This is a genomic window from Halomonas sp. CH40 (assembly GCA_041875495.1).
Taxonomy (GTDB): Bacteria; Pseudomonadota; Gammaproteobacteria; order Pseudomonadales; family Halomonadaceae; genus Vreelandella.
Map to the genome: position 1 here is coordinate 1,554,031 of CP112982.1, position 461,373 is coordinate 2,015,403.

The 461,373-nt window shown below is 54.4% G+C and carries 428 protein-coding genes, 11 tRNA genes, 3 rRNA genes, 2 pseudogenes, 1 CRISPR repeat array and 1 riboswitch (2 of these 446 cut by a window edge); of the genes and pseudogenes, 260 read left to right on the forward strand and 184 right to left on the reverse strand.

Translation table 11 applies throughout. The annotated features are described in order from the left end of the window. From OR573_07090 to OR573_07120, 7 genes are all read left to right on the forward strand, one after another. Window positions 1–1,225, forward strand: the 3' portion of a protein-coding gene (locus OR573_07090) for an ISL3 family transposase (protein ID XGA81384.1). 32 nt of this gene lie to the left of the window's left edge; only the last 1,225 of its 1,257 coding nucleotides appear in the window; its start codon lies beyond the left edge, outside the window; the stop codon is at window positions 1,223–1,225. A gap of 33 nt (window positions 1,226–1,258) precedes the next feature. Beyond that, the gene (locus tag OR573_07095) at window positions 1,259–2,368 is read left to right on the forward strand and encodes a hypothetical protein (GenBank protein ID XGA81385.1); all 1,110 of its coding nucleotides are present in this window, start codon (window positions 1,259–1,261) and stop codon (window positions 2,366–2,368) included. Between the two features lie 4 nt (window positions 2,369–2,372). Beyond that, window positions 2,373–4,439: a hypothetical protein gene (locus tag OR573_07100; protein ID XGA81386.1), complete on the forward strand. Its 2,067-nt coding sequence runs from the start codon at window positions 2,373–2,375 to the stop codon at window positions 4,437–4,439. A 13-nt stretch (window positions 4,440–4,452) separates the two neighbouring features. After that, complete coding sequence (gene csy3 / locus OR573_07105; protein ID XGA81387.1) at window positions 4,453–5,499, forward strand: type I-F CRISPR-associated protein Csy3; 1,047 nt, start codon at window positions 4,453–4,455, stop codon at window positions 5,497–5,499. Next, window positions 5,496–6,104, forward strand: a complete 609-nt coding sequence (gene cas6f / locus OR573_07110; protein XGA81388.1) for a type I-F CRISPR-associated endoribonuclease Cas6/Csy4 — start codon at window positions 5,496–5,498, stop codon at window positions 6,102–6,104. The genes csy3 and cas6f overlap by 4 nt, the downstream gene beginning before the upstream one ends. Before the next feature lie 123 nt (window positions 6,105–6,227). Next, window positions 6,228–6,548: a CRISPR direct-repeat array (repeat unit 28 nt; unit sequence GTGAACCGCCGCATAGGCAGCTGAAAAA). Window positions 6,549–6,576: 28 nt separating this feature from the next. Continuing rightward, window positions 6,577–6,849 (forward strand): hypothetical protein, encoded by a 273-nt coding sequence (locus OR573_07115; GenBank protein XGA81389.1) that lies wholly within the window; start codon window positions 6,577–6,579, stop codon window positions 6,847–6,849. A 57-nt stretch (window positions 6,850–6,906) separates the two neighbouring features. Next, window positions 6,907–7,053, forward strand: a complete 147-nt coding sequence (locus tag OR573_07120; GenBank protein XGA81390.1) for a hypothetical protein — start codon at window positions 6,907–6,909, stop codon at window positions 7,051–7,053. Window positions 7,054–7,441: 388 nt separating this feature from the next. Here the strand turns inward: OR573_07120 and OR573_07125 are convergent, their stop codons facing one another. After that, a complete protein-coding gene (locus tag OR573_07125; GenBank protein XGA81687.1) occupies window positions 7,442–7,819 on the reverse strand; it encodes a DUF2384 domain-containing protein in 378 nt (125 codons plus the stop codon). An 837-nt stretch (window positions 7,820–8,656) separates the two neighbouring features. Here OR573_07125 and OR573_07130 point away from each other — a divergent pair. From OR573_07130 to OR573_07160, 7 genes are all read left to right on the forward strand, one after another. Further along, complete coding sequence (locus tag OR573_07130) at window positions 8,657–8,986, forward strand: helix-turn-helix transcriptional regulator (protein XGA81391.1); 330 nt, start codon at window positions 8,657–8,659, stop codon at window positions 8,984–8,986. A 99-nt stretch (window positions 8,987–9,085) separates the two neighbouring features. Further along, the gene (locus OR573_07135; protein XGA81392.1) at window positions 9,086–9,343 is read left to right on the forward strand and encodes a hypothetical protein; all 258 of its coding nucleotides are present in this window, start codon (window positions 9,086–9,088) and stop codon (window positions 9,341–9,343) included. A 66-nt stretch (window positions 9,344–9,409) separates the two neighbouring features. Then, window positions 9,410–9,808 carry a hypothetical protein gene (locus OR573_07140; GenBank protein XGA81393.1) on the forward strand — a complete coding sequence of 133 codons (399 nt, stop codon included), beginning with the start codon at window positions 9,410–9,412 and terminating at the stop codon, window positions 9,806–9,808. Window positions 9,809–9,859: 51 nt separating this feature from the next. Then, the gene (locus tag OR573_07145) at window positions 9,860–9,997 is read left to right on the forward strand and encodes a hypothetical protein (GenBank protein ID XGA81394.1); all 138 of its coding nucleotides are present in this window, start codon (window positions 9,860–9,862) and stop codon (window positions 9,995–9,997) included. Between the two features lie 95 nt (window positions 9,998–10,092). Then, window positions 10,093–10,278 (forward strand): hypothetical protein, encoded by a 186-nt coding sequence (locus OR573_07150; protein ID XGA81395.1) that lies wholly within the window; start codon window positions 10,093–10,095, stop codon window positions 10,276–10,278. 108 nt (window positions 10,279–10,386) lie between these two features. Further along, on the forward strand, window positions 10,387–10,845 hold the full coding sequence (locus OR573_07155) for an SRPBCC family protein (protein XGA81396.1): 459 nt from the start codon (window positions 10,387–10,389) through the stop codon (window positions 10,843–10,845). Between the two features lie 35 nt (window positions 10,846–10,880). Then, window positions 10,881–11,336: a PAS domain-containing protein gene (locus OR573_07160; protein ID XGA81397.1), complete on the forward strand. Its 456-nt coding sequence runs from the start codon at window positions 10,881–10,883 to the stop codon at window positions 11,334–11,336. Window positions 11,337–11,413: 77 nt separating this feature from the next. Here OR573_07160 and OR573_07165 read toward each other — a convergent pair whose 3' ends face one another. Then, complete coding sequence (locus tag OR573_07165; GenBank protein ID XGA81398.1) at window positions 11,414–11,620, reverse strand: hypothetical protein; 207 nt, start codon at window positions 11,618–11,620, stop codon at window positions 11,414–11,416. Window positions 11,621–12,247: 627 nt separating this feature from the next. On the opposite strand from OR573_07165, the gene OR573_07170 reads away from it, so the two are divergent. After that, window positions 12,248–12,799: an outer membrane beta-barrel protein gene (locus OR573_07170; protein XGA81399.1), complete on the forward strand. Its 552-nt coding sequence runs from the start codon at window positions 12,248–12,250 to the stop codon at window positions 12,797–12,799. Window positions 12,800–13,090: 291 nt separating this feature from the next. Here OR573_07170 and OR573_07175 read toward each other — a convergent pair whose 3' ends face one another. After that, window positions 13,091–13,537 carry a phosphate-starvation-inducible PsiE family protein gene (locus OR573_07175; GenBank protein ID XGA81400.1) on the reverse strand — a complete coding sequence of 149 codons (447 nt, stop codon included), beginning with the start codon at window positions 13,535–13,537 and terminating at the stop codon, window positions 13,091–13,093. A gap of 414 nt (window positions 13,538–13,951) precedes the next feature. On the opposite strand from OR573_07175, the gene OR573_07180 reads away from it, so the two are divergent. From OR573_07180 to OR573_07195, 4 genes are all read left to right on the forward strand, one after another. Beyond that, window positions 13,952–15,547: a DUF4214 domain-containing protein gene (locus OR573_07180; protein XGA81401.1), complete on the forward strand. Its 1,596-nt coding sequence runs from the start codon at window positions 13,952–13,954 to the stop codon at window positions 15,545–15,547. Between the two features lie 204 nt (window positions 15,548–15,751). After that, window positions 15,752–16,432: a 7-cyano-7-deazaguanine synthase QueC gene (gene queC / locus OR573_07185; protein ID XGA81402.1), complete on the forward strand. Its 681-nt coding sequence runs from the start codon at window positions 15,752–15,754 to the stop codon at window positions 16,430–16,432. A 19-nt stretch (window positions 16,433–16,451) separates the two neighbouring features. Then, window positions 16,452–17,096: a 7-carboxy-7-deazaguanine synthase gene (gene queE / locus OR573_07190; protein ID XGA81403.1), complete on the forward strand. Its 645-nt coding sequence runs from the start codon at window positions 16,452–16,454 to the stop codon at window positions 17,094–17,096. After that, a complete protein-coding gene (locus OR573_07195; GenBank protein XGA81404.1) occupies window positions 17,096–17,926 on the forward strand; it encodes a 6-carboxytetrahydropterin synthase in 831 nt (276 codons plus the stop codon). The genes queE and OR573_07195 overlap by 1 nt, the downstream gene beginning before the upstream one ends. 169 nt (window positions 17,927–18,095) lie before the next feature. Here the strand turns inward: OR573_07195 and OR573_07200 are convergent, their stop codons facing one another. The 10 genes from OR573_07200 to OR573_07245 all read right to left on the reverse strand — a co-directional run bounded on the left by OR573_07200 (window position 18,096) and on the right by OR573_07245 (window position 27,346). Next, window positions 18,096–18,659, reverse strand: coding sequence for a hypothetical protein (locus OR573_07200; GenBank protein XGA81405.1), 564 nt, complete (start codon window positions 18,657–18,659; stop codon window positions 18,096–18,098). Between the two features lie 17 nt (window positions 18,660–18,676). After that, window positions 18,677–19,366, reverse strand: coding sequence for a hypothetical protein (locus tag OR573_07205; GenBank protein XGA81406.1), 690 nt, complete (start codon window positions 19,364–19,366; stop codon window positions 18,677–18,679). A 75-nt stretch (window positions 19,367–19,441) separates the two neighbouring features. Next, complete coding sequence (locus tag OR573_07210; protein ID XGA81407.1) at window positions 19,442–19,864, reverse strand: DUF2589 domain-containing protein; 423 nt, start codon at window positions 19,862–19,864, stop codon at window positions 19,442–19,444. A 49-nt stretch (window positions 19,865–19,913) separates the two neighbouring features. Beyond that, window positions 19,914–21,509 (reverse strand): IS66 family transposase, encoded by a 1,596-nt coding sequence (locus OR573_07215; GenBank protein ID XGA81408.1) that lies wholly within the window; start codon window positions 21,507–21,509, stop codon window positions 19,914–19,916. Between the two features lie 56 nt (window positions 21,510–21,565). Beyond that, entirely contained in the window at window positions 21,566–21,901 is a 336-nt protein-coding gene (gene tnpB / locus OR573_07220) for an IS66 family insertion sequence element accessory protein TnpB (GenBank protein ID XGA81409.1), read from the reverse strand. A 32-nt stretch (window positions 21,902–21,933) separates the two neighbouring features. After that, window positions 21,934–22,254, reverse strand: coding sequence for a hypothetical protein (locus tag OR573_07225; protein ID XGA81410.1), 321 nt, complete (start codon window positions 22,252–22,254; stop codon window positions 21,934–21,936). A 78-nt stretch (window positions 22,255–22,332) separates the two neighbouring features. Beyond that, window positions 22,333–22,500, reverse strand: a complete 168-nt coding sequence (locus OR573_07230) for a DUF2589 domain-containing protein (protein XGA81411.1) — start codon at window positions 22,498–22,500, stop codon at window positions 22,333–22,335. A gap of 209 nt (window positions 22,501–22,709) precedes the next feature. Continuing rightward, window positions 22,710–23,786, reverse strand: coding sequence for a nitronate monooxygenase (locus OR573_07235; protein XGA81412.1), 1,077 nt, complete (start codon window positions 23,784–23,786; stop codon window positions 22,710–22,712). A 32-nt stretch (window positions 23,787–23,818) separates the two neighbouring features. After that, window positions 23,819–25,759, reverse strand: a complete 1,941-nt coding sequence (locus OR573_07240) for a DNA topoisomerase III (protein ID XGA81413.1) — start codon at window positions 25,757–25,759, stop codon at window positions 23,819–23,821. A 27-nt stretch (window positions 25,760–25,786) separates the two neighbouring features. Then, window positions 25,787–27,346: a putative DNA binding domain-containing protein gene (locus OR573_07245; protein ID XGA81414.1), complete on the reverse strand. Its 1,560-nt coding sequence runs from the start codon at window positions 27,344–27,346 to the stop codon at window positions 25,787–25,789. Window positions 27,347–27,587: 241 nt separating this feature from the next. Between OR573_07245 and OR573_07250 the strand changes: the two genes are divergently transcribed. Continuing rightward, the gene (locus tag OR573_07250; GenBank protein ID XGA81415.1) at window positions 27,588–28,835 is read left to right on the forward strand and encodes an AarF/ABC1/UbiB kinase family protein; all 1,248 of its coding nucleotides are present in this window, start codon (window positions 27,588–27,590) and stop codon (window positions 28,833–28,835) included. Between the two features lie 14 nt (window positions 28,836–28,849). Here the strand turns inward: OR573_07250 and OR573_07255 are convergent, their stop codons facing one another. Then, window positions 28,850–29,440 carry a GNAT family N-acetyltransferase gene (locus tag OR573_07255; GenBank protein XGA81416.1) on the reverse strand — a complete coding sequence of 197 codons (591 nt, stop codon included), beginning with the start codon at window positions 29,438–29,440 and terminating at the stop codon, window positions 28,850–28,852. A 163-nt stretch (window positions 29,441–29,603) separates the two neighbouring features. Between OR573_07255 and OR573_07260 the strand changes: the two genes are divergently transcribed. Further along, window positions 29,604–31,415: an SEC-C domain-containing protein gene (locus OR573_07260; protein XGA81417.1), complete on the forward strand. Its 1,812-nt coding sequence runs from the start codon at window positions 29,604–29,606 to the stop codon at window positions 31,413–31,415. Here OR573_07260 and OR573_07265 read toward each other — a convergent pair. After that, window positions 31,412–32,779 (reverse strand): MFS transporter, encoded by a 1,368-nt coding sequence (locus OR573_07265; GenBank protein XGA81418.1) that lies wholly within the window; start codon window positions 32,777–32,779, stop codon window positions 31,412–31,414. The genes OR573_07260 and OR573_07265 overlap by 4 nt on opposite strands. Window positions 32,780–32,871: 92 nt before the next feature. Here OR573_07265 and OR573_07270 point away from each other — a divergent pair, with 92 nt between their 5' ends. The 4 genes from OR573_07270 to OR573_07285 all read left to right on the forward strand — a co-directional run bounded on the left by OR573_07270 (window position 32,872) and on the right by OR573_07285 (window position 35,543). Beyond that, complete coding sequence (locus tag OR573_07270) at window positions 32,872–33,390, forward strand: peptidylprolyl isomerase (protein ID XGA81419.1); 519 nt, start codon at window positions 32,872–32,874, stop codon at window positions 33,388–33,390. A 128-nt stretch (window positions 33,391–33,518) separates the two neighbouring features. Then, window positions 33,519–33,680, forward strand: a complete 162-nt coding sequence (locus tag OR573_07275) for a hypothetical protein (GenBank protein XGA81420.1) — start codon at window positions 33,519–33,521, stop codon at window positions 33,678–33,680. Window positions 33,681–33,933: 253 nt separating this feature from the next. After that, window positions 33,934–34,377, forward strand: coding sequence for a hypothetical protein (locus OR573_07280; GenBank protein ID XGA81421.1), 444 nt, complete (start codon window positions 33,934–33,936; stop codon window positions 34,375–34,377). Then, complete coding sequence (locus tag OR573_07285; GenBank protein ID XGA81422.1) at window positions 34,371–35,543, forward strand: GGDEF domain-containing protein; 1,173 nt, start codon at window positions 34,371–34,373, stop codon at window positions 35,541–35,543. Before OR573_07280 ends, OR573_07285 begins: the two co-directional genes overlap by 7 nt. A gap of 28 nt (window positions 35,544–35,571) precedes the next feature. On the opposite strand, the gene OR573_07290 is transcribed toward OR573_07285, so the two are convergent. Both OR573_07290 and OR573_07295 read right to left on the reverse strand, forming a co-directional pair. Continuing rightward, entirely contained in the window at window positions 35,572–36,141 is a 570-nt protein-coding gene (locus OR573_07290; protein XGA81423.1) for a transglycosylase SLT domain-containing protein, read from the reverse strand. Between the two features lie 79 nt (window positions 36,142–36,220). Next, on the reverse strand, window positions 36,221–37,945 hold the full coding sequence (locus OR573_07295; protein XGA81424.1) for a proline--tRNA ligase: 1,725 nt from the start codon (window positions 37,943–37,945) through the stop codon (window positions 36,221–36,223). A gap of 341 nt (window positions 37,946–38,286) precedes the next feature. Between OR573_07295 and OR573_07300 the strand changes: the two genes are divergently transcribed. Next, window positions 38,287–38,724 carry a hypothetical protein gene (locus OR573_07300; GenBank protein XGA81688.1) on the forward strand — a complete coding sequence of 146 codons (438 nt, stop codon included), beginning with the start codon at window positions 38,287–38,289 and terminating at the stop codon, window positions 38,722–38,724. A gap of 18 nt (window positions 38,725–38,742) precedes the next feature. On the opposite strand, the gene OR573_07305 is transcribed toward OR573_07300, so the two are convergent. Then, a complete protein-coding gene (locus OR573_07305) occupies window positions 38,743–39,531 on the reverse strand; it encodes a glycerophosphodiester phosphodiesterase family protein (protein XGA81425.1) in 789 nt (262 codons plus the stop codon). A gap of 173 nt (window positions 39,532–39,704) precedes the next feature. Here OR573_07305 and OR573_07310 point away from each other — a divergent pair, with 173 nt between their 5' ends. After that, complete coding sequence (locus OR573_07310) at window positions 39,705–40,682, forward strand: NADPH:quinone reductase (protein XGA81426.1); 978 nt, start codon at window positions 39,705–39,707, stop codon at window positions 40,680–40,682. A 63-nt stretch (window positions 40,683–40,745) separates the two neighbouring features. On the opposite strand, the gene OR573_07315 is transcribed toward OR573_07310, so the two are convergent. The 3 genes from OR573_07315 to OR573_07325 all read right to left on the reverse strand — a co-directional run bounded on the left by OR573_07315 (window position 40,746) and on the right by OR573_07325 (window position 45,432). Then, window positions 40,746–42,947 (reverse strand): TRAP transporter large permease subunit, encoded by a 2,202-nt coding sequence (locus OR573_07315; GenBank protein ID XGA81427.1) that lies wholly within the window; start codon window positions 42,945–42,947, stop codon window positions 40,746–40,748. A gap of 116 nt (window positions 42,948–43,063) precedes the next feature. After that, window positions 43,064–44,230, reverse strand: a complete 1,167-nt coding sequence (gene dctP / locus OR573_07320; protein XGA81428.1) for a TRAP transporter substrate-binding protein DctP — start codon at window positions 44,228–44,230, stop codon at window positions 43,064–43,066. A 248-nt stretch (window positions 44,231–44,478) separates the two neighbouring features. After that, window positions 44,479–45,432, reverse strand: a complete 954-nt coding sequence (locus tag OR573_07325) for a MurR/RpiR family transcriptional regulator (protein XGA81429.1) — start codon at window positions 45,430–45,432, stop codon at window positions 44,479–44,481. Between the two features lie 189 nt (window positions 45,433–45,621). Between OR573_07325 and OR573_07330 the strand changes: the two genes are divergently transcribed. From OR573_07330 to dcd, 5 genes are all read left to right on the forward strand, one after another. Then, window positions 45,622–46,476 carry an enoyl-CoA hydratase/isomerase family protein gene (locus tag OR573_07330; GenBank protein XGA81430.1) on the forward strand — a complete coding sequence of 285 codons (855 nt, stop codon included), beginning with the start codon at window positions 45,622–45,624 and terminating at the stop codon, window positions 46,474–46,476. A gap of 60 nt (window positions 46,477–46,536) precedes the next feature. After that, on the forward strand, window positions 46,537–48,705 hold the full coding sequence (locus OR573_07335) for an acetate--CoA ligase family protein (GenBank protein XGA81431.1): 2,169 nt from the start codon (window positions 46,537–46,539) through the stop codon (window positions 48,703–48,705). 35 nt (window positions 48,706–48,740) lie between these two features. Continuing rightward, window positions 48,741–49,541, forward strand: a complete 801-nt coding sequence (locus OR573_07340; protein ID XGA81432.1) for an enoyl-CoA hydratase-related protein — start codon at window positions 48,741–48,743, stop codon at window positions 49,539–49,541. A gap of 107 nt (window positions 49,542–49,648) precedes the next feature. After that, entirely contained in the window at window positions 49,649–50,452 is an 804-nt protein-coding gene (gene apbC, locus OR573_07345) for an iron-sulfur cluster carrier protein ApbC (GenBank protein XGA81433.1), read from the forward strand. Between the two features lie 9 nt (window positions 50,453–50,461). After that, window positions 50,462–51,028: a dCTP deaminase gene (gene dcd, locus OR573_07350; protein ID XGA81434.1), complete on the forward strand. Its 567-nt coding sequence runs from the start codon at window positions 50,462–50,464 to the stop codon at window positions 51,026–51,028. Between the two features lie 125 nt (window positions 51,029–51,153). Here dcd and purN read toward each other — a convergent pair whose 3' ends face one another. Next, on the reverse strand, window positions 51,154–51,885 hold the full coding sequence (gene purN / locus OR573_07355) for a phosphoribosylglycinamide formyltransferase (GenBank protein XGA81435.1): 732 nt from the start codon (window positions 51,883–51,885) through the stop codon (window positions 51,154–51,156). Then, complete coding sequence (gene purM, locus OR573_07360) at window positions 51,882–52,949, reverse strand: phosphoribosylformylglycinamidine cyclo-ligase (GenBank protein ID XGA81436.1); 1,068 nt, start codon at window positions 52,947–52,949, stop codon at window positions 51,882–51,884. The genes purN and purM overlap by 4 nt, the downstream gene beginning before the upstream one ends. 157 nt (window positions 52,950–53,106) lie before the next feature. On the opposite strand from purM, the gene OR573_07365 reads away from it, so the two are divergent. Next, the gene (locus OR573_07365; GenBank protein ID XGA81437.1) at window positions 53,107–54,228 is read left to right on the forward strand and encodes an AI-2E family transporter; all 1,122 of its coding nucleotides are present in this window, start codon (window positions 53,107–53,109) and stop codon (window positions 54,226–54,228) included. Beyond that, window positions 54,225–54,929 carry a DnaA regulatory inactivator Hda gene (gene hda, locus OR573_07370; protein XGA81438.1) on the forward strand — a complete coding sequence of 235 codons (705 nt, stop codon included), beginning with the start codon at window positions 54,225–54,227 and terminating at the stop codon, window positions 54,927–54,929. The genes OR573_07365 and hda overlap by 4 nt, the downstream gene beginning before the upstream one ends. A gap of 131 nt (window positions 54,930–55,060) precedes the next feature. Here the strand turns inward: hda and OR573_07375 are convergent, their stop codons facing one another. Next, window positions 55,061–55,435: a phasin family protein gene (locus OR573_07375; GenBank protein ID XGA81439.1), complete on the reverse strand. Its 375-nt coding sequence runs from the start codon at window positions 55,433–55,435 to the stop codon at window positions 55,061–55,063. A gap of 297 nt (window positions 55,436–55,732) precedes the next feature. On the opposite strand from OR573_07375, the gene OR573_07380 reads away from it, so the two are divergent. Continuing rightward, window positions 55,733–57,109 (forward strand): class II fumarate hydratase, encoded by a 1,377-nt coding sequence (locus OR573_07380; protein ID XGA81440.1) that lies wholly within the window; start codon window positions 55,733–55,735, stop codon window positions 57,107–57,109. 58 nt (window positions 57,110–57,167) lie between these two features. On the opposite strand, the gene OR573_07385 is transcribed toward OR573_07380, so the two are convergent. Then, complete coding sequence (locus OR573_07385) at window positions 57,168–58,241, reverse strand: endonuclease/exonuclease/phosphatase family protein (GenBank protein XGA81441.1); 1,074 nt, start codon at window positions 58,239–58,241, stop codon at window positions 57,168–57,170. Window positions 58,242–58,414: 173 nt separating this feature from the next. Between OR573_07385 and OR573_07390 the strand changes: the two genes are divergently transcribed. Both OR573_07390 and OR573_07395 read left to right on the forward strand, forming a co-directional pair. Further along, window positions 58,415–58,491 (forward strand) — tRNA-Val (locus tag OR573_07390). Window positions 58,492–58,528: 37 nt separating this feature from the next. Further along, a tRNA-Val gene (locus OR573_07395) sits at window positions 58,529–58,605 on the forward strand. A gap of 371 nt (window positions 58,606–58,976) precedes the next feature. Here the strand turns inward: OR573_07395 and OR573_07400 are convergent. From OR573_07400 to OR573_07415, 4 genes are all read right to left on the reverse strand, one after another. Further along, window positions 58,977–59,453: a GAF domain-containing protein gene (locus OR573_07400; GenBank protein ID XGA81442.1), complete on the reverse strand. Its 477-nt coding sequence runs from the start codon at window positions 59,451–59,453 to the stop codon at window positions 58,977–58,979. A 94-nt stretch (window positions 59,454–59,547) separates the two neighbouring features. Beyond that, window positions 59,548–60,339 (reverse strand): MetQ/NlpA family ABC transporter substrate-binding protein, encoded by a 792-nt coding sequence (locus OR573_07405; protein ID XGA81443.1) that lies wholly within the window; start codon window positions 60,337–60,339, stop codon window positions 59,548–59,550. A 104-nt stretch (window positions 60,340–60,443) separates the two neighbouring features. After that, complete coding sequence (locus tag OR573_07410) at window positions 60,444–61,097, reverse strand: ABC transporter permease (protein ID XGA81444.1); 654 nt, start codon at window positions 61,095–61,097, stop codon at window positions 60,444–60,446. Next, entirely contained in the window at window positions 61,078–62,121 is a 1,044-nt protein-coding gene (locus OR573_07415; protein XGA81445.1) for a methionine ABC transporter ATP-binding protein, read from the reverse strand. Before OR573_07415 ends, OR573_07410 begins: the two co-directional genes overlap by 20 nt. 564 nt (window positions 62,122–62,685) lie before the next feature. On the opposite strand from OR573_07415, the gene OR573_07420 reads away from it, so the two are divergent. The 10 genes from OR573_07420 (at window position 62,686) to moaE (ending at window position 70,588) form a co-directional block, all read left to right on the forward strand. Continuing rightward, on the forward strand, window positions 62,686–63,327 hold the full coding sequence (locus OR573_07420; GenBank protein ID XGA81689.1) for a riboflavin synthase subunit alpha: 642 nt from the start codon (window positions 62,686–62,688) through the stop codon (window positions 63,325–63,327). A gap of 148 nt (window positions 63,328–63,475) precedes the next feature. Then, window positions 63,476–64,774 carry an NCS2 family permease gene (locus OR573_07425; protein ID XGA81446.1) on the forward strand — a complete coding sequence of 433 codons (1,299 nt, stop codon included), beginning with the start codon at window positions 63,476–63,478 and terminating at the stop codon, window positions 64,772–64,774. A 33-nt stretch (window positions 64,775–64,807) separates the two neighbouring features. Then, the gene (locus tag OR573_07430) at window positions 64,808–65,353 is read left to right on the forward strand and encodes an adenine phosphoribosyltransferase (GenBank protein ID XGA81447.1); all 546 of its coding nucleotides are present in this window, start codon (window positions 64,808–64,810) and stop codon (window positions 65,351–65,353) included. A gap of 8 nt (window positions 65,354–65,361) precedes the next feature. Further along, window positions 65,362–65,841 (forward strand): xanthine phosphoribosyltransferase, encoded by a 480-nt coding sequence (gene gpt, locus OR573_07435; protein ID XGA81448.1) that lies wholly within the window; start codon window positions 65,362–65,364, stop codon window positions 65,839–65,841. A 67-nt stretch (window positions 65,842–65,908) separates the two neighbouring features. Then, window positions 65,909–66,592 (forward strand): uracil-DNA glycosylase, encoded by a 684-nt coding sequence (gene ung / locus OR573_07440; protein ID XGA81449.1) that lies wholly within the window; start codon window positions 65,909–65,911, stop codon window positions 66,590–66,592. Between the two features lie 96 nt (window positions 66,593–66,688). Beyond that, window positions 66,689–67,318, forward strand: a complete 630-nt coding sequence (gene upp, locus OR573_07445) for a uracil phosphoribosyltransferase (GenBank protein XGA81450.1) — start codon at window positions 66,689–66,691, stop codon at window positions 67,316–67,318. Window positions 67,319–67,439: 121 nt separating this feature from the next. Beyond that, complete coding sequence (locus OR573_07450; GenBank protein XGA81451.1) at window positions 67,440–68,678, forward strand: uracil-xanthine permease family protein; 1,239 nt, start codon at window positions 67,440–67,442, stop codon at window positions 68,676–68,678. Between the two features lie 30 nt (window positions 68,679–68,708). After that, complete coding sequence (gene mobB, locus OR573_07455) at window positions 68,709–69,254, forward strand: molybdopterin-guanine dinucleotide biosynthesis protein B (GenBank protein XGA81452.1); 546 nt, start codon at window positions 68,709–68,711, stop codon at window positions 69,252–69,254. A gap of 72 nt (window positions 69,255–69,326) precedes the next feature. Continuing rightward, on the forward strand, window positions 69,327–70,133 hold the full coding sequence (gene moaC / locus OR573_07460) for a cyclic pyranopterin monophosphate synthase MoaC (protein XGA81453.1): 807 nt from the start codon (window positions 69,327–69,329) through the stop codon (window positions 70,131–70,133). 2 nt (window positions 70,134–70,135) lie between these two features. Next, window positions 70,136–70,588, forward strand: a complete 453-nt coding sequence (moaE, locus tag OR573_07465) for a molybdopterin synthase catalytic subunit MoaE (GenBank protein XGA81454.1) — start codon at window positions 70,136–70,138, stop codon at window positions 70,586–70,588. A 19-nt stretch (window positions 70,589–70,607) separates the two neighbouring features. Here the strand turns inward: moaE and OR573_07470 are convergent, their stop codons facing one another. Beyond that, window positions 70,608–72,209, reverse strand: a complete 1,602-nt coding sequence (locus OR573_07470; protein XGA81690.1) for a ribonuclease J — start codon at window positions 72,207–72,209, stop codon at window positions 70,608–70,610. Between the two features lie 310 nt (window positions 72,210–72,519). Here OR573_07470 and purU point away from each other — a divergent pair, with 310 nt between their 5' ends. Both purU and OR573_07480 read left to right on the forward strand, forming a co-directional pair. After that, the gene (purU, locus tag OR573_07475; GenBank protein XGA81455.1) at window positions 72,520–73,374 is read left to right on the forward strand and encodes a formyltetrahydrofolate deformylase; all 855 of its coding nucleotides are present in this window, start codon (window positions 72,520–72,522) and stop codon (window positions 73,372–73,374) included. Window positions 73,375–73,430: 56 nt separating this feature from the next. Then, window positions 73,431–74,102, forward strand: coding sequence for an energy-coupling factor ABC transporter permease (locus OR573_07480; protein XGA81456.1), 672 nt, complete (start codon window positions 73,431–73,433; stop codon window positions 74,100–74,102). A 27-nt stretch (window positions 74,103–74,129) separates the two neighbouring features. On the opposite strand, the gene lexA is transcribed toward OR573_07480, so the two are convergent. Beyond that, entirely contained in the window at window positions 74,130–74,816 is a 687-nt protein-coding gene (gene lexA, locus OR573_07485) for a transcriptional repressor LexA (protein ID XGA81457.1), read from the reverse strand. Between the two features lie 328 nt (window positions 74,817–75,144). On the opposite strand from lexA, the gene OR573_07490 reads away from it, so the two are divergent. The 4 genes from OR573_07490 to OR573_07505 all read left to right on the forward strand — a co-directional run bounded on the left by OR573_07490 (window position 75,145) and on the right by OR573_07505 (window position 78,138). Further along, window positions 75,145–75,849 (forward strand): TetR/AcrR family transcriptional regulator, encoded by a 705-nt coding sequence (locus OR573_07490; GenBank protein ID XGA81458.1) that lies wholly within the window; start codon window positions 75,145–75,147, stop codon window positions 75,847–75,849. Further along, window positions 75,827–76,345, forward strand: a complete 519-nt coding sequence (locus OR573_07495; GenBank protein ID XGA81459.1) for a L,D-transpeptidase — start codon at window positions 75,827–75,829, stop codon at window positions 76,343–76,345. Before OR573_07490 ends, OR573_07495 begins: the two co-directional genes overlap by 23 nt. Window positions 76,346–76,457: 112 nt before the next feature. Next, window positions 76,458–77,477 (forward strand): beta-N-acetylhexosaminidase, encoded by a 1,020-nt coding sequence (gene nagZ, locus OR573_07500; protein XGA81460.1) that lies wholly within the window; start codon window positions 76,458–76,460, stop codon window positions 77,475–77,477. An 82-nt stretch (window positions 77,478–77,559) separates the two neighbouring features. Beyond that, entirely contained in the window at window positions 77,560–78,138 is a 579-nt protein-coding gene (locus OR573_07505; GenBank protein XGA81691.1) for a hypoxanthine-guanine phosphoribosyltransferase, read from the forward strand. Window positions 78,139–78,147: 9 nt separating this feature from the next. Here the strand turns inward: OR573_07505 and OR573_07510 are convergent, their stop codons facing one another. Further along, window positions 78,148–78,981 (reverse strand): kinase/pyrophosphorylase, encoded by an 834-nt coding sequence (locus OR573_07510; GenBank protein XGA81461.1) that lies wholly within the window; start codon window positions 78,979–78,981, stop codon window positions 78,148–78,150. Between the two features lie 279 nt (window positions 78,982–79,260). Here OR573_07510 and ppsA point away from each other — a divergent pair, with 279 nt between their 5' ends. Continuing rightward, the gene (ppsA, locus tag OR573_07515; GenBank protein XGA81462.1) at window positions 79,261–81,633 is read left to right on the forward strand and encodes a phosphoenolpyruvate synthase; all 2,373 of its coding nucleotides are present in this window, start codon (window positions 79,261–79,263) and stop codon (window positions 81,631–81,633) included. 245 nt (window positions 81,634–81,878) lie between these two features. Then, window positions 81,879–83,675 (forward strand): gamma-glutamyltransferase, encoded by a 1,797-nt coding sequence (gene ggt / locus OR573_07520; protein ID XGA81463.1) that lies wholly within the window; start codon window positions 81,879–81,881, stop codon window positions 83,673–83,675. Window positions 83,676–83,679: 4 nt separating this feature from the next. Here the strand turns inward: ggt and OR573_07525 are convergent, their stop codons facing one another. The 3 genes from OR573_07525 to acnB all read right to left on the reverse strand — a co-directional run bounded on the left by OR573_07525 (window position 83,680) and on the right by acnB (window position 88,934). Further along, window positions 83,680–85,563, reverse strand: a complete 1,884-nt coding sequence (locus OR573_07525; GenBank protein XGA81464.1) for a glycerophosphoryl diester phosphodiesterase membrane domain-containing protein — start codon at window positions 85,561–85,563, stop codon at window positions 83,680–83,682. A 71-nt stretch (window positions 85,564–85,634) separates the two neighbouring features. Next, on the reverse strand, window positions 85,635–86,129 hold the full coding sequence (gene rraA, locus OR573_07530) for a ribonuclease E activity regulator RraA (protein ID XGA81465.1): 495 nt from the start codon (window positions 86,127–86,129) through the stop codon (window positions 85,635–85,637). A 201-nt stretch (window positions 86,130–86,330) separates the two neighbouring features. Further along, window positions 86,331–88,934, reverse strand: coding sequence for a bifunctional aconitate hydratase 2/2-methylisocitrate dehydratase (gene acnB, locus OR573_07535; protein ID XGA81466.1), 2,604 nt, complete (start codon window positions 88,932–88,934; stop codon window positions 86,331–86,333). A 368-nt stretch (window positions 88,935–89,302) separates the two neighbouring features. Here acnB and OR573_07540 point away from each other — a divergent pair, with 368 nt between their 5' ends. Both OR573_07540 and OR573_07545 read left to right on the forward strand, forming a co-directional pair. Continuing rightward, window positions 89,303–89,959, forward strand: a complete 657-nt coding sequence (locus tag OR573_07540; protein XGA81467.1) for a tRNA-(ms[2]io[6]A)-hydroxylase — start codon at window positions 89,303–89,305, stop codon at window positions 89,957–89,959. 29 nt (window positions 89,960–89,988) lie between these two features. Continuing rightward, on the forward strand, window positions 89,989–93,885 hold the full coding sequence (locus tag OR573_07545) for an AAA family ATPase (protein ID XGA81468.1): 3,897 nt from the start codon (window positions 89,989–89,991) through the stop codon (window positions 93,883–93,885). Window positions 93,886–93,892: 7 nt separating this feature from the next. Here the strand turns inward: OR573_07545 and OR573_07550 are convergent, their stop codons facing one another. After that, window positions 93,893–94,186 (reverse strand): YkgJ family cysteine cluster protein, encoded by a 294-nt coding sequence (locus tag OR573_07550; GenBank protein ID XGA81692.1) that lies wholly within the window; start codon window positions 94,184–94,186, stop codon window positions 93,893–93,895. 193 nt (window positions 94,187–94,379) lie between these two features. On the opposite strand from OR573_07550, the gene yegQ reads away from it, so the two are divergent. The 3 genes from yegQ to OR573_07565 are packed head-to-tail and all read left to right on the forward strand — an operon-like array spanning window position 94,380 to window position 96,917. Continuing rightward, window positions 94,380–95,792: a tRNA 5-hydroxyuridine modification protein YegQ gene (gene yegQ / locus OR573_07555; protein ID XGA81469.1), complete on the forward strand. Its 1,413-nt coding sequence runs from the start codon at window positions 94,380–94,382 to the stop codon at window positions 95,790–95,792. A gap of 50 nt (window positions 95,793–95,842) precedes the next feature. Further along, a complete protein-coding gene (locus OR573_07560) occupies window positions 95,843–96,259 on the forward strand; it encodes an SRPBCC family protein (GenBank protein XGA81470.1) in 417 nt (138 codons plus the stop codon). Continuing rightward, entirely contained in the window at window positions 96,252–96,917 is a 666-nt protein-coding gene (locus OR573_07565; GenBank protein ID XGA81471.1) for a VTT domain-containing protein, read from the forward strand. Before OR573_07560 ends, OR573_07565 begins: the two co-directional genes overlap by 8 nt. A gap of 34 nt (window positions 96,918–96,951) precedes the next feature. On the opposite strand, the gene OR573_07570 is transcribed toward OR573_07565, so the two are convergent. From OR573_07570 to OR573_07600, 7 genes are all read right to left on the reverse strand, one after another. Beyond that, on the reverse strand, window positions 96,952–97,191 hold the full coding sequence (locus OR573_07570; protein ID XGA81472.1) for a DUF2789 domain-containing protein: 240 nt from the start codon (window positions 97,189–97,191) through the stop codon (window positions 96,952–96,954). Window positions 97,192–97,381: 190 nt separating this feature from the next. Next, a complete protein-coding gene (locus OR573_07575; GenBank protein ID XGA81473.1) occupies window positions 97,382–98,449 on the reverse strand; it encodes an asparaginase in 1,068 nt (355 codons plus the stop codon). A gap of 66 nt (window positions 98,450–98,515) precedes the next feature. Then, on the reverse strand, window positions 98,516–99,715 hold the full coding sequence (locus OR573_07580; protein ID XGA81474.1) for an MFS transporter: 1,200 nt from the start codon (window positions 99,713–99,715) through the stop codon (window positions 98,516–98,518). Between the two features lie 8 nt (window positions 99,716–99,723). Beyond that, window positions 99,724–100,227, reverse strand: coding sequence for a hypothetical protein (locus tag OR573_07585; GenBank protein XGA81475.1), 504 nt, complete (start codon window positions 100,225–100,227; stop codon window positions 99,724–99,726). Between the two features lie 131 nt (window positions 100,228–100,358). Continuing rightward, window positions 100,359–100,949, reverse strand: coding sequence for an ABC-type transport auxiliary lipoprotein family protein (locus OR573_07590; protein XGA81476.1), 591 nt, complete (start codon window positions 100,947–100,949; stop codon window positions 100,359–100,361). Window positions 100,950–100,964: 15 nt separating this feature from the next. After that, entirely contained in the window at window positions 100,965–102,659 is a 1,695-nt protein-coding gene (gene pqiB / locus OR573_07595) for an intermembrane transport protein PqiB (protein XGA81477.1), read from the reverse strand. After that, window positions 102,652–104,052, reverse strand: coding sequence for a paraquat-inducible protein A (locus OR573_07600; GenBank protein XGA81478.1), 1,401 nt, complete (start codon window positions 104,050–104,052; stop codon window positions 102,652–102,654). Before OR573_07600 ends, pqiB begins: the two co-directional genes overlap by 8 nt. A gap of 154 nt (window positions 104,053–104,206) precedes the next feature. On the opposite strand from OR573_07600, the gene OR573_07605 reads away from it, so the two are divergent. After that, window positions 104,207–105,187 carry a calcium/sodium antiporter gene (locus tag OR573_07605; protein ID XGA81693.1) on the forward strand — a complete coding sequence of 327 codons (981 nt, stop codon included), beginning with the start codon at window positions 104,207–104,209 and terminating at the stop codon, window positions 105,185–105,187. 62 nt (window positions 105,188–105,249) lie between these two features. Here the strand turns inward: OR573_07605 and OR573_07610 are convergent, their stop codons facing one another. Next, window positions 105,250–106,227, reverse strand: coding sequence for a c-type cytochrome (locus tag OR573_07610; GenBank protein XGA81479.1), 978 nt, complete (start codon window positions 106,225–106,227; stop codon window positions 105,250–105,252). Window positions 106,228–106,490: 263 nt separating this feature from the next. On the opposite strand from OR573_07610, the gene msrP reads away from it, so the two are divergent. The 7 genes from msrP to rrf all read left to right on the forward strand — a co-directional run bounded on the left by msrP (window position 106,491) and on the right by rrf (window position 113,816). Further along, window positions 106,491–107,459 carry a protein-methionine-sulfoxide reductase catalytic subunit MsrP gene (msrP, locus tag OR573_07615; GenBank protein ID XGA81480.1) on the forward strand — a complete coding sequence of 323 codons (969 nt, stop codon included), beginning with the start codon at window positions 106,491–106,493 and terminating at the stop codon, window positions 107,457–107,459. Window positions 107,460–107,493: 34 nt separating this feature from the next. Continuing rightward, the gene (locus OR573_07620) at window positions 107,494–108,093 is read left to right on the forward strand and encodes a ferric reductase-like transmembrane domain-containing protein (protein ID XGA81481.1); all 600 of its coding nucleotides are present in this window, start codon (window positions 107,494–107,496) and stop codon (window positions 108,091–108,093) included. Between the two features lie 333 nt (window positions 108,094–108,426). After that, window positions 108,427–109,959, forward strand: a 16S ribosomal RNA gene (locus tag OR573_07625). A 120-nt stretch (window positions 109,960–110,079) separates the two neighbouring features. Then, window positions 110,080–110,156 (forward strand) — tRNA-Ile (locus tag OR573_07630). Window positions 110,157–110,256: 100 nt separating this feature from the next. Then, window positions 110,257–110,332 (forward strand) — tRNA-Ala (locus OR573_07635). A gap of 350 nt (window positions 110,333–110,682) precedes the next feature. Continuing rightward, window positions 110,683–113,570, forward strand: a 23S ribosomal RNA gene (locus tag OR573_07640). 130 nt (window positions 113,571–113,700) lie between these two features. Next, window positions 113,701–113,816: ribosomal RNA gene (gene rrf / locus OR573_07645) — 5S ribosomal RNA — on the forward strand. Together the 16S, 23S and 5S rRNA genes with 2 tRNA genes alongside form the textbook arrangement of a ribosomal RNA operon. Before the next feature lie 459 nt (window positions 113,817–114,275). Here the strand turns inward: rrf and OR573_07650 are convergent. Continuing rightward, complete coding sequence (locus tag OR573_07650; protein XGA81482.1) at window positions 114,276–114,737, reverse strand: flavodoxin family protein; 462 nt, start codon at window positions 114,735–114,737, stop codon at window positions 114,276–114,278. A 162-nt stretch (window positions 114,738–114,899) separates the two neighbouring features. Here OR573_07650 and OR573_07655 point away from each other — a divergent pair, with 162 nt between their 5' ends. From OR573_07655 to OR573_07690, 8 genes are all read left to right on the forward strand, one after another. Beyond that, the gene (locus OR573_07655) at window positions 114,900–115,376 is read left to right on the forward strand and encodes a YbhB/YbcL family Raf kinase inhibitor-like protein (GenBank protein ID XGA81483.1); all 477 of its coding nucleotides are present in this window, start codon (window positions 114,900–114,902) and stop codon (window positions 115,374–115,376) included. Between the two features lie 427 nt (window positions 115,377–115,803). Then, window positions 115,804–116,268, forward strand: coding sequence for an SUF system Fe-S cluster assembly regulator (locus OR573_07660; GenBank protein XGA81484.1), 465 nt, complete (start codon window positions 115,804–115,806; stop codon window positions 116,266–116,268). A gap of 68 nt (window positions 116,269–116,336) precedes the next feature. After that, window positions 116,337–117,779: a Fe-S cluster assembly protein SufB gene (gene sufB, locus OR573_07665; protein XGA81485.1), complete on the forward strand. Its 1,443-nt coding sequence runs from the start codon at window positions 116,337–116,339 to the stop codon at window positions 117,777–117,779. 87 nt (window positions 117,780–117,866) lie between these two features. Further along, window positions 117,867–118,619, forward strand: a complete 753-nt coding sequence (sufC, locus tag OR573_07670; protein XGA81486.1) for a Fe-S cluster assembly ATPase SufC — start codon at window positions 117,867–117,869, stop codon at window positions 118,617–118,619. Beyond that, a complete protein-coding gene (sufD, locus tag OR573_07675) occupies window positions 118,616–119,965 on the forward strand; it encodes a Fe-S cluster assembly protein SufD (protein ID XGA81487.1) in 1,350 nt (449 codons plus the stop codon). Before sufC ends, sufD begins: the two co-directional genes overlap by 4 nt. Window positions 119,966–120,079: 114 nt before the next feature. Next, the gene (locus OR573_07680; GenBank protein ID XGA81488.1) at window positions 120,080–121,345 is read left to right on the forward strand and encodes a cysteine desulfurase; all 1,266 of its coding nucleotides are present in this window, start codon (window positions 120,080–120,082) and stop codon (window positions 121,343–121,345) included. Window positions 121,346–121,363: 18 nt separating this feature from the next. Further along, entirely contained in the window at window positions 121,364–121,933 is a 570-nt protein-coding gene (gene sufT, locus OR573_07685; GenBank protein XGA81489.1) for a putative Fe-S cluster assembly protein SufT, read from the forward strand. Window positions 121,934–121,981: 48 nt separating this feature from the next. Further along, window positions 121,982–122,710 (forward strand): YdcF family protein, encoded by a 729-nt coding sequence (locus tag OR573_07690; protein XGA81490.1) that lies wholly within the window; start codon window positions 121,982–121,984, stop codon window positions 122,708–122,710. Window positions 122,711–122,736: 26 nt separating this feature from the next. Here OR573_07690 and OR573_07695 read toward each other — a convergent pair whose 3' ends face one another. From OR573_07695 to OR573_07710, 4 genes are all read right to left on the reverse strand, one after another. Beyond that, window positions 122,737–123,195, reverse strand: coding sequence for a hypothetical protein (locus OR573_07695; GenBank protein ID XGA81491.1), 459 nt, complete (start codon window positions 123,193–123,195; stop codon window positions 122,737–122,739). Between the two features lie 88 nt (window positions 123,196–123,283). Continuing rightward, a complete protein-coding gene (rimK, locus tag OR573_07700; GenBank protein XGA81492.1) occupies window positions 123,284–124,192 on the reverse strand; it encodes a 30S ribosomal protein S6--L-glutamate ligase in 909 nt (302 codons plus the stop codon). Window positions 124,193–124,235: 43 nt separating this feature from the next. Further along, the gene (locus OR573_07705; GenBank protein ID XGA81493.1) at window positions 124,236–124,676 is read right to left on the reverse strand and encodes a RimK/LysX family protein; all 441 of its coding nucleotides are present in this window, start codon (window positions 124,674–124,676) and stop codon (window positions 124,236–124,238) included. A 9-nt stretch (window positions 124,677–124,685) separates the two neighbouring features. Next, the gene (locus OR573_07710) at window positions 124,686–125,732 is read right to left on the reverse strand and encodes a DUF3549 family protein (GenBank protein XGA81494.1); all 1,047 of its coding nucleotides are present in this window, start codon (window positions 125,730–125,732) and stop codon (window positions 124,686–124,688) included. 315 nt (window positions 125,733–126,047) lie between these two features. Here OR573_07710 and OR573_07715 point away from each other — a divergent pair, with 315 nt between their 5' ends. After that, the gene (locus tag OR573_07715) at window positions 126,048–126,380 is read left to right on the forward strand and encodes a YqcC family protein (protein XGA81495.1); all 333 of its coding nucleotides are present in this window, start codon (window positions 126,048–126,050) and stop codon (window positions 126,378–126,380) included. 67 nt (window positions 126,381–126,447) lie between these two features. On the opposite strand, the gene OR573_07720 is transcribed toward OR573_07715, so the two are convergent. The 4 genes from OR573_07720 to OR573_07735 all read right to left on the reverse strand — a co-directional run bounded on the left by OR573_07720 (window position 126,448) and on the right by OR573_07735 (window position 131,844). Next, window positions 126,448–127,086, reverse strand: a complete 639-nt coding sequence (locus OR573_07720) for an outer membrane beta-barrel protein (protein ID XGA81496.1) — start codon at window positions 127,084–127,086, stop codon at window positions 126,448–126,450. Between the two features lie 202 nt (window positions 127,087–127,288). Further along, window positions 127,289–130,480, reverse strand: coding sequence for a bifunctional proline dehydrogenase/L-glutamate gamma-semialdehyde dehydrogenase PutA (gene putA, locus OR573_07725; GenBank protein XGA81497.1), 3,192 nt, complete (start codon window positions 130,478–130,480; stop codon window positions 127,289–127,291). 153 nt (window positions 130,481–130,633) lie between these two features. Beyond that, a complete protein-coding gene (locus OR573_07730; GenBank protein ID XGA81498.1) occupies window positions 130,634–131,461 on the reverse strand; it encodes an AraC family transcriptional regulator in 828 nt (275 codons plus the stop codon). 23 nt (window positions 131,462–131,484) lie between these two features. After that, window positions 131,485–131,844, reverse strand: coding sequence for a hypothetical protein (locus OR573_07735; protein ID XGA81499.1), 360 nt, complete (start codon window positions 131,842–131,844; stop codon window positions 131,485–131,487). 534 nt (window positions 131,845–132,378) lie between these two features. Between OR573_07735 and hrpB the strand changes: the two genes are divergently transcribed. Continuing rightward, window positions 132,379–134,844, forward strand: a complete 2,466-nt coding sequence (gene hrpB, locus OR573_07740) for an ATP-dependent helicase HrpB (protein XGA81500.1) — start codon at window positions 132,379–132,381, stop codon at window positions 134,842–134,844. On the opposite strand, the gene OR573_07745 is transcribed toward hrpB, so the two are convergent. The 4 genes from OR573_07745 to OR573_07760 form a co-directional block, all read right to left on the reverse strand. Beyond that, window positions 134,841–137,585 carry an HAD-IC family P-type ATPase gene (locus tag OR573_07745; GenBank protein ID XGA81501.1) on the reverse strand — a complete coding sequence of 915 codons (2,745 nt, stop codon included), beginning with the start codon at window positions 137,583–137,585 and terminating at the stop codon, window positions 134,841–134,843. The genes hrpB and OR573_07745 overlap by 4 nt on opposite strands. A 78-nt stretch (window positions 137,586–137,663) precedes the next feature. Next, on the reverse strand, window positions 137,664–137,996 hold the full coding sequence (locus tag OR573_07750) for a DUF6482 family protein (protein XGA81502.1): 333 nt from the start codon (window positions 137,994–137,996) through the stop codon (window positions 137,664–137,666). Between the two features lie 10 nt (window positions 137,997–138,006). Further along, window positions 138,007–138,210: a hypothetical protein gene (locus tag OR573_07755; GenBank protein XGA81694.1), complete on the reverse strand. Its 204-nt coding sequence runs from the start codon at window positions 138,208–138,210 to the stop codon at window positions 138,007–138,009. Window positions 138,211–138,442: 232 nt separating this feature from the next. After that, window positions 138,443–138,829, reverse strand: coding sequence for a hypothetical protein (locus OR573_07760; GenBank protein XGA81503.1), 387 nt, complete (start codon window positions 138,827–138,829; stop codon window positions 138,443–138,445). 224 nt (window positions 138,830–139,053) lie between these two features. Here OR573_07760 and OR573_07765 point away from each other — a divergent pair, with 224 nt between their 5' ends. The 10 genes from OR573_07765 (at window position 139,054) to OR573_07810 (ending at window position 149,462) form a co-directional block, all read left to right on the forward strand. Next, window positions 139,054–139,521 carry a DUF2489 domain-containing protein gene (locus tag OR573_07765; protein ID XGA81504.1) on the forward strand — a complete coding sequence of 156 codons (468 nt, stop codon included), beginning with the start codon at window positions 139,054–139,056 and terminating at the stop codon, window positions 139,519–139,521. A 289-nt stretch (window positions 139,522–139,810) separates the two neighbouring features. Beyond that, window positions 139,811–140,671, forward strand: a complete 861-nt coding sequence (locus OR573_07770) for an OmpA family protein (GenBank protein XGA81505.1) — start codon at window positions 139,811–139,813, stop codon at window positions 140,669–140,671. A gap of 251 nt (window positions 140,672–140,922) precedes the next feature. Beyond that, window positions 140,923–142,845: a threonine--tRNA ligase gene (thrS, locus tag OR573_07775; protein XGA81506.1), complete on the forward strand. Its 1,923-nt coding sequence runs from the start codon at window positions 140,923–140,925 to the stop codon at window positions 142,843–142,845. 12 nt (window positions 142,846–142,857) lie between these two features. Further along, a complete protein-coding gene (gene infC, locus OR573_07780) occupies window positions 142,858–143,397 on the forward strand; it encodes a translation initiation factor IF-3 (protein XGA81695.1) in 540 nt (179 codons plus the stop codon). Between the two features lie 81 nt (window positions 143,398–143,478). Further along, window positions 143,479–143,673 carry a 50S ribosomal protein L35 gene (rpmI, locus tag OR573_07785; protein XGA81507.1) on the forward strand — a complete coding sequence of 65 codons (195 nt, stop codon included), beginning with the start codon at window positions 143,479–143,481 and terminating at the stop codon, window positions 143,671–143,673. A 65-nt stretch (window positions 143,674–143,738) separates the two neighbouring features. After that, a complete protein-coding gene (gene rplT / locus OR573_07790) occupies window positions 143,739–144,092 on the forward strand; it encodes a 50S ribosomal protein L20 (GenBank protein ID XGA81508.1) in 354 nt (117 codons plus the stop codon). Between the two features lie 197 nt (window positions 144,093–144,289). Next, a complete protein-coding gene (gene pheS / locus OR573_07795) occupies window positions 144,290–145,309 on the forward strand; it encodes a phenylalanine--tRNA ligase subunit alpha (protein ID XGA81509.1) in 1,020 nt (339 codons plus the stop codon). A gap of 26 nt (window positions 145,310–145,335) precedes the next feature. Beyond that, window positions 145,336–147,717: a phenylalanine--tRNA ligase subunit beta gene (pheT, locus tag OR573_07800; GenBank protein ID XGA81510.1), complete on the forward strand. Its 2,382-nt coding sequence runs from the start codon at window positions 145,336–145,338 to the stop codon at window positions 147,715–147,717. 69 nt (window positions 147,718–147,786) lie between these two features. After that, window positions 147,787–148,083: an integration host factor subunit alpha gene (locus OR573_07805; GenBank protein ID XGA81511.1), complete on the forward strand. Its 297-nt coding sequence runs from the start codon at window positions 147,787–147,789 to the stop codon at window positions 148,081–148,083. Between the two features lie 257 nt (window positions 148,084–148,340). Beyond that, complete coding sequence (locus OR573_07810; GenBank protein XGA81512.1) at window positions 148,341–149,462, forward strand: FAD-dependent oxidoreductase; 1,122 nt, start codon at window positions 148,341–148,343, stop codon at window positions 149,460–149,462. A gap of 15 nt (window positions 149,463–149,477) precedes the next feature. On the opposite strand, the gene OR573_07815 is transcribed toward OR573_07810, so the two are convergent. From OR573_07815 to OR573_07825, 3 genes are all read right to left on the reverse strand, one after another. After that, window positions 149,478–150,560: a helix-hairpin-helix domain-containing protein gene (locus tag OR573_07815; GenBank protein XGA81513.1), complete on the reverse strand. Its 1,083-nt coding sequence runs from the start codon at window positions 150,558–150,560 to the stop codon at window positions 149,478–149,480. A 554-nt stretch (window positions 150,561–151,114) separates the two neighbouring features. Continuing rightward, entirely contained in the window at window positions 151,115–151,402 is a 288-nt protein-coding gene (locus OR573_07820) for a coiled coil domain-containing protein (protein XGA81514.1), read from the reverse strand. Window positions 151,403–151,784: 382 nt separating this feature from the next. Beyond that, window positions 151,785–151,869: transfer RNA gene (locus tag OR573_07825), tRNA-Leu, on the reverse strand. Window positions 151,870–152,007: 138 nt separating this feature from the next. On the opposite strand from OR573_07825, the gene OR573_07830 reads away from it, so the two are divergent. Then, window positions 152,008–152,745 (forward strand): double zinc ribbon domain-containing protein, encoded by a 738-nt coding sequence (locus tag OR573_07830; protein ID XGA81515.1) that lies wholly within the window; start codon window positions 152,008–152,010, stop codon window positions 152,743–152,745. A 21-nt stretch (window positions 152,746–152,766) separates the two neighbouring features. After that, window positions 152,767–153,741 (forward strand): serine/threonine protein kinase, encoded by a 975-nt coding sequence (locus OR573_07835; protein XGA81516.1) that lies wholly within the window; start codon window positions 152,767–152,769, stop codon window positions 153,739–153,741. 148 nt (window positions 153,742–153,889) lie between these two features. On the opposite strand, the gene OR573_07840 is transcribed toward OR573_07835, so the two are convergent. Next, window positions 153,890–154,438, reverse strand: a complete 549-nt coding sequence (locus OR573_07840) for a hypothetical protein (protein XGA81517.1) — start codon at window positions 154,436–154,438, stop codon at window positions 153,890–153,892. Window positions 154,439–154,811: 373 nt separating this feature from the next. On the opposite strand from OR573_07840, the gene folE reads away from it, so the two are divergent. Both folE and OR573_07850 read left to right on the forward strand, forming a co-directional pair. Then, entirely contained in the window at window positions 154,812–155,363 is a 552-nt protein-coding gene (gene folE, locus OR573_07845; protein ID XGA81518.1) for a GTP cyclohydrolase I FolE, read from the forward strand. Between the two features lie 137 nt (window positions 155,364–155,500). After that, a complete protein-coding gene (locus OR573_07850; GenBank protein XGA81519.1) occupies window positions 155,501–156,958 on the forward strand; it encodes an NAD-dependent succinate-semialdehyde dehydrogenase in 1,458 nt (485 codons plus the stop codon). Window positions 156,959–157,052: 94 nt separating this feature from the next. Here OR573_07850 and OR573_07855 read toward each other — a convergent pair whose 3' ends face one another. Next, on the reverse strand, window positions 157,053–157,472 hold the full coding sequence (locus OR573_07855) for a CBS domain-containing protein (GenBank protein XGA81520.1): 420 nt from the start codon (window positions 157,470–157,472) through the stop codon (window positions 157,053–157,055). Between the two features lie 150 nt (window positions 157,473–157,622). Here OR573_07855 and OR573_07860 point away from each other — a divergent pair, with 150 nt between their 5' ends. The 7 genes from OR573_07860 (at window position 157,623) to OR573_07890 (ending at window position 163,378) form a co-directional block, all read left to right on the forward strand. Then, window positions 157,623–158,213 (forward strand): YqaE/Pmp3 family membrane protein, encoded by a 591-nt coding sequence (locus tag OR573_07860; protein ID XGA81521.1) that lies wholly within the window; start codon window positions 157,623–157,625, stop codon window positions 158,211–158,213. Between the two features lie 109 nt (window positions 158,214–158,322). Beyond that, on the forward strand, window positions 158,323–159,192 hold the full coding sequence (locus OR573_07865; GenBank protein XGA81522.1) for a carboxylate/amino acid/amine transporter: 870 nt from the start codon (window positions 158,323–158,325) through the stop codon (window positions 159,190–159,192). A gap of 92 nt (window positions 159,193–159,284) precedes the next feature. After that, window positions 159,285–160,214: an NAD(+) kinase gene (locus tag OR573_07870; GenBank protein ID XGA81523.1), complete on the forward strand. Its 930-nt coding sequence runs from the start codon at window positions 159,285–159,287 to the stop codon at window positions 160,212–160,214. A gap of 2 nt (window positions 160,215–160,216) precedes the next feature. After that, window positions 160,217–161,203: a metallophosphoesterase gene (locus OR573_07875; GenBank protein ID XGA81524.1), complete on the forward strand. Its 987-nt coding sequence runs from the start codon at window positions 160,217–160,219 to the stop codon at window positions 161,201–161,203. Between the two features lie 189 nt (window positions 161,204–161,392). Next, window positions 161,393–162,250 carry a rhomboid family intramembrane serine protease gene (locus tag OR573_07880; GenBank protein XGA81525.1) on the forward strand — a complete coding sequence of 286 codons (858 nt, stop codon included), beginning with the start codon at window positions 161,393–161,395 and terminating at the stop codon, window positions 162,248–162,250. 14 nt (window positions 162,251–162,264) lie between these two features. Then, window positions 162,265–162,549 carry a DUF1315 family protein gene (locus OR573_07885; GenBank protein ID XGA81526.1) on the forward strand — a complete coding sequence of 95 codons (285 nt, stop codon included), beginning with the start codon at window positions 162,265–162,267 and terminating at the stop codon, window positions 162,547–162,549. Further along, window positions 162,533–163,378, forward strand: coding sequence for a DUF2797 domain-containing protein (locus OR573_07890; GenBank protein ID XGA81527.1), 846 nt, complete (start codon window positions 162,533–162,535; stop codon window positions 163,376–163,378). The genes OR573_07885 and OR573_07890 overlap by 17 nt, the downstream gene beginning before the upstream one ends. Before the next feature lie 43 nt (window positions 163,379–163,421). Here OR573_07890 and OR573_07895 read toward each other — a convergent pair whose 3' ends face one another. From OR573_07895 to OR573_07920, 6 genes are all read right to left on the reverse strand, one after another. Continuing rightward, window positions 163,422–163,727: a winged helix-turn-helix domain-containing protein gene (locus OR573_07895; protein ID XGA81528.1), complete on the reverse strand. Its 306-nt coding sequence runs from the start codon at window positions 163,725–163,727 to the stop codon at window positions 163,422–163,424. Between the two features lie 62 nt (window positions 163,728–163,789). Continuing rightward, complete coding sequence (locus OR573_07900) at window positions 163,790–164,137, reverse strand: type II toxin-antitoxin system ChpB family toxin (GenBank protein XGA81529.1); 348 nt, start codon at window positions 164,135–164,137, stop codon at window positions 163,790–163,792. Next, on the reverse strand, window positions 164,134–164,388 hold the full coding sequence (locus OR573_07905) for an AbrB/MazE/SpoVT family DNA-binding domain-containing protein (GenBank protein XGA81530.1): 255 nt from the start codon (window positions 164,386–164,388) through the stop codon (window positions 164,134–164,136). The genes OR573_07900 and OR573_07905 overlap by 4 nt, the downstream gene beginning before the upstream one ends. A gap of 370 nt (window positions 164,389–164,758) precedes the next feature. After that, complete coding sequence (gene groL / locus OR573_07910) at window positions 164,759–166,402, reverse strand: chaperonin GroEL (GenBank protein XGA81531.1); 1,644 nt, start codon at window positions 166,400–166,402, stop codon at window positions 164,759–164,761. Between the two features lie 85 nt (window positions 166,403–166,487). Beyond that, entirely contained in the window at window positions 166,488–166,781 is a 294-nt protein-coding gene (locus tag OR573_07915) for a co-chaperone GroES (GenBank protein XGA81532.1), read from the reverse strand. A gap of 235 nt (window positions 166,782–167,016) precedes the next feature. Continuing rightward, window positions 167,017–167,538, reverse strand: a complete 522-nt coding sequence (locus OR573_07920; GenBank protein ID XGA81533.1) for an FxsA family protein — start codon at window positions 167,536–167,538, stop codon at window positions 167,017–167,019. A 151-nt stretch (window positions 167,539–167,689) separates the two neighbouring features. Here OR573_07920 and OR573_07925 point away from each other — a divergent pair, with 151 nt between their 5' ends. Further along, on the forward strand, window positions 167,690–168,451 hold the full coding sequence (locus OR573_07925) for an SDR family oxidoreductase (protein ID XGA81534.1): 762 nt from the start codon (window positions 167,690–167,692) through the stop codon (window positions 168,449–168,451). Between the two features lie 65 nt (window positions 168,452–168,516). Here OR573_07925 and OR573_07930 read toward each other — a convergent pair whose 3' ends face one another. Together OR573_07930 and OR573_07935 are read right to left on the reverse strand one after the other, a co-directional pair. Continuing rightward, on the reverse strand, window positions 168,517–169,464 hold the full coding sequence (locus tag OR573_07930; GenBank protein ID XGA81535.1) for a hypothetical protein: 948 nt from the start codon (window positions 169,462–169,464) through the stop codon (window positions 168,517–168,519). Window positions 169,465–169,708: 244 nt separating this feature from the next. Further along, window positions 169,709–170,086, reverse strand: a complete 378-nt coding sequence (locus OR573_07935) for a cupin domain-containing protein (protein XGA81536.1) — start codon at window positions 170,084–170,086, stop codon at window positions 169,709–169,711. A gap of 382 nt (window positions 170,087–170,468) precedes the next feature. After that, window positions 170,469–170,574, forward strand: a riboswitch (glycine riboswitch). A 49-nt stretch (window positions 170,575–170,623) separates the two neighbouring features. Between OR573_07935 and OR573_07940 the strand changes: the two genes are divergently transcribed. Further along, window positions 170,624–171,883 (forward strand): D-amino acid dehydrogenase, encoded by a 1,260-nt coding sequence (locus OR573_07940; protein XGA81537.1) that lies wholly within the window; start codon window positions 170,624–170,626, stop codon window positions 171,881–171,883. Window positions 171,884–171,946: 63 nt separating this feature from the next. Here OR573_07940 and OR573_07945 read toward each other — a convergent pair whose 3' ends face one another. Next, window positions 171,947–172,612, reverse strand: coding sequence for a TetR/AcrR family transcriptional regulator (locus OR573_07945; protein XGA81538.1), 666 nt, complete (start codon window positions 172,610–172,612; stop codon window positions 171,947–171,949). Window positions 172,613–172,711: 99 nt separating this feature from the next. Between OR573_07945 and xdhA the strand changes: the two genes are divergently transcribed. The 4 genes from xdhA to guaD are packed head-to-tail and all read left to right on the forward strand — an operon-like array spanning window position 172,712 to window position 178,778. After that, a complete protein-coding gene (gene xdhA, locus OR573_07950; protein ID XGA81539.1) occupies window positions 172,712–174,169 on the forward strand; it encodes a xanthine dehydrogenase small subunit in 1,458 nt (485 codons plus the stop codon). Further along, on the forward strand, window positions 174,153–176,552 hold the full coding sequence (gene xdhB, locus OR573_07955) for a xanthine dehydrogenase molybdopterin binding subunit (GenBank protein ID XGA81540.1): 2,400 nt from the start codon (window positions 174,153–174,155) through the stop codon (window positions 176,550–176,552). Before xdhA ends, xdhB begins: the two co-directional genes overlap by 17 nt. After that, window positions 176,549–177,436, forward strand: a complete 888-nt coding sequence (gene xdhC, locus OR573_07960; protein XGA81541.1) for a xanthine dehydrogenase accessory protein XdhC — start codon at window positions 176,549–176,551, stop codon at window positions 177,434–177,436. The genes xdhB and xdhC overlap by 4 nt, the downstream gene beginning before the upstream one ends. 4 nt (window positions 177,437–177,440) lie before the next feature. Beyond that, window positions 177,441–178,778: a guanine deaminase gene (gene guaD / locus OR573_07965; protein ID XGA81542.1), complete on the forward strand. Its 1,338-nt coding sequence runs from the start codon at window positions 177,441–177,443 to the stop codon at window positions 178,776–178,778. Here guaD and uraD read toward each other — a convergent pair. Then, the gene (gene uraD, locus OR573_07970) at window positions 178,775–179,314 is read right to left on the reverse strand and encodes a 2-oxo-4-hydroxy-4-carboxy-5-ureidoimidazoline decarboxylase (protein XGA81543.1); all 540 of its coding nucleotides are present in this window, start codon (window positions 179,312–179,314) and stop codon (window positions 178,775–178,777) included. The genes guaD and uraD overlap by 4 nt on opposite strands. A gap of 91 nt (window positions 179,315–179,405) precedes the next feature. Between uraD and uraH the strand changes: the two genes are divergently transcribed. From uraH to OR573_07995, 5 genes are all read left to right on the forward strand, one after another. Then, complete coding sequence (gene uraH / locus OR573_07975) at window positions 179,406–179,759, forward strand: hydroxyisourate hydrolase (GenBank protein XGA81544.1); 354 nt, start codon at window positions 179,406–179,408, stop codon at window positions 179,757–179,759. A 21-nt stretch (window positions 179,760–179,780) separates the two neighbouring features. Then, window positions 179,781–180,977 (forward strand): urate hydroxylase PuuD, encoded by a 1,197-nt coding sequence (locus OR573_07980; GenBank protein ID XGA81545.1) that lies wholly within the window; start codon window positions 179,781–179,783, stop codon window positions 180,975–180,977. A 215-nt stretch (window positions 180,978–181,192) separates the two neighbouring features. Then, on the forward strand, window positions 181,193–182,263 hold the full coding sequence (locus OR573_07985; protein XGA81546.1) for an ABC transporter substrate-binding protein: 1,071 nt from the start codon (window positions 181,193–181,195) through the stop codon (window positions 182,261–182,263). 1 nt (window position 182,264) lies between these two features. After that, a complete protein-coding gene (locus tag OR573_07990) occupies window positions 182,265–183,044 on the forward strand; it encodes an ABC transporter ATP-binding protein (protein ID XGA81547.1) in 780 nt (259 codons plus the stop codon). A 58-nt stretch (window positions 183,045–183,102) separates the two neighbouring features. Beyond that, complete coding sequence (locus OR573_07995; protein XGA81548.1) at window positions 183,103–183,873, forward strand: ABC transporter permease; 771 nt, start codon at window positions 183,103–183,105, stop codon at window positions 183,871–183,873. 64 nt (window positions 183,874–183,937) lie between these two features. Here the strand turns inward: OR573_07995 and OR573_08000 are convergent, their stop codons facing one another. Both OR573_08000 and OR573_08005 read right to left on the reverse strand, forming a co-directional pair. Continuing rightward, window positions 183,938–184,471 carry an RES domain-containing protein gene (locus OR573_08000; protein XGA81549.1) on the reverse strand — a complete coding sequence of 178 codons (534 nt, stop codon included), beginning with the start codon at window positions 184,469–184,471 and terminating at the stop codon, window positions 183,938–183,940. Further along, window positions 184,468–184,827: an XRE family transcriptional regulator gene (locus tag OR573_08005; protein ID XGA81550.1), complete on the reverse strand. Its 360-nt coding sequence runs from the start codon at window positions 184,825–184,827 to the stop codon at window positions 184,468–184,470. The genes OR573_08000 and OR573_08005 overlap by 4 nt, the downstream gene beginning before the upstream one ends. A 225-nt stretch (window positions 184,828–185,052) precedes the next feature. Between OR573_08005 and OR573_08010 the strand changes: the two genes are divergently transcribed. Beyond that, window positions 185,053–188,223, forward strand: coding sequence for a DUF3427 domain-containing protein (locus tag OR573_08010; GenBank protein XGA81551.1), 3,171 nt, complete (start codon window positions 185,053–185,055; stop codon window positions 188,221–188,223). Between the two features lie 93 nt (window positions 188,224–188,316). On the opposite strand, the gene ftsH is transcribed toward OR573_08010, so the two are convergent. The 4 genes from ftsH to OR573_08030 form a co-directional block, all read right to left on the reverse strand. Next, the gene (ftsH, locus tag OR573_08015) at window positions 188,317–190,248 is read right to left on the reverse strand and encodes an ATP-dependent zinc metalloprotease FtsH (protein XGA81552.1); all 1,932 of its coding nucleotides are present in this window, start codon (window positions 190,246–190,248) and stop codon (window positions 188,317–188,319) included. Between the two features lie 211 nt (window positions 190,249–190,459). Beyond that, complete coding sequence (locus OR573_08020; protein XGA81553.1) at window positions 190,460–192,670, reverse strand: EAL domain-containing protein; 2,211 nt, start codon at window positions 192,668–192,670, stop codon at window positions 190,460–190,462. A gap of 145 nt (window positions 192,671–192,815) precedes the next feature. Then, window positions 192,816–194,570 (reverse strand): methyl-accepting chemotaxis protein, encoded by a 1,755-nt coding sequence (locus tag OR573_08025; protein ID XGA81554.1) that lies wholly within the window; start codon window positions 194,568–194,570, stop codon window positions 192,816–192,818. 241 nt (window positions 194,571–194,811) lie between these two features. Further along, window positions 194,812–194,888 (reverse strand) — tRNA-Pro (locus OR573_08030). 229 nt (window positions 194,889–195,117) lie between these two features. Between OR573_08030 and OR573_08035 the strand changes: the two genes are divergently transcribed. Beyond that, window positions 195,118–196,704: an ABC-F family ATPase gene (locus tag OR573_08035; protein XGA81555.1), complete on the forward strand. Its 1,587-nt coding sequence runs from the start codon at window positions 195,118–195,120 to the stop codon at window positions 196,702–196,704. 36 nt (window positions 196,705–196,740) lie between these two features. On the opposite strand, the gene OR573_08040 is transcribed toward OR573_08035, so the two are convergent. From OR573_08040 to ppnN, 4 genes are read right to left on the reverse strand one after another with little or no spacing between them, the layout of a single operon-like run. Continuing rightward, window positions 196,741–197,457 (reverse strand): LrgB family protein, encoded by a 717-nt coding sequence (locus OR573_08040; GenBank protein XGA81556.1) that lies wholly within the window; start codon window positions 197,455–197,457, stop codon window positions 196,741–196,743. 3 nt (window positions 197,458–197,460) lie between these two features. After that, window positions 197,461–197,814, reverse strand: coding sequence for a CidA/LrgA family protein (locus OR573_08045; GenBank protein XGA81557.1), 354 nt, complete (start codon window positions 197,812–197,814; stop codon window positions 197,461–197,463). A gap of 25 nt (window positions 197,815–197,839) precedes the next feature. Further along, a complete protein-coding gene (gene arfB / locus OR573_08050) occupies window positions 197,840–198,262 on the reverse strand; it encodes an alternative ribosome rescue aminoacyl-tRNA hydrolase ArfB (protein ID XGA81558.1) in 423 nt (140 codons plus the stop codon). A 52-nt stretch (window positions 198,263–198,314) separates the two neighbouring features. Beyond that, on the reverse strand, window positions 198,315–199,697 hold the full coding sequence (ppnN, locus tag OR573_08055; GenBank protein XGA81559.1) for a nucleotide 5'-monophosphate nucleosidase PpnN: 1,383 nt from the start codon (window positions 199,695–199,697) through the stop codon (window positions 198,315–198,317). A 127-nt stretch (window positions 199,698–199,824) separates the two neighbouring features. On the opposite strand from ppnN, the gene OR573_08060 reads away from it, so the two are divergent. Further along, entirely contained in the window at window positions 199,825–200,718 is an 894-nt protein-coding gene (locus tag OR573_08060; GenBank protein ID XGA81560.1) for a LysR family transcriptional regulator, read from the forward strand. Window positions 200,719–200,779: 61 nt separating this feature from the next. On the opposite strand, the gene gcvP is transcribed toward OR573_08060, so the two are convergent. Continuing rightward, window positions 200,780–203,704 carry an aminomethyl-transferring glycine dehydrogenase gene (gene gcvP / locus OR573_08065; GenBank protein XGA81561.1) on the reverse strand — a complete coding sequence of 975 codons (2,925 nt, stop codon included), beginning with the start codon at window positions 203,702–203,704 and terminating at the stop codon, window positions 200,780–200,782. A gap of 94 nt (window positions 203,705–203,798) precedes the next feature. Continuing rightward, the gene (gene gcvH / locus OR573_08070) at window positions 203,799–204,185 is read right to left on the reverse strand and encodes a glycine cleavage system protein GcvH (GenBank protein ID XGA81562.1); all 387 of its coding nucleotides are present in this window, start codon (window positions 204,183–204,185) and stop codon (window positions 203,799–203,801) included. A gap of 567 nt (window positions 204,186–204,752) precedes the next feature. Between gcvH and OR573_08075 the strand changes: the two genes are divergently transcribed. Next, window positions 204,753–206,162, forward strand: a complete 1,410-nt coding sequence (locus tag OR573_08075; GenBank protein XGA81563.1) for a sodium:alanine symporter family protein — start codon at window positions 204,753–204,755, stop codon at window positions 206,160–206,162. 149 nt (window positions 206,163–206,311) lie between these two features. Beyond that, the gene (gcvT, locus tag OR573_08080; GenBank protein XGA81564.1) at window positions 206,312–207,445 is read left to right on the forward strand and encodes a glycine cleavage system aminomethyltransferase GcvT; all 1,134 of its coding nucleotides are present in this window, start codon (window positions 206,312–206,314) and stop codon (window positions 207,443–207,445) included. A gap of 14 nt (window positions 207,446–207,459) precedes the next feature. Here the strand turns inward: gcvT and OR573_08085 are convergent, their stop codons facing one another. The 3 genes from OR573_08085 to OR573_08095 all read right to left on the reverse strand — a co-directional run bounded on the left by OR573_08085 (window position 207,460) and on the right by OR573_08095 (window position 210,223). After that, window positions 207,460–208,218 carry a M23 family metallopeptidase gene (locus OR573_08085; GenBank protein XGA81696.1) on the reverse strand — a complete coding sequence of 253 codons (759 nt, stop codon included), beginning with the start codon at window positions 208,216–208,218 and terminating at the stop codon, window positions 207,460–207,462. Window positions 208,219–208,328: 110 nt separating this feature from the next. Continuing rightward, complete coding sequence (locus tag OR573_08090; protein XGA81565.1) at window positions 208,329–209,210, reverse strand: acetyltransferase; 882 nt, start codon at window positions 209,208–209,210, stop codon at window positions 208,329–208,331. A 116-nt stretch (window positions 209,211–209,326) separates the two neighbouring features. Next, window positions 209,327–210,223: a LysR family transcriptional regulator gene (locus tag OR573_08095; protein ID XGA81566.1), complete on the reverse strand. Its 897-nt coding sequence runs from the start codon at window positions 210,221–210,223 to the stop codon at window positions 209,327–209,329. A 211-nt stretch (window positions 210,224–210,434) separates the two neighbouring features. Between OR573_08095 and OR573_08100 the strand changes: the two genes are divergently transcribed. After that, the gene (locus tag OR573_08100; protein ID XGA81567.1) at window positions 210,435–211,133 is read left to right on the forward strand and encodes a CoA transferase subunit A; all 699 of its coding nucleotides are present in this window, start codon (window positions 210,435–210,437) and stop codon (window positions 211,131–211,133) included. A 65-nt stretch (window positions 211,134–211,198) separates the two neighbouring features. Then, window positions 211,199–211,864, forward strand: coding sequence for a CoA transferase subunit B (locus OR573_08105; protein XGA81568.1), 666 nt, complete (start codon window positions 211,199–211,201; stop codon window positions 211,862–211,864). 124 nt (window positions 211,865–211,988) lie between these two features. On the opposite strand, the gene OR573_08110 is transcribed toward OR573_08105, so the two are convergent. Both OR573_08110 and OR573_08115 read right to left on the reverse strand, forming a co-directional pair. Continuing rightward, window positions 211,989–212,762 (reverse strand): DUF1338 family protein, encoded by a 774-nt coding sequence (locus tag OR573_08110; protein ID XGA81569.1) that lies wholly within the window; start codon window positions 212,760–212,762, stop codon window positions 211,989–211,991. A gap of 137 nt (window positions 212,763–212,899) precedes the next feature. Next, complete coding sequence (locus OR573_08115; GenBank protein XGA81570.1) at window positions 212,900–213,163, reverse strand: GrxA family glutaredoxin; 264 nt, start codon at window positions 213,161–213,163, stop codon at window positions 212,900–212,902. A gap of 128 nt (window positions 213,164–213,291) precedes the next feature. Between OR573_08115 and hybE the strand changes: the two genes are divergently transcribed. Together hybE and OR573_08125 are read left to right on the forward strand one after the other, a co-directional pair. After that, window positions 213,292–213,717 carry a [NiFe]-hydrogenase assembly chaperone HybE gene (hybE, locus tag OR573_08120; GenBank protein ID XGA81571.1) on the forward strand — a complete coding sequence of 142 codons (426 nt, stop codon included), beginning with the start codon at window positions 213,292–213,294 and terminating at the stop codon, window positions 213,715–213,717. Between the two features lie 105 nt (window positions 213,718–213,822). Continuing rightward, window positions 213,823–214,602: a 3-hydroxybutyrate dehydrogenase gene (locus OR573_08125; protein XGA81572.1), complete on the forward strand. Its 780-nt coding sequence runs from the start codon at window positions 213,823–213,825 to the stop codon at window positions 214,600–214,602. A gap of 102 nt (window positions 214,603–214,704) precedes the next feature. Here the strand turns inward: OR573_08125 and OR573_08130 are convergent, their stop codons facing one another. Genes OR573_08130 through OR573_08140 form a run of 3 tightly spaced genes read right to left on the reverse strand, consistent with a single transcriptional unit; the run spans window position 214,705 to window position 217,022 of the window. Continuing rightward, complete coding sequence (locus tag OR573_08130) at window positions 214,705–215,274, reverse strand: response regulator transcription factor (protein ID XGA81573.1); 570 nt, start codon at window positions 215,272–215,274, stop codon at window positions 214,705–214,707. A 55-nt stretch (window positions 215,275–215,329) separates the two neighbouring features. Further along, a complete protein-coding gene (locus tag OR573_08135) occupies window positions 215,330–216,604 on the reverse strand; it encodes an ATP-binding protein (GenBank protein XGA81574.1) in 1,275 nt (424 codons plus the stop codon). 4 nt (window positions 216,605–216,608) lie between these two features. After that, on the reverse strand, window positions 216,609–217,022 hold the full coding sequence (locus OR573_08140; GenBank protein ID XGA81575.1) for a hypothetical protein: 414 nt from the start codon (window positions 217,020–217,022) through the stop codon (window positions 216,609–216,611). A 202-nt stretch (window positions 217,023–217,224) separates the two neighbouring features. On the opposite strand from OR573_08140, the gene pyrC reads away from it, so the two are divergent. After that, window positions 217,225–218,271, forward strand: a complete 1,047-nt coding sequence (gene pyrC, locus OR573_08145) for a dihydroorotase (GenBank protein XGA81576.1) — start codon at window positions 217,225–217,227, stop codon at window positions 218,269–218,271. Between the two features lie 30 nt (window positions 218,272–218,301). Here pyrC and mtnN read toward each other — a convergent pair whose 3' ends face one another. Further along, window positions 218,302–219,018 (reverse strand): 5'-methylthioadenosine/S-adenosylhomocysteine nucleosidase, encoded by a 717-nt coding sequence (gene mtnN / locus OR573_08150; GenBank protein XGA81577.1) that lies wholly within the window; start codon window positions 219,016–219,018, stop codon window positions 218,302–218,304. Window positions 219,019–219,057: 39 nt separating this feature from the next. After that, the gene (gene folD / locus OR573_08155; GenBank protein ID XGA81578.1) at window positions 219,058–219,921 is read right to left on the reverse strand and encodes a bifunctional methylenetetrahydrofolate dehydrogenase/methenyltetrahydrofolate cyclohydrolase FolD; all 864 of its coding nucleotides are present in this window, start codon (window positions 219,919–219,921) and stop codon (window positions 219,058–219,060) included. A gap of 184 nt (window positions 219,922–220,105) precedes the next feature. Between folD and OR573_08160 the strand changes: the two genes are divergently transcribed. The 8 genes from OR573_08160 to OR573_08195 all read left to right on the forward strand — a co-directional run bounded on the left by OR573_08160 (window position 220,106) and on the right by OR573_08195 (window position 225,335). After that, window positions 220,106–220,182 (forward strand) — tRNA-Pro (locus tag OR573_08160). A 103-nt stretch (window positions 220,183–220,285) separates the two neighbouring features. Beyond that, a tRNA-Arg gene (locus tag OR573_08165) sits at window positions 220,286–220,362 on the forward strand. Window positions 220,363–220,434: 72 nt separating this feature from the next. Continuing rightward, window positions 220,435–220,509, forward strand: a tRNA-His gene (locus tag OR573_08170). Window positions 220,510–220,568: 59 nt separating this feature from the next. Then, a tRNA-His gene (locus tag OR573_08175) sits at window positions 220,569–220,643 on the forward strand. Window positions 220,644–221,158: 515 nt separating this feature from the next. Then, window positions 221,159–222,397 carry an FAD-binding oxidoreductase gene (locus OR573_08180; GenBank protein ID XGA81579.1) on the forward strand — a complete coding sequence of 413 codons (1,239 nt, stop codon included), beginning with the start codon at window positions 221,159–221,161 and terminating at the stop codon, window positions 222,395–222,397. Window positions 222,398–222,520: 123 nt separating this feature from the next. Further along, a complete protein-coding gene (locus tag OR573_08185; protein XGA81580.1) occupies window positions 222,521–222,736 on the forward strand; it encodes a putative motility protein in 216 nt (71 codons plus the stop codon). 183 nt (window positions 222,737–222,919) lie between these two features. Next, window positions 222,920–224,509, forward strand: a complete 1,590-nt coding sequence (locus tag OR573_08190; protein ID XGA81581.1) for a peptide chain release factor 3 — start codon at window positions 222,920–222,922, stop codon at window positions 224,507–224,509. A 46-nt stretch (window positions 224,510–224,555) separates the two neighbouring features. Further along, on the forward strand, window positions 224,556–225,335 hold the full coding sequence (locus OR573_08195) for a TatD family hydrolase (GenBank protein ID XGA81582.1): 780 nt from the start codon (window positions 224,556–224,558) through the stop codon (window positions 225,333–225,335). A 4-nt stretch (window positions 225,336–225,339) separates the two neighbouring features. Here OR573_08195 and OR573_08200 read toward each other — a convergent pair whose 3' ends face one another. Then, complete coding sequence (locus OR573_08200; protein ID XGA81583.1) at window positions 225,340–226,350, reverse strand: folate-binding protein; 1,011 nt, start codon at window positions 226,348–226,350, stop codon at window positions 225,340–225,342. 183 nt (window positions 226,351–226,533) lie between these two features. Here OR573_08200 and OR573_08205 point away from each other — a divergent pair, with 183 nt between their 5' ends. The 7 genes from OR573_08205 (at window position 226,534) to OR573_08235 (ending at window position 234,475) form a co-directional block, all read left to right on the forward strand. Continuing rightward, window positions 226,534–226,734: a hypothetical protein gene (locus tag OR573_08205; protein ID XGA81584.1), complete on the forward strand. Its 201-nt coding sequence runs from the start codon at window positions 226,534–226,536 to the stop codon at window positions 226,732–226,734. 66 nt (window positions 226,735–226,800) lie between these two features. After that, complete coding sequence (locus OR573_08210; protein XGA81585.1) at window positions 226,801–227,214, forward strand: OsmC family protein; 414 nt, start codon at window positions 226,801–226,803, stop codon at window positions 227,212–227,214. Between the two features lie 38 nt (window positions 227,215–227,252). Then, a complete protein-coding gene (uvrB, locus tag OR573_08215) occupies window positions 227,253–229,277 on the forward strand; it encodes an excinuclease ABC subunit UvrB (GenBank protein ID XGA81586.1) in 2,025 nt (674 codons plus the stop codon). A 2-nt stretch (window positions 229,278–229,279) separates the two neighbouring features. Beyond that, window positions 229,280–230,107: an endonuclease VIII gene (gene nei, locus OR573_08220; protein ID XGA81587.1), complete on the forward strand. Its 828-nt coding sequence runs from the start codon at window positions 229,280–229,282 to the stop codon at window positions 230,105–230,107. Between the two features lie 226 nt (window positions 230,108–230,333). Beyond that, on the forward strand, window positions 230,334–231,839 hold the full coding sequence (locus tag OR573_08225) for a fumarate hydratase (protein ID XGA81588.1): 1,506 nt from the start codon (window positions 230,334–230,336) through the stop codon (window positions 231,837–231,839). Between the two features lie 185 nt (window positions 231,840–232,024). Next, entirely contained in the window at window positions 232,025–233,443 is a 1,419-nt protein-coding gene (cls, locus tag OR573_08230) for a cardiolipin synthase (protein XGA81589.1), read from the forward strand. A 114-nt stretch (window positions 233,444–233,557) separates the two neighbouring features. After that, window positions 233,558–234,475: a LysR substrate-binding domain-containing protein gene (locus OR573_08235; protein ID XGA81590.1), complete on the forward strand. Its 918-nt coding sequence runs from the start codon at window positions 233,558–233,560 to the stop codon at window positions 234,473–234,475. Between the two features lie 49 nt (window positions 234,476–234,524). Here OR573_08235 and OR573_08240 read toward each other — a convergent pair whose 3' ends face one another. Beyond that, complete coding sequence (locus OR573_08240) at window positions 234,525–235,634, reverse strand: bifunctional nicotinamide-nucleotide adenylyltransferase/Nudix hydroxylase (protein ID XGA81591.1); 1,110 nt, start codon at window positions 235,632–235,634, stop codon at window positions 234,525–234,527. Window positions 235,635–235,866: 232 nt separating this feature from the next. On the opposite strand from OR573_08240, the gene OR573_08245 reads away from it, so the two are divergent. Next, complete coding sequence (locus OR573_08245; GenBank protein ID XGA81592.1) at window positions 235,867–236,790, forward strand: YihY/virulence factor BrkB family protein; 924 nt, start codon at window positions 235,867–235,869, stop codon at window positions 236,788–236,790. 67 nt (window positions 236,791–236,857) lie between these two features. Next, entirely contained in the window at window positions 236,858–237,133 is a 276-nt protein-coding gene (locus OR573_08250) for an acylphosphatase (GenBank protein ID XGA81593.1), read from the forward strand. A gap of 16 nt (window positions 237,134–237,149) precedes the next feature. Here the strand turns inward: OR573_08250 and OR573_08255 are convergent, their stop codons facing one another. After that, the gene (locus OR573_08255) at window positions 237,150–238,112 is read right to left on the reverse strand and encodes a D-2-hydroxyacid dehydrogenase (GenBank protein XGA81594.1); all 963 of its coding nucleotides are present in this window, start codon (window positions 238,110–238,112) and stop codon (window positions 237,150–237,152) included. 209 nt (window positions 238,113–238,321) lie between these two features. Here OR573_08255 and OR573_08260 point away from each other — a divergent pair, with 209 nt between their 5' ends. The 13 genes from OR573_08260 (at window position 238,322) to OR573_08320 (ending at window position 249,437) form a co-directional block, all read left to right on the forward strand. After that, window positions 238,322–238,603: a zinc ribbon domain-containing protein gene (locus OR573_08260; protein ID XGA81595.1), complete on the forward strand. Its 282-nt coding sequence runs from the start codon at window positions 238,322–238,324 to the stop codon at window positions 238,601–238,603. Window positions 238,604–238,673: 70 nt separating this feature from the next. Beyond that, on the forward strand, window positions 238,674–240,452 hold the full coding sequence (gene aspS, locus OR573_08265) for an aspartate--tRNA ligase (protein XGA81596.1): 1,779 nt from the start codon (window positions 238,674–238,676) through the stop codon (window positions 240,450–240,452). Between the two features lie 131 nt (window positions 240,453–240,583). After that, the gene (ruvC, locus tag OR573_08270) at window positions 240,584–241,129 is read left to right on the forward strand and encodes a crossover junction endodeoxyribonuclease RuvC (protein ID XGA81597.1); all 546 of its coding nucleotides are present in this window, start codon (window positions 240,584–240,586) and stop codon (window positions 241,127–241,129) included. A 118-nt stretch (window positions 241,130–241,247) separates the two neighbouring features. Further along, window positions 241,248–241,853: a Holliday junction branch migration protein RuvA gene (gene ruvA / locus OR573_08275; protein ID XGA81598.1), complete on the forward strand. Its 606-nt coding sequence runs from the start codon at window positions 241,248–241,250 to the stop codon at window positions 241,851–241,853. Between the two features lie 18 nt (window positions 241,854–241,871). Continuing rightward, window positions 241,872–242,909 (forward strand): Holliday junction branch migration DNA helicase RuvB, encoded by a 1,038-nt coding sequence (ruvB, locus tag OR573_08280; protein XGA81599.1) that lies wholly within the window; start codon window positions 241,872–241,874, stop codon window positions 242,907–242,909. 20 nt (window positions 242,910–242,929) lie between these two features. Beyond that, window positions 242,930–243,316 carry a tol-pal system-associated acyl-CoA thioesterase gene (gene ybgC / locus OR573_08285; GenBank protein ID XGA81697.1) on the forward strand — a complete coding sequence of 129 codons (387 nt, stop codon included), beginning with the start codon at window positions 242,930–242,932 and terminating at the stop codon, window positions 243,314–243,316. Window positions 243,317–243,383: 67 nt separating this feature from the next. Beyond that, window positions 243,384–244,058 carry a protein TolQ gene (tolQ, locus tag OR573_08290; GenBank protein ID XGA81600.1) on the forward strand — a complete coding sequence of 225 codons (675 nt, stop codon included), beginning with the start codon at window positions 243,384–243,386 and terminating at the stop codon, window positions 244,056–244,058. A gap of 12 nt (window positions 244,059–244,070) precedes the next feature. After that, the gene (tolR, locus tag OR573_08295) at window positions 244,071–244,508 is read left to right on the forward strand and encodes a protein TolR (GenBank protein XGA81601.1); all 438 of its coding nucleotides are present in this window, start codon (window positions 244,071–244,073) and stop codon (window positions 244,506–244,508) included. Further along, a complete protein-coding gene (tolA, locus tag OR573_08300; protein XGA81602.1) occupies window positions 244,501–245,637 on the forward strand; it encodes a cell envelope integrity protein TolA in 1,137 nt (378 codons plus the stop codon). Before tolR ends, tolA begins: the two co-directional genes overlap by 8 nt. Then, entirely contained in the window at window positions 245,637–246,920 is a 1,284-nt protein-coding gene (gene tolB / locus OR573_08305; GenBank protein ID XGA81603.1) for a Tol-Pal system beta propeller repeat protein TolB, read from the forward strand. The genes tolA and tolB overlap by 1 nt, the downstream gene beginning before the upstream one ends. 64 nt (window positions 246,921–246,984) lie before the next feature. Then, window positions 246,985–247,560: a peptidoglycan-associated lipoprotein Pal gene (gene pal, locus OR573_08310; GenBank protein XGA81604.1), complete on the forward strand. Its 576-nt coding sequence runs from the start codon at window positions 246,985–246,987 to the stop codon at window positions 247,558–247,560. Window positions 247,561–247,781: 221 nt separating this feature from the next. Continuing rightward, complete coding sequence (ybgF, locus tag OR573_08315; protein ID XGA81698.1) at window positions 247,782–248,615, forward strand: tol-pal system protein YbgF; 834 nt, start codon at window positions 247,782–247,784, stop codon at window positions 248,613–248,615. A 60-nt stretch (window positions 248,616–248,675) separates the two neighbouring features. Beyond that, the gene (locus tag OR573_08320) at window positions 248,676–249,437 is read left to right on the forward strand and encodes a YciK family oxidoreductase (protein ID XGA81605.1); all 762 of its coding nucleotides are present in this window, start codon (window positions 248,676–248,678) and stop codon (window positions 249,435–249,437) included. 58 nt (window positions 249,438–249,495) lie between these two features. On the opposite strand, the gene OR573_08325 is transcribed toward OR573_08320, so the two are convergent. Together OR573_08325 and ubiG are read right to left on the reverse strand one after the other, a co-directional pair. Beyond that, window positions 249,496–250,152: an HAD-IA family hydrolase gene (locus OR573_08325; GenBank protein XGA81606.1), complete on the reverse strand. Its 657-nt coding sequence runs from the start codon at window positions 250,150–250,152 to the stop codon at window positions 249,496–249,498. After that, the gene (gene ubiG, locus OR573_08330) at window positions 250,149–250,895 is read right to left on the reverse strand and encodes a bifunctional 2-polyprenyl-6-hydroxyphenol methylase/3-demethylubiquinol 3-O-methyltransferase UbiG (GenBank protein ID XGA81607.1); all 747 of its coding nucleotides are present in this window, start codon (window positions 250,893–250,895) and stop codon (window positions 250,149–250,151) included. The genes OR573_08325 and ubiG overlap by 4 nt, the downstream gene beginning before the upstream one ends. A 230-nt stretch (window positions 250,896–251,125) precedes the next feature. Between ubiG and OR573_08335 the strand changes: the two genes are divergently transcribed. From OR573_08335 to OR573_08360, 6 genes are all read left to right on the forward strand, one after another. Further along, window positions 251,126–252,418: a nucleotide sugar dehydrogenase gene (locus OR573_08335; protein ID XGA81608.1), complete on the forward strand. Its 1,293-nt coding sequence runs from the start codon at window positions 251,126–251,128 to the stop codon at window positions 252,416–252,418. Between the two features lie 9 nt (window positions 252,419–252,427). Continuing rightward, window positions 252,428–253,222, forward strand: a complete 795-nt coding sequence (locus tag OR573_08340) for a hypothetical protein (GenBank protein ID XGA81609.1) — start codon at window positions 252,428–252,430, stop codon at window positions 253,220–253,222. A gap of 35 nt (window positions 253,223–253,257) precedes the next feature. Continuing rightward, a complete protein-coding gene (locus tag OR573_08345) occupies window positions 253,258–255,135 on the forward strand; it encodes an autotransporter assembly complex protein TamA (GenBank protein ID XGA81610.1) in 1,878 nt (625 codons plus the stop codon). Between the two features lie 9 nt (window positions 255,136–255,144). Continuing rightward, on the forward strand, window positions 255,145–259,167 hold the full coding sequence (locus OR573_08350; GenBank protein XGA81611.1) for a translocation/assembly module TamB: 4,023 nt from the start codon (window positions 255,145–255,147) through the stop codon (window positions 259,165–259,167). 3 nt (window positions 259,168–259,170) lie between these two features. After that, on the forward strand, window positions 259,171–259,782 hold the full coding sequence (msrA, locus tag OR573_08355; protein XGA81612.1) for a peptide-methionine (S)-S-oxide reductase MsrA: 612 nt from the start codon (window positions 259,171–259,173) through the stop codon (window positions 259,780–259,782). 94 nt (window positions 259,783–259,876) lie between these two features. Beyond that, complete coding sequence (locus OR573_08360; protein XGA81613.1) at window positions 259,877–260,344, forward strand: cytochrome c; 468 nt, start codon at window positions 259,877–259,879, stop codon at window positions 260,342–260,344. Between the two features lie 297 nt (window positions 260,345–260,641). On the opposite strand, the gene can is transcribed toward OR573_08360, so the two are convergent. Continuing rightward, window positions 260,642–261,289, reverse strand: coding sequence for a carbonate dehydratase (gene can, locus OR573_08365; protein ID XGA81614.1), 648 nt, complete (start codon window positions 261,287–261,289; stop codon window positions 260,642–260,644). Window positions 261,290–261,451: 162 nt separating this feature from the next. Here can and gorA point away from each other — a divergent pair, with 162 nt between their 5' ends. The 3 genes from gorA (at window position 261,452) to OR573_08380 (ending at window position 264,130) form a co-directional block, all read left to right on the forward strand. Further along, window positions 261,452–262,846 (forward strand): glutathione-disulfide reductase, encoded by a 1,395-nt coding sequence (gorA, locus tag OR573_08370; GenBank protein ID XGA81615.1) that lies wholly within the window; start codon window positions 261,452–261,454, stop codon window positions 262,844–262,846. 246 nt (window positions 262,847–263,092) lie between these two features. Beyond that, window positions 263,093–263,677 (forward strand): diaminobutyrate acetyltransferase, encoded by a 585-nt coding sequence (gene ectA / locus OR573_08375; protein XGA81616.1) that lies wholly within the window; start codon window positions 263,093–263,095, stop codon window positions 263,675–263,677. A 60-nt stretch (window positions 263,678–263,737) separates the two neighbouring features. Continuing rightward, entirely contained in the window at window positions 263,738–264,130 is a 393-nt protein-coding gene (locus tag OR573_08380) for an ectoine synthase (GenBank protein ID XGA81617.1), read from the forward strand. A gap of 58 nt (window positions 264,131–264,188) precedes the next feature. On the opposite strand, the gene OR573_08385 is transcribed toward OR573_08380, so the two are convergent. Continuing rightward, window positions 264,189–264,731 carry a DUF3833 domain-containing protein gene (locus OR573_08385; protein XGA81618.1) on the reverse strand — a complete coding sequence of 181 codons (543 nt, stop codon included), beginning with the start codon at window positions 264,729–264,731 and terminating at the stop codon, window positions 264,189–264,191. A gap of 266 nt (window positions 264,732–264,997) precedes the next feature. Between OR573_08385 and OR573_08390 the strand changes: the two genes are divergently transcribed. From OR573_08390 to yidD, 6 genes are read left to right on the forward strand one after another with little or no spacing between them, the layout of a single operon-like run. Beyond that, entirely contained in the window at window positions 264,998–265,891 is an 894-nt protein-coding gene (locus OR573_08390) for an ATP-dependent zinc protease (protein ID XGA81619.1), read from the forward strand. 41 nt (window positions 265,892–265,932) lie between these two features. Beyond that, window positions 265,933–267,453 carry an inactive transglutaminase family protein gene (locus OR573_08395; protein ID XGA81620.1) on the forward strand — a complete coding sequence of 507 codons (1,521 nt, stop codon included), beginning with the start codon at window positions 265,933–265,935 and terminating at the stop codon, window positions 267,451–267,453. After that, complete coding sequence (locus OR573_08400; protein ID XGA81621.1) at window positions 267,453–268,463, forward strand: alpha-L-glutamate ligase-like protein; 1,011 nt, start codon at window positions 267,453–267,455, stop codon at window positions 268,461–268,463. The genes OR573_08395 and OR573_08400 overlap by 1 nt, the downstream gene beginning before the upstream one ends. A gap of 41 nt (window positions 268,464–268,504) precedes the next feature. Beyond that, a complete protein-coding gene (locus OR573_08405) occupies window positions 268,505–268,951 on the forward strand; it encodes a Fur family transcriptional regulator (protein ID XGA81622.1) in 447 nt (148 codons plus the stop codon). Between the two features lie 59 nt (window positions 268,952–269,010). Further along, a complete protein-coding gene (gene hisI, locus OR573_08410) occupies window positions 269,011–269,454 on the forward strand; it encodes a phosphoribosyl-AMP cyclohydrolase (protein XGA81623.1) in 444 nt (147 codons plus the stop codon). Next, window positions 269,441–269,824 carry a membrane protein insertion efficiency factor YidD gene (yidD, locus tag OR573_08415; protein XGA81624.1) on the forward strand — a complete coding sequence of 128 codons (384 nt, stop codon included), beginning with the start codon at window positions 269,441–269,443 and terminating at the stop codon, window positions 269,822–269,824. The genes hisI and yidD overlap by 14 nt, the downstream gene beginning before the upstream one ends. Here the strand turns inward: yidD and OR573_08420 are convergent. Both OR573_08420 and OR573_08425 read right to left on the reverse strand, forming a co-directional pair. Further along, window positions 269,821–270,231: a SufE family protein gene (locus OR573_08420; protein XGA81625.1), complete on the reverse strand. Its 411-nt coding sequence runs from the start codon at window positions 270,229–270,231 to the stop codon at window positions 269,821–269,823. The two genes, yidD and OR573_08420, sit on opposite strands and share 4 nt — an antisense overlap. Continuing rightward, window positions 270,228–271,403, reverse strand: a complete 1,176-nt coding sequence (locus OR573_08425; protein ID XGA81699.1) for a site-specific integrase — start codon at window positions 271,401–271,403, stop codon at window positions 270,228–270,230. The genes OR573_08420 and OR573_08425 overlap by 4 nt, the downstream gene beginning before the upstream one ends. 315 nt (window positions 271,404–271,718) lie before the next feature. Between OR573_08425 and OR573_08430 the strand changes: the two genes are divergently transcribed. Then, entirely contained in the window at window positions 271,719–272,804 is a 1,086-nt protein-coding gene (locus tag OR573_08430) for a DNA-binding protein (protein ID XGA81626.1), read from the forward strand. Window positions 272,805–272,897: 93 nt separating this feature from the next. Here the strand turns inward: OR573_08430 and nfuA are convergent, their stop codons facing one another. Further along, window positions 272,898–273,506 (reverse strand): Fe-S biogenesis protein NfuA, encoded by a 609-nt coding sequence (nfuA, locus tag OR573_08435; protein XGA81627.1) that lies wholly within the window; start codon window positions 273,504–273,506, stop codon window positions 272,898–272,900. A gap of 227 nt (window positions 273,507–273,733) precedes the next feature. Between nfuA and metH the strand changes: the two genes are divergently transcribed. The 3 genes from metH to OR573_08450 all read left to right on the forward strand — a co-directional run bounded on the left by metH (window position 273,734) and on the right by OR573_08450 (window position 279,871). Beyond that, on the forward strand, window positions 273,734–277,450 hold the full coding sequence (gene metH, locus OR573_08440) for a methionine synthase (GenBank protein XGA81628.1): 3,717 nt from the start codon (window positions 273,734–273,736) through the stop codon (window positions 277,448–277,450). Window positions 277,451–277,644: 194 nt separating this feature from the next. Next, window positions 277,645–279,300, forward strand: coding sequence for a nitrite/sulfite reductase (locus tag OR573_08445; protein XGA81629.1), 1,656 nt, complete (start codon window positions 277,645–277,647; stop codon window positions 279,298–279,300). Then, window positions 279,290–279,871, forward strand: a complete 582-nt coding sequence (locus OR573_08450) for a DUF934 domain-containing protein (GenBank protein XGA81630.1) — start codon at window positions 279,290–279,292, stop codon at window positions 279,869–279,871. The genes OR573_08445 and OR573_08450 overlap by 11 nt, the downstream gene beginning before the upstream one ends. 129 nt (window positions 279,872–280,000) lie before the next feature. Here OR573_08450 and smrA read toward each other — a convergent pair whose 3' ends face one another. Continuing rightward, window positions 280,001–280,591, reverse strand: a complete 591-nt coding sequence (gene smrA / locus OR573_08455; protein XGA78562.1) for a DNA endonuclease SmrA — start codon at window positions 280,589–280,591, stop codon at window positions 280,001–280,003. 120 nt (window positions 280,592–280,711) lie between these two features. Between smrA and OR573_08460 the strand changes: the two genes are divergently transcribed. The 4 genes from OR573_08460 to OR573_08475 all read left to right on the forward strand — a co-directional run bounded on the left by OR573_08460 (window position 280,712) and on the right by OR573_08475 (window position 282,803). After that, window positions 280,712–281,200, forward strand: coding sequence for a gamma-glutamylcyclotransferase (locus OR573_08460; GenBank protein ID XGA78563.1), 489 nt, complete (start codon window positions 280,712–280,714; stop codon window positions 281,198–281,200). 4 nt (window positions 281,201–281,204) lie between these two features. Then, window positions 281,205–281,825 carry an NAD(P)H:quinone oxidoreductase gene (gene wrbA, locus OR573_08465; GenBank protein XGA78564.1) on the forward strand — a complete coding sequence of 207 codons (621 nt, stop codon included), beginning with the start codon at window positions 281,205–281,207 and terminating at the stop codon, window positions 281,823–281,825. Then, complete coding sequence (locus tag OR573_08470; GenBank protein XGA78565.1) at window positions 281,825–282,220, forward strand: DUF2069 domain-containing protein; 396 nt, start codon at window positions 281,825–281,827, stop codon at window positions 282,218–282,220. Before wrbA ends, OR573_08470 begins: the two co-directional genes overlap by 1 nt. 112 nt (window positions 282,221–282,332) lie before the next feature. Continuing rightward, on the forward strand, window positions 282,333–282,803 hold the full coding sequence (locus OR573_08475) for a cytochrome c (protein ID XGA78566.1): 471 nt from the start codon (window positions 282,333–282,335) through the stop codon (window positions 282,801–282,803). Window positions 282,804–282,897: 94 nt separating this feature from the next. On the opposite strand, the gene OR573_08480 is transcribed toward OR573_08475, so the two are convergent. Beyond that, window positions 282,898–283,569 carry a cytochrome b/b6 domain-containing protein gene (locus tag OR573_08480; GenBank protein XGA78567.1) on the reverse strand — a complete coding sequence of 224 codons (672 nt, stop codon included), beginning with the start codon at window positions 283,567–283,569 and terminating at the stop codon, window positions 282,898–282,900. Window positions 283,570–283,681: 112 nt separating this feature from the next. Between OR573_08480 and OR573_08485 the strand changes: the two genes are divergently transcribed. The 3 genes from OR573_08485 (at window position 283,682) to pdxH (ending at window position 285,437) form a co-directional block, all read left to right on the forward strand. Then, on the forward strand, window positions 283,682–284,377 hold the full coding sequence (locus OR573_08485) for an AzlC family ABC transporter permease (protein XGA78568.1): 696 nt from the start codon (window positions 283,682–283,684) through the stop codon (window positions 284,375–284,377). Then, window positions 284,371–284,724 (forward strand): AzlD domain-containing protein, encoded by a 354-nt coding sequence (locus OR573_08490; protein ID XGA78569.1) that lies wholly within the window; start codon window positions 284,371–284,373, stop codon window positions 284,722–284,724. Before OR573_08485 ends, OR573_08490 begins: the two co-directional genes overlap by 7 nt. Before the next feature lie 68 nt (window positions 284,725–284,792). Then, window positions 284,793–285,437: a pyridoxamine 5'-phosphate oxidase gene (pdxH, locus tag OR573_08495; protein XGA78570.1), complete on the forward strand. Its 645-nt coding sequence runs from the start codon at window positions 284,793–284,795 to the stop codon at window positions 285,435–285,437. Window positions 285,438–285,511: 74 nt separating this feature from the next. Here pdxH and OR573_08500 read toward each other — a convergent pair whose 3' ends face one another. Then, entirely contained in the window at window positions 285,512–288,259 is a 2,748-nt protein-coding gene (locus OR573_08500) for a bifunctional acetate--CoA ligase family protein/GNAT family N-acetyltransferase (protein ID XGA78571.1), read from the reverse strand. Between the two features lie 401 nt (window positions 288,260–288,660). Here OR573_08500 and OR573_08505 point away from each other — a divergent pair, with 401 nt between their 5' ends. Both OR573_08505 and OR573_08510 read left to right on the forward strand, forming a co-directional pair. Next, the gene (locus OR573_08505; protein ID XGA78572.1) at window positions 288,661–289,608 is read left to right on the forward strand and encodes a histone deacetylase family protein; all 948 of its coding nucleotides are present in this window, start codon (window positions 288,661–288,663) and stop codon (window positions 289,606–289,608) included. Between the two features lie 82 nt (window positions 289,609–289,690). Continuing rightward, the gene (locus OR573_08510) at window positions 289,691–290,320 is read left to right on the forward strand and encodes an XRE family transcriptional regulator (GenBank protein XGA78573.1); all 630 of its coding nucleotides are present in this window, start codon (window positions 289,691–289,693) and stop codon (window positions 290,318–290,320) included. Between the two features lie 35 nt (window positions 290,321–290,355). On the opposite strand, the gene tusB is transcribed toward OR573_08510, so the two are convergent. The 4 genes from tusB to OR573_08530 all read right to left on the reverse strand — a co-directional run bounded on the left by tusB (window position 290,356) and on the right by OR573_08530 (window position 292,212). After that, window positions 290,356–290,652 carry a sulfurtransferase complex subunit TusB gene (gene tusB / locus OR573_08515; protein XGA78574.1) on the reverse strand — a complete coding sequence of 99 codons (297 nt, stop codon included), beginning with the start codon at window positions 290,650–290,652 and terminating at the stop codon, window positions 290,356–290,358. A gap of 13 nt (window positions 290,653–290,665) precedes the next feature. After that, a complete protein-coding gene (locus OR573_08520) occupies window positions 290,666–291,043 on the reverse strand; it encodes a DsrE family protein (GenBank protein XGA78575.1) in 378 nt (125 codons plus the stop codon). A gap of 8 nt (window positions 291,044–291,051) precedes the next feature. After that, entirely contained in the window at window positions 291,052–291,444 is a 393-nt protein-coding gene (gene tusD, locus OR573_08525) for a sulfurtransferase complex subunit TusD (GenBank protein ID XGA78576.1), read from the reverse strand. 87 nt (window positions 291,445–291,531) lie between these two features. Further along, on the reverse strand, window positions 291,532–292,212 hold the full coding sequence (locus tag OR573_08530) for a Bax inhibitor-1/YccA family protein (protein ID XGA78577.1): 681 nt from the start codon (window positions 292,210–292,212) through the stop codon (window positions 291,532–291,534). A gap of 225 nt (window positions 292,213–292,437) precedes the next feature. Between OR573_08530 and OR573_08535 the strand changes: the two are divergent. The 18 genes and pseudogenes from OR573_08535 to OR573_08620 all read left to right on the forward strand — a co-directional run bounded on the left by OR573_08535 (window position 292,438) and on the right by OR573_08620 (window position 303,830). Then, window positions 292,438–293,202 (forward strand): annotated as a pseudogene (locus tag OR573_08535) (dienelactone hydrolase family protein). An 84-nt stretch (window positions 293,203–293,286) separates the two neighbouring features. Next, window positions 293,287–293,377 (forward strand) — tRNA-Ser (locus tag OR573_08540). Window positions 293,378–293,539: 162 nt separating this feature from the next. Further along, on the forward strand, window positions 293,540–294,766 hold the full coding sequence (locus tag OR573_08545; GenBank protein XGA78578.1) for an integrase arm-type DNA-binding domain-containing protein: 1,227 nt from the start codon (window positions 293,540–293,542) through the stop codon (window positions 294,764–294,766). Beyond that, window positions 294,763–295,377, forward strand: coding sequence for a hypothetical protein (locus OR573_08550; protein ID XGA78579.1), 615 nt, complete (start codon window positions 294,763–294,765; stop codon window positions 295,375–295,377). The genes OR573_08545 and OR573_08550 overlap by 4 nt, the downstream gene beginning before the upstream one ends. A gap of 66 nt (window positions 295,378–295,443) precedes the next feature. Then, the gene (locus OR573_08555) at window positions 295,444–295,659 is read left to right on the forward strand and encodes an AlpA family transcriptional regulator (GenBank protein ID XGA78580.1); all 216 of its coding nucleotides are present in this window, start codon (window positions 295,444–295,446) and stop codon (window positions 295,657–295,659) included. Window positions 295,660–295,931: 272 nt separating this feature from the next. Then, entirely contained in the window at window positions 295,932–296,138 is a 207-nt protein-coding gene (locus OR573_08560; protein ID XGA78581.1) for a hypothetical protein, read from the forward strand. Further along, window positions 296,135–296,548 (forward strand): hypothetical protein, encoded by a 414-nt coding sequence (locus tag OR573_08565; protein XGA78582.1) that lies wholly within the window; start codon window positions 296,135–296,137, stop codon window positions 296,546–296,548. Before OR573_08560 ends, OR573_08565 begins: the two co-directional genes overlap by 4 nt. Further along, window positions 296,538–296,834, forward strand: a complete 297-nt coding sequence (locus OR573_08570) for a hypothetical protein (protein ID XGA78583.1) — start codon at window positions 296,538–296,540, stop codon at window positions 296,832–296,834. Before OR573_08565 ends, OR573_08570 begins: the two co-directional genes overlap by 11 nt. A gap of 2 nt (window positions 296,835–296,836) precedes the next feature. Beyond that, window positions 296,837–297,127 (forward strand): hypothetical protein, encoded by a 291-nt coding sequence (locus OR573_08575; protein ID XGA78584.1) that lies wholly within the window; start codon window positions 296,837–296,839, stop codon window positions 297,125–297,127. A 50-nt stretch (window positions 297,128–297,177) separates the two neighbouring features. Beyond that, a complete protein-coding gene (locus OR573_08580) occupies window positions 297,178–297,579 on the forward strand; it encodes a hypothetical protein (GenBank protein XGA78585.1) in 402 nt (133 codons plus the stop codon). A gap of 355 nt (window positions 297,580–297,934) precedes the next feature. Beyond that, window positions 297,935–299,155 carry a phage major capsid protein gene (locus OR573_08585; GenBank protein XGA78586.1) on the forward strand — a complete coding sequence of 407 codons (1,221 nt, stop codon included), beginning with the start codon at window positions 297,935–297,937 and terminating at the stop codon, window positions 299,153–299,155. A gap of 4 nt (window positions 299,156–299,159) precedes the next feature. Beyond that, window positions 299,160–299,681: an HK97 family phage prohead protease gene (locus tag OR573_08590; protein XGA78587.1), complete on the forward strand. Its 522-nt coding sequence runs from the start codon at window positions 299,160–299,162 to the stop codon at window positions 299,679–299,681. Beyond that, window positions 299,678–300,835 (forward strand): phage portal protein, encoded by a 1,158-nt coding sequence (locus OR573_08595; GenBank protein ID XGA78588.1) that lies wholly within the window; start codon window positions 299,678–299,680, stop codon window positions 300,833–300,835. Before OR573_08590 ends, OR573_08595 begins: the two co-directional genes overlap by 4 nt. Then, a complete protein-coding gene (locus OR573_08600; protein ID XGA78589.1) occupies window positions 300,807–301,118 on the forward strand; it encodes an HNH endonuclease signature motif containing protein in 312 nt (103 codons plus the stop codon). The genes OR573_08595 and OR573_08600 overlap by 29 nt, the downstream gene beginning before the upstream one ends. Window positions 301,119–301,182: 64 nt before the next feature. Continuing rightward, complete coding sequence (locus OR573_08605; GenBank protein ID XGA78590.1) at window positions 301,183–301,644, forward strand: hypothetical protein; 462 nt, start codon at window positions 301,183–301,185, stop codon at window positions 301,642–301,644. Window positions 301,645–301,714: 70 nt separating this feature from the next. After that, the gene (locus OR573_08610; protein XGA78591.1) at window positions 301,715–303,211 is read left to right on the forward strand and encodes a terminase large subunit; all 1,497 of its coding nucleotides are present in this window, start codon (window positions 301,715–301,717) and stop codon (window positions 303,209–303,211) included. Then, window positions 303,208–303,492, forward strand: a complete 285-nt coding sequence (locus OR573_08615; protein ID XGA78592.1) for a head-tail connector protein — start codon at window positions 303,208–303,210, stop codon at window positions 303,490–303,492. The genes OR573_08610 and OR573_08615 overlap by 4 nt, the downstream gene beginning before the upstream one ends. Then, window positions 303,492–303,830 carry a phage head closure protein gene (locus OR573_08620; protein ID XGA78593.1) on the forward strand — a complete coding sequence of 113 codons (339 nt, stop codon included), beginning with the start codon at window positions 303,492–303,494 and terminating at the stop codon, window positions 303,828–303,830. The genes OR573_08615 and OR573_08620 overlap by 1 nt, the downstream gene beginning before the upstream one ends. Before the next feature lie 409 nt (window positions 303,831–304,239). Here the strand turns inward: OR573_08620 and OR573_08625 are convergent, their stop codons facing one another. After that, on the reverse strand, window positions 304,240–304,509 hold the full coding sequence (locus OR573_08625; protein ID XGA78594.1) for a recombinase family protein: 270 nt from the start codon (window positions 304,507–304,509) through the stop codon (window positions 304,240–304,242). Between the two features lie 166 nt (window positions 304,510–304,675). Between OR573_08625 and OR573_08630 the strand changes: the two genes are divergently transcribed. Both OR573_08630 and OR573_08635 read left to right on the forward strand, forming a co-directional pair. Next, window positions 304,676–305,017 carry a type II toxin-antitoxin system RelE/ParE family toxin gene (locus OR573_08630; GenBank protein XGA78595.1) on the forward strand — a complete coding sequence of 114 codons (342 nt, stop codon included), beginning with the start codon at window positions 304,676–304,678 and terminating at the stop codon, window positions 305,015–305,017. Further along, window positions 305,004–305,318 (forward strand): putative addiction module antidote protein, encoded by a 315-nt coding sequence (locus OR573_08635; protein XGA78596.1) that lies wholly within the window; start codon window positions 305,004–305,006, stop codon window positions 305,316–305,318. The genes OR573_08630 and OR573_08635 overlap by 14 nt, the downstream gene beginning before the upstream one ends. Before the next feature lie 108 nt (window positions 305,319–305,426). On the opposite strand, the gene OR573_08640 is transcribed toward OR573_08635, so the two are convergent. The 8 genes from OR573_08640 to ehuB form a co-directional block, all read right to left on the reverse strand. Continuing rightward, window positions 305,427–305,891, reverse strand: coding sequence for a group 1 truncated hemoglobin (locus OR573_08640; GenBank protein ID XGA78597.1), 465 nt, complete (start codon window positions 305,889–305,891; stop codon window positions 305,427–305,429). Window positions 305,892–305,964: 73 nt separating this feature from the next. After that, window positions 305,965–306,822, reverse strand: a complete 858-nt coding sequence (locus OR573_08645) for a DUF3034 family protein (protein XGA78598.1) — start codon at window positions 306,820–306,822, stop codon at window positions 305,965–305,967. A gap of 27 nt (window positions 306,823–306,849) precedes the next feature. Continuing rightward, on the reverse strand, window positions 306,850–309,180 hold the full coding sequence (locus OR573_08650) for an EAL domain-containing protein (protein XGA78599.1): 2,331 nt from the start codon (window positions 309,178–309,180) through the stop codon (window positions 306,850–306,852). Window positions 309,181–309,211: 31 nt separating this feature from the next. Next, window positions 309,212–309,805 (reverse strand): Cupredoxin, encoded by a 594-nt coding sequence (locus OR573_08655; protein ID XGA78600.1) that lies wholly within the window; start codon window positions 309,803–309,805, stop codon window positions 309,212–309,214. Between the two features lie 201 nt (window positions 309,806–310,006). Then, window positions 310,007–311,287 carry a Y-family DNA polymerase gene (locus tag OR573_08660; GenBank protein XGA78601.1) on the reverse strand — a complete coding sequence of 427 codons (1,281 nt, stop codon included), beginning with the start codon at window positions 311,285–311,287 and terminating at the stop codon, window positions 310,007–310,009. Next, entirely contained in the window at window positions 311,284–311,733 is a 450-nt protein-coding gene (gene umuD / locus OR573_08665) for a translesion error-prone DNA polymerase V autoproteolytic subunit (protein ID XGA78602.1), read from the reverse strand. The genes OR573_08660 and umuD overlap by 4 nt, the downstream gene beginning before the upstream one ends. Before the next feature lie 228 nt (window positions 311,734–311,961). Then, window positions 311,962–312,979, reverse strand: a protein-coding gene (locus OR573_08670; protein ID XGA81700.1) for an IS630 family transposase whose coding sequence is annotated in 2 segments (ribosomal slippage) — window positions 311,962–312,588 and window positions 312,590–312,979 — 1,017 coding nt in all. Because the reading frame shifts where the segments join, the coding sequence is not laid out codon by codon here. Between the two features lie 274 nt (window positions 312,980–313,253). Further along, on the reverse strand, window positions 313,254–314,108 hold the full coding sequence (ehuB, locus tag OR573_08675; GenBank protein ID XGA78603.1) for an ectoine/hydroxyectoine ABC transporter substrate-binding protein EhuB: 855 nt from the start codon (window positions 314,106–314,108) through the stop codon (window positions 313,254–313,256). A gap of 569 nt (window positions 314,109–314,677) precedes the next feature. Between ehuB and OR573_08680 the strand changes: the two genes are divergently transcribed. Continuing rightward, entirely contained in the window at window positions 314,678–315,874 is a 1,197-nt protein-coding gene (locus OR573_08680; protein ID XGA78604.1) for an IS4 family transposase, read from the forward strand. 173 nt (window positions 315,875–316,047) lie between these two features. Then, on the forward strand, window positions 316,048–316,251 hold the full coding sequence (locus OR573_08685) for a hypothetical protein (GenBank protein XGA78605.1): 204 nt from the start codon (window positions 316,048–316,050) through the stop codon (window positions 316,249–316,251). Between the two features lie 272 nt (window positions 316,252–316,523). Here the strand turns inward: OR573_08685 and OR573_08690 are convergent, their stop codons facing one another. Further along, window positions 316,524–318,230 carry a potassium/proton antiporter gene (locus tag OR573_08690; GenBank protein XGA78606.1) on the reverse strand — a complete coding sequence of 569 codons (1,707 nt, stop codon included), beginning with the start codon at window positions 318,228–318,230 and terminating at the stop codon, window positions 316,524–316,526. 442 nt (window positions 318,231–318,672) lie between these two features. Here OR573_08690 and OR573_08695 point away from each other — a divergent pair, with 442 nt between their 5' ends. Then, the gene (locus OR573_08695) at window positions 318,673–319,605 is read left to right on the forward strand and encodes an ABC transporter substrate-binding protein (GenBank protein ID XGA78607.1); all 933 of its coding nucleotides are present in this window, start codon (window positions 318,673–318,675) and stop codon (window positions 319,603–319,605) included. A 28-nt stretch (window positions 319,606–319,633) separates the two neighbouring features. Further along, window positions 319,634–321,022 carry an exonuclease domain-containing protein gene (locus OR573_08700; protein ID XGA78608.1) on the forward strand — a complete coding sequence of 463 codons (1,389 nt, stop codon included), beginning with the start codon at window positions 319,634–319,636 and terminating at the stop codon, window positions 321,020–321,022. Window positions 321,023–321,025: 3 nt separating this feature from the next. Here the strand turns inward: OR573_08700 and OR573_08705 are convergent, their stop codons facing one another. From OR573_08705 to OR573_08715, 3 genes are all read right to left on the reverse strand, one after another. Continuing rightward, window positions 321,026–321,859 carry an alpha/beta fold hydrolase gene (locus OR573_08705; GenBank protein ID XGA78609.1) on the reverse strand — a complete coding sequence of 278 codons (834 nt, stop codon included), beginning with the start codon at window positions 321,857–321,859 and terminating at the stop codon, window positions 321,026–321,028. A 73-nt stretch (window positions 321,860–321,932) separates the two neighbouring features. Further along, window positions 321,933–322,604 carry a 7-cyano-7-deazaguanine/7-aminomethyl-7-deazaguanine transporter gene (locus tag OR573_08710; protein ID XGA78610.1) on the reverse strand — a complete coding sequence of 224 codons (672 nt, stop codon included), beginning with the start codon at window positions 322,602–322,604 and terminating at the stop codon, window positions 321,933–321,935. Between the two features lie 173 nt (window positions 322,605–322,777). Further along, window positions 322,778–324,688, reverse strand: a complete 1,911-nt coding sequence (locus OR573_08715; GenBank protein XGA78611.1) for a propionyl-CoA synthetase — start codon at window positions 324,686–324,688, stop codon at window positions 322,778–322,780. Window positions 324,689–325,175: 487 nt separating this feature from the next. Between OR573_08715 and OR573_08720 the strand changes: the two genes are divergently transcribed. Next, on the forward strand, window positions 325,176–325,496 hold the full coding sequence (locus tag OR573_08720; protein ID XGA78612.1) for a metalloregulator ArsR/SmtB family transcription factor: 321 nt from the start codon (window positions 325,176–325,178) through the stop codon (window positions 325,494–325,496). A 64-nt stretch (window positions 325,497–325,560) separates the two neighbouring features. Here the strand turns inward: OR573_08720 and sohB are convergent, their stop codons facing one another. Beyond that, the gene (gene sohB / locus OR573_08725; protein XGA78613.1) at window positions 325,561–326,604 is read right to left on the reverse strand and encodes a protease SohB; all 1,044 of its coding nucleotides are present in this window, start codon (window positions 326,602–326,604) and stop codon (window positions 325,561–325,563) included. Between the two features lie 121 nt (window positions 326,605–326,725). On the opposite strand from sohB, the gene OR573_08730 reads away from it, so the two are divergent. Then, entirely contained in the window at window positions 326,726–327,037 is a 312-nt protein-coding gene (locus OR573_08730) for an SCP2 sterol-binding domain-containing protein (GenBank protein XGA78614.1), read from the forward strand. Window positions 327,038–327,067: 30 nt separating this feature from the next. Here OR573_08730 and nudC read toward each other — a convergent pair whose 3' ends face one another. After that, window positions 327,068–327,847, reverse strand: coding sequence for an NAD(+) diphosphatase (gene nudC / locus OR573_08735; GenBank protein XGA78615.1), 780 nt, complete (start codon window positions 327,845–327,847; stop codon window positions 327,068–327,070). 3 nt (window positions 327,848–327,850) lie between these two features. Further along, the gene (dnaQ, locus tag OR573_08740; GenBank protein XGA78616.1) at window positions 327,851–328,594 is read right to left on the reverse strand and encodes a DNA polymerase III subunit epsilon; all 744 of its coding nucleotides are present in this window, start codon (window positions 328,592–328,594) and stop codon (window positions 327,851–327,853) included. A 123-nt stretch (window positions 328,595–328,717) separates the two neighbouring features. Between dnaQ and OR573_08745 the strand changes: the two genes are divergently transcribed. The 6 genes from OR573_08745 to OR573_08770 are packed head-to-tail and all read left to right on the forward strand — an operon-like array spanning window position 328,718 to window position 336,781. Beyond that, window positions 328,718–329,992 carry a site-specific integrase gene (locus tag OR573_08745; GenBank protein ID XGA78617.1) on the forward strand — a complete coding sequence of 425 codons (1,275 nt, stop codon included), beginning with the start codon at window positions 328,718–328,720 and terminating at the stop codon, window positions 329,990–329,992. A gap of 5 nt (window positions 329,993–329,997) precedes the next feature. Then, window positions 329,998–331,629 carry a hypothetical protein gene (locus OR573_08750; protein ID XGA78618.1) on the forward strand — a complete coding sequence of 544 codons (1,632 nt, stop codon included), beginning with the start codon at window positions 329,998–330,000 and terminating at the stop codon, window positions 331,627–331,629. Next, window positions 331,629–333,698, forward strand: coding sequence for a hypothetical protein (locus OR573_08755; protein XGA78619.1), 2,070 nt, complete (start codon window positions 331,629–331,631; stop codon window positions 333,696–333,698). Before OR573_08750 ends, OR573_08755 begins: the two co-directional genes overlap by 1 nt. Further along, window positions 333,691–334,101, forward strand: a complete 411-nt coding sequence (locus OR573_08760) for a hypothetical protein (GenBank protein XGA78620.1) — start codon at window positions 333,691–333,693, stop codon at window positions 334,099–334,101. Before OR573_08755 ends, OR573_08760 begins: the two co-directional genes overlap by 8 nt. A gap of 17 nt (window positions 334,102–334,118) precedes the next feature. Continuing rightward, on the forward strand, window positions 334,119–334,574 hold the full coding sequence (locus OR573_08765; protein ID XGA78621.1) for a VPA1267 family protein: 456 nt from the start codon (window positions 334,119–334,121) through the stop codon (window positions 334,572–334,574). Then, window positions 334,571–336,781 (forward strand): AAA family ATPase, encoded by a 2,211-nt coding sequence (locus tag OR573_08770; protein XGA78622.1) that lies wholly within the window; start codon window positions 334,571–334,573, stop codon window positions 336,779–336,781. Before OR573_08765 ends, OR573_08770 begins: the two co-directional genes overlap by 4 nt. Window positions 336,782–336,785: 4 nt before the next feature. Here the strand turns inward: OR573_08770 and OR573_08775 are convergent, their stop codons facing one another. Both OR573_08775 and OR573_08780 read right to left on the reverse strand, forming a co-directional pair. Beyond that, on the reverse strand, window positions 336,786–337,349 hold the full coding sequence (locus OR573_08775; GenBank protein XGA78623.1) for a recombinase family protein: 564 nt from the start codon (window positions 337,347–337,349) through the stop codon (window positions 336,786–336,788). 309 nt (window positions 337,350–337,658) lie between these two features. After that, window positions 337,659–338,078, reverse strand: a complete 420-nt coding sequence (locus OR573_08780) for a hypothetical protein (protein XGA78624.1) — start codon at window positions 338,076–338,078, stop codon at window positions 337,659–337,661. 65 nt (window positions 338,079–338,143) lie between these two features. On the opposite strand from OR573_08780, the gene OR573_08785 reads away from it, so the two are divergent. Next, window positions 338,144–339,502, forward strand: a complete 1,359-nt coding sequence (locus OR573_08785) for an IS1380 family transposase (GenBank protein ID XGA78625.1) — start codon at window positions 338,144–338,146, stop codon at window positions 339,500–339,502. A 215-nt stretch (window positions 339,503–339,717) separates the two neighbouring features. Here the strand turns inward: OR573_08785 and OR573_08790 are convergent, their stop codons facing one another. From OR573_08790 to OR573_08820, 7 genes are all read right to left on the reverse strand, one after another. After that, window positions 339,718–340,944 (reverse strand): hypothetical protein, encoded by a 1,227-nt coding sequence (locus tag OR573_08790; protein XGA78626.1) that lies wholly within the window; start codon window positions 340,942–340,944, stop codon window positions 339,718–339,720. A 55-nt stretch (window positions 340,945–340,999) separates the two neighbouring features. Then, complete coding sequence (locus OR573_08795) at window positions 341,000–341,455, reverse strand: hypothetical protein (GenBank protein XGA78627.1); 456 nt, start codon at window positions 341,453–341,455, stop codon at window positions 341,000–341,002. 360 nt (window positions 341,456–341,815) lie between these two features. Further along, window positions 341,816–343,081: a GIY-YIG nuclease family protein gene (locus tag OR573_08800; protein ID XGA78628.1), complete on the reverse strand. Its 1,266-nt coding sequence runs from the start codon at window positions 343,079–343,081 to the stop codon at window positions 341,816–341,818. A gap of 71 nt (window positions 343,082–343,152) precedes the next feature. Continuing rightward, window positions 343,153–345,234 carry a helicase-related protein gene (locus OR573_08805; GenBank protein XGA78629.1) on the reverse strand — a complete coding sequence of 694 codons (2,082 nt, stop codon included), beginning with the start codon at window positions 345,232–345,234 and terminating at the stop codon, window positions 343,153–343,155. A gap of 3 nt (window positions 345,235–345,237) precedes the next feature. Continuing rightward, window positions 345,238–347,985, reverse strand: coding sequence for an N-6 DNA methylase (locus tag OR573_08810; protein ID XGA78630.1), 2,748 nt, complete (start codon window positions 347,983–347,985; stop codon window positions 345,238–345,240). A 401-nt stretch (window positions 347,986–348,386) separates the two neighbouring features. Then, window positions 348,387–348,857: a ribonuclease HI gene (gene rnhA / locus OR573_08815; GenBank protein XGA78631.1), complete on the reverse strand. Its 471-nt coding sequence runs from the start codon at window positions 348,855–348,857 to the stop codon at window positions 348,387–348,389. After that, a complete protein-coding gene (locus OR573_08820) occupies window positions 348,854–349,753 on the reverse strand; it encodes a methyltransferase domain-containing protein (protein XGA78632.1) in 900 nt (299 codons plus the stop codon). Before OR573_08820 ends, rnhA begins: the two co-directional genes overlap by 4 nt. Before the next feature lie 63 nt (window positions 349,754–349,816). On the opposite strand from OR573_08820, the gene gloB reads away from it, so the two are divergent. The 7 genes from gloB to OR573_08855 all read left to right on the forward strand — a co-directional run bounded on the left by gloB (window position 349,817) and on the right by OR573_08855 (window position 358,417). Further along, entirely contained in the window at window positions 349,817–350,584 is a 768-nt protein-coding gene (gene gloB, locus OR573_08825; GenBank protein XGA78633.1) for a hydroxyacylglutathione hydrolase, read from the forward strand. A gap of 76 nt (window positions 350,585–350,660) precedes the next feature. After that, entirely contained in the window at window positions 350,661–351,869 is a 1,209-nt protein-coding gene (locus tag OR573_08830; protein XGA78634.1) for a transglycosylase SLT domain-containing protein, read from the forward strand. 162 nt (window positions 351,870–352,031) lie between these two features. Then, window positions 352,032–353,903, forward strand: a complete 1,872-nt coding sequence (locus OR573_08835) for an extracellular solute-binding protein (GenBank protein ID XGA78635.1) — start codon at window positions 352,032–352,034, stop codon at window positions 353,901–353,903. 95 nt (window positions 353,904–353,998) lie between these two features. Next, a complete protein-coding gene (gene yejB, locus OR573_08840) occupies window positions 353,999–355,072 on the forward strand; it encodes a microcin C ABC transporter permease YejB (GenBank protein ID XGA78636.1) in 1,074 nt (357 codons plus the stop codon). A 2-nt stretch (window positions 355,073–355,074) separates the two neighbouring features. Next, complete coding sequence (locus OR573_08845) at window positions 355,075–356,118, forward strand: ABC transporter permease (GenBank protein ID XGA78637.1); 1,044 nt, start codon at window positions 355,075–355,077, stop codon at window positions 356,116–356,118. After that, window positions 356,111–357,727, forward strand: a complete 1,617-nt coding sequence (locus OR573_08850; protein XGA78638.1) for a dipeptide ABC transporter ATP-binding protein — start codon at window positions 356,111–356,113, stop codon at window positions 357,725–357,727. The genes OR573_08845 and OR573_08850 overlap by 8 nt, the downstream gene beginning before the upstream one ends. A 303-nt stretch (window positions 357,728–358,030) precedes the next feature. Beyond that, a complete protein-coding gene (locus OR573_08855; protein XGA78639.1) occupies window positions 358,031–358,417 on the forward strand; it encodes a DUF2442 domain-containing protein in 387 nt (128 codons plus the stop codon). A gap of 87 nt (window positions 358,418–358,504) precedes the next feature. Here the strand turns inward: OR573_08855 and OR573_08860 are convergent, their stop codons facing one another. Together OR573_08860 and OR573_08865 are read right to left on the reverse strand one after the other, a co-directional pair. Then, a complete protein-coding gene (locus tag OR573_08860; GenBank protein XGA78640.1) occupies window positions 358,505–359,209 on the reverse strand; it encodes a pseudouridine synthase in 705 nt (234 codons plus the stop codon). Next, on the reverse strand, window positions 359,209–360,024 hold the full coding sequence (locus OR573_08865; GenBank protein ID XGA78641.1) for an amidohydrolase: 816 nt from the start codon (window positions 360,022–360,024) through the stop codon (window positions 359,209–359,211). Before OR573_08865 ends, OR573_08860 begins: the two co-directional genes overlap by 1 nt. Before the next feature lie 93 nt (window positions 360,025–360,117). On the opposite strand from OR573_08865, the gene rarD reads away from it, so the two are divergent. Continuing rightward, window positions 360,118–361,035 (forward strand): EamA family transporter RarD, encoded by a 918-nt coding sequence (rarD, locus tag OR573_08870; protein ID XGA78642.1) that lies wholly within the window; start codon window positions 360,118–360,120, stop codon window positions 361,033–361,035. Here the strand turns inward: rarD and OR573_08875 are convergent. Continuing rightward, window positions 361,021–362,628, reverse strand: coding sequence for a methyl-accepting chemotaxis protein (locus OR573_08875; GenBank protein ID XGA81701.1), 1,608 nt, complete (start codon window positions 362,626–362,628; stop codon window positions 361,021–361,023). The two genes, rarD and OR573_08875, sit on opposite strands and share 15 nt — an antisense overlap. A 269-nt stretch (window positions 362,629–362,897) precedes the next feature. After that, window positions 362,898–364,172: an aminotransferase class I/II-fold pyridoxal phosphate-dependent enzyme gene (locus tag OR573_08880; GenBank protein ID XGA78643.1), complete on the reverse strand. Its 1,275-nt coding sequence runs from the start codon at window positions 364,170–364,172 to the stop codon at window positions 362,898–362,900. 128 nt (window positions 364,173–364,300) lie between these two features. On the opposite strand from OR573_08880, the gene sulP reads away from it, so the two are divergent. The 5 genes from sulP to OR573_08905 are packed head-to-tail and all read left to right on the forward strand — an operon-like array spanning window position 364,301 to window position 369,554. Next, window positions 364,301–366,007 carry a sulfate permease gene (gene sulP, locus OR573_08885; GenBank protein ID XGA78644.1) on the forward strand — a complete coding sequence of 569 codons (1,707 nt, stop codon included), beginning with the start codon at window positions 364,301–364,303 and terminating at the stop codon, window positions 366,005–366,007. Window positions 366,008–366,039: 32 nt separating this feature from the next. Then, window positions 366,040–367,206, forward strand: coding sequence for an ABC transporter permease (locus OR573_08890; GenBank protein XGA78645.1), 1,167 nt, complete (start codon window positions 366,040–366,042; stop codon window positions 367,204–367,206). Window positions 367,207–367,231: 25 nt separating this feature from the next. Then, complete coding sequence (locus OR573_08895) at window positions 367,232–368,008, forward strand: ATP-binding cassette domain-containing protein (protein ID XGA78646.1); 777 nt, start codon at window positions 367,232–367,234, stop codon at window positions 368,006–368,008. After that, window positions 368,008–368,970 carry an MlaD family protein gene (locus OR573_08900; protein XGA78647.1) on the forward strand — a complete coding sequence of 321 codons (963 nt, stop codon included), beginning with the start codon at window positions 368,008–368,010 and terminating at the stop codon, window positions 368,968–368,970. Before OR573_08895 ends, OR573_08900 begins: the two co-directional genes overlap by 1 nt. A gap of 23 nt (window positions 368,971–368,993) precedes the next feature. Further along, entirely contained in the window at window positions 368,994–369,554 is a 561-nt protein-coding gene (locus tag OR573_08905; GenBank protein XGA78648.1) for an ABC-type transport auxiliary lipoprotein family protein, read from the forward strand. A 174-nt stretch (window positions 369,555–369,728) separates the two neighbouring features. Here the strand turns inward: OR573_08905 and OR573_08910 are convergent, their stop codons facing one another. From OR573_08910 to OR573_08955, 10 genes are all read right to left on the reverse strand, one after another. Continuing rightward, a complete protein-coding gene (locus OR573_08910) occupies window positions 369,729–371,576 on the reverse strand; it encodes a protein kinase (protein XGA78649.1) in 1,848 nt (615 codons plus the stop codon). Between the two features lie 12 nt (window positions 371,577–371,588). Continuing rightward, the gene (locus OR573_08915; protein ID XGA78650.1) at window positions 371,589–372,842 is read right to left on the reverse strand and encodes a 2-oxo acid dehydrogenase subunit E2; all 1,254 of its coding nucleotides are present in this window, start codon (window positions 372,840–372,842) and stop codon (window positions 371,589–371,591) included. A 30-nt stretch (window positions 372,843–372,872) separates the two neighbouring features. Continuing rightward, complete coding sequence (locus tag OR573_08920) at window positions 372,873–373,850, reverse strand: alpha-ketoacid dehydrogenase subunit beta (protein ID XGA78651.1); 978 nt, start codon at window positions 373,848–373,850, stop codon at window positions 372,873–372,875. 1 nt (window position 373,851) lies between these two features. Beyond that, window positions 373,852–375,051 carry a thiamine pyrophosphate-dependent dehydrogenase E1 component subunit alpha gene (locus tag OR573_08925; GenBank protein XGA78652.1) on the reverse strand — a complete coding sequence of 400 codons (1,200 nt, stop codon included), beginning with the start codon at window positions 375,049–375,051 and terminating at the stop codon, window positions 373,852–373,854. Window positions 375,052–375,185: 134 nt separating this feature from the next. Beyond that, a complete protein-coding gene (locus OR573_08930) occupies window positions 375,186–375,911 on the reverse strand; it encodes an ABC transporter permease (GenBank protein XGA81702.1) in 726 nt (241 codons plus the stop codon). A 31-nt stretch (window positions 375,912–375,942) separates the two neighbouring features. After that, window positions 375,943–376,908 (reverse strand): ABC transporter ATP-binding protein, encoded by a 966-nt coding sequence (locus OR573_08935; protein ID XGA78653.1) that lies wholly within the window; start codon window positions 376,906–376,908, stop codon window positions 375,943–375,945. Continuing rightward, entirely contained in the window at window positions 376,901–378,109 is a 1,209-nt protein-coding gene (locus tag OR573_08940) for an ABC transporter permease (GenBank protein ID XGA78654.1), read from the reverse strand. The genes OR573_08935 and OR573_08940 overlap by 8 nt, the downstream gene beginning before the upstream one ends. 44 nt (window positions 378,110–378,153) lie before the next feature. Further along, window positions 378,154–379,011 carry an ABC transporter substrate-binding protein gene (locus OR573_08945; GenBank protein ID XGA81703.1) on the reverse strand — a complete coding sequence of 286 codons (858 nt, stop codon included), beginning with the start codon at window positions 379,009–379,011 and terminating at the stop codon, window positions 378,154–378,156. A 206-nt stretch (window positions 379,012–379,217) separates the two neighbouring features. Continuing rightward, window positions 379,218–380,636, reverse strand: coding sequence for a cysteine--tRNA ligase (cysS, locus tag OR573_08950; protein XGA78655.1), 1,419 nt, complete (start codon window positions 380,634–380,636; stop codon window positions 379,218–379,220). Between the two features lie 23 nt (window positions 380,637–380,659). Beyond that, entirely contained in the window at window positions 380,660–382,339 is a 1,680-nt protein-coding gene (locus OR573_08955; protein ID XGA81704.1) for a glutamine--tRNA ligase/YqeY domain fusion protein, read from the reverse strand. 127 nt (window positions 382,340–382,466) lie between these two features. On the opposite strand from OR573_08955, the gene OR573_08960 reads away from it, so the two are divergent. Both OR573_08960 and OR573_08965 read left to right on the forward strand, forming a co-directional pair. Next, complete coding sequence (locus OR573_08960; GenBank protein XGA78656.1) at window positions 382,467–382,964, forward strand: peptidylprolyl isomerase; 498 nt, start codon at window positions 382,467–382,469, stop codon at window positions 382,962–382,964. 56 nt (window positions 382,965–383,020) lie between these two features. Continuing rightward, window positions 383,021–383,785 (forward strand): UDP-2,3-diacylglucosamine diphosphatase, encoded by a 765-nt coding sequence (locus OR573_08965; GenBank protein XGA78657.1) that lies wholly within the window; start codon window positions 383,021–383,023, stop codon window positions 383,783–383,785. A gap of 91 nt (window positions 383,786–383,876) precedes the next feature. Here OR573_08965 and OR573_08970 read toward each other — a convergent pair whose 3' ends face one another. The 8 genes from OR573_08970 to OR573_09005 form a co-directional block, all read right to left on the reverse strand. After that, window positions 383,877–385,691, reverse strand: coding sequence for a SurA N-terminal domain-containing protein (locus OR573_08970; GenBank protein XGA78658.1), 1,815 nt, complete (start codon window positions 385,689–385,691; stop codon window positions 383,877–383,879). Between the two features lie 179 nt (window positions 385,692–385,870). Beyond that, window positions 385,871–386,143 carry a DNA-binding protein HU-beta gene (hupB, locus tag OR573_08975; protein ID XGA78659.1) on the reverse strand — a complete coding sequence of 91 codons (273 nt, stop codon included), beginning with the start codon at window positions 386,141–386,143 and terminating at the stop codon, window positions 385,871–385,873. Window positions 386,144–386,430: 287 nt separating this feature from the next. Further along, on the reverse strand, window positions 386,431–388,836 hold the full coding sequence (lon, locus tag OR573_08980) for an endopeptidase La (GenBank protein XGA78660.1): 2,406 nt from the start codon (window positions 388,834–388,836) through the stop codon (window positions 386,431–386,433). Window positions 388,837–389,094: 258 nt separating this feature from the next. Further along, window positions 389,095–390,375 (reverse strand): ATP-dependent Clp protease ATP-binding subunit ClpX, encoded by a 1,281-nt coding sequence (clpX, locus tag OR573_08985; protein ID XGA78661.1) that lies wholly within the window; start codon window positions 390,373–390,375, stop codon window positions 389,095–389,097. A gap of 93 nt (window positions 390,376–390,468) precedes the next feature. Then, the gene (gene clpP, locus OR573_08990) at window positions 390,469–391,086 is read right to left on the reverse strand and encodes an ATP-dependent Clp endopeptidase proteolytic subunit ClpP (GenBank protein ID XGA78662.1); all 618 of its coding nucleotides are present in this window, start codon (window positions 391,084–391,086) and stop codon (window positions 390,469–390,471) included. A gap of 135 nt (window positions 391,087–391,221) precedes the next feature. Next, window positions 391,222–392,574 (reverse strand): trigger factor, encoded by a 1,353-nt coding sequence (gene tig / locus OR573_08995; protein ID XGA78663.1) that lies wholly within the window; start codon window positions 392,572–392,574, stop codon window positions 391,222–391,224. Between the two features lie 245 nt (window positions 392,575–392,819). Beyond that, entirely contained in the window at window positions 392,820–393,194 is a 375-nt protein-coding gene (locus OR573_09000) for a hypothetical protein (GenBank protein ID XGA78664.1), read from the reverse strand. Continuing rightward, window positions 393,194–393,661: a flavodoxin gene (locus tag OR573_09005; protein XGA81705.1), complete on the reverse strand. Its 468-nt coding sequence runs from the start codon at window positions 393,659–393,661 to the stop codon at window positions 393,194–393,196. Before OR573_09005 ends, OR573_09000 begins: the two co-directional genes overlap by 1 nt. A 223-nt stretch (window positions 393,662–393,884) precedes the next feature. Between OR573_09005 and OR573_09010 the strand changes: the two genes are divergently transcribed. From OR573_09010 to OR573_09020, 3 genes are all read left to right on the forward strand, one after another. Continuing rightward, window positions 393,885–394,094 carry a DUF2788 domain-containing protein gene (locus OR573_09010; protein XGA78665.1) on the forward strand — a complete coding sequence of 70 codons (210 nt, stop codon included), beginning with the start codon at window positions 393,885–393,887 and terminating at the stop codon, window positions 394,092–394,094. A 189-nt stretch (window positions 394,095–394,283) separates the two neighbouring features. Continuing rightward, on the forward strand, window positions 394,284–395,282 hold the full coding sequence (locus OR573_09015; GenBank protein ID XGA78666.1) for an aldo/keto reductase: 999 nt from the start codon (window positions 394,284–394,286) through the stop codon (window positions 395,280–395,282). A 132-nt stretch (window positions 395,283–395,414) separates the two neighbouring features. Further along, on the forward strand, window positions 395,415–396,647 hold the full coding sequence (locus OR573_09020) for a DUF3422 domain-containing protein (protein ID XGA78667.1): 1,233 nt from the start codon (window positions 395,415–395,417) through the stop codon (window positions 396,645–396,647). An 8-nt stretch (window positions 396,648–396,655) separates the two neighbouring features. Here OR573_09020 and OR573_09025 read toward each other — a convergent pair whose 3' ends face one another. Next, window positions 396,656–396,778, reverse strand: coding sequence for a hypothetical protein (locus tag OR573_09025; protein ID XGA78668.1), 123 nt, complete (start codon window positions 396,776–396,778; stop codon window positions 396,656–396,658). Window positions 396,779–396,820: 42 nt separating this feature from the next. After that, complete coding sequence (locus tag OR573_09030) at window positions 396,821–397,789, reverse strand: hypothetical protein (protein XGA78669.1); 969 nt, start codon at window positions 397,787–397,789, stop codon at window positions 396,821–396,823. Between the two features lie 257 nt (window positions 397,790–398,046). Between OR573_09030 and OR573_09035 the strand changes: the two genes are divergently transcribed. From OR573_09035 to OR573_09045, 3 genes are read left to right on the forward strand one after another with little or no spacing between them, the layout of a single operon-like run. Next, window positions 398,047–398,595, forward strand: coding sequence for a molybdopterin-dependent oxidoreductase (locus OR573_09035; protein XGA78670.1), 549 nt, complete (start codon window positions 398,047–398,049; stop codon window positions 398,593–398,595). Then, window positions 398,595–400,394: a HAMP domain-containing sensor histidine kinase gene (locus OR573_09040; GenBank protein ID XGA78671.1), complete on the forward strand. Its 1,800-nt coding sequence runs from the start codon at window positions 398,595–398,597 to the stop codon at window positions 400,392–400,394. The genes OR573_09035 and OR573_09040 overlap by 1 nt, the downstream gene beginning before the upstream one ends. Then, on the forward strand, window positions 400,381–401,490 hold the full coding sequence (locus OR573_09045; protein XGA78672.1) for a response regulator: 1,110 nt from the start codon (window positions 400,381–400,383) through the stop codon (window positions 401,488–401,490). Before OR573_09040 ends, OR573_09045 begins: the two co-directional genes overlap by 14 nt. Before the next feature lie 30 nt (window positions 401,491–401,520). On the opposite strand, the gene OR573_09050 is transcribed toward OR573_09045, so the two are convergent. From OR573_09050 to OR573_09080, 7 genes and pseudogenes are all read right to left on the reverse strand, one after another. Continuing rightward, window positions 401,521–402,342 carry an inositol monophosphatase family protein gene (locus tag OR573_09050; protein XGA78673.1) on the reverse strand — a complete coding sequence of 274 codons (822 nt, stop codon included), beginning with the start codon at window positions 402,340–402,342 and terminating at the stop codon, window positions 401,521–401,523. Window positions 402,343–402,381: 39 nt separating this feature from the next. Then, window positions 402,382–404,940, reverse strand: coding sequence for a hypothetical protein (locus OR573_09055; GenBank protein XGA78674.1), 2,559 nt, complete (start codon window positions 404,938–404,940; stop codon window positions 402,382–402,384). 38 nt (window positions 404,941–404,978) lie between these two features. Beyond that, window positions 404,979–405,431: a prepilin-type N-terminal cleavage/methylation domain-containing protein gene (locus OR573_09060; protein ID XGA78675.1), complete on the reverse strand. Its 453-nt coding sequence runs from the start codon at window positions 405,429–405,431 to the stop codon at window positions 404,979–404,981. After that, entirely contained in the window at window positions 405,428–405,874 is a 447-nt protein-coding gene (locus OR573_09065; GenBank protein ID XGA78676.1) for a prepilin-type N-terminal cleavage/methylation domain-containing protein, read from the reverse strand. Before OR573_09065 ends, OR573_09060 begins: the two co-directional genes overlap by 4 nt. Next, window positions 405,864–406,340: a GspH/FimT family pseudopilin gene (locus OR573_09070; GenBank protein XGA78677.1), complete on the reverse strand. Its 477-nt coding sequence runs from the start codon at window positions 406,338–406,340 to the stop codon at window positions 405,864–405,866. The genes OR573_09065 and OR573_09070 overlap by 11 nt, the downstream gene beginning before the upstream one ends. A gap of 162 nt (window positions 406,341–406,502) precedes the next feature. Further along, window positions 406,503–406,901, reverse strand: coding sequence for a prepilin-type N-terminal cleavage/methylation domain-containing protein (locus OR573_09075; GenBank protein XGA78678.1), 399 nt, complete (start codon window positions 406,899–406,901; stop codon window positions 406,503–406,505). Window positions 406,902–407,457: 556 nt separating this feature from the next. Then, window positions 407,458–407,577, reverse strand: a pseudogene (locus OR573_09080) (prepilin-type N-terminal cleavage/methylation domain-containing protein). A gap of 193 nt (window positions 407,578–407,770) precedes the next feature. Between OR573_09080 and pilB the strand changes: the two are divergent. From pilB to OR573_09110, 6 genes are read left to right on the forward strand one after another with little or no spacing between them, the layout of a single operon-like run. After that, window positions 407,771–409,528: a type IV-A pilus assembly ATPase PilB gene (gene pilB / locus OR573_09085; GenBank protein XGA78679.1), complete on the forward strand. Its 1,758-nt coding sequence runs from the start codon at window positions 407,771–407,773 to the stop codon at window positions 409,526–409,528. A gap of 17 nt (window positions 409,529–409,545) precedes the next feature. After that, on the forward strand, window positions 409,546–410,772 hold the full coding sequence (locus tag OR573_09090) for a type II secretion system F family protein (protein ID XGA78680.1): 1,227 nt from the start codon (window positions 409,546–409,548) through the stop codon (window positions 410,770–410,772). A 44-nt stretch (window positions 410,773–410,816) separates the two neighbouring features. Then, window positions 410,817–411,662, forward strand: coding sequence for an A24 family peptidase (locus OR573_09095; protein XGA78681.1), 846 nt, complete (start codon window positions 410,817–410,819; stop codon window positions 411,660–411,662). Between the two features lie 14 nt (window positions 411,663–411,676). Continuing rightward, window positions 411,677–412,288, forward strand: coding sequence for a dephospho-CoA kinase (gene coaE / locus OR573_09100; protein ID XGA78682.1), 612 nt, complete (start codon window positions 411,677–411,679; stop codon window positions 412,286–412,288). A gap of 23 nt (window positions 412,289–412,311) precedes the next feature. Further along, the gene (gene yacG, locus OR573_09105) at window positions 412,312–412,545 is read left to right on the forward strand and encodes a DNA gyrase inhibitor YacG (protein XGA78683.1); all 234 of its coding nucleotides are present in this window, start codon (window positions 412,312–412,314) and stop codon (window positions 412,543–412,545) included. Between the two features lie 12 nt (window positions 412,546–412,557). Next, window positions 412,558–413,475: a DNA replication terminus site-binding protein gene (locus OR573_09110; protein ID XGA78684.1), complete on the forward strand. Its 918-nt coding sequence runs from the start codon at window positions 412,558–412,560 to the stop codon at window positions 413,473–413,475. Here OR573_09110 and OR573_09115 read toward each other — a convergent pair. From OR573_09115 to OR573_09155, 9 genes are all read right to left on the reverse strand, one after another. After that, window positions 413,472–413,855, reverse strand: coding sequence for a hypothetical protein (locus tag OR573_09115; protein XGA78685.1), 384 nt, complete (start codon window positions 413,853–413,855; stop codon window positions 413,472–413,474). The genes OR573_09110 and OR573_09115 overlap by 4 nt on opposite strands. 462 nt (window positions 413,856–414,317) lie before the next feature. Beyond that, window positions 414,318–414,692 carry a DNA binding protein gene (locus OR573_09120; GenBank protein XGA78686.1) on the reverse strand — a complete coding sequence of 125 codons (375 nt, stop codon included), beginning with the start codon at window positions 414,690–414,692 and terminating at the stop codon, window positions 414,318–414,320. Window positions 414,693–415,526: 834 nt separating this feature from the next. Next, window positions 415,527–417,212, reverse strand: coding sequence for a 30S ribosomal protein S1 (gene rpsA, locus OR573_09125; protein XGA78687.1), 1,686 nt, complete (start codon window positions 417,210–417,212; stop codon window positions 415,527–415,529). A gap of 183 nt (window positions 417,213–417,395) precedes the next feature. Beyond that, window positions 417,396–418,085, reverse strand: coding sequence for a (d)CMP kinase (cmk, locus tag OR573_09130; protein XGA78688.1), 690 nt, complete (start codon window positions 418,083–418,085; stop codon window positions 417,396–417,398). Continuing rightward, a complete protein-coding gene (locus OR573_09135) occupies window positions 418,078–420,369 on the reverse strand; it encodes a bifunctional prephenate dehydrogenase/3-phosphoshikimate 1-carboxyvinyltransferase (GenBank protein ID XGA78689.1) in 2,292 nt (763 codons plus the stop codon). The genes cmk and OR573_09135 overlap by 8 nt, the downstream gene beginning before the upstream one ends. Continuing rightward, a complete protein-coding gene (pheA, locus tag OR573_09140) occupies window positions 420,366–421,457 on the reverse strand; it encodes a prephenate dehydratase (GenBank protein ID XGA78690.1) in 1,092 nt (363 codons plus the stop codon). Before pheA ends, OR573_09135 begins: the two co-directional genes overlap by 4 nt. Before the next feature lie 4 nt (window positions 421,458–421,461). Further along, on the reverse strand, window positions 421,462–422,565 hold the full coding sequence (gene serC / locus OR573_09145; GenBank protein ID XGA78691.1) for a 3-phosphoserine/phosphohydroxythreonine transaminase: 1,104 nt from the start codon (window positions 422,563–422,565) through the stop codon (window positions 421,462–421,464). Then, window positions 422,549–425,269, reverse strand: coding sequence for a DNA gyrase subunit A (gene gyrA, locus OR573_09150; protein XGA78692.1), 2,721 nt, complete (start codon window positions 425,267–425,269; stop codon window positions 422,549–422,551). Before gyrA ends, serC begins: the two co-directional genes overlap by 17 nt. Window positions 425,270–425,423: 154 nt before the next feature. Continuing rightward, complete coding sequence (locus OR573_09155) at window positions 425,424–425,861, reverse strand: thioesterase family protein (GenBank protein XGA78693.1); 438 nt, start codon at window positions 425,859–425,861, stop codon at window positions 425,424–425,426. A 182-nt stretch (window positions 425,862–426,043) separates the two neighbouring features. On the opposite strand from OR573_09155, the gene OR573_09160 reads away from it, so the two are divergent. From OR573_09160 to nth, 7 genes are all read left to right on the forward strand, one after another. Then, window positions 426,044–426,988 (forward strand): recombination-associated protein RdgC, encoded by a 945-nt coding sequence (locus tag OR573_09160; protein XGA78694.1) that lies wholly within the window; start codon window positions 426,044–426,046, stop codon window positions 426,986–426,988. Window positions 426,989–427,067: 79 nt separating this feature from the next. Next, window positions 427,068–428,246: a 1-acyl-sn-glycerol-3-phosphate acyltransferase gene (locus tag OR573_09165; protein ID XGA78695.1), complete on the forward strand. Its 1,179-nt coding sequence runs from the start codon at window positions 427,068–427,070 to the stop codon at window positions 428,244–428,246. A 135-nt stretch (window positions 428,247–428,381) separates the two neighbouring features. Then, window positions 428,382–428,663: a hypothetical protein gene (locus tag OR573_09170; GenBank protein ID XGA78696.1), complete on the forward strand. Its 282-nt coding sequence runs from the start codon at window positions 428,382–428,384 to the stop codon at window positions 428,661–428,663. Between the two features lie 97 nt (window positions 428,664–428,760). After that, window positions 428,761–430,797, forward strand: a complete 2,037-nt coding sequence (gene metG / locus OR573_09175) for a methionine--tRNA ligase (GenBank protein ID XGA78697.1) — start codon at window positions 428,761–428,763, stop codon at window positions 430,795–430,797. A gap of 120 nt (window positions 430,798–430,917) precedes the next feature. Beyond that, on the forward strand, window positions 430,918–432,537 hold the full coding sequence (locus OR573_09180; protein XGA78698.1) for a diguanylate cyclase: 1,620 nt from the start codon (window positions 430,918–430,920) through the stop codon (window positions 432,535–432,537). A gap of 117 nt (window positions 432,538–432,654) precedes the next feature. Beyond that, a complete protein-coding gene (locus tag OR573_09185; protein XGA78699.1) occupies window positions 432,655–433,431 on the forward strand; it encodes an RnfABCDGE type electron transport complex subunit B in 777 nt (258 codons plus the stop codon). Window position 433,432: 1 nt separating this feature from the next. Next, the gene (gene nth / locus OR573_09190; protein ID XGA78700.1) at window positions 433,433–434,074 is read left to right on the forward strand and encodes an endonuclease III; all 642 of its coding nucleotides are present in this window, start codon (window positions 433,433–433,435) and stop codon (window positions 434,072–434,074) included. On the opposite strand, the gene OR573_09195 is transcribed toward nth, so the two are convergent. After that, complete coding sequence (locus OR573_09195; GenBank protein ID XGA78701.1) at window positions 434,063–435,136, reverse strand: DUF3524 domain-containing protein; 1,074 nt, start codon at window positions 435,134–435,136, stop codon at window positions 434,063–434,065. The genes nth and OR573_09195 overlap by 12 nt on opposite strands. Window positions 435,137–435,336: 200 nt before the next feature. Between OR573_09195 and OR573_09200 the strand changes: the two genes are divergently transcribed. The 4 genes from OR573_09200 to OR573_09215 are packed head-to-tail and all read left to right on the forward strand — an operon-like array spanning window position 435,337 to window position 440,708. Next, a complete protein-coding gene (locus OR573_09200; GenBank protein XGA78702.1) occupies window positions 435,337–435,711 on the forward strand; it encodes a response regulator in 375 nt (124 codons plus the stop codon). Continuing rightward, window positions 435,708–437,765: an exonuclease domain-containing protein gene (locus tag OR573_09205; GenBank protein XGA78703.1), complete on the forward strand. Its 2,058-nt coding sequence runs from the start codon at window positions 435,708–435,710 to the stop codon at window positions 437,763–437,765. Before OR573_09200 ends, OR573_09205 begins: the two co-directional genes overlap by 4 nt. Further along, complete coding sequence (locus OR573_09210; GenBank protein ID XGA78704.1) at window positions 437,765–437,968, forward strand: hypothetical protein; 204 nt, start codon at window positions 437,765–437,767, stop codon at window positions 437,966–437,968. The genes OR573_09205 and OR573_09210 overlap by 1 nt, the downstream gene beginning before the upstream one ends. A 4-nt stretch (window positions 437,969–437,972) precedes the next feature. Next, on the forward strand, window positions 437,973–440,708 hold the full coding sequence (locus OR573_09215; GenBank protein XGA78705.1) for a sensor histidine kinase: 2,736 nt from the start codon (window positions 437,973–437,975) through the stop codon (window positions 440,706–440,708). A gap of 8 nt (window positions 440,709–440,716) precedes the next feature. Here the strand turns inward: OR573_09215 and OR573_09220 are convergent, their stop codons facing one another. Genes OR573_09220 through OR573_09230 form a run of 3 tightly spaced genes read right to left on the reverse strand, consistent with a single transcriptional unit; the run spans window position 440,717 to window position 443,507 of the window. Then, window positions 440,717–441,868 carry a DUF294 nucleotidyltransferase-like domain-containing protein gene (locus OR573_09220; GenBank protein ID XGA81706.1) on the reverse strand — a complete coding sequence of 384 codons (1,152 nt, stop codon included), beginning with the start codon at window positions 441,866–441,868 and terminating at the stop codon, window positions 440,717–440,719. Between the two features lie 7 nt (window positions 441,869–441,875). Then, a complete protein-coding gene (locus OR573_09225) occupies window positions 441,876–442,211 on the reverse strand; it encodes an HlyU family transcriptional regulator (GenBank protein XGA78706.1) in 336 nt (111 codons plus the stop codon). A gap of 57 nt (window positions 442,212–442,268) precedes the next feature. Continuing rightward, window positions 442,269–443,507 (reverse strand): argininosuccinate synthase, encoded by a 1,239-nt coding sequence (locus OR573_09230; GenBank protein ID XGA81707.1) that lies wholly within the window; start codon window positions 443,505–443,507, stop codon window positions 442,269–442,271. 201 nt (window positions 443,508–443,708) lie between these two features. On the opposite strand from OR573_09230, the gene rnt reads away from it, so the two are divergent. Both rnt and OR573_09240 read left to right on the forward strand, forming a co-directional pair. Beyond that, a complete protein-coding gene (gene rnt / locus OR573_09235) occupies window positions 443,709–444,380 on the forward strand; it encodes a ribonuclease T (GenBank protein XGA78707.1) in 672 nt (223 codons plus the stop codon). Between the two features lie 154 nt (window positions 444,381–444,534). Next, window positions 444,535–445,794: a 6-phosphofructokinase gene (locus OR573_09240; protein XGA78708.1), complete on the forward strand. Its 1,260-nt coding sequence runs from the start codon at window positions 444,535–444,537 to the stop codon at window positions 445,792–445,794. Window positions 445,795–445,890: 96 nt separating this feature from the next. Here OR573_09240 and OR573_09245 read toward each other — a convergent pair whose 3' ends face one another. After that, window positions 445,891–447,600 carry a protein kinase gene (locus tag OR573_09245; protein XGA78709.1) on the reverse strand — a complete coding sequence of 570 codons (1,710 nt, stop codon included), beginning with the start codon at window positions 447,598–447,600 and terminating at the stop codon, window positions 445,891–445,893. Between the two features lie 211 nt (window positions 447,601–447,811). On the opposite strand from OR573_09245, the gene ppa reads away from it, so the two are divergent. The 9 genes from ppa to OR573_09290 all read left to right on the forward strand — a co-directional run bounded on the left by ppa (window position 447,812) and on the right by OR573_09290 (window position 458,333). Beyond that, entirely contained in the window at window positions 447,812–448,342 is a 531-nt protein-coding gene (gene ppa / locus OR573_09250; protein XGA78710.1) for an inorganic diphosphatase, read from the forward strand. A 186-nt stretch (window positions 448,343–448,528) separates the two neighbouring features. After that, window positions 448,529–450,475, forward strand: coding sequence for a protein-disulfide reductase DsbD (gene dsbD / locus OR573_09255; protein ID XGA78711.1), 1,947 nt, complete (start codon window positions 448,529–448,531; stop codon window positions 450,473–450,475). A 321-nt stretch (window positions 450,476–450,796) separates the two neighbouring features. Continuing rightward, window positions 450,797–451,267, forward strand: a complete 471-nt coding sequence (gene accB / locus OR573_09260) for an acetyl-CoA carboxylase biotin carboxyl carrier protein (protein ID XGA78712.1) — start codon at window positions 450,797–450,799, stop codon at window positions 451,265–451,267. A gap of 31 nt (window positions 451,268–451,298) precedes the next feature. Then, window positions 451,299–452,639, forward strand: a complete 1,341-nt coding sequence (accC, locus tag OR573_09265; GenBank protein XGA78713.1) for an acetyl-CoA carboxylase biotin carboxylase subunit — start codon at window positions 451,299–451,301, stop codon at window positions 452,637–452,639. Between the two features lie 152 nt (window positions 452,640–452,791). Continuing rightward, window positions 452,792–453,706, forward strand: coding sequence for a 50S ribosomal protein L11 methyltransferase (gene prmA / locus OR573_09270; protein ID XGA78714.1), 915 nt, complete (start codon window positions 452,792–452,794; stop codon window positions 453,704–453,706). Window positions 453,707–453,819: 113 nt separating this feature from the next. After that, the gene (gene dusB, locus OR573_09275; GenBank protein XGA78715.1) at window positions 453,820–454,857 is read left to right on the forward strand and encodes a tRNA dihydrouridine synthase DusB; all 1,038 of its coding nucleotides are present in this window, start codon (window positions 453,820–453,822) and stop codon (window positions 454,855–454,857) included. Continuing rightward, window positions 454,854–455,201, forward strand: coding sequence for a DNA-binding transcriptional regulator Fis (gene fis, locus OR573_09280; GenBank protein ID XGA78716.1), 348 nt, complete (start codon window positions 454,854–454,856; stop codon window positions 455,199–455,201). Before dusB ends, fis begins: the two co-directional genes overlap by 4 nt. A gap of 50 nt (window positions 455,202–455,251) precedes the next feature. After that, a complete protein-coding gene (purH, locus tag OR573_09285) occupies window positions 455,252–456,832 on the forward strand; it encodes a bifunctional phosphoribosylaminoimidazolecarboxamide formyltransferase/IMP cyclohydrolase (GenBank protein XGA78717.1) in 1,581 nt (526 codons plus the stop codon). A gap of 304 nt (window positions 456,833–457,136) precedes the next feature. After that, window positions 457,137–458,333 carry a DEAD/DEAH box helicase gene (locus OR573_09290; protein ID XGA78718.1) on the forward strand — a complete coding sequence of 399 codons (1,197 nt, stop codon included), beginning with the start codon at window positions 457,137–457,139 and terminating at the stop codon, window positions 458,331–458,333. A 52-nt stretch (window positions 458,334–458,385) separates the two neighbouring features. On the opposite strand, the gene rho is transcribed toward OR573_09290, so the two are convergent. From rho to OR573_09305, 3 genes are all read right to left on the reverse strand, one after another. Then, the gene (rho, locus tag OR573_09295) at window positions 458,386–459,342 is read right to left on the reverse strand and encodes a transcription termination factor Rho (GenBank protein XGA78719.1); all 957 of its coding nucleotides are present in this window, start codon (window positions 459,340–459,342) and stop codon (window positions 458,386–458,388) included. Between the two features lie 320 nt (window positions 459,343–459,662). After that, the gene (locus tag OR573_09300) at window positions 459,663–460,103 is read right to left on the reverse strand and encodes a YtoQ family protein (GenBank protein XGA78720.1); all 441 of its coding nucleotides are present in this window, start codon (window positions 460,101–460,103) and stop codon (window positions 459,663–459,665) included. Window positions 460,104–460,409: 306 nt separating this feature from the next. Further along, window positions 460,410–461,373, reverse strand: partial view of a methyl-accepting chemotaxis protein gene (locus OR573_09305; protein ID XGA78721.1) — the 3' portion only. Its footprint extends 665 nt past the window's final position; 964 of the gene's 1,629 nt are visible here — the last part of the coding sequence; the start codon falls outside the window, past its right edge — the gene reads right to left on this strand; it ends in the stop codon at window positions 460,410–460,412.

Sequence of the window (461,373 nt, forward strand, 5' to 3'; positions counted from 1 at the left end):
TGGCCTGGAAGCGCCCTGGATTCTCAAGGATCAGCACCTGGATACCGCTGCGTCGCCTCACCGCCTGGAGCTGTATGTCGAGGCGGAGCGTGGCAGCCTCTATCCCTGTCCAGAGTGCGGTAAGGCCTGCCAAGCCCACGACTTTGCTGACAAAACCTGGCGACATCTGAACTTCTTTCAGCACCATTGTTACTTGCATGCTCGCGTCCCTCGTACAAAGTGTCCTGAACATGGCGTCAAACGCATAAAGGTGCCCTGGGCGCGGCCCGGCAGTGACTTTACCCTGTTGTTCGAGCAGGCGGCCATGTCGCTCGTCAAGGAGATGCCAGTGCTGGCTGTCTCCCGGCAGTTGGAGATTTCCGACAAACGACTATGGCGCATCGTGCACCACTACGTGAACCGCATGCTGGGAGAGCTGGATCTGTCCAATGTGACCATGGTTGGCGTGGACGAAACCGCGTCCCGACGCGGGCATCGTTACGTCACCGTGTTCCTCGATATGCAGCGCAAGCAGGAACCGGTGATTTTCGCTGTTCCAGGCTGCGGCAAGGACACCATCAAGGCGTTCAGTGCCTTCCTGGCGGCTCATGGTGGCGATGTGGACAATGTGGTCGAGGTTGTCTGTGACATGTCACCTGCTTTCCTTAGTGGCGTCACCGAGTCTCTTCCCAAGGCGGAGGTAACGGTCGACTGGTTCCATATCGTGCAGACCTTCACCAAGCGACTGGACGAGGTGCGCAAGAAAGAACGCCGCGAGCAGAAACACCCCAAGTCGCTGCGCTGGGCACTGTTGAAGAGCCTGGAAAATGAGAACCACACACCTAAACAGATATCGGCACTTCAGGAGCTGGTTGCCGATCAGAGCGCCACGGCCGATGCTTGGGTGATCAAGGAAAAGTTAAGCTGGATCCAGAAAGCGTCAACGCCCAGGGCAGCGCGTTGGCGGATCACGAACTACCTAAAAATCATGAAAGCAGCAGTTTCTGAGAAGCCTCTACTGAAGCCGATGGGGAAAGCGCTGGAGACACTTGAGCGACACGCTAAAGCGGTAGTCAGGCGCTGGCACTCGGGGCTGACAAACGCGCGACTAGAAGGAATGAACGGCCTGTTTCAGGCGGCTCGTTCACGTGCACGGGGCTACCGAAATGAAGCTAATTTCATTGCTATGATTTACCTGATTGGTAGCCCGGTGGGCCGCCTGCTTGATCAGGCCAAATCCACATGAAATGACGAAGAGCCTATAAAAGACTGGCTACAATTGCATGATCACGAAGCAGCAGGAGCCTTTCCAGAAGAGTTGTATCGTTTGAATGTTTACCACTCGGCGCAGAGTAGCAGCCGACGCATCCGAGCGCTCAAACTCGTTGAATCGCTGACTGATAATGAGCAGCTTCCACTGTTACACCTGGCGGTAGTGCATTCCAGCGAAAAGTTTAGTTCACGTTATGCCAGTTTTTTTTATGCAGGTAGCCACATTCCAAGAGCGCTGGTTCGCAAAAAGGGGGTGCCGGTTTGTCCTGATTGTCTCAGTGAGTTGAATTACATACGGCAAGAGTGGCACTGGATTCCATATCAAGCGTGTATAAGCCATGGCAAACAGATGCTTCACGTGTGTCCAAAATGCGAAGAAGGAATAAATTACACCTATTCCGAATGTTTGCATACTTGCCGCTGCGGATATGATCTCCGTAACGCAGAAACAGATATTGCAGACGAATGGCAACTGATCGCGAGTCGTCTAGTAGTGGGAGAGTACGCACCTTCAAGACATCCGCTGCTAGCTATCCGAACTATCAGCTTACGACTAGCATGTCTGCTTTGGTATCAGCTATATACATATAAGATGCTTGATGATGGCGATCAGGTACCTGCTCACACTATCGAGCAGGCAATTGAGTATTTTACGCACTGGCCTGAGGTATTTACAGGCGAGCTAGAAGAACAAGCTGCACTTGCGGGCGACAGGTTGGTATGTGATTTTAATAAAACGTCATTTCGTCATATTTTTGGCGATGTTATTAGCATTTCACGACTAATGCTCAAGCGTTGTCCAGAAGGAGATTTTGTACTGGCGCCCTTAGAAGGTTTTTTATCTAGACTAGTTGACCAAAACCCGAAAAGCCGTGTACCTAATGCCGCCGATCTACTGATCAGTACGTCAGAGGCAGCAATTCTGCTTGGTACATCGTTTGAGCAGGTGTGTCGCTTATACCAGGAAGGGTATTTGAAAATTGCGGTCAGGTTGAAGTCACACGAAAAGCTAATTAACGGAATAGGTGTTTTTTATTTAAGGGAAATCATAGAGTTACGTCAATCACGAATGCCGATAGAAACAGATATTTACAATAATTATTTACCAGCGTGGTAACGCTATGTCTTTTCATACAATGTTGGAAATTGCTGAGCCAAACCGCTCAGAAGCGATTCGCAAAGCCTTCGCTCCATACACGCCACTATTAGAGGTCTCTTGCAATACGGAGGCTGCTGTGGTGGTGCTCCTTAATTTATCGCATAAGCGACAAAGCGTACCAGAGGTATTAGACAAAAACAGAGCAGCTGCCACGCTCAAAGACTGGAAACATATTGAAAACTGTGCACAAGAGGTACAATGGCTGCATTCGCATAATTTAAAGTATCCCGATACCCGAGTAGCGCATCAAAGACTACTATTAAAAGCTGAGAAGCCTTCGGCAAATGTTGTTTCTTCATTTGATAGTGTTAGCTGTTTGGGCTGGTCACACAACTCGGCAGCTGTTAATAAAGCAAAGCTGTTTGGAACACAATTTAAATTTTACGGCATACCATACTGCTTAGCTACCATCATTTTAGATAACAATCAGCGATGGTGGGAAGAATTAAAAAAACTTGGTATGTCTGATGACCAATGGATTTACCTTCAGTCACTTTTTGATTCTTACTTCAACACAAATATAACACCCTCTTCTGTGGATAGGCGCTCTGTACAGGTCACTTTTTTTTATCAGGGAAAAGATATTAGTATCACACCTGTCGTATCAAATTCATTATTGACTGAGATTCAAATTTCTCGTCGTCAAAAAAACGGAAAATTTTCAAAAATAAAACATTGGCATCCTGCAAGCGTTGGAGATTTAGTTTCATCCTTAGGTGGCCATGTCTCTGCACTTGATTACCCACCTTTTTTAAATTCCAGGCAAAGATACAAAAAAGGAGTTAATGTAAGCTTTGTTGATAAAGTAGACATTGACTTTTATCACCGTGCTTTAAAAAGCAGAGCCTTTATTTCAGCCTGCTTGAATATTATTGAAAGCAAAAATATACTTACAAGTAAGGAAAGAAAAGACTACCGTCGCTCTGCCATTAAGTTGCTAAGCCAATCCTTGACTGAATGGCTTTCACCAATCATTTATTGGCGAGGCATGGAAGGCGAATCAAATGAAGGAGAGGGAAGTGATATAGCAATCCTTTTAACTTCTGCTTCTGATGAAAGTTTGCTTGAAAACCTATCTGAGCTTAATCGAGAACTGCACAATGCTTTGATTAAAAATCCAAGGACACAGAGCCTTGCTTATCATCCAGATCTTCTAATTCCTTTCAAATCTCAGCTAAAGGTTTTGCTGAAGGGGTTGAAAAAACAAGAAGGCGAATATCTAGTTGAAGAGTCTTTTTGTTATCTTCACTTGAAAAATGTGCATGTATTCGATGCACAAGCATTATCTTGTCCTTACCTAGTGGGTTTGCCTTCATTGATGGCAGTATGGGGAACAGTCTATAACTATCAGTTACGCTTAAAAAACCTTCTTGATCGGAACATTGTGATTGACGGAGTTGCCTGGTTTCTGCGGCAATATGAGTTCTCCTCTGGTGCTCAAATACCTGCTCCTTACCTACCACCAGCCAAGCCTGGTGAGGCTCCAAAAAGACCGGGTCTCATTGATATGCGCTTTTGCGATTTACGGATGGATTTAGTTATTCGTTATCGGCTAGAGGATGGGCACGATATCTCGCTAAAAGATGACGACTTGCCTATGTTGCAAGCTGCCTTTCCAAGCAGGTTTGCTGGTGGGACTATGCAGCCGCCACCGCTTCACCAAGATGTGCACTGGTGCCAATTGCATCGTGATGCTTCAAGCTTATTTGAAGCTATATCACTGTTGCCGGTCGATGGACGATGGATTGTCGACTCCGATGACCAGGTAGAGAAGATTGATAGCTTGGTGGCATGGCTGTCAAAGCATCCTAATCACTTACCTGCTTTGAGTGGCTATCAGTTGCTGGAGGTTCCATGCAGTCGACAGGGGGCGCACCGGCATTTGCATGCCTATGCCGAGCCGCTTGTGAGTCTTGTTGAGACGGTTTCACCCATGAGTTTTAGGCTTAAAAGTCAGACTTATTTTCTAAAAAACGCATTTTGGAGATTGAAAAGCCAGAACTTGACTATGCTGATGAAGAAAATCTAGATAGGCCAACGCAATGAACTCTTTCAAACATCTTAGCTACGAGCGGTCTCTTAACCCTGGCAAAGCGGTCTTTTACTATCGCACTGATACGAGTGATTTTGAGCCGCTGCAGGTAGAAGTGACGAGGCAGCGTGCGCCCAAGGGAACGTTTAGTGACGGCTACACTTCATCTGGGGCTGCACGTGCTAGAGAAACGAGCAGTTTGGGGTTTTCGAACCCAATCGTGATTGAAACCTGCTATGTACCTCCTTTGGTAGATACCTTATATTGTCGTTTTTCTTTACGAGTCACTTCTAATAGCATAGGGCCAAATATTTGTGATAATAAAGATGTTGAAAAAGCATTAAGAGACTTCTCTGAAGCTTATAAAAGTGTGGGCGGTTATCAAGAACTAGCTACTCGGTACGCCAAAAATATACTTTCTGCAGAATGGCTGTGGAAAAATAAGATTTCAAGAGAAGTAAATGTTGAGGTGTCTACATCTAACCTTAAGAAATACTTCGTCAAAGATATGCAATATAAAGAATGGAGGTCTTCGTGGGATGGGGACGATCTTGCGTCATTAGAAGGACTTGCATCTGAGCTTGGGGAATCACTTTCTTGTCAAAAAAAATATCTTTTTGTTGATGTAAATGCCGCTATAAAGACTGAGTTCTGCCAAGAAATATTCCCTAGTCAGCTATTTGTTGATAAGGATGAAAAAGGTAGCGGAAACCCAAGTAAGCAATTTCTAAAAAGCACAATGAAAGATGGCCGGCAGTCCGTTAGTTTTGGCGCTTATAAAGTGGGTGCAGCAATTCAAAAGATTGATGATTGGTGGTTAGATGAAGGAGCAGAATATCCATTAAGAGTGAGTGAGTATGGTTCAGATCGTAGTCAAGTTTTAGCTATGCGTGAACCTACCACTGAAAAAGACTTCTATTCTTTATTGCAGAGAGTTGAGAATATCACGAAAGACATCCAGGCATCTGGGCAGGCCAGTTCTAATGCCCACTATATAATGTCAGTGTTGGTAAAGGGTGGTATGTTCCAAAAAGGGATAAAGAGGGATGAAAAATGAGATATTTTTTGCATATAAAGTATATCGCGCCTGAAGCCAATCATGCTTTTGTAGCAGGCAAGTGTATTGCTTGCCTGCATGGCTTTATGAGCCTTTCTAAAATAACAACGGCTAGCATTGGTGTTACGTTTCCATCCTGGAGTACAGATGCGATAGGAAATTCAATTGCTTTCGTGAGCAAAGATATTAATGCCTTATCATACATATCATCTGTGCAATATCTTAAAAATATGGCTAATGAGGGATTTGTTGAAGTCAGTGACATTGAGCTGGTGCCTACTGAAGCAGAAGAAGTGAGATTCATTCGTAATCAGCATGTTGCTAAGTCCTTTCCCGCTGAGGTTAAAAGGAGGTTAATTCGTGCCAAAAAACGAGCTGAACAGCGCGGTGAGCCATTCATGCCAAGTGATATTGTCTCGAACCGCATAGTTGATCATTACCATGTGATTCCTATGGATAGCCGGTCATCAGGTCAGCGTTTCGCATTATATGTCCAGCGTGCGACACTCGATGGAAAAAGTGGGCAGGGCAGCTACAACAGCTACGGTCTTGCTACGCACCATAAACATTGCGCCTCAGTACCTAGCTTGCAACAAATAACCTAAATCTTTGTTGGCTAATTATTTTCACTGATATCAATCGGTTATATGTTAGGCGTTAAAAAGGGGAAATTTAACGTTTTCATTTTATCCAATTGATATCTATAGTCTAAATACTAGCTATGGCTAGTGAACCGCCGCATAGGCAGCTGAAAAAAACGCGCCTAATTCCGAAATAGAGACTTTTCGGTGAACCGCCGCATAGGCAGCTGAAAAAATGCACTGAGTGGGATGCGAGAACTGCATTGCGTGAACCGCCGCATAGGCAGCTGAAAAAGGTTATTCCGGAGGAGGGGGGAGCTTCATCACGTGAACCGCCGCATAGGCAGCTGAAAAAGCGTTAACGCTCGACAGCCTGCCGATAAACGAGTGAACCGCCGCATAGGCAGCTGATATAAGGACTGGAAGCAAGCAACGGTAATGATATACCGCCGCAAGGCAGCTATGGTTCTACACCCTCCAAGATTTCTTGGAGGGTGTGTTTTTAAGAAGAACCACAGATGTCCGTGAAGAGCCAAGGCGGTCGCTGCTGGTGAACATCCTGTTGGACGATCTGGACAAGGAGTTGGAACGCCGCGGTCACCGCTTCTGCCGCTACCCCAATGACGCTCAGGTGTACATCAAAAGTCGGCGAGCAAGTGAGCGTGTTATGGGCAGCTTTAGTGAGTATATCGAGAACTCACTCCGGCTAACGGTCAATCGCCGCAAAAGTGCTGTGTGTCGACCATGGAAACGCAGCTATCTGGCCTAAAGTTTTACTCGGAACAAGCAGCGGAAGCTGAAGTTAGCCAAGACAAACCTACAGCATATGATACAACGTGTCCGGCAGGTGTTAAAGCGTGGTAGTGGCCATCACATCCAGCAAGTGATCAAAGATTTAACGCCTATCTTGCGAGGCTGGAAAAATTACATTGGTTTCGTTAATGTGGAGCACCCGTTGGAAACTCTGGATTAAATGGATACGAAGGCGCTTGCGTAGCCTGCTCTGGCGGCAATGGAAACGTCCAGAGACCCGCTGACGGAAACTCTGAGGCCTAGGTCTGGAGGCGTTGGAAATCGGCGGGTAATGGACGAGAGCCCTGGTGTAACACCGGAGCCTCGCACAGGGATCATGCCTTGCCGAGAAAGCGATTTTACGATCAGGGACTGATATCGATACTCGATATTGTAAGGTGGCTCAAACGTTGTTCATGAACCGCCGTGGTATGGAATCGTATGCTCCGTGGTGTGAGAGGATAGGGAAGGCGACTCCCCTTCTTACCCGATTTGTGCTAAGTGAAAGCTATTTTGAAAATGGGCTGGTTTGCTCTTAAAAGACCAGTCGGGGCAATGAATACCCACTTTCACACCACACCGCCACATTCCATAGAGAGGAGTAGACGCCGAACCTGTTTGGCCTCGATATCAGTACCACAGAGCATGACAGGCGCCTGTCCTCCCAGCGCTTCGTTCGAACTAGACATCCAGTCGATCGTTGCCAGCTTGTCCTCGAATACCTCCATCGCAAGGTAACTTACGGTCGCAACCCTATCAAGACGTTCTGATGCCACGGAGTCCAGGTTTTTCCCTTCACGTCTGCGTCGGTGAACCGCGGAGACGGACACATTGAGCAATGTCTTAACCTGCTTATCCTGTAGCTGAAAGGTCTCTCGCACTGCTAGGAATAACGTTGGTGACAGGCCCACCTGGATACTTTTTAAACGCTCAGACTCTTTACACATTGTTTGGGCTGTAATGAACCGCCAGAACTCTGCTGTCCATATTTCACGCTTATTACTCCTAGCTTTATGAAGCGAGGTTGGTGATTCTGACATAAGTTGCCTTGTCAAGTGGTGGTTATGAAGATCCACACGAAGCGGAGTTGGATAACAGCATGTAGCAACTGTTTCTAGTTGAAGTGTAGCCTGTATCCCATGGTTGGTTATGCTCGCGAACTATGTTTTTGGGTATCGGGTTGGTCTATGTCGATTTTTTTCAATTTTTTAAACACCGTCTCTCGCCATGTTTATTGCGTAAACATAGATACACTAAAACATGTTTTTATATCGAAATTTGAAGAGAATATAAACATGATATGGTGGCCAGATCAGCCATATAACCAGTTTTCCTTTTGAGCGTTTCATAGCTGAATTCAACGAAAGTCATAAGGCACCCATCTGAGTGGAATATTCAGCAGTTTTTGATCATGTGCTACGACCAAGATCTGATTGTTAAGATGTTTTTTTATGACGTTATTTTATTACCAAAGAAAATGGTCGTTTTATTTTATGTCATTTAAAAGTGGAAAAATTATGCCATTTTGTGGTGGATTTCCTGGTTTAAGTGACTGTTTTTTCATTCTGGTTATGTCAGATTGAAGTGGAAACGACAATTTATGCCCCTCGAATTATCCCCTTTTCTTTATGCCGTCCTGATACCCAGATGACGAAGCTGCTTTTATGCGGCCTGCTGATGCGATCCTGCCAATCAAATTGCCTTTTTGTTCAGCTATAGGACAATGGTGTTTTCCCTCACGTGCGTTTACCGTTTGATTATTATGGTGCAGGTATGGGGGTGGCATGAAAAGTCCGGTTCCAGGTCAATTGAAAGCCGCTAGGCTAGCAGCGGGTATGACACAAAGGCAGCTTGGGGAACACCTCGGGATGGAGCCGAATCTGGCGAGTGCACGCATGACGCAGTATGAAAAAGGGCAACATTCGCCCAAGTTTCAATTGCTGAAGAGGCTGTCAGACATTTTGGATGTGCCAGTAACGTACTTTTACTGTGAAGATAATACGGCGTCTAAGCTGACTATGGGGCTGCATAGATTGGATGACAAGGAGCGCCAACAGCTCTTACAGGATCTTCAAAAACGCTCGTCCAGCGACAGCGATTCTTCTGACGCCTGACCATGCGATTACCTATGAAAATAAAGACAATGATCGCGATTCACTAGGCCAACTACACATCAAGCCAAGCGAGCGAACAAGCCAGAATCAGGAGGAAGTATGTTCATAAAGCGTCAGGAATGGGCCTCATTGCTGGGTATTTATGCGTTGGGGGCTTTTCTGTATGCGCTCCTGCTAACGCCGGGATTCAGCTTCACAGGGTTGGTAGCCGGGATGAGCTTTATGTTCATTGGCCTGGTGCTAGGGCTTTGCGGTGCGATTATCGGGCGGCGTAGTGGCCGAACCACCATAGGCATTATCGGCGGTTATTTTCTGTTTATCCTGATGCTTGCCTACAATTACCTGACGGCGGCTTAGCATACTCTCAGCCGCTGCAATGAACGTCGTGATGATGTCTGGCTAAAGCTTCAACACGAGGACAACATGCTGCCCGTAGTCTTAAAAGCCTGCCTTATCTGGATAGGTATTCTGGTATTGGCAATCGCCAATGGTGTTGTGCGTGAAGCAATACTCTTGCCCTGGCTGGGCGAAGTGGCGGCCTACCGGGTCAGTGGTCTGCTGCTTTCAGCGCTGATTCTCGGGATGGCATATCTGGCGCTACCCTGGCTGCCTGAGTTGTCATCTCAGCAATATGCATGGCTAGGCCTTGGCTGGCTGGCGCTGACACTGGTGTTTGAATTCTCGTTCGGCCTCGCTCAAGGCAAAACCTGGCCTGAGATGCTGGCGGCCTATACCTTTCAGCAAGGTAACCTCTGGCCGGTGGTGCTGGCGGTGACTCTATCAGCGCCTTACCTGGCAGCGAGGATGCGGGGGTGGGTGTGATGCTTCTTGGTAGCGCTGAAAGGATGTTGACTTCGACCTCTCTGGAATTTTGTGACGGCTTCGTTTTCCTTCAACGCCGACCTTATCGGCGGCAACCTGATGGTGCGGGCAAGCCGAATCACCGCGTCCTTGCTGTTGGTAAGCACGGATGACGCCGGCTTGCAGCATGCCATCATTCATGGTGGATAAAGGGTTGGCGCGTTATCAATGGACCTCAGCGTGACCCAGCAGTGGGGGAGTGGTCAGCGTTTTCCAGACAGAAGATGGGGCAGGTGGTGTTTCGTATGCTCAAGGGTGTAGGCGTTGTGGCGGAAAAATCCTCGCCGAATGGTATGTATCGGCTATGCCCCATGATGCTGCGCTCGGCCTGGCCAAGCTGCATAAAACACTACGCCCCTGAGGCCATGGCCAGCTTGATATCGGCCGCCCGGGCAAATAATGCCTTGAGGGTCTGCAAGGCTTTCTGCTAGCGTGTTGTGATGATTACCTGCAACAGGGCCTGGTGATGATCCTGTTCGCGCAAATGCCCGCAGCATGGCGAACTACCGTCAACCGTCCTCATGGGAAGTGTTCGAACGATGGTTAAGTCTCAATCCAGTATCCTGATTCGCTGTTCGGTGCCTGATATCTTCCACTTCGTGGTAACCGATTTTGTCCGCAACTATCCGCGGTGGTCGCCTGAAGTTCAATCGCTGACACCTTTGAACAGCGGGCCGCTGACCGTCGGATGGACGGCGCGGCAGGTGAGAATAGATCAAGGGCGCCGTTCCGAGGCCGATTTCAAGGTCATTGCACTAGAGCCTGAGCGTCGGGTGTGTTTCAAAGGGATCAAAGACCCTTTTGAAATCAACTACTTTTTCGAACCGCATTTTGATTACACACGGCTCACCTTCAGTTTCGAAATGGCGCGCCTGAGCTTCGGTTTGCGGCCGTTCGAAAAACTTATTCGTGTTGCCGTCAAGGATGGTACGGATCGCGTCGTTCGCGATCTGAAAACACTGGCCGAACGAGAACTTGGTCAACAGAAAACAGACTAATAGGTTTGATAACGCACCCCTCGGCTGGAGAAACCATGCTATTTATCCCTGATAAAGATACTGGCGTTATTCCACACGTACTGACACAGATTCTGAATACCTGCGTCAATGGCGTCACGCTCTCCGACCCGGATCAGCCAGATACCCCGATTATTTATGCCAATACCATTTTTGAGCGGCTGACCGGCTACAGCCAGGAAGAAATTCTGGGGCGCAACTGTCGCTTTCTGCAGGGTGAGGATCGTGATCAACCCGAGCTGGATAAAATTCGCGCTGCCCTTAAAGTGCATGAACCCGTTGAGGTGACGCTGCGCAACTACCGCAAGGACGGCACCTTGTTCTACAACCGGCTGATGATTCAGCCGCTGTATGATACCTCGGGCCAGTTAATCTACTATCTGGGCGTGCAGTATGATGCAAGTGAACTCATCAATGCGCAGGCCGAGATCGAACGGCTTGAAAAAGCCCTCAAGAAAACCCCTGCCGACTAGAATCTGCTGAATGAACATGGCCGTTGACTGCTTTAGATGACGCAGCGCCAACGGCCATGTTATTGACGGTACCGAGGTCAGCTCCGGTTCGATTCAACAACGTCAACCACCCAGTAGGTGTCACGAGCCTGAGCATAGGCTTCATCCGGCAGCATATCGCTGTCGCGGATGTTGGCTTCCGCTTCTTCATTGATCGCCTTGTGAAGCGCAGCAGTGGCGGCCTCTGGGGTATCGAAGATATCGCCATGCGGGCCATTACGCAGGTTGGCAAGTTGGTATTTCATTGGAAAGCCTCTGTTTGTTATGGGCAGCGCCAGAGCAGCGAGCGAAATGTGCTTTAAAAAATCCGTGTAAACGTCGGCCTAATTCGACGGAGAGTCGCCACAAGATGTCTGTTCATTCCATGCTGCGTAGGTTCATGCTTGGCTCCAGCGTAACACGCAGGCACCGCCTGTAAATCCCGTATTGATCGGCTTGCTGACGCCCGGATATCTTCTACTGGCTGTTCTCCTCAGGCAAGCAGAAAGCCTTCGAATGCCTGGTCTACCTGCACCGCTACAGGCCGGTGGGGTATCTGATCACCTGGCAGTCGGTAGGGGGCAAAAAGGGCGGTGGGGTCGCCGCGCATCAGCAGATCCTGACTGATGGCCAGCAACTAGTAACGACTTCTCTCCAGACTGTCATTCCCGCATACTTTCAGCTGGAATACATTCTGATCTAAAGCCCTTGGCTTTGGCTAAAAGGTCAAATTGGGCAGCTGAGAAAAATTTGTTTTTTATTTAATAATTGTTGTTAGTTAAGTTGCTAAAGTAGCGTCAAATCCTCTATGCATTCGGTCAGCGCTAATGTAGCATCCGCGCGGCTTGCCACTTTTTGCAAGATGAAACGTATAATGCGTAGAGGTAAAAGAAATGAAAAAGAATATTATTTTGTCCACGTTTGTTGCTGTGTTGGGTATGACCTCAATGATGGCCGAAGCACGTCTTGAGCAAGGCACCCAGGAACTGGGTGTGCAGGGAAACCTGGACCTTGATGCACAGGATGATTTTGAACTGAACCTCGATATTACATATGGTCGCTTTATTCGCGATGATTGGCAGGTAGGTGTGAAATCTGGCGTTGGCGCAACAGGCAGTGTTCTGAATTTTGATCTGGGCCTGTTTACTGAATATAACTTCAATAATGCCACCAACTGGGTACCTTATGTAGGAGCCTCTGCTGGTCTGGCAAGTGCTAATTTTGATTTTGATGAAGACTTCAAAGACACCGCTGATGTCGATTTTGAAGATGTAACAGCACTAAGTGTTGGCTTGTCAGGTGGCATCAAGTATTTCATTAATGACAATGTTGCGATTGCTGGCGAAGTTAACCACAATATTTCTACCGACGACATTAATTTTGATGGTGATGAGCTTTCTGATTCCGCCACCAAGATTATGATCGGTACACGTTTTTACTTCTAATACGCGCTGTATTGGAAGGTTGACTGTTCTGTAAAATCTATTTATGCCCTGGATATTATCCGGGGTTTTTTGCGTGTAATTAATGTCTGTTTCTGGATAAAAGGTTCAGGCAAGCGTTAACTGTCTCTTTGATTGGTCTCTGCTGAAAATTTCAAATTGGATTCCCGATAACTTCACTCGGGAATGAGAGGGTGGTGGTTAGATCGGGAATGACGAGATGGTGGTGAGGCTGGAAGTGACGAGGTGGTGGTGAAATTGGGAATGACGGGCTGTCCCTTTTATTTCTTTTATCTATTCTCGTGGCAAACGCATTAATACAGTGGCAGCAATAGTCAGCAAGACGATGGCACCGGCCTCGAACACGATATTCTGCGGGTTCATTTCCTTGCCTTGCAGAACGATCAAGCGGGCAATGGCGGTGATGGCAATGAAGATTGGGTAGACAAACGGCGAGCCGCGTCCGGTGTAGGAGACCAGCACCATGGCGACGACTTCGGTGTACAAGAACAGCAGCAGAATATCGGCCAGTTCGACGTTACCTCGCTGGTAAACCCCGAACAACTCGTTGGCGGCGGCGCTCAGGGTTAAGAGCCCGGTGATGACCAACAGCAGTTTTTGAAGCAGGCTAAAGCCGCCGACAATAAAAAACTGCTCGGCAGGGCTGATCCTGTTTGATGCAGGCCTTTTGGGCTCCTGGCTGTCGCTGGGCTGTTTCTTGGTCAAATCTGAGTCTTTCATGGTGGCTCCTGCTAGGTGAGTACGGGGTTCTCGAGTCTATGCGCACAGGACTTGTACGAAGGCGTTGGAGTGGTATAACTCTGCTGCTCTGTTCAAGCTATCACCCCGTTCAATCTGCATACACTGAACAGCTACCAGCCATTTCCATTGCGGTGACTTTCCCCGTCGTCGTCCGGCTCGACTCTGAAAGTAACAGACCCCGTATCTCAAGGCAGTCATTGATACCCGCGCTGGCCGTACGCTTTGTTCACTGTACCTGCCTGAGCAGGCCCAGTCGTTATCTGGCGCAAGGATAAGCATCAAAGCCGAAAGTCGATAGACCCTTTTCTTCTTGCTATTGTTCGCTAATGTAAGTAATTTTATATAATAGAAATATTGTGTAAAAGTGCCGTGCGATCACCTGGAGGGAAGACGATGGCTGTGCATACTGATATTCAAACGCTTTACCTGACTGTCTATAACCGTCCCGCTGATTGGGTGGGGCTTCTTTATTGGGCGGAACAGCTTGAGGCCAGTGGGCTTGATGCGGTAAACCAAGTGTTTACGCAAGCGCCTGAGTTTGATGAACTTTATGCTGGACAGACTCCCCAACAGCAGGCTAACACGCTTTATCAGCATTTGTTAGGCCGTGATGTTGAAGCACAAGGCCGTAATTACTGGGCAGCCAAGCTTGAGGAGGGTATAAGCCTTGCTGAGGTGGCACGGTTTATTGCTGATGCGGCAGAAGGAGAAGACGCCAGCGCGTTTGAGGCACGTATCGATAATGCCCAGAATCAGACGTATGGCGAGATCATAGATACCCTGTATGCGGGCTACTACGGGCGTGCTGCAGACGCAGAAGGTAAAGCTTTCTGGCTGGGCGCCATGAAGTCGTCAAACGGCGACCTTGCACCGCTTATTGAGGCGTTTGGAAATTCTGATGAGTATGTGGTGCAATACGGCGGCATGGAGACGGACGCGCAGCTGTCGGCTCTGTACAACAAGCTTTTCAGCCGCGAGCCGGATGCAGACGGTGCCGCTTACTGGGCTGAGCAACTTGATAGCGGTGCATTAACGCTTTCATCTTTAGCATTTACGCTGGCACAAGCTGCCGCAGCTGATGATAAACAAGCGCTTGAAAACAATATTCAGGCTGTCAAAAATCTCGAACCCGAACCCGAACCCGAACCCGAACCCGAACCCGAACCCGAACCCGAACCCGAACCCGAACCCGAACCCGAACCCGAACCCGAACCCGAACCCGAACCCGAAACAGACCCGAATCTGTTACGCCTGGAACTGACTTTGAGTGATCAATGGACATCAGGCAGCAACAGCATTAGTTTTAATCTGGAGTATCCCTCTACGGTTGCTCTGGATGATGTTTCCTTGCAGGGCGGGGGAGCTTTATCGACCTCGTCATCAAGCTTCAGTAGCGGTGGCGTTACGACGGCAAGCTATTCACTTTCAGCGACCAACGGTTCTACCAGTGGAGTGCTCGAATTTGAGTTTGTCATCAGTGGCGGGAATGCGGAAGACCTCGTTGTTGACATGCAAGCGCTAATGGTCAATGACGAAGTTTTAGGCGATACCCGCTATGTGGAGGAAGAGGGAGCTTTGGTTAATCCGGAATATGCACCTGACATGAAAGGCGTCCTGGATGATTATGGAGATACGCCAGCGACAGCCACTGCTATCGAGTTGGGTGAATCTGTTGATGGCATGATTGAAAAGGCATCAGATAAAGATGTCTTTGCCGTGGATCTGCAAGCAGGCCAAGACTATCTCTTCCAGATGACGCCTGAAGACGATCTGGATACGGCTTATCTGAGACTGCTTAACCCGGATGGAGGTGGCATCAGTGGAGCAACGGATGCCAGTGATGATGAAGCGCAGTTTCAGTTTACCGCTGACTCAAGTGATACCTATTACGTTGAGGCATCAGAACGGGGTAATGACGATAGAGGTAATTACACCGTTATGGTTGAAGAGGTTGGGGTGACGGCAGGCGATGATGGGCTGATTGCATGATTGAATTTACCGACTATTTCGCTGCAAGTAGCGGGTAGAGTAATTGGAGTTAGGCAAGCGCTTGGGTGATATATAAGCGAGGGCGCTTTGTGCTGGCCAACTTCAGGCTTACTGCGTAAAATCCCGCTCAGCCGGACCGGAACCCGGCAGCCAGCCATGCTGGCATCTCGCTTTGTACAAATTCTCCGACAATGAGCACCCCTGATGTCACAACCTTCCCAACACCGACCCGCTGTGGTGGTGTATTCCGGCGGCATGGATTCCTTTACCCTGCTGCATCGCGCCCGTCACCAGCATACTGATGTGCATGCGCTTTCCTTTGACTACGGCCAGCGCCATTCCCGTGAACTGGGTATGGCCCGCCAGGTCTGCCAGGCCCTTGGCATCGCCCACCAGGTGGTCGATATCCGCGCCATTCACGGCCTGATTGATAACTCGGCGCTGACCGATCCCCGCCAGGCCATTCCCAGTGGACGCTACGCCGCAAGCAATATGCAGGCGACCGTGGTGCCCAACCGCAACATGATGCTGTTATCGATGAGCATCGCCAAGGCCATCAATATCGGCGCTCAGGATGTCTACTATGGTGCCCACGCGGGGGATCACCTGATCTATCCGGACTGTCGCCCAGCATTTGTGGATGCCATGAACGAAGCCGCTGGCCTGGCCGACTTTAATCCGGTGACCATTCACGCGCCTTACCTGCATGCTGCCAAGGCCGATATTCTGGCCGATGGAATCAGGATGGGGCTGGACTACCGCCACACCTGGACCTGCTACCAGGGCGAGGAACTGGCCTGCGGTGAGTGCGGCAGCTGTATTGACCGCCTGGAAGCCTTTGCCGTTAACGGCATTGAAGACCCCATCGCCTACCGGCCGTCCTGATCTCCCAAGAGGCAACACCATGTACCATATCAAGGAAGCCTTCTACACCTTGCAGGGTGAAGGGGCGCAGAGCGGTCGCGCGAGTGTTTTCTGCCGTTTCAGCGGCTGTAACCTGTGGTCCGGGCGCGAGCAGGATCGTAGCACGGCCGTCTGCCAGTTCTGTGATACCGATTTTGTCGGCACCGATGGCACGAACGGTGGGCGCTTTGCCACGCCAGCGGCCCTGGCAGAGCATATCGTCTCGCTGTGGCCAGTAATTTCCAACGCCACGCCATATGTGGTGATGACCGGCGGCGAGCCGCTTCTGCAAGTGGACACCGCGCTTACAGATGCTCTGCACGAACGCAGCTTTGAAATAGCGGTGGAAACCAACGGCACCTTGCCCGTGCCCGAGGGCATTGACTGGGTCTGCGTCAGCCCCAAAAGCCAGGCAAGGCTGGTGGTGACGCAGGGCGATGAGCTCAAGCTGGTCTACCCTCAGCAGGACGCCTTGCCGGAGCGCTTTAGTGCCCTGGATTTCGCCCATTTCTATCTGCAGCCCATGGATCAGAGTGCCTTGCAGAACCCCAGCGGCAATACCGTGCAGCAGACGGTGGATTACTGTCTCAATCACCCGCAGTGGCGTTTGTCCATGCAACTTCACAAACTGGCAGGTTTTGAATAATGGCGCTTTTTGTTAACCATTTAACCCATCTGGACGTTTCCATCTGGAACCCTGTTCACGGTCTGACCGGCATGAGCTGGCTGGTCAACGCTACGCTGGAAGGTGAGTTGGGCGACGACGGCATGCTGCTGGATTTTGGCGAGGTCAAACCCTGGATCAAGCGGGTGCTGGATGCGGGGCCGGATCATACCTTGCTGGTGCCGAAATATGCAGACGGTGTGACCGAGAAAATTGATGACAAGCGTTGTACGGTGGAGGCTCAGTACCCCTATGCGATGTGCCTGGAAACGCCGCTAGAGGCAGTGACTGCTCTGCCAACCGCAGAGGTGAGCGAGGCGGATATTCTGGCTCACTGCGAAGCGCTGTTGAATGCCCAGCGGCCGCCTAACGTCTCTCGGGTCACCCTGACCCTGAGTGCTGAAACCATTGACGGTGCGGCGTTTGGCTACAGCCATGGCCTGAAGCGCCACCTTGGCAACTGCCAGCGCATTGCCCATGGTCATCGTTCGCGGCTGGAGATTTATCAGCATGCTCAGCGGGTACCCCAGCTTGAGCAGCAGTGGAGTGACTGGCTCAATCATCGCTACCTGATCGAGGCTGCGGATATTATCGAAACGTCACAAGACGGGCAAATTTTATACCGTTATCTTTCAGCTCAAGGAGCATTCAGCCTGAGCCTGCCTGAATCACGCACGGCAGTACTCAAGGTGCCCACCACGATTGAAAACATTGCTCAATGGCTGGCGGACAAGGTCGCGGCGCAAACCGGCGAACCCACCCGCATCGTGGTGTTCGAAGGGATCAGTAAAGGCGCTACGGCAGATGGGTAATCTGATTTGCTAGATAATGATCACCATTATCTAGCTGGCATAGTCTCTTCTAGGAACCGTGAATATCACACCGTGTGCACCAAAGAAATGCAAGAAAAGCATGGTGTGATGTTAAAAAGGCCCTTGCTGGGTGATGCAACCCTCGTTGGCCATGTTGTGGCAGTGGATATCATTCCGTATTGGTGGCTATGCATGGCCAGTTATCCAGCTCGATCATATCTGCAATTAGCCAGCTTCTATCTGAGTGGCTGAGCGTAGCATTAACCGGCACCATATTGACTTTCAATTGATCATGTTGGCTTAAAAGATGATGTACCTGCCCAACAAAACTTTGAAACCCTACCTTTTTGTCAAAAGTAACAGCACCACTTTGTGCTATAGCCTCAAGAAGGGGAGCTACTATCTTTCTGGCTTCTTCTATGGGCTTTACTGCATCGTCGTGCATTAACTGTAAAACCCTTTGCGCCTGAGGGAGAAGTTCACAAGCGGCCAGTTGCTGTTCTTTGCGGGTGGCTCCGCGGTAGCCTCCTGCCAGTAGCTGACTTCGGATAGAAGCAAGTTCAGCGACTTGGGGGCAGTTATATTCTTCAAGTATCTTTTCCGATTTTTTGAGCCAATCCATGAAATCATCAACTGCTTGAGGGCTTTTAGTGGAAAGTGAGTCGACGATCCGTGGTGTTTCCATCAAGAGGTGGTGGTAGGCCTGGCTTTTCATGATATGAGATTGTTTCATGATGTGCTCTTCGCCGCTTATTCGGGAATCAGTTTCCGGGTAACTTTTCCATCTTCATCTTCCATGCGGTGCCACTCAACTCCATCTTCCTGAATGGTAAGCTTGATGTTGACCAAGCTTGCCGCTGACTTTTCGCGCAGGATGTCTGTTTCTACCGACACATCCAGATTACCCAGATCAGCGACTGGTTGAGGTTTAATAGTGTCTTTTAACTTTTCAGAAAGGCGCTCAGCCACGTGTGAAACGTGTTTTCTTAGATCATCGTCAGATAAGTCAGTTACTTGTATATCAAAGCCTTGCTTTGCAATCTTGTGTGAAAAGGTCTCAAGAGCTTGCGTCTCGCCGTATTCAATAATGGCTTTATCAAGCAGCTGAGTCTCTTCGTTGATGAATTGCCTAAATCTCTGGGATGACGCGCGATTCAGACTTTCCAGGCCCAGGCCAGATAACGTTTCCTGGTAGGCGAGTGAAGCGATCTGGCGACTGTCAAATGATTTCTGTCTACTTACGGGTTCACCCTGATTTGGGGTTATGGCAACAGGGAACGTTATTTCTACATCTTTCAAACGCATTCTCGGCACAGGGAAATGTTCAAGCAATCTGTGTTTAGCATAATCCTCAGCAACGCGGACTGCCTGCAGGTCAGCGCTAACACGCGCGTGTTGAATACTTATAACCAGGCTACCAATATAATCGTGCAGTTTCATTCAAGCTCCTTAACCATTATTACTGACAGGGGTGCCCGCAGGCACCGCCTTGTATATATCGGTTGGAAGGACTAACTAGGCACTGACGATGCTGTCTTCCAATAGGTTGAGAATCCGGTCAAGACCTGCTGGCATCTCGTCCTGCACTGCATGAACCTTGACATTCAGTGAATAAGACTTTTCAACTTTTTCGCCCCTTGACGAGGAGCGCTGATAGGAGGCTGACGCCTTAAAATTGACAACCTTGTAGTCAATGCCTAATTCTGCACTGGCAGAAAATTTTGAATTCAGGCTCTTGGTCTGTGTGGAGGTTAATCGCGCATTAAATTCAATATCTAAGGTGTCAATACGTAAGCTTGGCACTTGTAGCATTGTTATAAAAGGCACTTTAACTGAAACAGTTGACGTGGTGTAGCGCTCGTTTTCTGGTGATTCACCAAGTGTAAAATCTGGATTAGGGATTTGCTTTTCATAGTTAAAGTTGACATAGCGAATCACTTGATCGTAAGCGCCCTTAAATCGACACACTTGACCTAGCCGTGTTCTTTCACTTTTTTTCGGCGGGCGCCAAGTTCACGTTCCAGGGCAGCAGCGTTTCCAGTGCCTCTAACGTATCAGCGGTGGCGATGTGCTCCAGCACATAATGGATATAGGCAGCAGGCTCCAAGCCATTGGCTTTTGCCGTTTCGATGAGTGAATAACAGGTGGCACTGGCGTGAGCGCCGCGGGAGGTATCCGCGAACAGCCAGGCTCTTCGACCAACGGCAAACGGGCGAATGGCGTTTTCTGCCAGAACATTACTGATATGCAGGTCGCCGCGCGCACAATAGCCGATGAGGAAGTCCCATTGGTTCAGCGTATATTCCATCGCCTGACGCGTCAGGCTGCCTTTCATGACGCGGGTAACATTAGCCTCTAGCCAAGCCTTGAAGGCCTCAAGACGCGGAAGGCTCAGCTCCTGGCGGACACGGTAGCGTTCCACTTCGCTGAGATCCTTGATCTGCCGTTCGATGGCGTAGAGTTTGTTGATATGGCTAAGCCCTACCTCGGCCTTGGCCGGCGTGGCGCCCTTGCCTTTCGCGTTGACCTTGGCTGCCTTAGACGCTTCCACGAACTTGCGTCGCGCATGGTCCCAACAGCCAATGCGGGTAATGCCGTTGGCACGGCATACCTGGCCGTAACCGGCGTAGCCATCGGCCTGCAGGATCCCTGAGAAGTCGTCGAGTAGGCGCACCGGCACGCTGCCGCCGCGGGACGGGTCGTAGGCAAAGAGCACCGACGGTTGATCCGGTGGGCCACCTCGGGTGACCCACATCCATTTATCTGACTGAGCGGTCTTGCCGTCTTCCTTGAGCACTTGCAGCCGCGTTTCATCGGCTTGCAGATACGCGCTGCTGTTTTGCACTTCGCGCATCAGCGTGATCAAGGGCGTGAAGACGTCATTCAGGCGGATGATCCAGTTGGCCATCTGCGTGCGGCTAACAGCGTGGCCTAACCGCTTGAACATGCCTTCCAAGCGGTACAGCGGCAAACCGTCTGCGTACTTGGAGGTGATCACGTACGCTAGCAGTGACGTCGACGCCGTGCACTTGCCTAGCGGATGAACCGGACGCTCCGCAGTAAGGAGATGGTCGTTGCCCTCAAGCGGGAACACCGCTTTTTCCTGCCAGTATTCGAGGACTTTCAGCTGCGCGGGGATGAACTGAAGCTCTTCTTTTACCTTGGCGAAGAAGGTCTTGGTCGCCCCGACTTTTTCTTCTTCGCTGAGCGTAAGCTCAATACGCTCACGGACCAGAGTGTCGGAGAAGCCACGTTGGCGACGTTGACGTGAGGGACGCGGCGCGTCTTGCTCTTCGACATCGTCGGGTAACTGATCGCGTAGCGCCTCGATGTCAGCTTCCAACTCCGTCTCATCGAACAGATGAGCCTGGTTCGCAGACTTTTCACTGCGCGCGGCGAACTGCTGAATGCGCTGCAAGCGCAGCTTCTCTTCGAGCAATTGAATATAGAGATTACGTTGCTGTAACGCCGTCTGTTGAGCCGTCACCTGTTGCTGAAGCCCCGCCACAAGAGCCACTACCTCAGCGGCGGAGAGGCCACTGAGATCAGGCAGTTGGGAGGAGACTTCGGGGTGCTTTTTCATGGGCCAATGATACCAGATTCGGTGTGTTAAAGCACTGAAAATAAGAGCTTTATGGCCTATCCGACGCTGTCGTAATGCAGTGTTTTATGGCCGCGCATCAGGGTGATATCGTAGCCATCCAACAGCCAGTTGATCTGCTCGCCAGTCAACGCCATAACGTCATCCGAGGGGCCGGGCCACTTGAAGCGCTCCTCGGCCAGCGCCTTGTAGTAGAGCACGAAGCCATTGTCTTCCCACATCAGGCACTTGATTTTATTTCGCTGCCGGTTAGTAAAGGCATACAGCGCCCCGCTAAAGGGGTTGTGTCCCAGTTCTTGCTCCACCAGTAACGCCAGGCCGTTGGCTTGCTTGCGAAAATCGACCGGTGCGCGGTACAGGTAGATCTCGGGCATTTCCCACGCGGGGCGTAAATAGCGCGGCCGCTTCACAGTTGCCTCAGGATATCGCCCAGTAACGCCACGTTGCCCGCGTGCAAGCCCGTGACCGTGATACCGCCGGGCAGTGATACCGTAAGCCCCGTGGAGTCTATTTCTTTTGCGGTGCCGGTATTGGGATATGCGACGGTGGCAAAACTGGCGACTGGCTCTTTTGTTGACGATGCGCTGGCCAAGAGCTTTTGACGCCAGTAAGAAAACTGATGGTACTTTAGCGCTTGTTGCTTGCAAAACGCCATGCCGGACAAGCCAGAGGTTTGCCATTCGGTGACTTGTTGCTGCCAATATTGCTCACGTTCTTGATGCGTCATGACACCCCCTCACAAAGATCTGATGGCATCAGTGTGAGGGGATAAAAGCGAGAGCGGTAGATGCCGGTTTAAGGGCGCTTACACTTGATCCTCGCTATTATCATCTTTTTTCTTAAAGCCAACTTCCTGCAGGAAATCCACCGCAGCCATGGAGCTTGCCTGCTGAGCCTGTATCGCCGCTTGTAGCGGGCCACCAATGTAGACACCAAAATCGAGGCTGTTAAGCTCTTCAACAAGTTGAGCCATTTCATTTCTCCTTGTTATATACATAGACTCTAATTATAAGCACGGTATTGTTGTGTTACTGCAGTGCTTACTAATGAAAGTAGCTTATTTAAGAAAAATGTGAAGAAAAACTCGCTGAATGATGATAAAAATCTTGGAATATAAGAATTTGTTAATTCTAGTCTATAGCCTGTGTTTTTTCAAAGGAGCCTAAACCAAGCGGGTGAAAGTTAACCCAGCCACTCTTTTATAAGCATGTTAATCATTGCCTCTGCGGGCATTTCTCGCGCTAAGGGGGCGCCCTGACCCGCCCAGTGGGCGGCAAACCCGTGCTCACCCTGGCGCGCCGCTGCGCTGGCCAGCGCTTTGCCTGCCGCATAGGTGAACGGGTAATCCGGCGGTGGTGGTGCGCTTGGATGATGAGCTAAGCCAGCATCAATTTCGCGGTGAAAGCGATTGACAATGCCCCGTGCGGCGCGCCCGGAAATACTCTGAGTGACCTCGGTATGCTGGCTCTGTGGGCTTTTCAATACCCGGCGATAGGCATCATCCGCCGCTGATTCCGGGCATAGCACAAAGGCCGTGCCCAGCTGAACACCCTCTGCTCCTAGCGCCATGGCTGCTGCAATCCCTTGGCCATCCATGATGCCCCCGGCGGCGATAACCGGTATGCCACACTGCTGGCTAAGCAAGCGTACCAGCGCCAGGGTGCCGATCCTAGCATCGCCTTTGGTTGGGTCAAATACGCCTCTGTGGCCTCCGGCTTCATAGCCTTGAGCGACGATGACATCCACCCCAGCGGCCTCTATTTTGCGCGCTTCATCCAGGGTGGTTGCACAGCCCAGGGTAACGATACCTGCCGCTTTGAGCGCCTCGACCCAGGCCGCTTGCGGCACGCCAAAATGAAAGCTGACAACGGCGGGTTTTTCTTCGATCAGCATATTCAGCGCCGCGTCGTCTTCAACAAAGCTGGTGTAGATTTTATCCAGCTGGCTGGGCGGTGTTGCGCTGAATTCAGCAAACAGGGGCGCCAGGTGGTTCAGCCAAGCGGCCTCGCGGGCAGCGTCGTATCTCGGTGCCTGATGGCAGAACACATTGACGTTAAACGGCTTTGATGTCAGCTCACGAGTTTGAGCGATCAGTTCACGGGCTTTTTTCACTGAGTTGGCGCCAATAGCAATCGACCCAAGCCCACCGGCGTTACTCACCGCCGCCGCCAGCGCAGGCGTAGACACGCCAGCCATGGGCGCCTGGATAATGGGATAATCAATGCCGAGCTGCTGAGCAAGGCTGGCCTGTTCTAACATGATCGTCTCGCAAGGAAGGTGGTTATCAAGAGTTATTTTTTGCGTTTTGCCCCTGTGGAGGCTGTTCTTTTCCTGCTTCCAGTGGGTTTGCGTTTTGTATAGCCCTTGTTTGATTTAGCGCCACGCTTAGCAGGCGCTGCGGCTTCACCCTGGGCGGTTTGCAGGCTGTGACGTAGTTTACCGGCGTCGCTTTGGCGCAGTAGTGCATAAAGATCTTCAACCAGTGCATGCTGGAAGGCATTTGCGTCATCCTGGCGTTCGGCAATGGCGCTTAAACGCTGCTCCCACAGGGCTGTGCGTTCCGGTGTGCTGACCGCCTCGGGCAGGGCAGCTATCAGGGCGCTGCCCAGGCGGGTGGCGCGTAATGCTTTCTGTTTGCGGACGATATAACCGCGTTGCACCAGAGTTTCAAGAATCCCGGCGCGGGTGGCTTCAGTGCCCAGGCCATCGGTGTCGCGCAGGGTGCGGCGCACCTCGGGGTCGTCCACATAGCGGCTGATATTCATCATCGCCTTGATGATGCTGGCGTCGGTAAAGTGCTCTGGCGGGCGAGTCTCGCGTTCCTCCACACCGGCCGATAGCGCCTGGCAGGCTTCTCCTTGCGTGAGTGTCGGCAGCGGTGGGGACTCTTCCCGGGTGGTGAACAGGGGCTTCCAGCCGGGGTCGAGCACCTGCTGGCCACGAGCGCGGAAGCACTCTTCCAGCAGGGTGAATTCGGCTTTTACCTCAAAGGTGCGCAGTGGTGGGTAGAACTGGGCCAGTACATTACGGCTGATTAGCTGGAATAGCTTAGCATCGATATCGCTGACTGCGCTGGCATCAAAAGGCTTGCCGGTCGGCGCCAGGGCATGGTGAGCGCCAACCTGTTTATCGTTCCAAGCCTTGGAGCGACGGCTGAAGTCGGCGCCTGACAGCCAGCCGTTCAGAGTGGTGTCGTTCTGGCAGGCGCTGTTGAGCACCTTGCGCATCCCGGCAAAGTGTTCTTCCGGCAGGTAGCGGCAGTCTGAGCGCGGGTAGGTAATCAGCTTATGCTGCTCATACAGGCGCTGGCAGCCATCCAGCACTGCCTGGGCGGAAAGCCCGAAACGCCGCGCCGCATCTACCTGCAGGGCAGAAAGTGAGTAGGGCAGCGGGGCATTCTGGCGTTTTTCCTGCTGTTCCAGCTGGGTAAGCTGTCCCTGGGCACCGGGTAAACGGGCGGCCAGGGCATCCGCCGGGATTCGGTCAATCAGGCGGCCCTGTTCATCCAGCGGCTGATTGGGTTTGGGTGCCCACCAGGCGCGCAGCTGGCCGTGTTGCACCTGTAGATCAACCCATAGCGGGTAGAAGGGGTAAGGCACAAAGTCGCGGATCGTGTTATCACGACGCACAATCAGCCCCAGCACCGGCGTTTGCACGCGTCCCACAGAGAGCACGCCATCGTGACCGGCCTGGCGCCCGGTCAGCGTCCAGGCGCGGGTCAGATTGATGCCATACAGCCAATCTGCCCGGGCGCGCGCTTCAGCCGCGCGATATAGCGGCTGAAAAGTCTGGTTATCCTCCAGCCTGCCCAGCGCCCGCACTACGGCGGGGCGGTTGAGATCACTGACCAGTAGCCGCTGCACCGGGCCACGGTAATTCATGTGCTCAATCACTTCCTGCACCAGCAGCTGACCTTCTCGATCCGGGTCGCCGGCATGCACCACCAGGCTTGCCTGCTTGAGCAGTTTGCGAATCACACTGAGCTGACCGCGCGCCTTGGGCCTGGGCGCCAGCTGCCAGCGGCTGGGCACAATCGGCAGGCGGTCCAGGCGCCACTGCTTGTCGGCCGGATCGTAGGCTTCCGGCGGTGCCTGTTCCAGCAGGTGCCCCAGGCACCAGGTTACGGTGGTATCCCCGCACTGGATTAGGCCCTCTTGGCGCTGCATGCGGCCGGGGAGTGCCTCGGCAATGGCACGGGCCAGGCTGGGTTTTTCGGCAATAATCACACGCATGGCGGCGCCTTATGCTTGCTCTTAGGGTTAATGTTTATACTTGCTGGCCAGCACTTGCTCGCCTAGTTCAGTCAAACGGTATTTTTGGGTTGGGCTACGTGGTGAGTCAGGTTGGGTCATTTCAATTAACTTTAAATCAAGTAACGGATTTAGCACTGCTAAACGGAATTTCGTTCTATTGGAGCGCCCCGTAACTTGCATCAAAGCTGTGACGGAGGTTTCTTCAACACAGCAATTAAGTAAGTCTACTTGCTCCCTACTTAGTCCCTGCTTAGTCCCTACTTGTTCGGTTACTTCGGGGCTGAGGTTGGCCACGGCCTCTGTATCGACCAAGAATCCCTTGTGAACGGGTAATCGAATCAAAAAATAGCTGCGCTCATCGTCAGTCTCGAATATCGGTTCTGGAGAACCGTTAGCTTTCATCACGCGAAGGATCTTTGGTACCCCAGTTGAACGACCTTCGGTTAAATCCAGCTCTTTTAAAAATTCGCCAATACGCCGATTACGGTAGCGACGGCTGACGGCTTTACCTATTTGTAGATCCTGCAAGCGAATCGAGCGGTCTGGCCCGGGGAAACTGAGCACCACAAGCTCCTGGCCATCAATACGGATTTCGATCGGCTCGCGAATTTCATAAGAGCGGTGGTACACCGCATTCACCACGGCTTCTTCAATGGCTGCCTGGGGAAAGTTCCAGAAACGTTCAGCCTGCGGGCGGTCAGGATGTTTTGTCACGCCTTCTTTTATATAGCTGCGATTAATATAGTCCAGTGCAGTGCGAGTGATGCGACCCAGAGGGCCCTTGAAAACCTTCTCTTCAAAGTGATCTCCCCCGGCACCATCAGGAAAATACACTGCATCTATCTGAGTGGCTGGGAAGAACTGTTCGGGTTGCTCGTTAAAGAATAATAGCCCCACGTTTTTGGGAAAGGCCATTTCGCTGGGGCCTCCTACCACATTCATACGGCGGCCCAGGGTTTCGGTATCCATGTTACGAGCTTCAGACGCCAATTCGCTATCAATATCGTAGAGAAAGTCACGTATCAAGTAGGGGGAAAGGTCACTTAATTCGGCGGTTTGGCGATAGCGATCATCAAAGGGTACGGTGGCAGCGAGGCTTAACAGTTCGCGCTCATCCTGCCCTGATGCTTTCACCGTGCTGGTATGTTTGCGCAGGTAATAGGCCCAGTCACTCTTTCTGGCCAAGCTGGTTTTGGCCTTATAAGGGCGTGTTTCTCCGCCTGGCGCCCACAGCACAAGAATGGTTTTGCCCTGAATCTCATAGGTGGCGGTTAACGGATGAAAGGGCGGCGCAATCGCTGAATGCCCCAGATTTAACAGCTCTTTTTGAATGGTGTCGATCTGTTCCGGCAATAAACCGGTTGGTGGCAGCTGCGGCTGGCCATTCTTTTCAGCTACACCGACGAGCACATAACCGCCACCCAGGTTGTGGAAGTCATTGGCGAAGGCACACAAGGTATGCAGAATGGATTCAGGATTCCAGCCTTGCTTGTATTCAATGCGTTCACTCTCCACTGTTCGGTGGTGGAGCAGGTCATCAATATTGATGGGGAGTTTAGGTGTCATTCCTCGATCACCCGAGCAGCTTTTTTGGCGTTTGGTTGGGGTGGTAATGCACGTGTTAAGTCCTTTTAATTACTAGCCTTTCATAATGTCGAAGGGCGTAAGCAAATGCAATTGGCTTTAAAAACGCTGGGCAAGCCTTCTTTCCTCTCGCTGTAAATATCTTGTATAGATATTTTGTACAAGGTGGCGCTGTTCTGTAAACTTATCGCATCTTACCAATTTACCAGTAGAGGCGAGCGCTATGCGTGAGCGCGGCAGAACGCGGCGATTGATGGGGCTGGGTGCCCGTACCGGCGGGGCCTTGCTGAAAACCCGTATGGGGGGGCAGGCGGATTGGCGGGCCTTGGGTGAAGCCTTGTTTGAGGGGCTTTCCGAGCTGAAAGGCCCGGCGATGAAGCTGGCGCAGATCATGTCTCAGTGGGATGACCTGCTGCCGCAGGATCTGGCCGATGAACTGGCACGTTTGCAGCGCCAGGCCGAGCCGATGCCCTGGCCGCGCATCCGCGAAGCGCTGGTGCTGCAGTATGGTGATATTGATGCACACTTCAAGCAGATAGAGAAGCGGCCTTTCGCCAGTGCTTCCATGGGGCAGGTGCACCGCGCGGTAACCAAAGACGATGACACTGTGGTGCTCAAGATTCAGTACCCGGGCCTGGCGGAGGTGTTGGAAAGCGATCTCAAGCAGGTCAAACGCCTGATGCGCCTAGGGCGCTGGTTCAAGGTGCCTCAGGCGCGCCTGGATGCCCTGTTTGAAGAGCTAGCGGCAGGGCTGCGAGAAGAGCTGGATTACCTGGCCGAGGCCAAGGCGCTGGCCCGCTATCGCGAGCGCTATCAGCATGAGCCGCGTTTGGTGATTCCAGAACCCCTGTTTGAGCTTTCCGGCCAGCATGTATTGGCCATGCGCTTTGTTGACGGCACGCCGCTGCGGGAGCTGGAAAGTGTTGATGATGAGCGCCGCCAGAAAGTGGCCGAGGTACTGGCTGACTGGATTACCGAAGAGCTGTTTACCTACGGCGAGCTGCACGCTGACCCCCATGCGGGCAACTTCGCGGCTGATGAAGATGGGCGCCTGGTGATTTACGATTTTGGTGCCGTCATACCGGTGCCACAAGCGCGCCTGAAGGCCATGATGCAGTTGCTGGATGCCACCCTTAAACATGACCCCATGGCCATGGATGAGGCGCTGCTCAAGATGGGCGGGCGTCAGGGGCAGGGCGCGCCGCTTTCTCTGTATCGTGAATCTGCCGAGTGCGTGTCGCCGCTGTTTGCGCCGGGTGAACAGGACTTCAGTGATGTGCGTGTTCACCGCCGCCTGCGGGAGCTGACTCCCAAGGTCTGGGCAGCGATGGATCGCCTTCAGCCCCCCGCTGATACGCTGTTGCTGTCGCGGGCACTGAACGGCCACTACTGGAATCTGGTGCGCCTGCAGGCCCGTCTGGATATGCATGGGCGCACCGCACCGCTGCTGGAGTGGGCCAGAAAGCCCTGACCAGCCGAGCTGAATCAGAGTGTTTTTAGCCAGAACACCATAGGCTTGGCGGTTTCAGCTGATGCGTTGATGTCCTGCCAGCTAAAGGTCGTGGCCAGTTCAGGGTGACGCTGGTAGCCCTGCGCCTGCCAGAAACCATGCAGTGGCTGATAGCCAGCTGGTTTGAGCGGGTGATCGGCTGGCCGTTCGACCGCGCAAAAAGCGGCAATGCTGAATCCTTGCTGGCGCGCATGCTGTTCACGCTCTGCCATAAAGCGTTTACCGATGCCTAGCCCTCGGTAGTCACGCCGCAGGACAGACTCGCCGTAGTAGAACACCTGGTGGGCAGGAATTCCCTGATGATCAAAGGGGCAGCGAAACTCATCCACTTCGTCCTGCAAGGGCTGGCCAGTTGCCGCGCCGATCAGTTGGTTTTCCTTAAAGGCAAGCACAAAGAAGCTCTGTGGGTTGGCAGCGTAGCGGCCCAGATAGTCGGCTTCATAGCCCAGATTGCCCGCATAGAGATAAGGGTAATCCCGAAAGACGTCGATACGCAGTTGGGCGAGGGCATCTATATAGGCGTCTATATGCTTTCCCTGGCAGGTGGTGACGGTCACGTCCTTCATCAATATGGCTCCCATAGTGACTGATGTCTCGTATTGTAAGAGCAGACAGGCGGATGATGAGACTAACTCTAGCAGGGCCGTTGTTAGCGGCCAATCCTGTCTGCGACAGTCACCCTGGTCATGCTAGACTAGGGCGCTTTTCATCACTGTAGTGGAGACGCCAATGCTGGCGGTATGGGTTGAGCAATTGCTGGGGTTTGCCTCTGGGGCACTCTCGGCTATCAGGCAGAATGAGCATTATCCCGATTTCATGACCTGGGTACGCGCCCACGGCGGCGACTATTTTGGCGGTGATGCCACCCAGGCTCAGGCATTGGCACCTATCGTGTGGTCGCAGACGCCTCTGGAACGCCTGGATTTTTCTTCCCAACCCTTGGCAACGCCAGGGCGTAATGAGCCGTGCTGGTGTGATTCTGGCCGCAAGTTCAAGCACTGCTGCTCTCAAGTTGAGTTCCCCACTGATATTCCGCCGCAGATGATGTGGATGTTGTCCCTGCGTGAATGGAAAGGCGCTACCCTTAAAGCGGCGCTGGCCAGCGGTAAGGCCCCGGCACAGTCACTGCTGGAAGCCGGCTTGATTGCCGCCGAAAGTGGCCAGAGTGGGCGCGCCATGCAGATTCTGGAATCCCTGTTTGATGGCAGCGACTGGACCCGTCTGCCTGAACAGGCCGAGCCGGCCTTTGAAATCCTGTTGGATATCTACCAGGAGCGCGGCTTTAACCGCAAACGCGCTGACCTGCTGGATGAAGTGCTGGAGCGCGGCCCCATGTTCCTGCGCGGCGTTGCCCTGGAGCGCTTGTGCCTGACATACCTGGATGGCGATGACCTGGACAGCGCCCGCGCGGCTTTTGTGCGCGCCCAGCAGGCGCTGCCGGATTCACCAACGCTGGCGTATATAGAGGCCATGCTACTGCTGCATGAAGGCCATGAAGAGGAAGCCAAGGCTCGCGCGGATTTCTGGTATCGGCGTCTGGTACGCAAGGGAGAACTGGACGAAGATCAGCTGGATTTTCTGGCCGCGCTGGCGGAAAACCCAGGGGCGACCCTGGCGGATCAGCTGCTCAGTGCCGAAGACGATCTGGCGACGCCGCTGGTGGCCCTGCAGTCGCTGCTGGCGGCGTTGACGACCGCGCCCAAGCTGGATATTCGTGCGCGGGGGGAGCGTCTTGATTATCACGTCAGTGCCCGTGAGGCGACCCTGTTTGCAACCTGGCACGCTGAGTTCCAGGTCATGGTCGATACCGATATTGCCTTAGGCTTTGTTGACGACCCTTGGGATAACGCCGTGGGTTGGATGTCAGCGCTATGTGCCCATCCGGAGTGGCTGGATTCACCCCAAGTGGTGCAGGATCTGGCCCTTGCCCTGACCAGCCGCTTTGGCAGCTTGCCGTGGATGGCGCCCAGCCTACTGGAGCCGCTGGCGCTGCGTCTCGATCGCTGGCTGGATCAGGCGCGCGCCGCCGGTGATGGCAACCTGTGCTGGGACGATGCGGATAACGCTATTTTGCTGCGCACCGGCCTGGCGCTGGTGGTGGGGATGGAGCGTGGTGCACGCCAGCACTCGCGTCAACTGGCAGAAAAGATGCTGCTGGTGAACCGCGAAGACAGCCTTGGGTTGCTGGAACTGGTGCTCGACCAGCTGCTGCGCGATGACCGCAACGCTGATGCCCTGAAGCTGCTGGAAGAGCACCGTGACGATGGCTCCATGGCGCTGAATATTCTGTTTGGACGCGCTCTGGCCCACTTCCGCCTGGAACATTACCAAGAGGCGGCCAGCATATTGGAAGACATCCAACGCTATAATCGCCACGCCATTGAGCTGTTGGGGGCCGATAACCCGCGCCCGATGAAACCTAGCTGGGATGGCAATATTGACCCCGGTACCCGTGGCGAAGCCTGGCAATATCGCACCCTGATGCGTGACCAATGGCGCGCCACACCGGGTGCGCTGGCGTGGCTGTCATCATATCGTTAAGTGCTTACAACCTTAGGGGCTGGAACCAGCTGCTTGTCACGGCTGACCCAGATGGCCAAAGCAACGGCGGGTAACCCAAGCAGTGCTGCCGCCACAAAAAAGCTGGCATAGCCCTGTGAGGTCACCATGATGCCGCCAAAGCCACTGATGAACTTGCCTGGCAGCGTCATCAGTGATGAAAACAGCGCGTACTGCGTCGCGGTGTAGGCTCTTGATGTCAGGCTTGATAAAAACGCGATAAAGACCGCGCTGGCCAAACCGTTGGCCAGGTTATCGCCGACAATCGTCACAACCAACATGGGGAGTTGGTTGCCTATCATTGCCAGTAGGGCAAACAGCAGGTTGGTCAGCATGACCATAACAGCCCCCAGAATCAGCAGCGGCCCAATACCGTAGCGGGCTACCAGAAGCCCGCCCAGAATGCCGCCGGTCACGCTCATGGCAATGCCAAAAATATTGGTAACGTTAGCGATGGTGGCCAGGGAAAAGCCCAGATCGATATACAGAGGATTGGCCATGGAAGCCATGGCCAGATCGCTGATCCGGAAGACGCCGATAAACACCAGCACCCAGAGTGCCTTCATACCATAGCGGCGGAAGAAATCGCTGAACGGGCAGATGATCGCACCAATGCTCCAGGCGCCCAGGCGCCGTAGCCAGCGAGGCTTGCCGCGGCTGGCGCGTAAAAAGGCACGGACTTTGGGTTCGTGGGCAAGTTGAATGGTCAATGAATTGCGCGCTGGTTCAGGGCGCAGCAGCACCGTAATGACCCCTACACCGACTAACGCCGCCATGCACAGATAGGCGATATTCCATGAGGTAGCGGCGGCCACAAACAGTGCCCCGGCGCCCGCGGCCATCAAGCCGCCCCGGTAACCAATAATATAGGTAGACGCCATGGCCGCCTGGATATCGTCATCGGCAGATTCGATCCGAAACGCATCAATGGCAATATCCTGGGTGGCGGAACCAAAGGCGACCAGCAGCGCGAAGACCGCGACCCAAACCAGATTTCCCTGAGGTTCCAGACTGGCAAGCCCTACCAGCCCGGCGACCATCATGGCCTGGGCCAACAGCATCCAGCCGCGCCGCTGGCCAAAGCTGCGCGTAAGTACCGGCAGGGCTAAGCGGTCGACAATCGGCGCCCAGAAAAACTTGATCGAATAGAGCATGCCTACCCAGGCAAAGAAACCAATCGCCGCGACTTCAACGCCATCGCTGCGTAGCCAGGCAGAAAGGGTGGAAAATACCAGCAGAAAGGGCAGACCGGCAGAAAACCCCAGAAACAGCATGGTAATAACCGGCGCATGCCAGTACACAGCAAAGGCGTCCCGCCAGCTGCGTTGCGGCGTTGGGGTGGGCATAGGGTGTAGCTCCAGAAAGACGACAATCAAGGGCGGGTGATACACTACGCCCGATGTTTTAAAGCCAATAGCTTACCGGAGAGGAGTTTTCCATGTCGATTGCCGCGCATCAGGTTGTCACCCTGCATTACGTGCTTAGTGATGTTCAGCATGACGGAGAAAAGCAGGTGTTGGATGATTCCGAGGCTCGTCAGCAGCCGCTGGAATATTTGCATGGCCACAATAATATCGTGCCTGGCCTGGAGCAGGCGCTGGAAGGGCAGACAGCCGGTAGCGAGTTGAGCGTTACCTTGATGCCAGCAGATGCCTATGGCATTCGCAATGAAGCCCTGGTGCAGGAGGTTAGCCGCAACTCCTTTGGCAACGCGGAGCTTGAAATTGGCAGCCGTTTTCAGACCGAAGGCGAAGCCGGGCCGCAGATTGTCACTGTGGTAGCCCTTGAGGGTGATCAGGTAACGGTGGATACCAACCACCCGCTGGCGGGCAGAACTTTGCGCTACAAGGTCAAAATTCTTGATGTGCGTGATGCAACCCGCGCTGAGCTGGCCAAGGGGCATCCGCTGCCGCCGGGAACCGATCACAGCAAGGTGGAAGACCGCAAAGTGCTTTGAAAAACTGATGTACGTCAAAAATAGCGCCGCTAAGCGTGGCCCTACAGCGTAAAATTGATCCATGTCAGTTTATGTTGTGCCATTCGCGGCTATGGTTGTCTCATTACTTCACGGCGGGGAGAGTCGTTATGTACTGGGACGATACTATCATCTTTGGTTTGGTCACCGTGGTGCTTGCGGTTGTATTCATGGTCGGTTGGGTTGCATTTATCGTTCGCGACCACCGTCGTAAGAAGAACAGCCACACAAAGGTTTCTACTCATTCACAGCCTCATGGCATCAGCCATTAGTGAATGCTTTAAAGGCTTGAAGCGTAGGATGTAGTGATAGCGAACAGCGTTTTTGATTAGCACCAGTTGTCAGGGGAGGATGTTTACTTGGTTAGTAAACTTCCAGTCGCCGGCCCGTTTGGGTCGGCTTTTTTTATTTCAGTTTTCAACCCAATGAATGTAAAATTTAATGAAATAATTCACGATACTTAACTGGATGCATGCGATGTGGACCAGCCGGGCAGAAAACAGGCAGCAAGTATTGAGGGTGTTATTGGCAATCAGCAGTCTGGTGGTGGCCTGTAACGTAGCTGCCCAGTCCTCAGTAACACTGCTTGATAACGATAAAGTTCTGGATATCCCTATCGATACCATTGGTTCGGTTCTGCCGCGTCAGCATTTTGAACTTTATGACCCTTACCAAGGGCATCAAGTTAACATGCAGGGCGTTATGTTTCGTGACTTTCTGGCGCTGCATTTTGATGAAGTTCCGCCTGCCCTGCGTTTTACCGCCTGGGATGATTACCAGGTGACGCTGAGTGGCTGGGATGACCCTAATTGGTATCTGGTCACTCATGAAGAGGGCGCGCCAATCAGCTTGCGTGAACGTGGGCCCTTGCGTCTGGTTGAACGTGATTACGGTGATCGTGATACAGAAAATCTGCGCGAGTTCAATGACTGGATCTGGATGATCCGTAGCATTGAGGCAGTATGGTAACGCCACCTAAGCCATCTTCCGCTGAAAAGTCGCCCTTTCATTCACTTAACCGGCAAGCTCGTCATAAGCCTAAATGGTTCAAGCGCTATCTCAGCTGGCTGTCGTTAAGCCTGATGAGCTTTCTTGCCTTGATGCTGGTGATTGTCTATGAATCACGCTGGGTCTATCCGGAGATACAGGCCTACTTCAGCCAGACGGGTAACCTGACGGGTCAGCAGTTAGCCACCCGTTCCCGTGAGTACCTTCAGGATATTCAGGCTGAGATACTGTCAGAAGATGTTAGCGGCGCGTCAGCGGCTGGCGGATCGCCTATGTTAACCAAGCTTGACCTTGCTTATGGGTTGTTTGATGTATCGGTTTACCATGAGTACGCTTGCACGCAGGAAAGCCTGCGGTTATTGGATACCTTGTCACAGGCGATTTCAGCACAGTTGATAAGCAATCTGGAGGCGGCTCGTCAACTGCATCGCCCCGTCAAGTGTCTCACTGAAATAGAAAAGGATCAGCTTGATCGGCGCGGCGAAGCAATCAATCGTTTTGCTGACAGCACTCGCAGCCATAACCAGCTGGTGACCTCTATTAGTCTGGTAATTTTCCTGGTGGGGTTGCTGTTCTGGTGGATGCACGAGCGCCAGCTGAGAAAAGTTGAAAAAGCCACCCGCGAGACACTGGCCTGGATTCAGCGCGCCTTACATGACCCGCTGACGGGAGTAGGTAACCGCAGTGCGCTGAATGAGGATTTAGCGGCCTTGCAGGGAACTTCACTGGGGTTGATCCTGATTGATGTAGATTTCTTCAAGCAGTACAACGACACTCTGGGGCACCCTCAGGGAGACAAGCTATTGTTGACCCTTACCTCACTGATGGCGAATGCCTTTAAGGTAGAAGCAAGGCTATATCGTCTGGGAGGCGATGAATTTGCAGCGCTTCTTCCCTGTCAAAGCCGAGCAGAGCTGGAAGCATTTTGTGATCAGCTGGTGAGTCAGGTGAGGCATGCGGCCTTGCCGCATCCCTCCCATCCTCAGCATAAAGCGGTGACGCTGAGTATCGGCGCTACCCGTTTTTGCGCGGGTCAAAGCGCTTATTCACAGATTTATCAGAACGCCGATCATGCCCTCTACGACGTGAAAGCCGCAGGGCGAGATAGTTGGCGCGTCGTTGATTAGAACAATGAGTCGTTGATGAGAGCAAGGGTTAGCGCCAGTTTCGTTGCCAGGCGCGCATCACGCGTTCCGGGTACCAGGTCTTGCCAAGGCTACCGTTATAGCGCGCCAGGGCGCGGGTGAAGTCGCCGTTTTCGACCGCCAGATAATGGGCCAGAATCGTGCAGCCGTAGCGCAGGTTTCTGGCGGGATCCTTGAGATTGTCGGCGGCAAGGCCAAGCTCCTCAATCCAGAATGGCATGATCTGCATCAGCCCAACCGCGCCGGCTGACGATACGGCATCTGCCCTGAAAGCACTCTCGACTTCAATCAGTGCCAATATTAGCGAAGGAGGAAGCCCCGCCAGCGAGGCTTCCTGATAGACACGCTGCAAAATCAAAGCGTGTAGATCCGCTGATGAGACAAAGCGGGCAAGCCGGGGTGACATCTTTTTTTCCCAGCGCTGTTGTTGTGAATTGGCTGGTGAGGTTGCCTGAGACGCTGCCTCAAAGGTAGGCACCAGGGCCTGCTCGGCGCTGGCCAGTGCAACAGGGCTGAAAAGCCAGCCGATTACCAGCCAGGCCGCTAGCCGAGGCATCTTCAGGGCCAACCCAATATCCATCCTGAGGGCTACCCTGATAAGGGCTACCGAGCGCGCCGCCGTCTGCCAGAGGCGGCGGCGCGACGGGGTAGCGCGATAATTAACTGAGCCCGGCCTTATCACGCAGAAAATCAACCACGCTGTCGGCCGCAATCATGGTGACATCGCTGTCGCGGCGGCCCTTGTATTCCAGCTCACCCTTGTCCAGGCCGCGGTCACCAATCACCAGGCGATGAGGAACGCCCATCAGCTCCAGATCAGCAAACTTGACGCCTGGGCGGGTGTCGCGGTCATCCAGCAAAACATCCAGCCCGGCGGCGCTGAGCGTCTGATAGAGGCGTTCGGATTCTTCCCGTATCCGCTGTGATTTATGGGCGTTCATGGGCACCAGCGCCACCTGGAAAGGAGCAATGGCATTGGGCCAGATAATCCCGGAGGCATCGTGGTTCTGTTCAATGGCCGCAGCGACCACCCGGGTGATGCCGATTCCGTAGCAGCCCATCCAGGGGTGGCTGGTCTTGCCGTTATCGCCCAGCACGTTGGCATTCATGGCCTTGGAGTACTTCTGGCCCAGCTGGAAGACATGGCCCACTTCAATGCCGCGCTTGATCGCCAGGGTGCCCTGGCCGTCTGGTGAGGGGTCACCTTCCACCACGTTGCGCAGGTCGGCGACTTCCGGCAGAGGCGCATCACGCTCCCAGTTAATGCCGAAGTAGTGCTTGCCATCCGTATTGGCACCGGCGCCGAAATCGCTCATCAGAGCCACACTGCGGTCGATAATAATCGGCATTTCGAGCCCGACCGGACCCAGTGAGCCAGGGCCTGCACCGACAACGGCACGAATTTCTTCTTCATTGGCCATGGTCAGCGGGGTAGCCACCCGGGGGTGATTCTCCGCTTTGACTTCATTCAGTTCATGGTCGCCGCGCACCAGCAAGGCAATCAGGCCGCCTTCCGCTGCGTGAACCATCAGGGTCTTGATGGTTTTTTCGATAGGCAGGTTGTGCTGTTCGACCAGGGTGGCAATGGTTTTGGCATTAGGGGTGTCAACCAGGGTCATTTCCTGGCTTGGGGCCGGGCGTTCCTGTGGGCTGTTGAGGGGCGCAGGCAGGGCTTCGGCTTTTTCCATATTGGCGGCATAGTCAGAGCCTGTGGAGAAGACGATGTCATCCTCGCCGGAATCTGCCAGTACGTGGAATTCATGGGAGCCGGTGCCGCCAATCGAACCGTTATCCGCAATCACCGGGCGGAAATCCAGTCCCAGGCGCGTGAAGATACGCGTGTAGGCGTCGTACATGGCCTGGTAGGTGTCCTGCAGCGACGCTTCATCCAGGTGGAAGGAGTAGGCATCCTTCATGATGAATTCACGCGAGCGCATGACCCCAAAGCGCGGACGGATTTCATCACGGAATTTGGTCTGGATCTGATAAAAGTTGACCGGCAACTGCTTATAGCTGGCAATTTCCCTGCGTACCAGGTCGGTGATGACCTCTTCATGGGTCGGGCCCACGCAATAGTCGCGTTCGTGGCGATCCTTGAGGCGCAAAAGTTCCGGGCCGTATTGCTCCCAGCGGCCGGATTCCTGCCACAGTTCTGCTGGTTGAACCGCTGGCATCAGCACTTCCTGTGCGCCTGCACGGTTCATTTCTTCACGCACGATGGTTTCTACCTTGCGCAGGGTGCGCAGGCCCAGCGGCAGCCAGGTGTAAAGCCCGGATGTCAGGCGGCGAATCATCCCGGCCCGCAGCATCAGCTGGTGGCTGATAACTTCGGCATCGGCGGGCGTTTCTTTAAGCGTGGCAATCAGTAGTTGGCTGGCGCGCATGAGGTGGGTATTCCCTTGATATTGAGTCAGTTAGATGAAGAGCAACAGAATAACAGTCTCTGAGCCTGCTGCCTTACAATCAGGAGGTGTTGCTAGTGAAATCGCAGATTATGTTTTGATATCGGTATTGTACGGCGAAGCGTTGATAGCGGCAAAACGTCAGCGGCTGATAAGTTTGGGTGGCTTGGGTTTTGGTTGTTCTTCATGCTGCCCTGCATGGTAATATCCATGACTACTTTTCTTATAGATGGCATCCGTGATTCTGATGTCAAATTTTGTGTTTTTGAGGTTAACCGATAATGAAAAATTCAGCTGTTAGCAAGCATTCAGGTGGGCGTTGTATACACGGTGAGCGTTTAACTCCTTGGTTGAAAGGCGCCGTGGTTGCCATCTGTGTGGTCGCGCTGACCGGCTGTGGCACTATCTTCTATCCTGAACGTAAAGGGCAAATCAGCGGCGAGATCGACCCTATCGTGGCGGTTGCCAATGGCGTTGGCCTGCTATTCTTCCTGGTGCCCGGTGTGATCGCTTATGCGGTGGACTTTTCCAATGGCACCATTTATCTGCCGGGAACTCATTCGTCCAGCCTGGACGTTCAGCGCCTTGAAGATGCCACCGATACCCAGGCGCTGGAAAATTTGCTGTCTCAGAAAGCAGGCCAGCCAGTTTCGCTCAACAGTGAGCTTTTGAGGGTTGAAGAGGTAGAAAGCCTCGATGAAGCACTGGCCCTGGTGCGTATGTCAGGTGTACAGGACGACAAGAAGCTCGGCACCTTCTAGATTATTTTTGCTAGACAGTTAGCCTATGCGATTATCCAGATAGCGCTGGAACTCTAGGGGTTGATCAGTAATGGCACTATCGACTCCCCAGTGCCAGTAAGGTGCAAAGGCGCTGGGGTCATTGACGGTATAACAGAGTAACGCATAGCCCGCCTGTTTGATGGCTTCAGCCTGAGCGCGCTTCAGGCGATACCATGATGGATGAAGGCTGAAGGCTTGCAGGCGTTGACATTGAGCCTGCCAGTCAGTTGGCAGAGCGTCGCAGAGAATGCCTAATGCCAGTGTCTGGGCGTCTGCCTGTTCCCGGCAGGCTTGCAGGGCCTGCTGATTGAACGATGAAATAAGCAGTCGTTCTGAAGGCAGTTCAGCCAACATAAGCGGCAGGCAGGTCTCTACCAGCAGGCGTGGGTCATGCCCCTTGTTGACCTTCAACTCCATATTGACACCCATTTCCAACGCGTTCAGCAGATCAAGCATGGCCGACAGGCTGGCCATACGTTCACCTGAAAAGTCATCATTGAACCATCCCCCCACGTCCAGCTTCTGGGCTTGCGTCCAATCCAGACTCTTCAGATCACCGCGCCCATCCGAGCAGCGGGCGATATCGCCATCGTGCCAGATCACGGCTGTTCCATCGCCCAGTAACTGAACATCCAGTTCGACCCAGCGAGCACCCGCTGCATGGGCAGCGCGCACCGCTGCCAGGGTATTTTCAGGCGCCGCCGCAGAATAGCCACGATGAGCAATCAGGCGAGGGAGCTGTATAGCAGGATGTTTTAGGTCAGCGCTTGCGGAAATGGGTGTCATGACAGACTCGAAGATCCAGAAAATGATGGCTACCGAGACTAGCACAGCAAGATGACAGCCAGAAGATAGTGAGTCTTCAAAAAGCTTCATCCCTGCACAACGTTTTCTTTGTTAATTTCTGGTAAGTTATTAGCCGATAAACCACAAAAATCGTCATATATAGAGAGGTATCAATGAGCCAGCGAATTGAGTTTGCTGAAACAGGTGGCGCCGAGGTGTTGCAGATGGTTGAGGCGGCACCCAAGGCGCCGGGGCCAGGTGAAGTGCGTGTCTGTAACAAGGCTGTGGGCCTTAATTTTATTGATATCTACTTTCGCACTGGCCTGTATCCGGCGCCTTCGATGCCTTCAGGGCTGGGCACGGAAGGTGCCGGTGTGGTTGAGGCTGTGGGTGAAGGCGTCACCCATCTCAAGGAGGGTGATCGCGTCGCCTATGCCCAGGGGCCCTTGGGTGCCTATGCCGAGCAGCATACGCTGCCAGCCGACAAGGTAGTGATCCTGCCAGACGGCGTTGATTTTGAAACCGCGGCGGCGAGTATGCTCAAAGGGTTGACCGTTCAGTATCTGCTGCGCCAGACCTATCCGTTAAAAGGCGGTGAGACCATCCTGTTTCATGCTGCTGCCGGTGGGGTGGGCTCGATTGCCTGCCAGTGGGCGCGTGCCTTGGGCGTCAAGCTGATTGGTACGGTCAGCACAGCGGAAAAAGCAGCTCTGGCGGAGAAAAACGGTGCCTGGGCAACCATCAACTACAGCACGGAAGATGTGGTTGGGCGCGTGCGTGAACTGACCGACGGGGCCATGTGTGATGTGGTTTATGACTCGATTGGTAAGGACACTTGGGAGACCTCGCTGGACTGCCTTAAACCACGTGGGTTGATGGTCAGCTTTGGCAATGCGTCCGGGCCGGTGGAAGGCGTCAATATTGGTATTCTGAATCAGAAAGGCGCTCTGTTTGTCACTCGCCCCAGCCTTAACGGCTATGCTGATACCCGTGAACGCCTGGAAATGATGTGTGAGGATTTCTTTGCCATGCTGAACAGTGGTCAGGTCAGTATCGATATTGCCCAGCGTTACCCGCTCAGCGAGGCTGGCAAAGCGCAGGAAGCCCTGCAGTCGCGCCAGACGACGGGTTCAACCATTCTGTTGCCCTGATAAAATCGCTGCCCGCCACCGTTGAAGCGACGATGGCGGGCAGTGGTTTAACAGATGCTCTGGTTAGCCGTAAGCTAGGTTAGGCAGCCAGGTGACTAAGGCTGGGAACATGATTACCAGCAATAGCCCCAGAGCCTGCAGCGCCAAAAACGGCAGTGATGAACGGAATATCTGTGCCATGGTGATATGCGGTGGACAGACCCCTTTGATATAGAACAGGGCATAGCCAAACGGCGGGCTGAGGAAAGACATCTGCATGTTGACCAGATAGATTACCCCGAACCACAGCGATACATCCGCTGGGTCAACGCCGGGTAGGCCAAACACACCGCTAAAGGTCATGCCTTTGATCAAGGGCACAAAGATAGGCACCGCGAGCAGCAGGATACCCACCCAATCAAGAAACATACCAAGCGCTACCAGCAGCACCATCATTAAGGCCAGTACGGCATAAGGGCCAAGGCCTGCCCCGGCAATCAGGTCCTGAACAAAGGTCTGGCCACCCTGCAGGATGTAGAAGCCAACGAAGATGCTGGCGCCAAAGATGATCCACATCACCATGGCGGAGGCAACCAGCGTCGTCATGCAGGCCGCATGCAGATTGGCCCAGGTCAGGCGTCTGTGCATGGCGGCGACGATCAGGGCGCCAAAGGTCCCGATACCTGCTGCTTCAACCGGGGTAGCGATACCCGTAAAGATAATACCCAATACCAACACGACCAGCACGATAGGGGCGAGCATATTGCGCAACAGGCGCAGCTTTTCTTTCATGTCCACGCGGTCTTCTACTGGCATGGGCGGTGCCATCTTGATATTCAATGTGCCGCGCATCCAGCAATAGAACCCGTACATGAACGCCAGCATCAGGCCAGGAATCAGCGAGCCAAGATAGAGCTCACCGACTGATTGCTGGGCGATAACGCCATAGATAATGGCTAGAATTGACGGTGGAATCAGAATACCCAGAGTGCCGCCTGCCATGATCGAACCAATGGCAATTTCCGGATCATAGTTACGTTTGAGCATGGCGGGCAGGGCAATCAGGCCCATGGTCACCACGGCGGCACCAATAACACCGACCATGGCGGCCAACAGGGTTGAGGCAATGATGGTGGCGATGGCCAGGCCGGCCTTGAGCCCACCCATCCACTTATAAACAACGTCAAACAGCTCTTCAATGATCCCCGCCTTTTCGAGCACCGAGGCCATGAATATGAACAGTGGAATCGCCGATAGCTGGTAATTGGTCATCATCGGGAAGATGCGTGACGGGATCAGGTTGAGCATATTCTGGTCGCCCACCAGATAAAGGAAGACCACGCCCAGGCCACCGGTAACAAAGGCCAGCGGTAAACCCGCTACCAATACCACCATCAGGGAACCGAACATCACCAGGGTCAAGCCACCAATACCAACTTGCCCTAGGCTGTTTTCCAGGCTGAACGGCAGGCTGTCGTAGTCGGTCAACACAATGTTGGCGATTTCGAAAAGTGTCCAGCCGCCGACAACGATAGCCAGCCAAATGAGTGCCTTGGCAAACCCGGCTAGGTTATTGGGCGTTGCCTGGCGCTCATGGCGGTACGCCTGAATATCGCGTACTAACTGAGCGATGCCTTGGAGCAGAAGCAACAAGCCGCCGAAGAACATCATGAATTTGACCGGATAGAATTGAATAGCCCATTCCGTAAAGGAGGTTTCATTGGAGTAGCTGGAACCAAAGAAATAGGCATCACTGACCGCCTGTGAAAAGAAAGTCCAACCGGTGGTTAGCAGGGCCAGGGTGAAAATAAAGAAAAACACCGATGTCATGATATCCAGTGCTGCTTTATTGACGGGTTTGGCGCGGGTATAAAGAATATCGACTCTTACATGGCCGCCTTCTCGCAAGGCATAGGCGCCTGCCAGCAGGTACTGCATGCCGAACATCAGGGTCATTGATTCATGCACCCAGTTAGTCGGTGAGTTGAAGGCATAGCGGACAAGTACTTCATAAGCAAATATGAAGGGAGCGATTAATGCCCAGTAGGCGACATAGCGGCCAGCAAAACCAGAAACCCCATCAGCCAGCCGGGTGAACAGGTTGCCGGGAGGGTGGTAAGTTGCCGTAACTTCCTGGCCAGCAGGTATCTCGGCGACATCACCTCCATCAACTTTGCCGCCAAGACGAAAGCTGCGATTAACGAAAAACATCACCACCAATGGCAGCAAGCCGAGCACCGACCAGTATAGCCAGTGGGGTAAGACAAAATTTATCTCGAAATTCATCGGACACTCCTCCGCGTTGGCAACCGTGACAGGCTGACAGCGGATGATCGATTAAGACAGAGGCAAGCAGTGAAGGCGCTACGCCCTGCGGGCGACGTAGCGCAGTGATTCAAGGTTTACAGGTTGAGCTGATAGTCCTTGATATCTTCTTCAGTGATCAAGGCCACGGCAGGATCCATCATGGTGTTAAGGTGTGCCTTGAACAGACGAGTAGCATCGGCATCTTTGTTGGCCCACTTGAACCACAGAGGAATGGCCACTTCACGGAAACGGGTCGCGTCTTCTTCGGTCAAGTGGATAATTTCAACACCTTTTTCGCGATATTTTGGCCAGGCTTCTGCATTAGCCTTCTGGATGGCAGCATAGTGTTCGCGAGAATAGGCAGCGACCAGATCGTGCATCAGGTCTTGGGTCTGTGATGACATTCGCTCAAAGGTGCGTCGGTTGACCGAAATATCCATAAGGTCGACGGCCTGGTGCAGGCAGGGCGTAGAAGGCGGCCCCATGATGATGTAGTCGGCCACTTGCCAGAAGCCCAGTTCGTAGTTGACTGCCGCACCGGTAAAGTCAGCGGCATCAATGGTGCCTTTTTCCAGCGCAGGATAAACCTCTGAACCCGGCAGCAGAGTTGTCCGCGCGCCAATTTCGGCAAAGGTTTCAGCCACGATGCCACCTGGCATACGTAGTTTTATTCCCTTGAAGTCATCAAAGCTGCGTAGCGGAATCTTGGAGTGGATCAGGTTCAGGTCGTGGTGGACGTAGCCGAGTAGCTCCTGGCCCTGGCGACGGTAAAGATCCTTGGCGATATCCATGCCGCCATAGGCGCCGAACATCATGTCCCATTGGTGGGGAAGCGAAAGCCCCATTGGGAAAGCCGTCAGGAATACACCGGCAGGCATCTTGCCAGGCCAGTAAACGGTAAACCAGTTCTGTCCATCCAGTACGCCGTTTCGAACTGCATCGGCCACTTCAAAGGCACCGGCGACAGCGCCAGCCGGGAAAGGCTCAATCGATACTTCACCACTGGTGGCTTCAACAACGCCGTTGGCCCAGGCTTCAAAGGTACGATAACCCACGGTGCCGGGTTGCCAGGAAGACTGCATACGGATACGGATGCCCTGCTGCGCCTGGACATTACCTACCCAGGGAGCAGCAACCGCTGCAGCGGAGCCGACAGCGGCTGTCTTGAGAAAATTGCGGCGTGTTGTAGAGGCTTTGGATATTTTCGAAGTAGCGCTATCCAAGTTGGTGAGAAGCGTGTTTTCGTGCTTGTTATTTGACATCTTGTAACTCCAGAGATGGCTTTTTTATAGCCAAGACGTTGTTATTTTTGTCCTCCTGGAAATTATCAAAAACCACTATGGCCTTCCTTGTGGCTTTTACAAAAGTCATTGGGCATACCGTCTCAACAATCAACCAATAGCATCATTGTTAAGACGTAATAACCTTCGCAGAATAAGAATGTAGCTAAATCGAGTGAGGTCGCCAATTAATATTTTCAACGGCAGCGATGGTTTGCCTGTATGTGGGCTCAATCAACCTCAACATAGGCCCCCATCAGACGCATGCGTTGTTCGAACTGAGAAACGTTATCTACCAGCTGATCGGGACCATAGGCAACACATTCGGCGAGGATAGCTTCGATCAGGGTAATCGCTGAAAGGATGGAGGGAAAAAAGTGTGGCGTGGCATTGGCAAGGTTGAAGGTGATCTGTGCGCCGGGCACCAGCGGTGATCGCAGGGTGTCAGTGACGACAATTGCCTTGACGCCGTTGAGACGAGTGATCTCCAGTGCCTTGACCGTCTCTGCGCAATAAGGCTCGAAGCCAAAGGCTACCACAATATCCTGCTCACCGAAGTGGTCCAGCTCGGTGAGTAGCCCACCCTCCAAACCGCGAATCAGATGCAGATTGGGCATGGCGATACGCCCAACGTAAGCAAAATGATAGGCGCAGGCGAAGGTGTCACGAAACCCCACCACGGCGACTTTTCTGGCCGCTAGTATCATCTGCGCCGCTTCGCGCACGCGCCCCTGATTATCGGCAGTAAACAGGCGGCCAATGTTATCGAAAGCCGCATCCCCGACATCAAGAAATACCTGATCGTACGTCTGGCTGGCCAGGCTGCGCAACTGGCTGGCCTTACCGGAAAGCTCGACAGGCCCAGACTGAACGGCGGATTGAAAGACTTCCCTGAACAGGTCGTAACTCTCAAACCCCAGCCGCTTGGCCAGACGCACCAGAGTAGAAGGGGTGACCTGGGCTGCTGCTGCCGATTTGCGAATTGACTGGAAGGCAATATCCAGTGGATGTTCCAGCACATAGCCCGCGGCGAGCTTAAGCTGGGGGCTGAGCTCAACATAAACCTCGGCCAACTGTTGGTGAATGTCATCCAGGCGGCTGACGGCTGAATCGGTGGCGTCATGTGTACCTGACGTGAGGCCATCTTGCGTAAGGCCAGGCGCAGGTGGGGTGGTGGACGACATGCAGTTTCCTCGCTAAACATCGTTCTTTAATAAAAAACATTTGTATCATTTTTTATGATTAAAAGATACATGTGTATTGACAAGCTTTGATACCTTGGTCTAGGATCATTTGAAACATACGTACTTAAATAAATTATTTTCCGAAACATTTGTGTCTTTTCGTCCGCCGATTTTTTGCCGAGCCTGACAATGTCCAACAGTGATTCCCGTTCTTCCGCTGCTTCAACGCTGCCTTCCAGCCTCAATGCCGAAAACCTGCCTCGCTATGAGACGTTACAGGTTTCCTTGCAGGGTCAGGTGCTTGAAGTGCGTTTCAATCGTCCACACCGCCTGAATGCTGTGGTTGAGGGCCTGTATCTTGATCTGCTGGATGCTTTGGCGCTGGCTGAGCAGGCGATGAATGTGCGCGCCGTCGTGCTGACGGGCGAAGGGCGCGCCTTCTGTGTAGGCGCGGACATGAAAGAGCATGGCGGTGCCGCACGCACCTTGTATCAGCGTCGTGAGTATCTGCAGCTGGGTAACGATGTCTGTGAGGCCATTTATCGGCTGAAAAAGCCGGTGGTGGCGGCCGTCAACGGCTATGCGCTAGGCGCTGGCGCGGAGATGGCCGTGGCATGTGATTTTATTGTGATGGCAGATGAAGCCCAGATTGGCTTTCCGGAAACCAGTATCGGCACATGCGTGGGCGGCGGTGTGTCAAAGCTCCTCCCGCAGCTGGTGGGGCTCAGCCAGGCGCGCCGTTTGCTGTATATCGGTGACAAGATCAACGCTGAGGAAGCGCAGCGCATTGGCCTGGCGTTAGCCGCCTATCCGGCTGGCGACCTGCTTGAGCAGGCTCATGCATGGGGTGCCCGGCTAGCCTGTCAGGCGCCAGTGTCTATCGCCATGCTCAAGCGGCTGGTGAATCAAGGCAGCGCCAATGATTTCGATAGCCAGCTCCAGCAAGAGTTGGACGCTGTGTTTACCTGTTCGACCACTGAAGACTGGCAGGAAGGGGTTGATGCCTTTGCGCAAAAGCGCCAACCGCAGTTCAACGGCCGTTGATGGCTGCTAAGCCGCGTTTTTGACATCTCCCTTTTTGCACGTTTTTTAGAGGTTATCCCTGTGAACCCAATTGAAGGTCATCTCAGCACGCGCAGCCCGCTGCATAATATTCTGGCGCCGACGGGCATCGCCATAGTCGGCGCGTCGGCCGACCCTACCAAACGCGGTTACAAAGCCATGGTCGGGCTGATCAAGGACGGGTATCGCGGCAACATTTACCCTGTTAACCCCAAGGCTGAGATGATTCTTGGGGTAAAGGCCTGGCCGTCTATTGCGGCGATTCCCGGTAACCCTGAGCTGGCGCTTCTGTGTACGCCAGCATCCAGCGTGCCAGGGCTGATTGCCGAATGTGGTCGTCGCGGTATCAAGGGCGCGATTATCCTGGCCAGCGGCTTTGCCGAAATGAGCGAAGAAGGTGCCCAGCTTGAGCGCGAGATGATGGCCAAGGCTGCAGCGCATGGTGTGCGCGTCATAGGCCCTAACACCTCTGGCGTTTTCAATCTTCATCATCACCTTAACCTGCTGGCGCTTGACGGCGTTAAAGCCGGAGACATCGGGATTATTTCCCAGTCAGGCAATATGCTGCTGGCGTTGGCCCTGGAAGCCCAGCATAACGGTCAGGTGGGTTTCAGTACCTATGTTGGCCCCGGCAACCAGAGTGATATCGGCTTCAATGATTACCTGCGCTACCTGGGAGAAGACGAGCATACTCGGGTGGCGACCCTGTATGTGGAAGGTTTTCGGGATGGTCGGCGTTTTCTTGAGGTGGCCCGCGACGTGACGGCAGTCAAGCCTGTCGTGGTCTACAAGTCCGGTTCCACTGAACAGGGCCAGAAAGCTGCCAGCTCGCATACCGGCGCGCTAGCAGGCAGCTATCAGATGACGGTTGATCTGTTGCGTCAGTCGGGTGTCAGCGTGGTGCAGTATTCCGATGAAATTCTACCGGTAGCGGAAGGCCTGGGCCTGCTGCAGAAAGCGCGTGGCAAGCGGGTGGCGGTGATTGCTGACGGCGGCGGTCAAGCCACGATTGCCTCAGACCGCCTGGCAGAAGCGGGATTGAGCCTGGCGGAACTGAGCGAAGATACCCGCGCCCAGCTAAGGGCCATTCTGTTCCCGCAGGCGTCTACCCTTAATCCGGTGGATGTGGCCGGGTCTTCAGATGCCAACCCCTCGCTACTGGCCAAGTGCATGGAAATCGTTGCAGCAGATGATAACGTTGACAGCGTTTTTCTGGTGGGGATGTTCGGTGGCTATAGCCTGCGCTTTGCTGAATCGCTGCTGGGTGATGAAATGCGCGGCGCTGAAGCCATGGTCGATCTTTCCAATGCCACGACCAAGCCGCTGGTCGTCTACAGCCTTTATGCCCCCATCAAGCCACCTGCGCTGCGCCGCATGCATGAGGCAGGCCTGCCTATCTATGCATCGATTGAACATGCTGTTCGCGTCCTGGCGGCACTTGGCGAGCGTGGCCAGTATCTTGCCGAGCGTGAGCAGCAAGCGCCTTTTGCAGCGGCGATTCCTGCCGCAAGCGTTCAGGCAATGCTGGCCAGTGCTCATAAAGGTGGGCGCGACCTGCTCGAATATGAGGCCAAGGCACTGCTGGGTGAGCACGGCATTGCAGTACCCGAGGAGCGCGTGGTGCGCGATGCAAGTGAATTGGCCGAGGTGGCTGCTGAATTTGCCCACCAGCCGCTGGCCATGAAGGTAGTATCCAAGGATATTCTACATAAATCCGATGCTGGCGGGGTCAAGCTCAACCTGAGTGGAGCGGCCGCACTGAATGAGGCCTACCAGCAGATCATGGCCTCCGCACGGGCCTACGATGCCAGCGCCGAGATTGAAGGTGTGCTGGTCACTCCCATGGCGGAGAAAGGCGTTGAAGTGATCATCGGTATGATGCGCGACCCTATCTTCGGCCCGGTGCTGATGTTCGGTCTGGGCGGAGTTTTTGTGGAAATTCTTGAAGACGTGGCCTTCCGAGCCTTGCCGCTGAGCCGTTTTGATGCGGCTTGCATGATTGACCAGATCAAGGCTAAAAAGGTCTTTGAAGGCGTGCGGGGGGCAGCAGCGATTGATAAACAGGCACTGACAGAGTTGCTGCTGAAAGTGGCGCATATTGTTGAGGCCTATCCGCAGATACAAGAGCTTGATCTGAATCCGGTGATTGCCTATCCAGACGGATACGCCGTCGTCGATGCCAGGGTGATCGTTGAGCGCGCCGCTGACTAATCTTACCCACCGAGCCAATCAAAAAAGGAGCTAGCATGACGCTGCCCGAATTAAAAGATGCCCGTCTTACCCTTGATAACCGTGTGGCCTTGCTGACCTTTCAACGCCATGATGTGCGCAACGCCCTGACCGGCACGGCGCTGGTCGATGACATTGTGGCGGTGACGAAATGGGTGAACCGCAGTGAGGATGTGTCGGTGCTGGTGATCACCGGCGATGGCTCGGCGTTTTCCGCCGGGGGCAATGTCAAGGATATGGCCAGCCGTGGCGGTGACTTTGCCGGTGACGTAGCCGAGGTGGCTGAACGCTATCGGCGCGGTATCCAGCGTATGCCGCTGGCATTGCAGGCCGTTGAAGTGCCGATTATTGCCGCCGTAAACGGCCCGGCGATAGGCGCCGGTTTTGATCTGGCCAATATGGCCGATATACGCATTGCCTCGCGGCGTGCCAAGTTTGGCGAGACTTTCCTTAATCTGGGCATTATACCCGGTGATGGTGGCGCCTGGTTCATGCAGCGGCAAATCGGCTACCAGCGTGCCTTTGAGCTGACGCTTTCCGGCCGGGTGATTGATGCTGACGAGGCGCTGGCCTACGGCATTGTGCTGGAAGTGGCCGAGCCGGAAGACCTGATGGAAGCGGCCATGAGTCATGCCCGACGCATCGCCGCCCAGCCGCCCAAGGCTACTCGGTTAACCAAGCGGCTGATGAAGATGGCCCCGGATATGCAGTTAAAGGCCTTTCTGGATGTATGTGCCACCTTCCAGGGCATGTGCCATAACGAGCCTGAGCACCTGGAAGCCGTTAACCGGATGCTGGATAGCATGGCCAGGAAATAGCCGCGCCTGTGCGGATTGGCTTGGCAATCAGCCTCTTCGGTTTATGATTGCGCTACTTGCGGGTATGATCAATACCGATAGCCCATCAGACTGAGGAGTGACGCTAGATGGAAGGTGTAAAACATATTGTTGCCGTTGCCTCAGGCAAAGGGGGCGTGGGGAAATCCACAGTGACCGTTAACCTGGCGCTGGCGCTTTCCGCCCAGGGGTATCGGGTTGGCGTGCTGGATGCGGATATCTATGGCCCAAGCCAGGCGCAGATGCTGGGCGTCAAGGAAGGCACTCGTCCCCAGGCAGCAGGTGAAGACAAGTTTCTGCCGCTTGAAGCGCATGGTATCAAGGCCATGTCGATGGCGTTTCTGGTCAACACCAAAGAGCCCATGGTTTGGCGTGGGCCTATGGTGGTCGGGGCATTTCAGCAGCTGTTGAATCAGACCCAATGGGGCGAGCTGGATTTTCTGCTAATTGACATGCCGCCAGGCACCGGTGATATCCAGCTGACGCTGTCTCAGCGTGTGCCGGTTGCTGGCGCTGTGATTGTCACCACGCCCCAGGACATTGCCTTGCTGGATGCGCGTAAAGGCATCGAGATGTTTCGCAAGGTTAACGTGCCGGTATTGGGTATTGTGGAAAACATGAGCGTCTACCACTGCGAAAAATGTGGCCACGAAGCAGCGATTTTCGGTACCGGCGGCGGTGACCGGATTGCGGCAGAATACGATACCCAGGTGCTTGGGCGTTTGCCGTTAAGCCTTTCCATCCGTGAGCTGGCGGATTCCGGTAACCCGAGCGTTGCCTCGGAGCCTGACAGCCCGGCAAGCCAGGCATTTGCGCAGATTGCCCGCCAGATGGCTGCCCAGCTCAGCGGCACTGATAATCAGCAGGGCCCGACGATTTCTTTCAGCGAGTGATACGGCAACATGAGCATCAAATCGGATAACTGGATTCGCCGCATGGCCGAACAGCAGGCCATGATCGAGCCCTTTGAACCAGAACAGGTACGTTACGTTGATGGCGAAAGGGTCATTTCCTATGGCACATCAAGCTATGGTTATGATGTGCGCTGCGCAGACGAGTTCAAGGTCTTTACCAATATCCACTCAGCGGTCGTGGACCCGAAAAACTTTGATGAAAAGAGTTTTGTGGATATCAAGGGCGATATGTGCATTATTCCGCCCAACTCCTTTGCGCTGGCGCGAACTGTGGAGTATTTCCGCATTCCGCGCAGCGTGCTGACGATCTGTTTGGGCAAATCCACCTATGCCCGCTGCGGGATTATTGTCAACGTCACGCCGTTAGAGCCAGAGTGGGAAGGCCATGTGACTTTGGAATTTTCCAACACCACCAACCTGCCAGCCAAGATCTATGCCAACGAAGGCGTCGCCCAGATGCTTTTCCTGGAATCCGATGAGGTCTGCGAGATGTCCTACAAGGACAGAGGCGGCAAATATATGGGTCAGCGCGGAGTGACTCTGCCGCGCACCTGAAAAAGCCAAAATACACCAGTGAATGACAGAACGCCCAGCCCTTGAACAGGGGTTGGGCGTTACTGTTTGCTCACCGCCTAACACTAACACTAACACTAACACTAACACTAAGGGAGATATCAGGTTCAGGCTTCGTCGAGTTCGTCCGCTGCGTCCTCATGGCTTAACCGCAGACCTTCCGGTGGCAGGGCAACGCCATCCAGGGTAGCGCCAGTGCCGCTGTATTGCAGACGGCCATCGAGGAACCAGTTCACCGCGATCGGTAAAATCAGATGTTCACGGGCATGGATTTTCTCTTTCAGGGTGGCTTCCGTATCGTCGGCAGCAATCTTTAACGCCGCCTGAATTGCCACTGGGCCGCCATCCAGCTCTTCGGTCACGAAGTGAACGCTGCAACCGTGTTCGCTGGCGCCGTCCGCCAATACCCGGGCGTGGGTGTTAAGGCCCTGGTAAGCGGGAAGCAACGACGGATGGATATTAAGCATCTTGCCGAGAAAACGCTGCACGAAGCGCGGCGTCAGGATGCGCATAAAACCGGCCAGCACGATAATATCCGGCTGGTGGCGTTCAATCACCTTGATCAAGGCGCCATCATAGGCCTCGCGGCTGTCATATTCCCGGTGGGGAAGCACCACGGCATCAATCCCGGCATCATGGGCACGGGTTAGCCCATAGGCATCCGGTTCGTTGGAGATGACCGCCACAATCTTGCCGCTCAGCTGGTTATGGGCCTGCGCATCAATCAACGCCTGAAGGTTGCTGCCACTGCCCGAAATCAGCACGACAATGCTCGGCGCATCGGCAGGTATGGCAGGCAACTCGCTGGTGATCGCATCAGGGGTCACATTGCTGCTCATACGCCCATTTTCTCCAGCGTCACGGCCTCAGCGGTACGTGTGACGATATTGCCCAGGGTATAGACGCTTTCCCCCTGGGCCTGTAAATGTTCACGCGCCTGCTCAGCCTGTGCGGCGGGAACCACCACCACCATGCCGATGCCGCAGTTCAGCACCCGATGCATTTCGGTTTCATCAACGTTGCCGTTGCTCTGCAGCCAGTTGAACACCTCAGGGCGCTGCCAGCTGTCCAGGTTGATATGCGCAGCAAGATGATCCGGTAGAACCCGCGGAATATTTTCCAGCAGGCCGCCACCGGTAATATGTGACAGGGCATGCACCGGAATATCAGTATCGCGCATCAGCGATAGCAGGGGTTTTACATAGATACGGGTAGGGGCCATGAGGGCAGCGCTGAGCGGCATGCCATCAATCGGAGTGTCGAGTGATGCATCGCTGACCTCAAGGATCTTGCGAATCAGCGAATAGCCGTTGGAATGCGGGCCGGATGAGGCAAGCCCCAGCAGTACGTCACCTTCATCGACGCGGCTGCCATCAAGAATCTCGGATTTTTCGACGACGCCCACACAGAAGCCGGCCAGGTCGTAGTCATCACCTTCATACATGCCCGGCATTTCGGCAGTTTCGCCGCCTACCAGGGCGCAGCCTGCCTGTTCGCAGCCAGTGCCAATGCCATTGACCACATCGGCGGCGATATCGACATTGAGTTTGCCCGTGGCATAGTAGTCAAGAAACAGCAGCGGCTCGGCGCCAGCAACGATAAGATCGTTGACACACATGGCCACCAGATCAATGCCAATGGTGTCATGTTTGCCAAGATCCATGGCAAGGCGTAATTTTGTGCCCACACCGTCAGTGCCGGAGACCAGCACCGGTTCACGGTAGTTTTTGGGTAGCTCACACAGGGCACCGAAACCGCCTAGCCCGCCCATCACTTCAGGGCGAGAGGTACGCTTGGCAACGTGCTTGATACGTTCGACAAGGGCATTGCCTGCGTCAATATCAACGCCAGCATCTTTATAGCTAAGCGATGGTTGAGAAGTTGATGAAGGCGTCTGGGTCATGGCGAATCCTGATGTAAGCTGGACGATAAATCGAAAGGCGGATTGTAACACCGACAATAGCATCACGCATCGCTCAAGCAGCCGACGGGTGCGCTTTGTGATGATGGCGGACGGCTGAAGCCAGCAATGTTCAAATGATTTTCAGGGAGGGACGATTATGCGCCATTCGTGGTGGGGGATGATATTTCTGGTGGTGCTGGCAGGGCTTATCTTCCTGCTGGATGCAGTACTGATGCCCTTTGTGGCAGGGATGATTCTGGCTTATCTGGCGGACCCTCTGGCAGACCGTTTCGAGCGCTGGGGGATGCGTCGTGTTCTGGCCGTCACCAGCGTCTTTCTTATTATGGTGTTGGTGCTGGTGATCAGCCTGTTGATTATCGTGCCCTTGATTATTCAGCAGGCCAAGCAGTTCGGGGAATCCTTGCCAGCGATTTTTGAATGGGTCAAGAACGTGCTGGCGCCCAAGCTTGAAGAATGGGCGGGCTATGATCTGCAAGCCGAGATGGACAATATCCAGCAGGTACTGACCAAAAACTGGCGTGATGCCGGTGGCTATCTGGCTCAGGCGTTAGGGCAGATTGGGCGTTCCGGTATGGCGTTGGTGTCTTGGGTGACCTTTTTGGCCCTGGTGCCGGTCGTTACCTTTTATCTGTTGCTCGATTGGGATCACCTAATGCAACGTCTCGCTGACCTGGTACCAAGGCGCTGGCTTGCGGACACCCTGCGGCTGGCTGGGCGCTGTGACGAAGTGCTTTCGGCCTTCTTGCGCGGTCAGTTGCTGGTCATGCTGTGTCTTGGGGTTCTGTATGCGCTGGGGTTGAGCTTGCTCGGGCTGCGGTTTGGGCTCTTGATTGGTTTCGTGTCTGGCCTTGCCAGCATTGTGCCGTTTCTGGGCTTTATTGTTGGCCTGACCATCGCCTTGCTGGTGGCTGTGTTCCAGATGGGAACCATTTGGGCGATATTAGGCGTTATCGCGATCTTTGCCGCCGGGCAGATGATTGAAAGTGTCGTTCTGCAGCCGAAACTGCTGGGCGATAAGATAGGCCTTCACCCGGTTGCGGTTATTTTTGCCGTGCTGGTAGGCGGTGAACTCTTTGGTTTTACGGGGGTATTGCTGGCACTGCCCGCTGCAGCCGTCATCATGGTACTCTTGCGTGAAGCCCACGATCGCTATAAAAACAGCAGCCTATATGAGGAAGGCAGTACAGTGACACAAGATGCCAAAGTAAAGGGCCAGCTGGAAGAGCGAGGATCTCATGATGGAAGGGATTCATCATGAGCCGAGCACCGGCACAGTTACCGCTCGGGGTTGGGTTACGCGACGACGCGACCTTCGATAATTTCTATGCCAGCCAGCGTAATGCTGCCCTGGTTAGCCAGCTTCAGGGTCAGCTGAGGGAAGATGGCGAGCCGTATCTGTTTATCTGGGGTGGCAATGGCACAGGGCGCAGCCACTTGTTGCAGGCAGCCTGTCATGCCGCGTCAGATGCTGGCAGGCGCGCACTGTATCTGCCCCTGGCCGATATTGGCCATTTTCCGCCGTTGATTCTGGAAGATATTGAACGTCTGGATCTGGTGGCGCTGGATGATCTTGAATGCGTGCTGGGGCGAAAACGTTGGGAAGAGGGGCTTTTTCACGCGTTCAACCGGTTGCGCGACGGGGGTAAACGGATCGTGATTGCTGCCAAAGGAGCGCCGCGCCAGCTGGATGTGGGGCTTGCAGATCTTGCCTCGCGGCTTTCCTGGGGAATGACCTTCCATCTTCAGCCGCTGGACGATGAAGAGCGTCTGGCGGCCCTTAAATTGCGTGCCAAGGTGCGCGGCATGCAGCTGCCGGACGATGTCGGGCGTTATATTCTGCATCGCGGCCCGCGAGAGTTGGGTGCGCTGTGTGAGTCACTGGAGCAGCTTGATAAAGCTTCTTTGTCTGCCCAGCGCAGGCTGACAATTCCCTTTATCAAGCAGGCGCTCGGCTGGTAGCGGCTGCATATTGCTATGGCAACCGACACAAAAAAATACCGCCAGGCAAGCTGGCGGTATTTCAGAAGGCTGTCACTGAGGCCCAGTGTCAGCCTTGGTGCTAGCTAACAGCTAGCTGGCGGAACAGACCATTAAGCAGTTTTGCTCATCTTGGTGGCTGTTTCCTGGGCTTGCTTGACGTTTTCTTCAGTCAGCTTTTGGCTCTGCTGCATGAAATCCTGCTGCAGGGCAACAACCTTGTCAGCATCGCCTTTAACGCGCTCAGCCAGTTCTTTGGCTACTTTCTGCTGGTCTTCCATGTAAGAACGCAGGCCTTCGGCATCTTTAACGTTCATCAGGCTGCGAACCTGTGCCATGCTGGTGTCGACGTAAGCTTTGCTGGCGTCGAGCTGGGCGTTGAACATTTTTTCAGCGAAATCGACGTTCAGAGCGGCGAAGGCGCGAGCCGGAGCCATAAACATGTTGTCAAACTGCTGAGTCATTTCGTTAGTGTTGATAGTGCGCATGATAAACCCTCCGAGGGTATTGGTATTACATTAAGTCGTGAAGACAAATGAGTAATGGATGCGTTTTGCTGCATGTTGCGTTGCAGTATAGAGAGTCTTTTTGTGCATTGCAACATTATTTGTGTGATGGCGCAGTGCTGGGTAAAGAAGGTGCCGTCGCTGACGTCTCTCAAGCGATGTTCCAGGGCTTGTCGATGCGCGCACTTGCCTTCAGGTTGGATCATCGTACAGGATGATTGTTAATGAAAAATAACATTGACTGAATGTACTACTGAAAGCTGAGACGAGGAGGTAGACATGACGATGCGTACCGAGCGAGACAGCATGGGAGCGCTGAAAGTGCCGGAAGAGGCGCTTTACGGCGCGCAGACTCAGCGGGCCATCAATAATTTCCAGGTCTCGAATTCGCCCATGCCCTGCGCGTTTATTCACGCTGTGGCACGTATAAAGCTGGCGGCGGCGCGCACCAACGGCCAGTTGGGTCTGCTGGATCAACCTCGGGCCGAGGCGATTGAAAAGGCCGCCCAGGCGGTGATCGATGGCCAGCATGATGACCACTTTCCTATTGATGTTTTTCAGACCGGCTCCGGCACGTCAACCAATATGAACGTTAACGAAGTGCTGGCCCGGTTGGCCAGTCGTGAGGGAGTCGAAGTGACGCCCAACGACCATGTCAATATGGGGCAGTCAAGCAATGATGTGATTCCTACCGCGATCCACCTCTCAGCGGCGATTGCCGTCACGCAATCACTGCGGCCTGCTCTGGTGAACCTGCAGGCAATCATTGACCGTCGTGCAGAAGAACTTGCGCAGGTGGTGAAAACCGGGCGCACGCACCTGATGGACGCTATGCCGTTGCGCATGGATCAGGAGCTTGGCGCCTGGTCGAGCCAGGTAGGGCAGGCCATTGAGCGTTTTGATAGTGCCATGCAGCGTTTATGCCGGCTGGCCCAGGGCGGTACCGCAGTGGGCACGGGAATCAACGCCCCTGAAGGCTTTGCCGAATTGATGGCCAAGGATCTGAGTCAGCAGACAGGGCTTACGCTGGTGCCTAACGACAGCTTTTTTGCCAGTCTGGCCTCCCAGGATGCGGCGGTGGAACTTTCCGGGCAGCTGAAAGGTTTTGCCTGTGTGGTGATGAAAATTGCCAATGACCTGCGCTGGATGAATTCCGGCCCACTGGCAGGCCTTGGGGAAATTGAGCTGGAGGCACTGCAGCCCGGCAGCTCGATTATGCCAGGCAAGGTTAACCCGGTGATTCCCGAGTCTGCCGCTCAGGCGGCGGCTCAGGTGATCGGCCTGGATACGGCCATCAGCGTGGCCGGGCAAAGTGGCAATTTCCAGCTGAATGTGATGCTTCCACTGGTGGCCTACAACCTGTTGACCTCAATTACCCTGATGAGTAATACCGCCAGGCTATTGGGTGAGCGGGCAATTGCCACTTTCAAGGTGCGTGAAGATAACCTGCAAGGCCCTTTAGCGCGTAATCCGATTCTGGTGACCGCCTTGAATGGTGTCATTGGCTATAACGCAGCGGCAGCCGTTGCCAAGAAAGCCTACCAGGCCGGGCGGCCGATCATTGATGTGGCCGAAGAGGAAACCGACCTGGACCGAGCCACCCTTGAGCGCCTGCTGGATCCTGTTGTGCTGACTCATGGCGGGGTGCCTGAATAGTGGCAGGCGAAGATGGTTAGATAGCCACAAACAGCGGATAGTAAAGAGAGAAGGAAGGTCAGGTCTGCTGTTCTTCCTGTTTGCCTTGCTGGATGGTCTGGTGGGCTTCCAGATGTTCTTCACCGTTAGCGTCAGGCTCTTCATTCTCAGCCTGGCGCGAAGGGCAGTAACACAATGTGGTCAGAATCGGAAAGTGATCAGAGCCGAACTTCTCCAGACGCTGCATTTTTACGAGGGTGAAATGCTCACTGATAAACACATGGTCAAGCGGCCAGCGCAGCACAGGATAGTGAGCATGGAAGGTGCTGAACATGCCGCGCCCACGGCGTGGGTCGAGCATGTTGCCAACCCGACAGAACAGCCGTGTTGTGCGCGACCAGGCAACATCGTTGAGGTCTCCGGCAACGATGCTTGCTTGTCCATGTTCATGAATCTCTTTTCCAATCCATAAAAGCTCTGCGTCCCGCCATAGCGATTTCTCGCTTTCGTTGGGGGCGGGAGGCCTGGGGTGGACGGCATAAAACTGCACAATATCACCGCTTGCTAGTACCAACTGGGTATGGATGGACGGTATATCGTCCTGAATAAGCCACCGGACTTCAGTATTTTCCAACTTTAGCCTGGAATAAAGATGCATGCCGTAAAGGTTATCTAGCGGAATCTTGACAGAGTATGGCCAGTCTTTATCCAGCGCCTTGTCGAGCTGAGTCTGCCACCAGTCGTTGGATTCCAGCGTCAGCACAATGTCGGGCTGATGCCGGATGATCATGTCAACCAGCTCCTGAGATTGACGATTGGGCGTTAACACATTGGCAATGAATAGCGTCACCTTGCGTTTTTCAGGTGCCTCTTGGGCGGATCTTTTCACCTGCACTGGCCATAAGGGCGTCCAGGGCAGAATGTGGCTGAATTGGAGAATGGCGCTGGCAAGTGACAAGGTGACTGAAGTGGTGCGCCAAAGCCCAGGCTCCAATAACCATAGGCTGGCAAGGGCGCATGACAGAGCAAGCAGAGCAAATTGCAGGCGGGGAAACTCAAAGGCACGTATCCACCACCAGTGAACGCGAATGTAGGCAACCAGCGTTGCCAGCAGCAGAAGTAGCGATATGCTTCCCAGCAGAAGTCCGGCCAAAGGTGATCTCCTTATCCTAAGCGTGAAGGTTTGGGTTATCTTAGCGCCTTGGCTGGATAAGTGTCGATTTTATGCTGAAACACTTCCTGTCAGTACCATGCCTGTGTTTTTGAACAAAAATGACTTGCCTTTCAGCAATAAAGCCGTAAAATACGCATCCGTTGCACAGCAGCAGGACCATAGCTCAGTTGGTTAGAGCGCCACGTTGACATCGTGGAGGTCGGCGGTTCAAATCCGCCTGGTCCTACCAGTCTTACTGCAACTTTTCGCAAATATTGATTTGCTTCAGGACCATAGCTCAGTTGGTTAGAGCGCCACGTTGACATCGTGGAGGTCGGCGGTTCAAATCCGCCTGGTCCTACCAGTTCATGCCTTTTTATCAGGCTGACACAGATTCCATAAAAAAGCCCTGGGCATCATGCTCGGGGCTTTTTTGTGGCCAGCAGCTTTATGACACAGTAGTACTAGGGTCTGTTGACGTTTCATCGCGAACCGCGTTGCTGCGCCAAAGGGCGTCAGGCAAGGCGCGACACGACGGCAATGGTGGTGCCGTGCCCTTACCGAGTGGCGCAACGCCGCATGGCGTCCTTTGGCGCGCAACCCGAAGGGACAGGGCCCTTTTGGCACAGCCCTGCGTTGCTCGTCGCTAATTGGGAACCACCCGACCACGCTCCTCACGCCTTGCTCTGCACCAAAAGGGCCTCTGTCGCGGCCGTGAGGAAACGTCAACAGACCCTAGTGCTCGAAAAAGATGGGCAGATCCGTCTGGCGGAGAAAGGTCGCAATCAAACGCTCAATGCCGTTCTGGTCTTCCTCGCTGAAGCGCGCTGGTATGGGGCTATCCAGGTCGAATACTCCCCACAGCTGACCATCAATTACTACAGGGATGACGAGTTCCGAGCGTGAATCGGCATCACAGGCAATATGGTCGGCAATAGTGTGAACATCATCAACGCGCTGGGTGCTCTGCTGACGCGCTGCTGCCCCGCAAACGCCTTTGCTGAAAGGAATCGGGTGACAGGCAGGTTTACCCTGAAAAGGCCCCAGGCTGAGCATCTCTGGCATTCGCTGCAGATAAAAGCCCACCCAGTTAAGGCTGGGCACTTCATGAAAGACAAAGGCGCAGACCTGGGCGCTGTTAGTCAGCCAGTCGCGGGTATCCAGCAAAGCTTCCAGCTGTCGGTTGAGCAGGGGATAGTCAATCTGAGGCATGCAGGTAATTTTCCTTGGTGTAAAAGCACATCAGGCCAGCAATAAGCTGACCTGACGGTGCTGCGATGCGTTGAGTTTCGAATCCGGCTGGCGTTTATTCAATCCAGCCAGGCACGGCGGCACCCTTGAACAGCTCATCGGCTTTTTCGATGACTTCTTCACGCTGGTAGGCATCCACCAGTTGGCGAATGTCTTCACGCTCTTCATCACCGGCACGCACGGCGATCAGGTTGACGTAGGGAGACTCAGGGCCTTCCTTGATCAGGGCGTCATCCAGCGTCAGCCCGGCAGGCTGGGCAAAGGTATTGTTGATAAACGCCATATCCACATCAGGCAATACCCGGGGTAGCTGGGCAGCTTCGATTTCCCGGAAGCGGAAGTTGCGCGGGTTCTCGGCAATATCCAGCGGTGTGGCTTCAAGGAAAGTGGGATCTTCCAGGGTAATCAGGCCTTCATTGTGCATCAGGATCAGGGCACGGCCTTCATTGGAAGGGTCATTGGGCAGGGCGATCTGGGCGCCGTCAGGCAGATCGGCGATATCCGTGAACTTCTCGGAATAGGCGCCAATCGGGTAGACAAAGGTGCGGCCAGCAATCGCCAGGTCGTAACCGCGGTCATTGATCATCGACTGCAGGTAGGGCTCGTGCTGAAAAGCATTAGCATCCAGGCTGCCATCGGCCAAGGCTGCGTTGGGGGTTACGTAGTCAGTAAATTCGATGATCTCGATATCAAGACCGAATTCTTCCTCGGCAATACGCACTGCCACTTCCATAACATCGGTTTCAGGCCCAGCGACGGTGCCTACCTTGATGCTGTGCTCATCGGCGGAAGCAATATTAATGGATAGGGCCAGAGTAGTTAAACTGCTGATTGCAAGTGTTTTCATGGTTTTGTTCCTCACGAATAGTATTGGTTTGGTGATATTAAAGCATAAAGAAATTATTTTTAATAATTTTTGGTTATTAATGTGATAGGCGTTATGTATTCAGGTTATTTGCGATCGCTTTTACGTACCAGGTAGTCGCCCAGGCTTTGGAAGCCCTGCACCATAACCACCAGTATAATGACGGTGACCAGCATGATTTCCGGCATGAAACGGTTATAGCCGTAGCGAATCCCCAGATCGCCCAGGCCGCCACCGCCCACAGCACCCGCCATGGCTGAGTAGCTGACCAGCGTTACCAGGGTGACGGTCAGTGCTGTGATAATGCCACCCCGGGCTTCAGGCAAAAGCACCTTACAGATGATCTGCCAGGGCGTTGCGCCCATGGCCTGAGCGGCTTCTACCAGGCCAGGAGACAGTTCATTCAGTGCTCCCTCTACCAGGCGAGCAACAAACGGGATGGCGGCAATGGTAAGCGGTACAGCGGCAGCATTGATGCCAATGGAGGTGCCTACCAGCATACGCGTGAAGGGGGTAATCGCCACCATCAGAATGATGAACGGAATCGAGCGGCCAATATTGGTGATGACTCCTAATACCTGGTTAAGCACCGGCCGGGCCAGGATCTGGCGCGGCCGGGTAACATATAGCATCACGCCCAGCGGCAAACCCAGCAGGGTCGCTATCAGCCCTGAGATGGCCACCATGTAGAGGGTGTCCAGGGTGGCCTGGAAAATAAGATCAATCATTGCGCTGGACATGGCCAAGCACCTCCACGTTAAGTTGGTGAGATTCAAGATAGGTGATTGCCTGGTGAGTCTGCTGCGCATCGCCCAGCAGTTCCGCTATCATCAACCCGAGCGTGCGCTCCTGGATTGACTCCACCTTGGCCTGCAGGATGCTGACATCAACACCACACTCCCTGGCCAAGCGGGAAATCAGCGGCGTAGACACCGCATCGCCGGAAAACGTCAGGCGCACCACCGGGTGAGTATGCTCGCCAGGGGAGGGCTGCAGGCGCTCAACCAACTCCTTGGGCGGGGTAAGCTGAAGAAAATCATTGAGGAAGTCTCGCCCTAGCTGGGTGCGCGGGGCGGTAAAGAAGTCGCCGACTTCAGCGTCTTCCACCAGCTCGCCTGCAGAAATCAGGCTGACCCGGTGGCAGATGGATTTGACAACTTCCATCTCGTGGGTGATCAGCAAGATGGTGATGCCCAGCGTCTGGTTGATATCACGCAGCAGCTCAAGAATCGAGGTCGTGGTCTGGGGGTCCAGCGCTGAGGTGGCCTCATCACAGAGCAGCACAGCGGGTTCATTGGCCAGAGCGCGGGCAATCGCCACACGCTGCTTTTGGCCGCCCGACAGTTGGGCGGGAAACTGGCTGGCCTTGTCAGCCAGGCCCACTAGCTTCAGCAAGGGTTCAACGCGTTCCTTGATGGCCTGTTTGGACTGCCCCGTCAGCTCCAGAGGGAAGGCAACATTATCGAAGACATTGCGTGTCGTTAGCAGGTTGAAGTGTTGAAAGATCATGCCGATGCGATGACGCGCCTGATTCAGCTGAGCAGCACTAAGCCGAGTGATATCCTGGCCATCAACCATCACGCTGCCCTCGGTTGGGCGCTCCAGCAGGTTGACGCAGCGGATCAGTGTGGATTTACCGGCGCCGGACAGGCCAATGACCCCGTGAATGGCACCCTTGGGGATATGCAGGTTAGCGTTTTTCAGAGCGTGAACGACCTGGCTGCCATTGGTGTAGGTTTTACTGACGTTGTTGAGCTCGATCATGGCGTTACCTTGAGGTTGGCCGCAAGTGAAAGCTGCGGGCCAGATTCAGTAAGCCGATATGGAAACATGCGGGGGGCGGCAAGCGTAGGGTGGGGGCAAAAAAAGACCACCCTGACGGGTGGCCATCAACGCTGGACACACCCTTTTAGCTGCACTTCACCGTGATATCTCACGATGGACGCCCGCAATCTGGGTACAAATCGGCGTCATTTCGATTAGGCAAAAAGTCTAAGATGAAGCTGATAGGTTGTCAAACGCCATGGTGGGATTTTTTATACTGTATTGCTTATTTGATATTAATTTTTGGTTTAATGTTTCTATTGCAGGTGATTTTCTGTTGAAAAGGCTGGAGTGGGGTGTTTCAAGCGGGCTCAATGATCTGCTCGGAAGCCACTGTCTGAGTCGTCATATCAAGGAAAAGGGTGTTGATAATGGTTGTGCTGACATTATACAGCGTACATCTTTCGGGTGCCTGATAGTTAAAAATGGCACAATAGAGGCGTTATCATGACGCCTTCCTTTCATTGTGGATATTTATCCGACCGTACTTTAATAGAGGTCTTTATGTTTACCGGTATCGTTCAGGGCACAGCTGAAGTTGTGGCCGTCAAAGAGCTGGAACAATTCAGGACACACGTTATAAAGATGCCGGCTGAAATGCGCGAAGGGCTGACCACCGGCGCTTCTGTTGCCCATAATGGTGTTTGCTTGACGGTCACCGCCATTGACGATGACCGTGTAAGCTTTGATCTGATGCGCGAAACCCTGCGCTTGACCAATCTTGGTGCAGTCAGTGAAGGGTCGCGTGTCAATATCGAGCGCGCTGCGCGCTTTGGGGATGAAATCGGCGGTCACTCTATGTCGGGCCATGTTATTTGCATGGCAACCCTGAGCGCGATTGAAGAAGCGCCCAATAATCGGCGCCTGTGGTTTAACCTGCCAGCAGAAATCGGCCGCTTTGTGTTTGAAAAAGGCTACATCGGCGTTGATGGCATCAGTTTGACAGTGGGAGAAGTGAGGCATGACAAGGAGAGCCAGTCGTTGGCGTTTTGCGTGAATCTGATTCCGGAAACGCTGGCACGTACAAGTCTGGGTGACCGCCAGTTGGGGGATAACGTCAATATCGAGATTGACCCGCAAACCCAGGTCATCGTTGAAACCGTTGAACGTATGTTGAGTACACGTGGCCTCGATATTGCAGGCTAAGTCTGTTTGGACGCCGCCGCCTTGTGCTGCGGTTTCATGTTGGCTGCTCATTGCCTTAAGGCTCGCATGAATGCTGGCCTTTCGGTAATATGTGCGGCTTTTCTTGCACTCTGACGCCGCTGCGTTTGCACCAAGGGTAACCATACTCATGAACTTTCTGGATAAGCACTTCAAGCTGACAGAACATAAGACGAATATAAAAACAGAGGTTATTGCAGGAGTTACCACCTTCCTGACCATGGCCTACATTATTTTCGTTAACCCCAGTATCCTGTCTGAAGCTGGGATGGATTACGGAGCGGTCTTCGTAGCCACCTGCCTGGCAGCGGCCATTGGCTGTCTGGTGATGGGCATCTGGGCCAACTACCCGATTGCCCAGGCGCCCGGTATGGGCCTGAATGCTTTCTTTACCTACGGTGTTGTGCTCGGAATGGGCTACACCTGGGAAGTAGCGTTGGGTGCGGTCTTCCTTTCCGGTTTCTGCTTTTTCCTGCTGAGTATCTTCAAGGTGCGTGAGTGGATCATCAATTCGATTCCGCTTTCTTTACGCCTGGGTATTGCGGCGGGTATTGGCCTCTTCCTGGCCATGATTGCGCTGAAAAATGCCGGTATCGTTGTGTCTAACCCAGCCACCTATGTAGCGCTGGGCGACTTGAGTGAGCCGGCCGCCATTTATGCCCTGGTCGGCTTTTTTGTGATTACTGCCCTGGCCTATCTGAAGGTGACCGGCGCGGTAATGATCGGCATTCTGGGCGTAACAGTGGTCGCCATCCTGCTGGGCCACAATGAATACGGTGGCCTGATGTCCATGCCGCCTTCCATTGCGCCAACCCTGATGCAGATGGATATCATGGGCGCTCTGGATGTAGCCATGCTCAGCGTCATTTTTGCCTTCCTGTTTGTTGACCTGTTTGATACCTCTGGCACGCTGGTAGGTGTGGCACAGCGCGGTAAACTCCTTGACGAAAATGGCAAGCTGCCGCGCATCGGGCGCGCCATGATGGCCGACAGCACCGCCTCCATGGCCGGTGCCGCTCTGGGTACCTCGACCACCACCAGCTATATAGAATCCACCGCCGGGATTGCCTCAGGCGGACGTACTGGTCTTACCGCGGTCGTGGTCGCGATTCTGTTTCTGGTCAGCCTGTTTTTTGCCCCACTGGCGGGCTCTATTCCAGCCTATGCCACTGCAGGCGCACTGCTGTATGTAGCGGTATTGATGGCCGGTAGTCTGGCACATGCCGACTGGGATGACCCGACCGAGGCTGCACCTGTGCTGATTGCCGCACTGGCGATGCCGCTGACTTTTTCGATTGCAGAAGGCATTGCGCTGGGTTTTATCAGCTTTGTGGCGATCAAGACCCTATCAGGCCGTTTTAAAGACCTGAATCCGGCAGTTATTGTGCTGGCGCTGCTGTTTGTAGCCAAGTTCCTGTTCCTGGATTAATCCTCCATCTTTGATGAAACAATGAGAGACGCAATGAGCATCTACGGCGATTATATCAAGTCCGTTATCCGCACGGTTCCTGACTGGCCCGAGCCCGGGGTTAATTTCCGCGATATTACGCCGTTGTTGCAGAACAGCGCGGCATTTCGCAAGTTGATTGATAGCTTTGTTCACCGCTATCAGGAAATGAACCTTGATGCGATTGCGTCCATTGATGCACGCGGCTTTATTATCGGCGCGCCGCTGGCCTACGAGTTGGGCTGCAGCTTTGTGCCTGTGCGCAAGAAGGGCAAGTTGCCTTTCAAGACAGTCAGTGAAACCTATACGCTGGAGTACGGCCATTCTGAAGTGGAACTGCATGCGGATGCCTTTTATAAGGACGACCGCATTCTGCTCATGGATGATCTGATTGCCACAGGCGGCACCATGCTGGCTGCTGCCAACCTGATTCAGCGCTGCGGTGGGCAGGTGGTCGAAACGGCAACGATTATCGATCTGCCTGAACTGGGCGGTTCCCAGAAAATTCGCGATGCCGGTTTTGGTGTGTTCGCGGTATGTTCCTTTAATGAAAGCGAGTAACACCTTTTATGAGTAGTCATCGTTATCGTCAGCATTTTACGGTCTCCTGGGATCAGCTACACCGCGATGTGCGTGAGCTCTGCCATCAGCTGGTGGCGCGGGATTTCAAAGGGATTATCGCCATTACCCGAGGCGGGCTGATTCCGGCGGCGCTGATTGCCCGTGAGTTGAATGTGCGACTGATCGATACGGTATGTATCAAAAGCTACGATCATATGGAGCAGAGCCAGCTTGATGTGCTGAAAGGCGTTGACCATGACGGTGATGGCTGGCTTTTGGTGGATGACCTGGTGGATACCGGCAAAACCGCCCGAGCCGTCAGGGAAATGCTGCCCAAGGCGCATTTTGTGACGATCTATGCCAAACCGGAAGGCAAACCCCTGGTGGACCAGTATCTGACCGAAGTGGGCCAGCAGTGCTGGATCCAGTTCCCCTGGGATATGGGTGTGGCCTACGTTGAGCCGCTGGTGGATCAGGTCAAGAAGTAAGCGGATTCAACCAGCGTGGGCGCAGCTGCAAGCGGCTGCTACTTGAAGGGTATGAACGAGGGCAGGTATGGCAAATCCATTATCGGGTGAGTGGGCAGAAGCATTGGACGCCGAATTCCAGGCTGATTATATGCACTCACTCAAGCAGTTTCTGGCCGCTGAAAAAGCTGCCAGAAAGGTGATTTACCCGCATTCATCTGATTGGTTTCGTGCCTTCGAACTGACGCCACTAAGCAATGTCAAGGTAGTGATACTGGGGCAGGACCCTTACCACGGGCCAAATCAGGCCCATGGGCTGTGCTTTTCTGTTCAGCCTGGCGTGCCAGTGCCGCCTTCGCTTGCCAATATCTACAAGGAACTGGCCAGTGATATTGGTTTTCAGCCGGTGCGCCATGGTTGCCTGGAGAGTTGGGCCCGCCAGGGCGTGCTGTTACTTAATACGGCCTTGACCGTTGAGCAGGGCAATGCGGCCTCTCATCGTGGCAAAGGTTGGGAGGCATTCACTGACCGGGCGATTGAAGTTGTCAGCCAGCAGGCGCCGCCTTGTGTTTTCATGCTGTGGGGTAGTCATGCGCGTCAGAAAAAGGCGCTGATTGACCAGCAGCGTCATCTGATTCTCGAAGCCCCACACCCTTCGCCGCTGTCAGCGCATCGTGGTTTTTTCGGTACTCGGCATTTTTCCCAGGCCAATGCCTTTCTGGTCGCTCAGGGGCGGGAACCGATTGACTGGCAATTGCCGGCTACCCCTTAACCTGGGCGTTCGTTGAGAGTAGAATACGGCGCAATTTTACGCGTTTGTCGAGTCGACGAACGTCGTTATTCCGTCTAACCGCCGCGAGGAAGTTCCATGAGCGTACATGCCATAAATCACCCACTGGTACAGCATAAGCTGGGCCTTATGCGCGAGATGGATCTCAGCACCAAAAGCTTTCGGGAACTGGCGGGTGAAGTGGCCAAGCTACTGACCTATGAAGCAACTCAGGGGCTGGAGCTTGAAGACCACGAAATTCAGGGCTGGAATGGCCAAGCGATCATGACGCGCCGCCTGAAAGGCAAGAAAGTCACGGTTGTGCCTATTCTGCGTGCTGGCCTGGGAATGCTGGAAGGCGTTACTGACCTGATTCCCAGTGCCAGGGTGAGCGTGGTTGGCCTCTATCGCGATGAAGAAACGCTTCAGCCTGTGCCTTACTTTGCCAAGTTCGCCAACGATATCGAAGAGCGTATGGCCATTGTGATCGACCCCATGCTGGCCACCGGAGGCTCCATGGTGGCCACCCTTGATATGCTGCGTGAGCGCGGCTGCGAGCAGATGAAGGTGATTGTCCTGGTGGCGGCACCGGAAGGGATTGCGCGTGTTCAAGAGGCCTACCCAGATATCGAGATCTACACCGCCTCGGTGGATGAACGGCTGGATGAAAACGGCTATATCGTCCCTGGTCTAGGGGATGCCGGTGACAAGATCTTCGGCACGCGTTGAACAACCCTTGATCTCCTGCCCCTTGCGCTATAGGCGTTGGGGGCATTTTTTTGAGTGACTGTCGTGAGACCGCTAGCGGTTTAGGGCCGTCAAATATCAATCCATTCAATGGAGGCAGCTTGTGAGTGATACCACCACAACCGCACAATCCGATTCATGGCCTAAGCTAATACTGACGGGCGCACAGATGCTGTTTGTGGCCTTTGGTGCTTTAGTACTGGTACCGCTGCTGACGGGGCTTGACCCAAGTGTTGCCTTGTTTACCGCAGGTGCGGGCACCCTGGTGTTCCATGCGGTCACCCGTCAGAGTGTGCCGGTCTTTCTGGCGTCTTCGTTTGCCTTTATCGCCCCTATTCAGGGCTCGATTGCCAGCTTTGGCGTCTCGGCCACCCTGGGTGGCTTGATGGCAGCGGGGCTGGTCTATGTGGTGATTTCCCAGGTTGTTCGTCTTAAGGGAACCGCCTGGCTGCATCGTTTGCTGCCACCGGTCGTCGTGGGGCCTGTGATCATGGTGATCGGCCTGGCCCTGGCGCCGGTAGCGGTCAGTATGGCAACCGGTGAAAACAGCGATAATATTGATTATGGTGCGGCCATTTTCCTTTCCATGACTAGCCTTTTGATTACCCTGATTCTGGCGGTATTTGGCCGCGGGCTACTCCGCCTGGTGCCGATCATGGGCGGTATTATCAGTGGTTATGTGCTGGCGCTGATCATGGGGGTCGTGGACTTTTCGCCGGTGACCTCGTCAAGTTGGCTATCTCTGCCCAATTTTACCGCGCCAAGCTTTCATTGGGCTGCCATTCTGTTCATGATCCCGGTAGCCATTGCCCCTGCCGTTGAACATATTGGTGATATGGTCGCGATTGGCTCGGTAACGCGTAAAAACTATCTGGAAACCCCCGGTTTGCATCGCACCCTGTTAGGGGATGGCCTGGCAACCACAGTGGCTGCCCTGTTTGGTGGCCCGCCTAACACCACCTATTCAGAAGTGACGGGTGCGGTAACCCTGACCCGCGCATTCAATCCGATGTATATGATCATTGCCGCTATCATCGCCATTCTGCTGGCCTTTATTGGTAAGCTGGGGGCCTTGCTGCAGACCATCCCCGCGCCTGTGATGGGCGGTATCATGACACTGCTGTTTGGCTCCATTGCCGTGGTGGGGATGAACACCCTGGTCAGGGCAGGGCAATCGTTGACGGCGCCTCGTAACCTGGTGGTAGTGTCATTGATTCTGGTCTTCGGGATTGGTGGCATGCAGTTTGGGGGCGGTCAATTCACCTTGCAGGGCGTTAGCTTGGCGGCGATTGTAGGGATCGTGCTGAATCTGGTCTTGCCGCGTGCCCAGGAAGATGAATAAAGCTTGCCATTGGTTTGAAAAAGGATCGTTATGAGCACCTCAGAGATTGCCCCCCTGGTGGCTACCGGATTTCCTGTTCTAGGCGTAGCGGCCTGGAGCGGTACCGGCAAAACGACGCTGCTGGAGGCCTTACTGCCAGCGCTACGTGAACGCGGCCTGACGGTGGGTGTGATCAAGCATGCGCATCATACCTTTGAAGTGGATAAGCCCGGCAAGGACAGCTACCAATTGCGTAAGGCGGGCGCGTCACCGATGCTGGTGGCGTCCCATCAGCGGTACGCGCTGATGCAGGAAACGCCGGGGCAGCAAGAGCCGGATCTGAATCACCTGCTGAGCTTGATGGCACCGCATACTCCTGATCTGGTGATTGTCGAGGGGTTCAAGGCCTGGCCGCTACCCAAGCTGGTGGTTTATCGTCAGGAAGTGGGCGATCCAGGTATTCTGGATGACCCATGGGTTTGTGCAGCGGCTCTCAAGCATTCAGATGCCCGGCCGCTGGCAGAGGCAGTGGCGCGTCTTGATATTGATGATGCGCCCAGTATTGCTGAATGGATTCATGGTTGGATGCAGCGCTGAAAGCGGAAACATCAACTAGTTGGATTAAGCGGTCTTTATTAACGGTCTTGATTGACTCTGGGGTGATTTGATATGCAACTGACGCACCTAAATGCTAACGGCGAGGCACATATGGTGGATGTGGGCGCAAAGCAGCCAACCCGCCGCGAGGCAGTGGCTTCCGGACGCATCATGATGCAGCCGCAAACGCTGCAGTTGCTGACCGACGGGGCGCTGCCCAAGGGTGATGTTATCGCCACCGCGCGGATTGCCGGTATTCAGGCGGCCAAGCGCACCCATGAACTGATCCCACTCTGCCATGCGTTAGCGCTTTCCAAGGTAACGGTGGATTTTGAACTTGATACGCAAAACAGCTGTGTGCATGTATCGGCCATGTGCCGCCTGACTGGGCAGACCGGTGTCGAAATGGAAGCGCTGACAGCCGTATCCGTGGCCTGCCTGACGCTCTACGATATGTGTAAGGCGGTGGACAAGTCGATGCGCATTGAAGGCGTTCAACTGGATAGCAAGGTGGGTGGCAAAAGCGGTGATTACCAGCGTGGGTCTGGTGATCTGGAGGTTCCACCGATTGTGACCGGCGAAAGCGCGTCGGGCGAAGTACATCTGGGCGAGCGCTGTGTGGGCGAGTGCGTACGCGTTAAATTTCTGGCTGAACTGCGCGAGCGCCTGGGGCATAGCGACCTGAGCATTGCCCTGGATGCGCTGGAAACCAAGGATGTTGCTGGTTTGAAAGCACTGCTTGCCGCCAGGGAAGACAACTTTGATGTCCTGCGTGATCAACGCACCTTATGTGCCGTCAATCAGGTGATGGTCAATGACAGTGCTCGCCTGACGGATAACGATGAAGTGGCCTTTTTTCCTCCTGTAACCGGCGGCTAATCATGAATATTGCAGTGTGTATTCAGACGCAAGCCTTTGATATGGCTTATGGCTATGATGATCTTCTGGAAAATCGCAGCGATGTCGGGGCTGTGGTCAGCTTTACAGGCCTGGTGCGTGATTTCAACGAATCCCCTGAGGTGACAGGGCTGACGCTTGAGCATTATCCGGGCATGACAGAGCGCACCCTTGAGGATATTGGCCAGCAGGCGTGGCAGCGCTGGTCACTACAGGGAATCCGGATCATTCATCGAGTTGGCTACATGGCGCCTGGCGACCCTATCGTACGGGTGTCGGTTGCCAGCGCACACAGGCGCGATGCCTTTGAGGCCTGTGACTTCATCATGGACTTTCTGAAGACCCGGGCACCTTTCTGGAAAAAGGAACACGCCCGAGAGGGCGATTACTGGGTGAAGGAGCGTGCATCAGACCAGCAGGATGCAACCCGCTGGTAAGGGTGTTGGATAACGTTTCTCAGCCTTCCTGGTCCGGCGTGCTCCATTCGGGCATTTCGGCCGCCATGATCTGCAGGTGAACCTCTGGCAGATGCTGCATATGCTCTGCCAGCCAGCTGATCAGGCGCGGCTGCAACGCCAAGCGTAATTCTGCCAGGGTATCGGCATGAATCTCGCTCAACTGCTCGTCCAGCCAGTCGCTGAAACTGTCTTCATCCAGTGCGCCTGCTCCGGCGTTATCCAGCATTAGTCGACCAATACGCCACCAACCAATATCACTAGCGGTAACCGGCAGGGCCAGATACAGGCTGCCACGGCGTTTATGCTGAGTGGATGCTTCCAGGCCAGGGTGCGGCACGACGCTGTTCTGGCTGACAATGCAGGGCGGCTGAGGGTAGCGCGCCTGATGGCGCAGCCCGCGAGAATCAAAATGGATCAGGTCGCCGTTAAGCGGTGCCACCGGCGCTGCAATATTGAGCGATTCGGCCAGCTCCTGATGCGCCTGCTGATGGCGCGCCTCGCCATGCACGGGCAGCAGATGGCGCGGTTTTACCCAGCGGTAAAGGGTTTTCAGCTCTTCCTGGGCCGGGTGGCCTGTGGCGTGGAGTTCCGGATGGTTGAACTCGTCAAACAGGGTAATTCCCATCTGGGTGAAGCGTTTTTTCAAGCGTTCAATAGGGCGCTCGTTGCCGGGAATCGCCTTGGCTGAAAAGATGATGTTGTCGCCCGGTTCCAGGTCAACAAAGGGGTGACGACGCTGGGCCAGGCGCTGTAGCGCTGCGCGTGGTTCACCCTGGCTGCCGGTGGCAATAATAATGACTTCATCAGCGGGCAGGTAGCCCAGATCGTGGGCGGGTACCAGCGGCGGCAGCTCGTCAAGGTAACCAAGCCCTCTGGCCACCGTCACCATGCGCTCCATGGAACGCCCCATCAGGCTGATTCTGCGCCCGCACTGCTGGGCTGCCCGTGCAATCGCCACGATCCGCGCCACATTGCTGGCAAAGCAGGATATCACCACGCGACCCTTGCAGCTGGCAATGGTACTGGCCAGCGCCTTGGCGACATCGCCTTCACTACCGGAATGACCGGGCATGGGCGCGTTGGTTGAGTCACCCACCACAAGATCAAGCGGTGCCAGGGCGCGGAACTGGCTGGCGTCAGCCGGCTTGCCCACCAGGGGTTGGGCATCCAGCTTCCAATCACCGGTATGCAGAACGCGATAATCACCCACCAGCATCATCAGCGCGCAGCTTTCCGGAATGGAATGCGGCAGCGGCAGGTGGCGAACGGTGAAAGGTCCGGATGAAAGAGCCTCGCCAGGGTCGACAACGCTGATTTTATCCGGGCTTAGGCCATGTTCGGCAAACTTGAGACGCAATAGGCCTGCGGCCAGCGGCGTGGCGTAGATCGGGCACTGCCAATTAGGCCACAACCAGACAACAGCGCCGATATGATCTTCATGGCCATGGGTGATAAACAGCGCCGCAGGGGTGATATCAAGCGACGTCAGGGTGTCCAGGTTGGGAACTTGCAGGGGAGTGCCAGGCATGTCCTGACGGATCATCATGCCACAATCAACCGCTACCCAATGGTCTTCATAGCCGTACAGGGTGAAGTTCATTCCCACTTCACCGCACCCTCCAAGCGGCAGTAGCTGCAGCGGGGGGCGACGACGGGGACGAATATGTACGCGGGGTGGATGCATCGTGGGTGAAAAGCCTTGAAAGTAAGGCCTTTACTATACGGGATTGAGGGGGGCTGCCACAATCACTGCAGCGCTGTGGATCGATTTGCAACCGTGATCAGCGTGCGCACATCCGGTACACTATATCCCCCTGTTTGCCACTCTGCAGAGGCAAGCAGCCCAGGATGGCGAAATTCATGCAGGCTTGTCGCCAGCTTCAGGTCAGTGCTATCACAGAGTCTTATTTATGTCCCGATATTATCGTTTGGTGGTTTCCTGCCCGGATCAGGTGGGAATTGTGGCGCGAGTGGCCAATTTCATTGCCCAGCAAGGTGGCTCAATTACCGAAGCGAGCCAGCATTCAGACCTGGAAACCGGGCGCTTTTTCATGCGCTATGAAATTCTGGCTGATTCCCTGGCGATGGGCCCTGATGTTTTCAGTGAAGCGTTTCGCCCAGTGGCTGATGATTTTCAGATGGATTGGGCGGTAACCGATACGGCGCAGCGGCCCAAGGTCGTGATCATGGTGTCCAAGGAGTCGCACTGTCTGGTGGATCTGCTGTATCGCTGGCAGGGAGGAGAGCTTGCCTGTGATATCGTTGGGGTGCTTTCCAACCATGATGACATGCGCTCGCTGACCGAGTGGTACGGTATTCCCTATCAGCATATTCCGGTGAACCCTGACGATAAACAGCCGGCCTTCGATGCCGTTGAAGCACAGATAGAAGCGCTTCAGGCGGACTGTGTTATCCTCGCGCGTTACATGCAGATACTGCCGCCGGCATTATGCCAACGTTTAAGCGGGCGGGTGATCAACATCCATCATAGTTTTCTGCCTTCCTTTGCGGGCGCCAAACCTTATCACCAGGCCTACCAAAGGGGCGTTAAACTGATAGGGGCAACCTGTCACTATGTGACGGAAGAACTCGATGCAGGCCCCATTATTGAGCAGGATATCCATCGGGTTACGCATTGCCATACGCCAAAGGATCTAGTGCGTTTTGGGCGCGACGTTGAAAAGTCAGTGCTTGCACGTGGCGTGCGCTGGCACCTTGAAGACAGGGTCATCATTCATGGCAATAAGACGGTTGTCTTCAACTAGGGTCTGGAAAGTATTCGTTAGGAAATCCCGCTTTTGACCCCTTGAGGTTGGTTTTTATGTCTTTTGCCGAAAGTGTCCTGGCGCCTTGGGCTTTACTGCTTTCCGGGTTGCTTTCTACCGCAATGTTGGCCTGGGTGATAATGCTGAAGCCCTGGCAGGCGCTGCTGGACGATACTGCCCTACAGCATCGTTGGTTGGCGGCGACGCTGGCCGTTGTGCTGATGTGGCAACTACGTGCTCAGGCGGTGGATTGGTTAACCCTGCACCTGGTATTTACCGTATTGATGACGCTGGTGTTCAAAGCGCCGCTGGCGTTATTGAGCAATGTCATGATCAACATTGCCATGGTATTGATTGGGCGTAACGAGTGGCCGTTGCTGGGGGCGAATGTCCTGGTGACCGGGATAGTGCCTGCCTTGACGACAGGCCTTATCTGGCGATTTGTCGACCGCAAGATGCCCGATAACCTGATGGTCTTTCTGTTTGCCTGCGGTTTTTTTGGCACTGCCCTGGCAACGCTGGCCGGCGGGTTGACGGCGGTAGGGCTGATTGTCCTGGCCGGTACAGACCCTGAGGCGGTGTATCTTGCCCAGGAATATGCGCGTTTTCTTCCACTTCTGATGCCTTCAGAAGCCTTTATTACTGGCATGTTGCTAAGTGTCCTGCTGGTCTACCATCCGCAGTGGGTGGCCACATTTAATGACCACCGCTACATTGATATGCAGTAGGCATGACACCTACAGCGGGCAGGCCGCTTAACCCAACGCTTGTCCGCTGCCACCTCGAATAACGCCAACCCCCACGCCTTCAATTTCCAGCGACTGAGAGCGCAGATCAACGTTGATTGGCAGGAAATCCTCATTTTCAGCCAGCAGCTGAACCAGATGGCCATCGCGTTTAAAACGCTTGACCGTTACTTCATCATCCAGCCGGGCAACCACGATCTGGCCGTCGCGAACGTGCTCGGTACGATGGACTGCCAGTAGGTCACCTTCGAGAATACCAACGTCCTTCATCGACAGGCCGCGCACCCGCAGCAGGTAATCTGCTTTGGGTGTGAAGTATTCAGCCGGCAACGGGCAGTAACGATCAATATGCTCAGTGGCCAGTATCGGGCTGCCTGCAGCAACCTCACCGATAATTGGCAAGCCGCTGTTGCCAGTGCTGACAGGTGCGCTTTCCAGAGGCTGGCTTTCAGGAGTTGAAGGCGTGGTTTCAGCGCTTTCCTGAGCCGGTAGGCGTATACCCCGCGAGGTATTGCGGATAATGCGAATCACTTTCTTGCGTTCTAGTGCCCTGAGATGTTCCTCCGCCGCATTCGGGGAGCGAAAGCCAAGTGCCTTGGCAATCTCGGCGCGAGTGGGTGGGTAACCAAATTCACCCATGGTTTTGACAATAAAGTCATAAACGTTTTGTTGGCGCGCAGTCAAAGGACGAGACATGGAGCTCTCCCACCTGATGGTGTCGGTAATTAATAAGTAAGAACCTGTCATTACTTATTGATATGTTGATTCTGCAGATGAATCCAAAAATTAGCGTAATAAACTATGTGATTAAGTATACAGTATGTGCCTCTGTCCAGTATAGGATGAGTATTAAATTTTGTGTAGTCATACCAGAGGCTTGCGTGAGAGAGCCGAGGTTTTCAACCGCAGGCGATAAGTGTTTGAAGGTTTCAGGGTCAGTTTTAATTCAACAGGCGTTGAGCGTCTGCAAGCCATGCCGTAATATCTGTTCATGTTTTAAACATCTGTTTTCTGGAGCAACTTCATGGCCCAGCTCGACACAGTGACACGCATCCTCGACACTGCTGAAGTCCTTTTTGCTGAGCGCGGCTTTGCTGAAACATCGCTGCGCAACATTACCAGCAAGGCCAAGGTCAACTTGGCCGCGGTCAACTACCATTTCGGCTCCAAGAAGGCGCTGATCCAGTCAGTGTTTTCACGCTATCTGGACCCCTTCAGTGAGCGTTTTCATAGCGCTTTGGATGCGCTGGAAGAGCGCTATCAGGGGCGCGTCATTCCGCTTGAAGTGCTGCTGGAAACCATGGCGGAGACGGTTCTGTCGGTGCCTGCCGAGCGCAACAGCCTGAAGGTGTTCATGCGCCTTCTGGGGTTGGCCTACAGCCAGGCGCAGGGCCACCTGCGGCGGTTTATTCAGGAGCAATATGGCGATGTGTTCACCCGCTTTACCGAACTTGTGCGCCAGGCCACCCCTGAACTGCCGGATGCTGAGCGTTTCTGGCGGCTGCATTTCATGCTGGGAACGGTGATTTTTACCCTTTCCGGCCTGGATGCGCTGAGAGATATCGCTCAGAAAGACTATCAGGAGCATGTTTCCGTGCGCGATCTGGTACGCCGCCTGCGCCCTGTGGTGGTGGCGGCCATGAATGCACCGTTGCCCGCCTCCGTTGAGTCAGAACACAAGGCGCTCGAGAGCAAGGAACACAACAATGCGCACTCCCTCGCTGATTGAGCTTCCCCCTGAAGCGGGTAAGTGGATTGACGTCGATATTACACGCCAGGCATTAACCCTGTGGCAGGGGCAAACAAGTGGGCTTTGCTTGCCGGTCTCCACTGGCAAGGCGGGCACCGGCCAGCAGGATGGCAGTGGCCAGACCCCTTTGGGTTGGCACTATGTGCGGGCTGCCATTGGCAGCGAGGCGCCACCTGATGCGGTGTTTCGCGGCCGCCGCTGGACAGGGGAAATCTATTCAGCGGCCTTAAGTGAGCAGTATCCTGCAAGAGACTGGATTCTGACGCGCATCCTGTGGCTGTGTGGCCTGGAAAGTGGTTTTAATCGGGGCGGCAAGGTGGATTCACAGCGTCGCTTCATCTATATCCACGGTACGCCGCCTACTGAGCCGATGGGACAGCCGCTGTCGCATGGTTGCATCCGGCTTGAATGCCAGGCCTTGCTGGAGGTATTTGCTTTCGCGGTACCCGGAACGCCCGTCTGGATACATCTCTAAGGGTGCCGAATTGGGTGATACTCAGAGCTGACCAACAACGCCTTTATTGCCAGATAAGTTGCATGCAGGGAATGATCCACTAGAATTGCCGTTTTTTCAGGATGCTTGTGTCATGACGCACTCAGTTGGCCCGGTCATGCTTGACCTCGAAGGAAGCTCGTTAACGTCTGATGAACGTCAGCTGTTGCAGAAAGATGCCGTGGGTGGCGTCATTCTGTTTGCGCGTAACATTCAAAGTGCCACCCAGGTGCGAACCTTATGCGATGATATTCGCCAAGTGCGCCCTGATCTTCTGGTTGCGGTGGATCAGGAGGGCGGCCGGGTGCAGCGCATCAAGGAAGGCGTCACCCGCTTGCCGCCGATGGCCCTGCTTGGCCAGCGCTATCAGCAGGATGCGGCTGAAGGGCTAGCCCTGACACGGGATGCCGGCTGGTTGCTGGGCATGGAAATGGCCGCCTGCGGCTTGGATATTACCTTTGCTCCGGTATTGGACGTTGATGGGGGCACCTCAAGCGTGATTGGCGATCGTAGTTTTGGCCAACAACCGCAGCAGGTGGCCGAGCTTGGCCAAGCGCTGATTCAAGGCCTGCATGATGCCGGGATGGCGGCCGTCGGTAAGCATTTTCCCGGTCATGGCAGCGTGGCAGAAGACTCGCATATTGCCCTCCCGGTTGACGAACGCCCTTTGAGCGCTATCAAGCAGCATGATCTGGTGCCCTTTGCCCAACTGGCGAATATGCTGGATGGCGTCATGCCCGCCCATGTTATCTATCCTGCCTTTGATCATCGGCCTGCCGGGTTCTCACCGGCCTGGCTCGGTATGTTGCGTGAATCGCTCAACTTCAAAGGCTGTATTTTTTCTGATGACCTGAGCATGACCGGCGCTCATGCCGCAGGTTCACCCGCAGAGCGCGCCAACGCCGCCCTGCAGGCAGGCTGCGATATGCTATTAGTATGTAATGATCGCGGTGCAGCACTTGAAGTGCTTGATGCCTGCATCGGGAAGGGCACAAGACGACCCATGAAATTACGCTACGCCCGTGCGCGGCCAACGCTTGAATCACTGAGCGCCTTGGGGCGTTGGCGCCGCACCCATGCCAAGCTGGAAGCGCTGGCTGGCTCAGCTAAGTAAGCCAGAAATCAAAAAATCGACGACACACGAGAAGGCCTGTAGGCAATCAGGGCCCATTTGTAAAAACGCCAGAGGAAACATGATGGCCAAGTTAGATAATGAAACACTGGCTTCGCGCGACTCCATGCGCGAGCTGATGGATGATGCGGACTGCCTGATTACCCAGCAGCAGGTAGAGCACGCCCTCGACCGCATGGCCGAAGAAATCAGCCGGGATCTCGGCGACAAGTTGCCGGTTTTTTATTGCGTGATGAACGGTGGTCTGATCACCACCGGGCACCTGTTGACCCGCCTGGGTTTCCCGCTAGAAGTCGACTATATCCACGCGACCCGCTACCGCAGTGAACTGCGCGGGGGGGATCTGTTCTGGCGTGTTTCACCTGAAGTCCCGATGGCAGGGCGCCATGTGGTGATCATTGACGATATTCTTGATGAAGGGGCAACGCTGGCGGCTATTCTTGAATATTGCAAAGAAGCCCAGGCGGCGAGTATCAGTACGGCGGTGCTGGTTGATAAGCAGCATGACCGTAAGGCAGCGCCTGGGTTGAAAGCCGATTACTGCGGCCTGGAAGTCGCAGACCGCTTTGTATTCGGCTTCGGGATGGATTACAAGGGCTACTGGCGTAACGCCCCAGGGATCTTTGCACCCAAAGGTCTTTGAGCTATAACATTATCGAGGTGAGAAACGCCGTGACAGGCCAGTCTCAGCAATCATGCGGGTGGAAATCTCCTCAACGGAAAAGCGTGTCGTGTCGATAAACGGAATATGCATGCTGCGATACAAGGATTCTGCCTGTTCAACTTCCTGCATGCATTGATCCATGGAGCTATAGCGGCTGTTGGGGCGTCGTTCATTGCGAATGGCCGCCAGGCGACGCGCATCAATGGTCAGCCCGAACAGCTTGTGCCGGTGGGGTGCCAGCGCCTTGGGTAGTTTGAGCACGCCATCTTCATCGTGGTCATCTTCGGTCAGCGGGTAGTTGGCGGCGCGAATACCGAACTGCAGCGCCAGATACAGCGAAGTGGGGGTTTTACCGCAGCGTGAAACGCCTACCAGAATCACATCAGCCTTGTCGTATTGATGAGTACGCGCACCGTCGTCGTTATCCAGGGCAAAATGTACCGAGTGAATCCGGTCCATATACACATCATCGCTGCCAATCGAATGGGTTCTGCCTACGCTGTAGGAAGAATGAGTGTTCAGTTCCTGCTCCAAAGGTTTCAGGAAGGTTGAGAAGATATCAACCTTGAAGCCGGTGGCTTTACGAATGACATCACGAATGTCCTGATCAACGATGGTATCGATAATGATGGGCTGCTCACCATCATTGACAGCCGTGGCGTCAATGATCTCAACCAATGTATGAGCCTTGGCCAGGGTGTCGATGTATGGCTTGGTCAGCATCTTGATTTCGACATTTTCAAACTGGGCCAGCAAGCTGCGCCCCAGGCTTTCAGCGGTGATGCCGGTGCCATCGGAAATAAAAAAAGCGGTACGTGTCATCAGTTTGTCGCTCTATCAATACGGGAATATGGCGTGAATTGCGCTATTGTCACGACTTGGCAGCGATAAAACAATCTCAGCAGCTGCTTACCTCGCAGCGGCAATAGTAGGGGTTCGCGTAGCCACTACAGGAAACGTCTGAATGTCACCGATGTTGTAATTATCCTCCACCCCCTTCGATGTTAGACCAATGGCGAATAGAGAAGGGTGATGCTAGGGTAGCATCGTCTATTTTGGGCGGCCCGCTGGCCGTGCTGATGCTAAATGCGAGGGGGTTGCGTGGAAGAGTACATTCTGTGGTTTGATCACTTGGGTATGAACGACGTAGAGCGGGTGGGTGGTAAGAATGCCTCTCTGGGTGAAATGATCTCGAACCTTTCCGGCGCTGGCGTGACCGTGCCAGGCGGCTTTGCCACCACTGCCCAGGCGTACCGGGAATTTCTCTCCCATGAAAAGCTTAACGAACGTATCAATGCCACATTGGATCGGCTTGACGTTGACGACGTCAAGGCGCTTGCCGAAGCCGGTCGTAATATTCGTCAATGGGTGATTGATACACCTCTGCCGCCCAACTTTGAAGCCGCGCTGCGTGGCGCCTACGAGCAGCTGCAACAGCAGCATCCCAACCTCAAAGTAGCCGTACGCAGCTCAGCCACCGCTGAAGATCTGCCGGATGCCTCCTTTGCCGGTCAGCAGGAAACTTTCCTTAATATCGAAGGTTTCGACAATATCAAGCGCGCCGTACACGAAGTCTTTGCGTCACTGTTCAACGACAGGGCGATTTCCTACCGGGTACACCGCGGCTACGCCCATGAAAACGTGGCGCTGTCCGCCGGTATTCAGAAAATGGTGCGCTCGGAAACCGGTGCTGCCGGGGTCATGTTCACTCTGGATACGGAATCCGGCTACCGCGATGCGGTATTTGTCACCGCTTCCTGGGGCTTGGGTGAAACCGTTGTGCAAGGCGCGGTTAACCCGGATGAGTTCTATGTGCACAAGCCGACCCTGGCCGCTGGTCGCCCGGCTGTGCTGCGTCGCAATCTGGGCTCCAAGCTGATCAAGATGGTCTACACCGATGATGCCAGCGCGGGTAAATCCGTTGAGACCGTCGATGTGCCGCTCAAGGAGCGGGGGCGTTTCTGTCTCGATGATGCCCAGGTAATGGCGCTGGCCGAGCAGGCGGTGACGATTGAAAAACACTACCAGCGCCCGATGGATATCGAGTGGGCGCTGGATGGCGATGACGGTGAGCTGTATATCGTCCAGGCTCGTCCGGAGACAGTGGTTTCCCAACAGGAAGGCGGCAAGCTGGAACGCTTCCATCTGAAGGAAAAGGGCCGCACCTTGGTGACTGGCCGTGCGATTGGTCAGCGTATTGGCCGCGGGGCGGTAAAAATTGTGTTGAGCCCTGATGATATGGACAAGGTTCACGACGGCGATATTCTGGTCACCGACATGACCGACCCGGACTGGGAGCCGATCATGAAGCGGGCGTCGGCGATTGTGACCAATCGCGGCGGACGCACCTGCCATGCCGCCATTATTGCTCGTGAGCTGGGTATTCCAGCGGTTGTTGGCTGTGGAGATGCCACTCAGCTACTTAACGAAGGCAGTGATGTCACGGTTTCCTGTGCGGAAGGGGATGCTGGCCACGTGTATGAAGGGCTTCTGGAGTTCGACTATAAGGTATCAAGCGTTGATGCCATGCCCGATATTCCTTTCAAGATCATGATGAACGTTGGTAACCCGGATCGCGCTTTCAGTTTCTCAAGCCTGCCTAATGCTGGCGTTGGCCTGGCTCGTCTGGAATTCATCATTAACCGGATGATTGGCGTTCACCCCAAGGCGCTGCTCGAATACGCGACGTTGCCTTCGGACCTTCAGCAGATTATCGACCTGAGAACGGCGGGCTACGATGACCCGGTCAGTTTTTACGTGGATAAACTGGTAGAGGGAATCTCGACCCTGGCAGCTGCGTTTTATCCGCAGCGAGTGATCGTACGGCTGTCAGATTTTAAATCCAACGAGTATGAGAATCTGATTGGCGGCAAGCTTTATGAGCCGGGCGAAGAAAACCCCATGCTGGGTTTCCGCGGTGCTTCCCGCTACGTTTCTGACGCCTTCCGGCCCTGTTTTGAGCTGGAATGCCGGGCGCTGAAACGGGTGCGCGAAGTCATGGGGCTTGATAACGTCGAAATCATGGTGCCCTTTGTGCGTACACCCGAGGAAGCCGGTGAAGTGGTTGAACTGATGGCTGCCAATGGCCTCAAGCGCGGTGAGAACGGCCTCAAGGTCATCATGATGTGTGAGCTGCCTGCTAATGCGCTATTGGCGGATGAGTTTCTTGAACACTTTGACGGCTTCTCGATTGGTTCCAACGACCTGACGCAGCTGACTCTGGGGCTTGACCGTGATTCGGGTATCGTCGCGCATCTGTTTGATGAGCGTAATGCGGCGGTCAAAAGGCTGCTGGCTATGGCGATCCAGGCCTGCAAGGCGCAAGGCAAATATGTGGGGATCTGCGGGCAAGGCCCATCAGATCATCCGGATCTGGCCAAGTGGCTGATGGAGCAGGGAATAGACTCAGTCTCCCTGAACCCGGACGCGGTACTTGAAACCTGGTTCATGTTGGCGGGTGAAACCCTCGACTAAGTGACCCCACAGCGTTTTGTTAACAATAAAAAGCCCGGCTGCCGCCGGGTTTTTTATTGGCTAGTATTTACTGGCGAGCACTTTTTCATGACGGGGCTGCAACAACGGATCTCGCTAAATGTTCTGGCGTTATTAATTGCGTATAGTAGTTTATAAATATAGTACTTTGTAAAGACAGCACTTTGTAAAGACAGTACGTTGTAAGAACAGTGCTTTGTCAGGATCATTCATCAAGAGGACGTCTCATGCGCCATTGGAAATATGCCTTACCGTTGAGCTTTATGCTGCTGCCGCTGTATGCCAGTGGTTTCAGCTATGAAACACCGGCTATCTCACCGGAAACGGAAACAGGCTTAGCAGAAAAGCCTGGCTGGGAAAATCAGAACTTTGCGGTTGCGGCAGCTAACCCGCTGGCAACCGATGCCGGTTATCAGGTGATTAAAGCCGGAGGGAATGCCATTGATGCAGCGGTGGCAGTGCAGATGGTGCTGACTCTGGTAGAACCCCAGTCCAGCGGTATCGGCGGGGGTGGTTTTCTGATGCATTATGATGGCCAGCATGTTCAGACATTCGATGGCCGCGAGAAAGCGCCGTCAGGCGTTGATGAAAACCTGTTTATAGGTGAAGACGGTGAACCGCTGAGCTTTGCGGATGCGGTTAACAGTGGCCTGTCCGTTGGGGTGCCGGGGCTTGTCAGGATGCTTGAAAACGCGCATGCACAGCATGGCCAGCTGCCCTGGGAAAGCCTGTTTGCGCCGGCTATTACGCTGGCCGAGGAAGGCTTCGCCGTCAGCGAGCGCCTTCATACCAGTCTGGCTGATGATGCCACCCTGCGTGACAACGAGCTTGCCAGGGCTTTCTATTATACTGATACAGGCGAGCCCATCGCGGTAGGTGAAACACTGCGTAACCCAGCGCTGGCCGACATTCTGCGCCAGATAGCGGCCAAGGGAAGCCAGGCGCTGTATGCTGGGCCGGTCGCCGAAGATATTGTCAATCGCGTGGCGGCGCATCCACAGCGCCCGGGCAATATGCACATGGACGATCTGGCTGACTACGAGGCACCAGAGCGGGAAGCGCTGTGTACGCCCTGGCAGCAGTGGGAGGTGTGTGGGTTTCCGCCGCCGTCTTCAGGTCATCTCACCATCATGCAGATGCTCGGTATGATGGATAATCAGCCTATGCTGGAGGCGCCGCTTGATGATGGACTACCTTCCAGCAGTTGGCTGCATCAGTTCCTGGAAGCCTCACGGCTGGCATTTGCTGATCGCGGTTTGTATATCGCCGACCCTGATTTTGTTCAGGCCCCCGGCGGTGACTGGAACACTATGCTTAACAGTGATTATCTGGCAGAGCGGGCCAGCCTGATCGAGGCGGATGCCAGCATGGGTAGCGGCGCTGCTCAGCCGGGTAAACCGGGTGATATGCAGGTAAGTTTCGCCTCTGCACCTGCGCAGCCAGAATACGGCACCAGCCATATCAGTATCATTGATCAGGATGGCAACGCGGTGGCCATGACCACCTCGATTGAACAGGCGTTTGGCTCGCGGATTCTGGCTGATGGTGGCACAGGGCTTTCTGGTGGCTATCTGCTGAATAACCAGCTGACAGACTTTTCCTTTGTGCCGGAAGTGGATGGCCAGCCGGTTGCTAACCGGGTTGAGGCGAATAAAAGACCGCGTTCCAGTATGAGCCCGACCCTGGTGTTCGATCGTGAGAGCGGTGACTTGCTGGCGAGCCTGGGATCACCGGGTGGCGCGGCGATCATTCACTACAACGCCCGAACCCTGGTGGCGCTGCGCGACTGGGGGCTTGATGCCCAGGAAGCACTGAATCTGCCTCATGCCGTGACCTTGGGGAGTGCGGTCTATCTGGAAGCCGAGGGCTATCCGCAAGAGACGCTGTCTGCTCTGGAAGCACTGGGCCACGATGTCAGTGAGCGGGATCTGACCAGCGGGCTACAGGCGATTATGCGCCAGCCGGATGGAAGCCTGTTCGGTGGCGCTGATCCGCGCCGCGAAGGCATTGTCATGGGCGAATAAGCGTTTATTCGCGTAACCAGTTACGCAGTTTGACCAGCATCAGGCCGCCGTCGCTGAGTTCGCGGCGGTCGGTCAGGAGTTGGTTAAGCTGTGCCGGATAGTCGGTAATAATCCCATCAACGCCCATATCAATAAGCGTCGACATGCGTGCCTGGCTGTTTACCGTCCAGGCATGTACCTCATAACCGTAAGCTCTGGCCAAGCGGATTTCGTTGCGGGTTATCCGGTTATGGCGTAACCCGAGCGCATCAAAGCCTCGACGGTTAAGGGTGCCTGGCATGATCAGCTGAGCCAGCAGGGTGGTGCGCAGTTGTGGGGTGGCGCTTTCAATATAGCGCAATAGTGAAGGTGACATTGCTGCAATGCGCATTTCAGCAAATACATCAGGAAAGCCGCAGTCAACGTAAGCCTGTACACCATCAGGGGCTTCTGACCAGCAGGTCATCCGCTGTTGGTTTTCTGCAGCAAGTACCTGCAGAACCCTATCGGCAAGCTGGCGCTCCTGACCAAACTGCGGTTTAAGTTCGATCATCAGGCTCGCACTGCCCCGAACAGCTTTGAGTGTCTCATCAAGGCCGGGAATACGCTCCTCCTGAAAACGCTCATCAAACCAGCGGCCAACGTCAAACTCGCCAAGTTCAGCGCGGGTCAACTCCGTCAGTTTGCGCCGATCCCCTGTCAGGCGCTGTAAGCTGCGGTCATGGTAAAGCATAACTTCCTGATCAGAGGATAGCTGGACATCAATTTCTATACTGTTGGCACCATCAACCAGGGCCTGACGTACAGCAGAAAGGGTGTTTTCAGGCGCCACCATGGAGCTGCCACGGTGGGCAATAATTGCAACGTCATCGTCTAACTCGAAGCTGGTCAGAATCCACCAGGCCTGAAAAGCGGCAAATACCACCACCCCAAGCTCAACTGCCCAGGCCAAGCGCCCGGGGTGAGAAGCAGGGGGCAGTTCTACCTGAGGTCTAGGGTGGGCTAACTGGCTATAAAGGTTGGCAGATAGCAGCGCATTAACCGCAATGCCCAGAAAGGTGATTCCCAGAGTTAGCAGCACATAGCCGGTCAGGTAGGCCAGGGTGGCAGGAATCAGTAGGGCGTTATGCTCGGGTAGCCACCACAATAATGGTGTGAACAGGTGATCAAACACCCAGGTGACCAGAATAGGCAGGACAATGATGATCGCAAGAACGGCTAACACCGCAAAACCGATTGAGCGCTGCCACCCACGCGTCAAGCTAACGCTTTGTTTGAGTGCCTGCAGCGGGGGGATGCTTTCCAGGGACACCAGAGGCAGTGCCAGCACCCAGCGCAGGTAAAGCCAGCTGGCCAGCCATGCCCAGATACCGACGATAGGCAAGGCCGAAGCAATGAAATACCACAGCACCGGTGGGCGTACCACCTGAAGGTAATAGATATCCAGACCGCCCAGCCAGCTATCATAAAGCCAGGTAATGGCGAGCATAAAAGGTGCCACCAGCAGCAGGTGGGCGCCGACCTGAACAGTCGCCAGCCCGATAAGGGCTGGCAAGCGGCGCGTGCTGAGCCATAAGGCTATTAGGGCTAGCCGATAGTGATTGGCGCGTGGGCGTATGGCAACCTGCAACATGCCAGCCTGTTGCCAATACAGCACAATGAAAGCACTTACCAGTACCGGCAGGGCGACCAGTAAACCGATGGGGCTGAACAGCAGGTCGATTAATGCATCCGTGGTAATCACGCTGTTATCAAGCTGGGCAAATATCCACCGCAAGATCCAGGCCACACCAGGCAGGAGCAGTAAGGAGGCCAGTAAGGTAAAAAACAGGTGAAAGGCAATTAGCGGACGCAGGTGCTCCCGCAAGGTTTTAAGCAGTAAATGAACAAGGATGTTAAGTGGCTGCATGGCACCCTAAAATTGCGGCATAAAAAATGCCAGCGTGGCATTCATGACTCGCGCTGGCAAGCAGATCCGGGTTATTCAGGCAGTTCAAGCTGCTGTTCAGCAACCAGAATGCCGTTGTTATCGGCATACAACCATTGGCCAGGCACCATCTCTACACCACCGATATGCACGCTGATATCGCGTTGACCTTCACCGCGTTTCTCGCTCTTGCGTGGATGACTGCCCAGCGCCTGAACGCCCAGGTTCATAGTTGCCAGCACATCTACATCCCTGACGCAGCCGTACATCACGATGCCTGCCCAGCCATTGGCAACAGCCTGTTCCGCCAGCATGTCGCCGAGCATGGCGCAGCGGTAAGAACCTCCGGCATCGACGACCAGCACTGCGCCTTCACCTGGTTCCGCGACAGCCTGTTTAACCATGGAATTATCTTCAAAGCATTTGACGGTGCGGATTGGGCCTGCAAAGGCATCGCAGCCACCAAAATTGGCGAAGATAGGCTCTACAACGGCCACGTCTGGGTGGGCATCGCAGATATCCGGGGTAACGATAGAAGAGGTATTCATGACAAGACTCCTTTTTAGGTATTGAACAGTCAAATGAGAGAGTGGGTGCAGGGGCAAATAAAAAACGCCCCGCCTGGTGATCCAGTGCGAGGCGTTGGGTCATCGACTCAAGTGAATAGCTCTATCGTGAAGCCTTGCACCTGCGATGTTGCGAGCATCGGCGATAACGTTGCTGATGTAGCATGTCTTATGTTGCGTGGATCAGGCTTCTTGTGCAACCGGAATCACGTTCGAGGCAATCTTCTGATATTCCTCGATCTCGTGGAAGTTCATATAGCGGTAGATCTCACCGGCCATGGCATCAAACTCGCTCATGTAGCGCTGGTACTCTTCAACCGACGGCAGACGACCTTCCACCGCGGCAACAGCAGCAAGTTCAGCTGAAGCCAGATAGACATTGGCGCCATCACCCAGACGGTTGGGGAAGTTACGGGTCGAGGTGGAAACTACCGTACTCTTGGAAGCAACGCGCGCCTGGTTACCCATGCACAGCGAGCAGCCCGGCATTTCCATGCGTGCGCCAGCACGGCCGTAGATGCCGTAGTAGCCTTCCTCGGTGAGCTGGTGCTGATCCATCTTGGTCGGCGGTGCCAGCCACAGACGTGTCTTCAGGCTGCCAGCGGGCTGTTTCTCAAGCAGTTTGCCTGCCGCACGGAAGTGGCCAATGTTAGTCATGCACGAGCCGATGAAGACTTCATCAATCTTCTCGCCAGCAACATCGGAAAGCAGGCGGGCATCGTCCGGATCATTCGGCGCGCAGAGAACCGGCTCCTTGATTTCTTCCAGATCAATCTCGATCACTTCAGCGTATTCGGCGTCTTTGTCGCCACGCATCAGGCTCGGGTTAGCCAGCCATTCCTGCATGCCTTCGATACGACGGCTGATGGTGCGTTCGTCGCCGTAACCGTTGGCCATCATCCACTTAAGCAGGGTGATGTTGGATTTCAGGTACTCGGTCACGCTTTCTTCAGACAGGGTGATGGTGCAACCCGCCGCCGAGCGCTCTGCAGAGGCATCGGAAAGTTCGAACGCCTGTTCAACGGTCAGGTCTTCAAGGCCTTCAATTTCCAGTACGCGGCCCGAGAAGGCATTCTTCTTGCCGGATTTCTCAACGGTCAAGAGGCCTTGCTTGATGGCGTAGAGCGGGATTGCATGCACCAGGTCACGCAGGGTAACGCCCGGCTGACGCTTGCCTTTGAAGCGAACCAGGACAGATTCCGGCATATCCAGCGGCATAACGCCGGTGGCTGCAGCAAAGGCCACCAGGCCAGAACCGGCTGGGAAGGAAATACCCAGCGGGAAGCGGGTGTGTGAATCACCACCGGTACCTACGGTATCAGGCAGCAGCATGCGGTTCAGCCAGCTGTGGATGATACCGTCACCCGGACGCAGGGAAACGCCACCACGGTTCATGATGAAGTCGGGCAGGGTGTGGTGAGTATCGACGTCAACCGGCTTCGGGTAGGCGGCTGTGTGACAGAAAGACTGCATAACCAGATCTGCCTGGAAGCCCAGGCAAGCCAGATCTTTAAGCTCGTCACGGGTCATCGGGCCAGTGGTGTCCTGTGAGCCGACAGTGGTCATCTTGGGTTCGCAGTACATGCCGGGGCGAACGCCTTCCAGGCCACACGCCTTGCCGACCATCTTCTGAGCCAGGGTAAAGCCTTTGCCAGTATCAGCAGGCTGGTCCGGCAGGCGGAACACGTCAGAAGCTTCAAGGCCGAGGGATTCACGCGCCTTGCCGGTCAATCCGCGACCGATGATCAGCGGGATACGGCCACCCGCGCGAACTTCATCAAGAATCAGCTGGGTCTTGAGTTCAAAGGTAGTCAGCACTTCATCAGTACCGTGCTTGCAGACCTTGCCTTCATAGGGGTAGACGTCGATTACGTCACCCATATTGAGTTTGGAAACATCCATTTCGACCGGAAGGGCGCCGGAATCTTCCATGGTGTTGAAGAAGATGGGGGCAATCTTGCCGCCAAAACAGAAGCCGCCCGCGCGCTTGTTGGGCACATTGGGAATGTCATCACCAAAGAACCACAGCACCGAGTTGGTGGCTGATTTGCGCGAGGAACCCGTGCCCACGACGTCACCCACGTAGGCAACTGGGAAGCCTTTGGCCTTGACGCCTTCAATCTGCTGAAGCGGGCCAACCTGGCCTTGTTCCTGAGGCTCAATACCGTCACGCTCGTTTTTGAGCATGGCGCGAGCGTGCAGTGGAATATCCGGGCGCGACCAGGCATCCGGTGCCGGAGAAAGGTCGTCAGTGTTGGTTTCACCAGGTACCTTGAAGACCGTCAGGGTGATTTTTTCTTCAAGCGCAGGCTTGGACAGGAACCACTCAGCCTCGGCCCAGGACTGGATGACATCCTTGGCGACTGCATTGCCGTTCTTGGCGCGCTCTTCCACATCGTGGAAGGCATCAAACATGAGAAGGGTATGCTTGAGCTGTTCGCCGACTTCTTTTGCCAGCTCTTCGTTGTCCAGAAGCTCGACCATGGAGACGATGTTGTAGCCGCCCTGCATGGTGCCAAGCAACTTGACAGCGTGAATCTTGTCTATCAGGGGAGATGTTGCTTCACCCTTGGCGATGGCGGTCAGAAAACCTGCCTTGACGTAGGCGGCTTCATCCACACCTGGAGGAACGCGATCAGTGATCAGTTCAAGAATGAACTCTTCTTCACCGGCGGGTGGGGTTTTCAAAAGCTCAATGAGTGCAGCAACCTGTTCTGCATTCAGCGGCTTGGGTGGGACGCCCTCTGCAGCGCGTTCTTCGACATGTTGGCGGTAAGCTTCAAGCACGATGGGGCCCTCTCATTTACTTTATGTTAACTGTCGATCAGAGCATTGCGTGGCAATGAGCGTCTCGCCAGCTTCACTTATACGCTTGACAAACAGCGTCTGGTTGGATGCCGATGATTCTACGGTAAACTGTCGACAATGTTAAGGTGATGCTGGTGGAGCGCCCTAGTACTTTGGGAGCAAGTACTTTGGGAGCAGGCATTTTTTTCAACAGGTATTCTGTCAGCTGTTCAGGCCGTAGGCAGGGTGTGATTCCACGGGTAGCGCGTTACCATATGCCAAGGAAAATCCCGCCTGTTACCGAGAGATTATAGGTAACAGCGCTTAATTATTGTACAATCTTTATAAAAGGCTTGAGCAAATACGCTATGTCGAATCCTCCTGCTGCATTACAGAAAGCGTCTCATCATTTGCAAGCTGATGATCTTCTCCCGGAAAGTCTCCTGGACTTCCTGGGTTGTCCGACACCGCCTGCCTGGCTGGAGTGGGCGTATGCCAACCCGGATATTCTGTTGGTTGATCATGCACAATGTGAAAAGAAGGCAGCATCAACGGCAATGAGTCTGCTTTACCGCTACGTGGATCAGCCGCTTTTACTCAGCAAGATGTCACAGCTTGCCCGTGAAGAGCTGCTGCATTTTGAGCAGGTGGTGACGCTGATGGAGAGCCGTGGCGTTGGCTACCATCACCTGACAGCATCCCGTTACGCTGAGGGTCTACGTCAACACATGCGCAGCAGCGACCCGGAGCGCCTGATTGATTTATTGATTATCGGTGCCCTGATAGAGGCGCGCAGCTGTGAGCGCTTTGCACGTCTAATACCGTATCTCGATGAAGAACTGGCAAAATTTTATCGTACGCTGGTAAAGTCGGAAGGCCGTCATTTCGAAGACTACCTTCTGTTGGCGCGTCAGCAGACGCAGGCTCCCATTGATGATCGCATTGCCCTGTTTGTCGCGTGCGAACAGGCGCTTATTACATCGCCCGATACGGCGTTCCGTTTTCACAGCGGTGTTCCAAGCTGAACCGCTGGCTGCCCACCAGGATATGTACCATGCTCGATGCTCGTGAAACTGATCAACTGGTGCTTTTGGGGCATTTCTCGCTAACTCAGGGCGATGATGTCATCACCCATTTCAGTTACGACAAGGTAAAAGCGCTACTGGTTTATCTTCTGCTTCATCGTCAGCCCATTAACAGGGCTGCCCTGGCAGAACTGCTATGGCCGGATCAGGGACTATCCTCCGGGCGCACCAATTTGCGCCATGCTTTGCATTGTCTGCGTCAATCGCTGGGTGAAAACGCCGACAAGGTGTTGACCGTTTCCAGGCAGACAATCGCCTTTCAACTTCCCCCACATTGGCGGGTTGACCTGCATGAACTGCAGCGTTTGCTGGAAGGTCCGCAGGATCTTGAAACCCTGGAAGCGGTGATGAGTTGTTACCAGGGTGATCTGGTTGAAGAGCTGCAACTGTCAAATTGCGGTGAGTTTCAGCGCTGGCTGGTACAGGTACGTAATGAGTGGCGTCAGCGGGTCATCCGTTTTGCCGAGCAGGTGTTGGAGGGGCATGCTGGGGTGCCTGATGAGCTGCTGGAGGCCTTGGTCAGCCGTTTTTCAGGTTATGGCCCCTTTCATGAGCGCTTGGTCAAGCAGTTGGCGGAAAAGGATCAGATGGCAGCGGCGCATGAGCATTACAATAGCTACCTGCAGCTACTGGCCCTGTCTGGCCAACAGCCGGAACCCAGCTTTCTGCAGCTTGCCAGTTTCTGGTCAGATGCGCCGCAAGACCCGCGCAGTCTGTCACCCCAAGGCGCTTATAGCCGGGTGCTTGCCGCTGACAGTAAGCCGCTCAGGGAAGACGAGATCGAGCTGCGTCAGCTGTCTGTCATGGCCATTCGCCTGCGTCTGCAAGGTGACTGGCAGGATCGCGATGCTACCCGTAGCTGCCTGTCGTTACAGCTTGAATTGCTGCGCTGGCTGGAGCGTCAATGTCATCATCTAGGCGGCTTCTGGCTGCCTGGTGCAACCGGTGGCCTGGGCCTTGCCTGCTTTGGTACCCACGGCCCTGCGCATCAACTGGCGGAACTGGTTGCTCTTTATGAACATTGCCGACTGGCATTGCCGTTGGAATGCCAGCGGCACTGGAGCGGAGAAGGTGACCCACCGCGCTTTGAACTAGCCGCCGGTCTGCACAGTGGGCGCGTGGTTTATTTGCCTGAGCGTCAGTTAGCGGACCCGTTAGGACAGGTAACCCAGACGTCGCTTGAATTGATGAGCGCATCGGAAGGTAGCGAGCTGGTGATCTCCCAGGAAGCCAGCCAGCACATGCCGCCCGCGCTGGATCTACAGCCTCGCCTGGTATCGCGCCTGGTGGCAAGTGACGGTCGGGTTCGCCTGCGTGCTCTGGTATTGGGCCGTAATGAAGGTGGCCGAGATGCCATGCCACCCAGCCTGGTGGGGCGCGAAACATCGCTTAGAACCTTGCGGGATGCCCTGGCGCGGGCAGGCATCGGCCTGCGTCAGAGCGTGCTGGTACGCGGCCCTTCCGGGATGGGTAAATCAGCCCTGATGGTAGGCTTTCGCCAGCTTGAACTCAGCCGGGATGCGGCCATCTGCTGGCAACCCACTACGCGCCTTTCGGTGCTGGAACCTTACGGCGTCGCACGTCATCTGGTCGCCTGGCACCTGGACGCAACGCTTGATGTTGAGACGCTTTTGCAGCTGCAGGCACGTCTAGGCATGAAGACCCTGAGTGATAGCCAGCAGCAATTACTTGAAGAGGCTCTGGGCGTGCGCGACGTCCAGGAAGTCTCGCAGCTGATTCATAATGGTGAAGCGCTTGAGCTGGTCGTTAATCTGCTGCATGCCGTAATTGAGTATCAGGCCGCTGAGCGCACTCTGGTGTTGATGCTGGATGACCTGCAGTGGCTGGATGAACCTTCGTTCAAGGTGCTTTCCGGCCTGCAGGCGCGCTTGCCGATCAACACGGCTTTCATGCTGGTCGCCAGCCACCATGGGCGTGAAACCCTGCCAGTCAAACTTCACTGGGATCAACAGATCACCCTCGGGCGTTTGGATCAGTTGCAGTCGTCGCGCCTGCTTTCGCAGCTCTCACGGCGCTATCGCATTCATCTCAGCCCGCGTTTGCGTACCCAGATCATTGAACGCTGCGACGGTGTGCCGCTGTATATGCAGGAAATCTGTCGGCGCCTGGATATGGATCGTCGGGAGGGGCGTACGGTGCAGTTCGATGATCTGCCGAAGGGCCTGCTGGGCTTATTGGCCAGCCGGATTGATCAGTTGGAACAGGATCGCCATGTGGCCCACGTAGCGGCAGTGCTGGGTAAGCGTTTCCGGCTGGATTTCCTGGCTGAATGCTGTGAGCTTGATCAGGTAGCTTTGCAACAGGCGCTTTCGCATATGCGTCAGCTGGAAATTATTGAACCGGTGGAGCACGAAAGCCAGGAATATGAATACCAGTTCAGCCACCAACTACTTCAGGAAGCAGCCTATCTTTCCTGCCCTCGGGATGTGCGGGTCAGGTTGCATCAGCAGGTAGTGAGCCTGATTGAAGAACGTTTCCCAATGTGGATCAGCCGTCATCCCGGCGACTTTGCGACCCATCTGCGGCGCAGTGGCCATTATGCCAGAGGGGCACGCTACTTCGAGCTGGCCGCACGTGAGGCGCTCAAGGTAAGTGCCAACCGAACGGCGCTACGCATGGCCGATTTTGGCCTGGCCAGTCTGCGCCATGTTGAGCATCAGGCCGAACGCGAAATCAGCCTGCTGACGGTAAGAGGTCAGGCCGCCTTTGCGTTGGAAGGACATGGTTCACCCACTGCCCATGAAAGCTTTTTACGTGCCCGTGAGCTGTTACTTAGCGATGAAGGCAAAGCGTCTGACGAGCCTGAAGATATCGAACAGATCTTCCTGGTGAAATGGGGATTGTGGGTCGGGCGCAGCCAGCGCTATGCCCACGCCGATGCCTTTGCATTGGCATCTACGCTGGCCGATCTGGCCGCTAAGCTTGACGACCCGCGCTATCAGCGTCTGGCGGATTATGCTCGCGCCCACTGCGAGTATTGGGCTGGCAAGATTCAACAGGCCTACGACCATCTGGATGAGATCGACCCGCTCAATTCGCCAATGATGATAGAGTGGCTACCGTTCTCAGATCATCCACAGGTGACAGCGGCGTGTTTTCAGGGTTGGGCGTTATGCTTGCGCGGTGATTATCAGCGCGCTGAGCGGCAAGTATCGGCTGCCATTCGCCTGGCCGAGAAGATTGGCCACCCAGGCACGCTGGCCATGGCGCTGCTGTTCGCCGCCGCCCTGTACCGTCAACTGGGGCACGTGCATCTGGCGGCGCGTCACGCTGAACGCGCTGAGGCCATGACCGGGACGCCGGATTTACAGCTCTGGCAGATCTCTGCACAAGGTGTGATCGGGTGGCAACAGGCGCTTTCAGGCGATGCCGCTGGAGTGCTGAAGCTGCGCCAAAGTCTTGAGCAGATGGCCGAGCTTAACGGCCGTGATCATTATCAACGCCCGGTTCTATGGTATTCCGATGCGTGTATAGCCGTGGGTGAGCTGGCGGCTGCCGAAGATTACCTTGATCAGTGTCTGGTGATTGCACGTGAACGTAACACCCTGTTTCTACCAGAACTGGCGGTGCAGCTGGCTCAGGTGCGTGACAAGATGGGGTATTCTCCGGATGATGTTCGCCGATTGCTGGAACTGGCGATTGAGCAGGCGCAGGAACATGGCAACCGGCACCAGGAGCTGGCTGCCTGGGCGCTGTGGTTAACGCGCATTGCCCCTGATGATGCCTCAGCGAGGGAAGCGTTCCGCTGCCTGCTGGCAGAGGTGAATCATACGGATGCACCGGTGCTGGTGCGCTGGGTAAGCCTGCTTGACCATCGCATGGCGCCGGAAAGCCTGGAAGGTTAGGCTGGTTTTACGTTTCTGAGGAGCTGAGTGTGTGGCCTTCCAGCCATGTCAGGTTGTCGAGAGCCTGCTGGCGTGAGGTGCCGCACAAAGCGCGCTCAAAGGTAAACTGGCGACAAACGTCAGGTCGTCGGCTGTCGCCAAACAGCCGACACAGGTTATTCTGATCAAGTTGCTGGCAGCGAACGCCAGCAGGTTTGCCGTGTGGCATCCCTGGAATCGGACTGCTGATGGAGGGCGCAATGCAACAGGCGCCGCAGCCTGGGCGGCAGTTATCGTTACCCTCGCTAGAAAGGGAGTTGATGTCCGTTACATCCGGTTGGTCAGTCTTTATCAGCTTGGGAGTATTGGTGTTAGTTTTGCCAGCGCCAGTGCTACCAGCGCCAGTGCTACCAGGGCCAGTTCTACGAGAATTAGCTTTTATCTGTAATATCATAGAGTTTCAGTCGCCGGTCAGGTCACTATAATTGTCTTGTTTAAAGAAGTAGGTTTTGTTAATGAATGCTCCGGAATTGCTGTCCCCAGCAGGTACTTTCAAGAATATGCGCTATGCGTTTGCTTATGGCGCTGACGCTGTCTATGCGGGGCAGCCGCGCTACTCACTAAGAGTGCGCAATAACGATTTCAAGGTCGATAATCTGCACAAGGGCATTGCCTACGCCCATGAGCGCGGCAAACAGTTTTATGTGGCGTCCAATATAGCGCCGCATAACAGCAAGTTGAAAACCTATCTGCGTGATATGCAGCCGGTGATAGAAGCAGGGCCGGATGCGTTGATCATGTCAGACCCTGGCTTGATCATGATGATCCGCGAGCGTTGGCCTGAACAGGTTATCCATCTGTCGGTACAGTCTAACGTGGTTAACTGGGCGGCGGCCAGGTTCTGGCAGCAGCAGGGCATTAGCCGCATCATACTGTCGCGTGAATTGTCGCTGGCTGAAATTGGCGAAATTCGTGCAGAGTGTCCTGATCTGGAAATTGAGACCTTTGTGCATGGCGCCCTGTGCATTGCCTATTCAGGACGTTGTCTGCTATCCGGGTATTTTAACCATCGCGACCCCAACCAGGGTACTTGTACAAACGCCTGCCGCTGGAAATATAACACGGTGGCAGCGGCTCAGGATGAAACCGGCGATCTGGTGCCAGCCAATTCTGCACGCGCTCATTCAGCAGGGGTGTGGTCGCCAGACGATAATGGCCTGATTGCAGCCGCCAGTGGTAGCGCTGAGTCCACGGCGACAGCGGGAGGTGTCGAGGGGCAGGACGAGCTTTCGGCACTGATTGAAGACCGCACCCGTCCGGGGGAGCTAATGCCGGTGTTTGAGGATGAGCATGGCACCTATATCATGAACTCCAAGGATTTGCGTGCAGTTCAGCATGTGCCTGAGTTGGCGCGAATGGGGGTGACATCGCTGAAAATTGAAGGCCGTACCAAGTCACACTATTACGTTGCGCGAACCGCTCAGGTCTATCGGCGTGCCATTGACGATGCGGTGGCTGGTCGTCCTTTTGACATGCGATTGATGGATGAACTGGATAATCTGGCCAATCGCGGCTATACCGAAGGTTTTTATCGCCGTCATGTGCATGATGAGTACCAGAACTACCAGCAGGGTAATTCAATAGGCGTGCACCAACAGTTTGTGGGCGAAGTAACGGCGTATTACCCCGAGCGGGGAGTGGTTGAGATTGAGGTCAAGAACCGCTTTGAGGTCGGTGACGGTATGGAATTGATGCTGCCGGGGGGCAATCGACGCTTTACGCTTGAGCATATTGAAAATCGACGCGGCGAATCTGTTAACGCTGCCCCTGGGTCAGGCCATGTGGTACGTATTCCGGTGCCTGGCGATGCCATTGCTCCTGAACGTATTGAGTTCGCGCTGCTGATGCGTGATTTACCCAAGGGCTGAACCGGGATTTATCGGTCATCCTGCATACTTGATCAACACGGAAATTTCCCATGGCTACTATCCGACACAGCGAAATCATAGCCGCTCCGCCTGAAAAGGTGTTCAGCGTGCTGTGCCAGGTAGAAGACTTCGCTGATTACTCAGACCTTATCAAGCGTATTGAACCCTTGGGCGGCGAGCGTTACCGCTGGCATGTGCGGGCAGTGGGGATGGACTGGACGTTTGATGTAGAGGTGACTGAATCTCGAGCGCCAGAAGTACTGGCCTGGGAGTCGGTGGATGGGGTCAAAAATTATGGCCGCTATCAGTTACGCGCTGTGCCACAAGGTACCGAAGTGTCGCTGACCTTGACCTATGAGATTCGTAACCGTTTGATGGAGAAAGCAGTCAATAAGGCAGCGACGCCTTTGGTCGGTAAGGTCAGCCGCCAGATACTTGAGCGGGTCGAAGCCAAGCTGAATGAATAAACGTATCCGCTTGCCGCATTTCTGGTGGCTTTTCGTTGCTGGTGTTTTTTTACTAGGGTACGCGTGGCTTTGGTATTCACCTGACCTGACAGCCTTTAAATATTGGGCCATGCAGATGTCGCATCACCCTGTAGTGATCATAGCGGTAATATTGATCATGGCAGGGACCCTGGCATTTGGTTTGCCGGGCAGTATTGGTGTCTGGATGATTGCTCCCTTCTATACGCCACTGGTAGCCACCCTGCTATTGACGGTGGGAGGTGTGGCAGGTGCCTACGGCGCCTACCAGTTGTCTGCCAGAATAGGTGAACGCTGGAATCCTGGGCCACTGACATTAAAAGTGATGAACACACTTGAGAAGCGCAGTGATCTTATGACTCAGTGTGCATTACGCTTGTTGCCCGGCTTTCCTCATTCAGTTATCAACTTTGCTTCTGGGCTTAGCCGTTTACCCATAAAAACTTATCTGTTGGCTGCCACTTTAGGGCTGTCAGTCAAGTGGATGGTATACAGCAGTGCTATTTATGGAGCGCTCGAAGCTATTGAAGAAGAAAACCCATTACAGTTTGATGTGATCCTGCCATTGATTATTCTGGCGGTGTTGTTATTGATTGGCGCCTGGTTTCGGCGCCGGGTTGAAGCAGTAAAGAAGATTTGATGTTGGCTGTGGCCGTTGATTTTAACTTCTGTGATTAGCTTTGCTTATGCATGGAAGCATCAAGGTGGTCAACAACTTCTGCCCAATCGGCATCTTCGTCAACCGCTTCACGCAGAAACTCTGCCTGCCCTTCGTTCCAGCACGGGGCGTCAGCTAGTGGCATATCGTCTGCCAGGGGGGAGTGACGTTCAATAAAGCGCTCGATTGACTCAGCATCGTTTGCCAGACCGAGTTGTTCAAACAGTTCGCTGAAATGATGCACGGGTTTTTCCATTGCGGCTCTCCAAGTCTTCTGCTGGCAGGTTGTGTTATCACAGGTCATTATGCATGGATGACAATATTAACCCATCTGTTTCATTAACCTATCTGTTTTGAAGGGTGGTGATCAAGGCCTTTTACTAAGATAGCTTAATAGATCAGCTTTGCCACTGCCTTGGTCATTTTAAATGGAAACGTTTACAGGCCTAACGCTCTCCAATCAGAGGGGTCACAAAAAGCGTTCGGCGTTGCTTATCTGACAGTGGTTGAGCCAAGAGGTGAACCAGCTTGGTATAAGCAGCTTCTACTGTCATATCCGCGCCTGATAACACCCCCGCTTCAAACACGCCGTGACCTGCCGCATAGGCGCCGAGATGAATACTACCTGCTGGGCACTGGCTGGTAGCAGCCAATAATTTTCCTTCACCGCTGGCGCTGGCCATTACCTCCAGCAGGGCAGGATTGTCTCCCAGGTTGCCGGCCCCCCAAAGCTGTATCAGCGCGCCCTTTACCCGCGAATCGGCCAGCCAGCTTTCCAGCTGCCAGGCGGCCATGCCCGGCCAGCAGGTAATCCGGGCAACTTCTCCATTAGCCAGTGGAGCGTAATCAGGCAATTCAAAGCGCGGTGCTCCTTGTTGCTGATAGGCAAGCCCGCGCGCTTTGTAATAAACACAGTCATCGCCTACCCGTGCGCCGAGCTGCGGATAGTTGGGTGTGATAAAGGCATCAGCGGCTTCTGTTTGCTGCTTGGTGCTGCGCACCCCGCGTAACAAGCGGCCAGCAAAGTAGACGGTGACTTCCTGCAGATCTGGCTGGGTTGCAAAGCGTAAAGCGCCTACGATATTTTCCAGTGCATCGCTGTTGGCAACGTCAAGAGGCTGCATCGAACCTGTCAGAATAACCGGACGATCCAGCCCCTGTAGCTGATAGGCAAGACTTGAAGCCGTCCAGCTCAAGGTGTCGGTACCATGCAAGATAACAAAGCCAGCATAGTGGTGAAGGTTGGCGTGAATATCGGTTGCGAGTTGCTGCCAGTTCAATGGCGTGGCAGCACTTGAATCAATCAGTGTGGAATAGCTGAGTACATCATACTCCGGTAACTGCTGGCGCTCTTTGATGGACAGGGTGGAAAGTGCCTGGGCAATTCTTGTTGCTATGTCGCCACGAGTGGTCAGGCCTGCGGATGAGGCTTGCATGCCGATAGTGCCACCCGTGTAAATAATCAGCACCCGTTCTTGTTCCGGGTCGCAGGCAGTAAGGGAAAGGGTGCTCATTGCGTAACTCCAGTGCTATTCAGACGGCAAACATCATCCAGTGGGCAACGATGGAAATAGAATGATTCAGTAACGATGAACCACTAATTGCCCGCTGTCATCATTCAGGCGCCGATTACGTCCGGCAAACAGGGCAAAGCAGGAGCAAAGGGCGATCACCCCAATCAGAAACCAGCCGATAAAGGTCGTACTGGCACCTGACTGTAATTGCCAGCCCACGATAAAAGGACCCAGGGATGCCAGCGTATAACCACCCCCTTGCACCAATCCTGATAGTTGGCCAGCCAGGCGCGAATTGGCTGTCCTCAAGACCAGAAGGCTCAGGGCAAGGCTGAAACTGCCACCCTGGCCTATGCCCAGCAACGCTGCGCCTGGCCATTTCCAGCTGAGCGGGCCAATCAACAAGATCCATAATCCGCTAGCAGTGATAATCTGAACGATGATCAGGGCGGGTCGCTGGTCGCGCCCAAGGCGCGCGAGCCATGGAGCTGCCAGTGCTGCAAAAAGCTGGCACATGATCGAAATCGCCATGGTCCAGCCGGCAGCCGCTTCGCTGTAACCTCGATCGACAAGCAGTGAGGGCAGCCAGCCAAACACCACATAAGCCATGGAAGATTGCAGCCCCATAAATAGCATGATCTGCCAGGTCAGCCGCTGTTTGAGCATCTTGGACAAACCGCTGGCGTGAAGCGGTGTGATCTCTGCAGTTTTAGGGTGGGGAAAGGCGAAATGCCAAAGCAGGAGCGCGAAAACGGCTAGCAGTGACCAGCTCATCAGGCTGGCTTGCCAGCTGCCTAGCCAGGCGGTCAGCGGAACGCTGAGGCCAGCGCCAATGGCACCGCCCATGCACAGCGCCATGGTATACAGGCCGGTTACCAGGTCCGCGCTGCCTGGTACTTCGCGTTTGACCAGCGCTGGTAGTAAGGTGCCGCCCAGGCCAATTGCCGAGCCTGCCATTGCTGACCCGATAAACAGCGCTCCGCCAAAAGGTAGTCCGCGCCAGATGAGCCCTGCAGTGAGTATGAGCAAGGCAATACTCAAGGCGCGTTCGCTGCCGACTGCCCTGGCGAGCAGGGGAGCCAGGGGAGCCGACAGGCCGAGAAACAGCACGGGGAGCGTTGTTAGTAAACCAGCGGCTGTCGGTGTAAGCCCCGCCGTTTCCTGTAATCGGGTTAGTAGTGGCGCAACGGATGAAAGCGCCGGGCGTAAGTTAAGCCCGACGACCACCATCAGGATGAGAAAAATAAAAGGGTGACGTCGCGGCATTGATAGACTTATTTCATGTGTGGACGTAAATCGCCGCGCACGGCATCCAGCAGTGTCAGGAACTGGGTATCCTGTGATGATTCCAGGGAGTCAACTCTGGCGGAGGTGTGCATCCCTTTGTTGATATCCAAATAGTCGTAGATTTCCAGGGTGATTTTTTTAGCGGGTTTATCACCCACGGGTATGATGCCATCTTCGAGCGTAAAGGTTTCCAACAGTGTCGCGCGGATGCGCGTTTGCTGGCCTTCACTCAGCATGCGGCGTACAAATAGCCAGCCTTCGCATACCAGCGACGATTGATCTGCTGTGGTGCGTAGAAACAAGGTGCGGTAACAGGCGCCTTCCTTGGCGGCTTTTTCAGCCATGCTGCGGTAGGCCTGTACGACCTTGGGGGCTGATACTCGGGCGTCTTCAAGGCGTTGCACGATTCCTTGATGCTCACGACTCAGTTGTTCCTGGCGTTGAAAGGTCAGCCAGCGGCGGTATTCTGCCATTAATTGCGATGACGCCATCGAGTGACTCCTGAATAAATAGAACGGCATATGAAATAAATAATGGCAATGTCCTCATCTTTCCATGGTGCGACACTGATGAGGCATTGCCAGGCTAATTGTGACAGTTAAGTGTATAAGTGTACCAGCGGCTAACGGGCATAGCCTTTGTTTTGCAGCGTCTGGGCGATTTCGTCGGCTACATCACTCCAGGCTTGGCCCAGCGCTCTGACGAGTGCCGGGTAGCCGTCATCACTCAAGGCTGCGCTTTGATTAAAACTGCCCAGGTGCAGCAGCTGGTTGTCGGCGTCGCGTAACTGCCATTGGCCGCTGGCGACGGCATAGCCGTCATAGCGGCCCTGAAATTCATCAACATCCAGGCGTATGGAGAGGGCGTCGCCCGGGGTGTTGTTGGCACGCGACAAACGCGATGCCGGTAACGCCCGTGCCAATTTGCCTCTCAGGTTACGCTCCAGTTGGCGATTCAGCGTATCCCCCCATTGATGCTCACGGGCCTCGCGCATTTCGATATCATCAAGCTGCAGCACGATGCCGTCGACATCCAGATAATGCGCCAGGCGGGGCACTTCCACCTGAATATCAACCACCGGTGTTGCCGGAACGCCAGGCGCTGACACGGTAGGGAGCAGATAGCGCGCTGGCGGTGTGACGCTGCTGGCACAGGCCACCAGCAAAGGTGCCATTAACAGCATCGCTGTGAACAAACCAAAACGCCTTGCCATATTCAGTCTCCTTACTTATTGCGGTGCCCGTGGAACAGGGTCTGTGGTATCCAGATTATCAAACAGCAGGGCGCGCGGGTTTTCATTCAAGGTTTTCGTCAACGGCTGCAGGTCACGTAACAGACGATCGATACGCTGCGTGGTAGAGATTAATTCCTCATAGGCAGGTGAAGACGGCGAGATACCTTGCATGGTGTTACGCAGCTCCTCCAGCGTGGCATTGATATTGCTGCCCATCGCCTGTGTTTCAGGATCATTCAGCACCTGGTTGATGGAACTGGATACATCGCGAGTTTCACTGATCAGCAACTGCGTCTCATTTAACACCGCCTCTGAGGCTTGCAGGTTGCGATCCAGTCCGGCTAGTAAGGGTTCCACTTCAAGCTCGTTCAGCTTGTCGAGCAAAGCCGTAATCTGGGCCTGGATCTGAGCGAACTCGCCGGCCACGGTGGGAAACACGCGGCGCTCGGAAAATGTTTCCTGAGTATAATCACCGGCCAGATCGCGCTGGAAGTTTAGGTCAACAAACAGAGCACCAGTCAGCAGGTTGCCGCTTTTCAGTGAAGCGCGCAAACCCATCGAGAACATCCGCTCGAAGCGCTCCTGCCATTCATTAAGGTCAATGTCGCTACCTTCAATGCCCAGCCGCTGAGGCTCGATTCTGATCAATACCGGGATGGCAAAACTTGTGCGTGATTCTGGCTGTGATGCCGTAAAATTCCAGGGCACCGCAGTTACTGTACCTACCCTGACGCCTCGAAACTCGACAGGGGCTGATTTTTTTAATCCGCGAACGGTGTCATCAACCAGAAGGACATATTCCAGGTAATGCTTAAAAGTACCCTGGCGGGCGCTGTCTTCATCGGCAAAAAGATCAAAGCGGGTGTCAGACTCAACCGCTTGGCCCATGGGCATATCTTCTGGCACACCAAAGGTCACACCGCCGCCGAGCAAGGCTTCCAGTGACTCCAGGTTCAGGCGTACGCCGTCAGCATCAAGGCGAAAATCGACACCGCTGGCCGTCCAGAAACGGGTGCCCGTTGTCACCAGATTGGAGTAAGGGTCTTCAATGAAGATGGTGTGGTGCATGGTACGTTCTTCCGGATTGAAACGTACCTCATCCACGCGCCCCACGGTAAACCCCTGATAGGAAACGGGGTCTCCTGGGCGCAGGGAGTTGCCCAGTTGGCTGACCAGCTTTAGCTGCAGGCCGGAAATCCCGGCAGGGGCAACGGGCGGCACATCGCTGACGCTAAACTCATCCTGAAACGCTTCCGAGTTACCGGGTTCAAGCTGGATGTAAGCACCTGACAGGACGGTGCCCAAGCCGCTGATACCTTCTCTGCCTATACGTGGTTTAACAACCCAGAAACGGCTTCCTTCGTTGAGCATTTCCTGGGCTTCCTGATTGATCCGTGCGGATATGACCGCATGGGATAAATCATCCGATAGCTGGACACTTTCAACGCGTCCAACTTCAACGCTACGGCTTCTGATCAAGGTGCTGCCTGCCTCAATGCCGTCGGCGTTATCCATGGTCAGCGTGACAAGAATGCCGCGGCTGGTGTAGTTGTCATAGACCAGCCAGATGCCGATCGCAATGGCGATCAGGGGAATGATCCAGATAGGAGAAAGTCTTGCCTGAGGGGAAGCTTTGGCTCGATGTAATGCTTCTTCCTCGTGTTGCTCTTTACGTGTTTCATTATCCATCAACAGGTTCCTGGTTGACGTGTGTGCGGCGACGCCTGCGCGGTAAAGGAGTGTCCCAGATCAGGCGCGGGTCAAACATCATGGCGGCCAGCATGGTCAAGACTACCACGCCTCCAAAAGCCAGTGCGGCAGGGCCTGGCGTGATCGACATCAATGAGCCCGCACGAATCAATGCGACCAGTATGGCGACGACAAACACATCCACCATTGACCAGCGGCCGATAAACTCGGTTACCCGGTAGATGACGGTGCGATTGTGTGCGTTCAGCTCGCTACTGCGGCTCACCACCAGACACAGCCAGACCAAGGCCACCAGCTTGCCCACAGGGACAATGACGCTGGCAACAAAAATCACCAGTGCGATTGGCCATGAACCCATCTGGATTAGTTCGACAACGCCTCCTATGATGGTTGAGGGTGATTCGTTGCCCAGGCTGGTGGTGGTCATGATGGGGTAAAGATTAGCGGGAATATACATGACCATGGCCGCTGCCAGAAGTGCCCAGGTACGCTGTAAACTGTGTGGATAACGCGAATGCAGGCGTTCGTGACAGCGCTTGCAGCGAGGTTTTCGAGTATCCACGTCCGGGCGGTTGATCAACCCACAGGTGGCACATCCTATCACGCCCTGGCTGGCAGCCGTTGTACCTGTCTGAGTGCCTTTGGGCGCCAGAGGCTCACCGTCTTCGAGGGAAAACCACATCCAGTCGGCATCTACCGACTGGATGGTGAATAGCAATAGCACGGCAAACGCGCAGAAGGCCCAGAAAGAAGCCCCTAAGGTGATTTGGGCAATGCCGGCAATCTTTATCAGGCTGACCAGTGCGCCGACAATAAAAACGTCTGCCATCAGCCAGGGAGTTAAGTGAGTCAAGGAGCGTGCCACGTCTCTGCTGAAGGGTAACTTACGATCAATCAGCAGGCTAAACTGCAGCCATATCAAGCCGATAAGGTAGAGCGCTGGCAAAGCGACAATGCTCATGATGACCGCAATAGCGACGACGGGTTGATGAAAGCCAATCAGAGTAGTGGCTGTCTGGGTCAGTTCAATTTCATTGCCGATACCACTGACGCTAAAGCGCACAAACGGAAATGACACGGCCAGTACAAGGGCCACCAGGGCTGAAATAGCCAGTGCCATACTGCGCTGAGCCGGATAACGATGGCGTTTGACCAGCGTATGTTCACAGCGCGGACAGCAGGCTTTTTCACCTGACTTCAAAGGGGGGAGGGCAGACACCCAATCGCATTCCTGGCACGCTCTTAAGCGTCTGCGCTGGGTTCTGGTTTCAGGCGGTGAAAGGTCGGCATAAGAAGCACTGGCTGCCAGCTTTCGAAAGCGTGCTTTGGCCAGCTCAGGGCGCGTCATCGAGGAGCGTTGCTGTATTTTCATATGACGGCCTTGTGAATAAGCTGATGTTAAGCGTTAGTGCGTTGTTGCTAGTGCATTGTTAAAGAGACAAGCGACATAGTGCTTGACTATTTTACAGGTCTAACCAAGGATGCTGCAGCCATTGTGCATACCGTGAATGAATAAAGGAAATCCAATGTTAATGCCTTTGCTCGCTGTGCTGGTTGGACTCGTTCTGCTTATCTGGAGCGCGGAAAAGTTTATTGATGGCGCTGCCGCCACGTCGCGTTGGCTGGGTCTATCCCCGCTGTTAATCGGGATGTTGGTCATCGGTTTTGGTACATCAGCGCCTGAAATGATGGTTTCAGTGTTAGCTGCCATTCAAGGTAGCCCAGGTTTGGCAGTCGGTAATGCGTATGGTTCCAATATAGTTAATATCGGGCTGGTGTTGGGTGTTGTTGCTTTGCTGTCTCCCCTGGCTGTTGATTCTAGTGTTGTACGTAGAGAAATGCCGGTATTGCTTGCGGTCACCCTGTTGACGGGTTGGATGTTGCTGGATGGATGGATATCCCGTTGGGAAGCGGTATTCCTGCTCGCAGCGCTTGTGTTGCTGATAACCATCAGTATTATTTACTCCCGTAGCAGCCAGGATGATGCATTTGTTGAAGAAGTGTCGGCCACACTGGAAAACCAGTCCATGTCTCGCGGCAAAGCGCTGATGTGGACACTAGTTGGGCTGACGCTGTTAATCATCAGTTCGCGTCTACTGGTATGGGGAGCCATTGATATCGCCGTGGCATTTGGGGTGAGCGAGCTGATTATTGGGCTGACAGTCGTGGCAATCGGCACCTCTCTTCCTGAACTTGCGTCCTCAATCAGTGCGCTACGTCGCAAAGAGCATGAAATGGTGCTTGGCAATGTGGTGGGCTCGAACCTGTTCAATACCTTGGGGGTTGTGGGGCTTGCGGGTGTGATTGTGCCGATTGAGACGGGCAGTGAGGTATTGACTCGAGACTGGTTGGTCATGCTGGTGATGACAGTGCTGATGATGGTATTTGCATTTTCCTGGCGTGGGCGCACGCGTCGTATTAATCGTTGGGAAGGCGGCTTCCTGCTCCTGATGTTTGTTGCTTACACTTTATATATGATCTCAGTGGTTGTCGCTAGCCGGCCCTGAATGACAAACTGCTAGCGGCGAACCGCTAGCAGTGTAATAACGCTTCAGGTTAAACCTGATTATCAGGGCAGTGCCGGAATCTCGAATTCTGGCATCTCACCTGTCAGCGTATGCAAGAAAGCAGTGATATCATCAATAGTTTGTTGTTCAAACTCACGTCCCAGCATCTCCTGGCCCATGATCGCAACAGACTCCTCAAGCGTTTCGGTCGCGCCATTGTTCATGTAGGGGTATGTCACCGCAACGTTACGTAGCGTCGGTGTCCTGAAGCGGTATTTGTCGCTTTCTTCACCGGTTACCAGATAGCGTCCGAGATCTGTAGAGCCAGGCACCTGAATGGCATGGAACTGGCTGTCTGTCAGGGCAGGGCCGCGGTGGCATGCGATGCAGCCATTGTCTACAAAGGCCACCATGCCATCTTTGGCCTGTTCGCTGATGGCGTTTTCATCACCACTCAGATAACGATCAAAAGGTGAGTTAGGCGTATTCAGCGTACGTTCAAACGCCGCAATGGAGTACGCCAGGTTATCGCCACTGATCGGGTCTTCATCGTCAGGGAAGGCTTCGGCAAACTTGTCCTGATAAATGTCAAACTCGGTCAGCCTTTCCAGGGCAACATCGAGATCCATAGCCATTTCAACATCAGCTTCTATTGGACCAAGAGCCTGTCCTTCCAGGTCAGGTTCACGTCCATCCCAGAACTGAGAGCCGAGGAAGGCGCTGTTGAGAACGGTAGGCGTGTTGCGTTCGCCTACCTGGCCGTCGTGCCCCGTCGCTCTTGGTATCCTATCAGCCCAGCCCAGAGCAGGGTTATGGCAGGTAGCGCAGCTGATGACGCCGCTGGATGAAATGCGCGGTTCAAAAAACAGCATGTTACCCAGTTCTATTTTTGCCGGTGTCATCGAATTATCTGCCGGTATGGGCGGCAGATGGGGCAGCGCTTCAAAACGGTCTTTATAGTCTTGCAGGTCTTCTGCCATCACCATGCTGCTAGGAATCATGGCCGCTGCTGCTATCATCGCGGGTAGCACTTTCTTCATGTGGATCTCCCCCTTGCACCAATCACTCTCATTCGAGAGCTGTTTAACTAGCTTGGCTAGTCTTAGCCTATAGTAAGGTTTAATTGTTATTAAAATTCAACCTAGCAAACTAGTCGGAAAAAGCCAAATATTGAGCCAGGTCAATAATTGCGTGTATTTTTATAGTATGTTGAAAAAAATGCTTTTTTAAATATCCATTTATTAGCAACGGTTGTTTTATAGGGCATTCGTTGAATGCATCTTTATTATTTTAGAAGGTGGTTATGAAGCGCTATCGTTACCCGGCAGTTGCGGCATCTGAAATTACCCCAAAACATGTTTTCGAAAATCGTCGGCGTTTCCTTCGCCAAAGCGCCACGTTGGGGGCGGCTTTGAGCTTTGCACCAGGCATGTTGTTATCTAAACGGGCAAGTGCTTGGCAGCAAACCTTTGCTGACAAGGTGCAGCAAGGTGTTAGTGAAAAGAATTTTGCTGAGGGGGAGTCCATTACTTCGGTAAAAGATGCAACAACTTACAATAATTTCTATGAGTTTGGAGTGCGCAAGAGCGACCCTGAAGTCTATGGTCACAAACTACAAACAGACCCATGGCGTGTCAGCATAGAAGGAGAGTTTGAAAAAACGGCAGAGGTGAATTTTGAAGATATACTTGGCCGCTATACACTTGAAGAGAGAATCTACCGTCTACGTTGTGTAGAGACATGGTCAATGGTAATTCCCTGGTTAGGCTTTCCATTAGCTGATTTGCTCAATCACTATGGCTTAACATCGCGTGCGAACTACATTGAGTTTGAATCCATTCTTGACCCTGATAACTTGCGCGGTCAGCGTAGCTCAATTATTGAATGGCCCTACCGTGAGGCATTGAGGGTTGATGAAGCCATGCATCCCTTGACGATGATAGCGGTGGGTATGTATGGCGAAAAAATGCCCAATCAGAACGGCGCTCCCATGCGTTTGGTAGTGCCTTGGAAGTATGGCTTCAAGAGCATTAAGTCCGTAGTGGCAATTCGCGCTTTAGAGGAGAAGCCAACCACTTCCTGGGTAGCCCAGAATCCTGAAGAGTACGGTTTCTATGCCAACGTGAACCCTAATGTTGATCACCCTCGTTGGTCACAAGCCCGTGAAAGGCGCATCGGAGAGGGAGGACGTAGGGAGACCTTGATGTTTAATGGTTATGCCGATGAAGTAGCTCAGCTTTACTCTGATATGGATCTTCAAAAACACTACTGAGGTCATCCTCAAACAAGCGGAGAAACGCCTTTTAATGATGACTGATTCATCCAGGATTTTACTATTTCGCTGTCTTGTTCTGTGTATAGGTGTGACGCCCGGTGTCATTTTGACCTGGCTATGGTTTCAAGACGGCTTGGGCGCTAACCCTGCAGAGGCTGCAGTGCACTTCACCGGTAGAACAGGGCTGATCCTATTGCTTGTTACCATAGCCTTCAGCCCGGCATTCAGGTTGACCGGCTGGCGCGGGATCATGATCGCACGACGACAAATGGGTCTGTGGGCTTTCTTCTGGCTGATAGCGCATATGCTGACTTGGTTCGGGTGGGATCAATACTGGGATTGGCAATGGATCTGGCATGACATGTGGGCGCTTCATTATGTTCGCTATGGCATCTTGGCATTGCTATTGTTGGTGCCCTTGGCCTTGACTTCATTTCAGTGGGTGCCGCAAAAAATGGGTTGGACAGCCTGGCACTGGTTACATCGTCTTATTTACGTCTCTGCAGGGCTGGGGGTCTACCATGTATGGGAGCTTACCCGTGCCGACTATTCGATGCCTCTGATTTTTGCCTTGGTGCTGGCCGGATTGGTTGTGTTTCGCCTGATTGATGCCTTGGTTCATCGTCAGTAGACACAAGGGCATATTGCCTAAAGCTTCTGTTATGTTTCCTGTCGCCAAAACGCTTGAAAAAGGGTTGACCCAGGGGAAAATGTTGGTATGATACGCATCCATTGAACGACGTGCAGCGGCGTTCAAGCTCTTTAAAAATTTGATCAGGTAATTTATGTGGGCGCTTGCCGATGAGGGTGATAAATCACCAAATATCAAGGCAAGCGGTCATGAGAACGACAGTTTATAAACGTAAGTTTTTAAACAATAGTTGAATGAATTCGTTTGAACCTTGAGCCAAGTTTGATGCGCTTTTGTTACCTTCGGGTGACGAGTAAGCATCACAATGATTTTAAACTGAAGAGTTTGATCATGGCTCAGATTGAACGCTGGCGGCAGGCCTAACACATGCAAGTCGAGCGGTAACAGGGGTAGCTTGCTACCCGCTGACGAGCGGCGGACGGGTGAGTAATGCATAGGAATTTACCCGATAGTGGGGGATAACCTGGGGAAACCCAGGCTAATACCGCATACGTCCTACGGGAGAAAGGGGGCTTTGGCTCCCGCTATCGGATGAGCCTATGCCGGATTAGCTGGTTGGTGAGGTAATGGCTCACCAAGGCGACGATCCGTAGCTGGTCTGAGAGGATGATCAGCCACATCGGGACTGAGACACGGCCCGAACTCCTACGGGAGGCAGCAGTGGGGAATATTGGACAATGGGCGCAAGCCTGATCCAGCCATGCCGCGTGTGTGAAGAAGGCCCTCGGGTTGTAAAGCACTTTCAGCGAGGAAGAACGCCTGGCGGTTAATACCCGCCAGGAAAGACATCACTCGCAGAAGAAGCACCGGCTAACTCCGTGCCAGCAGCCGCGGTAATACGGAGGGTGCAAGCGTTAATCGGAATTACTGGGCGTAAAGCGCGCGTAGGTGGCTTGATAAGCCGGTTGTGAAAGCCCCGGGCTCAACCTGGGAACGGCATCCGGAACTGTCAGGCTAGAGTGCAGGAGAGGAAGGTAGAATTCCCGGTGTAGCGGTGAAATGCGTAGAGATCGGGAGGAATACCAGTGGCGAAGGCGGCCTTCTGGACTGACACTGACACTGAGGTGCGAAAGCGTGGGTAGCAAACAGGATTAGATACCCTGGTAGTCCACGCCGTAAACGATGTCGACCAGCCGTTGGGTGCCTAGCGCACTTTGTGGCGAAGTTAACGCGATAAGTCGACCGCCTGGGGAGTACGGCCGCAAGGTTAAAACTCAAATGAATTGACGGGGGCCCGCACAAGCGGTGGAGCATGTGGTTTAATTCGATGCAACGCGAAGAACCTTACCTACTCTTGACATCCTGCGAACTGGTGAGAGATCACTGGGTGCCTTCGGGAACGCAGAGACAGGTGCTGCATGGCTGTCGTCAGCTCGTGTTGTGAAATGTTGGGTTAAGTCCCGTAACGAGCGCAACCCTTGTCCTTATTTGCCAGCACGTAATGGTGGGAACTCTAAGGAGACTGCCGGTGACAAACCGGAGGAAGGTGGGGACGACGTCAAGTCATCATGGCCCTTACGAGTAGGGCTACACACGTGCTACAATGGCCGGTACAAAGGGCGGCGAACTCGCGAGAGTCAGCGAATCCCTTAAAGCCGGTCTCAGTCCGGATCGGAGTCTGCAACTCGACTCCGTGAAGTCGGAATCGCTAGTAATCGTGAATCAGAATGTCACGGTGAATACGTTCCCGGGCCTTGTACACACCGCCCGTCACACCATGGGAGTGGACTGCACCAGAAGTGGTTAGCCTAACGCAAGAGGGCGATCACCACGGTGTGGTTCATGACTGGGGTGAAGTCGTAACAAGGTAGCCGTAGGGGAACCTGCGGCTGGATCACCTCCTTAAACGATGCATCATCCCTCGCGGTAAGCGCTCACAATGAATTACCTGATCAGATAATAGAGCAAACGGAAGCTATTTTAGCTGTACTTGAGTTAAGTGCTCAAACTCACGGCGAAATGACCGGGTCTGTAGCTCAGTTGGTTAGAGCGCACCCCTGATAAGGGTGAGGTCGGCAGTTCAAGTCTGCCCAGACCCACCAATTTTATCCAGTACTGCGTTATTTTATGTCTCGCATAGTAGGCTATGCGTCGTCATAAAATGCCTTGTCCTGAATAAAATTACCCGGATAAGTATACGATGGGGCCATAGCTCAGCTGGGAGAGCGCCTGCCTTGCACGCAGGAGGTCAGCGGTTCGATCCCGCTTGGCTCCACCATTATTATGGATGTGAAACTGACCCTGTCACGGTCAGCGGTTCGAGCGAAGCGTCGCACCGCCCGCTTGGCTCCACCATTGTCCAGCATGCTAACAACCGTTTGTTCATGTTTTGTGACCATTGATAAGTCAGAACGTAATTAATACGTCGCCTTATCACTGTTCATCGAACAGTCGCTCTTTAACAAGATATATCAAGCTGATAAATCTTTTGAAAGGTCAGTGATTCATCACGTTTTACGTGGTGAGACCCTGCCTGAAAAAGGTGTACGTAGTAAATTGTTGTGTGATACGTCTCAAGCGTATCCGGCAATCGTTATCATTGCGCGACCAGACTCCTTCGGGTTATAGGGTCAAGCAATGAAGCGCACACGGTGGATGCCTAGGCAGCCAGAGGCGATGAAAGACGTGGAAGCCTGCGATAAGGCTCGGCGAGGTGGCAAACAACCTGTGACCCGGGCATTTCTGAATGGGGAAACCCACTCATCATAAGATGAGTATCTTACGCTGAAGACATAGGCGTAAGAGGCGAACCAGGGGAACTGAAACATCTAAGTACCCTGAGGAAAAGAAATCAACCGAGATTCCCCTAGTAGCGGCGAGCGAACGGGGACCAGCCCTTAAGCATGTGACTGATTAGGCGAATGCGCTGGGAAGCGCGGCCATAGTGGGTGATAGCCCCGTAGTCGAAAATCTGATCATGTGAAATCGAGTAGGTCGGGGCACGAGAAACCTTGACTGAAGACGGGGGGACCATCCTCCAAGGCTAAATACTCCTGGCTGACCGATAGTGAACCAGTACCGTGAGGGAAAGGCGAAAAGAACCCCGGAGAGGGGAGTGAAATAGACCCTGAAACCGTGTGCGTACAAGCAGTCGGAGCGGACTTGTTCCGTGACGGCGTACCTTTTGTATAATGGGTCAGCGACTTATATTCTGTGGCGAGGTTAACCGATTAGGGGAGCCGTAGCGAAAGCGAGTCTTAACTGGGCGATGCAGTCGCAGGATATAGACCCGAAACCGAGCGATCTATCCATGAGCAGGGTGAAGATTGAGTAACATCAATTGGAGGCCCGAACCAGGATCTGTTGAAAAAGATTTGGATGACTTGTGGATCGGAGTGAAAGGCTAATCAAGCTCGGAGATAGCTGGTTCTCCTCGAAAGCTATTTAGGTAGCGCCTCATGTAGCACCACCGGGGGTAGAGCACTGTTTCGGCTAGGGGGTCATCCCGACTTACCAACCCGAGGCAAACTCCGAATACCGGTGAGTGACGCGTGGGAGACACACAGCGGGTGCTAACGTCCGTTGTGAAAAGGGAAACAACCCAGACCGTCAGCTAAGGTCCCGAAATCCTGATTAAGTGGGAAACGATGTGGGAAGGCTCAGACAGCTAGGAGGTTGGCTTAGAAGCAGCCATCCTTTAAAGAAAGCGTAATAGCTCACTAGTCGAGTCGGCCTGCGCGGAAGATGTAACGGGGCTAAATCAGGTACCGAAGCTACGGGTTCATCCTCTGGATGAGCGGTAGAGGAGCGTCGTGTAAGCCAATGAAGGGGAATTGAGAAGTTCGCTGGAGGTATCACGAGTGCGAATGCTGACATGAGTAACGATAAAGGGCGTGAAAAACGCCCTCGCCGGAAGACCAAGGGTTTCTGTTCGACGCTAATCGGAGCAGAGTGAGTCGGCCCCTAAGGCGAGGCCGAAAGGCGTAGTCGATGGGAAACGGGTCAATATTCCCGTACCGGACATGATTGCGATGGGGGGACGGAGAAGGCTAGGTGAGCCAGGCGTTGGTTGTCCTGGTGAAAGCAAGTAGGCCGAGTGCTCAGGTAAATCCGGGCGCTTAAAGCCGAGATGCGAAACGAACTGACCACGGTCAGGAAGTCACTGATGCCACGCTTCCAGGAAAAGCCTCTAAGCTTCAGATCATGTGCGACCGTACCCCAAACCGACACAGGTGGTCAGGGTGAGAATCCCAAGGCGCTTGAGAGAACTCGGGTGAAGGAACTAGGCAAAATGGTGCCGTAACTTCGGGAGAAGGCACGCCGGCGTAGGGTGACGAGACTTGCTCTCCAAGCCCGAACCGGTCGAAGATACCAGGTGGCTGCAACTGTTTAGTAAAAACACAGCACTCTGCCAAGTCGCAAGACGACGTATAGGGTGTGACGCCTGCCCGGTGCCGGAAGGTTAAGTGATGGTGTTATCCTCGGAGAAGCTCTTGATCGAAGCCCCGGTAAACGGCGGCCGTAACTATAACGGTCCTAAGGTAGCGAAATTCCTTGTCGGGTAAGTTCCGACCTGCACGAATGGCGTAATGATGGCCACGCTGTCTCCACCCGAGACTCAGTGAAATTGAAATCGCCGTGAAGATGCGGTGTACCCGCGGCTAGACGGAAAGACCCCGTGAACCTTTACTATAGCTTCACACTGGACGCTGATGTTGCCTGTGTAGGATAGCTGGGAGGCTTTGAACCTCGGACGCCAGTTCGAGCGGAGCCACCCTTGAAATACCAGCCTGGCATCATTGGCGTTCTCACTCAGGTCCGTTATCCGGATCGAGGACAGTGTGTGGTGGGTAGTTTGACTGGGGCGGTCTCCTCCCAAAGCGTAACGGAGGAGCACGAAGGTACCCTCAGCACGGTCGGACATCGTGCAATGAGTGCAAGAGCATAAGGGTGCTTGACTGCGAGACAGACACGTCGAGCAGGTGCGAAAGCAGGTTCTAGTGATCCGGTGGTTCTGTATGGAAGGGCCATCGCTCAACGGATAAAAGGTACTCCGGGGATAACAGGCTGATACCGCCCAAGAGTTCACATCGACGGCGGTGTTTGGCACCTCGATGTCGGCTCATCACATCCTGGGGCTGAAGTCGGTCCCAAGGGTATGGCTGTTCGCCATTTAAAGTGGTACGCGAGCTGGGTTTAGAACGTCGTGAGACAGTTCGGTCCCTATCTGCCGTGGGCGTAGGATGTTTGAGAAGGGCTGCTCCTAGTACGAGAGGACCGGAGTGGACGCACCTCTGGTGTTCCGGTTGTCACGCCAGTGGCATTGCCGGGTAGCTAAGTGCGGACGGGATAACCGCTGAAAGCATCTAAGCGGGAAGCCCCCTTCAAGATGAGACATCCCTGAGGCCTAGAGCCTCCTGAAGGGCCCAGCGAGACCAGCTGGTTGATAGGCACGGTGTGGAAGCGCTGCAAGGCGTTGAGCTAACGTGTACTAATGGCCCGTGAGGCTTGACCCTATAACACCCAAGGGGTCTGGTTGCAGTGATAACGACGCGCGAAAGCGCACCGGATACGCAGAGACGATCACCGACATTACGTAACGGCCATTGAACGCCGTTGAATCAGCTTGCTATATCACCTGTTACGCCTGACGACCATAGCGAGTGGGAACCACCTGATCCCTTGCCGAACTCAGCAGTGAAACCGCTTAGCGCCGATGGTAGTGTGGGGTCTCCCCATGCGAGAGTAGGTCATCGTCAGGCACCTATATAGAAACGCCCCATGCACACTGTGTATGGGGCGTTTTGCTGTGCGTAATTCCGTGTTCCCGCCGCCGCCCCACCCCTGTATTACCGCTGCCGCCTCCCCGTCATTCCCGCAGGCTTTTAGCGGGAATCCATTTTGACCTTAGGTTTTGGTGGCCTTGGCTGAAAAGGTCAAGGTGGATTCCCGATAACCCCACTCGGGAATGACGGTGCGGTGTATCATTTGGGAATGACGGTGCGGTGTATCATTTGGGAACGACGGCGCGGTGTATCATTCGGGAACGACGGCGCGGTGTATCATTCGGGAACGACGGTGTGGTGTATCGTTCGGGAATTTTGCTATGTGTGTTAATAAACCTTGCCTTCCGGCAGAAGGCTTTGCTTTTCTGTTCACGATTCACGATTCACGATTCACGATTCACGATTCACGATTCACGATTCACGATTCACGATTCACTAAAACAGTCCGTTCTCGAGGCCAGCTGCCATATAGGTGCCCAGTTCCTCAACCTGGTCACAAAAGGCGTTATCCCACTGGCCACGCAAAATCAGCGGAGGCTGCACCCAGCGCCAGCGCAGCCCGGTAATGATGGATTCAATTCCGCGCTGAGTGCCCGTTCCATCGTGTCCAGCACGCACATATAGCGCACAGGGTAAGCCCTGTTTATGTTCAAGCACTGCGTAGTAACATCGATCAAATAGATCCTTGGTCATACCTGCCATGTAACCCAGGTTCTCTGTGGTGCCGATGATGATGCCGTCAGCACTTAGGATGTCCTCCGGGACTGTCTCGCGAGGAGGTTTGCACACACAATGAATACCTTCGATGTCCGGATGATGGGCACCTGTCTCTAAAGCGCCTGATAAGCGCTGAGTATTGGGTGAGGGAGCATGAACAACCGCTAGTAATGTTTTCACGTTAAGCGCTCCGTCGGTTAAATAAATGTTACCCGTTGACATTGCCATTGGTTTCTACAAGCCTATGGGCACAGCAATGGCTATTTCATTTTTATAGACTTTTTGTAAGTCGTCGTTGCTGCGAGATCTACCAACCAAAATTAGCGTGTTCAGGAGATCAGTATGGCATTTGCACTTTCGGATTTGCAGCTCAGTAGTTCTGCGTTTGGTCATCATAGAGACATACCCTCAAAACATTCTGGGGAGGGTGATGATGTTTCGCCCCAGCTTGAATGGCAAGGGGCGCCTGAGGGTACAGAGGGTTATGCGGTGATCTGCCATGATCCTGACGCACCACTTGTCCAGCATGGCCAATACGGATTTGTGCATTGGGTACTTTATAACCTTCCAGCAACAGTCACAGTGGTGGAAGAAAATACTCAGCAGGGCACTGTGGGTAAAAATGACTTCGGCAAGTTGGGTTATGGTGGCCCCATGCCCCCGGAAGGTCACGGTAAGCACCATTATTATTTCTGGGTACTCGCCTTGGATTGCCAGACATCATTGCCTGAAGGGTTAACGCTGCCTGAATTACTGGAAGCCCTCGAGCCTAATCTATTGGGTATGAATCGTTTGATTGGCACCTATAAACGCAGCTAATCAGTAATGTCAGACCGTTTATAGGTTATCAAGCCACTTTTATACAGGTTAAACATATAGAACCTCGTAAAGCAGCTGATATACAGAAACTATTGGTTGGTTATATCAGTACTTTGTCTGAATGCCCGCTACGTCTTCGGATGTTAGCGGGTTTTTATTATATGTGGTGATTAATCAAGGGCGTTAGGCGCATTATCTCACTCGATAGAGAGGTGAGTATAGTTCAATCAAATGATAATGATTATATTTTGTGATGGTAAATGCGTCGAACTTGCATGTAAAGCGCGAGATAATTGTTGAGTAATTTAGTCAGGGTCTTCACAAATTTTTTATACAGGACTAAAATGGTACCCAATTAAACCGCCAAGCAGTCTGCAAGTCTTTCATGGGCACCCCGCCTACTGGTTGCAGGTAGCAAGGAGACAAGATGCTCAAGCTTTCACGGCTAACTGACTATGCAGCGGTAGTGATGGCACAGATTGCCAGGCACCCAAATAAACCGCATGCGGCGGCAGAGCTTGCAGAAGCAGCTCAGCTGCCCCATCCAACGGTCAGCAAAACGCTGAAGATGCTGGTCAAGGCAGGTCTGCTTGTTTCGCAACGTGGAGCACAAGGTGGCTATCAACTGGCCCGCTCAGCGTCTTCAATTACCGCCGCTGATATTATCACGGCCATGGAAGGGCCGGTTGCGGTGACCACTTGCAGTCAGGCGGAAGGTGAGTGCGAGTTGGCCAGTACTTGTGGAGTGGCCGATAACTGGCAGCGTGTTTCCATGGCGATTCGCACCTTACTGGAAAGTGTCACGCTGGCCCATCTGGCCGCCACGACACCTATCAAGCTGCCTGTGCAACTGCCAATTCAAAGTATCAGCGTTGAGGCGGTTTCAGCTTGACGCAACATGTATCTCAAATGATGACGGCGAGCTGATCTCGCCATCCAACTGCCCCGGAGGGTAACACCATGGCAACTGAAGAAATGGAACAGTTGGTAACTCGCGAATACAAAGAAGGCTTTGTAACCGACATTGAAAGCGACACGCTACCACCTGGTTTAAATGAAGATACCATTGCCTTTATTTCCAATAAGAAAGGTGAGCCTGAGTGGATGCTGGAATGGCGTCTGGACGCCTATCGGCAGTGGCTGAAAATGAAAGAGCCTTCCTGGGCGCACTTGGACTATCCGCCGATTGACTATCAGGCTATCTCTTACTTCAGTGCACCTAAGCGCCCTGAAGACATGCTGCAGAGCATGGACGAGGTCGATCCCAAGTTGCTCGAAACCTACGAGAAGCTTGGCATTCCGCTGCACGAGCGTGCCGCTCTTGCCGGTGTCGCGGTAGATGCCGTTTTTGACTCAGTGTCAGTGACTACTACCTTCAAGGAAACGCTGCTTGAAGCGGGGGTCATTTTCTGTTCGATTTCAGAGGCGATTCACGACTACCCGGAACTGATCAAGCAATATCTGGGTACCGTCGTTCCCAAAAACGATAACTACTTTGCGGCACTCAACTCGGCTGTCTTCACCGATGGTTCCTTTGTGTTCGTGCCCAAGGGCGTTAAGTGCCCGATGGAGCTATCGACTTATTTCCGCATTAACGAGGCCAACACCGGCCAGTTCGAGCGTACTTTGATCATCTGCGAAGACCAAGCAGAAGTCTCCTACCTCGAAGGTTGCACCGCTCCGATGCGCGACGAAAACCAACTGCACGCCGCAGTGGTCGAGTTGGTAGCTCTTGATGATGCCTATATCAAGTATTCCACCGTGCAGAACTGGTATCCGGGTGATGAAAACGGTGTGGGTGGCATCTACAACTTTGTCACCAAACGCGGTGATTGCCGGGGTGACCGTTCGCGCATCAGCTGGACTCAGGTAGAGACCGGCTCAGCGATTACCTGGAAGTATCCTTCCTGCATGCTGCGCGGCAAGGACAGCGTAGGTGAGTTTTATTCTGTTGCCGTCACCAATGGTCGCCAGCAGGCAGACACTGGCACCAAGATGGTACATATCGGTGAAGGCTCTCGCTCTTACATTGTGGCCAAGGGTATCTCTGCCGGTCGGAGTGACCAATCTTACCGTGGCCTGGTAAAAATTGGCCCGAGAGCCAAGGGCGCGCGCAACTTTACCCAGTGTGACTCACTGCTGATTGGTGATACCTGTGGCGCACACACCTTCCCGTATCAGGAAATCAACAACAGCACGGCGACTATCGAGCATGAGGCGACCACTTCCAAGATTGGTGAAGACCAGCTCTTTTACTGCCAGAGCCGCGGTATTTCTGAAGAGGATGCGGTCAGCATGATTGTCAATGGTTTCTGTAAGGACGTGTTCCAGGAATTGCCAATGGAGTTCGCCGTAGAAGCCGAAGCGCTGCTGGGCGTAACGCTTGAAGGCGCGGTCGGTTAATTCGGTTGCAGCCGTTTTTTTAACGTTACTTTTTTAAGCGCGACGATCTAAGAGCGCCATCATCATTTATTCTGAAAAGGTTTTATCATGCTTGAAGTCAAAGATTTGCACGTCACCGTAGAAGGCAACGAAATCCTCAAAGGCCTGACCCTGACCATCAAGAAAGGTGAAGTCCACGCCATCATGGGCCCCAATGGCGCAGGCAAGTCTACTTTATCTGCCGTTATTGCTGGTAAAGATGGCTATGAAGTGACTCAAGGGTCAATCACCTTTGAGGGCAAGGACGTACTGGAAATGGAAATTGAAGAGCGCGCCCAGGCGGGTCTGCTGCTGGGTTTCCAGTATCCGGTTGAAATTCCGGGAGTCAAGAATATCTATCTGTTGAAGTCAGCTCTCAACGCACAGCGTGTCGCTCGTGGTGAAGAAGAAATGCCGGCACCGGAGTTTCTGAAGCTGGTCAGGGAAAAGCTGGATTACATGAAGATGGATCCGAGCTTCCTCCAGCGTGCCGTCAACGAAGGCTTCTCTGGTGGTGAAAAGAAGCGTAATGAAATTCTGCAGATGCTGGTACTGCAGCCCAAGCTCGCCATGTTGGATGAAATCGATTCTGGCTTGGATATCGACGCCATGAAGGTAGTGGCAGATGGTGTCAACAGCCTGCGTGCTGAAGAGCGCGCCATCCTGATTGTGACGCACTATCAGCGTCTGCTTGATTACATCACTCCGGATAAGGTGCACGTTCTGGTGGATGGCCGGATTGTCAAAACAGGCGATGCCGAGCTTGCCAAAGAGTTGGAAGCGAATGGCTATGAAGGTATCGAGGAGGGGTCTGCAGCATGAGCGACACGCATACTTTTCTGGAAGCATTAAACCAGCATCGCCAATCCATGGGGCCAGAGCCCACCTGGATAGCGGCACGCCGTCAAGCGGGCGCCGCCCGCTTTGAAGCCATGGGGTTTCCCACTCGTCGTGATGAAGAGTGGAAATATACCGACGTGCGTAGCATTGCTCAGGGTAACTTTGCACTGGCGGATAGCGCAGAGTTTTCTCAGGCAACTGCCGCTACCCTGACGCTTCCCCTTGAAGCCTATCGTCTGACGTTTGTAGACGGGGTTTTTTCTGCGTCCCTGTCAGACCTTGAGAACCTGCCCGAGGGTTTGCAGGTGCTGCCGCTTTCCAAAGCCCTGGAAGCTAACCACGAAGCGGTGGGTGGCCCACTGGGTCGCCTGACAGGGGTTGAGTTTTCCCCCTTTGCAGCGCTGAATACAGCCTTTATGGAAGAAGGCGCGGTGGTTCGCATCGCCGCTGGCTGTGTGGTTGAAAAGCCGATCATTGTGCAATTTCTATCGCGTGCCAATGCCCAGCCGACCATGTGCCATCCACGGGTGCTGGTAGAAGCAGCGGGACGCAGTGAAGCGACCGTGATCGAGCATTATATTGGTGAAAAGGATGCGCAAAATTTCACCAACGTTGTGGGCGAGTTCATGCTTGACCGAGGTGCCATCCTTCAGCACTACAAACTGCAGGAAGCACCGCTTGGTGACTACCACGTTGCCAGTATGCACGTCGAACAGAACCGCGACAGCCGTTATACCTCTTACAGCCTGAACCTGGGCGGTGCATTGGTACGTAACGACCTGATCAGTGACCTTAACGGTCAGGGGGCGGAAACCAATTTCCTAGGCCTGTTCTTTGGTCAGGATCGCCAGCACGTTGATAACCATACCAAAGTTAACCACAATGCACCGCTGACGTTCTCTAATGAGAACTACAAGGGCATTCTGGACGACCGCGCCCATGGTGTATTCAACGGCAAGGTATATGTAAAGCGTGATAGCCAGAAGATTGAGGGCTATCAAAGCAACCAGAACCTGCTGCTTTCTGACCGTGCCCGGATTGATGCCAAGCCCGAACTTGAAATCTATGCCGATGACGTTAAATGTTCGCACGGCACGACCACCGGCCAGCTGGATGAAGAAGCCGTATTCGCTCTGCGTACCCGAGGAATTGACGAAGCCACGGCGCGTGCCTTGCTGACCCTGGCGTTTGCAGGCGAAGTGTTGGAAGAAGTGAAACTTGACGTGATATCTGAGCGGGTTGAGCTGGCAGTCGCTGGCAAGCTGCCGGAACGCTTCAACCTGACCGGGCTGGTAGAAGCCGCTTCTGCGTTGAACGAACAGGATTAAGGCGTCAAGTTCAAGTGCTCGGGTTAGCCTTTAATTACTGGTGATAGCGCCTCATTTGCGGTGTTATCACCATGTATATACCCGTTTATTTCATTGGTGCCTTAGGAGTTTGCAATGTCTCATACCGCTGTTGTCACGCCACAACCGACACATCAGGCACCTTTCAATGTTGCCAAGCTTCGTGAAGATTTCCCGATTCTGAATCGTGAGGTACATGGAAAGCCGCTGGTCTATTTTGATAACGCGGCAACCAGCCAGACACCGATTGAGGTGATTAACGTCTTTGCTGATTACTATGGACGTTATAACGCCAATATCCATCGCGGGTTGCATACACTGGCCGATGAAGCCACGGAAGCATTTGAAGGCGCCCGTGAAAAGGTCAGAGCCTTCATCAATGCGCCGGCATCACGTCAGGTGATCTTTACCCGGGGGGCGACCGAAGCTATTAATCTGGTGGCCAATAGCTGGGGGCGGACTCAGCTGGCAGCAGGGGATGAAGTGCTTATCTCCATGCTTGAGCACCATGCCAATATTGTGCCCTGGCAGTTGCTGGCCCAGCAGTTGGGTTTTACTATCAAGGTAATTCCGGTTCATGCGGACGGCTCACTGGATATGGACGCTTACCGTGAGCTACTCAATGAGCGTACCAAGCTGGTGTGCGTCAATCATGTTTCCAATGCGCTGGGTACTATCAACCCGGTCAAGGAAATGGCCGCTCTGGCACATCAGGCAGGCGCCCTGATCATGGTGGACGGCGCCCAGGCAACCCCGCATCAGCGCGTGGATGTGCAGGCTATTGATGCTGATTTCTATACTTTCTCAGGGCATAAGGTCTATGGCCCGACCGGTGTTGGTGTGCTGTATGGCAAGCAGTCACTGCTGGAAGCCATGCCCCCGTGGCAGGGCGGCGGTGAGATGATTGATACGGTTTCGTTTGAGCAGGGAACCACCTTTGCAGCCCTTCCGCACAAGTTCGAGGCTGGCACGCCTGCGATTGCTGAAGTGATTGCACTGGGTAAGGCGCTTGACTGGACTGAGAGCGTTGGGCTGGATGCGATTGGCGAGTGGGAGCAGCAGTTGCTGATGTACTCTACTCAACAGCTACAGGCAATTGATGGTCTGCGTATTCTGGGAACCGCAGAGCATAAAGCGGGTGTGCTTTCTTTTGTGGTTGATGGTGCCCATGCTCAGGATATTGGCCTGCTGATTGATCAGTTAGGTGTCGCGATTCGCACTGGACATCACTGTGCTCAACCACTTCTGCATCATTTTGGTGTAGACGCAACATGCCGGGCCTCGTTTGCGGCGTATAATACTCGTGATGAAATTGATATTTTCGTTACGTCGCTCAAGCGTGTCATTGATATGGTGCGCTAGGCACCATCAAGGAGCGTTATGGACATTGAACAGATAGCCCGGTTAGAAAGAGGCCAGACAATCCCCTTACAGCGGGATGTTGAAGCCATTGCCATTCCTTTTGGCAAAAGTGATACCCTGCCTGAAGACAGTGTTGTCAGCATCATGCAGGCGAAAGGCAGTTCGGTCAGTGTTGGCTATGAGGGTCGCCTTTACTTGATTGAAGGCAGCAACCTTGACGCTCTTGGGCTGGCAGCACTGCCCCGTCCGACGCTTCACAAAGACGCCAGTGATGATGAAATTGAAGAATTTGTCTGGGAGCAGCTGCGCATCTGTTATGATCCTGAAATTCCTGTCAATATTGTTGATCTGGGGCTGGTTTATGGCTGCCGCATTGAACGTCTGATCAGCGGTGAGCGTTTGGTCACTATCCGCATGACGTTGACAGCACCAGGGTGCGGCATGGGAGATGTGATTGCCGCAGATGCGCGCAACAAAATTCTGGGTGCGCCACAAATCAGTAATGTTCACACGGAAATTGTCTTCAGTCCTCCGTGGAGTCGAGACATGATGAGTGAAGAGGCCAAACTTGAGCTGGGTATGTTCTGACCATCAAGGGATCAAGAGTATCATTCTGCCACTATTGGCTATGAGCTGATGCGTCTGAAAATCGTCGCAGGATTCAAGTGGTGGTTAATGACGTTGGGAGCGGCACTTTTGCTGGTGCTGCTTTTTTTTGTGGCCAGCAATCTATGGATATTGGCACGTACTTACCCGGTGATTGAATCTTCAATCGCTCAATGTGGCCCGCAACGGGTCGGCATTGTGTTTGGTACTTCCCATTGGACGCGTGGTGGCTCGCAAAACCCACACTTCTACTCACGTATGAGCACTGCTGCTGGCCTGGTGCATACCGAGCGAGTGGAACACCTCTTGCTCTCCGGAGACAATCGTACGCGATCCTACAACGAGCCACGCGCCATGTGGCGTGCGCTGACCAGTTTTGGGGTGCCGCCTGAGCAGCTGACGTTGGATTACGCTGGCTTCAGCACCTTTGATACTCTGGTGCGTGCCCAGCAGGTCTTCGAGCTCGATAAAGCTGTGCTGGTGACTCAACGCTGGCATCTTCCCAGGGCCTTGTATATTGGTCAGGCTTTGGGGATGCAGGTGTCGGGTTGTGTTGCCAGCAACCATAGCGTTGACGGTGAATGGCGACTACGCATCAGGGAGTGGGTGGCGCGGGTCGCCACATTGGGGGATCTGTATATATGGAAGCGCCAAGCCTATTTTCTTGGCCCAGCTGAGCCAATCGAATTTCCAGTCAATATTGAAGATGCATCAACCGCCAGCGAAAGCGCTGGCGTTGAGCTTGATGACAACCCCTGAAAACTCACCTTAAAAACAGGCAGGCTCTAAATAGACCCGCTGCGCTGCGGCTTGCGCTTCTGCAGCTGATAGAGCTCGCGAATCAGCTGGCGGCAGCCTTTCATGCATTCTTCAACCACCGGCTCCACAGGGTCGGGAAGCGGGTGGGTGAAAAGGGTAGAGAGTGCCTGCATCAAAACGCGCTCCTGTTCGAGGAGCTCATTGATCAACACCTGGCTATCATTACCAACAAAGCTTTTCAGCCGGCTCCATAGCCACAGGAAATCATCGCGTTCCACATCGGCGTCACGCGGCAACATTTTCAGGTGGGTACGTGCCAATTGCTGCAGCTGCCCCATCTGCTGCAGCCGCTGCTCGTAATAAGGCTTCAGGGTGTCACGCAGCGATGGGCGCAGGCGTTCTATATTGTCCTGAAAGTAATCAATGCTATCTGCCAGCGCTTCGAGAACGCTGTCCATCGCCACTTGGCGATTATCAAGAAACATGAGCGTCTACCTCCTTCGGTGACGCAGATTGTCGCCGCGGTAGCCGCGTTTTGCCACCCCTGCAATGGATTAATTTTGATTTCAGGCCTTAGCCTTTTGGTTTGGGGGGGGCTTTACGCGGCGTCACCGCATTTTTCTCGATATGTTCAATAATCAATCCCGCTATATCCTTGCCCGTTGCGGTCTCAATTCCCTGCAGCCCTGGAGAGGAGTTAACCTCCATAATCACCGGTCCGTGGTTGGAACGCAGCAGGTCAACCCCGGCGACGCGCAGGCCCATAGCCTTGGCCGCACGAATGGCTGTTGAACGCTCTTCCGGTGTAATACGGATAACGCTGGCGCTGCCGCCGCGATGCAGGTTGGAGCGAAATTCGCCTTCAGCCGCCTGGCGCTTCATCGAGGCAACTACCTTGTCACCAATCACCAGGCAGCGAATATCAGCGCCTTTGGCTTCCTTGATATATTCCTGCACCATGATGTTAGCTTTCATGCCCATGAACGCCTGAATCACCGATTCAGCCGCCTGATTGGTTTCAGCCAGCACCACCCCGATACCCTGGGTGCCTTCAAGCAGCTTAATGACCAACGGCGCGCCCTTAACCATGGTAATCAAGTCAGGGATGTCATCCGGTGAATGGGCAAACCCGGTGATGGGCAGCCCCAGCCCCTTACGGGAAAGCAGCTGCAACGAGCGCAGTTTGTCGCGTGAACGGGTAATGGCTACCGAGTCATTAAGCACATAGGTATTCATCATTTCAAACTGACGCAGCACCGCGCAGCCATAAAAAGTGACCGACGAGCCTATTCGCGGGATGACCGCATCAAAGAATTCGATTTCAGCACCCTTGTAATGGATGGAAGGGTGGTGAGAGGCGATGCTCATATAACAGCGCAAGGTATCAACAACGCGGGCCGAGTGGCCTCTCGCCTCAGCTGCTTCAACAAGGCGGCGGGTTGAATATAGATTACGATTACGCGACAGCAAGGCAATATGCATTGAGTGCTCCCTTCCGGGTCAATTAGGGGTGATTCGTTAGCGTTCAGGGTTCGCCGTGGAGAAATTCAGCGCCAGGGGCGATCAGTAAGCGGCGCATGGCCCGGCGACCCAACAGCATCGGATGACGCATATTGCTGCGGTCGGTCAGGGTAAGCTCAACCGGGAAATTAAGATCGCCCAGCTGGATAGGTGTACGTACCACGTAACGCCATTCGCTGTGCCCGTTGGAACTGGTCACACGGCGACGGTCGTGGAGGTGTGCCTGGATTCGGTGGGGGGGGGAATCGGGCCCTCCGCTGTGAGTAATAAAGCTTACCCACAGTTGGCCATGTTCGTCTTCTGATGTTTCGATCTGCTCGGCATGCAGCGCTGAGGTACGCGCACCGGTATCTGCCTTACAGCAGAGGTGCAGATCAAATTCAGGCAGTACGACCATTTCGCGTCGGCCAATCACCGCTTTTGCCTGGTAAGGTAATTCCTTCATCTTCCCTCCTCAGTCTTGCGCACTGGCGGTGTGCGGCGCTAATGCAGCCAAACGTTGTTGTAATGTTGACCCCTTGGGAGCCTCTTTAAGGAACATTATGACGGGTAAGCGTAAACGAGGAATCAACGCTAGATCACGAATCACAGCGCCGAAATCCGTGCGAGGGTCTTCGGCCAGACGCTCAAGAAACAGCGGTAACCGTTGACCGTCTTCCAGATGTAGCCACCCGCGCCCTGCAATGGCGGCCAGTGTATCAGGCCCGCTGGCAGCTGTATCCTTCAGCAGCTCGGAATACCACTGGGCTGCTGGCTCGCTGGGGGTGCTGCCCACAGCGCGAATACAGGCGCACAGTGACTCGATATCCCCCGCCTGGGCTGACTGCTCCCCGCGCTCGATCAAGGCGCTGACAAGGCCCTCACTAAGGGTGAGATGCTCAAGACAGTAGGCAAGCGCCTGCAGCAGTTCAGCCGGCATATCTGGCAGGGCATCAATCAGTTGCTGAACCTGGCTGGCATCCATGCGTACTGTAAAATCGGCAATACCCTGCAGTCCAAGCGCCTGCCAGTCAATGCTCATCTGCTGGCTGAAATAGGCTTCCACTAGCTCAAGGTGCTGGCTGGCAGTAAGTTCCAGCTGATGTGTCGCCTGAGCATTCAGCATCGCCTGAAAATGAGTCGTAGGTGTGAAGGCCAGCGGGTTGTCCTGCATCAAATGTTCAATCTCTTCACTCTTGCCGCTATCGAGGCTTTGGGCATTGCGCCCCAGGGTTTCCAGCAGACGCTGCAAAAAGGCATCGCGCTGGCCTGGCGACAGATAGCCCTGCTCATCAAGCGGCAGCGCCAGAAACCAGATGGCGGGTTCTGGCATATCGCCCAGCTGGAAAACAATACCCAGCCGTGCCTGAGCTTGCCAGGGCTCTGGCCAGGGTGCTTCCAGGCTTTCCAGGGCGACCAGGGTATCCTGTGGGCAGGCAGTCACTCTGCGTCCCATATGGAACAGCAGGACGTCTGCGCCGCTGCGTTCAAAAAAACCAGTGAGTGTTGTAATCGGTTGCATAGCATCCTTCCGTATTTCAGGCGAGCACTTTACCGCGCCATACGCTGCGTGTCAGCTAGCGGATGGAAAAGTATAAAAAGCGATGCGGATCGGTGTGGTCAAAAATTAAACACTCGCTGTAGCCGCCCATGTTGAAAGGCTTTTCGCCATCTTTCCATAGGTTATCCACAGTCTCTTGCAGGTTTTCTGTGCATTGCCTGGATACTTAGTGCGGCGCCCCGATTTAGCGCGGGTGGTGGTACAGAAAGCACCACCCTGAGATAATAATCAATAGCACAATGAGGTATTACCGTAGTGACAATCAGAGGTAAGGCAATGACGTTTCATCAACAGCTTTCACAGGCCCTTGACGAGTTAGAAGAGACGCTAAGAGCATCACATCTGTGGCAGGTTGAAACTCCGGATCAAGAGGCAATGCTGAGTCAACAGCCTTTTTGCGTCGATACAATGTCATTGCCGCAGTGGCTGCGCTTTGTCTTTATTCAGCGCCTGCAGGGACTGGCTGATGCCGGTGGTGCCATGCCTGCAAAATGTGAGGTGGCACCGGCGGTGGCGGTCTATCTGCAGCAGGAAAAACTTGGCTCATCTGATCAGCAGCGCGTTGTCAAAGCGGTTGAGCGGGTGGATTATCTGGTGACCCAGAACTGAAGGCACAGGCATGAAACGAAAAAGCCCGCCGTGGCATAGCCATAGCGGGCTTTTCTATGGGTGTGGCTTAGAAACGGTAGCTCAGGCCACCCATGACTACCAGCGGGTCGATGTTAACGGTGCCTGCGTCATCACCAGCGACCGTGGCATCAGTGTCAATATCGATATACCAGGCTGCTGCGTTGAGTGACCAGTTATCATCAATAAGCAGATCAAGACCGACCTGGCCCGCTGCTCCCCAGGAGTCGTCCAAATCAAGGCTGACTCCATCGATATCAACAGTTTCATCATCAAAGATGGTGTAGTTGATACCGGCACCTACATAGGGTTGCACCCGAGATTCAGTGCCACCAAGCGGGTAGTACTGAAGCGTTAGGGTTGGCGGCAAGTGTTTGGTAGACGCAATATTGCCGCCATTCAGTTCAATGTCATGCTCAAAAGGCAGTGCGGCCAGGAGTTCAACGCCGAGTTTGTCATGGAAGCGGTAACCCAGGGTAAACGCAAACTGCGTCTCATCATCTACATCAACATCTAGGGCGCCAAGGGCGGTATCCAAGGTACCGTTGTCGTTTTTAGGGTCGACGTTGGCAGCACCGAAACGCGTGAAGAAATCACCCTGACCATAAGCCATGGCCTGTGTGCTGGCAGTGACGGCAACGGCAGCAAGGCCAGCAGCAAAAAGAGTCGGCAGAGTAAATTTGCGCATGGGAACTAACTCCTGGTGTGTCTCAGTTGGCTATCGTTGGATAGCCGCTATGTGAATGATGACCAGTGTAACGGCACTTTAAAGTCGTGTTATTGATCCAGCGCAATACTTGCACCGCTTCCAACCAAAACGTCATGAAAAAAGCCACCCTGTTGGGTGGCTTGAGAGGGTATGCAGGCAAGGCCTGTGAACGAGACGGAGCCTATTCGTCGTCAAGCGCCAGCAGTGAGGCGTTGCCTCCAAGGGCTGCCGTGTTGTTGGTAATGGTTTTTTCCGTCGCAAAGCGGTACAGGTAGTGCGGGCCACCTGCCTTGGGGCCAGTGCCGGAAAGCCCCTGACCGCCGAAGGGCTGAACCCCGACAACGGCACCAATGATATTGCGGTTGATATAGACGTTACCGACGCGCATCCGGCGGGCAATATCAGCCGCAAAGGATTCATTGCGGCTGTGAACCCCGAACGTCAACCCATAGCCTCGGGCATTGATTTCATCAATGACCTTATCAAGCTGGCTGGCCTTGTAGCGCACAATATGCAGGATAGGGCCAAACTGCTCTCGGGTCAGGCTGTCAATGCTGTCAATATTAAAGGCAACCGGGGCAATATAGGTGCCGTTCTCGGTATGCTCGGCTGCCATGGGGGTTTCGGCCACCAGGCGACCTTCACTTTTGAGCGCATCAATATGTGCCTGAAGGCCCTTGCGGGCATCTTCATCAATTACCGGGCCAACATCCGTGCCCAGTTGGCGCGGATCGCCGACATGTAGCTCGTTCATGGCCCCTTTGAGAATGCTGGTCACCCGATCGGCTACATCCTCCTGCACATAGAGTACCCGCAGTGCCGAGCAGCGCTGACCAGCACTCTGGAAGGCAGATTGGATGACATCGACTACCACCTGTTCAGGCAGGGCGGTGGAGTCGACAATCATGGCATTCATGCCCCCGGTCTCGGCGATCAAGGCAGGCAAGGGGGCATTTTCACGTGCTGCCAGCGCACGATTGATGATCTGCGCGGTATCGGTACCCCCGGTAAACACAACGCCCGTCACGCGCGGGTCTGAGGTCAGTACACTGCCCACGGTGGGGCCATCGCCTGGGAGCAGTTGGACAACATCACGCGGCATACCCGCTTCATAGAGCAGCTCAATAACACGGTGAGCCACGATAGACGTCTGTTCAGCGGGTTTAGCCAGCATGGTATTGCCAGCCACTGCAGCCGCCACGACCTGGCCGCAGAAAATGGCCACCGGGAAGTTCCAGGGGCTGATAGCCGCAAAGACACCACGCCCACCCATAACAAGATGGTTGGATTCACCGGTGGGGCCTGGCAGCTCAATCGGCTTGCCAAAGCCTTCTTCAGCGCGCATGGCGTAGTAGTAGCAGAAGTCGACGGCTTCGCGGATTTCATCCACACCGTCGGTCAGCAGTTTGCCCCCTTCACGTGAACACAGCGTCATCAGCTCGGCCATGTTGTCTTCCATCAGCTCACCAAGGCGAACCAGAATGGCCGCGCGTTCTGCCACCGGCGTGGCATCCCAGCGGGGAAAGGCCGCCCAGGCGGCATCCAGTGCTTTGGTAGCCTGTTGGCTGGTCGTCCACTGTACGCTGCCCAGTACCTTACGACGGTCATAGGGGCTGGTCACGCTATGGGTGTTGGCACTGTCGTCAGCGACATCAAACGCCAGTAGCGGTCTGGCCTGATAAGTTTTATCCATAAACGTATCCATCTTCTCCATCAGCGGGTAGAAGTGGCTACGGATATTAAGATTGACCCCACGCGAGTTGCGGCGCTTTTTACCGAAGATATCCTTGGGTAGCGGGATGCGCGTGTTAACCAGGGAGTCATACTGGCGCAAGGTTTCCACCGGATGCTGGCACAGCGATTCCACCGGCACATCCGGGTCGACCAGCTGATGGACGAAGGAGGAGTTGGCACCGTTTTCCAGCAGGCGCCGCACCAGATAGGGCAGCAGATCCTTGTGGGCGCCGACAGGGGCGTAAATGCGGCAGTAAGTGCCTTCAGGCGCTCTGGTCAGGGCCGCATCATAAAGGGCTTCACCCATGCCATGCAGGCGCTGGAACTCAAAGGCGCGATCGTCGGTATTGGCGAGTTCAAGAATGGTGGTGACGGTGTGCGCATTATGGGTGGCAAACTGCGGGAAGATGCGCCCCTTGGTGTCGTTGGACAGCAAGAACTGCGCGCACGCCAGATAGGCAACATCGGTGGCTGCCTTGCGGGTAAACACCGGATAACCCTCGACGCCGAGCTGCTGGGATTCCTTGATTTCGGTATCCCAATAGGCGCCCTTTACCAGTCGTAGCGGGATCTCATCGCCCTGTTGTTCGGCTAGGCGATTAACATAATGCAGCACTGGCAGGGCGCGTTTGGCATAGGCCTGCACGACCAGGCCGAAATGCCCCCAGCCCTTAACGGCATCGCTGGTATAGACGGCGCGGAAGACTTCCAGTGACAGCTCCAGGCGGTCAACTTCTTCAGCATCAATGGTCACGGCAACATTCAGGCTGCGAGCCTTGGTGACCAGTTTGATCACCGTATCGACCAGTTCGGCCAATACCTGTTCGCGACGGCCAAATTCATAGCGGGGATGCAAGGCAGACAGCTTGATGGACACCGAAGGGGCTGGCGTCCTGGCGCCCAGTGTCTTACAGGTTTTACCTACCTGCTCAATGGCGTGGGCGTAGTCGTCAAAATAGCGTTTGGCATCATCACGGGTACGCGCCGCTTCGCCGAGCATATCGTATGAATAGGTGTAGCCCTTATTGAACAGCGGCCTGGAACGCTTGAGTGCTTCGTCGATGTCGCGGCCAAGCACAAACTGCTTACCCATCACTTTCATGGCTTCCACCATGGCACGGCGAATGACGGGCTCACCGAGGCGGTTAACCATGCGGTTGATAAAATGCGCAGGGCGACCTTCTTTGGGGTGATCCAGCTTGAGTACCCGGCCGGTCATCAATAGCCCCCAGGTCGACGCGTTCACCATCCAGGATTCACTTTTACCCAGATGCGCCTGCCAGTCGGCAGGGCCAAGGCGGTCTTCAATCAGGGCATCGGCGGTCTCTTTGTCAGGAATACGCAGCATGGCTTCGGCCAGGCACATCAGCATCAGACCTTCATGAGTGTCCAGGCTGTACTGCTGGAGTAACTCATCAATTGTATCAACCGCTGTATCCATCTTGCGCACGTCGCGTACCAGGGCGGCAGTGTTCGCTTCAATGCGAGCAAAGTCATCACGGTCTGCATTGAGCAGTTTGATCAGTTCATTGACGAAACTTTCTTCATCAACAGCGTAATGATCGCTTACACGGGTCATCAGCGTATCAAGATCTGTTTGCCAAATGGCAGGGTCGCGCAGTTTCTTAGCATTGAGCATTGAAGCCCCCAGAAGTCAGAGCAGGAACGAAAGGGACATAAGGGCATGGAGCCCAAAGTTAACAATCGAATGTAGAGGGCAACGCGTTCGTCTGTGTGTCTAAAACATGGCAAAACATGTCCATTTCAAGGCAAACGCGCTGAATATACTACTTTAGTAGAGGTTTTTGTGCCCGGTAAGGGCTCTGCGTGGATGGGGTGAAACTGTGGCAGCAGGGGCCGAGCCGTCCTGGCGCAGCTGGCGAGGCGACATGCCAAAGCTGCGTTTGAACGCATGGGAGAGGGTACTTTGATTGGCGAAGCCGGTTTGCACGGCAATATCGGCCAAGGGGAGACGGCTTTGCATGATCAGTTGACGCGCTGCGCTCAGGCGTTGCCGCCGAACGTACTGCCAGGGGGAAAGGCCCGTCTGTAGACGAAAGCGCTCGGAAAAGTGTGCCTCACTCAGGCAAGCTAACCTGGCCAGATCGGCAACGCGTAGCTCATCAGCAAGATGGTGCTGGATATAGCGATTGATCTGGCTCATGTTCAAGCGCTCGTGGTGGGTCTGGGCACTTTCTCCCAGGCGAGCCTTTAATGAGCCAAGCAGGGTGCTCGCCAAGCGATCATGCTGAAAGGTGTTAGTGTCATTGACGCTATGAGCAATCTCGCTTTCTACAAAAGCAAGATAATGGCGTAACGGGTCATCAAGGGAGAAAAAACGCGGCGCGTCAAACAGGGCCACAAGTTCGCGCTGTTCACCGGACAGGGCAGGGGCATCTTCCGGCAGATCCAGAATCAACTGGCGGTTTTTGGCATTTCCCGAATAATAATGTTCATGGTTGGCAGGAACAATGCAGCCGGAAAAAGGGTTGATCAGCCCGCCTAGGCCTTCAATTTCAAACTCGGCGGTACCACACATGGTGATCACGATCTGGTGAAAATCGTGAGAATGGTGGTGCGTCACAGCATCTAACGGTAACTGACGAATCTTACTAGGCATGATGAGGTCCTCATGCAGGCATATTATGGACGGTGTAACGCGGTGTGAGCCGCGAGGTGGTCACGTAAGGCCTGGAGTTCAGCTTTGCCTTCCTTGTCCAGCAGTGATTTGCCTTGGGCAAGCTGCCAGTGTCGTCCATGCTGATCCATCAAGCGTCCAGCGCGGCGACGCACGCCATCCAAATATTCATTATGGCGAATGGGGTAGCCAATAATGGCATTCCATTCTGTCTCATTGATCTCGCTTTCCAGTGCTTTATCAAACAGATTCAACAGGTCTTCAGGCTCGGTTCTATATCGCGGCGTGCCAGATGTCAGCAGGATGGCCAGCACCCCGCCAATTACCAATACGCAAACACCTAAAACAAGTAAGTAGAGCGCCATACGGATGCTCCTGAATGAAAAGCATGAATCCTATCTGATACTTCAGTATACCCTTGTGACGGCAAAGGAGAAAAATTGCATTAAAAGCGAACTTTCCTGCAGCACAGTGTCTGATATATAGCAAGCCAACACGGCGACGATAGTTGCTAGCAGTGTTGACGAGTAACCTTAATTGGTTTCATGTTTTCGATCCCTTGCTTATGCTGCTCACTGAGCAGCTTTTTTTTGCATAAAAATTAGGGGATTAGTGTTTTAAACGGGTGGTTTGACAATGGTGCCTGCCAGCAACCCAGGTTTCATCAATAGCCTTTCATCGCTCCTTGGCATCATTATAAACCAGCGTTTTGTCAGCGTTGAACAGCGTTGGAGACAGCGGGGCAGCCGTGTACACATTCAGAGCAACAAAAATGCAATCGGCGTCCGTCAGTGATGGTTTAGGCTGAATGAATCGCCGCGAATTGCCAATGCCGCAATGCCGCAATGCCGGTTACGGGGCCGTGTAACGGTAGAATGACCCATTCAATGAGAATTGTAATGCTAAACGATGATGTCACCAGTCTGCCTGTTGATGCACACCTTGACGACATAGCAGCGGCCTTGTCCTGTTCTTCGCGTCTTATACTGGTGGCCCAGCCCGGTGCGGGTAAAACTACCCGGGTTCCATTAGCATTGCTTCAACAACCTTGGGCAAATGACCAGAAAATTCTGCTCTTGGAACCACGGCGTGTCGCGGCACGCCTGGCGGCTACCTTTATGGCACAGCAGTTGGAAGAAAGCGTGGGTGATACCGTTGGTTACCGCATGCGTGGCGAAACCCGCTGTGGCCCGTCAACCCGGCTTGAAGTGGTCACCCAGGGAGTGCTGACGCGAATGCTTCAGGAAGACCCTTTCCTGGAAGGAGTGGCCTGCATCATTTTCGATGAGTATCACGAGCGCAGCCTGGAAGCTGATCTGGGCCTGGCGCTGGCGCTGGATATTCAGCACAGTGTGCGGGAAGACCTGCGCCTGGTGGTGATGTCAGCCACTCTGGATACGGCTGCGTTGCGCCAGTTGCTGGGCGAAAGTACCCCACTGATTGAGTGTGCCGGACGGCAATATCCGGTGACGACCGTCTATCGCCCCTGCGCTAACAGAACCCCGATTGATGCCCACTGTGTTGATGTCGTGAGTGAAGCACTGAGCGAAAATGAGGAAGGCGATATCCTGGTTATCCTGCCGGGAGTGAATGAGATTGAGAAAACCGCCAGAAAGCTTGCAGCCCGGAACATTGATGCCCTCGTCACCTGTTTGCATGGGCGTATGCCGCTCAACGAACAGCGGGCGGCGTTAACTTGGGTGCCTGGTCAGCAGAGAGTGATTCTGGCCACGGCCATTGTTGAATCAAGCGTAACCGTTGCAGGCGTGAACTGTGTGATTGATGCGGGGCTTGAACGTGTGCCTGTCTATCAGCATCGCAGTGGTGTAGGGCGCCTTGAAACCCGACGTGTCAATCGTGCCAGTGCTGATCAGCGGCGTGGCCGGGCGGGGCGTCAAGGGCCGGGCACCTGCTATCGTCTATGGGCCAAGGAGCAGCCTTTGCCGGCGCATCGAGAGCCGGAAATGCAGCAAGCTGATCTGACAGGTCTGGTATTTGAACTGGCTCGCTGGGGGGTGAATGACCCTGAACAACTGGCGTGGATGACACCGCCGCCGCAGGGCGCCTGGCGCAGCGGCCAGCAGAGATTGCTTCAGTTAGGAGTGCTGGATCATCGCTATCAGTTGACGACGCTTGGCCAGCAGTGTGGTCGCTGGCCGCTGCCGCCACGTCTGGCCGTCATGCTTGAAGGCGCTTCACGCTTTCATGCTGTGCCGCTGGCGTGCCTGTTGGCAGCGTTACTGCAAAGTGGCGAACGCTTAGGGCCACACCCAGAGCAAATGCTGGCGCAAGCGCTGGCAGCGCCCACCAAAAAACCAACTGCCTGGTATCAGGAGGCCCAACGCTTGGCAAGAATTGCCGGTGTCGCGCTTAACGATGGGAAGTCACTAGCTGCCTTGGGCACCTTGTTGACCCTGGCCTATCCGGAGCGTATCGGTTATCCGCTAGCCCCAGGGCGGTTCCAGCTTGCCAATGGCATCATTGCTGAAATGCCTCTGGATAACCCTCTGGCCCATCAAACCTGGCTGCTGGTCCTTGACTGGCACGAACGTCAGGGAAGCCAGCGCATCAGTTCTGCTGTGAGGGTAGAAGGTGATGTGATCGCGTCCCTGTTCCCAGAAATAACGCAATGGCAGTCACAGGTTTGCTGGTCTGAACAGGAGGGTAAGTTGATTGCGCGCGAGATTCAGGCACTGGGAGCGATTGAGTTGGCCAGTCGCCCCCCGCGCAGCCGCTTGCCAAGGGCACAGATAGATCAAGCCCTGGTTGAGGCGATACAGCGGCGTGGTTACCTATCGAGATGTGATGCCTTTCTTCAGCTGCAAGGGCGTATGCAGCTACTCAGGGAGCATGACCCAGAGTTCGATTGGCCGGATTGGTCAGACGCCAGCCTGCTTGAGGCACTGCAAGACTGGCTGATGCCATATTTCAATGGACTGGAGCGTCTGAGCGCAGTTGATCAACTGCCGCTTGGGAATATATTACTTGAAACCCTGAGCTGGCAGGCGCGCAAGCGGCTGGATGGCCAAGTGCCGGCGGAATTGAAGGTGCCAGCAGGGAGAAGTCTGACGTTGGATTACCGACCTTGTCGGGATGGGCAGCCCCCCGTTCTGGCGGCCAAGTTGCAGGAGCTGTTTGGCTGGCAAACGACGCCCTCGCTGGTTAACAACAGGGCCAAGGTACTGGTGCACCTGCTTTCACCCGCAGGTCGTCCATTGCAGGTAACACAAGACCTTGCGCACTTCTGGCAGAACGGTTACGCCGAAGTGCGCAAGGAGATGAGAGGGCGCTATCCCAAGCATCCCTGGCCTGAAAATCCGCTGACGGCTGCCCCTACTTCATTCACCAAACGCCGTCAGGGTTAGCTCTGGCGGTGGCGCCAGATACTTTTCTCCATCTCAACAGCTAAATAAACCAATCCGCTGGCGATCACAATGGCCAGCCAATGGCTTAACGCCAACCCTTCGCTGCCAAAAATCAACTGCATGAAGGGCAGGTAGGTAAAGGCCATCTGCAGCACCATAATCAACCCAATGGCAATCCATACCGGGCGGCTGCCGAAAATACCTTTTATAGACAAGGTGCTGTTAAGCAGGAAACGGCTATTAATCAGATAAGCGGCACTGCCGGTCACCAGCATATTGACGGCGCCAGCACGGGCGAGTTCGTCGCTGCCCCCTTGTTGCTGGATCCAGGTAAAGATACCAAACACGCCAATCAGCAATAGGAGGGAGACAAAAACCACCCGCCACAGCAGGAAGAAATCCAGCAAGGGAGCCTTGGGGTCACGTGGTTTGCGCAACATGAGGTCTTTTTCACCCTGCTCAAAGGCCAGTGCCAGGCCGAGGGTGACGGCAACCACCATGTTCACCCAGAGTGCCTGTAAAGGGGTAACCGGCAGCATTGAGCCGAACAGCACCGCTAGCATAATAGCCAGGCCCTGGGCACCATTGGTGGGCAGGATAAAGGTAATGGTCTTACGAATGTTGTCGTAAACCTTTCGACCTTCTTCAACAGCGCTGACAATGGTGGCGAAGTTATCGTCCGCCAACACCATTTCTGCCGCATCCTTGGCGGCTTCTGTGCCTTGAATGCCCATAGCAACCCCGACGTCGGCGCGTTTCAGGGCAGGGCCGTCGTTAACCCCATCACCGGTCATGGAGCACACTCCACCGCGTGACTGCATCGCTTGAACAAGGCGCAGTTTGTGTTCCGGGGAAGCGCGGGCATAGACATCAATATCCAGAATGATGTCCTCGAGCTGGCTGTCTGACATGGTTTCAATTTCACGTCCGGTCAGCGCTCGCTGGGTTTTTTCGAACCCCAGCTGGCGGGCAATGGCCAATGCCGTTGTGGCATGGTCGCCGGTAATCATAACCGGCCGAATACCGGCTTTCTGGCAACGTTTGACCGCTTCAATGGCCTCCTGGCGTGGGGGGTCGAGCAACCCGATAATGCCCAGTAGGCGAAGATCGCCTTGAACATGATGATGGTCCAGGCCATCCACGGGAGAGGTTAGCTTGTCAGCAATGGCCAATACCCGCAGGCCTCGCGATGAAAGCTCGTGAATGCGCTCTTCCCAGCGTTGATGATCAAGTTTGACATCACCTTCCTTTGAATAAGCGCTAGCACACATTTCAAGCAAGCGGTCAGGGGCACCTTTGACAAACACCCGCTGCTGGCTTTCATCATGATCATGCAGGGTGGCCATGTACTTGTGTTCTGATTCGAAAGGAATGGCGTCCACACGCGAGGTCTGATCACGCATGCTATGTGCCTGAATGCCAGCTTTGGCGGCAGCCACTACCAGCGCCCCCTCAGTCGGATCACCAAAAATCTGATGGCGACCGTCCTTGTTGGCAAGCTCGCTGTCATTACATAATACCGCTGCATTCAGAAAATCAGTCAGAGCACTTTCATTATCTAGCTTGACGGCTTCTGCTGACGTTTGCCCATCCGGTTGTACGTAATGGAAGTCGCCTTCAGGGGCAAAGCCAATGCCATCAATGGCATATTGCTGATCATGCATCCAGATGGCCTGGGCGGTCATCTCGTTGCGGGTCAGAGTGCCCGTCTTGTCTGAAAAAATGGTGGATATGGAGCCAAGTGTTTCAACAGCAGGTAGGCGGCGGACGATGGCATTGCGTCTTGCCATGCTCTGGACGCCCAAGGCAAGGCCGATGGTAACAATTGCCGGTAGCCCTTCCGGAATGGCTGCAACGGCAAGGCCGACGGCCGCCATGAACATTTCACTGGCCGGTTGCTGGTGAACCAGAACACCCAGCACCGCCGTGATGGCGGCAGCGGTCAGAATAAAGACGGCGAGTACGCGTCCGGCCCGGTCAAGCTGCTGCAATAAAGGCGTCTTGAGTTTTTCAACACCTCGTAACAGCTCGGATATCTTGCCAATCTCGGTATGGCTGCCGGTTTCTACCACCAGCCCGCGAGCGCTACCCTGCACAACGATGGTGCTGGCGTAGGCCATGCCACGGCGCTCGGCAAGGTCGGCATCTTCAGCCACCGTTTCGGTATGTTTTTCAACTGGTACGGACTCACCGGTCAATGCCGCTTCTTCGGTTCTCAAGCGGCGTGCTTCCAGCAAGCGTAAATCCGCTGGTACCCGATCGCCGCTCTCAATCAGTACGATATCACCAGGTACAAGGTCTTCAGCAGGCACGGTAGTGCGATGGCCGTCATGTAGTACATTGGCTTGGGGAGAGAGCATATTACGTATGCTGTCGAGGGCTTGTTCCGCCTTGCCCTCCTGAATAAAGCCGATCAGAGCGATGATGACGACGACGCCGACGATGGCCGCTGCATCAATATTATGTCCAAGCAAAAAGCTGGCCACTGCCGCTACCAGCAAAATCAGCATCAGGACATTGTTAAACTGTTCCAGCAACCGCTTTGTCCAGTGTCGCCCCTGCTGTTGCTGAAGCTGGTTAGGACCTACATCGGCCAAACGCTGTTGGGCTTCCTCCTTGGTTAAGCCATTGGACGACACTTTCAGTCTGGTGAGGGCATCGTCAGTGTTGATGCTGTGCCAGGCGGTTCTAGCTGTTGTGTCCTTAGCCGCTGCAGAAGTGCCCTTGGATTGATTGGCCATCTGAACTCCCTGCGATGATAAATGTTGGTTAATTATAACCCTCATCATGTTGCACTGCAGTGATCCAGTGCAAGGAGTTTATCGGGTTTCAAAACTGACCCGAGTACCGCATGCCATCATCTCTTCGGGTGAGGGGACGCTGGCCGTTGCGCCGACCATTTCGTCAGCTACCGATGACCAGGTCAGGGTCGCGTGAGTAAACCCCAGTGGGCGCAAAGCGCGGCTCACCCACTGGGTGCCTGTAAAGCGACGCGTGTCTCCCGTATCGTCTACCAGCGTGAAAACGGTTTGATTGCTGTCATGGAGCCTTACAAAATACCAACCTAGATCCAGCGCCTGAATTTCGATCTGGTAATGGTCAGTGCGGTTTTTCTGGCGAGCGAGTTGATCAAGGGTCATCGTGTCAGGCATGGCGATTTATCTACTCCTGAGGTTCTTTTTTAGGGGGCACTTCTCCCGGCAGCCTATATTGTGTGCCGGTTTGAATGTCTTCTTCATAGCGGCTATTTTCTTCCTCGGCAGGTACTCCTAACACTGTCTTTTGTGATCCGTCTGGCCAGGTGTAGGTGGTGCATCCTGCTAAGGTAGTGAAGCTGGTCAAAACAATAAGGCAGGCAAGTCCCAGCCGTTTTCTAGGGGCGACGGATGAGGAAAGTGTGCCTGAACTTAAAGCGAGGGTGCTTGATTGGGGTAATGTGTTGTCAGATGGCAAGAGTTATTTCCTGTAATAAAAGAATCGCCTGGACTGTCAATGGTCAGACGATTCTGGTGATGATTGAGATCATTTTGAGTGCAGACCCTGGAGTGTATTAAACCATTACGCCAGGGTCTTGCATGTCAGTCAAAAGTTTAACAGGTTACAGTTCCTCCCAAAGTGAGCGCCTAAAATCAAGGCTAAGCTCTGATGCCTTGTGGAGCCTTTTCACTTGTGCGTCGGTAAGCGTTTGCACAACTTCCTGATAGCAGTCAGCAATTTTACGGTTGCTCTCTGGCGTACCTGAAGCATTCATCATGCATTGAGCCATCTTTTCATGGCTGGCAGTGATGGCTTGAAAAAATTGCATTTCAGCCTGCATTGCCTGAGACATGCTCTCCATCCATGCCTGTTGGATTTTAGCAAAAGGTTGCATGGCCTGGGTGCTTTGCTCAGTCCACCAGTTCAATAACGGTTGGCTTGCATCAAACCAAGGGTTCATAGTTGCCAATGGTGCCCAAGGGTTGGTAAGGGTATTTTGAGTCGTCATGACAGCCTCCTCACGTCTTGCTTGGTGTGCAGAAATGATTTTTCTGTTCTCTTTATAAGTGTAGCCAATCAGAGCTTTTCTGATGATATAGATTGAGGATGGGAACAGAATTCGTAAATTAGGCTGATTCCTGGGCGCTGCCAAAGAAACCAGGTTTGGGGTTAAGGGTTAAAAGCAGTACAATTCTGGTAGAAGGTTTTTTTCAACTCACCGCTGAGGAGCTTATGAGCACTACATTAGCAGTGGTATTATTGGTGATTGGGTTAGTCGTGGTGATCGGCTTAGGAAGTTATGCCTTGAAACTACGCAAGGAAATCAAGCGTCGCGAAGCGCTTGTTGAAGAAGAGCAGCGCCGCGCGATTAGCAACAGTCTTGAAAATCTTGACTATGTCGTTGGTGCTCTGGTGCAAGAGCAAGTGGATATCACGGAAGGCTGTTGGCGTTGCAAGGTGCTGCTCGAAATCATCGATACCCGCCTGGCTGAGCGCCCTGACTTCCAGGCATTTGCAGATGTCTATGAGCGCACACGCCACTTAAAAACGCACTCAGCTCGCAGCCAATTAACCCCAAAGGCGCGCCATCAGGAGGATAAAGAACGCCTCGCTGTTGAGGATGAAATGCGTGATGAGGTGCTTGCAGCAGCGAGAGCAGTCATTGCATGGCGTCAAGAAAATAAACAGCCGCTACATTAGATGATGTTACGTCATTTTATAATTGTTGATTTTTATTTAGGTTTAGAAAAAAGGCATAATGCTGCTATCAAGGCATTAGCGCCATGATTTTTACTATATTTATAAATCCAGGCACACTGTAGCCACTTAACCTGCTATATTCATAGATGCGTATTATCACAATCACGTGAGTATTCTCAGTATTGTGCTGTGGGTGTTGGGTTAAGGTGCAAGTTGCCGAGCTGAAATCTGGAATGGTAGCCTCATCATTGGCCAAGCTGCCTGTTTTATTATTTTTAAGGAGTTTTAAATGAAAAAATCAACAACTGGCTTGCTCATTGGATCGGCACTGGTAGTAGGTCTTTCTGGTTGTGCAAGTTCTGCTTCACAGTCAGCTAACTCGGCGTCTGCGAGTTCTGGTAGCGGTATGCACCCATTCGTATGCGGCCTGGCAGGCAGTGTCATCGGTGGTGCCATTGGATATTCAACCAGCGGTAATTCTGATGAAGACGAAAACACCCTGGTAGGTGCAACTGCTGGTGCCGCAATTGGTGGCCTATTGTGTGCAGATCGTACTGTCAAAGCTGAGCCGCAGTGCCCGAGCTACGGCGCTGTCCCTGCTGGTGCAGCTGTAGACGCAGAAGGCTGCCCGCTGGATTCCGATGGTGACGGCGTTCCGGATTACCGTGACCAGTGCCCAGGAACACCAGCCGGTGTTTCCGTGAATGCTAATGGTTGCCCGGTCGATTCCGATAATGACGGTGTTCCAGATTACCGTGATCAGTGCCCGGATACTCCGGCAGGCGTTGAAGTCAACTCTCTGGGTTGCCCGGATGCTCTGGTACTCGAAGGCGTTAACTTCGAGTTTGACTCCTCGCGACTGACAGCAGACGCACAGCAGGTTCTGCGTACTGTAGCAGAGCGTCTGGTCAATAATCCTAATGTCCGCGTCAGCATTGAAGGCCATACCGATTCACGTGGTAGCGCTGACTATAACAAGCGCCTTTCACAGAGCCGCGCTGAATCTGTTGCCGCTTACCTGAATCAGTTGGGCGTCAGTGCTGATCGCATGATGGCTACCGGCTACGGTGAAGAGCGCCCGGTTGCCTCTAATGATACTGCCGCAGGCCGTGCTGAAAACCGTCGTGTTGAACTGGATGAGTGGAACTAATCCCCTCAGGATTATTCTTATCTATCTTGTTTAGGCGATAGTTGATCAAAACGCGGAAGGCCATATGCCTTCCGCGTTTTTGTTGATAGTTATTGATTGCCTTGCTTTATCCAGATGGTGAGTTTTGCTACCATGCCGCACTGCAACGTGTGGCTGTTTTCTTATTACCTCGAACACGTTTTACTGATACCCATTGATAGCGATATGTGACCCTTGGTGTGGGTCACCACTGCGCTCAAGGAATTACCCGAATGCCTATTGTGACTCTGCCTGATGGCAGCCAACGTGAATTTTCCGAGCCGCTTTCTATCATGCAGCTGGCAGCATCTATTGGCCCTGGTTTGGCCAAAGCCTGCATTGCTGGCAAGATTGACGGCGAGCTGGTAGATGCTGCAGACCTGATCGAACGTGATGCCAAAGTGGCTATTATCACGGCTCGCGACCAGGAGGGGGTAGAGATCATTCGCCACTCCTGCGCTCACCTGATAGGTCATGCAGTGAAGCAGTTATACCCCAATGCAAAAATGGCCATTGGTCCGGTTATTGATGACGGCTTCTATTACGATATTGAATTTGCTGACTCAATCACGCCGGATGATCTGACGGCGATTGAAGCACGGATGAAGGTGCTGATTGATCACGAATACGACGTTGTTCGTGAATATGTTGATCGTGATAAGGCCATGCTGACCTTCCTGCATCGTAATGAGCCTTACAAACAGGAAATTGTACGCGATATTCCTGAAGAGGCCGCTATTCGCCTCTATCATCATGAAGAATACACCGATATGTGCCGTGGGCCCCATGTGCCCAATACGCGCCACCTGAAAGCCTTCAAGCTGACCAAGTTGGCGGGTGCCTATTGGCGGGGTGATGCTGAAAATACCATGTTGACGCGTATTTACGGTACAGCCTGGGCCGATAAAAAGCAGCTTAAAGCCTATTTGCTGCGTCTTGAAGAAGCAGAAAAGCGTGATCACCGTAAGCTGGCGCGAAAAATGGATCTTTTCCATTTGCAGGAAGAAGCGCCAGGCATGGTGTTTTGGCACCCCAATGGCTGGATCATGTACCAGGCGCTTGAAGAGTACATGCGCAAAATCCAGCGTGAACATGGCTACCAGGAAATCAAAACGCCGCAGGTCGTTGATTTATCGCTGTGGAAGAAATCTGGCCACTGGGGGCACTACAGTGAGCTGATGTTCACCACGGAGTCCGAAAAACGCGAATATGCCGTCAAGCCGATGAACTGCCCCTGTCATGTTCAGGTCTTTAACCAGGGGCTGAAGAGTTACCGGGATCTCCCTCTGCGTCTTGCCGAGTTTGGCAGCTGCCACCGTAATGAACCTTCTGGCTCTTTGCATGGTCTGATGCGGGTGCGCGGTTTTACTCAGGATGATGCGCATATCTTCTGTACCGAAAGCCAGATCCAGAAAGAGGCTGAAGCCTTCATCGCCCTGACGCTGGAAGTCTACAAGACGCTGGGCTTTGAAGACGTTGAACTCAAGCTTTCAACGCGGCCAGAAGATTTTCTGGGAGAGGCCAAGCTTTGGGATCGAGCCGAACAGGGGTTGGAAGCCGCTTTGGAAGCGACTGGCCTGGAGTGGGAGCTACAGCCCGGTGAAGGAGCCTTCTATGGGCCGAAAATCGAGTTCGCGTTGAGAGATTGCCTGAATCGTGTCTGGCAGTGTGGTACCTTACAGCTGGACTTTAATTTACCAGGGCGCCTGGGCGCTCAATTTGTCGATGAAGATGGTGTACGTAAAACGCCTGTCATGCTTCATCGTGCAATTCTGGGTTCTTTTGAACGCTTCCTGGGTATTCTGATTGAGCATTATGCGGGTGCTATGCCTTTATGGCTTGCTCCACAGCAAGCTGTCATCATGACAATTACTGATGCTCAACGTGAATATGCGTTAAACTTGGAAAAACGTTTGCAAAAAAGTGGTCTTCGGGCCAATGCGGACTTGAGGAACGAGAAAATCGGCTTTAAAATCCGTGAGCATACGTTACAGAAAGTTCCCTATCTCCTTGTGGTAGGAGATAAGGAAGTTGAAGCTGACTCAGTGGCCGTACGTACACGTAGCGGCGAAAACCTCGGCACCATGACGATTGATGAACTCATCAAACGCCTTGAGGTAGAGAGAGCAGCCCTGGCGACATCGTCAATTGCCTAAGGAGACGGAACGATCAAGCGAAGCAACCAGCGTGGGCGTCCACAAGAAAAACGCCCCCCAATGAACGAGAGAATTACCGAAACTGAAGTGCGCCTCATCGCCAGCGATGGTGAGCAGTTGGGGGTTGTACCCACAACTGAAGCGCTTGAGCGCGCTGAAGCAGAAGGTATGGATCTTGTGCAAATTTCCAATGCCGATCCGATTGTTTGCAAGATCATGGATTACGGTAAATTTGTTTTTGAGCAGAAGAAGCAGAAAGCTGCTCAGAAAAAGAAGCAGAAACAGATTCAGGTCAAGGAAGTCAAATTCCGGCCTGGCACCGACGAGGGTGACTATCAGGTGAAGTTGAAAAACCTGATCCGATTCCTTGAAGGTGGTGACAAGGGGAAAGTCACATTGCGTTTTCGTGGTCGTGAAATGGCGCACCAAGACATTGGCCGCAAGCTGATGGAAAGGATAGCCTCAGACCTCGAAGAGATCGGAACGGTTGAAGCCTTCCCGAAAATGGAAGGCCGCCAGATGATCATGATCCTGGCCCCAAAGAAGAAGTGATCCGACGGCTCTTTAAACGCGCCACAACCACGGTTGTGGCTGGCCTTGGGTTTTCTAAAAAATATCGAGCGGAGTTATCTCATGCCGAAAATCAAAACCAATAGTGGCGCTGCCAAGCGCTTCAAGAAGACAGCAAATGGCTTCAAGCACAAGCAGTCTTTTCGTAGCCACATCCTGACCAAGAAGTCGACCAAGCGTAAGCGTCAACTGCGCGGTATGAAGCAGATTCATGACGCAGACAAGGCGCTGATCCAGCGTATGCTGCCGAATCTTTAATTTTTCGGGATTTCTTTTTTGAGCACCATTTTCAGTGTGCTCATCGTTAATGTCAGGAGTGTGTTATGACCCGTGTCAAACGTGGCGTTGTTGCCCGTCGTCGTCACAAGAAAGTGCTGAAGCAGGCTAAAGGCTATTATGGAGCACGTTCGCGCGTCTTTCGTGTAGCCAAGCAGGCGGTTATCAAGGCTGGTCAGTATGCTTATCGCGACCGTCGTAATCGCAAGCGTCAATTCCGTGCGCTGTGGATTCAGCGTATCAATGCTGGCGCGCGTCAACACGGCATGTCTTACAGCCGTTTTGTTGGCGCCCTGAAGAAAGCCGGTATCGAAATTGATCGTAAAGTGCTTGCCGATCTGGCCGTTCACGAGAAAGCTGCTTTTGCGGCTATCGTGGAAAAAGCCAAGGCTGCCCAGTAAGGTTTCTATGCATGGCATTTGCGTTCGCAGCTCCTGCGTAAACGGCATTTGCCAAAGCATCTAGGCCCGGTCATTATTTTGACCCATCCAGGGGAAGAGCAGCCGCTCTTCCCCTGTTTTTTTTGCTGCTGATAACGCATTACAAGCAACTTGCTGCCCTTTCCGCCAAGGAGGTAGCTTACTTCGGAGTCAATTGGATGGATCACCTTCCCACTCTGGTATCTCAAGCGCATGAAGCGATCAACTCGGCGCAAAGTGTCGCTGCATTAGAAGAAATTCGTGTACGTTACCTGGGCAAAAAAGGTGAGCTGACCGCCTTGTTGAAAGGCCTGGGTAAGCTGTCGCCGGAAGAGCGTCCTAAGGCAGGAGAGCGAATCAACCAGGCCAAACAGAGCCTGGCAAATGATATTGATCAGAAACGTCATGCGCTGGAACAGCAGGCGTTAAATGCCCGTCTCGCCGCTGAACGTATCGATGTCACCCTGCCTGGGCGTGGGCAGCCCGGCGGCGGCCTGCATCCGGTAACGCGTACACTGGAACGTATTGAAGGGTTATTTACCCGGATAGGTTACGATGTGGCGGTCGGGCCTGAAATTGAAGATGACTATCATAATTTCGAAGCACTTAATATCCCGGCTCACCATCCGGCGCGCGGCATGGCCGATACCTTTTATTTTGACGCCACACGCCTGCTGAGAACTCATACGTCTCCGGTGCAGGTACGCACCATGAAAAACAGTGAGCCACCGATTCGTATTGTCTGCCCAGGGCGCGTTTATCGTAGTGATTCGGATCTGACTCATACGCCCATGTTCCACCAGGTAGAAGGTCTGCTGGTAGATGAAGGTGTCAGTTTTGCCGATCTGAAAGGTACGATTGAAGACTTCCTGCATGCCTTTTTTGAACGCGACGACCTCTCTGTGCGTTTTCGTCCGTCGTACTTCCCGTTTACTGAGCCGTCAGCAGAAGTCGATATCCAGTGCGTGATGTGTAGCGGCAAAGGCTGCCGTGTGTGTTCACACAGCGGATGGCTTGAAGTGATGGGATGTGGAATGGTGCACCCTGAAGTCTTTCGCCATTCAGGTATTGATGCTGAGCGTTTTACCGGTTTTGCATTTGGTATGGGGGCGGAGCGACTTGCCATGTTGCGCTACGGCGTGAACGATCTGCGTCTGTTTTTTGAAAATGATCTGCGTTTTTTACGTCAGTTTGCTTAATTCCGCTGCCGATAACAGGAAGCTCTATGAAATTTTCTGAACAATGGCTGCGTGAGTGGGTGTCTCCGCAGCTTGATACACAAGCCATGGCTGACCAGATTACTATGGCGGGCCTGGAGGTTGACGCTGTTGAACCTGTGGCTGCTGCCTTTACGGGTGTTGTGGTAGCGGAAGTGGTCGCCAAGGACAAGCATCCTGATGCGGATAAACTCAATGTCTGTCTGGTGAACGATGGCTCTCCTGAGCCCGTCCAGGTTGTCTGCGGTGCACCAAATGTTGCGGTAGGGCAGAAGGTTCCGTTTGCTCAGGTCGGTGGCGTTTTGCCGGGCGACTTCAAGATCAAGAAAGCCAAGCTGCGTGGCGTTGAATCACGTGGCATGATTTGCTCGGAGTCTGAACTTGGTCTGGTTGAAGAAACCTCACCCGGTATTTTTGTGCTGTCTGAAGACGCACCGACAGGCGAGCCGCTACGCACCTATATGGGGCTTGATGATCACACCATTGAGGTTGATCTGACCCCAAATCGCGGTGATTGCCTGAGCCTTAAAGGGCTCGCCCGTGAGGTTGGCGTTCTGAATCAGCTGGATGTTACTGGCCCTGAAATAACGCAGGTAGCGGCAAGTTTTGATGAGACCTTCCTTGTCAGTGTGGAAGCGCCTACGCTGTGTCCGCGCTATCTTGGTCGCCTGATTCGTGGCGTTGATGTCAGTGCCCAGACGCCTTTATGGATGGTTGAGCGGCTGCGTCGCAGTGGTATTCGCTCGATAGATCCGGTCGTCGACGTTACCAACTATGTGATGCTGGAGCTTGGCCAGCCAATGCATGCCTTCGACCGTGAAAACCTCAATGGCAAGATCATTGTGCGTCTGGCGCGGGAGGGCGAACGTCTGGTACTGCTGGATGGCCAGGAAGTTACCCTGCGCCCGGAAACGCTACTGATTGCCGATCAAAACGGCCCGTTGGCTCTGGCAGGGGTGATGGGGGGTGAGAATTCGGGCATTAACCCGAATACCCAGACAATTTTCCTTGAGTCCGCTTTCTTCACACCGCTGGCGGTGGCTGGCCAGGCGCGCTCCTATGGGCTGCATACGGATGCCTCTCATCGCTTCGAACGTGGTGTTGATCCGGCACTAACTGAACTGGCCGTTGAGCGGGCGACCCAGCTACTGCTGGATATCTGCGGTGGCGAAGCCGGGCCAATCAAGGGTGTCAGCGATGCTTCTGCGCTGCCATCCGAGCGGGCGATTACTTTCCGCGAAGCGCGTTTGAGTGAAGCGCTCAGCAAGTCTTTGCCACGTGAAGAGGTGAGCGATATTCTGGTGCGTCTGGGCATGCAGGTCAGCGAAACGCCTGAAGGCTGGCACGTTGTTGTGCCGAGCTGGCGGTTTGATATCGCCATTGAGGAAGACCTGATTGAAGAAGTAGCGCGCATCCATGGCTATAACAACCTTCCGGTACGTCGTCCGGCTGCCCGGTTGGCGTTAAAACCTCAAGGTGAAGCCCGTATCTCCCAGGTTCAGCTTCGTCATCAGATGGTCGCACGTGGTTATCAGGAAGCCGTTACCTACAGCTTTGTGGCGCCTGATTTGCAGAAGACGCTGTTGCCAGAGGCGGTTTCTCCTGAGTTGGCCAATCCGATTTCTACGGATCTGTCAGTGATGCGTGCCAGCCTTTTCCCTGGCTTGGTGCGCGCCTTGATGCATAACCTTAACCGTCAGCAAACCCGTGTGCGCCTGTTTGAAACCGGGCTGGTGTTCAATGGCCCGCTTGATGACCTGGATCAGACGCCCATGTTGGGGGCCATCGTTTGTGGCTCGCGTTATCCTGAAGGATGGAGCGGCGATAAGCAAAACGCTGACTTCTACGATCTGAAAGGTGACCTGGAAAGCCTGATTGCCGTGGGCGGACAGTCAGACGCCTGGCGTTTTGAAGCGGCTGATCATCCCTCGCTACACCCTGGGCAGTGTGCTCGGGTGGTGCATGATGGGCAAACGGCAGGTTGGATTGGCAGGCTGCACCCGGAAGTGCGCGGAAAACTGGGTCTGAAAGTCGATGCCCTGTTGTTTGAAGTACGTCTGGATGCCTTGAGCGAAGGTGCAATACCTGCCTTTGAGCCGCTGTCGCGCCAGCCGGAAGTACGCCGTGACCTGGCCTTTACCGTGGCCGAGGAAGTGCCCGTGCAGGCATTACTGGATATGGCGCGCTCCCATGCCGGTGAGCATCTCAAGCAGGTCAGGCTGTTTGACGTTTATGCAGGAAAAGGTGTGGCTGAAGGACATAAGAGTATCGCCTTAGGCTTGACCTGGCAGCATCCTTCGCGCACCCTTAATGATGATGAAATCAATCAGTTGGTCGATGTCATCGTCATGCAGGCGCGCGAGCAGCATAGCGCAGAATTGCGCAGTTGATCAGAGTGCGCCATCCTGCTTTACTGAGACCAGACACTGGGGCCAAGCGCTGGTGATAAGGAGATACCCATGGGGGCGTTGACAAAAGCAGAACTTGCAGAGCATCTACACACCGAGTTGTCGCTTTCCAAGCGTGAAGCAAAGGCAATGGTGGAAGCGTTCTTCGAAGAGATTCGTGCCTGTTTGCGTGAAAATGAACAGGTAAAGCTTTCCGGCTTTGGCAACTTTGATTTGCGTGACAAGCGTGAGCGTCCCGGTAGAAATCCTAAAACTGGCGAAGAAATTCCCATTTCGGCTCGTCGGGTAGTAACGTTCCGCCCCGGCCAGAAGCTGAAACAGCAGGTCGAGACATTTGATGGCCAATAGACGTTCTCACTGATGGTTCGTTAAGCGAGTATCAACAACGCCATCAAGGTCACTGTTACGTCATTTGTTACCAGTAGAAAAGGGCGCCAACTTTTGGCGCCCTTTTTTCGGCTTGACCCTGGGCAGCCACTCGATGCTGTGACAACCCGAAAAACGCGTCAAGTATCGTCTAGGCGGGCGGTAAACCTTGGAACCCTCTCACGGCACTATCAACAGGGCAGGGGTTATCAGTTGTCAACGCTATTGGGACATAACTCATGCAGAAAACAGACACCGTAATCGTGGGAGCTGGCCTGGCGGGTCTATATGCGGCTCACTTGCTTGAAAAAAGAGGCGTGACGGACATTGTGCTGCTTGAAGCGCGTGAGACATTGGGTGGCCGTATCGTTTCGACTTCGCCGGGTCATCTTGCTTTCCCCGCTGCGGAAATGGTCGGGTTTGATTTGGGGCCATCCTGGTTCTGGCCTGGCTTTCAACATCAGATGGCGGAGCTTGTTCAAACTTTGGGGTTGCAGGCGTTTGCCCAGTTTGAACAAGGCGATATGCTGATTGAGCGATCATCGTCAATGGCTGCGCAGCGTGTACAGGGCTTTGTGAATTCACCGCCTTCAATGCGCCTGGTGGGGGGGATGCAGGCGTTGACACAAGCCCTCTATCAGTCACTTGAAAACACCAGTGTGATGTTCGGTCAGCCGGTGCAAGCGCTGCATAGGGCGGCATCTGATGTGGAAGTTCATAGTCAGGATGCTCACGGCAAACGTCATACCTTGCACGCTGATCAGGTGCTGCTGGCCATTCCGCCGCGTTTGGCGGCCAACCTGGCATTTTCACCCGCCTTGCCGGCTGAGCTTTCCAGTCAGTGGCAAAATACGCCGACCTGGATGGCACCGCATGCCAAATACGTGGCGTTATTTGATACGCCTTTCTGGCGCGCTCAAGGCCTTTCGGGCGAAGCCCGCAGCCTGAGTGGCCCCTTGGGCGAGATTCATGATGCCTCCATGCCGGATGGAAAAGCGGCTTTGTTCGGCTTTTTTAACACGCCAGCGGCCACGCGTCAGCGTATGGGTAATGATGTTCTTATTCAGGAGTGTCGTGCCCAGTTATCTCGCCTGTTTGGCCCCCAAGCCGCTCATCCTGATGTTGATACCATCAAGGATTGGGCCTATGAGCCTTATACCACCACGCAAGATGACAGACAGGGATCGTCTGGCCAGCACCCAACGGCACCGGCCATCAAAGCACAAGACGGCGTCTGGAGCGGTCGCCTGATTGGCATTGGGAGCGAGTGGGGGCAGCAGTTTCCAGGCTATCTGGCGGGGGCAATAGAGGCTGCTAGCGCAGGCGTTGAAGCAATCCTTCGGCCGCAAGCGGCAAGATAGGTGGTAATGACCATGTTACTGGCAAACACGGTTGCTTGACGTGATGGCATCTAGATGAAAGTCTCCTAAGCCAGAAATGCGGGTCAGCTCGTTCAAATCTGACCAAGGGCGTAACTCAATAATGTCTTGCGCCCTGGCAGGCCCGATATGTGGAAGGGTGTCAAGCTCTGATGCCGAGGCAGTATTCAGGTCAATGCAGGACGGTTCTGTGGAGGATGGCGATGTAACTTCCCCATCTTCCAGAGAGATGGGAGTAAGTTCAGCGTTACCCAAGGTCAAATAAACGGGGGCATGGTCTGAAACAGTGTCACGCACTTCGCTGTGGCTAATATTCAGTATGTCGGGGAAGTAAAAGATCCCGTGGTCTGAAATATTCAGTGAGTGATCTTCGTTCAACCAGATATTGTCGTAGAGGTTGGCGTATTCACCGTCTGACATCCCCAGCGTTGAAGCACCTGCCGTTATCAGTGGATAAGCCCCAACCGATGACATGGCTTCCCAGCCTGAGTGAGAGGGCGCAAGGTTAAAATCGCCGGCCAGTAGCCTTGGAGTATCGGGGTATACCTCGCTCATCCATTGCCAATAATCTGCTAGCGCGTCTATTTCGGGGAGCCGGTCACTAATGCTGTCGCCATAAGTAACATGCACGTTGGCCAGTGCAAAGGTGGTGCCACTTTCGAGGCTGCGAAACCTGGCGGAATAAGGTTCACGAGCAAAGGCATCTCTGTTGTCAATAAAGACGACAGCACCGTCAGCGTATTCGACGGTGCTGTCTCGCCACATAAAAGCGTAGTGCTCACGATAACTGGATTCGCCTAATGCATGGCTAGCCATTGATGACCATTCTTCCTCTGAAGAAGCTTCGAGTGCGCGCTCCAATTTATGAATGGCTTCTTCATTCATTACTTCCTGTATGGCCAGGAGATCAAAATGCTGAGCCACATGAGCAACGTGCTCGAAACTCTTGCCGTTGTCCCAGCCAAGATTGCGTACATTCCATGATCCCACCACGATATCTGACCATGCTGTGCTGGGTATGACGATGGAAAACGTGAGAAGACAGCCAATGTAGTGAGCATGATGTTGAACGGACTTCACTGCGGCACCTGTAAATATTAATTAAGGTTGCGCAGCATGAAATGTTTCTACAAATTTTACAATGACGGATAGTGCCACTGATTGAGAAGGAGGGTGCTATGGCGTGAAAAAACTGCTCGATCTGTAGAGCATCTGCCCGTCTAGAGCGCGGTTTGAGAAATAACCTACAGTGTATTGAGCGATTCGTTGAAAGTAGCCAGGTTATTTGTCATTTGATATTCATTGGGCGGCTGCCGGCTCTGAGTATTGGATAGCCCGAGGAGGAGCGCGATATCGCGAAGGTTCATCCTTTGGGTTTGCTCTACCTGGGTGCTGGCAAGTTCTTCAATACTGAGTTTGATGTAAGGGCATAAGGCAACACCTTAGCGAAATACTTAGTTGTTGCGCTCAGTGTATGCGTACAAGAGTGTAATCGCTGATACATAGCTTGCATGACTGTATATAGCTTTCTAATGCGATGGTCGCCGCCCAACAAAAAGGGCGGCGGGCAGGGTGACGACGCTGGAAACGGCTCCGATAGCCTAAAAGCCGACTCAACATCATCGATCTCTGGCTTATTTGAAGCGATTCCTGGCGTTATCGAAGGCGCTGGAAATGCTGTCCCAGGCGCTATCAAATCCTGCTTTCATGTCCTGCCAGGCATCGTCGCTGGCTTCGCGCATTTCCTTCAGTTTTGCCTCAGCCTCGTCGCGTTGCTGGCGTGCTTCGTCAAGTTGCTTCTGATATTCAATCTTTGCATCCGCCTCAGATTCATCAGCTTTCGCCTTCATCTTGTCGATCTCGGCGTTCCACTGGTCGATTCTAGCTTTGGCCTTGTCGATATATTCATTACGTTCGGACATGAAAAGTCCTCTTGGCTATTGATTTGAGAGGTTGATTTCAATCTTAGTCTAGCACGTTATAAATATATTGCAGGCGGTGACCATTCAGCCACAGCACTAGCCATTTGATAATGTTGGCAGTGTTTGTCGATGCCTTTATGAACCTTGGGGGCTTGTTTCTGGTTGGTAAACCCTAAGCTCTGGAGAAGGCTTAAATGCACTAATTGTCGGCTGAAGAGGCATAAGTAGGTGCGTTAAGGCATAAAAAAGGCCCCGCATCATAAACAGTATTAGCCCTTGATGACATGCAGGTATATTTTGACGCTATGATGTTTACTAAGAGAAAAGGTGGGAACTGCTAGAAGCACGATGGCATGCTTTTCGGGAGGGAATTAAATCATGTTGGTGCGGATGGGGAGACTCGAACTCCCACACCTTGCGGCACCAGAACCTAAATCTGGCGTGTCTACCAATTCCACCACATCCGCACAACTGGCGCGTATAATAGCAACTATGCCGTTAATGTCAATAATCAATGTGCTTGTTAATTGAAGAAAGAAGAGTGAAGAAAGAGGAGTAGTGATTCGGGCAGGACAGGTTAGCAGCGATTCAGGGAGGAAATGGGTATGAAAAGGGTTTGGTATGCAGGTATATCCGGGCTTGAGAAGCGCCTGCGTAGGGCGTTGCCAGGGCATTGTGCTTTCTGTCTAGGGCAAACTGCAGCAGATAAGGCCTGGTGTCAGGAGTGTTTTGACGGATTGCCGTGGAACAGGCGGTGTTGCGCTCGCTGTGCGGAACCACTGGCGTCACCACAGCAATCGCTTTGTCGGCATTGTCGCAGCGAACCACCAGCGTTTTCAGGCGCCTATGTGCCTTTTCTCTACGAGGGGCCTATTCGCCAGCTGGTGCATGGCTTCAAGTTTGAGGCTTCGCCTCGCTCAGGCTACTTGATGGTTGATCTGTATCTGGAGGCACTGGAGTGTGATGGAAAGCCGGATTGGGAGGCAGATGTACTGGTGCCTGTTCCACTGTTTGCAGGCCGAGCGCGGGAGCGTGGTTTCAATCAGGCCGACTGGTTTGCTCGGCAGCTAGGCCATTATCTTGGTTTGCCAGTGATAAACGCTACCCGGCTTGTGGATACGCCCAGTCAGCGCCTGTTGGGGCGTCAGGGTCGGCGGGATAACCTGAGCGGCGCTTTTCAGCTGCGCCTGGCGTCAGCTGAAAAGGTTGTTATCGTTGATGATGTGGTGACCACAGGGGCCACTGCGCAGTCTCTGGCCAGAGCAGCACTTGCGGCGGGTGCACAGAATGTTGCGGTAGTAGCATTTGCCCGCACACCCTTGAGCTCTGGAGTGATACTCTAGCGTATTTTCATGGAGAGACTGATGAGCCATCCCTATAGTGCTCTTTCGCCGGATGTCATCATGACGGCCATTGAGCGTCTGGGCATCCAGCCCGACAGCGAGCCCTTTGCGCTAAACAGCTATGAAAACCGTGTATTGATGTTTCGCGATGAAGAGGGGCGCCGCTGGATAGTGAAGTTCTACCGGCCTCAGCGCTGGTCGAAAGCGGCGATTCAGGAAGAGCATGATTACCTTGATGAGCTGGATGCTGCCGGTGTGCCGGTGGGTAAGGCATGGCGAAATGCCGATGGAGTATCGCTGCACGAACATGCTGGTTTCAGCTTTGCACTGTTTGAGTATTGTGCGGGCCAAGCGCCGGAGCTGGATAACCCGGAGCATCTGTTCGCCATGGGGCAAGTGATTGGCAAAATGCATACCGTCGCCAAGCGAGGAACCTTCCAGCATCGGCCAAGCTTGTCGGTGGTGGAGGGTATGACGGCGGCTCAACAGCAAGTGCTGGGTAGCGGTCATTTAACCCGGCACCAGCAGCGTGCCTATGAACGCATTAGCACACAGTTGATAAATAGTGTGGGAAAGGCATTGCCACCGTCGATGGAGCTGATTCGCTGCCATGGCGATTGTCATCTGGGCAATGTGCTGGGCCGCGAGACCCATTTCAGCCTGGTGGACTTTGATGATTGCATGATGGCGCCCGCGATTCAGGATATCTGGATGCTGCTGGCAGTGGATGAACCTCAGGCTCAGCGCGCGCAGTTAAGTGAGCTCAGTGAAGGCTATGAAGAATCGCTGACGTTTCCAGACCATCAATTGGCATTGGTAGAACCGCTGCGCAGTTATCGTCTGATGCGTCATAGCGCCTGGCTGGTGCAGCGTTGGGATGACCCAGCATTTCCGCTGGCTTTTCCATGGTTTGCCAATAGCGGCTATTGGGATCAGCAGATTCGCCAGTTGGAACAACAGCATCTACAGGTGGGAGCGCCCAAATGGCTGGCTTGATACGCCACTGTGCAGTCTGAATGCCGGATGACCAGCCCATAACAACCAGGCCCTGATAAAGACTGCTTTATCAGGGCCTGGTTGTTGTCAGCTACCCGCTTAAACACAGATAGTGAAGCCAATCGGCCTTACATTTTAAACGCTAGCGTTACTCATCTTCTGACTGGCCTTCTTCGCTATCTTCCTGGTCTGCCTGGCGGCGCTGGGCATTGATTTCTGCAGAGGGATTGTCCTGGGCTTCTATCTCCAGGGTTTCGTTCAGAGTCAGCATGAATCCTTTGCTGGGCAAGAAAGCGCAGGTGCTGTCTTCGCAGGTCAGACCATACTGGCCGTCAGTGTCGTAAACGCCGCCATCCATCTCGCCTGAGAATATGGCACTGTCTGCGTCTTCTGCCTCAATGCAGGTAACGTCATGCGCGGTAATGCGTACACGCTCGCCTGAACGTACGGCATCGCCAATGATGACGCAGTATTGAGGTAACTGATGGGAGGCGTCAACGTCGTGATTAGGGCGCAATAAGATGTTGTCGCGGCTATTTTCGCCCTCAGCAAAGGTAACATTTTCAGTAAATTCCACGCCGACGGTGGCACGTTCTGGCAATACCAGGGTGGCATCGGCGGCAAACAAAGGCGTGGCCATTAAAGGTGCCATCAGCACACTGAACCAGGTGGCAGATAATTTAATGGATGGTTGCAATGGTGACGGTCTCATTAACATGGCGGAATCTCGCTTTTGATCATGTGTGCTGTAGAAGACGCTAATAATTGGCAATGGATGATACCACAGTCATTATAGGTAGGCAGATGCGCGTGTCACTCTGCCACAGCGCCGATGGATTAAAAAATCTCATTTGGGCCCATGATGTTACTTGAGGTTGCTTTTCTGTGACATCGGACTGGCAAAGTAAGCTAGAATATCCAGTTGCCAATTTATAGTTGTACAAAAACTATTTTAAGTATATTTTTCGTACTATATTTTTCCGCTTTGCTTATGTAAGCTCTTATTAATCATCTGAATGATACATTTAAGGTTTGCCGTGCAAGCGTCCCTTGGACTGACGAGGCCAAATATGACCGATGAGATTGCTTACCACTACCGCCAGATTATCCAGCTGTTGGGCGAAGACCCTGAGCGGGAAGGGCTTCAAGACACGCCGCTGCGAGCGGCCAAGGCCATGCAGTTTTTGAATGCTGGTTATCAGCAGTCGCTTGATGAAGTGGTCAACAATGCTGTTTTTGAGTCACAAACGGATGAAATGGTGCTGGTAAAGGATATCGAGCTATATTCGATGTGTGAACATCATCTGCTGCCCTTTATTGGCAAATGTCATATTGCGTATCTGCCCAATGGTAAGGTATTGGGCTTATCCAAATTCGCACGCATTGTTGATATGTTTGCCCGCCGCATGCAGATTCAGGAAAACCTGACGCGTGAAATCGCCGAGGCCGTTCAGGACGTTACCCAAGCGCGTGGTGTTGCGGTTGTGATTGAGGCTCGCCATCTGTGCATGATGATGCGTGGTGTTGAGAAGCAGAATTCAAGCATGAGTTCGTCAGTCATGCTGGGAGATTTCCGCAGCAATCAGGCCACCCGCCAAGAGTTTCTGATGCTGGTCAGCTAGGTGACCGGATATAAGACCGGTTATTCGGTGTTTTTTCGTCATTAAAGCCGCTTGGCTCTTGGTCAAATGGGTGCTTTCGTCTTAGCATGGGAATAACAATGTGCCCATGGGGTTACCCCCTAGATCAGGAGTCTGAAATGGAAGCGCTTAAAGAAACTCAGCTTTATTGCCCGTTTGCCTATATTGACGGCAGCTGGGTTGCTGCCGATAGCGGCGAACAGATTAACGTCATCAACCCGGCGTCTCAGGAAATTGTTGGCGATATGCCGCGTCTGGGCAAAGAAGAGACACTGCGTGCTATTGATGCTGCTGATGCCGCGTTACCTGCATGGCGAGCGATGACAGCAATGGAGCGTGCTGACTTGCTGTTGAAGTGGCACGATCTGATGCTGGAACATCAACAGGATCTGGCCATGTTGATGACCCACGAACAGGGCAAACCGCTCAAAGAAGCTCAGGGTGAAATTGTCTACGCGGCCAGTTTTCTGCGCTGGTTCGCAGAAGAGGCACGGCGGGTTTACGGGGAAACCATTCCTCCGGCCAAAGCCAATCAGCGTATTGTCGTGACCAAGCATCCTGTTGGGGTAGTGGGTGCTATCACGCCATGGAACTTCCCGGCTGCAATGATTACCCGCAAGGCGGGTGCGGCTTTGGCCGCAGGTTGTACCATCGTAGTGAAACCGGCCAGCCAGACGCCGTTTTCCGCCACGGCGCTGGCAATGCTTGCCGAGCGTGCCGGAATACCTCGCGGCGTTTTCAACGTGGTGCCGGGTAGTGCAGCAGAGATCGCTGAGGCCATGACAACGTCTCCAAAGGTACGCAAGATTACCTTTACCGGCTCTACTGAAGTCGGTCGTCAGCTGATGGCACAGGCCGCAGAGCATATCCAGAAGATCTCGCTGGAACTGGGCGGCAACGCTCCCTTTATCGTCTTCGAAGATGCCGATCTGGATGCAGCCGTGGAAGGTGCCATGGCGGCCAAGTTCCGTAACGCAGGTCAGACATGTGTATGCACCAACCGTTTTCTGGTGCAATCCAGCGTGGTCAATGCCTTCTGTGAAAAACTGGCCGTGGCGATGAACAGCGAACTGACCGTCGGCGATGGCACAAAATCAGGGGTGAATATCGGCCCACTGATTGATGAGAAGGCCGTCAAGAAAGTCAGTGAACATGTGCAGGATGCCATTGATAATGGCGCTGAACTGATCCTGGGTGGCCATCCGCATCCGTTGGGCGGTAATTTCTTTACGCCGACCCTGATCAGTGCAGTCACCGAAGATATGAAGGTAGCCAAGGAAGAGACCTTTGGCCCTCTGGCGGCCATCTTCCCGTTCGATGACGAACAGACCGCCATTGATATGGCGAATGACACTGAGTATGGACTGGCTTCCTATTTTTATAGCCGTGATCTGGGGCGTGTCTGGCGCGTGTCGGATGCGCTGGAATATGGCATGGTAGGCGTCAATACTGGCCTGATTTCCAATGCGGCTGCACCCTTTGGCGGCGTCAAGGCCTCTGGTCTGGGGCGTGAAGGCGGCCATCAGGGGTTGGAAGAGTTTCTGGAAACCAAGTACCTGTGCATTGATCTGGGTTAATCAGTACCTGATCAAACAGGCCTTGATTTGTCAGTAATCAGAAACCAGCCGCCAGCGGCTGGTTTCGTATTTTCGTAGAGCAAAACGTACGTGTTTAGTGACGCTTTATTTGCAGCAAGGCAATCAGGATATCGCGGCGGGTGACAATACCAACAAGCCGGTTCTGCTCAACGACGGGGTAGATTTTGGGCTTGGCACCGAGCATTTCCTGGGCAAGATCTGTAATGCTTTTCGTTGGTGTCACGCTGAGTACACTTTCTTGCATCAACTCTTTAACCAGCGGGGCTTCCCCATCGTTATAGATACTGTCCAGCACTTTCCCCATAACGTCCTGCTCTGAGATAAAGCCTATCAGTCGATCCGCCTTGTCAACCACAGGCGCCCCCGGTAAACGGTGCAGGGCCAGCCCTTGAGCAAGGGTCGTAATAGAGGTCTCAGGGGAGACGCGATAACAGTCACGTGACATGATATCTCTGACCGTATCCGGTACCTTATTGGTTGCCTTGTTGCCCATACTCATACTCCTTATTACGCCAGAAAGTAGCCAATCAGTGAGCACTGGATGAAACACAGTTGTACATTTAATGTAGATCATTATTGAAGCGCGTCGAATCCGCTTTTCAACGGTTAACTTTTTACAGTTACAGATACCAGGAGCGACTACATGGACGCACGTGAATATTTGAACCGTCAAGGGGTCGGGGTGGATAGAGAGCCAGACAAGCCCAATACCCTCGAAGAAAAGGCTTGGGAGCGCGCTAGAGGCTCAGGTCATCAGCGCCCCAAGTCTGGCACGCCGTTTGATTGGGAAGAGTGGGAGCGCCATCACGAGGATCTGGCGGCTGACGCCGAGACACTGGAACAGAAAATTGATAAGGAAGCGCATCGCAAGGCGCTGGAAAAAGAAAAGCAGGACAATGCCCTGAAGAAGACACAAGCCAGCACCTCTGAGGAACAGGCAGGGCAAGGTGGCCAAGGTAGCGTTGGCCACTTTGATCCATCCTCATCTGCGTCCTCTTCTCAGGCGACCAGTACTCAACCATCAAATGCAGGAGCTAGCCAGGCGCAAGTGCCCGTTCAGGCAATGCCAGGCGCGGTAAAAACAGCCTATATGGCCTTGGCTGTGTTGATGCCTCCACTGGCTGTTGGGCTCTCAGGAGGCCAGGCAAAACGGGTCGGGATCGCCTGTATCCTGACATTGCTACTCTGGGTTCCCGGCGTTGTGTATGCCGCTCGCTGGATTTTTTCCCGATAGTGGCTCAAGGAGCGCTAAGCGTAAACCTCAGATATTTTTTTAGTTTACAGTATTAATTGCCAACTCTATGAGTATAATTTGTAAACTATAAATTTTATTGAGGTTTACCATGACGTATCTTCTGGGGGTTACAGTACTTTGGGCGTTTTCGTTCTCATTGATTGGCGTCTATCTGGCAGGACAGGTTGATAGCTATCTTGCGGTGTTGCTCAGGATAGGGCTGGCAGCGCTGATCTTTCTGCCTTTCCTGCGGCCGAAACTGCTGACCATGCGCCAGCGCCTGGTGCTGATGGGCTTGGGTGCCATTCAGCTAGGCGTTATGTATATCTTTTTCTATCAGTCGTTTTTGCTGCTCTCGGTACCTGAAGTGCTGCTGTTTACGATTTTTACACCTTTGTATGTTGCCCTGCTGGATGATCTTTTCTTTGGCCGTTTCACGCCTTTTTATCTGCTAACGGCGCTGCTGGCGGTGCTGGGAGCGGCGGTGATTCGTTACGATGGCATTGATGCTGGCTTCTGGTTGGGCTTTCTGGTCGTACAGGGGGCGAATCTATGTTTTGCGCTGGGTCAGGTAGGCTACCGCCGTCTATCTGCTGAACTGCCTGAGAATCTGGCCTGGCACAATGTGTTCGGGTGGTTCTTCCTCGGCGCCCTGGCCGTGGCAGTGCCTGCCTTTGTGCTGCTGGGCAATCCGGCGGCATTGCCCAGCACAGGCACTCAATGGGCGGTATTGACCTGGTTGGGGCTGGTAGCTTCAGGCGTGGGTTACTTTGCCTGGAACCGTGGCGCCACCAAGGTAGATGCGGGCACCTTGGCAATCATGAATAACGCTCTGGTGCCTGCCGGGTTATTGGTTAATCTGGTGATCTGGAACCGGGATGCCGATATCAGCCGTTTGTTGCTGGGTGCCTTGATCATGGGCTTTTCCTTGTGGCTTAACCACTGGTGGCTCGAGCGCAGGGAGCAACAAGCCGCGTAATGCTTGAAATAACTGCCTTAAAACAATGGACTTGATTTGCTTGCGAGCGTCAGGCTCGACATAATGAAACGCTATGTTAATGAGCCTGATCCATGACACAAACGCCTTTATCTGCTGACGCTTCCCGGCATGGCCAGGAATCACGCCCTTTCTCCACTATTGGTCTGATCGGCCGTCTGGGCAGCGAAAAAGTAGCTGACTCTTTGATTCGTCTGGTGGGCTTCCTTGTGGCCCGTGACTATCAGGTGGTGGTGGAGGATCGCACCGCCACCGTGATTCCCCACCACGGCCAGCCTGAGGCAAGCCGACGGGCGCTGGGTGAACTGTGCGATCTGGTCATCGTCATTGGTGGAGATGGTAGCCTCTTGGGGGCTGCCCGTACCTTGTGTAAAACCGGCACCTTGATGCTGGGCGTCAACCGCGGACGCCTGGGGTTTCTGACCGATATTTCCCCTGATGAGCTGGAGCAGCGCGTAGGCGAAGTGCTGGCCGGTCAATTTGAGGTTGAAGAAAGGTTTCTGTTGGACGCCGAGTTGTACCGCGACGGTGTGGCGGTAGGGAGTGGCGAGGCGCTGAATGAAGTGGTGGTGCACCCAGGCAAAGCGGTGCGCATGATTGAATTTGAACTCTTCATTGACGGCCAGTTTGTCTACAGCCAGCGCAGCGATGGCCTGATTGTGGCCACACCCACTGGCTCAACGGCGTATGCGTTATCCGGCGGCGGGCCTATCATGCACCCGAAGCTGGATGTGGTGACGTTGGTGCCGATGTTCCCGCATACCTTGTCCAGTCGCCCGATCGTTATTGATGCTGCCAGTGAAATCCGTATTCATATTGGAGAAACCAATCAAACCTATCCCCATATCAGCTGTGATGGCCAAACCCGGGCCGTTGCCAAGCCGGATGATGTACTGGTTATCACCCGTAAGCCCCAGCGTGTTCAGCTTGTTCATCCTATCGGGCATAACTTCTACGAGGTCTTGCGCAGCAAGCTCGGTTGGAGCCATCGGCTGGGGGACTAAGCATGCAGGGATATGATCTGATTGGTGATGTACACGGCTGTGGTGCCACCCTGGTGGCATTGCTTGAAAAGATGGGTTATCGCGAAGAGCAGGGCGTCTACCGCCACCCACAGCGCAAGGTCATTTTTCTGGGCGACCTGATTGACCGTGGCCCGCGCATTCGTCTGGCCGTGCAGACAGCCCGGCGCATGGTCGATGCGGGGGAAGCGTTTATTGTCATGGGCAATCATGAATATAACGCGCTGGCCTATTGTCACCCGGCGCCCGAAGGCAGTGGCAAGCGCTGGTTAAGAGAGCATTCGCCCCGCCATAACCGGATTATTCAGGATACTCTGGATCAGTACCGCGACCACACCAATGAATGGGAAGACACCCTGGCCTGGTTCAAGCGGATTCCTCTGTATCTCGAGTTCGAGCATTTCCGGGTTGTGCACGCCTGCTGGGATGACGCCTTGATTGAGGCGTTGGATCAGCGTCTTCCCGATGCCTGCATGGATGACGATTTTCTGGTTGAATCAACAAACTCGAAAACCCAGGCCTTTCAGATTGTTGACCGCCTCACCCGAGGCACCCATATCCCTCTGCCTAAAGGTGTGGAGATTCACTCGGGCGACGGCTTTACCCGTAAAAGCTTTCGGGCACACTTTTGGTGCGGGCAGCCGTCCGTCTGGGGGGATGTGGTGTTTCAGCCTGACAACCTGCCTGGCGACCTTGAGGCCCGCCCTTTGGCGGCCGATGAACGCCAGCGGTTAAGCTATTATGCGCCTGACCAGCCGCCATTATTTATTGGCCACTATTGGTGTGAAGGCATTCCTGCGCTGCCTGCTACCAATATTGCCTGCCTTGACTACAGCGCCGTCAAGTACGGTCGCCTGGTGGCTTACCGTTGGAGTGGAGAAAGCTGTCTGAATGCCGATCATTTTGCCTGGATCAAGGTGGCTAAAGAAGAGCTTCCCCAAGTGTCTGGTTGGGATCTGGATCAGGATTAAGGCATATAAGATGACATTTAATGATTTTTTTACTCAGTCAAGGGAACCCGAGAGCGGTGAGACAATCATAGTAAGTGTTCCCTTGAATGATCCCTTGCTTTTGCCCGGCGGTTTCCCCGCCGGGCTTTTTAGCGCGCTGATAAAATCAGGATCAATGAATCCGGATCTTGAAAGACAAAGGAAGACACCATGCTCCCAGTGATGCGACTTCCCCGCGAAGCAGATACAGCCGCGCTTCGCCAGGCCCTCTGGCAACAGCGTATCGGGCATCAGATCAGTGAAGAAGAGGGCGGCCTGCTGCTCTGGCTGGCTGACCCGCGTCAACGTCATGAACTGGAAGCACTGGTCAGGCGCTGGGAGCAGGGTGAACCTTTGGATATTGCCAAACCCACTGCCAGGCCGAAGCTTTCAGGCCAGCTTAGCCAGTGGGTGCCAGGCCTCAAACGGGTGCCGGTCACTGCACTGATGATTGGCTTGAGCCTTTTGGTGTTTGCCCTGCTGGGTGTGTTTGGTGACCTGTTGATCGTCACCCTGACCATTGTGCCTATCGGCCTGTCTGGCAGTGAATTGGTCTATGGCAGTCTGATGGATAGCGTCACCAGTGGCCAAGTCTGGCGGCTGCTGTCTCCCGCCTTTCTGCACTTCGGCTGGATGCATTTGATCTTCAACCTCATGTGGGTGTGGTACTTCGGCAAACAGATTGAAATGCTGCAAGGTAGCCGGATGATGCTGCTGCTTCTGGTAGTGGCGGGTATCGGCGCCAACCTGGCGCAATACATGACGGGTACCGTGCTATTTGGCGGGATGTCTGGGGTCGTCTATGCCTTGCTGGGGCATGTGTGGCTAATGTCGCGGCGAGTGCCCGGCAGCGGCTTCTTTGTGCCACAGATGCTGGTAGTCTTCATGCTGGGCTGGATGGTCTTCACCATGACCGATATGGCGGGCAGCGTCGGCTTTGGCAATGTCGCCAATGAAGCCCATTTAGGCGGGCTACTCGTCGGTTTGCTATCAGGCTGGTATTATTCTTCGCGGCAGTTACGGTCCTAACAGGAGCATGCAAAATGAGCGATATGACCTTCGAAAAAATGATCAACCAGATGACGCCAGCCATTTATCAAAGCCTCAAGCAGGCGGTTGAATTGCGTAAATGGCCAGACGGACGCTACCTGACGGCTGAACAGACAGAGCTTTGCATGGAAGCCGTGATGCGCTATGAGGTCGAGAATAACGTGCCTGAAGAGAACCGGGTTGGCTATCTTGAACAGCGCACCTGTGGTGCGGGGGCTACCGGGCAGGGCGTGTCACCTGAGCTTGCCGGGCTGGGTAAGGATGCAACGCGTGGTTGATGCACCTCTGCAGGGTTGCCTGCGCAAGATGGCGATTGAGCCTGGCACCGGCGTTCAGGCGCCAGCACGTTACCGCTTGCGCCTGGGCGAGCACTATCTACCCCTGAACGAACGCCTGGGCCAGCCACTTTCGCTGACGTGGACAGGGGCGATTGCCTGTACTCACTGCGGCCGGGCAACCAAGAAAAGCTTTGCCCAAGGGTATTGCTATCCCTGTTTCAAGCGTCTGGCACAATGCGATACCTGTATCATGAAGCCGGAAACCTGCCACTACTATCAGGGCACTTGCCGTGAGCCTGAGTGGGGCGAAAAGCACTGCTTTCAGCCGCATATTGTCTATCTGGCCAACTCCTCCGGGCTGAAAGTCGGCATTACCCGCAAGACCCAGATGCCGACCCGCTGGCTGGACCAGGGCGCCATCCAGGCACTACCTATTCTGGAAGTTGATACCCGCCAGCAGTCCGGTTTTGTTGAGGTACTGTTCAAGGAAGCGGTCAGCGACCGCACCAACTGGCGAGCCATGCTTAAAGGTGAAGTGGTGGAGATGGATCTGCGCGCCGAGCGGGATCGCCTGTTCAGCGAACTGGGCGACGGCCTGCGACAGCTGGCAGACATTCACGGTGACAGCGCCATTCGCAAGCTGGACGCCACACCGCTGCAGTTTGACTACCCGGTCGAGGCCTTTCCGCGCAAGATCACCTCCCACAACTTTGATAAACAGCCGCAGGTCGAAGGCGTGCTGCAAGGTATCAAGGGCCAGTACCTGATGCTGGATACCGGTGTGATTAACCTGCGCAAATTTACCGGTTATGAAGTCGCCGTTAACTGAAGGTGGCTAAGGCCTTGATGGCGTCAGTAAGCATTCAATAAAGTCAGTCAGCATCGTAGCCTAGCGCTGTGCGCAAACGGCCTGCCTGTTGGCTGACCCAATGGGGGTCAATTGGGCCCCAGCTGACAATCTGATAACGGCCGCTATTATGCCGCTCGCCGGCATTGTTCTGAAAGACGCATTCAATATCCAGCTCGGCCAGTGAGCTAATCGTATCCTGAGCGGTTCGCCTTGGCATGCCGGTGGTTTCCATCATTGCCGGCACACTGGTCACGCCCTGATCAATCAGATACGCCACATAAAGGCGCCGGTAAAAGCTTGATTTGGTTTTGCTTAAGCTAGCAGACATGGTCATTTCCTGTGACAGCAGTGTAAGCAGTTATGATGCCGCCACCGTCTGTTTTCCTACTGCTATTCAAAGAGTGTCTGAATACGCGCTAAAACGTCTTCAATAATGTGTGCTGGGACGGCCTCGACCTTATGGACTCCTCTGGCTTCTAAATCCAAGGTTCTGAGTTGATTAACGAGAACCACGCCTTCTGTCTTGGTGCCGGATCCAGTTAGCGGCACAGCAAAGCCCGCATGACGTGCAAAGTTACCTACCTGCGTAATCGGCGCGATGACAGCAGTTCCAAACTGGTTGAAGGCAGCAGGAGTCAAGATCAAAGCTGGGCGAAAATCGCCTTGCTGCTCCCGACCTTCGGTTGGATTAAGATTGACACGTACAATGTCGCCGCGCTTAAACTTTGCTCGACTCATTCCTCCCGCCCAACTGGCTTCATATTATGCCAAGTTGAAAGCTCTTCCGGTTCTGGTGTATTGGGGTCGCACTGATCCAGTAACTCTTGCAGAGAGTATTTCGGTTTTGAAAAGATTGGCTTTAGCGCAAATTTAGTGGTGCCCTGCTCAACCTCAAGCGCATCTCCATCGTGCAAGCCGTATTTGCGCAGCAGATCAACGGGTAGTCGCACGGCGGCGCTGTTGCCCCATTTCTGAATTTTGAGTTCCATGATCTACCTCCTTATAAGCGTATAAACATTGTAGATACAAAGACGAATGGTCGCAAGGGTTGGGTAGATACTTTGTTTCTACAAAGCTGTCTCGAAAACTTTGCGAATGGTTCCACCGAAGTCAGGGAAGGCTCCGGGCCCTGAGGCTGAAAAAACGCGGCGTCAAGGCAAGATGTACAAACAGAAGGGCAGGTGTAGGTAGTTAACAGGCTTTGCGTAGATAAAAAATATCCGAGCTAGTAATCAGCTCGGATATCGTAGTTCAGCGGAAATCTATTTTCTGCTGGGTGGGGCACTTGCTTGTCGTGAGCAAGTGCCTCACTGGGGTCATGATTCAGCTGGCAAGGCTAGCTGAGCGACGTTTGTCGCCTTACATCATGCCACCCATTCCACCCATTCCGCCCATGCCACCCATGTCCGGAGCGGCTTCTTTCTCTTCCGGGTCATCGGCGATCATGCACTCGGTGGTGATCATCAGACCAGCGACGGAACCAGCGGATTGCAGGGCAGTACGGGTTACCTTGGCTGGGTCGAGGACGCCCATCTCGAACAGGTCGCCATACTCGCCGGTCTGGGCGTTATAGCCGAAGTTGCCTTCGCTATCCTTGACGCGGTTGATAATTACAGCGGCTTCTTCACCGGCATTGGTGACGATCTGACGCAGCGGTGACTGCAGGGCGCGCAGCGCCATGTTGATACCGTGGTTCTGGTCTTCGTTGTCGCCAGTCAGGCCTTGAACCTTGGCCATGACGCGAACCAGTGCGGTACCACCACCCGGTACAACGCCTTCTTCAACCGCAGCGCGGGTGGAGTGCAGGGCGTCTTCTACGCGGGCTTTCTTCTCTTTCATTTCAACTTCAGTGGCAGCGCCTACGCGGATAACGGCAACGCCGCCTGCCAGTTTGGCAACGCGTTCCTGCAGCTTCTCTTTGTCGTAATCGGAAGAGGTTTCTTCGATCTGCGCGCGGATCTGGTTAACGCGTGCTTCGATATCGCCTTCAGCACCTGAACCATCGATGATGGTGGTGTTTTCCTTGGACATGGTGACGCGCTTGGCGGTGCCCAGGTGATCCAGGGTCGCCTGCTCAAGGGTTAGGCCAACTTCTTCAGAAATCACGGTGCCGTTGGTCAGGATAGCGATATCCTGCAGCATGGACTTGCGACGGTCGCCGAAGCCCGGCGCCTTGGCAGCAGAAACCTTGACGATACCGCGCATGTTATTGACAACCAGCGTCGCCAGGGCTTCGCCTTCGATGTCTTCAGCGATGATCACCAACGGCTTGCCCGCTTTGGCAACTGCTTCCAGCGTCGGCAGCAGCTCACGGATGTTGGAAATTTTCTTGTCGACCAGCAGGATGAACGGGTCTTCAACTTCTACCGTCATGGTGTCCTGGTTGGTGACGAAGTAGGGCGAGAGGTAGCCACGGTCGAACTGCATACCTTCGACAACTTCCAGCTCGTCTTCAAAGCCACGGCCTTCATCAACGGTGATGACGCCTTCCTTGCCGACTTTTTCCATCGCTTCAGCGATGATTTCACCGATGCGCTTGTCGCCGTTGGCAGAAATGGTACCTACCTGAGCAATGGCTTTCGGGTCAGTGCAAGGCACGGACATCGCCTTGATTTCTTTAACTGCAGCGTTAACGGCCTGATCGATGCCGCGCTTGAGATCCATCGGGTTCATGCCAGCGGTCACGCCTTTCAGGCCTTCCGCAATGATGGCTTGAGCCAAGACAGTCGCCGTGGTGGTACCGTCACCGGCCACGTCAGATGTCTGTGAAGCGACTTCCTTGACCATCTGAGCGCCCATGTTCTCGAACTTGTCTTTCAGTTCGATTTCTTTGGCGACAGAAACACCGTCTTTGGTGACCGTCGGAGAACCGAAGGATTTTTCCAGTACCACGTTGCGGCCTTTCGGGCCGAGAGTCGCTTTTACCGCGTTGGCAAGAACGTCAACACCACGCGCCATGCGCTTACGAGCATCATCGGAAAACTTAACTTGCTTAGCTGCCATGTTCGTTACTTCCTGACTTTTAGTTCGGTTTAAGGGGAATCGTTAAACGTGAACGGTCTATGCCGCTGAGTCAGCCGTTGGCTGATTAACCTTCAACGACGGCCAGAATGTCTGACTCGCTCATGATGAGAACTTCTTCGCCATCGATTTTCTGTTTTTCGACGCCAAAGCCATCCTTGAAAATCACGGTGTCACCCACTTTAACGTCCAGAGGGCGAACATCTCCGCTATCCAGAATGCGGCCTTTACCAGCGGCCAGCACCTCTCCACGCGTCGGCTTTTCCTGGGCGTTGCCCGGCAGCACAATGCCACCCGCAGTGGTTTGCTCTTCTTCAACGCGGCGTACAACGACGCGATCGTGCAGAGGACGGATATTCATGCTTGCGCTCTCCTGAGTATCGTTCAATGCCCATTTGGGCGGTTTCAGATCAAGCATCCTGAGGCATTCTACCAACAGGATGTGAAGGCTCATGCCTTCGTTGTTTATGGTGGCAACATCCGTTGCCACCGATTCTGTGTGCTGCCTCAAAAGTGGGGGCTAGGTGATCCCTTTCAAGGGGGCGAGACAAAAAAAATGCAAATTTTTCATGGGCCGAGGGGTTATCGAGGCATTATTAGCGGCGCGATTCGTCGCGGGAGATAAAATCACCTTCCAGCGGTTCGTTGCTGTCAGCCCCTCGCCCTGTCTTGCCAGCCTGATCAGAACCAGGGCGCTTATGCTGGTTCCAATCATCTGAGCGGTGCTTGTTCGCCTTTTGGTGAGGGGCCTCACTCTGGGCTTTAACGCGAGCAATACCCAGCCAGGCAAGTAGTTTGAACATCAAACGCCGGGCATTGGGAATCAGGCAGGCCAGCCCAAGCGCATCAGACAGAAAACCCGGCGCCATTAACAAAGCGCCGCCGAAAATCAGCGCTGCGCCAGTGAGTAATTCACTGGAGGGCAGTTCACCGGCGTTGAGCTTTTCGCGAGCGCGAGCAAGGTTATAGGCGCCTTCGCGGCGGATAAGATGTAGACCACCCACGCCGGTAACGAAAATTAATATCAGCGTGATCAAGAGCCCGATTTCACTGCCGACGGAAAACAGCACGACGAAATCAAGCAAGGTAAACAAGGGAATAAGTAGCAAAAGGGGCATAGGGCGCTCCAGTTAATCAATTGCCTTTATATGGTGATGATCATGTCTTTACACAAGTTTATAGGGGAGTGAAACATGGATGTCATCGCATTTTTCTTTCATATGTTTTATGCTGCGATGCACCATCATTAGATCAAAAGGTGATTCAAGCATGGAATTAACCAATAAAATTATTGCAGTAACTGGCGGTGCCCGTGGCCTTGGTTTTGCCATGGCGGAACGTCTGGGTAAAGCGGGTGCCCGTCTGGCGTTATTGGATCTGAATGCCGATAATCTGGATAGTGCTGTCGCCAAATTGGCCAGCGGCGGTATTGATGCCCGCGCTTTTGTTGTCAATGTGGCGGATGAAGCCTCCGTTACCCAGGCGTTTGCCGATATTCTTGACCAAATGGGTGCCGTGAGCGGTCTGGTCAACAATGCCGGTATCACCAAAGATGCCTTGCTGATCAAAGCCAAGGAAGGTGAAGTACAAAAGCGTATGACGCTGGATGCCTGGAAGAGTGTTATTGATGTCAACCTGACCGGTGCCTTTCTATGCGGCCGTGAAGCGGCGACCCAGATGATCGAGGCTGATCAGGAAGGGGTGATTGTCAATATTTCGAGTATTTCCTGCGCGGGTAATATGGGGCAGTCAAACTACTCGGCGGCCAAGGCCGCGCTGAATGCGCTGACGGTTACCTGGGCAAAAGAGCTGGCCCGTTACGGTATCCGTACCGGCAGCGTGGCGCCTGGCTTTATCAATACCGAGATGACAGCCGCCATGCGGCCTGAAATTCTCGAAAACATTGCCTCAGGTGTGCCCCTCAAGCGCCTAGGTGAAGCGGATAACATTGCTCAGAGCGTTGAGTTTATTCTGACCAATGACTACTTCTCCGGGCGTGTGATTGAATGCGATGGTGGTTTGCGCCTTTAAGTCGTTCTGGCCACATAAAAATCCCGCTGATGCCAACAGGCACAGCGGGATTTTTTGCTGGGGCGCTAAAAATAGTTCTTCTGAATTTCGCGCTGAAAGTACATTTCCAGACGTAAGGTGACGGCCCAGCGCGGGTCATAGCTGTGCTCACGAGGGAAATGCAGCTCTGGAATTACATCGGCAAACAGCACGCCTTTATGCAGGTCGCGCCGGTAACGAGTCTGCAGATAATAATTGGTAATCCGCGGGTTGGAGGCGCTTTCACCCAGCGCAATGGCGGAATAACGCAGGGCGCTGCGGCTATTGATACGATGATTCAGTTCAGCCGTTTCGCTGTATTCCAGGTTATCCTCTTCTTCCCGCCACTGAATATTAGTGAGAAAACGCAGGTGTTTTGACGCATCAAGGGAGCGCCCGAGATCCCAGCGGGTGCGGGCGGAATAGCCGCTGTTATTGAACCAGGAAAGGCGATTGTTGGATTCCAGCTGCCAGGGGCCTTCATTCAGCTGCCACAGCCGCTCGCTGGTAAAACGCACGTAAGGGTTCAGCGGAATGCGTAGCCGAATACCCGCGCCTACCCGATTGCTCCAGTTTTCGCGTTTATCACGGCTTTCCAGCCAGTTCAGCCCCAGAGTAGACGAGCGCCGGTCACGCTGATCATTACTCAATCGCCCTGAGCCCTGTTCCTGAAGGGTGCCCTGGGATTCTTCCGGGTCGCTTTCGATGACCAGACGTAGCCGGTCTTCTGACGTGGGAAGATCAAGACGAAAACGCAGACTCAGGTCGCCGCTGGCACCGTCGCCCTCCATCCAGTCAACTTCCTGGCCAAAGCGCAGATAGGATTCGTTCTCTACCCTGAGGCTTTCGTCCGTGCCAAAAAAGCCGTCGATATTGCGTGAGGTGTTATCTACCCAGTTGCCGATGCTTTTACGCGTGGGTTCCAGCCGCTCTACCGCCCAGGCAGGCAGGTCGCTATCATTTTCTGTTTCAGCGGCTCGTTCGTCAGCCAGCACGCTATGACTCAAAAAAAAGCTTACCAGGCTCAATGCAACATGTTTTCTCACCGCTACTTATCCTTTGCTTGAGCTGACGCAAAACTGCGTTGACGGCTATGACTTTATAAGCTGAGCCAGCGCGCATCCATCGTTTTTTGGAAAAAGTGGCGGTGATAGCCGATATTCGGTACGGCCAGGTCATTATGGTGTGGACAAATAAAAACGGACGACCATGTAGGGCCGTCCGTTTGAGAATACCTGTTTATTCGTAGGCGTCTGCCTGATCCTTGGTTTCGTGTTCGGTGCCCGGCGCATGCTCAGGAGGGCAGTAGGTTGTGTAAAGCTTGAGCATGATGGGGCCGGTATTGCGGAAGTTATGGTAGACCCCGGAAGGCACTATACTGACATAGCCGGCCTGAACCTCGACCTGGGTGTCACCAATAGAGGCCTCACCCTCACCTTCTACAAAATAGAGTAGTTGGTCGTGCCCCTCGTGAACCTCACCACCGATTTCACCGCCCGGGGGAATTGCCATCAAAACAAGCTGGGTATTATCGCCCGTCCAGATCACCTGACGAAACTCTTCATTTTCCTTAGCCATCTTAATAATCGGAAGGGTGGTTTTGCGGACTTCTTGCATATCTTCACCTCCACTGGCTTAAAAGTATTTCAATTTTAGCCTAACAAGTACAATGAGATTTTGCAAAAAGGTATATGTTTAATCTTTTAAAGAATAGCGTGTTATTCAAGCAGGCATTGGGCATGAAAATTATGCGTCAAAAGGCCCTGATAAGGCGACCGCTAATGATGTATTGGAGTGTCTGGAAAAGACAAAGGCATATGAAATGTCATCGGCTAGACGTTTAGGTAATTGAACTTTGTTTGCTATATGAAGTATTAATTAATGCGTAACAAGTTTACGCGCTTGCGGGAGAGATTGCTTTCGATCTTGTCATCATGCATCGAAGCAGCGCCAAAGGAGCAACCGCCCCGGAAACTCTCAGGCCCCCGGACCGTCTGCGCGAAAACTTTCCGGAGAGCGGCTGATGTCTGCGTCATTCAGTCCACCGAAGGAGCAAACAAGCCCATGGCTTGCGAATCTCTCAGGTTAAGGACGGAAGGGGCACACACCTAACCCGTGTGTTTTTTCCTGACGCCTTACATCTGGAGAGAAAGCATGCTACCTGCTTCCCCCCGCCATATCGCTGTTATCGGCGGTGGCATCACGGGTATTACCACTGCCTACAGCCTGCTCAAACGCGGCTTTGATGTCACTGTGTTCGAAAAAAATCTCTATGCTGCCATGGAGACGTCTTTTGCCAATGGCGGCCAGCTGTCGGCCTCTAACGCGGAGGTGTGGAACCACTGGCCAACCGTGATTAAGGGATTGCGCTGGATGCTACGCCGCGATGCGCCGCTTTTGGTCAGTCCGCGTCCCACCTGGCACAAGCTGAGCTGGTTCGCCGAATTTATCCGCGCTATTCCCCAGTATGAAAACAACACCAGTGAAACGGCACGGCTGGCGATTGCCGCCCGTGAGCACCTGTTTCAGTGGGCCGCCGACGAATCTATCGACTTTGACGTCAAGCATGAAGGCATATTGCATATCTACCGCGATAAAAAAGGCTTTGACCATGCTGCCAATGTCTCAAAATTGCTGGCAAAAGGCGGGCTTGAGCGCCGTCCAGTGACACCAGAGGAAATGCGTGTCATCGAGCCGACGCTTGCTGGCAACTACTATGGCGGCTTTTATACTGAAAGCGATGCCACAGGTGATATTCATAAATTTACTCACAGCCTTGCCCAGGCGGCCGAGCGTCGTGGTGCGACCCTCAACTATGGCCATAGCGTTCAGGATCTGGGCGCCAATGAAACCAGCGCCTGGGTTGTCGCTGAGGTTGATGGTCAGTCCGTACGCCAAACCTTCGACGGCGTAGTTGTTTGTGCAGGCGTTGGTAGCCGCCACCTGGCGGCCAAACTGGGAGACCGGGTGAATATCTATCCCGTCAAGGGTTACTCGATTACCGTGGGCCTTAATGATGCTGCCTCTCAACAGGGCGCGCCAACGGTCAGCTTGCTTGATGATGACACCAAGCTCGTCACTAGCCGCCTGGGTAATGACCGTTTTCGCGTGGCAGGCACCGCCGAGTTCAGCGGTATCAACCGCGATATCCGTGACGACCGTATTCGTCCGCTTATCCGCTGGGTGGAAGAATGCTTTCCTAATGTCAGCACGCGCCAAGTGGTGCCCTGGGCGGGGCTACGCCCCATGCTTCCCAATATGATGCCGCGCGTCGGCAACGGAAAACTGCCGACCGTCTTCTACAATACGGGCCATGGGCACCTTGGCTGGACGTTATCGGCTATCACGGCAGAACTGCTCGCCGATGCGGTGGAAAGCAGCGCAGTGCAAACGCGCGCGGTGCTGGCTCGTTAATCGACACGCCTTCAATAGGGCGCAGCGACAAGTGGTAAGTCAGGTGCTGCGTCCGATTGTACATCACGTCCTTTTTTCATGTTGTCGCACCCCACAGCCCTTAAGAACAATACGGGACAGAAAGCGGGTGATGTCCTCGATATCGTCTTCACTCAGCGTCTCCTTGCCGGTGATGCCCAGTACCTGGGTTTCGAAGTCGGCGTAGTGCTGGGTGGATGACCAGATCAGGAAAATCAGCCAGACCGGATTCACCGGGTCCATCAGGCCGCGTTCGGCCCATTGCTCGAAAACCCGGGCACGACTCTCGACCCAGTCGCGCAGCTCGCCGCTCAGATACTCCTGAAGAAAGGGCGCGCCGCCCAGAATCTCGGCTGCAAATAGCCGGGACCCCTCAGGATGGCGAAGCGAGAGTTGCATCTTGCGGCGTATGAAGGCGGTGAGCACTTCTGCTGGGTCATCCTCTACCGAAATATCATCCAGCAGCGCATTCCAGCGCTGCATCATCCTTGCCAGCAGGCGCACATAGAGCGCCTGTTTGCTGCCCATGTAGTAAAGCACATTGGACTTTGGCAGCCCGGCGGCTTCAGCGATGGCCTGAACGCTGGCGCCGCGATAGCCATGGCGGGCAAAAATGGTCTCGGCGGCGGCAAGGATCAGCTGCTCGTTGTGTGCCCGCGTGGCCTCTTTGGATATCGCTGATGGCTTGGCGGTGCCAGGGGGTGAGGTCATTTTGGCTCCTGAAAATATGGCCCGCGACTTGCATTGTTATCAGGACTGAACCATTCTTGGAACTATCCTGACCAATTGGTCAACATGTGAGTTAATGCCATGATCAACTTCCTGCTTAATGGCCAGCCGCGCAACGTGGCGGCCAGGCCCGATACCAGCGTGCTCGAGCTACTGCGCGAGACGCTTGGCCAGGTGGGCACCAAGGAAGGCTGCGCTTCCGGTGATTGCGGCGCCTGTACCGTCGCGGTCGGTGACGTCAATGATACAGGAAAAATGCACTACCATAGTGCAAACGCCTGCATCATGCCCGCCCATCAATTGCAAGGCCGCAGCCTGGTGACCGTTGAAGGGCTCGCCGATGGCGATAACCTGCACCCGGCGCAGTCGGCGATGGTCACCTGTCACGCCAGCCAGTGCGGCTTCTGCACACCCGGCATTGTGATGTCGCTGTTTACCTTGCACGAAGCCCAGCCCGATACGCCTTCGCCACTGACACCCGAACGCCTGGAAGCGGCATTGGGCGGCAACCTGTGCCGCTGCACCGGTTACCGGCCGATTCGTGATGCGGCGCTGAGCATGGCCGATCACCCAGCGCCGCGCTATGCCTGGTGGCACGATGTTTCTGCACCGGAACTCGCAGCGCAGATAGATAGTACATCAGCCGACGAGCACTTTGTGCAGCCGACAACTCTGGCGGCACTGCTCGTCGCACGTAAGCGTCACCCTGTGGCGCCGCTGGTGGCTGGGGGAACTGACTTGTGGCTGAACGTCACCCAGAACCTGAAGCGCTATGAGCGGGTGATTGATGTTACCCGGGTGGATGAGTTGTTGGGAGTAGCAGCTGCCACGCTTGACGATGGGCGGAAAGGCTGGTGGATCGGTGCCGCCGTGACCTATACGCGGTTGATGCCGCTGCTGGATGAGCATTTTTCCGGCTTTGCCCATCTGCTTCACCGCCTGGGCTCGGCGCAGATCCGTAACCGTGGCACCTTGGGGGGCAATATCGCCAATGCCTCGCCCATTGGCGATACCCCACCGGTGTTGCTGGCGCTTGAAGCGCGGCTGTTGCTGGCCAGCCCAGAGGGCGAGCGGGAGCTGGCGCTGGATGAGTTCTTTATTGACTACAAAAAGACCGCCTTGCGCGAAGACGAAGTGATCCGGGCGGTCTTCTTGCCGGCACCCAAGCCCGCGCATACGCTCAAGGTGTGGAAAATATCCAAACGCCGCGAGGACGATATCTCAGCGCTGCTGGGGGCTTTTCACTGGCGTATGGAGCAGGGAGTGCTGCGCGAGGTGCGCCTGGCCTTCGGCGGCATGGCGGCCATTCCCAAGCGTGCCTATAGCGTCGAAGCCGCTCTGGAAGGGCAGCCACCCACAGAGGTGACGTTTACCGCCGCCCGCGCGGCCCTGCTTGAGGCCTTCATGCCCATCAGCGATGTGCGCAGCAGCGCAGAGTATCGCCAACTGGCTGCTGCCAACCTGCTGGAGCGCCTGCGTCTTGTGGTGTCGTCTACTGCTCCGACCGAGGAGGTCATGCTCCATGCGTACGCTCACTAGTCTGCCACCGACCGCACCTGCTGGCGCCAAGCGTCCTGCTGACAAGCATTCCCGCATGCATGAGAGTGCCATCAAGCATGTGACCGGCCGCGCTGCCTACATTGATGACCTCAAGGCGCCAGCCGATACGCTGCACATCGCCCTGGGGCTTTCAAGCGTTGCCCATGGTCGGCTTACCCACCTGGATCTGCCACGTATTCGCCTGTTGCCTGGCGTGGTTGACGCTGTCGGGGTCGAGGATGTGCCGGGGCACACTGATATTGGCCCGGTATTTCCCGGCGACCCGGTATTGGTTGAATCGGAAATCAGCTACGCCGGCCAGGTACTGTTTGCCGTGGCTGCCGAGACCTATCGTGGCGCGCGGGAGGCCGTCAAGGCAGCGTTTGATGCCGGCATGGTCAGCGTTGACGCCGACACCCCGAGCCTTGACCCGGTAACCGCCATTGCGCGTGATGAAGTGGTTCGTCCCGCCCATGTGCAACAGCGTGGCGAGTGGCAGCAGGCGCTGAAGGAGGCTGCGCATGTGATTGAAGGCGAGCAGTTTGTCGGCGGCCAGGAACATTTCTATCTGGAAGGCCAGGCCTGCCTGGTCACGCCCACCGAGGATGATGGGGTCGTGGTGCACACGTCCAACCAGCATCCCAGTGAAACCCAGAAGCTGGTGGCCGAGGTGCTGGGCATTCCGCTGCACGCCGTGACCGTGGAAGTGCGCCGCATGGGCGGCGGCTTCGGCGGTAAGGAAACTCAGGCCTCGCCCTGGGCGTGTATCGCCGCACTGATCAGCCGTCGCACCGGACGCGCCGCCCGGGTGCGCCTGCCGCGCAGCGAGGATATGCGCGCGACTGGCAAGCGTCACCCTTTCCACAACCGCTACCGGCTGGGCGTGGATGGTAACGGCGTGATCCAGGGCGGTGAGATCACCCTGATTGGTGATTGCGGCTACTCGCCGGATCTTTCTGATGCCATTGTCGACCGCGCCATGTTCCACAGCGATAACGCCTATTCGCTGGGCGCTGCCTGCGTGACGGGCCATCGGGCGCGCACCCACACCGCCTCGAACACGGCGTTTCGCGGGTTTGGCGGCCCCCAGGGCATGATGGCGATTGAAGCGGCAATGGATGATATTGCCCGGCACCTGGGAGAAGACCCGCTGACGGTGCGCAAGCGCAACCTGTATCGCCAGGACGACTCGTCTTCGCCACGCAATGTGACGCACTATGGCCAGCAGGTCGACCAGACCGAGTTGCTGCATACGCTGATGGCGCAGCTGGAAACAAGTAGCGGCTACTGGGCGCGACGTGAGGCAATCACAGCGTTCAATGCGCAAAACAGCGTGATCAAGAAAGGCCTGGCGCTGACGCCGGTGAAGTTCGGTATTTCCTTCACCGCCAAGCATCTTAATCAGGCCGGCGCGCTCTTGCATGTGTATACCGATGGCAGTGTGCTGATCAATCACGGGGGCACCGAAATGGGCCAGGGGCTGCACACCAAGATCATCCAGGTGGTGGCCCGCGAACTGGGGCTGGATCTCAACACAGTGCGCATCAGCGCCACGCGTACCGACAAGGTGCCCAACACTTCGCCGACCGCGGCCTCCAGCGGGGCCGACCTCAACAGCCAGGCTGCCCGGGATGCCTGTGTGAAGCTTAAGGCGCGCCTGTTTGACTTTGCCGCCGAGCACTTTTTTGCCGAGCAGGGCGTGGATACCGACAGCATGCGCCTGGAAGAAGGCCAGCTGGTTGTGGGGGCAGGCAACAGCGAGCGGCGCATTGGCTGGGGCGAGCTGATCCAGGCCGCCTATTTTGGTCGCGTCTCGCTGTCGGAGAAGGGCTTCTACGCCACGCCCCTGATTCACTACGATCGCAACCTTGGCCAGGGCAATCCTTTCTATTACTACGCCTTTGGTGCGGCGGTGTCCGAAGTCTGTGTTGATACCCTGAGCGGTGAATATCAGGTCACACGTGTCGATATCCTTCACGATGTGGGCGACTCATTAAACCCGGCCATTGATATTGGCCAAGTAGAGGGAGGCTTTATTCAGGGGATGGGATGGCTGACCAGTGAGGAGCTTAACTGGAATGCTGACGGCCAGCTGATGACGACGGGCCCCGCTACCTACAAGATCCCCACCTTTGGCGACTTGCCGCCGGTGTTTAACGTCGCCCTGATGGAAGGCCACCCTAATTCAATGGCGAGTATCTATCGTTCCAAGGCGGTGGGTGAGCCACCTTTCATGCTGGCTATCTCGGTGTGGTCGGCGCTGCGCGACGCGCTGGCAAGCCTTGCGGATTATCGCCGGTCACCGCGTCTGGATACGCCGGCCACCCCGGAACGGGTGCTGCTGGCCGCTGACGCGCTGCGTCGCGAGCAGGTGTCAGCGTGAATGTCGCCGAGACCTGGCATGCTGCCCTCCATCGCCTGCAGCGTGAGGGCCTGCCTCATGTACTGGCCACCCAGGTGACCAGTGCCGGCTCGACTCCCCGGGAGCCAGGGGCGCGCATGGTGATTACTGAGGAGGCCGTGTTCGATACCCTGGGCGGCGGCACCTTTGAGTGGCAGACCATTGCCGCTGCCCGGCACAAGCTCAGCGCAGGCGAGGCGGGCATGTCGCTGGAGGCGTTCTCGCTTGGCGGGCGCAGCGGCCAGTGCTGCGGTGGTTTCGTCAACGTCCTGCTTGAGGTCTTTCCTGGCAGCGGGGCAACGCTGGCGCTGTTTGGTGCTGGCCACGTCGGGCGCGAAATCGTCCAGCTGGCCCAGCCGCTGGGCTGGCGCATCATGTGGTTCGACAGCCGCAAGGACGCTTTCCCGAGCTGGGCCCAAGGGCAGCCACGCCTTGACTGTTACCCCGTGAACGAGTCCCAAAGCGCCGTTGCCTCGCTGCCCAGCGCGGCCCATGCGCTGGTGATGACCCACGACCACAGTGAGGACCGCGCCCTGATCAGCGCGCTGCTTACCCGCGACGACTGCGCCTCCATCGGCCTGATTGGTTCACACAGCAAGTGGGCAAGCTTCCGCAGCCGGCTTTTACGCGATGGTCACCCTGCGGCCGCGCTGGAGACAGTGCGCTGTCCGCTGGGCATGGCCAAGGGGCCAGACGGCGAGACCACCAAGGTCAATGATAAAACCCCCTACGCCATTGCGCTGCTTACCCTGGCCGAGCTGTTGCCGCTGGCGGCAGACCCGGCGCCCAGCGAGCAGCGCGGCCTGACGCCTCAGGCACTCAAGCCGTTATTTTCCACCCCTTCTGTTTATACTGACGACACCTGACACCATGACCGCGATAGATACTTTAACCTCTTTCCAACGCCACGGCCTTGTGCTGCGCGCCGAACTGCTGAGCTTTGATGCCGACCCGGGTGACGACGATACCCCCTTGGCGGGCACTGTCCGGCACTTGCCCGATGGCGCCCTGTGGCTGGAAAACGGCCGCATACGTGCGCTGGATGATTACGCGCGTCTGGCGCCTCAGTTGCCCGAGGGTATCCAGATCGTGGACCACAGCGGCAAGCTGATCATGCCCGGTTTTATCGATAGCCATGTGCACTATGTACAGCTGGAGATCATGGCGTCCTATGGGCGCCAGCTGCTCGACTGGCTTAACGACTATACCTTTCCGGAAGAGTGCCGCTTTGCCGTGCGCGAGCATGCGGATGCCATCGCCGAGGCCTTTATCGAGGAGTTGTTGCGCGTCGGCACCACCACGGCGCAGGTGTTTGGTTCCAGTCATCCGCAGTCAATGGAGGCGTTTTTCGCGGCCAGCCAACGTCGCGAGCTGCGCATGCTGGCGGGCAAGGTGCTGATGGATCGCCACGCCCCCGAGGCGCTCACCGATGATACCTTCGGCGGCATCCGCGATAGCGAACGGCTGATCGCCGACTGGCACGGCAAAGGGCGGCTGGGTTACAGCGTCACCCCGCGCTTTGCGCCCACCTCGACCCGGGCGCAGCTTGACGCCGCCGGTGGGCTCTTGCGCAGCGACCCGAGCCTGTGGCTGCAGACCCATCTGGCCGAGAACACCGGCGAGATCGCCTGGGTAGCCGAGCTGTTCCCGGAAAGCCGCGACTACCTTAACGTCTACGAGCAGTCCGGCCTGGTCGGGCCGCGCAGCACCTTTGCCCACGGCATTCATCTGGATGACGGCATGCGCGCGCGCCTGGCCGGGCAGGGCGCCAATATCGCTTTCTGCCCGAGCTCCAACATGTTTCTGGGCAGCGGCCTGTTTGATCGCCGATCCGCCCGGGAAGCCGGGCTGGCGGTCAGCGTGGCCAGTGATATTGGCGCGGGCACCGATCTTTCCGGGCTGGCCACTCTTAAGGCGGCCTATCAGGTCGGCCAGCTGCGCGGTGAGGCGCTGACCGCCTGGCAGGGCTTTTATGCCCTGACGCTGGGCAATGCGCGAGCACTGTCGTTAGATGGGCATATCGGCCGATTGGCCGAGGGGATGGAAGCGGATTTCGTCGTGTTGGACACCCGCGCCACACCGCTACTTGCCCGGCGAACGGCGCGTTGCCAGACCCTTGCCGAGCGGCTTTTTGCGCTGATGATGCTGGGTGACGACCGCGCCATTCTTGAAACCTGGGCCAATGGGCGCTGCCAGCACCGGCGCTAACCGTCGGCCCGTGCGCGCAAGCGGAGCCTGGCGATACGTATGATCTGTTCAACCGCCGTGCGCCGCTCGGTGGCCAGGTCGTTGTCGATACGCTCGGCAAAGGCGTTAAGAATGGCGTAGCGATCCAGGCCTTTGACGGCAATCACAAAAGGAAAGCCAAATTTGTGTTTGTAGGCGGCGTTCAGACGTTCAAAGCGCGCGAGCTCTTCGGGTGAGCACTGATCAAGCCCTGCGCCAGCCTGCTCGCGGGTCGAATCGCCGGTGAGTTCTCCGGCGAGGGCCGCTTTGCCAGCCAGATCCGGGTGGGCGCGAATCACCTTGATCTGCTCGTCGCTGCTGGCTTGCTGAAGTATGTGCCCCATCAATTCGGCGAGGCGATCGGGATGGTCATGCTCAGTGGTCAAGCCTTGCTTCCAAGCGGCCTCAGCCACCCAGGGAGAGTGCTCGTAGATATCGCCGTAATGGGCCACGAAGGTGTCCAGATCAAGCGGGCTGGGGCGTGGCTCAAGAAGCGGTTGTGAAGGTGAGGGCGGCATGCTGTCTCCCGTATGGTGTGAGTTTGAAAGTCAATGCTGTATACAATAAAGCAAGCAAACGTATTTTAGATTAACCCAAAAAGGAGTCAGAATGGGACGTTTAACCACCCACGTATTGGATACCGCCAGGGGCTGCCCGGGTCAAGGCATCATGATTGATGTGTATCGCCTGTCAGCCACCCAGCGAGAACATCTCGGCACTGTGACCACCAACGACGATGGCCGCTGCGATGCCCCCCTGCTTGAGGGTGATGCTTTCACAGCAGGGGAATATGAGCTGATCTTTCACGCCGGTGATTACCTGCGTCGCCAACACAAGGACGCTTCTGAGCCGCGCTTTCTGGATGTGATTCCACTGCGCTTTGGCGTTGCCGATGCCAATCAGCATTACCATGTGCCGCTTCTGCTCTCGCCATACGGCTACACCACCTATCGCGGCAGTTAACGCGTAAAGAAGGGGAGTGCCATGTACAGCTATATTGTTGATGTCGTCAACTTGCTGCTGCGCTGGTTGCATGTCATCGCAGCCATTGCCTGGATTGGTGAATCAATCTACTTCGTGATGCTGGATAACAGCCTGCGAACACCCAAGGCGGACGAGGACCGTGAAAAGGGCGTGTCCGGTGAAATGTGGGCCGTCCACGGTGGCGGCTTCTACCACAACCAGAAATACACCACGGCACCTGACAAACTGCCTAATAGCCTGCACTGGTCATTCTGGAAAGCCTACACCACCTGGCTGAGCGGGTTCGCCCTGTTTGTGGTGCTGTATATGGCAAGCCCCGATTTTTATCTGGTCAACACCAATAGCCCCTGGGCATGGGCGGCAAATCTGAGCGGCTGGCAGGCTAACCTGCTGGCGCTGGCGTTTCTACTTAGTGGCTGGGTGGTCTACAACGAGCTTTGCAAGCGCATCAGCCCCAATATGGAGCGCGATGGCCTGCTGAGTCTGGCCGTGGCGGTCATGATGGTGGTGGTGGCGTACCTGAGCACCCAGATGTTTACCGGGCGGGCGGCCTTTCTGCTCACCGGCGCGGTCATGGCTACGGCCATGTCGGCCAATGTCTTCTTCTGGATCATTCCCGGACAGCGGCGCATGGTCAAGGCCATGCAGGCCGGCGAGGCGCCCAATCCGCTGGATGGCAAGCGTGGCAAACAGCGCTCGGTGCATAACACCTACTTCACGCTGCCGGTGGTGCTGTTGATGATCAGCAACCACTATTCCTTCCTGTATTCCCATGAGCTTGCCTGGGTGCTCATGACATTACTGATTTTCGCCGGCGCGGTGATTCGCCAGTTCTTCGTGCTGATGCACGCTGGCCACAACAAACCGCTCTATCTGGTGGCCGGTGGGGCGCTCATCGTGCTGGCTTTCTGGGTTGGCGCCCCCAGTGTCACTGGCTCGTCGTCGGAAGCGTCCGCACCCGGGCGCGAGCAGGTAAGCACCATTATTGAGCAGCACTGCGTGCAGTGCCATGCCCGTAATCCTGAACATGCCGGCTTCAATGCGCCCCCGGCGGGATACGTGTTCGAGAGCTGGGAAGAGACCCTTGGTCAGCGGGAGACAATCCAGCAAGTGGTTGGCAATCATTATATGCCGCTGGGTAATATCACTAACATGACAGATGAGGAGCGCGCTGTTATCTCGGCCTGGCAAGAGTGACGGCATGCCCTGGGTTGATCCGTTGAGCGGTCAGTCAGGGGCAATAATGGTGCATCCCTGATTACCCACGCCAGAAAAAGGTGCGCAGCGTTTTAGGCTGATCCAATGCTTTGCTATAAATTGATTGTAATATTCTGATAAAAAAGCATTTTATTTATATTGGCTGTTTTTATGCAAACTCTTGATACGTTTACCGTATACATAGAGAGTCGTCCATGAAGATGCAGGCAAGCAGAGCACCCGGCAAACAGATAAACAGCGGTCTTGGATTAGGCAGTGTGGCCCTGGCCATGGCGCTGTTGTCTTCGGCAAGTCATGCTCAGGAAACCGACATTCGCTTCCAGCTGGACTGGCGTTTTGAAGGGCCTTCCGCTCCCTTTCTGATGGCGGTTGAGCGCGGCTACTTTGCCGAGGAAGGCCTGGATGTCCAGATCGACTCCGGCAGCGGCTCGGCAGGCGCGATTAACCGCGTGGCTTCCGGCGCCTACGAAATGGGCTTTGGCGACCTGAACGCCCTGGTGGAGTTTTTGGCCGAAAACCCCGAGGGGCCTGGTATCACCGGCGTGTATAGCGTCTACGATGGCACGCCTGCCGCCGTTTTCGCCCGCAAGGACAGTGGCATTGAAACCCCCGCGGATCTGGCCGGTAAAACCATTGCTGCCCCCACCTTTGATACCGGCTATCGCGCCTGGGGTATTTTTGCTGCTGCCAACGATCTGGACCCCGAGGCGGTGGAGTGGCAAAACGTCGATCCGACACTGCGTGAAACCCTGCTTACCCGGGGCGATGTGGATGCCATCACCGGCTTCTACTTCACCAGCTTACTGAATCTTGAAGAGCGCGGCATGAGCCAGGACGACCTGACCATCATGCCGTTTCCCGAATACGGTGTACCCCTCTATGGCAACGCCATTATTGCCAGTGAAGCGTTTGCTGAAGAGAACCCGGAAGCGGTACGCGGTTTCTTGCGCGCCTTCAATCGCGCCCTGGGCGAAACGTTGGATGATCCCGATGCGGCGATTGACTACGTGCGTAACCGCGATCAGCTGATTGATGTCGAGATGGAAACCCGCCGCCTGAAACTTGCCCTGGATAGCGTGGTGGATACGCCGGATGCCCGTGAAAACGGTGTGGGAGGTATCGATACACAGCGCCTAGCCGAGGCAATCCAGCTGGTGGGTGATGCCTACTCCCTGCCGACGCTGCCTGAGGTTGAAGACGTTTTCGATAGCGCGTATCTGCCGCCGCGCGAGGAGCGCATGCTGCTGCCAGCAGGGGAGGAGTAGGATGTCGGCGTTTGTTGCCTTTGACGATGTGAGCCTGGCCTACGACGACTCGGGAAATGCCATTGAAGACATCAGTCTGAGTATCCACGAAGGCGAATTTGTCGCCTTCGTCGGGCCATCAGGCTGCGGCAAATCAACCTTTATGAAACTCTGCACGGGCCTTAACGCGCCCACGGCGGGGGCGATCAAGGTGGATGGGGTGGCGGTCACCGAGCCGCTGAAAATCTCCGGAATGGCCTTTCAGAATGCCAACCTGCTGCCGTGGCGCACAACCCTGGATAATGTCCTGTTACCGCTGGAAATCGTCAAACCCTACCGGCATCAGTTTCGCAAACGCCGCAAGGAGTTTGAGGGCTGGGCGCGGGAGCTGCTCAAAACGGTGGGCCTGGCCGACTACGAAGACCAGTACCCGTGGCAGCTATCCGGCGGTATGCAGCAGCGTGCTTCCATCTGTCGTGCGTTGATTCATCAGCCCCGGCTGTTGATGCTGGACGAGCCGTTTGGCGCCCTGGATGCCTTCACCCGCGAGGAGCTTTGGTGCGTGCTGCGCGACCTTTGGGAGGCGCAGCGCTTCACCGTGGTGCTGGTCACCCACGATCTGCGCGAAGCGGCGTTTCTTGCCGATACCGTTTATGTGATGAGCAGCCGCCCCGGACGAATCGTCGAACGGCGCCAGATTGATCTGCCACGCCCCCGTCCGCTGGAAATCACCTACGACAAGCCGTTTATCGATTTGGTGCATGAACTGCGCGCACAGATTGGTGAAATCCGCAGCCGCTGAATCCAACCAGGACAGAGCTTCACTATTAAAAGAGCTTCACTATTAAAAGAGCTTCGCTATGAATGTTAATCGTCAAATGGCCGAGCGGCTGGCGCCGTGGATCGCAGTGGTGGTATTGACGCTGATATGGGAACTGACGGTACGCCTTTTCAATGTCCCCAGCTTCATTTTCCCCAGCGCCTTGGATACCGCCATTGCCCTGGTCACCTATGCAGGCCCTATCGGCATGCATTCCTGGCAAACCCTCTGGACCACTCTGGTCGGGTTTGCGCTCGGGGTAGTGGTGGGGCTGGGGTTAGGCTTTATCATCGGCTCTTCACGCTTTCTGTATAACGCCTGTTATCCGCTGCTTGTGGGGTTCAATGCGATCCCCAAGGTCGCCTTCGTACCGATCCTGGTGGTGTGGTTCGGGATTGGTTCGGTGCCGGCGATTCTCACCGCCTTCCTGATCTGCTTTTTCCCCATTGTCGTCAATGTAGCGACCGGGTTGGCGACTCTTGAGCCAGAGATGGAAGACGTGTTGCGCGTACTCGGCGCCCGGCGCCTGGATGTGCTATTGAAAATCGGCCTGCCGCGCTCGCTGCCGTATTTTTTCGCCTCATTAAAAGTGGCGATCACCCTGGCATTCGTGGGCACCGTGGTCTCGGAAACCGTCGCCTCCAACCAAGGCATTGGCTACCTGATGATGAGCGCCGGATCGCAGATGCGCATGGGGCTGGTGTTTGCCGGGCTGATCGTGATCAGCGCCATGGCCATGGTGATGTACGAACTCTTCTCGCTGCTGGAAAAGCGCATGACCGCCTGGGCACACCGCGGCCAGAATCGATAAAATGATTTTTCGGTGCTGATGTTTGTAAAATCACAGCGCGCTGCTGTCAGTATCTTCATTATCTTCATTTTGGCTTGCCTGGCAGACGCTTCTCATCGTCGATGACGCATACGCGTGTCGGCACCTGGCGTGTCCACTTCCAGAACACGATATTGATGTCTCGCGCTGTCGCACCTTTTGCCCGAGAGGGAACGCGGATGCCGGTGAAGCCTTCGGCTATCAACTGCGCCGCTATTTCCCATGCCACTACAGGCTCCTTGCGTAGCTTTCTGTCGAGCCAGGCCTCATGCATCCAGCTTTCAGGGTCAGGATGAACCCTTGCCTGAACCGCCGGATCACAAAGATCCAGCATAGGCCCACAGTCCACTTCATAGGCACACAGGGTCAGTGGCTGGGTTTTGAACGGAAAACCTTGCTGCGCCTCAAGCCAGGCGGTCTCGAAACGTTCACTTGTGTATAGAGCAGGGACGCCAACAGGGTTCCAACGCCCTCCATGGCGAGCCGCACCTTCTCCGGATTCAGGCGCATGCTGCCATCTGGGGTTATGCCCACGATAGACAATGCCTCTGTACCGAAAGCCCAGTTCCAGCAGGCTCACGCATAGCCTCCCTCAGCAATCAGGGCAAGATAGGCGCGAACATCATCAGCACGGCCCTGGCTGACCAGATCCTCTGCAGTAAGGTCGCCCAGAGGTGCAATGGGATAGGTGCGGTACCAAGACCAGGCTGCACTGGTTGACCCCGCCCAGGGTTCGATGCGCTTGAGGATCTCATAGGTCTGACGCAGGCGCTGCTGTGTTGAGACGGCATGCAGTCGATCCTTACGGATAATGGCGTTATGACTCAGGCCAATTGCATGAGCGAACTCACGCTTGGTGATATGCAGCTCATTCAGGAGAGCATCTGCCATGATAAAGCCCTCACGATCAACGACGTCCTTGATTTCAATCGTCATAATGTCACCTATGGAAGCGTATTTATATGTCAATTTATGTGACTTTGACGGCTTCGTCAAATCCTGGCCATTGAACCAGCCCCCAGCCTGAGACATGACAAAGCCGTGACTAAAGGGGGTAGGATATCCATATATTATGTACGATGGCTGGTGAGACAGTGGTTAGCGAACTGTGAGAGCCCTATAACCAGATGTAAAAGTGACTAAAAATAAAAGGACTGCCCCATGGCCGAGCGCTCACTGCCGAAAGGCCTTTATGACCTGCTGATAACGGAAGATATCAAGCATCAGCTGGAGAGCTCTGAGCTTCAGCCTTATATCGAGCGCTTGCACCCGGATGATAGCCATCAACGCCTGGCCGATGCGATTGCCGAAGAGCTTTCTCAGCTATTGGCGCAACTGCCTCACCAGGGTGAAGATAGCAAGCTACAGCGTCAGGTGGCGTTATTTAATGAATTATTGGTCACGGCCAGACGTCATCATCAGCCGCAGACATCCCAAGACCCACAAACAGGTACTTTGCCAGACCACCCCAGCCGTTTGCTGGCGCTTGATAAGCATCAGCGTCAGCCAGAATTACCCAGTATTGCCCTTGCCCAACCCTGGTTGTTTACCGCGGGCAAAGACTCCCCAGCACTATTGCACGAGCTGTCTGCTGAGCTTGCTAACTGCAATCAAGTCGACATCCTGGTCAGTTTTATTACTGTGTCGGGTGTGCGCAAGATCATCGATATTCTGCGCAGAATCACCGCCCAGGATGCCCGAGGAAATAGCCAAGCCAAGCTGCGTGTTTTAACCACCACCTATGTCGGGGCTACTGAACAGAAAGCGCTGAATCTATTGGCGGAACTGCCAAATTGTGACGTTAGGGTGTCCCTCGATGGCCGCCGCACCCGTTTGCATGCCAAAGCCTGGCTGTTTAGCCGCAGCACAGGGTTTGGCTCTGCTTACGTCGGTAGCGCTAATCTTTCTGGGGCTGCCTTAATGGGTGGCCTGGAGTGGACAGTCAAGTTTACCGAAACGGGGCAGCGTCAGCTCTTCAACCGTGCCAAGGCGCATTTTGAGTCGCTTTGGGAAGACAATGAATTCCAGCCTTATGACCCTGCGAACAGTGAGCATCAGGCAGTGCTGCGTCAGGCACTCAAGCGTGAATCAGGGCAGGGCAATATCATTGCCAACCCGACCTTTTTTGAGCTGCAGCCCAAAGCGTTTCAGGAAGATATTCTTGACCAGTTGACGATAGAGCGGGAACACCATCGTTATCGCAATTTGTTGGTGGCGGCCACCGGCACCGGTAAAACCGTGATGGCAGCGTTTGATTATCGTGCTATTGCACGTCAGGAAGGGGGCCACCCCAGGCTTTTGTTTGTCGCCCACCGCATTGAAATTCTTCAGCAGGCACGTGCCACCTATCGGCAAGTATTGCGCTCACCAAACTTTGGCGAATTACTCTCGGGGCATCACGAGGCCAGTGACTACGAACACCTGTTTGCGACGGTGCAAAGCCTGCACAGCCAGGCATTGCTAAAGCGGCTTGGGCCTGACTATTGGCGCGTCGTGGTCGTGGATGAATGTCATCACATCGAGGCCCGCCAGTTTGAGCGCTTTGTGTCGGCGATTCAGCCGCACATTCTGCTTGGCCTGACAGCAACGCCAGAACGCCATGACAGCAAGGATATCCTGCGCCACTTTGATAATCGCCCGGATGGTACGCCTGCCGTTCAGCTGCGCTTATGGCATGCATTAGATATGCAACTGCTGGCTCCGTTTGAGTATTACGCCTGTGATGATGAGCAGGATTACCGCGGAATAGAGTGGTCAAAGCCGGCATTGGAAAAGCAGCAACTCGACAAGCTGCTAACGGGCAATGATGCCCGTGCCAGAGCGGTGGTCAGCAACTGGGATCAACTGGTTGATGATATTGGTAACTGTCGGGCATTGGCCTTTTGCGTATCGGTGAATCATGCGCGTTTTATGGCCAACTACTTTAACAAGGCGGGTATCAAGGCTATGTTGGTCACCGGTGAAACCGACCAGGAAACCCGCCGAGATGCGCGATACTGCTTGGAAACCCGCAAAATCAACGTGATTGTGACGGTGGATCTGTATAACGAAGGGGTTGATTTACCCTTTGTCGATACGCTTTTACTGCTTCGACCCACCCAGAGTGCGACTGTTTTTCAGCAGCAGATAGGGCGTGGTCTGCGTCTTTATGAAGATAAAGACAGCTGCCTGGTGCTGGACTTTATCGGCCAGTCCAAAGGGTTTCAGTTTGATACCTTGTATCAGGCTATCACTGGGCTATCTCGCCGTGAAATACTCGAAGGCGCACAAAGAGGTTTTGGTAAGTTACCGTCCGGCTGCCACATTCAGCTGCAAAAACAGGCCCGTGAGCAAATTCTCAAGCAGTTACAAGACGCGGTTAACCAGAACTGGCGGCGGCTGAAAACGGAACTGCGCAGCTATGTTGCGTTGCACGGCCGTGATGCGCTCACTTTGGCCCAATTTATCCATGATCAGCGGCTTGAACTTGACGATATCTATGCATCTGGCAATAAACAGCATCGTGGTTGGGTGAACCTGAAGCAAGCAATCGGCCTGTTTGATACCCACCCAGTGACTGAAGAGGCCGCGTATTTTAGTCAGCGGTTTAGCAGTTTGCTGCACATCGATGATGCAGAGCAGTTAAACCTGCTCGAAAGCGTGGCAGAAAGCCCGGCTCACTATCACATCAGCACTGAACGGGAGCGCTTGAGGCTGCAGATGCTGGCCTATCAAATCGATAGCCATGACAACCAGACAGGTGCACCAGAAGCTTTCTTGCAGCGCCTCGCCGCTGCGCCTGAAGCCGCACAAGAACTCAAGGAACTGGCGGAATGCCTGAATCTGAAGGCTCATACGCATTACCCGCCGTTGCAAGGGCTTGAGCACACGCCCTTGAAGCTGCACAGCCGCTACAGCCGGCGCGAGATACTAACGGCAGTGGGATATCACAGCGCTGAAAAACGCAAGAGCTCTCGCGAAGGGGTGGTCAGGCTGCATGAGCAAGGCATCGAGCTGATGTTTGTGACGCTGGATAAATCATCCGCTCGGCATGAAGGCATCGCCTACGACGATTACGCCATCAGCGCTGAGCTTTTCCATTGGCAGAGCCAAAACTCGGCAAGTGCCAGCACACCGGCTGGCCAGCGTTATATTCAACAGGGTGAAGGCTCGGAGAAGCCCTGGAGCTTCCAGCTGTTCGTACAGGAAACCAAGGCGCACGCTTTCAGAGCCTGTGGCCCGGTGACCTATATCAGCCATAGGGGCGAAAAGCCCATGAGCATTACCTGGCGATTGCTACAGCCTCTATCAGCACGGCTTTACGAGAGCTTCAGTGTCCTGCGTGGGCAGTGAATAACATCAAGTTTCTAAACATTTTTCAGCCCTAGCTGTTCACCAACACAGCAACGGCCACTTGGCTGGTTAGCTAAGTGGCCGTTATCAGTGTTACTTAGTGCCATCCGCCACCAGGCCCTTGAGTATCTCGCCAACCTCATCACTTTCCAGGGTTTCGTGTTCTTCAAGGGCATGGGCGAGGGCGTCCAGAGCCTTGCGGTGTTTTTTAAGCAGCTGCTCGCCCTTGTCCTGCAGGCTGTTGAGCAGTTCGCGCACCTCCTCGTCGACCAGGCTGGCGGTGGCGTCGCCGAACTGTCGGTTCTGGGCCATCTGCTGGCCAAGGAAGACATGCTCCTGGTTTTCAGCAAAGGTGACCGGGCCAATCCGGCGGTTCATACCCCAGCGCCCGACCATGCGCCTGGCCAGCTGGGTGGCCTGTTCGATGTCGTTTTCGGCGCCGCTTGACACCTCATCAAACACAATTGATTCTGCCAGGCGGCCGCCGAACATTACCGTGATGCGGTCGCGCAGGTAGCTTTCGCCCATGTTGAAGCGATCCTCGCTGGGCATCTGAGCGGTAACCCCTAGCGCCTGGCTACGCGGTAGCACGGTGACCTTTTCAAGCGGGTCTGCCTTGGGCAGTAGCCAGGTGAGCAGGGCGTGGCCAGCTTCGTGATAGGCCACGATATGGCGTTCCCCGGCAGAGAGGGCGATGTCCTTGGCCTCACCCAGTAGTTCGTGGTCGCGTGCTTCCGACAGGCAGTGCCAATCGATGCTCTGCTGCTTGCGTCGCCCGGCCACCAGGGCCGCCTGATTGGCCAGGTTAGCCAGGTCGGCGCCTGAAAAGCCCACCGTCATGCTGGCCAGGCGTTCAAGGTCGACATCGTCTGCAAGCGGCATCTTGGCGGTGTGCACCTCAAGAATCCGCCGTCGTGCGTTGCGGTGGGGGTTCTCCATGGTGACCTTGCGGTCAAACCGGCCTGGCCGCATCAGCGCCTTGTCGAGCACGTCAGGGCGGTTGGTGGCGGCTAATACCACCACGGTCTCGTCCTTGGCGAAGCCGTCCAGCTCGGCAAGGATCTGATTAAGGGTCTGCTCGCGTTCGTCGTTGCCACCCCCCATGCCAGCGCCGCGGGCGCGGCCGATCGAATCCAGTTCGTCGATAAAAACCACCGAGGGCGATTGTTCTTTGGCTTGCTTGAACAGGTCGCGTACCCGGGACGCGCCAACCCCGACAAACATTTCGATGAATTCTGAGCCGCTGATTGAAAAGAAGGGCACATCGGCCTCGCCGGCCACCGCCTTGGCCAGCAAAGTCTTGCCGGTGCCAGGCGGCCCCATCATTAGCACGCCGCGGGGGACGCGAGCGCCGAGCGCCTGATAGCGATCAGGTTCTTTCAGAAAATCGATCACTTCGGTCACTTCACGCTTGGCGTTTTCGGAGCCAGCAACATCCTCCAGGCGAACCTCGCTGTCTTCGCTGCGGATCTGGCGCGCCTGCGACTTGCCCATGTTGAACATGCCGCCACCGCCATTGGCCATGATGCGCTTTTGCATGCGCCCCCAGAACCAGAACATCAGCCCCAGAATGAGGATCCAGGGCAGTGCCTGGGCAATTACCTGTTGCCACCAGGGTGCCTCGGTCGGGCGCGCCGATACCTGAACCTCGTTGTCTTCCAGGCGCTCAAGCAGGCGGGTGTTCTCGATGGTTGGCCGGGTGGTTTCGAAGCCCTCTGACTCTTCCACGCTAAATGCTTCGCGCCCGGCTTCGGTGAACTGACCTTCCAGCGACTGGCCACGCAGGGTGACAGCCTCGATGTGGTCGCTTTCAATGGCTTCCAGGAAGTCGGAGTAGGCCAGATCCACCTGGTCTGGCTGTTCGACGCCTTGCAGGTAGTAGAACGCCAGAAAGATGCCAATGGTCAGCCAGAAAAACAGCCCCCATTGGTTGGAAGGGCCTTCCTGAGACGATGGGCGTACTGAGAAAGGGTCTTGTGGCGGGTTCTGGTTCTTTCGGCTGTGTTTCTCTTTATTGTGAAACATCGGGAGCTCGCACGGTTGAACACGGTACTATTAAAACTGCTATTTATGGGCACGTTTTACAACCCCCCCCCCTGGTCCTTATTCTTTACCTGGCTTTCATGCGTCACCATTTACCGGGAGGTGGGTGATTCGGACGAGGGTATGGTGTTATTTCCCCTTTTTGTCTGGCCGAAATGTACGTTTGCAATTTCTGCGGCCAAGCAGACATAGTTCAGAAATTTTCCAAAAAGATCGCTGGCATACTTTCAAGTGTTCCTGGACGAGCTAACAGGAAGCCTTGAACATAAGTGCAACGTCGCTGACTGATAAAGGCGAGCTGATCATGGTTTTCCACGCCTTCAGCTACGACGTTCAGCCTCAGCGCCTTGGCAAGGGCAATAACGGCTTCTGTAATAGCAACATCCTCAGTGCTGTGAGGCAGGTCACGAATGAAAGAGCGATCAAGTTTGAGGGTATTCACCGGGAAGCGTTTGAGATAATTTAGCGATGAATAGCCGGTACCGAAATCATCAATGGCCAGCTGCACACCAAGATCGCGCAGCGCTTGCATGGTATCAATGGCCACCTCAACGTCATCCATTACCATACCCTCAGTAATTTCCAGTTCGACTTTTTCAGGCGGTATACCGCTCTCTTCAAGGGCAACACGCACGGCTGCAATCAGGCCTTCCTGGCGGAACTGGCGAGCAGACAGGTTGATCGCGATACCTGGCACTCGGCCAATTTTTTCGCTTAGCATCATGGTGTCCCGGCAGGCACGGCGTAAAATCCAGGCACCTAGTGGGACAATAAGGTTGGTTTCTTCAGCCAGTGGAATGAAATCGGCAGGCGAAACCATGTCATCGCCCCTAGGCCAGCGAATGAGCGCTTCCATGCTGGTAAAGCGGTTAGTACTCAGGTTCAGCTTGGGCTGGTAATGCAAGGTAAAGGCCTCTTCCGCCACTGCCTTGCGCAAATCGCTTTCCAGACGTACTCGTGCAGCACTGTTTTTATTCATGTTTTCGGAGAAGAAACGAAATTCACCTCCGCCCTGGGCTTTGGCTTGCGCTAGTGCGGTTTCTGCTGAACGCACAAGTGCGTCAATGTCAGCGGCGTTGTCAGGGAAAATACCGATGCCGATACTGGCCTGAAGAAAGATGTCCTCGCTGTTTCTTTTCTCGCCCTGAATCGTGAAAGGCTGGTTCATGACGTCAAGTATCCGCGTGGCCACGGCGGTGGCATTTTCTGGCATTTTGAGATCAGTGAGAATGATGGCAAAGCCATCGCTGCCTATCCGGGAAACAAGGTCGGGATGACGTTCACGGCGGCTCTTCTGGCGTGCGACGAGATCGGTTCGCCGCACCACAACCGCCAGGCGTTCCGCCACTTCCACCAGCAGCTTATCCCCAATGAGAAAGCCAAAAGTATCATTGACCTGTTTGAAGCGGTCGATATTGATCAGCATCACACCCACGCAAGTTCCTTGACGTCGTGAAACCTCAAATTCGTGCTGTAGGCGATGACGAAACAAGGAACGGTTGGGTAGTGAGGTCAACGCATCGTAATACTGCAGCCGCTCGATTTCCTCTTCTGATGCTTTTTGTTGAGAGAGGTCATGAAATATCGCTACAAAATGGCGCGTCTCGCCTTTCTCATTCACCAGGCGGTCAATACTCATCAGCTTGGGGAAGGCCGTGCCATCTTCCCTGCGATCCCAGATTTCACCTTCCCAATGCAGATGCTGGTTTAATGCGGCCCACATTTTGCGATAGAAATCCGGGCTGTGTCGGCCTGACTTGGAAATTGATGGCTTTTTGCCGATAATGTTTTTGAGCTTGAAACCTGTCATCTGCTCATAGGCAGGATTGGCATAGAGAATTCGGTTGTCGGCATTGGTGATCACCACTGCATGACTGACACGCTCCACAACCCTGTTGACGAGTGCTAACTCATTGATGGTCTGTTGGTGGCTGGCAACTTCTTGCTCCAGCCGTTTAGTCCGTTCAAATACCCGTTCCTCAAGCTCGGCATTGATATCTTTAAGTAACTGTTCCTCGCGCTTACATTCACTGATATCTTGCAGGAAAGCAGCAAAGCGAGTCGCGCCGTTTTCCTTGAAAGCGCTCACAGAGACTAGCAAGGGTATCCTGTCGCCCGTACGATCAAGACCTTCTATTACCCGGGTCTTACCTAGCATATAACGCGGGCCATATTTAAAGTAAGCTGCGACATCATTCGGGTGGTGACAACATTCAGGGTTGGGCATTAATACAGTGATGAGATTTCCCACCAAAGCACCCGGTGCATAATGAAACAGCGCTTCCGCTGCCTGATTGGCTTGCAAGATACGGCCATGCTGATCAATGACAATAATGGCGTTAACAGCTTTGGTTAGCAGCTCAGCGCTATAGAGGGCTTTAGTATTTGCAGCTGTTTCATCCATGCTACATGACTCCCATCATGTTCTACTCGCTTTATATACTTTCCCGATAAGGGAAGATGCTTAATCTGACATTGGTCTAATCCGCAATGTCATGTCTTAAGTTACATTGATGTTTCATTAGTTACATGAATGTTTCATTCATAAGTTAAAACTCGTACCACTCGGATTCAGAGGCTTCTCGGCTTAAACGTGCCGATGAGATTGTCTCGCTGGGAGCCAGGTCATGTTGGCCTTGCACAATGCCCTGACGCTGTGGCTTTTTGCTGTGCGGCAGTGCGCTCTGATCGGCACCACGCGTCAGTTTTTGAAGATAGGCACTACGTTGGCGTTCGTTCAAAAAAGCCATTGCGCTGTGTGAAAGTCCGCGTATCTGTTCGCTAAGTTCTGTGGTGGCTTGCTGATAGGTGCCCATACTGGCAGCGCTGGACTGCGTACTATGATCGATATCGTTGATGGCACTGCTGATCTGGCGAATGCCTTCGCTCTGCTCGTGAGTGGCGGCGGTGATTTCGCCCATCAGGTCGTTCACACGATGACTCGCCGACCGAATTTTTTCCATGGCCTCGGTGGCTTCATCCGCGTGCGCCTGTCCGCCATGAATGCTTTTACGTGCCTGATCAATCAGCCCCTGCACCTGCTTGGCCGCATCGGCAGATTGGCTGGCCAGTTTGCGCACCTCTTCAGCCACCACGGCAAAGCCTCGACCGTGCTCGCCAGCACGCGCCGCTTCAACCGACGCATTTAGCGCCAGAATGTTGGTTTGGAATGCAATGGTGTCGATCGTGCTGACAATGCCAGCCATGTTGTCAGCGTGCTGGGTGATTTCCTGCATGGCATTGGCAAGGTTGCTCATCACGGCGCTGGTATGACCCACCTCATTAACGTTACCCACAGAGGCGTTGCTGGCCTGAGTAGCGTTATCGGCACTTTGAGCCACGGTAGAGGAGATTTCTTCAGCGCTTGTCGCTGTTTGCTGCACGGCCGAGGCCTGCTGTTCAAGGCGTGAAGCCATGGCGTCATTGCCTCGCGAGATGCTCTTCACAGCTGGGCCAACGCGTTCGACGCGCTCATTGAGATCGCCGATCAACGCCTCTAGCGAGCGGCGAGTGAAGTTCATGGTACTCAGGGTGTTATCCATTTCCCTTTTCCCTATGCGCGGGATACTGGCTTCCAGGTTGCCAGCCGCCAACTGCAAGGCAAAATCGTTGGTAGCATAGAAAAAGCGCCGGTTACGTAAGCCGCTATAGAGCTGCCACGCACCCACTGCCAAGCCACCCATCAGGCCGGTACCGAGAAACAACATATCGGCACTGCTTTGTGGCGCAAGTTGGTTAAGAGTGGTGGACGCGGCGATACCCAACCCACTAAAGAGGCCAAAGCCGACAAGTGCTGAAAAAGCGGACTGCACTCGCATACTTTTGATATTAAATGGTATGAGTCGACGCAGCGAACGGCGATAAGCGATGCCGTGCTTGACTTCATAGCGTCCGCCCTGCTGACGAATATCGCGGTATACCTCTTCGGCGTGTGCCACTTCCTGATCGCTCGGTTTAATACGAATAGAGCAAAAACCGGTGACTTTATTGTTTTCGCGAATAGGTACCACATTCGCCCGAACCCAATAGTAGTCGCCATTTTTACGCCGGTTTTTGACCAGTCCCGACCAGTATTTGCCCGCTTGTAGGTCATCCCACATATCCTTGAACACCACTTCAGGCATATCTGGGTGGCGAACTATATTGTGGGGTGAGTGTTGAAGTTCCTCGTAGCTAAAACCACTGGCATCAATAAATGCTTGATTGGCGTAAAGAATATGGCTTTGACTATCGGTTTTGGAAATCAGGACATCAGCATCATCAAGGACGTACTCCTGCTGAGTTACGGCACCGTTATCGCGCATTTTATCTTCCCTAATTTAAGCTATACAAATTACTGCAGCTCAATATCATTTTTGCATAAGTTTATTTTTTAAATATAGACAACTAAACACCCAAAAAGAACACTTTGGTTGTTTGATTATGTAAAAAATTGATGTGGGTCAAAAAAATGGCAGTTTCAATGGCTTGAGGTGGACCCAGAGCGCCAACACAAAAAACCGCCGCTCGGGACGACCCATAAGCGGCGGCTTTTATTGATATTTTTGGTCGGAGCGACAGGATTCGAACCTGCGACCTTTGCAACCCCATTGCAACGCGCTACCAAGCTGCGCCACGCTCCGATGCCTTTTTTGAAGCGCTGATAAGTGCCTCAAGACGGTGCGTATACTAGCGTTTCAGCTTTCAAAATGAAAGTGCTTTTGTGATTTTTTTCAGTTGCTTGTGGTGATGGGCTTTTTGTTGGTTGCGGTAGCGAAGGTGTGTTTAAGAGCTAATGCTGCCATGTTGGGGTGAATGCTGGGCAGATAGCGCGTAAAATGGCGAACTTTTGCACCTCAATTGGACCATTTTGTGATCGCAACCGCCAACATCACCATGCAGTTTGGGGCCAAGCCCCTGTTTGAAAACGTCTCTGTCAAATTCAACAACGGAAATCGCTACGGGCTTATCGGCGCCAACGGCTGCGGTAAATCCACCTTCATGAAGATTCTGGGGGGTGATCTGGAGCCTTCTTCCGGGCAGGTAATGGTGGATTCCAGCACCCGGCTGGGCAAGTTGCGCCAAGACCAGTTTGCGTTTGAAAATGAGCGGGTGATCGATACGGTCATTATGGGTAATACCGAGCTCTGGCAGGTGGCGGCGGAGCGTGAGCGCATCTATTCGCTGGCCGAGATGAGCGAAGAAGACGGTATGGCCGTGGCGGATCTTGAGGTGCGCTTTGCCGAACTCGATGGCTATACTGCCGAGCCGCGTGCCGGTGAGTTACTGCTGGGCCTGGGAATTCCGCTCGAGCAGCATTTTGGCCCGATGAGTGAGGTGTCGCCCGGTTGGAAGCTGCGGGTTCTGCTCGCCCAGGCGTTGTTTTCCGATCCGGATGTACTGCTGCTGGATGAGCCGACCAACCATCTGGATATCAATACGATCCGCTGGCTTGAGGATATTCTCAAGGCGCGTAGCAGTACCATGATCATTATCTCCCACGACCGCCACTTCCTTAACAGTGTCTGTACCCACATGGCGGATCTGGATTATGGCGAGATCACCCTGTTTCCGGGCAACTACGATGACTACATGACCGCCGCCACTGCCGTGCGCGAGCGCCAGCAGTCGGATAACGCCAAGAAAAAGGCCCAGATTGCCGAACTGCAGCAGTTTGTCAGCCGTTTTTCGGCCAATGCCTCCAAGGCCAAGCAGGCTACCTCGCGGGCGCGCCAGATCGACAAGATCAAGCTTGAAGATATCAAGCCGTCAAGCCGGGTCAGCCCCTTTATTCGTTTTGATCAGGCCAAGAAAATCCATCGCAACGCGGTCAATGTCGATAACATCAGTAAAGGTTATGATGAAGCGCCGCTGTTCAAGCGGCTTTCGATGACCGTGGAAGCCGGTGAGCGCATTGCCATTATTGGCCCCAACGGCATTGGCAAGACGACGCTGCTCAAGACTTTAGCGGGAGAACTTCACCCGGATGACGGAGAGGTGAAGTGGACCGATAGCGCCGATCTGGGGGTCTTTGCCCAGGAGCATGGCGATGATTTTGCCGTGGATGCCACTCTGTTCGAGTGGATGGCCCAGTGGACCCAGGGTGGCGAGCAGACGGTGCGCGGAGCGCTCGGGCGGATGCTGTTTTCCAGCGATGATATTGAAAAGTCGGTCAAGGTGATTTCCGGTGGCGAGCAGGGCAGGATGCTGTTTGGCAAACTAACCCTGACCCAGCCGAACGTGCTGCTGATGGATGAGCCGACCAATCACCTGGATATGGAATCCATTGAGGCACTGAATCTGGCGTTGGAAAACTATCCGGGCACGCTGATTTTTGTCAGCCATGACCGCGAGTTTGTCTCATCGCTGGCCACCCGGGTGCTGGATATGAGCAATGAAGGCATTGTTGATTTCAGCGGCAGCTACGATGATTACCTGCGCAGCCAGGGCGTTGCCTGATTCGCTGTAAATCTCCAACGCCAGCTTGCCGCTGGGTCAAAGCCCGAAGAGCTTGACGACCTGGGGAATCAGTATTGAACTGAACACGCCGGTCAGGCCCATGGCCAGACCGGCGAAAGCGCCTGCCAGGGTGCTGCGCTGCATGGCGTAGGCGGTGCCAAAACCATGGGCGGCCATCCCCAGGGCAAAGCCGCTGGATGTATCCGAATGTATTTTCAGCAGGCGGAAGACCAGCGGCGCCAGCAGGCAGCCGATCATACCGGTGGTGAGGGCCAGGCCGGCAGAAAGCGAGGGGAAACCGCCTATCTGTTCGGAAATACCAATGGCAATCGGTGACGTGACTGATTTGGGGGCCAGTGACAGCAGGAGTTGATCGCTGCTGCCAAACAGCTGGCCAATCCATAAGGTAGTGACAACCGCGGTCAGGCTGCCACTCAAACAGACCAGCATGATAGGAACCACCATCTGGCGAATACGGGCGCGGTGATCAAACAGCGGCACGGCCAGCGCTACTGTGGCTGGGCCAAGCAGAAAATGGATGAACTGGGCACCCTCGAAGTAGGTATCGTAGCTGGTGTTGCTCAGGGTCAGCAGCGCTATGATCATCAGCATGGCCACCAGCACCGGATGCAGCAGGGCAGTCCCACCCGCTTTGCGGTTGAGGGCGCTGGCCAGCAGATAGGCGGCCAGGGTAATCACCATCCATAAGAGCGGCCGGGCGTTGAAGTAGACCCAGAAGCTGGTCAGTTGCATGCCTTATTTCTCCCTTTTTTGTTGTCGCTTTTCAAAGGATTGCAGCATCCAGCCGGTTAACGCCAGGGTGAGAAAGGTGCTGAGTATCAGCGAGGCGAGAATGCTTAGCCAGTGTTGCGCCAGGGTATCCGCAAACAGCATCAGGCCAACGCCTGCGGGTACAAATAGCAATGACAGATGGCGAACCAGGCCTTCCGCGGGCAGGCGCAGGCTGTCCGGCACGCGGCCAACGATCAGCAGGCCTGCCAGCAGCAATAGCATGCCCGCCACCGGGCCGGGAATTGGCCAGCCAAACCAGACCATCAGCCATTCACCTGCCAGTTGGCACACCAGCAGAATCAGAAATCCTTGTACCATAGCCACTAGGCCTCCAGTGAGTGAATCAATGCCCTGAAGGCGATACCTTGCCACGCAACGCCTTGGTCTTGCCTTTGCGCGTCTTGCTGTCCACCCGCTTGCGCTTGGCTGATCGAGTAGGCCGTGTGGGACGGCGTGCACGTTGTTCTCGGGTAGCCGCTTTAATTAGCTCTGCCAGGCGCTCCAGGGCATCATCGCGGTTCTTTTCCTGGGTGCGAAAGCGCTGTGCCTTGATAATGATCACGCCGTCCTGGGTAATACGCTGATCATTGAACGCCAGCAGCCGCTCTTTATAGAAAGGCGGCAGGCTGGAGCGCTGAATGTCAAAACGCAGGTGAATGGCCGACGCCACCTTGTTGACGTTTTGCCCGCCAGCGCCCTGGGCGCGAATGGGGTTAAGCTCAATTTCCCATTCAGCAATTGTTACCGTATTGGAGAGTCGCAGCATGCTGCTCCCTGGTTGAGTGATAGCGTTCAGAGCGTTCAGTTTAAAACGTGATTCAACTTAAAACATAGCAGGGTATGTAGTCCTGGCCATCCAGTTTCATACGCCCCTGAGCCACAAATGAGGTCAGCAGGGCATCCAGGCGACGCATCAGCTCGGGTTCTGCCTGCAGGCGGAAGGGGCCGTGCGCTTCGATGGCGCGAATACCTTGTTCTTTAACGTTGCCTGCCACAATGCCGGAAAAGGCGCGGCGTAGGTTGGCTGCCAGTTCATGGGTCGGTTGCTCGCGGTCTAATCTGAGCGCTTGCATGGCCGCATGGGTGGGTTCGAAGGTTTCCTGAAAATTTCGCGCTATAGTCAAACGCCAATTGTAGTAGAAGGCATCCTGATGATGACGGCGGAACTCCGCCACTTCATCGACCCCGTGGCGCATCTTGCGCGCTACGTCCACCGGGTCACCGGTGATGATGGCGTAATAACGGCGGACGTCTTCTCCCAGGGTGTAAACAAGAAATTCGTCAATCCTGGCAAAGTACTCGGCTGAGTCGGCGGGGCCGGTGAATATCAGCGGGAAGGGCGTTTCGCAGTTGTCGGGGTGCAGCAGAATACCCAGCAGGTAAAGAATCTCTTCGGCGGTACCTACCCCACCGGGGAAGACGATGATGCCGTGGCCCAGGCGCACAAAGGCTTCCAGACGCTTTTCAATATCCGGCATGACCACCAGTTCATTGACAATCGGGTTGGGGGCTTCAGCGGCAATGATGCCGGGCTCTGAAATCCCCAGGTAACGGCCATTGTGGCGGCGCTGCTTGGCATGGGCAACGTTGGCGCCCTTCATCGGCCCTTTCATGGCCCCCGGGCCACAGCCGGTGCAGATATCTAGATCCCGCAGCCCCAGATGATAACCAACGTCCTTGGTGTACTCATATTCTTCACGGGAGATGGAATGCCCGCCCCAGCACACCACCAGGCTGGGGTCGCGGCCGGGTTGCAGGGTGCCTGCCTTACGCAGGATATGAAACACGGCGTTGGTGGTGCCTTCCCCCGTGGTCAGATCAAAGCGCTGGTGCTGCTGAATTTCGTTATAGACGTAGACAATATCGCGAATGATGGCGGACAGGTGTTCGCGGATACCGCGGATCATCCGCCCGTCAACAAAGGCGTCAGCCGGGGCATTGGCCAGCTTGAGGCGGATACCGCGATCCTGCTGCAGGACCTCGATATCGAAATCCTTGTAGGCTTCCATCAAGGCCAGGCTGTCGTCGGTGGGGTTACCGCAATTGAGAACGGCCAGAGCACAGCGGCGCAGCAGGTCATGCAGACCCGTCTTCGAGGTGCAGTGCAGGCGGTTGACCTCGTGCTGGGACAGCACTTCCAGGCTTCCTTCCGGGGAAATGATCGTGGAGAGCGTCGGGCGCGACTGAAGCGGGCTGTTCATAGATCGGGTTCCATTGTGTCTTCGTCAAGGTGCGCCATCTTAGCATGTGGCTTGCCCGATGGCAGAGGCATAGGGCAACTGGATGAATATGTTAGAATAATTGGATTCTAACTGTTGGCTGCTTGCTATGTTTAATGCGCAGTACTTTCGAACTTATATCACTCTGGTAGAGACAGGCAGTTTTACGCGTACGGCACAGCGTCTGGAGATGACCCAGCCTGGAGTGAGCCAGCATATACGCAAACTGGAAACCTACCTGGGCAAGGCATTGATTGAGCGCCAGGGGCGACGAATCACCCTGACCGAGGCCGGTCGACGGGCCTATGACTATGCCCTGAAGCTGTTTGCTGAGCATGAGCAGTTTCGCCATGGGCTGGATGATGACTTGCTCGATAGCGGTGAATGCCGGATAGCCTCACCCGGAAGCGTGGGCTTGATGCTTTACCCCTATATCCTGGGCCAGCAGCAGATGCAGCCTAATCTGATTGTGAACTACAGCTTTGCCTTTAACCATGAGATCAGCGCGGATCTGCTCAGCGGCCGATATGATATCGGCATTGTAACCGAAGAGGTCAAGCACCCTGATCTGGTGTGTGAGATATGGCACCAGGAGCCGCTGTGCCTGGTGGTTCCCGCCGATTTCGCGGGCAATACCCTCAGCGACCTGATGGGGATTGGCTTTATCAACTATTACGATGGCATCAACCATGCTAACGCCTTGTTGAAGGCCAACTATGCAGACGATTTTCGCTCGATGAGCCATTTCCGCTATCAGGGGTTTACCAATGAGGTCGCCATGGTACTGGATGCCGTGGCACGCGGGCTGGGGTTTACCGTGGTCTCACGGCTGGTGCTGGAAACCTCGCCCTGGCAACGCCAGGTCAAGGAGCTGGCGCTGAGCCAGGGCGTGGATGAGGTGCTGTACTGTGTCTATCGGGCAGGCGCGCCTTTACCCAAACGCTATGAGAAGCTTCTGAATGGCTTTACAGAACAGCGTCTTATCGAGAAAACGCCCTCATAGCCTGGCTGGGTAGCCTTGGCGTAGAGGGCGCAGTGAGTAGAGTACGGCTATTCAGGCTTTTTTAGGCCGGGTCGCGATACTCATCAATACTCGGGCAGGTACAGATCAGCTGGCGGTCGCCAAAGACGTTATCCACGCGGTTGACGGTAGGCCAGTATTTGGCGGCCTTGACGGCATCGGTGGGGAAGGCGCCGGTTTCACGGTCATAGGCGCGCTGCCAGTCGCTTGCCATGATATCGGCCATGGTGTGCGGCGCATTGACCAGGGGGTTATCTTCCAGTGTCCACTCGCCACGTTCCACCTTGGCAATTTCGTCCCGAATCGCAATCATCGCATCGCAGAAACGATCGATTTCATACAGTGACTCAGACTCAGTAGGCTCAATCATCAGGGTGCCGGGCACCGGGAAGGACATGGTGGGCGCATGGAAGCCGTAATCCATCAGGCGCTTGGCGATATCTTCCTCACTGATCCCGGAAGCGGCCTTGAGCGGGCGGATATCAATGATGCACTCATGGGCCACGGTGCCGTTTTCACCGCGATACAGCACCGGGAAGCTGTTTTCCAGACGCTTGGCAATGTAGTTGGCATTGAGAATCGCAAGCTCGGTGGCCTCACGCAGCCCACGGGCGCCCATCATCTTGATGTAGGCCCAGGAGATCGGCAGGATGGAGGCGCTGCCAAACGCAGCCGCTGCAACGGCGCCGCTGTCATTGTCGATACCGTCAATCGGTGTGACCGAGTGGTTGGCCACATAGGGTGCCAGGTGCGCCTTGACGCCAATTGGCCCCATGCCCGGGCCGCCGCCGCCATGCGGAATGCAGAAGGTCTTGTGCAGGTTGAGATGTGAGACATCGCCGCCGAAATCACCGGGGCGGGTGATGCCTACCTGTGCGTTCATGTTGGCACCGTCCACATACACCTGGCCACCGTGACGGTGCACGACTTCACACACTGCGCGGACGTGGGATTCAAATACACCGTGGGTGGATGGATAGGTGATCATCACCGCTGCAAGCCTGTCGCTGTGCTTTTCGGCCTTTTGGGTCAGGTCATCCAGGTCGATATTGCCATCCGTATCACATTCCACCACCACGACCTGCATGCCCAGCATGGCGGCAGACGCCGGGTTGGTGCCGTGGGCAGAACTGGGGATCAGGCACACATCACGGTGGGCTTCACCCTGAGCCGCCTGATAGCGGCGAATGGCCAGCAGGCCAGCGTATTCACCCTGGGCACCGGAGTTGGGCTGCATGGAGATATGATCGTAACCGGTGATTTCGACCAGAAATGACGCCAGTTCATCAATCATCTGATGATAGCCGGATACCTGTTCCCGTGGGGCAAAGGGGTGCAGGTTGGCAAAGGCCGGCCAGGAAACAGGAATCATCTCACTGGTGGCGTTGAGCTTCATGGTGCAGGAGCCCAGCGGGATCATGGCATGAGCCAGGGACAGATCCTTGTTTTCCAGACGCTTCAGGTAGCGCAGCATCTCGGTCTCGCTGCGGTAGCGTTTGAAGGTCGGGTGGGTCAGAAAGTCGGTTTCCCGCTGGCAGTTGGCCGGTATGCCGGTAACTTCCTCTCTGATGACCTGGTCGTCCAGCACCGGAATGGACAGCTGATGTTCGTCGCCCAGAATGATATCGAACAGCATGGCTACATCATGGGCGCTGGTGGTCTCGTCCAGGCTGATGCCCACATCGCCGTTGGCGAAATAGCGCAGGTTGACATCATGGGTCATGGCACGGCCGTGAATCTTGCCCTTGTCCACATCGGTCAGCCGCAGGGTATCAAACCAGCTGTCGTGGGCAAGAGTGATGCCCGCCTGCTGCAGGCCGAGGGCCAGAATCGTGGTCAGGCGCTGCACGCGGTTGGCAATGGTGCGTAAGCCTTCAGCGCCATGATAGGTGGCATAGAACCCGGCGATGTTGGCCAGCAGTGCCTGGGCAGTACAGATATTGGAGGTAGCTTTTTCGCGGCGGATATGCTGCTCGCGGGTCTGCATGGCCATACGCAGCGCCGTCTTGCCATGGCTATCTCGGGAAACACCAATGATGCGCCCTGGAATCGAGCGCTTGAGCTTGTCTGAGGTCGCAAAGAAAGCCGCATGCGGGCCGCCAAAGCCCATGGGAACCCCAAAGCGCTGTGAATTACCCACCACGATATCGGCACCCAGAGCGCCAGGTTCCTTGAGCAGCACCAGGCTCAGAAGGTCAGTGGCGACACAGGTCATCACCTGCTTTTGCCGGGCGTTGGCCAGCAGTGGTGCCAGATCATTCACCTGGCCGCTTTCGCCGGGATACTGCAGCAGGGCGCCAAAAACCTCGTGATGCTCCAGCGCTTCAGCCGGGGCGACAATCAATTCAAAACCGAAGTACTGGGCGCGAGTCTTGAGGACATCCAGGGTCTGCGGAAATACGTCTTCAGCCACAAAGAAGGCATTGGATTTACTCTTCTTGTTGGCACGCTTGCAAAGCGCCATGGCTTCAGCAGCAGCGGTGGCTTCATCAAGCAGAGATGCGTTGGCTAGCTCCATGCCGGTGAGGTCCATGATGACCTGCTGGAAATTGAGCAGGCCTTCCAGACGCCCCTGGGAAATTTCTGGCTGATAAGGCGTGTAGGCGGTATACCAGCCCGGATTTTCCAGCACGTTGCGTTGAATGACCGCTGGCATCTGAGTGCCGTAGTAACCCTGGCCGATAAAGTTTTTGGCCACGCGGTTCTGGCGCGCCAGCTGGGCCAGGTAATCCAGTGCTTCCGCTTCACTGCGAGGGTCGTCCAGATCCAGCTCACGTCCCAGACGGATATCATCAGGCACGGTTTGCTGAATGAGCACTTCCATGGAGGGCACGTCCAGCGTGTCCAGCATGCGCTGGGTATCAGCGGCGTCAGGTCCGTTATGACGTTTGATAAAGGCGTCGTGATTAGCCAGTTGGGCCAATCTGCGTGCCGCAAAAGGTCGCATTTCAGTAGATTGTGGTGACATTGTGCGAGATCCAGACGTTTAAGAGGGCCAGACAGTGTTAACAGAACTGCCCGCCAAGGGTTGGCGGGCAGTGGAAAGCAACTTGGGCAGTGACTCAGTCGTCAGCGTCAATCGATGCCTGATAAGCCTCGGCGTCCAGCAGGTCATCAATGCTGCCGTCTAGGCGGACTTTCATGATCCAGCCATCTTCATAGGGCGATTCGTTGACGGTTTCAGGCGAGTCTTCGAGCTCTTCGTTGACTTCAATCACTTCGCCATTCACGGGGGCGTAGAGGTCAGAGGCAGCCTTGACGGATTCAATCACGCCAAATTCTTCGCCTTTGCTCAGCGCATTGCCAACTTCAGGCAGCTCAACAAAGACAACATCTCCTAGAGCTTCCTGAGCGTGGTCGGTAATGCCGATAGTGACGGTGCCGTCCTGGTTGTCCAGTACCCATTCGTGGCTTGGGGCGTAATGTAGGTTCGCGGGAACTTGGCTCATGATGTTTCCTGTATTGAACGTGAATCATAAACGGGTGCACAGGTTGAGCCTTGCCATCAGCCCATCAGGGCAATGTTTGCCCTGATGGGCTTGCGTGACAGACTTCACTCGGCACCCCAGAGGTGGTGAGTATCTGCAATGGGCACATATTACCGTGTTTCCGAAAGGAAACAAATTTCTTGTTAGCCCTTTGCAGCACGGACGACATGTTTTAGTTTATAGCGCTGGTATTACTGGATCTGATCAGAAATATAGTCAGTTTTTCTGATAATGCCGTTAAAAATGCTATCCACTAACCATAAAAACACCATTTTGCGTTGGAAAGATGGCTTGAAAAAATCTGGCTCTCGACAATACTGCAGCGGGACATATTGCAATGCGCGACGTTAGTCACTGTCATCGTGATCCATTTTGATGAGGGTGGTGACGTTAGCGTTGGAACGTCTCAGCTAAGTGTTGAAAAAGCCAGTGTGTGGCCATTGGCCATCTTATAATACCAATAGTTGCATCAGCCGCTGAGTGAAGCGGACGTGCAGACCAACCGCAAAGGGTTCCAGGAGAAAAACAATGGAAACATTGACCAATATTTTTGGGTCAATCAACGGGGTCGTATGGGGACCCTTGATGCTGATTTTACTATTAGGGGTAGGTCTTTACCTGCAGATTGGCCTGAAATTGATGCCGATCAGAAAGCTGGGTGAGGGCTTCAAGCTGATGTGGCAGGGGCGCGATGCCAAACATACCCCTGATGGTAAAACCAAGACCGACGACGACGGCGAAATTTCGCCTTTCAATGCCTTGATGACGGCCCTGTCCGCTACTATTGGAACGGGTAATATTGCCGGTGTCGCCACGGCGATTGCCCTGGGTGGCCCAGGCGCCGTGTTCTGGATGTGGATTACCGCCCTGGTAGGCATGGCCACCAAGTTTGCTGAAGCCGTACTGGCGGTTCGCTATCGTGAGACGGACAGCACCGGTTTTCACGTGGGCGGGCCGATGTTCTACATCAAGAATGGCCTGGGGCGTAAATGGCTGTGGCTGGGCGGTGCTTTTGCTTTCTTCGGTGCCGTGGCCGCCTTTGGTATCGGTAATACCGTTCAGTCCAACTCGGTCGCCGATGCAATGAATTCGACCTTCGGTATTCCTGCCTGGTTGACCGGTATTGTGATCATGGCGCTGTCAGGTGCGGTCATTCTGGGCGGTATCAAGCGCATCGGTAAAGTGGCCGGCAAGCTGGTGCCGATCATGGGGATTGCCTATGTGCTTTCGGGTATTCTGGTGTTAATCATCAATGCAGGTGAAATTGGTGAAGCCTTCAGCATGATTTTCTACTATGCCTTCAACCCGCATGCTGCCATGGGTGGTTTTGCCGGTGCGGCGGTGATGGCCGCCATTCGCTTTGGCGTGGCCCGTGGTATCTTCTCTAACGAAGCTGGCCTGGGTAGTGCCCCGATTGCGCATGCGTCCGCCAAGACCAAGAACCCCGTTCGTCAGGGTCTGATTGCCATGCTGGGCACCTTTATCGATACCATTATCGTGTGCACCATTACGGCACTGGTGATCCTGACCTCAACGGTCTGGGTGGACGGTGAGGCCGGTGCTTCACTGACGGCCTTGTCATTTGATGCGGCCTTGCCGGGCTGGGGTAACCAGATCGTGTCGATTGCGCTGGCGGTATTTGCCTTTACGACCATTATTGGTTGGTCTTTCTACGGCGAAAAATGCTTCCAGTTCCTGTTTGGCACGCGTTCCATCATGCTCTATCGGGTATTGTTCGTGCTGGCGATTCCGCTGGGCGCCATGGCAAACCTGGGCTTTATCTGGCTGATGGCAGATACCTTTAATGCGATGATGGCAATTCCCAACCTGATTGCTCTGGCGCTGCTGTCGCCGGTCGTGTTCAAGCTGACGCGTGACTATTTTGACGGCAAGGATATTCTGCCGGGTGAAGAACTGGATCACGACAAGAAGTCATAAGGTAAGGGTGAGTGTTTATGCGTGAACACTCACCTGAAGCTGAATGAACCTTGTGCGGCGCCGGAGCGCCGCAAGGTAAATAGGTAATAAAAGCCGGGAAGCCACCTTGAGTGTCTTCCCGGGTTTTTTTAAGCCAGGAGGAAAATTGAATGAACGAGCTGAAAAAGACCCCGCTGCATGATCTTCATCTGGAACTGGGTGCGAAAATGGTGCCCTTTGCTGGCTACGACATGCCGGTACAGTATCCGTTGGGCGTCAAGAAAGAGCATGAGCATACCCGGGCAAAATGCGGTCTCTTCGATGTATCTCACATGGGGCAGATAACCGTTAGCGGTGAACAGACCGCGCTTGCGTTGGAGACCTTGATGCCGGTGGATATCCTTGGTTTGACGGAAGGAGCGCAACGCTACGGTCTGTTTACCAGCATTGAAGGTGGCATCCTGGATGACCTGATGATCGTTAATGCAGGGGATCATTTTTATCTGGTGGTGAACGCAGCATGCAAGGAGCAGGATCTTGCTCATCTGAGGGTTAATCTTGGCGACCAGCAGGAGATTGTCTATCTAGAAGAGCGTGCCTTGCTGGCGCTACAAGGGCCGCAGGCGAAGGATGTGATGACGCGTCTTTGTCCGGATGCTTGTGCGCTGGTGTTCATGCAGCATCAACGTTTCACTCTGAAAGAAGGTGAAGGGCTGGCAGGCGAGGAAATCTGGGTGAGCCGCAGTGGCTATACCGGTGAGGATGGCTTTGAAATCTCGGTAGCAGGGCATGCCGCAGAAGCCTTTGCAAGGCGCCTTCTGGCCGAACCGGAAGTGGAGGCCATTGGCCTGGGCGCGCGGGATTCACTGCGCCTTGAGGCGGGCCTGTGTCTTTATGGCCATGATATGGATACCCAGACAACGCCGGTTGAAGCAGGTCTGATCTGGGCTATCAGCAAGCCGCGCCGTTTTGGCGGTGATCGTGCTGCTGGTTTTCCAGGGGCTGATCTGGTGCTGCATCAGGTAGAAGCTCAAGACCATAAGCGCAAGCGGGTGGGCCTGGTGGCAGAAGGTAAAGCACCGGTGCGGGAAGGTGCCTTATTGGTTGATGCAGATGGCAAAGAGTTGGGCGTGGTAACCTCCGGCGGGTTTGGCCCCAGCGTCGGCAAGCCGATCGCCATGGGCTATGTGGAACGTGAGTGGGAAAGCCCGGGTTCCCAGGTATTTGCCCTGGTACGTGGCAAACACCTGCCGATGGTCGTGACCAAAATGCCGTTTATAACCCCCGGTTATTATCGCGGCTGAGGCACCGCTTACGCTTACTTCAGCACCCGGCGAGGGTCGATGGGGTTGCCGCCCTGGCGCAGGTCAAACAGCAGGTCATGGCGCCCGTTACGGTTTAGCCCGACCTCACATAAGGCATCGCCACGGGCCACCTGGGTGCCTTCTTCGACCAGTAATTCCGAGCACAGGGCGTAGACGCTTTGCAGATTGTCCGGGTGGTGAACGATAACGACCTGACCAAGCTGGCGCATGCTGCCCGCAAAACGTACATCGCCTGGGGCAACAGCGGTTGCTTGGGCGCCTGCCTGGGTGGCCAGTAGCATGGGCTGCAGGGTGCCGCGGTCATCTGGCCCGAAACGTCGCACAATCCGGTAGTCGTCCAATGGCCAGGGCCAGCGGCGTGCGGATGAGGGCAGGTTGCCAGTGGGCGGCGGTCGGCTGGCTGTTGTGTTCTCGGAGGTTGATTGAGGGCGATTGGCAGAGCCGGAAAGCGGCACATTGACCAGTTGACCAATTCGCAGTGCGGTGGGGGTGACGCCAGGGTTAGCGTTGATCAAGTCCTGGGTGCGGGCACCAAAATGGCGCGCGATACCAGCGAAGGTGTCACCTGCGCGAATCTGGTAGCGATAGGGGCCAGCCGAGGGCGCGCGTTCCTGTTGCAGGGGAATCAGCAGTTGTTGGCCAACTAATAGACGTTGGGGGTTAACATCAGGGTTAAAGCGCTGCAGCCGTTCTACCGGGATGTTGTAACGCCGGGCAATGTCTCCCAGGGTGTCGCCAGCCTGCACGGTTATCCATGGGCTACCTTCCGCCTGTGCTTGGGTGTCTTCACTCGGGCTGCCGTCAGGTGTACTGGCGCAGCCTGCTAATGTAGCCAGAAGGAAGCAGCAGATAAGGGCGCTGATCAGTCGTGGTGAGTGCGTTTGTCCAGCAGGGCGTCTTTTTCTTGCCACAGAGCATTGATCCATTGATGAAAGCGTTCCTTATCCTGAGGTTGCGCATGATACTGAGTATCCAGCATCCATTTTGGCACGGCCAGCCGTCGAGCAGTCAGTGTGACTGGTTGTTCTATGCCACACAGAAACCCCCAGAAAGTCGGTGATGGGTTGGCATAGCTGATGGTGACATCAAGAATGCCGCTGAGCTGATCGCCCATCAGATTCAGCACTTGTGCGATACCGCCTGCCTTGGGGCGTAGCAAGTGCTGATACGGGCTTTGCTGACGTTCACGCTTTACCGGCGTGAAACGGGTGCCCTCGGCATAAATCACAATGCTGATAGGGAAGTCTTTGGCTCGTTCACACATTTTCTGGGTGGCGCGTCGATCAATTTCAGCCAGCTTAGGATTTTTGGCCAACTGCTGTCGACTGTAGCGGCGCATGACGGGATAATCCTGAGCCCAAAAAGCCAGACCGATCACGGGTATCCATAGCAGTGTTTTCTTGATGAAGAAGCGTGGTATGGAAATTCGCCGATGAAGTGCCAGGAACAGCATGAAGATATCCGTCCAGCTACGATGGTTGGAAATGACTAACCACCACTGGTCGTCACTCAGGTCATCGGGAATCTCTACCGTTAGTGGCGTTTTCAGCCAACGCCTCATCCACCACAAATTAATATCAAGCCAATTCATCATAACAAAATTTAGGGCTTGCATGATCAGGTTGCGCAGCTTTTGAGTAGGTGCCAACAGCTTTAGCAACGACAAAACCAGCAGTGGAAGGCTCCACAATAAGCTGGGGATGGTGATCAACAAACAGCTGATCGCTCCTTTGATTACCGGCATATGTCTTATTCCCTGATGTTTATTGCCGTTATCTGGCATGCAGTTAGGATACTTTTTGAATGCTAATGGATATCGTATCCGGTTCCCAGCGATAGGGTGTTAATAAAGGCGACTTGTTACCCTGAGTTAAGGCATGGGGCCTGAACGGTGTCTCTGAGTACATCCCGCAGCGCCTGGGCAGCGACCGATAGCTCCTGGTGGGTGAGAATCCCGACCTGACAGGAAATATCCGGCCGGGTGAGCGGAATACAGTGGGCGCCCAGTTCGGTCATCTGTTGAATGCACATGGAGGGCACAGCGCTAACCCCAAGGCCGTCTGCGACCATGCGCCCGACGGTGGCCAACTGGTGGCTTTCAAACGCCACCGGTAACACCGTTGCGCGCTTCTCGAGCGCCTGTTCCAGTAGGCGTCGTACCATCGAAGGGCGCTGTAGGGTGATGAAGTCCTGGCGAATCATTTCGGTCCAGGTGAGTTGCTCAAGCTGGGCAAGTGGGCTGTTGCGCGGCACTACCGCCACAAAGCGGTCATCAAACAAAGGCGTGAAGTGCAGGCTACCCAGCCCTTCTGGGGCAAAGGCAATACCCATTTCAACCTGCCTGGAGCGCACCATGTCGATCACTTCCTCGTTGATGACATCGTGTACGGTAATGTTGATTTTTGGATATTGCTGACGAAACTTGACCAATGCTGCGGGTAGCAGATTACTGGCAAACGCTGGCATGGCCGCAACGCCCAGGCGGCCAAGTTGCAGGGTGAAACGCTGGCGCAGACGCTCCTCGGTGTTGTCCCACTGTGCGAGCAGGTGCTTTGCCAGCGGTACCAGGGATTCTCCTTCGGGCGTTAAACGGACGCTGCGTGTACTACGAATCAGCAATTTACCGCCCAGAGTATCTTCCAGCCCCTTGATCGCCAGGCTCAGTGCCGGCTGTGAAAGGTGCAAGCGTTCGCAGGCCTGGGTAAAGCTCAAGGTCTGGGCGACGGCCAGAAAAGCGCGCAGTTGTTTGACGGTCATCGTCTGGCTCCAAGAATAACGCGGCGAAAAATTATTAATTAATAATATAAATAAATTGATAAATAAAACAAACTTAACAAATATATCATCTGGTACAACACTGGGCCTATCCGGTAGCCGGAGCCGCCAGTGGCATTGAAAGATTCATTGCTGCCGAAAGAAGGCGTGTTAGCCGTCAATAGCATCCATTAATAACAAGTGAGGATTCATCATGGCAGGTTTTGACAAGCGAGTGGCTTCCTATGAAGAAGCAATGCAGGGAATCGAAAGCGGTATGACGGTGATTGCCGGCGGGTTTGGTCTGTGTGGCATACCTGAAAACCTGATTGCCGAGATCAAGCGTCTTGGTGTCAAGGATCTGACCGTTGTTTCCAATAACTGCGGCGTTGATGGTTTTGGCCTGGGCCTTTTGCTGGAAGACCGTCAGATCCGCAAGATCCTGGCATCCTATGTGGGTGAAAATGCCATGTTTGAGCAGCAAATGCTCAATGATGAAATCGAAGTGGTATTGACACCCCAAGGAACCCTGGCTGAAAAAATGCGTGCTGGCGGTGCTGGTATTCCGGCCTTTTATACCGCTACAGGCTACGGCACCCCGATTGGTGAAGGTAAGGAAGTCCGCGAGTTCAACGGTCGCCCGCACATTCTGGAAGAATCCGTCACCGGCGACTTTGCTATCGTCAAGGGCTGGAAGGCCGACTGGTATGGCAATGTGGTTTACCGTCACACGGCTCAGAACTTTAATCCCATGGCCGCCACCGCGGGCAGAATCACTGTGGTTGAGGTGGAAGAAATTGTTGAACCGGGTGAATTGGATCCAGCCCAGATTCATACGCCGGGCATTTATGTGGATCGCCTGATTCAGGGCACATTCGAGAAGCGTATCGAAAAACGCACCGTTCGCAGCTAAGGCAATGTTTTTCAAGCAGCCTAATTTGCCCAAGAATCGTTTTTAAAATAATAGGATAGATAATCATGGCACTAACACGTGAACAGATGGCAATGCGCGTTGCGCGTGAGCTGGAAGATGGCTTCTACGTTAATCTGGGTATCGGTATTCCAACGCTGGTGGCCAACTATATTCCTGACGGCATGGACGTCATGCTGCAGTCAGAAAACGGCCTGCTGGGGATGGGGCGTTTTCCAACCGAAGAAGAACTTGATGCGGATATGATCAATGCCGGTAAGCAAACGGTGACGGCACGCCCGGGAGCCGCCATTTTTTCATCAGCGGAGTCGTTTGCGATGATTCGCGGCGGCCATGTTGATTTGACTGTACTGGGGGCCTTTGAAGTTGATCAGAACGGCAATATTGCTTCCTGGATGGTGCCTGGCAAGTTGATCAAAGGTATGGGTGGCGCCATGGATCTGGTGGCTGGCGCGGAAAATATCATCTGCACCATGACCCATGCGTCCAAGCACGGTGAATCCAAACTGCTTGAAGCATGCACTTTGCCGCTAACCGGCGCGGGCTGTATCAACCGTGTGTTGACGGATCTGGCCTATATGGAAATCAAGGACGGTACGTTCATACTCAAAGAGCGGGCGCCTGGAGTGAGCGTTGAAGAAATCATCGAGAAAACCGCTGGCAAGCTGGTGGTGCCGGATAACGTTCCTGAAATGACCTTTGTCGAAGGTTAAACGACATAAACCTGGCTCAACGCTCGGGGCTATGTATAAAGACTATGTAGAAGGGCTGTGCAGAGTCAGCTTGTGGCTGGCGCTGCGCAGTCTGGTGTCATGGAAGCAGTGCTGTTGGGTGCCGTCACATGACTTCGCAGCGGGTATGGTGAGGTAATAGCTGGCAGGCAATCGGCTCGTGGTCATCTTCCACGCGCTTTTGAACCAGCGCTAGCCCACCAAAAGAAATGCGGTGCTCATCACCTTCTGCAAACACCATTTTCTGGGCATTGGTCGGGTAAAAGCGATGCTCAAGCAATGAAGAGACGGGGAAAATGCCGTTTTGCTCGGCGCAGGCCCGTGCCATGCCGGAGTCGCTGAGCTGTTGATCGATTTCCCGCAGTGGTTGGCCTAGCGTGTGGCAGTTGAACCCCGCATGGTGAAGGCGAGGCCCCATGGCGGCCAGCCAGGCAGCCAAGGGGTGAGTCTTCAGCAGTGCTTCATGCAGCGACCATGTGGGCATTGGCCAAGGGCGACCGTGGCAGAACAGTTCAACGCCCTTTGCTGCGTCGTTAGCAAGCCCCGGTTGATGGATGAGCCGGGTAAGGTCTTCTCTCGGGCTTTTGGGCAGCGTACCTATTTGCAGCTCCGCTACAATCAGCCAACTGCCGCTGTCTTGCGGTGACCAAAGGTGTACCAGCAAGCCCTTGTCAGCCATGGCATAGCGGGAAACCAGCTGATAGCCCATCTGGGCAAGAAAGGGAGATATCGCCTTGGCGCTGAACTCGCCGACATTGAGGGTCAGCAAGGTCATGTATTCAGCTTGTTCGGCCTTGGGCCACAGGGTCAAGGCCCCAATATCAGGGTGGGCATGAATATAATCCAGCCATAATTGTTGTATGAACTCCTTGCGCTGCATGATGATATCCTCGCCTGCAAGATACGTTGAGAGTAGACGTTTTTCTACACACGTATTATAGGCAACGAGGACTGTTCGGCGTTCAACGCAGGTTAACGGCATGGCTGATAATCTGCTTGACCTGACACTTTGAAATTTCAGTGACCCAGAGAAGGATGTTGGCGCACATACTGATCAAATTCGGTGAAGCCACCAATGTGCTCCTGATCGACAAACACCTGGGGGACGGTGTGCACAGGTTTGCCCGCGGTTTTAGCGATATCTTCCTTGGTGATGCCTTCACTGGGCATATCGATATAGCGCAGGCCATCAATCTTACCTGCACTCTCAAGTTGTTCGGCCAGGCGCTTGGCCATGACGCAGAAAGGGCATGACAGACGACCATAGATGACAACAAACATATAGCTTGACTCCTTTGAATGAATTTTTAATACATTAGTCTGACGTAGCCAAGACCGTTTGGCTAATAGCAGGATGCTACATCACCCATTGATCCTGATTATGGCGATTCCAGATAGAGAACTTTTTAATGCAGTTACCCACGCTTGAAGAGTACGAGCAGATTACTGAACTGGCCCGCAACTATCGAGACAGTCAGATACGCTTGCTCAAACGCGAGCCTGTCTTCAACCCACGCCTGGGTGTCGATGGCTTATGTTTTCAACGTGGCCAGTTTGAAGCGTTGGAAGGCACCGGCCTGATCGGCGCCTTGATCACCCCCTGTGCGCTGTGGCTGGTGGCCATTCCGGAAAATGCCAGCTCACATGTATGCCAGGACAGCTTGCTGATTTCACTACCATCGGGGGCGTATCGTTTTGTTCTGCAACCATTGCAGGATGGCCAAGGCTGCTATATGTGCCGGATATTGGATGACCTGAGCGATCTTCAGACCATGCAGGAGGCGGCCCAATTGGCGCAGCGCCTGATGGAACGCATTATGACACCGGCAACATAGTGGTTTTACCCTGTCATTCTGGTTACCTTGATGTGTGGGTCGGTGGTTTTCCAGGGTGTAATCTTTCACAAGCCACGTTAACAAGAACTTTTAACAGGAATCTATATGACAACAAGTGCTTCGACAACGAATAATCCCCGTGTTGCGGTCGTCACGGGTACCAGCAGTGGCATTGGCGAAGCTGTCGTCAAAAAGCTCTGTGATCTGGGGCATCAGGTGCTGGCGGTAGACTTTAACCCGGCGGGCAAAGCGGTCGCAGAAGCCGCCGGTGCTGCCTTCTTTGAAGCAGACCTGACCGATGCAGACGCCTGCCGTGCGGCGGTCGACGATGCGGTCAAACGCTTTGGCAGCGTCGATATTCTGGTCAATAATGCCGGCATTCAGCACGTTTCTCCGATCGAAAGCTTTCCAGAGCAGAAGTGGCGGCAGATTATTGATCTGATGTTGACCGCTCCTTTCCTGCTTTCACAGGCAGCCTGGCCGCATATGCGCGAAGGTGGCTGGGGGCGTATCGTCAATATCGCTTCCGTGCATGCTCAGGTGGCTTCTCCGGGCAAGTCAGCGTATATCAGTGCCAAGCACGGCATGATTGGTTTGACCAAGACCGCCGCTCTGGAAGGCGGTGAGCAGGGTATTACCGCCAACGCCATCTGTCCGGCCTATGTGAAAACGCCGCTGGTGGATAATCAGATTGCTGATCAAGCCAAGCTTCATGGCATGGAAGAGCAAGAGGTGATCGAGAAAATCATGCTCAAGAATGCGGCCGTCAAGCGCCTGATCGAGCCTTCGGAAGTGGCTGAAATGGTGGCCTTTCTGTGTGCTGACACTGCCGGAGCGGTGACCGGTTCAAGCTGGAATATCGATCTTGGCTGGACGGCTCAGTAATTTCTCAAGCCTATTGTTTGATGGCTAAAGTTTCCAGCTAGTAGACAACCCGCCGCCAGGCGGGTTTTTTGAGTTTGGCGCTAGTTCTATAACACAGTAGAGCTAGCGTCTGACTGGGCGCTTTTGCAGCTTGCGTTGCAGGGTACGCCGATGCATACCCAAGGCGCGGGCTGTGGCAGAGATATTCCCATCATGCTCCTGGAGCACTTTCTGGATATGTTCCCAGGTAATGCGGTTCACTGAAGGTGGGTTCTCGGCGACTTCTGCATCAGGGTTGCCTTCCTGGCGATTGAAGGACGTCAATACATCATCAGCATCAGCCGGCTTGCACAGATAGTTGACGGCGCCAAGTTTGATGGCTTCAACCGCAGTGGCAATGCTGGAGTAACCAGTCAGGACAACCACACGACACCCGGGTATCACAGCGAGTAGTTCGGGCAACAGCTTGAGGCCGGAGCTGTTTTCCAGTTTGAGATCAAGCGTTGCCATGCTCGGCGATTCGCTGGCAGCAAGGCTCAGCGCCTGGTCGGCATCGTGGGCAACGCTAACCTGATAGCCACGCCGGGTAAGCGCGCGACTGAGCACATGACAAAACATCTCGTCGTCATCAATGATGAGCAGGCGCTGATCTTGGGTTGATGACTTGTTGTTAGACGGCTTGGGGGTAGACATGGCTTCCTCTGTTAATCCGCACAGCAATTCAGCAAATGATGATGCCAGGGTCAGATCATGACGGTGGCGAGGAACTCAATGGGAGGATGACCTCTGTCAGCGTGCCACCCTCTGGATGGTTGTAGAGGCTGACGCCGCCACCAAAGCGATTGATCGTAGCATGGGTCAGAAATAAGCCAATACCCATGCCTTTGCTTTTGGTCGAAACAAAGGTGTCACCAAGTTGGTCAGCAATCGACATGGAAACCCCAGGCCCATGGTCGCGGATATCAACAATCACGCTGTCATTTTGCCAGTCCAGGCGGATAGCAATATTTTCCGGATTGGCGTCTGCGGCATTATTCAAAAGATTGGTCAAGGCCTGGTCAAGCGTGGCATCAACCGCTAACCAGGGGCGCCCGCGGCGCTCTGAGACAATCAGTTGATGGCTGACATCCGGGCGCAGTACCAGCCAGCGCTGCACCACGCCAGCCAGCCATACTTCTCCATCCTGCACTTCAGGTTCTGCCATACGTCGGCGATCGGCATGGGCCACCAGATGCTGCAGGCGTGATTTGCAGGTATCGACCTGTTGTCTGAGCAGATGAATGTCATCGCTAAGCGTGGACCCCTTGGGTGCTTCATCGGCCATTTCATTGAGCAGCACCGCCATGGTGGAAAGCGGCGTGCCCAGCTCGTGGGCGGTGCCTGCCGCCTGGGTAGCGACTGCCAGCACCTGCTCATTCCTGAGGGCGGCTTCCCGGGTGCGCGAGAGGGCTTTGTCGCGGCGACGCAGGGCGTGGGCCATCTTGTAGATAAAGAAGGTGATCAAGCCAGCGGAAAGGCCAAAGTTCAGCCACATGCCGAGGGTATGCAGGCTGAGGGGGGAGTCGCTATGGATATGGCTCATTTGCGGAACAGCATGATAATTGAACATCAAAAAACTGTAACCTGCCATGGCGAAGGCGGCGATAATCCAGGTGTGTCGCCAGGGCAGCGTGGCAGCAGCAATGGTAACCGGCACCAGGTAGTAGGTGATAAAAGGGTTGGTAGCCCCGCCGGTAAAATAGAACAACAGCGTCAGGCCCGCGATATCGGCTAGCAAGTGTAATAGATATTCAGTGTGATTAACTGCTCGGGGGCGTCCCAGCCGCCACCAGGTGGCGATATTGAGGGTTCCCATGGCGATAACCACACCGACGACGGCAGGCACCTTTAGCTCAAAGCCAAGCAATTCAACGCCGATAATGATGGCGAGCAGAAAGCCCGTCCAGGTAATGCCGCGTACGATGGTCAGGCGGACCAGATTACGGTTGGGCGTTGAAAGTGGCAGGGGTAATTCCGTAGGCATGGCGTTATTTGCCGGACGTTATCAGGCGGTGAATCACCTTGATCACCAGTGTAAAGACAAAGGTCAGCCAGCCAGCCGTTGCCAGCACGTTGACGGCCAACATCTTGGGTGGCAGCCATGCAGGGCCAAGCAGGAACTCAAGCAGGATATAAGCGGCCATACCCAGCAGCAGAGGCAATGCCAGCAGGTGAATCCACATGTCAGTGCGCCGCTTGCGCACATGATAGCGGCGCAGCAACAAACGCAACGGGCGGTGGAACCAGCTAACAAAGATGACGGTGGCAATAAGCAGCATCATGCCGACCGTTGGTTCGGTGCTGCCACGGTAAGCGGAAAGCGTGACCGACCAGCTAAGTGCCAGCCATAGCAATCCTTCAATGCTGGCAACAATATCCGCATAGCGCCTTACGTTATGCATACAAAAAATGCGTCCTGAAGCTGATATCAGTGAGAATGATACGTCAATTCATCCACTTTGTGGGTATGGATTCCAGCGCGATTATCCGGCGAGCAATTTAAGCAAGCTAAATATCCGGTATAATCGATGCTGACATTCAATTGCCCACACCATAACGTATCCTGATCCGTTACGTATCAAAATTTGCTCGATAGGAATCGCCGTGAAAACACTTAGCCTAACGCGCCCCGATGATTGGCATCTGCACCTGCGCGACGACGCTGCCATGGAGGCGGTTGTCAATCATAGTGCTGCCCAGATGGGGCGTGCCATCATCATGCCGAATCTCAAGCCACCGGTGACGACAACGGCCCAGGCACAAGCCTATCGCCAACGCATTCTGCAGGCATTGCCGGAAGGGTCAAGCTTTGAACCGCTGATGACGCTGTACCTGACCGATACCACGCCACCAGAAGAAATTCAGCGGGCCATCGATAGCGGTATCATCAAGGCGGTCAAGCTTTACCCTGCCGGAGCAACGACCAACTCAGCGTCAGGGGTGACCGATCTGCGCCACTGTGATGAGACGATTGCTGCCATGGCCGAGGCAGGTCTACCGCTTTTGATGCACGGTGAAGTGACCGATGCTGACATCGATATTTTCGATCGCGAAGCTGTTTTCATTGAGCAGGTGCTCAAGCCCTTGCTAGCGCGTCATCCTTCGCTCAAGGTGGTTTGCGAACACATCACCACTGAGCAGGCGGCCACCTTTGTGGCCGAAGCGCCGGATAACGTCGCGGCGACCATCACGGCCCATCACCTCCTGTTCAACCGCAACCATATGCTGGTAGGCGGGATTCGTCCGCACTATTACTGCCTGCCGATTCTCAAGCGCGAGCGCCACCGTCAGGCGTTGCTCAAGGCAGCAACGTCGGGCAGCCGGAAATTTTTCCTGGGTACTGACAGTGCGCCTCACGCCCAGGGCGATAAAGAATCCAGCTGTGGCTGTGCGGGTGCCTATACGGCACCGGCGGCGATTGAACTGTATGCCATGGCGTTTGAACAGATGGATGCGCTCGATCAACTGGAAGCCTTTGCAAGCCTGAATGGCCCGCGCTTTTATGGTTTGCCGGTTAACCCTGACAAGGTAGTGCTGGAGCGTAATAGCTGGGCACTTCCAGACAGTTACCCTTATGCGGACGGGCAGCGCATCATCCCCTTGCTGGCGGGAGAAACGCTACCCTGGAAACTCCAGAAAGGTAGTATTTAAGATAAAGATGGTGCTTAAGAGAAAGAGCATTTAAGCCGTTGTTACAGCTCCGATCTGCTTGAGCATCTGGTCAACCATGCGCGATGAGTGCTGGGCGGCAACCTCCAGAAACTGCTCGAATGACAGGTGATTATCCGTGTCCCCCGGAATGTCCGAGAGGGCGCGGATAACCACAAAGGGCACGCCAAACAGATGGCAACTCTGAGCAATCGCTGCCGCTTCCATATCGACGGCCAGCATGGCAGGGAACTGCTGACGCAACTGTGCTACCCGCTGAGGGTCGGCCATGAAGCTATCTCCGGTGGCAATCATGCCTTCACGCACGTTGACCTCATTAAGCACTGTGATGGCGCCCTGGGCATGGGCTTTAAGGCCTGAATCAGCCTCAAACGCGGCGGGCATACCCGGAACCTGGCCAAGTTCATAACCAAAGGCGGTCACGTCAACATCGTGGTGGCGAACTTCACTGGAAATCACCACATCGCCGATTTTCATATCCGTGGCAAAGCCCCCAGCAGAGCCGGTATTGATAATGGCCTGGGGCTGGAAACGTTCAAGCAAGACCGCAGTTCCCACTGCGGCGTTAACCTTCCCAATGCCTGACTGCAGAATGGTGATATCCAGGCCATGGCGCTGGCCGCGATAAAACGTACACCCTGCGTGTTCATGGCGCTGGGCGTTGTCTAGCTGCCCGGCAAGAATCTCGACTTCCTGCGCCATGGCGCCAATAATCCCGATATGTTTCACGAAAGATTCCTTATTAAGTCTGATAATGCTCAATGCGAATCAGGTATGAGCAGGGGCATGCTGTTCGGCTGATTCCAGGGTGTTCTGCAGCAGGCTGGCAACCGTCATGGGGCCAACGCCACCGGGGACGGGGGTAATATGACTGGCTCTTTGCTGGGCTTGTTCGAAATCGATATCCCCAATCAGGCGGCCATTTTCTTGTCGGTTGATGCCCACATCAATCACGATGGCGCCGGGCTTGATCCATTCCCCTTTAACGATACCGGGCTTGCCAACGGCGACCACCAGAAGATCGGCACGTCTGACATGTTCTTCAAGGTTGCGGGTAAAACGATGGCATACCGTGGTGGTACAACCGGCCAGCATCAGCTCTAGCGCCATGGGGCGGCCAACAATATTGGAAGCGCCGACCACGGTGGCATCCAGGCCGCGTACGGCCAAGCCGCTTTTTTCAAGCAGCGTCATCACTCCCTTGGGCGTACAGGGGCGCAGGGCAGGCAGACGTTGTGCAAGACGGCCGAGGTTATAGGGGTGGAAGCCATCGACATCCTTGTTGGGAAGAATGCGTTCCAGCAGCGGTTCGGCATCCAGGTGAGGGGGTAAGGGCAGCTGCACCAGGATGCCGTCAATCGTGTCATCGGCATTCAGCTGATCAATCAAGGCTTCGAGCGCCTGCTGAGTCGTCTCGGCAGGCAATTCGTGCTGAATGGAGTGAATGCCTGCATTCTCACAGGCGCGATGCTTGTTGCTGACATAAACATGCGAGGCAGGGTCATTGCCCACTAACACAACCGCAAGGCCAGGAGCGCGAGCACCGACCTTGAGGCGGGCGGCAACCTTGTTGGCAACATCCTGGCGAACATCAGCGGCGATGGCTTTGCCATCGATCAATTGGGCGGTCATCAATGTAATCCCCGTCGAGAAAAATGCCTGAAAGTAAGTGGAATGCGTCTGATTTTCGCATGCCAGCACGTTCAGGCAAAGCGATTGAAGGATTTATGTGTATTAGTGGTTGACTTTAAAATTAAAAGTTGTAATATGTGCCTCGCTTGAGACGAGACATACGGTAGCGTCTAGGTAGTTACTTCGGGGTGTAGCGCAGTCTGGTAGCGCGCCTGCTTTGGGAGCAGGATGTCGGGGGTTCGAATCCCTCCACCCCGACCACTTCCTAACGTGGATGTTGGTACCTGCATATCCAAGCGTTGGTTGTGGTTCAGCACTTGATTCAATTGAGCAGCATCAACAATTGAATAGCTAACTTCAAAGTGCGCCCATAGCTCAACCGGATAGAGCAACGGCCTTCTAAGCCGTAGGTTGCGGGTTCAAGTCCTGCTGGGCGTGCCAATCTGAAGCGTCAGCATGTTGAAAGATATAAGCGCCATTGTTTGTATCTATCTGTTTTACAAGTTAATTATGGTGGATGTAGCTCAGTGGTAGAGCCCCGGATTGTGGCTCCGGTGGTCGTGGGTTCGATCCCCATCATCCACCCCATTAAATACTTGTAAAGTATATTAGTCAGCAAATTCTGTATCAGATTATCCCAGGTTATGGTGGATGTAGCTCAGTGGTAGAGCCCCGGATTGTGGCTCCGGTGGTCGTGGGTTCGATCCCCATCATCCACCCCATTAACCTTTGTAATCTTTTATCCTCTCAGTGTTATATTCATATCCTCGCGTAGCAATCTCCTTTCTATATTTTATCTGCATTTAAATTCGCTAATCGGCGTATAAGTATTGCATTTATTATTAGAAATTGCTTATATTTCCTGTGTTTTTCAAACAGCCTATCTGCCGTGTGGTAGCCGCCGTGCTGATAGATTTTGACGGGTTGACGGCGTTTTTTTGCAGTTGCTTCACCCTCGCTGTGCAGCTTGGGTTTTTATCCTTTTTTAATTAATTTTTTGAAATTAATTGCTGTTTTTTGAAAAATATACAGTGTTTTTGGCTATTTTAATGCTGTTGATTTGGTGTTAATTTCTGCACACGGTTTTTGTCTAGGGTTAATCCTCAGTTGCTTGTAGCGAACTGCTCAGCAACCTTGTGGCAAGGCCAACACAGGTTTATTTTATATTTTACTGTCATCAGTGTATTGGCTGGTGGCAGTGTTGATGTTGAAAGGCACAAAAAACAAGGAGCATAGAATGGCGCATAGTATTGTTCTGGGTGCTGGAATGATTGGTGTCAGCGTTGCCTGGCATCTTCTTCAGCGTGGGCATGATGTCACCCTGATTGACCGTCGTGATCCAGGCCAGGAAACATCCTTTGGCAATGCTGGCATCATCCAGCGTGAGGCCGTGCGCCCCTATGCCTTTCCTCGTGATATGAAAACACTGCTGAGTGTCTTGCCTAATCGCCGAGTGGATATTCGTTATCGGCCGGGCGGGATGATCAATGCAGCGTCACCGTTGCTGCGTTATTGGCACAATTCCGGGTCAAAAGCCTATTCACGTATCGTGCCGGAATATGCTTCTCTGATTCAGTTATGTCTTGATACTCATGCGCCGATGGTTGAAGCGGCTGGCGCTGAGCGGCTGATTGCCAAAGACGGCTTTCTGGAACTGTTCCGTTCTGAAAGCAAGCAGGCAACTCGCTTGAAAGAAGCGGAAGAGAATCGGGAACGTTTTGGCGTCCAGTTCAAGCACTTTGACCGTCAGCAGTTGTCTGCCATTGAACCGCACCTCTCGACGGATATCATTGGTGCTATCCACTGGGTGGATTCCTGGGTGGTTAATGACCCTGGAAGCCTGGTCGCTGCTTATGCCGATGCCTGCAAGCAGCAGGGTGGTCGTCTGTTGAAAAGTGAAGTCACTGATATCAAACAGAAGGCTGACGGTTGGCAAGTGACGACGCCGGATGAAACCTTACAGGCCGATAACCTGGTTATGGCGCTGGGGCCCTGGGCGGGTAAATGGCTCAAGCCCTTGGGTTATCATTTCCCGACTTTCGTTAAGCGTGGTTACCACATGCACTATGCGCCCGGTGAAGGTGCCAAACTCAATCACTGGGTAATGGATGCCGAAGTGGGCTATCTGTTAGCGCCAATGCGCGCCGGTATTCGTCTGACAACCGGTGCCGAGCTGGATAACCTGGAATCACCTGCTCACGATAATCAACTGGCGAGTGCCGAAAAAGCCGCCCGCAAGCTGTTTCCGCTTGGTGAGCGAAAAGATGCAGACGCCTGGAAGGGCGCGCGTCCCTGCCTGCCAGATATGAAACCAGTCATTGGCCCGGCGCCGCGCCATAAAGGCCTGTGGTTGGCTTTTGGCCACGGCCACCAGGGGTTCACGCTAGGGCCAGCAACGGGCATGCTGCTGGCGGATATGATGGAAGGTAAGCCAACGGCTATTGATATGGCGCCTTTCCGCGCCGACCGGTTTTGATGCTTTTCAGCCGTGATAATAGCCAACAGAAATAAGTGTGGACATCGGTTATACAGAGGCTTTGCACCGCGGCAGCGCCTCTGCTATTGTAAAATTACATTTCATAGCTAATGAGGTGCCACCATGGATGCATCTGTCAGTAATGCAGTCTCTGCATCGCTCTACATGAATCAGGCACAGACTGCCCAGCAAACACAAATGCAGGTGTTCAGGGAATCACTGGATAATCAGGAGCAACAGGTGTCTGCATTGATGGAGTCGGCAACAGCCGGTTCAGAGTCACAGCAAAACCTTGCTTCAGAGGGTAATCTTGGAACCCAGATCAATACGTTTGCCTGATCTGTTTTCATATAGATACGTTTAGCTTTAAAGAAAGCCAAGGCCATACCAACATGTGTTGATATGGCTTTTTTTGTGTGCTGATCTTTGCCGGTCCAAGGCCCTGCCTGTGCTGATGCTTTCGATTTGCGTTATCATAGCGCTATCAGTTACTTAATTTATGCAGTCCTGCCAGAGAAACCAATGTCTGACGCTCAACTATCCCGCGAAGCGGAACTTCGCCGCACCTTCGCTATTATTTCTCACCCGGACGCGGGTAAAACCACCATTACCGAAAAAATGCTGTTGTTCGGGAACGCCATCCAGATGGCGGGCTCGGTCAAAAGCAAGCGTAATGACCGCCATGCGACCTCAGACTGGATGAAAATGGAACAGGAGCGTGGTATCTCGGTGACCACCTCCGTTATGCAGTTTCCTTATGGTGGGCGTATCGTCAATCTGTTGGATACGCCTGGCCACGAAGACTTCTCAGAAGACACTTACCGTACCCTGACGGCTGTCGACTCAGCGCTGATGGTAATTGATGGAGCGAAAGGCGTTGAGGATCGTACCATCAAGTTGATGGAAGTCTGTCGGCTGCGTACCACGCCGATCCTGACCTTTGTCAACAAGATGGATCGGGATATCCGTGACCCTATCGAAGTGATGGATGAAGTCGAGACCGTGCTCAATATCCAGTGTGCACCGATGACCTGGCCGATTGGTATGGGGCGCCATTTCAAGGGGGTCTATCACCTTTATAACGATGTGTTGCATCTTTATACTCAGGGCCAGGGTAGCCGAATTCCTGACGACAAACGCATCGAAGGGTTGGATAACCCTGAAGTGGACGCCGTACTGGGAGAAGAGCAGGCAGAAGAGTTGCGTATGGAAGTGGAGCTGGTACGCGGCGCCTCCCATGCGTTTGACCTTGATGCCTATCGTAACGGTGAACTGACGCCGGTGTATTTCGGTACCGCCATGGGCAATTTTGGGGTGCGGGAAATGCTCGATGGCTTTGTTGAATATGCGCCGCCGCCCCAGCCCCGTGAAACGGATACCCGTATCGTCACTGCGGATGATGAGCGCTTCAGTGGTTTTGTATTCAAGATTCAGGCAAACATGGACCCGAATCACCGTGACCGTATTGCCTTTTTAAGGGTGTGCTCGGGTAAATACGAAAAGAACATGAAAATGCGCCATGTCAGAATCAACAAGGATGTAAAGATTGCTGACGCCCTGACGTTTATGGCGTCGGATCGCTCCCAGGTTGAGGAAGCCTGGCCGGGCGATATTATTGGCCTGCACAACCATGGCACCATCCAGATTGGTGACACCTTTACTCTGAATGAAGACATGCGCTTTACCGGGATTCCTCACTTTGCTCCGGAACTGTTCAAGCGTGTGCGCCTGAAAGACCCGCTGAAAATGAAGGCGCTGCAGAAAGGGCTTCAGCAGCTTTCCGAAGAAGGGGCTACCCAGGTCTTTATGCCGCTGGATAACAACGACCTGATTCTGGGCGCGGTAGGTACGCTACAGTTTGACGTGGTCGCCCATCGCCTCAAGGAAGAGTACAAGGTGGATTGCCTGTATGAAGGCATCAACGTCAACACCGCCCGCTGGGTGTACAGTGAGGATGCCAAGAAACTTGAAGAATTCAAGCGCAAGGCAAGCGCCAACCTGGCGATTGATGGCGGTGGTTATCTCACCTACATTGCGCCAACACGTGTGAACTTACAGATGACCCAGGAGCGCTGGCCGGAGATTCGCTTCCAGCCAACCCGTGAGCACTGAGCGGATGACACGGCTTGTCTGGTAAGGTTTGCCTGAGGGAGGAGAGATGCTGATTGACGCCCATTGCCATCTTGATCTTGCTGATTTTGATAGCGACCGTGAAGACGTTTTTCAGCGTGCCAGACAAGCCGGTGTCAGACACTTTGTGGTGCTTGGCACTACCCGAGCGCGCTGGCAACAAGTGCTGGCGCTTGGTGAGCGTGAAGACGTCAGCGTTGCCCTAGGCCTGCATCCCTACTTCATTGAAGAACATAGCGACGAGGATATGCAGGCGCTGGAAGACGCCTTGCAAGCATACCCTCAGTTAATTGCCGTGGGTGAGTGCGGCATTGATGCTCGCCTGAGTGACACGCTTGAGCAGCAATGGACGCTGTTTGATGCCCAGTTGCGTCTGGCCAAACGCTATGATCTGCCAGTGATAATTCACTGCGTGCAGGCCAACGATAAGGTGGCCAAGCGTTTGCGTCAGCTGCAGCTGCCCAGAGGCGGCATGGTGCACGGTTTTGCCGGTTCCCCAGAGCAGGCACACGCCTTTAATGCGCTGGGATTTGCTGTCGGGCTGGGGGGAATATTGACCTATCCACGCGCCCGCCGGGTTCAGCGGGCGGTCAAGGCATTGGCAGACGATGGCTTTGTGCTGGAGACCGACAGCCCGGATATGCCGCTTCACGGTCAGCAAGGCCAGCGTAACGAACCGGTCAATGTCGCTGAAGTCTGCCGCCAGCTAGCCCAGCTACGCCATCAATCAGAAGCTGAAGTCGCCAGGCTGAGCTGCCAGACGGCCACGCGATTATTCCACCTGCCTGATAGTGTTATTGATGACTGAGTATCTATTGACCACTGATCGTCAGGGCCAGCTGCTCAGGGTCAAGCCGTTCAATCTCATAAGGCAAGCTTGCCAGCTCAACACAATGGCCGTTGATACTCAGAGGCAGCTGATTGTCGATTGCTTTTGTGTTGATCACTGCTAGAAATTCACTAGCGCCATTGTCGTTAACGCAGCTGGTGACGATCTCGCCGACGCTGCGCTCGTTGTCATCCTTAACCCCAGTGCCGCTGGATAGCGTTTCAGCGCTATTGATACTGCCACGCCAGAGGCGCTTTTTCACCTGGCCGCGAAAGTGGGCGCGTGCCACCACTTCCTGGCCGGTATAACAGCCTTTCTTGAAGCTGATGCCACCCAGGGCTTCCCAGTTGATCATCTGGGGCAGATATTTATCCTGATGTTCGGCGTCAAGCCAGACCAGACCCCGGCGAATATCGGCCAATTGCCAATCGGCAAGCTGGCCCTTGGTTGGCCAGTTTGCGCCATCTGCCTCAGGGAGGATAAACAGCCACCGATAGCCAGCCTCATCATCTCCGGGGGGGAAAGCCAATATACTGCGCTGCTCATTGTCACTGACCTGTTGCCAGGGTACGGAGGGCAACGGCATCTTGAGCGCTTGAGCCATATTTTCAGCATCACCCAGCGCAGATCCCAATACAGTGACGTCTTCACTGGCTGATAAGGTCACCTTATAGAAGGGGGCAAATTTCTGCAGATGCTTCATCAATGGCTCCACCAGGCTGGCGGATAGCAGCATACGCACATGGTCGCTAGCCAAGCGGATCAGCTGACCATTAGCAATCATCCGCCCCTTGGGAGTGCAAAAACAGGTGAGGGGAGCAAAGTGGCTGTCCGCCAGGCTGACTTGTGCACTGGTCTGGCCTTGCAGGAACTGCTCGGCACCGTCACCACGAATATCCAGAATAGCTAGATGAGATAACCTGATACTGGCGCCTGTGGCTTGCGGCTGAGGCTGCGTACCCGGTGTTGAGCTTGAAGCTGTGGATGCATGCATAGCGTGAGCATCTCCTTACTGTGATGAAATAGCAGGCCTTGATCTTGGCCGTGGATACCCCAAGATTACCACGTATGGGCCTTGAGACCCGATTGCAAGCCATTATCAGCGTGCTAGACTCTGGTGCTGTATCAAGCTTGCATAAGCTTGTTGAATGATATGTATGCGTAGGGGGGAGGACACATGGCTCAGCAGGTATCATTAGGGTTTAAAGGCGTAGAATCCGTTGAACAGGTGAATCAGATTACAACGGCCTTGATGATGGTAGACGGGGTTGAAAGTGCCGAAGTCGGCCAGCATGGCGCTGAAGTTGAAGGGCGCGTAAAGCGCGACAAGCTTATCGCCGCCGTCAATGCCTTGAAGCTGGGGATCAAGGTATCGTGAACATCAAAGCGTCTTGAAAGCAAAAGCGTATTGAAAGGACATTGGCTTACAGAGAAGGAAAACACCATGGAAAAGACTATAACAGTGATCACAGAGCGCGATCATCTGCTACGCCACCGGGTTGAGCTGAATGGTTTCGAGGATCTCTATGTGGATGTTCCCAAAGCCTACGGCGGTGAAGAAACGGCGCCAGACCCACATGACTACTTCGACCTGTCGCTCGGTGCCTGTAAGGCGATTACCGCCAAGATGTATGCCGACCGAAAGGGTTGGCCGCTGGAAGGCATCACAACAAGAGTCAAGCGTGATGACTCACAGGAGCGTAAAGGCTTGTACAAGCTTGAGGTCACGCTGGTCTTTCATGGTATCAGTGATCCTGAGCAACAGGCGCGACTCGAAGAAATCAGCGAACGCTGCCCGATCCATCGCCTGATCACCCAGGCCAGTGTAGAAGTGACAACGCGTTCAGATATTGCCTGACCGCCAAGACATCGCGTAAACCCGCTTTAGGAGCCTTGATGAGCAAAGCATTCAGACTGCAGTCCAAATTTTCCCCTGCCGGTGACCAACCTACGGCTATCAAGGCGCTGGTAGGCGGGCTGGAAGCCGGTCTTGCTCATCAAACCCTCCTGGGGGTGACCGGTTCAGGCAAAACCTTCACCATGGCCAATGTGGTAGAAACCCTGCAGCGGCCAACGATTGTCATGGCGCCCAACAAGACCCTGGCGGCTCAGCTTTACGGTGAGTTCAAGGCGTTTTTCCCTGATAACGCCATCGAATACTTTGTCTCCTACTACGATTACTATCAGCCTGAAGCCTATGTGCCGTCTTCAGATACCTTTATCGAAAAGGATGCCTCTATCAATGATCATATTGAACAGATGCGCCTTTCCGCGACCAAGGCGCTGCTGGAACGCCGCGATGCCCTGATTGTGGTGTCGGTTTCAGCCATTTATGGCCTGGGCGACCCGGATCAGTATCTCAAGATGCGTCTGCACTTCACTCGCGGTGAACTGATCGACCAGCGTGCCTTTCTGCGCCGTCTCGCCGAACTGCAATACACCCGTAACGATATGGATTTCCGCCGTGGTACCTACCGGGTGCGCGGCGATGTGATCGATATCTTCCCGGCGGATGCTGAAGAGGAAGCCGTACGGGTTGAATTGTTTGACGATGAAATTGATTCCATTCGCCTGTTTGACCCATTGACTGGCGATGTACGTGGCCAGGTGCCGCGTATGACGATTTACCCCAAATCCCACTACGTCACCCCTCGGGAAACCATACTGGGGGCGATTGATGCCATTAAAGCTGAATTGAAAGAGCGTCTTGAATGGTTGCGTAAGCACGACCGCCTGGTGGAGGCTCAACGTCTTGAACAGCGTACCCTTTACGATATCGAGATGATGCTGGAACTGGGGTACTGCAACGGTATCGAAAACTACTCGCGCTATCTCTCCGGGCGAGACCCGGGTCAGGCGCCGCCGACCTTCTTTGATTACCTGCCTGACGATGCCTTGCTGTTTATCGACGAATCCCACGTCAGCGTTCCCCAGGTGGGCGGCATGTTCAAGGGAGACCGCTCACGCAAGGAAACCCTGGTGGAATATGGTTTCCGTCTGCCGTCGGCGTTGGATAACCGCCCCATGAAGTTTGAGGAATGGGAAGCCATCAGCCCGCAGACGATCTTTGTATCCGCCACACCGGGACCCTATGAAGCCGAACATGCCGGTCAGGTGGTTGAACAGGTGGTACGCCCGACGGGGCTGCTGGATCCTGAAATTGAGGTTCGCCCCGCGTCAACCCAGGTAGATGACCTGCTCTCGGAAATCCGCCTGCGTACGGCGGTGGGGGAGCGTGTTCTGGTCACCGTGCTGACCAAACGCATGGCCGAGGACTTGACTGACTACTTTGATGAGCATGGTATTCGCGTGCGTTACCTGCATTCGGATATTGATACCGTTGAGCGGGTCGAGATTATCCGCGACCTGCGCCTGGGGAAATTTGATGTTCTGGTGGGTATCAACCTGCTGCGCGAGGGGCTGGATATTCCTGAAGTCTCCCTGGTGGCGATTCTCGACGCTGACAAGGAAGGGTTTCTGCGCGCTGAACGTTCATTGATTCAGACCATTGGCCGTGCGGCGCGTAACGCCCATGGCAAGGCGATTCTCTATGGTGACCGGATCACCGATTCCATGCGCAAGGCCATGGATGAAACAGCACGCCGTCGGGAAAAACAGCAGGTGCATAATGAAAAGCACGGCATTACGCCAACCACGGTGACCCGTTCGGTGGCGGATATCATGGAAGCCGCTCAGGCGCCCGGCAAGAAATCCAGCCGTCGGCGGGGTAATGAGCGCAAGGTGGCCGAGCCTGAGGTCGTCTATGAACCCGCAAGCATGCACCCGAATGATGTCGCCTCAGCGATCAGCAAGCTGGAAGACGGTATGTTTGAAGCCGCCCAGAATCTGGATTTCGAAGAAGCGGCCCGCCTGCGTGACCGTCTTCATGAACTTAAAGAAAAACAGCTGGCGCTGGGGTAAACATGCCGGAAGGTCCTGAAATTCGCCGTGCTGCTGATCGTATCGAAAAGCAGCTGATCAAGGGCATCATCGATGATGCCTGGTTTGCCTTTGATGAGCTAAAAGAGTACCCGCCTAAACTGATTGGCCAACAGGTCGAACGGGTCGAGACCCGTGGCAAGGCCATGCTGGTGCGTTTTTCGGATCAGCATGTTCTTTATTCCCATAACCAGCTTTATGGCGTATGGAAGTGCCATGCGGCAGATAAAGAGCCGGCTACGCGTCGTTCACTGCGCGCCCGCCTTGTGGTTAACGGGCGGGCGGCCAGTCTGTATAGCGCCTCGGATATCAGCATGTGGCTCGCAGACCGCCTGGAGGAACATCCTTTTCTGGCCAGGCTCGGCCCTGATTTGCTGTCACAATCAGTGAGTGAAGAGCACATCGCCCAGCGCCTGAAGGAGCCGTCATTTTATCGGCGTGGGCTGGGTGGCTTACTGCTGGATCAAGGGTTTGTGGCTGGTTTGGGCAACTATCTACGCAGTGAGGTGTTGTTCTTTGCCGGCTTGTCGCCTCGTCAGCGACCCTGTGATCTGAGTGAAGAGGAGCGGCGGCACTTGGCGCATTATATACTGGCGCTTACCTGGCAAGCTTACCGCACGGCAGGTGTTACCAACTGCCCTGAGTGGGTAGACAAGGCAACAAGCATGGGTGAGTCGCGTCGTCAGTGGCGCTTCAGTGTTTTTGAACGCGAAGGACTTCCTTGTCATCGTTGCGCTACATCGATAGCAAAAGTCAACATTGCTTCCCGCAGGCTATATTTCTGCCCGCATTGCCAATCCTTATCAGCGTAATTATTTTATACCGTTATCTTGCTTGCAAAACAAAAAAATCATCAAACTAAAGCACCAACAGCGAACAAGTTAAGCAGACTGCCCGTCACCGATAGATGGGGTATACTTGCCACCATAAAATGACCGTGTGGCTTATTAAAACGATTATCAAAAGCGTGGCGTGAGCGCCGTCTGAACGACGTATTGATGCCTGCATATGATAACCAGATACCGGGGAGTAACTTAAATGACCGTGATTCGCCAGGACGATGTAATTCAAAGCGTTGCCGACGCTCTTCAATATATTTCCTACTATCATCCGAAGGATTTTATTGATGCCATGGCGCAGGCCTATGAGCGTGAAGAAAACCCGGCTGCCAAGGATGCCATCGCCCAGATACTGATCAATTCCCGGATGTGCGCCACAGGTCATCGGCCTATCTGCCAGGACACCGGTATTGTGACCGTTTTTGTTCACGTTGGTATGAAGGTTCAGTGGGATGCCGACATGAGCCTTGACGATATGGTCAATGAGGGCGTTAGGCGCGCCTATCTACTGCCGGATAACATTCTGCGTGCCTCTGTATTGGCCGATCCTGATGGCAAGCGCGAAAACACCAAGGACAATACGCCTGCGATTATTCATCACAAGCTTGTGCCTGGTGATAAAGTGGAAATTCATGTAGCGGCCAAGGGCGGCGGCAGCGAGGCAAAGTCCAAGTTTGCCATGTTGAACCCTTCAGACAGCGTGGTGGACTGGGTGCTGGAGCAGTTGCCCAAGATGGGGGCCGGCTGGTGCCCGCCGGGTATGCTGGGTATCGGTATTGGAGGGACTGCTGAAAAGGCCATGGAAATTGCCAAGGAAGCCTTGCTGGACCCGATTGACATTCAGGAGCTACAGGCTCGGGGTGCCTCGAACCGCGCTGAAGAGCTACGTCTTGAGCTGTTTGAAAAGGTCAACCAGTCCGGAATTGGTGCGCAGGGGCTTGGCGGTTTGACGACGGTGCTGGATATCAAGGTCAAGGATTATCCCACCCATGCGGCCAACAAGCCGGTAGCCATTATTCCTAACTGTGCTGCTACCCGGCATGCGCATTTTACCCTTGATGGTTCTGGCCCGGTAGCACTGGCGCCGCCTAAGCTTGAAGACTGGCCGGAAATCACCCGTGAAATGGGCGATAACGTCAAGCGGGTCAACCTCGACACCATCACCCGTGAAGAAGTCAAAACCTGGCAGCCAGGTGATACGCTACTGCTTAATGGCAAGCTGCTGACGGGCCGTGATGCCGCCCATAAGCGGATGGTGGACATGATTGCCAAGGGCGAGCCTCTGCCGGTGGATATGAAAGGGCGCTTTATTTACTACGTTGGCCCCGTCGACCCGATCGGTGATGAAGTGGTTGGCCCGGCGGGCCCGACAACTGCAACGCGTATGGATAAATTCACCCGTACCATGCTGGAAGAAACCGGATTGTTGGGCATGGTGGGTAAAGCAGAACGCGGCCTGGCGGCCATTGAGGCAATCCGTGACAATGAAGCAGTGTATTTGATGGCGGTAGGCGGCTCGGCTTATCTCGTGGCCCAGGCCATCAAGAAATCCCGCGTAGTCGGTTTCAAGGATCTGGGGATGGAAGCCATTTACGAGTTTGAAGTGGAAGATATGCCTGTCACAGTGGCAGTTGATTCCCAGGGTACCTCGGTACACCAGACGGGACCTGCCAAGTGGAAAGAGATTATTGCTGAAAAAGCCTGATATCAGTGATTTGATATTCATGGCAAGCACTTTGCTCATTAAACGCGCTACTATCGGGCTCCGAATGTCGGGGCCCGTTTTTATATATAAATTGAATGGCCAGCTGCGATTGGCAAGTAAAACCTTGCCCTGAGCTGTTATAATGACGTCTGATTTTATGCCAATCGCACGTCAATGGAGTTGTTATGACCTCCTGGTTATGGGGAACGGGCCTGCTGTTGATATACCTTTTAGGTATTGTGTCGGCGGTTATGGCGCTTATGTCCAGTCGAACGTCCCAGGGGGCCATTGCCTGGATCATTTCCTTATTAACCTTTCCCTATGTTGCCGTGCCTGCCTACTGGTTTTTCGGTCGACCACGTTTTTATGGCTATGTATCGGCCAGGGGAGAGCGTGATAGCGTCTTGCGCCAGGTGCTTAACCGCTATCGGTCCAATATGCTGCCTTACTGTTCGCCCTCGCTGACGGCGGATATTCAGGCAGTAGAGCAGTTGGCCATGATGCCGCTGACGCAACAGAATCACGCGGAATTGCTGATTGATGGCAAAGAAACCTTTGAAAGTCTGTTTGCCGGAATTGACCGGGCAAAGCACTACGTGCTGATCCAGTTCTTTATTGTTCGCAATGATGCGTTAGGGCGGCGTTTGCAACACCATCTGGAACTGGCGGCCAAGCGCGGTGTTCGGGTGTATTTTTTATATGATGAAGTGGGCAGTCGAAAGCTGGATGAGGGGTATCTCAAGGATCTGTCCAATGTTGGTGTCAAGGTCAGTGCTTTCCGTTCATCACGCGGTTTCAAGCATCCTTTCCAGCTGAACTTTCGTAATCATCGCAAGGTGTTGGTGGTGGATGGTGAGCAGGGCTGGCTGGGCGGCTTCAACGTAGGGGTGGAATATCTTGGAGAATTCAGCCGTCATGGGCCCTGGCGCGATACCCATCTAATGCTGGAAGGCCCCAGTGTGCTGGGGCTTCAGGAAGCCTTCTGGGAGGACTGGCACTGGGCGACAGGGGAGGTGATCAATCTACAGTGGCAGCCTGTTGCTATGCCTGCGCCGAGTCATGATGTCGTCATTGTGCCTTCTGGCCCCGCGGATCGGTTAGATACGGCAAGCCTGCTGGTTCAGAGTCTGATTCATAGCGCCAACGAGAGATTATGGGTGACAAGCCCCTATTTTGTACCTGATCAAGGTGTCCAGGACGCTCTACGGTTGGCCGCAATGCGCGGTGTGGACGTGCGGGTGATGATCCCTGAGCGCCCGGACCACCTGCTGGTATTTCTATCTGCATTTTCATTCCTGCCAGATATGTTAAGAGCCGGTGTTAAAATATACCGTTATCTTCCTGGGTTCTTACATCAAAAAACCATCCTTGTTGATGACAATGCGGCCGCTATCGGAACCATCAATCTAGATAATCGGTCATTCAGGCTCAACTTTGAAATAACAGCGTTTATTCCTAGTCCCGAATTTGCAGCTCAGGTGAGATTAATGCTTGAAGAGGATTTCACCCAATGTCGTCGTGTGTCCCTGGACGAGATACAGCAGCGGCCTTTATGGAAAAAAGTCATCTCACGAGCAGCCTATCTAATGTCACCCGTACAATAAATGCTTAATGGCGTGGGTCATTTACATGGAAAGCATCTGTTAAGCATTGTGACCTGCCAGTTTTGGCGTTATTTATTATTATCGCAACACCCGTCATTTTATAAGGAGTCTGGGGTGAATTTGGAAACCAAGTGGTTGGAAGATTTTGTCGCCCTGGCCAATACTCGCAGCTTTTCCGCATCAGCACGTCAACGCCACGTCACCCAGCCTGCCTTCAGCCGCCGGATTAGAGCGCTTGAGCAGGCTGTGGACGTTACTCTGGTCGACCGTTCAACGACTCCGGTTGGATTGACCTCAGAAGGGCAGCTGTTTCTGATCACAGCACGTAACCTTGTTGAGCAGCTGAATGAATCACTGAGCCATCTTCGCGGGTTGTCTATTGCCAATGAAGCGCTGGATATAGTGGCTGCTCATTCACTAGCGCTGAGTTTTTTTCCGCCCTGGATTTCCAGGTTGCAGAAAGGTCTCGGTGAGTTGCCAACCCGCCTGGTGGCCATGAACGTAGGCGAAGCCATACACGTACTGCGAGAGGGCAACTGCGATCTGATGTTGGCCTACTACGACCCTTTTGCCACCATGCAATTAGACGCCGAAGTGTTTCCGTCTTTCTCGATTGGCAAAGTCAAGATGTTGCCCGTTTCCATAGCAGACGAGCAAGGTAAGCCGCTATTCTCTCTGCAAACAGATACCTCCATACCCTATCTGGCTTATACCCAGGGCGCCTTTCTGGGTCGCAGTGTGCGGATGCTGCTGAAAAATGATCCGCTGCGCCTAAAGTTACGCACCGTGTATGAAACCGCTATGGCAGAAGGCCTGAAAGGCATGGTGCTCCAGGGCGTAGGCGTGGCCTGGATACCTGATTTCTGCATCCGTGAAGAGTTAAAGAAAGGCACTCTGGTGCGAGCAGGCGATGAAAGCTGGGATATCCCGCTGGAAATACGCCTTTACCGGTGCTCATTGGTGCACAAGCCAGGGGTTGAACGCCTATGGCGGCAAATGATGAAGCTCCCCCGTGATTTTCTGGAAGCCTGAACGCAAACGAGGGAGAGCAAGAGAGAAGCAAAAAACAGAAAAGCTATAATTATCCACTGGTTCCAAAATCCGCTGGCAGCCCCAGAAAGTTCTGAATGATAAAGAAATGATCTTCGAACAGGCTGTCCGGCTCAAGATCGGCCAGCGCTATCCAGCGTGCATGGTCTCCGCCTTTGACAGGCTTGAGCCGCGGCAGCTGCTGATCCGGGCGCAAAGCAAAATAAAACGCTTCTGCCAGTGTTCTTCCACGCCAGCTGCGGTGGGGTTCGTCAAACAGGCGCTGACCACGCAGCGAACCTTTCAATACCGGCTCAGGCACTTTCAGGCGAATGCGTTCGCGCAACTCGCGCAGGCAGGCATCCAGTAAACGCTCATGAGAATTGATAAAACCACCAGGCAGCGCGTAAAGCCCTTTGCCCGGTGCTGCTTTACGGCGAACAAGTAATACGTGCCCAGATTGAACGACCACCGCGTTCACTGTCACAAAAATAGGCGGGTAGGGTGCTTCCGCCCAAGCTTTGCGGTATTGATCAAGCAGTTGCTGTTCTTCAATCAGGCGCTGATAGGCTTCTTCCTGACAAAACTGCTGAACGTATTCAATCACCCCAGGTGGCAAGTCATGAAAGGCACCGGTACTGAGATAATCATTACTTGAGCCTTGAGAGCGAAACAGGCGTTCACGGATCTGGCTGGCTGAAATACCTTCCACCACGGGCACACTGACAGACTCCCACTGCGGAAACAGTGAAAGATAGTAACTGGACTGCCCGCGACTGGCACCAATCAGGCCGATTCTCGGCAGCTTGCCATTTTCAGGAACGGTAAGATCGCGTACGCGCCTTTGTACGTCGCGTACCCAAACATCATCGTTATAGAGTGCATCCAGCAAGGGAGTAATCTCAAGGCGCTGATTCTCTTCATCGTCAAAACTGGAGGTCAGCATCTTCTGGCGGTCGTTGAACTGCCAGGGGTTTCGCAATGAGCGCGCCTGCCAGGCCGACCCGACCAGCACGATGACCTGGCTCGCCTGTTTTAATGCTTCACGGATAACGGCCACATGCCCTAGGTGAGGTGGCTGAAAACGACCAATAAATACCAGGCAGTCAAATTCATAGCCTTTATCTGCAGCAGGGTGTTCAAGTGTTTGAACGCTGGGCATTGATGACTCCCAAAAGGTGTTGAAGCACAGATGATTTAGCTGATTAGCCTGTGTTTAGCTGGTAGCCATTATGGCAGTGAACCGGGCTAACGCAATTGGCTGACAGCCTGATAAGCGACTTTAATTCAGGTATGCTAACAACAATTCTTGATGAAACCATGACTTTGAGTAGATCAGGCGTTCAGCCTCGCCAGGTCGAAGAAATTGTCAGTTAAGCTACAAGGAAGACAAGATGCTCAAGCGCTCAGTGATTTTCTGGAGCCAGGTAGTCAAAGACGCGGTTCAACTCTGGTTAGAGCGGAATGCCTTCAGTTATGCCGGCTCCCTGGCCTTCTATACTCTGTTTTCTCTGGCCCCCGTCGTTATTATTGCAGTCACCGTGATTGGTGTGGTGATGGGTGAAGATGCCGCTCATGGGCAGATTGTCGCCCAATTGCAGGAGACTATGGGTGTCGAAGCTGCCAGTGCTATTGAACAGGCTGTTGCACAATCACGGATAGAGGAAGCCGGTATTCTACCTACTCTATTAGGGTTCGGTGCTTTGCTAGTGGGCGCCACCACAGTATTCGGACAAATGCAGTTTTCGCTTAACACCATCTGGGGCGTCACCGCCCGACCAACCGCTAACAGTGCACTGATTTTCCTTAAAAATCGCTTCTTGTCCCTAACCGTGGTGTTATCAATAGGCTTTATCCTACTGGTGTCACTTGCGGCTGGGGTAGTCGTCCGTGCCATGCTAAAGGCAGCAGATGACTTGCTTCCGTACACGACTCTGATAGCTTCCAGCGCTGAATCATTAATATCGCTGGGCGTTGTCATTCTGCTGTTCGCGACTATTTTTAAGGTATTACCGGATGTGGTACTGCGCTGGCAGGACGTACTGATTGGTGCGGTGGTCACGGCGGTATTGTTTACCATTGGGCGCAGCGTGATTGCCATCTACCTTTCCCATACCGCTACAGCCTCTACTTATGGCGCTGCAGGCTCAGTGGTGATGATTCTTTTATGGGTTTATTATTCGTCCTTGATACTGCTGTTTGGCGCAGCGTTTACACGTTCACTGCTGTTAAGGCGCAAAAGGCCTTTGATTCCGCGCAATAGCGCTGTCATTGTGCAACGCGAGTTTATTGATAAAGACAGCGCCAAGCATCAATAGCGAGGTAGTTGTGAAGAGTAAGTATGTGGAACCGATGCAAGCAGATAGCCTATAAAAAGGAGCTTCCATGAAACAGTCCAGTGTACGGGCATGGGTCACAGGCAAGGTTCAAGGGGTGTGGTTTCGTCGAGCCACCCAGGAACAGGCACTCAAGCTGGGCCTCACCGGCTACGCCAAGAACCTCCCCGACGGGCGGGTAGAGGTTCTGATGTGTGGTTCCAGCGATAATATAAAGGTGTTATCCCAATGGTTATGGCACGGCCCTGAAAATGCTCGGGTCACTCACGTTGAACTAGAGGTGCTTGATCAGGTGGCAATGCCCGATCATTTTTCAACCTATTAGCAGCCAATAAGAGGCCTCAGGCAGACTCTTTCCAAGCCTGAATATTCTCAGCTGTCAGCCTGACAATATTTTGCCTTGCTTCCGGTGTGATCCAGGCGTTATGCGGCGTGACGATAAGGTTTAAGGGGGCTGCCTGGCCTGTAGCGCCAGCGTGTAAAGCATCGAGTAGCGGGTGACCGTTTCGGGGTGGCTCTTCAGGTAGTACATCCACGGCCAGGCCGCCTAGCTGACCCGCCTTAAGAGCCTCTAACGCGGCCACTTCATCAACAATGCCTCCGCGCGCGCAGTTGACCAGCAGCAGTGATGACTTGGCATTTGCCAACCGCTCACCATTTATCAGGTGGCGGGTATTTGCATTCAGCGGGCAGTGCAGGCTGATAATATCTGCTTGTGGAAGCAGGTCATCCAGAGATGGGCGTGCGTCATTTGCCTCATTGCCGGGGCGGGCGGCAAAACTGACCTTCATTCCGAAGGCTTCAGCCAAGCGCGCGACCTCGCTACCCAATTCACCTTTTCCCACCATGACAAGCTGTTTGCCAGCAAGCTGAACGGTGGGATGATCCTGGAGGCAGAAAAATGCGCTTTGCTGCCATTTACCCTTAGCAATATCGGCCTGGTATAGCGGCAGGCGGTTAGCCAGGGTAAGCATCAGCATCAGGGTGTGCTGGGAGACACTGGCCGTGCCGTAAGCGTTCACGTTCATGACCTCTATGCTATGCGCCTTGGCAGCATCAAGATCAATATTATTGAGGCCGGTGGCCAATACACAGATCAGGCGTAAGCGAGGCAGCGCCTGTAAGGTGTCAGCATCGATGATCACCTTGTTGACGATTGCAATATCGGCATCCTGTAAGCGCTCTCTGGCCTGCTGTGGGGTGCTTTGCTGATAAACGTCAAGCTGATTCACTTGGCTTTCAATGGCAGTAAGATCAATATCTGGTCCCAGGCTTTCGGCATCGAGAATGACGGCATTAGCCATTTATATGTCCTTTCATGTTATTCAGGTATGTTTTATGTAGTGCTTAACCTTGCTCGCCAGGGGCAACAAAAGGGTATAATACGTTCGCTTGATTATTTGCCATCTTGGAATTTCTCCGGCTGGCCGCATATACACAATGGCAGACCCTATGAATGCCATCACTTTGTCTTTGCTTCGATTTTCATGCGTTGATAACAGGAGTTTATAACATGCCCATCTATGAATACGAGTGCAAGGCCTGCGGCCAGCGTTTGGAAAAACTGCAGAAAATGAGCGCAGACCCGCTGACCCAATGTCCAGAGTGTAAACAGGATACCCTGTCGCGTCTGGTGTCGGCAGCAGGCTTTCGCCTGGCCGGAGGCGGATGGTATGAGACCGATTTCAAAACGGGTAGCAAGAAGAACCTGGTGGCTGACAAGTCCGACGGCACCTCTACCCAGAAGACTAGCACAGACAAAGGCTCAGCCAAGAACAGTGATGCTGCCGCCTGATAGCGCATCATTGGCTATAAAGCCTGCCCAAACGTAATTTTATTAGCCACGAAACAGAACAGGATTTGACATGCGCAGCCATTATTGCGGCCAGCTGAACGAAACATTGGTGGATCAAACGGTTACCGTTTGCGGCTGGGTACACCGCCGCCGTGACCACGGTGGGGTGATTTTCCTCGATATGCGTGACCGTGATGGGATTGCGCAATTTGTTGTGGACCCTGATACCGCCGAAGCATTCGCCCATGCCGACCGTGCCCGTAGTGAATATGTGCTGCGCGTGACAGGCCGCGTACGTCTGCGTCCTGAAGGCACCCAGAATCCCAACATGCCCACCGGCATGATTGAGGTTCTGGCCAAGGAAGTCGAAGTGCTGAATGCCGCCGCCACGCCGCCTTTCCAGCTTGATGAGCATGGTAAGGTAGGCGAAGAAGTACGTCTCAAGCACCGCTATATTGATCTGCGTCGTCCGGAGATGATTGAAAAGCTGCGTCTGCGTTCGCGTATCTCGCACAATGTGCGGGCCTACCTCGAAAACCAGGGTTTTCTGGATATCGAAACCCCGGTATTGACTCGGGCCACACCGGAAGGCGCCAGGGACTATCTGGTACCCAGCCGTACCCATGCGGGCAGTTTCTTTGCGCTTCCCCAGTCTCCGCAGCTTTTCAAGCAGCTGCTGATGGTGGCCGGTTTTGATCGCTACTACCAGATTGCCAAGTGCTTCCGCGATGAAGATCTACGCGCCGATCGTCAGCCAGAATTCACCCAGATTGATATCGAGGCATCGTTTGTCAGCGAAGATGACATCATGTCGATTACCGAAGACATGATCCGTCAGCTGTTTAATGATGTGCTGGATGTCGAATTGCCGGTTTTCCCGCGGATGACCTGGCATGATGCCATGCAGCGTTTTGGCTCCGACAAACCTGATCTGCGTATTCCGCTGGAATTGACCGATATTGACGATCTGATGAAGCAGGTCGACTTCAAGGTGTTCTCAGGCCCTGCCAACGCTGAGGATGGCCGAGTGGCTGCCCTTAAAGTGGCGGGCGGTGCCAGCCTGTCGCGCAAGGTAATCGACGAATATACCAAGTTTGTCGGCATCTATGGCGCCAAGGGTCTCGCCTGGATCAAGGTCAACGAGCGTGCCAAAGGCATCGAAGGGCTGCAGTCGCCTATCGTCAAGTTCATGGAAAACGTGGTGGAAGAGCTGCTTGACCGCGTGGATGCCAAAGACGGTGATATCATCTTCTTTGGTGCTGACAAGGCGTCTATCGTCAATGAGGCGATGGGGGCGTTGCGCGTCAGAATTGGCGCTGATCTAGACCTTTACACCCATGAATGGGCACCGCTGTGGGTGGTTGATTTCCCGATGTTCGAAGCTGACGGCAACGGCCGTTTAAGCCCCTTGCATCACCCCTTCACTGCACCGGCCTGTTCACCGGAAGCGCTCAAGGCAGACCCGGCAGCGGCACTGTCACGCGCTTACGATATGGTGCTTAACGGCACTGAACTGGGTGGCGGCTCACTGCGTATCCATGACCAGACCATGCAAAGCACTGTCTTTGACATCCTTGGCATCGGTGAAGAAGAAGCCCGTGAGAAGTTTGGCTTCCTGCTGGACGCCTTGCATTATGGCGCGCCGCCCCATGGTGGCCTGGCCTTTGGCCTGGATCGCCTGGTGATGTTGATGACCGGAGCGACCACTATTCGCGAAGTCATTGCCTTCCCGAAAACCCAGAGCGCGGCTTGCCTGATGACAGATGCACCGGGAGATGTCAGCACCGAGCAGCTTAAAGAGCTCAATATTCGTCTGCGTCAGAAAGCCAAGGCTGACGCCAGCGAATAAGCTATGTCTTGGACGCTGTCCTGAGTTTCTGAATTGCACCGACGTCAAATGGCGTCGGTGTTTTTTCAGCCATTTATTGTGTATCTCGATAGTCATTTTGGATAAACCGTCATGAAACAGCAACCAACCTCGTGTTAACCAAAGAGTTAACCGTGCGTATTCTGGGCATTGATCCAGGCTCGCGGATTACCGGTTATGGCGTCATTGATGTCCACCACGGTCAGCCTGTTTACGTGGCGAGCGGCTGTATTCGCACTACCGATAGCGCTCTGGAGCAGCGCCTGGCGCAGATCTATGCGGGCTTAAGCGAAGTTATTGGCCAGCATCGGCCTAATGCGGTAGCCGTTGAGCGAGTGTTTTTGGCCAAGAATGCCGATTCAGCGCTCAAGCTAGGGCAGGCCAGGGGAGCGGCGCTGGTGTGTATGGCTAACCACGGCCTGGCGATCAATGAATATGCCGCTCGTCAGATCAAGCAGACCGTGACCGGCCAGGGTGGCGCTGACAAGCTACAGGTACAGCATATGGTTACGGCGCTGCTGAAGCTACCGAGTACGCCCCAGGCAGACGCCGCCGATGCCCTGGCGATTGCCGTGACAGATGCTTATTCCCGCAGCGGGCTTTGGGTACCTGCTCCACAGCGTCGCACCCGCCGAAGCAGTGGACGCTGGCGGTTATAAAAGAGCGGCCTTAAATATGCCCATCGGGCAATGAACTGGCTATCTGTACAGATAAACTTTATATTGGCAGGCATCAAAAAACACGTGATCTTTGCCTTGCTAAGGAGTGGGTAACCCTATGATTGGACGCCTGACAGGGCAGTTGCTGCAAAAGCAGCCACCGTGGATTGTAATTGATGTGCATGGCGTCGGGTATGAACTCGAAGCGTCAATGACTGCACTGGTGGCGCTACCTTCCGTGGGTGAGCAGGTTTCCCTGTTTACCCATCTGACCGTGCGTGATGATGCCCATCTGCTGTATGGTTTCGTGCGGGAACAGGAACGCGCGCTGTTCCGTGCCTTGATAAAAGTCAACGGTGTAGGGCCCAAGCTGGCCTTGGCAATTCTGTCCGGGATGGATGAAGATGCCTTCATGCGCTGCATCCGCGATGACGACAGCAAGGCGCTGACCCGTTTGCCCGGTGTTGGCAAGAAAACCGCAGAACGCCTGATTATCGAAATGCGCGACCGCTTTCCAGAATGGGAACAAACTTCCAGCGAACCCTCACTGCTTGACCCGCAAGCCAATCCCCAGCACCGCAATGCTTTGGCAGATGCGGAGTCAGCCCTGGTCAGTCTTGGCTATAAGCCTACCGAAGCAGCAAAAATGCTGTCAGGCCTGGAGGCAGATCAGCCCACGGAAGCCTTGATTAAAGCGGCGTTGACCCAGCGTATGAGTAGCTAACAATGGGTGAGGAGCAGCATGCTTGAACATGATCGTCTGATTGCCGCAGCACCTGAGCAGGGTGAAGTCCGTCTGGATCACGCTATTCGTCCCAAACGCTTGGCTGACTACATTGGCCAGCCGCGTGTACGTGAACAGATGGAAATCTTTATTGGTGCGGCCAGGCTGCGGGAAGAAAGTCTTGACCATACGCTGGTATTCGGCCCTCCGGGGCTGGGGAAAACCACCTTGGCCAATATCATTGCCGCAGAAATGGGCGTTGGGCTCAAGTCAACCTCAGGGCCGGTTCTGGAACGGGCGGGCGACTTAGCGGCGATGTTGACCAACCTGGAAGAAGGCGATGTGCTGTTCATTGATGAAATACATCGGCTTTCGCCCGTAGTAGAAGAAGTGCTTTATCCGGCCATGGAAGATTTTCAGCTCGATATCATGATTGGCGAAGGGCCTGCAGCACGCTCGATCAAGCTTGATCTGCCGCGTTTCACGCTGGTGGGCGCTACTACCCGTGCTGGGCTTTTGACATCGCCTCTGCGCGACCGTTTTGGCATTGTCCAGCGGCTGGAATTCTATAACCTTGCCGAGCTGACCGAGATTGTCACCCGTTCCGCGCGCTTGCTTGAAGTGCCTTCCACCCCGGATGGCTGCGAGGAGATCGCTAAACGCTCCCGGGGAACACCGCGGATTGCCAACCGCCTGTTAAGGCGGGTAAGGGATTACGCCGATATCAAAGGACGTGGTGAAATCGACACGCCGATTGCCGATGCGGCACTCAATATGCTTAACGTTGATCATCACGGCCTCGACCATATGGACCGGCGCCTGCTATTGGCCATGATAGATAAATTTGACGGCGGCCCGGTCGGGGTGGATTCCCTCTCCGCGGCGATCGGTGAAGAGCGTGACACTATCGAAGATGTCATTGAACCCTATCTTATCCAGCAGGGCCTGATGATGCGCACCCCACGTGGGCGTGTGGTCACTCGCCAGGCCTGGTCGCATTTCAGTCGCGTCCCCCATGAACAGGCCACAGACGCTGGTGGAGAAACCCGACCATGACAACAACACCCTCTTTTAGCATGCCCGTCAGGGTATATATGGAAGATACCGATGCCGGTGGAATTGTCTATTACGTCAATTATCTGAAGTTCATGGAGCGGGCGCGCAGCGAATGGTTGCGTTGTCACTGCATTAATCAACAGGCGTTGCTGGTCGAAAATACTCAGTTGGTGGTCTATCGTCTAACCTGCCACTATGCAAAGCCCGCACTGCTTGATGATGCCTTGACAGTGACGGCTGTGGTGACAGACGTGGGGCGCTGCAAGGCTACTTTCGAGCAAGTAGTTGAACGTGAAGGGGAACTACTTTGCAGTGCCACGGTCGAGATAGCGTGCTTGAATGCCAGAACCATGAAACCCAAGAGATGGCCAGCTCAGGTACTCAAGGTATTTAATATCAGTGAGTAATGACTGATGTCAGCTAATGCCTATGATGCCTTTAGAGACGACGAGGATAACCGTGAACGAAAACAGTATGTCTATACCCCATTTGGTCATGAGTGCTAGTACCGTTGTCCAACTGGTCATGGTGCTCCTGGTGATCGGGTCCCTATTGTCATGGGTGGTGATCTTTCAGCGCAGCTTTGCGCTTTCACGGGCCAAATCGGCTTACCAGAAATTTGAAGAGACCTTCTGGTCAGGTGTTGATCTGAATGATCTGTATCGGGAAATTCCAGCGGATGATCAACGTCAAGGGGCAGAGCACCTGTTTCAGGCAGGGTTTCGGGAATTTCATCGTCTGATGCCGCGCAACTCTCAGCCTGACCAGGTGCTTGAAGGGGTTCAGCGCAGTATGCGCGTCGCCTGGTCGCGGGAAGAAGAGCGCCTGACCAAGCATCTGGTCTTTCTCGCGACCGTTGCCTCTGCCAGCCCTTACATCGGCCTGTTTGGAACGGTATGGGGCATCATGGGTTCCTTTCAATCGCTTTCCATGACGCAGCAGGCCACCCTTGCCACGGTGGCGCCCTGGATTGCCGAAGCGCTTATTGCCACCGCCATGGGGCTATTTGCCGCGATTCCAGCGGTTATCTTCTATAATCGTTTATCTAACAGTTCAGCGCGCTTGCTGGGTAAGTACGAAGACTTTGCCGAGGAGTTCTACGCCATTCTGCACCGTAATCTTCAAGGGCGTGAGCCAAATACCCAGTAAGGGAGACGTGGTATGCAAGGTCCTTTTAATCGCAACAGCCAGCGTCGACCGATGGCAGAAATTAACGTTGTGCCCTTTATCGATGTCATGCTGGTGCTATTGGTAATTTTTATGATTACGGCTCCCATGCTGACACAAGGGGTGCAGGTTGAATTGCCGCAGGTATCCTCCCAGCCGATTGATACGCCTGAAAACACTGAACCGGTGATTGTTGCGGTGGATCAGGAAGGGCAGTACCACATCACCCTCGGGGAAAGCAGCACACAGGTAACCCCTGATGAGCTTGCTCAACGGGTCGTGACAATACTCGAGCGCAGCCCTGATTCTCCTGTTCTGGTACGCGGCGACCGTAACGTGGCCTATGGGCAAATTGTTACTCTGATGAGTACGCTGCAAGGTGCCGGGGTTGAGAACGTCGGTCTGATATCCGAGCCACCGAACAATGACTGAAGGTAAGAAAACCATCGCTCTTTTGGGCCGCAAGCGTCACAAGTCCGACGTTGGCTATGGGTTGCCATTGATTCTTGCGGTCATGCTACATGCCCTTGTCGTGGGGCTAAGTGTTATCAGCTTGCCTTCCCAGGATGACACACCGGAATCGTCATCCATTGTGCAGGCGACTTTGGTGAGTACCGAAACCTTTACCGATCAGGCCCAGCAGCCTTTTGAGCAGCCTACGGCAGATGTGCCAGAAGAAAGCCAGGAAACAACGCTGCCAGACCCTGGCCCTACGGCACAGGATATAGCCACTGAGCAAGCTGAGGCAGAAGCCGAAGCTCAGCGCCAGCGGGAAGCAGAAGCCGAGGCCCAGCGCCAGCGGGAAGCAGAAGCCGAGGCCCAACGCCAGCAAGAGGCAGAAGCCGAGGCTCAACGCCAGCGGGAAGCAGAAGCCGAGGCTCAACGCCAGCGGGAAGCTGAAGCCGAGGCCCAGCGCCAGCGGGAAGCCGAAGCCGAGGCCCAACGCCAGCGAGAAGCCGAAGCTGAGGCCCAACGCCAGCGAGAAGCCGAAGCTGAGGCCCAACGCCAGCGGGAGGCTGAAGCTGAGGCCCAGCGCCAGCGGGAGGCTGAAGCCGAGGCCCAACGCCAGCGGGAAGCCGAAGCTGAGGCCCAGCGCCAGCAAGAGGCAGAAGCCGAGGCTCAACGCCAGCGGGAGGCGGAAGCCCAACGCCAGCGAGAGGCGGAAGTCGAAGCTCAACGCCAGCGGGAAGCCGAAGCCCAGCGCCAGCGAGAGGCCGAAGAAGCGCGTCGCGCCGCTGAACTGGCTGAAAGAGCACGTCAAGCTGAAGAGGCGCAAAACAGCTTTACCAACATAGTAAAAAATCTGGTGGAACAGACATGGATCATTCCGCCTGGAGCCAGCAATAATGCTGCGGTGACACTAAGCATTCGTCTGGGTCCATCGGGAGAGGTCCTGGCGACGTCAGTGGTTTCATCCAGTGGCGATGGAAGTTTTGACCGTTCTGCCCAGCAGGCTGTCGAACAGGCGGCGCCCTTCAGTGAGCTCCGCGATGTACCTGCTGAATTTCAACGCAATCTGCGCCAGTTCAATCTGCGCTTTACTCCGGGGGATGTTCGCTGATGTCAATGTTAAGACGAATAGGGATGTTGTTGGCTTTGTGTCTGTTGAGCAGCACAGCGTATGCTAACCTCACCATCGAGATTACGCGGGGCAGTGACCGTGCCTTGCCGATTGGCGTTGTGCCTTTTGAACAGAGTAACCTGTCTGAGGACGTGGCCCAGATTATTCAGGATGACCTGCAGCGCAGTGGCTATTTTGATCCTCTGGCACGTAGCGCCATGTTCGAACAGCCAGCCCGTGCCGACGAGGTGGAATTTGGCCCTTGGCGGTCCCTGGATGTTCGCTATCTGGTGGTCGGGAATGTCGAAGAAACGGCTGATGGATACCGGGTTAGTGCTGCCTTGATGGATATCAGCGGTCAGCGCCAGATGCTCACTGAAAGCGTCACCACCCAAGGTAATAATTTACGTAGCGCCGCCCACTACCTAAGTGACCAGATCTTTGAAGCGATTACCGATATTCGCGGCGCTTTCTCAACACGGATTGCCTATGTCTCCGCGAGTGGCGTGGGTGATAATATGCAGTTTGCGCTTTATGTGGCTGATAGCGACGGACGTAATAATCAGGAAGTTCTCAGTTCGGATCAGCCCATCCTGTCGCCCGCATGGTCGCCAGATGGCGAGAAGCTTGCTTACGTCTCCTTTGAGTCCGGGCGTCCAGCTATTTATGTGCAGCAGGTGGCCTCAGGCCAACGCGTCAAACTGACCGACTTTGAAGGAATCAACAGTGCTCCGGCCTGGTCGCCTGATGGCAGACGCCTGGCCATGTCGCTCTCCAAGGATGGCCAGCCTGAAATCTACATCATGAACCTGGCGGATCGCTCACTAACGCGTATTACCAACAACAGCAGCATTGATACCGAGCCTTCATGGGCGCCGGATGGGCGCAGCCTGTTGTTCACCTCGGATCGCAGCGGGGGGCCGCAGATCTACCGCTATTCACTGGCAAGTCAAGAGTCACAGCGGCTAACCTTTACCGGCAACTACAACGCCAGAGGTCGCTTTTCACCTGATGGCGAGGATATCTTTCTGATTCATCGTTCCAGTCGCGGCTATCAGGTAGCGCGACAGGATCTGTCCAGCAATCGACTCGTGGTGCTGAGCGACTCCTCCCAGGATGAATCTCCCAGCGTAGCGCCTAACGGTACTATGGTCATTTTCGCCACCCAGCGAGGAGGCAATGGAGTATTGAGTGCGGTTTCCGCAGATGGTCGATCGTCTTTCCGGCTACCGTCACCTCAGGGTGATGTACGGGAACCTGCCTGGTCACCGTTTATGGATTAATCCATAAATATTTTCAGCCAACTCAGGTTTCATTTCTTTTACTGTTCAGACAAGGGGTCTGATAATGCAAGTCAAATCACTGGTTCGTTTATTTGCTGTGGCGTTCTCAATCACCATCATTGCGGGCTGTTCCAGTACGGGGGGCACTCAGGGGAGTGATGCCTACGGCACCCAGCAAGGTTCAGGTAGCTCTTCCGGTAGCGGTTCGGCCGGTGCTTCGACCACAGGTATCAGCGGTACAGGGCAGTACGGTTCGACATCTGGCAGCAGGTCATCAGCTGGATCAGCTGGGCAACAGGCAGATTCCAGAATTCCTTCTGCACGTACCATCTACTTTGATTTCGACCGCGACACGATCAAAAGTGAATTTGAATCTGTTGTCATGGCTCACGCCCGTTACCTGCGCGCCAATCCAAGTGCCCAGGTCACCCTTCATGGTCATACCGATGAACGCGGCACCCGTGAGTACAACCTGGCACTCGGTGAACGACGTGCAAATGCTGTTCAGCGTTTCCTGAATATTCAGGGCGTCTCCAACAGTCAGATGAGTGTGGTGAGCTACGGCGAAGAGCGCCCGGCAGCCCGTGGCAGCGATGAAAGTGCCTACTCCCAGAATCGTCGGGTTGTCTTTGATTATTAAGCGGCCAGTGCTGTTGACCGGCCAGTGAACTAAATATGTTGAGCAAAGGGCAGTGCTGTCTTGGATACGCGTTGGATCCACAGGTCAGTCACTGCCTTTTGTGTTTGAATTAAGGTGGTTATATGAATCGCAGTCTCGCAGTATGGCGCCACAGCCTACCAGAGCCGAAAAGGCCTGCAGCCCATCATGGTAAAACGCTTTTTGGACTGCCCGCTTGTGCAATGGGGCTGACGTTTTCGCTGAGTTTGATGGCTGCTCCGATAGCGCTTGCCCAACAGCCCATCGTGCAGGACCTGTCGGCCTCATCGGCAAGCAGTTTCTATCAGCAGGCAGATACCCAGACAGCCACTGATGGTGCGCTGGTGATGTTTAATCAGGTTCAGGAGCATCAACGGGAAATTCAGGAGTTACGCGGCCAGATAGAGGAATTACGCCACGAGCTTGAGCAGTTGCGTAATCAGGGCCAACAGCGCTATCTGGATACCGATGACCGTCTGGCAGCGTTGGAAAGTAGCGTTTCTGCCAGTAATGTCGAACAATCTCTGGATAGTGACGTTATACCTGTCAATTCTTCTGAGCTGGGTAACGCATCTGAAGCTAGCGACGAGACAGCGGAGACTTCCACCGAAGAAAACGATACTCCTGTGTCTGACAGGCCTAGCGCTAGCACCACATCTCCAGAAGTACAGGAAGCCTATCAGGCAGCCTTTGCTTTTGTCCAAGCGCGTGAATTCGATGACGCAATTGGGGCTTTTAATGCGTTTGTTGCTGATTACCCGGATACTCGCCTGACACCCAACGGCTATTATTGGCTAGGTGAGTTGCACGCTGCCAATGACGACCTGGGTGAAGCTGAAGTATCATTTGAAAAGGTTATCAATGATTTTGACGGTAACAACAAGGTGGCAGATGCGCTCTACAAGCTTGGCCTCGTGAAAGCCCGCCAGGGCGAAACTGAGCGTAGCCGCGAACTGCTGAACCGAGTACGTGAAGAATTTCCGGAAAGCAGCGCTGCCGGGCTTGCGGGTGATTTCCTGCGCCAGACGCCCGAGTAAAGCCGTTCCGATAAGCTCATTTCAATAACGTCGTCTATCTATTCATTTAAAGGAAATGCCATGAGCTGCAAGATTGACTACCAAGCGCCTGCTGATCTTCTGGCAAATCGTATTATTCTGGTTACCGGCGCCGGTGACGGTATCGGCCGAGCAGCCGCTCTTGCCTATGCTCGCCATGGTGCCACCGTCATCTTGCTGGGCAGAACCATCGCTAAACTGGAAAAGGTTTACGATGAAATTGAAGCGGCAGGTGGCCCGCAGCCGGCTATCTTTCCGCTTAATTTTGAGGGCGCCACGCTCAAGGACTATCAGGACATGGCGCAGACGCTGGACACCGAGTTCGGGCGCCTGGATGGCATCTTACACAACGCAGGCTTACTGGGGCGCATCACCCCGTTTGAGCAATATAACCCTGAGCTATGGGCGCAGGTCATGCAGGTCAATATCAATGGCCCCATCTGGATGACCCAGGCACTCTTGCCTTTGACGGAAGCATCTGAGGATGCCTCCATCATCTTTACCTCATCAAGTGTTGGTCGTAAAGGCCGTGCCTATTGGGGCGCTTATTCCGTCTCCAAGTTTGCCACTGAAGGCTTTATGGAAGTGCTCGCAGATGAGCTTGATAACCAACCTAACGTGCGGGTAAACACCCTGAACCCAGGGGCGACGCTGACCCAGATGCGACGCACCGCTTATCCAGGCGAAGACCCGGAGACCCTGCGTACGCCGGAAGATATTATGCCCACCTATCTGTGGCTGATGGGCCCTGACAGCACGGGTATCAGCGGTGAAAAATGGGATGCCCAGCCGCCGCGTAGTTAAGACATGAACAGCTGGGGCCTGAAAAGTTAGGGCTTATAATATAGGTTAATGAGAAATATCAGGATGGCTTCGGCAAGGCGTTGACCAGTTCAGCGCAGTCGGCAAACCACACATCCGCCGGCCATTTCCGGTAGTCATCCTGTTCGGCGATATAACCGTAACCCACTGCCACAGCATGCATATTGGCCGCTTTGGCGGCTTCCATATCGCGCAGATGGTCACCAACATACCAGCAGTCTGCAGGTGCGACGCCCAACCGGCGAGCGGCTTCCCATAAGGGCTCCGGGGCGGGTTTCTTGACCGCCAGGTCATCTGCACACAGCAGGGCACCCGGAGAGAGCGTCAAGGCCTGCAGTAAGGGTTCCGTATAGCGACGTGGCTTGTTGGTCACAATGCCCCAGGGCCTTTTCAGCGTTTCCCATTGATGCAGCCACTCGTCCAGCGGCGAAAACACCCGGCTATGGGTGGCAACCGCCTGCTCGTAGGCATCCAGCAACCACTGCCTTGCCGCACCATGCTCTGGTGCACTGGCCTTCAGCCCCAGTGCCAGCGTAACCAAGGCGCTACCACCGTTGGACACTTCTCTGCGAATAGTTGCAAACGGCAGTGGCGGCAAGCCATGATGCCCGCGCAGCCGATTGGTTGCATTGGCCAGGTCGGGGGCGGTATCAACCAGGGTGCCGTCCAAATCAAACAGAATAGCCTTGGGCGTCATGCGTTATCACCTCGACGACAGTGCATCATGTAGTTGACCGATACATCATGCGGGTCGAGCCGATAGCGTTTCAGTAGTGGGTTATAGGTCAGGCCGGTTTGCTCGCTGACCTCAAGCTGGCTGGCTCGGCACCAGGTCGCCATTTCCGAAGGGCGAATAAACTTGGCATGTTGATGGGTGCCACGCGGTAGCAAGTGGAGCAGGTACTCGGCGCCTACAATGGCAAAGGCATAGGACTTGGGAGTACGGTTCAGGGTAGAGAAGAAGACGTGCCCGCCCGGGCGTACCAGCTGGCTGCACGCGGCCACTACTGAAGCGGGGTCTGGTACGTGTTCGAGCATTTCCATGCAAGTCACCACATCGAACTCCCCAGGGTGCTGGCTGGCAAAGTCTTCGACGGCACACAGCTCATAGCGGATCTCAACGCCGTTTTCTTCAGCATGCAGACGAGCCACATTAAGCGGGGCTTCCCCCATATCGATGCCGGTGACCTCGGCACCGCGGTGAGCCATGGACTGGCTGAGGATCCCGCCGCCACAACCAACATCAAGTACGCGTTTCCCGGCTAAACCGGCGCGCGCGTCAATAAAGTCAAGGCGCAGTGGGTTGATATCATGCAGCGGTTTGAATTCACCAGTCTTGTCCCACCAGCGGCTGGCCAGGGCTTCAAATTTTGCCACTTCAGCCGGGTCAACGTTGTTCTGAGAACCCGGTGCAGTGCTATCCTGAGGTATTGCTTGCATTTTTAGCTTCCTGCGTCGTTAGACGAGCATGAACCCGTGTGTGGGTGTGTATAGATGTGTCGTGTATGATAACCATTCTATCTAACCATTCCTGGGTCGTAACGCATAAAAAGGACCTTTGTATGATTCGTAAGGCTGTACTTTCCGTAGCAGGCTTTGGCAATCGCTGTTTACCGGCTTCCAAGGCAATCCCGAAAGAGATGACTCGCTATGCCCGGGAGCCTTGAGCGATGCGGATATTTATCTACGGTAGTGAGCTGAGTGCGGCAACGGCTGCCGCCGCGCTTTCCTGGGTAGGGCACCATGTGCATTGGCTTGCGCATGAATCTGAACCCTGGGAAAAGCTTGAGCAGGCTGGCTGGATGCACCGTGAACCCCACCTGCTGAAACAGCTTGAAGAGAGCAGGGCAGAAGGCACCCTGACAATCGAGCAACAGGCAGACGCTATTTCTCAGGCGGATGTCATTTGGCTGGCGTTATCTCCCGAACAGCGCAGCGATGCGGCTAGTCTGATTACCCGCGCTTCCGCCAAGGCACCCGCCAGCCTGCTGCTGATCAACAATTCGACCTTTCCCGTTGGGGAAACCGAGCGCCTGCAAGGGCTTTTGCAAGAAAGCCAGCTGGGAGTTGCCCTGCCAGATATGCTGGAAGAAGGCCGCGCATGGCTGACGTTTACACGGCCAACCCGCTGGCTACTCGGCTGCGACGATGCGGAAAGTGAACGCTTGGTCAGGGAATTACTGCGGGCTTTTAACCGTCGCAGTGAAATTTTTCAGAGCATGCCCCGTCGAGCTGCCGAACTTACCAAACTGGCGATTAACGGCATGCTGGCGACACGGATCAGTTTCATGAATGAAATTGCCGGGCTGGCAGATACACTGGGGGTGGACGTTGAGTACGTACGCCAAGGCATGGGCGCCGATACGCGTATCGGCTTTGAATACCTGTATCCTGGGTGCGGTTTTGGTGGCCCCAACTTTTCACGCGATCTGATGCGCCTGGCGGATGTCCAGTTTTCCAGCGGCCGGGCGTCGGCATTGCTTGAACAGGTCATGGATATCAACGAAAACAAGAAAGAAACCCTGTTTCGCAAGCTGTGGGCGCATTTCGATGGCAACCTCCAGGGTAAGACTATCGCCATCTGGGGCGCTGCATTCAAGCCGGGCACAGCGCGCATTGACCAGGCACCGGTATTGACGCTACTGGAGTCACTCTGGGCACAGGGGGTCAAGGTGCAACTGCATGACCCGGCGGCCATTCCTGCTCTGCTGGACGCCGTTGGGGAACGCGCCGATCTGACCACCTTTGAGGACGACCCCTACCTCGCTTGCGAGCAGGCTGATGCCCTGATGCTGGTAACCGAGTGGAAAGCCTACTGGAATCCTGACTGGCAGAAACTGCGCCAATTGCTCAACGCCAAACTGATACTGGACGGACGAAACATCTATGATCCAGCATTTGTGGCAAGCTGTGGCCTAGACTATAGAGGTATCGGCCGCCGCGCCGACGTCACCGCCCATTGAGGAGAACCCATGTCTGAATCCGCTGCGTCAAGACGTATTGTCCCTGATGTTGAACAAAGCGTCAGTGCACAACATCTGCGCTACCGGAAGGGCCCTGCCATCTGGCCGATCTGGCTGGCCCTGGTGGCCATATCAGCACTGCTCGCCGCCGCCGCCGCAGGGCTCTGGTATGAACGCGAGCGCCTGCTTGATGAGGTGAGTGGGCTTAGCGGCGAGGTCTCCAATATGCATGCTCGGCTGGATTCTGGTGATACTCAGGTAGAGGAGGCCATTACGCTACTGCAGGCTCAGATGGGCACCCTGTTTCAGGAGCAGGATCAGCTGGGTATGGCATTGAACGATACGCGTAGCGAGCTATTCAGTTTGATACCTGCCAGTGAAGATACCGTATCGGCAGAGACTCTGGATGAGCTGATGGAACAAATCAGCTCCCAGCAGGAAGCAGCCGCTGAGCGTGATCGCCAGCTGTCAGAACTTGACACGTCTCTTGAAACACTTGAACAGGCCAGCACCCAGGCTCGCCGAGAACTGGCAGATGAAATAGCCAGCCTGATAGCACAGCTTGAACGTCAAGAATCTGGCCTGTTAGAAAACATAGAAGCGCTGAGAGCAGAGCAGCAAATCCTGCAAAATCGTGTACAGAACCTGGAAGAGACTAATATCGTCAGTCCTTCAGAGGTGACAAATCAGGTTGCCGCTGCACAACAAACCTGGCAGGAGGAACTGAATGCTCTGGAAAATGATCTACGTCAGATCAGGCAAGCGCAATTGGCCTTCAGCGCTCAGTTGGAAATGCTCAGATGACAACCGGCCGAGCCATTTAGCTAGGAAACGAATGCATGGATAATTCTTGCCGAGGAAAGGCAATCAAGCGATTACTGACGGGCAGTGTGTTATCGCTGGTATGCGTCTCACCTTCGCTATGGGCGTTTGATGTTAACGTCGAAGGGGTTGAAGAAGAGGTCAGCGACAACATCAGTGCCTATATCAAAGCGCTCAAGGCGAGTGAGTTTACCGAGGCGCGCCTGGAAGGCGAAATTCGCCGCCGAGTGGCCGAAGCCATGCGGCCCTTTGGGTATTACGAACCTGATATCAATTTGACGCTGGAAGACGGCAAAAGTGGCGTCAACATACGGGTTGATCCCGGTCAGCCGGTGACGATTGAAGTCTTATCCCTCAAGCTTAATGGCGACGCCAGCGAGGATACCCCCTTTGTCAGGGCTGTTGAGGATTTTCCGCTTGAACAGGGCGATGTGCTGCGCCACAGCCCTTGGGACAGCCTGCGCGATCGGCTATCGACCCTGGCTCTGGAGCGCGGCTACTTCAACTGGCAGTTTGCTGACAGACGTATGGAAGTACGACCCTACTTGAACAGTGCGCGCCTTTATATGGACTTCGATAGCGGGCAGCGCTACCGCTTTGGTGATATCCATATAAAAGGAAGTCACATAGAACCCGAGCGCCTGGAAAAAATGCGTCCCTTTGAGCTGAACGAGCCATACCTTGCCGAATCAATCGCCGAATACAATCAGCGCCTGTCAGAAACCGGCTGGTTCAAAGCCGTTTCTGTACGCCCACGCTTAGCTGATCCGGCAGAACTGATGACAGTGACACCGACGGAACAATCCGCTTCCATGTGGTGGCAGGAAGCGACCGGGCGTGAAATAGCCGATAGCTCACCGTTAATTGAAAATATCAGCCTGGATGCCATGCGCAGCGCCCTGAACGTCAGTCCTTCGGACAATGTCTCAATGCCCATTGATATCAGCGTTGAACCCGCTGATCGCCACCAGTTCGAGGTGGGTGTCGGATTTGCTACGGATGTCGGGCCGCGGATGAGCTTTTCCTGGCAGCAGCCCTGGGTCAACCGCTTTGGCCATAGCCTTGACAACGACCTGTATATTTCGGCACCTGAACAGCGATTCTCCGGTGAATACACTATTCCACTGGATGACCCCCTCAAAGATAGCTATCAGTTGCAATACGGGATCAAGCATCAGGATGACAATGATACTCGTACCCTTGAAGGTTCCTTGCAGATTGCAAGACGCTGGCAGTTTGATAATGACTGGGAACAGTCTATCTATGTACGCACTACTTACGAAGATTTTACCCAGGGCGGGGAATCCGATCAGGTATGGCTACTTTATCCCGGTGTGCAATGGACGCGTATCCGCACCCGTGAACAGCGCTTTCCTGTCTGGGGTGATCGCCAGAAACTGTCGATCGAGTACTCAGATACGTTCTGGGGGTCTGATGCCCAATTCCTGCGGGTCAACGGCGATACCCAGTGGATCCGCATGATTGGTAACGACAATCGTTTTGTCGGTGGCGTGGGTATCGGCGCTATTGAAACGGATAACTTTGACCGTATCCCTCCCTCCTTGCGCTTTTTTGCCGGGGGGGACCGCAGCGTGCGGGGTTACTCCTATGAAAGCCTTTCACCGCGCAATGCCGAAGGGCGGCTGCGCGGCGGACAACAGCTGCTGACAGCCAGCCTTGAATATCAACGCAGAGTGACAGGCAACTGGTGGGGGGCGGCGTTTGCTGATACCGGCGATGCCTTCGACAATTGGGGCCCTGACAGCCTGAAGACCGGCGCCGGACTCGGCGTACGCTGGGTCTCGCCGGTTGGGCCCATTCGTCTTGATGTCGCCCATCCCTTTAATCACGAAGACGATTGGCGATTGCATTTCTCTATCGGGCCTGAGTTCTAGGAGTTGCCTGTGTCCCAAGATAAACAGACCGTGATCAAACGGCATTATTTCTCAGCCCGAAAACGCCTGTGGCTGCTGGTCTGGAGCCTGATACGCCTAGTGATTGTACTGCCTATCTGGCTGATTTCACTGGTGTTGGTAGTCCTTGGCTGGGCACTGTCCCCCTGGGGAACCAGTGTGCTTCTGGATCAGGCAGAACAGCGCAACTGGGTTCAGCTGGAAGATCATCAGGGTAGCCTTCTTGAACACCTCAAACTGAAAGGCTTTGGCCTGGATGTGGCGGGATTTTCTCTCTCATTGGGCGAATTTGAACTGGCTTGGGCAGAGGATTGCGTGCTTTCCGGCCGTCTGTGCATTGATAAACTGAGATTGGTCGATGCTACAGTTCGCCTGCCGGCTAGCAGCAACAAACCTGAGGAGGAGCCGCAGGACTCGGCGCCGCTGGAAGAAATTCGCCTGCCTTTCCCAGTTGAACTGCGCGAACTGGTGTTGGAAAACATAGATGTACGCCTTGGCGATGGTACCCGAATCCGCTGGGAAAGCTTTACCTCTGCCATCAGCGCAGAAGAGAGTCTTATAAAGATTGCGCCCACCCACCTGGAGCGCCCTCAGGTCTATTTACCCCCAAGCCCGGGTGTTTTGCTGGCAGGCGCACAGGACTCGCCGCTTTCCAGTGCGGCCATTGATGCCGCCATTGAATTGCAAGTCCCGCTTGAACCTGTCAACGAGGTTTCGCCCGCAGAGGCCATCGCCAACCGCGAGCCGCTTGAGTTACCTGCTATCAGCCTGCCAATCAGCCTGGAGCTGCCTGCGTTCAGCGTGAATGAATTCACGCTTTCAGGAGTTACCGAATACACAGTGAACAGCCTGCAACTGGGACTGACAGCCAAGGGTAGCCAAATTAACTTAACCCAATTTGATGTCACGACGCCTGATGCCTCAGCGCAGCTGAGCGCCGAGGTGGAACTTCAGGAAAACTACCCGCTGAATGCTCAGCTTGATGCTCAACTCTTCCTGCCGGAGATAATGCCGGAACTGGCCGGAGAGGAGATATCCCTACGGCTGGACGGCAACCTGAATGATCTGAACGCAACGCTCAACGCCCAAGGGCCAATTGCGGCGAACCTGACCGCTAACCTGGATGCCCTGGCGCCGACCCTGCCTTTCCAGATAACGCTGGACAGCGATCAGCTGCGTTGGCCGTTAACCTCACCGGCTGCCACACAGGACAGTGAGTCAGCGGATGAGCCTTATGTGCTTGAAGGGCTGGCCTTGACCGCCGAAGGTGATCTTGAAGACTACCGGCTTGATCTTCAGGTTGACGCTCAAGGCCCCCAGGTACCGCCCAGCCGATTGGCGTTGAACGGCCAGGGGAACCTGAGCACGTTTAATTGGGCGCCACTGACCCTGAACGTAAATGACAGCCAGATATCCAGCAGGGGCAATGTCTCCTGGCAGGATGGTTTGGGCGTTGATGCGATTGTTGAGCTGTCCAATCTCAACCCCAATGACCTTGCGCCATCGGTTGAAGGGCAGCTGAATGGGCTTTTGGATGTCTCTGTGCGCCAGCAGGGCGAGCTATGGACAGTGGCACTGCCTGTGCTCGATATCAACGGTGAGTTGCAGGGCTATCCACTCAACCTGAAGGCAGCCCTCAACGCAGACAGTACGCTTAACGTAGATCTTCAGCAGCTGGACTTTGCCCAGGGCGAAAATCGGCTTAATGCCAGCGGCCAGGTCAGCCCGGACAGCATGAATCTGGACGCCACTATTGATATGCGCGGCTTGCAAACCCTGGCCCCCGGGTTACAGGGCGCGCTGACCGGGCAGATTCAGGCACGGGGAAGCCTAGAGCAGCCGCAACTTGCCGCCAATCTTGAAGGCCAGGGCCTGCAGTTTGGCGAAAATCGTCTGGATGCCCTACAGCTGGATGCGGATGTCAGTGGTATTGAAGACCCGCAGCTGGATATCCGCTTGGCAATAGATAATGCTGTTGCTGGTGGGCAAGCATTTGAAAATATCGCACTTTCACTGGATGGCAGGCTTTCTGAACATAACCTGTCGCTGGATGTGGCAGGGGGCGCAGATAATGAACTGCTTGAAAATGTCACTCTGGCGCTTGATGGCCAGTTTGATCAGCCGGGGCAGCGCTACCAGGCTACGCTGTTACCGCTTGAGGTAGTGTCTGCGTTCGGCACGATAGGCCTTGAAGCCCCTCTGGATCTTGGTTATCGCCTGGATAGTGGTGAAGCCCGTCTATCAAGGTTTTGCTTGCGCCGCGAGGAAGGCGGCGTTATCTGTTCCGAGGAGGCTATTAATGCCTCTGCCGATGCAGGTAACGCTGTCTTGTCTGTCAGCGAAGTGCCTATGCAGATGTTGGCTCCTTTTCTACCTGATGGCTGGTCGCTACAAGGTGATACCACCGCTGATATGGCTGCTTCCTGGCGACAGGGCGGTGCCCGCTGGCAGGCCGATCTGGGGCTGGACAGCAGCCTGGAAATCACCGCACTGAATGATTTTGGCCAGCCAGTGGCCCTGCCGCGCCTAAGGCTTGAAACCCGCATAGAAGCTAATCCACAGCAGGTGGATGCCAATGCCACTCTGGCGCTGGGCAATACCGGTGATATCAACCTCGATCTGGCCATTACAGATCCACTCGGCGCCGCAGGTCTCGACGGTGATCTAAGGGTCGTAGGCGTTCGCCTGAACCCATACCGCGAGATGGTTGTTGGGCTTGACACCATGGAAGGGCAGTTAGACGGTAATGTCAGCATCAGCGGTTCGGTGGCACAACCGGATCTTCAAGGCCAGTTAAGCCTCAATCAGCTACAGGTCGCCGGCGCCGACCTGCCCATTGTAATTCCCGATGGGGAAATCAACGTCGATTTCGACGGTGATTCAGGCCGGATTGACGGTTATGTGGATGCCGAACGTGGACGCCTGAATATTCAGGGCGAGGCCGTCTGGCCCGGAGATGATGACTGGGGCATTGGCATTGACCTGAAGGCAACAGAGAACCCATTATTGGTGTCCTTGCCACAGTTTGGCCGCCTGGAAGCCGCACCGGATATTCGCATTCGCGTTGCCCCCGATCGCTTGCAGGTGCGGGGCGATGTCAACGTGCCCTGGGCGCGTCTGGAGGCAGGCGAGCTGCCTGCTTCGGTGATGGGGCCCAGTAGCGACGAGATCATTATAACCGAGCGCGACGATCAGGAAGCCGAACAGTTGGCCGCGCAACGGGCTGAAAATGGCGGGCCAAGCGCTGCAGAAAGCCTTGAGCAGGGCGGAATGGCCATGGATGTACAGATCAATATCAACCTCGGCCAAGACATGCAACTCTCCGCTTATGGGCTGAATTCACGCCTTCAGGGTACCCTTGAAGTCGACCAGAATAGCGGCGGTTTACAGCTGTTTGGCGATGTCAATCTGGCGGATGGCCGTTTTAAATCCTTTGGTCAGGATCTGCTTATCCGGCGTGGCGCCATTCTTTTCAGTGGCCCGCCGGGGGCGCCATCACTTGATTTTGAAGCAATCCGTAATCCCGACGTCACTCAGGACGATGTCATTGTCGGGGTTAGGGTAACCGGACTGGCGGAATCACCCAACCTGGCCATTTTTTCCAATCCGGCTATGAATGAAACCCGTGCGCTTTCCTACCTGTTGCGCGGTAGGGCGCCGGACGAATCTGGCAGTGGTTTTAGCAGTGCAATGACCACTGCGCTGATCAGTATGTCGTTAGGCCGCACAGGAGGTGCTGTCGGTTCTATCGGTCAGGCCTTTGGCATTGATGACCTGCGTCTGGATACCGCAGGCGCCGGCGACAATAGTCAGGTAGCGTTAAGTGGCCAGCTAACCGATGACATCAGCATCAGCTATGGCGTTGGTATCTTTACCCCAATAGCAGAACTTACCCTGCGCTACACCTTATGGCGTGACCTGTATCTGCAGGCTGTTTCGGGTGCCAATCAGGCGGTTGACCTGATTTACCAATTCAGCCGCAGTGGTAACCCTTCAACGTTTCAAGCGAGGTAAGACATGAGCTTTTTTGATCGTGTACCGACCGGGCGGGATACGCCTATTAAAACCAGTGAGCACCATGCCATCAGCGGTGAAGCCCTGAAGCCAGTATATCGTGAAGGCTATGTCACTCTGGTCGTTGGCATGGGATGTTTCTGGGGCGTAGAGCGCCTGTTCTGGCCAGTGCCGGGAGTTCTAGTCACGGCGGCAGGCTATGCAGGTGGAAAAACGCCCAACCCAAGTTATGAAGAAGTCTGCACTGGGCAGACTGAACACGCGGAAGTGGTACTGATCATTTATGATCCGGCCGAGGTCAACCTGACCTCGCTGTTAACCATATTCTGGGAAAACCATGACCCCACCCAGCTGAACCGCCAGGGGAACGATATTGGTTCCCAGTACCGCTCAGCTATCTACACAACCAATGACGAACAGCTTGCAGCTGCCCGGCACAGCGCCGACCTTTTTCAGCAGCAGCTGGATAAGGCCGGGCGAGGGCAGATCACCACGGAAATCAAACCGCTGGATACGTTCTACTACGCTGAAGCTTACCACCAGCAATACCTGCACAAGAACCCGGGTGGTTACTGTGGCTTAAAAGGCACCGGTGTTAGCTGCCCACTGGTTTGAGGACACTATTTTTCGACGAGGACAAACGATCAAAATGAGAAGCTTATGCTTATCACCAGGGCATATCACCTTACTTGCCTGCACAGCTGTCATAATGGCTCTCTCACTGGGTGCTGTCTCGTCCCAGGCCAGCGCAGATGAGCGCTGGCCATCGCCGCCCGCCAGCGCTGACGATACTCCTTTTGCTGATCAACGTGAGGCGGTAATCTGGCGTCAGGATACGTTCAAGGAAACCGAAACCCTGGTACGCCAACTGCGATTTGATATTGTCAATCAGCGTGATCTGTCTGCCGCTGGGCCACGTATTGAAACTCTCAGGCAAATGGTCAGCGCTGATAACATGCTGCCCGCGTTCATTGAAGGCAGTCACGGTCCCGGGTCTGATGCCAGGCCGGAAATCTGGGAGGAGTGGGATCGCTACCGCGAAGGCTTTGACCGCCTGGATAGCGAAATCGCCACCCTGATGGAGGCTGTCAAAAATGAAGATTTAAGGGCGGCCGCCAAGGGACTGTCCAAAGTTGGAGCAAGTTGCAAAAGCTGCCACCGTGGCTATCGCTACTGATTGATGCTTGGAGGCTAGGGCGCCATCTTGATTAGGGTCTGTTGACGTTTCCTCACGGCCGCGACAGAGGCCCTTTTGGTGCAGAGCAAGGCGTGAGGAGCGTGGTTGGGTGGTTCCCAATTAGCGACGAGCAACGCAGGGCTGTGCCAAAAGGGCCCTGTCCCTTCGGGTTGCGCGCCAAAGGGCGCCATTCGGCGTTGCGCCACTCGGTAAGGGCACCACCATTGCCGTCGTGTCGCGCCTTGCCTGACGCCCTTTGGCGCAGCAACGCGGTTCGCGATGAAACGTCAACAGACCCTAGTCGCCTGCTTCAAGGCGGTCAATCCGATAAAGGGTCTCGACCTGGGATAAGTCAGATACTGTGCAGTGAAGATCCTTCACCAGCCCATCCTCAAGCCCATATACCCAACCGTGCACGGATATCTGCTCACCCCGCTGCCAGGCGCGTTGCAGGATTTTGGTGCGGCAAAGGCTGTTAACCTGGGCTTTGACATTCAGTTCGCACATGGTGTCTATCTGTTGACTTAGAGACAAATGCTGCATTGAGGCACGGTGCTGATTATAAAGTTCGCGTACCGAGTGCAACCAGAAATCGACCATGCCGCATTCACCACCGGTGACAGCGGCCTTGATGCCGCCGCAGCCATAATGGCCAACAATCATGATGTGCTTCACCTTAAGCACATCAACGGCAAACTGAACCACAGACAGGGCGTTCATATCAGTATGATGAAGCAGGTTGGCAACATTACGGTGGACAAAGACTTCGCCAGGGGGAAGGGCAATAATCTGGTTCGCCGGAACCCGGCTGTCGGAGCAGCCAATCCACAGATAATCGGGATTCTGCTGCCGCGACAGGCGGGCAAAGTAGTCCGGATCTTCCTTGCACATTCGCTCAGCCCAGGCGCGATTATTGGCTAACAGTTTATTAATGGAATCTGACATCTAGGTTCTCGTTGGCGAAGAAGCGGTCATATACAGAAAATGATTAGCGTTTTAACCTTTCCGTTTTTTAACCTAGCTTATCATGAGATTAATCATTGGCTTGATGGAAAAGTGGACAGAAAACTTTTTTAACGTACTGATATTTAATGAAAGGAGCATAGCATGACGGAAAAAACCGCTTATGAATACGATCTCTTTGTTATTGGCGCCGGGTCTGGCGGTGTACGTGCTGCCAGAATGGCGGCGGCAGAAGGCGCCAAAGTCGGGATAGCGGAAAACCGTTATCTGGGTGGCACCTGCGTCAATGTGGGCTGCGTACCTAAAAAGCTGTATTCCTACGCTGCGCACTTTCACGACAGCTTTGATGATGCGGCAGGTTTTGGCTGGCAATTACCCGGCCCAGCCACCTTTGACTGGGCAACCCTGAGGGAAAACAAGAAAGGCGAGATCAAGCGCCTGAACGGTATCTACCATCGCTTGCTCGAAGGCGCTAACGTATCGCTCTACAATGCCCATGCCAGTTGCAGAGATGCCCATACCGTCATTCTGCATAACGATGAAGGTGAGCATCAGATCACCGCACAGAGGATTCTGGTGGCCACCGGCGGCTGGCCGTGGCTGCCGGATTTTCCGGGTAGCGAGCATATGCTCAGCTCCAACCAGATTTTTGATCTGGAACACTTCCCCAAGCGTTTTTTGACCCTGGGCGGTGGGTATATTTCGGTTGAATTTGCCAGCATCTTCAATGGTCTGGGCAGTGATACCCATCTTATCTATCGGGGCGACCTGTTCCTGCGTGGCTTTGATCAGGAGGTGCGTGAATTTACCCGCGATGAAATGTCTCGCAAGGGCGTTAACCTGCATTTTAATGTCAATATTGCCCAGATCGACAAAGTGACCGGAGATACTGGCAACGATGAATATCGGGTGACACTGACTGACGGCCAGGTAATGCACGTGGATGCAGTATTGGCGGCCACCGGGCGCCATGCCAATATTGAAGGGTTAGGGCTGGATACGCTGGGCATTCGCCTGGATGCGCAAGGCAAGGTACCTGTCAATGAGCGCTTTGAGACCAGCGTGCCCTCGATCCTCGCTCTGGGCGACCTGATTGCCGGTCCAGAACTGACGCCGGTTGCATTGGCTGAAGCCATGCAGTTGGTGGATGTTCATTTCCGTAACGCTGATGCGAAACCGATGGATTACGCCAATATTCCCACTGCTGTGTTCTGCCATCCCAATATAGGAACGGTGGGCCTCTCAGAAGAAGAGGCCAGGGAAAAAGGCAATATCCGTGTCTACCAGGCTGATTTTCGTGCCATGAAGCACACCTTGTCAGGTAGCCAGGAACGCACCTTGATGAAGCTGATTGTTGATGATGCAACAGACGTGGTGCTCGGTGCGCATATGGTAGGAGACGATGCGGGAGAAATTATCCAGGGCATAGCGATTGCGGTCAGGGCTGGCCTTACCAAGGCTGACTTTGATCGCACCGTTGGCATTCACCCGACAGGTGCTGAAGAATTTGTCACTATGCGCAGCGTAACCCGTCGCTAACGGTTGCTAGTTAGCTACTCTAGTTAGCTACTGATAGAGGTTTTAGGCGCTTTTTATAATTTTTCGTTATGGCTTGGCCACATCAACTGCCTGATTGTTTGATGTGGTCATAATTAACCGTTATAGTATTTATACATAGTTTTTAATATAGTGATTAATAGACTCTGATCGACTAGGGTAATTATCGTTCAAGCTACTAAACAAACAGCGTAGCACTTAACAAAATCGCAGAAGCGAAGCATAACCATGACAACGCCGATACCGCCTTTTACACCCTCTGCTGACCTGATTCGTCCCACTGTTGCGGATGCTGTGGTGGGGCATGCAGAGACGCCCTTGTTTATTCGCAAGCCAAATGCTGACGACGGCTGGGGAGTATACGAGTTAATCAAGTCCTGTCCGCCACTGGATGTCAATTCTGCCTATGCCTATCTGCTATTGGCTACGCAGTTCCGTGATACCTGTGCCGTGGCCATCAACGAGGAACGCGAAGTGGTTGGTTTTGTCTCCGGGTACGTCAAGGATAATGCCCCGGATACGTATTTCCTCTGGCAGGTGGCTGTGGGGGAGAAGGCGCGCGGCACGGGCTTGGCCCGTCGTCTGGTTGAAGCCATCATGACACGCCCTGAGCTTCAGGACGTTCATCACCTTGAGACTACCATCACACCAGACAATCAGGCTTCATGGGGGCTATTTCGTCGGCTTGCAGCACGCTGGCATGCACCGTTGAACAGCCGTGAGTATTTTTCTACCGAACAGCTCGGGGGCGAGCACGACCCTGAGAATCTGGTCAGGATTGGCCCTTTCCAGACAGAAACCATTACGGGTTAGAGTTCGTTAACGTACTATTCTATTGACGCTATCAATGGCTACACCGATAAGGAAACTATTATGATCGTTCGCAATATTGAAGAAGCGCGCCAGACAGATCGTCTTGTCAAAGCTGAAAATGGCAACTGGGATAGCACGCGCCTGGTGTTAGCCGCTGATGGTGGTGATTTTTCCTTCCACATCACGCGTATCTACGAAGGCACTGAAACGCATATCCACTACAAACATCATTTTGAATCTGTGTATTGCATTGAAGGAGAAGGGGAAGTCGAAACGCTGGCAGACGGCAAGATCTGGCCAATCAAGCCGGGCGATATCTACGTCCTTGATCAGCATGACGAGCATCTGCTGCGGGCCCACAAGACCATGCATCTGGCCTGCGTTTTCACGCCGCCGATTACCGGCACTGAAGTACACCGTGAAGATGGCTCCTATGCACCCGCCGATGAGTGAAATAGAGTAGCTATCTGATAAATAAGCCCGCCTGTCGATACTGGCGGGCTTATCTTTTTTAGCGCTTTTCAAATACCAGAGTGATTTCACCCAGCGTCAGACCAAATTTACGCATGGCAGTGCGGTTGATCAGTTTTCCATCGGGTTGCAGGTACATCCAGTCATCCATGGTGAAGGTCAGCGTTCGACCACTGACTTCGATATCCAATGGGTAGCGCATGTGAAAGGCATTACCGTATTGCTTAGCTTCTACGTTGCCTTCTACATCATTGGCTGAGCCATTCCAGGTGTGCTCGTCAATCCGTTCGAATGTCCATACCCGTCGATCGGTTTCACCGTTGGCAAACACAAAGGCTTCATCCAGCACCAGGGTATCGCCATCGTAAGTCCCTTGGATATCAACGGTGAATTGGCGCTGAATTTCACCGCTATAGTCCTGTACGATTCCCCAGGCGCGGGTGTCGCCTTCAAAGTAGTCGGCGATATCCAGGGTGGGCGTGTTTTCTGCATATTGTTCGATATCAACACTGGAGCAACCGGTTAACAGCACGATTGCCAGCGCCAACACGTTCCAACGCCAAAAACGGTTTAACTGGGCCATGGGGTTCTCCTGATGACAGCCAAGGTTAGATGTTTCAAAACCATACATTGTACAGGAGTTGTCGAGCAATGCTTTACCTGAGTGATGCTTATAAATGGATCACCCATTAGTTCGCATAATGTATATTATGTTAAATAAGATAGTGTGATCTACCACTTGTTCATAATATAATCATGATGGCGTTGGACAAGCTTGCCATCAACTCCTTATCATTCCTTCTTCGTTGATCAAGGATATCGTCTACTATGCGCAAAGGTTGTTCATGGATGGCCGTCTTGCCTACCTCCATCAACAGACGTGCCCCCAGCCTCTTGCTGGGAACCCTGCTAGCCGCCCTGCTAACCGGGTGTGCCGCTTTTATACCTGAGCAACCTCAGGACGACGCGCCCAAGCCGCTGAGCACAGAAGCGTTTGATCGGCGGATTGATGAATTAGCGTTATCCCTTCAATCGCAATGTGATACCTCCACGCTGTTAGATAATCAGCAGCGCCAGGCGCAGCGCATGACGGCTGATGTGCGTGAAATTGGCAGCTTGCTAAGACGACTCAACGATAAAGTGGATGATCTGGCGTTGGCGGCGCCTCAAATAATTGCGTCGGGCGCTCAACAAGTAAGCGTCGGCGAAGCATGCAGCCAAGAGAATTCACCCAGTGGCGACAAAACCCTGGTGGGCCGCAGTGAATGGATCGGTTTGCCTCATTTAGGCACCTACCTTAAAGCGCGTATTGATTCTGGTGCCAATACGGCATCGCTTTCTGCCAGGGAAATCACCCCTTTCGAACGTGACGGCGAGGATTGGGTACGTTTCAAATTGGCACTTAATGACGATGATGTCGTCGTAGAGAGTGTTAAGGATAAATGGTTTGAAGCCCCGGTTGAACGTCGGGTCAAGGTGTTACAGGCGACAGGTGAAGATTCGCGCCCAGTAATTTCACTACTGATCACCTTGGGGCCGATTCGTCAGCATGCCGAATTTACCCTCAACGACCGTACTCACCTCAATTTCCCTGTACTGCTGGGCAGGCGCTTTTTGCTTGATATTGCGCTTATTGATGTGGCCGAGAGCTACCTGCATGAGCGGCCAGAATTTTCTGGCGGCGCTCCCTCTGAACAAGCGGTCAATGATCAGTCATCAGACACGGATATGAGCGACGAGTAACCGCCTAATGTTCTGATTGGCTACCTAACCAAGGAAGCAAGATGTCACGTCTCCCCTTCTATTTTATCGTTGGGCTTTTATTGGTCGCCGGCATCGCCATGAGTGTACAGCGCCATTTGCAGTTTGAAATCCCCTGGTTGCCTGGCAAACAGCAAGAAGTCTGGGAGGTTGAAGCCATGATCAACTTCAACGCCCAGAATGGGCCGGTTGAAGTCAACTTTGCGCTGCCTTCCCATCAGCAAGGGTTTCGGATACTGACTGAAAATACCGCGTCGTCCGGTTATGGGCTCGCCTACCAGGTCAATGAGTTGGGCCGCCGGGCACAATGGTCGATTCGCCAGGCCAGTGGCTCCCAGCAGCTGTATTATTCAGCCCAGATACTGATATCACCGGATGCGCGTGCGCCTCAGCAATTACCACCAGAGCTCCCTACTGCAACAGTTTGGGAACGCCCCTATGACACGGCTGCCAGTGAAGTCATTGAACGCGCCTGGTCACGCAGTGCCAATAATGCGTCGTTTGCACGGGAATTAATCCGCGATGTGAATGGCGAGCAGCAAGGTGAAAACGCTCGGTTGCTGCTGACCCAGTTTGAGCCCGGCGAACTGATCGTAAGGCTACTGGGTCAGGCTGATGTCAAAGCGCGCACCATCAGTGGCCTGTTGCTTGAAGACGGCCGACGCCGCCAGACATTGACCGACTGGATTCAGGTCTACAGCGAAAACGATAAACAATGGTGGTTATTTGACCCGGAAACCGGCGAACAGGGAAAACCTGACAATTTATTGTTATGGGAAACAGGCGGCCAAGCCGTACTGGAAGTATTGGGCGGAACGAATTCGCGGGTGACCTTTTCCATGTTGACCCACTCCCAGCCTGCTTCTGCGGCGGTGCGCAACCATCTCTCTGAAGACACCCTGCTCAACTTTTCAATTCACAGCCTGCCGCTTGAGGAACAGGCGCTGTTTCAGACAATCCTACTGATTCCGATTGGCGCGCTGATGGTGGTTTTCCTGCGTGTACTGGTAGGCATCAAGACATCCGGTACCTTCATGCCTGTGCTGATTGCGCTGGCCTTTATCCAGACCACGCTTCTGACCGGGCTAATTGGCTTTTTGCTAATTGTTGCAGTGGGCCTAGTGATCCGTAACTACCTGTCCTATCTCAACCTGCTGTTGGTCGCCAGGGTTTCAGCGGTGATTATTACAGTGATAGCGATTATCTCGATCTTTTCGGTTGTCGCCTACCGGATGGGGCTTAATGCGGGGCTTACGATTACCTTTTTCCCGATGATCATCCTGGCCTGGACAATAGAGCGCATGTCGATCCTGTGGGAAGAGGAAGGCCCCAAGCAGGTGCTGATTCAAGGGGGCGGCAGCCTGATTACCGCTGTTTTGGCCTTTCTGGCGATGAACAATCCTATCGTACGCCACATTACTTTTAACTTTTTGGGCGTCCAGTTAATCTTGATGGCGCTGATCCTGTTGCTGGGGAACTATACCGGTTACCGCCTGCTTGAACTGCGGCGTTTCAAGCCTATCACCGATGATGAGCCCTCGTGATGGGGATTTTGAATCAGCTGACGCTGCAGTGGACATCGCCTTCACGCCTGCGTGATAAAGGCATTATCGGCATGAATCGGCGTAATATCCGCTATATCGGCCGCTACAATAACCGTCGTCTCTATCCGCTGGTGGATGACAAACTCAAGACCAAACTGCTTGCCCAGTCCCATGGCGTCACCTCACCGGCTTTAATTGGCACGGTGGAAACCCAGTTCGGTATCAAGCGGCTGGGAGCCATCTTGCAAGGGCACAGGGGCTTTGTCGTCAAACCGGCCAAGGGTAGCGGAGGCAAAGGCATTCTGGTGATCGAACAGTGTGACGGCCAGGCATTTATCAAGCCTAGCGGCGCCCGGCTATCGCTGGTTGATATAGAGCGCCACGTATCGAATATACTTTCTGGCCTTTACTCTCTGGGCGGTTCACCGGATGTTGCCGTCATCGAAACCCTGATCAATTTCGACGAGAGCCTGCTGGCCTACACCTATGAAGGCGTGCCGGATATTCGTGTGATCATTTTCAAAGGCTACCCGGTAATGGCCATGATGCGCCTTTCAACCGCCGCATCAGATGGCAAGGCCAACCTGCACCAGGGGGCGGTCGGTGTCGGGCTGGACATTGCCAGCGGATATGCACTGCGCGGCGTGCAGTTTGACCGTCCTTGTCAGCGCCACCCGGATACGGATCATGATCTGGCCGGGCTTAAGGTGCCGCATTGGCAAACCCTGCTCAACCTGGCGGCCAGCTGCTATGAAATGACAGGTTTGGGTTATCTGGGCACCGATATGGTACTTGATCGTGATCATGGCCCTATGCTGCTGGAACTGAATGCGCGCCCGGGGCTGGCGATTCAGATGACCAACGGGGAAGGTTTGCGACCGCGCCTGGGTCTGATCGAACGTCAACCGGAAGGCGTGGAGCCTCAGGCCAGAGTCGCTTTTGCCCAGCACCACTTTGCGCGGCGCAGCGAGCTCGTCAGCAGCACTGACACGCTGGGCGTAAACACGTAAACTGATTTTGATTTTTTTATTTAGCCACCTAGAGTCGTTGCATGCCTCAGACTACTGCCTTGATCCAGCAAGCTGCTAACCAATGCCAGTCACGTGGCGTACGCTTCACCCCTATACGCCGTAAAGTGCTGGAATTGATAGCCCACAGCGGTGGCGGTCTGAAAGCCTATGATCTGCTCGATCAGCTCTCGACTGAGCATGCGGCCGCCCGTCCGCCAACGGTTTATCGTGCGCTGGATTTTCTGATAGAACAGGGCCTGGTGCATCGCATTGAATCGCAGAATGCCTATGTGGCCTGCGCCTGCCCTGAGCATACCCACGGTTTTCAGCTTTTGATCTGCCGCGTTTGCGGCTACGTGGAAGAGCTGCATCTTGACGATATCGGGGCGCAACTGGCGGCCAAGGCGGATGATAAGGGTTTCAAGGTAGAGCGCCAGACCATAGAACTGCAAGGCCTGTGTGCTCGCTGCCAGCCAGCGGCTGAATAAATCAATCCAATATCGGCAGCCCCGCACTTTCGCTATCATCATTATTTTAAGAGAGTCTTATGTCGACCCTGTTCAAACAGCTAGAGCCGACCGAACCAGCCATTGACCTGCCTGACCTGAATACTCTGCTGGATGCCATTAAGTTCAACGAGCAGGGCCTGATTCCCGCTATTGCCCAGCAGTTTGATAGCGGTGAAGTATTGATGATGGCCTGGATGAACCGAGCAGCGCTGGATGAAACGCTGCGTACCGGGCGGGTTTGCTATTATTCGCGTTCACGCGGGAAGCTATGGCGTAAGGGGGAATCTTCCGGTCAGCAGCAGCGCTTGAAATCAGCGGCGCTGGACTGTGATGGTGACACCCTGCTGGTTCAGGTGGATCAAACCGGCCCTGCCTGCCACTCGGGGCGACGCAGCTGTTTCTATATTGAGCTTGCTGATAACAGGGTGGAAATTAATGCCCAGCCGCTTATCGACCCCGCTGAGCTGTATGGCAAGGCTTGAGTTCTCACTACCGAGAGTATGGCGTGCAGTCACTAAGGGGCTAAAACGCGCCTTGGTGCTATTGCTGGTTGGGCTGATCCGCCTTTACCAGCTGGTGATCAGCCCGCTGCTTGGGCCGCGCTGCCGGTTCTGGCCGAGCTGCTCGTCCTACACTATAGAAGCGCTACAAGTACATGGCCCGTTCAAGGGCGGATGGATGGCGATCCGGCGTATCATCAAATGCCATCCGGGTAACCCCGGCGGCATGGATCCTGTGCCCGGTGGGCGCAGCGAAGAACTATGCAGTGAAGAACTATGCAGTGAAGAACTACGCCGGGAAGATAATTGCGCGGATAACCATCAAGAGGCTTCAGACAGGAAAGCGCCTTAGCTTGACTGTTTAGCAACGCTATAAATACGTTCCAGCATGGCATTCAGGCCATTACTGCGGGTCGGCGACAGATGCTTGTCTAGCCCCAGATCCGCCATGAAGTGGGGCGGCGTATTCTGAATGTCATCCGCGCTGCGTTCGCTATAGATACGCAGCAATACGGCAATTAGCCCAGAGACAATCGCAGCATCGGACGTCGCCTTGAAGGTCAGCTTGTCGCCCTGCTGTTCATGGATCATCCAGACATTGGATTGACAGCCCTGAATCTTGTTTTCCTCTGTTTTCAATGTGTCTGGAAATTCAGGCAGCTGCTTGCCCATATCAATAATGTATTGATAACGATCCATCCAGTTATCAAATATCTCGAACTCTTCAACTAACTCTTGCTGGGCTTGCTCAGTACTCATGATAGCTCTCTACTCGTGTCAGTTGGATGCTTTATAAACGACTTTGTGAACTTGGGGAGATTATAACGCGTATCGCCTAACTCGGGCGATGTTGAGTGTAAACGGTGGCGCTGTTGTTCATGGTGCCACTGCTCGTCTTCGTTGTGTAAATATCGGGAAGTGGTTTCCAGCCGCGCATGGCGGGCACTTTCAGCCAGGTAGCGCAAACTGATACCGGCCTGGGCCTGGTGGGTAATTGCCGTATGACGCAGCCAGTGAGGCGTGGCATGGCGTAATGCCTCTATCTGGGCCTTGCCGCCGCCCTCCTGTTCCAGCGCATCCGCCGCTTGCTGAAAGGTGGCGCGGATCAGACGATAGAGCTGATTATCGCTGATGCTGCGCTGGCCATTCAGTGAGCGCAACAAGGGGGTGTCTTCCTGGAATAGCGGCTGGGGCGTCAACCCCAGTGCTTCTCTCCATTGTGCCAGGTGGCGCATGAAATCATCCGGAACTGGCACCTGGGCCAGTTTGGCGCCCTTGCCGGTCACCTCCCACCACCAGCGCCCTTCCCTTTGGTAGATATCGCCCATGTTTGCCGCGGCCATTTCGCTGATGCGCGGGGCCAGCAGATAGGCAAAGGCGAAGATGATCCGGCGGCGCGCCTGCTCAAATTGAACGCGCGAGTGGCCGTCTACCTCCCGCTGTAACCACATCCACAGCCAATCCCACAGGCTTTTTTCCAGATAGCGCTCAATCCTCGGCGCCTGATTGTTCAGGCGCCGGGATTTATCGCGCATCAAGCGAAACGGGTTGTGGCTCACCCAGCCAGCTTCTACCAGCCAACTGAACATACCTTGCAGTATAACCAGGCTCTGGCGGCGGCTGGAGGCTGACAACGGGCCGCGAAAAGGTCGCCACTCTGGGTGCTGCCTGGGTTTTGAAGGCCCAACCCATAACGTACTTGGCTGCGGGTCTGCCAGAAAGGCCTCAAACGCCTGAAGCACTGCACGATCAACATCATTCAGGCTCAGCTGTTGCGGGGCAAGCCATAACAGCAAACGTTCCGCTTCGCGCTGGTAGGCGCGCCAGGTTTGCGGGCTGGCAGTATATTCACTTAACCAGTGGGTGACAGCATCGACGTCGCTGCGGGCCTTGATACGCAAAGCCGCGTGACGGTGCGGCTTGCCAGGCAACCATTCGGTGCGTAACGCATTGTTTTTACTGAAACTGACAGCACCTTGAGATTCCAACCCTGTATCCACGCCCTGCCCCTTTGAATGCTGGTGTTTTGATAACCTGAAGATCTCTATCACACCTATGAACCATACATTACGGACAGTGCCATTACTGCTGAATAAATTCAAGATAAGAAGGGTAATCTTGAATTTATCTTTTTAAAATAAATATTATTACATAATACGTAATATGTAATTTACGCTATTTGTGCACCATCGCTAGCAAAAATCCGTTATAATCACGGCTAAATCCAGCTGCCTCAGGAGCAACGAATGGCGCGCAATGGCATCCAGTACAGTGACGTACAACAGGCAATCGATGAACTTCTGACCCGGGGCGACACCCCCAGCGTGCAGCGTATCCGCGATGTATTGGGCACCGGCAGCTTTACCACCATCAGCGAGCATTTCCGCCACTGGCGTCACGAACGCGAACAGAACAAGGATGTCCCTCCGCCTAAAGGCGTGCCTGAAGTGGTGGTAACGACAGCTTCAGAACTATGGCGTCAGGCACAGGAAGCCGCCCACCAGGGGCTTTTGCATTACCGGGAAGAAGCTGACAGGAAGGTGGCTGATGCACAGCAGACCGTTGAGCAGGAAAAGCAGAAAGCGGCGAATGCTGAACAGCGGGAAAATGCGCTGACGGCGCATTTACGCCATATCGAGGAACAGCTAAGCAAGGCCACCGCGGCGCTGGCCCAAGCTCAGGCCCATGCCCAGCACTGGGAAGTGGAATCCCAGCGCCATGCCAGTGCCCATGATCAGGCGGTGAAACAGCTCAATGACGTACACCAGCAACTGCAGGACAGCACAGATCGCCATCAGGCAGAGATGCACCAACAAGAGCAACGCCTGGAACAACAGCTAAAGCAGGAACAGCAGCGTAATGAAACCACTGAAGCCAGACTGATGGGCCTGCTGGATAACACACGCCAAGAGCGTGCCACTGAACAAAAAGCCCTGAATAAAAAGTTACAGCAGCAGGAAGAACGTCTCGTAAAGCTTCAGTCCTCTTTAAAAGACGAGCAGCAGGCGCGCCAGGAGTTAGCATCCAGGCTGGCGCTGACGGAGCAATCGCTGGAAGAAAAATCACGCCTGAACGAGCAGTTGCAACACCAGCTAGCGCAACATCAGACTCAACTGGAATCGGCCCGGCAGGAACAAGAGCGTTGGCAGCAGCAGTATACTGCGGCGCTCAAGCAGCAGGATGACCAGTGGCAGAAGGACATTATGCATAGCGTGCAGGCGTTACAGCGCCAGATGTCGACACTGCCCACCCGCCTGAGCGGTGACGGCAAGCCGCAGGATGCTGAGGAATCATCCGAACAGACAGTCAATAATGAGCCATCAAAGTCATAAAAAAGGCGCCAAGCTTTTAAAAGCAGGCGCCTGATTTGAACTAGATTTGAACTTTTGAACTATTGGCTCAGCCCATAGCGGCTGGCGTGACGCCTAACGGTAATAGGCGTTGGTGGTGTCGGTATGGTCGGTCACATCGCGGATACCCGCCAATTCAGGGATGCGTTCCATCAGGGTTTTTTCCACGCCATCCTTCAGGGTCAAATCCACCGCAGCGCACCCTTGGCAACCGCCGCCAAAGGCCAGAACCGCCACATTATCACCGGTCAGCTCAATCAGCTTGATTTCGCCACCATGAGCAGCAAGGCCAGGGTTGATCTCGCTGTATAGGGTATAGTTGATGCGATCTTCCAACGGGCTATCGGCGTTGACCTTGGGCATCTTGGCATTGGGTGCCTTGATGGTCAGCTGGCCACCCATGCGGTCGGCGTTGAAATCGACAACCGCTTCTTCCAGAAATGCCAAGCTGTTCTTGTCCAGAAAGGCATTGATCTTCTCAAGCTCAAGCTTTTCGTCGGTGGGCTCTTCTTCCCCCGGACGGCAGTAGGCCAGGCAGGTTTCTGCATAGGGCGTCCCTGGCTGAGTGATAAAGATACGCACGGCAATGCCTTCAACGTTCTGCTTTTCAAGCAGTTCGGCCAGATATTCCTGTGCGCTGTCGGTGATTTCAATACCTTGGAGTTCTGTTTCGGTCGTACTCATGGGGGTCTATTCCTCTCGTGGCGGTGGCGAAAACCACTTTCACATCAGATTTTTCTCTATGGTAAGCAAAACTCACCGCTGACACAATCCCGAGTATTTTAGTAGGCTTTATACTATGGATACTGTGTCAGGCGCCGCGCTCTGGTAGTATCATGTTTACACTTTTGCTAATTATTAAAATTTTACCATCCTTTTGATGATGGTGATGCTGGAGACTTATTCCTGCCATGTCTGCTAGTGCCTTGACTGCGACTTTAAACGAACGCCTTTCTCAACGTATTCTGATCCTTGATGGCGGCATGGGCACCATGCTGCAGAACGCCGAATTAAGTGAAGCGGAGTTCCGTGGTGAGCGTTTCCAGGATTGGCCCTCTGATCTCAAAGGCAATAATGATCTGCTGGCGCTTACCTGCCCGGATGTGGTGGCACGTATTCACCGTGCCTATCTGGAATCCGGTGCAGATATCATCGAGACCAATACTTTTAACAGCACACGGCTATCGCAATCAGATTATGGCATGGAAGATCTGGTGGTCGAGATCAACCGTGAATCCGCCCGCATTGCCCGAGAAGTTTGCGATGCAGTGGCTCAGGAAACCGGTCAGCCACGTTACGTTGCCGGCGTGCTCGGGCCAACGTCGCGTACCGCCTCACTGTCGCCGGATGTTAACGACCCGGCAAAGCGCAACGTTACCTTCAATGAGCTGTGTACAAACTATATTGAAGCCGCTACTGCTCTGATCGAAGGTGGGGCCGATCTGATTCTGATCGAAACCATTTTCGATACCCTGAATGCCAAGGCGGCCATCTACGCCCTTGAGGAGCTGTTTGATCAGCGTGGTGAGCGTCTGCCGGTGATGATATCCGGCACGATTACCGATGCCTCGGGCCGTACTCTTTCCGGGCAGACCACAGAGGCCTTCTGGAACTCGGTCAGGCATGCCCGACCGCTGTCTATTGGCCTTAATTGCGCGCTCGGTGCTGAAGAGCTGCGCCCTTATCTGGAAGAGCTGGCGACCAAGGCAGACACCTTTGTCTCGGCCCACCCCAATGCTGGCCTGCCCAACGAATTTGGCGAGTATGACCAGACGCCAGAAGAAATGGCCAGCATTGTCGGCGAATTTGCCAGCAGTGGCCTGGTGAACATTATTGGCGGCTGCTGTGGATCCACCCCGGAGCATATCCGGGCGGTGGCTGAGGCGGTATCCGGCGTCAAACCACGCCAGGTGCCCAAGCGCCCGGCGGCCTGCCGTTTGTCGGGGCTTGAGCCTTTCAGTATCGCTTCCGATTCCCTGTTCGTTAACGTGGGTGAGCGCACCAATGTGACCGGTTCGGCGCGTTTCAAGCGGCTGATCGTTGAGGAAGATTACACCACCGCTCTGGAGGTGGCGCTGGAACAGGTTGAAAGCGGTGCCCAGGTGATTGATATCAACATGGATGAGGGGATGCTCGAATCCCAGGATGCCATGGTGCGCTTTCTGAACCTGATTGCCGGTGAGCCGGATATCGCCCGCGTGCCCATCATGATCGACTCTTCCAAGTGGGAGATTATCGAAGCGGGTCTGCAATGTGTTCAGGGCAAGGCAGTGGTTAACTCGATTTCCCTTAAGGAAGGAGAAGCCGCCTTTCGTGAACAGGCCACCAAATGCCGCCGCTATGGGGCTGCTATCGTAGTGATGGCGTTTGATGAACAGGGCCAGGCGGATACGTTTGCACGCAAGACTGAAATCTGTGAACGCGCCTATCGCGTGCTGGTCGATGATATCGGCTTTCCGCCGGAAGACATCATCTTTGACCCCAATATCTTTGCCATTGCCACCGGTATTGAAGAGCATAACAATTACGCCGTTGACTTTATCGAGGCAACCCGCTGGATCCGTGAGCACCTGCCCTACGCCATGGTGTCCGGCGGCGTCTCCAATGTGTCGTTCTCGTTCCGGGGCAATAATGCCGTTCGCGAGGCGATACACTCCGTCTTTCTCTATCACGCCATTCGCGCCGGACTGTCGATGGGAATCGTCAATGCCGGCCAGCTGGCGGTCTATGACGACCTCCCCGGTGAACTGCGCGACGCCGTCGAAGATGTGGTGCTTAACCGCCGCGACGACGGGACCGAGCGCCTGCTTGAGATTGCCGACCAGTTCAAAGGTGATGGCAGCGGCAACGCCCGCAAGGAAGACCTTGAATGGCGCGAGTGGCCCGTCAACAAGCGCATTGAGCACGCCTTGGTTAAAGGGGTTACCGCCTATATCGAGGACGACACCGAAGAGGCCAGAGCCCAGGCCGAACGCCCCATTGAGGTGATTGAAGGCCCGCTGATGGATGGCATGAATGTGGTCGGCGACCTGTTTGGTGACGGCAAGATGTTTTTGCCTCAGGTGGTCAAGTCCGCGCGGGTAATGAAACAGGCGGTTGCCTACCTGATCCCCTATATCGAAGCGGAAAAGACTGAGGCTACCAAGGCCAAAGGCAAGATCGTCATGGCGACCGTCAAGGGCGACGTGCATGACATTGGCAAGAATATTGTCGGCGTCGTGCTGCAATGTAATAACTACGAGGTCATTGATCTGGGTGTGATGGTGCCCGCAGAGAAAATCCTGCAGGCCGCCGAAGAGCATAACGCCGATATTATCGGCCTTTCCGGACTGATTACTCCTTCTCTGGATGAAATGGTTCACGTCGCCAAGGAAATGCAGCGACGCAAGATGAACTTGCCGCTACTAATCGGTGGCGCTACGACGTCAAAAGCGCACACCGCTGTCAAGATCGAACCTCAGTATGAACACCCGGTGATCTACGTCACCGACGCGTCCCGCGCCGTTGGGGTGGCCGGGCGCCTGCTGACAGACTCGCTTAAACACAACTATGTGGTTGAGATCCGTAGCGAATATGAAAAGGTGCGTGAACGTAATGCCAAGCGTCGCCCGAAAGCGGCGGATCTGAGTTACGAACAAGCGTGTAAACGGCGTTTCCGCACGGACTGGACGACCTACACCCCGCCTGTTCCAGGGTTTACCGGCATCAAGGTATTTGATGAATACAACCTTGCAGAGTTGGTCGAACGGATTGACTGGACACCGTTTTTCATGAGCTGGCAGCTGGCGGGTAAATACCCGAAAATCCTGGATGATAACGTCGTAGGGGAAGCGGCACGTAACCTGTTCAGTGATGCCCAGGCAATGCTCAAGAAGCTGATCGATGAAAATCTGATCAAGGCTCAGGGCGTGGTAGGCTTCTGGCCAGCCAACAGCGTTGACGATGACGTGATCGAAGTTTATCGCGACGAGAACCGCCAGGACGTCATCAAGCGCTTGCATCATATTCGTCAGCAGACCACCAAGGGCCGCGATGGCCTGTGCTATAGCCTGGCTGACTTTATTGCTCCGAAAGAGACAGGCACCCCAGACTGGATCGGTGGCTTTGCAGCGACGACCGGCCACGGCGTACAGGCACTTACTAAAGCCTATGAAGCAGCCGGCGATGACTATAACGCTATCATGGTGCAGGCATTGACCGACCGCCTGGCGGAAGCCTTTGCCGAACGCCTGCATGAACGGGTGCGCAAGGAATTCTGGGGCTATGTGCCTGAAGAGTCACTGGATAATGAGGCACTGATTGCCGAGAAATATCAGGGCATCCGCCCTGCCCCCGGCTATCCTGCCTGCCCGGATCATACTGAGAAAACGGCCCTTTTCGAACTGCTTGATGCGCCTCGCCATACCGGCCTTGAGCTGACGGAAAACTTCGCCATGTGGCCCGCCGCTGCGGTATCCGGCTGGTATTTCTCGCATCCGCAATCGAAATATTTTTCGACCGGCAAGATTACCCGCGATCAGGTAGAGGTGCTGGCGCAGCGTAAGGGCATGCCACTCTCCGACCTGGAACGTTGGCTATCACCGGTGCTTTCCTATGAGCCTGCCGAAGAAAAGGCACCCGTGGCGTGAGAGATCGTCAATCATTGCGAAGACATCGCCCTGATAAACAATAAAGTAATAAAAAAATAATTATATATTACTTTGAAGTATATATAGCCCTTGTTAGAGTGTCATGAACCACGCATGGCGTTGAAAACTTTCTCAACGCCATGCCAATGACACCTGCACAGCCTTAATGTGCATTCAGCAGGGTTCAGCCATTTATGTACCGTTACGATATTCACGACCAGACCCTGGTTGACGAACGCGTTGCCCAATTCCGCGATCAAATGAATCGCTATCAAACCGGCCGGCTGGGAGAAGAAGAATTTCGCCCGCTACGCCTGCAAAACGGCCTGTATATTCAAAAACATGCCCCCATGTTGCGGATCGCCATCCCTTATGGAATGTTGGCGGGATACCAACTGCGCGCCCTGGCGGCAATTACCCGACGCTATGACCGAGGTTACGGCCACTTTACCACCCGCCAGAACCTGCAGCTTAACTGGCCAGCGCTGGAGGATATTCCCGATATCCTGGCAGATCTGGCCAAGGTGCAGATGCATGCCATTCAGACCAGCGGCAACTGTATCCGTAATACCACCAGCGACCAGTTCGCAGGGATTGCCGGCGACGAGGTAGAAGACCCACGCCCCTGGTGTGAACTGATTCGCCAGTGGTCAACCTTGCACCCTGAGTTTGCCTATCTGCCGCGCAAGTTCAAGATTGCCGTCAGCGGCGCATCCGAAGATCGTGCCGCCATTCAGGTACACGATATTGGCCTGCGTTTCTGGCGCAATGCCGAGGGCGAGCTGCGCATAAAAGTGCTGGCGGGTGGTGGCCTTGGGCGCACTCCCATGATTGGCGACGTGGTACGGGAGGATCTGCCCTGGCAGCATCTGTTGACCTACCTGGAAGCCTGTGTGCGCGTGTACAACCAGTTTGGTCGGCGTGATAACAAGTTCAAGGCGCGTATCAAGATTCTGGTCAAGGCACTCGGCATTGAGGAATTCCGTCGTAGGGCAGAAGAAGAGTGGATGCATCTCAAGGATGGGCCGCAAACCCTCAATAAACCCGCGGTTGACGCTGCCAAAGCGCATTTCCCCGACCCGGAAAGGCGCGCCGTTGCTGAAAGCGCTCTTCAGGAATATGAACAGCTGCGCAGCGAAAACCGTGCTTTTGCCCGCTTTGTGACCAATAACGTCACTGAGCATAAGGTGCCAGGCTATAAAGCGGTGACCCTCTCTCTCAAGCGTCGCGAACATGCCCCAGGTGACGTGACGGCTGACCAGATGGACGCCGTGGCGGATCTGGCCGACCGTTACAGCTTTGGTGAAGTGCGAGTGACCCACGAACAGAACCTGGTGCTGTCGGATGTTCCCGTGGATGAACTGCAAGCCCTCTGGCAGGAACTTGACGCCCTCGGAATGGCCAACCCCACGGTAGGCACCCTCAACGATATCATCTGCTGCCCAGGCGGTGACTATTGTGGCCTAGCGAACGCGGTCTCCATCCCCATCGCTCAGGCACTGCAGGAGCGTTTTGAGGATCTGGACTTCCTCTATGACCTCGGCCCGCTGGATCTGAATATTTCAGGCTGCATGAACGCCTGTGGTCATCACCATGTCGGCCATATCGGGATTCTCGGGGTCGATAAAAAAGGCGAAGAGTACTACCAGATTTCGATTGGTGGTAATTCAACCGACGACGCCTCGCTTGGCAAGATTCTTGGCCCGTCTTTCTTCCGCGAAGACGTGCCTGCTGTGGTCGAGAAGGTATTGGAAGTCTATGTTGCCGAACGCCACGATGATGAGCGCTTTCTGGATACCTACCGCCGTATTGGCCTGAAACCCTTCAAGGAGCGTGTTTATGCCCAGTAATCACTCAGCCGCCCATGCAACGCAAGCAGGTGAAACGGATGTTATCCCGGCACATGCAGATCACCTGATCGTTAACGGTGAACTTGCAGACATCAATGCCTGGTGTGTTTCCTATACTGAAGAGACATTGCCCGAGCAACGCCCTGCTTTCGTTCCCTTGGCCTTATGGCAAGCCCATCGTACTGAAGAGGAGTTGGCGCCCTTATTGGCCAGCGACACCCTGATCGGCCCTGCATTGGCTGCAGAACTTGACCGAGCCAGCGCTATTGCGATTGATTTTCCGGCCTTTACCGATGGCCGAGGCTATACGCTGGCGCGCCTGCTACGTGAGCGGTTCGGCTACCAGGGTGAGATTCGTGCCGTTGGCGATGTTCTGGTTGACCAGCTGGACTATATGCGCCGCTGTGGGTTCACCGCCATGGCGCTGCGCCATGATCAGCATCCTGAAGACGCACTGCGCGCCATTAACGCCATCAGCGTGCGTTACCAACCGGATGTCGAGCTGCGTCAGGCAATGTTTGAAAGACGCCAAGCCCAGCCTGCCGAGCGGGAAATGCTTGCATGCAGTTAATCTAGGTAGCCAGTGTAAACAGCTATTTCAAGCATAGCTGGTTCAACATTTAGATATTATGTCACAGGGCAGTTGAAACTGCCCTGTGATCACTTCTTTGCGGTATTCCCAATAACTGAACCTTAGCCTTTAACCACGCCGTTTCTGTTGGCGTTCACGGTTACTGGCTTTTGCGCGTTCGCTTTTGCGCAGCATCACCCAGGTGGCGCCTAATCCGCCATCTGAGGATTGCGCGGAAGTATAGGCCTGAACCTCATCAAACTGCTGGAGCCATTTGGCCAGGTAGGAGCGCAGCACATTCGCCGGGCTGTCCATTTCCCTTCCACGCCCATGCACAATCATGACGGAGCGCAGGTCGTGGCTGTAAGCGTCATGCACAAAAGGAAACAGCAAACGGCGACATTCTGCCAGGGGCCGTCGAATCAGGTGCAGCTGGGCCTGAACGGGATAGCCACCCTGCCTGAGTTTGTCCACCACGGCTTGCTGAACGCCTTCGCGCAGAAACTCCATGGGGTCAAAAGGGGGCAACAGATCAACAAAATCATCAGAGAGGAAGTTACGCTCATCCAGCACGGCCTGGGCCGCTTCACGCCGAGCCTGCTGAGCTTCTGTTGCCTGCGAACGCTTTTTACCAGTATCGGCCAGGTTAGTGCGGCCAAGCGGCTGCACATCGCCAACTAAAGCCTTGAAATCCATGTCATCACGCATAGGCTGATTCATATTGAATTCCTCCGGCGGGTGGAAGCCTTATGCTAACAAAAACTTTCCCCATTAAGTAAGGAAAGTGTTGGCACAGGGATTTAGCCCTGTGTGATAAACCTGATGGGAGCAGCGTAGATAATGTTGAGTAACCCAAAGCGAAAAAGACGTTGGCTGGTGATTGCCCTGCTGGGGATTGTAGGCGTGTTGGCCTGGTTATGGCTGACCATGCTGAGTCCATGGTTTTATGAACGCCCTGATGATGTGGCTGATATTGAGCAGAGGACACACCATGTATTTGTTTACGGCACACTGACCTATGCGCCCGTCCGCTGGCTGGTCATGGGAGCTAACGGCCAACCCAGGCCAGCACGCTTGGAAAACTACCGTAAAAACGGCCTGGATCTTTCCTTCGCTGAAAATGCCCATGTTGAAGGCTTGCGCCTGACAGTGACACCTGAACAGCTTAGACGGCTGGACCGCTATGAGCGCATTGGCGTGCGCTATACCCGCCAGGAAATTACTTTGGCGGATGGGTCTCGCGCCTGGGTTTACCGACGCCTGGCTGATTCTGCTACCATACTGGATCAGTTGGATGATCCAGCGCCCCTTATTGTCGGAGACTATTGATCGTATGAGTGCCCCCCTTCCGTATGTTCTTGTACTCTATTACTCACGTAGCGGCGCGACGGCCAGCATGGCCAGATACATTGCCGAAGGTGTTGAAAGCATCAGTGGCATTCAGGCACGTCTACGCTGTGTGCCCTCAGTCTCAACGACCTGTGAAGCCGTTGAACCGGATATTCCCGAACAAGGTGCCATCTATGCAGAGCTGGATGACCTGCTCCACTGTGCTGGGCTGGCGTTAGGTAGTCCGACCCGTTTTGGCAATATGGCGGCGCCCCTGAAGTATTTTCTAGATACCACCAGTAATCTTTGGCTAAACGGTACCCTGATCAATAAACCGGCCTGTGCGTTTACCTCCACCTCAAGTTTGCATGGTGGCCAAGAGAGCACCCTGCTTACCATGCTTGTGCCGCTCCTTCACCACGGCATGGTGTATGCGGGCTTACCCTATAGCGAAGTTGAGTTGCTCAGCACTACCACAGGCGGAACGCCTTATGGCGCGACGCATGTGGCCGGCGCCCGTAGCGACCGACAGGTCGATGAACAGGAACGCCGACTCTGCCATGCCCAAGGTAAACGCATCGCCAAGCTGGCGCTGGCTTTGAACACCCTGCAGGAGACAAACTGATGCGCGAATGGCTGGATGGATTGGAAGAACAGTATGGTCTTGACCGCCTGACCTATTGGTCGCGTCAGCTGGTATTGGCAAGCTTTGTGACGCTTTTGCTATTAACGGTTTATCGTGGCTTTCTCCTTCAGGGAGATACGTTCAATTGGCGCCCCATTGTCGCCTTCGTGCTACCGCTGATATTGTTTCTGCCTACTATTATCGGTCGTCGTCCGCGTGGGCATGCCTGGCTGTCATTTGTTAGCCTGCTCTATTTTACCCAGGGCGTGATGGTGGCGACTTTGCCGAGCCAGGCGTTCCGCGGGGTCGCTGAAGCACTGGTGTCACTGGCTCTATTTGTTGGCTGCATGGGATATGCACGTTTTCGCAGCCGTCAGCTACAACAGACACCCTGATCACCATCAAAAAATTTACAAGGATATAACTAACAGGACATATTTTGCTGCTAGTCTTATGCTGAAGCATCAACAGATGCTGACGACGACCACTGCAAAGGAAAACATCATAATGCAATTGATGAAAGGAATGACAATTGTCACTGCGCTGGCAGCAGCTCTCTCTACTACCGCCCTGGTTCAGGCGGCTGACCCTGAAGATGCAATTGAGTATCGACAGTCAGCTTTCAGCGTTATGGCCTGGCACTTTGGCCCGATGGGGGCGATGGCACAGGGCAAGATTGATTATGATCCTGAAGAGTTCGCACGGCGCGCCGAGGCAGTCAACGCGGTTGCTGGCATGCCTTGGGAAGGTTTTGTTGAAGGCTCCTATATGGGCGACAACCACGGCGTTGAAACGGATGCCATGGCCAAGATAGCCGATAATCAGGACGATATTCAGCAACGCGTGGAAACTTTCATGGAAGAAACCGCGACCTTGGCTGAGGTTGCCCAGGAAGGCGACTTCGAATCATCGCGGCGCGCTTTTGCAACTGTCGCAAACTCCTGTAAAGGCTGCCACGATAATTATCGCGATAATTGATCACAGCATTTTTGCGCTTAAACATATCAAGAGCCAGTACCCGTACACAGGTGCTGGCTCTTTTTAGTCAAATAGTCACTTAAAGCTGATTGAACTAAAGCCAAAAGAAAGCGCTGACGCCTACGCCGGCCAAAAGAGCCATTAAAGCACTGATAACCGGTAACCTGATTGAAGTATTGATGGCGTCAACAGGTGTTTGGGTAAATGTCTTGACGCCAGTAAACATTGCCTTAACAAGTCTTTCACCCAAAACTGCATGAACAGCGATAGCGACAAGATGCAATCCAATCAGAATCATCAGTAGTTGGGCATTGAGTTCGTGCCAGCTTACCAGTGCACTGCTGAACTCATTACCCAGGCTGCCATATAGTGGGCCTGAGAAAAAAATATCATCGCTTAAAAATAACCCGCTGATCGCCTGAAAGGTAAGTGACAGCATCAGAATCAACACCGCCCAGCCGCCGAGTGGGTTATGCCCGGCATAAGGGGCTGGCTGGCGCTGGATAAGGCTTTGAGCATAACGTGCAGAGGTCTTGGGTGAGGTCAGAAATGCACGAAAGCGGGCGTAATGAGTGCCAAAAAAAGCCCATATCCAGCGAAACGTCAATAAACCAAGTACGACATAACCTGCCTGGGCATGGATTTCAATCGGAAAAAGAAACGGAGCACCATCGGTTTTCATGGTGTAAAAGGAAAGCAGGACAGCAACCACCAATCCCCAGTGAAAAATACGTACCAGCACATCCCACACGTGAACAGCTTGCATAGTTCAGATCCCTTTGAATGGCGATGATAGGAAGACTATTTTCGCATTTCTTAACCTTTTCTCATAGAATGCATCTCGTTTTATTATTAAAACATGAACCAAGGAGTCAGATGTGATCAGTTCGGCCTGGCGCTATGCCAGCCAACAAACCTTGCCCGTTATGTTTGGTTATCTACCGCTTGGGGCTGCCTTTGGCATTCTGGCTATCGAAGTAGGTATCAGCTGGTATGCTGCTCTCGCGATGTCCGTATTTATTTATGCAGGAGCGGGGCAATTTCTGGCACTGGCTTTGTTAGCTGCAGGCGCGGGTTTGACTGAGGTGGCTGTCGCTACCCTGATGCTGAACTCCCGGCATGTTTTCTATGGCCTGTCGCTGCTTAAGCGTTTTCAGGGTGCCGGCTTAATGAAACCTTACCTGATTTTTGCGCTGACCGATGAAACCTATTCTTTATTGACCAGCCAACCTGCCGAAGACAAGCCTTCCCATGGGCTGGATTTGCGTATTAGCCTGCTGAATCAGACCTGGTGGGTACTTGGCTCCCTGATGGGAGTCGCGCTGGGCAGCGCGGCGCTGTTTGATAGCCAGGGGATTGAATTTGCCCTGACGGCCCTGTTCATTGTGTTGACCTTGGAGCAGGCGTGTCGCTTGCGACAGTCGCGCCCCTTTGTCATTGCTTTGGTAACGGGTATCGGTGCCCTTCTATTGCTGCCTGACCGCCACTTGCTCTTAGGTGCCATTGCCAGCACCTGTTTGCTGCTACTGGCTGACTATTTTCGGCGTGACACCCGCAGGAGAGCCCAATGCTGAATGATCCTGTGTGGCAGCTGATTATTGTTTGCGCGTTAGCCACCTTTGCCACTCGAGTCGTGCCCTTTGTGGCCCTTTCCAGGCAGGCAGATCACCCTTTGATTATCCATTTGGGCCGCTATCTTCCCCCGGCCGTGATGCTGATTCTGGTTATCTATGCTTTACGTGACCTGCGTCCATTGACACCGAACCTGGCGTTCAATTTAAGTGCCAATGGCTTACCCCTGATAATGGCAAGTTTAATGGTGGCGGCCTTGCATCTTTGGCGACGCAACGCCTTGCTTTCCATTGGGTTAGGTACCGCCAGTTACATGCTGATGGTTCAACTGGGTGGTACCAACTTATAACTGAAAGAGCGCTTGAGGTTTTTCTTTAGAGCGGCGAACATAGGTAAAACACTCCAAGGAGTTACCCGATGAAACGTGAAATCGCCGATATTAGACGCGACTATGAAGGTGGGCAGCTCGAAGAAGCCCAGACACCAGACGATCCCATTGCACTGTTTGATGAATGGTTCACCCTGGCTATCGAGAATGATGAACAAGACGGTAATGCCATGACTCTGGCAACGGTCGACAACCAGGGGCGCCCCCACGCACGCGTTGTGCTGTTAAAAGACTTTGATGAAAACGGCATGGTGTTTTTTACCAACTACCATAGCCACAAAGGGAACGAGCTGAACGCTGTGCCTTTTGCCGCACTGACGTTCTGGTGGCCGTCTCTCTCGCGTCAGGTGCGCATTGAAGGGCGAGTTGAGCAGGTATCTGCCGATGAGTCAGACGAGTATTTCGATAGCCGCCCGCGCGGTAGCCAACTGGGTGCCTGGGTCGCTACCCAAAGTGTTGTGATTCCAGGCCGGAACTGGATTGAAGAACGCCAGCACCGTTTCGAGCAGGCCTATGAAGGTCAGGAAATCCCACGCCCGATTCATTGGGGAGGCTATCGGGTTATACCGGATATGCTGGAATTCTGGCAGGGCCAGCCCAGCCGATTGCACGACCGGATTCGCTACGAACGCCGTGATGGTGGCCAGTGGCACCGTTTCAGGCTAGCGCCCTGATAAGCAATAGCTCACAACAGAAAAGTTCTGGGGCGGCCTGTGGAAAGGCCGCCCTTTGACATTCAAAGCAGGCGTCAATCGGGCTGGCTTTCCAGACGATGGCGCTGCCATTCACTTTCCGGCTCATTAAGCAGCATGGTCGCATCAATGACCTGTTCTTCCATGTTATAACGAATCTTGAACCCCAAGTGCTTCATCAGTGCTCGCATAGGATGGTTATCGGCCATTATCTTGCCGATCATTTCCAGAGTGCCAATGTTACGGCAGTAATCAATCATCTTTTTCATCAACAGGCTGCCAATCCCTAACCCCTGCAGATCATCGCGAATAATCACTGAAAACTCGGTACGGATATTATCCGGATCGTTCCAGACCCTCACGACACCCAGCATTTCCTTACTGCCATCTTCCAGTTGATGTTCAGCAATAAAGGCCATCTGACGGTCATAGTTGATATGCGACAGCATTGAAAGATCACGGTTGGTAAGATCCGATTTGTTATGAAAGTAACGGAAACGGATGCTTTCCTCGGATAACTGGCGATGAAAGGTGGTAATCAAGGGCGCATCTTCAGCACGAATCGGGCGCACTTCAACCTGCCAGCCATTTTTAAGCGTTACCCATTCTCGCAACTCTTCAGGGTACGGCATGATAGCAAAGCGCGCCGGGCTACCCAGATCGATAGCAAAATCCACCGCTATCATGCCATCACGATTGAGCAGTAAGGGGTTGATCTCCAATCCGCAGAGTTCAGTAAGATCCGACGCCATCTGTGACAACTTGACTAGCAGCTGGCAAAGGCGATGAATATCGCGCTGAGGGTCTGCTGAGTGCTCTCGCAGCAGTGAGGCTGCATGGGTACGCCCGACAACATCAGCTGCCAGGCTCATGTTCAACGGCGGTAATGCCACCTGGCGGTCAGCGAGAATATTGACCTTGTAACCACCAATACCAAAGACGATCAAGGGGCCAAATACAGGGTCACGGGTAATGCCCGCACAAATCTGCATGGAGTGCTTGCCCCGCTGCATTGGCTGAAGGCAATACTCGCGCACCTGATACTGGGGGAATTTTTCATTAACTTTTTCGCCCAACCGCTCGACCCCATCGGCCACCTCCTGGGGTGTTTCCAGATCCTGAAGCAGCCCGGCCGACACCTTGTGAGGATGCTTGCGGTAGCGATAAGGCCGGCAGTTACCTTCATGAACCACTTTGAGTGCCTTGGGGCCCTTGAGCTTACCAGCGGCCTCGAGCGCCTCCTCACGGTTATGCACGTAGATACTCGGAGCCGTAGGAATACCGTATGCTTCGAGTACTTTGGCTGCCTCTGAATGAAAGAGTGTCTGGCGGCCCTCTTCCTTGGCTTGCTTGATCAGGGTGCGGCATTCCGCACGAATTTCCGAGCTGGTCGTAAATGGTAGGCTAGGCGGAATTTCCTGCAACAATAGCTGCACGCGCTGATAATCCACCATGTGCATAAAGGCTTTGACGGCTTTTTCCGGCGAGGTATAAGTCGGAATTCCCGAGATATTGCATTCATGGCGGGCATTCAAAGCTTCTTTAAGCCCCATCCAACTGGTCAGCAGGTTACGCCGGAACTTCTTGCGGTTAGCCACCAGCGCCTGAGCTGTTTCCAGGGAGGGGGCCAGGCGCGTTGGCGCATGCACCACCAGCACCGCATCCACATTGGGGTCAGCGGCTACAATCTCCAGAGCATCCACAAAGCGCTGCGGCGTGGCATTTCCCCCCAGGTCAACCGGGTTTTCACCCGGCTTGGTGATATCCACGTGACGTTCGTTCAGCAGGTGCTGGGTATCAACGCTGAATTTTGCCAGTTTACCGCCCGCACTGATCAGCTTATCAATCGCCAGCATGGCCGGCCCTAAACCATTGGAAACAACCGCCAGGCGATCGCCTTTCAAAGGCTTCATGCGTGATAAGGTTTCCAGCGCATCAATAAGCTCATCGGAATCATCCACCCGCACCACACCAGCGCGGGCAAAGGCGGCATCGAAGACCGTATCGCGATTGGTAATACCAGGCGTGGGCGGCATGCCAGAAATATCTGACTCTACGGTGCGCCCACTCTTGATAGCCACGACCAGGCGATTACGGGAGGCATCCCTTAATGCCGTCATAAAGTGCTGAGCATCATTGACCCGCTCAAGGTGCAAGAGAATCGCCTGGGCGGGCGAAAACTGATTCACGTAGTCAATCAGGTCAGGGAGCAGGACGTCCACACTGTCACCCACGGTAATCAGGTGCGAGAAGCCCACATCACGCCCGGCTGCCCAATCAATCATGCCATTGGCCAGCATGCCTGATTGGCCAATATAAGCCACCCTGCCCGCTTTTACCGGATGACTGGCGTAGGAGGCATTGAGTTTTTTACCCGGCACGATAACGCCCATGCATTCAGGCCCTAGCAGGCGTATGCCCGAAACCCGGGCGGCCTTGAGCATGCGCTCACGGATGGAGCCCTTGTTGCCCTTTTCACGATCAAGATAAGCCCCACCGGACAGCACAACCGCTGCCTTGACGCCAAAATCACCCAGTTGGCGAATCAGTTTGGGAACCCCTTCAATGGGAGAACAGACAACCGCCAGATCAGGAATCTCCGGCAAATCGTCGACGTGGCGAACACAATCTTCTCCATGTACCTGAGCATATCCGCGCAGATTCACCGCCCATATCTTGCCCTTGAAACCACCCTCCTGAATATTGCGCAGGACGAGCCCACCCAGGGATTCAAGTTTTTCCGAAGCTCCAAAGACAGCGAGTGTGCGCGGCTCAAAGAAGTGATGTAAAAAGCGTGTACTCACGTGTGGCTCTCCCGCTTCAATAGGTGCTGTTAGCTTAGGGTCTGTTGACGTTTCATCGCGAACCGCGTTGCTGCGCCAAAGGGCGTCAGGCAAGGCGCGACACGACGGTAATGGTAGTGCCCTTACCGAGTGGCGCAACGCCGCATGGCGTTCTTTGGCGCGCAACCCGAAGGGACAGGGCCCTTTTGGCACAGCCCTGCGTTGTTCGTCGCTAATTGGGAACCACCCAACCACGCTCCTCACGCCTTGCTCTGCACCAAAAGGGCCTCTGTCGCGGCCGTGAGGAAACGTCAACAGACCCTATCAGTCTGCAGGATTAATTGACCAATTACGACTTATTGACACTGTCCTATGACACCTTGTCGCGATTAAGGTGAAGCCTGCTATTTTGGAGCACTTGAATGATCACTGCCTATTTGACACACCCCCACTGCTCACTGCATCACATGGGGCCTGAACACCCGGAAAATCCACAGCGTCTGGAGGCTATCAGTGCTCGTCTCGCGCTATCTGGCCTACTGCAACAGACAATGCAGGGCGATGCCAAGGAAGCCAGCGATGAAGATCTCGCCCGTGTTCATCCTATGCGCCACCTCAAGGCGTTGGAAAAGTGTGTCCCTGAACAGGGCATAGTGACGCTCGACAGTGACACCATGATGAACCCCGACAGCCTGAAAGCGGCCAGAATGTCCGCTGGAGCCGTCATCAAGGGGGTTGATCAGGTTTTCAAACGTCAGGCGGATAATGTGTTCTGCGCTGTCAGGCCGCCAGGCCACCATGCAGAAGCCTCTGATGCCATGGGCTTCTGCTTTTATAACAATGTGGCAGTGGGCGCGGCCTATGCCAGAGAAAAATATGGCGCCCGCAGAATTGCTATCCTGGATTTCGATGTGCACCAGTGCAACGGCACCATCGATATTTTCAAGAATGACCCCGATATCCTGGTATGCAGCAGTTTCCAGTACCCCTTCTATCCTTGGCGTTATCTGCGTAGCGAGTGGCAAAATATTGTCAATACCCCACTGGAAGTGGGCACTGATAGCAAGGAATTCAGACGCACCATCGAAAATCACTGGTTACCGGCCCTACATGCTTTCAAACCGGAGTTGGTAATGCTCTCCTCAGGGTTTGATGCCCATCGCGAAGACCCGATGGCAGACGTGTGTCTGGAAGATGAAGACTTTTACTGGATTACCCACATGGCGATGGAAATAGCGACTCTTTACGCCAATAATCGCGTTGTTTCAGTCCTCGAAGGTGGCTATAACCCTGATACCCTGGCACGCGGCGTTGAGGCACATATGAAAGCCTTACTGGGTATGCCATTCAGTGATGCCCCCAACGCCTAGCCTGTCTGTTGGCTCAATATGATGGTCTTCATGGTATAGTCGTGGCTGATTGTTGAACCTTATGACCTTTGAGTGTTGAGCCATGTCGGCAACGTCAGAAGAAAATGCGGCATTAAAGATTGCTTCAGGTAGCAAACCTTTCGTAGAACCGCTGCGTCTGGGAGAACGCCTGAAGCAGATACGCCTGGCTAACCGTTGGACACTGGAAGAAACCAGCCAGCGTACTGGGCTTGCCCGGTCTACTCTTTCCAAGATTGAAAACGATCAGATATCCCCCACTTTCACAGTGGTTCAGAAGCTGATTTCCGGCCTGGATATTGATCTACCACAACTCTTTACTCCGCCCAAACGCGAAAAATATACGCTAGGGCGTCGAGACCTTACCCGCAAGGGAAAAGGCAAATTGCATCCAACACCCACATATGAGCACGAATTATTGGGTCACCAGTTGGCTCAGAAGCGTATGATTCCATTTAAGACAGTTGTCAGGGCACGCAGTTTTGATGAATACCATCAATGGGTTCGTCATGATGGCGAAGAGTTCTTGATGGTGCTTGACGGAGAAATTTCACTATATACCGAGTTTTATGCTCCCTTGCATCTGACACAAGGAGACAGCATCTATTTCGACAGTGAGATGGGGCATGCTCTGGTATCGGTTAGCGATGAAGACGCAACGGTTCTTTCTGTTTGCACTCGGGGCGATTCTTAAATTTATTTATTGAAATAGGATAACGGTATAATATTTCAATGCCATGTAATAACCTGGCCATGCTGTGCTGTCAACGCCACAAACTCTTGGGTATCTATAACTTGAAAACCATTCAGGTAACCATCGTCTATTTTATCTGCCAAACCTCTTGATAACAGGTCTTCGTATAAAATAGATACCTGACCAACCAATGATTTCCACTTATCATCAATGATTAAGGCAGCTGTAACGGCCTCTTCGATCAGGAGTAAATGATCCTCAGGATTAATGGCGCTAAGCGCTTGCGAGGCTGCGGGATAGGACGCAGATTGGTTAAGAATGTGCAACGTCATCAGTCAATCACCTTCAAAATGTCAGTATATGACTGGCATTGGAAAAACATGCCCTGAGCTGGTCGTCATCAATAACAGATACCCCCGCCATCAAGTCTTTCTGGCCAATATTCAGGTTTGCCAGGTCACTGCTTGGCACTAGCAGTTCCTTGATACCGTACATTTCCAATGATTCCAGTATGGCTGAGGTACTAAGGGGTTTACCCAGAGCATCATGTTGGCCCGGGATTAAACCCATAATGCCCTGCCCCATAAATAAGAGTTTTACTTCCTGGCCAAAAACAGCGCCGACCAGAGCGACGTCAAGCCCCTCTGCCAGCCAACGCTCATCATGTGGCGAATGACGAAGCACTATTAGCGTAGTTGGCAACATAGTAGTTTGGGTTTCCACATCTACTCCTAAGGCGCAAAGCTGATAAAACGCTCACAGCGATTTTGCAGATCAACCAGTTGCCCGATACCGGTTAATTCAAACGGCGCCACAACATTGTGCCAATCAAGATGCTGACGTGTCGCTTCTGCTTGATTGATAAGACCGCGCTGCATCGCGGCTGACACACATACATCCAGGGTGACACCGTACTTTTCGTTCAAGGCGCACCACTGCTGATATAACTCAGCGTGTGGAGGCATGTCGCCAAGCTGGGTCGATGCATTAAAAACACCATCGTGATGAAAGAAAACGCCTTCCAGCTGATGCCCTTCCTTGAAGAGTGCCTCAGCAAAACGAAGCGCTGAACGCGGCGCCTCACTGCTAAAGGGCGCACCAAGCACTAACAACCCATATCGCATGAAAGCCTACCCTATTAACAAACAGGCTCCATCATGAGATGGAGCCTGTAAATTTCAGCTTATACTGCTAATTACATGAAGGCGAAATTAATCGCTGCTCATGATACCCAACAAGGACAGCAAGCTTATAAACAGATTGTAGATTGATACGTATAGCGTGATGGTTGCCAGAATGTAATTTGTTTCTCCAGCGCGATGAACTATTTCACTGGTCTGATAGAGAATCACCGCTGATGAGAACAGTACAAAACCAGCGGAGACCATCAGGGACAGCGCAGCAATGTTAAACACTAGACCAACGACCATGGCCAGTACCAGTACGATGGCACCCGCCAGCAGGAAATTACCGAGGAAGCTGAAATCCTTTTTGGAAATCAGTGCCACTGCAGATAGGCCGATAAAGGTGGCTCCCGTCATCGCAAAGGCGGTCATGATCAAGGACGCACCGTTCGGCAATGCCAAATAGGCTGAGAGAATCGGCCCTAGGGTGAACCCCATGAAGCCAGTAAACGCAAATGTAGATAACAGGCCAATAGCAGAGTTAGCGGTTTTGTGAACCAGGAACATCAATCCGTAGGCGCCGATGAAGAACACAAAAATATTCATGCGTTCGACACCCATTGCCATCGCTGCGCCAGCGGTGACCGCAGAGAACAACAAGGTCATCGCCAATAACGCGTAGGTATTACGCAACACTTTGTTGGTGCTAACGCCAGTCGCCTTGCCAGTAGCTACAGACGGTGAAGTACGCGCATCATTGTAAGCCATGTAACTTGCTCCATAAGGTTTCAATTACTCACAATTGACAAGGATGCCGTCGTCTAGTTCCCGACGCAAGCATTGTCTTTCACTCTGTTTCCACGCAAGGTGTGGTTAGAAAGCATGCAAAGGGTTTAACAATCCTCTACGTTGTATAGTCTGAAGTAAATAATTTTGCCAATTCCCGTACGCTATCAACAGCAAAACGCCCCGTAGACCATTAAGGAATGTCCAATGAACACCCATTATTCTCGCGTCATACTTGGCAGCCTATTAACACTTGGCGCCCTGCCAGCATTCGCCTTCTCACCGGCTGGGCAGGATCTAAGCTATCAGATAGGTGATGAGGCTTTTGAAGGCTATTTTGTTGAAGCAAACGGCGAAACCAAAGGTTCAGTACTGATTGTGCATGATTGAGATGGCCTTGATGACTATGAACGTCAGCGTGCCGACATGCTGGCAGAACAAGGCTACGATGCTTTTGCGGTTGATCTTTATGGAACAGGCAATCGGCCTCAAGCACTCGAGGATAAGCAGGCTGCGACCAACCGGCTGTATGAAGACCGTGAGCGCATGCGGCACTTGACCGAGGGTGGCATGGAGGCAGCGTTAGCAGAAGGCATGGACAGCGGCAGCGTGATTCTCGGCTACTGCTTCGGCGGCACAGTCGCCTTGGAGATGGCTCGCGCCAACAGCCTGGAAAATGTAACGGGCTATGCCAGCTTTCACGGCGGGCTGGATACACCAGAAGGCCAATCCTATGATGCTGACATAGCGCCAATCTTTATTGCCCACGGCGGTGGCGACCAGATTGTCAGCCTTGAAGACGTGGCAACATTATCTGCCACACTTGAAGAAGCAGACGTCAGCTATGAAGTGGGTATCTACTCAGGTGCTCCCCACGCCTTCAGCGTCTTTGGCAGCGACCGCTACGAAGAACAGGCTGACCAACGATCTTGGGCAACCTTCTCTGCCTGGTTGGAATCACATACGGATTAATCGCCTGTTCGTGCAAAAATGAAAGCGTTATTTATCAACAGCGTTGACTTCCAAGGAAAAGCTGGTAGTATACGCAGCCAAGTCGGAGGGATGGCAGAGCGGTTGAATGCACCGGTCTTGAAAACCGGCAAGGGTCAATAGCCCTTCCAGGGTTCGAATCCCTGTCCCTCCGCCAGAACAATGTTTCAGGCATTCCCAGAGATACCAGAAACACAGCAACCAAGCGCCCTAGGGCGCTTTTTTGTTTTCTATACGTCTCATTCCTTCCTTGACTTCCCACCCCCAAAAGGGGCATATCTGGGGGCATACGTTAAAATGCCCCCGAAAGGTGCCCCCAATGACCCGAGCGACAAACAAGCTCTCAGCTACCGCCGTGCGCAGCGCCAAGCCAAAAGAGAAAACCTACAAAATTTCTGATGGTGGTGGCATGTATCTGGAAGTCACCCCGAGCGGTGGTACCTATTGGCGAATGAAGTACCGCTTCAATGGTAAGGAAAAGCGGCTGGCGCTTGGCATCTACCCCGACACCACCCTCGCCCAGGCACGCGAACGCCGAGATGAAGCACGTCGTCAGCTCGCCCAAGGCGTTGACCCCAACGCCGCGCGTAAAGCCGAGCGCCGCGCCAACAAGATAGCGGCCGCCAATACCTTGACGGCCGTGGCGAATGAATGGCTCGAGGTACATAAGGGCAAAGTGGTAGAGGATCACTACCGCCATGATAAACGCCGCCTGGAGCTTCATTTGCTGCCTTGGCTCGGCAATCACCCAATCGCCGAGATCAACGCGGCCGATCTGTTGGACTGCCTGCGCAAAATCGAAAAGCAAGGCAAGCTCGAAACCGCCAAGCGGGTGCGCACCTTGGCAAGCCTAATTTATCGCTATGCGATTGCCACAGAACGCGCCGAGCGTGACCCCGCCGCCGATCTGAAAGGTGCACTACGGGCGCCCAAGGTCAACCACCACCCGGCAATCACTGACCCCGAAGAAGCGGCCGCCCTGATGCGCGCGATCTACGCTTATACCGGCGAACCGGTGACACTGGCAGCGCTCAAGCTCTCCGCGATGGTGTTTGTTCGCCCTGGTGAGCTTCGCCGCGCTGAATGGGATGCTATCGACCTGGACGCAGCTACCTGGACATTTCAGCCCAGCAAGAACAGCCCACCGCTGATCGTGCCACTTGCCTCACAAGCTGTAGAGGTGCTGGCAGAGCTTCATTGTCTGACCGGACGCGGCCGCTATGTTTTCCCGGGTGCGAGAAGTCGGGAACGACCAATGAGCGAGAACGCGATTACCGCCGCCCTGGCTGGCATGGGCTACAAAAACAGGATGACTGCCCACGGTTTCCGCGCGATGGCCAGAACGATACTTGAAGAACGGCTTAACTATCCGCCCGCCTACATCGAACAGCAACTCGCCCACGTCGTAAAAGACGCCAACGGCCGCGCCTACAACCGCACCGCGTACCTGGACCAAAGGCGCGAAATGTTGCAGGCGTGGGCTAACTACCTGGATGCGCTGCGCGATGGTGCGAGCAATGTCGTACCTATCAGGGGGCAAGCGTGAATAATGATGATCTGAGAGCATTTCAAGCAGAGTGTGAAGCTGCAGATGATTATTGGCATGAGTGGCAGTTCCGCTCAAAACGTATTCGAATGCCTGCTGACCCCCTGGCCTGGCTTAATAGGATTGAAGAGAGTCTACCTTCCAGTCTCGAGAGCCTACCTCTTGAAGCAAGAGCAGACTTTCAGCATTTGATCGAAGAGCAGCTACTTCAATGCCGACACCACATAGCTCGCAATGAACAAGATGCCACTAACGTGAGCTTTGCTGTGTTGGCAGAAAATATAGAACGTCTGAACTACAACATTTCTCTTTACCGCATCAAAAGCGCACAAGCCCAGCGCACCGCCGCTTCACGCAATCACCGACCAAAAGCAAGATCAGTGCTCAAAGCCAAGGTAATCGACGTAATGCGCCAACATAGGGCTGCTGGCATGGACTTCGTTTCATTCATTGAAATGTGGGAATCTGATCCGCTTGATGGCCTGAGATTGACGCCAATGAACGATAGTTATCTGGTAGAAGATGAAGATGCTATTTTTGAAAGTAGTCAGATATACAAGTACTCGACAATAAAAGACAAGCTTTGGCCCCTCGCTAAATCCAACCGCTAACGCCGTTAAAGGTGGACTGGCGCTCATCCTGTCCCTGTCATCCCAAGACGAACAGGAGAAGTACAGATGGCCCAGCCAACCCGCAAAGCACTCATAAAGCGCCGTGAAGTACAGGCACGCACCGCCCTGGCCAACTCGACACTTTACCGGCTAATGCAAAAAGGCGAGTTTCCGCAGTCTATTCAAATCGGCCCGCGATCTGTTGCGTGGGTAGAAGATGAAGTCGATCAATGGATCGAAGAGCGCATTGAAGCCGCCCGTAAAGAAAAGGGGGCCGCGTGATGTTGACTTTATCCCATACGTTCCCCTATGCTTCATTTGCTGGCGCAAAATCGTCAGCAACTACAGACCTTGGCCGGTCTCAATCACAAAGGCGCACCAGCGCCCCAAATGACGGCGCTTTTTTTATGCCCGTCAGTTATGGCGGCTGTGCGTGGGACACCCTCGGGTGTGCCGGTTTCCTTTGTGACCGGTCGGCCAACCTGCGTACAGTCGCCCCCATCCGTTGCTTGGCCGCAACCGGGGACGACTCCAAACACAAAGGAGTCACACCCATGGCACAACTACGCCTATCCAACCTCATCAATCGCAGCCTCGAAAGCCGCGCCGCTGCCCACCGTGCAATGGCAAAGTCTGCCTTATTTGCTGACTCGAGCGCTCGAGCCCGCCTCGCCCGCTACAACGCCCACATCGAAAAAGCGGAAGCCCTGGAAGCCCGCGCCCTGGAAGCTGCCAAGCGCAGCGCTGGCGGTGTGGCATGAATACTTTTGATTTGACACTTCATGCTGAAACCGTTTTTGAACTGGCTGAACAGTTAGCAGCCATTGCAAACGACATAAATACCAAAGGCGGTAATACGATCCCTGAGCCTGGCGAAGAACTCACTGTGCTGGTCGGCGGTGAAGTCGTGGGCGCCATATCAAGCCCAGGCGGAATGACAGACGCCGACCGCGCCAACCTTGCCCGCGCCGCCTTGTGTGGGGATTGCAGGACGATGGATAGAGTTTCCATTGCTCAAATGGCCGTGATTAAGACGTTGCAATATCAACGGCTGGACGAATTCACCCGCGATGGCCTGCTGATAGCCCTGGATGAATTGGCCGGTTCACTGGCTGAACGCGCTAGTTTTCTAGAGGAAGAATACTTCTCGGGAGAAGATCATGGAAACTAAAGGCGCCCCCACTATAGCCAGATTCAAACAGGCCGCTATTAACGATTATTCGCAGCACTTGGAACAGTTGACGCTTGCGGGTGAAGACTTGTTGAAAATGGAGTCTTTATTCAAGGCCGTTACAGCCGTGCTTGAAAAGGATGGGTTCGACTTAGCTAAAGATGCTGAAAGGCTCGCTTCTATTGGCCATGAACTGGCCAAGCAAAAAGCGGAATACTTTCTGGATGAAGCCGACGGCCTGGAAGCAACGATTGGGCAACTAGAAGATGAAGAAGGGGGCATTTGATTATGGTCGCTCAAGTTACAAAAGGGCTCGGCTTTGGGGAAAGCCGAACCCTCGAACACCAACTACCGACGACGCCTTGCGGCAAAGTAAAGCCTAACACTCAGCAATGTATGGTGCTAGAGCTTTTACGTCGGCAGCCAATGAGCGCCGCCGAGCTGCAATGGGAACTGCCCATAGCAGACGCCCGCGCCGTCGTGCGTGATCTACGCGCCAAGGGGTATGACATCCAAACAGAGATACACCCGCACCCAGGCGAGCCGAAAAGGCGTATCAAGCGTTACCGCCTGAAATAAGCGACGTAATCAGGGGGCCTCAATACGAGGCCCCCTGTTTGGAGGATGCCATGCCCAAGAAAAAACGAGAACGGGTATCAACCCCCGGCGGTTTTCTTGCGCTGCCCAAACTGCTGATGGAACAGCGCGATTTTCGGGAACTGTCACCCTCGGCCCTGAAAGTACTTATGGTGCTGGGGAGCCAGTACAACGGCCGGAACAATGGTGATCTGTCTGCCACTCATTCAATGATGGATGATTGGGGAGGCATGGCCAAGGCTACGCTTGCAAAGTCGCTAAGGGAGCTGCAAGACAAGAACCTGATCGTGAAGACACGCGAGAACAGGCACGGCCGAGAAGGCGCGCGCTGTGCGCTGTTTGGCCTGACCTGGCAGACGATCGACGATTGCCCAGGCAAAGACTTGGACGCACCGCCAAGCATTGTACCCAGGCGCAAGCTGTCCAAGGGGTGAAACTGCGCTTTTCTGTGCATTTACCAACCGGCCCAATGAGGCCGGTTTTTTAATGCCCGTTCAATAAATACCGCGTTCAAAAATTGAACCCTATAGGGTCAAAAATTGAACCCTTATCGGAATATCAGCGCCAGCCGCTTAAATAAGGGGTCAAAAATTGAACCCTTATCCCCTTATTTCGATTTTTACCGCGTTCAAAAATTGGACACCCTTCTAGAGTTACCATCCCAGGGGGGTATAAGGCACAGCGTTAAGGCTTATTGGTGTGAGTCCATGTAATGATATAACATTGTATTATCACCGCTGGCGCCAAGTGTCAAAGGTGATGCCATCAACCCGACAATGGTGAAACCGAATGAAACTATCAGCACTCCGAGAACAGCGAAGCGCCAAAGTTGCAGAAATGAAAACTTTGGTAGACACCGCCGCCAGTGAAGGCCGCGATCTGTCAGCCGATGAAACAAGCCAGTTTGACGCGCTCAAGAAAGAAGAACGCAGCCTCGCCAACCAGATCGACCGCGCTGAATATGTCGCTGATGTGGAGCGCCGCAGTGTAGCGGCCCCTGTTGGTGGGAATACCGCTGGCGCTGACTTCACCAAGCTGGCCAGCCAAGTAAGCGTAATGAAGGTTATGCGCGCCCAGATGGAAGGTCGCAGCCTGGACGGTGCTGAAGCCGAGTATGCTCAGGAAGCCGAGCGCCGCAGCGGCCGTAAAGCTCAAGGCGCGTTTGTACCGATGGCCGCCCTGGAAACCCGCGCCAATACGACCAGCTCAGCTGGCCAGATCACTCCAACTGATCACCGCCCCGACCAGTACATCGACGCCCTACGTAACCGCCTGCTGGCGCGTCGGCTTGGTATCCGCATTCTGTCCGGTTTGTCGGGTGATGTGAGCATCCCGAAGCATGGCACTGGCTTGGCGACTGGATGGGTAACTGAAGGTGGTGCCGTGCCTGAAGGTGATATGACCTTTGGAGAGGTGACGCTTTCACCCAAGCACGTCGGCGGTAAAACTGAGATGAGCCGTCAGCTTATCCAGCAATCAAGCCCAGACATTGAACAGCTTGTACGTGGCGACCTCTCCGCACTGATTGCCCAGCAGATCGACAACGCCATCCTGAACGGTGCCGGCGCAGCCGGTGAGCCACAGGGCATTATTGGCGCATCCGGTGTGCAAACCGCCAACATGCCGACCACCTGGCAGGAAGTGCTCGGACTCTCCGAGCTGTTGGAGCTCGAGAACCTGGAAGGCGCTGGCTGGCTTTCGGCCCCTGGTGTGAAAACCACCCTCGGCAGCACTGAAAAAGTGGCTGGCAGCGGTTCCGGTTTCCTGCTGGAAAATGGCCAGATGGATAGCCGCCCCTATTGGAGCACTAACCAGATGCCGGTAAACACCCTGCTGTATGGCGACTTTTCGCAAGTGATGCTTGGGGTGTGGAGTGAAATCGACATCCTGGTAAACCCATACGCTGAACCGGCTTATTCGCGTGGTGGCGTTCAAGTGCGCGCAATGGCGACTTGTGATGTGGCTTTACGCCATCCGCAAGCGTTTGTTGTGGCCACCCCGGTGGTCTAACACTATGGAACGCCGCGCAAGTAGTGAGTTAACGCCCAAGGGCCGCAAGCTGACCGGCTATGTGGCCCGCTTCGATGAACCCGCCGACCTTGGCGAGTTTGTCGAGGTTATCCGCGCTGGCGCATTTGCTCGCACCCTCAACGCCGACACAGCCCGGAATATCCGGGCTATCTATGAGCACGATGGCCGCGCCCTTTTGGGCCGGTTCGGTGCCGGTACATTGAGATTAAGCGAGGATAACGTCGGCTTGGCTTTCGAGATCGACCTGCCCGACACCACCCTCGGCCGTGACCTGGCGCATTTGGTCGAGCGTGGCGACGTTGGCGGGTGCTCTTTTGGCTTTCTGCCTGTGAGTGACGCCTGGACAGAGCAGGACGGTCGGCCGGTGCGAGAGTTGCGCGATGTGGATCTGTTCGAGGTAACAATCACCGCCTCGCCCGTGTATGACGCAACCACAGTGCAAGTACGTAGCAGCCTGCCCCGCTCTATTCGCCTCGCCCGCCAATACCTGGAGGCTTGCCAATGAAGCTCTTTCGACGCCTATTCGAGAAACGCGCCGATACTTACGACACCTATTGGGATAAGTTCGCCCTGGCGCAAGACGTGGCCGGTGTGAGCGTGACCCCCAGCAGTGCCGAAGGTATCAGCGCCGTCTATGCGGCCGTGTCGGCCATTGCTGAAAGCGTGGCGAGCTTGCCCCTGGACATTTACCGGCGAACAGACGACGGCCGAGAGAAGGCCCGCAAGCACCCGCTTTACAAGGTGCTTCACGATACGCCCAACGATCAGCAGACCGCGCTCGAGTTCCGCGAGATGTTGCAGCGCCACGTTTTACTGAGGGGCAACGCATACGCCGAGGTGAAGTGGAACGCAGCCGGCCGTGTCGAAAGCCTGAAAGCACTTCACCCGGATAACGTCACTGTGCTGATCACCACAGAGGATACGCTGCTATACGACGTGACCGACAGGCACGGCAGGCGCCGCCGGCTTCTGCCCTCTGAGGTGCTACACCTTCGCTACCATAGTGACGATGGCATCCTCGGCCGCAGCCCGATCCAAGTGGCTCGAGATACTGTTGGGCTGGCGCTGGCAGAACGAACCCACGGCGAGCGAATGTTTGCCCAGGGTACCAAGCTATCAGGCGTGATCCAGACGCAAGCGGGAACCACCAAGGCCCAGGCCGGCGAGATTCGTGATAGTTGGGCCGCTGGCCAAGCTGGCGTTAACAACCACGGTAAAACCGCAGTGCTACCCGCTGGCGCCGAGTTCAAGACCGTCAGCATGACACTCGAAGATGCTGAATGGATAGAAGCCCGCCGGATGAGCGTTGAAGAAGTAGCGCGCCTTTTCAGGGTGCCCCCGGTGCTGATTGGCGACCTACGAGAGGCCAACTATTCGAACGCCGTGGAGCTCGGCCGCTACTTCGTGACCCATACACTCCGCCGGCATTTGGTGATGTGGGAGCAAGCTGTCAGCCGCACTCTGATCAATGACACAGCCAGCTTTTACGCAGAGCACAACGTTGAAGGGCTACTGCGTGGCGATAGTCTGAAACGTGCCCAGTTCTACGAGCGTGGCATTACTGATGGGTGGATGATGCCCAGCGAGGTGCGCCGCCTGGAGAACCTGCCCACTATCAAGGGTATCGACGATGAAAAAGCGGCGCCACCTACCACTTAATAACGCTGCCTGGTCACGCCTACGTGCCCAGGTACTCGCTGATGAGCCGTTATGTCGCCACTGTATGGCAAGCGGCATTGTCACCCCTGCTACTCAAGTGGATCACATACGCAACGGTGAAGGCGACTACACAGACGACAACAGCAGAGAGAACCTGCAACCGCTGTGCTGTGAATGCCACAGCCGCAAGACCCGCGCCGAGATGGAAGGCAGCGGCCTTGTGGTACCTGGATGCGATGCCAGCGGCCGCCCTTTTGATCCTAACCACCACTGGAACCGTTGAAAAAATCACCAGCAACCGGCCCAGCACGAACCGCCGCCTAACCTCTTTTTTATTGGTAACTGCCATGAAAACCACCGCACGCCGCCACCGATCCGACAGCGCCAAGGCAGCCATATCCGCCGCGCAATCGGCGAGTAAGGGGGCAATCAACCCCCCGGCATTTGTGCGCCTGAGAGAGCAGGACGCGCCGTATTGGGAGGCAATCGTCACCGCTCGCCCGCGCGATACGTGGACAGAAGCCGACATGCTTCTCGCTGCGCAGCTCGCCCGCGCCTACGGTGATATGGCCGAGCTGGAAGCCTACATCGACCAGCATGGCATGATCCAAGGCGACCAGATCAACCCGGCTTGCACACTGCTGGACAAGATGAGCCGCCGCGCCCTGGCAATGGCTCGGCAGCTGAAGATCGACACGATCAGCGTGGTAGGCAAGTCACAGGACATTCACAAGGGGGCCGCGCTTGAGCGAGACGCGCGCCAAGGCGTTGACGATGACGACGGCTTGATACCGAGAACGTTGCAATGATTGTGGAGCGCGTTGCAATAAACCCTGTAAGCGCAAGTTCACAAAGAACTTTCTTCAAGAGAGCGTTGCAATGACCCGAGCCGAGCGCATTATCAAATTTATTGAACGCTATTGCATTACGCCAGAAGGGGCCGGCGTGGGTAAGCCGATGGTGCTCGCTGACTTCCAAAAAGCGTTTATCTGCGACGTGTACGACAACCCGGCAGGCACTCGGCGCGCGATCCTATCGGTAGGCCGCAAGAACGGCAAGACCGGCCTGATTGCTGCGCTACTGCTGGCGCATCTTGTCGGCCCTGAAGTAAAGCAAAATAGCCAGCTGGTTTCCGGTGCAATGTCGCGTGATCAGGCCGCGCTTGTGTTCAACCTGGCTTCGAAAATGGTTCAGCTTTCGCCCGAGCTCTCCAAGATCGTGCGCATTGTGCCCAGCGGAAAGCGGCTTATTGGTCTGACAATGAACACTGAATTTAAAGCGCTGGCAGCTGATGGGAAGACTGCCCACGGCCTTTCACCAGTGCTCGCCATCCTGGATGAAGTGGGACAAGTACGCGGCCCGCAGTCGGACTTTGTGGACGCGATCACCACTTCACAGGGCGCCCACGAAAACCCGCTGTTAATCACGATCAGCACCCAAGCGGCCAACGATGCCGACCTGTTAAGCGAATGGATCGACGACGCACAGCGTTCCAACGATCCGCGCACAGTTTGCCACCTGTACACCGCGCCTAATGACTGCGATCTGATGGACGTGGACGCCTGGAAAGCTGCGAATCCAGCGCTTGGCATTTTCCGCAGTGAAGACGATATGCGCGAACAAATGGCCCAGGCTGAACGAATGCCCAGCATGAGTAACAGCGCGCGTAACCTGCTACTGAATCAGCGCGTCAGCCTCGACAGCCCATTTATTAGCCCTGATGTGTGGAGCGCTTGCGCTGATGAGCCGTTGCCCTTTGATGGCCCTGTATACGGTGGCCTCGACCTCTCCGCGCGTACTGACCTTACCGCCCTGGTACTGGTTGGACAGGTTAAAGGCGTCTGGCAGGTTCGCCCCTACTTCTGGACGCCAGAGCAAGGCGTGATCGACCGCGCAAAAGCCGACCGCGCACCCTATGACGTTTGGGCTCGGCAAGGGCACCTTCTCACCACCCCAGGCGCAACCGTGGACTATGAAGCGGTAGCCGCTGACCTTGGCGACATCTTGCAAGATGTTGACCTTCACGCCCTGGCGTTTGACCGCTGGCGAATCGACATTTTCCGCAAGGAGCTGGATCGACTCGGCATGGAGTTGCCCCTGGTACCCCACGGCCAAGGCTTTCGAGATATGGCCCCCGCGCTCGACGCGCTCGAGGCCGAGCTGCTGAACGGTCGCATTGCCCACGGAAATCACCCCGTGTTGACGATGTGCGCCGCCAACGCCGTAACCACCACTGACCCGGCTGGCGCTCGCAAGCTCGACAAGTCACGCCGTACCGGCCGGATTGACGGTATCCAAGCCCTTGCAATGGCGATGGGTGCAGCCCAGGGCGCCGAGGAACCCACTGAAATAGAAACTGAGGTGTTATTCGTATGACAACCACCGTGACCCTGCAAGAAGCCAAAGATCACCTGCGTATCTTGGATGATGACGAGGATCCGCATATCACAGCGCTGATTGAAGCGGCTGAAGGCTATATCAGTGAGTACCTGGCGGACAATCTACCCGAACCAATGCCCGCTCCGATCCGCGCGGCCGTGCTGCTGCTAGTTGCCGACCTTTTCGAGAATCGAGAGCGGCAGGGAGAAAGGGCGCTATATGAAAACGCTACTTTTCAGCTGCTGTTGAACCCCTACCGCTCGAGCGAGGTGCTGTAATGAGAGCCGGTGAGCTGCGCTACCTTGTTGCGATACAAAAGCAAGCCACTGAGCAAGACCCAATGACTGGCGAGATGATCGTCAGTTGGATAACCGTCGGCTATGATTGGGCCAGTATCGAAGGCATTAAGGGCCGTGAATACATTGCTGCCAGTGCGCCCCAGGCAGAAGTAACCTATAGGGTAAAACTACGTTACCGGCCTGACCTTTATGCGGGAATGCGGCTTATAGACGATCAAAACGACCAGCATTTTTTCGAGGTTACGGCAGCATTGCCCGACAAGCGCCGCCGCAAACTCAAGTGTATGTGCATTTTAAGGCCGGCATCCTCGGCCTAAAGAACGAGCCGTTCGGTTCGTGCCGCTGCCAGAGCGGGCCTCTTAGCTGGGGAGTTTCTGGACTAGGATCAGTCGGCGAGTGCCTAGCATACAAAAACCCCGACAGCCGGCAGGCTTGGAAGGCTTCGAGCCGTGGCCGGCCCCGATCTGGATAGGCGGAATTCCGCCTATTGGAATTAGTGCGGAACCCGGCCGGGTGCTAACCCCTTATCACTCAACCAATGGGGGCATTTCTGGGGGCATCTTTGAGTGATGGATAGCGGAATACCGCTATCGGTGCGGTTCTCAGGTCGCTTTGTGAGAGACTGTCCCTCCGCCAGAACGAAATTAAGGGCATGTCTTTGAGGCTTTTCGAGAGCTTAGAGGACATGCTTTTTCGTTTATTTACCATCTCCTTTTACCACATTACTCAGCCCTTCCCCAGAACGGTATAACGCTTTCGCCTATCCCTCGGATGCAAGTAGAAATATGGAAACTGTCTACTACCTTCTAAACCAAAGCCAATGTTGAGGCTCTCAACCGTCTCCAGTACATCGATGGTGTTCCCGCCCAGGCGGTCAATAGCGTAGCCGATGACGGCGTCACCCTTGCTAACGTAGCTCAGGAGTTCCCCGAGCTCCTTCCTGTTCTTCGCCTTAATGACTCTCGAAGTCGCCTCGTCGACGAACCAGCGGTTCACCTTGGACCCTCTGAGATGGAGGCTTGCTGTGTGCTAGTGGACTGCGGGGCAGACACACCGCCAACAAAACGCGCTTTATTGGTAACTGCCGAAAAAATACGACAAGCGCAAAATTGCGCCCGTTCATTAAGCACCAATGGTGTATTTTTTAAGCTACAATAACCATATGACAGCTATTACCCACTACCTCACCGCTGATGGCCACGATCCATTTCAAGCTTGGCTGGATGCGACCAAGGCCAAAGACCAACAAGCCGCTATGCGTGTGCTGACACGAATTAACCGGTTGGTAGTGGGTAATGCAGGCGATACCAAAGCTGTAGGCGATGGCGTTTGGGAGTTGCGTATCACCTATGGGCCTGGCTACCGCGTTTACTACGCCAGAGTAGGCGCACGCCTTGTAATGCTTTTAATAGGTGGCACCAAGCAGCGCCAGCAATCCGATATAGAACAAGCTAAAGCATTTCTGGCTGACCACAAAAGGAGAACGCGACATGAAAAGCCATGATGAAGCCGTTATCGAGATGCTGCGTGCCGACCCAGATATGGCACTGAACTATCTGCGCACCGCCTTTGATGAACTGGACGAAGAAGGCGGCGAATCAGCTTTCCTGCTGGCGCTGCGTCACGTAGTTGAAGCCAAAGGCGGCATGGGGCTAGTGGCCGAACGTGCGCAAGTATCACGCGAAAGCCTATACCGTGCCCTTTCACCCAAAGGAAATCCGACGCTTCGCACCATGACTGCGGTTATTAAAGCAACGGGAATTCACTTCCACGACCTCGCCAACTCGACACCGAAGGCAGACTAACCAAGCGCCTTAGGGCGCTTTTAGCAGCCACTTTTCCAGACTAAAAAGAGTCAGATAACCATAGAGCTGGCAATTTCAGGACAGTCGGCGTTGCGCCTAGTAACACCTTTACTGCCAGCGCATGATGTCACTATACAGTGGGGCCAAACGGCTCAGCATGTCATTACGCGCCGCAAGTGGTACCCCTTCCTCCTGCATGGCAGCGTCCAGATATTCGACAACACGATTGAAGTGCGCGTCAGTGATTCCCATCGTCTGATGTGAGCGATCCATAGGTGGGCCATCGTAATGACATGGACCATTACTGATATCACAAAGCTGAGTAGCGAAAGACGTTGCAAATAAATCAATATTTGTATTTGCAAAATACGTCACGATATCTTCATCATCTGCTATCTGATACAGCATATTTTCAACAATGGCATCAATAGCGGATTGACCACCCAAACGCTCGTATAGAGAGGAAGAGGCGCCATGCTGCTGAGCACAACCACTGATCAGAACAGTTATCAGTAAAAAACCACTGAACACTACTTTTATTGGTATCTTTAAAGGCAACATTTTAATCATCATGGACACAACACCCCGCGCACCGTCAATTGTCTACCACCGCTTTTTGAAGCAAGCCTGCTGATACACCTAATCATTAAAACGCCGCCTGCAAGGAGATATACCCTCCTCGCTGGGATGAAAAACCGGCAATATCCCCCAGATTCAGCCAAGCGGCTGTCAACGATAGATGTTTACTGAAAAAGTAAGCGCTATATACACTGTACCAATCCTCTTCTTTAACAGCGCTCAGGTTATCAGGCTTTTGACGGTATTCACTGCCCACTACCCATTGCGGCGTGACAAACACCCCCATACTTCCTTCGGCTAGCCAGTGATATCCCCCTTGATCACCCGCAAACCCGAGTAACCCTCCCTGGTTGGCCGAACTGCGCCTCAATGTCGCGTTAAGCAGCAGGTTGCGACCATAAACAGCATCCAAAAACAGTTTGCTAGCACTGATATATGCCTCTCGTCCCTGGGCATGACGAGCTCCCAGTGCGTCGGGAACGGTGTTATCCGCCAATTGCTTGTACATCATACCTGCACTCCAGATACCCAGACGATGGTAAAGGAGATCGCCAAAAAGGCGGATTTTAGTCGCATAGATATCCTGCTCGAGCTCCCCTCCCAGCGTTGATAGCTCAAGGTTCTGACGAGCAACTGAAAATTCAACGCGGTCGTAAAAATTAATACTGGCTGACATCACATTTAACTGAAAGTCATCCACGCCTGCATAAGAGGTTGACGCTGTCACACCAACTTCAGTGTCGCTTGCCGTACCTGACAACACAGCCCAAGGCGATAGACCTCCTCCTGCGGCGCCTTCAATCGCACTCACCCCTCCAGTGCCCAGGATGCGGCTTCCTGCGTGAGCATAAGACAATGTCATTAACAGGAGTCCAGCGATCATCACCGCCAGCGCGCTGGGTCGAAACCAAAAGAGTCGATTCATGGTAAAGCTCTTTGCTTGATTGATAGTTCAGGTGTCTTCTGCGAAAAAGACAAAGGTATTCATCCAGGCGATGACATCCGTTGCTGGCATGGGCCTGGCGATCCAGTATCCCTGCAAATAGTCACAGCCAAAGGTTTTGAGTAGCCAGGCACCGGCAGCGTTCTCCACCCCCTCTGCCACAATCTTTAATCCCAGGTTGTGCCCCATCTCAATCGTTGAGTGCACAATCGTCACATCGTCTTCCTGTGTATCCAGCCTGAGAACAAATGATTTATCGATTTTCAACTCATCAACAGGGAGCCGTTTGATCTGCGCCAGAGAGGAATAGCCTGTGCCATAGTCATCAATGGCTAGCCTTATGCCGATTTTTCCCAATTCAAAAAGATTCTGAGTGGCAGCATCAATATCCTGCATTACAGCACTTTCAGTCACTTCCACTGAGAGTTGGTGCGGGTCCAGATGATAGCGTTTCAATATGCCGCTGATTTTTTCCGATAGCCCAACGTTAACAACATCGCTGGCTGACAGATTAACCGCCACAGAAAGTTTGCTTCCCGATGCATTCCAATCGCTCAACTGCTGACAGACATTATCCAGCATCCAGTTGGAAAGACGCCCGATATTGCCTGAGCGTTCTGCCAAGCCGATAAATTCATCCGGTGGCACAAACCCTAGCGTTGGATGCCGCCAGCGCATCAGTGCTTCAAATTGATGGATACTGCCGGTCAGCGCATCCACTTTAGGCTGGTAGGCCATCCATAGTTCGTTGTTGTTGATAGCCTCGTTAAGATCCCGGATCAGCATTAGCTTACGCAAATGCTGTTCATCTTGACCGTCACTATAACGAGCGTGGCCTTGAGGGTGCTGCCGGGCCTGATCAAGGACAATATCAGAACGCCTGAGTAACAACTGAGCGCTTTCACCATGCGTCGGGTAGGCCACTTCACCGGTTGAAAGAGACGGGATGATCATGGTTTTTTTCAGTTCGACCGGTTCATTGAGCGTCTTCATCAAGGCTTCACGCACAGGCTCGTCAACGCTTTCCTGAAGAATCAGCAGCATCCACTCATTTCCATCAAGTCGATAGCCTGAAACGACTGGAAAGAGCAGTACCCGGATACGCTCAGCAAATTTCATCAGCAGGCGGTCACCCAGGGCATAGCCAAAGGTGTCGTTGATACTGCGAAAGTCATTGATCGTAATACGCAGCAACGTAAAGGGTTGACGTTGGGTGATATATCCCTCTATGTCCTCCAGCGCACTAATACGATTGGGAAGATCGGTCAGCTGGTCATGTCGTGATTGATGTAACAACGTTGCTTCACGTCTGGCTATGTCGTCCTGCATGGAAAACAGGGTATCCGCCATGAGCGTTGTTTCTGAAAAAGTTTTCCCCTCGTCAGTACGCTCTACATACTCACCTTTACCAATACGCTTAGCGACCCGGGCGAGTGCTATCAGTGGCCGGCTGATGCTACGCGCACTCCATACCGCCACTATCAGGGTTGCCAGTAGCATCAGCCCAACAATGCTCAGTAATTGCCACTGCAAGTGTCGATAAGCTCCCAGCAATTCTTCACGAGAAAGCTGGAACACCGCGTAGGATTCATACCTGGCATCGGCCAATAAAGGGGATGAATAGGACAGATAGGTATCGTTATCAGACATCTGGCTGCGCGTGGTATCAATTCCATCCTTTAATTTGTCACCATGAGTATCCATCAGACGCCTGGCCATCGGCTCACGATGCGAGCTGGCCAGATAGTCAATATCACCGTCCAGTGAATAGGTGACGATGCTCACGTCAAGACCGGTCAGCGCATGGATTTCGTTGGTCAGATCCTCATCAATCAAAAACCCCATTCCCACCCAGCCTATCAAGTTGGGGGCGCGTACCGGCATCAGTACGAACTCATAGGGTTCCCCATTATCAATCACCACACTGACGCCACTTCCCTGCTGTCGGGCACGCTGAAATAGCTCAGGGAAAGGCATCGCACCGGATTGTGGATGATGGCTACTGGCCAGAACGTCACCGTTCAGATCCGTCAACATGACCATGTCCGCATTGGCCCTGTCGCCATGGTTGGCCAGCACCGAATACAGTGTCGCGGTATCCTGGGTGGCGACAGCGCTTTTGAAGCCAAAATCATCGGCAAGGATCGCCACGTTGTTGCGCAGTTGATCACCGCGAATATCCAACAGCTGGTGAAGTACGCGGGCACCAACTTCAAGCCGCTGGCTGCCTTTTATATGAGCATCATTTTGTGTGGCACGTAAAAACGCCATGCCTGTCGCAAGTTGAGAAACCACCACAACGGCCAGCAGCACCAGCATTAACCGCGAACGAAATCGCATATCTTTCCTTGCGTTTTAAGCGCCAACGCGTTTATTGAGCCCGGTTTGCTTCCTGAAAACGCTTTTGCAACGGAGACAGGCTGGAAGGTTCAGGGGGAAGTGCATTCAAGGCGACACGGACATTAAGACGCTCCGCATCACTGACATTACCTTCCCACCAGACAGCATGGCTATCATCCATCCGGCCATGCCAAACGCGAACTGAGTGCTGCCCTTCCGGCAGGTCTGTTAGCTGCAAACGCCCCTGGGCATTGGTTAACCCAATGTAAGGCGCGGTGCTGACGACGATGAATGCCTGCATATGATCATGAATGTTACAGCCCAACACGACGACGCCTGGCGTATCAAAATGAACAGGTTCAGGTGTCTCGCTCAAATACAATTCAAGATCAAATGTTTTGGCTTGCGAAAACGAGAAAACATGATGCCGGGTTGTATCCTGATTCGGAAACACCACCTGGCTGCCAACAGGCATGATGGTAGTTTGAGGGTGAAATGTCGCATCGCGTTGAGCCACACGCACCTTATCCGGAGGCGGCGTCTCCTGGCCATTGATGTACACCTCCACCACTGCGCCTGATAATGGCTTGCCATCAAGATCCGTGACACTTATCTCAGCCGCCATCACATGGCTTCCCAGCAATAAGGTAAGACAGCCAAGCAACCATATGACCAAGCTGAATGGCGAGATAAAAAAGCGCGAAAGAAGCATTGATCGGTACCTGCGGCAGAGTTGTAGGGTCTTATTTTATTAACAAGAGTAAAGCCTGTTGATGTTGGGTAGCAAGAAAACCAAGTGGAGTTCAATGATTTCGAGCGCCCAAACCTATGCCTTAACACAAGCCAACTCTTTCCAGCAGGTAGTGTAACGCGGGGTGCGCTGTTCCGAGCGTAGCGTCCAGGCGTTATTCTGGCGCGGCAGGCCCAGCTGCACGGTGCCTTTACCCAGCTCACGGTTGATTTTATCCAGCGTGGCCATCAGGCGTTTACTGCGCCGGGCGTCTGCTTCGGTTTGTGGGGTTTCCGTCAGGCTCAGCTGGCGATGGGCTTTTGGAGACAGATCCAGCAGCATCACACCGGCCTTGTGGTAGTGGTAGCCATTGCGCCACAGGCACCTTAGCCCCTGTATGGCCGCGGCAACCAATACGCGGCTGTCGTCGCTGGGCCTTGAGAGTGGAACTACCATCCGATGACTGTACTGAAGCAGGTCGCTGCGAAAGGGGTTGGTGCGGATAAACACCATGACGGCACTGGTCACACTGCCCTGCTGGCGTAATTTCTCACCGGCTCTGGCGGCATGATGGCGCAGCGCCTCACGTATATCCTGCAGGTCACTGGTCAATCGGCCAAAAGAACGCGACACCATGATCTGCTGTTTGGGTTGGGTCATATCATCAAGCGTAATGGCGGGCTGGCCACGTAGCTCCCAGACGATGCGCTCCTGTACCACGCTGAAATGGCGGCGAATATGCTTAGGGTCAGCCTGGCGCAGCTGCCAGGCGGTTTCAATACCCAGTTTCTTCAAGCGTTCGCCGGTTCGCCAGGCAATCCCCCATAGCTCAGCAACCGGCCACTTTTCAAGCACCTTTTGGGTCATCAGGCTATCGACTTCCAGCAGGCAGACGCCAGCTTCTTTGAAGTGAGGGTGTTTCTTGGCCAGGTGATTGGCAATCTTGGCCAATACTCGAGTTGGCGCAACCCCCACCGAGACAGGAACCCCCGTCCACTGCCTGACCGTCATCCGTAGCTTGCGGCTCCGATCTTCCAGAGTATCAAGGTCAAACCCCTGAAAGCCCACAAAGCTCTCGTCAATCGAATACACCTCAACATGCGGTGAGAACCTGGCCAGCACTTCGGTCACCCGGTGGGACATGTCCCCATATAGCGCATAGTTGCTCGACAGCAGGATCACCTGGCGGCGCAGGCCCGGTGACAGCAGGTGCCGGGCTGTGCCCATCTCGACACCCAGCGCCTTCAGCTCATTGGAGCGGGCGACAATACAACCGTCATTATTGGACAATACCCCCACCGGCCGCCCTTCCAGCGCCGGGTTGAAGACCCGCTCACAGGAAACATAGAAGTTGTTGCAATCCACTAACGCCATCATAGCGGTATGGCACCGGGCAGGCTGTGCAGCACATGAGTGACCACACCCCAGACATGCGACTCGCACCCTTCCAGCGGGATGGGCCGATACGCCGGGTTGCTGGCTTTTAGATAGGCGCGCTGGCCCACCAGTTCAAGCCGCTTGACGGTCAGGTCTCCGTCGACGGCAATCACGATCACCCGCCCGGGCAAAGCTTCCAAGCTTCGATCCACTACCAACAGGTCACCATGGTGAATACCGTCGCCCGTCATGGAGTCGCCTTCTGCACGCACGAAGTAGGTCGCAGCAGGATGCCTGACCACATGATGGTGCAGGTCAAGATCATTATCCAGATGGTCATCGGCCGGGCTGGGGAACCCGGCACGCACCGCGCTGGAGAGCAGTGGCAACGGGCAAGGTGAAGGGGCCGGTTCGGCACGGCTGATCAAAGAGACAGGTAACGACATGGGATGGCTCGCTCAAATACTGATAATACATACAGTATAAGCGGACAATGTCTGAGTACAAGTGTCTTTTACTGCCCGGCTAATGGATCAACAACCATTTCCGTAGTCGGTTAATTAAGGTTGGGGAACGCCATGACCATCCTGGCCGAAAGTACCAACCAGAAGCCAGGCTTCAATCGAAAAATATGGACAGAGGATGCTGACCAGAAATTGGCGGGCGGTAAGTGCCTATTCAAAATTAATCGCGTGCAAAACTCCATAGCCGCCGAGTAGGCGATGAACCTCATTGCAGAGGCGGTCAAACGAAAGGTAGGCGCTTAGCGGCAACCATGCATACTTCATCTGCTTCCACAAAATCTCAATCAGATTCAGCTCTGGCGAGTAAGCTGATAGGTAGATCAGATGCACACGATGCGACATCCATTCCACTATTTTTCTTCTGAAGGCCATGGAGCGATGCATACTGGCATTGTCGAGCACCACAACGGCGAAGGTGTCAGGGTCTTTCTGAGCCACAAACTTGTCGAAGGCTTCGATGACCGTCTCGGCCGTCACTGATTCCGTCGTGGTATGGTAGACAAGCTTCCCTGCACGGCTGAGGAACCCTAATACGTTTAGTCTTCGGCTACGAGAGTAGGCGGTCACTTCGCAGGGTTGACCGACAGGGCTCCACGCGTATGGCACTGACGACGATTGGGAAAAACCCGATTCATCAAAATAGTAAAGCTCGTGCTCGCCTTCGTCTTCCTGCTGCTGAAGCGCCTTAAGAAGGCCCTGAGTATTGCGGAAATCCCTTTCGTTACGCCGTGCCTTCAGTGAATGCCGAATGCGCTTGAAGCTGAGATCATTTTTTTTTCAACGCCCGGCGAAGGGTCACCGTGCTAACTGTCTTGCCAGTCTCTTCCTGAAACCGAGCCTGTAAGGATCGAATCTGATGAGGCTGTTCAACAACCATTTCTTTCAATCGCTGGTAGTCGTGCTCGTCCAGAATAGGTGTCCGACCACTGCGGGGCTTATCGGCGAGCCCGTCAAGCCCCAACGTTTCCCATTGTTTGAGCCATCGAGAGACGGCATCGCGGCGAACCTGCAGAATGTCACTGATCTGGTTGATGGTATGGCTCTGATCACTCAGCAGGATGGCGTGCGCACGTCGACGTAAAGCCCGCTTCTCGCTTTGATGATAGGCCGTGGTTAGTGCCTGCTGTTCAGACTTTGTGAGAGGATCAACAAAGCGACGCCTTGCCATAGGTTTATCCGTGTCAGTGATTTTAAAATCGATGTTACACGGAAATTTATGATCAGGCACTTATCTATTCAACACACGCACCCAAACAGACAGCAGAAATTTACAGGCTATATTCGACGGACTGCCTTTCCGCCAGAACAAGCTTTCAGAAGATATCAAAAAGCCTCTTAGTCCAACAAAAAAGCGCCTTCTGACGCTTTTTTGTTGTCTGAAATTCCCATAGGGTTTCTGACTTCCTGGATCCCCGAGCTGTGAGTGCCATGTGTCAAGTCATCTAACCTGCTTTCTGGCATAACTGTTCACTGTCAAAACGGTAAGAGTAGATGATATCTTTGGTAAGAAAGCCGTAACGAGAAAGGATTTGCTTCCAATCACCATCCTTTTTCTGATCTACTAGGGCTTCGTTGAACGCATCACGCAAGTCTTTAGCATCGAGAGGAAAAGCGAACCCTCCCCAGTAGCGCACTTCTTCACCCCCGATGATGGGATCAACAAAGTTGAATTCCGCCTGAACGGCAGGATCCACACTTTCCATTTGCGCTACTGTCATGCCGGTGCCAGCGAAGGCATCAACCTGGCCTTGAATGATGGCATTAATCGCTTCGTTAGAATTCTGTATCATCATGATTCGGTTCGGTGGCACCCCAAGGTTCTCAAACATTTGCTCAGTAGTGGTACCTTCCTGAACCGCTACCTTGATGTCATCTGCTCTGCCGATGAAGTCTTCGTAAGCAGTGATATTGAGGGGATTTCCAGCCAACACGAGCAAGCCTTCACCATAAGAAGTGTTAGGATTGGAGAAAAGTACACGATGACATCGATGGGGTAAAATTGCCATTTCCGCTGCGACCATATCGAAACGTCCGACTTCCAGCCCTGGAATCAGGTTCTTGAAATCTGTCTGAATCCACTCGATTCGCTCAATATTGAGACCTTCGAGTATACGTGAAGCAACTTCCGGGCCTACTCCGAGTGCCTTACCATCCTCGTTTAAATAGCCATAGGGTGGTTCATCAGCCACTGCAATACGGAAAACTCCGCGCTCTTGAACATCTTCAAGCGTAACTGCATGTGATAAACCATTAAAAACAAAAATATAAAATATAAAAATTAACAAGCTAATAGACAAGGCTCGGTGGATCATCGCTATATATATCATTGTTATTTCTCACAGTTTCAGGAGTCCACCTGAAATTCATAGATATAATCAAACATTATAAAAATGATTGATAATCTTTTAGATGGACACAATGATGAATGTTTAACAATGCTGGTATACAAAGCCTGCTAAAGTTTTCTTTACACCCCATTTGCATTGTTACCAAATGAAAAGTGTAGAAGAGAGATTTGTTAATGCCAATTAAAACTCTCATCTACTGAGTATTAATTTTGACATACTTACGAGTAACTTTTGGGCCACAGAACCAGCCACTATCTCCAGCTCTTATCGACAGCTGGAGATATGCCAGCAAGTGATGGTGTTGCGGGCTGCCAAAGCGCCGAAGTTTTCTTCATTAAGTTTACCTATCAAGGCGCGGATGCTTCAGTCGGTACCGGCGGTTTCAGATGTTGGAACATGAACTTGAGTCTGAGGGATCCCCACAAATATTTCAATAAAATCAGCAGGTAATGTTGAAGGAGCCTGCATGAGTCGGCATGTTGTTAATCGCCAAACAAACAATATGCCTAAGGAGACCCATGCAGGCCCCACGATTCTTACACAATTGGCTCACATCAGCACTCCCCTCAATACATGCCAAACGTCTTCAAGCACTTCTGGATACGGTGGGTGCCTTGCTGACGGATCGTCGATTGGGGTTAACAGCGCTCGGGCGTGCTTTGCCAGGGCCGGTAGCGCCTCGGCATACCATTAAGCGCGTCGACCGGCTATTGGGCAACCACCATTTGCACGAGGAGCGCCCCTTGTTTTATTGGCTGGTGGCTAATGTGTTGATCGGTCATATGACACGTCCCCTGATTCTGGTCGATTGGTCGCCTATCGATCATTATGGGCAGCAATTTTTGCTGCGTGCTGCTATCCCCTTTGCCGGGCGCTCATTGCCGATCTTTGAAAAGGTTCATCACAAAAATGGATGTGCGTATTGCGAAGCGTATCTATTAGAAGCCATTGCCCGCCTGTTGCCTGAAGGGGCAACGCCTGTGCTGGTGACCGATGCCGGTTTTCGTAACCCGTGGTTTCGCGCTGTAGAGAAGCGTGGCTGGTATTACGTCGGGCGTGTACGTAGCCCCACCCATTATCAGGCATCCGGTGCAGCGTGGCAGGCGGTCAGTTCATTGTTTCAGCAAGCCACCTCGGTACCCAGTGCCCTTGGAGAAGTTCAGATAGCGCGCAGCAACCCACTGACGACTCAGATGGTGCTCTATCACCAATCGCCCAAGGGGCGTAAAGATCGTAACAAGCGTGGACAGGCCTCTCAGGACAGTGCGAGCAGAGCCATCGCCCGCCGTCAGGAAGAACCCTGGGTATTGGTCACTAATCTGCCGAAGCGCTCGACACAGGCGAAAAAAGTGGTCGCCATCTACCGGCAACGAATGCAGATCGAAGAAGGTTTTCGCGACGTCAAAAGCCCCCTTTTTGGGCTGGGCTTTGGTATGCATCAATCGCGTCAGGGCAGGCGTATCGAGATCCTGCTGCTGATCGCGATGTTGGCCAATATGGCGATGATGGTCGCTGGCCTGGGCGTGAAAACCAGAGGGCAGCAGAAACACTACCAGAGCAACAGTATCAATCATCGCAATGTTTTATCGGTATGGCGCCTTGGGCTGGAATGGCTGCGTCGACAACCTTCCGGCGCTGTGCCCTGGCCTTGCTGGACATCGCTGAAGGCCAGCCTGAGAGAAGAAGCCCACGATCAGGCATTATGCGACGCATAGCGCCAAATTCGTGGGGATTCTTCAGAACTTGAGTGCTGGTGCAAGACTTGCCCGCCAGACACGCCAGGTGTGGCCGCCGGAAAATACCTCCATAGGCAGACAGTTTCACCCATCTGGATGAAACCACTACGCAACAGCAATCTCCATCAGATGATGGGCACTCAGAAAATACCGTGGTCGATATCCAGACTGCACTTTCCACTGTGCGCGATGCCCTGCCCAATGTGGTGATGTTAGGTATTATTGATGCAGATGGGCGTCGCCTGGCATCTGCTGGCCTCACTCACGAGCGCGAAAAAATGCTGGCCATCGCCAATCGAGACTTTGCTCAGGAACATGCTTGTACCTGGCAAAGGAAAGGGGCAAGAACCGCATAGTGTTCGCCAGGGTCTGTTGACGTTTCATCGCGAACCGCGTTGCTGCGCCAAAGGGCGTCAGGCAAGGCGCGACACGACGGCAATGGTGGTGCCCTTACCGAGTGGCGCAACGCCGCATGGCGTTCTTTGGCGCGCAACCCGAAGGCACAGGGCCTTTTTGGCACAGCCCTGCGTTGTTCGTCGCTGATTGAGAACCACCCAACCACGCTCCTCACGCCTTGCTCTGCACCAAAAGGGCCACTGTCGCGGCCGTGAGGAAACGTCAATAGACCCTAATACAGACGCAACCCTACCCGGGTGATCGTTCCCCCTTCCATATCACTCACAACCCAGTGGATACCGTGCCAGTCAACATCATCACCTATTACCGGGTGTCCGCCGACCCGCAGCGCCACGAACTCAGCCAGGGTCATGTGCTGTTCGCCCGGGCTGAGTGTCAGGCCATAGGCCTCGGCAATATCCTGCATCTGAGCGCTACCATCCAGTGTGAAGGTGCCAAAGAAGGCGCGCTCCTGCTTGAGCTTGGCATCACCGTTGAACAAACGGTTGAGTGCTGGCAAATCACCGGTGCGACCAATCACGCAGATGACATCCCCGAGTTTAAGGCGTGTGCTCCCTTTGGGGTGAAGCATGGCATGCTGACGAAATAGGGCAGAAATCAAGGCGCCGGAAGGAAAACGTAACAACCGGATTGGCACGTCTTCAAGATCCTGATTTTCAACAGTATAGACAAACATCTCGAAATCATTTTCAGGCAATATACCCAGGGGGCCACGGTGATTGGGTGTGGTACCCACCGGCACTTCTACTCGCATCCAGCGCGCCATCAAGGTCAATGAGCCGCCTTGAATCAGCAGTGATAACAAGACAACGGCAAAGGCAATATTAAAGTAGAGCGAGGCGCTCTCGACGCCACCAATCACCGGAAAGATGGCCAGTACAATTGGCACAGCACCGCGCAAGCCTACCCAGGCAATAAACAGGGTTTCCCGCCAACGGAACTTGAAAAACGGCTTGATGGTGATCAACACTGCCAATGGCCGAGCGAGGAAAATCAGTGCCAGCGCCACAATTGAGGCGGGCAGCGCCACATCCCAGAGTTCGCTGGGGGTGACCAACAAGCCCAGCACCAGGAAAAGCCCAATCTGGCTGAGCCAAGCCAGGCCATCGTGAACGGGCAGGATAAAATTCAAATGGCGGCCGGGTTGGTTGCCGATCATCAGGCCTGTCAGGTAAATAGCCAGGAAGCCACTCCCACCCAGCACACTGGTTATCCCGAATACGCTGAACCCCAGCGCCAGCGCCAACATGGAATACAGGCCAGGAGCCAGGTCCAGCCACCTGAGCAGCTTGGCGCTTAGCCAACCACCGCCAATACCCACCGCCAGCCCAATGCCAAACTGGGATACCAGAAACCCTAAGGTCTCCAACCAGCCACCCAAATCACCGGTCAGCAACTCCACCAGCATCAGGGTCAGAAAGATCGCCATGGGGTCGTTGGTACCTGATTCGATCTCCAGGGTTGCGCCCACACGCTCATTCAGATTGACGCCACGACCACTCAACATCGAGAAAACAGCGGCGGCGTCAGTTGAGCCAACAATGGCCCCCACCAGAAGCCCTTGCACCAGGGTAAGATCAAAGATCCACATGGCAATGATGCCAACGAAACCACTGGTGAGAAACACGCCAAAAGTGGCCAACGAAAGCGCCGGCTTGAAACCAACGCGGAAGGTTTTAAGACGCGTTCTGAGCCCGCCATCCAGCAGAATCATGGCCAGCGCCAGATGGCCAATGACAAAGGCCATTCCGTAATCGTTGAAGACGATGCCCAGAATCCCTTCTTCGCCTGCCAGCATCCCCAAACCAAGGAAAATAAGCAGCAGCGGAACGCCAAACAGCGATGAAAGCCGACTGGCCAGAATGCTCAACGTCATCAAAGAGCCGCCGAGCAGGAAAAAAGTATAGATTGCGTCCATGGTTCTCCATTCCTGTCTTAGCCACGTCATTATTGCATGCAATAGCGCCATTGGCTGCGGCTTTTATATGTCGCGTTGATGCCTGCGCTAGCCATTGGCTGGTAACTAAAGATAAACTCGTCACATTAGCCTTTGGAGTTACACCATGTTGCGATGCTTTTTACGCACCGTAATAGCGATGCGCTCAAACAATTTTGCTTTCGCATCCGCTAATCATTTGCCCCCTGGAAAAAATAATGGCTCCGCGCCACACAGCCACTCATGGTTCGCTTATAACTGGATAAGCGCTGTTCTTTGCGGCCTGGCGCTTTGTTACTCTGCTTTGGTGTTTGCCGACGATGAGAGTGAGAACGCCACGGAAAGTTCCACTTTACACTTGGAATCAGAGGTTTATGTACCCGATGACCTATGGCCAACCCAGTCGCTGATGGAGGCGCCGAGTATGGCGGTTACCCCACCTGAACCGCTTACCCCTCCGCCGCTTGAACCTGTCAATATCATGCTGGACTGGTTTTTAAGCCCGCAACATGCGGTTATTCTGCTTGCCCATGAAAAAGGCTTTTTTCAGCAACAAAGGCTGGAAGTAAGCTGGCAGATTCCCGGTGACCCTTCACTTCCAACCAAACTGCTGGCTGCCGGGGAAATTGACCTTGCCCTGGGCCGCCAGACTCAGCTGCACCTGGCAGCTCATGATGGTGCACCGCTAACCCGTATTGCGAGTCTGGTGAAAACACCCCTTAACGCCATCGTAACAATTACTAATGGTGAGGATGCCGACCTTGAGGCCTTAGGCTCAAAACCGCTCGGTTTTGCCACTCAGGAAGGCCAGCAATTAGTGTTGCCGTTACTGATTTCTGAAACGGTGCGCCAATCGGAACAATACGCCAAGCCCCGCGCCGTTCATTTTGAGACCGCCGAGTCACTGACCGAAGGCGAGCTTGAAGCCGTCGCGGATGCGTTTTTCCATACCCTCCCCTCGCGCCTGGCCACTCAAGGGCAATCGGCAACGGTGATCCGTTATGATGCGTTGTCTATTCCCCGTTACGATGGCTTGATTGTAATGGCCAACCGCAACACCGTTGGTCGACGTATGGAAACCTGGGTGCGTTTTGTGGTGGCTCTGGAAGAAGCCGCTAACTGGATTATCGAGCATCCGGACGAGGCCCTCGATACAGTCACCGCTGCTTATCCCCGTTTGGAAAACAGCCTGACCGACGAACACTGGCAAGACCTGCTACGACGTTTATCGTTAAGCCCGGCAGCGCTGGATATACGCCGTTACCGTGCAATGGAGACTTTCCTGCAACAACGCGGTATCACCAGTGAAATATTACCTGTAGAGCAGCTGGCAATAGACCCCCACCTTGGCCAGTAACGCCATTGTTGATGATGAGTGCTGATTGATGATGGTGTTGATTGATATCGAAACAACAGGCACCCGCGCCAGCCGTGATCGAATAATCGAAATCGCCGCGCTTAAGGTGCTGGACGGCCATGTGGTTGATCAATGGGCAAGCCTGATCAACCCTGAATGTCGCCTGCCTCCCACAATCACCCAGCTGACCGGCATTGATGACGCTAGCCTTGAGCAGGCAGCGTGTTTTTCAGATATCGCCAATAGCCTGTTTGCCTGGCTTGAGGGTAACGAACTGATTGCTCATAACGCACGCTTTGATTACAGCTTTCTGCGTAACGAGTTCAAACGCGCTGGGCTGAATTACCGCGCCAAAATGTTGTGCACCCTGCGCCTGTCACGCCAACTCGACCCTAGCCAGGGCCAGCACAACTTGGCAGCCCTACTCAACCGCTACCAGATTTCCACCCCAGCGCAACATCGTGCAACCCATGATGTGCAATCCCTGTGGGCGCTCTGGCAGTGTTGGGAATCCAGCCTGCCACCTGAACAATGGCAAGAATTATTGGACGCCCAGCGACGTCAACGGAGTCTGCCGGCTCAGCTTGACCCCAAACGGGTTGAGCAGATCCCGAACTGCCCCGGGGTCTACCTTTTTTACGGTCATAACCAGTTGCCACTTTACGTTGGCAAGAGCGTAAACCTGCGCGACCGAGTGATGAGCCATTTTCAGGGCGATCATCAGGATGACCGGGAAATGCGTCTGGCGCAGCAGGTGCAACACATTGAGTGGGAAGAAACTGCCGGAGATCTTGGCGCTCAGCTGCGTGAAGCTCAGTTGATCAAAACCTTGATGCCCATCATGAACCGTCGGCTACGTAAGCAACGACGGCTCTACGCCTGGTACTGGCCAAAAAGTGAACAACAGCCGCGGTTGATCAATGGCGAAGCTATCAGCAATGCGCATACCGAAAGCATTTTTGGGCTGTTTCGCAGCACCCGGGACGCCAAGAACACCCTAGGCAAGATAGCAGAAGAGCATCAACTGTGCAGACAGGTATTGGGCCTGGAAAAAGGGCGTGGCCGCTGTTTCGCCCACCAACTGGGGAAATGCCGTGGTGCCTGCTGCCAGCAGGAAACGCTCAAGGTCCATGAACAGCGAGCTAAACAGGCCCTGACTCAGCAGCAACTTAACCATTGGCCCTGGTCCGGGCCAATCGCCATTTATGAAGCCCATCAGAAAAGCCGTTGGCCTGCCTACCATCTTGTATCCCAATGGCGTTATCTGGGTACGGTCAAGAAACTGGAAGAAGCTGACAGTCTTGATACAAAAAACATCCCGTTTGATATGGACACCTATCAGCTACTCAACCGCTTTATGCGCGACCCCCAACGTCATCGGCTTGAGATTATTGAACTCCCCTTTTCGGCCCATTAACCGCTAGCAGCTTGCCGATTGAGCGGCGACAAAGGATTCAACGGCTTGCTGGAAAGCCTGAGGTTGGTCTGCATGCAGCCAATGCCCGGCTTCTTTCAGAGTCACTACCCGCGCATTGGGTAACACCTGCTTGAGCGCAGGCAGCATTGCATCGCTAACATAGTCTGAATTCGCCCCACGCAATACCAGGCAAGGTCCATCGTACGGTTGATCACCCGCTGGGACGGTCACAATATCAGGGTAACCCTTGATAATCTGTTCAAGCCCCACACGCAGGCCCATCACGGGCTGACCATTATCGCTAGTGCGCTCAAGGTTAGTGGCTAGAAACAGGCGTATCGGCCGCGCATCAACGTGCTTGGCCAGCAAGGCATCTGCATCACGCCGGTTAGCCGGGCGATTGACAGCCACTTCATTGAGGGCTGCAAAGACATCATCGTGGCCGTGGGAATAAGCCACCGGTGCGATATCCGCCACTATCAGAGAGGCCACCCGCTGGGGCGCCAAACGCGCCATTGTCATGGCCACCTTGCCACCCATGGAATGCCCCAGCACATGGGCCTGAGCAATGCCGAGCTTATCCATTAACGCCATTACATCATCACTCATGGCCCGGTACGTCATTCCTTCCACATGGGGCGAACGGCCATGGTTACGCAAATCAACGGCAATAACCCGGCGGTTTTCCTGCCATGCTTTTACATGACTGCGCCAGTTATCAGCGCTACCCAATAATCCATGAACGACAATTAGCGGGAGTGAGTCGTTCTTACTTTTAATTTCTGTGTCAATATAATGCAAGTTAACGGTATAAATTTCAGAATCAGCATCACTCATACACACTCCTGTAAGATCACTGGAAAGTCACCGATGCGTACCACCGGGGCTCTCAAGGGGCTTAAATGCCGAGTTACACAACGGGCCGTGGTTCAGCGTCCTGTTGCCCTGTCCATACCATCAGGCGCCGCGTCAGCCACGCCAGCAGAACACCATATAACGGCAGGAAAAAGATCAGGCTCACCATCAGTTTAATCACGTAATCCACGCTGGCAATTTCGATCCAGTTGGCCGCCATGAAAGGATCCGGGCTGTGATAGAAAGCAGCGCTGAAAAATACCGCTGTATCCGCCAGATTACCTAAAACGGTAGAACAGACAGGTGCCACCCACCAGGCCATCTGACGCAGGCGATCAAACACCTGAACATCAAGCAGTTGGCCAACAATATAGGCAAGAAAACTGGCCAGGGCGATACGTGCCACAAACACGTTCCACTCACCCAGGGCGCCCAGACCGGCAAACTCACCGCGGGGGAAAATCACCGACACCAGATAAGAAATACACAGGGCAGGCAGCATAACCCGCATGACAATAGCCCGCGCGGGTTCTTTACCGAACAGCCTGACGGTCAGATCAGTGGCCAGAAAAATGAACGGAAAGCTGAAGGCTCCCCAGGTAGTGTGCCAGCCAAACAGCACAAAAGGCAGCTGAACCAGATAGTTACTGGCCGCAATAATCAAGATATGGAAGGCAACCATGATCAACAGACAGCGCTGGTATTGCGCGTTCGTCAGGGCAAACATCGGCAGGAATCCTTTTTGGTAAATGAATCGAGGGGTTAGGGAACCCTCTACCCCACAGCGGGGCTGGCGGTGGGCATTATACGCATCTGCGCACCTGATGCCATCTCAAAACAAAACCGCCGAACAGGTTCGGCGGTTTTGGTTAGGCATAGCGGCAAGATAAGCCTGTCGGGTTAAACCTGAGTCGCTTTGTCAGCTGCCCCTACGTCACGATCTTTCATCGCCAGATGAACATCTTCAAGGCTGGTCGGGTCATCAATCGTTGACGGAACGCCAAATTCCTTACCATCCGCGATACTGCGCAACAGCTTACGCAATATCTTGCCTGAACGAGTTTTCGGCAAGCGATTCACCACCAGCACCTGTTTGAAACACGCGATTGGCCCTATCTGGTCTCTTACCCGCGCAATCAACTCCGCTTCCAGGGTAGCTTCATCGCCGTCAAAGCCATCCTTGGGAATCACCAGACCAACCGGCAACTGGCCTTTCAGCTCGTCATGAATGCCGATAACGGCACACTCCGCCACCGCCGGATGGGCACCCACCACCTCCTCCATCTCACCGGTAGACAGACGATGGCCAGCCACGTTGATCACATCATCGGTGCGCCCCATGATGAACAGGTATCCGTCTTCATCGTAATAGCCGCCGTCACCGGTCAGGTAATAGCCAGGAAACGCCGCCATATAGGCGCTATGGAAGCGTTGCGGATCGCCCCAGACGCCGGTCAGGCACCCCGGTGGCATAGGCTGTTTGATCACCACGCTGCCCTGTTCCATAGCACCTGCCTGCTCACCATCACGATCAAGAATCTGAACGTTAAAACCGGGCACAGGAACGGTGGCCGACCCTGCCTTGGTTGGCATGGGTTCAATACCTGGCAGGTTGGCGGCAATTGCCCAGCCGGTTTCAGTTTGCCACCAGTGATCAATAACCGGCACGTCAAGCAGGTCATCCAGCCAATGGAAGGTCGGCGGGTCAAGGCGCTCACCGGCCAAGTACAGATGTTTCAGGCTGCTGATATCATATTGTTCAAGCAGTTTGGCATCCGGGTCCTCTTTCTTGATGGCCCGGAAGGCTGTCGGCGCAGTGAAGAAGCTTTTGATCTTGTACTCTTCAATCAACCGCCAGAAAGCGCCAGCATCCGGCGTCTTGACCGGTTTGCCTTCATAAACAATGGTGGTGCAACCTCTCAGCAGAGGGGCATAAACAATATAGGAGTGGCCTACAACCCAACCGACGTCTGAGGCAGAGAAAAATACCTCGCCCGGTTCTACGTCGTAAATGACTTCCATGGAGTAAGCCAGCGCGACGGCATAGCCTGCGGTATCACGCACCACGCCCTTGGGTTTACCCGTTGTACCCGAGGTATAGAGTACATAGAGAGGATCAGTTCCCTTGACCGGCACGCAGTCAGCGAAGGGCGCGTTCGCCACCAGAACGTTCCAGTCATGGTCGCGTTCGGTCAATTCGGCGTGATGCTGTTCACGCTGGTAGATCACACAGGCATCGGGTTTGTGGGCGCTGAGTTCAATGGCCTGATCAATAATCGGTTTATAGGGCAATACCTTGCTCACTTCCACCCCGCAGGAAGCTGCAATCACCACCTTGGGTTGGGCGTCCTCGATGCGCACCGCCAGTTCATGGGGAGCGAAACCGCCAAACACCACAGAGTGGATAGCGCCGAGGCGCGCACAGGCCAGCATGGCCACCAGGGCTTCTGGAATCATCGGCATGTAGATGACAACGCGGTCGCCTTTTTCCACTCCAAGCTTTTGCAACCCACCGGCAAAATAGGCGATCCGATCACGCAGCTCAGCGTAAGTGATCGTGGCCTTGCTGTCAGTGACTGGTGAATCCCAGTAAATCGCTGCCTGCTCACCACGACCGTTTTCTACGTGGTGGTCAACTGCCGCATGACAGATATTCATCTCGCCATCGCTAAACCAGCGCGCATGCTGTTGATCGTCATAGCTGAGGATCTGGGTCGGCTGCTTGAACCACGGAATGCGCTTGGCCTGTTCTGACCAGAACTCTTCAGGCTGCTGGATGGCGTGTTGGAACTCTTGTTGATATCGACTCATAGCGGCGGTGTCCACGATCAGGGTTAAAGGATCAGATGATTGTCGACACTGTATAAAGGAAACAGACAAATAACCGTCATACTATTGGCTAAAAAGCGACTAAAGATGTAGATTTAAGCGCCTAATTGTCAACAAAAGGCACCTTTTTATAGCCTAATGGGTTAGGCCAAACTTCCTTTACCGCCATTTTTAACGCCATGTCGCTGCCCATTGTGACGCCACAATTTGCCCTTCTCCCGCCTTTCGTCAGCGTCGAAAAGTATTTTATTGATAGAAAGCTAAACAAACACTTGGAAAATGTCCGTTAAATTAATAAAATTTAATGATAACCAGTTCTGCATGCGAATTACATGACACGATCAGGACAGAAACCTTGTCCTTGTTCACACTTTCCGTTGACTGCCATCGGCCGTCTTCTGGTTACGTGACACCCAACTAAAAGTAAGCGATTGCCATGTACGTATCTTGCGTCGACCAGGAGTTTGAAATGCCCCCTTCCGTTAGCGCTGCGACCGATTTGTTACAAGACAAGGGTCATGCGATTGATCTGGCTGCCTCTCTACTCAAGGCAATGGCCAACGAAAAGCGACTACAAATCATTTGTCTGCTGGCTGATCAGGAACTTTCCGTGACGCAAATCAACCATCACCTGGCCCTGAGCCAATCCGCCCTGTCACAGCATCTGGCTATTTTGCGCCGTGAAAGCCTGGTTCAGACCCGGCGTGAATCGCAAACCATCTATTACTCGCTGAACAGCGACAGTGCCAAGGCAATTATCAGCACCCTGGCGAGCTATTTCGGCCGCTAATGCGAAAATCCCGCCGCTGATGATCAGCGGCGGGATTTTTATAGGCTGTGTATCTGGTCAGAAGTTAACGCTTGTGCCAGCGAGAGGCTTCCAGCGTTTCAACGGTTTTTAGCACTGCACGCTCAACGCCTGCTTCCACTGCCAGGCCAAGCTTGCGGCTCATCGTTTGGGGTGATTCAAGCTTGATCTGGAGTACCCGAGAGGTTGCCATGCGCTCAGTCAGATAAGCTTCGCTGGTCTGCACGCTATCCACCAGCTGTTTCTGCATGGCTTCATTGCCGTACCAGATTTCACCGGTCGCCAGGGTGTCAATATCCATTGCCGGGCGCCGCTCGCTGACATAATCCTTGAACAGCCGATGAGTATTTTCCAGGTCGTCGATAAACTTTTCGCGCCCTTCCTGGGTATTCTCACCCAGCATGGTCAGCGTACGTTTATATTTACCGGCGGTCAGCAGTTCAACGTCGATATCATGGCGTTTCAGCAGACGATGAATATTGGGTATCTGCGCCACAACGCCAATTGAGCCAATCACCGCAAAGGGTGCCGCCTTGACATGCTCAGCCGTGCAGGCCATCAGATAACCGCCGCTGGCGGCAACTTTATCGATGCACACCGTGGTCTTGAGGCCTGCTTCACGCAAACGGTCAAGCTGTGCAGCCGCCAGGCCATAGGCATGCACCAGCCCGCCGGCGGACTCCAGGCGAATCATCACTTCGTCCTGCGGGTCAGCCACGTCGATTAACGCCGAGATCTCCTCGCTGAAATGCTCAGTGGCAGATGCCTTGATATCGCCATGAAAATCCAGCAGCCAGACACGCTGCGGCGCATCACTCGGGCTTTTTTCAGTGGCGCCTTTTTTCTCGGATTTATCATCACGCCTGAACGCCTTGATCATCTTCTTGCGCGCTGAAGGCGCCGCTGCCGCCAGTTCCAGGCGGCGGCGACGATAGCGGCGCTGGTCGTTGAGTTCAGTAATTTTCAGCGTCAACGCCTGATCACCGGGCTCTTTGGCACGCTTTACCAGAATGACGGCGATGCCGACCAGCCCGACCACAATAAGGGTCTGCAATAAAAAGGTACCCTGTTCCACAATCCACTCTGTCACTATGCTCTCCTGCCGATTAGGTTGTTTATCACTTGATGTAAACAGATGTTTAAAATAATCTTGCCTCTAAAATACGCTGTGTTTATGCCGCCCATTGATTGATTTGCAAGGAAACGTTCAGATGTCATCTTCCACACTCGAAAAGCTACAGGCCCGCTTCAACCCCGACGCTGCCCAGGATATGAGCGAGGTTTTCCAGTTTCATTTTTCCGATGCCGGTGATTATTACCTGAATATCCATGAAGGCACACTCGACATCAACGAAGGTGAACATGATGACCCTTCCATTAGCCTGAGCATGGAATCAGGCACGCTCAAGGGCATTATGAACGGTGAGATCAACGGAATGACTGCGTTTATGACCGGCAAGCTCAAAGCCACAGGCAATGTCATGCTGGCCACCAAGCTGACCAGCCTGTTTCCGCAAAAGTAAAACGCCACCTGATATTGATCAGACCTACCATTAACGCCATTTCGCCAGATGCGCTTCGATCAGGGCGCGGGAAATAGAATAAGGCGGCGGCAATGCAGGTAGCTGACGCGGTGAAAACCAGGCCGCGTCAGCAATTTCAACCCCGTCAATATGAATACGCCGAGATCTGGCTTCAGCAAAAAAACCCAGCATCAGCGAATGAGGAAAGGGCCACGCCTGGCTTTGATAGTAGCGAACCTGCTCAATATGCACGCCCACTTCTTCAAACACCTCTCGGTGTACCGCTTCATCGGCCGACTCTCCCGGCTCAATAAAACCGGCCAGGGTGGAATAGCGCCCCGGAGGGAAACGTGGGCTGCGCGCCAGCAACATCGCTTCGCCACTGCTGACCAATGTGATAATACAGGGTGAAATGCGCGGGTAGTTACGATGACCGCAGGCATGGCAGTGCATGGCAAATTCAGCTTCCAGCTTGGTAGCAGCGGCGCCGCAGCGGCCACAGAAGCGGTGATTTTCCAGCCAGGCACCCACCTGCAGCGCTGTCGAAAGCAGGCTGAACCAATGGCTTGGCAACATCGCCATCCATTGGCGGCCATCAATCCAGGCATCACCAGGCTGTTCTGCAAGCTGGAGTGCCACCGGCTCATCATCCCAGTAGCACAGGGGTTGCATGCGCTCAGTCCATGGCTGCCAGGGATGAAGTGGCGTCATTTCCCCCTCTACCTGTTCGGGCGATGGCAAAAGCTTGCTTTTGGAAAGCGCCATCACTCGCCCCTGCGTATGCCCCACTGGAATCTCACGTCTAAGCATTGCTTACCCCTGCTGCCAGCTCAATTTATGGGCCTGGCATTTCGCTTCATGGGCCGCCTGTTCAGCTGCATCGGGCACAATCACCTTTAGCTGGCCGGGTGAAAGCGTCAGGCGCTGAACGGTCAGCCCCTGCTCGCTGCCTTCCTGCTGGTTATCAGCAGACTGGTTGCCGGTTTCCAGCGTCAGAGCGGTCTGACCGCCGGTCATCGCCAGGTAGACGTCGGCCAGAATTTCGGCATCCAGCAAGGCGCCGTGAAGAACACGATGACCGTTATCAATCTCATAGCGCTTGCACAGCGCATCGAGGTTATTACGCTGACCAGGATGCTTCTGACGGGCTAGACCCAAGGTGTCCAGAATACGGCAATGTTCAGCGACAGGGCCTAGCACTGGCTCGCGGCGCTTTTTGTTGAGCATCGCCAGTTCGTGGTCGATAAAGCCCACATCAAAGGCAGCGTTGTGAATGACCAGTTCAGCGCCCGCAATAAAGGCCCAGAACTCATCGGCCACGTCAGCAAAGACCGGCTCATTAGCCACTTTTTCATCATCAATCCCGTGAACGGCCACGACCTCAGCATCAATATGGCGCTCCGGATTAATGTACTGATGATAACTATTACCGGTCAGGCGGCGGTTAATCATTTCTACCGCGCCAATCTCAACCAAGCGGTGGCCTTCTTTGGGGTCTATGCCAGTGGTTTCTGTATCCAGGATTACGGTACGGTAACTTGAAAAGTGTCTACTCATAACACGTCACTATTCTGCAACCTACTGTTTTATATAGCATAATTATTACCTATAGCCGCGCTTTGTTCGTTAAAAAGTGTAATCGCTACTTCTATTCTTTTTAAACTAGTCTATTATGTAAATATGGCCTATACAATAAAACATTTCATAGCCGCCGATGGCGAGCGCTTCTCGCAGATCTACGATGCAGAGACAGGCGGCTTCCCACTGTACTATCCAACGGGTTACATCGCCCGTTCAGTACGCTCCCGTGTTACCCATGAGACGCAAAAAGTGTATCTAGAGGCGATCAAGCGTTTGTGTGAATGGGAGGCACAACAGGGAACTGCTCTCACGGTGCGCTTCCAGCGCCGAGAATTCTTGCACCAGTTCGAAATCGATGGCTTGGTAAGACACCTTTTCGCTAGCCGTAGAGGCGGCAATGGAGAGGTCATCAGCCGCCAAAAGGCCAACACGTACATCGTGTGCGCGGCCAAGTACTTGCGTTGGCTAACGGACGAGGTAATCACCGATATAAACGCTGATGTCAAAGCCGCTATCGATCAGCAGCACGATGCCCTGATGTCAGCGGTCGCACGCAAGCGCGGGTCAAAATCAGCCAATAATCAGAGTATCCTCGCCATGCGATTACCGGATGAGGCAACGGAAGCATTGCTTGAGCTGTTCGCAGATCCGCTCCAAGGGGTGCAGAAAAATGCTGACAAAGAACCTCGCATGAGGAACATCATCATGCTGCGAATCCTCTATGAGGCAGGCATGCGTCGTGGCGAGCTGCTGAGCTTAAAGCTCAGCAATTTTGTAGAAGCTATCGATGGCGAAAGCGCCCAGTTACAGATAGAGCGCAACCACCACGACGCGTTCGACTCGCGGGTGCGACAGCCGGTTGCGAAGACCCTTGGGCGTATCGTGAGCATTTCTGCTGAAGCTGAGCAGCAGCTTATAGCTTACCGGGATTATTGGCGGCCTAATACGAGCAGTGATTTCCTATTTGTGAACCACCGCGCGGGGCGCTCGCAAGGCAAACCAGTCACCGAGACCGGATTCAACTCAGCGCTAGACAAGCTGAAAGAGATGTTTCCCGCGCTGGAGCTGCTGCATCCTCACCTGCTGCGCCACGACTGGAACTACAGATTTTCGCAAGAGGCGGATAGAAAGGGAATGGATTTTGAAACCGAACGCGTCATTCGAGAAATGCTGATGGGGTGGGTGCCCAATTCTGACATGTCTTTCCTCTACAACCAACGACACACTCAAGAGCAGGCTAACGAGGTCGGTAGGCGTATCGCGTCAGACAGTGAGAAGCGGGGTAATATGCCTTTGCTCTACAAACAACGACACATCCAAGAGCAGGCCAAAGAGTTCGGTAGACGTATCGCGTCGGACACCATAAAGGGGTAATGAAAATGGCCAAGAACCCAGCACAGGAAGAAAGTCCCAACACCGACGCCGAGCTTCTGCGAACACAACGCCCTGAAAGACCTTCTTCGGATTTCATTTGGGAGCAGGATACATTTCGCCGAATCGGATACGAGGGCGTGATTATGACAAAGGCGCTTTCAAAGTTTGACCTCGTCCAAAAAGACTCATTTAAGCAGGCGGTGCTTGATTTTTCTGCTAAGGGTGACTATGTGCCAAGGAAGTACGTTAACCTCTTGTTCCATATTGATGCATCTCTGAGGCACTTTCCCGTGAGCGCCTTCGACACATCTTGGGTTGCGCAAGCCTTGGAAATCCCGATTTTCATGACTGATATCAGAGCTATCAAGAACTTCTTCGTTTTTTGGAAAGCTCGCGATCCCCAAGCGATTAGCGATGAGGCCCTACAACTCCTTATAAAACTAAAGATCCGCAAGAGCCAGAGCAGCAATGTATTGTCAGACGACCCTGAGAAAAGCTGGCTGAGCGATGAGGAATACGAGGTGCTGCTTGCCAGCATCTGGCGCAACTACGAGGACAGCCTATTCTCAACGAGCCGTACTCTAATAACGTTGCTCACAATGCAGTATGCACGTCGCCCAATACAGATTGCCCAACTAAAGTTCCAAGACGTCCGAAACGCTGACTCTGACAATGGCTCGGACCTGAGCGGGTCCGTGATCAGCTTTCCTGGCACCAAGGACATGAGCGCCGAAACCGGATTTCGCGACAGCAAATTTGAGCACCACCCCCTGCCAAGTCATCTTTGGAACCTGTTCGAGATTCAGCGTAATGAGATCCAAGCATTGGTCGAGTTTCAGCTTGGCACTCGCCTATCCGCTTCAGATCTTGAAAAAATGCCGGTCTTTACGACAAAAGATCGTATAAAAGAAGCCATATCCCAGCTGACAGGTCATTATCGTGTTAATTGGCGCAGTAATCTCAACCATCACCTATTCCATATGAAACCCTGTAGTGTTTCACAGATCCTAGCCTGGAAACCTAATAAACGTAGAAAAATCGAACCACCCCTTAGCCACCGCACCGGTCGGCCACTCGTCGTTAGTGCAACACGACTCCGACACACCCGTGCTCGCCAACTGGCTCGTAAAGGCGTGCCCCTACACGTGCTCTCGCATTGGTTGGGGCATACGAGCGAGAAAAGCCTTCTGGCGTACTACAACGACCCAGCCGAAGATGCTCGTAAACTTGACGAAACGATGGCACCGGTTCTGATGCCGCTGGCAATGGCCTTCGCTGGCAAACTAATCGACAGCGAAGAGCAAGCCAGTCGCAGCAACGACCCGTTAAGCCGCCTTGAATTTTCCAAGAACGGCGAACTGAGAAACGTCGGCAATTGCGGCAAGCATAGCTTTTGTGCCACCACCTCTGTACCGATCCCCTGCTACCGCTGCCGCCATTTCGAACCGTTGGTGTTCGCTCCACACAAAGAAGTGCTTAAAGCGCTGAAGATTAGGCAGGAAGAAGAGAACCAGGCGTTGCGAATTGGTGGAGCAAGAGATTTACTTGTGCCTATTGACCTCTCAGCAGATATCCTCGCGGTGAAGAACTGCATCGACCGATGCAACGCCCGCAAGAGAGAACTGGGGATTGTCTAATGGCACAGATCATCCAATTCACACCTAAGAAAGAGCTGACGGCGCAGAAAAACCTGCAAGATCTGATCACGCTGTCTCGAAGTCACTTGGTCCTTTGGGACGACCAGACTGGTTTCTCCTGGGAAAGCAACCGATGGCCCGTACTATACAGGAGCATAAGGTTCACCAATCATGAACACCGTCTTCTGCATCCAAACAAGACGCCCGAACCGCATCAACTAATGCATCCGGCGTTTGTCGAATTCGCCAAGGCCTATCTACGTTACCGCCACACGGTTAAACCGCACAAAAACATCGCTCGGGAAATGTCAGCTTTGCGCATCCTGGAAATGGTGCTCAGGCAAGACATCGGCATTCCCGATATAACCAGGGTAGATCAGCGCCATTTTGATCACGCGATGGCTGAACTACGTCCGGAAAAACGGCGACAGTACATCGCCGTTGAGCTGCTGACAATTTTAAAAACGCTCGCCGACTTCTTCATCGTGACTAGCAGCGCACACTACTGGGCGAACCCCTATGTCGGCACAGCCTCATACGACTTTGCCAACGGCGGCTACGCGGATGCAAAGATAAAAGCTGCCAAGCTTCCTGATCAGGATGCCCTGCTTGCAATCGCCGAGGTCTTCGGGCGTGGCCACACGCAAGTGCTTGAAGACGCTGATACGATGGTCACCTGTATTACTTGTCTTTTGCTGAGCGTACCAATGCGCATTAGCGAGACCCTAAGGCTGAGGGTTGATTGCCTTCGCGAGGGAACCGATAAGGACGGCAAAATTCAGCACCACTTCAACTACTGGACACCGAAGATCAAGGAGTTCGTTCCCAAGGCGATACCTGCCACCATGGCGCCTAACGCCGTTGTGGCTGTGGAGCGGCTAAAACGCATCACAGAAGAGGGCCGCCAACTGGCCCGCTACATGGAAGGCAATCCGACCAAGTTCTATCGCCACGAGAACTGCCCGGACGTTTCCGATCATCAAGAGCTAACGCGAGATCAGGTGGCAGCGGCGCTAGGGTTACTAGACGCGAGTAGTTGTGAAACCTTTATCCATAGGCACACCGGCAATTACTCCCTTACCGGCTTAACGCTTGATTCCCTTTGGCAACTCGTTCTTGCTGAGCATCGCAAGCTGAATCCTCACTTCCCCTATCAGGAACCCGTCGACAGCAGGAGCAAGAAGCCACTCAAAATGTCGGAGTCATTACTATGCTTTCGCCGCTTCCAGTTTGGTATTCGTAACAGCACAAGCCCCGTCCTGCTGGCCCCGTTCAAGCGGGAATATTTTAAGGTGCGCCTTGAGGCACCCTCCGGGGGGCGCGCTAAGTTGTTGTGCTTTTTCACCCGACATGGCTATAAGGCAATTAAGCTCAAGTCGCACAGCCTGCGCCATCTGCTCAACCGCCTTGCACGGCGCAGCGGCGTACCTATCGACACGATCACCACTTGGAGCAGCCGGGCCTCCGCCAAACAAACGCTCACCTACCTGAACGATGACCCGCAGGAAGCGGCAAACAAGGGCGCCGCCCTGCTAGGAATGCAGCAAGAGCAGACCCACAAAGAGCCAATCACCTACGAAGAAGCTGAGATTCACAGCCAAGGGCCATTCCATAGAAGCCGCTACGGGCTGTGCCGTCGATCTTGGCGCGCGGGGCCGTGCAACCGCTTCGCTGACTGCCTCAACTGCTCAGAGTTACTGATATGCAAAGGGGACAAGCTGGCAGTTGACGCCGTAGCCAAAGACCGAGAGCACTTAGTTCGGACACTCGACGCAGCCAAGGCGGCTGTCGACAACGGCGAACGAGCCGCCTCGCGCTGGATGCAGGTGGCAGAGCCACAGATCGGACGCCTGACCCAGCTTCTAAATATCCTTAACGACGCGGGCATCCCCGATGGTAGCCCGATCGAGCTAGCTGATAGCACTGACTTTAGCCATGAGCAGTTAACTGTCGAGAATAAAGCCGCATCAGTAGGCGTAACACTATTAGATAGGAAGGACCTAAAAATTGAGTACGGCAATGAACTGCTGACCTGCTTGGACTTACTGAGGAATCCTGACAATGCCTAAGGCAATTACCGACTCACAACTAAACAAAATGGCAAAAATGATTCGCGATTGGCCAGAGAAAGAGGCATTCAACTGGAACAATATCTGCACCGCATCAAAAAGCATCTTGGGCTATACACCAACTCGTCAAGCTCTCTCCGGCAAGCTAATGCTGAAGAACGCTTACCAGATCAAGAAGAAACAGCGCAGAGATGCAATAGCTAAGGTCGAGGGTATTCCAAGACCACAAAGCATGCCCGCCGCGATGGACAAAATAACACGGCTTCAACAAGAGAATGACACATTAAAGGCTGAATTATCCAAGATGGCTGAAGTTGCTCAGCGATTCATATACAACGCTAGCATTGCTGGTCTTTCCCAACAGAGGTTAATGGAGCCTCTTCCTAAAGCGCGTCGAGACTAGATTGATAGGAGCGTGACATGGCAAACGGACAAGAACGAGCCGCAGCAAACATAGCCAAATTCGAAGTTTGGGCCTCGGAACGCCAGGTAGCCGGCGATTGGACGGACTATATCCGCCAAGGCCAGCTTAACCGCACCGAAATCGCCGCCGAGTGCGGCTTTGCCAAGTCTGCGTTGCGTCAGAACCCAGCAGTTAAAACCGCTCTGGAGGCGTTGGAAGTGCGCCTGCGCGCTGAGGGCACCCTGCCATCTGGTAAGGGAAAGAAATCGCCACAGGCTCAAGATGAGGCAGCCTCTGCGTCGGTGGAGCAACGCATCGTCACGCTTAATAACCGCACCGAGCAGCGCGTGAATGCACTTGAAGAGCAAAACGCTGCTCTACGTGCTGAAGTGCGGGAACTGCGCGAGCAGCTCAAGCGTTACCAAATCATCGATGACCACCTCGCCCAGACCGGCCGTTTGGTGCGACCATGACCGATCTCTCTGTGGAGCTGACCATCACGGCCGTCCTGAATCGAGGAGTGCGCGGCGGCGTCATTATGGCCGGTGTCGATACCGAAGGTCGTCGCTACGTTGCGCGTTGTAGCTGGACGCTCATACCTGATTCATCTTTCCCCGGCAAAGGCCAGCGATGGGCGCTTTGCGGTGCGCTGAGAAAATTCCAGCAAGAGCAGCAGATCGAGGCCACGCACGCCGAGTTACTGCGTCCATCGGGTAAAAACATTATCGCCTGGATTGCTGGGTGTTCTGACATCCAAGGCGTGGGTCAAGTCAAAGCGCAGCGCCTCTACGATCGCTTCGGTCCCGAACTGGTGACGCTCATCGAACAGAAGGACATAGATGCTCTGAGCGATGTTGTCAGCTCCGAAGCAGCAGACCTACTGTGCCATGCCTTTGAGAAATACCAAGTTGCGCAGACGCTGGTCTGGCTCGATCAGGTGGGCATGCAGCGGCGGATCGGCCAGAAAGTGGTCGACTGTTATGCCGATAAGGCGCGGGAGAAAATCGAGGGCAACCCCTATGCCTTGATCAGTTTCGAGGCGCGCTGGAAGACGGTCGATGCATTAGCTCAGGAGCGCTTTGGCGTGACTGAAGATGATCCGAGACGACTGGAGGCAGCGGTCGAGGAGGCACTTTACCGGGGTCTCAAGAACGGCCACACCTGTCTGCCGGAAAAAGATGCCAAAAGCCGACTCAAGACGCTGCTCGGTGACAATAAGCTCGCTCAACAGGCCCTGGCCATCGGTGAGAGCAGCCAGTACCGCAAGGTGGGTCACTTCTACCAGCCGACCGGCACCTATCTGATCGAGCTAGAAATCGCCCAGCGTCTTTCGCGCATGGTCGCTGGTGAAGTAGCCAAGCAGGAGTCTTTCTTCGGGGCGGGCGAGGCCGATCCCGACATGGTAGAGACGGCTATCAACAATTTCGAGCGCACCCAGGGCTTAGCACTCTCCACCGAGCAACGTCAGGCCGTACTGTGCAGTGTTTGCGCCTCTCTTAGCTTAATTCTGGGCGGCGCAGGCACTGGCAAAACTACCGTGCTCAAGACCCTCTACGAAGCGTTAGAGGTCGTGCAGCCCAGCGTGGCCATCTACCAGGTTGCTCTCGCGGGGCGTGCTGCACAGCGCATGCAGGAGGCCACAGGCCGAGAAAGCTGCACGATTGCTGCTTTCTTCGCACGGGTTACCGAAGAGCTGCTCGGTAGCGGTGCGGTAGTCGTCGTCGATGAGGCATCAATGGTAGATGCCATTCTTTTTTATCGGCTCTTGCGCCGCATCCCGCCTGGAACGCGACTGATCCTGGTCGGCGATCCAAGTCAGCTCCCACCCATTGGCCCTGGCCTTGTGCTGCATGCACTTGCCGGTCATCCTGCCATTGCCCAGACGGAACTAAAAGTGGTCAAGCGACAGTCAGATGCAAGCGGGATTCTGCCTGTAGCTATGGCTGTGCGTGAACATACACTGCCGGAGTACGCTGCCTATCAAGGCCGAGGTAGCGGCGTATCGTTTATTGAATGTTCAGAATATTCACTCGATGAAACCATAGTGAGGCTCTACGAGGAGCTTGGCGGCAATGGTGCCGATAACAGCGTTCAGATGCTCTCTACCACACGAAGCGGTCAAGGCGGTGTTCACCGGCTGAATCAACTCTTGCATGAGCGCTATCGGCGTAATGGCACGCCTATTTGCTACGTCGACTTGCAATACGGCGTAGTACCCGCCAAGTCATTGGATTACGTGCCATTCAAGGTCGGCGATCTGGTAATGTTCACCAAAAACGACTATTCCCTTGGGCTGCGCAACGGCTCTTTGGGCCGGATCATTGAGGCGTTACCTGTCGAAGAGGCAGAGAGTGACTGCTGTAAGGTCGATTTTGAGGGTATTGAATACACCCTGAAGACGACACAACTTGAATCGCTCAGCCATGCCTATGCCATCACCGTTCATAAGTCGCAGGGGTCACAGTTCTCGCGGGTCATCGTGCCGATTCGTCAGTCGCGCCTGCTCGACCAAGCCTTGATCTATACCGCGATCACCCGCGCGGTGGATCAGGTAGTACTGATCGGGAGTCGAGAAGTTGCGGCCGCAAGCATTCTAGCCCTGGCCTCTGCCGCACGACGGCACGTTTCGTTGCCTGAGCTTTTGAAGTCATCAAACCACATAGAGCGGAGCCAATCTTAATACTTCATGAATCAGGTTGACTGGCCTTCAAAGAGGCGTAGAGGGCCGTCTTGCTAACTTTGATTCGTGCGGCGGCCTCGCGGACATTCAGCCCATTGGCCAAGTGCTCCCTTGCCCGCTTCAATTTGTCGCCAGTGACAACCGGCTTACGCCCCCCTTTGCGTCCACGAGCGGCGGCAGCTGCTAGCCCCGCCTTAGTGCGATCACGAATCAAGTCGCGCTCAAACTGCCCCAGGGCACCGAACACATGAAAGATCAGTCGCCCACCAGCCGTAGTGGTATCGATGTTTTCGGTCAGCGACCGGAACCCGACACCACGAGCCTCCAGAGCACTGACCACCTCAATCAGATGCGGCAGCGAACGTCCTAGACGATCCAGTCGCCACACGACCAGCACATCGCCGTCGCGAAGAAACTCTAGGGCGGCCATCAAGCCTGGCCGATCAGCTTTGGCCCCAAAGACAGTATCGTCGAAGATTCGCTTGCACCCCGCTTTACACAGCGTATCTTTCTGCAAGGCAGTATCCTGCTCTGCTGTCGAGACCCGCGCATAGCCGATCAATGCCATTGAACGCCTTTTTTGTCCGTTATTCCGTACGCATATCTTATTGTCCAAAATCACATTAAACAAACATATTGTCGGACATTGTCCGGGTTGGCCATCTAATGATCTTTTCCCAGACTGTCATTCAACTGAGCGATAGCCCCGACACATGCTCACGGACCAGAGCCCAACAGCGTTCTAACCACGAAACTTCTTGCCGGTGACGCCATTAAAGGGCTCAGACAGCCCTTGTGCCAAGGTATTTACCAGCCGTTCAGCACCCTGTTTAATCTACTGAATTATGTGCTCTTTAAATAGCCAACCAAACAAAACTCAACCATAGATCCCGTATCCAAGCTTACGCATCTTGATTAAGTAATCAATCAAACCGCTACTGCCACTCCGTCTCCAATGGGAAAGATTATGGTCGAGAATTTTCTCAAGCTCATCAAATAAATATTTTTTACCCTCCATTAATCGACTACTTCCTACAGGACTCGTGTCGTCAAACCCTTTGCTCGTGCAAAACGCTTGTATGTGTTGCCTTAAATCAAACTTTGACGTGGCATAATCAGCATCCATGCATTTGCAATACTCAAGAAATTCAGAAAGAGTGCTGCCAGTTTTTGCACAAGCTGACAATATGCCTTCAAACTCATCGATAGACACAAAATAGATGTTTTCTGCGGGAATCAGTTCATCACCAAATTCACTCGCTAACCTTGTCCTGAATCCGTGAAACCAGCTTCCCAAAACGCTTCTAACCTACTGAGCTACATGGCAATATAGCTGATATCGCCATTCACCCGTACAGTGCCATGCCCAACGTCAAGTTCCGCTCCAGTCGTCGCACACTCACCAGCCATGCTGGCCTATCCATCATCGGTCAGTGCCTTGAAACTGCCGGTGTCGACAGCATCGATAGCCGTTACCCAACGTCGCTAGGGATGCGCAACAGCGACGTGATCAAAAGCTACCTAGGTCTGCTGTGCCTGGGGATGAGCGACTATGATGCCATTGAAAATTTCCGTCATGACAAACCCTTCCAGCAACTTCTGACCCTGCAAAAAGTGCCGAGTACTGCTACGTTGCGGCAACGGCTGGAGAAGCTTGCCGCCAAGGACTTACAGGCACGTACGGCGGCCTGGTCCACGACCTTGCTATCCTTGGCTGAAGTGCCTATCACCGCCGAAAAGGGGCATGTCTGCCTGGATATCGACACCTTCGTCATGGATAACAGCAACTCCAGCAAAGAAGGCGTCTCACGAACCTATAAGAAAGTCGATGGCTATACCCCGATTGCCGCCTACCTGGGCAATGAGGGCTGGTGCCTGGGCCTGGAGTTGCGTCCCGGCAAACAGCACACCATGAAGGAGAGCAACGCTTTTTTGGAGCGCGTGCTCCCTCGTGCCCGAGGTCTGACCGAGGCTCCTATTCTGCTTCGAGAAGATAGCGGCTTTGACAGTAAGGCCCATCTGGCGTTGATTGAGCAGCACCGCCAAGCGTTTGCTAAAGACGGTCGCCAACTCGACTACATCGTCAAGTGGAACCCGCGGGACTCGGCCAAGGCGGATCTAGATACCTGGCGCGCGGTGGCGGCCAGCTATTGGGAAGAGCTGCGCCCTGGCAAGCGTCAAGCCATATGGGCGCAGAGCGCGTCAATCACGGTCGACAAGGTCGAGTATGTGGTCAAGCGCGTGATGCGCCTGGTGGAACGTACCGCCGATCGCGATGGGCAACTGCTGCTCGAACCGACGTATGAGCTGGAAGGCTGGTGGACCAGTCTGGAAGAGTCGCCGGAGGCGGTTATTCAGCGCTATAAAGCGCATGCGACCCACGAACAGTTCCACAGCGAGATCAAGACCGATCTCGACCTGGAGCGACTGCCTTCGGGCAAGTTCGCCACTAACGATCTTATCCTGCACCTCGCCCAGCTGGCCTACAACATCCTGCGGTTGATGGGGCAATTGGGCATGACCGGCGAGCTGAGTCCCGTTCGTCATCCTGCCAAGCGGCGTCGGATACGGACAGTGCTTCAGGAGCTTGTACATCGCGCCGCCATCGTCGTTCACAAAGCACGGCAGGTGATACTTGATTTTGGGCAGGATGTTGGGCGGATGACGGTGCTCAATACCCTGCGTACTCGGCTGCGTTATCCAAAAAGGTCGCCATGCTGACCGTTTACTGGGTAAGGCAGCGCAGTCGCGGGCTAACGGATACTGTTAGCCAAAGTCACCGTGCTCGATCGGTTGAAATGCACGACAAAACAGGCTGTCAACGCCGATCAATGCAACAAGAAGCGGCACTAGCCGGTATGTGTTGGTCGCTTAAGCCGGTATCGGTGATCAAAAAGTACGTGCTGGCGTTGATAGGGAAAGTGTCGGCGCCGACTTCACGGATTCAGGCTTGTAAAAAAATCTTCGGCTATATTCGCTTTAACTTTTCTCCCATTTTGAAGATAAAAGCTTTTCAACGTAACAACCAAACAATACCGGTTACTGGGATTAGGAACCGTTGTGTCAGAGACCAAATCAAGAAGGCGACTACATTCATAAGCTTGCCTAACTGCTCGAAGAATACTTCTATTAATTCTATGCATTAGCACTTCAGGATTATCAGATACCCTTACCTTTTTATGTGGCTCTATTCCTTTTGCATCTATAAAGACCATCCCGTCTTCATCATGGACAATATAATCAACAACCTTACCTTCCGTGCCTTTCCTTTTATATATATCAAGAACATCATCTTCGCTAAGACATATATTGCCATTCTCTTTTATAATATCCCCTAAGTAGGATTCAAAATCCTGGGTAAACCTTCTCTTCATGCTTTCATGACAATTTATGTCAATAAGCGAAAGGGGCTTGAAAGGCAGGGACTCTCGAATTATCACATTATGAGGAACAACAACTTCATCTGCCATGAATACAGCAGGCGCTCTGCACAGCTTGGGCATATCAAAGTAAGAGTCACGAAGCGTAGACTCCGAAAAAAATGCAGAAAAAAAATGGGTTAGGTTGTCAAAACTATTCCCTAAGCTCCTGAAGAAGTTGCATATTGTTTTAATATCATAGTGTGGAGAAAGCTCAATCACCGCCCTTTGGAAACCAAGCTTGTGGCAATTACCATCAAGCCTCATCAACAGCCATAAACTCAGAATAAAGTAGTCATCAAGCTTCACTCCGACAGTCTTAAAAAATCTCTCCCTGTATACCACACCTCCATTTTTATACACCAATATCACATAAATTCTTATAAGATCGAAGCAATTGGTGACAGCATTCTTTTGGAACCAGGTCTGACTAATAACCATCTTCCGCATCTCAAGATCCACACCTCCTTCGTGCCTAAACCTGACAGCTTCACCTTGAAGCTCATGCATGCGATTTATAATTTTCTCAACGTCTTTTCTGGTTGCAATGACTTGGCCTGGAGAATCTTTAGATTGATATAACCACTCAATCAAAAGCAAACAAAGCCAAGGAAACTTTCTTAGCCTATCAATAGATTCATACTCCGGAGCATGCAACAACTGAATAACTTCTAAAAAAAAACTATTTTTATCAAATCTTGACAGGCTCTTCCTAACGTCGTTGGCCTTCTCGGTATATGACATCCTTGAACCTTAGATAATAATCGATATTAAAAAAGAAAAACCTTGACTAATTAGATTAAGGCATCTCTACGCTCATCCTCTTTCTCTCGTTTTCAACCACATCGCGGAAGAAGGCGTCTTCAGTGCCGACTCCTCGCTTGTCAGGATTAGGCCAAAGCACGCTAATCAAGACGTAGCGCACGGTGTTGGGGTATTTCTCAAGCAATTTCCCCAACTGCTGGGGAAGCGTGTCAAACCACTGAAAGCAAAACACTGAATGGTCAAGATAATATCCGCGACCCTTGAAGAGCTGGGCCTGTTGACCGAAGTCCTTATGTTCTCTAAGCCAAGTAAGCCGGAACCGTGCAGCAAGCACATCGTGAAGCCACTGCACATCTCTATGGTCATAGCTCCTAATGGGTATGAAAGGTTTTAGCTCTGGTGCCAAATCATCAACTCGATACTCAAGACCATCAACTATTCGACAGACAGCATCCAAGTATGCATTATGCTGAAGATCGGCGAGAGTCATGTCATCAGACTCAAACCACGGACTTATAATCATGACGACTAGTTCCGGTCTTTCGGTTTATGGATCATGGCAATGGTTCCGTAGTACTTTTCATCTACAGCGAACCAGAGCTCGGTACGAACAGCCCGACAGGTTATGATTTCATATCCATCCATGCGCGCATCATCCAGCAAACTTGGATGGAACTCATTAGGACAATTAGGACACTCCTTAGGCTCTGCGGCCCAGCAGTTGATCCGTAAAACGTGTTCTTTACCCATTTATTGAATCAACGGAGAAATATCGTCTTGAGGGAAACCCGCACGAAGTAAGCACTCGTAGGTGGCGTTCCATTGTGCAACGCTAATAACCTCATGATGACTAACCATGGCGCTTCTCCACCAGCCTGCCCGTCGTATTGTCCATCCGATATTGGGCAATCGTGCCATCAGCTATTCGCTTGACTATTTCTCGGGCGGCATCCAACTCAACATCAAACCATTCACGGGGGCGATAGCTCTCGCCGTCACGGCTGCGTAACAGCACATTCACGCGCTGCTGATGAAGCATGGCGTGAACCAGGCGCTCGAATCGCCTTGGGTCTAGGTTGTAGCATTCAAAAGAGGTGACGACCTTTACAGGCGCTTCCAGGTAGGTCTGCTGACGCTCTGCACCAGCAATGCGCTGCTCCAGTTTCTTCTCGGTGTAGCCAATTTTATGCAGGTTTCTGATGCCCTGAAGCGCCGGATCTTGGCTGAGCGAACGCAGGATGTAGATAACGCCTGTGCGTTTATCGTGATGGGTAATGCCTTGCATGACATCCAATGTGGTGTCAGGACGCAGGATACGCCGCCCGGTCTCATCCTTATAAAGTGCTCTGGCAAGTGATCGAAGCAGCAGATTAGATTCGGTGCCGTTATCAAAGACGACTCTCAGACGCGGGTTAAATTTACGACCTGCACCTACGCTCTCCTGACCTACCTGATCAGCAACACACAACATACCGTTGAGCACGAACATATCGCCCTCGTCGATTTGAGACTCTTTCTGAAACGGCACCGTCTCGGCATCACCTTCACGCAATTCTTCCCTGACCTGCTCAAAAAGCCCCTCAAACCGATAAAAATCCTCGCAATGGGTTCGCCGTGCAATTTCATCCGGCATGTCGCGCTCACTGACTTCTGGCACATGCATCATGTCAAAAATCGAGGCGACACCTTCATCATCATCACTCAGCAACCCCAAAGCATCGCTATTCCAAATATCATCCAACGAGGTAACGCTGTCAGGCGCAATGTCATGATGAGAGTTGCCCACTGACTCTGATGCTTGTTCTTGGACTGTAGGTTGCTCAGGAACGGCGCGGTGATCGGTGGAACGATCTTCGGGTGCTTGTTGCTTGTCTGTATCCCCCGTATAGCTGCTCAGAAGCCCCAAAGAGTCCCAGTCAGCCAATCCCTCAGCATGGTCTTTATCTTGCCTCAGAGAGGCTAATTGGACGGCTAAGCTAGCCTCAGAAAGGTCTTCTGCCGTTTCATCAGGCTCCCTGCCCTTGTCTCGCACGAAGGCTTCGATATTTTGGAGTGCTGCGATAAGACGTTGATCTGCCGAAGGCGCTGACGTTGCTGAAGGCGCAACCCTCAGCAATCCCAGGTCGTCTGGCTCTGAGAAAATGTCATCCAGTGTTTTACGCTTTCGCGGCTCCCGGCGTGTTCGGATCATGCTGAGGCTCCCCTCATCCGTTCACGTTTCTTCTGCTGAATGAACGTCAGTGCCTCGGCATACCGCACTTCCATGTGATCATCGCTATGAATCGAGGGCGGATGGCCTTTTTCTTTCGTGAAGGCGACGATTTTCGGCCAGAGAACCACGGCCTCTTCCTCTGACATCTGCGCACGTTTGCCCACCACCGTATCTTGAATGGTCTTCAGAACAGGTGCTGTCAGTGCCTTGGAGAGAATTTCATAAGCGCCCTGAAACGGATTGATCTGGTTGATCAGGTCGATATTCAGGTGCTCGATGTTGACGAATTTTTCACCAATTTTCAGGAACTGGCGAGTTTGCTGGGGGCTATTGCTATCCGGGCCATCTTCAAGCGTCCGACCATCGGGGGCTGCGCCAGGATCAACAGGTTCTCCACCTTCACCGACGTTATAAACCTGATCCGGCTCGTGAATGACCGCACCTTCCGGTAGCTCATCTTCATTGAACAGGCCACCTGTCGAACGTGCGCCCATTGTCGTCAGCACCGTTTCGCGCAGCACCTCGCGCTCGTTGTCATCCAGGTCAGGGTGCAATTGCTCAATGACCTTGGGCAGCTCAACCTCATTGATCACTTCAGGTTCGGTCGTATCAGTCACCGCAGCAGCGGCCACCTCGGGCTTCTGAAGCAGCGATGCAATGATGTCTTCCTGACCACCGGATTGCAGAATCCCCATTACCTTGTCAGATACAGGCGACTGAGTGTCTTCAATAATCACGGTGCCTGCCTCAACTTGCTCACCGGCTTTCATACGGGAGCGGGGCTTGAACGACACGCTAGGAGCCAATACCTGCTCCATTAACAGCGACACCGTGATCGCCTTGAGCAGGTTATTGACGCTGATTTTCACGTCATCGTCTTCAGCATCTGGCTGTGCGATCAGGTTGGTAAACTGCGCATGGCTTTTGCCTTCACTGTCACGGGTCGCACGCCCGATGATCTGAACAATTTCAGTCATTGAGTTGCGATAGCCCACGGTCAACACATGCTCGCAGAAAGGCCAGTCAAAGCCTTCCTTGGCCATTCCCAGGGCAATAATCACGTCTACGTCTTCGGGGCGTTCAACATTGCGCAGGTATTCCTGCACCTCACGGCGTATTGGTGTATCAGTCACCAGATCGGCCACTTTTAGCAACTTACCGCTCACATGCTTGACGGTGACAATACCCGTTCGGCTGTCTTGGCGTTGCACCTCTCCCAGTGCATCCAGAATATGATCAACCTCGCCATACTTGTCCTTGGTGCTTTCCCCGCTGTTCACGTTGGGAATATGCACAATGGTCTTCTTGTTGGGATCAAGCACCTCACGGATCGCATCAAGATAGCGACCCTGATAGAAGTGGTAGCCGATACCCAGGGATTTGAGATAACGATAACCGTTGAGCTGCTCGTAGTAGGTGTAGGTGACTTTATCGAATTCGGCTTCATCATCAGGGAGCAGAATGGGGGCGGCATCACCACGGAAATAGCTGCCGGTCATGGCGACGATATGCGCGTTAGAGCTACGCATGAGGTCATCAATCAAGCCACCCAGACGGTTGCCTTCATCGACGGAGACATGGTGAAACTCATCAATAGCGACAAGGCAGCCATCAAAGTCAGAGGCTTTTAGCTTGGCAAACGCATAACGCAGCGTGGCATGGGTGCAAACCAAAGTGCGGGCGTTAGGGTCACCCAGAAATCGACAGAAGGTATCCACCTTGCCACTATCACTGCCTGCCCTGCAGAGATCGTAGCGGTCATCGACATGCCAGTCCGCATCAAAACCGTAGGAGGTAAGATCAGTGTTCTTGAATGATGCGCCAATCGACATTTCTGGCACAGCAACAATGGCCTTGCGCACGCCCAGATGGTGAAGCTTGTATAACGCCAGAAACATCAAGGCACGGGATTTACCAGAGGCAGGCGGCGCTTTAAGTAGCAGGTATTGGCTATCGCGCTTTTCATAGGCTCTCGCCTGCATTTCACGCATACCGAGGTCATTACTGGTCGCGCTCTTTCCGTTGCGAGCGTATTCAACCTTGATCAGCTCAGCCATGGCTCACCCCTCCGTGGTGATAGTTTTACGTGTTTTCTTAGTAGCTCTAGCCTTGGCGGCCTTTTCGGCCTCAATCAGTTTTTCATAGCGGGCCAGCAAGTATTCCTGGCGTTCCGCTGTATCACGGAAAGGACGGTCTCGATACAGTTTTTCCACGGCTTCATCGAGCGCTTGATGTGCATCCAGAAGGTTTTCCGGCATTTTGTTAGGGTCATAGAGCTGAGCCATCGTTTTATCGGGATGAGCGGCTCGGCCAAGAATAACGGCACGCCCTAACCTCTCGACTTCCTTGCGTTTATGCTCTGATGCTTCGGGCCAAGGGAAGGTGTTGTAGACAATAGTGGCTGAATAGCGATAACGGCTTTCAAGACGCCCACCCACAAGGCGAAGCCAATCCATGTGCACTTGAGTCGAAAGAATGGCGAAGTCGTAGAGCGTTCCATTAGGTATGGTCTGCACAAGATCTGTAACGATGACTTCCTCTCCAAAAAAACCTATAGGGGCATATTGCCTTCGCTCTGAAGTGACGCGAGGCACTAAAATATAACGCCCCTGATGAAGCTGACGTCTTTCACCAAAGAGGTGGGGGGCTTTCGCAATCTCACGTGTTGTCGCTTTCGTGCTGGATAATCTAACTTGCCTAACTGCTTCAATACGCACTTTGACAGCAGGCATCGATTCTATTTCCTCTTCATCAGCATCAACTAACCATAAGCACCACCGCTCCCTACCTTGCAGAAACTCCTGAGCACCAAGCAGCTGCCTGAGATACCTTGCAGCGTGCGGCTCTACCTTGATCAGCTCATCCTTCTCTTCTGGAGACAGAATTAAGTGGCCGCCATCCACAGGTTTATTGCCATACACCATCTTGGTTGAATGAACCAACGGCTGATTACGGCTAACAACGATGGTGTTACCTGCTTCTACAAGGTAGGGGCTGATATTCGCAACCGATTTCACACGCCACTCGTTATCTACGCGCTGATAAAGGGTTTTATTATCAGGCGCTATACTCAGCCCAATGATAACGACATGAACGCCTGCATTTCCTTGGGCGCTGTTACGCCACGAGAAGCTTCGGTAGGCAAAGTTAATTTCAGCACCCAACTCAAGAACGGGCGGCCATAACATAGCCACCTGTTCGCCTTGGCATATCGAGTTTGTCGTCACAAAAGCAAGGCTGACACCTGGCTGAAGGAATTGAGCACCTTTCCAGATAAAGGCTGCCACGTAGTCCATATAACGATATTTACGAAACCCTTGGAATACCACTGCCATGTCTTCATTCTGTTCATCTGTCCGATACGTAGCACCGCGATATGGTGGGTTACCGCAGACATACACCTCATCCGCACGGTTAACCGGACAAACATCTTGCCAATGCACTCTAAGACTATTGGCCGATACAAGGTTGCCAGCATCTTTCAGCGGCAATAAAGGCTCTACGTGTCCAAACTCATTGGCAAATAGCATGTTCATCTGGTGCTCAGCCAACCACAGCGAGAGTTGCGCGACCTCGTGGGCAAAATCATCAATCTCAATGCCGTAAAACTGACTGAGACGAATCCCGCTCATGAACATCTCGTTCTGTTTCTGTTGACCAACGTCCTGCATGGCCCGAAAAACCGCCATCTCCAGCCTACGTAGCTCTTTGTAGGCAATGATCAGAAAATTGCCCGATCCCATCGCTGGATCGAACACCTTAATATGTGCCAATCGCTCCAACAAAGCTTCCAGCCTCTTACGGTTGCCTCGCGCCTTATGCAGCTCGGCATACAGCTTGTCGAGAAACAGCGGGCGGATCACCTTCAGGATATTTGGCACAGAGGTATAGTGCTGGCCCAGCGAATCGCGGCTTTCTTCATCCACGACCGCCTGAAACATCGAACCGAAAATATCCGGGTTTACCGCTTCCCAGGCGAGCTGACCACACTCGATCATCATCCGACGGCCTTTAGCACGAATTTCCGGCACGGGCAGATCGTCGCGGAACAAGCCGCCGTTAACATAGGGGAATTGGACAATATGGGTAGCCAGGTCAGCAGAACGCTCGTTTTCTGGCTGATTCATCACTCGGAATAACTGTGCAAGCAGCGCAGACAATCCTTCACCGTTCTCATCGCTGGCTTCAGTGATCACCTTGGTGAAAGCGTCTTTGGGGAAGATGCCGGTATCTTCGGCAAAATAGCAAAACAGCAGACGGGTCAGGAAAACGTTAAGCGAATGGAGCTGCTCGGGTGTGCTGAACTCATTAACCTCTTTCAGACGGTCAAAAAGCCGCCCCATCTTGGCCGCCGCCTTCAGGTCTGCCGAAGCTTCCGTGAAGTGTTTGGTGCGCTCTAGCCCTGCCATTGGCGCAAAGAACAGGTATTGCGTGGCCAAATCGCTGAACGGCACTTCCAGGCGCTCATCGGTCTTGGTGTCGAGCGCGGTCAGCTCAAGAAAGTCCGTCACCACCAGGAAGCGGCATTTATGCCGTGCAGGCTCATCCTCGTCGGCCAGAAACTGCAATGCCTCGTGGACACTCTCACCTTGGCGAACCGGCATGAAGTAAAGCCAGTTCTTGAGTGCAACATGCCCCTCATCCTTACGGCTGGCGACGTTCCGCTGTCCGCCGTTGCGAACCTGGGTAATCGTGGCCTTGGAGAAGCCGTAGGCGTCGAGAAAGGCGTAAATGAACTCACTACTGACGGCGTCAGGCCGAGTCGCAGCGTTGAGAGTATCCATGCAGTAGGTCTGATCGAAGGCCATGTGTCAGGTGCTCCTTGCTTGCTGACTCCTATAGAGTCTTTTGGCTCGTTATTTTTAGAGCCTACTCAGTTGGTCCGGGGATGTCATTGACCTAAACCTAAAATATGAACAATACGCCCCCCTGAGACTTCTCTCTGAAATACTCTCTTCACTAAATTAAGGCAAGTGTAGGCGCAGGCTTAACGAACTCAAGGTGGCACAAGTTAGAAATGTAAACAGAAATGGCCGAAAAACGGCTATCGTTTACACTTCAAGGTGGAATCCTCAGTTCCACCAGCACAAAACCCCTTCACTCACTCACTCACTCGGTGTTTACACAATTTACTTGTGTATAGAATGGGAATATCTGGCGCATGATGCTCTCCGAACAGACGTAATAAACTCGTTATCTTGATAAAAAATCAGGCTTTTTGCTGAACATGCTCATCGATGGCGATATTGGCCAGCTGATCAGCTTTCTCGTTACCAGGGTGCCCGCTGTGCCCCTTGACCCAATGCCATTCAATCTTATGGCGCTGGGTTTCTGCATGCAGGGTTTTCCATAGCGAAGCGTTCTTGACCGGCTGGCGAGCCGCTGTTTTCCAGTCACGCTTTAGCCAGTTATGAATCCATTGGGTGATCCCCTGGCGGACATATTGAGAATCCGTCCATACCGCGACCTCGCAGGGCTGGTTCAAGGTACGCAGCGCCATGATAGCCGCCATCAATTCCATCCGGTTATTGGTGGTATCAGCTTCATAGCCATACAAGGTTTTTTCATGTTCACCACTTTGGAGTACCACGCCCCACCCTCCGGGGCCTGGATTACCCCGGCAGGCACCATCGGTGTAGACGGTGACTTTGGGGAGCGGCTGTGTTTCTTCATCACTCAACGCTTGGGTTCCTTGAATGTATCGGAAGTGGTTTTCCTGACCGATGTGATTTTCAAACCTGTTTTAGCCAATGGCACCTGGCCTGAGGATCTTGTATTTGGGGGCATGGTGATCAAAGGCATTCTGGAGCAGTGTTCGCGCGAAAACGCCTGAACAGAGCGTCCGTTAGGCGCCATCTGCATGCCAAATTTTACCCGCTTGGTGCTAGCGGGCTGTTGGCGCCGTATGGCCCGAATCATATAGCTGTCCCCAAGAGGTAAGTTATGTCGCCGCCCCAAGGTTTCCAGTAAGCCATTACAGGTCGCATTTTTAGAAGACGCCAACGGCATTCGAAAACCGCAGTAGTCTACCCGTTCGATATCAAAATCAACACATGCCAGCCAATCACGTAGATAACGCGGTGAGCGCCAGTCAGCGCGCTGTTGGCCCTTATTCGGAAATTCGTGCCGCCTGGGCAAGGCGCGTCGGGACAGATTACTCGGGCTGAAAGGGTTGAAGCCAAAAATCAGCAAAATTCCATGGTCTGAGGTAACGCGAGCCGCTTCCTGGAGCAGGTGATGGGCGTTGGCGGTGTGCTCCATCCAATGGTGGACAAGGGTAATATCCAGGCACCCATCCGGCAATGCCAGGTCATCCAGGGGGCAAATCAGGGTTTCTTGCTGCTGAGCAGCGTCGCGGCTGGGTGCCCATTGCATGACATGTGCCAGGGGAGACGCTTGAAGCATGGAAGGCCCCATGACTATTTCAAGCGCATGGCCTTTATAACGTGAATCAATCACCGGCCCAAGACAGGCGCGCTGAGCATCGAGCAAGGCAGTGCCTTGAGCCGACATCCAGAATTGCTGGGATTTCTTCAGCTGCTGGTCAAGCGTGTGCGCCGCGTCTGAATTTGACATAAAACGCTCTTGCCTCCAAAGTAACGCCTTTTTGACGCCTTTAACATTTAAAGGATTACCTCCATGCTGAGCGTGACGCCCATTCCTGCCTTAAGCGATAACTATATTTGGTTGCTCAGACAAGATTCCAGCCCTGGTGTCTGTGTAGTGGACCCAGGCGAGGCCGGTCCGGTCATCGATTACATGGAGCGTGAATCGCTAACCCTAGAGAGCATTCTGATTACCCATCACCACCCTGACCATACCGGTGGCCTCGAAGCCCTGATCAAGCTTTACTCCCCAAGAGTGATCGGGCCGGACAACCCTGATATTGAAGGGATAACCGACACTGTCGGGGAAGGTGATGAAGTGCGTATCATGGGGCGCCTTTTTGAAGTCTTCGCGACTCCCGGCCACACGCTGGATCATATTAGTTTTTTTGCGCCAGGCATACCGCCATTGCTGTTTTGTGGCGACACGCTATTCTGTGCAGGCTGCGGGCGCCTGTTTGAAGGCACCCCGGAGCAAATGCATGACGCTCTCAACCGTTTTGCCCAGTTGCCAGAAGAAACCCTGGTGTTTGCAGGTCACGAGTACACCATGGCCAACCTTAAGTTTGCCAGCCAGGCCGACCCGGAAAACCCCGCCGTTGCCCAGGCACTATCAGAATGTCACAAGGCCCGTGAACTGGAACGCCCGACGCTACCCAGCACGATAGGACGCGAGCTAAAAATCAACCCCTATCTCCGCCTGGAATCAGACAGCGTTCGTCAAGCTGCAGGCCATAAGGGGGACAACTCGGATCCACTTGCCACCTTCACAACCTTACGCGAGTGGAAAGATCGTTTTTAACTGATTCGTTTTGCATGTTGTGTGTTTGCCATTTGAATACGCTTTGAAACGATAATTAGTCCACCTATAGATGCCCATGACTTACCACTTGTTAAGAGACCGGCTGCTGATAACCATTGGCAGCACAATGATCAGCGGCGTACTGCTTGCTGCCGCTGCACAAGCGTCTACTGGCGCACAGACTAGCCAAGTTACCACCAACAGCAGTGCCATGGCGACGCCTTCAGGCACTGCTGGACGACACTTCTGGGACTTGCTGGTGCTTGAAAACCGCAATGCCTGGAGCGAGCTGCGTAATCAACTCGCCTGGCATAAACAACCCCTTTCCAACGAGGCTCAAAAAAGAGTCGACGCCTGGATAGAGTATTATCAATCCAGCCCGGAAAATGTTTTGGAGATTAGTCGTCGCGCCTCCTCCTGGCTGGCCTGGATCAACCAGCAGGTGTCAGCACGCGACTTACCGGGTGAAATCGCGCTAATTCCCTTTATTGAAAGCTCGTTTGACCCTCAGGCGAAAAGCCATCGGGGGGCTGCCGGGCTATGGCAGTTCATGCCGGGCACTGGCGACGCCCTCGGGCTTGTCCGCAATACCCATTACGATGGACGCCTTGATGTGATCGCCTCCACTGAAGCCGCTCTTGATTATATCGAAATGCAGGCAGACCAGTGGTATGACGGTGATCTGATCCGTTCTCTTGCCGCCTACAACGCGGGCGCTGGCACGGTTAACAAGGCGGTCAGAAATGCCCAGGCCCAAGGCAGGTCAGGTGACTACTGGGATCTGCAATTGCCCAGCGAAACCATGAACTATGTGCCCAAGCTGCTGGCGATTGCCACGATTATTGCCGACCCGGCCGCTTATAACGTCAAACTGCCAGAGATTGACGCAGCCCCCGCCTTCGCCATGGTTGACCTGGATCAGGATCTCAGCCTTAAAGAACTGGCGATGCGCGCAGGAGTTGATGCTGATACTCTCAGCGAACTCAACCCGGGCCTGCTAAACGGTAGCCTCAACCCACGCTACACGCGTACCCTGCTGATGCCTGGCGACAGCAACCAGCAAATGCTCGCTGAGCTGAGTGCTCCGCTGAACTCAGGCAGCGACAATGAGGCAACCCTGGCCAGCACATCAACACCGCAAACCCACACAGTGGTACAAGGTGATAGCCTGAGCACTATCGCCCAACGCTACAATATAAGTTTGCGTGATATCATGCGCTGGAATGCTATTGACCGGCCGGAGGCTTTACAACCGGGCCAACTCCTGACACTTTCCAATTCTTGAGATACTTTCTGATTCTTGAGGCATATATCAATTATTGACATGTTGTGAGCGCTGTCTCAGCTGCATCGCGAGACAGCAGTGCAGCCAAGACGGGAGGAAAGAGCAATGAGGGCTGGCAAATCCAGGGAAAGCGGATCATCCCATACTCGCAGATGGTGGCAGGTGTTCGTTCTGCTAGCCGGTATTTTCTCCTCGGCCTTAGTACTTACGCAAACAGTACATACGCAAACAGTCCATGCACAAACGGGTGATGCTGATACAGACAGCGTCCCCACCGTGCATGCCCTGGCGCTTTATGACACACCGACCCTGCCGGAGGACTTCGCTCACTTCCCGCACGTCAACCCCCAAGCGCCCAAGGGCGGCAGCATGGTACGCAGTGCGCCGGGGGGCAGCTTTGATTCCACCAACCCCTTCATTATTCGCGGCACACCGGCCAACGGCATTACCCAGATTTACGACACTCTGATGGCCAGCAACCCCAATGAGCCTTTCAGCCTCTATGGGCTACTGGCCGAAGGAGTGCGTCTGAACCCTGAACGGGAATGGATTGAATTCGACCTTCATTCTGATGCGGTTTTCCAGGATGGCGAGCCTGTCACCGCTGAAGACGTAGTGTTCAGCCTGGATATCCTGCGCGAAGAAGGTAACCCTTTTTACCGCAACTATTATGCTGGTGTTGAACAGGCGGTAGCCGTGGATGCGCATCGGGTGCGCTTTGAATTCAACACCACGGATTCCCGCGAATTACCGCTGATTGTGGCTCAGATGCCGATTCTTCCCAAACATTACTGGGAAGAGCGTGACTTTACCGCACCGACACTGGCAGCTCACCCAGGCTCAGGCCCCTACCAGATTGATGACGTAGACCCTGGCCGGCGAATAGTCTACGCCCGCGACGAGGATTATTGGGCCAAGGATTTACCCGTCAATGTTGGCCGCTACAACATTGACCGACTGATTATTGATTATTACCGGGACAGGGATATTGCCTGGGAAGCCTTCAAGGCCGGGCTGATTGATTACCGGATAGATGCCCGTGCGGCAACTTGGGCCATCGGTTACGATTTTCCTGCCTATCAGCAAGGGCTGGTGGAACGTATTACCGTGCCCGACGTTAACCCTTCCCCCATGCAGGCCTTTGTATTCAACCTGCGCACCGACAAGTTTGATGACCCCAGGGTACGCGAAGCGCTCAGCCTGACCTTTGATTTCCCCTGGTTGAATACCAATATTTTTTACGATGCCTATTCCCGCACCCAAAGTTTTTTCCAGAATTCGGAAATGGAAGCTACCGGCCTGCCTAGCCAGGAAGAGCTGGCCTTGCTGACTCCTTTCAGGGATGAGCTTCTGGCGTCCCACCAATCTGATCAGCTGTTCACCGAGCCCTTGCCGATTGACCACCCTGAATCGCTGCGTGAACGCCTGCGCCTGGCGCTGGAGCTGCTACGCGAAGCTGGCTATCAGGTAGAAGACGGCAAGCTGGTCAACGCTGAAAACGGCGAGCCTCTGGCACTTGAAGTGCTTCTGTATGACTCCGGCCTGGAGCGGGTTGTCCAACCCATGCTGCGAAATATGGCCCGTCTGGGCGTTGACACCTCAATACGCATTGTCGATATCAACCAGTACCTCAATCGCCTGCGCAGCTTTGATTTCGACATGGTCATCAGCCAGTTTCCACAATCCAACAACCCAGGCAACGAACAGCGCGACTACTGGACCAGCGCCTCCGCTGAGCAGCCGCAAAGCCGCAACCTGATGGGGCTTGCCCACCCGGCGGTTGACAGCCTGGTTGACCAACTGATTGGCGCCGACAGCCGCGAACAGCTCAACACCATTGCCCATGCGCTGGATCGAGTGCTGCGCTGGGGGTTCTATGTGATTCCCCACTATCACTCCGGCGAGACCCGGATTGCCGTGTGGGACAAGTTCGAATATCCCGATCCGTTCCCCCGCTATGCCATGGATCTGGACGCCTGGTGGGTGGATACGCAACGGGAAGCTGAACTTCAACGCCGTCGCAGCGGTCGATAATGGCGGTTAGCTGTTCGGGGAGATTAGCGTTGCCCTGTTCCGATAATTGCCTGTTCAACGTTTGCGAAATCAGTGTTTGCAAAAGGAGCCTTGCCTTGGCGCGCTATACCCTACGTCGACTGCTGTTGATGATCCCGACACTGATCGGCATCATGCTGCTTAATTTTGTGATTGTTCAAGCAGCACCGGGTGGCCCTATCGATCAGATGCTGGCGCGTTTTGAAGGCGCCGACGCCATGGCCAGCACGCGCCTGGACATGGGCGGCGGCGATGTACAGGTCAGCGATGATTCGCGCGGTGCACGTGGTATTGATCCACGCTTTATTGAGCAGCTTGAACAGCAGTTCGGCTTTGACCAGCCCGCTCATCAGCGCTTTCTGACCATGATGAGTGATTACCTGACCTTTGATTTTGGCACCAGCTTCTTTCGCGACCGACCGGTCATTGACCTGATGATTGAACGCCTGCCGGTGTCGATATCTCTGGGCTTATGGACAACGCTTCTGGTCTATCTGATCTCAATTCCGCTGGGGGTTCGCAAGGCACTTCGCCATGGATCGCGCTTTGATGTGTGGACCTCGGGGCTGGTGATTGTCGGCTATGCGATTCCCGGTTTCCTGTTTGCCATCCTGCTGATTGTGCTGTTCGCCGGTGGCACCTACCTGGACTGGTTTCCACTGCGCGGGCTGACCTCACCGGATTTCGACAGCCTTTCCATCTGGGGCAAGGTCAAGGACTACGCCTGGCACATCACCCTGCCAGTCATTGCTGCTTCCATCGGCAGTTTTGCGACCCTGACCATGCTGACCAAGAACAGCTTCCTGGATGAAATCCATAAGCAGTACGTCCTGACCGCCAAAGCCAAAGGCGCTGATGAACGGCGGATTCTGTACGGCCATGTGTTTCGCAACGCTATGCTGATCATTATTGCCGGTTTGCCCGCTGCGCTGGTGGGTATCTTCTTTACCGGCGCGCTGCTGATCGAAGTGATTTTCTCCCTTGATGGACTCGGCCTGCTGGGTTTTGAAGCGGTCATGCAGCGGGATTACCCGGTCATCTTCGGTACGCTTTACCTCTATACCCTGATTGGTCTATTGCTCAAGCTGCTATCAGACCTGACCTATGTGTGGGTTGACCCACGCATCGATTTTGCCACCCGGGAGTCGTAACCGTGTCGCCGATTACCCGCCGTCGTATTGCCGCCTTTCGTGCCAACCGTCGCGCCCGCGTATCGCTCTGGCTGTTCAGCGCCCTGTTTGTGTTCAGCCTGTTTGCTGAGTTGGTGGCCAATGATAAGCCGCTGATTCTCAAATTCGAGGGAGAGTGGTACCTGCCGCTGGTGGTCGATTACCCGGAAACCGAATTCGGTGGCTTTTTGCCGACCCGTACCGATTACCTCGACCCCTTTATCCAGGAACAGATCGAGCAAAACGGCTGGGCACTCTGGCCGCTGATTCCGTTTTCCTACCAAACACTGGATATGCATATGACCCGCCCTTCGCCGGCAGCGCCGGATAGCCGTCATTGGCTGGGTACCGATGATCAGGGCCGCGATGTATTGTCCCGAGTGATCTATGGCTTTCGGCTTTCCGTCGCCTTTGCCTTGGTACTGACTGCCGGTTCGCTGGTAATGGGCGTATTTATCGGCGGCGTTCAGGGCTACTTCGGCGGCAAGGTGGATCTGGTCGGCCAGCGCTTTACTGAAATCTGGTCGGGGCTGCCGGTGCTATTCCTGTTGATTATTCTCGCCAGCTTCGTCCAGCCTGGCTTCTGGTGGCTATTGGGCATCATGATGCTGTTTTCGTGGCTTGGCCTAGTGGATATTGTCCGCGCTGAGTTCCTGCGCGCGCGCAACCTGGAATATGTGCGCGCAGCCAAGGCCATGGGGCTTCCCTCACACCTGATCATGTGGCGCCATGTGTTACCCAATGCCATGGTGGCCACCCTGACCTTTGTGCCCTTTCTGTTTACCGGGGCCATCGGCACCCTGACGGCCTTGGACTTCCTCGGTTTTGGCCTGCCGCCGGGTTCACCCTCCCTGGGTGAACTGGCCGCTCAGGGCAAGAACAACCTTCACGCCCCCTGGCTGGGCATCACCGCCTTTATGACCCTGGCTGTCATGCTCTCCTTACTGGTGTTTATCGGCGAGGGGCTGCGCGATGCCTTCGACCCTCGCCATGTGCAGTCACGCCAAAAGGAGGTTACCCATGGCTGAACACTCGGCTCAGCAGGCATTCGCCCCATCGTCGTCAACGCTTTTGGACGTCAAGCACCTGAGTGTCGGCTTCGATGGCAGCCAGGTCGTCGACAACCTCAGTTTTAGCGTCAAGGCGGGGGAAACCCTGGCACTGGTAGGCGAATCCGGCTCGGGGAAGTCCGTCTCGGCGCTGGGGGTCATGAACCTCTTGCCGGACAATGCACAGGTCAGCGGTGAACGTTCACTGGCAGGTACTGACCTAGCCAGCCTGAAACGCTCGCAGTGGAAAACCATTCTGGGTAATCAGGTCGGGTTTGTGTTCCAAGAGCCGATGACGTCTCTGAACCCCCTGCATCGGGTCGGCAAGCAGATAGGTGAAACCCTGCGCCTGCATCAGGGCCTGACCGGCAAGGCGGCACGCCAACGCGCCCGGGAACTGCTTGAACAGGTGCGCCTGCCGCGCCCGGATGAGCTACTGGATGCCTGGCCTCATCAGCTTTCTGGTGGCCAGCGCCAGCGGGTAATGATTGCCATGGCCATTGCCAATCAGCCAAAGCTGTTGATTGCCGACGAGCCGACCACCGCCCTGGATGTGACGGTTCAACAGGAAATTCTTGCCCTGCTGCGTGACCTGCGTGATCAGCACTCCATGGGCATGCTGTTTATTACCCATGACCTTAACCTGGTACGCGCCCATGCAGATAGAGTCTGCGTTATGTATCAAGGCCAACAGCAGGAAAGCGGCCCGGTCAGTCAGGTATTCAATCACCCCCAAAGCGATTACACCTCTGCGCTGCTGGCGGCAGAGCCCCAAGGCCGCCCCAAGCCGATTGGGCGTGTCCAGCCGCGCCTGGAAGCCACTCGGCTGAGTGTCGCCTTTGCACGCCCCAGGGCAGGCCTTTTTCGCCGTCAGCCGGCGCCTTTTGTGGCCGTAGAGCCCACTGATCTCTATGTGGCCCCTGGGGAAACCCTGGGGATTGTCGGGGAATCCGGCTCAGGCAAGACCACTCTGGCTTCTGCCGTGATGCGTCTGGTGCAAAGCCAGGGCGAGGTTTACCTGGGGGAAGATGCCCTGCATCAGCTGACGGGCAAGGCTCTCAGGCGCCAGCGGCACCGTTTTCAGATGGTCTTTCAGGATCCTTATGGCGCCCTGTCACCGCGGATGTCGGTGTTTGATATCGTCAGCGAAGGGTTACGCTTTCATTTTCCAGCGCTTTCAATCAGCGAGGTGGAAAAGCGCGTTCACCAGACCCTGCAGGAAGTTGGCCTGCAGGAAAGCGTGGCTTCCCGCTACCCGCACGAGTTTTCCGGCGGGCAGCGCCAGCGTATCGCCATTGCCCGAGCGATCATTCTTGAACCTGAATTGCTGGTGCTGGATGAGCCGACCTCAGCCCTCGACCGCACGGTGCAAAAGCAGATTGTCGAACTGCTGCGCGATTTACAGGCCAGGCGCCAGCTGAGCTATCTGTTTATCAGCCACGACCTTGCCGTGGTGCTTGCCATGGCGCACCGCATCATGGTACTCAAGGAAGGCGAGGTGGTGGAATCAGGCCCCAGCCAGGACCTGCTGACCGCACCACAGCATGAGTACACACGGCGGCTGGTAAAAGCCGCCCAGCTGGTTTGATAACCATATTTTCAGCTGCTGCAAATCTGCATAAACTCAAATCTTTGGGTTTATGCTAATCTAAATAGATGCCAACTATTATCCGTTTCGATGGACTAAGAGCTGTTATCTACCCTAACGACCATCGACCGGCGCATATACATGTAATCGGCAAAGGTGGAGAAGCCGTATTCATTCTCAACTGCCCAAGTGGGCCTCCTGAGTTGCGCGAAAGCTACCGTTTCAAGTCAGCAGATATCAACCGCATTGAGTCGGCGTTATCAAAAGAGCTGCAAATGTTATGTAACAGATGGAGGGAGATTCATGGCCATTACTGAGGATGCCATTCAACAAGCAGAAGCTCGCATGGCAGACAAACGTGATCACGCTCATGCAGTTGAAGCTTATTACGACTGTCGCACCCAGCGTGTGATTGTTCGCCTTCAATCAGGACTTGAGCTCGCAATTCCTCCAGATCTCATTGAGGGTCTGGCAGAAGCTACGCAGAGTAACCTGGCCGATATTGAGCTATCCCCTTCAGGGCTTGGATTACACTGGCCTCAGCTTGATGCTGATCTGTATGTACCTGCTCTTCTCGAAGGTCAGTTTGGCTCCAGACAATGGATGACCCAGCAACTTGATACGACAAAAACCAAGTCGTCTAGAGCCAGTGATTTCAAGGGAGCAAGACCACATCAAAGACAGGCATAAATTCCACACCCAAGTGGAATAACCTACTTCTGCAGGCAGGTGAAATAACATCAGCCTCACCCGCAGAAGCACGTTAAACAGTGATATCTAAAACAGCGCTACTTCTTCGGCACTGAGCTCGCGCCATTCACCGGGTGGCAGGTCGTCATCCAGCACGATGGCGCCAATCGAATGGCGATGCAGCTGCTCGACATGATTGCCCAGCGCGGCAAACATCCGCTTGACCTGATGGTAGCGCCCTTCCGTCAGGGTCAGCTTTGCCTGTGTGGGGCTGAGCATCTCCAGGATGGCAGGCTTGGTGACTTCTTCTTCACCGTCAAGCAAGACCCCTTCGGCAACCTGCTTTATGGCGCTTTCGGCACGCTCACCTTCCCAAGGCTCAGCCAGGGTAGCGAGGTAGACTTTGGCACAAAGATGCTTGGGCGACATGATGCGATGCGCCCAGTGGCCGTCATCACTCATCAATAACAGCCCGGTGGTATCCACATCCAGACGCCCGACGGGCTGCAGCCGATCTGCATTGGGCAGGTCAATCAGGTCGATGGCCCGGGGATACAGCCCGCGTCGCGCCGTACATTCCACGCCGACCGGCTTGTGAAGCATCAGGTAACGCAACCCCACCAGGGCCAGCACTTCTCCCTGCCAGGTTATCCTGTCGCTGTCCGGGTCAATGTGCAGGGCGGGCTGCTTGGCGGGCAAGCCGTTGATTTCCACTTCGCCATTTTTCAATGCCCGCTTGGCCAGGCTGCGGGTCAGGTCAGTGGTTTCACTTAAAAAGCGGTCAAGGCGCATCAGTGGCCAACTCCGGGTAGCAGTTCAAAACGGTCGCTATCCTGCCAGGCAGGAAATTTTTCACGGAATTCATTCAGGGCATCCAGATCCAGCGTGGCCGTTTCCACAAAGGCCTCATAGGCTGGGTGATCCACCAAGGGCTCGCCTTTGAAATCCACCAGCAGGGAGTCACCGCTATAGGCCAGGCCTTTGATATCCTCGCCCACACGGTTGACGCCTATCACATAGCAGAGATTCTCGATCGCACGGGCCTGTAGCAGCGTCCGCCAGGGGTGACGACGGGGTGCTGGCCAATTGGCAACACACAGAATGGCATCATATTCAAACGTCTCATCCTCAGCCGCTTGCTGGCGCATCCAGACCGGAAAGCGCAGGTCATAGCAGACGCTAAGCAGGATCCGAAACCCCTTGTAGGTAATCACCTTGCGGCCTTCGCCCATGGCATAGCGTTCATGCTCACCAGCCATTCTGAACAGATGACGCTTGTCATACACAATCAGCTCACCGTCAGGCGCTGCCCATATCAAGCGATTGTAGTATTCGCCATCTTCCTTGATAGCCACACTCCCTGTTATCACGCAGCCGCGCTTGTGCGCCTGGGCTTTCAGCCAGGCCACGCTTTCACTGTGTTCCATGGGCTGGGCCTGCTCCCGGGAGTTCATGGTGAAACCGGTCGCAAACATTTCCGGCAGGACGATCACATCGGTTGTGTTAACGTCAAGATCACCCAGCAGAGCATCAAGATGACGATGATTGGCAGCAGGATCTTCCCAGCGCAGGTCACATTGCACCAATGTGGTGGTTAGCTTGCTCATAAATGGCCTCCTTGGTGAGCGCTGATTGCTTTAAGGGTAATTAAGTCTCATCCATTTGTGCTAGATTAACATTTTTTCGTTACCGAGACCCTTATGTCTGCTCAACCCCTGCGTGACCCTGAAGCCACCAAAGGCGTTATGTTCGGGCTTACTGCCTATATGATGTGGGGCTGCTTCCCACTGTTTTTCGCCCTGTTTGACGGCGTACCTGCCTTTGAGATCCTGATACACCGGATTCTATGGTCGTGTCTGTTTCTGGTGGGGTTGATCACCTTGCTCCAGCGCTGGTCGCCTGTGGTCGCCGCACTCAGCGAGCCGAAACGCCTGAGCCGGGTGTTGGCTTGTGCCTTGCTGATCGCCCTGAACTGGGGGGTTTACATCTATGCGGTGGAAAGCAAACAGGTATTGCAGGCCAGCCTGGGCTATTTTTTGACGCCTCTGGTCAATGTGGGGCTGGGGATACTGGTACTCAGGGAGGTCATGGCGAAACTGCAGCTGATTGCGCTAGGCCTGGCAACCCTGGCCATTGGCATCCAGTTTGTGCTGCTCGGTGAGATGCCCTGGTTGAGCCTGATACTGGCATTTTCATTTGGCACCTATGGGCTGTTTCGTAAACAGGTACCGCTGGATGGTCTGTCTGGACTCTTTGTGGAAACGCTGCTGCTGATGCCGTTAGCACTGATCGCCTTCAGCTGGTTGACCTTTGAAGGTAGCTCACATTTTGCCGGTGACACACGTACCACCCTGCTGCTGATTGCCAGCGGTGTACTCACCGCCCTTCCACTGATGGCGTTCGCCGGTGCTACCCGGCGCTTACGCCTGGCCACCATTGGGTTTCTGATGTACATCAACCCCAGCATGCAGTTCTTTATCGCCCTGTTGTTTTTCAAGGAAGCCCTGTCACTGATCCAGCTACTCACCTTTGTGCTGATCTGGACCGGGCTGGCGCTTTATTCCTATTCAGCCTGGCAGCAGTCAAAACCACGCCCGGCCGCCTCAGCGGCTCGGTAAGGCGGCTACCGCTGTGGTCTGCTCCGGCTGGTAGCCCACGCGAAAGCCACCCCAGTGCTTGCCGTTAACATAGACAGGCACAGAAAGATCGTGCATGACTTCGCCGGTATCGCGCTTATACGTCTGCAGAAGTAGCGCGTTTTCATGTTTACCGCAGCGGCTGCCCGTCGGATCATCAAAAATACGCTTGCTGCGGCACAGCGCCAGGTCATGTTCATAATCACCGGTTGGCGGCTGGCTGACCGCCTGGTTATGGGTAGGTACATAACCATTGTGATCACAGGCAATGGCATACCCCAATGAATAGTGCTTGAGCATGGGCTCTTGAATCGCTGGCAGAAAACGATCGGTAAAGCGATCAAATCCGGTGTGATACATGGGCGGCCGGGTGCCGGTAATGGGCTCATAGCTTGGCTCAAATAGCTCAGATGCCTTTAGCTCACCGCGCTTAATGGCCTGTTCAAATAGCTTGCCAACCTGGTCGGCTGCCTCGCGGGCGGCATGGAACACGGCTTGATGGCGCCCTGCAAGGCGCTGTTGAGCCAGCTCACCGTCAACACTTTCAGCAGCATCCATCAGCGCCCTGGCCTGCTCTGCCAGTTCGTGCATATTGCGATTACCTTCATCGACATCGTCTTCCAGCTGGCGCAGTGAATCGGTCACCTTCTGGCTATGCTGCTGGGTGCTTTCCATCGCGTCTGCTACCTGGGTGATCTCGCGATGCACCTGATCCACTTCATCGGTCATGCTATCCAGGCGATTTCCAACCTGCTCAATGCCCTGTGAACGCTCGCTGATACGGGTCATCAGATGCCCCATGGTCTTGACCACTGTCTGGCCGCTAAGGTGCATATCTTTCACCAGCGTATCCACGTTCTGGGTTGCCGTTGAGGTCTTGAGCGCCAGGTTACGTACCTCACTGGCCACCACGGCAAAACCGCGACCGTGCTCGCCGGCCCTGGCCGCTTCGATGGACGCATTAAGCGACAACAGATGGGTCTGCTCGGCAATACCTTCGATCATGGACGTCACATTGCGAACCCGTTCAATCTTGTCATTCAGCGCTGTCAGCATTTCCAGGGCTTCATCTGAACGACAGGAAACGTCATTCATTTCACTGATGATTTCCACCAACTCGCCGCGATTGGCGTGGCTGGCGTTGCGAGCACTTTCCGCCAGGGTGGCTACCTGAGTAGCACTCTGACTGACCTGCATGATGGCGGCATTAATGGCTGACATGCTGGCGGATGCGTCCCGCGCCATCTCTTCCTGGGTATCCAGGCGCTGATCCATACGATCGGCATAATGCGAAACTTCAGCCGAGGCAATAGCGGTACTGCTGGCGCGGGACATCAGACGATAGGCCATATTGCGCAGGGAACGGTAATCGCGTACCGGCCACAGCCATGAGCTGCCCTGTTCCAGAGCCTGTTGATCCGCGTAATAAATCCCCAGCGGGCCACTGAAGACCAGCGCCGCACCACCTAGCGCTGCGCTTAGCAAGCCAAGATATCCCCAGACGCCTCCTAACCAATGCCCGCCTGCTGCCAGTAAAAAAAACACGAGTGACGCCAGAACAGATACCGTTCGCATCATGGATGGACACCTTATTGTTTGATTGTCAGTTATTGTTGGATTATCGGTGGTTAATGCACAGCACAGTGCCCCGCTTTGAAAGCATGCGCAAAGCAGGCCGCTATAAAGGGGTTACCGGGAATGTCTTACCGGAAAACAGGTTGAACCTGACACCGACGCATCAAGTTCAACCCTGATAGGAGGTTACCGCGTCAAAGGCGGAAAAGAAGTAACACTTTGGGGGCATAAATGTTACTGAAAAAGTAACTTTTATGCCCTTGTGACTCTTACTGCTGTGAGGCGTCCAATGCCTGATCAATGTCCGCCAACAGGTCATCAATATGTTCGATGCCAATCGACAGGCGCACCATATCCGCGGTGACCCCGGCGGCTTTGAGCTCCTGCTCGTTCAGCTGGCGGTGGGTAGTGGAGGCCGGAATTGACGAGCAGCTTTTGGCATCACCAATGTTGACCAGACGCAGAATCAATGCCAGGGCGTCATAGAAACGCTCAGCGGCTTCCTGCCCCCCTTTCACGCCGAAGCTCAAAATGCCCGAGGCGTGCCCCTGCATATAGCGCTTGGCCAGGGCATGATCCGGATGGTTTTCAAGCCCGGCGTAATGCACCCAGTCAACCAGCGGATGAGCCTCAAGATGTTTGGCAACTATCAGGGTATTGGCACACACCCGCTCCATTCGCAGCGCCAGGGTTTCCAGGCCCTGTAGCAGGTTCCAGGCGGCCTGGGCTGACAGCGCCGCCCCCATGTTGCGCAGGGGCACCACACGGGCACGAGCAATAAAGGCTGCCTCACCCACGTCACGGGTGTAGCTGACGCCATGATAGGAAACGTCAGGCTCAGTCAGAAGCGGAAAGCGATTGGCATTTTCCGCCCAAGGGAACTTGCCTGAATCGACAATCACGCCGCCGACGGTAGTGCCATGGCCGCCCATGTACTTGGTCGCTGAATTGACCACGATATCGGCGCCATGCTCGATCGGGCGGCACAGAAAGGGCGTTGCCGTGGTGTTATCCACCATGACCGGTACACCATGGCGATGGGCTACTTCCGCCAGCTTGGCGATATCCACCACGCCACCGGAAGGGTTGCCAATACTTTCGCAATAAACCGCCTTGGTACGGCCGTCAATCAGCGCTTCAAGGCCCTCGAAATCATCCTTGTCAGCAAAGCGTACTTCAATGCCCTGGCGCGGCAGCGTATGGGCAAACAGATTGTAGGTACCGCCGTACAGTTCACTGATCGAGACAATGTTATCGCCCGCTTCGGCAATCGTCTGGATGGCATAAGTGATTGCCGCCATCCCCGAGGCCACGGCCAAGCCGGCAATTCCCCCTTCCAATGCCGCCACGCGCTGTTCCAGAACGGCACAGGTAGGGTTCATTATGCGTGAATAGATATTACCTTCGACCTTGAGATCAAACAGATCGGCCGCGTGCTGGGCGCTATCAAAAGAGAATGAAGTGGTCTGGTGAATTGGCACAGCCACCGCATTCTGAGAGTCGGGTGAATAACCGTGGTGCAGGGCAATTGTTTCTGGCTTCATGGATACGTCTCTTTAAAAGTAAATAAACGACATGCTGATCCTAAACAAGCCTCTACCTGAAGGCCAATATCGTTTAGTCTGGTATTCATGATCAATTTTCACTATCACATCACTTTACACCCTAAGCCATGATCAAACGCTACTTTCCTATTCTCAGCTGGCTGCCTCACTATCACCGGCGTTTGCTGGGGGCCGATGTGCTGGCAGGCCTGATTGTGACCATGATGGTGATTCCCCAATCCCTCGCTTATGCCTTGCTGGCGGGGCTTCCTGCTGTGGTAGGGCTTTATGCCAGCATTCTTCCTCAGCTTGTGTATACCCTGTTTGGCACCAGCCGAACGCTGGCGATTGGCCCGGTGGCGATTATTGCCCTGATGACGGCGGCCGCGCTTTCGGGGGTGGCCACCCCGGGTTCTGCCGCCTATCTCGAAGCGGCCCTGGTGCTGGCGGTATTGTCCGGTGCCATACTGGTTGCCATGGGCCTGTTGAAAATGGGCTTTTTTAGCAATTTTCTCAGCCACCCGGTGATTTCCGGCTTTCTGACCGCGTCCGGCATCCTGATTGCCGCCAGCCAGTTCAGCGCCCTTCTTGGCGTTGAAAGTCAGGGGTTTACCCTGGTGGAACGGCTAGTGTCTGTCATCCCCGAACTCCCCAAGGTGCATATCCCCACCTTGATCATCGGCGCTGGCACCCTGGTATTTCTGATTGCCATGCGCCGCTATGCCAAGGCACTGCTGCAGCAATGGGGGCTGAGCGCCATGCTGGCCGACCTGATTGCCAAGGCGGGGCCGGTGTTTGCCGTGCTGACAACCACCTGGGTCACCTGGTTCTGGCAGCTGGATGAGGCAGGCGTGGCGGTTGTCGGCAGCATCCCCATGGGTTTGCCTCCCCTGGGCATTCCCATGCCTGAGGCAGCGCTATGGCAAGCCCTGCTGATGCCTGCGCTGCTGATCAGCCTGGTGGGCTTTGTGGAATCGGTCTCCATGGGCCAGATGCTGGCCGCCAAGCGGCGCCAGCGTATCTCACCGAATCAGGAACTGATCGGCCTGGGAGCGGCCAATCTGGCCGGCGGTGTTTCAGGCGCCATGCCGGTTGCCGGCGGGCTTTCCCGCACCGTGATCAATTTCGATGCTGGCGCCCAGACTCCAGCGGCTGGCGCCTTTGCTGCTCTGGGAATCGCACTGGTCACCTTCACCTTTACCGGCTGGCTGCACTATTTACCGATTGCCACCCTGGCCGCCACCATCACCGTCTCGATTCTCACCCTGGTGGATGTCGCCACCCTGCGCCAGACTTGGCGCTATTCGCGCAGCGATTTCAGCGCCATGGCCATGACCATAGCGCTGACCCTGATCGAAGGAGTCGAGGCCGGCATACTGACCGGCGTAGTGCTTTCAATTGGCCTTTTTCTGTATCGTACCAGCCGCCCCAACAGCGCACTGCTCGGGCGAGTCGCTGATAGCGAACAGTTTCGTAGCATCGCCCGGCATGACGTAGAGACCCACTCCCACGTTGCCTTCCTGCGCATTGACGAAAGCCTCTATTTTGCCAATGCCCGCTATCTCGAGGATACCCTGTATAATCTGGTCGCTACCCGCCCGGAGCTTGAGCATGTGGTCATCGTCTGCTCTGCCGTCAACCTGATTGACGCCTCGGCGCTGGAAAGCCTGGAAGCGATCAACGCCAGGCTCAAGGATGCCAACGTCAAGCTGCATCTGGCGGAAGTCAAAGGCCCGGTGATGGACAAACTCAAGCGCAGCGACTTGCCCGAACAGCTCACCGGGCGCATTTTCCTCAGCACCTATGCTGCCTGGCGTGAGCTGGATAATGATTGAACCTTTTGCATACCTGGATCTCAAGCGTTCTCATGGATGATCTATCAAACACCTCTGGCTCATCACCCGGCTCAGTACCCAGTTCAGCTCCACTGGCCCGTATCGAAACAAACCAGCAGCTCACACTTTCCGGCACCTGGACGCTGGCCTATTTTCATGCCATCAAGAAGCAGCTCAGCACTCATGATGCCAGGCATATTGAGCACCTGTCGCTTGAGCCGGTCACCCAGCTGGATACGGCCGCTGCCCAACTGCTGATCGAGTGGTTTGGCAGCGAGCGTATGCAGCAGCAGGCCAATCACCTGCCTGATCAGCGGCGCCAGTTGATCCTGAGCGTCATTGAAGCCCTGAAGGTAGTTGCCGAAGCGCCGGAAACACCTGCCAGAACCTGGTGCCAGCGTCTCGGCGACAGCCTGGCAAGGCTTGGCCAGCAGGTGACCGCCCTGTTCACCCAACAGCTTTATCTGCTGGGCTTTCTTGGCGTGATGCTGGCAGCGTTTGGGCGTACCTTTTGGCGCCCTGGGCGCTGGCGCCTCACCGCTACCGTCGCCCATATCCATCAGACCGGGCTGAACGCCGTGCCGATTGTTGTCCTGCTGACCTTTATGGTCGGCGCCGTGGTCGCCTTTCTGGGGGCAACCGTACTGACAACCTTCGGAGCCACCATTTACACCGTTAACCTGGTGGTTTTTTCGTTTCTGCGTGAATTTGGCGTCCTGTTGGCGGCCATCATGCTGGCAGGCCGAACCGCCAGTGCCTTTACCGCCCAGCTAGGGGCCATGAAGTCCAATGAAGAAATCGATGCACTGCGCACCCAGGGGCTGGACCCTATCGAGCTTCTGGTACTGCCCAGGGTAATCGCGCTATGGATCAGCCTGCCACTGCTTGCTTTTGTCGGAACGCTAAGCGGCATGCTCGGCGGTGCGGTTGTCGGCGCTGTATCCCTGGATATTCCCTTCACCCAGTTCTGGCAGATAGTCCAACGAGATATCAGCATCCGCCACCTATGGGTCGGGCTTTCCAAGGCGCCCCTCTTTGCCCTGGTGATTGCGATCATCGGCTGCGCTGAAGGTTTCAAGGTCAGCGGCAGCGCTCAATCGGTCGGGGAACGCACCACGTCTAGCGTCGTCCAGTCGATTTTCATGGTCATCCTGCTGGATGCCCTGGCGGCGTTATACTTCATGCAGATGGGATGGTGATCAGCGCCATATTCAGGGAGCCTACGTGAGCGATTCGGTTATCCACATTGACAATCTCGAAAACCGCTTTGGTACGACGGTGGTACACCAGGGCCTGAGCCTGAGCGTTATGCGCGGGGAAATTCTTGGGGTTGTGGGCGGTTCTGGCACTGGCAAATCGGTGCTCTTACGCAGTATTGTCGGTCTCAAACCGATTGATGACGGCGATATCCACGTCTTCGGCAAGCGCCTGGCCGCCCTTGATCGCCGCCAGCGCGCCGCGCTGGAAAGACGCTTTGGAGTACTGTTTCAGCAGGGCGCCCTGTACAGCTCGCTCAATCTGCTGGAAAACGTTGCCTTGCCGCTGGTTGAACATACCCCTCTCAGCCGCCGTGAAGCCGAGCAGATTGCACGCATGAAGCTTGCGCTGGTCGGCTTGCCTGCCCGTGCCGCTGAGCAGATGCCTGCCGCGCTGTCCGGCGGTATGATCAAGCGCGCCGCCCTGGCCCGCGCCTTGGCGCTCGACCCGGACGTGCTCTTTCTTGACGAACCCACCGCTGGGCTTGACCCTATCAGTGCCGCCCGGTTTGACCAGCTATTGCTCACCCTGCGCGATGCTCTGGGGTTCAGCGTCTTTCTGGTAACTCATGATCTGGATACGCTGTATAGCGTCTGCGATCGCGTCGCTGTGCTGGCCCGCAAGCAGGTGTTGGTTGCGGATACTCTGGAAAACGTCGCCGCTACCCAGGACGATTGGATACAGGATTATTTTCACGGCCCAAGAGGCCGTGCCGCCTATGCTAGCATGAAGGAAAATCGCTGATGGAAACGCGCGCGCATCACATTCTGATTGGTCTGTTTACCTTGTTAACCCTGGTAGCCGCCGTGGCATTTTCATTGTGGATGACCCAGGCGGCAACGCAGCGCGAATATGCCTTTTACGAGGTAGTGTTCAACCGTGCGGTCAGCGGCCTGAGCACGGGTAGCCGGGTTGAGTTCAGTGGCCTGGAGGTGGGCAATGTGGTCGAGATGCGCCTTGACCCTGATGATCCTCGTCAGGTGTTGGCACTGATCCGGGTTGATCAGGAAATCCCGATCAGGGAGGACACCCAGGCCAAGTTAGGGCTTGCCAATATCACTGGCAGCATGACGCTGCAGCTGTATGGCGGCTCGCCGGATAGCCCACGGCTGATCACGTCCGAACAGGATCCGGCCCAGATTAGCGCAGCGCCCTCGCCGATTGATTCATTGCTGTCAGACGGTGAAGCCGTAGTCTCCAACGTCAGCCGTTTGCTCAACAATCTGAACACCCTGTTTGAAAAAGACAGCGCCGAGCGCATCAATCGCATTATTGCCAATACCGACGCCATTACCGCTGGGCTGGCAGAGGCTCAACCGCAGATTACCAATGCCCTCGACGACTCGGTGACCCAGCTGAATCGCCTGACCACACAGGCCACCACTACCCTGGAAAATATTGATACCCTCAGCCAATCGGCTAACCAACTGCTTGAAGAAGACAGCCGTAGGCTGCTTCTATCAGCCCGTCAGGCCGCTGAAGAATTGACCGCTACCTCTGAACAATGGCGGCAGCTGCTGGATCGCAACGCGCCTGGCGTGACCACAAGCGTCAATAACATCGCCGCCAGTAGCGCTGAGTTACCGGCTATTCTGCAGGAACTGCAAGCGACCCTGGTGAATCTCAACCGAGTTTCACGCCGCCTGGAAGAAAACCCCGGCGATTTTATTTTCGGTGGTGAACAGATCAAGGAGTTTCGTCCGTGAAGTATCTGGTGAGTATGATAATAATGACCTGGCTTGCTGGCTGCTCCGTCCTACCTGAAAGCACACCGAAGCAGCTGTATCGTCTACCATCGCCTGAGCTTTCAGTCATCGCCAATAGCACGCAAGGAATTCTGGAGGTTCAAGCTCCCAGCGCAGACCGTTTGCTGGCCAGCGATCATATTGTGGTCTGGCCGGATGCTCAGCAGGTCAGCGTCTATGCCGATGCACGTTGGCATGATAACGCACCGGCCATGCTAAAACGCCAGTGGCAAGATGCCCTGCAAGCCACACAGGTTGCATTGCCCGCTGAACCTGGGGAACAGGGCATTGATGCCCGCCTGGTAGCCGAACTAAGCGATTTCCATATTGCCTATCAGAACGACACTCCCACCGCCGTCATGCGCGCCCAGTTTACCCTGCTGGACGCAACAAGTGGCCAACGCCTGGCCAACCAGCAACTATCAGCCACCCAGGCTGCTGAAGATGAAAACGTTCCTGCTGCCGTCGCCGCATTGGGCGAGGCATCTGAACAACTCACTCGCCAACTGATGCAATGGCTCGACAGCCAGCTGAACAATAAGTGAACAAATCGAATTCCGGCTGTTGCTGTTCACTTAGAAATTGGCGTAAGACGCGCGTGATTAATTATTGATTGAACATATCGTTCATATTATTGGCGAACAGAACATCGCGCATCCAGCCTTTTAGCTGATCGTGGTCGGCTTGAACAAGAGACTTGGTTCAACGCTGGGCTATTGTTATTGTCGTTCACGCAGATATTGGCGGGGGTCGCGGGGATAATAGCGCTCTGGCTGGTTAGCCATATGGGTATAGGCTCGGGTGTCCTTGTAGGGCATTTTCATGAAACCGGAAATCCCCAGTCCTTCGATTTCAGGCACGGCGGCCAGAATAGCGGCCAGATGTTGCCTGAACGCCTCTTCCTGGCGGGCATCCAGCAGGCGATAGTAGCTATGGATCTTCAGGTGCCTGGGAAGCGCCTCAAAAATGATCATGCCGGTATGGTGAATCTCATTCAGACGTTCCAGCGTCGCCATGATAGACGTGGGCAGTACCAGTAATTCTTCCGGGTCCGGCCCATCCTCAAAATAACTGTGCTGGCGGGAGTCATCCTCCATATCAGGCACATCACTGACTTCATAGGGAATATGCATGTCAGGCTGTGGCAGGAAGGCCTGTTCACTGCTGTCACGATCCAGATGCAGGGTTTTGCGGGCATCAAACAGGCAGCTTTTGAAGACTCCCTGACGATGAATGGCGCGGGCGAGAAACACCATGTTATTCACCGCCTGCACAAAGGCGAGCTTGAGCGTGGGGTCATGCAGGTTCAGCGACGAATCGATAAACACGCCGTCACGCTCCCAGCGTACCGCCAAGCCGCCCACCACCGGGTATTTACCCAGACGGCTGACAGATGCCAGAAAAGCTTTTTCTGTTTCGCCCATGCCCTGCATAAACTGCTTGTAATAGCGATCCAGCTGAACGTCATTCACCTCGCTGAGGGTATCTTCCACATGGGCTTCGCGCAGAAAGGTCTTGCGCGAGCTATACACCACGGTATCTATTTCGCGGCCGCTGGCTCTGGCCCATACCGGAATCAGTGCCTTGGGCGCTGGCTCAGGCAAGTCAATCATTACCAGCCTGGCCATCCTCGGCATGGCATTCAGAAAGTGGTCTCCGGCACGACGGCGCGTCTCGGGGTCGGCATCCAGCATGCCATCCAGGGTGCGGGCAAACTCCATGGGTAACCCCAGAGAGCTTGCCGGAATCGCTCGACAACCAAAACGGCAGGATTGCCCAGAGGCCAATGCATACAGGGTGCCTGCGGCTCCCTGCTCATCAAAACGCGGCGAAGATAGCGCACCGTTGAGCTGTTCTTCACCAATAAAGTACACATCGCCCAGCCGGGCATTGGTTTGCTGAAGGTCAGAGGACATCAGCTCCATGACATTGGCTGCCACAAACTGCAGGCGTGCATCCAGCTGCGCAAATACCGAAGAGCCCCAGTCAATCAGGGCAATCGATTCATCCTCCGGGTTGAACACCAGGTTAGAGGGTTTGATATCACCGTGAACCACTGGACGACCCCGCGGGCCACTCTCACGGCGTAGGGCGATGAGTATCTCTGCTAGCTGGCGAGCAATGCTGACCACGAGCCTGGGCGAAAGACGCCCTTCGCGCAGGGAGACTTCCTCCAGGTTCAAGCCGGGAGCGCGCTCCATGACCAAAATCGATTGACCGCGCACCCGTTGGAACCCTACCAGCTTGGGAATACGCGGGTGCTCCACCTGCTCCAGCATGAAGGCCTCTTCTTCGAGGCGCTCCTGCAGATGCAGAGGCAAGGTGATACGTGAGAACTTGAACACCCGCTGGCGCACTTCCCAGTTGGCAAGCCTGGGGGCAAAGCCTGCAAAGACGAAACCATAAGCGCCCTTGCCAATCAGCTCGATCTCCTGATAGCCCAGCTGCGCCAACTGGGCCTGACACAGCGCTACCCACTCCTTCAGTTTGCGCGCATCCTGATGGCTAAGCAGGTAGACCGACTGGTCTTCAGGAATATAGAACTGCTGTAAGGGCGCTTCGGCCATACTGTTGGCTCCCTAGCGCAGATGCAGGAGCATGCTTTCCGGCGCTTCCAGGCTGGCTTTCCAGTGATTACAGAAGCGCGCTATGGTGCCGCCATCAATAAAACGATGATCCCCGGCCCAGGTCACCGTCATGATGGCACGACGGGTGACATCACCGTTCTCATCAAAGCGCGGCAGCCACTGGGTTTTGCCAATCGCCACAATCGCCGCTTCAGGGGCATTGATGATCGGCGCCGCATAGGTGCCTCCCAGCGCCCCAATGTTAGAGATGGTAATGGTACCGCCCTTGAGGTCGGCCTGCTCCACGCGCCCTTCCCGAGCGGCCTGAGTCAGGCGAGTAACTTCGGCTGCCAGCTCCAGCAATGACCTGACTCCCACGTCCTTGACGTTAGGCACCATCAGGCCCACCTTGCCGTCCACCGCCATCCCGATATTGCAGTCAGGGTAGTAGTGCAGCTCATCGGCACTGTCATTCAGCTGGGCATTGAGAATCGGGTATTCGGCCACCGCCAATGCCATTGCCTTCATGAAAAACGGCATCAGGGTCAAACGTTCACCCTGGGCTTCCGCCTGCACTTTCAAGCGCTCACGCAGCGCCAGCAGGTCAGTAACATCGATTTCCTCACCGTATTGAAAATGCGGAATCGTGGTTGCGGAAGCCACCATCTGGCGGGCCATGGCAGCACGTACGCCGCGCAGGGGCTCAACTCTGGGGCCAGCCGATGCCGACTTGCCTGGCAGCTCTTGCCCGGCATCCAGATAACGCAGCACATCCTCTTTCAGCACCCGCCCTTCCTTACCACTGCCGGCAATCTCATCCAGCGCCAGGCCATGCTCACGCACCAGACGGCGAACCGCAGGGCTGGCGGGCGTTTTACCCTGCACGGCGCTAGTAGCCGCCGCTGGCGCCGAGGTTGGCGCGGGCTTCTCTGACGGGCTACTCGGCGTCTGGGTTGCTGGTTTTTCGGCCGGGGCGTCTGACGATTCAGCGTTCTGCTCAGGGCGGGTGGCTTCCTGCTCCTGTGGCTCGCCCTCTGCCTGGTAGGCATACAAAGGGGCATGCACCTTGGCAATCTGCCCCTGGGCCACATACAGCTGGGTAATCGTACCGGCTTCTGAGGCGGTAATTTCAACCAGCGCCTTGTCGGTCATGACTTCGACAACGGGCTGGTCTTCTTCAACAAGGTCGCCTTTCTGGACGCGCCACTCAACCACTTCGCATTCAACAATGCCTTCACCGATATCCGGTAGAATAAAATCACTCATGTCGGTCTCCTTTGAACCCTTAAGGCAGCGTCAGAAATTGACGCTGTGCTGGATAGCGGCGAATATTTTCAGATGATCGGGGAAATACTCTTTCTCCAGCGCCAGCGGGAAAGGCGTATCCATGCCGGTCACACGCGCAATCGGCGATTCAAGGTAAAGGAAACAGCGCTCCTGAATGGCGGCAGCGATTTCACCGGCAAAGCCACCGGTCAAGGGCGCTTCATGAGTCACTACCAGGCGGCCTGTCTTGAATACGGAGTCTGCGACTGTCTCCACATCCCAGGGCAAGAGACTGCGTAGATCAATCACTTCACAGGCAATACCCGCTTCTTCGGCAAGCTCAACCGCCTTGCCAATCACTTCCATCTGGGCGCCCCAGCCAACAAGGGTGATATCACTGCCCTGCTTGATGATTTCAGCCTCGCCAATCGGCAGCTGATAGTCTTCTTCGGGCACTTCGCCCACTGACGCGCGATAAAGGCGCTTGGGTTCAAAGAAGATGACCGGGTCAGGGTCACGAATGGCAGCGAGCAGCAAGCCCTTGGCCTGATAAGGGTCTCGCGGTACAACAACTTTCAAACCGGGGGTGTGGGTGAAATAGGCTTCAGGCGACTGGGAATGGTAAAGCCCACCGTGGATACCACCGCCATAGGGCGTGCGAATAGTCAGCCCGCCGACATTGAAAAGGTCGCCGGAGCGGTAACGGTATTTGGCCGTCTCGTTCACGATCTGGTCGAAAGCGGGAAAGATGTAGTCAGCAAACTGGATTTCTGCCACCGGTACCGAGCCTTGCGCCGCCAGGCCGTTGGCAAAACCGATAATGCCCTGTTCCACCAGCGGGGTATTGAAACAGCGGGCTCTGCCATACTTTTCCTGCAGATGGCTGGTGGCGCGAAACACTCCGCCGAAAACACCCACGTCTTCGCCAAAGCACAGCACCTTGTCATCTTCCGCCATGGCGATATCCAAGGCGTTATTGATGGCCTGCAGCATGTTCATGGTTGGCATATCACTGTTCTCCCGTCTTGTGTTGCTGATCACCGTCCAGCCCTAACGCCTGGGCGCCTTTGGGGTAGGCATCCGGGTAACAGCGAATATGCGCCTTGAGGGCATCATACTGGCGCTGCAGCGCCGGAGTGACCTCGGCGTAGACGTCGGTAATCAGGGTATCCAGTTCGGGAGAGGGGCGCTTTTCAGCACGCTTCATGGTGTCGAGCACTTCACGGCGCAGGCTTTCCTGAGTGTCGGTTTCTTCTTCTTCACTCCACCAATTCTGCTGTTCTAGCCATTTGCGCATGCGCAGGATCGGGTCTTTAAGGCGCCAGATTTCTTCTTCATCCTTTGAGCGATAGCCCGAGGGGTCGTCGGACGAAGAGTGGGCAGCCAGACGGTAGGTCATGGCTTCAATCAGTACCGGCTTATTGTCCTTCACTGCAATCTCGCGGGCCCGGCGGGTGGCTTCATACACCGCCAGCACATCGTTACCGTCCACGCGAATGACATGCATGCGATAGCCAAATGCCCGGGGGGCAATACCATCAGCGGCAAACTGCTCCACCGCCGGTGTTGAAATGGCGTAGCCGTTGTTCCGGCAGAAGAAAATTACCGGCACCTCATGCACCGATGCCATGTTCAGCGCGGCGTGAAAGTCCCCCTCTGAGGCGGCGCCTTCACCAAAAAAGGTCAGGGTGCAGTGGCCTTCACCGGCCAGTTTCTGTCCATAGGCATAACCCGCCGCCTGGGGAATCTGGGTCGCCAGTGGCGATGAAATGGTCATGTAGTGAAGCTTGCGGGAGCCATAATGAACCGGCATCTGGCGACCCTTGCCGTAATCCAACTGATTGCCGAACAGCTGGTTCATGAATTCATCAAAGCTGAAGCCGCGATACATCAGCGCGCCCTGCTCACGGTACTGGGCCATGATCATATCAGCGTCATCCAGTGCTGCGGTGGCACCAATCACGGAGGCTTCTTCACCGGTACACTGCATGTAGAAGCTCAGCCGACCCTGGCGCTGGGCGGCCATCATCCGCTCATCCAGAATCCGGGTCGCAAGCATAGCATGGTAAATATGACGGGCTTTATCGCGAGGCAAATCAGGTGACTGAGCATCGGGATAGATGGCACCGTCATGATTCAACACGCTGAAGGTAGGAATCGAAAACTCATCACCGGTCATGAAGGCCGGTTTATACGTGGCTTGTGTCATGGTTGTTATCCTTATAAGACCCCTTTTGAGGGCAGTGTTGTCGGTTATTTCCCTTTATGCCAGGGGATTACCCCAGCATTGGTCAACGCAACACTGATGACACTAACGCAGCCAACCACGTTAAGGCATTCAACTTAAGGCGTACGTGAACGTAAACGTCGCTGAAAGACTTCAAAAATACTATCGATACTGACCGCCAGCAGCGCAATCACCATGGCCCCCTGAATAATGTAGGCATTATTGGCGTTGACGATACCGGCAATAATAGGGTCGCCCAGATTGCTGGCACCTACGGTGGCGCCTAGCGCGGCTGTGGCAATATTAATGGTCACAGAGGTACGGATACCGGCTAGAATCACCGGCGCCGCCAGCGGCAATTCCACTTGGCGCAGGATTTGCCCTGGCGTCATCCCCATGCCGTAAGCCGCTGACACAACCGCAGGGTCAACGTCTTTAAGGCCAGCAATGGTGTTACGTACTATCGGCAACAGACCGTACAGTACCAAGGCAACGATAATGGGCACCGTACCGAACCCCAAGGCGGGAACCGCCAGCGCCAGCACGGCAACCGGTGGGAAGGTTTGCCCAAGGGAGGCAATCTGAGCCACCAGGGGTAGAAAATCGCGCCCCCACTGGCGGGTGACCATCACGCCTGCCAACACACCCAATGTGATCGTAATGGACGCCGCCACCCCTACTACCAGAAGATGGCGGCCTAGCAACTGAGTGAAATCCGCTCGCTGATAGATCACCTGTCGCGCATCGGGCGCTAGCCATTGAAACAGCGCTTGTGCATGGGGGATCATCAATACCACAACCATTAACAGCACCAGCCACATCAAGGGCCACAGCAGCTGAATCGGATGATAGGCAGAACGTGGATGCACAGGCCTAGACGTCACGCGACTTCTCCTGGGCTTGAAACGCCTCCTTGACTAGCTTGCGCAGCGACAGCTCACCTACCGGTACATCGTGCTGGTCTACCACCGTCAGCCGTTCACAGTGGTCGCGCAGCATCATCGAGAGTGCCTGGCGCAGCGTCTGCTCGGTCGTCACCCGCGACTGGGCAGGTAAATGCGGCCCAAGCGGCGCCATATGATCTTTTACCCGGGTCAGGGAAGCCTGCTTCAGCCCGCGCTCCAGCCCGCCCAAAAGGGAATCAACAAAAGAATCTGCCGGCTTCTGCAGCAGCGATAGCGGTGTTCCCTGCTGCACAATTCGACCATCACGCATCACCACAAGCCTATCGGCCAAGCCCAGGGCTTCATCCATATCATGGGTGACAAACACGATGGTTTTGTGCAGCCTGGCTTGCAGCTGCATCAGCATTTCCTGGAGTTTTTCCCGGGTAATCGGATCCAGGGCGCCAAAAGGTTCATCCATCAGCAGAATATCCGGGTCAGCTGCCAGCGCTCGCGCCACCCCCACCCTTTGGGCCTGCCCACCGGATAGCTGATGAGGATATTTATGAGCAAACTCGCCGACCGGCAACCCCAGCAGCCCCATCAGCTCTTCAACCCTTTGATTGACCTGGGCGGTAGGCCATTTCAGCAGACGAGGTACCAGGCCGATATTGCGTGCCACGTTCCAATGAGGAAACAGACCGGTATTCTGGATGACATAGCCAATTCGCCGCCGCAGCAGGACAGGGTCATAGGCGTCGATGGACTGTCCATCCAGCTCAATCTCGCCGCTGCTATGGGTCAGCAGACGGTTGATCATACGCAGAGTGGTTGATTTTCCGCAGCCAGAGGTGCCCACCAGGGCGCAGAACTTGCCTTTGGGAATGCTCAGCGTCAGCTCTTCAACCGCTGGCGTCTGATCAAAAAACTTGCTGACGTTGCGTAATTCAATCATCGCTAGCCCCCTGGCGCAGCGCCTCACTCAGCGCACCCAGGCCGGCATCAACCATCAACGCAATCAGCAAAATAGGCAGTGCGCCCAATAACACCATATCCATCGCAGCCTGCCCTAATCCTTGAAAAATGAATGAACCCAGCCCGCCCGCACCAATCAGTGCAGCGACAGCCGTCAGGCCAATCGCCTGCACCGCGGTAATCCTGATACCTTCGAGCAGAATGGGCAGTGCCAGAGGCACCCGTACCTGCCAGAAACGCTGTGAGGGATACATGCCCATGCCGCTGGCCGCATCCAGCACATCTGGGCTGACCGCCTCCAGGGCGACGTAGGTATTACGCACCATGGGCAACAAACTATAGATAACCAGCGCCAGCAAGGCGGGCGTCCAACCAATACCCTGGATGCCCAAGGTGGCAGCAAAAGGCACATTGGCCGATACCCAGGCGAGAGGCGCCAGCAAGAGCCCGAACAGCGCCAGGCTGGGAATGGTCTGGAAAAAGTTCAGTAACGCAAAGGCACCGCGCTGAATGGCACGGTAGCGGCGGATCAGTAACGCCAGGATGATTCCCAGCACAATGCTGACGCCTACGGCAATCGACACCATGGCAAGATGCTCACTGAAAGCAAGCCAGAAGGCCTCTTCGCGGGCCTGGAACTCCTGCACCAGTGCCAAACGATCCAGCCACAGTGACGCACATAGCCACCACAGCCCGCCAACACCCAGCATGACCAGCGCTATCCAGAACCTAGACAATGCCAATCGCAAACGCAGTTCCACCAGCGCCAGCATGGCACAGAACAGCACCACCCAGTACGCGGCCCCCGCACTCAGGCGTGCCTGGGGCATTTGTGAGTCAATCAGAGCGGCACTGGCTGCCATCAAGCCAAAAGGCATCAACAGCAGTAGCAAGGTAATTGCTGCCAGCTGAGACAACAGGTTCAAGCGTGAATGCGTCGGCTGCCAGGCCATCAAGAGCACGAAGAGTAAAAGCAGCGATGCCAGCGCGCCACCCACCCACCCGAAAGCCTCCCAGCTGGCGTAGCCGCTGCCAGCCACAATCCTGTTAGCCGCGACACTGACGCTATCCAAGCCCCAGAGCGCCACCAACATGACGATAGACAACAGGGTCATCACCCAGTTTGGGCGGCCTTTTATCCATCCTTTACTCTGCATGGGTAGCGCATCCATTAACGGCATACAGATTAAGTTTCCATTTCATTCGGGCTTTTTAGGCAGCAGGGCTAAGGATCAATAGCATCAATGTAGTCTGCGGCCACTGCCTCAGCAGACAAGCCATTGACAGCCACATCAGCATTCAGACGTTGCAGCGTTTCCAGATCCAGTGTCGCAAAAACCTCATTCAGTGCCGGCTCAATTTGCGGATAAGCGTCCAGGGTTTCTTCACGAATGACAGGCGCTGGCTGGTAGACCGGCTGAACGCCCAGCGAATCTTCCAACACCACCAGACCCAAGGCACTCAGGCCGCCGTCGGTACCATAGGTCATGGCAGCGTTAACACCACTGGCCTGCTGAGCGGCCGCGCGCATGGTAGCGGCGGTATTGCCTCCAGAAAGCACCAGCAGCTGATCTTCATCAAGCTCAAAGCCATAGGCCGACTGGAAGGCTGGCAGAGCCTGTTCGGATTCAACAAACTCAGCGCTGGCAGCAAATTTGAACTCACCGCCATCGGCCAGATACTCAGCGAGGTCTTCCAGGGTTTCCAGGTTATGAGCGTCAGCCACATCGGCACGCACACTCATTGCCCAGGTGTTATTGGCACTGGCAGGTGAAAGCCAGATCAGGTCATTGTCAGCATCACGCTGCTTGACTGTCTCGAAAGCCTCGTCGGCTTTATTCCATACGGGGCTATCGGTCATATCAAAAAAGAAAGCCCCATTACCGGTGTATTCCGGGTAAAGATCAATCTCTCCGGCCAGCAGCGCCCCTCGGACGACACTGGTACCGCCCAGCTGAAGGCGCTTTTCCACAGGAATGTCATGGCGTTCAAGGGTCTGGGCAATCAACTGCCCCAGCACGGCGCCTTCGGTATCAATTTTTGACGCCACCACCACAGCATCGTCAGCCTGGGCGGTCAGCATCGCCTGAGAAGAAAGAACGGCCAACGCGAGTACGCCAGCTGCCAGGCGTTTAGGTGTCTGGTACATATTCATGATCCTTCTGATGAGTTGCCTCAAAGCGGGTTTTATGGCTCGCTGTCAATGATCCACGTGTGATGAATCATTACAGTGAGTATAAAACCCGCCAGCGTTGAAGTCAGATTGACCATGTCAGATCGACCGCAGGATTAGCGGGATTCCAGCACCCAGGTGGTACCTTCGCGGGAATCCTTGAGGATAATGCCCTGCTCAGCCAGGGCGTCGCGGATACTATCTGCCAGGGCAAAGTCCTTGTTGGCCTTGGCTTCGGCACGCTGAGCGATTTTCGCTTCAATAGCAGCCTCATCCATGGGCGCTGATTGCCCTTGTCCGCCTTTCAAAAAAACGTCAGGCGCCTGCTGCAAAAGCCCCAGAATGCTGCCCAGTGACTTAAGCTCTGCCGCCAGACGGCTAGCCTGGGGGTCACCCGCTGCCTTGACGCGATTAAGCTCACGGGCCAGATCAAACATGGTAGACAGGGCTTCAGGCGTATTGAAGTCATCATCCATGGCCGCCAGAAAACGCTGATGGTACTCGGAAGCCGCTGCACTTTCTTTATCAACCGCGCTTTCTGTATCAACCGTGCCTTGCTCAACGCCTTCCAGCGCGGTATAGAAACGCGTCAGTGACTTACGCGCTTCATTGAGGGCATCCGGGGCATAGTTGATCGGGCTGCGATAATGGCTGGCCACCAGCAGATAGCGCACCACTTCAGCATCATGCTCGGTCAGCACATCGCGGATAGTGAAGAAGTTACCCAGCGACTTGGACATTTTCTCCTGATTGACCCGCACGGCCCCGGCGTGCATCCAGGTCATCACAAAGGGCTTATCGTTGGCCGCTTCCGACTGAGCGATCTCGTTTTCGTGGTGGGGGAAGGTCAGATCTGGCCCGCCACCGTGAATATCAAAGGTATCTCCCAGGCAGCACTTGGACATCGCAGAGCATTCAATATGCCAGCCTGGTCGGCCGTTGCCCCAGGGCGAAGACCAATGAGCCTCGCCGGGTTTGGCGGCTTTCCAGAGCACAAAATCCAGCGGATCTTCCTTGCTGGCATCCACCTCGATACGTGCCCCTGAGCGCATGTCATCAAGGTTGCGGTTATTGAGCTTGCCGTAGCCCTCAAAGCGCCGCACTCGATAGTAGACATCGCCATTATCCGCGGCGTAAGCAAAGCCTTTCGCAATCAGGGTCTCGATCATGGCAATAATATCGTCGATATGCCGAGTGGCCCTGGGCTCATGGTCCGGCCGCTGGACATACAGCCGTGCTTCGTCTTCGTGCATGGCGGCAATCATGCGCTCGGTCAGCGCATCAATACTTTCACCGTTCTCATCGGCCCGCTTGAGGATCTTGTCGTCAATATCGGTGATGTTACGCACATAATTGACTTCATACCCCTGCGCGCGCAGATAGCGGGTAATCACATCAAAGGCCACCATGACCCGGGCATGACCAAGATGGCAGTAGTCGTAGACGGTCATCCCGCACACGTACATACTGACCTTGCCCGGCTCCAGGGTGGTAAAAGCTTCCTTGCGACGTGTCAGGGTATTGTAAATCTGCATAGCACTTCCTTAGCCCTTGGTTATTAGCCCTTCTGCTTGATTTTGGCCCAGCTATCTTTCAGGCCGACGGTGCGGTTGAAGACCAGTGCCTCAGGGGTCGAGGCGTGGCGATCCGCGCAGAAGTAGCCCACCCGTTCAAACTGGAAGCGTGATTCCGGCACTGCCTGGGCAAGGCTTGGCTCAGCAAAGGCATGCGTGACCGTCAGGGACTCTGGATTCAGATGTTCCAGGAAATCGACGTCCTTGTCCTTGTCCGGCTGCTCTTCCAGAAAGAGGTTGTCATACAGGCGTACTTCCACCGAAATGCCGTGGCTGGCGCTGACCCAGTGAATAACGCCTTTCACCTTGCGGCCTTCAGGGTTCTTGCCCAAGGTATCGAAGTCAACGCTGCAGTGCAGTTCGGTCACTTCGCCATGGGCATCCTTGATCACCTCATCGCAGCGGATTACATAGCTGTTACGCAGGCGGACTTCCTTCCCCGGGGCCAGGCGGAAGAACTTCTTGGGTGCATCTTCCATGAAGTCATCCTGATCGATATACAGCTCGCGGGTGAAGGGCACCTGGCGTACCGGCATATCTTCACGGGCTGGGTGGCCAGCGACTTCATACACTTCTTCGTGGTCTTCGGGTACGTTGGTCAGCACAACCTTCAGCGGCTTGAGCACGCACATGGCCCGTGGCGCGTTATCTTCCAGGTCAGAACGGATCGCGTGGGTCAGCATGGCGATATCCACCAGGCCGCCATCGGCACGGGTCACGCCTATCATGTCGCAGAACTTGCGAATCGACGCAGCGGTATACCCCCGCCGCCGCATGCCTGAGATAGTCGGCATACGCGGGTCATCCCAGCCGTCCACAATGCCTTCATCCACCAGCAGCTTGAGCTTACGCTTGGAAGTCAGGGTGTAGTTGAGGTTCAGGCGGGCAAACTCAATCTGGCGCGGTTTGCAAGGCACCGGCAGATTATCCAGAAACCACTCATAAAGCGGGCGGTGGTCTTCAAATTCCAGGGTACAGATGGAATGGGTGATACCTTCGATGGCATCCGACTGACCGTGGGTGAAGTCATAGGAAGGATAGATCTTCCACTTGTCACCGGTCTGGTGATGCTCGGCATGGCGGATGCGGTAAAGAATCGGGTCGCGCAGATTGATATTCGGCGAGGCCATATCAATTTTGGCGCGCAGGACTTTTTCACCTTCGGCAAACTCACCGGTGCGCATCCTCTCCAGCAGATCGAGATTTTCCTCGGCGCTACGCTCACGGTAAGGGCTGGGCCTGCCCGGCTCCGTCAGGGTGCCACGGTATTCGCGGATATCATCAGGCGACAGATCATCAACGTAGGCCTTGCCGTTGCGGATCAGCTGCTGCGCCCAGGCATACAGCTGGTCAAAATAGTCCGAGGCAAAGCGCACCGGTCCGGCCCACTCAAAGCCCAACCAGCTGACGTCTTCCTTGATTGCATCAATGTAGGCCTGCTCTTCCTTGGCTGGGTTGGTATCATCAAAGCGCAGATGACAGTCACCACCCATCTGCTCCGCCAGGCCGAAATTGAGGCAGATTGATTTGGCATGGCCGATATGCAGAAAGCCATTGGGCTCTGGTGGAAAGCGCGTCACAATTTTCGTGACCTTGCCGCCCTCAATCTCTTCGCGTACCTGATTACGGATAAAATTCGGCGCTGGGGTGGTCTCGTTGGTCATGGTGGCGTTGATAACCTCTAGGTGGATGACGTGCCGGGCTTCGCGCTGCCGAGCAAAAAGGCTATTATAACGTGACACTTGCGCATAGCGCCAAGGCGGACGTCCCTTATAACACAGGAATTTACTGATGATCGTATTACAGACCAACCACGGTGATATCACTATCGCGCTGAATCATGAAAAAGCGCCAGTGACGGCTGCCAACTTTGAACAGTATGTGCGCGACGGTTTTTACGACGGCACCCTCTTTCACCGCGTGATTGATGGCTTCATGGTGCAGGGCGGCGGCTTTGATCTGGAGTTCAACCAGAAGCCTACCCGTGACCCCATTGAAAACGAGGCAGACAATGGCCTCAAGAATACCAAGGGCACCCTGGCCATGGCGCGCACCCAGGACCCGCATTCTGCTTCATCGCAGTTTTTCATCAACGTCAATGACAACACCTTTCTTAACCACACCGGCAAGAACCTTCAGGGCTGGGGTTATGCGGTCTTTGCTGAAGTCGTTGACGGCATGGACGTGGTTGATGCCATCCGCAAGGTCAGCACCACCCGTCGTGGCATGCATGCCGATGTGCCCGCAGAAGATGTCGTAATCGAAAAGGCCTATATCAAGGAAGATTGATCCAGGCAGGCCATTGCCGTCTTTGCTAATCACCCTCAACCACCCTGGAGCACTTGATGCGTACGCTGTTAATTGCTGATCTTCACCTGAGTGAGCACACCCCAGAGATCACTCAGGGGTTTGTTGACTATGTATCCACCACCGCATCAGGTGCCGAAGCGCTGTATATTCTCGGCGACCTGTTCGATGCCTGGATTGGTGACGATCTGCTGGCCACCCCACACCCCATGGCGGAGGTGGCCACCAGGGTGGCCAAGGCACTAGAGGCACTGGCAGAAAGCGGCACAGCCGTCTATCTGATGCATGGTAACCGTGACTTCCTGATCGGCGAACGCTTTATTAACGCCTGTAAGGCAAGTCTGCTACCTGATGTGCAGGAAAGCGAGCTGCACGGCATTCCAGTGGTCTTGATGCACGGTGATAGCCTGTGTACCCGCGATGAGTCTTATATGGCGTTTCGCCAGCAGTCCCGCGACCCGCAATGGCAGGCGCAGATGCTTGCCTTGCCATTGGAACAGCGCCTTGAACTGGCGAAGAGCCTGCGCCAGCAGTCCGATAGCGCCAATGCCGACAAAGCCGATGACATCATGGATGTCACCTCAAGCGAAGTGATCAGGGTCATGGCAGAGCACGGGGTAACCACCCTGATCCATGGCCACACCCATCGCCCCAAGGTACACGACATGACAGTCGAGGATATCCCCGCCAAACGCTACGTACTTGGCGATTGGGATGCTCGGCATGGCTGGGATATCGTGATTGAAGAAGGCGCCAGGACACCGCAACTGCGCCAGTTTGATATCACACGCCCACCTCAGTGATGACGATATAAGCCCGCCTGCCAAAACAGAACCGCCCTGCTGATATTATCAACAGGGCGGTTTTCTTTTACTGCAACGTTTTCAGTCAGGTTTAACGGCGCACAATCTCAGCTTCACTGTAGAGATGCTCAACCAGCCCCTGAATGACCGATTGGGCGCGCAGCTGCTCAACCATTTGAGCGACAAACCGCTCACTCTGTTCGTCCACTTCGCCAGGCATCACTTCATCGAGTGCTACCAGAGCAACGCCTTGAGGCAGTTCAACAATATCCAACACGGCTTCACCGTCCTCGGGATGCGGCAGACGGAAGACAGCTTGCACCAGGCTATTGGGCACGGTTGTTTGCTGCTCTCTGGCAATGTTATCAGCATTGAGCCAATCAATAGAGGTATCATCCCCGGCGCTTTCCAGCATGCGCTCAGCCTGTGCAACCAGTGCTTGCTGCTCAGCCTGCGCTGTCACCGCCGCCTCTACTTCATCGCGCACCTCTTCAAGCGGTAGCTGGGTGGCTTCGCGGTGCTCTGCCACGCGCAGCACCATACGACGATCATTATCCAGTTCGATGACTTCACTGTTGTAGCGCTCTTCCAGCACGTCATCACTGAAAGCCGCATCCATCACACCCGGCTCTGAAAGAATGCCGCTGCCTTCATTACGCGCCAGCCAATCACTTTGTTCTACGCTCAAACCGATATCGTCAGCAACACTTTGCAGGTCATCAGCGGCGAAGCTTTCGTCAATCAATTGCTGAACACGCTGGTTGAAGTCATCATTAACCGCTTCCAGGGCCAGTTGCTCACGCAGTGCATCGCGCTGCTGCTCAAAAGGCGGACGGTCAATGTCGGTGACCTTGATGATATGCAGGGCGTCATCCATCTCGACAACAGAAGAGACTTCATCTTCCTGAAGCGAAAAAGCAGCCTCGTCAAAGGCATCACCAAAGAAACCACGGCTGATCTCGCCCAGGTCGCCACCGTTTTCAGCGCTCACTGTGTCATCTGAAAAGCGCGCAGCCGTGTCGGCAAAACTCTCGCCTTCTTCAAGGGCTGCCAACGCCTGCTCAGCGGCCGCCTGGGCTTCTTCACGGCTACGCTCGTCACCAAAGGTAATCATGATGTGGGCAACGCGCCGATCGGCATCATCGTTCCGGTTACGCCAGGCATCACGTAGCTGCTGTTCATCAATCTCGACGCTGTCAGCCATTTCCTGGCGATCAATCACCACATACTCAAGAAGGACCTGTTCGGGGCGCTCAAAGCGTTCGCTATTGGCCGCGTAGTAGTCTTCTATTTGCGCCTGAGTGATGGTGACATCTTCTTCGAGGTCTTCAGCTGTCAGCACGCTATAACGAAAGCTGCGCTGCTGGCGCTGGAGGGCTGCCAGACGCTGCTGTTCAGACTCAAGGCTAAAGTCACTAAAGGCCATACCCTGCTGCAACTGGCGGCGTTTGATATCGACGCGCAGCTCATCACGGAACGATAGCGGCGTATAACCGGCGCTGGCCAGGCGGTTACGAAACAGCTCGGTGGAAAACTGGCCTTGCTGATCCTGAAACTCAGGCAGGTTAACAATCAGCTGATCCAGTTGCTGTTCAGAGACGTAAAAACCGCCTTCTTCCGCATAGTGGGTCAGTAGCTGCTGGGTAATTAACTGATCAAGCACATCGTTGCGCAGCGCGCGCTCCTGCTCTGCCGGAACTTGGCCTGAGCGCATGGCGCGCTGGACTTCCAGCTCTACCTGCTGACGCGTGATGGAATCACCATTAACTTCTACCACTTCATCAGGGTCGGTGCCAAAGAGGGTAAACAGTGACTCCACCCCAAACAGCGCCATGGCGGCAACCACAACGCCGATAATGATCTTGGCTCCCCAACTTTTCGAGCCATCTCGGATACTTTGCAGCATGTTAGCCTCGGTTCAAACAGATAAACGGTTTACTACAAAACAGTTCAGTAACACTAAGGTTCAGGGCATCACCTGCAACCATCATGACTTAAAACCACGTGCATAAAAACCACGGGCATAAAAAAACATGGGCGCATCGTTTGCACGACGCGCCCATAAGATGCCTCAGAACAACCGGATCAGTTGACGGCGTCTTTAAGTGCCTTGCCTGCTTTAAAGCTGGGTACCTTGGCAGCACTGATTTCAATCGGCTGGCCAGTTTGCGGATTGCGGCCGGTACGAGCAGCGCGCTCTTTAATCGTAAAGGTACCAAATCCTACCAGTGAAACGCTCTCGCCCTGCTTGAGGCTTTCAGTGACAGACTCCACCATGGCATCCAATGCGCGGGTTGCCGCTGCCTTGGAAATATCAGCAGATGCGGCAATGGCTTCAATCAGCTCAGACTTATTCACACTTCACCCCTTGACTGTTTCAAAAATGGCTCTGAACGGTATGGTCACCGGTTGGATCGACGAACAAAGCATAGCTGCGTTTTATAGCAATGCAGAGATTCACCTGTCAAGCGACCATACGATAAAACGCCCGCCATACAAGGCGTTGGGCGCACTATTCAAAATTTCTTGTTACAATTTCTTGATACTTACAATTTCTGGATACTTTTTACAAACGTTTATGGTTACAGCCAGCCTCAATATCTCAGCTTGCTAAGTTGACTACTACCGAGTCAACCAGTGCCGAATCAGTGCGTGCTGGCAACAACGCTGCCGGTATAAGTATTTTCGCCGTTAACGATGGCAGTATCTTCATCAGGATCTGTCAAGGCGACCTTAAGCACATCGTCAATCCAGCGTACAGGCCGGATATCGAGGGCATCCTTGATATTGTCAGGTACTTCCTTCAGATCGCGACGGTTTTCCTCAGGTATAAGGACAATCTTTATACCACCCCGACGGGCAGCCAGCAATTTCTCCTTCAAACCACCAATCGGCAACACTTCACCGCGCAGGTTCACTTCACCTGTCATGGCCACATCACAGCGTACGCAGCGTTTTGAATAAGCCGAGACCATTGCGGTTACCATGGCAATACCGGCGCTTGGGCCATCCTTGGGCGTCGCACCTTCCGGCACGTGAATATGCAGATCATCTTTCTCGAAGCGTTCCGGGTCTATGCCGTATTCTTCTGCTCGTGCACGCACGACCGTATGAGCCGCGCTAACCGATTCTTTCATGACATCGCCAAGTGAACCGGTCTTGTTCACTCGCCCTTTACCAGGGGTGACGACCGATTCAATATTCAGCAGCTCCCCCCCAACCGATGTCCAGGCCAAGCCGGTAACCCGCCCTACCTGGTCTGCCAGGTCAGCAAGGCCATAGCTGTAGCGACGTACACCTGCATAGGTTTCAATCTGCTTATCGGTCAACAGCTGGGTCGCCGTTTCTTTGCCTTCACGGTCTTGTTCAAGCCGCTCTCTGAGCACCTTGCGCGCCACCTTGGCAATCTGGCGTTCAAGTTCACGCACGCCCGCTTCACGGGTGTAATAGCGAATCAGTTCCAGCAGGGCCGAATCGTCGAGTTCGATTTCATCAGCCTTGAGGCCGTTGGCTTCACGCTGCTTGGGCAGAAGGTAACGCTTGGCAATCGCCAGCTTTTCATCTTCGGTATAACCGGGAATACGGATAATTTCCATGCGGTCCAGCAAAGGACCCGGAATATTCATCGAGTTCGCGGTACAGATGAACAGTGTTTCGGACAGATCGTAATCCAGCTCCAGATAATGATCGCTGAAACTGTTGTTCTGCTCAGGGTCAAGCACTTCGAGTAAGGCAGACGCTGGGTCACCGCGATGATCCATGCCCAGTTTATCGACCTCATCAAGCAGGAACAGTGGATTCTTGACGCCAGCACGGCTCATGCGCTGCATCAGCTTGCCGGGTAGCGAGCCGATATAGGTGCGCCGATGGCCGCGAATTTCCGACTCATCGCGCACGCCACCCAGCGCCAGCCGCACATATTTGCGATTGGTCGCCCGAGCAATGGACTGCCCCAGGGATGTCTTGCCCACGCCAGGAGGCCCTACCAAACAGAGCACCGGGCCTTTCATCTTGCGCACCCGTTTTTGCACTGCCAGGTATTCAAGAATCCGTGATTTGACTTCATCCAGGCCATAATGGTCTTCATCAAGGACTTGCTGTGCCTTGATCAGATCATGCTTGACACGGGTACGCTTTTTCCACGGTATATCCACCAGCCAGTCAAGGTAGGTACGCACCACGGTCGCTTCGGCGGAATTGGCTGACATCATCTTGAGCTTCTTCAGCTCCTGAAGCGCCTTCTCCATCGCCTCTTTGGGCATGCCTGCCGCATGAATATCCTTTTCATATTTCTCAACTTCGTTGGGTACGTCATCAAGCTCGCCAATCTCTTTCTGAATGGCTTTCATCTGCTCGTTGAGATAGTACTCGCGCTGGGTCTTTTCCATTTGCTCCTTGACCCGGGAGCGGATACGCTTTTCGACCTGCAGCAGATCAATTTCCGTTTCGATCAGCGCCATCAGATGCTCAATACGATCGCGCACCCGATCCATTTCCAGCAATTCCTGCTTGTCACCGATTTTCAGTGACAGATGAGCACAAATGGTGTCCACCAGACGGCTCGGATCTTCAATGCCCGAAAGGGAGTTAAGCACTTCATTGGGCACCTTCTTGGACAGCTTGACATACTGCTCAAACTGGTTGAGAAGTACTCGTACAAGCGCTTCCTGCTCACGTTCGGTCAAAGGCTCACTTTCGCGCGGCGTGATATAGGCCTGGGTGAACCCTTCCGGATGCTCTTCGATACTACCCACATCCGCACGGAAGTTGCCTTCGATCAACACCTTGACAGTGCCATCGGGGAGCTTCAACAACTGCATGATGTCAGCGACCGTTCCCATCGCGTAGAGATCGGCGTTGTCAGGTTCTTCCTGAGACGCTTCGCGCTGGGCAACCAGAAGAACACGCTTGTCCATGTTCATGGCGGCTTCCAGCGCTTGAATCGACTTTTCTCTCCCAACAAACAGTGGAATCACCATCTGCGGATAAACCACAACATCCCGCAGCGGCAGTAATGGGAAACATTGTGTCATTTCAGCGTTCTGCTGCATCGCAGACGACCCTCGGAAATCGGTAAATACGTGGATAAGACCCGCCAATGCACCAGGCAGTGTCAGGGTCTCATACAGAGAAATGAGCGATAGCGCAAAGACAGGTGTAATGCGTCGTCAGAGTGGCACAGCGGCCCTAAAAGGCTTGGAGCGAAAGACAAGGGGCCGCCTGGGCGACCCCTTGTGGCACATTCAAATGAGCCTGGATCAAAACCGTCACAAACCCCAGCGCCTCACCTGTCGGCCACTAAACAGCTATCAACCGTCTGTGCCATCTACACGCGTGTCTTCCTGCTGGGAATAAATCAACAGCGGCTCGCTTTCACCAGCAATCACAGAGGCTTCAATTACCACCTGAGTCACCCCTTCAAGCGAAGGAATGTCATACATGGTATCAAGCAGTACTGATTCAAGGATGGAACGCAGCCCGCGTGCGCCTGTCTTGCGCTCCATTGCCTTGACGGCAACCGCACGCAGGGCATCTTCACGGAAGTCCAGCGTCACGCCTTCCATCTCAAAGAGCTTGGCATACTGTTTGACAAGCGAGTTCTTGGGCTCGGTCAGGATCTGCACCAGAGCATCTTCAGACAGCTCAGTCAGTGTCGCAATGACTGGCAAACGGCCAACAAACTCGGGGATCAGGCCAAACTTGACCAGATCGTCCGGCTCGACATCAGCCAGCAGTTCACCCACACCACGAGTGGAATCCTTGCTTTTCACACTGGCGTTAAAGCCAATGCCGCCCTTCTCAGCGCGATCTCGAATGACTTTATCCAGACCAGCAAAAGCGCCCCCCACAATAAACAGGATATTGGCGGTATTCACCTGCACAAATTCCTGCTGAGGATGCTTACGTCCTCCCTGGGGAGGAACCGAGGCCGTAGTGCCCTCGATCAATTTCAGCAATGCCTGCTGCACCCCTTCACCGGATACATCGCGGGTGATGGAAGGGTTGTCCGACTTGCGTGAAATCTTGTCAATTTCATCGATATAGACAATACCGCGCTCGGCCTTGTCGACATCGTAGTCACACTTCTGAAGCAGCTTCTGGATGATGTTTTCGACATCTTCACCCACATAACCCGCTTCTGTCAGTGTTGTTGCGTCGGCAATTGTGAACGGCACATTCAATAACCGCGCCATCGTTTCAGCCAGCAGGGTCTTACCGCTACCCGTCGGGCCAATCAGCAGGATATTGGATTTGCCTAGCTCAACGTTGCCTTCGCGGACTTCCGATTTCAACCGCTTATAGTGGTTGTAAACCGCCACTGAAAGCACCATTTTGGCGCGATCCTGCCCAATGACGTAGTCGTCCAGAGTGTGACGAATTTCACGAGGCGTAGGAAGACGCTCTTCGTCGCTCTCGGCGTCGGCTTCGAGCACCTCCTCGCGAATAATGTCGTTACATAGATCGACACACTCATCGCAGATATAAACGGACGGGCCGGCAATCAGTTTACGCACTTCATTCTGGTTCTTACCACAGAACGAGCAGTAAAGCAGCTTGTCGTTCTCGTCCTTGCCTTTGCCGTCGGCCATTCGCGTACCTCTGTCACGTTGGCGGCATGCTGCCGCCGGAAAGCTTGTCTGAAAACGCTACCATTATTATACAAGCGCTAATGGCTTACGCTATCAGGATGTAGGCCGCTTATCCAGCACCGCATCAATCAAACCATATTCCTGCGCCTGGCTTGCAGTCATGAAGTTGTCGCGGTCGGTATCGCGTGCCACTGTTTCAATGTCCTGCCCGGTGTGATCGGCAAGAATCTGATTCAGGCGGTCACGGATGCCCAGAATTTCGCGCGTATGGATTTCAATATCAGATGCTTGGCCCTGATAACCACCCAGCGGCTGGTGAATCATCATGCGCGAGTTAGGCAGACAGAAACGTTTTTCTGCCGCCCCACCAGCCAACAGCAATGCACCCATGCTGGCCGCCTGGCCAATACATACCGTAGAGACATCCGGCCGTACAAACTGCATGGTATCGTAAATCGACATACCGGCAGTCACCGAGCCACCTGGAGAGTTGATGTACAGGTGAATATCCTTGTCCGGGTTTTCCGACTCAAGAAAGAGCAACTGTGCCACCACCAGGTTGGCCATATAATCTTCAACAGGGCCGACCAGAAAAATTACCCGTTCTTTCAGCAAGCGCGAGTAGATATCGTAGGCACGTTCCCCTTTGGCGCTTTGTTCAACCACCATGGGCACTAAGCCACCGGCGTTCTGAATATCAAATTCACTCATTCGGGTGATCCTTGCGTCCGGTCAGGGAAAGATGCGCCGCTAGCGGCGCATCTGCGCTTCAATGTCACATTCAAGATAAACATTTGCGGTTAAGTAAAACAACATTACACCGCATCGGTTGTGCTTGTCAGCTTATCAGGCGCTTGCGTTTTCGTCTTGCTCTTCGTCAGCATCGCCATCAGCTTGCTGCTGCGCGGCTGCCAGCACTTCCTGGTAAGACATTTCAACGTCCTTGACGTTCGCCTGTTCCAGCAGCTGGCTAACTGCTTTTTCTTCAAGAATCGCTGACTTGACCTGAGTCTTGAGCTGATCGTTGGACATATAGTAATCAACCACCTGTTCAGGTTCCTGGTACTGCTCGGCAAGTTCTGCCACCTTGGCCCTGATCTCGTCATCGCTGGCGTCAAGCTCGTTAGCCTTGATCACTTCAGCAAGCAGCAAGCCAACCTGAACACGGCCCTTGGCCTGCTCGGCAAACAGCTCGTTTGGCAACTGACTGACATCGAAGTCTTCACCCAGGCCAAACTGCTGAGCTGCCTGACGCTTCATACCGTCAGTTTCCTGCTGAACCAGAGCGGCAGGTACCGGGATTTCATTGGCTTTCTGCAGTGCGTCCAACACCTGTTGCTTCACGCGGTTATCAACCGCCTGGGAGGCTTCACGCGTCATGTTCTTCTTGATTTCAGCGCGGAACTGGGCTTCATCGCCGCCTTCCACACCAAAACGCTCAATGAAGGCTTCATCGACTTCCGGTAATTCCTGCGCGCTGACAGAATGAACCTTCACCTTGAAGGTTGCCTCTTTACCGGCCAGGTTCTCGGCCTGATAATCGTCCGAGAAAGTGACGCTCAAGGTCTTTTCCTCTCCCGCCTTGGCACCGATCAACTGCTCTTCAAAACCCGGGATGAAGCTGTTGGAGCCCAGCACCAGATCATGGCCTTCAGCACTACCGCCTTCAAACGGCTCGTCACCAATGAAACCCTGAAAATCGATCTTCAGCTGGTCACCGTCAGCAGCGGCACGATCGACTTCTACCCAGTCGGCGTTCTGCTTGCGCAGGGTCTCGATCATTTCATCAACGTCTGCTTCAGTCACCTCAACCACCGGGCGCTCAACCTCAGTGCCTTCGATAGAAGTAAGCTCGACCACAGGATAGATTTCCATGGTCGCGATGAACTCGAGGTCTTTACCGGCTTCGTTGACTGTCGCTTCAATCTGCGGGTAGCCAGCAGGGTTAAGCTCCTGCTCGGTGATCGCACGTACATAGCGCTCGCGCATCACTTCGCCCACAACTTCGTTGCGAACATCATGACCGTAACGCTGGTGAACCACAGCCATGGGCACGTGGCCCTTGCGGAAACCATTCAGGCGAACGTTTTTCGCGGTTTCTTTCAAGCGAGCGTTGACGGCCTCATCGATGTCTGCTGCCGGCACCTGAATTGTGATGCGGCGTTCAATCTGGGAGGGCGTCTCGACGGAAACTTGCATGAATTGTCCTCTAGCGGCTGTGCGTTTTGTGAGTTGCATTAATGTTATTCAAGGGGTCAATTTTAAGAACCCTGGCGCATGGTGGCAAGCACCTTACGCCCTAGATGAGGGCTAGACGCAGAAAAACAAGCCCTTTTTCACGCCAAGCCAAGGTTTTATCACCCTTTTCTTATTTTTAACGGCTTGTACAAGCAGCCCAAGACAAATCTCAAAAGAAATAGCGCTTGCCAGGCTCTCCTGGCTATTTACTTGTCGTCCTGAACCTGCGGCTTACGCCATAGATTTAGGGCATGCAACAAAAGCCCCAGAGTAGTGCCATTGGAAATCAGCTCCTGCCAACTGAACCAGTCGCTGGTAAGGCTATGCCAAAGAGCCATGACGGCAAGCCCAACTGCCATGGCCAACAGCATGGACTTGAGAAGCGACGGCAAGCATTTGCGTGCAGCAGCGTTCAACATCCTGTAGTTGATTGCCATCACCACAGCCACCGCAACGATTGCCAACCCTATCAGGGTCTGGCGGGTTTCCAGGCCGTTGGCAATAAAGCGTGGCAGTGTTGCCAGCATGACCACGCAAAGCCCTACCCCGACGCTGATCCGCTCGGGTGTTGCAGGCGCCATTATGAGGCTACCTTCAGATTTTCTGCCTCAATCCAGCTTTCCACCCAGGGAATTGCCGCATCGTCGGCCATGAAGGTTTCCATGGCATCGATTTCCAGACGCTCGCCCAGGCGCTGGGCACCATGATCCTGCAAGAGCTCATCCAGCGCCCGGCCAGCGCCGCAGTAGGTCTCACCGTAAGAGCTATCGCCCAAGGCAATCAGCCCATAGCGCACCTGAGTCAAGGCCGGGCTCTGCTCTTTAATTTCTCGGGTAAAGTTAACGAAATTGCCAGGAAAATCACCGCTTCCTGTCGTCGATACACAAAAAAGCGACAGGCTATCAGGGGATTCTGTCAGATCATTCAATGTGGGCTGCTCTGATATACTGACGGTGTAGCCTGCCTGTTCAAACAAGGGTTTGACCTGTTCAGCAACATCCAATGCACCACCGTACATGGTACCCACCAAAATATTGACGTTTGGCATCATCACTCCTCATATAAATGCATGTCATATAAACGCACAGCCAGTGCCCTGAAAGAGCACTTTGAAAGAACATCTATTTTGATCTGGCGGTTAGGCGTTATCAGATACCTGCTACAAGATGTCAGTCGACAAATACCCGATGAATTTGGTCAAATATTATCATACCACCAAGAAATGACGCACGTTTCTCCCTACTTTTACTTCTCTAAACCTAGGAATCACTATGCAGCAAACCTTTGAAGCCTGGATTACCCCGATCATGATTGGCGGCCTGATCATCTTCATGTGCTTTATTATCTGGGATCTTGCCAAGCAGTCCAACGCTGGCAGGTTTGGCACCCTGATGCTGTTTATTGTGCTCGGGGCTGGCATGCTCGGCTATGTGATCAAGGTGGTCATTACCTGGCTGATTGAAAGCAACGGAGGTGCCTGACCACAACCCAGAGAAGAACCAAAGAGCCAGTAGTATTATCCACTAAACGGCTAGTTTGTTTCATATATTAACAATTGCCGTCACGTTTTCGGATCTTGGCCAACAATCAGCCCCGCAGGAATAGCCAGCGCGGATGCCCAACTGCTATGCTATGCGCCGTGTGTCGGATACACCCCAAAAGGAACACTGATGTCTCTACTGGCTTCGCTACTGAAAACCGTCAATGCTCCGCAAATCGGCCTTGGCTGCATGAACCTTTCCCATGGCTACGGTAAACCGGTGGCTGAAGCAGACGGCATTCGCGCGCTGGACGCAGCTTTTGACATGGGGTATCGCCATTTCGATACCGCTACGCTCTACGGTGCCACCGCCAACGAGCAACTGGTTGGCCGTGCCCTGGCGGCCAAACGCCATGCGCTTGTACTCGCCAGCAAGTGCGGCATGGCCATTGACCCGGCACAGGGTAAAAAAGTAATTGATGGCCGCCCTGCCACTTTAAGGCGCCAATGCGAAGAAAGCCTGAGCCGCCTGCAAACCTACCACCTGGATCTCTACTATCTGCACCGCTGGGATAAAAGCGTTCCCATTGAAGAGAGCGTTGGCGAACTGGGCAGGTTGGTGGATGAAGGAAAGATTCGTGCCATCGGCCTTTCAGAAGTATCCGCAAGCACTCTGCAGCGCGCCCATGCAGAACACCCGATTGCAGCCGTGCAGTCTGAATATTCGCTGTGGACCCACAACCCAGAAATTGCCGTTCTTAAGGCCTGCCGTGAACTGGATGTGGCCTTTGTGGCCTTCAGCCCCCTTGGCCGTGGTTTTCTGAGCGGTGCCGTCAAACATGAAGATGCACTGGCAGAAGACGATATGCGCCGCCACCTCCCGCGCTTTAATGGCGCCAACCTTGCGCATAACCTCCAGCGCCTGGATGCCTTCAATGCCATTGCTTATCAGTGGGAAATACCCACCAGCCAGCTGGCACTGGCCTGGCTGCAGTCTCAGGGCGATGAAATTCTCCCAATTCCCGGCAGCCGCTCTATCGCTCATATGCGCGAAAATCTCGGTGCCAACGCCCTCAAGCTTGATCCAAGCGCAGCTGCAAAGCTCAAAGCCCTGTTCAGCCCTGAACATATAGCGGGTGAGCGCTACACCGCTGAGCAACTGGCAGAAGTTGATACCGAGCAATTCTGAAACGAACGGCTCTGCAACAGGTATTCCCACAAACGCGGCAGACACGCGGCATCTTGCCACAGCGTGTTGGCCTCGGGTTTGCAGCCCAATAGGCTAAGGTAGATGGCATAATGATAACGTCAGGTTTTGATTATGCATCCCCAACATGCGTCACTGCACAATGAGCTTCATGCCAGGCCCTCCATTTACTTTGATGGGCCTGCCAATCTTCACCATTTTGCTTTTCTGCAAGAAGGCAGTGACCGGTCAGCGCTGCTCAGCCAGCTAGCGGATGTCATCGGGCAGCCCATGGCGTCATCCGCCGCCCAGCAGATTCTGCAGTGCGGGGATATCACCCTGAAGTGGGAACAGCACACCGAGTTTTTTACCCTGACCGTCAAACATCCGGCTAAAACCGACGGCCCTTTATGGCCTTCCCCGCCCGCCTTGCTGGAAAGCTTCCTTGAAGAAAATGCCAGCACTATCGTCAGCGCCACCGTTTTACGGGTTGAAGCCTCTCACCAATGGGCTGGCAGTCTCGAACACTACGGCTTTAACTACCCGTCAGGTTCACGGGTAGGCAGCGGCGATGCCACGGTCTGGAGCGATTTCCAGCTGACCAACGACAGCACCAATCGGCTGTTACTGATCAACAACGGTTTAGACCGCTTTCGGCTGGGGCGCATGGCACGCAGGCTGTTTGATATTGAAACCTACCGCATCATGGCCATGCTGGCGCTGCCCGTCGCCAAAAACCTCAGCCGCGAGCTGGAAGAATACGAAGAATCACTGAACCGCTTGTCAACACAGCATGCTGAAAATCAGCAGGCTAACCCTGAGCCATTGCTCAAGGAGCTGACCGGGCTTTCTGCCCAGCTTGAACGCTGTGGTGCCCAGACGCGCAAGCGCTTCAGCGCCACTGACGCCTACTCACGCATTGTGCTTGCCCGGGTGGATGAGCTTCGCGAGGAGCGGGTCGAAAACTACCCACGCCTGGGGATGTTCATTTTACGCCGTTTTCAACCCGCGGTTCGCTACTGCGCGGCCATGAACCAGCGGCTTGACACCCTGGCCGCCAGTGCGGCGCGCCTGAATGACCTGCTGAGAACCCGCACACAGGTAGAAATTGAAGCGCAGAACTCAGCTATTCTCTCCAATATGAGCGAACGCGCCGAAAGCCAGCTGAAAATACAGAAAGCGGTCGAAGGGCTGTCGATTATCGTCATCAGCTATTATCTGTTCAGCCTTTTCAAGCTTGGCCTGCAAAGCCTGTCTGCGCTTGGCTACGACATCCCCCCGACCACTGCAGCCATGGTGCTGGTGCCACTAGGTACCTTTATACTCGGCGGCCTCACCTGGCATATATGGCGAGTCAAACAGCATTAGGCGTCAATCTAGCGCGCCGCCTGCTCACGCACTGCCTCTAGACCCCAGGCGCGCATCAGGCCGACGGCAACATCCTGAGAGGCGATATTGTCACCTTTCACCTGCATCATGATGCGACCATCAAGCAGCAAGGTGACTTCATAAATCCTCTGTTTTTATACTGTTATTTACGCTTATGCTGATGACGAGGCGCCTGAAGCCTGCTCGCCAGCTACCTTTTCCTTTAACTGGCGAAATTTCCTGGATACTCCATCGAGCTTGGCTTCCCACTCAGGATCCGGTGTCTGGCCTTCAATCACCTTGAAATACACCTGCATCATGCAGGTGATGGCCAAGGGTTCGAATACAGCAACTTTGACACTCCAGGCAAACAATAGGGCAACAACGATGCCTGTGGCCGACCAACCGCCGGGAATCAGATAGGCCACCAGTGCCGCAGGCGCCAGCATGACCAGAAAGACGATAAAGGAAAGCAGGTAGATAATCAGCGTCAGCCAGGCTGCATTAACCATCATTGGCTTGAGGTTCTGGCCATAAAGCACCAAGGCATCACGGGAGCTTTCCCAGGGCCGGGTTGAGCGAGTACGAATGCAATAGGCCAGAATCACTTCATCAATAAAACCCACAGCGATACGTAAAAACGCCTGCAGAATACTCAGCAACTGCTGGGCACCTGGAACCGGCAGAAGCCTGAAGACGGTTCTGACCATGCCCACCAGCGAGCGCAAAACGCCCTTGATCAACTGATCCACCATAAACAGGGTGCTTGCCTGGCCAAAACGCTCTTTGACCACTTCACTGGCATGCTTTATCTGGCCGCGATTGTCAGGCAATGCTTGACCCTCCACCAGCTCAACCAGCACCGCCACGTGCCCCGCTTTCACCACGTAGAGAAGGTACTCACGCAGCACGTACATCACAGCGCCAACAATGCCAAAACCAATGACACCGCCCCAGAAGGTAGAAACCGCCCGGAAGCCTTCATCCCCAAAACCGCCAATCCCCCAGCCGACACCAGCGCCCACACCGGTCATCAGCACATACCCCAGGGCAATACCGAAGTACACTGCCAAGCGAAATACAATGAAAGGCAGCGTCTTGAACATCAGACCAACCGCCTGGCCCAGCCGAAAATCCCACATATCCACACCCCTTATAACCGCCAGTCAAACGGTTGGTTTTATTGTTACTTGTTTCGCATATTAGCCTGAAGCCGTGATGCCCTCCCCGTGTGTTTGAACAGGAACAGCGCAAAAACCTAACAATCCGTCATTTGAACAGTAGCCTATGTGGGCTAAGTGTTAACTGATGAAACACTTTGCTAGAGTGATAGAAAATAATACTGAGCTTCAACACGCTGACAGACACCGCTATTGGTTTCACTCGGGGAAGAAAGATTATGCAATTACGCAACTTACTACCCAGCATACTGATGAGCATTCTGACTGCTCCGCTGCTTTGGGCTGAGGACCGTGCAACTGAAGACAGCGCGCCTGAACCGTCTGAGCAGACCTTATCTGCACCTTCCGGCCCCGTGTTATTAACCATCAGAGGAGAGATTCAACATACCAACGCCGAGGGCGGCGCTCAGTTTGATGAAAAGATGCTAGCGACCCTTGAGACCCACACACTGGAAACCACCACCTCGGTGACCGATGGCGTCAATCAGTTTGAAGGCTTTCTGATGCGTGACCTGCTTGATTGGGTGGGTGCCGAAGGCGAGCAAGTGATTGCCACAGCGCTCAATGACTATATCGTTGAAATCCCTCTGGAAGATTTTTATCAATACGACGTGCTGGCCGCCACCCATATGGATGGCGAAGCGCTGACTCCCCGAGATAAGGGGCCACTGTGGATTGTTTACCCGCGGGATGATCACAGCGAGCTTCAGGATATCCGCTATGATTACCGCTGGGTATGGCAGCTAAACGGCTTGCAGGTCGAGTAATGTCACTGACCCCCAAGGCTCGTATCTACTGGTTGCCGCTGGCCGCCATTGGGCTGTTTTTTATACTCCTGTTCTTCTCCCTGCTACGCCTATCAGAAGTTGAAAAGGCTATGCGCAACAATGTGGATGAGAACATGCTGTGGGTGATTACCCAGGCCCAGGTGGCTGGCCACCGTTTTCAGGAAGCCATACACCGCCATGCCATGGATGACCCGGCTGCCCAGCCTCAGCAACGCCTGGATGTCCTTTTCAGCCGTTTAACCCTGATGGATGACGGGCCCCAGCGCCGTTATATCCGCGCTCTGGGGCTAGAGCCCCTGCTTGATGAAAGCCTGGAACATCTGGCGCAGCTGGATACGCTGCTAAATGATAAGCCGGAACAGCAAAACGCAGCAGATGCACTTTACCCGGCGATTCAGCCCCTGCTTGCCAAGCTTAACCGTATGGCCAATGCCATCATGGTGGCGGAATGGGAATCCACCGGTGAACGGCTGGATGCCTACCGCGACAGCCTGCTGCAGGTGATCTATTCCGCCATTGGCATCCTGGTGACCGGCATACTGCTGGCGTTGTTACTGCTTTGGGCACTCACCAAGCGCCGCCAAGCCCAGGAAGCGCTGACTGAACACCTTGATCATCTGGAAGAGGTTGTCAGCGCTCGCACCCAAGAGCTGGAGGATGAGCGACGACGCCTGGCGGATTCGATCAATACCGCCCCTGATGGCTTTGCCGCCTTTGCTGCCAATGGTCAGTTACAGCTGGTGAATGCTCAACTGGATAAACTGATGCCTCAATCGCAGCAGATATTTACCCCGGCACAGCCGCTACAAGAGGTCTTACCCAGGCTATGCAACGCCTGCGCCAGCCATTCAGGCAGCCTGGATGCCGATCAACCCAGTTCACAATGCGATATGGAGCTAAGCGGCGGCGAGTGGCGCCAGGTCACTCTGCGCCAGACACAGACAGGCGGGCATGTGATGCGGGTGGCGGATATTACCCCCTACAAAAAAGCCGCCATTGCTCTGGAAAACGCCCTGGAGCGCGAACGCGGCGTCAGCGATTTCTACCGCAGCTTTGCTGCCATGGTGTCTCATCAGTTTCGCACCTCGCTGGCCGTGATTGACTCCGGCCTGCAGCGCCTGATGCGGCGCCATAAGGGGTTTACAGCGCCAGAACGGGAAGAACGCTATCAGCGTCTGCGCGAGACGGTCATGCATATGACCAAGCTGGTGGATGCGTCGCTGTTAACGGCACGCCTCGATGCTGGCCAGATCAACAGCCATCGCCAACGCCATGATCTGATCAGTCTGGTTCATAGCCTCTGCCATCTGCATCACGCCCAGCACGACGACGACCCGCCACCTATCCGTATCATGGTGCTGCCAGCCGGATTACCTCACCTGACGGCATGCTGCGATAAAGCGCTCACCGAACAGATCATCGACAACCTGCTGACCAATGCGCACAAATACGCCTTGCCCACTACGCCCATCGAGATTGAGCTTTCCCAGGATGCCCAATGGGCTTACTGTCGTATCCGTAATCAGGGTGGCGTGATTCAGGCGAGCGAGCAGTCAAAAATCTTTGAACGCTTCTATCGTGCCGCCAACAGTGGGCAACAGCAGGGCCTGGGGCTTGGGCTGAACATTGCCCGCACCCTGGCGCGCATTCAGCAAGGCGAGCTGGAACTCATCAGCTCCAGCGCTGAAGCCACTGTCTTCCAACTGCGTTTACCCCGCGCAGAAGCGGATCATTTACTCGGATATGACAAGGGTGCAGAACACGATGCAACGCAATGAACCAGCGCCTCTGGTGCTGTGTGCTGAAGATCACCACGAATTACGCCGTGACCTCTGCGACGAGCTACGTGAAGCTGGCTACCGGGTGATTGAAGCCAGCGATGGCGAAGAGGCCCTGGCCCACCTCAAGGCGATGCCGGATATCATTCTGTGTGATATCACCATGCCCCGCCTGAACGGTTATAGCCTGCTTGAGCGGGTACGCAGTGATTTTCCACAGCTGGCAGACACGCCATTTATTTTTCTGACCGCCCTCTCCCAGCGTTATGACGTCATCGAAGGCAAACGCCTGGGCGCTGATGATTATCTGGTCAAACCGATTGACTATGATTTGCTGCTCGTCACCCTGGAAGCGCGCCTGCGCCAGGTGAACCGCATGCGTGCCAAAAGCACTGAGGAACTTGACCATTTACGCCAGGGTATTCATCACCTGCGCACTGAAAGCAGCCAAAACGCCTTTGAAGCGGCCAAGAGTGCCTTGGATATGATGGCGGTGGGCGTTGTACTGCTGAATGACCAAAGCCAGCCTTTGCTGACCAACCGTGCCGCCCTGCGCCTTAACCTGGGCCAGGCGCCCTTCCATCAGGTACCCAGCCTTGAAAGCCTGAGTGACGCCACCAGCCGCCAACTCCACCAGGCTGTTCGCGAAGGCATCCATGCCAACCATCAACACAAGGAACACACTCGCTGTCTGCGCCTTTCGCGCTTGGGTGAGCATGGGATCAAGCAAGGCGTGACAGAGCAAGCAGTGACAGAGAATAGCGACTTGATGGTATTTATCAGCTCGCTGGCCAACGGGGCTGACACCTCTCAGATCCCGGCGGTGGCCGTCATGTTGATCGACCCGGCCCAACGGGTGCAGTTACCCGAACCTCTACTGGCTGAGCTGTTCGGTTTCACCCCTACGGAAACCAGCATCGCCATGCGCCTGGCAGACGGTCAACGCAAGGAAGATATCGCCGAACAGATGGAGATATCCACCACCACGGTGGCCTTCCACCTGCGTAACCTGTTCCAGAAAACCGATACCCGGCGTCAGGCGGAACTGATAGCCGTGATTCTGGCGGGCTCGATCAGCCTGGATATTCAAGCATAAACAGACTGAAGCAATAGAAGGCTAGACGGCTCAGCTTTGAGTCTTATCCGCCTCTTTCAACACCCTGGCCAAGCCATCATGTACCGCTGGCGTGGTAACCAGCAGATGCTCACCGCAAAGATCGAGGGGTACGCCTTCTGGCACCGGGTAGAGGTGATCAACAGTCGCCCCGGCTTCCCGGGCAATCACCCAGCCACCGACGAAATCCCAGGGCGAGACACTTTCGTAATAGGCATCCAGCCTTCCGCAGGCGACATCACACAAGTCCAACGCGGCAGACCCGTTACGGCGGATATCCTGGCAGTGGGTCAACACCGCGCCAAAGCGTTTTAATAGCGCCACGCGAGCGTCTTTCTGATAGGGAAAACCGGTGCCTACCAGAGTACGCTCAAGCGCGGTTTCACCACTGGGCTGAATCGGTTTGCCGTTACAGCTTGCCCCAAACCCTTCGGCGGCGGCAAAGGTTTCACCCAGAAACGGCGCGTGAACCACCCCGATCTTGCCCACGCCATTTTCCAGCCAGCCAATCGACACCGCCACATGGTGCTGGCCCTGAGCAAAATTGACCGTGCCATCAATCGGGTCAATCACCCACAACGCCGGCGCCTTAACCGCCTGAGCCTGCTGCGGGGAAAGCTCTTCAGATAAACGCATCTCACCGGGAAACGCCTCTTCCAACCGCTGGCCAATCAGTTTATCGACCGCCACATCCACATCCGTCACCAGCTCATTACCGCCTTTCATGCTGCGGCTGAAGGTCTGATCCTCACGGGCTTTGAGAATCATTCGCCCGGCTTCCTCGGCAATGGCAATAGCGGTGGTGAGGCGCTTTTCTAGATCCATATTCGCCATGAACGCTGTCCATCCTTCTTCAATTGATCAATGTAAAAATCATCGCCAGCCTGTCAGATCCCAGCGGTATTCTCCATCACTTTCATCTTCATCATCATCATCATCCGGTGGAAAAGGTGGATCAACCTCGTCACAGTAATCCCAAGCATCCTTGGTATCATCATCAAGCAAGTTGAAGGCAGTATTCAAGACTCCTACGTCATAGAGGAAATTATTGCTACCACCACCATTAAAATTGATATCGGGTGAAGTAAACGTTAAAGAAGCTGGAGAATAGGGGGCGACCAACAGAGCTCCATTGAAATCATCACCTCCTCCACCACCTTGAGAATAATTTCCCAGCACAATAATCAAACCATCGTAGGAGGGGTTTCCTGATGAATTATAATTCCCGTTTACCACAAGGACACCAGCACCGTTGAGATTATTCCCTGTCAAATTGCCATCGATAAACCAGATTTCTTCATCACCTGCCGTACCAAAGGGATTTTTTTTGTTACCTCTTGCGTTCCCTTTAACTTCATGATTTCCAGCAATAAGCGTAGCAGAAGAACGAACCCGACTGATAAAATTATCGAAATTGGCAGCACGGTTACCGCTGTCGAAAAGCCCCGCGGGTATTCCTTCATGAATATTTTCGTTCGCTGCATTAGCGTATGAATAGCGTGCACCTTCACCGGCAGCAACAGTGATGTCTGGCACGACGTCATTACCATTAAATTCGGCATTTGAAGAAGGTAAATCCAAATTTCCAGCGGTGCCAACGACCGTCAACGGCGACAGCTCGGAAAAACTGCACCATTCACCAGTTGAAGGCACTTCATCAGGGATATAATCAAATGCATCGGCCAAATCACGGTCATAAACCAAATCACCATCACCGCTAACCTCAATTTCTCTTGCTCTCACGCTGCCCAGAAAATCGGCACCTGAGTTAATACTAACACCTGTAAAAGGCGCATATACATTGGCAACTACACGGTTGCTACTGGTGAAGTTTACGTCAAATTTGTTACTTTCATAGGATGAAAAAATTGAGAATGTCGGTCTTCCAGAATTGCTGATAGAGAGACTATCAGACATATCAACATTACTACCCAAGTTAACTTCACCACCTACAAATAACGTCAGGCTACTGTCATCTGCTATATTCAAACCTTGCCCACCACCAGAACTAGTAAAATCACCGTCAACGACCAGAACAACATCACCACCTTCGACGTGAAGTGTAGGGCTTTCTGCCAGATTTAAAGAACTTATACGGTAGACAGAAGAGGAACTACCCATAAAAGTATTTTCTTGGGGCTGGGAAAATTCTACCCAAGTGTCTATCTCATCAGATCGATCAAAACGCTCAATTGAGGACGGAGTAAAACGCCATTCAACATTGGGCCATACACCAACATTAATTTCACCTTGGCTTTCCAGGTCAGATTGGTAGCGACTCATTTCTTCAGTAAGAGTACTGCCATCAAAAACAAAATTATCACAGTCAGTAGTCGGCACAGGATTTATTGATATGGAGCTATCAGGATAAAAACTATCCCTGAAAGCTTCATCAATATGATCAGCAGGGTTGTCCCTCTCACTTGAAGTAATACTCCCTCCTGCCGTGATACCTTGGCCGACAGATGCGTCAAAATTCTGAAACGCCACATTCCCTTCCGCTCTGACACGACCGCCGACACGTGAGCTAGTCTGAAACACGATGTCATCAAGGCTATCAAGATTACCCTGAATACCACCTCCCCCTGCATTAAGAAATGCATTACCGTTAGCAAGTACATCACCTAATATATTTGACGACCCATTCAAGGCAATCATTCCATTAACCGCTACATTGCCATAAACTTGCTCATTATCCCCTAAACTGAGGTCTGCGTTGTCTTGGGTAGTCTGTACCAGTGAAAAATCATCGCCGGAAGGCAAGCTGTGTACGCCACTCCATTGCCCCATCGAGGAACGGTAGCTGCTGATACTACTGCCACCTGAAATATCGACACCTTGACAACCAACGATCGCTGATTGAAATGGTGAAGAAGAACTATCAGCGGAAGAGGAAAATATTCGAGTAAACTCTAGAGTTGATTCAGATCTTGCATTGCCACGTGCACCGATATCTCGCGTGGTAATTTCAACTGTACTGTCACTTGTTTGGTTCAGTTCAATTTCCAGCTGGCCGAGCATTTCGTCCATTCTTTCATCAACGTTTGCCTTTTGTTCATCCGTGAGTTCTGCATAGTTTATGGGTTTCCATTCATCACGAAACTTATTAGCAATCTGCTCCAACGCAGTTCGTGCATTTGCAGGTAGAGAGGAAGCCTCATCGCTTGAATTAAGCTTGAACGCTTGACCGGACACATCAGCTTCACCATCAAGCACAGCATTCAGCAAATCTTCCATAGATGCACGATACTGCTGATTGGTGAGCGATGCGGCTAATGTCTCAGTATCTGAAAAAGAACGGACAACAACTCTAAAGTTACCAGATAATCGCTCATCCACGATGGCTGACTGCATACCACTCATACCGATCATGGCGGTACCTGCCAAAAGGGATAAAACCACTACCAGTGCGACACCCTGTTGCTTTTTCATGCCACTTCCTCTTCATAGATACTTTTACTTCAAACGCATCATGGCTGGCGTTCCATTACATGAAAGCTAACCTCTTCATATTCAGGCCCTCCATCTTGAGGGTCCAGCCTAGGTAACTTCAACGTAAAAAAATTACAGCCGAATATATCATCACACTGCCCTGTGTCATCTGCATCAAAATAACTACACCCATCTTCATCTTTATATAATCCACCTACCAATAATTTACTATTTCGCATCAATTCACATGTATCGCTATTAACCGCTGGCATTAGTTTAAACACACTGGCAGGCTGGTCTTTTTCCCTAATTTCTCGAATCATTGTATTAACGACAAAAACCACGATTTCCTGATTTCTACTGACGTGTGTCACAGCCTGATAACTATTAAAAGAACTTAAAAAAAGTTGACCAGCCCCTAGAGTTACTAGTAAGCCAATTGCCAGAGCAACTAACAACTCTACTAGACTAAAACCACGATGACGCATCATGATTCCTCATTTTCAGCAGCCTCACCTGACCATACATTCAACACTTCAAATGTATAAATCAAAGGCTCTGGATTTTGGTCACCCTCTGCAGGTAGTACGATCTGAATTTTAAACTGACAATCACCTTCTTCTAGCGTTATATCGGTATCAGTGTCTGATATATTTCGAAGAGGGTTTTCCACAGCATCAGAAAACCACTGCGTTTTCCAGCTTTCTTTCTCATCTGTAGGATCTATTTCACAGTCATCAGCCGCAGCCCGAAGCTTCCATATACGTTGTTGAGCATCCATTGCAGCTACAGACACCAAAGCATTCTGGTAACCACTCACTGCACTATGCAAGGCATTAATTTGCAATGCAGCAGCGCCCAGCAAGCCAATGGAAAGCACCACCAGAGCAACCAAAGCCTCAATCAGACTGAAACCACTTTGCCTAACCTTCACGACGTACCCCTCCTGCCGGCGAAATAGTAACCACCTCAGTTTTATCGTCACCCAACCGGGAATGGTTTAGTTCTAACTGGCAATCACTGGTGCTACAGCTTTCCATAGCGCCTAAAGAGTTAAAAACAACCTGTGAGATGCCTGTTAATGTAACGGCTTGTTGGCGGCCATTCGCCACACGTAGGGTTTCACTTGGGCTACCAAAAGAAACTCCGATATTCCAGGTATCACCACTGCTATCAATATCGACAGTGACATCAGCGCGCCGCTTTATCGCTTCACTGCGGGCAAAGCTGAGTACCGACACCACCTCATTGAGATCACTGCGCAGCTGCTGGCGGGCCAGAAAGCCGGAAAATGGCGGTGCTACCAACGCTGCCAGAATGCCTGCCACCGCCAGCGCTATTAGCAGCTCCAGCAGGGTGAAGCCTTTTACGCGGTGCTGTGGGGCAGTGAACTGCAGCAACGGGTGCCTCCAAGCAAATATTAAATGAATATTTATATTTAGGCATATTAACAGGGATTTTGAAAGAGAAAGACGCGCCGGAACGGCCCGTTAAAAGGGGAATTAGGAATATCGCGAGAGCTAGGGCTACCCCACCATTACTTGTTACGTAACAGGCAAGATTTAATTCTCTGACAGCAAGGGTTCTGGCGCAGAGGTTACTTTCGAACAGCCTTTCAGCTCGATATCAAAGGTGTGTTCGCAGCGCCATTCGCCGCTGGAAGCACGGGTGAGAGTTACTTTCCCCAAATCTTCTCTATCAGCAGTGATGGTAGCGGTTTCGTCTTCAGTGACAACTTTAACAGCCATGCCAGCGCCCACAGTGCCCACCGTTGAGCCTACACCCAATATCTGTGCTTCTATTGGCGATTGAAGCGCTTTGGCGCCTGATAAGGCGGCATTAGCATGGGTTCGTAGCTGATAATTTTGATACTTCGGCAGGGCAATAGCCGAGATAATGCCTATCACCGCTATCACTACTAGCACTTCAATCAAGGTGAAACCGTCTTCATTGGGCTGCATGGCTGTAACCAAAGTATGATTTTATGCAAAATAAAAATTTACTTTATGTTACACCCCATAGTATTTTTTACAAGGCCGAGAATGGTCTTTATAAGTAAAAATATATACTAATGTAGCATATATTTTTAAGTGAATTCTTTTAACGACACCTTTGATCTTTTAAAGCATATTTCCTAATAAAGAAAGCTGCCTTGCCAGGCGACCCTGTAACTAAAAAAATCCCACGCAAAAGCGTGGGAACAATAATTAACCACAATACAATTATTCAGTACTGTAATTAACTTTCTGGAAAATCTACTGTAATGCCATCGCGTGCAGTTTCGACACCTGTAATAGAGATTGGTGTTTCAAGGAATTCATCTGGCCTAGGTATCTCACCAGTACAAGCGGAAAACTCGAAATTAAGAGTAGTCCAGGCACTTCCTATTTCGGTTGCATCTGCATCAGCTTCTAGAGTAGCAATAGTACCAACGGCGTCTTCTGCAGCGACAAGGTTTCTCGCAGATGCTAATTCTGCACGGCAAGCTTGCTCTGCAGCATTATCCAAATAATCATTATACTGCGGCACACCCACCGCCGCCAGGATGCCGATTATGGCGACCACTATCAGCAGCTCAATCAGCGTGAAGCCGCTTTGGCGCTGACGGCGGATGTTACGAATTTGTGTCTTTTGCATAGTGCGTTCTCCTGGCTCCATGGGGATGCGGAGCGTCTAGTATTAACAATTGTTACATTAACTGAGATGCGCTAATGTTTCAAATGCTTTCCTTCCTTGTATCGGCCAAAAGTACCCGAACTTGAGCCGGGTGCGGTAGCCTCTTCGAGTATGGTACAAAAGACTTAATTACGCCTCTTTTGATGGAACCCTCATGAGTCAGCAGCATCAGGAATCAACTCTTAGCCATGCGGCCGCGCGGGGTGGCCTGCGGGGTATCGCCCAGCGTCTGGTCAAGCATGGCCTGCTGAGCAACGGCCAGGCGATTAACGCCGAAGCGGCAGCCGTCAGCCAGGATATTTCCATCCTGCGCCATGTGATTGATAACGGCCTGGTGAAACCCAACGATGCCGCCACTGCCGCTGGCTGGGAATACGGCCTGCCAGTGATCGACCTGGATGCGGTGCGCATCAGCTCGCTACCCCCGGTCGCGGATTACCCGGTGCGCATGTTGCGCCAGCTAACCGTGTTGCCGTTAATGCGCCACGGCCACCGCCTCACGGTGGCCGTGCCCTACCCCGCCACCCTGACCGAGCTGGATGAGCTTCAGTTTGCCACCGGTTTCAGCGTTGAAGGGGTACTGGCGCCGATTGATCAATTAAGAGGCGCGCTGGAAGATTATCTGGCCCAGAACGAAGCCAGCATGATGGACGAGCTGGACGGCGTGGATGATGCCGTCTCCGCGCTGAATTTTTCCCAGGCTGACGACCCTGCCGATGTGCCTCTGGATGAACTGGACGTTGAAAGTGACGACGCTCCTATCGTTAAGTTCGTTAACAAAATATTGCTGGATGCGATTCGCCGCGGCGCCTCGGATATTCACTTCGAGCCCTATGAATCCCAGTTTCGGGTACGCTTTCGGGTAGACGGCATGCTGATCGAGATCGCCCGGCCGCCCTTCACCATGCGCAACCGGATTGCTGCGCGTTTGAAGATTATGGCCCGTATGGATATCTCCGAGCGCCGCCTGCCCCAGGATGGCGCCATGAAACTGCAGCTCTCCCGCTCCCGCGCGCTGGATTTCCGGGTGAATACCCTGCCGACGGTCTATGGCGAAAAAATTGTCATGCGCCTGCTCGATCCGGCGGCGGCACAAATGGGTATTGACCACCTGGGCTTTACTGAAACCCAGCGCCAGTATTACGAAAAAGCCCTGGAACAGCCCCAAGGCATTATTCTGGTCACTGGGCCGACGGGTAGCGGTAAAACCGTTTCTCTATATACGGGCATTAATATCCTCAACCAGACCAAGCGCAATATCTGTACCGCTGAAGACCCGGTGGAAATAAAGGTACCGGGCATCAACCAAGTGAATGTGCTGCCCAAGATAGGGCTGGACTTTGCCCATGCGCTGCGCGCGTTTCTGCGCCAGGACCCAGATGTCATCATGGTCGGCGAGATACGTGACCTGGAAACCGCCGATATTGCCATCAAGGCCTCCCAGACAGGCCATCTGGTGCTGTCCACGGTACATACCAACTCCGCCGCCGAAACCTTGACGCGCCTTTCCAATATGGGGGTGACTGCCTTTAATATAGCCAGCGCCGTCAGCCTGATTATTGCCCAGCGCCTGGCGCGCAAATTATGCAACAACTGCAAGACACCTATCGAGATTCCTGAACAGGCGCTACGCCATGAAGGCTTCAGTGATGAACAGATTGCCAAGGCAACGCTTTACACCGCTAATGGCTGTAAGCAGTGTACCCAGGGCTACAAAGGTCGTACCGGTATTTATGAGGTGGTGCCTATTAATGATGCCTTGAGTGAGCTGATCATGCGCGATGCCAACTCGATAGATATTGACCGCCAGATGCGCCTGGAAGGTCATTTCAACCTGCGCACCAGCGGGTTGATGAAGGTCATGGATGGCATCACCAGCCTTGAAGAAATTAACCGCATCACGCGTGAATAACGTAAAGAGACAACGCCATGGCGACCAAAAAGAAAGCCCGCCCAGAAATTCAGCTCTACCGCTTCAAGTGGCAGGGGGCGGATCAGTCTGGCCGTAAGCTGAGCGGTGAGGTGGTCAGCCGAAGCCAGGCCGCCGTGCAGGATGAGCTGCAAAAACACAAGATCACCGTCAAGCGAGTGCGCAAGAAGGGCTCGCTTTCAGGCCGGGGCCGGGTTAACGCCAAGGATATCACCGTCTTTACCCGCCAGATGGCGACCATGATCCGCGCTGGCATCCCCATGCTGCAATCTCTTGAAGTGGTCTCGGAAAGCGTCAAAAAGCCCAGCATGGTTCGGCTATTGCAGGATCTGGCCAATGACGTGTCATCCGGGTCGAGCTTTTCCGAGGCGCTGCGACGCCATCCGCGCCAATTTGACCGCCTGTTCGTCAACCTGGTTGATGCCGGTGAGCAGTCAGGCTCCCTTGACCAGATGCTGGATCGCGTCGCCAGCTACAAAGAGAAGGTTGAATCCCTCAAGGGCCGGGTCAAGAAAGCCTTATGGTACCCGGCTGCTGTGCTGCTGGTCGGCCTTGGGGTAACGTCATTGCTGCTGGTCAAGGTGGTGCCTGAATTTGAAAGCATGTTCGCAGGTTTTGGCGGCGAACTGCCCGCCATGACCCAGATGACTATCCGCCTGTCTGAGGCCGCCCAGGCTTACTGGCTGCATGCGCTTGGGTCACTGGTGGGGGGGATTTACCTGCTGCGCATGGCCATGCGCCGTTCCGCCAAGGTGACCTATCGGGTTCACGCCATGATGCTGGGAATGCCGATTCTTGGCGATATTCTGCATAAATCCGCCGTCTCGCGCTTTACCCGCACGGTGGCTACCACCTACTCCGCTGGGGTGCCCTTGATAGAGGGGCTTTCCACTGCGGCAGGGGCAACCGGCAATGCTGTCTATGAGCGCGCCGTGGAGCAGGTGCGTCATGATGTCGCCACCGGCCAGCCACTGCACTTTGCCATGCGTATGACCAACCAGTTTCCGGCGCTGGCGATTCAGATGGTCAGCATCGGTGAGGAATCCGGCGCCCTGGATGCCATGCTCAGCCGGGTGGCGGATTATTTCGAGGAAGAAGTTGATAACAAGGTAGATGCCTTGACGTCACTGATGGAACCGTTGGTCATCGTGGTGCTGGGCGTTCTCGTTGGCGGTGTGATTGTCTCCATGTACCTGCCGATTTTCGAGATCGGGACGGCGCTTTAGTGGTGAGTCGTGAATTCAATGTTTGAAAATTCAACAGGAGAGTTATGGAATCTTCTTGGTTTATCTGGCTGCTGGTGCTGATGGTTGGGCTGTGTGTGGGCAGCTTTGTGAATGTGGTGATTACGCGCTTGCCAGTGATGCTGATGCAGCAGTGGCGCAGCGAGGCGCTGGCGGCACTTGAGCAGCCTGAAGAAGTGCAGGAGCGCTTCAACCTGGCGTGGCCGGGTTCCATCTGCCCTGCCTGCCGCACACCAATTAAATGGCACGATAACCTACCGCTGATTGGCTGGCTGAAACGTCGTGGGCGCTGCGCGGCCTGTCATGGACGCATCAGCCCGCAGTATCCGCTGGTCGAGCTGGCAGGCGGAATCATTGCGCTGGCGACAGTGGCGCTGTTCGGGCTTACCTGGCAGGCGCTGTTTATTGCCGCTGCCTGCTATACCCTGCTGGCCATGGCGGTGATTGACCTGCGCACGCAGTTACTGCCGGATAACCTGACGCTGCCGCTTTTATGGGCTGGTTTACTTTACCAACTGCTTTTCCAGCCCTTGATGCTGCCCGCAGCCGTGATCGGCGCCATGGCAGGTTATCTGGTGCTGTGGAGTGTTTACTGGCTGTTCAAACTGGTTACCGGCAAGGAGGGCATGGGCTATGGCGATTTCAAACTGCTCGCCGCCCTGGGTGCCTGGGTCGGCTGGCAAACCCTGCCGCTGGTGTTGATTATTTCTGCCGGAATAGGCGCCCTCTTCGGTATTACTTGGCAGCTTATGCGTAAAGACCAGCGCGGGTTGCCAATGCCTTTCGGGCCTTTTCTGGCGCTTGGCGGCTGGGTCGCCCTGCTGATGGGCGATACTCTGATAGCGCTTTACCTGACCGCTGTGGGTGTTTGAAAGGAGACATAGCAATGATTGTTGGCTTAACCGGCGGTATCGGTTCAGGGAAATCCACCGTGGCCCGCGCCTTTGCTGAGCTGGGAGTTCCCTGGGTGGATGCCGACGACGTGGCACGAGAAATCGTTGCCCCGGGCGAACCTGCCCTGGAGGTTATTTACAAGCGCCATGGCGACGCCGTCATCAACGCGGATGGCAGCCTGAACCGGGCGGCTCTGCGTGAGATTATTTTCAACCACCCGGAAGAGCGTACCTGGCTGGAAAACGTGACTCACCCCAGGGTACGTGAACGCTTGCTTGAGCATCTAGAGCGCCTGTCACAGCAAGGCGCGCCCTATGTGCTGCTGGTATCACCGCTGCTGTTCGAATCCGGCCAGCAGGCGCTGGTGGATATCACTGCGGTGGTGGATATCCCTGAGTCGCTGCAGTTAAGCCGCACCCTGGCCCGGGATGGGGTGAGCGAACAACAAGTGCATGCTATTCTTGGCGCCCAGATGCCGCGTACCGAACGCTTGGCACGGGCAGATGAAGTGATAGAGAACCACCGTGACCAGACGTATATGCGTGAGCAGGTCGCGGCGCTGGATGCCAAATGGCGCCAGGCGGTCTCATCAACTGACACATGACACTTTCCCAACCGAGCCTTGTAATGCAAAAAGCTGCCAATGATGCCCCTCTTGAAGTCGCCTGCCCACAGTGTGCGCGTAAAGTTGTCTGGTCGACTGAAAATACCTATCGCCCTTTCTGCAGCAAGCGCTGCCAACTGATTGACCTGGGCGCCTGGGCTGATGAGTCGCACCGTATTGGCGGCGAGTCCGCCATGGATGAAGCCGACCTGGATACGCTGCTGCAACAGGCAGACCGTGACACACCTCTCAGCTGAAGAAGCCGCCCAATGTCGATAAACGACAACATCAATGCTCAAACCCCGCTTGATTACCAGCTGCGCCACGCCTTGGATCAGGCCTTTGATCACCTGATTGAAGCGCTTGAGCAAGTGGTGAGCTGTTTCCAACAGGGCCCTCAGGCGGTCTGGCGATTTGATGGTTCTTCTGGCAGTGGCTCATCCGCCAGCCTGGATGACAACACCGCCTGGCTGCGCCGTGCCTTGCTGGATATGTGGCATGAGCACGGCCAGGACGGGCGCGAAACGCGCAACTATATCGGCCTGATTGCTGCTGATGACACCCTGCTGGCGGCAGTCGATGAAGCCAATCTCGCCAAAGCCAACATCGCGGCCTGCCTGCAACGTATCAAGGAGCAGTCAGCCAGCCTGCTGGGCGAAGCCAAGGCGCAACTGCCCAGACGCCACCCGGATGTTGAACAGGTGCTGGAAAAGACCGGCCTGGCCCGGCTGCACCTGAAACAGTGCTGGCGCAAGCTACCCGTGGCTGAAGCGCCAGTATCAAGGGTGCGCTTTGCCTGGTACAGCAGCGGGCGTTCCATCAAGAAACTAAGCGTACGCGAAGCCGAGCAGAAGCTGCTGGCCTTTGATAATGAGGCGGATCATATTCGCATTCAGCTGCGAAAGCTGGCAGGCATACCCAGTGGCGAAGTGCTTGCCCAGGTGCAGGCACAGGCGCCTTTGATGCGCGCCAACCTGTTTTTTACTGAGCCCCTGGAGGATGGGCATACGCGAAGAGCCTTAAATGCTGCCATGCCGATTTTTGTGCCTAGCAGCGATGGCCGCCTGCCGCATACCAATCATCCGCCACCAACACCGCCAGAAACCCGCACACGGGCACGGCGCCGCGATGAAAAACTGGAAAGCGATGTCTTCTTACCCAGCCTGAGAGTTTTCCGTTATCGTTAAGCACGCTTGCTGACAGGCAACGGATCTTTTGCCGCATTCGGCGCACGGTCTAATGGCCACTGCCCCAGGTCAACCAGCGTATAAATAACGTCCAGTAATTCTTCAGAGCTCAACGGCGCTGTGCTCAACAGGGCTTCCAGGCGCAACCTGAACTCTTCCGCTTGCTGTTCTTCAAAAGAGGGGCGCTGCGCTTCTTGCAGTTTGCGTTCATCATCTTCAAGTGTTGCCAATGAACGAACCGGCGGGCCAGTCGGAATATTCAGCTTGTTATTTGGGTCTTCCAGTTCACGAAGAGCCTTGGCAAAGGCATCATCAAGATCACGGAACTGACGCAACTTATCACGCTCATCAAGAGGCTTATGTGGTTTCTGGTATTTCATTAGACTTCCATCTTTGCCCTCACCGTCGTGACGATTTATCAGACAGGCACTGTTCGGGCTTGAGATGCACGGTAAATGCAATACGATTATTGCAGTACGATTGTTAAGATACGGATCTTAAAAAACATAAAACATGCTGGCAATTTCGGGTTGGTTGCCAGCATCTTGCCTACATGCGTGTTCTGCCTTGTGGGCCCACCACAGAAGTGACGTTGCAACTTATTATGATTTTGTGAGGGCGCATGGTGCTGTGTGTTTGACTTTGCATGCAGCGAATCATATAGAAGCAGTGCATTCACAATAGTCAGGTAGCAAGATAGCCAATATGCTCAGAGTAATCAACGCCGCCAGAATAATCAATACGCCTATATCATACGGTATTGGCAGGACGAACAATATGCCTGTTTTAAAAACCCGACACCGTGTGTCGATATCGGGTTTTTATCATGCCGCTGAAAGCCTTCAGTCTTCCATGCGATCTAACCAGGATTCTACTGTTTCATCGCCATACTGATCTTTCCAGGCGCGCAGACCCTTATGGTTACCACCGCGAGTTTCAATCACTTCACCGGTGTGGGGGTTCTTGTAGACTTTCAGGCGGCGCTTACGACGGCCATCCGTGCTTTTAAGCGGCTTGCTGCCGCGCTGATCGGCATTGGGGTCAAGCAGCGCGATGACATCTGCAGCCGACTTTTCGAACTCTTCCATCAAGGCTTCCAGCTTTTCCTTGAAAGCCAGTTCATTTTTCAGGCGCTGATCGTTCTCAAGACGATTCAGGTCTTCCTGCAGCTGCTTTAATTGCTGCTCTTTCAGAATGTATTCGTTTAATAGGGACATATTAGGGGATCCTTTTGATATAAAAACGTCTTGCCAGTAATTCTTGCCAGTAACACCAGGCAGCAATGAAGCCTTGGTTATCCACCGCGCAGTTGCGTTTGTGATACCAGGCCTGCAGGGCAAGAGAACAAGCTGCTTGCGACCTGCTCACTGACCAACTTCACAGTATGCTGTCAGCCCCTGGCAACCGGATATAACCTTCTATACGGTGCGCTCTTCACAGAAGCGGGAATTAACCTTTCATATTTCTGGCGTTGCTACTATCTGGATTCTGATCATTAACGTCAAATAATTAACGTCAAGCCATTAGTCTCAGGCCATTACAGCCAGATCATTGAAGCCAGGCAAATAAGGTCAAACCGATAAAGCCAGGCTGTTAAGACCCAAACATCAGATCTTAGCCGTGAACTTTCACTTCTTATTGTTCGAGTACCGAAAACTGATTGAGTTCATTAACTCAACTGACAATAGTTTAACCTATTTCAGCCAATTGCAAAGGGGATCTGGTTAAATATGTCGACCTGATTAATCAAATAAGCAATATTTAACCCGCTTTCCCATCACTTTGCAGTGTTAGCCAATCCTCACCAAGTCAATAATAAGCAAAATATAAATTCAAAAACATCAAGTTAGCGACACAAACCTATGCTCCAAAAGGTGGCTTAACAAGGCTGGCAATAGCTGACACCGGAAGAGTAAACAAAAATAAATGCTGGCTGATAAACATCTAAAGATCAGGGCAGACTATCATGCGACAGGCAGACAGACGAAAAAACGCCGCCCGTTAAGGCGGCGTTTTGGATACCCTGAAGGGGTATTGTCAGGCCAAGACGCTTAGTCTTGTCCTCCACCCATCTGCTGCTTGATGAGATCACCGATCGTGGTCGGGCCGCCGGCAGTTTCCGGCTCCTGATCACGGATCTTCTTCAGGTTCTGACGAGTATCATCCTGCTCTTTCGCTTTAATCGACAGATTGATCTGACGGCTCTTGCGATCGACATTGATGATACGCGCTTCAACGCTGTCGCCTTCATTCAGCACGTTGCGCGCGTCTTCGACGCGATCAGCGCTGATTTCAGACGCCTTGAGCACGGCAATAACGTCTGTTGCCAGCTCAACGTGCGCTTCCTTGGCGTCAACTTCAACAATGCGGCCTGTTACGATGCTGCCCTTGTCGTTGACGGCTAGGTATTCAGCAACCGGATCGGAATCCATCTGCTTGATACCCAGGGAGATGCGCTCGCGCTCAGGGTCAATCGACAGGATAACGGCTTCGGCTTCATCGCCTTTCTTGAAGTTACGAACCGCTTCTTCGCCAGTCTCTGTCCAGGAGATGTCGGACAGGTGAACCAGGCCATCGATGCCGCCTTCCAGACCAATGAAGATACCGAAATCGGTGATCGACTTGATGGTACCGGAAACACGGTCGCCCTTGTTGTGCTCCGCGTTGAAGGTTTCCCACGGATTGGCAGTACACTGCTTGACACCCAGGGAGATACGACGACGCTCTTCATCGATATCGAGAATCATGACGTCAACATCGTCACCGACCTGAACAACCTTGGACGGATGGATGTTCTTGTTGGTCCAGTCCATTTCAGAGACGTGAACCAGACCTTCGACACCTTCTTCCAGCTCGGCAAAGCAGCCGTAGTCGGTAAGATTGGTGACAACGGCGTGCACCTTGGTGCCTTCCGGGTAACGATCCTTGATGTTGACCCAGGGATCTTCGCCCAACTGCTTAAGACCCAGCGATACGCGGTTGCGTTCGCGGTCAAATTTCAGCACCTTAACGTTGATCTCGTCGCCAACGGCCACGATTTCAGACGGATGCTTGATACGCTTCCACGCCATATCAGTGATGTGCAGCAGGCCGTCAACGCCACCCAGATCAACAAAGGCACCGTAATCGGTAAGGTTCTTGACGATACCCTTGATCTGCTGACCTTCCTGAAGCGTGGCCAGCAGTGCTTCGCGCTCGGCGCTGTTCTCGGCTTCGAGAACGGCACGGCGGGAAACCACCACGTTGTTGCGCTTGGGATCGAGCTTGATAACCTTGAAGTCCAGTTCTTTGTTCTCCAGGTGCGCGGTATCGCGAACCGGACGAACGTCAACCAGAGAGCCAGGCAGGAAGGCACGGATAGAATCAACTTCAACAGTGAAGCCGCCCTTGACCTTACCGTTGATCACGCCCTTGATGATTTCTTCTTTCTCGAAGGCCGCTTCCAGAATCTTCCACGCTTCAGCGCGTTTCGCCTTCTCGCGAGACAGACGTGTCTCACCAAAGCCATCTTCTACCGCTTCCAGTGCAACGTGAACGTCATCGCCGATAGCGATATTCAGTTCACCGTTTTCATCACGGAATTGCGCAGCGGGGATCTGGCCTTCGGATTTCAGACCTGCGTTAACGGTAACCCAGTCACCGTCAATGTCGACAACCTGGGCGGCGACAATGGCGCCGGGTTCCATATTGATGTCGTTAAGAGACTGTTCAAACAGTTCAGCAAAGCTTTCGCTCATGGTGTTCCTACGTGATCAACGTTGTTGAGGCAGTTGTGCCTTCTCCGCACCACCAGCAAGTGCGGGCCTAATGTCATTCTACTCTTGAGGGCGTTAACACTGGTTAGGCCTGACGGGGCTTTCCATTTGGGGTTACTGCCCTGCCACGTCATGACGCCGCATCAAGAGCGCCGCAAGGGAGAATCAAGCGCCGGGGGCAAGGCCTCGCTGGGCCAGCCAGTCGGTCAGTTGTTCAACCACTTCCGGTATACTCAGGCGCGTGGTATCAAGCAAGACAGCATCATCTGCTGGCTTGAGAGGGGCCACACTGCGCTGCGTGTCGCGTGCATCGCGTGCCTGAATCTCCTTTAAAAGACTCGAGAGATTAGCATCCACGCCGGCTTCCTGCAACTGCAGATGGCGTCTGCGCGCCCGTTCCTCGGCAGATGCGGTCAGAAAGACTTTAAGCGGAGCCTCGGGAAATACCACTGTTCCCATGTCGCGCCCGTCAGCCACCAGCCCTGGTGGCTGGCAGAAATCCCGCTGACGTTGCAGCAGGGCCGTGCGCACGCCGGGAATGGCCGCCACCCTGGATGCCCACTCGCCGACCTGCTCATTGCGGATCGCCTGACCTACGTTCTCGCCTTCCAGCACGGTCAGTGGCTGGCCCTGCTCTATCGGGAAGCTGACATCCAGCGCCTTGGCAAGTTCGGCCAAGCGGGCTTCATCATCCAATGCAACCGCATGCTTGTTGGCGGCGAAAGCGGTCAGCCGATAAAGCGCGCCGCTATCCAGCAGGTGCCAGCCCAGACGTTCGGCCATCAGGCAGCTTATAGTGCCCTTACCCGCACCGCCGGGGCCATCAATGGCCAGAACCGGAGCTGAATCATTCATGCTCGCCCTCCACGCTCAGCGTCATGCCGATGCGGGTGGCCAGTTCAATAAAGTTGGGGAAAGACGTCGCCACATTGGCGCAGTCATCAATCACAATTTCATCGCTGGCGCGCAGGGCGGCAATGGCAAAGGCCATGGCGATACGGTGATCCCCCAGGCTGTTGATGCGCCCACCGGCATAGCTGGCAGTGCCCGCATCACCGTTGCCGATAATATCAATGCCGTCCTCGACCACCGTATGTTCAACGCCCAGCACCGCCAGGCCGTCGGCCATGGCCTGGATACGATCAGATTCCTTGACCCGTAGCTCTTCAGCGCCGCGCAGTCGGGTAGTGCCCTCGGCATTGGCTGCGGCAATAAACAGCGCCGGGAATTCATCAATCGCCAGGGGCACCTGATCCACCGGAATATCGATACCTTTCAAAGGCGCATAGCGAATACGGATATCCGCCACCGGCTCACCGCCCACTTCCGCCTGGTTGCCAAGTTCAAGGTTAGCGCCCATCTGCTTGAGGATATTGATCACGCCGATACGCGTCGGGTTGATACCCACGTGTTCAAGGGTGATATCCGACCCTGGCGTAATCGCTGCCGCCACCAGAAAGAAGGTGGCTGAGGAAATATCTGAAGGCACGTCAATCGGCCCAGCGGTCAACTGGCCGCCGCCTTCCAGCCAGCAGGTATCACCCTCTCGCTCCACCGGGTAGCCAAAACCATTCAGCATGCGCTCGGTGTGGTCGCGGGTCGGTGCAGGTTCGCGCACCCGGGTTTCGCCTTCAGCGTACAGGCCAGCCAGCAGCAGGCAGGATTTGACCTGAGCGCTGGCCATCGGCATCAGGTAATTGATGCCCTTGAGGGTTGCGCCGCCGCTGATTTTTAGCGGTGGGCGCCCGCCCTCAGCGGTATCAATTGTCGCGCCCATCTTGCGCAAGGGGTCGGCCACCCGGCTCATGGGGCGTTTGGTCAAGGAGCCATCGCCGGTCAGTTCGCTATCGAATGCCTGCCCGGCCAGCAAACCGGCAAACAGGCGCATGGCCGTGCCTGAGTTACCCACATAAAGCGGCCCGGAAGGCGCCTTCAGGCCATGCATGCCGACCCCATGAATGGTCACATTGCCCTGCTGCGGCCCTTCAATGGCCACTCCCATTTCACGAAATGCCTGCAGAGTAGCCAGGCTGTCTTCGCCTTCAAGAAAGCCTTTTACTTCGGTAACGCCCTGCGCCAGCGCTCCCAGCATAATGGAGCGGTGGGAAATGGACTTGTCACCCGGAACGCGCAGCTGCCCTTGGGCGCTGCCACCCGGGCGCACTCGATACGTCACTTGACCTTGTGGTTGCATGTGATATTCCGCTTGATAGCTGGTTTTATTAAGTAGTGATTCAAAATAGTGTCGGGCGTGGCTGGCGCGATCAAAGGTGGCCAGCATGGCGTCGCTATCGCCTATTGCGACAGCGTTACGCAGGCGTTTCAGGCCGGCTTCAAAGTCATCCAGCGAGGACAGTACCGCTTCGCGATTGGCGATAAAAATATCCCGCCACATTACCGGGTCGCTACCCGCAATCCGGGTGAAGTCGCGAAAGCCGCCTGCTGCATAGCGGAAGATATCCAGCCGCTGATCCTGGCGGGCCAGGGTATCCACCAGCGAGAATGCCAGCAAATGCGGCAGATGACTGGTTCTTGCCAGCACCTGATCATGGCGCTCCACGTCCATCTCAATCACCTCGGCGCCGCAGGCCTGCCACAGCTGACGGGTGCGCTTGAGCGCATCGGCGTCGACGTTGGCTTCCGGGGTGAGGATGACCTTGTGGTCAACATAAAGATTTGGATTTGCAGCGGCGACGCCGCTTTTTTCCGAGCCTGCTATCGGGTGACCCAGCACCAGGGTGCTGGGCAAGTGCCCGAATACCTGCTGGGCGCAATCACGAATAGCGGCCTTGGTGCTGCCCACATCGGTGAACACGACCTTTGAGAAATCTGTCAGCGTGTCGGCCAGTTCGCGCATGACGCTTTCCATGGCCAATACCGGAACCGCCAGCACAATCATGGATGCCTGAGGGGCTAGCTCTGACAGGCAACTGCCCCCGGCGTCAATCAGGCCCATCTCAATGCCGCGCTGCACTTCCCCATCGTCCGGGTCGCAGGCAATGATTGTCTGGTTGAATCCTCCCTGACGCAGCGCCGCTGCCAGTGAACCGCCAATCAGCCCCAACCCCACAATCAGAATACAGGGCTCGTTAAGTTGACTAGCGTCCAGGCGGCGTTGCTCCGGTTTTGTTACCGTCACAGCACACCCTGGGGATAGGATCCCAACACTTTAAGATCTGCCGCCCGCAAGCGCACTTCTTCAAGCATGGCGGCCACCTGAGGTTCAGCGTGGTGACCCTTGAAATCAATAAAGAATACGTAGTTCCACACCCCGGAGCGCGCCGGACGGGTCTCCAGGCGCGTCATATCAATCTGGTGACGATGAAAAGGCTCCAGCAAGTCATGCAGGGCGCCCGGCTGGTTGCGCATTGCTACCACCAGCGAGGTTTTGTCATCGCCGGACATGGGCACATCCTGACTGCCGATGATCAGAAAGCGGGTGGAATTATCCGGGCGATCCTCGATTTTTTCAGCAATCCGCTCAAGGCCATAGAGCTTGCCAGCCATATCACCGGCAATCGCTGCGCTGTGCCATTCTGTCTTGACCAGTTTGGCGGCTTCGGCATTGGAGGCTACCGGCACCCGTTCGGCATGGGGAAAATGCGCGTCCAGCCATTTCCGGCATTGCGCAAAGGACTGAGGATGCGAATAGATTCGGGATACCTTGTCGCGACGGGTATTCTCGCTGACCAGCAGATGATGGTGAATGCGCAGCACCACCTCACCGCAGATGTTGATCGACGACTCCATGAATGTATCCAGGGTGTGGTTAACCACCCCTTCCGTGGAGTTCTCGACCGGCACTACGCCATAGTTGACGGCACCGGCTTCCACTTCACGGAACACTTCGTCTATGGCCGCCATGGGCAGGCTGACGGCACTCTCGCCGAAATGCTTGAGCGCCGCCTGCTGGGTGAAGGTGCCCTCCGGCCCCAGATAAGCCACCTTGATGGGTTGCTCAAGCGCCAGGCAGGCGGACATGATCTCACGGAACAGCCGCGCCATTTCTTCATCGTCCAGCGGGCCATCGTTCAGCGCCATAATACGCCGCAGCACCTGGGCTTCACGCTCGGGGCGATAGAAGACAGTGGTAGGGTCATCAGCGAGCTTGACATCAGCCACCTGCTTGGCGCAGCTGGCCCGCTCACTGATCAGCCGCAATATATCGCTATCAAGTTGATCAATACGCTGGCGCAGGGTTTCCAGCTTGACGGAGGTATCGCTCATCAATTCAGCCCTTTCTTTGTTCGAAATCGGCCATGAAGGCCACCAGCGCATCAACGCCCTCTTCTGGTACCGCGTTATATAGACTGGCACGCATGCCACCCACACTGCGGTGACCTTTGAGGTTCAACAACCCAGCCGCATCGGCTTCCGCCAGGAAAACGCTGTCCAGCGCTGCATCTGCCAGTACAAAAGGCACGTTCATGATCGAGCGGTTAGCCACCTTTATCGGGTTGCTGTAAAAATCGCTGCGATCAATGGCGGCATAGAGCTTTTCTGCCTTGCGCTGATTGATCTCGGCCATGGCCTTGAGGCCGCCGACGTCATGCTTCAACCACTGGAAGACCAGGCCTGCCAGATACCAGGCGTAGGTCGGTGGCGTATTGACCATCGAACCTGCTTCACTGATGCCCTTGTAATCAAATAGCGTCGGAATGCCAGTACGCGCCTGATCCAGCAGGTCATCGCGCACTACCACCAGGGTCAGCCCCGCTGGGCCGATGTTTTTCTGGGCACCGGCATAGATCACCCCGAATTTTGAGACATCCAGCGGCGCGGAAAGAATGCTTGACGACATATCGCAGACCAGCGGCACGTCACTACCATCGGCACGGGTTAGCGCTGGCGTGTAATCATAGGCCAAGCCGCCAATGGTTTCATTGGCGGTGTAGTGGGCATAGCAGGCATCCTTGCTGAGCTGAATCTCTTGCGGGCGTGGCACGGCGGTAAAGCCGTTTGCTGCGCTGTCTGCGGCCACGTGATAGGGCAACTCAAGGCGCTTTATTTCTGCCAGCGCCTTTTTGCCCCAGATGCCGGTCTGGATAAAGTTGGCACTGCCGCCTTTACCTAGGAGGTTCATCGGCAGCATGGCAAACTGCAGGCTGGCACCGCCCTGAAGAAACAGCACCCGGTAGTTATCCGGCACGCCAAGCAGTTCACGAAAATCGCTTTCTGCCTGCTCGGCAATGGCCACGAACTCATCACTGCGGTGACTCATTTCCATCACCGAAAGACCGCGCCCGTGGTAATCAAGCATTTCTGCCTGGGCGCGCTCCAGAACAGCCACCGGCAGTGCGGCCGGCCCTGCACAGAAATTAAAGTGACGTGTCATCGGTTCCTGCTGCCTCCTCGCCGTTGGCCTGTGGGGTGTCTTCATCTTCCAGCAATACTGCGTCAAGCTCAGTGTCTTCCGGCTCGTCAACACGCACGGTTTTTACCAGTTTTTCTTCCTTGCCAAGACGAATCAGCATCACGCCCTGGGTATTACGGGAAGTGGTCGAGACCTCTTCGACCCGGGTGCGCACCAGAGTGCCACGGTCAGTGATCAGCATCATTTCGTCGCTGTCATACACCTGCATACCGGCAACCATCTGGCCGTTGCGTGCGCTGGTCTGCATGGCGATAACGCCCTGGCCACCGCGCCCGCGCAGCGGGAATTCTTCCAGCCGGGTACGCTTGCCAAAACCGTTTTCGCTGGCGGTCAGGATATAGATCTGACCATCCGGCTGGGTGGCTTGTGGGGTTTCCAGCGATACCGCCGCATCCGCTTCACCATCCGGCTCCGCGTCCAGCTCAGCATCAATCTGCTGACTCTTGGGAATGATCAGGCTGATAACTTCCGCATCACCGGTCAGGCGCATACCGCGCACGCCTCGGGCGGTACGCCCCATGGCGCGCACATTGCCTTCTTCGAAGCGGATGGCCTTGCCGTTGGAAGACAGCAGCATGGCATGATCATCACCTGAGGTAATCGCCGCCCCGATCAGGCGATCATTTTCTTCAATATCAATCGCGATAAGGCCGACGCTACGCGGCCGCGAGAACTGCTCAAGGCTGGTACGTTTTACTGTGCCCTTGGCCGTAGCGAAGAAAATATAGTGGCTCGGGTCATAGTCACTGACCGGCAAGATGGTGCTGATCTGCTCGCCTTCATCCAGGGGCAGCAGGTTGACCAGAGGCTTGCCGCGCGAGCCACGGCTGGCCACCGGCATTTCGTATACTTTCAGCCAGTACACCTTGCCACGGTTGGAGAACAGCAGGATGGTGTCGTGGGTTGAAGCGACCAGCAGATGCTCAATGACGTCTTCATCTTTCATCGAGGTGGCCGACTTGCCGCGCCCGCCGCGGCGCTGGGCCTGGTAATCAGACAGCGGCTGGGTCTTGGCATAGCCGGAGCGCGACACCGTGACCACCATATCCTCTTCAGCAATCAGGTCGGCCATGGAAAGATCCAGATGGCTTGCCTGAATCTCGGTGCGCCTATCGTTGCCAAACTGATCACGCACGGCATGCAGTTCTTCGCAGATCACTTCCATCAGGCGATCTGGCGAGGCCAGGATGGTGGTCAGCTCGGCGATTTTTTCCAGAATCGCGAGGTATTCGTTAAGCAGCTTCTCGGTTTCAAGGCCGGTCAGGCGATGCAGACGCAGCTCAAGAATCGCCTGGGCCTGGGCAGGCGACAAGCGATAGTCGGTGGCCGACGGGTTCAAGCCAAAGCCTTCTTCCAGCTCTTCAGGCTTGCAGGACGTAGCGCCTGCCCGTTCGAGCATCTCGGTCACCTGGCCTGGCTGCCAGCTGCGCGCCAGCAGCTTTTCCTTGGCTTCTGCGGCGTTGGGTGACGCCTTGATCAGCTCGATGACCTCATCAATATTGGAGATAGCCACCGTCAGGCCTTCAAGAATATGGCCACGTTCCCGGGCTTTCTTGAGTTCAAACAGGGTGCGTCGAGTAACCACTTCGCGACGGTGGCGAATGAAGGCTTCAAGCAGCTGTTTCAGGTTCAGCGTTTTGGGCTGGCCGTTCTCCAGCGCCACTATGTTGATGCCGAACACATTCTGCAGCTGGGTTTGCGCAAAAAGGTTGTTGACCACCACTTCGCCAGACTCACCGCGCTTGATCTCGATGACTACGCGCAAGCCGTCTTTATCGGATTCATCACGCAGCTCGGCAATGCCTTCAATGCGCTTTTCCTTGACCAGCTCAGCAATTTTCTCGATCAGCCGCGCCTTGTTTACCTGGTACGGCAGCTCGGTAATGATGATGTGGTCACGGCCGGTTTTATCGTCGTGCTCAATGGTGTGGCAGGCGCGCACATAGATGCGCCCACGCCCGGTACGATACGCTTCCAGAATGCCCGCACGGCCATTGATGATACCCGCTGTCGGGAAATCAGGCCCGGGAACGTATTCCATCAGGTCATCCACCGTGAGGGTGTAATCGTCAATCAACGCCAGGCAGGCATCGATGACCTCACGCATGTTATGCGGCGGAATATTGGTCGCCATCCCGACGGCAATCCCGGAGGAGCCGTTGATCAGCAGGTTGGGCACCTTGGTGGGCAGAACATCCGGGATGCGCTCTGTGCCATCGTAGTTATCGACCCAGTCAACGGTTTCCTTTTCCAGGTCCGCCAGCAGTTCATGCGCGAGGCGCGACATGCGCACCTCGGTGTAACGCATGGCGGCGGCGCTATCACCGTCGATGGAACCAAAGTTGCCCTGGCCGTCGACCAGTACGTGGCGCATGGAGAAATGCTGCGCCATACGCACTATCGTGTCGTAGACGGCGCTGTCACCGTGCGGGTGATACTTACCAATCACATCACCCACGACACGCGCTGATTTCTTGTACGGTTTGTTCCAGTCATTACCCAGTTCATGCATGGCAAACAGTACGCGCCGATGCACTGGCTTCAGGCCGTCGCGCACGTCTGGCAGCGCGCGGCCGATAATGACACTCATCGCATAGTCGAGGTACGACTGCTTGAGCTCGTCTTCAATATTGACGGGCAAGATTTCTCTGGCGATGTCACCCATGAAAGTCAGATCCTTTGCACTGCTTTGGCGCTGCGATAGTTGAAAGCGCTGAAAAAAACCACCTTACTTAACGTTACAAGGTGGTGCGCAAATACCGCTACATCATACCACTGCAGAAGCAGCAAGGGCAGTCAGTGACATCGCTAGGCTGTGATCAGGCGCTAAAGTCTGATTTATCCAGGGTCAGCGCCTCCAACGCCTCACGCACCTGGCCTTCAATGGGCGCGGCTTTGTTGGCATTTATATCCAGCAGCACAAAGGTCAGATCCGCCTGGGCAACCAAAGCGCTATCGCGGCGCCGAATCACCTGGTGATGACAAACGGCGCTGCGCTCCCCCACGCTGATAATCCCGGTCAGCACTACCAGATCATCACCCTCCAACGCCGCCTTGCAGTAATCAATATTCAGGTTGACCACCACAAAGGCTTTGCCTACCCGCCGCAGTTCTTTAATCAAGGCGGGATGATCATCAAAGAATCCCCAGCGGCCCTCTTCCATAAATTCAAGGTAGCGGGCGTTGTTGACATGACCATAGCCGTCAAGGTGATAGCCGCGAACCCGTAAAGCGTGGCGTGAAAGTTTGTCGGACATTTTAATCTCCTGGTCTTGGCTTGTTGAAAAGTGAACCATCACTACAAATCAAACACATGTTTGAAAACCATGCAATCCTCGCATTGCATAACAGACTTTTACAACAGACGTTCGTGAATCGCGCTGGCAGGCAGGCGCTGCTTTCGCCATAATGAGCCACTTTTCATTTGGGTACAGGCGTCATGTGGTTTAAAAACCTGCTGTTATACCGTCTTCACGGCGACCAGGAGCTTTCACAAGAAGCGCTGGAAGAAGCGCTACAAGCGCACAAATCCACGCCGCTGGGCAATGCTGATGCCCGCAGACTGGGCTGGACGGCGCCCGCAGGACGCACTGGCCACGGTCAGTTGCTGCATGAAATGCAGGGCCAACGGTTGATTAGCGCCTTACGCCAGGAACGCCTGCTGCCCGCCTCGGTGGTCAAGGAAGAAGTGGATGAACAGGTCGCAGAAATTGAAGCGGCCGAGGGGCGCAAGGTATCTCGCAAGGAAAAGACCGCCTTGAAAGAGCAGGTGACCGAAACCCTGCTGCCCCAGGCCTTTGTGCGCAGCCAGAAGGTGGATGTCTGGTGGGACACTCGCCATCAGTTGATTGGCGTCAATGTCAGTTCACGCACAAAGGCGGAAGATATTCTGGATCTGCTGCGCGAAACCCTGGGCAGCCTGAAAGTCACGCCACTGGCGGCCAAAACCTTGCCGCTGCGCGCCATGACCACTTGGCTGAACGATGCCAGCACCCGCCCCAACGATATGCAGCTGGGCGATCAGGTTGAGCTCAAAGCCAAGGGTGATGACAGCGTACTGCGCGCGCGCCAGGTAGACCTGGATAGCGACGAGATCCAACAGCTGCTGGCCAGTGACCGTCAGGCCAGCAAGCTGGCGTTAAGCATCGAAGGACGACTAAGCTTTGTCTTACATGAAGATTTGGCGCTTAAAGGTCTGCGTTTCAGCGATGCCTTGATTGAAGAGGCCGATAATGCCGATGACGCTGACGATGCGCTTGTTCGCCTGGAAACAGATTTTATCCTGATGGCGCAGGCACTGGCCGAAGATACCAAACGCTTGCTGGCATGGCTGGATGGCGAAGCAACAGCGTCACCTCTTGAGACATCACCTCTCAAGGGATAAACACGGTGCCACCGACTGAAGGGAGCGTTTTACGGATCGCATGACTGATTTCAAACCAACATCCAATACAACATCAAATATGACAACAGGCACGGTCGATCATATCAGTCAGGCGGAAGACCCCTGGGCAGATATTCGTCCCTATATGGATCACGAAGTGGCTGATGTGCTGACGCGTCTTTCCCGTGATAGCGAACTGCTCAACGCCCTGACCCGCTTTCGCCTGCCGCGCTTGGCCCGCTGGGCGCCGCCGCTGGCGCGGGCACTGGCCAGTCATGCGGTACGTCGCGAAGTAAAGGACGTCTCGACTGTCTACGACTTCCAGATGCGGATTGCCCATTACATGGAGCGCATGATCCGCACCACCACCGACAGCTTCGAGGTATCGGGGCTGGATAAGCTTGATAGCAACAGCGCCTATCTGTTTATCGGCAACCATAGGGATATTTCACTCGACCCGGCCTTCGTCAACTACGCCCTCTACTTGGCAGGCCGCGATACCGTGCGCATTGCGATTGGCGACAATCTGCTTAAAAAGCCCTATGTCACCGACCTGATGCGCTTGAACAAGAGCTTTATCGTGCCGCGTAGCGCACGGGGCAAGCGCGCCATGCTGGCGGCTTATCAACAGCTTTCGGCCTATATTCGCCACTCGATCACTGAAGACCAGCATTCCATCTGGATGGCCCAGCGCGAAGGACGTGCCAAAAATGGCATTGACCGCACCGAGCCTGCGATTATCAAGATGCTGACTATGGCGCGCCGCAATGCCGAGCGCCAGGTGGCGTTTGGCGATGCGATTGCCGAGCTGAAGCTGGTGCCCGTATCGATCAGCTATGAGTACGACCCCTGCGACCTGCAGAAAGCCCAGGAGCTCCACGACGTTGATCACCAGGGCAGCTACGCCAAGAGCGAGTTTGAGGATATCCAGTCGATTGTTGCCGGCATTACCGGCCATAAAGGCCGGGTGCAGCTACGCTTTGGTACGCCTATCGGTACCGACATGGCCACCCCTGACGAAGTGGCAGCGGAAATTGATCGTCAGGTCATTGGTGGATATCGGCTGTTTTCAAGCCATTACCTGGCACTCGACACCTTGGGCGATGCCCCTGAACTGGTGGCCCGCAAGGCGATTACCCGCCAGGATAAAGAGCGTTTCCAGGCGCGCCTGGCCGAGGTACCGGAACATCTCAGGCCTTACTGGCTGGCGCAGTACGCCAACCCGGTCAAACATAAAGCAGGGCGCCTGATGGGATAAGCCCTATTGAGACGCGCAAGATTGCTCGCCGTTAGCTGGCGTTTAGATGCCCTGAAAAGTAAAAAATGCTATTGTCGCGCTTATTATCACTGCGCTTTGCGGCACTACAGGCCAGGCCAAACAAGGAGACCTACCATGTCTGCTTCAGAAATCCAGAAAACGCGTATCATCAACGAACTGCAAGGGTTTATCCGCAAACTGCTCCAGGACCCGAAGATCCTCGAACAGTCGCTGGAGGTAGCACGCAAGGAATTTGCCAATGGCAACTCTCAGGATGTCATGGCGCGTATCGCCAATGAAATTTCTGACACCACCAGTGTGCATATTCCTGAAGACCCCGCCGAGCATTCAGAAGCCGACAAGCTGTTTCTGGCGCTGTTACGCGAAGTCATCATGGAAGAGCAGGCCCTTTACTAGCCCTGTTACTGACTGCTTTTACACTGGTTCCCGGCGAAGCATCGGCCTGCTTCGCCGGGTTTATTTCAGCCTGATTTCAACAGAAGTGTCTTAACCTATGTCACATACTGCCACGCGCAATATTCTGGTCACCAGCGCCCTGCCCTACGCCAACGGCGATATTCACCTTGGTCACTTATTGGAATATATCCAGACGGACATCTGGGTGCGTTTTCAGAAAAGCCGTGGCCAGGCGTGCTACTACGTTTGCGCTGACGATGCCCACGGCACCGCCATCATGTTGCGCGCCGAGCAGGAAGGCATCACTTCCGAAGCGCTGATCGAACGGGTTTCCCGCGATCATCAGGCCGACTTTGCCCGCTTTGGCGTTAGTTTTGATAATTACCATTCCACCCACTCTGTAGAAAACCGCTATTTCAGCGAGCTGATCTACACCCGCCTGCGCGATAAAGGCCATATTGCCACCCGCGATATTGAGCAGATGTTTGACCCACTTAAAGGCCTGTTTCTGGCGGACCGCTTTATCAAAGGCACCTGCCCGAAATGCCACGCTGAGGATCAATACGGCGATAACTGCGAAAAGTGCGGTGCCACCTACACCCCAGCGGAGTTGATCAACCCGGTTTCAGCGATTTCCGGCGCCACGCCGGAAGTGCGCAGTTCCACCCACTACTTCTTTAAGCTGCCGGATTTTGCTGAGTTCCTGCAGCAGTGGATCAATGACGGCCATGTCCAGCCGCAGATTCGCAACAAGCTGATGGAGTGGTTCGAGTCCGGCTTCAACGAGTGGGATATCTCCCGCGACGCGCCCTATTTCGGCTTTGAGATTCCTGACGCGCCAGGTAAATATTTCTACGTCTGGCTGGATGCTCCGATTGGCTATCTGGCCAGCTTCAAGCACCTGTGCGAACGCGAAGGGATTGATTTCGATGCCTTCTGGCAGCCCGGCTCTGACGCTGAGGTCTACCACTTCATCGGTAAGGATATCGTCTACTTCCACGCGCTGTTCTGGCCCGCCATGCTCCACGGGGCTGATTTCCGCACCCCAACGGCGGTTAACTGCCACGGTTTTGTGACCGTCGACGGCGCCAAGATGTCGAAATCCCGCGGCACCTTCATCAAGGCAGCCACCTACGCGGATTTCCTCAACCCGGAATACCTGCGCTATTACTTTGCCGCCAAGCTGACTTCCAAGGTCGATGACCTGGATCTTAACCTGGATGATTTCGCTGCTCGGGTGAACAGCGATCTGGTGGGCAAGGTAGTCAATATTGCCAGCCGCTGCGCCGGGTTTGTGAAAAAGTTGGGGGATAGCCAGCTCTCGGCAAACTGCGCCGAGCCGCAGATGCTGGCGCGCTTTATTGCCGCCGGTGATGAGATTGCTGACGATTACGAAGCCCGTGAGTTCAGCCGCGCCATGCGCCGGATCATGGAGCTGGCCGACGAAGCCAACACCTACATCGCCGATGCCGAACCCTGGGTGTTGGCCAAGCAGGAAGGCCGCGAGCAGGAGGTGCTGGATATCTGCTCTGTCGGCATTAACCTGTTCCGCCAGCTGATGGTCTACCTTGCCCCTGTGGTGCCCGCCATGGCCGAACAGGCGCAAGTGTTCCTGAACCTTGAAACACTCGATTGGCACAGCCGCCACGCCACCCTGCTGGGCCATACCATCAACAAGTTCAAACCGCTGATGACCCGCGTCGAGCGTGACCGGATTGATGCCATGATTGAAGCCTCAAAGGAAGATCTTGTGGAAGAACAGAAACTCAAGGATGCCGTAAAAGGCCCGCTGGCCGATGACCCGATTGCCGAAGAAATCAGCTTTGATGACTTTATCAAGGTCGACCTGCGCATTGCCCGGATTGCCAAGGCCCAGTATGTGGAAGGCGCGGACAAGCTGTTGCAGCTGACCCTGGATCTGGGCGGCGAAACCCGCAATGTGTTCTCCGGCATTCGTAGCGCCTATGCGCCGGAAGCCCTGGAAGGCCGCCTGACCGTGATGGTCGCCAATCTGGCGCCGCGCAAGATGCGCTTTGGCATGTCAGAAGGCATGGTACTGGCCTCGGCCAATGATGAGGGCATCTACCTGCTATCGCCGGATACCGGCGCCGAACCCGGCCAGCGGGTAACATAATCACAGCAACGCCAGGGTTCATGGGTGTTATTTCCAAACCCTGGCATTCAGAAGGCAGGGAGGGAGCCTTGGCCTTTGTAGATACTACATCGGCTCATTTTTCCATCAGGTTACCCTTATATGCAACTACACACTCCACGCTCGTTGCGCCTGCGTTTTCTTGCTGCTCTAGGTGGCCTGCTGGTGCTTGCCTTATTCGCACTGGCTGGCGTCAGCACATGGTTGATCTTTCCTGCGCTGCAGGCAGAAGAGCGCGCCCTGATGGAGCGGGAACTGGATCGTATCGAACGCAGCTTCGAACTTGACCAGCGCCAACTGCATGCCCATGTAAGAGACTGGGCGCACTGGGATGATACCTATGAATTTATGCAAGGTGACTACCCGCGTTACAAAGAGGCCAACTTCAGCCAGGAAATGTTTGAAGACATGCGCTATCAGATAATGGCGTTTTTCACGCCTTCTGGTGACGTTTATTTTCTGGCAGGGATCAACCCATCAAACGGTCGTTATGCGACCTGCGACGCCCCCACTGAAGGCTGCGCCTGGATGGAGCCTTGGGTGCGGAGCATGCAGACAGCTATTAATAATCAGCAGGCCAAAACAAAAGCCATCTACGTCCACCAGCAACCGGGGCTGGTTTCCGCCAACCCCATTCTGCGCACCGACGAGACCGGGCCGCAAAGCGGCTGGCTATTCAAGCTGAGACTGATGGATGAGGCGTGGTTAAGTTTTATGGAGGAGTATACCGGCCTGCCGATATCGCTCAGCCTTGCCAGTAACCCTGACACAGCGACTGACAGCGACGCGTCCCGAGATCATTTCAGTTTTAATGGCAACCGCGCCTACGCCGAGCGTGATTTTCCTACCTACGACGCCCCCGATACCCCTGTATTGAGAGCCGGTATAGAGCTTAACCGCACCAGCTACCTGACCAGCTTGAAGACCTTTCGCTATGTGCTGCTATGGACGGCTTGCCTGATGATAGCCGTCATCGGCCTGGTGCTCTTACTGCTTGAGAAGATTATCCTCAAGCCGCTGCGCCTGTTGACCTACTTCACCCAGCAGACCGATATGAGCGAAGCGGATATTCAGGGGCTTACCCGGCGTAATGATGAAATTGGCGTTTTATCCCGCACCTTTCAGCAACAGTTTACCCGTCAGCAGGAGCTCAACGCAGAGCTGCTAAACATTTCTACCCATGATGCGCTGACCGGCTTACCTAATCGTCGGCTGTTTGATCAACGCCTGGAGGAAGTCTTTGCTGATGCGGTTGCCAGCTCAAGGGCGCTTGCTGTCATCATGCTGGATATTGACCATTTCAAACTTTACAACGACCACTACGGCCATCAGGATGGCGACGAATGCCTGCAAAAGGTAGCGGACGCCTTTGCCAGCGTCTCCAACCGGCTTGGGTTTCTTATTGCCCGAACCGGCGGTGAGGAATTCAGCGCCATACTCCCCGACATTCAACCAGAAGCTGCCAGGCAGATAGGCGAACACCTCAAACAGGCGGTGGACAGTCGGCAACTGCCTCACCCTGAATCGCCCGTCAAACCTTTTGTGACCATCAGTATTGGCGTTGCCATGCTGGGTGACAGCCGTTCCCAGACGCCCAGCGGTGTCATGAGCTGTGCAGACGAGGCCCTCTACCTTGCCAAGGCAGCCGGTCGCCATCAGGTTGTCATGTACTCATCGCCCAAAGCCAGCCCAACGTCTGCTAAACGCAATACATCACCATGAACGAATTTTTTCTGATGCTGATTGGCACGGTACGGGGCAATAACTTCGTCAAACTGTTGCAGCTGACTCTGGACCTGGGCGCCGAGCCTGGCCAGCAGGTCACTTAAGGAGCTATTGGTGACCAATACACTCGCGCTAATCGAAGCCGTTGATGCCCTGCTGCCCCAGACCCAGTGCGGCAAGTGCGGGCAGCCAGGGTGTCGTCCCTACGCAGAGGCCATCGCCGCCGGCGAAGCGATCAACCGCTGCCCGCCCGGTGGCCAGGCCACCGTTGAGCAATTGGCTGAGCTGACGGGTCGGCCTGCATTGCCTCTCGAACAGCCTGCCCAGCCGCCACTGGCAGCCTATATTCGCGAGGCTGAATGCATCGGCTGCACCAAGTGCATCCAGGCTTGCCCGGTGGATGCCATCCTCGGTGCATCAAAACGCATGCATACGGTGATCATTGACGAATGTACCGGCTGCGAGCTGTGCGTGGCTCCGTGCCCGGTAGACTGCATCGACCTGCTCCCGCACCCACAGTGGCAAGCGGCTGAAAGCCCAGCCGCGCAGGATAATTACCTGGCTCGCCGTGCCGCCAAGGGGCGCGCACGGTTCACCGCCCGTAACCAGCGCCTGGCCCGGGAGCAGCGCGAGAAACGCCGCGAGCGTCAGAAGCGCGCAATTCAACAGCGCTCACGTGCATCGCGCAGCGCAAGCACCACCGCACAGCGCCAGCGGCAAATGGCAGTAAAAGCCGCTGAACAGGCTCTCAAGCGGGTGCAACAGCAGCTGGAGAGCGCCCAGCGCCGCGAGGATGCCAAGGCCGAAGCCACCGCACGGGCACAGCTTCCTGATGCCGAGCGAATGCTGGATGAGGCAAGACGCACACTGGAACAGACTGCCAAGGAATAATATGAACGCTAACAAACGCTATCAGATCTTTGCTCGGTTGCGAGCTGAGAATCCCCACCCGACCACCGAGCTTAACTGGTCATCGCCGTTTGAACTGCTGGCAGCGGTTCTGCTCTCGGCCCAAGCTACTGATGTCGGGGTCAATAAAGCCACAGCGCGGCTGTTTCCGGTAGCCAATACGCCACAGGCGATCATTGATCTGGGCATTGATGGTCTGAAAGACCATATCAAGACCATTGGCCTTTACAACACCAAGGCTGAAAACCTGATGAAGACCTGTCACCTGCTGGTCAATCAGCATGGCGGCGAGGTTCCCAAGACGCGTAAGGCTCTTGAAGCCCTACCCGGCGTTGGGCGTAAAACCGCCAACGTGATTCTCAATACCGCCTTTGGCCAGCCGACCATGGCGGTTGATACGCATATTTTCCGGGTGTCCAACCGCACCGGCATCGCCAAGGGCAAGGATGTGGTTGAGGTCGAAAAAAAGCTGATTCGCCATATGCCTCGGGAATTCAAGCAGGATGCCCATCACTGGCTGATCCTGCACGGCCGCTATACCTGTGTGGCCCGCAAACCTCGCTGCGGCAGCTGCATCATTGAAGATCTGTGTGAGTTCAAGGAAAAAACCGAGCTAGACGCCTAGCAGTGCCTGATAAGGAGCCTGCCACTGGGGCCATTCCCAGCGCTCGGTGGAAAGCGATGGCGGACGTGTTGCCGGGTCTGTCAGCCAAGTCTGCAACCTGTGCTGCAAGCCTTCCACACAGCCGTCATAGCGATACTCGGGCGGATAGAGTTCCGGAAAGCACAGCCGATCCGGCACCAGGGGCAGTACACCCCGCTGGGCAGCCTCCATAATGGCCAGCCCCTGAAATTCATGCCAGGTGGTCGACACGACAATCCCCCCTTCACTCAACAGCGCTTTATAGTCACTTTCCGGCTGAGCCCCCCAGGCAATGATATGCGTGTCGAGCCGCTCTCTGGCCTGCTCAAACACCTCGGGCGACTGGCGGAACTGCTGCCCCATGACGGCCAGCTCAAAAGGTATACCCTGATCACTAAGGGCATACAGCGCAGTAAAGAAATCCTGCGGGTTCTTATCGTATTCCCAACGGTGGTTCCAGATAATGCGAGTTGGCTTGTTAATATTAGGCGCCTTGCAAGATAACGGTATAAAAGACGAAGATAGCGGGCGAATCGGCACGGGCAGAATATGCGCGTTGTTTCTCAGCGTTTCCAGGCGCGCAGCGGCAGGCAGATTTTCAGGCATCTTTTTCAAAAAGGCGCGCGCACCGTCGACAAAGGAGTCCCGATTATAAGCGCTGTTAAATACCACCTCATCCGCCGCCAACGCCGAATAAAGGTTAACCATCCTGGCTTCTACCAAGGACACTTGTTGGGCAGATTCCGGGTAGGCAAACTGATTTTCATGGAAGTACACCACCTTTCTGGCACTGCCCAGGCCAGGATAAAGGCCGATCAGCGTGGCAAGATCCACCATTGACGTCGCCAGCACCAGATCATAGGGCTGGTCGAGTGTTGCATGCTCCTTGAGCGCCCAGGTCAGTGGGTTACCGCGCACTCGCCAGCTGAAATGGCGTGGCGGCAAGGTAAGAGTCGTCCACTCGGCATCGGTATGCGCCATCACCTGTTCAGCCCAGAATTGATGGCTTACTGCCGCATAGGCAGACAGCAATAACGCACGCATGGGGGATTCTCCAGGGTAATCAGTGCAGCAGTTAGCGATGAGATGGCGGCAGCTACTTTAGCAGCATTCGGCCAAGGTCGTCTTTGCCTTATCTGAGGCTACCCATACACTTAAAGCAAAAGGCGATAAAATCAGCCTGGAGCGCTAACATCAATAACAACCATCAATAACAACGCCACTCAGTATCTCGGGAGAGTCACATGGCCAATATCCTGGTAGTCGATGACGAGCCCAACATTGTTCTGTCGCTGGAATTTCTGATGGAACAGGCAGGCTACAAAGTCACGACAGCAGAGGACGGCGAGCAAGCCCTCGCGTGCGTGGAAAGCACCACACCAGATTTGATCCTTCTGGATATCAGCCTGCCGGGTATCAGCGGCTTTGACGTCCTTGAGCAGCTGCGCGCTCAGGCGACAACCGAACGTTTACCCATCATCATGCTGACCGCCCATGGCCGTGAGGTCGAGCGCGAAAAAGGCATGGCCATGGGCGCTGATGACTACATTACCAAACCTTTTTCCACCCAGGCACTGGTTGAGAAAGTGCGCCAGTTGATTGGCGAGGAGGCCTCATGAATCGGCGCGGGCTGCCCAAGCGCCAGCGCCTGATCGGCTTGTGGCTGTTGCTTAGCGGCATCAGTTTTCTGGGTGGCGCCATTTTTGCGGCCCTGCTGGATGCCCAGCTGGCCCCCCAAGGATGGCAGCGCTGGGTGCTGTGGCTGGGCAGTTTTTCCGGTGGCGCCACCATCTTTCTGGTCGGCCTGTTGCTGGAACGGATGCTGTTTACACCCTTGCGTCACCTGCAAGTTCAGCTGGCCAGGCTGGTGGCCAACCCGGATGCCCGCGATGAACACCCGCCGGAAGGCTGGCTGAAAGGCCTCGGGCCAGATCTGCGTCGGGTACACGAAAGCTGGCAGGCTGATCGCAGCCGTCTGGCCACTGCCCACACTGAGGGCGCGCGCAGTGCCGCGCGTATCCGCCAGGAGCTGGAAACCCTGCTGCAGGTACTTGAAACGCCCTTGCTGCTGTGTGACCAGCATCGCCGCGTCATGCTGTTCAATCAGGCCGCCGAAGATTTTTTCCATGATCAGGATGGCCTGGGGCTGGGTAAACGCCTGGAAGCCCTGGTGCCCAGCCCCAGCCTGCAACAGGCCATGTCTCAACTACCTCAGGATGGCTCGCCCCGTGAGCTGCTGGCCCCGTGTGATCAGCGCTGGCTGAAGATTTTGCTGCGCCGGGTGCCGGGCAGCGAGGGCGAGACCCTGCTGACCTTCACTGATGCCACCGCCTCCTGGTCAAACGAAATGGGCGTGCGCGCCGACCTGGCGGCCATGTTGACACCCCTGCGCCAGCACACTGCCAGCCTGATCAGTGCCGCCGACGCGCTGATTCAGCTGCGCCAACAGGGTGACCGCAGCGCCGGGCTGTGCGAGCGCCTGGAAGGGGTGATTCAGTCTGAAGGCACCACCCTGGGCGATAACGTCGCCCGTATCGGCCAATTGCTGGATGACATGCAGCATCAGGGCGAGCGCCTGTCACCCATGTGGTCGAACGACTTCTGGCAGGCTCTTGATGAACGGCTTGACCCGGAGCACCGTCTGATCACGCCGATTGGCATGCCCGCCTGGTTCAAGGGCGATGCACCAGCGCTGATTGCCCTGATGGCCTCGCTGATCCAGCACCTCAGCGCCTATTTGCCCGAAAGCGGTTTTGAGGGCGAGGTCTGCCTGGGCAACAAACGGGTCTATCTGGATTTCATCTGGAAAGGTGACCCTCTTCCGGAGCGCGAACTGGCCGAATGGCACCGCCAGCGCCTGGAGGTGCTGCCGCTCTCCCCTACTGTTGCTGATGTACTGCGCCAACACGCCAGCGATACCTGGAGCCTGGCCGATGAAGGCAGCGGCTATTCGCGCATCCGTTTACCCCTGCCCGCCACCGAGCGGGTTGGCGCGCCCCGTGAGGCGATGCCGCCACGGCCGGAATTCCACGATTTCGGGATTGCCGACCTGCCGCACCCGGATGAAGCACTGGCCAATCGGGCACTGCGCAGCCTGGAAGTGGTTGCCTTTGATACCGAAACTACCGGCCTTGAGCTGCGCCGGGGAGATACCGTCATCAGTGTTGGCGCCTGCCGGGTAGTGAATGCCCGCCTGCTAGCCAGCGAAACCTTTGATTACAAGGTTGACCCCAAACGGCCTATACCCGCCGCCAGCACGGCCATTCACGGCCTGACCGATGCCGACGTGGCAGGCGCCCCGCCGCTGGATATTATCCTCAACCGCTTCCGCCAGTACGTGGGTGATGCGGTGCTGCTGGCCCATAATGCGTCTTTTGATATGCTGGCGATCAGTCATCACGGCGTCGATTTTGACCTGCCGGTGCTCGACACGCTGCTGATTTCCCGGGCACTCGATGAAGCTATTGACGGCCATGACCTCGACAGCCTGGCCGTGCGCTACCACCTGGCCTTTCCCCCCGGCACCCGGCATACCGCCCTGGGGGATGCCCGGGTCACCGCAGAACTGTGGCTAGCACTATTGCCGCGCCTGGAGGCGCGCGGGATCGACACCCTGGAAAAACTGCTTGCCCTGCAAGCCAATGCCTTTGATAAAGCCGATGGAAGTGCCTGATGAAGCCCTTTGCTCAAAGCTCCCGACGTAATGAGCGCCTTATGGCGTTAACATTGCTGATGGTGGTGCTATTCAGCCCACCGCTGTTGACAGCGGTGGACCGCCTACCCGGCTGGGCCAGCCTTACCCTATACCTTTTCATTGCCTGGGCCGGTGTGATTGGCCTGACCGCCTGGCTGATGGAAGGCAGCAAGGGGCACTAACGCCATGCGCACTGACCTTGTCATCCTCGGCGCTGCATTCAGCTATCTCGCACTGCTGTTTGTTGTTGCTGCCTGGGGCGACAGGCGAGCCGAACAAGGTAAGTCTATCATCGGCTCCCCCAGCGTCTATGCCCTGTCAATTGCGGTTTACTGCACCGCCTGGACATTTTACGGCAGCGTTGGGCGGGCGGCGGAATACGGGCCGAGCTTCCTGCTGATCTACCTGGGGCCAACCCTGGCCATGCTCACCGCTCCCTTTCTGTTGCGCAAAATGGTGCGGATTGCCGCGCGCCAACGTATCACCTCCATTGCAGACTTTATCAGCGCCCGCTACGGCAAGAGCTCTGGCCTGGGGGCACTGGTTGCCTTGATGGCATTGATTACCATCACGCCGTATATTGCCCTCCAGCTCAAGGCTATCACGGTCAGCCATGCTGTGCTGATCAACTACCCCGACTCACCCGATGCCAGCCTGGCGAATGAAGGTTTCTGGTTGGATAAATCACTGTGGGTGGCGCTGGTGCTGGCGGTGTTTATCATCCTGTTTGGCACCCGCCATCTGGATGCCAGCGAGCGTCATGAAGGCATGGTGGCAGCAATTGCCCTGGAATCCCTGGTCAAGCTGGTGGCCTTCATGAGTGTCGGCGTTTTTGTGGTGTTTGTGCTGTTTGCCGGCCCCCAGGATCTGTTTCAACAGGTCGCGCTTAGCCCTGATCTGGCGGATACCCTGCGCCTGGATCAAGTGCCCGGCGGAACCACTGGCTGGGTAGGCATGCTGATTCTGGCGTTTCTGGCGTTTCTGACCCTGCCCCGCCAGTTTCAGGTGCTGGTGGTGGAAAACGTCGATGAACATCACCTAACACGGGCCAGTTGGTTGTTTCCTATTTACCTTTTGTTGATCAACCTGTTTGTGGTGCCGATAGCACTGGCGGGCCTGCTGCTTGGCGATGTGGCCGGCGACCCAGATAGCTTTGTGCTGACCCTGCCGCTTTCAGCGGGCGCTGAAGGCTTGCCGCTGTTTGTGTTTATCGGCGGGCTATCAGCCGCCACCGGCATGGTGATTGTCGAAACCATTGCTCTATCTACCATGGTCAGCAACCAACTGATCATGCCGCTGTTGCTGCGTTTCAGGTTTTTGCACGCCAGCCAGCCCGGCCAACTGGCGGGCTGGCTGCTGGGCATTCGCCGGGTTGCCATCGTACTGCTGTTGCTGCTGGGTTATCTTTATCACGCCTTGATGGGGGACGCCTACAGCCTGGTGACCATAGGGCTCGTCTCCTTTGCTGGCGTGGCGCAGTTTGCGCCCGCCCTACTGATTGGCCTTTACTGGCGCGGTGCCTCACGCCTGGGTGCCATGCTTGGGCTGATCGCCGGGTTTGGCGTCTGGGGGTATACCCTGCTGTTGCCCGGCTTTGCGCAATCCGGCTGGTGGGACATGGCGCTGATTGAACAGGGGCCCTGGGGCATTGAATGGCTCAAGCCCTATGCGCTGTTTGGCCTGCAGGGCTGGGATATCTATACCCATGCGCTGCTGTGGAGCATGCTGGCCAACGTCGGTCTGCTGGTCGGCGCGTCACTGTTCAGCCGCCCCACGCCGCTGGAACAGACCCAGGCGGCGCTGTTTACCGAAGCCATGCACCCCAACCTGCAAGGCACCACCCTGTGGCGGGGGCAAACCACCCAGGGGGAACTGCGCGACCTGCTGGCGCGCTATCTGGGCGCAGCGGCCACCCAGCGGGTATTTGCGGATATCGCTGAATCCCAGGACGCTGCCGACCAGATCGCCTCCCACGCGCTGGTGACCAGTGCGGAACAGGCCCTGGCCGGTTCGCTGGGCAGCGCCTCCGCCAGAGTGCTGATCAATTCGGTGGTACGTGGCGAAGCGCTGGATCTTGAAGGTTTACTGAGCATTCTCGACACCACGTCGCAAACCCTGGAATATAACCGCCGCCTGGAACAGAAATCTGATGAGCTGGCGCGCATTGGCGAAGAATTACGCAGTGCCAACGAACGCCTGCGCGAGCTTGACCGCCTCAAGGATGAATTTGTCGCCATGGTCAGCCATGAACTGCGCACACCGCTGACCTCCATTCGCGCCTTTGCCGAGATACTGCGTGACGGTGACAACCTGCCTGAACACAAACGCCAGCATTTTCTTGGCGTTATCGTCCATGAAAGCCAGCGTCTTTCACGCCTGATAGAGGAAATTCTCGACCTGGCCCGGCTGGAAAGCGGCCGCTTGACGCTTGACCCCAAGCCGCTTGACCTGGCCCAGGTGGCCCAGCGCAGCGTGGATGCTATTTCCCGCCTGCAGGAAAACCGTGGCATCGCCCTCGATAGCGCCATAGACGTCGAACCCGCCATCATTATTGGTGATGAAGACCGTCTGGAGCAGGTCATCATCAACCTGCTCGACAATGCCGGCAAGTTTGCCGATACCGATCAGCCCAAAGTGCGCCTGCGTCTCTATCGCCACAAACGTCATTATCGGCTCAGCGTTGAGGATAACGGTAAAGGGATCAGCGAAGACGAGCGGGAAAGAGTCTTTGAGAAGTTCCACCAGATTCAGGAACAGGGTGAAGTGCCGCGTGGCAGGCCCAAAGGCAGCGGCCTGGGTCTCCCCATCAGCCGGGGCATAGTCGCCCATCTGGGCGGGCGGCTATGGGTGGAAGATGCCCCTAACCTGGGCGGCGCCTGCCTGATCATGGAACTGCCCGAAGCGCCTGAACAGGCCCAGTAGAAAGGTGCTCAGTTTACTCGGCGGCTGCTACGCACCTGAGTCTGCACCCAGCTAACAAAACGCCGAACCGTCTGCAGGTCATACACCAGCATATGCACCTGATCGGCCCGCAGGCGAGCAAGGTCCAGCCAACTGTCTGCCGTCAACCCGATGGCCATCTGGTGGCATTGCTGATCAAACATCAGCTGCTGCAAACGCTGGAAAGTCGCCAGTACGCTTTCAGCCTCACCAAGGCTGAGTAGACAGCCGGGTGCTACCCCAAGAGCCAGCAATCGGCGGCGGGTTGATACTTCCTTACAGCGCTGATGCACCGCCAGCAGACGCACCGCGCTGACCAGCGGCATCAACCCCTGGCGCTTGAGATCAATGGCCTGCTCAAAAGGCCCTTCCTGAGTTGAGGTGTTGGCCAGCCGTCCACGGCGATTCAGCGCTACCGGCAACTCATCCAGCAGGGCGGCCATTTCATCCATGAATAAGGCGCGGGTGGGCAGTATCTGCGTCACGGACTTGGCCAGATCATCCGCCAGCCAGCGATCACCGTGAACGGGGTTGAAATCCAGCAGGATATTGGTTTGCTGAACCCGTTTGACCTGCCTGTCCTGTGTCCACAGTTCCAACTGGGTCTGCCACTCGCTCAGGCGTTTTCGCCACATTGGCCAGCGGGCCATGACGTGCCCCTGGCACAGCGGAATACCCGCTTCATCCAGACGTCGGGTAAACCCTTCCCCCAGGGCCTGGAAATAGCCGTCGATATCACGCTGACGGCTGTCCGGATAGTCTTCAATGATCAGGGCATTATCCTGATCAGGGCCCAACAGGCTTTCATCACGGGCACCGGAACCCAGTACCAGCACACAGTAGCGTACCGGTACAGGGCCCCAGCCCTGGCTGGTCATTTCTTCGAGGGATTCATCAATCGCCCGGCGATACAGCCAGGCATTGTAATCACTGATCAGCTGGCTGATACGCCAGGCAGGAAGGTCATAACGGATCAGTACCTCTACCCACTGGCGTTGCCACTGATAGGCAGAGGATAAATTCGCAGGTGCAGCCGAAAGCACGCGCTGCAGGGGTTCCATCAGGCGTTGTTCACCGACCTCAGGGTCAAATGGCGGCTCAAACAGACAGCGCCATGGCGAGGCACGGTGCAACCAGTGCATAAGGGGGTCAGGCGCTCGAGTCGTCCGCCGCTTGCTGGCGGGGGTCGGGTTCAAACATGGCGTCGCCTACTTCCTCGATGTAACGTTTGGCCTTGGTGACCATCATTTCATCGCAGGCATCACGGCTTGGCAGCATATCCGAACGTTCAAAGCGGTGTTCACGCAATTTACCCTCGTCAAGCCGCTGCTGAATCACACCACTCACCCGATACTGACCGCTCTGCACATCCGGTTCGGATATGATCAGATAGCCCGCATACTCAATCGCCTCAGCAGCTTTTGCTCGGCTGTTGGCTTCACCGTCACCTGCACTGAACAGGCCTGAAAGCAGCTTTTTCAGCATACCGACTCCTTGAATGGCAAGCGGCGGCAGCACACTGCTGCCGCACGCATTGACAGGTTAGCTCTGCTGGCGACCCTTACCGGCCGCAATCCGCAGACGCAGGGCATTCAGCTTGATAAAGCCTTCTGCATCTTTCTGGTCGTAAGCGCCCGCATCGTCCTCGAAGGTAGCAATCGATTCATCAAACAGCGATGCGTCCGACTTGCGGCCAACCACGGTGGCGTTGCCCTTGTAGAGTTTCATGCGTACAACACCACCGACGTTTTTCTGGGTTTCGTCAATGGCGGCTTGCAGCATGCGACGCTCCGGGCTCCACCAGTAGCCGTTATAGATCACTTCGGCGTACTTGGGCATCAGCTGGTCTTTCAGGTGCGCTTCTTCACGATCCAGAGTCAACGATTCGATCGCACGGTGGGCGCGCAGCATGATGGTGCCCCCCGGTGTTTCATAACAGCCCCGCGACTTCATGCCAACGTAGCGGTTCTCAACGATATCCAGACGGCCAATACCGTTGTCACCACCCATCTTGTTGAGGGTTTCCAGCACTGCATGGGGTTTCATGGCCTGACCGTCAATCGCCACGATGTCGCCCTGATCAAAGGTCAGCTCAACGTAAGTGGGCGTCTCCGGCGCGGCCTCGGGAGACACGCTCCAGCGCCACATGTCTTCTTCTGCTTCGGCCCAGGGGTCTTCAAGAATGCCGCCTTCATAGGAAATATGCAGCAGGTTGGCATCCATGGAGTACGGCGATTTTTTCTTCTTGCTGGAGAAATCTACCGGAATATCATGCTCTTCACAGTAGGCCATCAGCTTTTCACGGGAAGTGAGATCCCACTCACGCCAGGGTGCAATGACCTTGACGCCCGGCTTGAGCGCATAGCCGCCCAGCTCGAAACGCACCTGATCGTTACCTTTGCCGGTCGCCCCGTGGGAAATGGCATCGGCGCCGGTTTCGTTGGCAATTTCGATCAACCGCTTGGCAATCAGCGGACGCGCAATAGAGGTGCCCAGCAGATATTCGCCTTCGTAAATCGTATTGGCGCGGAACATCGGGAAGACATAGTCGCGCACAAACTCTTCGCGCAGATCTTCAATGTAGATTTCTTTCACACCCAGCGCCTGCGCCTTGGTACGGGCAGGCTCGACTTCTTCACCTTGACCGATGTCGGCGGTAAAGGTCACCACCTCGCAGTGGTAGGTTTCTTGTAACCACTTGACAATTACAGATGTATCCAGGCCGCCGGAATAGGCCAGAACCACCTTCTTGACATCGGACATTCTTGACTCCTTGCTGATCAAAAAAAGCTCACTGATAAAAGCGCAGCGTCTTGGCGTTGCGTTCAAAACACAGAGTATAGCGCTCTGCGCAGTCAACGAATACCCAGGCAGCGACGACTGTCAATGAAAGCTGATAGAATCCGGCTACTCAACAAAGTAACTGACCATACATTTATCAGTGGCACTGAGCACCACTGACTCGCTACCAAGGAGAGCTGCATGAGCGAGGCAATTGCCCGCGATTTGATGGCCCAGCGTTTTCGCAGTTATCTGCCGGTTGTGGTGGATCTTGAAACCGGCGGATTCAACGCCGAACGCGATGCGGTACTGGAGATTGCGGCCGTTACCCTGACCATGGACCCGGAAGGTAATCTGCTGCCTGACGCTACCTATGCCTATCACCTCCACCCGTTTGAAGGGGCGAATGTCGAGCAGTCAGCGCTGGATTTTACCGGCATTCGTCTGGATGACCCACTGCGCCGCCAGGTTGCCTTGAGCGAAGAAGAAGCCTTGGGGGAAATTTTTCGCCCCATCCGCAAGGCCATCAAGGCACATGGCTGCACCCGGGCGATACTGGTGGGGCACAATGCCGCCTTTGATCATGGCTTTCTGAATGCGGCAGCCAACCGTTGCGGCATCAAGCGCAACCCCTTTCATCCATTTTCCAGCTTTGACACGGCAACCCTCGCTGGGCTGGTCTATGGCCAGACGGTACTCGCCCGCGCCTGTCGCGCTGCCGGTATCGAGTTCGACAACAAGGCGGCCCATTCGGCTCGTTATGATACCGAACGCACCGCAGAGCTGTTCTGTGCCATGGTCAACCGCTATAAGGATCTTGGCGGCTGGCAGCTGGCCGTGCGCGAACAGGCCATGGATGACAATGAGGATTGAGCCAGATGTATCGAGCGGATGCAGGCTCAGGCCCTTTACGCTAAACTTCGTCAACCGCTGACAGCAGATGCCTGGGAAAACCCACGTTTTCCTCGGTATTCATGCGCATGATGCAGTTCAGTCAAAGCCCCCTTTCAGGAGAGAAAGCGTTTCCATGGCCCAGCACAATGCCTTTTATGCCCAGTCCGGAGGCGTCACCGCCGTCATCAACGCCAGCGCCTGCGGCGTCATTGAAGCCTGCCGTGAAGCCCCCGAGCACATCAACAAGATCTACGCCGGCCATAACGGCATTATCGGTGCCCTGACCGAAGATCTGATTGATGTCACGCAGGAAAGTGAAGAGGCCGTGACGGCCTTGCGTCATACGCCGGGGGGTGCCTTTGGCTCCTGCCGTTACAAGCTCAAGGATATCGAAACCCACCGTACCCAGTACGAGCGGCTGATCGAAGTCTTCAAGGCTCATGATATTCGCTACTTCTTCTACAATGGTGGCGGCGACAGCGCCGATACCTGCCTGAAGGTGTCACAGCTTTCCGAAAAACTCGGCTACCCGCTGACCGCCATCCATGTGCCCAAGACCGTCGATAATGATCTGCCGATTACCGACAACAGCCCAGGCTTTGGCAGCGTCGCCAAGTATATTGCCACTTCAACCCTGGAAGCCTCGCTGGATATCGCCTCGATGTGCGCCACCTCCACCAAGGTATTCGTGCTTGAGGTCATGGGCCGCCATGCGGGCTGGATCGCCGCTGCCGGTGGCCTGGCCGGAGAGGGTGAAGGCGAGCCACCTCACCTGATCATCTTCCCGGAAGTTGCCTTTGACCGCGCTGCCGTGATGGCACGGGTGGATAAATGCGTGAAGGATTACGGCTACTGCGTGATTGTCGTTTCCGAAGGCGCGCGCTATGAAGATGGCACCTTCCTGGCCGACGCTGGCAACACCGACGCCTTTGGCCACCGCCAGCTGGGCGGCGTCGCGCCTACCCTGGCGGGTATGGTCAAGCAGGATCTGGGCTACAAATACCACTGGGCTGTGGCGGATTACCTCCAGCGCGCTGCGCGCCACCTGGCTTCAAAAACCGACGTTGAACAGGCCTATGCGGTGGGTCGCGAAGCGGTCACCCTGGCATTGGCAGGTAAAAACGCCATGATGCCGGCGATTCGCCGCGTCGCCGATACGCCCTATCAGTGGGATGTGATTTCGGCACCGTTGAAAGATATCGCCAATCAGGAAAAATTCATGCCGCGTGACTTCATCAGTGACGACGGTTTTGCCATTACCCAGACCTGCCGCAATTACCTCTCTCCGCTGATTCAGGGCGAGGATTTCCCGCCGTTTGAAAACGGCTTGCCCAGGGTAGCCAAACTCAAGCTGGCCAAGGCCGAAAAACGCCTGCCGGTGTTTACGCTCTAGGGCACCCGCTTTTTTCAGCGACCATAGCAAAGACTAACGGCCGGGCATTTAGCCCGGCCTGTTTGTTTAAAGCTTAGAATCTAGAGTTCAGTGTTTCTAACGCAACAGCCAGGAAAGTACCAGCAGCAACAGCAGAATACCCGCCACGCCCTGCCAGAAACGCCGTGAATCCTGGCGATTCTCCCGTCTCACGCGCCCTAAAGGCAAACGCAAGGCACGCAGGAATTCCGACATGCGCCGAAACCTCAGGGCCCGCTGTGGGTCGAGGGCACGACGCAATGCATCGTCAAGATCCACAGAAATTTCCGGGTTAGCCGCTCGGGCACTGCGATAGATAAGCCCTTCCAGATCGGTATGGCTGCGTAGCTTGTCCGGGGTTAACTGATAAGGCAGCTGGCCGGTCAGCAACCAGTAGGTTGTCGATGCCAGCGAATATTGATCACTGCGCCGCCCGACGCTATCACCCAACGCATATTCAGGCGCGGTATGAGGGCCGAAACCCACTTGGGCAAGCAGTTCGCCGGAATGGCGGTGGCCATCCGCCTCGCGCACATGGCAGGCGCTGAAATCTGCCAGCACCAGTTTGCCATGGGGGTCAATCAGGATATTTTCCGGGGTGATCTGCTGGTGGAGTATATCCCGATGATGCAGCGCCTGCACCGCCTTGCCCAGCTGATTGGCAATTTCAAGCCGCTGGTTCAGGCTTGCCTGGGGGTGACGTTCCGCCCAGGACTGAAGCGTCTCACCTGCCACATAAGCCATCAGGTAATACAGGTAGCGGCGAGGCCGCGAAGGCTCCATCACCTTGACGACATAGGGGGAATTGACCCGTTCAACGACCCACTGCTGCAGCAGGAAATGCTCCAGATAGGCATTGCGCAATGATAACTCTGGGCTTGGCGCCTTCATCACCATTTCGCGCTGGCTATGCACATCGCGCACATGGTAGACCCGCGATTGCGCCGTGCGCGACAGCACACTGAGTATTTCAAAGCCATCAAAACGCTCGCCGGGCGAAAGCTCAGGGGGGATGGGCAAATCGCCATACACACGCCCAGGATGGTCATTGACTTCATCCGGCAACTCATCAATGCGCACCAGCTGAAAACAGAATTGCTCTCCCCCATAGCCACGCTCCTGAGCGCGTGCCTTGGCTTCATCGGCCAGGCGTTCACAGGCAGCATCCAGATCGCTGGCGTCCTGGCGGATCAGGCGGACATAATCAGACGGTAACAGGGTGCCGCCGACGGCCTGGGTGGTAAACAGGAAAAGGTCGCCCTGTTTCAGCGCCAGCGGGGTGTAATCAATATCCAGGCTGCCATCCAGGCCGAGTGCCCGCGAGGGGTAGCGGTAACCGCCCAGATCCGTCACATGATCACGGGAAAGCTGCTCGAACTCGGCGCCGCGCAAGCGAAAGACCAGGGTATCGCCCATATGGAAAAGATGCCCTTCCCGGTGGCGCAGCACCAGTGCCGATAACGACGAAACAAAACTACCATTACGCACATGCTGGCTTTGACTGTAACACCAGCTGTTCAAGGCCCTTAGCACACGAGTAGCGGATACCTTGGTATCCCAATGGTCGGGGGTTGAGAAGTAATCAGCCAGAAATCCACGCACACTCAGGTCTCCAGCCTGCTTGGCGAGGCTGTTGCGCGCCACTGAATCGCTGATAATCGCACAGCCGCCCTTGGCCTGTAGCAAGGGTTCTTCTGGAATGCGCACTGACATGGAGCTGCGATGTTCGCGTCGGTCAGGCGCAACAAAGGCTTGACCATAACTTATCAGCAGTTGAGCTTTGGCCAAGTGCGCCTCCTTGATCGGCTAACCTGAATCATCATCTTCATAAGCGCATGATACACCGCTGATCTTTATACACCTAAACCCAGGCCACCGACCTAGGTGTAAGAAACCTAGGTCGCATTGGTAATTGCGCGCCCATATTCGTATAATCGCCCCCATTAAGTCTTATAGACGTTATAATCCTGCGCGACTCTGTACCACCAAGGAAACCAAGATGAACTTTGATAACATCCCCGCCGGTAAGGATCTGCCCAACGACGTTTACGTGGCAATTGAAATCCCGGCCAACCACGCTCCTGTCAAATACGAAATCGACAAGGACATGGGCGCCTTGATGGTTGACCGTTTCATGGCTACCCCGATGTTTTATCCGGCCAACTATGGGTTTATTCCGCACACCCTGGCTGACGACGGCGATCCTATTGACGCCCTGGTAGTGACACCTTACCCGGTAGAACCAGGCAGCATTATCCGTGCTCGCCCGGTGGGTGTTCTCAACATGACCGATGAAGCAGGCGAAGATGCCAAGCTGGTCTGCGTTCCCCACGCCAAGCTGTCCTCCTTGTACGATGACGTTCAGGAAGTGACTGATCTGCCTGAGCTGCTGCGCCAGCAGATTGCGCATTTCTTCGAGAACTACAAGGATCTCGAAAAAGGCAAGTGGGTCAAGGTGGAATCCTGGGAAGGCGCCGACGCCGCCCGCAAGGCGATTGAAAAAGCCTTTGCTGCCCACAAAAAAGCCTGAAGCAGTTTGTCTTTCTGAAAGCTGCCTATGGTTTGAAAAAACAGGTTGTATCAACGGGTCGCCATAAGGCGACCCGTTTGCGTTGCAACCCGGATTAAGCAGCGATTAAACCCCGCGTCATGAAGGCGCATGCCCCTGCGCGGGGAGTTTTTGCCAGGGTAAGCTGTCACAGCGACACCGACCGCCATGACTCAAGGACATTCCGTGCCATTTACTCGCCATTTATCACTTCTTATCACTGCCCTGCTCCTGACGGCGCTGACGCTCGGTTTATGGCCCCAGGTCAGCCAGGCGCAATGGTTTTCCTCCAGCGATCAGGGGGAGTTCCTGCCTGTGCAGGAGGCCTTCCAACCCAGCGCCTGGCATGATGGCGATACGCTGTATATCGGGATGGAGATCACTGAAGATTACTATCTTTATCGCCATCAGTTTGCGGTTCAAAGTACAGACGAAAACACGACGCTTGACGCCCCGCAGCTGCCAGAGGGGCAGTTTATCACCGACGAGTTTCTCGGCGATGTCTATGTGTTTCGCGACCAACTGGTGTTTGAGGTACCCATTGCAACGCCTCACGGTGGCCCCTTACCTATCCGCCTGACGTATCAGGGCTGTGCCGATGCCGGGCTTTGCTACCCGCCAGAAACCGTTTCCTTACAGGCCGTCCAGTCTCAGGCGCCAGCGGCATTTGCTGACTGGCAGACTTCGCAAGGCGCTACCCAGGAAAACGCATCTCAGCAGGCTACTGGCAGCGCTGCCAATCAAGGTGCTGACAACCCGGATGCTGTCAGCTCGAACGTAGGGGCAAACAGTTTCAGCGGTGCACAAAGTGATGACCGTCGCTTTACGACCCTGCTCAGCGAGGCGAGCCTACCCCTGGCGCTGGGGCTGTTCTTTATTGCCGGGCTAGGGCTGACCTTTACGCCCTGCGTGCTTCCCATGATCCCGATTCTGTCGTCTATCGTGGTCGGCCAGAACCCGACCAAGCCGCGCGCCTTTGTGCTGTCCGCCAGCTATGTGCTGGGCATGGCCCTGACCTATGCGCTGGTCGGCGTGCTGATGGGCCTGTTTGGTGCTGGGCTGAACCTCCAGGCACACCTGCAATCAGCGCCTGTGCTGATTGTGTTTGCGATCCTTTTCAGCCTCTTTGCCCTGGCCATGTTTGGCGCTTTTAACCTCCAGCTATCGCCACGCTTTGCCAACCGTATTGACCGCTGGCAGGCCCGCGCCCAGCGCAGTGGCCCCCTGGGGCTGGCGGTGGCCGGGGCGCTATCCGTGCTGGTGGTTTCTCCCTGTGTCACCGCCCCTTTGGCGGGCGCCATGGTGTTCATTTCCTCCACCGGAGACGCCTGGCTGGGGGGCGCAGTCCTGTTTGCCCTGGGCATGGGCATGGGGCTACCGCTACTGCTGGTAGGTACTTTTGGTGCCACCTTGTTGCCCCGTTCGGGCGGCTGGATGGAAGGCGTCAAGATTGCCTTTGGCCTGCTCCTGCTCGGCGTTGCGATCTGGATGGTTGAGCGCCTGGTGCCCGCATCAGTGGCGCTGCTGTTATGGGCTGCCCTGGCGATCGGCACTGCCCTGGCACTGGGCGCGCTCAACTTTAATCAGCCGCAGGGCTGGGGCCGTGCGCGCCAGGCGTTGGGCATCCTGCTGCTTGCATGGGGCCTTGCGCTGGTAATTGGCGCCGCCCAGGGAGGCAGCAACCCGCTGCGTCCGCTGCAAGTGTCCTCCAGCGCTTCTTCAGGCAGCACTGAGCAGCCAACTCTGGCCTTCCAGAACGTCAACAGCCTGGCCGCTCTCGAAAACGCGATCAGCCAGGCGGACGCCCAGAGCAAGCCGGTATTTGTTCACTTCACCGCCGATTGGTGCATTTCCTGTAAGCAGTTAGAACGCGAGGTCTACCCGACGCCCGAGGTGGCTTCTGCCTTGAACGACTATGTACTGATCAAGGCCGATGTTACCCAGACGGATCAGCGCAGCCGTGAACTGCTTGAACACTTTGACCTGTTCGGTCCGCCTAGCCTGCTGTTTTTCAACCAGGGAGAAGAAGTTGTCGATGCGCGCATTCAGGGTGAGGTCAGCGCTGCTCAGCTGTCTCAGCATCTGGGTGAGCTGAACCGCTGGCTGGCAGGTTGAAGGACCTGCCCTCAAACGCCTGTCATTCAGGGTATTTGGCGGTAAGATCATCAAACGTTCAGGCAAAAGCGACCCTTGCTGGTTGGGGCTGGCGTTGCTGGACAATGGCGTCGTTTTTCGGCAAACTTTGCGGTTATCAAGATCAAAACTGTCGCATAAATTGACCGACTCTCAAGCAAGATTCATCAACGTGCCGGTTTATGGCGTTTTTTGATCCCGGTTTACTACGCCTTGTCTGCCTGATTCAAAGCGCTGTGTTGCGCGTCTACCATCAGGCTGAGCAAGGCCATATTTTTCATATTTCGAGTGTAGGACAAGTCAATGGATATCCGTAAAGTCAAGAAACTGATCGAGCTATTGGAAGAATCCGACATCAGCGAGATCGAGATTCAGGAAGGTGAAGAGTCGGTTCGCATCAGCCGACATCCTAACGGCATCCCTATGGCTTCTTACCCGATGCCCCAATATGCGCCTCAGGCTCCACAAGCCCCTGCACCGGCAGCAGCCAGCCCCAGCCCGGCCGAGGCTGAGCCGGAAAGCGCTGCGTCTGCCTATCGCGGTGTTACCGTCAACTCACCGATGGTGGGCACTTTCTACCGCAGCCCGGCGCCGGGTTCCAAGTCATTCGTTGAAATCGGCGACAGCGTCAAGAAAGGCGATACTATCTGTATCGTTGAAGCCATGAAGATGATGAACCAGATCGAAGCTGATCGCGATGGCGTCATCGAGGCCATTCTTGTCGAGGACGGTGAGCCGGTTGAGTTTGATCAACCCATGCTTTCCATCGCTTGACCTCCTCTTTCTGACACGGGTGGACTTCCCCATGCTGGACAAGGTACTCATCGCCAATCGCGGCGAAATTGCCCTGCGTATTCTGCGCGCTTGTAAAGAACTGGGCATCAAGACCGTGGCAGTGCACTCCAAAGCTGACCGCGAACTGATGCATGTGCGCCTGGCCGACGAAGCTGTCTGCATTGGCCCTGCATCCTCAGCGCAATCCTATCTCAATATTCCCGCCCTGATCAGCGCCGCAGAAGTCACCGACTGCAGCGCGATTCACCCGGGTTACGGTTTTCTTTCCGAAAACGCCAATTTTGCTGAACAGGTTGAGCGCTCTGGGTTTACCTTTATCGGCCCGCGCGCTGACACCATCCGCCTGATGGGCGACAAGGTATGCGCCATCGAGGCGATGAAAAAAGCTGGCGTGCCGACGGTACCCGGCTCAGATGGCCCGCTCGGTGATGATGAAGACACCCTGCTGGCGACTGCCAAGCGCATTGGTTACCCGGTCATCATCAAGGCTGCCGCCGGTGGCGGCGGGCGCGGGATGCGCGTTGTACACACCGAGGCGCACCTGCTTTCGGCCATCAACGTCACCCGCACCGAGGCGCATTCCGCGTTTGGTGACGGCACGGTTTACATGGAAAAATTCCTTGAAAAACCGCGTCACGTCGAAGTTCAGGTACTCGCCGACGGCCAGGGCCACGCTATCCATCTGTATGACCGCGACTGCTCATTGCAGCGCCGTCATCAGAAGGTACTGGAAGAAGCCCCGGCCCCCGGCATTGATCCGGAATCCCGCGCCAGGGTACTGGAAGCCTGCCGGCAGGCTTGCCTGACGATCAACTACCGCGGCGCTGGCACCTTTGAATTCCTGTATGAGGATGGCGATTTCTTCTTCATCGAGATGAACACCCGCGTTCAGGTTGAGCACCCCGTCACAGAGATGGTCACCGGCGTGGATATCGTCAAGGAGCAGCTGCTGATTGCTTCCGGGCATCCCCTCTCGATCACCCAGGATGATGTCAAGGTGAGCGGCCATGCCTTTGAGTGCCGGATCAACGCTGAAGATTCACGCACCTTCATGCCATCGCCTGGCAAAGTCACGCTTTACCACTCACCGGGTGGTCTGGGCGTGCGTATGGATTCTCATCTGTACACGGGCTACACGGTGCCGCCGCACTACGATTCGCTGATCGGCAAGCTGATCACCTGGGGCGCAGATCGTGATATTGCCTTGACGCGCATGCGCAATGCCCTGGATGAACTACTGGTGGAAGGTATCAAGACCAACATCGACCTGCAGAAGGATCTGGTGCGCGACAGCTATTTCCGCCAGGGCGGCGTCAATATTCATTACCTGGAAAAAAAGCTCAGCTCCTGATTGCAACATCGGACGCTGACCAGCGGGGTGGCCAAGGCTGCCCCGTTTTGCTTTCCCAGCATGCCGCCCACCTTTTCAGCCACAATAACGCTGACAAGACAGCGATCCGCTGTTGAATCCCCTAGCATTCCCCCGCCGCGTGGAGACCCTCAATGCCCTGGCTACAACTCAGCGCTCATGTAGCGCCCGAACAGGCAGAATTACTCGAAGACCTGCTGGTGGATGAAGGAGCGACCGCCATCGCCCTGCAGGATGCTCACGACGACCCTGTATTTGAACCGGAGCGTGGCACAACGCCGCTGTGGCAGGATACTATCCTGACAGGCCTGTATGATGACCTTGAAGGCATCGATGCCATGCTTGAACGCTTGCAGGCCGCCTGGGCTGAACATTACCCGGAAGAGCCCTGCCCGGCTATCAGCTATGAATTGCTCGCCGACCGTGACTGGGAGCGCGAGTGGATGGAAGACTTCAAGCCACTGCAGATGGGCCAGCGGCTATGGATTGTGCCTAGCTGGCATGCGCCGCCCGAACAGGATGCCGTCAATCTGATTCTTGACCCTGGCCTGGCGTTTGGTACCGGCACTCACCCTACCACTGCCCTGTGCCTTGAGTGGCTTGACGGCTTGGCAGTGCAGGGTGAACTGGCCCAGGCCAAGGTATTGGACGTGGGCTGTGGCTCCGGCATTTTGGCCATTGCCGCCCTGAAACTGGGCGCTGCCCACGCTGATGCGACTGATATTGACCCTCAGGCCTTGCAGGCCAGCCGTGATAATGCCCAGCGTAACAGCATAGAAGAGTCACAACTGGCGCTTTATTACCCAGAGCAACTGCCCGCAGGTGATTACCCTCTGGTAACGGCCAATATCCTGGCTGGCCCGCTGGTCGAACTGGCTGGAATGATTGCCAGCCATGTGGCACCCGGAGGGCGCATTGCCCTCTCTGGCATTCTGGCCAACCAGGCGGAAGAGGTACGCGATGCCTATCAGGCCCAGGGCTTGTTGATGGATGAACCCACCCTGCGCGAAGGCTGGGTCAGGCTGACAGGTCAACGCTCGGCCGGTTGAGCGGGAGCAAATCAGGCGTATTGTGTTGCAAGTGGCCTTCACCCATGGGGCGAGTCAGCGTATCATACTGACCCCCACGCGCTGCGTATCGGTTAACCCATGAGCTGAATGCTATGCCTCTAACCTCATCACTGCCAACCATTGGCGACTATGAACTGCCTAATCAGGTCATTCTCGCCCCTATGGCGGGCGTTACTGACCAGCCTTTCCGGCAGCTCTGCCGCCGTTTGGGGGCAGGCTGGGTAGTGGGTGAGATGGTCACGGCAGACCCTAGCCTGTGGCATACCCGTAAATCCCAGCAGCGTATGAACCATGCTGGCGAACCATCCCCCAGGGTCGTGCAGATTGCCGGGGGCGACGCCGAGATGCTGGCCCAGGCGGCCCGCCTGAATGCCGATCTTGGCGCCCAGGTGATTGATATCAACATGGGCTGCCCGGCCAAGAAAGTCTGCAATAAGGCGGCAGGCTCTGCACTGTTGCGCGATGAGCCTCTGGTTGCGCGGATTCTCGAAGCCGTGGTGGAAGCCGTTGAAATCCCGGTCACCCTGAAGATTCGCACCGGCTGGTGTGCCGAAAGCAATAACGGGCTTACCATCGCCAAGCTCGCCGAGGCATCCGGCATTCAGGCCCTGGCGGTACACGGCCGCCACCGCCAGCAGCGCTATAATGGCCAGGCCGAGTACGACACCATTGCCGAGATTAAATCCCGGCTGTCCATACCGGTATTTGCCAATGGCGATATCAACAGCCCGCAAAAAGCCCATGATGTGCTCCGCCACACCCAGGCTGATGCGGTCATGATTGGCCGCGCCGCCCAGGGCAATCCGTGGATTTTCCAGCAGATTAGCCATTACCTTGAATATGGCAGTGTGCTGGCGCCCCCAGCGCTCAGCGAACGCGGCCATGTCCTCAGTGAACATCTTGGGGCACTGCATGAATTTTATGGGGCCACCATGGGGCCACGTATTGCCCGCAAGCATCTTGGCTGGTACCTGGACACAGATGAGCGCTTTGATGCGGCTCAGATACGAGAACTGAAACGCCAGTTTAATGCGTTGACCTCGCCCAGCGCTCAGCTGGAATGGATCCACAAGGCGATGGCTGATGATGCTAATGAGCGCCTCTTCGCTAAAGGAAGCCATGCCGCATGAAAGAACCGGCTATTTCAACCAATTCTGCTTTATCGAATACCTCTTCCAGTACTGCGCCCGGCACCTCTGCCGAGGCCAGTGCCAGAGCAAGTGATACGCCTCCCCAGCCTCTGCGCGAAGCCGTTGAAGCTTCCATGCAACGCTATTTCGAGCATTTGGATGGCGGCGAGACCAGCGATCTGTACGCCATGGTGATGGCCGAAGTCGAGGCGCCCCTGCTGTCCTCCGTGCTGGCTTACACCGACGGCAACCAGACACGCGCAGCTGCCGTGCTGGGGCTGAATCGTGGCACACTGCGTAAAAAACTAAAGCACTACGGTCTTCTTGAAGGTGATGCCCCCTGAATCGGGCCTTGCTGTTTTCTATCCATCGTTTCTGCTTAAGAGCACCCCTAATGGCTGATACAACTGCAACTCCTGTACGCCGCGCTTTACTTAGCGTGTCAGACAAAACCGGTATTGTTGACTTTGCTCGCGGCCTTTGCGAACAAGGCATTGAACTGCTTTCGACGGGCGGCACCTTCCGCCTGCTGCAGGAAAACCAGATCGCGGTCAAGGAAGTCTCCGAGCACACCGGTTTTCCCGAAATCATGGATGGACGCGTCAAGACGCTGCACCCCAAGATTCACGGTGGCATCCTCGGGCGTCGCGGCCAGGACGATGTGGTCATGGCCGACAACGATATCGCCCCGATCGACATGGTGGTCGTCAACCTCTACCCCTTTGCCGCAACGGTTGCCAAGCCAGACTGCACACTGGAAGATGCGATTGAAAATATCGATATCGGCGGCCCTACCATGGTACGCGCCTGTGCCAAGAACCATGCCTACACCACCATCGTCGTCAACGCCGATGATTACCCGCGCATCATGAGCGAACTGGCTGCCCAGGATGGTCAGGTCAGTGCCACCACGCGCTTTGATCTGGCCGTCAAGGCCTTTGAACACACTGCAGGCTACGATGGCGCCATTGCTGACTTTCTCGGCCGCCAGATCAGCGATACCGATCAGCAGTTCCCGCGCACCTTCAACCTCCAGCTGCACAAGAAGCAGGATATGCGCTACGGTGAAAACCCCCACCAGGCAGCGGCCTTCTATGTCGAGCCTGATGCCACGCAAGCCAGCGTCGCAACAGCCGAGATGCTGCAGGGCAAGCCGCTATCCTATAATAATGTCGCCGACACCGATGCCGCCTTTGAATGCGTCAAGGCCTTTGATGAAACCGCCTGTGTAATCGTCAAGCATGCCAACCCCTGCGGGGTTGCCGTTGGCGAAAGCGCACTGGATGCCTACGACAAGGCGTTTGCCACCGACCCGACCAGTGCCTTTGGCGGCATTATTGCCTTTAATGTGGCGTTGGACGCCGACACGGCGCGCGCCATTATCGACCGCCAGTTTGTCGAAGTGCTGATTGCCCCTGGTATCAGCGCAGAAGCTGCTGCTATCGTGGCTGAAAAGCAGAATATCCGCCTGCTGGATGTCAGCGCCCACTGGCCTGCCAGTCAACAGGCCTCACTGGACTTCAAACGTGTCAACGGTGGCCTGCTGGTTCAACAGGCAGATGATGGCATGGTCGGACGTGACGACCTGAGCGTTGTCAGTGCGCGCACCCCGACCGAGCAGGAACTACGCGACCTGGCCTTTGCCTGGCGTGTTGCCAAATTTGTCAAATCCAATGCGATTGTCTACGCCAAGGCTGGCCAGACGATCGGCGTTGGCGCCGGACAGATGAGCCGGGTGTATTCCGCCAAGATTGCTGGCATCAAGGCAGCAGACGAAGGCCTTTCAGTGCCGGGGTCGGTCATGGCGTCGGATGCTTTCTTCCCGTTCAGGGATGGCATTGATGCCGCAGCGGCTGCTGGCATTACCGCCGTGATCCAGCCTGGTGGTTCCATGCGCGATCAGGAAGTCATCGACGCCGCCAACGAAGCCGGTATCGCCATGGTGTTCACCGGCATGCGTCACTTCCGTCACTAAAACCGATCAGCACAGACACATCCGTAAGGCTCACCCTTGAAAGCATTGATTAAATGAGGCTTGAATGAGGTGAGCCTGGAGGCTCTGATAGTAAAGCTAGGCCTTACTACCGCGATTCAGCGGCAAAGTGCCGTACTCCTTTACCGGCTGAATGGCAACCTTGCTGCGAATATCACTCACCCCGGTAAGCGTAGCAAGTGAACGCCATTCCCGGCGTCGATTCAGCTACCATGAGCTGCTTTTCCGTTATACTGCAGTATCTTTAATTTTCGACACACCTTACGACCCTCTGTCTGAGCACCTCATGCCATTTTCAAAACTAGGCTTATCCCGTCCTCTTGTTCAAGCGATTACTGAGCTCGGTTACAAAACACCAACGCCCATCCAGGAACAAGCGATTCCTGCCATTCTTTCGGGAAAAGATCTAATTGCCACCGCACAAACCGGAACAGGCAAAACCGCTGCCTTTGTTCTGCCTCTGCTGGAACAATTCAATAAAGCGGAAACATTGCGCGGCAAACGCATCCGCGCGCTGATTCTGGTGCCAACCCGTGAGCTGGCGGTTCAGGTCGAAGCCAGTGTGGCTCAATATGCGACACACACGCACTTAACCTCTATGGCCGTCTATGGTGGTGTGGATACCCAGCCTCAAAAAGAGCGCTTAATAGAAGGCGTGGACATACTGGTCGCCACACCGGGCAGACTGCTGGACCTGGCACATCAGCGCGCGCTGCACTTTGATGAACTGCAGGTGCTGGTGTTAGACGAAGCCGACAGAATGGTCGACATGGGTTTTGTCGATGACATCCACAAAATCATCGTACGCCTGCCTGAAAACCGTCAGAACCTGTTGTTTACCGCCACCATGACCAATGACGTTCGCGCCCTTGCCTACGGTTTTTCAGATAGCAAGATGACCGACCTGGCGGCTGACATCTCCATTTCTCCGAACATCCGCGCCGCCGCTAATATCAAACAGTGGCTAATCACGGTAGACAAAGACATCAAATCCGCCTTGTTGAGTCATTTGATCAGCGAGCAAGCGTGGGATCAGGCACTGATTTTTGTCGAGAAAAAACACAGTGCAGCCAAGCTGGTTGCCCAGCTGGAAAAACGCGGCATCGAAGCAGATTCCATTCATGGCGGCAGAAGCCAGGCCATGCGCGAAAAGGTGTTGGCACAGTTCAAAGCAGGCGAACTCAAGTACCTGGTGGCCACAGGGGTAGCCGCCCGGGGTTTGGATATTGGTGAACTGAGCCGTGTGGTAAATTACGATTTACCTTATCAACCGGAAGAGTACATCCACCGAATTGGCCGAACTGGCCGTGCGGGCGCCTCAGGTGAAGCCATTTCTCTTGTCGACATCAGTGACTTTAAAAACCTGTGCGCAATTGAAAAGCGTTTGAAAAATACGATTGAGCGCAAAGAAATTGCCGGTTTTCCGGTTAAAAAAGCAGTCCCTGCTTCCAACTTGAATCACGTTAAAAAAAGCAATCGTTAAGTCTTAACAAAGAAGCTCACTTTTTAAGCGGACACAAGGGTGAGCTTCTTCTCTACTCAGCGGGCGAAAAAGCATCCAACAGCTCGGCATTCGTGGGGTATTTCTCCAACAGCGCAAGCAGTTTCTGCACGCCTTCTATTGGCTTAAGATGCGTTAGCGCTCTGCGCAAAGTACGTACTTTTTCAATATCCTTTGCATCAATCAGCAGTTCTTCTCGGCGGGTACTGCTTTTGGCAATATCAATCGCCGGAAAAATCCGTTGATTGGCCACGTCGCGTGATAGCACGAGTTCCATATTGCCCGTGCCCTTGAACTCCTCGAAAATCACCTGATCCATACGGCTTCCCGTATCCACCAGCACGGTGGCTAGAATCGTGAGCGAACCACCGTTTTCGATCTTTCGCGCGGCACCAAACAGTTTGCGTGGTATTTCCATCGCCCGCGCATCCAGCCCACCCGACATCGTACGGCCAGTACCTCGCTGCTCAGCATTGTGAACGCGCGAAAGTCTGGTAAGAGAATCGATCACAATCATCACATTATGACCCTCGCAGGCTTGCTTACGCGCTGTCTCAAGGAGTTTATCTGCCATACGCACATGGTGGGTGTAGCTTTCGTCTGACGACGATGCATGTACCTCTGCCGACACACTGCGCTTAAAGTCGGTCACTTCTTCAGGGCGCTCATCAATCAGCAAGGCGTATAGTTTTATGTCAGGGTAAGCCTCTGCAACGGCTTGGCAAATATGTTTTAACAGCGTCGTTTTGCCAGAGCCTGGCGGCGCAACAATTAACCCTCGTTGTCCCATCCCAATAGGCGTAATCAAATCCATCGCTCGCACAGTAAGCTGCTTAGCATCAGGCGCTAAAACAATGCGTGGAGAAGGATGAATCGCGACGCCATTTAAAAAACGTTTTTCGGGATCATTAAGGAATTGATTGTCAACTTCGTCGGCGGGCTTGGCGTCAATCTGCCTTTTTGTCTTTAGACTTAGTATTTTTCTCGCCATGGTATTGGGGGGTCGCCTTGAATAACCTGAATTTATAAAATAGCTACATAATAGCCAGCCGACAGGACGTATCGTTGCGGCAATTTGTTAACTGAGGTGGACCCAATCAGTTGATCTGAGGCAGGTGCTGGCTGGCGATTCTTCGGAGTGAGTGATCGGGAGAATCATCGCGAGCTGAAGCTCCTTCCTTCACCGCAACAGCCGCCATCTGGCAGCTGCTTTTCTTAAAGCGCTATGCTTTCCTGGGCTTTGAAGGCAAGTTCAATCAGCTGTTCCAGGTTTTTGGCATTTTCGCGTATGAAGGCTTCTTCACTTAACGCTTAGGCTTTCAGAACATAGCGCAGCGTTTCCACCACCTGATCGGTTGTCGTACACCATGCCTGAGCCTGGGCATCAACTTCCTTCAGGGGATGAACAATCTCTTCGCTGTGGAGGGTGATATAGGGTTTGGCCAGGGCTGCGCAGTAGCCCGCATCAAAAGCGGCGTTCCACTGCTTGTATTTGTCGCCGAAGCGCACCACCACCAAGTCCGCCTGTTCAATCATGGTACGGGTGCGAATGGCGTTGACCTTGGATGACTGATGATCGCGCCAGAAGCCATCGGCCGGTTTGCCCAGATGGTCGCCTGCGGCATCGCTGGCATCGTGGTCGGTGACCGGCGCAGTGAAGACGATATCCAGTCCGGCAGCATCTGCGCCCTGCTGAATCTCTTCACGCCAATCGGTGTGAATCTCGCCGGAAAGGTAAACATAAAAGCTCATAGCAGCTCCTGATCGTTGCGGATGTCATGATTAATTCACCTATCATAACTCACACACGCTTTATGGAAAAATATTCCATAAAAATCACGGCACCATGAGCTGCATATGAATTTTCCCTGGCCGGAACCAGGGCGCTGATTAACGCTGCGCAAGCTTCGCCATGCAACATGCCCTGTCCTTTTAAAAACCCGCTTTTCTAGGTTCCGTCATTAGATTGTACGTCTCAACCTGACGGACAAGGCGCCGTTACAATGGCTCACCTCTGCAGACACTGCTCGAAAGAGGTGAGCCTTCTGCGGTCTCTGATCAGAAAGAGGCCAGCAAATGCCCCTCGCCCTTTTGATGCTCAATTTCAGCGAGTGTGCGTGCACGCGGCTGCACAATCGCCTCATCAATATCAAAGTGGGCAATCGCCTCGCCCAACTGGCTTGAGCGCATGCGTAGCTCTTCACCTGTTGTCGCGGTTTGCTTGACTAAACCAGCATTTTGCTGGGTAACACCGTCCATCTGACTGACCGCCTGCCCCACCTCCCGTACAGCGCGAGCCTGCTCAACGCTTGCCTGGCTAATTTCACCAATCAGTTCAGTGACACCTTTAATAGCCTCCACGGCGAGATGCGTCTTGCTACTGGCCTGATTAACCAACGCGACACTTTGATCCACTTGCTGCAGATTGGTATTAATCAATGCACTAATTTGGCGCGAGGCATCGGCACTTCGAGTGGCAAGATGTTGTACTTCCTGAGCCACCACAGCGAAACCACGCCCCGCTTCACCGGCTCGTGCGGCTTCAACCGACGCATTAAGAGCCAGAATATTGGTCTGAAAGGCAATGCTGTCGATCAGCGATACAATGGTGACCACTTCTTTTGAGCGCGCACTCAATTCCTGCATGGCTGATTCCACCTGCCCAACAACGTTACCACCCTCGCTAGCCAGGGCAGCGGCCTCACTGGCCTGCTTATCGACCTTGCTTGCCCGTTCAGCGTTATGCTCAACGGTAGACCCCAACTCCTCCATGGCAGAAGCGGACTGGGTGAGCATACTGGCCTGTTGTTCAACGCGGGTTAGCAGCTCACTGCTATTCGTGGAAATCTGATAGCTATCGCCCTCAACTTCATAGGACGCCAAGCGAACACGGTTGATCGTCTCCGACAGCTGCTGCGTCATTTCTCCTAGCGCCGCCATAATACTGTTGTCAGCAAAGCGCTGCTCTCTGGTCGTAAAATCGCCTGAACCAATCGTCTGCACGTGCCGCCTGACCATTTCC

Coding starts and splice junctions, on each gene's coding strand:
- OR573_07100 (XGA81386.1), top strand. CDS start 2,373: ATGTCTTTTCATACAATGTTGGAAATTGCTGAGCCAAACCGCTCAGAA.
- csy3 (XGA81387.1), top strand. CDS start 4,453: ATGAACTCTTTCAAACATCTTAGCTACGAGCGGTCTCTTAACCCTGGC.
- cas6f (XGA81388.1), top strand. CDS start 5,496: ATGAGATATTTTTTGCATATAAAGTATATCGCGCCTGAAGCCAATCAT.
- OR573_07120 (XGA81390.1), top strand. CDS start 6,907: ATGATACAACGTGTCCGGCAGGTGTTAAAGCGTGGTAGTGGCCATCAC.
- OR573_07125 (XGA81687.1), bottom strand. CDS start 7,819: ATGTGTAAAGAGTCTGAGCGTTTAAAAAGTATCCAGGTGGGCCTGTCA.
- OR573_07130 (XGA81391.1), top strand. CDS start 8,657: ATGAAAAGTCCGGTTCCAGGTCAATTGAAAGCCGCTAGGCTAGCAGCG.
- OR573_07135 (XGA81392.1), top strand. CDS start 9,086: ATGTTCATAAAGCGTCAGGAATGGGCCTCATTGCTGGGTATTTATGCG.
- OR573_07140 (XGA81393.1), top strand. CDS start 9,410: ATGCTGCCCGTAGTCTTAAAAGCCTGCCTTATCTGGATAGGTATTCTG.
- OR573_07150 (XGA81395.1), top strand. CDS start 10,093: ATGCTCAAGGGTGTAGGCGTTGTGGCGGAAAAATCCTCGCCGAATGGT.
- OR573_07155 (XGA81396.1), top strand. CDS start 10,387: ATGGTTAAGTCTCAATCCAGTATCCTGATTCGCTGTTCGGTGCCTGAT.
- OR573_07160 (XGA81397.1), top strand. CDS start 10,881: ATGCTATTTATCCCTGATAAAGATACTGGCGTTATTCCACACGTACTG.
- OR573_07165 (XGA81398.1), bottom strand. CDS start 11,620: ATGAAATACCAACTTGCCAACCTGCGTAATGGCCCGCATGGCGATATC.
- OR573_07170 (XGA81399.1), top strand. CDS start 12,248: ATGAAAAAGAATATTATTTTGTCCACGTTTGTTGCTGTGTTGGGTATG.
- OR573_07175 (XGA81400.1), bottom strand. CDS start 13,537: ATGAAAGACTCAGATTTGACCAAGAAACAGCCCAGCGACAGCCAGGAG.
- OR573_07180 (XGA81401.1), top strand. CDS start 13,952: ATGGCTGTGCATACTGATATTCAAACGCTTTACCTGACTGTCTATAAC.
- queC (XGA81402.1), top strand. CDS start 15,752: ATGTCACAACCTTCCCAACACCGACCCGCTGTGGTGGTGTATTCCGGC.
- queE (XGA81403.1), top strand. CDS start 16,452: ATGTACCATATCAAGGAAGCCTTCTACACCTTGCAGGGTGAAGGGGCG.
- OR573_07195 (XGA81404.1), top strand. CDS start 17,096: ATGGCGCTTTTTGTTAACCATTTAACCCATCTGGACGTTTCCATCTGG.
- OR573_07200 (XGA81405.1), bottom strand. CDS start 18,659: ATGAAACAATCTCATATCATGAAAAGCCAGGCCTACCACCACCTCTTG.
- OR573_07205 (XGA81406.1), bottom strand. CDS start 19,366: ATGAAACTGCACGATTATATTGGTAGCCTGGTTATAAGTATTCAACAC.
- OR573_07215 (XGA81408.1), bottom strand. CDS start 21,509: ATGAAAAAGCACCCCGAAGTCTCCTCCCAACTGCCTGATCTCAGTGGC.
- tnpB (XGA81409.1), bottom strand. CDS start 21,901: ATGCCCGAGATCTACCTGTACCGCGCACCGGTCGATTTTCGCAAGCAA.
- OR573_07225 (XGA81410.1), bottom strand. CDS start 22,254: ATGACGCATCAAGAACGTGAGCAATATTGGCAGCAACAAGTCACCGAA.
- OR573_07230 (XGA81411.1), bottom strand. CDS start 22,500: ATGGCTCAACTTGTTGAAGAGCTTAACAGCCTCGATTTTGGTGTCTAC.
- OR573_07235 (XGA81412.1), bottom strand. CDS start 23,786: ATGTTAGAACAGGCCAGCCTTGCTCAGCAGCTCGGCATTGATTATCCC.
- OR573_07240 (XGA81413.1), bottom strand. CDS start 25,759: ATGCGTGTGATTATTGCCGAAAAACCCAGCCTGGCCCGTGCCATTGCC.
- OR573_07245 (XGA81414.1), bottom strand. CDS start 27,346: ATGACACCTAAACTCCCCATCAATATTGATGACCTGCTCCACCACCGA.
- OR573_07250 (XGA81415.1), top strand. CDS start 27,588: ATGCGTGAGCGCGGCAGAACGCGGCGATTGATGGGGCTGGGTGCCCGT.
- OR573_07255 (XGA81416.1), bottom strand. CDS start 29,440: ATGAAGGACGTGACCGTCACCACCTGCCAGGGAAAGCATATAGACGCC.
- OR573_07260 (XGA81417.1), top strand. CDS start 29,604: ATGCTGGCGGTATGGGTTGAGCAATTGCTGGGGTTTGCCTCTGGGGCA.
- OR573_07265 (XGA81418.1), bottom strand. CDS start 32,779: ATGCCCACCCCAACGCCGCAACGCAGCTGGCGGGACGCCTTTGCTGTG.
- OR573_07270 (XGA81419.1), top strand. CDS start 32,872: ATGTCGATTGCCGCGCATCAGGTTGTCACCCTGCATTACGTGCTTAGT.
- OR573_07275 (XGA81420.1), top strand. CDS start 33,519: ATGTACTGGGACGATACTATCATCTTTGGTTTGGTCACCGTGGTGCTT.
- OR573_07285 (XGA81422.1), top strand. CDS start 34,371: ATGGTAACGCCACCTAAGCCATCTTCCGCTGAAAAGTCGCCCTTTCAT.
- OR573_07290 (XGA81423.1), bottom strand. CDS start 36,141: ATGGATATTGGGTTGGCCCTGAAGATGCCTCGGCTAGCGGCCTGGCTG.
- OR573_07295 (XGA81424.1), bottom strand. CDS start 37,945: ATGCGCGCCAGCCAACTACTGATTGCCACGCTTAAAGAAACGCCCGCC.
- OR573_07305 (XGA81425.1), bottom strand. CDS start 39,531: ATGACACCCATTTCCGCAAGCGCTGACCTAAAACATCCTGCTATACAG.
- OR573_07310 (XGA81426.1), top strand. CDS start 39,705: ATGAGCCAGCGAATTGAGTTTGCTGAAACAGGTGGCGCCGAGGTGTTG.
- OR573_07315 (XGA81427.1), bottom strand. CDS start 42,947: ATGAATTTCGAGATAAATTTTGTCTTACCCCACTGGCTATACTGGTCG.
- dctP (XGA81428.1), bottom strand. CDS start 44,230: ATGTCAAATAACAAGCACGAAAACACGCTTCTCACCAACTTGGATAGC.
- OR573_07325 (XGA81429.1), bottom strand. CDS start 45,432: ATGTCGTCCACCACCCCACCTGCGCCTGGCCTTACGCAAGATGGCCTC.
- OR573_07330 (XGA81430.1), top strand. CDS start 45,622: ATGTCCAACAGTGATTCCCGTTCTTCCGCTGCTTCAACGCTGCCTTCC.
- OR573_07340 (XGA81432.1), top strand. CDS start 48,741: ATGACGCTGCCCGAATTAAAAGATGCCCGTCTTACCCTTGATAACCGT.
- apbC (XGA81433.1), top strand. CDS start 49,649: ATGGAAGGTGTAAAACATATTGTTGCCGTTGCCTCAGGCAAAGGGGGC.
- dcd (XGA81434.1), top strand. CDS start 50,462: ATGAGCATCAAATCGGATAACTGGATTCGCCGCATGGCCGAACAGCAG.
- purN (XGA81435.1), bottom strand. CDS start 51,885: ATGAGCAGCAATGTGACCCCTGATGCGATCACCAGCGAGTTGCCTGCC.
- purM (XGA81436.1), bottom strand. CDS start 52,949: ATGACCCAGACGCCTTCATCAACTTCTCAACCATCGCTTAGCTATAAA.
- OR573_07365 (XGA81437.1), top strand. CDS start 53,107: ATGCGCCATTCGTGGTGGGGGATGATATTTCTGGTGGTGCTGGCAGGG.
- hda (XGA81438.1), top strand. CDS start 54,225: ATGAGCCGAGCACCGGCACAGTTACCGCTCGGGGTTGGGTTACGCGAC.
- OR573_07375 (XGA81439.1), bottom strand. CDS start 55,435: ATGCGCACTATCAACACTAACGAAATGACTCAGCAGTTTGACAACATG.
- OR573_07380 (XGA81440.1), top strand. CDS start 55,733: ATGACGATGCGTACCGAGCGAGACAGCATGGGAGCGCTGAAAGTGCCG.
- OR573_07400 (XGA81442.1), bottom strand. CDS start 59,453: ATGCCTCAGATTGACTATCCCCTGCTCAACCGACAGCTGGAAGCTTTG.
- OR573_07405 (XGA81443.1), bottom strand. CDS start 60,339: ATGAAAACACTTGCAATCAGCAGTTTAACTACTCTGGCCCTATCCATT.
- OR573_07410 (XGA81444.1), bottom strand. CDS start 61,097: ATGTCCAGCGCAATGATTGATCTTATTTTCCAGGCCACCCTGGACACC.
- OR573_07415 (XGA81445.1), bottom strand. CDS start 62,121: ATGATCGAGCTCAACAACGTCAGTAAAACCTACACCAATGGCAGCCAG.
- OR573_07420 (XGA81689.1), top strand. CDS start 62,686: ATGTTTACCGGTATCGTTCAGGGCACAGCTGAAGTTGTGGCCGTCAAA.
- OR573_07425 (XGA81446.1), top strand. CDS start 63,476: ATGAACTTTCTGGATAAGCACTTCAAGCTGACAGAACATAAGACGAAT.
- OR573_07430 (XGA81447.1), top strand. CDS start 64,808: ATGAGCATCTACGGCGATTATATCAAGTCCGTTATCCGCACGGTTCCT.
- gpt (XGA81448.1), top strand. CDS start 65,362: ATGAGTAGTCATCGTTATCGTCAGCATTTTACGGTCTCCTGGGATCAG.
- ung (XGA81449.1), top strand. CDS start 65,909: ATGGCAAATCCATTATCGGGTGAGTGGGCAGAAGCATTGGACGCCGAA.
- upp (XGA81450.1), top strand. CDS start 66,689: ATGAGCGTACATGCCATAAATCACCCACTGGTACAGCATAAGCTGGGC.
- mobB (XGA81452.1), top strand. CDS start 68,709: ATGAGCACCTCAGAGATTGCCCCCCTGGTGGCTACCGGATTTCCTGTT.
- moaC (XGA81453.1), top strand. CDS start 69,327: ATGCAACTGACGCACCTAAATGCTAACGGCGAGGCACATATGGTGGAT.
- moaE (XGA81454.1), top strand. CDS start 70,136: ATGAATATTGCAGTGTGTATTCAGACGCAAGCCTTTGATATGGCTTAT.
- OR573_07470 (XGA81690.1), bottom strand. CDS start 72,209: ATGAACTTCACCCTGTACGGCTATGAAGACCATTGGGTAGCGGTTGAT.
- purU (XGA81455.1), top strand. CDS start 72,520: ATGTCCCGATATTATCGTTTGGTGGTTTCCTGCCCGGATCAGGTGGGA.
- OR573_07480 (XGA81456.1), top strand. CDS start 73,431: ATGTCTTTTGCCGAAAGTGTCCTGGCGCCTTGGGCTTTACTGCTTTCC.
- lexA (XGA81457.1), bottom strand. CDS start 74,816: ATGTCTCGTCCTTTGACTGCGCGCCAACAAAACGTTTATGACTTTATT.
- OR573_07490 (XGA81458.1), top strand. CDS start 75,145: ATGGCCCAGCTCGACACAGTGACACGCATCCTCGACACTGCTGAAGTC.
- OR573_07495 (XGA81459.1), top strand. CDS start 75,827: ATGCGCACTCCCTCGCTGATTGAGCTTCCCCCTGAAGCGGGTAAGTGG.
- nagZ (XGA81460.1), top strand. CDS start 76,458: ATGACGCACTCAGTTGGCCCGGTCATGCTTGACCTCGAAGGAAGCTCG.
- OR573_07505 (XGA81691.1), top strand. CDS start 77,560: ATGGCCAAGTTAGATAATGAAACACTGGCTTCGCGCGACTCCATGCGC.
- OR573_07510 (XGA81461.1), bottom strand. CDS start 78,981: ATGACACGTACCGCTTTTTTTATTTCCGATGGCACCGGCATCACCGCT.
- ggt (XGA81463.1), top strand. CDS start 81,879: ATGCGCCATTGGAAATATGCCTTACCGTTGAGCTTTATGCTGCTGCCG.
- OR573_07525 (XGA81464.1), bottom strand. CDS start 85,563: ATGCAGCCACTTAACATCCTTGTTCATTTACTGCTTAAAACCTTGCGG.
- rraA (XGA81465.1), bottom strand. CDS start 86,129: ATGAATACCTCTTCTATCGTTACCCCGGATATCTGCGATGCCCACCCA.
- OR573_07540 (XGA81467.1), top strand. CDS start 89,303: ATGTCGAATCCTCCTGCTGCATTACAGAAAGCGTCTCATCATTTGCAA.
- OR573_07545 (XGA81468.1), top strand. CDS start 89,989: ATGCTCGATGCTCGTGAAACTGATCAACTGGTGCTTTTGGGGCATTTC.
- yegQ (XGA81469.1), top strand. CDS start 94,380: ATGAATGCTCCGGAATTGCTGTCCCCAGCAGGTACTTTCAAGAATATG.
- OR573_07560 (XGA81470.1), top strand. CDS start 95,843: ATGGCTACTATCCGACACAGCGAAATCATAGCCGCTCCGCCTGAAAAG.
- OR573_07565 (XGA81471.1), top strand. CDS start 96,252: ATGAATAAACGTATCCGCTTGCCGCATTTCTGGTGGCTTTTCGTTGCT.
- OR573_07570 (XGA81472.1), bottom strand. CDS start 97,191: ATGGAAAAACCCGTGCATCATTTCAGCGAACTGTTTGAACAACTCGGT.
- OR573_07575 (XGA81473.1), bottom strand. CDS start 98,449: ATGAGCACCCTTTCCCTTACTGCCTGCGACCCGGAACAAGAACGGGTG.
- OR573_07580 (XGA81474.1), bottom strand. CDS start 99,715: ATGCCGCGACGTCACCCTTTTATTTTTCTCATCCTGATGGTGGTCGTC.
- OR573_07585 (XGA81475.1), bottom strand. CDS start 100,227: ATGGCGTCATCGCAATTAATGGCAGAATACCGCCGCTGGCTGACCTTT.
- OR573_07590 (XGA81476.1), bottom strand. CDS start 100,949: ATGGCAAGGCGTTTTGGTTTGTTCACAGCGATGCTGTTAATGGCACCT.
- pqiB (XGA81477.1), bottom strand. CDS start 102,659: ATGGATAATGAAACACGTAAAGAGCAACACGAGGAAGAAGCATTACAT.
- OR573_07600 (XGA81478.1), bottom strand. CDS start 104,052: ATGAAAATACAGCAACGCTCCTCGATGACGCGCCCTGAGCTGGCCAAA.
- OR573_07605 (XGA81693.1), top strand. CDS start 104,207: ATGTTAATGCCTTTGCTCGCTGTGCTGGTTGGACTCGTTCTGCTTATC.
- OR573_07610 (XGA81479.1), bottom strand. CDS start 106,227: ATGAAGAAAGTGCTACCCGCGATGATAGCAGCAGCGGCCATGATTCCT.
- msrP (XGA81480.1), top strand. CDS start 106,491: ATGAAGCGCTATCGTTACCCGGCAGTTGCGGCATCTGAAATTACCCCA.
- OR573_07620 (XGA81481.1), top strand. CDS start 107,494: ATGATGACTGATTCATCCAGGATTTTACTATTTCGCTGTCTTGTTCTG.
- OR573_07655 (XGA81483.1), top strand. CDS start 114,900: ATGGCATTTGCACTTTCGGATTTGCAGCTCAGTAGTTCTGCGTTTGGT.
- OR573_07660 (XGA81484.1), top strand. CDS start 115,804: ATGCTCAAGCTTTCACGGCTAACTGACTATGCAGCGGTAGTGATGGCA.
- sufB (XGA81485.1), top strand. CDS start 116,337: ATGGCAACTGAAGAAATGGAACAGTTGGTAACTCGCGAATACAAAGAA.
- sufC (XGA81486.1), top strand. CDS start 117,867: ATGCTTGAAGTCAAAGATTTGCACGTCACCGTAGAAGGCAACGAAATC.
- sufD (XGA81487.1), top strand. CDS start 118,616: ATGAGCGACACGCATACTTTTCTGGAAGCATTAAACCAGCATCGCCAA.
- OR573_07680 (XGA81488.1), top strand. CDS start 120,080: ATGTCTCATACCGCTGTTGTCACGCCACAACCGACACATCAGGCACCT.
- sufT (XGA81489.1), top strand. CDS start 121,364: ATGGACATTGAACAGATAGCCCGGTTAGAAAGAGGCCAGACAATCCCC.
- OR573_07690 (XGA81490.1), top strand. CDS start 121,982: ATGCGTCTGAAAATCGTCGCAGGATTCAAGTGGTGGTTAATGACGTTG.
- OR573_07695 (XGA81491.1), bottom strand. CDS start 123,195: ATGTTTCTTGATAATCGCCAAGTGGCGATGGACAGCGTTCTCGAAGCG.
- rimK (XGA81492.1), bottom strand. CDS start 124,192: ATGCATATTGCCTTGCTGTCGCGTAATCGTAATCTATATTCAACCCGC.
- OR573_07705 (XGA81493.1), bottom strand. CDS start 124,676: ATGAAGGAATTACCTTACCAGGCAAAAGCGGTGATTGGCCGACGCGAA.
- OR573_07710 (XGA81494.1), bottom strand. CDS start 125,732: ATGCAACCGATTACAACACTCACTGGTTTTTTTGAACGCAGCGGCGCA.
- OR573_07715 (XGA81495.1), top strand. CDS start 126,048: ATGACGTTTCATCAACAGCTTTCACAGGCCCTTGACGAGTTAGAAGAG.
- OR573_07720 (XGA81496.1), bottom strand. CDS start 127,086: ATGCGCAAATTTACTCTGCCGACTCTTTTTGCTGCTGGCCTTGCTGCC.
- putA (XGA81497.1), bottom strand. CDS start 130,480: ATGCTCAATGCTAAGAAACTGCGCGACCCTGCCATTTGGCAAACAGAT.
- OR573_07730 (XGA81498.1), bottom strand. CDS start 131,461: ATGCCTAGTAAGATTCGTCAGTTACCGTTAGATGCTGTGACGCACCAC.
- OR573_07735 (XGA81499.1), bottom strand. CDS start 131,844: ATGGCGCTCTACTTACTTGTTTTAGGTGTTTGCGTATTGGTAATTGGC.
- hrpB (XGA81500.1), top strand. CDS start 132,379: ATGCTAAACGATGATGTCACCAGTCTGCCTGTTGATGCACACCTTGAC.
- OR573_07745 (XGA81501.1), bottom strand. CDS start 137,585: ATGGCCAATCAATCCAAGGGCACTTCTGCAGCGGCTAAGGACACAACA.
- OR573_07750 (XGA81502.1), bottom strand. CDS start 137,996: ATGCCTGACACGATGACCCTTGATCAACTCGCTCGCCAGAAAAACCGC.
- OR573_07760 (XGA81503.1), bottom strand. CDS start 138,829: ATGACGACTCAAAATACCCTTACCAACCCTTGGGCACCATTGGCAACT.
- OR573_07765 (XGA81504.1), top strand. CDS start 139,054: ATGAGCACTACATTAGCAGTGGTATTATTGGTGATTGGGTTAGTCGTG.
- OR573_07770 (XGA81505.1), top strand. CDS start 139,811: ATGAAAAAATCAACAACTGGCTTGCTCATTGGATCGGCACTGGTAGTA.
- thrS (XGA81506.1), top strand. CDS start 140,923: ATGCCTATTGTGACTCTGCCTGATGGCAGCCAACGTGAATTTTCCGAG.
- rpmI (XGA81507.1), top strand. CDS start 143,479: ATGCCGAAAATCAAAACCAATAGTGGCGCTGCCAAGCGCTTCAAGAAG.
- rplT (XGA81508.1), top strand. CDS start 143,739: ATGACCCGTGTCAAACGTGGCGTTGTTGCCCGTCGTCGTCACAAGAAA.
- pheS (XGA81509.1), top strand. CDS start 144,290: ATGGATCACCTTCCCACTCTGGTATCTCAAGCGCATGAAGCGATCAAC.
- pheT (XGA81510.1), top strand. CDS start 145,336: ATGAAATTTTCTGAACAATGGCTGCGTGAGTGGGTGTCTCCGCAGCTT.
- OR573_07805 (XGA81511.1), top strand. CDS start 147,787: ATGGGGGCGTTGACAAAAGCAGAACTTGCAGAGCATCTACACACCGAG.
- OR573_07810 (XGA81512.1), top strand. CDS start 148,341: ATGCAGAAAACAGACACCGTAATCGTGGGAGCTGGCCTGGCGGGTCTA.
- OR573_07820 (XGA81514.1), bottom strand. CDS start 151,402: ATGTCCGAACGTAATGAATATATCGACAAGGCCAAAGCTAGAATCGAC.
- OR573_07830 (XGA81515.1), top strand. CDS start 152,008: ATGAAAAGGGTTTGGTATGCAGGTATATCCGGGCTTGAGAAGCGCCTG.
- OR573_07835 (XGA81516.1), top strand. CDS start 152,767: ATGAGCCATCCCTATAGTGCTCTTTCGCCGGATGTCATCATGACGGCC.
- folE (XGA81518.1), top strand. CDS start 154,812: ATGACCGATGAGATTGCTTACCACTACCGCCAGATTATCCAGCTGTTG.
- OR573_07850 (XGA81519.1), top strand. CDS start 155,501: ATGGAAGCGCTTAAAGAAACTCAGCTTTATTGCCCGTTTGCCTATATT.
- OR573_07855 (XGA81520.1), bottom strand. CDS start 157,472: ATGGGCAACAAGGCAACCAATAAGGTACCGGATACGGTCAGAGATATC.
- OR573_07860 (XGA81521.1), top strand. CDS start 157,623: ATGGACGCACGTGAATATTTGAACCGTCAAGGGGTCGGGGTGGATAGA.
- OR573_07865 (XGA81522.1), top strand. CDS start 158,323: ATGACGTATCTTCTGGGGGTTACAGTACTTTGGGCGTTTTCGTTCTCA.
- OR573_07870 (XGA81523.1), top strand. CDS start 159,285: ATGACACAAACGCCTTTATCTGCTGACGCTTCCCGGCATGGCCAGGAA.
- OR573_07875 (XGA81524.1), top strand. CDS start 160,217: ATGCAGGGATATGATCTGATTGGTGATGTACACGGCTGTGGTGCCACC.
- OR573_07880 (XGA81525.1), top strand. CDS start 161,393: ATGCTCCCAGTGATGCGACTTCCCCGCGAAGCAGATACAGCCGCGCTT.
- OR573_07885 (XGA81526.1), top strand. CDS start 162,265: ATGAGCGATATGACCTTCGAAAAAATGATCAACCAGATGACGCCAGCC.
- OR573_07890 (XGA81527.1), top strand. CDS start 162,533: ATGCAACGCGTGGTTGATGCACCTCTGCAGGGTTGCCTGCGCAAGATG.
- OR573_07895 (XGA81528.1), bottom strand. CDS start 163,727: ATGTCTGCTAGCTTAAGCAAAACCAAATCAAGCTTTTACCGGCGCCTT.
- OR573_07900 (XGA81529.1), bottom strand. CDS start 164,137: ATGAGTCGAGCAAAGTTTAAGCGCGGCGACATTGTACGTGTCAATCTT.
- OR573_07905 (XGA81530.1), bottom strand. CDS start 164,388: ATGGAACTCAAAATTCAGAAATGGGGCAACAGCGCCGCCGTGCGACTA.
- groL (XGA81531.1), bottom strand. CDS start 166,402: ATGGCAGCTAAGCAAGTTAAGTTTTCCGATGATGCTCGTAAGCGCATG.
- OR573_07915 (XGA81532.1), bottom strand. CDS start 166,781: ATGAATATCCGTCCTCTGCACGATCGCGTCGTTGTACGCCGCGTTGAA.
- OR573_07920 (XGA81533.1), bottom strand. CDS start 167,538: ATGCCCCTTTTGCTACTTATTCCCTTGTTTACCTTGCTTGATTTCGTC.
- OR573_07925 (XGA81534.1), top strand. CDS start 167,690: ATGGAATTAACCAATAAAATTATTGCAGTAACTGGCGGTGCCCGTGGC.
- OR573_07935 (XGA81536.1), bottom strand. CDS start 170,086: ATGCAAGAAGTCCGCAAAACCACCCTTCCGATTATTAAGATGGCTAAG.
- OR573_07940 (XGA81537.1), top strand. CDS start 170,624: ATGCTACCTGCTTCCCCCCGCCATATCGCTGTTATCGGCGGTGGCATC.
- OR573_07945 (XGA81538.1), bottom strand. CDS start 172,612: ATGACCTCACCCCCTGGCACCGCCAAGCCATCAGCGATATCCAAAGAG.
- xdhA (XGA81539.1), top strand. CDS start 172,712: ATGATCAACTTCCTGCTTAATGGCCAGCCGCGCAACGTGGCGGCCAGG.
- xdhB (XGA81540.1), top strand. CDS start 174,153: ATGCGTACGCTCACTAGTCTGCCACCGACCGCACCTGCTGGCGCCAAG.
- guaD (XGA81542.1), top strand. CDS start 177,441: ATGACCGCGATAGATACTTTAACCTCTTTCCAACGCCACGGCCTTGTG.
- uraD (XGA81543.1), bottom strand. CDS start 179,314: ATGCCGCCCTCACCTTCACAACCGCTTCTTGAGCCACGCCCCAGCCCG.
- uraH (XGA81544.1), top strand. CDS start 179,406: ATGGGACGTTTAACCACCCACGTATTGGATACCGCCAGGGGCTGCCCG.
- OR573_07980 (XGA81545.1), top strand. CDS start 179,781: ATGTACAGCTATATTGTTGATGTCGTCAACTTGCTGCTGCGCTGGTTG.
- OR573_07985 (XGA81546.1), top strand. CDS start 181,193: ATGAAGATGCAGGCAAGCAGAGCACCCGGCAAACAGATAAACAGCGGT.
- OR573_07990 (XGA81547.1), top strand. CDS start 182,265: ATGTCGGCGTTTGTTGCCTTTGACGATGTGAGCCTGGCCTACGACGAC.
- OR573_07995 (XGA81548.1), top strand. CDS start 183,103: ATGAATGTTAATCGTCAAATGGCCGAGCGGCTGGCGCCGTGGATCGCA.
- OR573_08005 (XGA81550.1), bottom strand. CDS start 184,827: ATGACGATTGAAATCAAGGACGTCGTTGATCGTGAGGGCTTTATCATG.
- OR573_08010 (XGA81551.1), top strand. CDS start 185,053: ATGGCCGAGCGCTCACTGCCGAAAGGCCTTTATGACCTGCTGATAACG.
- ftsH (XGA81552.1), bottom strand. CDS start 190,248: ATGTTTCACAATAAAGAGAAACACAGCCGAAAGAACCAGAACCCGCCA.
- OR573_08020 (XGA81553.1), bottom strand. CDS start 192,670: ATGGATGAAACAGCTGCAAATACTAAAGCCCTCTATAGCGCTGAGCTG.
- OR573_08025 (XGA81554.1), bottom strand. CDS start 194,570: ATGCGCGATAACGGTGCCGTAACTCAGCAGGAGTACGTCCTTGATGAT.
- OR573_08040 (XGA81556.1), bottom strand. CDS start 197,457: ATGCAACTGACCAGCTTCTGGGTCTACTTCAACGCCCGGCCGCTCTTA.
- OR573_08045 (XGA81557.1), bottom strand. CDS start 197,814: ATGGTACAAGGATTTCTGATTCTGCTGGTGTGCCAACTGGCAGGTGAA.
- arfB (XGA81558.1), bottom strand. CDS start 198,262: ATGCTGCGACTCTCCAATACGGTAACAATTGCTGAATGGGAAATTGAG.
- ppnN (XGA81559.1), bottom strand. CDS start 199,697: ATGAACAGCCCGCTTCAGTCGCGCCCGACGCTCTCCACGATCATTTCC.
- OR573_08060 (XGA81560.1), top strand. CDS start 199,825: ATGTTTAATGCGCAGTACTTTCGAACTTATATCACTCTGGTAGAGACA.
- gcvP (XGA81561.1), bottom strand. CDS start 203,704: ATGTCACCACAATCTACTGAAATGCGACCTTTTGCGGCACGCAGATTG.
- gcvH (XGA81562.1), bottom strand. CDS start 204,185: ATGAGCCAAGTTCCCGCGAACCTACATTACGCCCCAAGCCACGAATGG.
- OR573_08075 (XGA81563.1), top strand. CDS start 204,753: ATGGAAACATTGACCAATATTTTTGGGTCAATCAACGGGGTCGTATGG.
- gcvT (XGA81564.1), top strand. CDS start 206,312: ATGAACGAGCTGAAAAAGACCCCGCTGCATGATCTTCATCTGGAACTG.
- OR573_08090 (XGA81565.1), bottom strand. CDS start 209,210: ATGCCGGTAATCAAAGGAGCGATCAGCTGTTTGTTGATCACCATCCCC.
- OR573_08095 (XGA81566.1), bottom strand. CDS start 210,223: ATGACCGTCAAACAACTGCGCGCTTTTCTGGCCGTCGCCCAGACCTTG.
- OR573_08100 (XGA81567.1), top strand. CDS start 210,435: ATGGCAGGTTTTGACAAGCGAGTGGCTTCCTATGAAGAAGCAATGCAG.
- OR573_08105 (XGA81568.1), top strand. CDS start 211,199: ATGGCACTAACACGTGAACAGATGGCAATGCGCGTTGCGCGTGAGCTG.
- OR573_08110 (XGA81569.1), bottom strand. CDS start 212,762: ATGCAGCGCAAGGAGTTCATACAACAATTATGGCTGGATTATATTCAT.
- OR573_08115 (XGA81570.1), bottom strand. CDS start 213,163: ATGTTTGTTGTCATCTATGGTCGTCTGTCATGCCCTTTCTGCGTCATG.
- hybE (XGA81571.1), top strand. CDS start 213,292: ATGCAGTTACCCACGCTTGAAGAGTACGAGCAGATTACTGAACTGGCC.
- OR573_08125 (XGA81572.1), top strand. CDS start 213,823: ATGACAACAAGTGCTTCGACAACGAATAATCCCCGTGTTGCGGTCGTC.
- OR573_08130 (XGA81573.1), bottom strand. CDS start 215,274: ATGTCTACCCCCAAGCCGTCTAACAACAAGTCATCAACCCAAGATCAG.
- OR573_08135 (XGA81574.1), bottom strand. CDS start 216,604: ATGCCTACGGAATTACCCCTGCCACTTTCAACGCCCAACCGTAATCTG.
- OR573_08140 (XGA81575.1), bottom strand. CDS start 217,022: ATGCATAACGTAAGGCGCTATGCGGATATTGTTGCCAGCATTGAAGGA.
- folD (XGA81578.1), bottom strand. CDS start 219,921: ATGACCGCCCAATTGATCGATGGCAAAGCCATCGCCGCTGATGTTCGC.
- OR573_08180 (XGA81579.1), top strand. CDS start 221,159: ATGGCGCATAGTATTGTTCTGGGTGCTGGAATGATTGGTGTCAGCGTT.
- OR573_08185 (XGA81580.1), top strand. CDS start 222,521: ATGGATGCATCTGTCAGTAATGCAGTCTCTGCATCGCTCTACATGAAT.
- OR573_08190 (XGA81581.1), top strand. CDS start 222,920: ATGTCTGACGCTCAACTATCCCGCGAAGCGGAACTTCGCCGCACCTTC.
- OR573_08195 (XGA81582.1), top strand. CDS start 224,556: ATGCTGATTGACGCCCATTGCCATCTTGATCTTGCTGATTTTGATAGC.
- OR573_08200 (XGA81583.1), bottom strand. CDS start 226,350: ATGCATGCATCCACAGCTTCAAGCTCAACACCGGGTACGCAGCCTCAG.
- OR573_08205 (XGA81584.1), top strand. CDS start 226,534: ATGGCTCAGCAGGTATCATTAGGGTTTAAAGGCGTAGAATCCGTTGAA.
- OR573_08210 (XGA81585.1), top strand. CDS start 226,801: ATGGAAAAGACTATAACAGTGATCACAGAGCGCGATCATCTGCTACGC.
- uvrB (XGA81586.1), top strand. CDS start 227,253: ATGAGCAAAGCATTCAGACTGCAGTCCAAATTTTCCCCTGCCGGTGAC.
- nei (XGA81587.1), top strand. CDS start 229,280: ATGCCGGAAGGTCCTGAAATTCGCCGTGCTGCTGATCGTATCGAAAAG.
- OR573_08225 (XGA81588.1), top strand. CDS start 230,334: ATGACCGTGATTCGCCAGGACGATGTAATTCAAAGCGTTGCCGACGCT.
- cls (XGA81589.1), top strand. CDS start 232,025: ATGACCTCCTGGTTATGGGGAACGGGCCTGCTGTTGATATACCTTTTA.
- OR573_08240 (XGA81591.1), bottom strand. CDS start 235,634: ATGCCCAGCGTTCAAACACTTGAACACCCTGCTGCAGATAAAGGCTAT.
- OR573_08245 (XGA81592.1), top strand. CDS start 235,867: ATGCTCAAGCGCTCAGTGATTTTCTGGAGCCAGGTAGTCAAAGACGCG.
- OR573_08250 (XGA81593.1), top strand. CDS start 236,858: ATGAAACAGTCCAGTGTACGGGCATGGGTCACAGGCAAGGTTCAAGGG.
- OR573_08255 (XGA81594.1), bottom strand. CDS start 238,112: ATGGCTAATGCCGTCATTCTCGATGCCGAAAGCCTGGGACCAGATATT.
- OR573_08260 (XGA81595.1), top strand. CDS start 238,322: ATGCCCATCTATGAATACGAGTGCAAGGCCTGCGGCCAGCGTTTGGAA.
- aspS (XGA81596.1), top strand. CDS start 238,674: ATGCGCAGCCATTATTGCGGCCAGCTGAACGAAACATTGGTGGATCAA.
- ruvA (XGA81598.1), top strand. CDS start 241,248: ATGATTGGACGCCTGACAGGGCAGTTGCTGCAAAAGCAGCCACCGTGG.
- ruvB (XGA81599.1), top strand. CDS start 241,872: ATGCTTGAACATGATCGTCTGATTGCCGCAGCACCTGAGCAGGGTGAA.
- ybgC (XGA81697.1), top strand. CDS start 242,930: ATGCCCGTCAGGGTATATATGGAAGATACCGATGCCGGTGGAATTGTC.
- tolQ (XGA81600.1), top strand. CDS start 243,384: ATGTCTATACCCCATTTGGTCATGAGTGCTAGTACCGTTGTCCAACTG.
- tolR (XGA81601.1), top strand. CDS start 244,071: ATGCAAGGTCCTTTTAATCGCAACAGCCAGCGTCGACCGATGGCAGAA.
- tolA (XGA81602.1), top strand. CDS start 244,501: ATGACTGAAGGTAAGAAAACCATCGCTCTTTTGGGCCGCAAGCGTCAC.
- tolB (XGA81603.1), top strand. CDS start 245,637: ATGTCAATGTTAAGACGAATAGGGATGTTGTTGGCTTTGTGTCTGTTG.
- pal (XGA81604.1), top strand. CDS start 246,985: ATGCAAGTCAAATCACTGGTTCGTTTATTTGCTGTGGCGTTCTCAATC.
- ybgF (XGA81698.1), top strand. CDS start 247,782: ATGGGGCTGACGTTTTCGCTGAGTTTGATGGCTGCTCCGATAGCGCTT.
- OR573_08320 (XGA81605.1), top strand. CDS start 248,676: ATGAGCTGCAAGATTGACTACCAAGCGCCTGCTGATCTTCTGGCAAAT.
- OR573_08325 (XGA81606.1), bottom strand. CDS start 250,152: ATGACGCCCAAGGCTATTCTGTTTGATTTGGACGGCACCCTGGTTGAT.
- ubiG (XGA81607.1), bottom strand. CDS start 250,895: ATGCAAGCAATACCTCAGGATAGCACTGCACCGGGTTCTCAGAACAAC.
- OR573_08335 (XGA81608.1), top strand. CDS start 251,126: ATGCGGATATTTATCTACGGTAGTGAGCTGAGTGCGGCAACGGCTGCC.
- OR573_08340 (XGA81609.1), top strand. CDS start 252,428: ATGTCTGAATCCGCTGCGTCAAGACGTATTGTCCCTGATGTTGAACAA.
- OR573_08345 (XGA81610.1), top strand. CDS start 253,258: ATGGATAATTCTTGCCGAGGAAAGGCAATCAAGCGATTACTGACGGGC.
- msrA (XGA81612.1), top strand. CDS start 259,171: ATGAGCTTTTTTGATCGTGTACCGACCGGGCGGGATACGCCTATTAAA.
- OR573_08360 (XGA81613.1), top strand. CDS start 259,877: ATGGCTCTCTCACTGGGTGCTGTCTCGTCCCAGGCCAGCGCAGATGAG.
- can (XGA81614.1), bottom strand. CDS start 261,289: ATGTCAGATTCCATTAATAAACTGTTAGCCAATAATCGCGCCTGGGCT.
- gorA (XGA81615.1), top strand. CDS start 261,452: ATGACGGAAAAAACCGCTTATGAATACGATCTCTTTGTTATTGGCGCC.
- ectA (XGA81616.1), top strand. CDS start 263,093: ATGACAACGCCGATACCGCCTTTTACACCCTCTGCTGACCTGATTCGT.
- OR573_08380 (XGA81617.1), top strand. CDS start 263,738: ATGATCGTTCGCAATATTGAAGAAGCGCGCCAGACAGATCGTCTTGTC.
- OR573_08385 (XGA81618.1), bottom strand. CDS start 264,731: ATGGCCCAGTTAAACCGTTTTTGGCGTTGGAACGTGTTGGCGCTGGCA.
- OR573_08390 (XGA81619.1), top strand. CDS start 264,998: ATGGCCGTCTTGCCTACCTCCATCAACAGACGTGCCCCCAGCCTCTTG.
- OR573_08395 (XGA81620.1), top strand. CDS start 265,933: ATGTCACGTCTCCCCTTCTATTTTATCGTTGGGCTTTTATTGGTCGCC.
- OR573_08400 (XGA81621.1), top strand. CDS start 267,453: ATGGGGATTTTGAATCAGCTGACGCTGCAGTGGACATCGCCTTCACGC.
- OR573_08405 (XGA81622.1), top strand. CDS start 268,505: ATGCCTCAGACTACTGCCTTGATCCAGCAAGCTGCTAACCAATGCCAG.
- hisI (XGA81623.1), top strand. CDS start 269,011: ATGTCGACCCTGTTCAAACAGCTAGAGCCGACCGAACCAGCCATTGAC.
- yidD (XGA81624.1), top strand. CDS start 269,441: ATGGCAAGGCTTGAGTTCTCACTACCGAGAGTATGGCGTGCAGTCACT.
- OR573_08420 (XGA81625.1), bottom strand. CDS start 270,231: ATGAGTACTGAGCAAGCCCAGCAAGAGTTAGTTGAAGAGTTCGAGATA.
- OR573_08430 (XGA81626.1), top strand. CDS start 271,719: ATGGCGCGCAATGGCATCCAGTACAGTGACGTACAACAGGCAATCGAT.
- nfuA (XGA81627.1), bottom strand. CDS start 273,506: ATGAGTACGACCGAAACAGAACTCCAAGGTATTGAAATCACCGACAGC.
- metH (XGA81628.1), top strand. CDS start 273,734: ATGTCTGCTAGTGCCTTGACTGCGACTTTAAACGAACGCCTTTCTCAA.
- OR573_08445 (XGA81629.1), top strand. CDS start 277,645: ATGTACCGTTACGATATTCACGACCAGACCCTGGTTGACGAACGCGTT.
- OR573_08450 (XGA81630.1), top strand. CDS start 279,290: ATGCCCAGTAATCACTCAGCCGCCCATGCAACGCAAGCAGGTGAAACG.
- smrA (XGA78562.1), bottom strand. CDS start 280,591: ATGAATCAGCCTATGCGTGATGACATGGATTTCAAGGCTTTAGTTGGC.
- OR573_08460 (XGA78563.1), top strand. CDS start 280,712: ATGTTGAGTAACCCAAAGCGAAAAAGACGTTGGCTGGTGATTGCCCTG.
- wrbA (XGA78564.1), top strand. CDS start 281,205: ATGAGTGCCCCCCTTCCGTATGTTCTTGTACTCTATTACTCACGTAGC.
- OR573_08470 (XGA78565.1), top strand. CDS start 281,825: ATGCGCGAATGGCTGGATGGATTGGAAGAACAGTATGGTCTTGACCGC.
- OR573_08475 (XGA78566.1), top strand. CDS start 282,333: ATGCAATTGATGAAAGGAATGACAATTGTCACTGCGCTGGCAGCAGCT.
- OR573_08480 (XGA78567.1), bottom strand. CDS start 283,569: ATGCAAGCTGTTCACGTGTGGGATGTGCTGGTACGTATTTTTCACTGG.
- OR573_08490 (XGA78569.1), top strand. CDS start 284,371: ATGCTGAATGATCCTGTGTGGCAGCTGATTATTGTTTGCGCGTTAGCC.
- pdxH (XGA78570.1), top strand. CDS start 284,793: ATGAAACGTGAAATCGCCGATATTAGACGCGACTATGAAGGTGGGCAG.
- OR573_08505 (XGA78572.1), top strand. CDS start 288,661: ATGATCACTGCCTATTTGACACACCCCCACTGCTCACTGCATCACATG.
- OR573_08510 (XGA78573.1), top strand. CDS start 289,691: ATGTCGGCAACGTCAGAAGAAAATGCGGCATTAAAGATTGCTTCAGGT.
- tusB (XGA78574.1), bottom strand. CDS start 290,652: ATGACGTTGCACATTCTTAACCAATCTGCGTCCTATCCCGCAGCCTCG.
- tusD (XGA78576.1), bottom strand. CDS start 291,444: ATGCGATATGGGTTGTTAGTGCTTGGTGCGCCCTTTAGCAGTGAGGCG.
- OR573_08530 (XGA78577.1), bottom strand. CDS start 292,212: ATGGCTTACAATGATGCGCGTACTTCACCGTCTGTAGCTACTGGCAAG.
- OR573_08545 (XGA78578.1), top strand. CDS start 293,540: ATGACCCGAGCGACAAACAAGCTCTCAGCTACCGCCGTGCGCAGCGCC.
- OR573_08555 (XGA78580.1), top strand. CDS start 295,444: ATGGCCCAGCCAACCCGCAAAGCACTCATAAAGCGCCGTGAAGTACAG.
- OR573_08560 (XGA78581.1), top strand. CDS start 295,932: ATGGCACAACTACGCCTATCCAACCTCATCAATCGCAGCCTCGAAAGC.
- OR573_08565 (XGA78582.1), top strand. CDS start 296,135: ATGAATACTTTTGATTTGACACTTCATGCTGAAACCGTTTTTGAACTG.
- OR573_08570 (XGA78583.1), top strand. CDS start 296,538: ATGGAAACTAAAGGCGCCCCCACTATAGCCAGATTCAAACAGGCCGCT.
- OR573_08575 (XGA78584.1), top strand. CDS start 296,837: ATGGTCGCTCAAGTTACAAAAGGGCTCGGCTTTGGGGAAAGCCGAACC.
- OR573_08580 (XGA78585.1), top strand. CDS start 297,178: ATGCCCAAGAAAAAACGAGAACGGGTATCAACCCCCGGCGGTTTTCTT.
- OR573_08585 (XGA78586.1), top strand. CDS start 297,935: ATGAAACTATCAGCACTCCGAGAACAGCGAAGCGCCAAAGTTGCAGAA.
- OR573_08590 (XGA78587.1), top strand. CDS start 299,160: ATGGAACGCCGCGCAAGTAGTGAGTTAACGCCCAAGGGCCGCAAGCTG.
- OR573_08595 (XGA78588.1), top strand. CDS start 299,678: ATGAAGCTCTTTCGACGCCTATTCGAGAAACGCGCCGATACTTACGAC.
- OR573_08600 (XGA78589.1), top strand. CDS start 300,807: ATGAAAAAGCGGCGCCACCTACCACTTAATAACGCTGCCTGGTCACGC.
- OR573_08605 (XGA78590.1), top strand. CDS start 301,183: ATGAAAACCACCGCACGCCGCCACCGATCCGACAGCGCCAAGGCAGCC.
- OR573_08610 (XGA78591.1), top strand. CDS start 301,715: ATGACCCGAGCCGAGCGCATTATCAAATTTATTGAACGCTATTGCATT.
- OR573_08615 (XGA78592.1), top strand. CDS start 303,208: ATGACAACCACCGTGACCCTGCAAGAAGCCAAAGATCACCTGCGTATC.
- OR573_08620 (XGA78593.1), top strand. CDS start 303,492: ATGAGAGCCGGTGAGCTGCGCTACCTTGTTGCGATACAAAAGCAAGCC.
- OR573_08630 (XGA78595.1), top strand. CDS start 304,676: ATGACAGCTATTACCCACTACCTCACCGCTGATGGCCACGATCCATTT.
- OR573_08635 (XGA78596.1), top strand. CDS start 305,004: ATGAAAAGCCATGATGAAGCCGTTATCGAGATGCTGCGTGCCGACCCA.
- OR573_08640 (XGA78597.1), bottom strand. CDS start 305,891: ATGATGATTAAAATGTTGCCTTTAAAGATACCAATAAAAGTAGTGTTC.
- OR573_08645 (XGA78598.1), bottom strand. CDS start 306,822: ATGAATCGACTCTTTTGGTTTCGACCCAGCGCGCTGGCGGTGATGATC.
- OR573_08650 (XGA78599.1), bottom strand. CDS start 309,180: ATGCGATTTCGTTCGCGGTTAATGCTGGTGCTGCTGGCCGTTGTGGTG.
- OR573_08655 (XGA78600.1), bottom strand. CDS start 309,805: ATGGCGGCTGAGATAAGTGTCACGGATCTTGATGGCAAGCCATTATCA.
- OR573_08660 (XGA78601.1), bottom strand. CDS start 311,287: ATGATGGCGTTAGTGGATTGCAACAACTTCTATGTTTCCTGTGAGCGG.
- umuD (XGA78602.1), bottom strand. CDS start 311,733: ATGTCGTTACCTGTCTCTTTGATCAGCCGTGCCGAACCGGCCCCTTCA.
- OR573_08680 (XGA78604.1), top strand. CDS start 314,678: ATGCAGGCCCCACGATTCTTACACAATTGGCTCACATCAGCACTCCCC.
- OR573_08690 (XGA78606.1), bottom strand. CDS start 318,230: ATGGACGCAATCTATACTTTTTTCCTGCTCGGCGGCTCTTTGATGACG.
- OR573_08695 (XGA78607.1), top strand. CDS start 318,673: ATGGCGGTTACCCCACCTGAACCGCTTACCCCTCCGCCGCTTGAACCT.
- OR573_08700 (XGA78608.1), top strand. CDS start 319,634: ATGATGGTGTTGATTGATATCGAAACAACAGGCACCCGCGCCAGCCGT.
- OR573_08705 (XGA78609.1), bottom strand. CDS start 321,859: ATGAGTGATGCTGATTCTGAAATTTATACCGTTAACTTGCATTATATT.
- OR573_08710 (XGA78610.1), bottom strand. CDS start 322,604: ATGTTTGCCCTGACGAACGCGCAATACCAGCGCTGTCTGTTGATCATG.
- OR573_08715 (XGA78611.1), bottom strand. CDS start 324,688: ATGAGTCGATATCAACAAGAGTTCCAACACGCCATCCAGCAGCCTGAA.
- OR573_08720 (XGA78612.1), top strand. CDS start 325,176: ATGCCCCCTTCCGTTAGCGCTGCGACCGATTTGTTACAAGACAAGGGT.
- OR573_08730 (XGA78614.1), top strand. CDS start 326,726: ATGTCATCTTCCACACTCGAAAAGCTACAGGCCCGCTTCAACCCCGAC.
- nudC (XGA78615.1), bottom strand. CDS start 327,847: ATGCTTAGACGTGAGATTCCAGTGGGGCATACGCAGGGGCGAGTGATG.
- dnaQ (XGA78616.1), bottom strand. CDS start 328,594: ATGAGTAGACACTTTTCAAGTTACCGTACCGTAATCCTGGATACAGAA.
- OR573_08745 (XGA78617.1), top strand. CDS start 328,718: ATGGCCTATACAATAAAACATTTCATAGCCGCCGATGGCGAGCGCTTC.
- OR573_08750 (XGA78618.1), top strand. CDS start 329,998: ATGGCCAAGAACCCAGCACAGGAAGAAAGTCCCAACACCGACGCCGAG.
- OR573_08755 (XGA78619.1), top strand. CDS start 331,629: ATGGCACAGATCATCCAATTCACACCTAAGAAAGAGCTGACGGCGCAG.
- OR573_08760 (XGA78620.1), top strand. CDS start 333,691: ATGCCTAAGGCAATTACCGACTCACAACTAAACAAAATGGCAAAAATG.
- OR573_08765 (XGA78621.1), top strand. CDS start 334,119: ATGGCAAACGGACAAGAACGAGCCGCAGCAAACATAGCCAAATTCGAA.
- OR573_08770 (XGA78622.1), top strand. CDS start 334,571: ATGACCGATCTCTCTGTGGAGCTGACCATCACGGCCGTCCTGAATCGA.
- OR573_08775 (XGA78623.1), bottom strand. CDS start 337,349: ATGGCATTGATCGGCTATGCGCGGGTCTCGACAGCAGAGCAGGATACT.
- OR573_08785 (XGA78625.1), top strand. CDS start 338,144: ATGCCCAACGTCAAGTTCCGCTCCAGTCGTCGCACACTCACCAGCCAT.
- OR573_08790 (XGA78626.1), bottom strand. CDS start 340,944: ATGTCATATACCGAGAAGGCCAACGACGTTAGGAAGAGCCTGTCAAGA.
- OR573_08795 (XGA78627.1), bottom strand. CDS start 341,455: ATGACTCTCGCCGATCTTCAGCATAATGCATACTTGGATGCTGTCTGT.
- OR573_08805 (XGA78629.1), bottom strand. CDS start 345,234: ATGGCTGAGCTGATCAAGGTTGAATACGCTCGCAACGGAAAGAGCGCG.
- OR573_08810 (XGA78630.1), bottom strand. CDS start 347,985: ATGGCCTTCGATCAGACCTACTGCATGGATACTCTCAACGCTGCGACT.
- OR573_08820 (XGA78632.1), bottom strand. CDS start 349,753: ATGTCAAATTCAGACGCGGCGCACACGCTTGACCAGCAGCTGAAGAAA.
- gloB (XGA78633.1), top strand. CDS start 349,817: ATGCTGAGCGTGACGCCCATTCCTGCCTTAAGCGATAACTATATTTGG.
- OR573_08830 (XGA78634.1), top strand. CDS start 350,661: ATGACTTACCACTTGTTAAGAGACCGGCTGCTGATAACCATTGGCAGC.
- OR573_08850 (XGA78638.1), top strand. CDS start 356,111: ATGGCTGAACACTCGGCTCAGCAGGCATTCGCCCCATCGTCGTCAACG.
- OR573_08855 (XGA78639.1), top strand. CDS start 358,031: ATGGCCATTACTGAGGATGCCATTCAACAAGCAGAAGCTCGCATGGCA.
- OR573_08860 (XGA78640.1), bottom strand. CDS start 359,209: ATGCGCCTTGACCGCTTTTTAAGTGAAACCACTGACCTGACCCGCAGC.
- OR573_08865 (XGA78641.1), bottom strand. CDS start 360,024: ATGAGCAAGCTAACCACCACATTGGTGCAATGTGACCTGCGCTGGGAA.
- rarD (XGA78642.1), top strand. CDS start 360,118: ATGTCTGCTCAACCCCTGCGTGACCCTGAAGCCACCAAAGGCGTTATG.
- OR573_08875 (XGA81701.1), bottom strand. CDS start 362,628: ATGCGAACGGTATCTGTTCTGGCGTCACTCGTGTTTTTTTTACTGGCA.
- OR573_08880 (XGA78643.1), bottom strand. CDS start 364,172: ATGAAGCCAGAAACAATTGCCCTGCACCACGGTTATTCACCCGACTCT.
- sulP (XGA78644.1), top strand. CDS start 364,301: ATGATCAAACGCTACTTTCCTATTCTCAGCTGGCTGCCTCACTATCAC.
- OR573_08890 (XGA78645.1), top strand. CDS start 366,040: ATGGATGATCTATCAAACACCTCTGGCTCATCACCCGGCTCAGTACCC.
- OR573_08900 (XGA78647.1), top strand. CDS start 368,008: ATGGAAACGCGCGCGCATCACATTCTGATTGGTCTGTTTACCTTGTTA.
- OR573_08905 (XGA78648.1), top strand. CDS start 368,994: ATGACCTGGCTTGCTGGCTGCTCCGTCCTACCTGAAAGCACACCGAAG.
- OR573_08910 (XGA78649.1), bottom strand. CDS start 371,576: ATGGCCGAAGCGCCCTTACAGCAGTTCTATATTCCTGAAGACCAGTCG.
- OR573_08915 (XGA78650.1), bottom strand. CDS start 372,842: ATGAGTGATTTTATTCTACCGGATATCGGTGAAGGCATTGTTGAATGC.
- OR573_08920 (XGA78651.1), bottom strand. CDS start 373,850: ATGCCAACCATGAACATGCTGCAGGCCATCAATAACGCCTTGGATATC.
- OR573_08925 (XGA78652.1), bottom strand. CDS start 375,051: ATGACACAAGCCACGTATAAACCGGCCTTCATGACCGGTGATGAGTTT.
- OR573_08935 (XGA78653.1), bottom strand. CDS start 376,908: ATGATTGAATTACGCAACGTCAGCAAGTTTTTTGATCAGACGCCAGCG.
- OR573_08940 (XGA78654.1), bottom strand. CDS start 378,109: ATGCCGTTAATGGATGCGCTACCCATGCAGAGTAAAGGATGGATAAAA.
- OR573_08945 (XGA81703.1), bottom strand. CDS start 379,011: ATGCTGACCGCCCAGGCTGACGATGCTGTGGTGGTGGCGTCAAAAATT.
- cysS (XGA78655.1), bottom strand. CDS start 380,636: ATGCAGATTTACAATACCCTGACACGTCGCAAGGAAGCTTTTACCACC.
- OR573_08955 (XGA81704.1), bottom strand. CDS start 382,339: ATGACCAACGAGACCACCCCAGCGCCGAATTTTATCCGTAATCAGGTA.
- OR573_08960 (XGA78656.1), top strand. CDS start 382,467: ATGATCGTATTACAGACCAACCACGGTGATATCACTATCGCGCTGAAT.
- OR573_08965 (XGA78657.1), top strand. CDS start 383,021: ATGCGTACGCTGTTAATTGCTGATCTTCACCTGAGTGAGCACACCCCA.
- OR573_08970 (XGA78658.1), bottom strand. CDS start 385,691: ATGCTGCAAAGTATCCGAGATGGCTCGAAAAGTTGGGGAGCCAAGATC.
- lon (XGA78660.1), bottom strand. CDS start 388,836: ATGCAGCAGAACGCTGAAATGACACAATGTTTCCCATTACTGCCGCTG.
- clpX (XGA78661.1), bottom strand. CDS start 390,375: ATGGCCGACGGCAAAGGCAAGGACGAGAACGACAAGCTGCTTTACTGC.
- clpP (XGA78662.1), bottom strand. CDS start 391,086: ATGAGTGAATTTGATATTCAGAACGCCGGTGGCTTAGTGCCCATGGTG.
- tig (XGA78663.1), bottom strand. CDS start 392,574: ATGCAAGTTTCCGTCGAGACGCCCTCCCAGATTGAACGCCGCATCACA.
- OR573_09000 (XGA78664.1), bottom strand. CDS start 393,194: ATGGCGCCTGCAACACCCGAGCGGATCAGCGTCGGGGTAGGGCTTTGC.
- OR573_09005 (XGA81705.1), bottom strand. CDS start 393,661: ATGCCAAACGTCAATATTTTGGTGGGTACCATGTACGGTGGTGCATTG.
- OR573_09010 (XGA78665.1), top strand. CDS start 393,885: ATGCAGCAAACCTTTGAAGCCTGGATTACCCCGATCATGATTGGCGGC.
- OR573_09015 (XGA78666.1), top strand. CDS start 394,284: ATGTCTCTACTGGCTTCGCTACTGAAAACCGTCAATGCTCCGCAAATC.
- OR573_09020 (XGA78667.1), top strand. CDS start 395,415: ATGCATCCCCAACATGCGTCACTGCACAATGAGCTTCATGCCAGGCCC.
- OR573_09030 (XGA78669.1), bottom strand. CDS start 397,789: ATGTGGGATTTTCGGCTGGGCCAGGCGGTTGGTCTGATGTTCAAGACG.
- OR573_09035 (XGA78670.1), top strand. CDS start 398,047: ATGCAATTACGCAACTTACTACCCAGCATACTGATGAGCATTCTGACT.
- OR573_09040 (XGA78671.1), top strand. CDS start 398,595: ATGTCACTGACCCCCAAGGCTCGTATCTACTGGTTGCCGCTGGCCGCC.
- OR573_09045 (XGA78672.1), top strand. CDS start 400,381: ATGCAACGCAATGAACCAGCGCCTCTGGTGCTGTGTGCTGAAGATCAC.
- OR573_09050 (XGA78673.1), bottom strand. CDS start 402,342: ATGGCGAATATGGATCTAGAAAAGCGCCTCACCACCGCTATTGCCATT.
- OR573_09055 (XGA78674.1), bottom strand. CDS start 404,940: ATGAAAAAGCAACAGGGTGTCGCACTGGTAGTGGTTTTATCCCTTTTG.
- OR573_09060 (XGA78675.1), bottom strand. CDS start 405,431: ATGATGCGTCATCGTGGTTTTAGTCTAGTAGAGTTGTTAGTTGCTCTG.
- OR573_09075 (XGA78678.1), bottom strand. CDS start 406,901: ATGCAGCCCAATGAAGACGGTTTCACCTTGATTGAAGTGCTAGTAGTG.
- pilB (XGA78679.1), top strand. CDS start 407,771: ATGAGTCAGCAGCATCAGGAATCAACTCTTAGCCATGCGGCCGCGCGG.
- OR573_09090 (XGA78680.1), top strand. CDS start 409,546: ATGGCGACCAAAAAGAAAGCCCGCCCAGAAATTCAGCTCTACCGCTTC.
- OR573_09095 (XGA78681.1), top strand. CDS start 410,817: ATGGAATCTTCTTGGTTTATCTGGCTGCTGGTGCTGATGGTTGGGCTG.
- coaE (XGA78682.1), top strand. CDS start 411,677: ATGATTGTTGGCTTAACCGGCGGTATCGGTTCAGGGAAATCCACCGTG.
- yacG (XGA78683.1), top strand. CDS start 412,312: ATGCAAAAAGCTGCCAATGATGCCCCTCTTGAAGTCGCCTGCCCACAG.
- OR573_09110 (XGA78684.1), top strand. CDS start 412,558: ATGTCGATAAACGACAACATCAATGCTCAAACCCCGCTTGATTACCAG.
- OR573_09115 (XGA78685.1), bottom strand. CDS start 413,855: ATGAAATACCAGAAACCACATAAGCCTCTTGATGAGCGTGATAAGTTG.
- OR573_09120 (XGA78686.1), bottom strand. CDS start 414,692: ATGTCCCTATTAAACGAATACATTCTGAAAGAGCAGCAATTAAAGCAG.
- rpsA (XGA78687.1), bottom strand. CDS start 417,212: ATGAGCGAAAGCTTTGCTGAACTGTTTGAACAGTCTCTTAACGACATC.
- cmk (XGA78688.1), bottom strand. CDS start 418,085: ATGAATGATTCAGCTCCGGTTCTGGCCATTGATGGCCCCGGCGGTGCG.
- pheA (XGA78690.1), bottom strand. CDS start 421,457: ATGAGCGATACCTCCGTCAAGCTGGAAACCCTGCGCCAGCGTATTGAT.
- serC (XGA78691.1), bottom strand. CDS start 422,565: ATGACACGTCACTTTAATTTCTGTGCAGGGCCGGCCGCACTGCCGGTG.
- gyrA (XGA78692.1), bottom strand. CDS start 425,269: ATGGGTGACATCGCCAGAGAAATCTTGCCCGTCAATATTGAAGACGAG.
- OR573_09155 (XGA78693.1), bottom strand. CDS start 425,861: ATGTCCGACAAACTTTCACGCCACGCTTTACGGGTTCGCGGCTATCAC.
- OR573_09160 (XGA78694.1), top strand. CDS start 426,044: ATGTGGTTTAAAAACCTGCTGTTATACCGTCTTCACGGCGACCAGGAG.
- OR573_09165 (XGA78695.1), top strand. CDS start 427,068: ATGACAACAGGCACGGTCGATCATATCAGTCAGGCGGAAGACCCCTGG.
- OR573_09170 (XGA78696.1), top strand. CDS start 428,382: ATGTCTGCTTCAGAAATCCAGAAAACGCGTATCATCAACGAACTGCAA.
- metG (XGA78697.1), top strand. CDS start 428,761: ATGTCACATACTGCCACGCGCAATATTCTGGTCACCAGCGCCCTGCCC.
- OR573_09180 (XGA78698.1), top strand. CDS start 430,918: ATGCAACTACACACTCCACGCTCGTTGCGCCTGCGTTTTCTTGCTGCT.
- nth (XGA78700.1), top strand. CDS start 433,433: ATGAACGCTAACAAACGCTATCAGATCTTTGCTCGGTTGCGAGCTGAG.
- OR573_09195 (XGA78701.1), bottom strand. CDS start 435,136: ATGCGTGCGTTATTGCTGTCTGCCTATGCGGCAGTAAGCCATCAATTC.
- OR573_09200 (XGA78702.1), top strand. CDS start 435,337: ATGGCCAATATCCTGGTAGTCGATGACGAGCCCAACATTGTTCTGTCG.
- OR573_09205 (XGA78703.1), top strand. CDS start 435,708: ATGAATCGGCGCGGGCTGCCCAAGCGCCAGCGCCTGATCGGCTTGTGG.
- OR573_09210 (XGA78704.1), top strand. CDS start 437,765: ATGAAGCCCTTTGCTCAAAGCTCCCGACGTAATGAGCGCCTTATGGCG.
- OR573_09215 (XGA78705.1), top strand. CDS start 437,973: ATGCGCACTGACCTTGTCATCCTCGGCGCTGCATTCAGCTATCTCGCA.
- OR573_09220 (XGA81706.1), bottom strand. CDS start 441,868: ATGCACTGGTTGCACCGTGCCTCGCCATGGCGCTGTCTGTTTGAGCCG.
- OR573_09225 (XGA78706.1), bottom strand. CDS start 442,211: ATGCTGAAAAAGCTGCTTTCAGGCCTGTTCAGTGCAGGTGACGGTGAA.
- rnt (XGA78707.1), top strand. CDS start 443,709: ATGAGCGAGGCAATTGCCCGCGATTTGATGGCCCAGCGTTTTCGCAGT.
- OR573_09240 (XGA78708.1), top strand. CDS start 444,535: ATGGCCCAGCACAATGCCTTTTATGCCCAGTCCGGAGGCGTCACCGCC.
- ppa (XGA78710.1), top strand. CDS start 447,812: ATGAACTTTGATAACATCCCCGCCGGTAAGGATCTGCCCAACGACGTT.
- dsbD (XGA78711.1), top strand. CDS start 448,529: ATGACTCAAGGACATTCCGTGCCATTTACTCGCCATTTATCACTTCTT.
- accB (XGA78712.1), top strand. CDS start 450,797: ATGGATATCCGTAAAGTCAAGAAACTGATCGAGCTATTGGAAGAATCC.
- accC (XGA78713.1), top strand. CDS start 451,299: ATGCTGGACAAGGTACTCATCGCCAATCGCGGCGAAATTGCCCTGCGT.
- prmA (XGA78714.1), top strand. CDS start 452,792: ATGCCCTGGCTACAACTCAGCGCTCATGTAGCGCCCGAACAGGCAGAA.
- dusB (XGA78715.1), top strand. CDS start 453,820: ATGCCTCTAACCTCATCACTGCCAACCATTGGCGACTATGAACTGCCT.
- fis (XGA78716.1), top strand. CDS start 454,854: ATGAAAGAACCGGCTATTTCAACCAATTCTGCTTTATCGAATACCTCT.
- purH (XGA78717.1), top strand. CDS start 455,252: ATGGCTGATACAACTGCAACTCCTGTACGCCGCGCTTTACTTAGCGTG.
- OR573_09290 (XGA78718.1), top strand. CDS start 457,137: ATGCCATTTTCAAAACTAGGCTTATCCCGTCCTCTTGTTCAAGCGATT.
- rho (XGA78719.1), bottom strand. CDS start 459,342: ATGGCGAGAAAAATACTAAGTCTAAAGACAAAAAGGCAGATTGACGCC.
- OR573_09300 (XGA78720.1), bottom strand. CDS start 460,103: ATGAGCTTTTATGTTTACCTTTCCGGCGAGATTCACACCGATTGGCGT.